At 54.7% G+C, this 399,243-nt stretch carries 365 protein-coding genes, 3 pseudogenes and 6 riboswitches; of the genes and pseudogenes, 235 read left to right on the top strand and 133 right to left on the bottom strand.

The window, feature by feature from the left end; translation table 11 throughout:
* Positions 1 to 285 (top strand): hypothetical protein (locus tag KI809_RS12305; RefSeq protein ID WP_214171869.1); only part of this gene is annotated, 285 nt, incomplete at its 5' end.
* Between the two features lie 337 nt (positions 286 to 622).
* On the opposite strand, the gene KI809_RS12310 is transcribed toward KI809_RS12305, so the two are convergent.
* Positions 623 to 2,047 (bottom strand): aldehyde dehydrogenase family protein, encoded by a 1,425-nt coding sequence (locus KI809_RS12310; RefSeq protein WP_214171870.1) that lies wholly within the window; start codon positions 2,045 to 2,047, stop codon positions 623 to 625.
* Positions 2,048 to 2,259: 212 nt separating this feature from the next.
* Entirely contained in the window at positions 2,260 to 3,138 is an 879-nt protein-coding gene (locus tag KI809_RS12315; RefSeq protein WP_214171871.1) for an SHOCT domain-containing protein, read from the bottom strand.
* 38 nt (positions 3,139 to 3,176) lie between these two features.
* Here KI809_RS12315 and KI809_RS12320 point away from each other — a divergent pair, with 38 nt between their 5' ends.
* Complete coding sequence (locus KI809_RS12320) at positions 3,177 to 3,335, top strand: hypothetical protein (RefSeq protein ID WP_214171872.1); 159 nt, start codon at positions 3,177 to 3,179, stop codon at positions 3,333 to 3,335.
* Here the strand turns inward: KI809_RS12320 and KI809_RS12325 are convergent.
* The 3 genes from KI809_RS12325 to KI809_RS12335 form a co-directional block, all read right to left on the bottom strand.
* The gene (locus tag KI809_RS12325) at positions 3,332 to 3,862 is read right to left on the bottom strand and encodes an AmiS/UreI family transporter (protein ID WP_214171873.1); all 531 of its coding nucleotides are present in this window, start codon (positions 3,860 to 3,862) and stop codon (positions 3,332 to 3,334) included. The two genes, KI809_RS12320 and KI809_RS12325, sit on opposite strands and share 4 nt — an antisense overlap.
* Positions 3,863 to 3,933: 71 nt before the next feature.
* Complete coding sequence (locus KI809_RS12330) at positions 3,934 to 4,206, bottom strand: DUF4242 domain-containing protein (protein WP_214171874.1); 273 nt, start codon at positions 4,204 to 4,206, stop codon at positions 3,934 to 3,936.
* A 30-nt stretch (positions 4,207 to 4,236) separates the two neighbouring features.
* Complete coding sequence (locus KI809_RS12335; RefSeq protein WP_214171875.1) at positions 4,237 to 5,499, bottom strand: hypothetical protein; 1,263 nt, start codon at positions 5,497 to 5,499, stop codon at positions 4,237 to 4,239.
* 538 nt (positions 5,500 to 6,037) lie between these two features.
* Between KI809_RS12335 and KI809_RS12340 the strand changes: the two genes are divergently transcribed.
* The 19 genes from KI809_RS12340 to KI809_RS12430 all read left to right on the top strand — a co-directional run bounded on the left by KI809_RS12340 (position 6,038) and on the right by KI809_RS12430 (position 24,887).
* Positions 6,038 to 7,201 carry an iron-containing alcohol dehydrogenase gene (locus KI809_RS12340; RefSeq protein WP_214171876.1) on the top strand — a complete coding sequence of 388 codons (1,164 nt, stop codon included), beginning with the start codon at positions 6,038 to 6,040 and terminating at the stop codon, positions 7,199 to 7,201.
* The gene (locus KI809_RS12345; RefSeq protein WP_214171877.1) at positions 7,202 to 8,413 is read left to right on the top strand and encodes a two-component system sensor histidine kinase NtrB; all 1,212 of its coding nucleotides are present in this window, start codon (positions 7,202 to 7,204) and stop codon (positions 8,411 to 8,413) included.
* Positions 8,401 to 9,774: a sigma-54-dependent transcriptional regulator gene (locus KI809_RS12350; RefSeq protein ID WP_214171878.1), complete on the top strand. Its 1,374-nt coding sequence runs from the start codon at positions 8,401 to 8,403 to the stop codon at positions 9,772 to 9,774. The genes KI809_RS12345 and KI809_RS12350 overlap by 13 nt, the downstream gene beginning before the upstream one ends.
* Before the next feature lie 21 nt (positions 9,775 to 9,795).
* Positions 9,796 to 10,773 carry a GTP 3',8-cyclase MoaA gene (gene moaA / locus KI809_RS12355; protein ID WP_214171879.1) on the top strand — a complete coding sequence of 326 codons (978 nt, stop codon included), beginning with the start codon at positions 9,796 to 9,798 and terminating at the stop codon, positions 10,771 to 10,773.
* A 17-nt stretch (positions 10,774 to 10,790) separates the two neighbouring features.
* The gene (locus tag KI809_RS12360; RefSeq protein WP_214171880.1) at positions 10,791 to 11,225 is read left to right on the top strand and encodes an MOSC domain-containing protein; all 435 of its coding nucleotides are present in this window, start codon (positions 10,791 to 10,793) and stop codon (positions 11,223 to 11,225) included.
* 715 nt (positions 11,226 to 11,940) lie between these two features.
* Positions 11,941 to 13,146 (top strand): iron-containing alcohol dehydrogenase family protein, encoded by a 1,206-nt coding sequence (locus KI809_RS12365; RefSeq protein WP_214171881.1) that lies wholly within the window; start codon positions 11,941 to 11,943, stop codon positions 13,144 to 13,146.
* 22 nt (positions 13,147 to 13,168) lie between these two features.
* Positions 13,169 to 13,402, top strand: a complete 234-nt coding sequence (locus KI809_RS12370; protein ID WP_214171882.1) for a hypothetical protein — start codon at positions 13,169 to 13,171, stop codon at positions 13,400 to 13,402.
* Entirely contained in the window at positions 13,392 to 14,294 is a 903-nt protein-coding gene (locus tag KI809_RS12375) for an AAA family ATPase (protein WP_214171883.1), read from the top strand. The genes KI809_RS12370 and KI809_RS12375 overlap by 11 nt, the downstream gene beginning before the upstream one ends.
* A 3-nt stretch (positions 14,295 to 14,297) precedes the next feature.
* The gene (locus KI809_RS12380; RefSeq protein WP_214171884.1) at positions 14,298 to 15,689 is read left to right on the top strand and encodes a VWA domain-containing protein; all 1,392 of its coding nucleotides are present in this window, start codon (positions 14,298 to 14,300) and stop codon (positions 15,687 to 15,689) included.
* 40 nt (positions 15,690 to 15,729) lie between these two features.
* A complete protein-coding gene (locus tag KI809_RS12385; RefSeq protein ID WP_214171885.1) occupies positions 15,730 to 17,637 on the top strand; it encodes a PAS domain-containing sensor histidine kinase in 1,908 nt (635 codons plus the stop codon).
* Positions 17,638 to 17,669: 32 nt separating this feature from the next.
* Positions 17,670 to 17,981 carry a hypothetical protein gene (locus KI809_RS12390; protein ID WP_214171886.1) on the top strand — a complete coding sequence of 104 codons (312 nt, stop codon included), beginning with the start codon at positions 17,670 to 17,672 and terminating at the stop codon, positions 17,979 to 17,981.
* Between the two features lie 32 nt (positions 17,982 to 18,013).
* Positions 18,014 to 19,126 carry a glycerol dehydrogenase gene (locus KI809_RS12395; RefSeq protein ID WP_214171887.1) on the top strand — a complete coding sequence of 371 codons (1,113 nt, stop codon included), beginning with the start codon at positions 18,014 to 18,016 and terminating at the stop codon, positions 19,124 to 19,126.
* Positions 19,127 to 19,200: 74 nt separating this feature from the next.
* Positions 19,201 to 19,347 carry a hypothetical protein gene (locus tag KI809_RS12400; protein ID WP_214171888.1) on the top strand — a complete coding sequence of 49 codons (147 nt, stop codon included), beginning with the start codon at positions 19,201 to 19,203 and terminating at the stop codon, positions 19,345 to 19,347.
* A gap of 125 nt (positions 19,348 to 19,472) precedes the next feature.
* The gene (locus KI809_RS12405; protein WP_214171889.1) at positions 19,473 to 19,724 is read left to right on the top strand and encodes a YceK/YidQ family lipoprotein; all 252 of its coding nucleotides are present in this window, start codon (positions 19,473 to 19,475) and stop codon (positions 19,722 to 19,724) included.
* Entirely contained in the window at positions 19,724 to 19,906 is a 183-nt protein-coding gene (locus KI809_RS12410) for a hypothetical protein (protein WP_214171890.1), read from the top strand. Before KI809_RS12405 ends, KI809_RS12410 begins: the two co-directional genes overlap by 1 nt.
* A 216-nt stretch (positions 19,907 to 20,122) precedes the next feature.
* Complete coding sequence (locus tag KI809_RS12415; RefSeq protein ID WP_214171891.1) at positions 20,123 to 21,373, top strand: Fic family protein; 1,251 nt, start codon at positions 20,123 to 20,125, stop codon at positions 21,371 to 21,373.
* Positions 21,374 to 21,418: 45 nt separating this feature from the next.
* Positions 21,419 to 21,580 carry a hypothetical protein gene (locus tag KI809_RS12420; protein ID WP_214171892.1) on the top strand — a complete coding sequence of 54 codons (162 nt, stop codon included), beginning with the start codon at positions 21,419 to 21,421 and terminating at the stop codon, positions 21,578 to 21,580.
* A gap of 156 nt (positions 21,581 to 21,736) precedes the next feature.
* Positions 21,737 to 22,897, top strand: a complete 1,161-nt coding sequence (gene ercA / locus KI809_RS12425; RefSeq protein ID WP_214171893.1) for an alcohol dehydrogenase-like regulatory protein ErcA — start codon at positions 21,737 to 21,739, stop codon at positions 22,895 to 22,897.
* Positions 22,881 to 24,887 carry a hybrid sensor histidine kinase/response regulator gene (locus KI809_RS12430; protein WP_214171894.1) on the top strand — a complete coding sequence of 669 codons (2,007 nt, stop codon included), beginning with the start codon at positions 22,881 to 22,883 and terminating at the stop codon, positions 24,885 to 24,887. Before ercA ends, KI809_RS12430 begins: the two co-directional genes overlap by 17 nt.
* Positions 24,888 to 24,903: 16 nt before the next feature.
* Here KI809_RS12430 and fdhD read toward each other — a convergent pair whose 3' ends face one another.
* The 4 genes from fdhD to fdnG are packed head-to-tail and all read right to left on the bottom strand — an operon-like array spanning position 24,904 to position 31,454.
* Entirely contained in the window at positions 24,904 to 26,331 is a 1,428-nt protein-coding gene (gene fdhD / locus KI809_RS12435; RefSeq protein WP_214171895.1) for a formate dehydrogenase accessory sulfurtransferase FdhD, read from the bottom strand.
* A 28-nt stretch (positions 26,332 to 26,359) separates the two neighbouring features.
* On the bottom strand, positions 26,360 to 27,580 hold the full coding sequence (gene nrfD, locus KI809_RS12440; protein ID WP_214171896.1) for an NrfD/PsrC family molybdoenzyme membrane anchor subunit: 1,221 nt from the start codon (positions 27,578 to 27,580) through the stop codon (positions 26,360 to 26,362).
* Positions 27,577 to 28,425 (bottom strand): 4Fe-4S dicluster domain-containing protein, encoded by an 849-nt coding sequence (locus KI809_RS12445; protein WP_214171897.1) that lies wholly within the window; start codon positions 28,423 to 28,425, stop codon positions 27,577 to 27,579. The genes nrfD (KI809_RS12440) and KI809_RS12445 overlap by 4 nt, the downstream gene beginning before the upstream one ends.
* On the bottom strand, positions 28,422 to 31,454 hold the full coding sequence (fdnG, locus tag KI809_RS12450; RefSeq protein WP_214171898.1) for a formate dehydrogenase-N subunit alpha: 3,033 nt from the start codon (positions 31,452 to 31,454) through the stop codon (positions 28,422 to 28,424). The genes KI809_RS12445 and fdnG overlap by 4 nt, the downstream gene beginning before the upstream one ends.
* Before the next feature lie 271 nt (positions 31,455 to 31,725).
* Here fdnG and KI809_RS12455 point away from each other — a divergent pair, with 271 nt between their 5' ends.
* Both KI809_RS12455 and KI809_RS12460 read left to right on the top strand, forming a co-directional pair.
* Positions 31,726 to 33,108, top strand: coding sequence for a sigma-54-dependent transcriptional regulator (locus tag KI809_RS12455; protein ID WP_214171899.1), 1,383 nt, complete (start codon positions 31,726 to 31,728; stop codon positions 33,106 to 33,108).
* Positions 33,108 to 35,114, top strand: a complete 2,007-nt coding sequence (locus KI809_RS12460; RefSeq protein ID WP_214171900.1) for a cache domain-containing protein — start codon at positions 33,108 to 33,110, stop codon at positions 35,112 to 35,114. The genes KI809_RS12455 and KI809_RS12460 overlap by 1 nt, the downstream gene beginning before the upstream one ends.
* Before the next feature lie 76 nt (positions 35,115 to 35,190).
* On the opposite strand, the gene KI809_RS12465 is transcribed toward KI809_RS12460, so the two are convergent.
* Positions 35,191 to 35,694: an NUDIX domain-containing protein gene (locus KI809_RS12465; RefSeq protein WP_214171901.1), complete on the bottom strand. Its 504-nt coding sequence runs from the start codon at positions 35,692 to 35,694 to the stop codon at positions 35,191 to 35,193.
* Positions 35,695 to 36,040: 346 nt separating this feature from the next.
* Here KI809_RS12465 and mftA point away from each other — a divergent pair, with 346 nt between their 5' ends.
* The 13 genes from mftA (at position 36,041) to KI809_RS12530 (ending at position 48,099) form a co-directional block, all read left to right on the top strand.
* Positions 36,041 to 36,148 carry a variant-type mycofactocin precursor gene (gene mftA / locus KI809_RS12470; protein WP_214171902.1) on the top strand — a complete coding sequence of 36 codons (108 nt, stop codon included), beginning with the start codon at positions 36,041 to 36,043 and terminating at the stop codon, positions 36,146 to 36,148.
* 1 nt (position 36,149) lies between these two features.
* A complete protein-coding gene (gene mftB / locus KI809_RS12475; protein WP_214171903.1) occupies positions 36,150 to 36,404 on the top strand; it encodes a mycofactocin biosynthesis chaperone MftB in 255 nt (84 codons plus the stop codon).
* Positions 36,394 to 37,437 carry a mycofactocin radical SAM maturase gene (mftC, locus tag KI809_RS12480; RefSeq protein ID WP_214171904.1) on the top strand — a complete coding sequence of 348 codons (1,044 nt, stop codon included), beginning with the start codon at positions 36,394 to 36,396 and terminating at the stop codon, positions 37,435 to 37,437. The genes mftB and mftC overlap by 11 nt, the downstream gene beginning before the upstream one ends.
* Before the next feature lie 68 nt (positions 37,438 to 37,505).
* The gene (locus KI809_RS12485) at positions 37,506 to 39,467 is read left to right on the top strand and encodes a mycofactocin system FadH/OYE family oxidoreductase 2 (protein ID WP_214171905.1); all 1,962 of its coding nucleotides are present in this window, start codon (positions 37,506 to 37,508) and stop codon (positions 39,465 to 39,467) included.
* A complete protein-coding gene (locus tag KI809_RS12490) occupies positions 39,467 to 40,471 on the top strand; it encodes an electron transfer flavoprotein subunit alpha/FixB family protein (RefSeq protein WP_214171906.1) in 1,005 nt (334 codons plus the stop codon). Before KI809_RS12485 ends, KI809_RS12490 begins: the two co-directional genes overlap by 1 nt.
* Entirely contained in the window at positions 40,468 to 41,766 is a 1,299-nt protein-coding gene (locus tag KI809_RS12495) for an FAD-dependent oxidoreductase (RefSeq protein WP_214171907.1), read from the top strand. Before KI809_RS12490 ends, KI809_RS12495 begins: the two co-directional genes overlap by 4 nt.
* Positions 41,763 to 42,041 (top strand): ferredoxin family protein, encoded by a 279-nt coding sequence (locus tag KI809_RS12500; RefSeq protein WP_214171908.1) that lies wholly within the window; start codon positions 41,763 to 41,765, stop codon positions 42,039 to 42,041. The genes KI809_RS12495 and KI809_RS12500 overlap by 4 nt, the downstream gene beginning before the upstream one ends.
* A 55-nt stretch (positions 42,042 to 42,096) precedes the next feature.
* On the top strand, positions 42,097 to 42,978 hold the full coding sequence (locus tag KI809_RS12505) for an electron transfer flavoprotein subunit beta/FixA family protein (protein WP_214171909.1): 882 nt from the start codon (positions 42,097 to 42,099) through the stop codon (positions 42,976 to 42,978).
* Positions 42,975 to 44,408 (top strand): mycofactocin biosynthesis glycosyltransferase MftF, encoded by a 1,434-nt coding sequence (gene mftF, locus KI809_RS12510; RefSeq protein WP_214171910.1) that lies wholly within the window; start codon positions 42,975 to 42,977, stop codon positions 44,406 to 44,408. The genes KI809_RS12505 and mftF overlap by 4 nt, the downstream gene beginning before the upstream one ends.
* Before the next feature lie 46 nt (positions 44,409 to 44,454).
* Positions 44,455 to 44,571: riboswitch (molybdenum cofactor riboswitch) on the top strand.
* A 35-nt stretch (positions 44,572 to 44,606) separates the two neighbouring features.
* Positions 44,607 to 46,343: an aldehyde ferredoxin oxidoreductase C-terminal domain-containing protein gene (locus KI809_RS12515; protein ID WP_214171911.1), complete on the top strand. Its 1,737-nt coding sequence runs from the start codon at positions 44,607 to 44,609 to the stop codon at positions 46,341 to 46,343.
* A 76-nt stretch (positions 46,344 to 46,419) separates the two neighbouring features.
* The gene (locus tag KI809_RS12520) at positions 46,420 to 47,037 is read left to right on the top strand and encodes a hypothetical protein (RefSeq protein WP_214171912.1); all 618 of its coding nucleotides are present in this window, start codon (positions 46,420 to 46,422) and stop codon (positions 47,035 to 47,037) included.
* Positions 47,034 to 47,258, top strand: coding sequence for a MoaD/ThiS family protein (locus tag KI809_RS12525; RefSeq protein ID WP_214171913.1), 225 nt, complete (start codon positions 47,034 to 47,036; stop codon positions 47,256 to 47,258). Before KI809_RS12520 ends, KI809_RS12525 begins: the two co-directional genes overlap by 4 nt.
* Before the next feature lies 1 nt (position 47,259).
* Positions 47,260 to 48,099, top strand: a complete 840-nt coding sequence (locus KI809_RS12530; RefSeq protein ID WP_214171914.1) for a HesA/MoeB/ThiF family protein — start codon at positions 47,260 to 47,262, stop codon at positions 48,097 to 48,099.
* A 32-nt stretch (positions 48,100 to 48,131) separates the two neighbouring features.
* Here KI809_RS12530 and KI809_RS12535 read toward each other — a convergent pair whose 3' ends face one another.
* Positions 48,132 to 50,114 (bottom strand): sigma-54-dependent Fis family transcriptional regulator, encoded by a 1,983-nt coding sequence (locus tag KI809_RS12535; RefSeq protein ID WP_214171915.1) that lies wholly within the window; start codon positions 50,112 to 50,114, stop codon positions 48,132 to 48,134.
* 412 nt (positions 50,115 to 50,526) lie between these two features.
* On the opposite strand from KI809_RS12535, the gene KI809_RS12540 reads away from it, so the two are divergent.
* The 14 genes from KI809_RS12540 (at position 50,527) to cobC (ending at position 65,897) form a co-directional block, all read left to right on the top strand.
* On the top strand, positions 50,527 to 51,867 hold the full coding sequence (locus tag KI809_RS12540; protein ID WP_214171916.1) for an aldehyde dehydrogenase family protein: 1,341 nt from the start codon (positions 50,527 to 50,529) through the stop codon (positions 51,865 to 51,867).
* Between the two features lie 89 nt (positions 51,868 to 51,956).
* Entirely contained in the window at positions 51,957 to 52,127 is a 171-nt protein-coding gene (locus tag KI809_RS12545) for a hypothetical protein (protein ID WP_214171917.1), read from the top strand.
* Positions 52,128 to 52,190: 63 nt separating this feature from the next.
* Positions 52,191 to 52,595, top strand: coding sequence for a NifB/NifX family molybdenum-iron cluster-binding protein (locus KI809_RS12550; RefSeq protein WP_214171918.1), 405 nt, complete (start codon positions 52,191 to 52,193; stop codon positions 52,593 to 52,595).
* 27 nt (positions 52,596 to 52,622) lie between these two features.
* The gene (locus tag KI809_RS12555; RefSeq protein ID WP_214171919.1) at positions 52,623 to 53,645 is read left to right on the top strand and encodes a molybdopterin-binding protein; all 1,023 of its coding nucleotides are present in this window, start codon (positions 52,623 to 52,625) and stop codon (positions 53,643 to 53,645) included.
* A 180-nt stretch (positions 53,646 to 53,825) separates the two neighbouring features.
* Positions 53,826 to 56,576 (top strand): molybdopterin-dependent aldehyde oxidoreductase, encoded by a 2,751-nt coding sequence (locus KI809_RS12560; RefSeq protein ID WP_214171920.1) that lies wholly within the window; start codon positions 53,826 to 53,828, stop codon positions 56,574 to 56,576.
* Positions 56,577 to 56,774: 198 nt separating this feature from the next.
* Positions 56,775 to 59,099 (top strand): pyridine nucleotide-disulfide oxidoreductase/dicluster-binding protein, encoded by a 2,325-nt coding sequence (locus KI809_RS12565; RefSeq protein WP_214171921.1) that lies wholly within the window; start codon positions 56,775 to 56,777, stop codon positions 59,097 to 59,099.
* Entirely contained in the window at positions 59,086 to 59,292 is a 207-nt protein-coding gene (locus tag KI809_RS12570; protein WP_214171922.1) for a DVU_1557 family redox protein, read from the top strand. The genes KI809_RS12565 and KI809_RS12570 overlap by 14 nt, the downstream gene beginning before the upstream one ends.
* Positions 59,293 to 59,295: 3 nt before the next feature.
* The gene (gene trsM / locus KI809_RS12575; RefSeq protein WP_246559418.1) at positions 59,296 to 59,979 is read left to right on the top strand and encodes a DVU_1556 family methyltransferase; all 684 of its coding nucleotides are present in this window, start codon (positions 59,296 to 59,298) and stop codon (positions 59,977 to 59,979) included.
* Entirely contained in the window at positions 59,910 to 60,425 is a 516-nt protein-coding gene (locus tag KI809_RS12580) for a DVU_1555 family C-GCAxxG-C-C protein (RefSeq protein ID WP_246559397.1), read from the top strand. The genes trsM and KI809_RS12580 overlap by 70 nt, the downstream gene beginning before the upstream one ends.
* Before the next feature lie 12 nt (positions 60,426 to 60,437).
* The gene (trsS, locus tag KI809_RS12585; protein ID WP_214171924.1) at positions 60,438 to 61,790 is read left to right on the top strand and encodes a radical SAM (seleno)protein TrsS; all 1,353 of its coding nucleotides are present in this window, start codon (positions 60,438 to 60,440) and stop codon (positions 61,788 to 61,790) included.
* The gene (locus tag KI809_RS12590; protein WP_246559398.1) at positions 61,784 to 63,109 is read left to right on the top strand and encodes a DVU_1553 family AMP-dependent CoA ligase; all 1,326 of its coding nucleotides are present in this window, start codon (positions 61,784 to 61,786) and stop codon (positions 63,107 to 63,109) included. Before trsS ends, KI809_RS12590 begins: the two co-directional genes overlap by 7 nt.
* Complete coding sequence (locus KI809_RS12595; RefSeq protein ID WP_214171925.1) at positions 63,103 to 64,167, top strand: XdhC family aldehyde oxidoreductase maturation factor; 1,065 nt, start codon at positions 63,103 to 63,105, stop codon at positions 64,165 to 64,167. Before KI809_RS12590 ends, KI809_RS12595 begins: the two co-directional genes overlap by 7 nt.
* A complete protein-coding gene (locus tag KI809_RS12600; RefSeq protein ID WP_214171926.1) occupies positions 64,157 to 65,305 on the top strand; it encodes a DVU_1551 family NTP transferase in 1,149 nt (382 codons plus the stop codon). The genes KI809_RS12595 and KI809_RS12600 overlap by 11 nt, the downstream gene beginning before the upstream one ends.
* Entirely contained in the window at positions 65,295 to 65,897 is a 603-nt protein-coding gene (cobC, locus tag KI809_RS12605; protein ID WP_214171927.1) for an alpha-ribazole phosphatase, read from the top strand. Before KI809_RS12600 ends, cobC begins: the two co-directional genes overlap by 11 nt.
* A gap of 99 nt (positions 65,898 to 65,996) precedes the next feature.
* Here the strand turns inward: cobC and KI809_RS12610 are convergent, their stop codons facing one another.
* Entirely contained in the window at positions 65,997 to 66,215 is a 219-nt protein-coding gene (locus KI809_RS12610) for a hypothetical protein (RefSeq protein ID WP_214171928.1), read from the bottom strand.
* Positions 66,216 to 66,325: 110 nt separating this feature from the next.
* Positions 66,326 to 67,129 (bottom strand): amino acid kinase family protein, encoded by an 804-nt coding sequence (locus KI809_RS12615; RefSeq protein WP_214171929.1) that lies wholly within the window; start codon positions 67,127 to 67,129, stop codon positions 66,326 to 66,328.
* Positions 67,130 to 67,402: 273 nt separating this feature from the next.
* Positions 67,403 to 67,521, top strand: a riboswitch (molybdenum cofactor riboswitch).
* A gap of 85 nt (positions 67,522 to 67,606) precedes the next feature.
* Between KI809_RS12615 and KI809_RS12620 the strand changes: the two genes are divergently transcribed.
* The 11 genes and pseudogenes from KI809_RS12620 to mobB all read left to right on the top strand — a co-directional run bounded on the left by KI809_RS12620 (position 67,607) and on the right by mobB (position 75,539).
* Positions 67,607 to 68,347 carry a hypothetical protein gene (locus KI809_RS12620; RefSeq protein WP_214171930.1) on the top strand — a complete coding sequence of 247 codons (741 nt, stop codon included), beginning with the start codon at positions 67,607 to 67,609 and terminating at the stop codon, positions 68,345 to 68,347.
* Between the two features lie 28 nt (positions 68,348 to 68,375).
* Positions 68,376 to 68,618, top strand: a complete 243-nt coding sequence (locus KI809_RS12625) for a hypothetical protein (RefSeq protein WP_246559399.1) — start codon at positions 68,376 to 68,378, stop codon at positions 68,616 to 68,618.
* 1 nt (position 68,619) lies between these two features.
* The gene (locus KI809_RS12630) at positions 68,620 to 69,006 is read left to right on the top strand and encodes a molybdenum cofactor biosynthesis protein MoaE (protein WP_214171931.1); all 387 of its coding nucleotides are present in this window, start codon (positions 68,620 to 68,622) and stop codon (positions 69,004 to 69,006) included.
* A 14-nt stretch (positions 69,007 to 69,020) separates the two neighbouring features.
* Positions 69,021 to 69,881, top strand: a complete 861-nt coding sequence (locus tag KI809_RS12635; RefSeq protein ID WP_246559400.1) for an ABC transporter substrate-binding protein — start codon at positions 69,021 to 69,023, stop codon at positions 69,879 to 69,881.
* A gap of 124 nt (positions 69,882 to 70,005) precedes the next feature.
* Positions 70,006 to 70,863, top strand: a complete 858-nt coding sequence (locus KI809_RS12640; RefSeq protein ID WP_214171932.1) for an ABC transporter substrate-binding protein — start codon at positions 70,006 to 70,008, stop codon at positions 70,861 to 70,863.
* On the top strand, positions 70,863 to 71,561 hold the full coding sequence (locus KI809_RS12645; RefSeq protein ID WP_214171933.1) for an ABC transporter permease: 699 nt from the start codon (positions 70,863 to 70,865) through the stop codon (positions 71,559 to 71,561). Before KI809_RS12640 ends, KI809_RS12645 begins: the two co-directional genes overlap by 1 nt.
* Positions 71,558 to 72,673: an ABC transporter ATP-binding protein gene (locus tag KI809_RS12650; protein ID WP_214171934.1), complete on the top strand. Its 1,116-nt coding sequence runs from the start codon at positions 71,558 to 71,560 to the stop codon at positions 72,671 to 72,673. Before KI809_RS12645 ends, KI809_RS12650 begins: the two co-directional genes overlap by 4 nt.
* A gap of 29 nt (positions 72,674 to 72,702) precedes the next feature.
* A complete protein-coding gene (locus KI809_RS12655) occupies positions 72,703 to 73,920 on the top strand; it encodes a molybdopterin molybdotransferase MoeA (RefSeq protein ID WP_214171935.1) in 1,218 nt (405 codons plus the stop codon).
* Positions 73,921 to 74,058: 138 nt separating this feature from the next.
* Positions 74,059 to 74,541 carry a cyclic pyranopterin monophosphate synthase MoaC gene (gene moaC / locus KI809_RS12660; protein ID WP_214171936.1) on the top strand — a complete coding sequence of 161 codons (483 nt, stop codon included), beginning with the start codon at positions 74,059 to 74,061 and terminating at the stop codon, positions 74,539 to 74,541.
* Positions 74,538 to 75,020: pseudogene (locus KI809_RS12665) on the top strand (MogA/MoaB family molybdenum cofactor biosynthesis protein); the annotation flags it as partial. The gene moaC and the pseudogene KI809_RS12665, both read left to right, overlap by 4 nt.
* 24 nt (positions 75,021 to 75,044) lie before the next feature.
* Positions 75,045 to 75,539 (top strand): molybdopterin-guanine dinucleotide biosynthesis protein B, encoded by a 495-nt coding sequence (gene mobB, locus KI809_RS12670; protein WP_214172219.1) that lies wholly within the window; start codon positions 75,045 to 75,047, stop codon positions 75,537 to 75,539.
* A gap of 81 nt (positions 75,540 to 75,620) precedes the next feature.
* On the opposite strand, the gene KI809_RS12675 is transcribed toward mobB, so the two are convergent.
* A complete protein-coding gene (locus tag KI809_RS12675; RefSeq protein ID WP_214171937.1) occupies positions 75,621 to 83,579 on the bottom strand; it encodes an RCC1 domain-containing protein in 7,959 nt (2,652 codons plus the stop codon).
* 378 nt (positions 83,580 to 83,957) lie between these two features.
* On the opposite strand from KI809_RS12675, the gene KI809_RS12680 reads away from it, so the two are divergent.
* Positions 83,958 to 84,413: a tetratricopeptide repeat protein gene (locus KI809_RS12680; protein WP_214171938.1), complete on the top strand. Its 456-nt coding sequence runs from the start codon at positions 83,958 to 83,960 to the stop codon at positions 84,411 to 84,413.
* A gap of 42 nt (positions 84,414 to 84,455) precedes the next feature.
* On the opposite strand, the gene KI809_RS12685 is transcribed toward KI809_RS12680, so the two are convergent.
* Entirely contained in the window at positions 84,456 to 86,156 is a 1,701-nt protein-coding gene (locus KI809_RS12685) for a methyl-accepting chemotaxis protein (RefSeq protein WP_214171939.1), read from the bottom strand.
* A gap of 320 nt (positions 86,157 to 86,476) precedes the next feature.
* On the opposite strand from KI809_RS12685, the gene KI809_RS12690 reads away from it, so the two are divergent.
* Entirely contained in the window at positions 86,477 to 87,040 is a 564-nt protein-coding gene (locus KI809_RS12690) for an Hsp20/alpha crystallin family protein (protein ID WP_214171940.1), read from the top strand.
* 61 nt (positions 87,041 to 87,101) lie between these two features.
* Here the strand turns inward: KI809_RS12690 and KI809_RS12695 are convergent, their stop codons facing one another.
* On the bottom strand, positions 87,102 to 88,349 hold the full coding sequence (locus KI809_RS12695) for a GGDEF domain-containing protein (protein ID WP_214171941.1): 1,248 nt from the start codon (positions 88,347 to 88,349) through the stop codon (positions 87,102 to 87,104).
* A 150-nt stretch (positions 88,350 to 88,499) separates the two neighbouring features.
* Between KI809_RS12695 and KI809_RS12700 the strand changes: the two genes are divergently transcribed.
* Together KI809_RS12700 and KI809_RS12705 are read left to right on the top strand one after the other, a co-directional pair.
* Positions 88,500 to 88,913, top strand: coding sequence for a PPC domain-containing DNA-binding protein (locus KI809_RS12700; protein WP_214171942.1), 414 nt, complete (start codon positions 88,500 to 88,502; stop codon positions 88,911 to 88,913).
* 454 nt (positions 88,914 to 89,367) lie between these two features.
* Complete coding sequence (locus KI809_RS12705; RefSeq protein WP_214171943.1) at positions 89,368 to 90,291, top strand: PLP-dependent cysteine synthase family protein; 924 nt, start codon at positions 89,368 to 89,370, stop codon at positions 90,289 to 90,291.
* Between the two features lie 78 nt (positions 90,292 to 90,369).
* On the opposite strand, the gene KI809_RS12710 is transcribed toward KI809_RS12705, so the two are convergent.
* Positions 90,370 to 90,600 carry a hypothetical protein gene (locus KI809_RS12710; protein ID WP_214171944.1) on the bottom strand — a complete coding sequence of 77 codons (231 nt, stop codon included), beginning with the start codon at positions 90,598 to 90,600 and terminating at the stop codon, positions 90,370 to 90,372.
* Between the two features lie 215 nt (positions 90,601 to 90,815).
* On the opposite strand from KI809_RS12710, the gene KI809_RS12715 reads away from it, so the two are divergent.
* The gene (locus KI809_RS12715; RefSeq protein WP_214171945.1) at positions 90,816 to 91,169 is read left to right on the top strand and encodes a PilZ domain-containing protein; all 354 of its coding nucleotides are present in this window, start codon (positions 90,816 to 90,818) and stop codon (positions 91,167 to 91,169) included.
* A 7-nt stretch (positions 91,170 to 91,176) separates the two neighbouring features.
* Here KI809_RS12715 and KI809_RS12720 read toward each other — a convergent pair whose 3' ends face one another.
* Complete coding sequence (locus KI809_RS12720) at positions 91,177 to 91,896, bottom strand: Crp/Fnr family transcriptional regulator (RefSeq protein WP_214171946.1); 720 nt, start codon at positions 91,894 to 91,896, stop codon at positions 91,177 to 91,179.
* A 189-nt stretch (positions 91,897 to 92,085) separates the two neighbouring features.
* Between KI809_RS12720 and gatA the strand changes: the two genes are divergently transcribed.
* From gatA to KI809_RS12750, 6 genes are read left to right on the top strand one after another with little or no spacing between them, the layout of a single operon-like run.
* Positions 92,086 to 93,543, top strand: a complete 1,458-nt coding sequence (gene gatA, locus KI809_RS12725; RefSeq protein WP_214171947.1) for an Asp-tRNA(Asn)/Glu-tRNA(Gln) amidotransferase subunit GatA — start codon at positions 92,086 to 92,088, stop codon at positions 93,541 to 93,543.
* A 16-nt stretch (positions 93,544 to 93,559) separates the two neighbouring features.
* The gene (gene gatB, locus KI809_RS12730) at positions 93,560 to 94,999 is read left to right on the top strand and encodes an Asp-tRNA(Asn)/Glu-tRNA(Gln) amidotransferase subunit GatB (protein ID WP_214171948.1); all 1,440 of its coding nucleotides are present in this window, start codon (positions 93,560 to 93,562) and stop codon (positions 94,997 to 94,999) included.
* A 4-nt stretch (positions 95,000 to 95,003) separates the two neighbouring features.
* The gene (mtnA, locus tag KI809_RS12735) at positions 95,004 to 96,044 is read left to right on the top strand and encodes an S-methyl-5-thioribose-1-phosphate isomerase (protein ID WP_214171949.1); all 1,041 of its coding nucleotides are present in this window, start codon (positions 95,004 to 95,006) and stop codon (positions 96,042 to 96,044) included.
* On the top strand, positions 96,041 to 99,214 hold the full coding sequence (glnE, locus tag KI809_RS12740) for a bifunctional [glutamate--ammonia ligase]-adenylyl-L-tyrosine phosphorylase/[glutamate--ammonia-ligase] adenylyltransferase (protein ID WP_214171950.1): 3,174 nt from the start codon (positions 96,041 to 96,043) through the stop codon (positions 99,212 to 99,214). Before mtnA ends, glnE begins: the two co-directional genes overlap by 4 nt.
* A complete protein-coding gene (locus tag KI809_RS12745) occupies positions 99,214 to 99,408 on the top strand; it encodes a hypothetical protein (RefSeq protein ID WP_214171951.1) in 195 nt (64 codons plus the stop codon). The genes glnE and KI809_RS12745 overlap by 1 nt, the downstream gene beginning before the upstream one ends.
* Entirely contained in the window at positions 99,405 to 100,067 is a 663-nt protein-coding gene (locus KI809_RS12750; protein ID WP_246559401.1) for an endonuclease III domain-containing protein, read from the top strand. Before KI809_RS12745 ends, KI809_RS12750 begins: the two co-directional genes overlap by 4 nt.
* Positions 100,068 to 100,086: 19 nt before the next feature.
* Here the strand turns inward: KI809_RS12750 and KI809_RS12755 are convergent, their stop codons facing one another.
* The 6 genes from KI809_RS12755 to KI809_RS12780 all read right to left on the bottom strand — a co-directional run bounded on the left by KI809_RS12755 (position 100,087) and on the right by KI809_RS12780 (position 104,806).
* On the bottom strand, positions 100,087 to 101,019 hold the full coding sequence (locus tag KI809_RS12755; RefSeq protein WP_214171953.1) for a diguanylate cyclase: 933 nt from the start codon (positions 101,017 to 101,019) through the stop codon (positions 100,087 to 100,089).
* Between the two features lie 7 nt (positions 101,020 to 101,026).
* Positions 101,027 to 101,503, bottom strand: a complete 477-nt coding sequence (locus KI809_RS12760) for an NUDIX hydrolase (protein WP_337833315.1) — start codon at positions 101,501 to 101,503, stop codon at positions 101,027 to 101,029.
* Positions 101,504 to 101,588: 85 nt separating this feature from the next.
* Positions 101,589 to 102,254: a ribulose-phosphate 3-epimerase gene (gene rpe, locus KI809_RS12765; RefSeq protein WP_214171954.1), complete on the bottom strand. Its 666-nt coding sequence runs from the start codon at positions 102,252 to 102,254 to the stop codon at positions 101,589 to 101,591.
* Positions 102,251 to 103,606 carry a 16S rRNA (cytosine(967)-C(5))-methyltransferase RsmB gene (gene rsmB, locus KI809_RS12770; protein ID WP_214171955.1) on the bottom strand — a complete coding sequence of 452 codons (1,356 nt, stop codon included), beginning with the start codon at positions 103,604 to 103,606 and terminating at the stop codon, positions 102,251 to 102,253. Before rsmB ends, rpe begins: the two co-directional genes overlap by 4 nt.
* 111 nt (positions 103,607 to 103,717) lie before the next feature.
* Positions 103,718 to 103,909, bottom strand: a complete 192-nt coding sequence (locus KI809_RS12775; RefSeq protein WP_214171956.1) for a twin-arginine translocase TatA/TatE family subunit — start codon at positions 103,907 to 103,909, stop codon at positions 103,718 to 103,720.
* Between the two features lie 201 nt (positions 103,910 to 104,110).
* On the bottom strand, positions 104,111 to 104,806 hold the full coding sequence (locus tag KI809_RS12780) for a cytochrome c3 family protein (protein WP_214171957.1): 696 nt from the start codon (positions 104,804 to 104,806) through the stop codon (positions 104,111 to 104,113).
* A 702-nt stretch (positions 104,807 to 105,508) separates the two neighbouring features.
* Here KI809_RS12780 and uvrB point away from each other — a divergent pair.
* Positions 105,509 to 107,506, top strand: a complete 1,998-nt coding sequence (gene uvrB, locus KI809_RS12785) for an excinuclease ABC subunit UvrB (protein ID WP_214171958.1) — start codon at positions 105,509 to 105,511, stop codon at positions 107,504 to 107,506.
* 78 nt (positions 107,507 to 107,584) lie between these two features.
* Positions 107,585 to 108,079, top strand: a complete 495-nt coding sequence (locus KI809_RS12790; RefSeq protein WP_214171959.1) for a YchJ family protein — start codon at positions 107,585 to 107,587, stop codon at positions 108,077 to 108,079.
* Position 108,080: 1 nt separating this feature from the next.
* Here the strand turns inward: KI809_RS12790 and KI809_RS12795 are convergent, their stop codons facing one another.
* A complete protein-coding gene (locus tag KI809_RS12795) occupies positions 108,081 to 110,687 on the bottom strand; it encodes an EAL domain-containing protein (protein ID WP_214171960.1) in 2,607 nt (868 codons plus the stop codon).
* A 111-nt stretch (positions 110,688 to 110,798) separates the two neighbouring features.
* Between KI809_RS12795 and KI809_RS12800 the strand changes: the two genes are divergently transcribed.
* The 3 genes from KI809_RS12800 (at position 110,799) to KI809_RS12810 (ending at position 112,733) form a co-directional block, all read left to right on the top strand.
* The gene (locus KI809_RS12800; protein ID WP_214171961.1) at positions 110,799 to 111,452 is read left to right on the top strand and encodes a lactate utilization protein; all 654 of its coding nucleotides are present in this window, start codon (positions 110,799 to 110,801) and stop codon (positions 111,450 to 111,452) included.
* Positions 111,453 to 111,472: 20 nt separating this feature from the next.
* Positions 111,473 to 112,192 (top strand): ComFC family protein, encoded by a 720-nt coding sequence (locus tag KI809_RS12805; protein ID WP_214171962.1) that lies wholly within the window; start codon positions 111,473 to 111,475, stop codon positions 112,190 to 112,192.
* Between the two features lie 73 nt (positions 112,193 to 112,265).
* Entirely contained in the window at positions 112,266 to 112,733 is a 468-nt protein-coding gene (locus tag KI809_RS12810) for a hypothetical protein (protein WP_214171963.1), read from the top strand.
* Here the strand turns inward: KI809_RS12810 and KI809_RS12815 are convergent.
* The 6 genes from KI809_RS12815 to KI809_RS12840 all read right to left on the bottom strand — a co-directional run bounded on the left by KI809_RS12815 (position 112,675) and on the right by KI809_RS12840 (position 117,574).
* Positions 112,675 to 115,230, bottom strand: a complete 2,556-nt coding sequence (locus KI809_RS12815; protein WP_214171964.1) for a helicase C-terminal domain-containing protein — start codon at positions 115,228 to 115,230, stop codon at positions 112,675 to 112,677. The genes KI809_RS12810 and KI809_RS12815 overlap by 59 nt on opposite strands.
* A 143-nt stretch (positions 115,231 to 115,373) precedes the next feature.
* Positions 115,374 to 115,661: a cytochrome c3 family protein gene (locus tag KI809_RS12820; RefSeq protein WP_214171965.1), complete on the bottom strand. Its 288-nt coding sequence runs from the start codon at positions 115,659 to 115,661 to the stop codon at positions 115,374 to 115,376.
* Positions 115,662 to 115,698: 37 nt separating this feature from the next.
* Entirely contained in the window at positions 115,699 to 116,172 is a 474-nt protein-coding gene (locus KI809_RS12825; RefSeq protein ID WP_337833316.1) for an ankyrin repeat domain-containing protein, read from the bottom strand.
* A gap of 169 nt (positions 116,173 to 116,341) precedes the next feature.
* Positions 116,342 to 116,644 carry an Ada metal-binding domain-containing protein gene (locus tag KI809_RS20965; RefSeq protein WP_214171966.1) on the bottom strand — a complete coding sequence of 101 codons (303 nt, stop codon included), beginning with the start codon at positions 116,642 to 116,644 and terminating at the stop codon, positions 116,342 to 116,344.
* A 37-nt stretch (positions 116,645 to 116,681) separates the two neighbouring features.
* Complete coding sequence (locus tag KI809_RS12835) at positions 116,682 to 117,089, bottom strand: bacteriohemerythrin (protein WP_214171967.1); 408 nt, start codon at positions 117,087 to 117,089, stop codon at positions 116,682 to 116,684.
* Between the two features lie 2 nt (positions 117,090 to 117,091).
* Positions 117,092 to 117,574, bottom strand: a complete 483-nt coding sequence (locus KI809_RS12840) for a peroxiredoxin (RefSeq protein ID WP_214171968.1) — start codon at positions 117,572 to 117,574, stop codon at positions 117,092 to 117,094.
* Positions 117,575 to 117,712: 138 nt separating this feature from the next.
* Between KI809_RS12840 and KI809_RS12845 the strand changes: the two genes are divergently transcribed.
* Positions 117,713 to 118,591, top strand: coding sequence for a pentapeptide repeat-containing protein (locus KI809_RS12845; RefSeq protein WP_214171969.1), 879 nt, complete (start codon positions 117,713 to 117,715; stop codon positions 118,589 to 118,591).
* A gap of 72 nt (positions 118,592 to 118,663) precedes the next feature.
* Here KI809_RS12845 and priA read toward each other — a convergent pair whose 3' ends face one another.
* The 3 genes from priA to KI809_RS12860 form a co-directional block, all read right to left on the bottom strand.
* Positions 118,664 to 120,919, bottom strand: coding sequence for a replication restart helicase PriA (gene priA, locus KI809_RS12850; RefSeq protein ID WP_214171970.1), 2,256 nt, complete (start codon positions 120,917 to 120,919; stop codon positions 118,664 to 118,666).
* A gap of 101 nt (positions 120,920 to 121,020) precedes the next feature.
* A complete protein-coding gene (locus tag KI809_RS12855) occupies positions 121,021 to 122,211 on the bottom strand; it encodes an FprA family A-type flavoprotein (RefSeq protein WP_214171971.1) in 1,191 nt (396 codons plus the stop codon).
* A 63-nt stretch (positions 122,212 to 122,274) separates the two neighbouring features.
* On the bottom strand, positions 122,275 to 123,738 hold the full coding sequence (locus tag KI809_RS12860) for a transglutaminase-like domain-containing protein (RefSeq protein ID WP_214171972.1): 1,464 nt from the start codon (positions 123,736 to 123,738) through the stop codon (positions 122,275 to 122,277).
* Between the two features lie 303 nt (positions 123,739 to 124,041).
* Between KI809_RS12860 and KI809_RS12865 the strand changes: the two genes are divergently transcribed.
* From KI809_RS12865 to KI809_RS12885, 5 genes are all read left to right on the top strand, one after another.
* The gene (locus KI809_RS12865; RefSeq protein ID WP_214171973.1) at positions 124,042 to 124,851 is read left to right on the top strand and encodes a sterol desaturase family protein; all 810 of its coding nucleotides are present in this window, start codon (positions 124,042 to 124,044) and stop codon (positions 124,849 to 124,851) included.
* Positions 124,852 to 125,000: 149 nt separating this feature from the next.
* On the top strand, positions 125,001 to 125,759 hold the full coding sequence (locus tag KI809_RS12870) for a hypothetical protein (protein WP_214171974.1): 759 nt from the start codon (positions 125,001 to 125,003) through the stop codon (positions 125,757 to 125,759).
* Between the two features lie 154 nt (positions 125,760 to 125,913).
* A complete protein-coding gene (locus KI809_RS12875) occupies positions 125,914 to 126,120 on the top strand; it encodes a hypothetical protein (RefSeq protein WP_214171975.1) in 207 nt (68 codons plus the stop codon).
* Between the two features lie 14 nt (positions 126,121 to 126,134).
* Positions 126,135 to 126,380, top strand: a complete 246-nt coding sequence (locus KI809_RS12880) for a hypothetical protein (protein WP_214171976.1) — start codon at positions 126,135 to 126,137, stop codon at positions 126,378 to 126,380.
* A 27-nt stretch (positions 126,381 to 126,407) separates the two neighbouring features.
* On the top strand, positions 126,408 to 127,211 hold the full coding sequence (locus KI809_RS12885) for a hypothetical protein (protein ID WP_214171977.1): 804 nt from the start codon (positions 126,408 to 126,410) through the stop codon (positions 127,209 to 127,211).
* 9 nt (positions 127,212 to 127,220) lie between these two features.
* On the opposite strand, the gene KI809_RS12890 is transcribed toward KI809_RS12885, so the two are convergent.
* From KI809_RS12890 to htpX, 3 genes are all read right to left on the bottom strand, one after another.
* Positions 127,221 to 128,117, bottom strand: a complete 897-nt coding sequence (locus KI809_RS12890) for an NlpC/P60 family protein (protein ID WP_214171978.1) — start codon at positions 128,115 to 128,117, stop codon at positions 127,221 to 127,223.
* A complete protein-coding gene (locus tag KI809_RS12895) occupies positions 128,111 to 128,446 on the bottom strand; it encodes a DUF3147 family protein (RefSeq protein ID WP_214171979.1) in 336 nt (111 codons plus the stop codon). Before KI809_RS12895 ends, KI809_RS12890 begins: the two co-directional genes overlap by 7 nt.
* 155 nt (positions 128,447 to 128,601) lie before the next feature.
* Positions 128,602 to 129,450, bottom strand: coding sequence for a zinc metalloprotease HtpX (htpX, locus tag KI809_RS12900; protein ID WP_214171980.1), 849 nt, complete (start codon positions 129,448 to 129,450; stop codon positions 128,602 to 128,604).
* 233 nt (positions 129,451 to 129,683) lie between these two features.
* Between htpX and cls the strand changes: the two genes are divergently transcribed.
* Complete coding sequence (cls, locus tag KI809_RS12905; protein WP_214171981.1) at positions 129,684 to 131,117, top strand: cardiolipin synthase; 1,434 nt, start codon at positions 129,684 to 129,686, stop codon at positions 131,115 to 131,117.
* A gap of 10 nt (positions 131,118 to 131,127) precedes the next feature.
* On the opposite strand, the gene KI809_RS12910 is transcribed toward cls, so the two are convergent.
* Entirely contained in the window at positions 131,128 to 131,898 is a 771-nt protein-coding gene (locus KI809_RS12910) for a sugar phosphate isomerase/epimerase family protein (protein WP_214171982.1), read from the bottom strand.
* A gap of 46 nt (positions 131,899 to 131,944) precedes the next feature.
* Positions 131,945 to 132,949 carry a potassium channel family protein gene (locus KI809_RS12915; RefSeq protein WP_214171983.1) on the bottom strand — a complete coding sequence of 335 codons (1,005 nt, stop codon included), beginning with the start codon at positions 132,947 to 132,949 and terminating at the stop codon, positions 131,945 to 131,947.
* A 164-nt stretch (positions 132,950 to 133,113) separates the two neighbouring features.
* Here KI809_RS12915 and KI809_RS12920 point away from each other — a divergent pair, with 164 nt between their 5' ends.
* The 5 genes from KI809_RS12920 to cysS all read left to right on the top strand — a co-directional run bounded on the left by KI809_RS12920 (position 133,114) and on the right by cysS (position 138,388).
* Complete coding sequence (locus tag KI809_RS12920; protein ID WP_214171984.1) at positions 133,114 to 133,818, top strand: GntR family transcriptional regulator; 705 nt, start codon at positions 133,114 to 133,116, stop codon at positions 133,816 to 133,818.
* Positions 133,819 to 134,026: 208 nt separating this feature from the next.
* Positions 134,027 to 134,728, top strand: coding sequence for a 2-C-methyl-D-erythritol 4-phosphate cytidylyltransferase (gene ispD, locus KI809_RS12925; RefSeq protein ID WP_214171985.1), 702 nt, complete (start codon positions 134,027 to 134,029; stop codon positions 134,726 to 134,728).
* A gap of 15 nt (positions 134,729 to 134,743) precedes the next feature.
* Positions 134,744 to 135,217: a 2-C-methyl-D-erythritol 2,4-cyclodiphosphate synthase gene (ispF, locus tag KI809_RS12930; protein WP_214171986.1), complete on the top strand. Its 474-nt coding sequence runs from the start codon at positions 134,744 to 134,746 to the stop codon at positions 135,215 to 135,217.
* 18 nt (positions 135,218 to 135,235) lie between these two features.
* On the top strand, positions 135,236 to 136,903 hold the full coding sequence (locus KI809_RS12935; protein ID WP_214171987.1) for a glutamine--tRNA ligase/YqeY domain fusion protein: 1,668 nt from the start codon (positions 135,236 to 135,238) through the stop codon (positions 136,901 to 136,903).
* A gap of 18 nt (positions 136,904 to 136,921) precedes the next feature.
* The gene (gene cysS, locus KI809_RS12940) at positions 136,922 to 138,388 is read left to right on the top strand and encodes a cysteine--tRNA ligase (RefSeq protein ID WP_214171988.1); all 1,467 of its coding nucleotides are present in this window, start codon (positions 136,922 to 136,924) and stop codon (positions 138,386 to 138,388) included.
* 59 nt (positions 138,389 to 138,447) lie between these two features.
* On the opposite strand, the gene KI809_RS12945 is transcribed toward cysS, so the two are convergent.
* The 9 genes from KI809_RS12945 to KI809_RS12985 all read right to left on the bottom strand — a co-directional run bounded on the left by KI809_RS12945 (position 138,448) and on the right by KI809_RS12985 (position 147,724).
* Positions 138,448 to 138,627 carry a ribbon-helix-helix protein, CopG family gene (locus tag KI809_RS12945; RefSeq protein WP_214171989.1) on the bottom strand — a complete coding sequence of 60 codons (180 nt, stop codon included), beginning with the start codon at positions 138,625 to 138,627 and terminating at the stop codon, positions 138,448 to 138,450.
* 254 nt (positions 138,628 to 138,881) lie between these two features.
* Positions 138,882 to 141,158 (bottom strand): sigma 54-interacting transcriptional regulator, encoded by a 2,277-nt coding sequence (locus tag KI809_RS12950; RefSeq protein ID WP_214171990.1) that lies wholly within the window; start codon positions 141,156 to 141,158, stop codon positions 138,882 to 138,884.
* Positions 141,159 to 141,327: 169 nt separating this feature from the next.
* Complete coding sequence (locus KI809_RS12955) at positions 141,328 to 142,365, bottom strand: hypothetical protein (RefSeq protein ID WP_214171991.1); 1,038 nt, start codon at positions 142,363 to 142,365, stop codon at positions 141,328 to 141,330.
* 68 nt (positions 142,366 to 142,433) lie between these two features.
* Positions 142,434 to 143,681: an MFS transporter gene (locus tag KI809_RS12960; RefSeq protein ID WP_214171992.1), complete on the bottom strand. Its 1,248-nt coding sequence runs from the start codon at positions 143,679 to 143,681 to the stop codon at positions 142,434 to 142,436.
* Positions 143,678 to 144,475, bottom strand: coding sequence for a peptidoglycan editing factor PgeF (gene pgeF / locus KI809_RS12965; RefSeq protein WP_214171993.1), 798 nt, complete (start codon positions 144,473 to 144,475; stop codon positions 143,678 to 143,680). Before pgeF ends, KI809_RS12960 begins: the two co-directional genes overlap by 4 nt.
* Positions 144,472 to 145,449, bottom strand: coding sequence for an RluA family pseudouridine synthase (locus KI809_RS12970; protein WP_214171994.1), 978 nt, complete (start codon positions 145,447 to 145,449; stop codon positions 144,472 to 144,474). The genes pgeF and KI809_RS12970 overlap by 4 nt, the downstream gene beginning before the upstream one ends.
* Before the next feature lie 69 nt (positions 145,450 to 145,518).
* Positions 145,519 to 145,782, bottom strand: coding sequence for a hypothetical protein (locus KI809_RS12975; protein WP_214171995.1), 264 nt, complete (start codon positions 145,780 to 145,782; stop codon positions 145,519 to 145,521).
* A gap of 65 nt (positions 145,783 to 145,847) precedes the next feature.
* Complete coding sequence (locus KI809_RS12980; protein ID WP_214171996.1) at positions 145,848 to 147,275, bottom strand: DegQ family serine endoprotease; 1,428 nt, start codon at positions 147,273 to 147,275, stop codon at positions 145,848 to 145,850.
* 95 nt (positions 147,276 to 147,370) lie between these two features.
* Positions 147,371 to 147,724 carry a PilZ domain-containing protein gene (locus KI809_RS12985; RefSeq protein WP_214171997.1) on the bottom strand — a complete coding sequence of 118 codons (354 nt, stop codon included), beginning with the start codon at positions 147,722 to 147,724 and terminating at the stop codon, positions 147,371 to 147,373.
* 287 nt (positions 147,725 to 148,011) lie between these two features.
* Between KI809_RS12985 and KI809_RS12990 the strand changes: the two genes are divergently transcribed.
* The gene (locus KI809_RS12990; RefSeq protein WP_214171998.1) at positions 148,012 to 148,401 is read left to right on the top strand and encodes a PilZ domain-containing protein; all 390 of its coding nucleotides are present in this window, start codon (positions 148,012 to 148,014) and stop codon (positions 148,399 to 148,401) included.
* Positions 148,402 to 148,491: 90 nt separating this feature from the next.
* Here KI809_RS12990 and gatC read toward each other — a convergent pair whose 3' ends face one another.
* On the bottom strand, positions 148,492 to 148,779 hold the full coding sequence (gene gatC / locus KI809_RS12995; RefSeq protein ID WP_214171999.1) for an Asp-tRNA(Asn)/Glu-tRNA(Gln) amidotransferase subunit GatC: 288 nt from the start codon (positions 148,777 to 148,779) through the stop codon (positions 148,492 to 148,494).
* Positions 148,780 to 148,942: 163 nt separating this feature from the next.
* Here gatC and KI809_RS13000 point away from each other — a divergent pair, with 163 nt between their 5' ends.
* Genes KI809_RS13000 through KI809_RS13025 form a run of 6 tightly spaced genes read left to right on the top strand, consistent with a single transcriptional unit; the run spans position 148,943 to position 156,970 of the window.
* A complete protein-coding gene (locus KI809_RS13000) occupies positions 148,943 to 150,568 on the top strand; it encodes a sensor histidine kinase (protein WP_214172000.1) in 1,626 nt (541 codons plus the stop codon).
* A gap of 2 nt (positions 150,569 to 150,570) precedes the next feature.
* Complete coding sequence (locus tag KI809_RS13005; RefSeq protein ID WP_214172001.1) at positions 150,571 to 150,936, top strand: response regulator; 366 nt, start codon at positions 150,571 to 150,573, stop codon at positions 150,934 to 150,936.
* Between the two features lie 52 nt (positions 150,937 to 150,988).
* Complete coding sequence (locus KI809_RS13010) at positions 150,989 to 153,496, top strand: mannose-1-phosphate guanyltransferase (protein ID WP_214172002.1); 2,508 nt, start codon at positions 150,989 to 150,991, stop codon at positions 153,494 to 153,496.
* A 55-nt stretch (positions 153,497 to 153,551) separates the two neighbouring features.
* Positions 153,552 to 155,759, top strand: a complete 2,208-nt coding sequence (locus KI809_RS13015) for a glycoside hydrolase family 57 protein (protein ID WP_214172003.1) — start codon at positions 153,552 to 153,554, stop codon at positions 155,757 to 155,759.
* Positions 155,760 to 155,768: 9 nt separating this feature from the next.
* A complete protein-coding gene (gene galT, locus KI809_RS13020) occupies positions 155,769 to 156,794 on the top strand; it encodes a galactose-1-phosphate uridylyltransferase (RefSeq protein ID WP_214172004.1) in 1,026 nt (341 codons plus the stop codon).
* Between the two features lie 2 nt (positions 156,795 to 156,796).
* Positions 156,797 to 156,970, top strand: coding sequence for a hypothetical protein (locus KI809_RS13025; RefSeq protein ID WP_214172005.1), 174 nt, complete (start codon positions 156,797 to 156,799; stop codon positions 156,968 to 156,970).
* A 22-nt stretch (positions 156,971 to 156,992) separates the two neighbouring features.
* Here the strand turns inward: KI809_RS13025 and corA are convergent, their stop codons facing one another.
* The 3 genes from corA to KI809_RS13040 form a co-directional block, all read right to left on the bottom strand.
* Positions 156,993 to 158,057 (bottom strand): magnesium/cobalt transporter CorA, encoded by a 1,065-nt coding sequence (corA, locus tag KI809_RS13030; protein ID WP_214172006.1) that lies wholly within the window; start codon positions 158,055 to 158,057, stop codon positions 156,993 to 156,995.
* Positions 158,058 to 158,095: 38 nt separating this feature from the next.
* Complete coding sequence (locus tag KI809_RS13035; RefSeq protein WP_214172007.1) at positions 158,096 to 159,304, bottom strand: tetratricopeptide repeat protein; 1,209 nt, start codon at positions 159,302 to 159,304, stop codon at positions 158,096 to 158,098.
* A gap of 383 nt (positions 159,305 to 159,687) precedes the next feature.
* Positions 159,688 to 161,217 (bottom strand): cytochrome c3 family protein, encoded by a 1,530-nt coding sequence (locus KI809_RS13040; RefSeq protein ID WP_214172008.1) that lies wholly within the window; start codon positions 161,215 to 161,217, stop codon positions 159,688 to 159,690.
* 277 nt (positions 161,218 to 161,494) lie between these two features.
* Here KI809_RS13040 and KI809_RS13045 point away from each other — a divergent pair, with 277 nt between their 5' ends.
* The 5 genes from KI809_RS13045 (at position 161,495) to KI809_RS13065 (ending at position 165,505) form a co-directional block, all read left to right on the top strand.
* Positions 161,495 to 161,980: a multiheme c-type cytochrome gene (locus KI809_RS13045; protein ID WP_214172009.1), complete on the top strand. Its 486-nt coding sequence runs from the start codon at positions 161,495 to 161,497 to the stop codon at positions 161,978 to 161,980.
* Positions 161,977 to 162,762: a 4Fe-4S dicluster domain-containing protein gene (locus KI809_RS13050; RefSeq protein ID WP_214172010.1), complete on the top strand. Its 786-nt coding sequence runs from the start codon at positions 161,977 to 161,979 to the stop codon at positions 162,760 to 162,762. The genes KI809_RS13045 and KI809_RS13050 overlap by 4 nt, the downstream gene beginning before the upstream one ends.
* A 2-nt stretch (positions 162,763 to 162,764) precedes the next feature.
* Positions 162,765 to 164,018, top strand: coding sequence for an NrfD/PsrC family molybdoenzyme membrane anchor subunit (nrfD, locus tag KI809_RS13055; protein ID WP_214172011.1), 1,254 nt, complete (start codon positions 162,765 to 162,767; stop codon positions 164,016 to 164,018).
* 112 nt (positions 164,019 to 164,130) lie between these two features.
* A complete protein-coding gene (locus KI809_RS13060) occupies positions 164,131 to 165,201 on the top strand; it encodes a pyridoxal-phosphate-dependent aminotransferase family protein (protein ID WP_214172012.1) in 1,071 nt (356 codons plus the stop codon).
* A gap of 127 nt (positions 165,202 to 165,328) precedes the next feature.
* The gene (locus KI809_RS13065; protein WP_214172013.1) at positions 165,329 to 165,505 is read left to right on the top strand and encodes a TFIIB-type zinc ribbon-containing protein; all 177 of its coding nucleotides are present in this window, start codon (positions 165,329 to 165,331) and stop codon (positions 165,503 to 165,505) included.
* A gap of 16 nt (positions 165,506 to 165,521) precedes the next feature.
* On the opposite strand, the gene KI809_RS13070 is transcribed toward KI809_RS13065, so the two are convergent.
* A complete protein-coding gene (locus KI809_RS13070; protein ID WP_214172014.1) occupies positions 165,522 to 165,713 on the bottom strand; it encodes a ferredoxin in 192 nt (63 codons plus the stop codon).
* Positions 165,714 to 165,972: 259 nt separating this feature from the next.
* Between KI809_RS13070 and KI809_RS13075 the strand changes: the two genes are divergently transcribed.
* Both KI809_RS13075 and pckA read left to right on the top strand, forming a co-directional pair.
* Positions 165,973 to 167,829 (top strand): phosphoenolpyruvate carboxykinase (GTP), encoded by a 1,857-nt coding sequence (locus KI809_RS13075; RefSeq protein WP_214172015.1) that lies wholly within the window; start codon positions 165,973 to 165,975, stop codon positions 167,827 to 167,829.
* 175 nt (positions 167,830 to 168,004) lie between these two features.
* The gene (gene pckA, locus KI809_RS13080; RefSeq protein ID WP_214172016.1) at positions 168,005 to 169,597 is read left to right on the top strand and encodes a phosphoenolpyruvate carboxykinase (ATP); all 1,593 of its coding nucleotides are present in this window, start codon (positions 168,005 to 168,007) and stop codon (positions 169,595 to 169,597) included.
* 93 nt (positions 169,598 to 169,690) lie between these two features.
* Here the strand turns inward: pckA and KI809_RS13085 are convergent, their stop codons facing one another.
* The 4 genes from KI809_RS13085 to KI809_RS13100 all read right to left on the bottom strand — a co-directional run bounded on the left by KI809_RS13085 (position 169,691) and on the right by KI809_RS13100 (position 172,776).
* The gene (locus KI809_RS13085; protein WP_214172017.1) at positions 169,691 to 170,995 is read right to left on the bottom strand and encodes a pyridoxal phosphate-dependent aminotransferase; all 1,305 of its coding nucleotides are present in this window, start codon (positions 170,993 to 170,995) and stop codon (positions 169,691 to 169,693) included.
* 217 nt (positions 170,996 to 171,212) lie between these two features.
* On the bottom strand, positions 171,213 to 171,809 hold the full coding sequence (locus KI809_RS13090) for an SH3 domain-containing protein (protein WP_214172018.1): 597 nt from the start codon (positions 171,807 to 171,809) through the stop codon (positions 171,213 to 171,215).
* 4 nt (positions 171,810 to 171,813) lie between these two features.
* Positions 171,814 to 172,284 (bottom strand): WbuC family cupin fold metalloprotein, encoded by a 471-nt coding sequence (locus KI809_RS13095; protein WP_214172019.1) that lies wholly within the window; start codon positions 172,282 to 172,284, stop codon positions 171,814 to 171,816.
* 138 nt (positions 172,285 to 172,422) lie between these two features.
* The gene (locus tag KI809_RS13100) at positions 172,423 to 172,776 is read right to left on the bottom strand and encodes a VOC family protein (protein WP_214172020.1); all 354 of its coding nucleotides are present in this window, start codon (positions 172,774 to 172,776) and stop codon (positions 172,423 to 172,425) included.
* Positions 172,777 to 172,977: 201 nt separating this feature from the next.
* On the opposite strand from KI809_RS13100, the gene KI809_RS13105 reads away from it, so the two are divergent.
* The 10 genes from KI809_RS13105 (at position 172,978) to lipA (ending at position 185,252) form a co-directional block, all read left to right on the top strand.
* Positions 172,978 to 175,554: a sigma 54-interacting transcriptional regulator gene (locus KI809_RS13105; RefSeq protein WP_214172021.1), complete on the top strand. Its 2,577-nt coding sequence runs from the start codon at positions 172,978 to 172,980 to the stop codon at positions 175,552 to 175,554.
* A 112-nt stretch (positions 175,555 to 175,666) separates the two neighbouring features.
* Positions 175,667 to 177,271 (top strand): thiolase family protein, encoded by a 1,605-nt coding sequence (locus KI809_RS13110; protein WP_214172022.1) that lies wholly within the window; start codon positions 175,667 to 175,669, stop codon positions 177,269 to 177,271.
* 48 nt (positions 177,272 to 177,319) lie between these two features.
* Positions 177,320 to 177,496, top strand: a complete 177-nt coding sequence (locus tag KI809_RS13115) for a Rho termination factor N-terminal domain-containing protein (protein WP_214172023.1) — start codon at positions 177,320 to 177,322, stop codon at positions 177,494 to 177,496.
* Positions 177,497 to 177,618: 122 nt separating this feature from the next.
* A complete protein-coding gene (gcvT, locus tag KI809_RS13120) occupies positions 177,619 to 178,710 on the top strand; it encodes a glycine cleavage system aminomethyltransferase GcvT (RefSeq protein WP_214172024.1) in 1,092 nt (363 codons plus the stop codon).
* Positions 178,711 to 178,748: 38 nt separating this feature from the next.
* Positions 178,749 to 179,123: a glycine cleavage system protein GcvH gene (gene gcvH, locus KI809_RS13125; protein ID WP_214172025.1), complete on the top strand. Its 375-nt coding sequence runs from the start codon at positions 178,749 to 178,751 to the stop codon at positions 179,121 to 179,123.
* Positions 179,124 to 179,159: 36 nt separating this feature from the next.
* Positions 179,160 to 180,497 (top strand): aminomethyl-transferring glycine dehydrogenase subunit GcvPA, encoded by a 1,338-nt coding sequence (gene gcvPA / locus KI809_RS13130; protein ID WP_214172026.1) that lies wholly within the window; start codon positions 179,160 to 179,162, stop codon positions 180,495 to 180,497.
* A gap of 11 nt (positions 180,498 to 180,508) precedes the next feature.
* On the top strand, positions 180,509 to 182,089 hold the full coding sequence (locus tag KI809_RS13135) for a tetratricopeptide repeat protein (protein ID WP_214172027.1): 1,581 nt from the start codon (positions 180,509 to 180,511) through the stop codon (positions 182,087 to 182,089).
* Positions 182,090 to 182,126: 37 nt separating this feature from the next.
* A complete protein-coding gene (gene gcvPB / locus KI809_RS13140; RefSeq protein ID WP_214172028.1) occupies positions 182,127 to 183,566 on the top strand; it encodes an aminomethyl-transferring glycine dehydrogenase subunit GcvPB in 1,440 nt (479 codons plus the stop codon).
* Between the two features lie 40 nt (positions 183,567 to 183,606).
* Positions 183,607 to 184,410, top strand: a complete 804-nt coding sequence (locus tag KI809_RS13145; protein ID WP_337833317.1) for a lipoate--protein ligase family protein — start codon at positions 183,607 to 183,609, stop codon at positions 184,408 to 184,410.
* Entirely contained in the window at positions 184,407 to 185,252 is an 846-nt protein-coding gene (lipA, locus tag KI809_RS13150; protein ID WP_214172029.1) for a lipoyl synthase, read from the top strand. Before KI809_RS13145 ends, lipA begins: the two co-directional genes overlap by 4 nt.
* Before the next feature lie 116 nt (positions 185,253 to 185,368).
* Here the strand turns inward: lipA and KI809_RS13155 are convergent, their stop codons facing one another.
* Positions 185,369 to 187,225: a cytochrome c3 family protein gene (locus KI809_RS13155; protein ID WP_214172030.1), complete on the bottom strand. Its 1,857-nt coding sequence runs from the start codon at positions 187,223 to 187,225 to the stop codon at positions 185,369 to 185,371.
* 256 nt (positions 187,226 to 187,481) lie between these two features.
* The gene (locus KI809_RS13160; protein ID WP_214172031.1) at positions 187,482 to 188,027 is read right to left on the bottom strand and encodes an MXAN_5187 C-terminal domain-containing protein; all 546 of its coding nucleotides are present in this window, start codon (positions 188,025 to 188,027) and stop codon (positions 187,482 to 187,484) included.
* A 164-nt stretch (positions 188,028 to 188,191) separates the two neighbouring features.
* Here KI809_RS13160 and glmU point away from each other — a divergent pair, with 164 nt between their 5' ends.
* The 3 genes from glmU to KI809_RS13175 are packed head-to-tail and all read left to right on the top strand — an operon-like array spanning position 188,192 to position 192,225.
* Positions 188,192 to 189,571: a bifunctional UDP-N-acetylglucosamine diphosphorylase/glucosamine-1-phosphate N-acetyltransferase GlmU gene (gene glmU / locus KI809_RS13165; protein ID WP_214172032.1), complete on the top strand. Its 1,380-nt coding sequence runs from the start codon at positions 188,192 to 188,194 to the stop codon at positions 189,569 to 189,571.
* Positions 189,572 to 191,401 (top strand): glutamine--fructose-6-phosphate transaminase (isomerizing), encoded by a 1,830-nt coding sequence (gene glmS / locus KI809_RS13170; protein ID WP_214172033.1) that lies wholly within the window; start codon positions 189,572 to 189,574, stop codon positions 191,399 to 191,401.
* Between the two features lie 11 nt (positions 191,402 to 191,412).
* Positions 191,413 to 192,225, top strand: coding sequence for an extracellular solute-binding protein (locus KI809_RS13175; RefSeq protein ID WP_214172034.1), 813 nt, complete (start codon positions 191,413 to 191,415; stop codon positions 192,223 to 192,225).
* Positions 192,226 to 192,330: 105 nt separating this feature from the next.
* On the opposite strand, the gene KI809_RS13180 is transcribed toward KI809_RS13175, so the two are convergent.
* A complete protein-coding gene (locus tag KI809_RS13180; protein ID WP_214172035.1) occupies positions 192,331 to 192,780 on the bottom strand; it encodes a universal stress protein in 450 nt (149 codons plus the stop codon).
* Between the two features lie 425 nt (positions 192,781 to 193,205).
* On the opposite strand from KI809_RS13180, the gene KI809_RS13185 reads away from it, so the two are divergent.
* From KI809_RS13185 to KI809_RS13295, 23 genes and pseudogenes are all read left to right on the top strand, one after another.
* A complete protein-coding gene (locus tag KI809_RS13185; protein ID WP_214172036.1) occupies positions 193,206 to 194,195 on the top strand; it encodes a catalase family peroxidase in 990 nt (329 codons plus the stop codon).
* 257 nt (positions 194,196 to 194,452) lie between these two features.
* A complete protein-coding gene (locus KI809_RS13190) occupies positions 194,453 to 195,001 on the top strand; it encodes a hemerythrin domain-containing protein (RefSeq protein WP_214172037.1) in 549 nt (182 codons plus the stop codon).
* A gap of 8 nt (positions 195,002 to 195,009) precedes the next feature.
* Positions 195,010 to 195,096: pseudogene (locus KI809_RS13195) on the top strand (iron-sulfur cluster repair di-iron protein); the annotation flags it as partial.
* A gap of 181 nt (positions 195,097 to 195,277) precedes the next feature.
* Positions 195,278 to 196,045 carry an SDR family NAD(P)-dependent oxidoreductase gene (locus KI809_RS13200; protein WP_214172038.1) on the top strand — a complete coding sequence of 256 codons (768 nt, stop codon included), beginning with the start codon at positions 195,278 to 195,280 and terminating at the stop codon, positions 196,043 to 196,045.
* A gap of 39 nt (positions 196,046 to 196,084) precedes the next feature.
* The gene (locus KI809_RS20875; protein ID WP_214172039.1) at positions 196,085 to 197,440 is read left to right on the top strand and encodes an FAD-dependent oxidoreductase; all 1,356 of its coding nucleotides are present in this window, start codon (positions 196,085 to 196,087) and stop codon (positions 197,438 to 197,440) included.
* 166 nt (positions 197,441 to 197,606) lie between these two features.
* The gene (locus KI809_RS13210; RefSeq protein WP_214172040.1) at positions 197,607 to 199,352 is read left to right on the top strand and encodes a cytochrome c3 family protein; all 1,746 of its coding nucleotides are present in this window, start codon (positions 197,607 to 197,609) and stop codon (positions 199,350 to 199,352) included.
* A gap of 624 nt (positions 199,353 to 199,976) precedes the next feature.
* The gene (locus KI809_RS13215) at positions 199,977 to 200,495 is read left to right on the top strand and encodes a chemotaxis protein CheW (protein WP_214172041.1); all 519 of its coding nucleotides are present in this window, start codon (positions 199,977 to 199,979) and stop codon (positions 200,493 to 200,495) included.
* Positions 200,492 to 200,902, top strand: a complete 411-nt coding sequence (locus KI809_RS13220; protein WP_214172042.1) for a hypothetical protein — start codon at positions 200,492 to 200,494, stop codon at positions 200,900 to 200,902. The genes KI809_RS13215 and KI809_RS13220 overlap by 4 nt, the downstream gene beginning before the upstream one ends.
* 32 nt (positions 200,903 to 200,934) lie before the next feature.
* Positions 200,935 to 202,446 carry a methyl-accepting chemotaxis protein gene (locus KI809_RS13225; RefSeq protein ID WP_214172043.1) on the top strand — a complete coding sequence of 504 codons (1,512 nt, stop codon included), beginning with the start codon at positions 200,935 to 200,937 and terminating at the stop codon, positions 202,444 to 202,446.
* Between the two features lie 3 nt (positions 202,447 to 202,449).
* On the top strand, positions 202,450 to 203,493 hold the full coding sequence (gene cheB, locus KI809_RS13230; protein ID WP_214172044.1) for a chemotaxis-specific protein-glutamate methyltransferase CheB: 1,044 nt from the start codon (positions 202,450 to 202,452) through the stop codon (positions 203,491 to 203,493).
* Positions 203,444 to 205,018 carry a CheR family methyltransferase gene (locus KI809_RS13235; RefSeq protein ID WP_214172045.1) on the top strand — a complete coding sequence of 525 codons (1,575 nt, stop codon included), beginning with the start codon at positions 203,444 to 203,446 and terminating at the stop codon, positions 205,016 to 205,018. The genes cheB and KI809_RS13235 overlap by 50 nt, the downstream gene beginning before the upstream one ends.
* Before the next feature lie 3 nt (positions 205,019 to 205,021).
* Positions 205,022 to 207,346: a hybrid sensor histidine kinase/response regulator gene (locus tag KI809_RS13240; RefSeq protein ID WP_214172046.1), complete on the top strand. Its 2,325-nt coding sequence runs from the start codon at positions 205,022 to 205,024 to the stop codon at positions 207,344 to 207,346.
* Between the two features lie 35 nt (positions 207,347 to 207,381).
* Positions 207,382 to 207,756 carry a response regulator gene (locus KI809_RS13245; protein WP_214172047.1) on the top strand — a complete coding sequence of 125 codons (375 nt, stop codon included), beginning with the start codon at positions 207,382 to 207,384 and terminating at the stop codon, positions 207,754 to 207,756.
* Between the two features lie 14 nt (positions 207,757 to 207,770).
* Positions 207,771 to 209,429, top strand: coding sequence for a response regulator (locus KI809_RS13250; RefSeq protein ID WP_214172048.1), 1,659 nt, complete (start codon positions 207,771 to 207,773; stop codon positions 209,427 to 209,429).
* A 35-nt stretch (positions 209,430 to 209,464) separates the two neighbouring features.
* A complete protein-coding gene (locus KI809_RS13255; protein ID WP_214172049.1) occupies positions 209,465 to 210,457 on the top strand; it encodes an NADH-quinone oxidoreductase subunit B family protein in 993 nt (330 codons plus the stop codon).
* Positions 210,454 to 211,938, top strand: a complete 1,485-nt coding sequence (locus KI809_RS13260) for a Ni/Fe hydrogenase subunit alpha (RefSeq protein WP_214172050.1) — start codon at positions 210,454 to 210,456, stop codon at positions 211,936 to 211,938. Before KI809_RS13255 ends, KI809_RS13260 begins: the two co-directional genes overlap by 4 nt.
* A complete protein-coding gene (locus KI809_RS13265) occupies positions 211,938 to 212,420 on the top strand; it encodes a hydrogenase maturation protease (protein WP_214172051.1) in 483 nt (160 codons plus the stop codon). Before KI809_RS13260 ends, KI809_RS13265 begins: the two co-directional genes overlap by 1 nt.
* Positions 212,421 to 212,441: 21 nt before the next feature.
* Positions 212,442 to 214,397, top strand: coding sequence for a CoB--CoM heterodisulfide reductase iron-sulfur subunit A family protein (locus KI809_RS13270; RefSeq protein ID WP_214172052.1), 1,956 nt, complete (start codon positions 212,442 to 212,444; stop codon positions 214,395 to 214,397).
* The gene (locus KI809_RS13275) at positions 214,394 to 214,852 is read left to right on the top strand and encodes a hydrogenase iron-sulfur subunit (RefSeq protein ID WP_214172053.1); all 459 of its coding nucleotides are present in this window, start codon (positions 214,394 to 214,396) and stop codon (positions 214,850 to 214,852) included. The genes KI809_RS13270 and KI809_RS13275 overlap by 4 nt, the downstream gene beginning before the upstream one ends.
* 13 nt (positions 214,853 to 214,865) lie before the next feature.
* A complete protein-coding gene (locus KI809_RS13280; RefSeq protein ID WP_214172054.1) occupies positions 214,866 to 215,087 on the top strand; it encodes a sulfurtransferase TusA family protein in 222 nt (73 codons plus the stop codon).
* A 149-nt stretch (positions 215,088 to 215,236) separates the two neighbouring features.
* A riboswitch (cyclic di-GMP riboswitch) is annotated at positions 215,237 to 215,313 on the top strand.
* 90 nt (positions 215,314 to 215,403) lie between these two features.
* Positions 215,404 to 215,883, top strand: coding sequence for a response regulator (locus tag KI809_RS13285; protein WP_246559404.1), 480 nt, complete (start codon positions 215,404 to 215,406; stop codon positions 215,881 to 215,883).
* A 177-nt stretch (positions 215,884 to 216,060) separates the two neighbouring features.
* Positions 216,061 to 216,603 carry an NADH peroxidase gene (locus tag KI809_RS13290; protein ID WP_214172055.1) on the top strand — a complete coding sequence of 181 codons (543 nt, stop codon included), beginning with the start codon at positions 216,061 to 216,063 and terminating at the stop codon, positions 216,601 to 216,603.
* A gap of 163 nt (positions 216,604 to 216,766) precedes the next feature.
* A complete protein-coding gene (locus KI809_RS13295; RefSeq protein ID WP_214172056.1) occupies positions 216,767 to 217,174 on the top strand; it encodes a hypothetical protein in 408 nt (135 codons plus the stop codon).
* Positions 217,175 to 217,283: 109 nt separating this feature from the next.
* Here KI809_RS13295 and KI809_RS13300 read toward each other — a convergent pair whose 3' ends face one another.
* Positions 217,284 to 217,634 (bottom strand): hypothetical protein, encoded by a 351-nt coding sequence (locus tag KI809_RS13300; protein WP_214172057.1) that lies wholly within the window; start codon positions 217,632 to 217,634, stop codon positions 217,284 to 217,286.
* Between the two features lie 69 nt (positions 217,635 to 217,703).
* Positions 217,704 to 217,779: riboswitch (cyclic di-GMP riboswitch) on the bottom strand.
* Positions 217,780 to 218,209: 430 nt separating this feature from the next.
* Between KI809_RS13300 and KI809_RS13305 the strand changes: the two genes are divergently transcribed.
* Positions 218,210 to 218,440, top strand: a complete 231-nt coding sequence (locus tag KI809_RS13305) for a hypothetical protein (RefSeq protein ID WP_214172058.1) — start codon at positions 218,210 to 218,212, stop codon at positions 218,438 to 218,440.
* 235 nt (positions 218,441 to 218,675) lie between these two features.
* Here KI809_RS13305 and KI809_RS13310 read toward each other — a convergent pair whose 3' ends face one another.
* The 6 genes from KI809_RS13310 to KI809_RS13335 form a co-directional block, all read right to left on the bottom strand.
* Entirely contained in the window at positions 218,676 to 219,140 is a 465-nt protein-coding gene (locus KI809_RS13310) for a YaiI/YqxD family protein (protein ID WP_214172224.1), read from the bottom strand.
* 267 nt (positions 219,141 to 219,407) lie between these two features.
* The gene (locus KI809_RS13315; protein WP_246559405.1) at positions 219,408 to 219,632 is read right to left on the bottom strand and encodes a YheU family protein; all 225 of its coding nucleotides are present in this window, start codon (positions 219,630 to 219,632) and stop codon (positions 219,408 to 219,410) included.
* A 48-nt stretch (positions 219,633 to 219,680) separates the two neighbouring features.
* Positions 219,681 to 220,169 carry a GreA/GreB family elongation factor gene (locus tag KI809_RS13320; protein WP_214172059.1) on the bottom strand — a complete coding sequence of 163 codons (489 nt, stop codon included), beginning with the start codon at positions 220,167 to 220,169 and terminating at the stop codon, positions 219,681 to 219,683.
* Between the two features lie 214 nt (positions 220,170 to 220,383).
* Positions 220,384 to 222,717 (bottom strand): ATP-binding protein, encoded by a 2,334-nt coding sequence (locus KI809_RS13325; protein WP_214172060.1) that lies wholly within the window; start codon positions 222,715 to 222,717, stop codon positions 220,384 to 220,386.
* Positions 222,718 to 222,731: 14 nt separating this feature from the next.
* Positions 222,732 to 223,646: an ABC transporter substrate-binding protein gene (locus tag KI809_RS13330; protein WP_214172061.1), complete on the bottom strand. Its 915-nt coding sequence runs from the start codon at positions 223,644 to 223,646 to the stop codon at positions 222,732 to 222,734.
* Positions 223,647 to 223,733: 87 nt separating this feature from the next.
* Entirely contained in the window at positions 223,734 to 225,422 is a 1,689-nt protein-coding gene (locus KI809_RS13335; RefSeq protein ID WP_214172062.1) for a thiamine pyrophosphate-binding protein, read from the bottom strand.
* Between the two features lie 223 nt (positions 225,423 to 225,645).
* Between KI809_RS13335 and KI809_RS13340 the strand changes: the two genes are divergently transcribed.
* Genes KI809_RS13340 through KI809_RS13350 form a run of 3 tightly spaced genes read left to right on the top strand, consistent with a single transcriptional unit; the run spans position 225,646 to position 228,046 of the window.
* Positions 225,646 to 226,395, top strand: a complete 750-nt coding sequence (locus tag KI809_RS13340) for an SDR family oxidoreductase (RefSeq protein ID WP_214172063.1) — start codon at positions 225,646 to 225,648, stop codon at positions 226,393 to 226,395.
* Positions 226,396 to 226,427: 32 nt separating this feature from the next.
* A complete protein-coding gene (locus tag KI809_RS13345; RefSeq protein WP_214172064.1) occupies positions 226,428 to 227,231 on the top strand; it encodes a citryl-CoA lyase in 804 nt (267 codons plus the stop codon).
* Complete coding sequence (locus KI809_RS13350; protein WP_214172065.1) at positions 227,228 to 228,046, top strand: citrate synthase family protein; 819 nt, start codon at positions 227,228 to 227,230, stop codon at positions 228,044 to 228,046. The genes KI809_RS13345 and KI809_RS13350 overlap by 4 nt, the downstream gene beginning before the upstream one ends.
* Positions 228,047 to 228,050: 4 nt before the next feature.
* On the opposite strand, the gene KI809_RS13355 is transcribed toward KI809_RS13350, so the two are convergent.
* On the bottom strand, positions 228,051 to 230,159 hold the full coding sequence (locus tag KI809_RS13355; protein ID WP_214172066.1) for a TonB-dependent receptor plug domain-containing protein: 2,109 nt from the start codon (positions 230,157 to 230,159) through the stop codon (positions 228,051 to 228,053).
* A 437-nt stretch (positions 230,160 to 230,596) separates the two neighbouring features.
* On the opposite strand from KI809_RS13355, the gene KI809_RS13360 reads away from it, so the two are divergent.
* Together KI809_RS13360 and KI809_RS13365 are read left to right on the top strand one after the other, a co-directional pair.
* A complete protein-coding gene (locus KI809_RS13360) occupies positions 230,597 to 231,361 on the top strand; it encodes a substrate-binding domain-containing protein (RefSeq protein WP_214172067.1) in 765 nt (254 codons plus the stop codon).
* A gap of 92 nt (positions 231,362 to 231,453) precedes the next feature.
* The gene (locus KI809_RS13365) at positions 231,454 to 233,898 is read left to right on the top strand and encodes a methyl-accepting chemotaxis protein (RefSeq protein WP_214172068.1); all 2,445 of its coding nucleotides are present in this window, start codon (positions 231,454 to 231,456) and stop codon (positions 233,896 to 233,898) included.
* 110 nt (positions 233,899 to 234,008) lie between these two features.
* On the opposite strand, the gene KI809_RS13370 is transcribed toward KI809_RS13365, so the two are convergent.
* Together KI809_RS13370 and msrA are read right to left on the bottom strand one after the other, a co-directional pair.
* Positions 234,009 to 236,627 (bottom strand): bifunctional diguanylate cyclase/phosphodiesterase, encoded by a 2,619-nt coding sequence (locus KI809_RS13370; RefSeq protein ID WP_214172069.1) that lies wholly within the window; start codon positions 236,625 to 236,627, stop codon positions 234,009 to 234,011.
* Complete coding sequence (gene msrA, locus KI809_RS13375) at positions 236,620 to 237,174, bottom strand: peptide-methionine (S)-S-oxide reductase MsrA (protein ID WP_214172070.1); 555 nt, start codon at positions 237,172 to 237,174, stop codon at positions 236,620 to 236,622. Before msrA ends, KI809_RS13370 begins: the two co-directional genes overlap by 8 nt.
* A 150-nt stretch (positions 237,175 to 237,324) precedes the next feature.
* Between msrA and glpK the strand changes: the two genes are divergently transcribed.
* The 16 genes from glpK to KI809_RS13455 all read left to right on the top strand — a co-directional run bounded on the left by glpK (position 237,325) and on the right by KI809_RS13455 (position 257,900).
* Positions 237,325 to 238,815: a glycerol kinase GlpK gene (gene glpK, locus KI809_RS13380; RefSeq protein ID WP_214172071.1), complete on the top strand. Its 1,491-nt coding sequence runs from the start codon at positions 237,325 to 237,327 to the stop codon at positions 238,813 to 238,815.
* Between the two features lie 33 nt (positions 238,816 to 238,848).
* Positions 238,849 to 239,331, top strand: coding sequence for a DUF2127 domain-containing protein (locus KI809_RS13385; RefSeq protein WP_214172072.1), 483 nt, complete (start codon positions 238,849 to 238,851; stop codon positions 239,329 to 239,331).
* Between the two features lie 34 nt (positions 239,332 to 239,365).
* Entirely contained in the window at positions 239,366 to 240,124 is a 759-nt protein-coding gene (locus KI809_RS13390; protein ID WP_214172073.1) for an acyl-[acyl-carrier-protein] thioesterase, read from the top strand.
* Positions 240,125 to 240,294: 170 nt separating this feature from the next.
* A complete protein-coding gene (locus tag KI809_RS13395) occupies positions 240,295 to 240,630 on the top strand; it encodes a hypothetical protein (protein ID WP_214172074.1) in 336 nt (111 codons plus the stop codon).
* Between the two features lie 157 nt (positions 240,631 to 240,787).
* On the top strand, positions 240,788 to 241,798 hold the full coding sequence (locus tag KI809_RS13400) for a glycosyltransferase family 2 protein (RefSeq protein ID WP_214172075.1): 1,011 nt from the start codon (positions 240,788 to 240,790) through the stop codon (positions 241,796 to 241,798).
* A complete protein-coding gene (locus KI809_RS13405; protein WP_214172076.1) occupies positions 241,764 to 243,215 on the top strand; it encodes an NDP-hexose 2,3-dehydratase family protein in 1,452 nt (483 codons plus the stop codon). Before KI809_RS13400 ends, KI809_RS13405 begins: the two co-directional genes overlap by 35 nt.
* An 11-nt stretch (positions 243,216 to 243,226) precedes the next feature.
* Positions 243,227 to 244,876 (top strand): ArnT family glycosyltransferase, encoded by a 1,650-nt coding sequence (locus tag KI809_RS13410; protein WP_214172077.1) that lies wholly within the window; start codon positions 243,227 to 243,229, stop codon positions 244,874 to 244,876.
* Positions 244,863 to 245,852: a Gfo/Idh/MocA family protein gene (locus KI809_RS13415; protein WP_214172078.1), complete on the top strand. Its 990-nt coding sequence runs from the start codon at positions 244,863 to 244,865 to the stop codon at positions 245,850 to 245,852. Before KI809_RS13410 ends, KI809_RS13415 begins: the two co-directional genes overlap by 14 nt.
* Positions 245,839 to 246,960, top strand: coding sequence for a DegT/DnrJ/EryC1/StrS family aminotransferase (locus KI809_RS13420; RefSeq protein WP_214172079.1), 1,122 nt, complete (start codon positions 245,839 to 245,841; stop codon positions 246,958 to 246,960). The genes KI809_RS13415 and KI809_RS13420 overlap by 14 nt, the downstream gene beginning before the upstream one ends.
* Positions 246,957 to 247,703 carry a class I SAM-dependent methyltransferase gene (locus KI809_RS13425; RefSeq protein WP_214172080.1) on the top strand — a complete coding sequence of 249 codons (747 nt, stop codon included), beginning with the start codon at positions 246,957 to 246,959 and terminating at the stop codon, positions 247,701 to 247,703. The genes KI809_RS13420 and KI809_RS13425 overlap by 4 nt, the downstream gene beginning before the upstream one ends.
* A 125-nt stretch (positions 247,704 to 247,828) precedes the next feature.
* Positions 247,829 to 251,479, top strand: coding sequence for a response regulator (locus tag KI809_RS13430; protein ID WP_214172081.1), 3,651 nt, complete (start codon positions 247,829 to 247,831; stop codon positions 251,477 to 251,479).
* A 56-nt stretch (positions 251,480 to 251,535) separates the two neighbouring features.
* Positions 251,536 to 252,369 carry a CheR family methyltransferase gene (locus KI809_RS13435; protein WP_214172082.1) on the top strand — a complete coding sequence of 278 codons (834 nt, stop codon included), beginning with the start codon at positions 251,536 to 251,538 and terminating at the stop codon, positions 252,367 to 252,369.
* On the top strand, positions 252,356 to 252,934 hold the full coding sequence (locus tag KI809_RS13440; protein ID WP_214172083.1) for a chemotaxis protein CheB: 579 nt from the start codon (positions 252,356 to 252,358) through the stop codon (positions 252,932 to 252,934). The genes KI809_RS13435 and KI809_RS13440 overlap by 14 nt, the downstream gene beginning before the upstream one ends.
* Positions 252,935 to 252,974: 40 nt before the next feature.
* A complete protein-coding gene (locus tag KI809_RS13445; RefSeq protein ID WP_214172084.1) occupies positions 252,975 to 254,165 on the top strand; it encodes a sensor histidine kinase in 1,191 nt (396 codons plus the stop codon).
* A gap of 145 nt (positions 254,166 to 254,310) precedes the next feature.
* Positions 254,311 to 255,567: a CHASE4 domain-containing protein gene (locus tag KI809_RS13450; RefSeq protein ID WP_214172085.1), complete on the top strand. Its 1,257-nt coding sequence runs from the start codon at positions 254,311 to 254,313 to the stop codon at positions 255,565 to 255,567.
* An 89-nt stretch (positions 255,568 to 255,656) separates the two neighbouring features.
* Positions 255,657 to 257,900: an ATP-dependent helicase gene (locus KI809_RS13455; protein ID WP_214172086.1), complete on the top strand. Its 2,244-nt coding sequence runs from the start codon at positions 255,657 to 255,659 to the stop codon at positions 257,898 to 257,900.
* Here the strand turns inward: KI809_RS13455 and KI809_RS13460 are convergent.
* Entirely contained in the window at positions 257,897 to 258,163 is a 267-nt protein-coding gene (locus tag KI809_RS13460; protein ID WP_214172087.1) for a PilZ domain-containing protein, read from the bottom strand. The genes KI809_RS13455 and KI809_RS13460 overlap by 4 nt on opposite strands.
* Before the next feature lie 134 nt (positions 258,164 to 258,297).
* Between KI809_RS13460 and KI809_RS13465 the strand changes: the two genes are divergently transcribed.
* Together KI809_RS13465 and KI809_RS13470 are read left to right on the top strand one after the other, a co-directional pair.
* Positions 258,298 to 258,753 carry a YqaA family protein gene (locus KI809_RS13465; protein WP_214172225.1) on the top strand — a complete coding sequence of 152 codons (456 nt, stop codon included), beginning with the start codon at positions 258,298 to 258,300 and terminating at the stop codon, positions 258,751 to 258,753.
* A 21-nt stretch (positions 258,754 to 258,774) separates the two neighbouring features.
* Positions 258,775 to 260,088 (top strand): M16 family metallopeptidase, encoded by a 1,314-nt coding sequence (locus KI809_RS13470; protein WP_214172088.1) that lies wholly within the window; start codon positions 258,775 to 258,777, stop codon positions 260,086 to 260,088.
* On the opposite strand, the gene hslO is transcribed toward KI809_RS13470, so the two are convergent.
* The 5 genes and pseudogenes from hslO to KI809_RS13495 form a co-directional block, all read right to left on the bottom strand.
* Positions 260,078 to 260,956, bottom strand: a complete 879-nt coding sequence (gene hslO, locus KI809_RS13475) for an Hsp33 family molecular chaperone HslO (RefSeq protein ID WP_214172089.1) — start codon at positions 260,954 to 260,956, stop codon at positions 260,078 to 260,080. The two genes, KI809_RS13470 and hslO, sit on opposite strands and share 11 nt — an antisense overlap.
* Before the next feature lie 17 nt (positions 260,957 to 260,973).
* The gene (locus KI809_RS13480; protein WP_214172090.1) at positions 260,974 to 261,384 is read right to left on the bottom strand and encodes a BC1872 family protein; all 411 of its coding nucleotides are present in this window, start codon (positions 261,382 to 261,384) and stop codon (positions 260,974 to 260,976) included.
* A 72-nt stretch (positions 261,385 to 261,456) separates the two neighbouring features.
* A complete protein-coding gene (locus KI809_RS13485) occupies positions 261,457 to 261,786 on the bottom strand; it encodes an RNA recognition motif domain-containing protein (protein WP_214172091.1) in 330 nt (109 codons plus the stop codon).
* A gap of 18 nt (positions 261,787 to 261,804) precedes the next feature.
* Positions 261,805 to 262,278 carry a hypothetical protein gene (locus tag KI809_RS13490; RefSeq protein ID WP_214172092.1) on the bottom strand — a complete coding sequence of 158 codons (474 nt, stop codon included), beginning with the start codon at positions 262,276 to 262,278 and terminating at the stop codon, positions 261,805 to 261,807.
* A 9-nt stretch (positions 262,279 to 262,287) separates the two neighbouring features.
* Positions 262,288 to 262,605 (bottom strand): annotated as a pseudogene (locus KI809_RS13495) (peptide chain release factor-like protein); the annotation flags it as partial.
* A gap of 181 nt (positions 262,606 to 262,786) precedes the next feature.
* Here KI809_RS13495 and KI809_RS13500 point away from each other — a divergent pair.
* Both KI809_RS13500 and KI809_RS13505 read left to right on the top strand, forming a co-directional pair.
* Positions 262,787 to 263,875 carry a hypothetical protein gene (locus tag KI809_RS13500; protein WP_214172094.1) on the top strand — a complete coding sequence of 363 codons (1,089 nt, stop codon included), beginning with the start codon at positions 262,787 to 262,789 and terminating at the stop codon, positions 263,873 to 263,875.
* 133 nt (positions 263,876 to 264,008) lie between these two features.
* The gene (locus tag KI809_RS13505; RefSeq protein WP_041971838.1) at positions 264,009 to 264,209 is read left to right on the top strand and encodes a cold-shock protein; all 201 of its coding nucleotides are present in this window, start codon (positions 264,009 to 264,011) and stop codon (positions 264,207 to 264,209) included.
* 55 nt (positions 264,210 to 264,264) lie between these two features.
* Here the strand turns inward: KI809_RS13505 and KI809_RS13510 are convergent, their stop codons facing one another.
* On the bottom strand, positions 264,265 to 265,473 hold the full coding sequence (locus KI809_RS13510; protein ID WP_214172095.1) for a class I SAM-dependent rRNA methyltransferase: 1,209 nt from the start codon (positions 265,471 to 265,473) through the stop codon (positions 264,265 to 264,267).
* 188 nt (positions 265,474 to 265,661) lie between these two features.
* On the opposite strand from KI809_RS13510, the gene KI809_RS13515 reads away from it, so the two are divergent.
* The 13 genes from KI809_RS13515 to KI809_RS13575 all read left to right on the top strand — a co-directional run bounded on the left by KI809_RS13515 (position 265,662) and on the right by KI809_RS13575 (position 281,453).
* A complete protein-coding gene (locus tag KI809_RS13515; protein ID WP_214172096.1) occupies positions 265,662 to 266,321 on the top strand; it encodes an OmpH/Skp family outer membrane protein in 660 nt (219 codons plus the stop codon).
* 105 nt (positions 266,322 to 266,426) lie between these two features.
* Entirely contained in the window at positions 266,427 to 267,056 is a 630-nt protein-coding gene (locus KI809_RS13520) for a hypothetical protein (RefSeq protein ID WP_214172097.1), read from the top strand.
* A complete protein-coding gene (locus tag KI809_RS13525; RefSeq protein WP_214172098.1) occupies positions 267,050 to 268,120 on the top strand; it encodes a GGDEF domain-containing protein in 1,071 nt (356 codons plus the stop codon). Before KI809_RS13520 ends, KI809_RS13525 begins: the two co-directional genes overlap by 7 nt.
* Positions 268,121 to 268,197: 77 nt before the next feature.
* Positions 268,198 to 269,139, top strand: a complete 942-nt coding sequence (locus KI809_RS13530; protein WP_246559406.1) for a hypothetical protein — start codon at positions 268,198 to 268,200, stop codon at positions 269,137 to 269,139.
* Positions 269,136 to 269,861, top strand: a complete 726-nt coding sequence (locus KI809_RS13535) for a 4'-phosphopantetheinyl transferase family protein (RefSeq protein WP_214172099.1) — start codon at positions 269,136 to 269,138, stop codon at positions 269,859 to 269,861. Before KI809_RS13530 ends, KI809_RS13535 begins: the two co-directional genes overlap by 4 nt.
* 176 nt (positions 269,862 to 270,037) lie before the next feature.
* Positions 270,038 to 271,633: a succinyl-CoA:acetate CoA-transferase ScpC gene (scpC, locus tag KI809_RS13540; protein ID WP_214172100.1), complete on the top strand. Its 1,596-nt coding sequence runs from the start codon at positions 270,038 to 270,040 to the stop codon at positions 271,631 to 271,633.
* 117 nt (positions 271,634 to 271,750) lie between these two features.
* The gene (locus KI809_RS13545) at positions 271,751 to 272,989 is read left to right on the top strand and encodes an NAD(P)/FAD-dependent oxidoreductase (protein ID WP_214172101.1); all 1,239 of its coding nucleotides are present in this window, start codon (positions 271,751 to 271,753) and stop codon (positions 272,987 to 272,989) included.
* A 2-nt stretch (positions 272,990 to 272,991) separates the two neighbouring features.
* Entirely contained in the window at positions 272,992 to 274,770 is a 1,779-nt protein-coding gene (locus tag KI809_RS13550) for an FAD-dependent oxidoreductase (RefSeq protein WP_214172102.1), read from the top strand.
* Positions 274,771 to 274,784: 14 nt separating this feature from the next.
* Positions 274,785 to 276,662 carry an aldehyde ferredoxin oxidoreductase C-terminal domain-containing protein gene (locus tag KI809_RS13555; RefSeq protein WP_246559407.1) on the top strand — a complete coding sequence of 626 codons (1,878 nt, stop codon included), beginning with the start codon at positions 274,785 to 274,787 and terminating at the stop codon, positions 276,660 to 276,662.
* Positions 276,662 to 277,036, top strand: coding sequence for a hydrogenase iron-sulfur subunit (locus tag KI809_RS13560; protein WP_214172103.1), 375 nt, complete (start codon positions 276,662 to 276,664; stop codon positions 277,034 to 277,036). The genes KI809_RS13555 and KI809_RS13560 overlap by 1 nt, the downstream gene beginning before the upstream one ends.
* Entirely contained in the window at positions 277,033 to 278,016 is a 984-nt protein-coding gene (locus KI809_RS13565) for an NADH-quinone oxidoreductase subunit B family protein (protein ID WP_214172104.1), read from the top strand. The genes KI809_RS13560 and KI809_RS13565 overlap by 4 nt, the downstream gene beginning before the upstream one ends.
* Positions 278,013 to 279,470, top strand: coding sequence for a Ni/Fe hydrogenase subunit alpha (locus KI809_RS13570; protein ID WP_214172105.1), 1,458 nt, complete (start codon positions 278,013 to 278,015; stop codon positions 279,468 to 279,470). Before KI809_RS13565 ends, KI809_RS13570 begins: the two co-directional genes overlap by 4 nt.
* 83 nt (positions 279,471 to 279,553) lie before the next feature.
* A riboswitch (cyclic di-GMP riboswitch) is annotated at positions 279,554 to 279,628 on the top strand.
* 79 nt (positions 279,629 to 279,707) lie between these two features.
* Complete coding sequence (locus KI809_RS13575; protein ID WP_214172106.1) at positions 279,708 to 281,453, top strand: coiled-coil domain-containing protein; 1,746 nt, start codon at positions 279,708 to 279,710, stop codon at positions 281,451 to 281,453.
* Between the two features lie 2 nt (positions 281,454 to 281,455).
* On the opposite strand, the gene KI809_RS13580 is transcribed toward KI809_RS13575, so the two are convergent.
* The 8 genes from KI809_RS13580 to KI809_RS13615 all read right to left on the bottom strand — a co-directional run bounded on the left by KI809_RS13580 (position 281,456) and on the right by KI809_RS13615 (position 289,356).
* Complete coding sequence (locus tag KI809_RS13580) at positions 281,456 to 283,345, bottom strand: ATP-binding cassette domain-containing protein (protein WP_214172107.1); 1,890 nt, start codon at positions 283,343 to 283,345, stop codon at positions 281,456 to 281,458.
* A gap of 26 nt (positions 283,346 to 283,371) precedes the next feature.
* Positions 283,372 to 284,127, bottom strand: a complete 756-nt coding sequence (locus tag KI809_RS13585; protein ID WP_214172108.1) for a YdcF family protein — start codon at positions 284,125 to 284,127, stop codon at positions 283,372 to 283,374.
* On the bottom strand, positions 284,128 to 284,493 hold the full coding sequence (locus tag KI809_RS13590; RefSeq protein ID WP_214172109.1) for a translation initiation factor Sui1: 366 nt from the start codon (positions 284,491 to 284,493) through the stop codon (positions 284,128 to 284,130).
* 4 nt (positions 284,494 to 284,497) lie between these two features.
* Positions 284,498 to 286,861: a U32 family peptidase gene (locus tag KI809_RS13595; protein ID WP_214172110.1), complete on the bottom strand. Its 2,364-nt coding sequence runs from the start codon at positions 286,859 to 286,861 to the stop codon at positions 284,498 to 284,500.
* Positions 286,862 to 286,928: 67 nt separating this feature from the next.
* A complete protein-coding gene (locus tag KI809_RS13600; protein WP_214172111.1) occupies positions 286,929 to 287,429 on the bottom strand; it encodes a putative zinc-binding protein in 501 nt (166 codons plus the stop codon).
* Between the two features lie 78 nt (positions 287,430 to 287,507).
* Positions 287,508 to 288,071 carry a sigma-70 family RNA polymerase sigma factor gene (locus KI809_RS13605; protein ID WP_214172112.1) on the bottom strand — a complete coding sequence of 188 codons (564 nt, stop codon included), beginning with the start codon at positions 288,069 to 288,071 and terminating at the stop codon, positions 287,508 to 287,510.
* 32 nt (positions 288,072 to 288,103) lie between these two features.
* Positions 288,104 to 288,841, bottom strand: a complete 738-nt coding sequence (locus KI809_RS13610; protein ID WP_246559408.1) for an MBL fold metallo-hydrolase — start codon at positions 288,839 to 288,841, stop codon at positions 288,104 to 288,106.
* 44 nt (positions 288,842 to 288,885) lie between these two features.
* Complete coding sequence (locus KI809_RS13615) at positions 288,886 to 289,356, bottom strand: hypothetical protein (RefSeq protein WP_214172113.1); 471 nt, start codon at positions 289,354 to 289,356, stop codon at positions 288,886 to 288,888.
* Positions 289,357 to 289,472: 116 nt separating this feature from the next.
* Between KI809_RS13615 and KI809_RS13620 the strand changes: the two genes are divergently transcribed.
* Entirely contained in the window at positions 289,473 to 289,928 is a 456-nt protein-coding gene (locus KI809_RS13620; protein ID WP_214172114.1) for a (2Fe-2S)-binding protein, read from the top strand.
* Positions 289,925 to 292,087: a xanthine dehydrogenase family protein molybdopterin-binding subunit gene (locus tag KI809_RS13625; RefSeq protein ID WP_246559409.1), complete on the top strand. Its 2,163-nt coding sequence runs from the start codon at positions 289,925 to 289,927 to the stop codon at positions 292,085 to 292,087. Before KI809_RS13620 ends, KI809_RS13625 begins: the two co-directional genes overlap by 4 nt.
* 226 nt (positions 292,088 to 292,313) lie before the next feature.
* Here the strand turns inward: KI809_RS13625 and KI809_RS13630 are convergent, their stop codons facing one another.
* The 6 genes from KI809_RS13630 to def form a co-directional block, all read right to left on the bottom strand.
* On the bottom strand, positions 292,314 to 294,644 hold the full coding sequence (locus KI809_RS13630) for an FG-GAP-like repeat-containing protein (protein WP_214172116.1): 2,331 nt from the start codon (positions 294,642 to 294,644) through the stop codon (positions 292,314 to 292,316).
* Positions 294,645 to 294,727: 83 nt separating this feature from the next.
* Positions 294,728 to 294,811, bottom strand: a riboswitch (cyclic di-GMP riboswitch).
* 71 nt (positions 294,812 to 294,882) lie between these two features.
* Positions 294,883 to 295,902 carry a 3-deoxy-7-phosphoheptulonate synthase gene (gene aroF / locus KI809_RS13635; RefSeq protein WP_214172117.1) on the bottom strand — a complete coding sequence of 340 codons (1,020 nt, stop codon included), beginning with the start codon at positions 295,900 to 295,902 and terminating at the stop codon, positions 294,883 to 294,885.
* Positions 295,903 to 296,131: 229 nt separating this feature from the next.
* Positions 296,132 to 297,109, bottom strand: a complete 978-nt coding sequence (locus KI809_RS13640) for a polysaccharide deacetylase family protein (RefSeq protein WP_214172118.1) — start codon at positions 297,107 to 297,109, stop codon at positions 296,132 to 296,134.
* Positions 297,109 to 297,867, bottom strand: a complete 759-nt coding sequence (locus KI809_RS13645; RefSeq protein ID WP_214172119.1) for a DUF116 domain-containing protein — start codon at positions 297,865 to 297,867, stop codon at positions 297,109 to 297,111. Before KI809_RS13645 ends, KI809_RS13640 begins: the two co-directional genes overlap by 1 nt.
* Positions 297,868 to 297,871: 4 nt before the next feature.
* Positions 297,872 to 298,828, bottom strand: coding sequence for a methionyl-tRNA formyltransferase (gene fmt / locus KI809_RS13650; RefSeq protein WP_214172120.1), 957 nt, complete (start codon positions 298,826 to 298,828; stop codon positions 297,872 to 297,874).
* Complete coding sequence (def, locus tag KI809_RS13655) at positions 298,825 to 299,343, bottom strand: peptide deformylase (protein WP_214172121.1); 519 nt, start codon at positions 299,341 to 299,343, stop codon at positions 298,825 to 298,827. Before def ends, fmt begins: the two co-directional genes overlap by 4 nt.
* A 236-nt stretch (positions 299,344 to 299,579) precedes the next feature.
* On the opposite strand from def, the gene KI809_RS13660 reads away from it, so the two are divergent.
* Genes KI809_RS13660 through KI809_RS13695 form a run of 8 tightly spaced genes read left to right on the top strand, consistent with a single transcriptional unit; the run spans position 299,580 to position 308,611 of the window.
* On the top strand, positions 299,580 to 300,200 hold the full coding sequence (locus KI809_RS13660) for a TetR/AcrR family transcriptional regulator (protein WP_246559410.1): 621 nt from the start codon (positions 299,580 to 299,582) through the stop codon (positions 300,198 to 300,200).
* Positions 300,193 to 301,347, top strand: a complete 1,155-nt coding sequence (locus KI809_RS13665; RefSeq protein WP_214172122.1) for an efflux RND transporter periplasmic adaptor subunit — start codon at positions 300,193 to 300,195, stop codon at positions 301,345 to 301,347. The genes KI809_RS13660 and KI809_RS13665 overlap by 8 nt, the downstream gene beginning before the upstream one ends.
* Entirely contained in the window at positions 301,344 to 301,544 is a 201-nt protein-coding gene (yaaA, locus tag KI809_RS13670) for a S4 domain-containing protein YaaA (RefSeq protein ID WP_214172123.1), read from the top strand. The genes KI809_RS13665 and yaaA overlap by 4 nt, the downstream gene beginning before the upstream one ends.
* A gap of 22 nt (positions 301,545 to 301,566) precedes the next feature.
* Entirely contained in the window at positions 301,567 to 302,004 is a 438-nt protein-coding gene (locus KI809_RS13675; RefSeq protein ID WP_214172124.1) for a DMT family transporter, read from the top strand.
* 12 nt (positions 302,005 to 302,016) lie between these two features.
* On the top strand, positions 302,017 to 302,409 hold the full coding sequence (locus tag KI809_RS13680; protein ID WP_214172125.1) for a hypothetical protein: 393 nt from the start codon (positions 302,017 to 302,019) through the stop codon (positions 302,407 to 302,409).
* Between the two features lie 41 nt (positions 302,410 to 302,450).
* Positions 302,451 to 305,555, top strand: a complete 3,105-nt coding sequence (locus tag KI809_RS13685) for an efflux RND transporter permease subunit (RefSeq protein WP_214172126.1) — start codon at positions 302,451 to 302,453, stop codon at positions 305,553 to 305,555.
* On the top strand, positions 305,542 to 307,284 hold the full coding sequence (gene pabB / locus KI809_RS13690) for an aminodeoxychorismate synthase component I (protein WP_246559411.1): 1,743 nt from the start codon (positions 305,542 to 305,544) through the stop codon (positions 307,282 to 307,284). The genes KI809_RS13685 and pabB overlap by 14 nt, the downstream gene beginning before the upstream one ends.
* 25 nt (positions 307,285 to 307,309) lie before the next feature.
* On the top strand, positions 307,310 to 308,611 hold the full coding sequence (locus KI809_RS13695) for a TolC family protein (protein ID WP_214172127.1): 1,302 nt from the start codon (positions 307,310 to 307,312) through the stop codon (positions 308,609 to 308,611).
* Between the two features lie 138 nt (positions 308,612 to 308,749).
* On the opposite strand, the gene KI809_RS13700 is transcribed toward KI809_RS13695, so the two are convergent.
* Positions 308,750 to 309,376, bottom strand: a complete 627-nt coding sequence (locus KI809_RS13700; RefSeq protein WP_214172128.1) for a PEP-CTERM sorting domain-containing protein — start codon at positions 309,374 to 309,376, stop codon at positions 308,750 to 308,752.
* A gap of 447 nt (positions 309,377 to 309,823) precedes the next feature.
* Between KI809_RS13700 and KI809_RS13705 the strand changes: the two genes are divergently transcribed.
* Complete coding sequence (locus KI809_RS13705; RefSeq protein ID WP_214172129.1) at positions 309,824 to 310,477, top strand: YiaD family glycine zipper/OmpA-like lipoprotein; 654 nt, start codon at positions 309,824 to 309,826, stop codon at positions 310,475 to 310,477.
* 99 nt (positions 310,478 to 310,576) lie between these two features.
* Here the strand turns inward: KI809_RS13705 and KI809_RS13710 are convergent, their stop codons facing one another.
* From KI809_RS13710 to KI809_RS13735, 6 genes are all read right to left on the bottom strand, one after another.
* A complete protein-coding gene (locus tag KI809_RS13710; protein ID WP_246559426.1) occupies positions 310,577 to 312,148 on the bottom strand; it encodes a methyl-accepting chemotaxis protein in 1,572 nt (523 codons plus the stop codon).
* Between the two features lie 275 nt (positions 312,149 to 312,423).
* Positions 312,424 to 312,906: a HyaD/HybD family hydrogenase maturation endopeptidase gene (locus KI809_RS13715; RefSeq protein WP_214172131.1), complete on the bottom strand. Its 483-nt coding sequence runs from the start codon at positions 312,904 to 312,906 to the stop codon at positions 312,424 to 312,426.
* Between the two features lie 2 nt (positions 312,907 to 312,908).
* Positions 312,909 to 314,588 carry a nickel-dependent hydrogenase large subunit gene (locus KI809_RS13720; RefSeq protein ID WP_214172132.1) on the bottom strand — a complete coding sequence of 560 codons (1,680 nt, stop codon included), beginning with the start codon at positions 314,586 to 314,588 and terminating at the stop codon, positions 312,909 to 312,911.
* A 144-nt stretch (positions 314,589 to 314,732) separates the two neighbouring features.
* Positions 314,733 to 316,019: a Ni/Fe-hydrogenase cytochrome b subunit gene (gene hybB, locus KI809_RS13725; RefSeq protein ID WP_214172133.1), complete on the bottom strand. Its 1,287-nt coding sequence runs from the start codon at positions 316,017 to 316,019 to the stop codon at positions 314,733 to 314,735.
* Positions 316,019 to 316,954 (bottom strand): hydrogenase 2 operon protein HybA, encoded by a 936-nt coding sequence (gene hybA, locus KI809_RS13730; protein ID WP_214172134.1) that lies wholly within the window; start codon positions 316,952 to 316,954, stop codon positions 316,019 to 316,021. The genes hybB and hybA overlap by 1 nt, the downstream gene beginning before the upstream one ends.
* A complete protein-coding gene (locus KI809_RS13735; protein WP_214172135.1) occupies positions 316,938 to 318,053 on the bottom strand; it encodes a hydrogenase small subunit in 1,116 nt (371 codons plus the stop codon). The genes hybA and KI809_RS13735 overlap by 17 nt, the downstream gene beginning before the upstream one ends.
* Positions 318,054 to 318,280: 227 nt before the next feature.
* Between KI809_RS13735 and KI809_RS13740 the strand changes: the two genes are divergently transcribed.
* The gene (locus tag KI809_RS13740; protein ID WP_214172136.1) at positions 318,281 to 319,645 is read left to right on the top strand and encodes a sigma-54-dependent transcriptional regulator; all 1,365 of its coding nucleotides are present in this window, start codon (positions 318,281 to 318,283) and stop codon (positions 319,643 to 319,645) included.
* Positions 319,642 to 321,651, top strand: coding sequence for a cache domain-containing protein (locus tag KI809_RS13745; RefSeq protein ID WP_214172137.1), 2,010 nt, complete (start codon positions 319,642 to 319,644; stop codon positions 321,649 to 321,651). The genes KI809_RS13740 and KI809_RS13745 overlap by 4 nt, the downstream gene beginning before the upstream one ends.
* On the opposite strand, the gene KI809_RS13750 is transcribed toward KI809_RS13745, so the two are convergent.
* On the bottom strand, positions 321,631 to 322,260 hold the full coding sequence (locus KI809_RS13750; RefSeq protein WP_214172138.1) for a LemA family protein: 630 nt from the start codon (positions 322,258 to 322,260) through the stop codon (positions 321,631 to 321,633). The two genes, KI809_RS13745 and KI809_RS13750, sit on opposite strands and share 21 nt — an antisense overlap.
* A gap of 233 nt (positions 322,261 to 322,493) precedes the next feature.
* On the opposite strand from KI809_RS13750, the gene KI809_RS13755 reads away from it, so the two are divergent.
* The gene (locus tag KI809_RS13755; RefSeq protein ID WP_214172139.1) at positions 322,494 to 323,489 is read left to right on the top strand and encodes a helix-turn-helix transcriptional regulator; all 996 of its coding nucleotides are present in this window, start codon (positions 322,494 to 322,496) and stop codon (positions 323,487 to 323,489) included.
* A gap of 33 nt (positions 323,490 to 323,522) precedes the next feature.
* On the opposite strand, the gene KI809_RS13760 is transcribed toward KI809_RS13755, so the two are convergent.
* Positions 323,523 to 324,320, bottom strand: coding sequence for a substrate-binding domain-containing protein (locus KI809_RS13760; protein ID WP_214172140.1), 798 nt, complete (start codon positions 324,318 to 324,320; stop codon positions 323,523 to 323,525).
* A gap of 204 nt (positions 324,321 to 324,524) precedes the next feature.
* On the opposite strand from KI809_RS13760, the gene KI809_RS13765 reads away from it, so the two are divergent.
* The 8 genes from KI809_RS13765 to KI809_RS13800 all read left to right on the top strand — a co-directional run bounded on the left by KI809_RS13765 (position 324,525) and on the right by KI809_RS13800 (position 333,697).
* Entirely contained in the window at positions 324,525 to 325,682 is a 1,158-nt protein-coding gene (locus tag KI809_RS13765; RefSeq protein WP_214172141.1) for a class I SAM-dependent methyltransferase, read from the top strand.
* A gap of 37 nt (positions 325,683 to 325,719) precedes the next feature.
* Positions 325,720 to 326,337 carry an HAD family hydrolase gene (locus KI809_RS13770; RefSeq protein ID WP_214172142.1) on the top strand — a complete coding sequence of 206 codons (618 nt, stop codon included), beginning with the start codon at positions 325,720 to 325,722 and terminating at the stop codon, positions 326,335 to 326,337.
* A 176-nt stretch (positions 326,338 to 326,513) separates the two neighbouring features.
* Positions 326,514 to 327,926: an aspartate ammonia-lyase gene (locus KI809_RS13775; protein ID WP_214172143.1), complete on the top strand. Its 1,413-nt coding sequence runs from the start codon at positions 326,514 to 326,516 to the stop codon at positions 327,924 to 327,926.
* A 36-nt stretch (positions 327,927 to 327,962) separates the two neighbouring features.
* A complete protein-coding gene (locus KI809_RS13780) occupies positions 327,963 to 328,184 on the top strand; it encodes a NifU family protein (protein ID WP_214172144.1) in 222 nt (73 codons plus the stop codon).
* Positions 328,185 to 328,272: 88 nt separating this feature from the next.
* Positions 328,273 to 329,475: a phospholipase D-like domain-containing protein gene (locus tag KI809_RS13785; RefSeq protein ID WP_214172145.1), complete on the top strand. Its 1,203-nt coding sequence runs from the start codon at positions 328,273 to 328,275 to the stop codon at positions 329,473 to 329,475.
* A 283-nt stretch (positions 329,476 to 329,758) separates the two neighbouring features.
* A complete protein-coding gene (locus tag KI809_RS13790; protein WP_214172146.1) occupies positions 329,759 to 330,586 on the top strand; it encodes a response regulator in 828 nt (275 codons plus the stop codon).
* Positions 330,587 to 330,690: 104 nt separating this feature from the next.
* Positions 330,691 to 331,794, top strand: a complete 1,104-nt coding sequence (locus KI809_RS13795; protein WP_214172147.1) for an ABC transporter substrate-binding protein — start codon at positions 330,691 to 330,693, stop codon at positions 331,792 to 331,794.
* Positions 331,795 to 331,798: 4 nt separating this feature from the next.
* On the top strand, positions 331,799 to 333,697 hold the full coding sequence (locus KI809_RS13800) for a sensor histidine kinase (RefSeq protein ID WP_214172148.1): 1,899 nt from the start codon (positions 331,799 to 331,801) through the stop codon (positions 333,695 to 333,697).
* Here the strand turns inward: KI809_RS13800 and KI809_RS13805 are convergent, their stop codons facing one another.
* The 4 genes from KI809_RS13805 to KI809_RS13820 all read right to left on the bottom strand — a co-directional run bounded on the left by KI809_RS13805 (position 333,698) and on the right by KI809_RS13820 (position 338,371).
* Positions 333,698 to 334,927, bottom strand: coding sequence for an ABC transporter permease (locus tag KI809_RS13805; RefSeq protein ID WP_281416915.1), 1,230 nt, complete (start codon positions 334,925 to 334,927; stop codon positions 333,698 to 333,700).
* Positions 334,924 to 335,607 carry an ABC transporter ATP-binding protein gene (locus KI809_RS13810; RefSeq protein ID WP_214172150.1) on the bottom strand — a complete coding sequence of 228 codons (684 nt, stop codon included), beginning with the start codon at positions 335,605 to 335,607 and terminating at the stop codon, positions 334,924 to 334,926. Before KI809_RS13810 ends, KI809_RS13805 begins: the two co-directional genes overlap by 4 nt.
* 20 nt (positions 335,608 to 335,627) lie before the next feature.
* On the bottom strand, positions 335,628 to 336,854 hold the full coding sequence (locus KI809_RS13815; RefSeq protein ID WP_214172151.1) for an efflux RND transporter periplasmic adaptor subunit: 1,227 nt from the start codon (positions 336,852 to 336,854) through the stop codon (positions 335,628 to 335,630).
* A 383-nt stretch (positions 336,855 to 337,237) separates the two neighbouring features.
* Positions 337,238 to 338,371, bottom strand: a complete 1,134-nt coding sequence (locus KI809_RS13820; protein ID WP_214172152.1) for a DUF362 domain-containing protein — start codon at positions 338,369 to 338,371, stop codon at positions 337,238 to 337,240.
* A 118-nt stretch (positions 338,372 to 338,489) separates the two neighbouring features.
* On the opposite strand from KI809_RS13820, the gene KI809_RS13825 reads away from it, so the two are divergent.
* The 4 genes from KI809_RS13825 to KI809_RS13840 all read left to right on the top strand — a co-directional run bounded on the left by KI809_RS13825 (position 338,490) and on the right by KI809_RS13840 (position 343,286).
* Entirely contained in the window at positions 338,490 to 339,215 is a 726-nt protein-coding gene (locus tag KI809_RS13825; RefSeq protein WP_214172153.1) for a response regulator, read from the top strand.
* A gap of 4 nt (positions 339,216 to 339,219) precedes the next feature.
* Positions 339,220 to 340,101 carry a tyrosine recombinase XerC gene (gene xerC, locus KI809_RS13830; protein ID WP_214172154.1) on the top strand — a complete coding sequence of 294 codons (882 nt, stop codon included), beginning with the start codon at positions 339,220 to 339,222 and terminating at the stop codon, positions 340,099 to 340,101.
* Positions 340,102 to 340,266: 165 nt separating this feature from the next.
* Entirely contained in the window at positions 340,267 to 341,865 is a 1,599-nt protein-coding gene (locus tag KI809_RS13835; RefSeq protein ID WP_214172155.1) for an ammonia-forming cytochrome c nitrite reductase subunit c552, read from the top strand.
* A 140-nt stretch (positions 341,866 to 342,005) separates the two neighbouring features.
* On the top strand, positions 342,006 to 343,286 hold the full coding sequence (locus KI809_RS13840; RefSeq protein ID WP_214172156.1) for a sensor domain-containing diguanylate cyclase: 1,281 nt from the start codon (positions 342,006 to 342,008) through the stop codon (positions 343,284 to 343,286).
* Between the two features lie 39 nt (positions 343,287 to 343,325).
* Here KI809_RS13840 and KI809_RS13845 read toward each other — a convergent pair whose 3' ends face one another.
* Positions 343,326 to 344,069 carry an outer membrane protein assembly factor BamD gene (locus KI809_RS13845; protein ID WP_214172157.1) on the bottom strand — a complete coding sequence of 248 codons (744 nt, stop codon included), beginning with the start codon at positions 344,067 to 344,069 and terminating at the stop codon, positions 343,326 to 343,328.
* Between the two features lie 259 nt (positions 344,070 to 344,328).
* Between KI809_RS13845 and KI809_RS13850 the strand changes: the two genes are divergently transcribed.
* From KI809_RS13850 to KI809_RS13865, 4 genes are all read left to right on the top strand, one after another.
* Positions 344,329 to 344,955, top strand: coding sequence for a hypothetical protein (locus KI809_RS13850; RefSeq protein ID WP_214172158.1), 627 nt, complete (start codon positions 344,329 to 344,331; stop codon positions 344,953 to 344,955).
* 269 nt (positions 344,956 to 345,224) lie between these two features.
* On the top strand, positions 345,225 to 345,779 hold the full coding sequence (locus KI809_RS13855; RefSeq protein WP_214172159.1) for a BTAD domain-containing putative transcriptional regulator: 555 nt from the start codon (positions 345,225 to 345,227) through the stop codon (positions 345,777 to 345,779).
* A gap of 37 nt (positions 345,780 to 345,816) precedes the next feature.
* Positions 345,817 to 347,838 carry a TonB-dependent receptor gene (locus KI809_RS13860; RefSeq protein WP_214172160.1) on the top strand — a complete coding sequence of 674 codons (2,022 nt, stop codon included), beginning with the start codon at positions 345,817 to 345,819 and terminating at the stop codon, positions 347,836 to 347,838.
* Positions 347,839 to 347,897: 59 nt separating this feature from the next.
* Positions 347,898 to 348,386: a nitrous oxide reductase accessory protein NosL gene (locus KI809_RS13865; RefSeq protein ID WP_214172161.1), complete on the top strand. Its 489-nt coding sequence runs from the start codon at positions 347,898 to 347,900 to the stop codon at positions 348,384 to 348,386.
* Between the two features lie 84 nt (positions 348,387 to 348,470).
* Here KI809_RS13865 and typA read toward each other — a convergent pair whose 3' ends face one another.
* A complete protein-coding gene (gene typA / locus KI809_RS13870) occupies positions 348,471 to 350,270 on the bottom strand; it encodes a translational GTPase TypA (RefSeq protein ID WP_214172162.1) in 1,800 nt (599 codons plus the stop codon).
* A gap of 122 nt (positions 350,271 to 350,392) precedes the next feature.
* A complete protein-coding gene (locus KI809_RS13875; protein ID WP_214172163.1) occupies positions 350,393 to 351,259 on the bottom strand; it encodes a TIGR02757 family protein in 867 nt (288 codons plus the stop codon).
* A gap of 265 nt (positions 351,260 to 351,524) precedes the next feature.
* Here KI809_RS13875 and KI809_RS13880 point away from each other — a divergent pair, with 265 nt between their 5' ends.
* Positions 351,525 to 351,806 (top strand): type II toxin-antitoxin system RelE/ParE family toxin, encoded by a 282-nt coding sequence (locus tag KI809_RS13880; RefSeq protein WP_214172164.1) that lies wholly within the window; start codon positions 351,525 to 351,527, stop codon positions 351,804 to 351,806.
* Between the two features lie 11 nt (positions 351,807 to 351,817).
* Entirely contained in the window at positions 351,818 to 352,120 is a 303-nt protein-coding gene (locus KI809_RS13885) for a HigA family addiction module antitoxin (RefSeq protein WP_214172165.1), read from the top strand.
* A gap of 212 nt (positions 352,121 to 352,332) precedes the next feature.
* On the opposite strand, the gene KI809_RS13895 is transcribed toward KI809_RS13885, so the two are convergent.
* From KI809_RS13895 to KI809_RS13900, 3 genes are all read right to left on the bottom strand, one after another.
* The gene (locus tag KI809_RS13895; protein WP_214172166.1) at positions 352,333 to 352,761 is read right to left on the bottom strand and encodes a hypothetical protein; all 429 of its coding nucleotides are present in this window, start codon (positions 352,759 to 352,761) and stop codon (positions 352,333 to 352,335) included.
* A 94-nt stretch (positions 352,762 to 352,855) separates the two neighbouring features.
* The gene (locus tag KI809_RS21060; RefSeq protein ID WP_492207407.1) at positions 352,856 to 353,140 is read right to left on the bottom strand and encodes a hypothetical protein; all 285 of its coding nucleotides are present in this window, start codon (positions 353,138 to 353,140) and stop codon (positions 352,856 to 352,858) included.
* 28 nt (positions 353,141 to 353,168) lie between these two features.
* A complete protein-coding gene (locus tag KI809_RS13900) occupies positions 353,169 to 353,420 on the bottom strand; it encodes a hypothetical protein (RefSeq protein ID WP_214172167.1) in 252 nt (83 codons plus the stop codon).
* 183 nt (positions 353,421 to 353,603) lie between these two features.
* Between KI809_RS13900 and KI809_RS13905 the strand changes: the two genes are divergently transcribed.
* A complete protein-coding gene (locus KI809_RS13905) occupies positions 353,604 to 353,807 on the top strand; it encodes a hypothetical protein (RefSeq protein WP_214172168.1) in 204 nt (67 codons plus the stop codon).
* A gap of 159 nt (positions 353,808 to 353,966) precedes the next feature.
* Here the strand turns inward: KI809_RS13905 and KI809_RS13910 are convergent, their stop codons facing one another.
* The 9 genes from KI809_RS13910 to KI809_RS13950 form a co-directional block, all read right to left on the bottom strand.
* The gene (locus KI809_RS13910; RefSeq protein ID WP_337833319.1) at positions 353,967 to 354,602 is read right to left on the bottom strand and encodes a VIT1/CCC1 transporter family protein; all 636 of its coding nucleotides are present in this window, start codon (positions 354,600 to 354,602) and stop codon (positions 353,967 to 353,969) included.
* Between the two features lie 70 nt (positions 354,603 to 354,672).
* A complete protein-coding gene (locus KI809_RS13915) occupies positions 354,673 to 355,554 on the bottom strand; it encodes a DUF362 domain-containing protein (RefSeq protein ID WP_214172170.1) in 882 nt (293 codons plus the stop codon).
* Positions 355,555 to 355,587: 33 nt separating this feature from the next.
* A complete protein-coding gene (locus KI809_RS13920) occupies positions 355,588 to 356,286 on the bottom strand; it encodes a Smr/MutS family protein (RefSeq protein ID WP_246559413.1) in 699 nt (232 codons plus the stop codon).
* A gap of 11 nt (positions 356,287 to 356,297) precedes the next feature.
* Positions 356,298 to 357,194 (bottom strand): OmpA/MotB family protein, encoded by an 897-nt coding sequence (locus KI809_RS13925; protein WP_214172171.1) that lies wholly within the window; start codon positions 357,192 to 357,194, stop codon positions 356,298 to 356,300.
* Positions 357,195 to 357,206: 12 nt separating this feature from the next.
* On the bottom strand, positions 357,207 to 358,421 hold the full coding sequence (locus tag KI809_RS13930) for a DUF401 family protein (protein WP_214172172.1): 1,215 nt from the start codon (positions 358,419 to 358,421) through the stop codon (positions 357,207 to 357,209).
* A 258-nt stretch (positions 358,422 to 358,679) separates the two neighbouring features.
* On the bottom strand, positions 358,680 to 359,408 hold the full coding sequence (locus tag KI809_RS13935; protein WP_214172173.1) for a tetratricopeptide repeat protein: 729 nt from the start codon (positions 359,406 to 359,408) through the stop codon (positions 358,680 to 358,682).
* A gap of 70 nt (positions 359,409 to 359,478) precedes the next feature.
* On the bottom strand, positions 359,479 to 360,984 hold the full coding sequence (locus tag KI809_RS13940; RefSeq protein WP_214172174.1) for a lytic transglycosylase domain-containing protein: 1,506 nt from the start codon (positions 360,982 to 360,984) through the stop codon (positions 359,479 to 359,481).
* A 206-nt stretch (positions 360,985 to 361,190) separates the two neighbouring features.
* Complete coding sequence (gene hflX / locus KI809_RS13945; protein ID WP_214172175.1) at positions 361,191 to 362,801, bottom strand: GTPase HflX; 1,611 nt, start codon at positions 362,799 to 362,801, stop codon at positions 361,191 to 361,193.
* A 71-nt stretch (positions 362,802 to 362,872) separates the two neighbouring features.
* Entirely contained in the window at positions 362,873 to 363,640 is a 768-nt protein-coding gene (locus KI809_RS13950; RefSeq protein ID WP_214172176.1) for an enoyl-ACP reductase FabI, read from the bottom strand.
* A gap of 108 nt (positions 363,641 to 363,748) precedes the next feature.
* Here KI809_RS13950 and KI809_RS13955 point away from each other — a divergent pair, with 108 nt between their 5' ends.
* From KI809_RS13955 to rbr, 6 genes are all read left to right on the top strand, one after another.
* Positions 363,749 to 365,365 carry an HD domain-containing phosphohydrolase gene (locus KI809_RS13955; protein ID WP_214172177.1) on the top strand — a complete coding sequence of 539 codons (1,617 nt, stop codon included), beginning with the start codon at positions 363,749 to 363,751 and terminating at the stop codon, positions 365,363 to 365,365.
* Positions 365,366 to 365,506: 141 nt separating this feature from the next.
* Positions 365,507 to 366,490 carry a tRNA dihydrouridine synthase DusB gene (gene dusB, locus KI809_RS13960; RefSeq protein WP_214172178.1) on the top strand — a complete coding sequence of 328 codons (984 nt, stop codon included), beginning with the start codon at positions 365,507 to 365,509 and terminating at the stop codon, positions 366,488 to 366,490.
* On the top strand, positions 366,487 to 367,572 hold the full coding sequence (locus KI809_RS13965; protein ID WP_214172179.1) for a two-component system sensor histidine kinase NtrB: 1,086 nt from the start codon (positions 366,487 to 366,489) through the stop codon (positions 367,570 to 367,572). Before dusB ends, KI809_RS13965 begins: the two co-directional genes overlap by 4 nt.
* A gap of 83 nt (positions 367,573 to 367,655) precedes the next feature.
* Positions 367,656 to 369,104 (top strand): sigma-54-dependent transcriptional regulator, encoded by a 1,449-nt coding sequence (locus tag KI809_RS13970; protein WP_214172180.1) that lies wholly within the window; start codon positions 367,656 to 367,658, stop codon positions 369,102 to 369,104.
* Positions 369,105 to 369,150: 46 nt separating this feature from the next.
* Entirely contained in the window at positions 369,151 to 369,714 is a 564-nt protein-coding gene (locus KI809_RS13975; protein WP_214172181.1) for a hydrolase, read from the top strand.
* A 32-nt stretch (positions 369,715 to 369,746) separates the two neighbouring features.
* Positions 369,747 to 370,319, top strand: coding sequence for a rubrerythrin (rbr, locus tag KI809_RS13980; RefSeq protein ID WP_214172182.1), 573 nt, complete (start codon positions 369,747 to 369,749; stop codon positions 370,317 to 370,319).
* 240 nt (positions 370,320 to 370,559) lie between these two features.
* Here rbr and KI809_RS13985 read toward each other — a convergent pair whose 3' ends face one another.
* The 5 genes from KI809_RS13985 to KI809_RS14005 form a co-directional block, all read right to left on the bottom strand.
* On the bottom strand, positions 370,560 to 371,891 hold the full coding sequence (locus tag KI809_RS13985) for a hypothetical protein (protein WP_214172183.1): 1,332 nt from the start codon (positions 371,889 to 371,891) through the stop codon (positions 370,560 to 370,562).
* Between the two features lie 243 nt (positions 371,892 to 372,134).
* Positions 372,135 to 373,442, bottom strand: a complete 1,308-nt coding sequence (locus tag KI809_RS13990; protein ID WP_214172184.1) for an enoyl ACP reductase FabMG family protein — start codon at positions 373,440 to 373,442, stop codon at positions 372,135 to 372,137.
* A 61-nt stretch (positions 373,443 to 373,503) separates the two neighbouring features.
* Positions 373,504 to 374,853 carry a replicative DNA helicase gene (gene dnaB / locus KI809_RS13995; RefSeq protein WP_214172185.1) on the bottom strand — a complete coding sequence of 450 codons (1,350 nt, stop codon included), beginning with the start codon at positions 374,851 to 374,853 and terminating at the stop codon, positions 373,504 to 373,506.
* Between the two features lie 125 nt (positions 374,854 to 374,978).
* Positions 374,979 to 375,722 (bottom strand): DNA repair protein RecO, encoded by a 744-nt coding sequence (gene recO / locus KI809_RS14000; protein WP_214172186.1) that lies wholly within the window; start codon positions 375,720 to 375,722, stop codon positions 374,979 to 374,981.
* Positions 375,723 to 376,214: a dihydrofolate reductase gene (locus tag KI809_RS14005; protein ID WP_214172187.1), complete on the bottom strand. Its 492-nt coding sequence runs from the start codon at positions 376,212 to 376,214 to the stop codon at positions 375,723 to 375,725.
* Positions 376,215 to 376,368: 154 nt separating this feature from the next.
* Here KI809_RS14005 and KI809_RS14010 point away from each other — a divergent pair, with 154 nt between their 5' ends.
* Positions 376,369 to 376,842, top strand: a complete 474-nt coding sequence (locus tag KI809_RS14010) for a chemotaxis protein CheD (protein ID WP_214172188.1) — start codon at positions 376,369 to 376,371, stop codon at positions 376,840 to 376,842.
* Between the two features lie 137 nt (positions 376,843 to 376,979).
* Positions 376,980 to 379,094 (top strand): bacteriohemerythrin, encoded by a 2,115-nt coding sequence (locus KI809_RS14015; RefSeq protein WP_214172189.1) that lies wholly within the window; start codon positions 376,980 to 376,982, stop codon positions 379,092 to 379,094.
* 43 nt (positions 379,095 to 379,137) lie between these two features.
* On the opposite strand, the gene KI809_RS14020 is transcribed toward KI809_RS14015, so the two are convergent.
* From KI809_RS14020 to KI809_RS14030, 3 genes are all read right to left on the bottom strand, one after another.
* Positions 379,138 to 381,495: an endonuclease MutS2 gene (locus tag KI809_RS14020; RefSeq protein WP_214172190.1), complete on the bottom strand. Its 2,358-nt coding sequence runs from the start codon at positions 381,493 to 381,495 to the stop codon at positions 379,138 to 379,140.
* On the bottom strand, positions 381,482 to 381,865 hold the full coding sequence (locus KI809_RS14025; protein ID WP_214172191.1) for a peptide chain release factor family protein: 384 nt from the start codon (positions 381,863 to 381,865) through the stop codon (positions 381,482 to 381,484). Before KI809_RS14025 ends, KI809_RS14020 begins: the two co-directional genes overlap by 14 nt.
* 149 nt (positions 381,866 to 382,014) lie before the next feature.
* Positions 382,015 to 382,467 (bottom strand): YaaR family protein, encoded by a 453-nt coding sequence (locus KI809_RS14030; RefSeq protein WP_214172192.1) that lies wholly within the window; start codon positions 382,465 to 382,467, stop codon positions 382,015 to 382,017.
* A gap of 147 nt (positions 382,468 to 382,614) precedes the next feature.
* Here KI809_RS14030 and KI809_RS14035 point away from each other — a divergent pair, with 147 nt between their 5' ends.
* On the top strand, positions 382,615 to 382,869 hold the full coding sequence (locus tag KI809_RS14035; RefSeq protein ID WP_214172193.1) for a hypothetical protein: 255 nt from the start codon (positions 382,615 to 382,617) through the stop codon (positions 382,867 to 382,869).
* A gap of 71 nt (positions 382,870 to 382,940) precedes the next feature.
* Here the strand turns inward: KI809_RS14035 and KI809_RS14040 are convergent, their stop codons facing one another.
* A complete protein-coding gene (locus KI809_RS14040) occupies positions 382,941 to 383,789 on the bottom strand; it encodes a zinc-ribbon domain-containing protein (RefSeq protein WP_214172194.1) in 849 nt (282 codons plus the stop codon).
* A 187-nt stretch (positions 383,790 to 383,976) separates the two neighbouring features.
* On the opposite strand from KI809_RS14040, the gene KI809_RS14045 reads away from it, so the two are divergent.
* From KI809_RS14045 to KI809_RS14070, 6 genes are all read left to right on the top strand, one after another.
* Entirely contained in the window at positions 383,977 to 384,231 is a 255-nt protein-coding gene (locus KI809_RS14045) for a hypothetical protein (RefSeq protein WP_214172195.1), read from the top strand.
* A gap of 77 nt (positions 384,232 to 384,308) precedes the next feature.
* Complete coding sequence (gene sfsA, locus KI809_RS14050; protein ID WP_214172196.1) at positions 384,309 to 385,001, top strand: DNA/RNA nuclease SfsA; 693 nt, start codon at positions 384,309 to 384,311, stop codon at positions 384,999 to 385,001.
* Between the two features lie 126 nt (positions 385,002 to 385,127).
* Complete coding sequence (locus KI809_RS14055; protein ID WP_214172197.1) at positions 385,128 to 385,403, top strand: type II toxin-antitoxin system Phd/YefM family antitoxin; 276 nt, start codon at positions 385,128 to 385,130, stop codon at positions 385,401 to 385,403.
* Complete coding sequence (locus KI809_RS14060; protein ID WP_214172198.1) at positions 385,400 to 385,720, top strand: type II toxin-antitoxin system RelE family toxin; 321 nt, start codon at positions 385,400 to 385,402, stop codon at positions 385,718 to 385,720. Before KI809_RS14055 ends, KI809_RS14060 begins: the two co-directional genes overlap by 4 nt.
* Positions 385,721 to 385,809: 89 nt before the next feature.
* Entirely contained in the window at positions 385,810 to 386,601 is a 792-nt protein-coding gene (locus KI809_RS14065) for a tetratricopeptide repeat protein (protein WP_214172199.1), read from the top strand.
* A gap of 101 nt (positions 386,602 to 386,702) precedes the next feature.
* Entirely contained in the window at positions 386,703 to 387,041 is a 339-nt protein-coding gene (locus KI809_RS14070; protein WP_214172200.1) for a zinc ribbon domain-containing protein YjdM, read from the top strand.
* 10 nt (positions 387,042 to 387,051) lie between these two features.
* Here KI809_RS14070 and polA read toward each other — a convergent pair whose 3' ends face one another.
* Both polA and KI809_RS14080 read right to left on the bottom strand, forming a co-directional pair.
* On the bottom strand, positions 387,052 to 389,727 hold the full coding sequence (gene polA / locus KI809_RS14075; protein WP_214172201.1) for a DNA polymerase I: 2,676 nt from the start codon (positions 389,725 to 389,727) through the stop codon (positions 387,052 to 387,054).
* A 4-nt stretch (positions 389,728 to 389,731) separates the two neighbouring features.
* Positions 389,732 to 389,905 (bottom strand): DUF4177 domain-containing protein, encoded by a 174-nt coding sequence (locus KI809_RS14080; RefSeq protein WP_214172202.1) that lies wholly within the window; start codon positions 389,903 to 389,905, stop codon positions 389,732 to 389,734.
* Between the two features lie 180 nt (positions 389,906 to 390,085).
* On the opposite strand from KI809_RS14080, the gene KI809_RS14085 reads away from it, so the two are divergent.
* Together KI809_RS14085 and KI809_RS14090 are read left to right on the top strand one after the other, a co-directional pair.
* A complete protein-coding gene (locus tag KI809_RS14085) occupies positions 390,086 to 390,259 on the top strand; it encodes a hypothetical protein (RefSeq protein WP_214172203.1) in 174 nt (57 codons plus the stop codon).
* A gap of 40 nt (positions 390,260 to 390,299) precedes the next feature.
* Positions 390,300 to 390,743, top strand: a complete 444-nt coding sequence (locus KI809_RS14090; RefSeq protein WP_214172204.1) for an Hsp20/alpha crystallin family protein — start codon at positions 390,300 to 390,302, stop codon at positions 390,741 to 390,743.
* A gap of 75 nt (positions 390,744 to 390,818) precedes the next feature.
* On the opposite strand, the gene larE is transcribed toward KI809_RS14090, so the two are convergent.
* The 3 genes from larE to KI809_RS14105 are packed head-to-tail and all read right to left on the bottom strand — an operon-like array spanning position 390,819 to position 392,322.
* Positions 390,819 to 391,616 carry an ATP-dependent sacrificial sulfur transferase LarE gene (gene larE / locus KI809_RS14095; protein WP_214172205.1) on the bottom strand — a complete coding sequence of 266 codons (798 nt, stop codon included), beginning with the start codon at positions 391,614 to 391,616 and terminating at the stop codon, positions 390,819 to 390,821.
* Positions 391,609 to 392,097, bottom strand: a complete 489-nt coding sequence (locus KI809_RS14100; protein WP_214172206.1) for an RrF2 family transcriptional regulator — start codon at positions 392,095 to 392,097, stop codon at positions 391,609 to 391,611. Before KI809_RS14100 ends, larE begins: the two co-directional genes overlap by 8 nt.
* Positions 392,098 to 392,112: 15 nt before the next feature.
* A complete protein-coding gene (locus KI809_RS14105; protein WP_214172207.1) occupies positions 392,113 to 392,322 on the bottom strand; it encodes a hypothetical protein in 210 nt (69 codons plus the stop codon).
* A gap of 156 nt (positions 392,323 to 392,478) precedes the next feature.
* Here KI809_RS14105 and dapF point away from each other — a divergent pair, with 156 nt between their 5' ends.
* From dapF to KI809_RS14140, 7 genes are all read left to right on the top strand, one after another.
* On the top strand, positions 392,479 to 393,318 hold the full coding sequence (gene dapF / locus KI809_RS14110) for a diaminopimelate epimerase (RefSeq protein ID WP_214172208.1): 840 nt from the start codon (positions 392,479 to 392,481) through the stop codon (positions 393,316 to 393,318).
* Complete coding sequence (locus KI809_RS14115; protein WP_214172209.1) at positions 393,318 to 393,737, top strand: HIT family protein; 420 nt, start codon at positions 393,318 to 393,320, stop codon at positions 393,735 to 393,737. The genes dapF and KI809_RS14115 overlap by 1 nt, the downstream gene beginning before the upstream one ends.
* Before the next feature lie 110 nt (positions 393,738 to 393,847).
* The gene (locus tag KI809_RS14120; protein ID WP_214172210.1) at positions 393,848 to 396,619 is read left to right on the top strand and encodes a phosphoenolpyruvate carboxylase; all 2,772 of its coding nucleotides are present in this window, start codon (positions 393,848 to 393,850) and stop codon (positions 396,617 to 396,619) included.
* Between the two features lie 130 nt (positions 396,620 to 396,749).
* Positions 396,750 to 397,610, top strand: coding sequence for a deoxyribonuclease IV (locus tag KI809_RS14125; RefSeq protein ID WP_214172211.1), 861 nt, complete (start codon positions 396,750 to 396,752; stop codon positions 397,608 to 397,610).
* Between the two features lie 9 nt (positions 397,611 to 397,619).
* Positions 397,620 to 398,138 carry an O-acetyl-ADP-ribose deacetylase gene (locus tag KI809_RS14130; protein ID WP_214172212.1) on the top strand — a complete coding sequence of 173 codons (519 nt, stop codon included), beginning with the start codon at positions 397,620 to 397,622 and terminating at the stop codon, positions 398,136 to 398,138.
* Complete coding sequence (gene dtd / locus KI809_RS14135; protein ID WP_214172213.1) at positions 398,135 to 398,575, top strand: D-aminoacyl-tRNA deacylase; 441 nt, start codon at positions 398,135 to 398,137, stop codon at positions 398,573 to 398,575. Before KI809_RS14130 ends, dtd begins: the two co-directional genes overlap by 4 nt.
* A 452-nt stretch (positions 398,576 to 399,027) precedes the next feature.
* Positions 399,028 to 399,243 (top strand): hypothetical protein (locus KI809_RS14140; RefSeq protein ID WP_214172214.1); only part of this gene is annotated, 216 nt, incomplete at its 3' end.

Consider the following 399,243-nt stretch of genomic DNA (forward strand, 5'->3'; position numbering starts at 1 on the left):
GCTCTACTTTCTTCACAAAGTCCAGGTTCATCGTCGACTGTGATAATGTCATCTTCGAGTTCTTCATATGACCCCTCATCTACTTATCCGTTTGTCCAGCTGTTGACCCGAAGCATTGCCAGGAGCGGACTTACCATGCTTAGCAAAACCTTTGCCATGGCTACTGCCCTGTTCCGTCGATCCGAAATGCTTGCCGAAATTGGTAACTTGCTTAAACTTATAAGTAAATGCTCTTTTGTTGACTGCCATGGTCGATGGCTGCGGTCACTGATATTGGAGAACTAGGAGAAGAGTAACGGTCTGTTGTGTAGCTATTGTCTACAACCGCAGCAAATTTCCTCATTAAAAAAGGCCTTCGCAAGGCTGTCATGGTTGGATTGCGTTGCATAACGCTACACATCGAGAGGTGGAGGTGCCCTCACAGAGCAATTTCTGCCCGTGTAATAAAAAAGTCGGGGGCGTCCCCCCGACTTGTGAAAGGAGCACACATGGCAGTATGTGCTACCTGATGCAGGATTGTGTGGATTTTATCCGAACAATCCTGCACTTTTAAATGCAACAGCAGGACCAAATTTTATGGGATGTCACTATTTGATTATTTATTTTCTTAGTTCTCCATCAGCTATTCCTTGAATTGCAGCGCTTTTACCTCCAGAAACTCTTCCAGCCCGTATTTCCCGAGTTCTCGGCCGATTCCCGACTGCTTGTAGCCGCCAAAAGGGGCCAGCAGATTGAATGAGCCTCCGTTGATGTCCACCTGGCCGGCTCTGAGCCGTCGCGCTACCCGTTCGGCCCTTGTCTGGTCTCCTGACCAGACTGCGGCAGCCAGTCCATACTTGGTGGCGTTGGCAATGGCGATGGCCTCATTCTCATCCCGATATGTCATGATGGAGAGGACAGGGCCGAATATCTCCTCCTGGGCGATAGCCATCGCCGGAGTAACGCGGCCGAACACGGTTGGCTGGACATAAAACCCCCGCTTCATTCCTGGTGGAGGCGCTGCCCCGCCGGTCAGCAGCTCAGCCCCTTCACTAATGCCGGTCTCGATAAAGCTACGTACCCGCCTCAGCTGTGCTGCGGATGCCAGTGGCCCGAGCCGGGTCGATTCGTTCAGGGGATCGCCGGGCTGGTAAGTTTGCGCAATCTCGACTGCAAGGTTGGCAGCCTGCGCATAGCTCCCCTCAGGCACCAGCAAACGGGTATGGGCGGTGCAGGTCTGACCGGAATTGATGAAACAGGCTCCGACAGTTCCCTTGACCGCAGCAGGCAGATCAGCATCGTCGAGGATCACCGCTGCCGATTTCCCCCCCAGTTCCAGCGCTACCTTTTTGACCGTTGGCGCAGCCAATGTGGCTACCCGGCAACCGGCCCGAACCGAGCCGGTAAAGGAGACCAGATCAACGTCGGGATGGCTGGCCAGGAGCTCGCCCACCGATTCACCAGTGCCACTCACCAGGTTGAAAACCCCTGCCGGCAAGCCTGCTTCGTGGATTATTTCCGCAAGGATAAAGGCCGAAAGAGGCGCCACTTCGCTCGGCTTGAGAACTACGGTGCAACCGGCGGCCAACGCCGGTGCTACTTTGGCAATGACCTGATGGAGGGGATAGTTCCATGGGGTGATGCAGGCGGCGACCCCGGCCGGTTCTCTGACCACCAGGGAGTTACCGAGCCGCTCTTCAAACTGATACTCGCCAATCAGTTTGATATAACTTTCAAGTACCGCTGCAGGGAGCCCTGCCTGTATGCGTCGCGAAAGCTTGATCGGCATCCCGACCTCGGTGGTGATGGTCTGGGCCAGTTCTTCCATCCTGGCGGCCATTCCCTGGTGAATCCGTCCAAGAAGAGCGGCACGCTCGGCAACCGGTGTACCTGCCCAGGCATCAGCCGCTGCCCGTGCGGCAGCAACCGCCGTCTCCGCATCGGCAGCGTTGGCGGCAGGGATTCTGCCGATGACCTCTTCCGTGGCAGGGTTGGTGACCTCGATGACGCGGTTCCCTGCAGAGGGTAACCACTGGCCGTTCAGATACAGTTTAGAGTGCTCGCGCATATTACCTCCTTTTGAACCCTATATTTAGTCAACAAAATCATCCAGTACCGATGTCAATCATAAAGATTGCCGCAATTATCCATACATGCAAGACTGTAGCGACGATTTGGCAAAGAAAAAGCCGCCTCCTTCGGGAAGCGGCCTTGGCGTATAATGCTGCAAGAAACGGACGATGCTGAAGAATGGTTCGGCATCTTTCACGGGGCCAGCTGTCAGAGGTCGTTGAGGATCTGCGTTCTCTTGCTGCGATACTCGTCTTCGGTGATCAGCCTTTGTTCCCGCAAGCTGTTGAGCGTCCTTAGCCTATCTTCAGGGCTTTTTGCTCTTGGCTGGGAGACGCTACCGGCAGGTTCCTCGCCCCTCTTTACCGCAGGCGCTGTTCCGGAAGATTCCGGAGACCGATCACTGTTCCCTGGAGTCTCCTTGGTTAGTGGCGGTGCGGCTGTCAGTCCGGCAATCGGGATAAGGATCCAGTCTTGACGGGAGTTTTTCAACTCCACACCCTTGATACCCGACCTGATCCTGCCGAAGTTAGCGTCCGTGGCCCCGGATCTGGAGCCGGGGACAAAGGGGTTGAGCCGCCGGTCTTCTCTGTCCGAGACATCTTCATGGATTTTACCGAGAATCAGGTTGAGCTTACCCTCTGCCACAAACAAACGGCCGGTGGTGACCATCGGTCGTTTGGCCAGGCCTAAAAGTGAGCTGTGATTGCCGATGGTGGCAAAGATAGCCTCTTCGTTGGCGGTAGCGTGGGAGAGAGCAGTACTGAGATTCGTGCTCAACACCGAAAGTTCATATTCGGTGAAAAGAGGCACTGGCGTGTCGTTTTCTTTGGGATGAAACTTGAGAGATGCCAGCGCCCATTGCAGCTGATCAGCGGTAAGGTCGGCTGGATGGTCATTAGGGAGAGCATTCGGTGTCTGTTCTTTTGGTGCCACAGCCACATACTGGTCGCGGAGCTGCCAAAGAGCTTTAGATGGCAGCGTTGCTGGTGAGAACCCGGCGCAGCCGGTAAGGGTCAGAGTGGCACTCAGCAGAATCAGCATTGTTATGCCGGAGCCGTTGCATCGTTTCAGGAATGATTGCACCATGGCAGGCCTCCATTTGCTACCTATTTGGGGGGATAGAAATGTCATCCCCGAAATATGCGAAAGGGTCAGGCCGAACCTCAAGCGGTTGCAACCTGACCCTGGTAAATGATGCAAAGGTTGCACCATCATCCGCCGGATACACATCCGACGTAATAGTTCTTATCCAGTTGTCAAATGGTCATGACCTGCCGTCTTAGAACGGGAGCTTTCCATACCCCATAAGAGAAAACGCCGGGGTCAGGAGGCAGGTGAAGGTCAGGACAATGAACATCCAGGCGGCAATCTTGCCGCTGATCTTGCCATAGGTCACGCCGGTAACGGTAAAACAGATAACGACGAACGTGAGGTTCATGAATGCCAGATAGGGGGCGGCGCCGACAAAAGTCTTTCCGTCGGGCTTCAAGCCGCCGCCGGTGGCAAAGAAATAGGCATAAATGGCACAGACGACACCAACGAGCAAAGCGCCGTTACCGACTGTGCGCAGGTCTTCCACTCCGGTCAACAGGGCGTGACCGGTTTGCAGGTAGAGCACACCGAAGACGAACAGCAGTCCGGCGGTGAACGGGTCGGTGAAAACTGCAGCCTGAAGAGTTGCCCCGATTACTACGAGCACGCCGACAACGGCACTTACAAAACCGGTAGTTTTGGCTTCTCCGTATCCCAGGAAGAACATCCCTACCGGGATCCACATGATACTGATCAAAACAAGCAGTGCTAACGTCATAAATTTCTCCTCGTCATATCCTCTGGCGGTTCGGCTACGTCGGCGAATCCGGGAGAGGGTAAGACCACGGCTTATTCGGCCGTAGTCGGATCGATCATCCTTTTCACTTCAGCCACACTGTTGGCCGGAAATCCCCCTTGCCTGGCGTGCTCAAGAACCATCTCCTTGTTGGGAGCGATGTAGATACAGTAGATCTTGTCGTCGGTGACAAAGCTTTCAACCCACTGAATCTGTGGCCCGAGTCCTTTGAGGACGCTGCACGACTTTTGTGAGATCGCCTGCAGGTCCTGGGGAGGGATTGTGCCTGCTCCAGATATTTCGCGTTCTATGACATATTTGGGCATGAGAGGCTCCTTTCTTTGTGTGCCAGAATGCTACCAGTAGAACATAGTCCCGACAGCGAACTGGTTCGAGTGCTGGGTGGCACTGTCGTGCCAAGTGTTCTGGGCGTAAGTGTATTCGGCAACGAACTGGGTGAATTTGTTGAAATTGTAGGTGACAGTGGCTGTTGCCGCTTCCTGCTTGCTGATAGGTACTGAATAAGAAGTGCCATAGTTGCCGCGATTGCTGATGTCAAAATCGCTTTCATTCTGGCGGCTCTGTCCGTAATTTACGCCGAGCATGACATCAGGCGTAAGCTTGTAGGTGGCTTGGGCCAGGAAACCCCAGTGGAGACGCTCAACACCGGCGCCGTCCGTGGCGGTGGAACCAAACGCATCGCCATCCTGGGCGCTGACCATGCCGAGTCCTTTACCGAGGTAACCGGAGAGTAGCAGGTTGACTCCGCTGAACCCCGTGCTGACTCCGGCTGCGCCGCCGAGCGACTGGTTGTTGGCACCTGGCCTGGCTGCTGCCGCATCGCTGCGAGGGGCGTTTTGAAACAGGCCGGAAGCCCATGCCTGGAGGGTAGTGTTGCCGATTTTACCGGCGTAAGAGATCTCGGTTTCAACGCGCGGGGTGTTGGTCTTGCCGGTATCGCTGCTTACTTTGTACGGCTCGCCAACTGCGAGGGCAACCTTGACGCCGTTGATATCAGGTGTCGTGTAGCGAATCTGTGGGCCGAAGTTGGCGTAGAGGTAACCGTAGCCGATATGGCCCAGCGTGGTGTTGCCGCGCAGTCCCGGCGACGGCACAACGCCTGCAGTTAACAATGTCATGTCGGTGAGGATGTTTTTCCCTTGATACAGGTTGAGCGCACGACCGGCAAGCAGCTCACCATAAGCCCCTTTTGCTGTGTAGAAGAATTCCCGGAAGTCGATGTTGGGAGAAGTGTCGAAGCGGGTACCACTCTTGTTTTGTATTGCCGGGTAGATACCGACGCGGACAGATGAGTCAACGCCATTAGTGGTTGGTGCCTTGACATTGAAGGCAACTACAGACGGCAACAGTCCGATGCCTACGCCGAATCTCTGATCCGGAGAGGCGGTATTGGCACCTGCGGTGTCGCTGAGCAGGCTGGTAAAGCGAGTGCCGCCCGGTACCGGGCTGGTGGTGTTGTAAGTGGAAAATACATCTACGATACCGTCGGTGGATAACTGCCAACCGTTTTCACCGCCGATGACAAACCCGGCATGTGCCGAGGGGATTATGCTCAGTGCTAGGAGTAGCGCTGTAATTCCTGAAATAAGCTTCTTCATGTTCTACCTCCTTTTCATATTGGCGCATCATGTATGCAATCCCTGCAGTCCTCCGGCCCCTGTTGTTGAAAGTAACCCTGTTCCAGTCAACAGCAGGCGGCCAGTTGGTATTTACTCTCGTCGCCCGGCGCGCCGATCGTTAAGGTAACGGAGTTGTGCAACTGTGGTGCCATAAATAAAACAACATTCTCTTGAATAAAACTGCAGGCTGGCCAGGAAGTAAAATTGCGGCGAATGTCAGGTCTGTAAAGTATCTTCAGGGTTTTGGGGTGGTTTAACTCAGCACCTAGAAGGGCGTAAGAGAGTGTGGCGTATGGCAACAATGGGGATTTTTTTCTCACCACACTTTAAGATTAAGAGTAAAATTAAGAGGAATAACTGATGCGAGTTCCGGATGTGGTTTTTGTAGACTGAATTAATAGAACCGTGTTAGATGTCGGCATAACAATTGCTGGTATACTTTCAATCTAATGAGTCGAGCGCCAAAAGACATATTTTGGATAAAATTCAGCTAGTTAAAGCAACAAGGCCATAAAACATGGGTAATCTGCAAAGCAACATGCAGCACTGCAAATTCGAGGTTCCGGAAATTATTTTCGGTCGCGGGCTTTTGAATCAGATTGGGGCATGTGCCCGAAGGCTCGGTGGACACAAAGTCTTGCTGGTCAGCGATCAGGGCCTTTTTTCCGCAGGGTGGGTAGACAAGGCGCTCAAACATATTGTGGAAGCGGGTTTGAAAGTGGTGCTGTATGATAATGTCACCTCCAATCCCAAGGATGTGGAAGTTGAGTCCGGAGCGCTGGAATATGTCCGGCACGGTGCCGATGTCATCGTTGGTCTGGGTGGCGGGAGTGCCATGGATGCGGCCAAAGGGATTGCCATACTGGTTTCTAACGGAGGTCGCATCCGGGATTATGTCGGTCCGGACAAGATCATCCGGCCTTTGCCACCGTTGGTGCTCTGCCCGACTACTTGCGGCACCGGATCAGATGTTTCCCAGTTTGCCATAATCAACGATACCGAACAGCGCTGCAAGCTGACCATCATGAGCCGCTGCGTTGCCCCGGATATCAGCCTGACCGATCCGGATACCCTGGAAACCCTGCCTGACGAATTTGTCTGTACTACTGCAACCGATGCTTTGAGCCATGCGCTAGAGGCGTTCTTTTCCGTCGCCTCGACCTCGCTTACCGACGTGCATGCCATCAAGGCGCTACGCCTTGTTTCTCAGAGCATGGTAGAGGCGGTCAAGGAGAGGCGGCCTCAGGATCTTGAAAACCTGGCGCGTGCCAGTCTGCATGCCGGCATGGCTTTTTCCAACTCCCTGTTGGGCATCGTTCATGCCTTGGCGCATCCGATCGGGGGGCTGTACGATGCCAATCACGGCAGCATCAACGCTATTCTGCTGCCGGAAGTGGTCAAGTACGATATCCCGGTAGTGACTGAAAAACTGCCGGAACTCGCCTGGGGGCTTGGTCGTCGCACTGATGGCAATGTTGACGTTGCTTCCGACATTATACAGGAGATACTGGTTGAAATGCTGGAAGCTGCCGGCGCTCCCCGCAGCCTGCGCAGCATCGGTGTAAAGCGTGAAGATCTTCCCGAATTGGCCAAGCGGGCGCTCAAGGATGTCTGCATTGTTACCTCGCCGCGACAGGCAGATGCCCAGGACCTGCTGGCCATCCTGGAGAGGGCCTACTAGATGGCTGAAGCCAAACGGACAAAGGTAGATGAGCCGAATCTGGAGCGGCTTTTGGGGCTTGAAAGCTCCAAGATCGGTTTTTATTCCGAGGTCAAGCAGAAGATCAATGAACTGGAGGCTGCCAACCTTGAGTTGCGGATCAAGACCGGAGAGCTGCAGGCGGTGTTTGATGCCATTAGCGACAGCGTTGTCATCTACGACCATCGCGGCTGCGTGCAGCATCGCAACAGGGTTTCTCCCCATCTCTTCCCCACAGAAACAACAATCGGTAGCTGCTGCAAGTCGCTGTTTCATCCGGATCGCGACCAGGCGCCGGAATCATGCCCGGTGGAGCTGGCCCTGGCCGGTCAGGATTCCCAGATATCTTTTTCCCTCGCAGACCGGATCGGGAACAATCGTTATTTTGACGTGACCGCGACCCCGATCGAGGATGCCAACGAAGAGACCCGGGCACTGGTATTTATCCGCAATGTTACAGACAAGCGGCTCAACGAGCTGCAGTTACTGCAGGCCGAAAAACTGTCCAGCATAGGCCTGCTGGCTGCCGGTGTGGCTCACGAGATCAACAACCCGCTTACTTCGGTAGCAGGGTATTCCGAGGCACTTCTCCGCCGCTTTCGCGATAATGAGGCGTTGACATCGGATCCCAGGTTACAGGATTTCAAGAAATACCTGGAAGTGATAATCCGCGAGTCATACCGCTGCAAAGGGATCATCGACAGCCTGCTCAGTTTCAGCCGCAAATCGGAAGGAGCGGTGGGCCTGGTGGATATCAATGAAATATTGGGCGAAGTGCTCGAACTGGTGCGCCACCGGGCCCGTAACGAGCGGATCGAGATCAGGGAGCTTTTTAAGGCAGACCTGCCGATGGTCAAGGGGGATGCGTCGGGGTTGCGCCAGGTGTTTCTGAACCTGACCATGAATGCTCTTCAGTCCATTGAAGGTCCGGGGAATATCGAAATAGCCACTGTCGAGCACGATGACCGGACCGTGTCGGCAACTATCAGCGATAGCGGCTGTGGCATTGCGCCCGCCATGCTGGAACATATCTGGGACCCGTTTTTCACCACCAAGGAGGTGGGAAAAGGGATTGGGCTTGGCCTGTCAGTGACTTATAATATTATCAAGATGCATGGTGGTAAGGTGTTTGTGGAGAGCAGGCACGGAGAAGGATCGAAATTCACAGTGAGGCTTCCCATATGTCAACCCTAACCGGCCGTAAAGAGGCAAAAATACTTATCGTCGAAGATGAAAAGCCACTGCGGGAGCTTCTGGAGATTGAGCTGGTGCGGAGTGGCTACAAAGTCGAGTCTGCAGCGGATGGAGAAAGCGGCCTGGAGAAATACCGCCAGGAGGCATACAACCTGGTCCTGCTTGATATGAAAATGCCTGGCATGGATGGCGTGGAGGTCCTGAAACTGATGCGCGCCGAATCAACCCTCCCGGAGATTATCGTCTTTACGGGCCACGGAACTATTGAAACGGCTGTGGAATGCATAAAGCAGGGGGCCTATGATTACCTTACCAAGCCGGTCAAGCTGGATGAACTGGAGATGGTAATTGAAAAGGCGTACGAAAAGAACCGGTTACGCTACGAAAATATCAACTTGAAACTGGAAATCAGCAAGCTCGACCAGCATCGTATTGTCGGCAAGAGCCCGGTTATTCAGAAGGTCTTGGAGACAGTCAGACGTTATGGCCCAACCGACGAACATGTATTGATCTACGGTGAGAGCGGCGCTGGCAAGGAGCTGTTCGCCCGCGCCGTGCATGATGCCAGCCGCAGGGCCAGCAAGGCCTTTGTTACGGTCAATTGTGGTCGGTTGAACGTGAACACCGCTGAAAGCGAGCTGTTCGGCCATGTCCAGGGGGCTTTTACCGGCGCCAACAAAGGTCGGGCCGGGCTGTTCGAGCTGGCCGATAACGGCACCCTGTTCATGGATGAAGTCTCGGAGATGCCTCTGGATGTTCAGGTAAAGCTGCTGCGAATCCTTGAGACCGGCACCTTCCGCCGCCTGGGGGGCAACCACGACATCAGTGTCAACGTGCGTTTTGTCTTTGCCTCGAACAAGAAGCTTGAAGAATGTGTAGGACGGGGTGATTTTCGTGAGGACCTGTTCCACCGGATCAATCTGCTGTCGATATTTATTCCGCCCCTGCGGGAGCGGCCTGAGGATATTATCCCGCTGTCATACTATTTTTTGAAATCGACCAATGACAGCGGTCCGAATAACTGGGAGATCACCGAGGAGGCCATGGCCGCACTGAGTGCCTATTCCTGGCCTGGCAATGTCCGCGAGCTGCGCAATACTATTCGTCGCGCCAGCATCCTTGCGTCCGAACCGTTGATCTCCTCGGATCTGCTTCCTTTTGCCCCGCCCAAGCATATCCCGGCACCGGTGAGCACAGCAGCGACCGAGGTGCCGATTATGCCGCTCTGGGTTGTGGAGCGTGACCATATCCAGCGGGTGCTGGAAAAGGTGGAGCGCAACAAGAGCCGGGCGGCCAAGGCGTTGGAGATTGACCGCAAAACCCTTTATACCAAGCTGGAACGTTATGGCCTTGAGGTATGACCGCCGTGACTGGGAGCTGTTATGGAGTTGACTGACGGATACGGCAGGAACATCAACTATCTGCGGTTGTCGGTGACTGACCGGTGCAATATGCGCTGTATCTATTGTATGCCCAGTGAGGGGATCAGGCTGCTGGAGCATCATGAAGTGCTCAGCTACGAGGAACTGCTGCTGGTTGCCAGGGCTGCCATCGCCAACGGTATTGAGAAAATCAGGGTGACCGGCGGCGAGCCCCTGGTGCGCAAAGGGATTATCCGGTTTCTTGAGCAGTTGGCAGCTATTCCCGGCCTGCGACAGCTGGTCCTGACCACCAACGGCCTGGCTCTGGCCGAGATGGCTGAACCGTTGCGACAGGCCGGGGTGCAGCGGCTCAATATCAGTCTTGATTCTCTGCAGCCAGAGACCCTGGCGAGGATCACTCGCGGTGCCGACGTAAATAAGGTGCTGGCCGGTATTGCAGCAGCAGAGCGGGCTGGTTTTCCGCTCAAGATAAACATGGTGGTCATGCGCGGTATCAATGATGCAGAAATCCTCGATTTTGCAGCCTTGACTCTCAACAGGCCCATTACGGTTCGCTTCATCGAGTATATGCCGTCAATCCGTTCTGATGGCTGGCAAGAGCGGGTGGTCGCGGGAGAGTCGATTCTTGAACAGATCGGCCGGCGGTATCCCTTCGTTGCCCAAGAGCGCGACGGGCTTGCGGGGCCAGCCCGGATCTTCCGCATTGACGGCGCTGCAGGCGACTTCGGCATCATCACCCCAGTTACCGGCCACTTCTGCGAAGACTGCAACCGTATCCGGGTTACGGCCTCAGGCAGGGTACGCAGCTGTCTCTTTGCAGATAATGGTCTTGATCTCAAACCATTCCTGGCCAGAGGTGATCAGGAGGGGCTGGCAGCTGCGCTCCGTTCGGTGGTTGCCTGCAAGCCCAAGCAGCATGCGCTTGTCGAACAAGATAACAGCTATACTTCATTCGCCATGGCGGCGATTGGCGGATGAACAGGACGGGAGAACCCATGTCAGCCACAGTGGTTGCAGTGTGCATCAGTCATAATAAGGGTGAGAGAAAGACGCCGGTTGCTCAGGTTGAGTTACTGGAAAATCACGGCATTGTCGGTGATGCCCATGCCGGGGAGTGGCACCGGCAGGTGAGCCTGCTGGCCATGGAAAGCATTGCCAAAATGCAGGCGTTGGGGCTTGCGGTTACCGCCGGCGATTTTGCCGAGAACATCACCACGCAAGGACTCGATCTGCCGTCGCTACCTATCGGGACGCAGCTGACAGTGGGGGAAGCCCTACTGGAAGTAACCCAGATCGGTAAGGTGTGCCATACCCGTTGCGCTATTTTCTATCAGGCTGGCGACTGCGTCATGCCGAAGGAGGGAATTTTCGCCAAGGTGCTACGCAGCGGTGTAGTTACTCCAGGCTCTGCAATAGAAATTCTCACCTGATCCCTTTTCTGAACAAACATGTGAGTTGTGGATAAATTCTACAGTTCGCCTGCTCGATGCTCTGCGCTGGACTCTTTTATAACCTCTAATGACAAAGACCCTCCTCTAATTATCTTACTGTTTCAAGCTGTTGGCCGTGTTCAAGCGCAATTTCGCTGCTTTTGCTGCAAATGCCCTCAGTGTAGAAATTGTCTACATTATGGTTATGGAGGTGTAGCAAACCGCCACAATCTTCAGCCAACATGATCTTTTGGGCTCCCCCATTTCCTTTCTGCTTCAGAAAAAAATCAGAAATTTTTTGTCTGGTCATTTAACCCATGGCACGGTTTGCTCGGCTCGGGGTGAAATTCCTCAGTGTGGATAATCTCCATAGGTATAAACAGGGAGAAATAGTAGAAAGATGTTTCAAAATTCCCCTGGATGGTTTTGGGTAAAGCCAGACCATTTTGTGTAAATCAGCATAACATGTTGAATTAAAACAATTATTAGTGTTGGCATTCTGCTTGCTCTTAATGAGTTTGTCGGCGTTGTTAACTTACCTAATGCTTGTAAATAGAGCTTTTAAGTGTTGAGTGACAGTTGACTATAACAAAGTTATAGGAGGTGACGAAAACGAGTTGGATTGTTGGCCCGGCGCAGGATCGTTTTGCAGGCAGTATGGAATCAAACTTTGCATTATTCATTAATACACAACACCCAAAAGGAGGAAGTACAGATGCCACATTTTAGAGATGCCAAAAGGACCCTTAGCCTCGAATCCCGCGAATACCCGATTAAGATGCAGCACGCCTATCCCTCCGTGAACATCGGCATCGGCGCCCACACCATGGTCGGCAATGATGCCAAGGCGTTGGGGATGACCAATGCCCTTATCGTTACCACCGGCCTCAAGGGGACCGGGATCATTGAAGCGGTGCAAGGCGTGCTGAAGCACGCTGGAGTTGCCTCGGAAGTTTATGACAAGGCGACCCCGAACCCGAAGGATTATGAAGTCATGGAAGGGGCCAAAGTGCTCGCTTCAGGCAAGTTCGACGGCATGGTCAGCATCGGCGGCGGTTCCACCACCGACTGCGCCAAGGCTATCAAGCTGGTCTACAGCCACGACGGCCAGGACGTCCGTACCTTCGAAGGCGCCTTCAAATGCACCAAGAAGAACAAGATTCCGCACCTTGCCATCAATACCACCTCCGGTACCGGCTCAGAAGTTTCCTGCTTCTCCATCATCAACCACACCGAGAAGATGTACAAGATGGCCCTGTTCGATCCTCAGTGCACCCCGCACAAGTCGGTCAACGACCCGCTGCTCCATCAGTGCATGTCGTCGAACCTGGCTGCCTACACCGGTATGGACGCCCTGACCCACGCGGTTGAGGCGATCGCTTCCCGGCTCTGCGTACAGTCTGCTTACGGCCCTGGCCTCTGGGCCATCACCGAGATCTTCGGTAACCTGCGCCAGTCCGCTTCCAACCGGAATAATATCCATGCCATCGAGCAGATGGTCTGGGCAGAGATGGCTGCTGCCTACAGCTTCAACAGCGCCGGCCTCGGCATCGTCCACTCCATGGCCCACGCCATGGGCGGTCTTTACGACTCGCCGCACGGCCTCTGCAACGCCATCGCTCTGGTGGACGTCTGCCGCCTCAACCTGCCGGCCTGCCCCGAGCGCTTTGCCATGATGGCCCGCGCCGCTGGCATCGACACCCGCAACATCTCCGACATGAAGGCCGGCGAGCTGTTCATCGACATGATCCAGGAGCTGAAGGACGACCTCGGGATCACCACCAAGTTCGGTGATCTCGGCCTCAAGGAGAAGGACCTCGACAGCCTTTCCAAGTTCGCTGCTGCCGATATCTGCTCCGAAGGAAACCCGGTAGATATCGGTTTCGACAATATGCGCGCCGTCTTCAAAGGTTGCATGTAGTCCCGATGCGCGGGGTTTGGCCTTGGCCAGACTCCGCGTATTTTCCGGTCAGGTGCAAACGATTTTCAGTTTCCGGGCAGTCATACCAGCGGCAACTGCTTCCAATCAGTGCGAGCGCCTGACATTCCCGGCGGGTAACGCCCACCGTTCAACCATATACTCCTTCATTGGGCCGCTGGTAGCCGGAGCGAACTCCAGGACTCCAGCGGCATTTTTTGTTACCGACAAATTTTCAGGGGCCAACCATGATAACTGAACAGCAGGTTAAGGAGCTTCTCCGAAACGGTGGCTACATTGCGGACGAGACCATTGCCACGGCGGTTTTTCTCGCTCTTCGGATGGAGAAACCGATTCTGATCGAGGGGCCGCCAGGGGTCGGCAAGACCGGCCTGGCCAAGACCTTATCGACGGTACTGGATTTCCCCTTGGTCCGCCTGCAGTGCTACGAAGGGATCGACGAAGGAAAGGCTCTCTACGACTGGGAGTACGGCAAGCAGCTGCTCTATACTCAGTTGTTACGGACCCAGCTGGACAGCTACCTCTCGGAATCCACCGATCTGCGCGCCGCTGTCGAGCGTCTCTCCAGTGAGGAAAGTCTCTTCTTCTCCCGGAATTTTCTGGTACAGCGCCCGATCCTGCGGAGTTTTCTGTCAACGAAACGCTCCTTACTGCTGATCGACGAGATCGACCGCTCCGGCGACGAGTTCGAAGCGCTGCTTCTGGAGTGTCTGAGCGATTTCCAGGTTTCGGTTCCGGAACTCGGTGTCATCGGGGCAGAGCACAAGCCGCTGGCGATCCTCACCAGCAACGGCACCAGAATGATTTCCGACGCTTTGAGACGGCGCTGCCTCTACCTCTATATCGGTTACCCCGAATTCGACCGCGAGGTTACCATTGTCCGGACCAAGTTCCCGGAGCTGTGCGAAGGGCTGGCCCGGCAGATGGTGGAATTCCTCCGTCAGGTACGCGAACTGAACCTGCGCAAGCCCCCAAGTGTCTCCGAGACCCTCGACTGGGCCCAGGTACTCTCGATCCTGCACACCAAACAGTTGACCCCTGCGGTCGTGGCCAACACGGTCGGGGTGATCGCCAAGCACCAGGCAGACCTGAAGCAGGTCACCGACCTGGCCTTGCAGATAATGGCATAGGGTATGGAACGGATCATCACCAGATTCGTTACGGCACTGCGCGAGCGCGGGGTCAGGGTGTCGCCGGGCGAGAGCCTGGATGCCGTGCAGGCCCTGGCCTTCGGCGGCCTTTCGGGGCGAGATTCGGTAAGAGCGCTTCTCAAGTTGACCCTGGTGAAAAATGTCAACGATATGCCGGCATTCGATGAGGTATTCGACTGGTTCTTCAGCCGCAGTCAGTGCAATCCGCTGGATATCGATCCCGGCGAATTCCTCTCTGCCATGATCCATATTGTCGAGGGGGAGCAGTTGAAGGCCGAGGAGTACCGGACCAGGGAAAAGGACGACCCGTTGCTGATCGTCGATGAAGAGGCCACGGCCGAGGATCTGGAAAACCTGCTGGGGCTGGAAGAGAGCGATGACGATGGCGCCGGGGCCGAGATCATGGTGCAGCTGGACGGTTTTCGTGGAAAAATGGCGGCACCGGAGCCGTCCGACTATTACCTGAAGAGCCCGCCAACCGTTGCTTTTTCCCAGGGGGCAAACAAGGGCAGGGTGGTCCCCTTTACACCGGAAGAGCTGGCCGATATGCAGGAGGTCGTCTCCCGGATGCTGGTGCGAATCCGCAAGGATGTGCAACGGATGAAAGAGATGGAGAACCGGGGCAAACTCCACATTATCCGCACCATCCAGAAGAACTACCGGCACGGCATGGTGCCGTTCTTGTTGTCGTTGCGGCGCAAGCGGAAAGAGAAGCCGAGGCTCGTTGTGCTGTGCGATGTAAGCTACTCGGTGAGCCACGCCACCCGCTTCATGCTGCTGCTGCTTCATACGCTGCAGAACCGGTTGATGCATGTCAGGAGCTTCATCTTCAACAAAGAACTGGCCGAGATCACGCCGATGCTCCGGAATATGCCGGTCAATTGTCTGCTGGAGACCATCGACAAGGGAGACATCGTCAATCTGGACGACAACAGCGATTACGGTAATGTCTTCAAGAGCTTCAAGGAGCGGCATCTGGAGAATATGCGGGGGAAGCCGGCGATCATCATCATTGGGGACGGCCGGAACAATTACAACGAAGCCAATGACTGGGCGTTGGAGGCGATCCGGGAAAAGGCCGGCTACCTGCTCTGGCTCACCCCTGAAGAGCGTGACATCTGGCAACGGGGCGACTGCCAGCTCGACCTGTACGGTTCATACTGCGACCGGGTGGAGACGGCGCGGGATGTGGACGAATTGAGCCGGTTGGTGGAAGACCTGTTCCATACCCTCTTCGACCACAACGACACCAGGGCATGGCAGCATCGCCGACAGGAAAGAAAGGTTGAGGAGCCGCAGGATTACCGCACTTACTACACCCGGCATTCCGGTGCACAACCGGCGTTCGACCCCGATGTCCGGAGGCAGTGGTGAGATATGAACTCGACATCATTGCACTACTGGGGATACACGCGTGAAACAGCAACATAAATCCAGTGCCTACCAGGCCGAACTTGAGACCAAGATCGAGGAGCTGCGCCGTTCCCGCGAGGAACTGGAGGCGTCGCGCAACAAGTACGCGTTGCTGTATGACTTCGCGCCGGTCGGGTATTTCACCTTTGACACGAAAGGGGTGATCCAGTCGGTCAATCTGTTCGGCGTCCGGCTGTTGGGAGTGGACCGGGACCAGCTGGTCAACCGCCGCTTCGAACAGTTCGTTGCTGATGAAGACCTGTTCCTGTTCGGCAAGTTCTTGCAGAAGGTCTTTGTCGGGTATGGGAAGGAGACCTGCCGGTTGCGGCTCGTCTCCGACAAGCCACAACCGCTCTATGTGCGGATCGAGGCGATGGTAACCGCATCGGGGGAGGAGTGCTTGGCGGTCCTGGTCGATATCACCGAAAAGAAGATGGCTGAGCGGGCCCTGTCCGAGAGCGAATACAACCTTACTAAGGCCCAGTCCATGACCCATGTCGGGTCGTGGAGCCTCGACCCAATCAGCGGGGAAATCAAGGCGTCGGACGAACTGTTGCGCATCATGCGTCTCGGCAGGGATGAGGCAACGCGCGAAGCGTTTGCTGGCGTGGTCCATCCCGATGACCACGATGCCGTCATGGAACAGCTACGGATGGGTGCCGAGTGCGGCAAGAGCTACGAAATCGAGCATCGGCTCCAGTTTAGGGATGGCAGTTCGCGTTGGGTCTATACCATTGTCGAGCCTCAGGTCAACTTTGCCGGCAGGGTGGTCAAGCTGTACGGCACCACCCAGGACATCACCGAGAGAAAACAGGCTGAAGTGGACTTGAGTAACAAGACCAACGAACTGCAGGCGATCTTCGATTCGATCAGCGACGGCATCACGGTCTATGACCAGGAAGGGCGGGTGCAGCACCATAACCTGATCGGCCCGCAGCTCTATCCGAAAGAGATCAAACCGGGGAACTCCTGCCGGGAGCTGTTTCATCCGGAATCGACGACCATGCCGGATGATTGCCCGGTGGAGAAGGCGTTACAGGGTGAGCGGGTAGAGACCTCCCACGTGTCGGTGCGGGACGGCCAGCGAACCCAGTACGTGGAGATCACTGCCACGCCGATCCGGGACGCCCTAGGTGAGCGGAACCGGGCCCTGGTCTTTTTCCGGGACGTATCCCGGAAGCGGCTCCAGGAGATGCACCTGATCCAGACTGAAAAGATGTCGAGCATCGGGGTGCTGGCCACCGGCATCGCCCACGAAATCAATAATCCGCTCACTTCGGTCGCCGGGTGCGCCGAGGCATTGTTGCGGCGCTTTCGGGATGAACCGGCCCTGAAAGACGACTGTCGGCTGGACGTTTTCCCCCACTACCTGGAGGTGATCGTGCGGGAGTCGTACCGCTGCAAGGGGATCATCGACCATCTGCTCAGCTTTGGCAGAAAGACAGACGGTTCGTTTACCCTGGTGGATATGAACGTGATCCTGCTGGAAATCCTGGAATTGCTGCGGCACCAGTCGGCCTACCGTCAGGTTGAGGTGGTAAAAGAGCTGCAGGAGGGGTTGCCGCGGATCATGGGCGACCCGTCCGGCCTGCGCCAGGTCTGCATGAACCTGCTGGTCAACGCCCATCAGGCGATAACCGGAGCGGGGCGGGTGACACTCAAGACCGAGAGGCAAGGGGACTCCCTGGTAGTCATCCGGATCAGGGATACCGGCTGCGGCATTGGTCAGGAGATAATCGACCGGATCTGGGACCCGTTTTTTACCACCAAAGAGGTGGGGAAGGGGGTCGGTCTCGGCCTGGCCCTCTCCTATGACATTGTCAAGCGCCACGGCGGCGAGATCGAAGTGGAAAGCCGGCCGGGCGAGGGAACCCTCTTCACCGTGCTTCTACCGGCACGGCTGGCATAATACGGCAAGATATCCAACACAACGGAGGAATCATGGACTGCACCTGCGACAACCACGCCACCCATATCTGCCAGCTGAAGGCCACCGGCCTGACAGCGGAGCTGCAGCGGGTCACTGACAACCCGACGGTAACCTGCCGCCACTGTGGCGCCCAGGCAAACAGCGCCCAATATGTCTGTGCCGCCCACCTGGGGACCGATGCCCCTAATGTGGAAGGGGGCCACGGCTCAGTCGGTCTGGACGAAGTGGGCAAGCCCCACGCCGGCGCTTCGGGCGACAAGGAGGACGCGCCGGAGATTCCGATCAAACAGGTGCCGGGCGACGGAATCTGCGGCGGGTACTGACCGTGACGCTGGGGTCGGCGGAAAAGAAGAGAGTGAGCCGTTTGTTCTGCTCACCCGGTCGATATGTACAGGGAGCAGGGGCCATCAGCGAAATCGGCGGCCACGCGGTCCGGCTCGGGCAGACTGCCTTGGTACTGGGTGGGAAGACCGCCTTGTCCCTCTGCGGTCCGGCGGTGCAGGCGAGTCTGGCGGCCGCCGGGGTCGACAGCCGGCAGGAGATCTTCGGCGGAACGTCCTCGCAATATGAGATCGACCGGCTGGTGGCCTGCGGCAGTGTCATCGGCACCGAACTGGTGGTTGCGGTGGGTGGCGGGGCCGCTATCGACGTAGGCAAGGCCGTGGCGCACGAGCTGGCGGTGCCGGTCATTGTCGTTCCGACCACTGTGGCCACCGATGCCCCTTGCTCGGCCCTGGCGGTGATCTATGATAACGACGGGGCCTTTGACCGCTACTTGCTGCTGCGGCGCAATCCCGACTGTATCCTGGTGGACACGGAACTGATCGTAAAGGCTCCGGTGCGCTTTCTGGTGGCCGGGATGGGAGATGCCCTGGCTACTTACTGGGAATCCGACAGCTGTGCCCGCAGTGCCGCACCGAACCCGCTGACCGGTGGTGGTAGCCAGACCCTGGCGTCACGCGCCATAGCCAGGCTCTGCTACGAGACCCTGCTGGAGTGGGGAGCAGCAGCCCGGCTGGCGGTGGAGCAACAGGCTGTCACCCCGGCGGTGGAGGCGATCGTAGAGGCAAATACCCTGCTGAGCGGCCTCAGTTCGGAAAACGGCGGCCATGCCGGAGGCCACTCCATCCATAACGGTTTGACCACCCTTGCGGCAACCAAGGCAAAGCTGCATGGTGAAAAGGTGGCCTTCGGCGTGTTGGTGCAGCTGGTGCTGGAAGGGCGTTCGCCAGATGCCATCCGGGAAGTGCTGGGGTTCTGTCATGCGGTCGGCCTGCCGATCTGCCTGGCAGATCTGGACCTGCCAGCGCCAACGCGCGACGATATCCGGCAGGTGGCGACAGCTGCCGTTGCCCCGGGAGAGACCATCCACGCCACCTGGTTCCCCGTTACCTCCGACATGGTCGATGCCGCGATTTGGGCTGCCGATGCCCTAGGTGTTAGCTACCGTCAGACTGCCGGAAAATGATTTGATCCGTCTGCTGGGTAGAGGGGTAACAGCTTGACATGACTGGTGCAATAGCTCTATTTTGAGGCGTCTTAATGGCGCCTTTTTCTATTGGGGGGGACGGTTATCTGAAAGGTGTTGATAGAATGTGGGCAGAGGTGAGAATGGCAAAGATCGAAGCAGTTTTGGAGCTGAAGCAGTGGGGAAACAACCAGTGGCGCTGGATTGGATCGATGATTTGAAGAAGAATTAGAATTGGCCATTTTTCATGTTCACGGACTAAATGTCCCTTTTGGGTGGATCAACAGTTCACGCGCGCGCGTGAACTGGCCAATAATATGTTGAACAAAAATAGGAGTAACACAATATGAAGAAGATATTGTTAATGGTGGTATTTTTTTTATTATGTTCTGGCTGTGGAACAATATTCTCAAGAACTGAACCACGTGATTATTTTTATAGGGAAGGTATATATCCAGCCACAAAAATGGATTTAGATTTTATTAAGCTTACTAATACTGCTCTTTATCCTTTTTCATTATTATTAGTGGTTGATTTACCAGTTTCGCTTGTATTTGACACACTACTACTCCCGCTTGACTACAATAGGGGCAAATAATGTTATTAGCTGGGGATTTAGCGTATGAACTGCACCTGTGCGGGGAATCCGGGATCTGCAAACAACGGATCAAACTCGGGGTGATCGGACGTGAGCAACACGGCATCTTCATGCTCTGCAAGGGGAAAAATAGAAGGGTCAACTCTCCATTTTCCATTATTGAGATGCAAGACAGAAAGTGAAGCTGCCAACCAGGAAGCAGGACCGCCCCTTGATGAAACCGGGCCGGTCAGCTCCCGCGCCGTTTAACAAATATCAATTCTATTAGACCCATTGCAGTACCGCTCCGATTTTTATGCTGGCATTAATGACGGCATAAATGATATAAAAAAATCTTGAAGCAATATATAAAATACCAAATAAAACAGCGCAATACATTGTAGTGTAAGGCGGTGTTAATGACGGAATTAGAGGCGCGAGAGTTGGGGTTATACACAAGAATCAGCGAGATGGAACCGATGATGGCGGAGAATGGCGAGTTAGAAGATCTTGCTGCACGCATCCTCGCCAAGTCGGCTGCCCTTGGAGCGCAACTACCTGAGGTTACGCAGGCCTCTATGCGAGAGTTTCTACGAATTATCAACAGCTACTACAGTAACATGATTGAAGGCAACTCCACGCATCCAATAGATATTGAACGAGCTACTCGAAAGGACTACTCGTCCGATCCAGCCAAACGTAATAGGCAAATCGAAAGCATTGCGCATATCGACTGTCAGCGCCGGATTGAAGAGCAACTGACCATTGAGCCGGACATAGAAATAACTTCAAAAAATTTTTTGTGCTGGATTCATAAGATTTTTTACGACCAGCTTCCCGATGAACTTCGATGGGTTAAAAATGAAGAAACTGGTGAACGATTGGAGGTGATTGGAGGTGAACTTCGGGAAGCCGACGTGCGCGTCGGGACTCATGTGGGCCCAGCCAGTTGCTGCCTCCAGGCATTTATTGATCGATTTCATCAAAGGTACCGTATGCGGTCGCACGGTGTTTACCCCATAATAACCGTGGCGGCGTCGCACCACCGCCTGATGTGGATACACCCATTTCTGGATGGTAACGGCCGCGTCGCTCGGCTCTATACAGACGCAGCGTTTCGAAAAATATTACCGGGGTACGGCATTTGGAATGTCAGTCGCGGTCTCGCTCGTAACCGCGACCGATACTATAGTGCCTTGTCCCATGCGGATGCACCGCGCAAGGGGGATCTTGATGGCCGGGGAAACCTCTCTCTTCAGGGGCTAGAAATGTTTTGTCGATTTTTCCTCGAAGCCTGTATAGATCAGATTGAGTATATGAGTGGTGTTTTAAAACTCGATGGTCTACTTGAGCGTATCAAGGGGTACGTGACGTTGCGGACGCTAAATCTTGCAGTTACTCCAACAGGGATAGCTGCAAGCAAAATGAGGCCGGAGGCATCTCATCTGCTACAGGAGGCTTTACTTCGTGGAGAAGTCCCACGTGGGGATGTCAGCAGGATTACAGGTCTGGGCGATCGCGTTGCTCGCAGCCTGGTATCTTCACTATTGCAGGAAAAGCTATTAATCTCTCCAATGCCGCAGGGTGGGCTCAGGTTAGGCTTCCCAATGCATGCGGTAGAATATTATTTCCCAGGCCTCTACCCTCCTACAAACAGCGATTCAGTATAGTACATCGATCAAATGAGCAACATTCTGCAAATTGCAATGCAATGAATGCCCAGCACCGGCGTAGACGCTGTCGCGGCAAACTGCGCCGCGCTGGTCAAGCCGAGCGCCGTGTGCGCCCGGCCCAATCCGCAGTATCCCAATCCGACTAGTACCATAAAGAGCAGCACCATTGACCGCTCCCCCAGCCAGCTCCGAGGGTTGCTGTGAAAAATGGGATGATAATGTTGGGTAATCGCGGTATAATATAAAAGTGTTATTGAATATGTTAAGCATAACTGATTATATCGCCTGGATGTCAGTAAATTACGGTTAAACCCTGTTTTGCTGATGCGGAATAGGTTTTAGGCGAGAGGCAAAGATATTATGGCGCATGCATTTGAACTACGGAAGTTCCTTGCCCCGGAATTTATTTTCGGAGTTGGCTCAAGGCACCTTGCCGGGCAGTATGCGAGGAACCTTGGCGGGCGGAAGGTGCTGGTGGTGTCCGATCCTGGGGTGGTTGCTGCCGGGTGGACCGGAGATGTCACTGCCAGCCTGGAGGAGGCAGGGGTACCGTTTGCCCTGTTTACAGGGGTGACGCCGAACCCCAAGGTCGATGAAGTCATGGCCGGGGTGGCGTTTTTCCAGGAGGAACGGTGCAATGCCCTGATTGCCGTTGGCGGCGGCAGTGCTATAGATTGCGCCAAGGGGATCGGCATTGTCAGCTCGAACCATCGCCACATCCGCGAGTTTGAGGGTGTGGATCTGGTGCGGGCGGCGATGCCACCGCTGATCTGCGTGCCGACCACCGGCGGGACATCGGCCGATGTCTCCCAGTTCGCCATCATCAGCAGCCCGCAGGAACGGATCAAGTTTGCGATAATCAGTAAGTCGGTGGTGCCGGACCTGGCATTGATCGATCCCGAAACCCTGACCTCCATGGACCCCTACCTGGCGGCATGCACCGGCCTGGATGCCATGACCCACGCCATCGAGGCCTACGTCTCGACAGCCCGGTCCACCATGACCGATCTGCACGCCTTGGAAGCAATCCGACTCCTCTCCGCCAGCCTGCTCCCCTCGATTAACGCTCCGCATGATCTCGACCTGCATACCAAGGTGATGCAGGGGAGCCTGCAGGCAGGGCTGGCCTTTTCCAATGCCATCCTCGGCGCCAATCACGCCATGGCCCACAGCCTGGGTGGCGCGCTGGACATCGCCCATGGCGAATGCAACGCAATCCTGCTCGACCATGTGATTGAGTTCAATTTCTCCGCAGTGCCTGAGCGCTTCGATCTTATTGCCGAGGCCATGGGGCTTGATTTGCGTGGCCTGGTGCCAGGAGAACGGAAGCGCGCCCTGTTGCAGCACGTGCGCGGGCTGAAGGCCTCGGCCGGCATTGTCCGGACCCTGCAGGGACTCGGCGTCGGGCGCGACGATGTCATCTTCTTCAGCGACCATGCGCTGAAGGACCCGTGCATGGCGACCAATCCTCGCCGAGCGTCGCGCCGGGACATTGAGGTTGTCTATGAAGAATCGCTCTGATGCCGAGGCCGAGCAGGATGCTCTGCAGCAGAAGCTGGCCGGACTCGGCGAATATTCCCTCCGCAAGACCTACTACCCTGAACTGCAGCAGCGCCTTGACCAGCTTGAACGGTTCAAGGCGTTTATTGATCACAGCAACGATATTATCTTCCTGATTGAAGTCCCCTCTGCCCTGATCGTTGATGTCAACGACTCCGCCAGCAGGCAAATGAGATGGTCCCGCGACGAACTGCTGAACAATTCCATTTTTGCCTTTTCCGATCTGGCTGCTTCTGCGGTTGCAGTGGCGCTTATCTGCCGTTCTCAGGAAGGTGACGGCACGCAGGCGTTGGCCGTGGCCGAGCTGTTCACCAAGGAGCAGGGGAAAATCCCGGTCGAGCTGACCTTGAGCCGGATGCGGTTTGACGACGGCACCTATGTGATCGCCGCTGCCCGTGACATTTCCGTACGGCGCAAGGCCGAAGCGGCGCTGCGCGCCAGTGAGCGGTTTCTCAGCAATATCGTTGACAATATCCCGGCCATTGTTTTTGCCAAAGATGCCAAGGACCTGCGCTATGTCGCCTTCAACAAGGCGGCTGAGGAGTTGCTTGGATATGCGCGGGAAGATCTGCTGGGGCGCACCGATTTCGACATCTTCCCTAGCGAGCAGGCAGCAGCCTTTGTCGCGCAGGATCGCCAGGTTCTGGCCAAGGGCGAGCTTGTCGAAATCCAGGAGGAAACAGCCAAGACCAGCCGCGGCGACGACCTGATCCTGCGCACCAAGAAGATACCGCTGTTCGACGATTCCGGGGTGGCTCAGTATCTGCTGGGGATAGCCGAGGACATTACCGAGCGAAAACGGCTGGAAGAGCAGTTGCTGCAATCCCAGAAAATGGAAGCGATCGGCCGGCTTGCCGGAGGGATTGCCCATGATTTCAACAATATCCTGATGGTGATCATGGGGTATGCCGATGTGCTGAAGCGGGGCGACGGGTTGTCCGGGCCGCAACTGGAAAATGTGCGCAAGATTGCCAGCGCATCGGAGAAGGCGGCCCAGTTGACCGGCAACCTGCTTACCTTCAGCCGCAAGCAGGTGATGAAGACCCGGATCGCCAATGTTAAAGAGATTGTGCTGCATATCGAGGAGTTTGTCGGCAGGATCATCGGCGAGGATATTCAGCTCAGGACACTCTTTAGCCCGGACGATCTGCTGGTTGACGTTGACAGTGGCCAGATCGAACAGGTGTTGCTCAATCTGGCCACCAATGCCCGCGACGCCATGCCGAAAGGGGGCGTCCTCACCATCGAGACCGGGGTCCAGGAGTTGGATGCGTCACAGCTGCACGCTGTTGAAGGGCTTGCTCCGGGGCGTTACGCCTGCATTGCCATATCTGACACTGGCATGGGGATGGATGAAAAGACCCGGCAAAAGATCTTCGAGCCGTTTTTTACCACCAAGGAGCCGGGGAAGGGGACCGGCCTCGGCATGGCGATCGTTTACGGGATCCTCAAGCAGCACAAGGGGCTAATAAACGTCTACAGCGAGCCGGGGATTGGTACTACTTTCAGGATTTACCTGCCGCTGGTGACTCTCGCCGAGGTTAACGAGTTGCCGGAGTCGAGCCCGATCCGGCCGAGCGGCGGCACCGAAACCATCCTGGTGGCCGAAGACGAAGCCGATGTAAGGTCTCTGGTCGAGGAGATTCTTGTAGGTCACGGTTATCGGGTGATTACGGCGATCAATGGCCTGGATGCGGTGGAGAAGTATGCTGCGCACCGGGATGACGTCAAGCTGGTTCTGATGGATATGATCATGCCGCGGATGAGCGGCAAGGATGCCTGCGAGAGGATCAAGCAGCAGGACCCGGAGGCCAGGGTACTCTTCATCAGCGGTTATACCATGGATTTTGTCCGCCAATGCGATCTGCTGGATGAGCGGACTGACCTGGTCATGAAGCCGGTGCAGCCTTGGGATCTTCTGCGCCGTGTGCGGGAGATGCTGGACAGCTGACCTCTGCCTTAGCTGCTCACCGCGCCATCATCTCTGCTGGCTGGTCCTTGCTGCAATCGGCCGATACGCCAGGCTCAGCCCGCTCGCCGTCCCTGAGGCGGTAGTAGTCATCAGGGGTGTTGATATTGCGGAACGAACCGAACTCCGGGTCTAAGCAGCCCACCTCGGCAGCAGGCACGATCCGAACGGGAAAGCGATCGAACAGGCGCACGATCCGGCGGACCCCTGCTGCAAGGGCCTCATCCATGGCCGGCAGGGCCGTCTTACCATAGAACGCATGCAACGGTTCCGTGCCGCTATCACTTTCCGGCACCAGAGCGGCATAGTTTCCCCTGACTGCGGCGAGCCCGCGAATCAGGCCGCTGTTCAGGTACGGCATGTCACAGGCAGTGACGAAAATGTGTGGGTTGCTACTGTGGTGAAGTCCGGCGTGGATGCCGGCCAAAGCTCCCTTGCCCACATGGAGGTCTGTGACCTTGCGGCAGGGGAGAAAGGCGTAGAGTTCGGGGTTGTTGGTGACGACAATGACCTCGTCGAACAGCTCCGCATGTTGCCGGTAGATCGCTTCGATGAACTGCCCTCCCTTGTATGGCAGGAGCGCCTTGTTGCTTCCCATGCGGCGCGACTCTCCTCCGGCGAGAATAACGCCGGTAATGCCCGGAATCCTGCCCGTTGCCGTAACCTGTTCCGAAAGCTCCTGCGTCAAGTGCAGCCGTTCCGGATGACTATAGACAGTGAATTTCCCCCCACGCACATAACCGATCAGGGTAATCCCCGCATCATCGCAGAGCTGAACCGCCTTGTCCGTGGGAGAGGTCCGCGAAGCAATGAGCGGAATGCCCAGCAGGGCGGCCTTGGCCGCCAGCTCCGTGGAAACCCGGCCTGACGTGACCAACATCCGGCCAGCCAGATCGATCCCCTTCAGCAACGCCTCACCCGCAATCCGGTCCAGGGTGTTATGCCGGCCGATATCCTCCGCATACAGGATTAGCTCCTTGCCATCGCCAATGGCAGCCGAGTGAATACCGCCATGGGTCCGGTAGCGGTCGGCCTCCCTGGCCAGTCGGTCCATGAGATCGAAGAGAGCGGCAGGGGTAAAGCTCCCGCCGGAAACGGCAGCGAGCCGCTCCGGCAGCGAGAAGGTAATGCCGGTCCCGCACCCTGAGGTGAGGACCGGCTTCAGCCGTTCGGGGAGCTCCCCCTTAATCCTGACATTGGCAATGCCGTAGTCATTACAGACCGACAGCATCTCAAAATCAGCCACCGAGGAGACAAACCCCTGCAACCGGAGAAATCCTGCTACCAGGAACCTGAGGTCGTGAGGAGAGGCAATAAGGGTTGCCAGCTCCCGGCCATTGACCGTGAGCGCCAGGGGAAACTCGTTGACGACCCCTTCCTCGGTTGATGTGAGGCGGCCTTTGCTATAGGTGTAGACGGTTTTCATATAATCCCTATTTTCGCAACATGATTAATTAAGCAACAGTCTCTGATTTCTTGCCATGGCTTCCGCCATCCGGTTCGATGCGGCGAGCGTGGTCAGGTATTGAGTAATCGACCGTCTCGGGGTGATGTTCGAAAATCGGGAAGTACTTGGCCACCAGTACGAAGAAGAGGATATGGGCGGCAATGATCCCGATGGTGACCAGTGACTCAATTATTGATGGGTAGTAGATCAGCTGATCCGGCTGTTCCATGCCGAACATGGAGACATTGAAGCGGTTCAGCACCAGGCCGGCAATCACCAGCGTTGCTCCACGCAACTGCATCCGCTGGTCTTCACGATATTCCCGCTTCATAAACATGAACATCGGTGCAATCACCCCGATGATGATTTCAGCCAGAAACAGTGCCAGCAAACTGGGACGGTCGAAGAGGGGACCGTGGGACAGCAGGGTAGTGGCGGCAAGCTTTACCACCAGATAGACACCCAGCACCCAAGGGAGGATTTTGGTCAATACCTCCAGCAGTTCGGACTCATCTGGTTGGCCCATAAAGCGGTGCACCATGGTTGCTTCCAGGATGATGATCGAAATGCCGGTGAAAATTGCCGACATCCAGAACAGGAGTGGCAGCAGCGGGTTGTACCAGAGGGCATGCAGCTTATCCACGGCAATCAGGAAAAAGGTTCCCAGGGAGGATTGGTGCAGGGTTGAGATGGACGCAGCTCCGATGACCAGCGGCATCTCCAGCCAGCGCAGCACCCGCAGCGGCAGGTGATAGCCGAACTTCTCGCAGACCGGCGACAGGAACTCCAGGAACAGGACCGTGGTATAGGCCATGATGCACATTGAGACCTCGAACATGGGCGAATGAACGTTCCAGTAGACCATGGTGTGCCAGGCGCGCTGGGGTTGCCCCAGGTCCAGCAGTAGCCCGACACTGACCAGCGAATAGCCCAGAAAGCCGGTGACGATGGCCGGTCGCACCAGCGGTTCCAGCTTTTTGATGTGAAAGCAGTGGACGATGGCGCCCAGGGTAAAGGCCCCGGCTGCCAGCGGCACAGCAGTAACGACGTCAAACGATATCCACAAGCCCCAGGGATAGACATCATTCAGGTTGGTGGTTACCCCGAGCCCCAGCACAAAGCGCACTGCAGATGCCAGCACTCCCAGTCCCACCAGGGCGATCATCAACTTGAGGAAATTGTGGTAGCCCTTGATTTCATTGATGATAATTCGTGCCGCTGCGGTCATCGGTCAACCTCCTTGTTCTCCGGCGCAGCTGCGCCGTTAAGCTGGTCCTGTTCGCGTTTGATCCGTTCCTTGCGATGGTTGAACCAGGAAACAAGGGACAATCCACCTCCTACCGTCAGGAAGATCCCTGGAACCAGGCGCAGCGCCTGCCAGGTATAGGAGGGAAGGGAGCGCTTGGTGACCGGCTTGAAGCCCAGTTCATCCAGCGGTTGCTGGGTCAGGTAGAGAATGCTGGTGCCGCCTGCCTCGTCTTTGCCATATATTGCGTTGTAGTAGCGCTCCGGTCGATTCTTCAGGCGCTTCCCGGCCTCTTTGAGCATCTCGGCGCGACTGCCGTAGGAAATGGCAGTCGGGCAGGCCGTGGCACAGGCCGGCTGCAGCCCTTCCTTGACGCGGCTGTAGCAACCGGTGCATTTGCGCACCAGGGGAAAGGCCTTGCTCCATTCGTACTTGGGAACGCCAAAGGGGCAGGCAATCATGCAGAAACGGCAGCCGATGCAGCGCTTGGCGTCGTAGATTACCGGTCCTTCGGCAGTTTTCTTGAAGGCACCTACCGGACAGACTGAGGCACAGGCCGGTTCGTTGCAGTGCATGCACATCTCTTTGTAAAAGGCGAACTCGTTCTGACCGTTCTTCTGATAGTCCTTGAACTTGACGCGGGTAAAGGTGTACTCCGACATCAGTGGCGGGTTCTGGTACCCCTCGCCGCTGAAGAACTTGGTGTCTTCGGCCTTAAGCTGATTCCACTGCTTACAAGCCACCTGACAGCCACGGCAGCCGGTGCACTTGGTGGTATCAATCAGGAATGCCTTTGTTTTGTCGAAATTTGCGGTTGAGGAACTCATGCCTTTTTACCCCCTTTTTCAAGATTACAGAGAAACGCCTTGAACTCGGGGATGCTGGTGTTAGCGCAACCGACCGCCGGGGTCAGCATATTGGCGCTGTCACCTGTAGACAGTCCGGCGTAGCCGAAATGCCAGGGCATGCCGATCTGCTCGATCTGCTTGCCTCCCACAGTAAACGGCCTGAGACGTGAGGTAACCAGGGCCATGGCCTCGATTGAGCCTCGTTCGGTGGTAACCTTGACGGTGTCACCTTTTTTTATGCCCTTCTGTTTGGCCAGGGTTTCACTGATCTCCACAAACATATCCGGCACCAGTTCGTTCAACCAGGTGAGACTGCGGGTCATGCCGCCGGTTTGCCAGTGTTCGGTCATGCGGTAGGTGGTGCCGATAAAGGGAAACTTGGCCAAGTCGCTGGAGACATTGGTGGGTATCTTGACACTCGGGTTGTTTTGCACCTTGGACATCAGGTTGCGGGCCGGACTCTCCACCGGCTCGTAATGTTCGGGGAACGGACCATCTTTCAAGTCCAGGGCATACAGCCGGGCATGCCCTTCGGGCAGCATGATGAAGGGATACTTGCCTTCCTTGTCGTCTTTCATGGGGGGCCAGGGGCCGTCAGGCACATCGCCCTTCCATTTCTTTTCAAGCCCATCCCAGGCAATAACCGGGCGCTTGGGATTGAACGGCTCGCCTGCCGGGTTTACTGAGGCGCGGTTGTAGATGATGCGGCGGTTTACCGGCCAGCACCAGGCCCATTTCGGGAACATTCCCAGGTTGCCCGGATCACTGTCGTCACGGCGCGCCATCAGATTGCCGTCCTTGGTATAGGAACCGCTGTAGATCCAGCAGCCACCGGTTGTGGAGCCATCGGCCATCAGGTACTTGAACCCCGGCACCGGATCCCCGGCCTTGAACTCAAGGGTTTTATCCTTTTCCTTTACGGTCACGTCTTTGGTAAAGTAGCCATTGATCTCCTTGGCCACCAGATGCACCTCCGGCTCATGTCCGGTGCCATAGTTCCAGGCCATTTTGGTGATCGGCTCCGGGAAAACGCCCTTATCTTTGGTGTAGAGGTTACGCACCCTCTTGAAAAACTGGTCGATGATCCAGAGATCGCTCATGGACTGTCCCACCGGCTCCACCGCCTTATAGCGCCATTGCGCCCAGCGGCCGGAGTTGGAGATGGACCCTTCCTTCTCCACTGACGAAGCTGCCGGCAGCATGAATACTTCGGTCTGGATCTCCTTGGGGTTGGTGCCGGGGCGTTTCCAGAAGATAGAGGTCTCGGTTTCCCACAGGTCCACCGTCACCAGCCACTTGAGCTTGCCCAGCGCTGTCCGGGCATGGCCGGAATCGGGACCGCCGACGGCCGGGTTCATCCCCATGCAGACCAGTCCTTCCAGTTCACCCTTGCCCATCTTTTCAATGATTTTGTTGTACGCATAGCTTCCCATGCGTTTGGGCAGGTAGGAGTAGCAGAAGTCGTTTTCTGCTGTGGCATTGTCGCCATACCAGGACTTGAGCAGGCTGGTGACATACTTGGGTGTGTTCCCCCACCAGTTGGCGCTCTTGGAGTCCTTGGTCTTGGGGGTCCATTTCTCCACGTAGCTCTTGAGATCTACGTTGTCGAACTCCGGTGATTTGAGATAACCGGGGAGCAGATGAAACAGCAGGCCGTAGTCAGTGGATCCCTGCACATTGGATTCACCGCGCAAGGCGTTGACTCCGCCGCCGGCAATGCCGATATTGCCCAGCAGCATCTGCAGCATGGCCACGGCGCGGACATTCTGAGTGCCGTGAGTCGATTGGGTAATGCCCATGGCGTAGAGGATCGTGCCTGCCTTGTCAGGACGGCCGGTGGCGCAGAAATTCTGGGCAACCTTGAGATAGTCTTCCTTTTTGGTGCCGGTGATAGAGCAGACCATATCTACCGTGTAACGCGAGTAGTGTTTCTTGAGGAGCTGGTAGACACTGCGCGGGTTTTTCATGGTCAGGTCGCGGCGGGGATTGCCGTCTGGACTGACTTCGTAAGCCCATGATTTCAGGTCATACATCTTTTCCTGATCATCGAAAGAGCAGAACAGGCCGTCCTGGAAATCGTATTTTTCTCCGACGAGGAAGGTGGCGTTGGTATATTCGCGCACGTACTCCTCATGGATCAGGTTGTTCTGCAGGGCATAATTGATCATGCCGCCCAGAAAGGCGATGTCGGTACCGGGGCGGACCTGGGCGTAGATGTCTGCTTTGGAAGCGCTGCGGGTGTAGCGGGGATCAACGACAATCAGCTTGCCGCCGTTGTCCATGGCTTCTTCGATCCACTTGAAAGAGATCGGGTGATTCTCGGCCGGGTTGCAGCCGATGATAAAAATGCTGTCGCTGTTCTTCAGGTCAATCCAGTGATTCGTCATTGCCCCACGTCCAAATGAAGCCGCCAGACCGGCGACTGTAGAGGAGTGTCATAATCGGGCTTGATGTTCCAGCTGGCCTACTCCCATGGCGCGGGCAAATTTTGACCAGAGGTAGCATTCCTCATTATCCAGGCCGGCGCCGCCGAAAAAGGCCATGCCGTCAGTACGGTTGACGACGTATTCCTTGTTGTCCTTCTTATTCATTTCGCTGGACTTGAAGGATTTGTCGCGAGTCTCTTTCATGCGCAGGGCGATGCGGTCCAGGGCCCAGTCCCAGCTCTTTTCCTCGAACTTGTCAGATCCCGGCGCCCGGTACATGACCTTTTGCAGGCGGCGCTCATTGACCGCCACCTGAAACAGCGAACTCCCCTTGGAACAGAGCGCACCCTGGTTGATGGGGTGTTTGGGGTCGCCCTCGATGTTGATGACCTTGCCGTTTTTGGTGTGCACCAACAGGCCGCAGCCTACCGCGCAAAACGGACAGATGGTGGTGGATGCCTTAATCCCCTTGATTCGCGTTTCCGGCGCATCGGCATTGGCTTCCCCCGGGGTGCCGGACAGGGCGACACCGGCGCCGGCCAACCCCACTCCTTGCAGAAACTGCCTGCGTGAAATTGCCATGGTATTCTCCTTTGTAAAGTAAAAGGCATGTAACTTGCCTATCATTAATTCCGGGCGTATACAGCAACTGGCATGCCACGGACGGATAGATAGATTTTCGGAAGTTGTTATTGTTTAACTAGTTGGAATTGTTGTGAAGGTGGGCAGAAGGATGTTTGTGGTTAAACATTAAAATTTCCAGGCATTGTTTACAAACAGCAAATGCTGTAACATTTTGGCTGCATTGTTATTGCTTGCTAATGAATTTACCCGTGACTAGAGGCGGAGATCAATGACAGCACGAATCCTGATCTGTGACGACGAGGTTGAAATACTGAGCTATCTGCGCAAGATCCTGGTGGCCAAAGGGGTGGCGGTGGAGTCTTTCACCTCGGGCATGGCGCTGCTCAATCACCTGGAGAACAGCGCCGCCGAGACTGCCGACCTGATCCTGCTGGACATCAAGATGCCGGACATTGACGGCATCCGGGTGCTGGAACGGATCAGGGCTCTGGAGATGGAGATCCCGGTGCTGATCATGACCGCCTATGCCTGCATCGGTTCTGCCATCGAAGCAATCAGGCTGGGTGCCTACGATTACGTTACCAAGCCGTTTCCCAAGGAGAAGGTGCTCGGGGTGCTGGAAAACATCATCGAGCGGAAGCTGCTTCGGCAGGAGAACCAGGCCCTGAAGGAGGAATTGAAGAAACCGACGGCCCTGAAAAAGATCGTCTTTACCAGTTCCCGTTTTCGCGAGGTCCATGATTTGGCGCGGCAGGTCGCGGCCAGCGAAGCCAATATCCTGATTCTCGGCGAATCTGGTACTGGCAAGGAGCTGGTGGCCGGCCTCATTCATGGCAACAGTCGGCGGAGCGCGGGCAGCTTTCTCTCGCTCAATTGCGCCGCTCTCACCGATACCTTGCTGGAAAGCCAGCTTTTCGGTCATGTGCGCGGTGCCTTCACAGGTGCGGTCACTCATCAGAAAGGGCTGCTGGAAGAGGCCGACGGCGGGACCCTTTTTCTGGACGAGATCGGCGACATGAGCCTTCAGCTCCAGGCAAAACTGCTGCGGGTCCTCCAGGAGCGCGACTTTATCCCGGTGGGCGATACCCGGCTCAGAAACGTCGATGTCCGCTTTGTTGCCGCCACCAACAAGGACCTGCTCAGGGAGGTCAAACTGGGGCGCTTTCGCGAAGACCTGTTCTACCGGCTTAACGTCATCCCTATTACGCTGCCGCCCTTGCGGGAACGGAAAGAGGATATCGAGCCGCTTGCCAGGCATTTTGTCGCCAGGTTTTCCCTCCACATGAAAAAGGAGGTCAGCGACGTGAGCCGGGACGCCATCCGCAAACTCATCGACTATTCCTGGCCCGGCAATATCAGGGAGCTGGAGAATGTCATCGAACGGGCCATGATCCTGGCGCAGGGAACGGTTATCACCGCCGATCTGCTCCCCCTGCTGAGTAGCGAGCCATCAGCGGATTCTCAAGCGCCAGGGCGTATGGTTTCGCTGGCAACGGTTGAGAAGGACCATATCCAGTACGTGTTGAAAAAGTCCGGCTATCACAAAAGCCGGGCCGCCGGTGTCCTTGGCATTGCCCGGCGGACCCTTGATCGGAAGATCGAGGAGTATGGCCTGGTGGACAGCGTCTATGCCGAAGGCGATGTGTGCTGATGCGACGCTATTCCATCCGAACCAAGCTGACCGTCGGCGCTCTTACCCCTTTTTTCGTGGCGCTCATTGTCTGCTCTCTCACCGGACTGTACATCATCGATTCCAGGATCGCCCACCAGGCTCAGGAAAAGGTCAGGACTGACCTCAATTCGGCCCGCGAAGCCTACCAGAACGAGCTGGCACGTATCGACGAACTGGTACAGCTTACGGGCAGTCTTCCATACTCCGCCGCTGCCGTTGCCTCAGGCGATCCGAAGGCCATACAGACCTTGTTGCTGCCTTTGCAGAAACGGCAGAAACTGGATTTCCTGACTGTAGTCGATCGGAACGGCCGGGTCCTCTATCGTGCGCATAATCCGGCGCATGCCGGAGACGACATTCGCTCCAGACGCTCCGTGGCACTGGCGCTTCAGGGCCAGGCGGTCAGGGGAACTGAGCTTTTTACGTCGGAAGAGCTGATGGGCGAACAGCAGGAACTTGCAAGCCGGGCCACCATAGAGGCGGTGGCAACGCCCCGGGCCAGGCCGTCGCCCATGACAGTGGAGCACTCTGGCATGTTGCTGGTCGCCGCCGCACCGGTACTGGACGCGAATGGTGTTGTTGTGGGGGCGCTGACCGGCGGGGTGCTGCTGAACCGGAACAACGCCCTGGTGGACAAGATCAAGGACACCGTCTACGAAGGAGTGAAATTCAATAACAAGGATGTGGGGACTGCCACGATCTTTCTCGGCGATCTTCGTATCGCCACCAATGTCATGACGCCGGACAACCGGCGGGCTATCGGCACCAGGCTCTCGGAAGAAGTCTACAAGCGGGTGATTGTGGAAAAGGCAAAGTGGGTGGGCAAGGCCTTTGTCGTTACCGATTGGTATCTCACCGCCTACGAGCCGATCCTGGATCTTGGTGGCGAGCCGGTCGGCTCTCTGTACGTGGGGATGCTGGAAAAACCGTATGCGGAACTGAAAAAAGAGGTGAATCTTATTTTTGGTGCTGTCGTGCTGATCTGTACTCTCGCCGGTCTGGCCATCTCCGGCTTCATCGGCAGGCAGCTTTCTCGGCCGGTCAAGGACCTGGAGCAGTTGGCCAGACGGGTGGCGGCCGGCGAGCGTGATCTGCAGATCGAGGTCCGGACCGCCGATGAACTGGAAGACCTGGCCGATGAATTCAACCAGATGACCAGGGCGCTGGATCAGCGGGAAACAGAGGTGCGGGACCTCAACCGCAGCCTCGAGCAAAAGGTCCATGAGCGAACGGCCCAGCTGGAGGAGCAGAGCCGGCTATTGCTGCAGACCCAGACCGACCTTGCCCGCGCCGCCAAGCTGGCTGACCTGGGGGTCATGGCTGCCGGAGTGGCCCACGAGATCAATACTCCGTTGGCCATTATCCGCGGCAATACGGAAGTTCTGGAGATGGGGATTCCGCCGGAACACCCGAACCGGGAAGAGATCGATATCATCAGCCGCCAGACCGAGCGTATGGCCAAGATAGTCGGCAATCTTCTCACCTTTGCCCGCGAGAAAAAATTGCGGCAGGGATCGGTCGCCATTCATGCCCTGCTCGATGACATTGTTGCCCAGATCGGTTTTAAGTCCCCCATGTCCGGCATCACGGTGACCAGGAACTATGACCCGGAACTGGTGACTGTTCCGGGTGACGGCGACCAGCTCAGGCAGGTCTTCAGCAACCTGATCCTTAACGCCGTGCAGTCCATGCCCTCTGGCGGGGTTCTGACCCTGACGACCAGCCGTTCGCCGGGAGGGGATATCTGCATGGTGGATGTGGCTGACACCGGTTGCGGTATCTCCGGAGAAGATCAGGACAAGATCTTTTCCCCATTTTTCACTACCAAGGAAAGTGGCAGCGGTCTCGGTCTTTCGGTATCTTACGGCATTGTAAAGGATCATGGCGGCGAGATCTGCGTTAATAGCGCCGAAGGCGAAGGAGCCGTGTTCCGGGTCTCTCTCTCGATAGCGCCGCAGGGAAAGGATAGCGCCGCACAGGAGTGACGGCAGGCATCGGATAATCAATGCTTATCTGGCGAGTGCTGCTTGCTGGGCCTTCATAGGTTATGAGCAAGGGCGCTCAATGCTGAAGTGCGCGTCTCTGTTCGGCAAAATAGCGCGCTACCACCTGGGTATGCATGGTAAACCCCAGTTCGATCGGTCCCGTTATCACCGCCACCTCCGCAGTTTCCTCCGAGTAAAACGGCTGCACTGCCGCTGCTGGTTGCGGTGCGGCAATCCCGAAGATCACCAGCGTATCGTCCAGCCCATTGCAGACCTCATATAGTCTTATCTTGTCCGGAGCCACCTCAATCCCTGTCTCTTCCCGCAGTTCACGTCGTGCCCCCTCCTGCCAGGTTTCGCCGCAGTCCAGATACCCTCCGGGGAGGGTCAAGGTTCCTTTCTGCGGCTCAATATTCCTTCTGATGACCACGATTCCTGCCGGTACCGGCACCACTACCACTACCACCGGTATCGGGTTCCGGTAGCTCGAGTTGCTGCAGTTTGAGCAGTGGCGCGGCCATGGCAACTCAGAAGGGAATGGTGCCCCGCACCAGGAACAGTGGGAATACGGTTCAAACATAAGATCTCCAATCAATGCTTATTCGCGCGCTGTTACTGCAATTGTAGATGCAGCTTTCGTTCCCTTGCCGTAGCTGTATGCAAAATCGCAGAACATAGGTTTAAAGCTGTGTGGCAAAATTACCCGTTGGGGAAAATATCCCCAATTTGCTTGCTGTGAGGAGGTTGGCGGTTTTGGGAATATGTCCAAAAACGCCACACCTGAATGGATGTGCTGTTTGCGGGCTGTTGCCAAGGCAATGTAATTAAACGATAAATCGCTGTTTTATAATTTGGCACTTGGGTTGCAAAATAGAGCAACAAACAGTGCGTGTGAAGATGCACAAAAAACGAAAAGGAGAAGATCAATGGAAACTGAAAACAATGTAACTGAAACCTGCACTGAGGAGCCACGCATTCTGGAAGAAATCCAGGTTGAAGAGCTCGCCATCGACGGCATCTGCGGGGTCTACTGAGATGGCGACGGCAGGCGCTGGAATTCAGCTTCACCCTGCCTGCCGTGTCCGGCAAGAGGGGTTCGGTCTCCTGTTTTACGATTCCAGGGGACCGCGACTTCTCTTTGCCGCAACCGGCAACCTGCTTCCGCCCGATTTTTATTCGGTTCAGAGGCGCCGGGACGAGTTCCCCGCAGAGGTGACAGCCGCACAGCAACAGTCGCTCCAGAAGTTCGTCAACCAGCTGCTGGAAAAGGGGTTTCTCCGTGAGCAATAAATATGTCGAGCAGGGGCTGCGCGCCCCGGTAAACCTTACCTGGGAAGTATCGCTGGCTTGCAATCTGCGTTGCAGCCATTGCCTCTCATCCTCCGGGGAGCCTGCTGCAGGCGAACTCACTACCTCTGAGGCCCTTGACCTAGTGGAGCAGCTGCATCAGGCGCGGGTCTTCCAGGTCAACTTCGGCGGCGGCGAGCCGTTTATGCGCCCCGATTTCGAAGAGATCCTGGCCGCCTGCCACAGCCGGGGCATCATGACCTGCATCTCCACCAATGGTACTATGCTTGACGCCGAGCGGGTTGCCCGTCTGGCCAAAAGCCGGCTGGTGGCTATCCAGGTGAGTCTGGATGGTGCCAATAGCGAGACCTGTGACGCTGTCCGGGGCAAAGGGGTCTTTACCGCGGCTATTGAGGCCGTTAAGCTTCTGGCAGCATCCTCCATCCCTACCAGCATCAATACCGTCCTGACCACACACAATGCCAGTGAGATTCCGGCCATGCACGAACTGGCGCAATCGCTCGGCGTATCGCTGCGGGTCAGCCGCTTTCGCCCCTCCGGGCGCGGTGCGGACAACTGGGAGCAGTTGCGCCCTACGCCGGCTCAGCTGCTGGCCTTTTCCGACTGGCTCGCCAAGAGCGGTGACGTCCGTACCGGCGACAGTTTCTTTTCTCTGACCAGCCAGGAGCGGCAGGGCCTGGGGCTTAACCTGTGCGGCGCTGCCAAACTAACCTGTTGCGTTGGCCCCACCGGCAATATGTACCCCTGCGCCTTCCTGCAGACCGAGCGGTTCAAGGCCGGATCGCTTCGGGACAATACCTTCCAGGAAATCTGGGACAGTTCCGAGATCTATGAATCGTTTCGATCCTTGCGGATTCACTCCTGTGAATCATGCAACCGCTTCGACCAGTGCCACGGCGGTTGTCCGGCGGTGGCCTGGCACTTGAAAAATGACATCAACGGCGGAGACCCGGAGTGCCTGGAGCGCTGCGTGACCTCGATCGCCGACTCTAATAAGACGGCCAAGGCCGCGTGATTATTGTAGGGGCGGTTCGCGAACCGCCACATGATGGAAATCATCAATATCTTCAAGGAGCCACAACCATGATGTTCCCGTATCTGTTCTCCCCTCTAAAGCTGGGGACGGTCGAAGTGAAAAACCGGATCTCCTTTCAGCCGCACCTGACGAATCTCGCAGTGGGCAATCTTCCCAGCGAGCGACAGATGTACTACTGGGGGGAACGCGCCAAAGGTGGGGCTGGCCTGATCATCACCGAGGAGATGAGCGTCCACCCTACCGACATGGCCTACGAGAAACTGATCGACGTCTATCACCCGGAGGTGATCCCCGGTTTCAAGAAGATCACTGACTACGTGCATCAATACGACGCCAAGATCTTTGCCCAACTGAACCACAATGGTCAACAGGGGGACGGCTCTATTTCACGGTTGCCGGTCTGGGCGCCGAGCCCGATGCCAGACGTGCTGTTCCGTGAGACGCCGAAAGAGATGGAGCCGGAGGATATCGAGGAGGTGGCCCGTTACTTTGCCAAATGCGCCATCCATGTGCGCGAGGGTGGTTTTGACGGCATAGAGCTCCAGTTCGGCCACTCCAGCCTGGCGCGCCAGTTTCTGTCGCCGCTGACCAACTTCCGCAGCGACGAGTATGGCGGCAGTCTGGAAAACCGGATGCGTGCCCCGCTGCGCTTCATCAGTGCCGTGCGCAAAGCGGTGGGCAATGACTTTACGCTCGGGGTCAGGATGTGCGCCGACGAGATGATTCCCGGCGGCCTCGACCTGGCTCAGGTACAGGAGATCTGTGCCGGCTTCGAAACGTCCGGCCTGATCGATTTCATGGACCTCTCCATTGCCACTTTCTACAACCTCTACTTGGTGGAAGGCTCCATGCACACTCCACTCGGCTATACCATCCCGTTGGCGGCCGGGGTTCGAGAAAAGATCAAGCTGCCGGTCTTCTGCACCGGCCGGATCAACGATCCGGTCATGGCCGAGAAAGTACTGGCCAACGGCCAGGCCGACATGATCGGCATGTGCCGCGGTCTGATCTGCGACCCGTTCCTCCCCAAGAAGGCGTTTGAAGGACGGATGGACGATATCCGGTACTGCATCGCCTGCAACCAGGGGTGTATCGGCCGGATCGGCATGAACAAGCTGCTAGGCTGCGTGCAGAATCCGGCAGTGGGCCGGGAGAAAGAGTGGGGCGAAGGGACGCTGGAGAAGGCTGCCGTACGGAAAAAAGTCGCCATTGTCGGCGGCGGACCTGGGGGGATGTGGGCCGCCAAGATGGCCGGCCGCCGCGGCCATGATGTGACCCTTTTTGACCGGAACGAGGTTCTCGGCGGCCAGGTGCTGACAGCCATGAAAGGAGCGGGGCGCGACGAGTTCGGAGTCATCATCCGCAACGAAAAGGAACAGGTGGACAAGGCCGGCGCCAAGGTAAAGCTGGGGGTAGAGGTGACCATCGAGCAGTTGCTGGCGGACAAGCCTGACGTGGTGATCGTGGCCACTGGCAGTGTTCCCAAGGAACACCCGGTACCCGGCGCCGACGGGCCGGCTATCTATAACGTCTGGCAGGTGCTGAACAGCCAGCCGGAATTGGGCCAGACCGTTTGCCTCATCGACTATGACGGCCATCAGCGGGCGGCAGCCACCGCCGAGTACCTGGCCATCCAGGGCAAGAAAGTGCACATGATCACCGCCAGCCTCTTTATCGGTGCTGAACTGGGACCGACCCAGGATCTTTACCTCACCCGGCAGCGGCTGCTGCAGAAGGGGGTCACCTTCACTCCGGACATCGCGGTAATGGAGGTGGCAGGGGATGCCGGGGCCAAGGTTATAAAGGGTTTCAACGTCTATTCCAATGCCTGGGATGAATGGGGGCCGTTTGATTCCGTGGTCCTGGCCATGGGCCAGCGGGTTGATGATGCCCTGTACCAGAGCCTGAAAGGCAAAGTGAAGGAGTTGTACCGGGTCGGCGATGCTGTGGCTCCACGCAAGGTGGATATGGCAATCTGGGAAGGGCACAAGATCGGGAGGGAGATCTAATGGGGACGAGCGGACACATCCTCGCTTTTGTCGATCTGCCTGAAGGCCTGCTGGATGAGGCTGGCCGGGGATTGCTCTCCTATGCATCGCGCCTGGCGGCCTTTACCGAAATGACCTGGGGAGCGGCAACCCTGCTCTCGCCGGCCGAAGAAACGCTGGCAGGCTTTGCTGCTTACGGCACCCCGGCGGTAGAATACCTGGTAGACGGCACATCGCTGCTCGATACTCCGGACCGTTTGGGGCGCGTGCTGGCGCAGCAGATATCGTCCGGGAGCGCCACCCTGGTGCTGCTCCCTCATAATGATCTCGGCGCCACTCTGGCGCCAGTGCTGGCTGCATCGCTTGATGCCGCGCTGCTGACCGAGGTAACCACGGCCCGCAGAGTGAACGGGAATCTGCAGCTCTCCCGCTCGGCCTTGGGCGGCAGGCTCGCGGAAAGCCGGGTCTGGGACGCCAGCCGACCGTTGATCATTACTGTTCCTGTACGTTTGTTGAGCCAGGTGCTGCTCCCGTCAATCAAGCCGACCACGCCGCAGTTGACAGCCTGGCTGCCTGCTCCGCAAGCCGACGACAACGTCGCTACCATCATCACCAGAATTCCTCCCGACCCCCAGACCGTAGACCTGACCGATGCGGAGGTGATCTTCAGCGCTGGCAAGGGGTGCGATCCGGCTACCTTCGGCCAGCTGATGGAACTGTGCAAGCTGCTGAATGTCTCCTTTGGCGTTACCCGACCGGTATACGACCTGGGTTGGACCGGTTTCGAGCGGATGGTGGGGCAGACCGGCCGCACCGTCACCCCACGGCTTTACCTGGCGCTCGGCATTTCCGGCTCGATGCACCATGTGGGGGGTATCAAGGATGCCAAGCGGATCGTGGCAGTCAACAGCGACCCCAAGGCGCCGATCTTTCCCAATTCCGATGACGGGTTTGTGGCAGATCTGCGTGAAATAATACCGCGCCTGTTGGACAAAGCCCGGTCAGCGTGCGGAGGTGCGGCATGAGCAAGGAATTTCAGGCAATAGTCGTCGGCGCCGGCCCGGCAGGTTCGTCCGCGGCCCTGACCATGGCCCGGGCCGGGCTGGATGTGGCGCTGGTGGAACGGGGCAATTTCCCGGGCGAGAAGAACATGTTCGGTGGCTTGCTGCACCGGATGACCTCCATCGAAGAGGTGTTCCCCGACTTCTGGGAGCGGGCGCCGCTGGAGCGGCATATCGCCAAGAAGGGAACCACCTTCATGACTGATGCGGCGAGTTTCCATGTGCAGCACGAAACCGCCAGTTTCGATCGGACCCCGTACAACGGTTACACGGTTTTTCGTCCCAAGTTCGACCGGTGGTTGGCTGAAGAGGCGGTCAAGGCTGGTGTGACCCTGATAAACCGCTCTACGGTTGAAGATGTGGTGCTGAAGAATAACCGGGTACAAGGTGTCACCATTGTCGGTCGCCAGGGTAAGCTGTCCGCTCCGGTAGTGGTGGCAGCAGACGGTGTCCTTTCCTTTACCGCACTCAAGGCCGGGCTGCGTCGCCCTGGGTTCAACCCGGACCAGATGGCAGTCGGCATCAAAGCACTGTTCGACCTGCCGAAGGAGGTCATTGATGACCGATTCGGCCTGGTACGCGACCAGGGTTTTGCCAATGAATATGTCGGCTGCACCGGCGGCGTCCGCGGCGGCGGCTTCCTTTACACCAACTACGACACGATTTCCGTGGGGCTGGTAGTGCACCTGAGCAGCTTACGCGCCAGCGGCAAGACCCCCTACGACCTTTTGAACGCCTTCCTTGAGCAGCCGCAGTTCACCAAACTCCTCAAAGGGGGGCGGCTGATGGAGTACTCGGCCCATGTCATTCCCGAGGGGGGCTATGCCATGATCCCCGAACTTTACGGCGACGGCATTCTGGTAGCCGGAGACGCCGCTGCCCTCTGCAATGCAACAGGCGTCAACCTGGAGGGGATCAATCTTGCCTCACATTCCGGAATTCTTGCTGCCAAGACCGTAGTCGAGGCCCATGCGGAAAACGATTTCTCCCGGAAAGCACTCAAGCGTTACAAGGACCGGCTTGACCTGAGCTGGGTGATGAAGGACCTCAAAGGGTTCAGGAATGCGCCGAAGATGCTCCATATCGACCGGATCTACAACGAATATCCGGAGCTGGTCTGTAGCATGATGGAGCATGTCTACCGGATCGACGGCACCCCGAAGGTCAGCATTCCCAAACTGATCATGCGGGAAGTCAAGGAGAAGGTCGGGATAAAGAACGCCTTTTCTGACCTGCTGACCGCCTGGAGGGCATTGTGAACATCGACGAGATTTTCGATTTTACCAGTTTCACCATAGACCGTGAGCCCCACATCGTTCTGGACGACAAAGTTTGCGCCGGCTGCGATGTGCGAGGCTGCACCAACTGCTGCCCGGCACGCTGCTACACCTGGTCTGAGGCCGAACAGAAGATGACTTTTGTCTATGACGGCTGCCTGGAATGCGGTTCCTGTTACGTGGTTTGCCAGCGCAACGCATTTACCCGCTGGCGCTATCCCCGCGGTGGTTTCGGGGTCTCATTCCGGATGACGTGAATGATTCACCGGTTTATCGAGCGGTGCTATGAAAAATTGTTCTGGAGATATGTCCATGCCAAACCAAGACCTGAATATTCTGGTTCTCCTTCGCGAGTGCTCTGATCCGCGGCCGCCTGCCAAGGCGATTACTCGCGGTGCCGGCATAAGTGACCGGGGATTACGGCGAATAGCGAACCCGGCCGATTTATCGGCCTTGGAAGAGGCGCTCCGCTTGAAGGATCACTACGGAGCCACTGTGACCGTTCTTGCCATCGGCCCGGAACGGCTCGACGACCTGCTCCGCCTTGCCGCTTCCATGGGAGAAGTTCGCTGCATCAGGTTCTGGGATCACGGGCTAGAAGGGAGCGATGCTGTGGCCGATGCCCGGGTATTGGCCCGGCTCATCAATATCCTTGCCCCGAAGCTGGTGTTTACCGGTAGTCGTCTCCTTGACCGGGGGGACGATCCGGTGCCGGCTCTGGCAGCGGCAATGGAAACCATGCCCTGCCTGGCAACGGTTACTGATCTGAAGCTGGCCGGAAGCTGTGTTGAAGCGTTGCGCAAGGTGGACCGCGGTGGACGCCAGGAGGTGACGGCACCGTGTCCCTGCGTTGTTCAGTTCGAGGATCTGGGTGTGTCCCGTTATCCGACAGTGGATGCCGTTGCTGCCGCAGTCAATGCGCCGGTGACACGGTGGCATCTGGCCGACCTGGGGCTGCCGTTCTGGGAAGTTGGCGCAACCGGCGCTTGTCTGCCGTTGGCCGAATTTGGCGTCCCGCGCCCGGACCCGGTGCGGGTGGTGACGCCGGATGCGCAGTTGCCGACCTTCGAGCGGATACTGTCGCTTCTGTCCGGCGGGATCAAGGCCCGAGAGGGGAAGCTGCGAACCGGGTCAGCCGATGAACTCTCTGCGGGGATTTGGCAGATTCTGCAACAAGAAGGAATAGCGCCATGATTTACCGGTTATCCCCGCAAGTGGAGCTTATGGAAAAAGGTGGCGCGCATCTGCTTGTCAGCCGGGCGCCGTTGTGCGTCTTACGCCTGAACCGCTCCCTTCGGGAACTGGTCTTGCGTGGTACGGACGGTCCGATAACCCCGATCTCCACCGCTGAACAGACAGTGCTGGAGCAGTTGGCGGGGAAAGGTTTTGTCGAGCGGGTCAGGGAGAGCCACGAGCTGCCAACGGATCTGCCGACGGTCAGTATCGTGATCCCGGTGAAGGATCGTGAAGAAGAGCTTGCCCGGTGCCTGGCCTCTTTGAATCGCATCATCTACCCAAAAGAAAAGCTCCAGATCATCGTGGTGGATGACGGTAGCAAGGATCTCAGCCCGCTATTGGCAGAATTATACGGAGCAAAGGTCGTTCCGTCGGGTGGGGTTGGCAGAGGGCCGGCAGCAGCACGCAATGTCGGTGCCCGGGTGGCCACGGGAGAGATCCTGGCTTTCATAGATTCTGATTGTACGGCGTCTCCCGGCTGGCTCAGCGAGCTGCTCCCTGCTTTCAGCGACCAGCGGATGGCTGCAGTCGGGGGGTTTGTGGACGGCATGTGCCGGGAATCTGCTGTGGACTTGTACGAAAGCGTCATGTCCAGCCTCTCCCTCGGTAAAAGAGAGCTTACCGGCAGCAACGGTGACGACACCTTCTATCTGCCGAGCTGTAATCTTCTGGTACGGCGGAGCCTGTTCCAAGGGGTCGGCGGTTTTCGGGACGAGATGCATGTCGGCGAGGACGTGGACCTTACCTGGCGGCTGCGCGACAACGGCTGGAGTATCTGTTATCTCCCCGCAGGCCGGATCTACCATGAACACCGGAGTACGCTGCGCTCGTTCATGTCGCGCCGTTTTGACTACGGCACATCGGAAGGCACTCTGCAGCGCCTCCATCCGCTGCGTCGCAAACGGATGGTCATGCCGCCGCTGCTGGTGCTGCTGTTGGTGCTCTGCTTGTCTGCGCCGTTTACCGGCAGCTGGAGCCTGCTAATCGCTGTTGGCGTACTTTCCCTGGACGTGATCGCTGTCAAGGGGCAGTTGATGAGGCGCAAGGTCCCGGTTGGTATTTCGGCTCTTATTGCCGGCAGGCTGCGGGCACTGGGGAGTCTGGTTTATTACCTGAGCTATCACCTGGTCCGTTACTACTCGCTGCTGCTCGTTATTGGCGCGATATTTCTCCCTGCCCTGTGGCTGCTGTTTGCGGGGGCCCTGGGGTGTGCGGCGCGCGTCGATTATTCGGTGAGGAAGCCGGCACAATCGTTCCCGGCCTTTGTTGCGATCTATGCCTTGGAGCAGGTTGCTTATGGTGCCGGGGTTTTCTGGGGGTGCTTGAGTCGCAAGACTTTCGCTTCGTACCGGGTCACATTGCTGAGGCAGATCGCATTGCCATCGTAGTCGGCACGATTCGGTGCCCATACTGGTTGTGCCAGAAAGGAATCCTATAACTCTTTTACTCCGAGCCTGAACGCCTAAAGGACTATTCCCAGGGCGTCAGGCCAATGGGTTTTGCTGGAAACGGCAACGCCTCCCTTTGGAAAGGAGCATGAACCACGGCTACGGCCGCACCATTCAAAGAAAAAGTAAGGAGAGAGTATGGACAAGATTGCACGCATTGACATGGGGGCCACAGGCGGTCCAAAGATCAGCTACGAAGAGGTCGGAGAGTACTCGGGCCTTGGCGGAAGGGCGCTAACATCGCTGCTCATAGCCAAGGAAGTACACCCTCTGTGCCATCCGCTCGGCGCAGAGAATAAGCTGGTCTTTGCGCCGGGAATGCTCTCCGGCACCACCGGTTCCATGACCGGCCGGTTATCGGTTGGCTGCAAAAGTCCGCTGACCGGCACCATCAAGGAGTCCAATGCCGGCGGCCAGGCGGCCCAGGTGCTGGCTCGGATTGGTTATGCCGCGGTGATACTCGAAGGGAAGCCGGCCGGTGATAACCTGTACAAGATCATCATCAACAAGGACGGGATAACTATTGAGGTGGATAACAGCCTGAAGCTGCTGGACAACTATCCGCTGGTTGCCAAACTTCGTGGTCAGTACGGCGACAAGGTGGCGTACATTACCATCGGCTCTGCCGGCGAGCGCCAGCTGCTGGCGGCTTCCATTGCCTGTACTGACCCGGAACTCCGGCCCACAAGGCACTGCGGACGCGGCGGTGTCGGCGCGGTCATGGGAGCCAAGCGGGTCAAGGCGATCATTCTGGATGACGCCGGGATGAAAACCCGGGCACCCAAGGATCCGGAGAAGTTCCGCGATGCCAACCGGAAATTTGTCGAAGGTTTGCGCAAACATCCGGTGACCGGCGAGGGGCTTCCGGCTTACGGCACCAACGTCTTGACCAACGTCCTGAACGAGGCGGGCGGCTATCCGACCCGTAACTTCAAGTCAGGGGTATTCGAGGGTGGTGCCAAGCTTTCCGGGGAGGCCCAGGCCGAGCTCGAGATCAAGCGGGGAGGTACTGCCACCCACGGCTGTCACCGCGGCTGCGTCATCCAGTGCTCCGGCATCTTCAACGACAAAGATGGCAACTACGTCACCAAGCAGCCAGAGTACGAGACGGTCTGGTCGCATGGCGGCCATTGCGGTATCGACGACCTGGACACGGTGGCCAGGCTCGACTACATGGACGATAACATCGGTGTCGATACCATCGAGATGGGGGTCACCATCGGGGTAGCCATGGATGCCGGGATCATCGAGTTCGGCGATAAGGAAGGCGCTATTCGTCTGATGGGCGAAGTCGGTAACGGTACGCCGCTTGGTCGTGTCCTTGGCTGTGGCGCTGAAATCACCGGCAAGGTATTTGGCGTTGAGAAGGTGCCGGTGGTCAAGGGGCAGGCGCTGCCCGCCTATGATCCGCGCCCGATCCAGGGGATCGGCGTTACTTATGCCACCACTACCATGGGGGCCGACCATACTGCCGGCTATGCCATTGCCACCAACATCCTCAAGGTTGGGGGCGATGTCGATCCGTTAAAGACCGAGGGGCAGGTGGAACTGTCGCGGAATCTGCAGATTGCCACCGCGGCCATCGATTCCACCGGCATGTGCCTGTTCATCGCCTTTGCCATCATGGACCAGCCGGAAACATTCCAGGCCATGCTCGACATGCTCGGCGCCTTCTACGGCATCGAGATGACCGGCGACGACGTGGTGGCCCTTGGCAAAAAAGTCCTGTCCGCCGAGCGGGACTTCAATGCCAGGGCCGGGTTCACCAAGCACCACGACCGGTTGCCGCGCTTCTTCTATACCGACCCGATCGCACCGCACAACCAGGTGTTTTCGGTGCCTGACGAAGAGATGGACCAGCTGTTCAACTGGTAAAGCAGCAGAGAGGGGCGGGCATCCCTGCCCCTCTCTGCCATGGAACCGTTCCCCAACTGCAACGACAGGATATGTGATGAATACGCTCACCCCCGCTACCTTGCAATTGGAACTGGTTGCCGGCCAGTTGTCGGCTTTTTATCCATTGCTGCAGCAGGGGGTGGTGGTTGGCTGCATGGTCGGGTGCCGACTCGGCGAACTGCTGAGTGATCAGTGGGGCATCAGTCCCGATTATGTGAGCAAGCGGGTCACGACCATCTTTCTCAATTCCAGGGCAATTGATGACGTCAATACTGCGCTGATCGGACCGGATGCGGTCATTGCCCTGTCCGGGGCGATGCCTGGTCTGGTTGGCGCTACCATGCGGCGCGGTGGCTACTATGCGGCGATGCGCGGGGCCATGACCTACAATGATGAATCAGTTGCAACCAGCTTCAGGGAGGCCACGGTTCGCGTCAAGCTGTTCAATCTGTTGCTGGGGGAGCTGGGCCCAGGTTTTCTGCAGCGGGGGATTCTGCTGAGCGGCACGGAGCTGGTTGCCTTTTTCCGGAATCAGGGCATTGAATTCCGGCACGGATGCCGCGCTGCCAGGTTGAATGGCTTGGCGATTGATCCGGCTTTGCTCACAGAGGATGCGGATCTTGCCCGGATCAAATCGGTCCGGCTTACTGTCGAATGCAGGGATGCTGTATGAAAATAACGGTCAAACTTTTTGCCAGTTTCCAGAAGGGGCGTTTTACCATCGAGCAGCGCGATTATTCGGAGCTGACCACGGTAGCGGAGGTTGTTAGGGGGCTGGCGATCCCGGAGCAGGAGCTGGGAATCATGCTGGTCAACAGCCGTCATGTCAAGCTCGACCAGGTATTGGCTGAAGGTGATACCCTGGCGCTGTTCCCTCTTTTAGGCGGTGGTTGAGATGACAGCGCTGCACGATTATCTCCGCGGGCAGGCAAGCGACGGCCTGTTGTCCTGGGCGCGCCAGCGGCAGGCCATGGTCCGTTTCGGTTGCACCTGCTTCCAGGTGGAAGAGGCGGCCCTAACCCTGGGGATTCTCCCGGCACGATATCAGCGCAACCGCGAGACCATTGCCACTGCCGACCAGTTGACTCTGCTCCACAGCAGCGTGGCTGTTGTCGGCTGCGGCGGCCTGGGGGGGTATGTTGTTGAGGAGTTGGCGCGGCTGGGGGTCGGCCATCTCGTGGTGATCGATCCTGACTATTTTGAAGAGCATAATCTCAACCGGCAATTGTTCTCGCTCCCAGCCAATCTCGGCCATGCCAAGGTGGCGGCGGCGCAGAAACGGGTGGCTGCCCTCAACCCGGCGGTGACCCTGCATCCTTTGCAGGAGGCGCTCGGCATCGATAATGGACCGGAGTTGCTTGCCGGGGTACAGCTGGCAGTCGATTGCCTCGATAGCATTACGGTGCGTCTGGTACTGGCCGAGGTTTGCGAAACAATAGCCATTCCGTTGGTGCATGGCGCCATTGCCGGCTGGTACGGCCAGGTAACCACGCAGTTTCCGGGCGATCAGACCCTGCAAACTCTCTATCAAAACCGGTTGGAAGGGAAAGGGGTCGAGCAGAAGCTGGGTAATCCGGCCTTCACCCCTGCCGTGATAGCCAGCCTGCAAGTGGCCGAGGCCTGCAAGGTTTTGCTGGGGCATCAGGATACCCTGAGGCACCGGCTGCTGTCAGTCGATCTCAGGCAGATGCAGTTCCACGAAACTGCTGTGCCGGGCCAACCATCCGAGCAATAGCGGTCCGTGGCGCTGGCAGCTCTGAGCAGCAATCAGGCAGAGAACAGCCGCATTTTTCGATAAAGGGTATTGCGGCTGATGCCGAGCTGCCGTGCCGCCGCAGATATGTTCCCCTGGCATCCTGCCATGGCCTGTTGAATTGCCTGCGCTTCCAGGCTGTCAAGGCTCTCCGGTGGTGATGCTGAGCCAATGGTCCGGCATGGCTGCGCCTGTTGTCGGGCAGGTACCGGCACCGCTTCTTTTGCTTGCTCCAGAAAATCATCGGACAAGTGGCCCAGGGTGATTTCTTCATCGCTGCCGAGCAGGGCCAGGGCTGTCCGGAGCACGTTATGCATCTGACGCAGGTTCCCAGGCCAGGGGTGGGCGCTGAAGATGTTGAGCACATCCTCGCAGAGCCGCACGGAGCGGAGTGGCCCGGCAATGTCCGCCAGGATGGACCGGGAGAGCTGCAGCAGGTCTTCGCGTTCCCGTAGTGGGGGAAGGATTATCACTAGCCCGTTGAGCCGGTAGTAGAGGTCCTCACGGAAGCGGTTGGCAGCGATCTCGTCTCGCAGCTTCCGGTTGGTGGCGCAGATCACTGCAATGTCGACCGGATGCGCAGTGCCGTCTCCGAGCGGCGTGATGGAGCGCTCCTGTAGAACCCGCAACAACCTTGCCTGAAGGGCTAGGGGCATGTCGCCGATCTCATCGAGAAAGAGCGTCCCGCCGTTGGCCTGCCTGATTTTGCCGATATTCCCCTTACGCTTGGCCCCGGTAAATGCCCCCTCCTGATAGCCGAACAGTTCCGATTCGATCAACCCTTCGGGGATAGCAGCACAGTTGAGCGCCACAAATGGACCGCTGCGGCGGCTGTTGCTCTGGTGCATAGCCCGGGCAAACAGCTCCTTGCCGGTGCCGGATTCTCCTTCAATCAATACCGGGATGTCATGACCGAGCACCCGCTGGGCCTTGTCAATAGCGGTGCGCATCCTTGTGTCGCCGTATTCGAGCGCATTGAGCGACTGAAGCCGGGTTTCGCTGGCATCTGCCAGCCGCGGTCTGGTAGCGGTTTCCGGTTTTTCCTGACGCAAGAAGCGCTGTTTGTAACCGGGCGACATCCGGACTCGGGCATAGACGTTCAACCCTTCGGCAATGGGGAGGCGGATGACTGGTTGCGGGGTATTATCGGCCTGCAACAGCAAGGCATCGAATGGGATGTCGAACAGCTGTCGGAACGTGGCGGTCTGGGCCTGGTAACGATCCAGGTTCAGGTGGAGCAGAGCGCTGCGGTTGGCTGCCAGTAACTGGCCGTCCCGGCTGAACACGGCAATGGCTTCGTACATGGTGCCAATGAATTCCGGGCGATTGTGAAACTGGATGCAGATATCCGACTCAAAGCCGTTCGCAAACATCTGGTTTTCAATCTGTTGCACGGAAATCCGCACCAGGGCCATGGTGTGTTGCTGATAGGCGCGGCAGTCGCTGGAGACATCGAGCGCGCCCAGCAGCTTGCCGTAGGGGTCGAAGATGGGTGAAGCAGAGCAGGTCAGGAAATCATGGGCCTGGACATAATGCTCTGAACTGTGAACCACGATAGGTCGCTGTTCCACCAGGGCAGTGCCAATGGCATTGGTGCCACGAACCTGCTCGGACCAGATGCCTCCCGGCTGCAGGGCGACCTTTCTGGCCCTGCTGACGAAGTTCGAGTCGCCGAGCGAGTGCAGCACCACTCCGGTGGCGTCGGCCAACAAAACCATGCTGGAGCTGTCGTGGATCTGTTCATAGAGATTCTCCATTACAGAATAGGAGCTTACCAGCAGGGTGCGATTTTTCTCGGTCAGGCCGACCAGTTCCTTGCGGGCAATGGCCGCTATGTTGCTGTTTTCCCTCTCCATATCCACCCCGCACCCCTGTGACCGCTGCCATGATCGGAAGATATGCTCCGGAACCCGGCCGGCTGGGACGGTACCGTGGGATAAAAATTCGGTGCGGGCGCGATTGATGTTGATCTTGCTGACCAGGGGAAACTTGAACATGGAGTTGCTCCTCAGTGCCTTTCTTGCTGCCGATTAAGCCAACGGTATTTCCCTGAACCATTTTCTGCAGATTGTGAAGAAATAAAAACCGGTTTTGTTGCAGCGCAGATGTCCCGTTTCGTGACACCTGTTCATTGGCCGTTGTTACAGAATGGAGCAAGTATTGTGCCTGAACAGGCTACATAGTTGAGATGAGGGTGGCTTGGCCAAGCGAAGTTGTGAGCACTGTGGACCGGGCAAGTAAGGGGTAATCGCCAGTAAAACAGTTAGATACGCTGTCGAGATGTCAGCAAAGCGCATGCTGTTTCTAGTGTTGGAAAACAATGTTCTGTAGTTGGCATATGCGCTGCTATATGGGGGACAAGGCTCAAGCCTGACAATACTTAAACGGATCGGAAGAAAGGAAATAGTCATGGAAATCTTTGTCCCAGAAGTAGAGAAGTTGGTAAAAAACGCTCGTAAAGCAGCGGCAGCATTCAATGGCTTCACCCAGTTGGAGGTTGACCGGATCGTGGCGGCAATGACTCGGGCCGGCGTGGCCAACGAGCGGAAGCTGGCAGAAATGGCGGTCGAGGAGACCGGCATCGGCAATGTCGAAGACAAGGTGATCAAAAACCATTTCGGCACCCAGGTGGTGTTCGATTACATGCGCGGCAAGCCTTCGGTTGGGATCATCGAAGAGGAAGACGGCATTCTGACCATTGCCGAGCCGTTCGGCATCATCGCGGCCGTTACTCCGACCACCAACCCGACCTCCACCACCATGTTCAAGTCCCTCATCTCCCTGAAAGGGCGCAACGTCATCATCCTCGCCTTCCACCCCAAGGCGCAGAAGTGCAGCGAGGAAGCCGCCCGGATCATGCTCGACGCGGCCGTGGCTGCCGGTGCTCCGGAAAACTGCATCCAGTGGATTACCCAGCCATCCATCGAGGCAACCGATGCCCTGATGAAGCACCCGAACGTGGCCATGGTCATTGCCACCGGCGGTGGCGCCATGGTCAAGGCGGCCTACAGCTCCGGTCATCCGGCCCTAGGGGTCGGACCGGGCAACGTGCCGGTCTATATCGAGAAAACCGCCAATCTGGGTATCGCTATCCCGGATGTGATCGCTTCCAAGACCTTTGATAACGGCACTATCTGTTCCTCGGACCAGTCGGTGATCTTCGACGACCAGCTCGTGGCCGACAAGGCGTTGCAGCTGTTCAAGGAGCAGGGGGCCTATCTCTGCACGGTCGAGGAAAAGGCCAAGCTTGAGGCAGTGATGTTCGATAAAGAGCGCGGTGTCCCGTCCATGGCCATTGTCGGCAAGAAGCCGCAGGTGATTGCCGAACTGGCCGGGTTCTCCGTGTCTGATGACGTGAAACTGCTCATGGTTCCTCTCACCACCACTGGTCCGGAAGACTGGATGAGCCACGAAAAGCTCTCCCCGGTACTCGGCTGGTTCATTGTCAAGAGCAAGGAGGAGGCGATTACCGCCGCAGTCAGCCAGCTTACCTTCGGCGGCGCCGGCCACTCGGCCGTGGTCTTTACCGAAAACGAGGAGGTGGCCAAGGAGTTCGCCCTGGCCGTCCCGGCCAACCGGGTGGTCTGGAACCAGCCATCGGTACACGGCACCATTGGCGCCCTTTACAACAGCCTGGTCCCGTCGCTCACCCTCGGCTGCGGCGCTATGGGGGGCAACATCACCACTGAGAACGTCGGCTACAAGAATCTCCTCAACATCAAGCGGGTTGCCAGAAGAAAGGCTGCCTGACCTTTATATCCCATTACAACCGAAACCGGCGAGGGCGCAATTATGGCGCCCTCGCCGCCTAACAGCCGTCAGAAGGCAAAGGACACAAGATGGCACTGGTGACGTGCGCCGTTTGCGGAGAAACGGCCGATTCCGACGATTATCGCGTCAAGAACTGCACCGTATGCGGTTCCTGGTACTGCTACCGCCATTTGGGGCAGTACAAATCGCAATGCACGAGCTGCAAGACCTATACGCTCAAGAATCTCTTTGGCAGGTGACGTTTATACCAACTGTGGTGCGGAGTTATTCCCCACTGGTGCGATTTTCCCCGGAGGTTTTCGATGAAATTCTGTTTTCCCATAATCAACAATGCCGGCGCCGCAACCATGATCTACAGCCACTTTGCCTCGGCCCCGCAGTTTCTGGTGATCGATACCCGGAATGCGCACATCACGGTAATTCCCAACTGTGACCGCGCCAATCCCTATGCCGGCTGCAATCCGTTCAGCGCTCTGTGCGGACAGGATCTTGACGCCGTAATTGTCGATGCAATCGGCGATGATGCGGTGCGGGCCATGAACATGTGCGGTTTCAAGGTGTTCCGGGCCGGTTCCGCATCCGTGGCCGAAAATCTGACGCTCTTCGATACCAGCGGTCTGACCGAGGTGCCGGTACTGGACAGCCACCTGGAAGGCCGCTGCCAGTCCGGCGCTAGCGGGCACTCCTGCGGCCATCACCATCACTGACCAAGCAACGGCGAAAGGATAACTCCCATGATGAAAGAGATTCGGGTACAGGACGCCATCGGTCAGGTCCTGTTCCATGACATTACCAGGATCGTGCCCGGCGAATCCAGCGGCCGGGCCTATAAAAAGGGGCAGATCATCGGGCCTGACGATGTGGAGAAGCTGCTCAAACTGGGCAAGGACCATATCTATGTCCTTGACCTGGCAGAAGGGTATCTTCATGAGGACGAGGCAGCGTTACGGATTGCCAAGGCCGCTGTGGGCAAGGGGATACAGATGCTGCCGCCGGTCGAGGGGAAGGTGCGGCTGCAGGCGACGCGATCGGGGCTGCTCAAGGTGAACGTGGCTGCCCTGGCCCGGATCAACGCCATCAATGGCGTGGTCTTCGCCACCAGCCACAGCAATCGACCGGTTGCTGCCAGACAGCTGGTTGCCGGCACCCGGATCATCCCGCTATACACCGAAGAAGCAAAGATTGCCCAGGTGGAAAACATCTGCCGCGATTTCGGTCCGATCATCGAGGTGTTGCCGCTGCGCTCCCTGAAGGTCGGCCTCGTTACCACCGGCAACGAGGTCTATCACCACCGGATCGAGGACAAATTCGGCCCGGTGATGATCGACAAGATCAAGAGGCTGGGGAGCAGCGTCATCAGGCAGATCCTGGTGCCGGACAATATCACGCTGACAGTGCAGGCGATTCGCGACCTCATTGCCGAGGGGGCGGAGATGCTGGTGCTGACCGGCGGCATGTCGGTGGATCCGGACGACCGGACCCCTGCCAGCATTCGGGCCGCCGGCGGGGTGGAGGTAACCTACGGCTCGCCGACCTTTCCGGGTGCCATGTTCATGCTGGCCTATATCGACGACATCCCGGTGGTCGGGGTGCCGGGGTGCGCCATGTACAACAAGGCAACCATCTTCGACCTGGTCGTCCCCCGGCTTCTGGCCGGCGAACGGCTGACCCGGGCCGATTTCAGCGCCATGGGGCACGGCGGTCTCTGTCTCGCCTGCAGCGACTGCAGTTTTCCGGCCTGCGGCTTCGGCGCGTAACTCCCCCTGTCCCCCTCTTAACACAAGAGGGGGAACGTGTATGACAACTTCAGCAGGAAGTTCCATCAGGAATTACTTCGTAGCGTCCCTCCCCTTAGACTAAGGGGAGGACAGGTGGGTTAACTAACCAATGTTTTTACCGGGCTATCTGCCCTGTTTATACACCACAAGGAGGAAAACATGCAAAAGAAGGTTCTTGTAGTCAACGGCATCGAGCGGACGCTCATCGTTGACGAGGACGCGCTCCTGTCCGATGTGCTGCGCAAGCAGCTCCATCTGACCGGTACCAAGGTCGGCTGCGGCACCGGCCAGTGCGGGGCGTGCAATGTGATTGTCGACGGCAAACTGCTCCGTTCCTGCGTCGTGAAGATGAAGCGGCTGGAAAACCGGGCACAGATCACCACTATCGAGGGGATCGGCAGTCCGCTCAATCTCCATCCCCTGCAGAAGGCGTTTACCTTCCACGGGGCGCTGCAGTGCGGTTTCTGCACCCCCGGCTTCATCGTCTCGGCCAAGGCGCTGCTGGATACCAACCCAAGCCCGAGCCGGGAAGAGGTGCGCGACTGGTTCCAGAAGAACCGTAACGCCTGCCGCTGCACCGGCTACAAGATGATCGTCGATGCGGTGCTGGATGCGGCCAAGGTGCTGCGGGGCGAGATGCCCGCCTCCAACCTGGATTACAAGCTGCCGGGCGACGGGAAGGTCTACGGCACCTGTTACCCGCGGCCGACTTCGGTTGCCAAGGTGACCGGCACCTGGGATTTCGGCGAGGATATGGGGCAGCAGCTTCCTGAAGGGACCCTGCAGTGCGCCCTGGTGCAGGCCGAGGTCTCCCACGCCAACATCAAGTCCATCGACACCACCGAGGCAGAGAAGATGCCCGGTGTCTTTAAGGTGGTTACTCACAAGGATGTGAAGGGGAAAAACCGGATCACCGGCCTGATCACCTTCCCGACCAACAAGGGTGACGGCTGGGACCGCCCGATCCTCTGCGACGAAAAGATCTTCCAGTTCGGTGACGCCATTGCCATTGTCTGCGCCGACACCCGGGAAAACGCCAAGGCCGCCGCGAAAAAGGTCAAGGTGGAGCTGGAACTGCTTCCCGCCTACATGAGCGCCCCGGCCGCCATGGCCGAGGATGCCATTGAGATCCACCCCGGCACCCCCAACGTCTATTATGAACTGAACGTGAAGAAGGGTGAGGAGACTGCACCGATCATGGCCAAGGCGGCCCATGTGATCGAGGGTGAGTACTACCTGCAGCGCCAGCCGCACATGCCGATCGAGCCTGATGTCGGCTTCGCCTACATCGACGATCAGAAGCGGGTGGTGGTCCACTCCAAGTCCATCGGTATCCATCTCCACCTCTACATGATCGCTCCTGGCCTCGGCCTGGAGCCGGAGCAGCTGGTCATCGTCCAGAACCCCACCGGCGCTACCTTTGGCTACAAGTTCAGCCCGACCATGGAGGCGCTGGTTGCCGCCGCCACCATGGCCACCGGCCGCCCCTGCTTCCTGGGGTACGACTGGTTCCAGCAGCAGACCTACACCGGCAAGCGCTCGCCGTTCTGGCTCAAGGTGAAGCTGGCCGCCGACAAGGACGGGAAACTCCTGGCCATGGAAGGCGACTGGTCGGTTGACCACGGACCATACTCCGAGTTCGGCGATCTGCTCACCACCCGCGGCGCCCAGTTCATCGGCGCCGGCTACGACATCAAGAACATCCGGAGCGTCGGCCGCACGGTCTGCACCAACCACGGCTGGGGGTCGGCCTTCCGTTCCTACGGCTCACCCCAGAGCTTTTTCGCCTCCGAATCTCTCATGGACGAACTGGCCAAGAAGATGAACATGGACCCGCTGGAGCTGCGCTATATCAACTGCTACCGCCCCGGCGCCACCACGCCGACCGGACAGGCCCCGGAAGTCTACCCCTTCCCGGAGATGTTCGACCTGCTCCGGCCCAAGTACAAGGCGGCCCTGGAGCGGGCCCGTGCCGAATCGACCGAGAAGAAAAAGCGGGGGGTTGGTATTTCGCTGGGGATCTACGGCTGCGGCCTGGACGGCCCGGATACCTCCGGCGCCTGGGCCGAACTCAAGGTCGACGGCAGCGTCATGGTGGGGAACTCCTGGCAGGACCACGGCCAGGGAGCCGACATGGGGACTGTTGCCTTTGCCCATGAGACCCTGCGCCCTTTGAACCTGACCCCGGACCGGATCACCCTTTGCCTGAACGACACAAGCCTGGTGCCCAACAGCGGTCCGTCGGGCGGGAGCCGGCAGAACGTGGTGACCGGCAATGCCATCAAGGCGGCCTGTACCCTGCTCCTGAACGGCATGAGGAAGAGCGACGGTACCTTCCGTACCTTTGAGGAGATGGTCAAGGAACAGATCCCGACCAAGTACGAAGGGAGCTGGACAACACCCTGCACCCACATGGACGAAAACCAGCAGGGGAATCCGTTCTGCATTTACATGTACGTGCTCTTCATGTCCGAGGTGGCAGTGGACGTCACCACCGGCAAGACCGAGGTCTTGAAGATGACCACGGTGGGCGACTATGGCACCATCACCAACCGGCTGGTAGTTGATGGTCAGGTGTACGGTGGCCTGGCCCAGGGTATCGGCCTGGCCCTTACCGAGGACTTCGAGGACCTGAAGAAGCACACCACCCTGATCGGTTCCGGGTTCCCGTTCTGTAAGGACATTACCGACGACATGGAGGTGCACTACCTGGAGACACCCCGTCCGGACGGTCCGTTCGGCGCTGCCGGCGTGGGCGAGGGACCGCTCACCAGCCCGCATGTGGCGATCATCAACGCCATCGACAACGCCTGCGGCGTCCGGATCCGGCACCTGCCGGCCTACCCGGAAAAGGTGCTGGCAGCCCTCAAGTCGCCGAAGAAGGCGTTTGATGTGCGTGACCGGCTGTAGATAGCTGTTTCTTCCCCCTCCCTCAAGGGAGGGGGAGTTCACTCTTAACCGTATAAAGTCTCAGGTTGATCAAAAATGGTCAGATCGTCGCACCCGCAGGAAGCTTCGAGGGAGGCGTAGCAGCGCTACGCCGCACCGAAGAGCTTGCGAGGACGGCGGCGAGATGGGCGTTTTTCAGCAACCGGCCAGGGCAGCTTTATGGAACCAAACGAACTGCGCGAATGGGAACAGAAATGTATCCAGGAGGAGCCCCCCCAGTGTACGGCGGCCTGTCCGATTCATCTGGATGCCCGGCTGTTCGTCCGCCAGGTGGGGGAGGGTGACTGGGGTGGGGCGCTGAAGACCCTGGCCAAGACCATGCCCTTTCCCCGCATTCTCGGCCGGATCTGCGATCATCCCTGCGAGCATGCCTGTCTCCGCGGCGAGGCGGGCGAGCCGATCGCCATCGGCGCCCTGGAACGGCTTTGTGTCGAAACGGTCCAACAGCGGGTCGTGCCGAGCATGCTGCCGCGCAAACGGCTGGCCATTGCCGTTGTCGGCAGCGGTCTCGGCAGCCTGACAGTCGCCTGGGACCTGCTTCGCAAGGGATACGACCTGACCCTGTTCGAGCCTGGCAGCAGGCTCGGCGGTAGCCTCTGGTCTCTGCCGGAGAACATTCTGCCCCCCGAGGTGCTGAGCGCGGAACTGGAGCTCCTGACTGAGCTGGGGGCCACGGTCGAGCTCTTCGCCAAAGTCGGCCGACCAAACACGGTCGTCACTCTCAGCGAGTCATTCGCTGCGGTCTATATCGGGCTCGACACCCAGGGGGTGAATCTGAATCTGCTCGACCTGGATGATCAGGGAGCCGTGCAGGTAGACCCGCTCACCATGGCCACCAGCCGGACCGGAGTCTTTGCCGGTGGCCGGGCCGATGACACAAAGTCGCCCATTGCCGCAGTCCTTGCCGGGCGGCGGGCAGCCACCTCCATCGACCGCTTTGTCACCAATGTCTCCATGGAGAGTGGCCGCGAGAAAGAGGGCCCCTATGCGACCCTGCTATACACCAGCCTTGCCGGCGTTGCACCGTTGCCGCGCATCGCTGCTGCTAACCCAGCCAGCGGATACAATGCCGAAGAGGCGCTTAAGGAGGCAGGGCGCTGCATCCAGTGCGAGTGCCTGGAGTGCGTGAAGGTCTGCAGTTACCTGGAAAAATTCAAAGGCTATCCCCGAAAGTATGCCCGGGAGATCTACAATAACGAGCGGATGGTGCCGGGCGGGGTACACCGGGCCAATCTTCTGGTCAATTCCTGCAGCAACTGCGGGCTCTGCGCCACGGTCTGCCCCAATGACTTTCATATGGGGGAGCTCTGCCATGATGCCCGTCTGAGTATGGTGGCTCGGGCCAAGATGCCGCCGGCTGCCCACGAATTCGCCCTACTGGACCTGGAATTCAGCAGCAGCGACAAGTTCGCCCTGGCCCGCCACGAGCCGGGGCTGACCGCCAGCCGCTATCTGTTCTTCCCCAGCTGCCAGCTGGCCGGTTCCGCGCCCGGGCAGGTCAGCGAGGCCTACGGTTTTCTGCGGCAACAGCTGTCCGGCGGGGTCGGGCTCATGCTCAACTGCTGCGGCGCCCCGGGGTTCTGGGCCGGCCGCGACGACCTCTTTTATGCCGCTATCCGCACGCTGCGTACAGAATGGCACGCCCTGGGGGAGCCGGTCATGATAGTTGCCTGTTCCTCCTGCCTGGCGATATTCCGGGAGCAGCTGCCCGAGATCCCGCTGGTATCGCTTTGGGAGGTGCTGGAGCAGACCGGGCTGCCGAACACGGCAGCAGAGGCTGGTCGGCTGGCGGTTGTTGATCCCTGCAGCAGCCGCCTCGATCCGGCGGTGCAGAAAAGCGTCCGCCGGCTGCTGGAGCGGCTCGGCGCGGCAATCGAAGAGCTGCCGCTTCATGGCGACAAGCCGGAATGCTGCGGCTTCGGCGGGCTCATGGCCAACGCCAACCCGGCCCTGGCCAGGGAAGTGGTTGCCCGGCGGCTTGCGGCAAGCGACAGCGACTATCTCGCCTACTGCGCAATGTGCCGCGACCACTTCACCGCGGCCGGCAAGCGGACAACGCACTTGATCGATCTCATCTTCCCGGTCGAGACGCGGGAAGACCCGGCTGGCAGGCCGGCGACCGGTTGGTCCCTGCGCCACGAAAACCGCGCCCGCCTGAAAGAGGCCCTGCTGAAGGAACTCTGGGGAGAGGCAACAGTGACAGTGGCGGAGTATGAGCGAAGACGGGTGGAGATTCCGCCTGACGTGCTGGCGCTGATGGAGGCCCGGCGCATCCTGGTGGCGGACGTGCAGCGGGTGATCGAGTATGGCGAGCGGACCGGCAACCGGCTGCGGAGTGAAGAGAACGGCCTCTGCCGGGCCTACTTTCGGCCGCACCGGGTGACCTTCTGGGTCGATTACCGGCAGCAAGGAGAAGGTTTCATCGTTGCAAACGCCTATTGTCACCGGATGGAGATCGTACGGAGCAGCCATGAGCATGTGTGAACAGGATCCGGCAACTTGGAGCTGTGACCGGTGCGCAGTAGCGCTGGTGCCTGGCAAGGTGGAGTTTTCCTACATGGGGGGCTCTTTCAAGGTGGATCTGCCGGTCTGTCCCGACTGCGGCCTGGTCCTGGTTCCGGAAGAGCTGGCAGTTGGCAGGATGGCTGATGCAGAGAAAATTCTGGAGGATAAGTAAGTGATGTTTTGCGCCGGACAACAGCAGTACGAAGCTGGACCATTGCGGGAGATTACCGGTCCGGCTATCCGGCCCGGCGGTACTCTGTTGACCGGCCGGGCAATCAGATTTTGCAGCTTTGCACCGGGGAGCGAGCTGCTCGACGTGGGGTGTGGGACCGGTGCTACCGTGGAGTACCTGAGCAACCGGCACCACCTTAATGCGGTCGGGATCGATCCGTCTTTGCGGTTGCTGGAAGAGGGGTGGGAGCGGAATCCAGGGCTGCCGCTCGGGCTGGGCACCGCGGAGAAGCTTCCCGCCGGGACGGAGTCGAAAGACGGCATCATCTGCGAATGCGTGCTCTCGCTCCTGGCGCATCCTGAAAGGGCGTTGGCCGAGTTTTATCGGGTACTGCGCCATGGCGGTTTCCTGATTCTGAGTGATCTTTTTGCACGTATCCCGGCCGATAACAGCCCGGTGGGCGGCCTGCTCTCTCGTGCAGAGCTGGAGGAGATGCTCTCTGCCAGCGGCTTTCACCTGCTGCTTTGGGAGGACCATAGCCGTCTGCTGCGGGAATTGGCAGCCCGGCTGGTGTTTGCCCATGGTTCGTCTGCTGACTTTTGGCGTACAGCCGGGAATTGTGCCGACGGGCAACGACCGGGCTACTATCTGTTGATCGCTGCCAAAGCGAACCGGGAGGATGCATGATGGACCAGACCTTGATGCGGATGCTGGAACTTTCCTATAACGGCTACTACTGCAGCCAGATCCTGCTTCTGCTCGCCCTGGATGCGCAGGGAAAGAGCAACCCCGATCTGGTGCGGGCCATGGGGGGGCTGGCCAACGGCCTTGGCGCGGAAACCGGTACCTGCGGCATCCTGACCGGAGCTGCCTGCCTTCTTTCGCTCTATAGCGGCAAGGGGAGCGACGACGAGCGAGAGGACGAGCAGCTGAAATACCTGCTCCGGGACCTGTACGAGTGGTTCGACCTGACGATTGGCGGGCGCTACGGGGGCATTGGCTGCGCCACCATCGTCGGCGACCGGACCGAGGTGCGCCAGCGCTGCGGGGCCATCACCGCTGAGACCTATGCCAAGTTGCAGGAACTCCTGGCCGCCGCCGGCTACGACCTGACCGAAGGCAAGAACAGCTGAAGGAAACAGCGCATGACTAAACCGATAGACATCGATCCGCAGACGACTACTAGTCTCTGCCCCTCCTGCCTGGCGCTCATCCCGGCTGAACGGAGGCAGGAGGGGGATCGCCTGGTGCTGGTGAAGCGCTGTCCGGATCATGGGGAGTTCCGCGCACTGCTCTGGAACGGTAAGCCGGCGCTGGCAGGGTGGGCGCGCCCCAGGCAGCCGTATCGGCAGGAAAACTGCCAGACCGTGACGGCAAAAGGGTGCCCATTTGACTGCGGCATCTGCCCCGGCCACCGGCAGCAGTCCTGCACCGTGCTCCTGGAGGTGACCGGTCGCTGCAACCTCTCCTGCAGCGTCTGCTTTGCCGATTCCGGATCTCGGGCGGCTCATGACCCGACCATTGAGACGATTGGCGGCTGGTACCGGCGGGTGCAAGAGACCAGCGGTCCTCACAATATCATCCAGCTCTCCGGCGGCGAGCCGACTATGCGGGACGACCTGCCGGCCATCATAGCTCTCGGCCGTGACCTGGGCTTTCCTTTCCTGCAGCTTAATACCAATGGTGTGCGCCTGGCTGCCGAGCCCGGCTATGCCCGCATGCTGAAAGATAGCGGTCTCTTCTCCGTTTTCCTCCAGTTCGACGGCACGGACGACGCGATCTACCGGGCGCTCCGGGGCCGCCCCCTGCTGGCGGAAAAACTCGGTGCGATCGAGCAGTGCGCAGCTGCCGGGCTGGGGGTGGTGCTGGTCCCGACCCTGGTGCCCGGAATCAATACCGGCAATGTGGGAAGCATCCTGCAGCTGGCGCTGGAGCTGGGACCGGCTGTGCGCGGGGTCCATTTCCAGCCGGCCAGTTTTTTCGGCCGTTATTCGGCAGCGCCCACAGATGACGAACGCTTTACCCTCCCGGATCTGATGCGGGCCATTGAGGAGCAGACCGATGGCCTCATCAGAACCGAGCATTTCCGGCCGCCAGGGTGCGAACACCCCCGCTGCTCCATGCACGCCAATTTTCTCCGGCTCCCCGAAGGCGGGCTCAAACCGTTGACCGGCCATACGCCACCCGGCTGTTGCAGCAGCGAGCCGGGCGATCTGGGGACCGGCCGGGCAGTTTCTTTCGTGACCCGCCAGTGGGGGGCGCCGTATCAGGAGATAAACGCCGGCGAAGACAGCCTGGAGGCGTTTCTTGAAACACACCGGAGTAATACCCTTGCTGTGTCGGCCATGGCGTTCCAGGATGTCTGGAACCTGGACTTGGAGCGGGTACAGGAGTGCTGTATCCATGTGGCGGCCCCGGATGGCCGGTTGATCCCGTTTTGTCTCTATAACCTGACCTCTGCCAGCGGCACACCGCTTTACCGGAGGCCATCATGCTGACCCCGCTGGAGCCGTGGATCAAGGGAAAGATAGGCCTGCGCCAGCACGAGCCACTGACGAACGAACGCCTGAAGCGGTACCAGCTGCAGCGGCTGCAGGAGACCATAGCGTACGCCCGTTGTCAGAGCCCGTTTTATCGCCGGCATCTGGCCGGTTGCGACGCCCCCGCCTCCCTGGACGAGATCGGCCGGCTCCCGTTCACCACGCCGACGGATATCCAGGCCAATGGCCTGAGTTTTCTCAGCGTGTCCCAGGACGAGATCGAGCGGGTGGTGACCCTGCAGAGCTCAGGCACCACGGCTTCTCCCAAGCGGCTCCAGTTCACTGCCGCTGACCTGGAGCTGACTGTAGATTTTTTCCACAATGGCATGGCCACCATGGTGCAGCCAGGGGATCGGGTGCTGATTCTGATGCCAGGCGAACTGCCGGGGAGTGTGGGGGAGCTGCTGGTTAGGGGGCTGGCCCGGCTCGGCGTGGAAGGGATCGTGCACGGCCTGGTGCGCGACCCGGCCGCAGTGTTGACGTGTATCATTGAGCAGCGGATTGACTGCCTGGTGGGGATTCCGGTGCAGCTGCTCAGCCTGGCGCGGCATCCGCTGGCCGCTTCGCTGCCGGCGGGACAGCTCAGGAGCATCCTGTTGAGTGCGGATTACGTGCCGCAGGCCATTGTGCGCGAACTTGAACAACTCTGGGGGGCGGCGGTGTTCAACCATTACGGCATGACCGAAACCGGCCTGGGTGGCGGGGTGGAGTGCCGGCATCGCTGCGGCTACCATCTGCGGGAGGCGGACCTCTACTTTGAGGTGATCGATCCGGCCAGCGGCGCGCCGCTTCCAGTCGGTAAGTTGGGGGAACTGGTGGTCACCACGCTCACCAGGGAGGGGATGCCGCTCATTCGTTACCGGACCGGCGATCTGGCCCGTTTCCTGGGAGAGCCCTGTCCGTGCGGCACCGTGCTGCGCCGGCTGGAGCGGGTCACGGGGCGGCTGGCCAACCGGGTCCGGCTGACCGGCGGCAGCCTGCTCACCATGGCCGAGCTGGACGAGACGCTCTTTCCGCTGCCGTTTCTGCTCAACTTTCGGCCGGAGCTCCGGGCCGTGCATGGCGTGGATCTCCTGGAACTTACGGTCGAGTGCCTGGATACGGACGAAAAGGAGGCCAGCCGCCTCATTCAGCGGGCCTTAACGACCATCCCGGCGCTGGCCGCTGCCTTTAACGAGCGGCAACTGATTCTGGGACCGATCAGGGAGGAAGCCTTGACCGTCAACGGCGCCATCAAACGTACGATCATCGATCGGAGAAAGGAACATACATGCTGATCTCATGGGCGGTAAACGCCATCTGCCCGGCGCTCGAACAGGGGGAACAACTCGTTCTGGCTACGGTCATCAGCAAGTCGGGCTCGGCGCCCTGTCTGGCCGGCTCGAAGATGCTGGTCCGCAGCGACGGTTCTTTCATCGGCACCATCGGCGGCGGCGCGCTGGAGGCCCAGGGGCTGGAAAGGGCGAGCCAAGTGTTCCGGACTGGCATCTCGCAGCACTTCACCGTGGACCTTTCCGGCAGGGATGCGGCCAGCATGCACATGATCTGCGGCGGCCGGGTCGAGGTGCTGCTGGAGATGATCACGCCCGACCCGGCGACAATAGCGGTCTTTGCGGCTCTGCGGGGAGCACTTGCCGGGGAGGAACGCTGCTTTCTGGTGAGCGGTCTCGGCCCGGAGGGGGATATCAGCAGGATCAAGCGCTGCCTGGTACGACCGGACGGAACAATGACCGGCCCCTTTCCCCATCCTGCGGACTGGCTCGCCGCGCTGGCCAAGCTGTCGCACAACGCCACCTACCCGGTACTGACCGTGATCGAGGGGGAGCGGTTCCTGGTGGAGCGCTGCTATGTCCCGTCTACTGTCTTTCTGTTCGGTGCCGGCCATGTCTCCCAGCAGGTTGCCGAGATGGCCGCCAAGGTGGCATTCCAGGCCGTGGTGCTTGATGATCGCGAGGAGTTCGCCAACCGGGAGCGGTTCCCCACGGCCGAAGTCGTCCGGGTCATCGAGTCATTCGACGACTGCTGTGCGGGGCTTACGATCGACGCTGACAGCTATCTGGTGATCGTGACCCGGGGCCACACCCATGACAAGACCGTCCTGACCCAGGCGTTGCGCACCGATGCCTGCTATATCGGCATGCTCGGAAGCAGGAAGAAGAGCGTGGAGATCCGCCGCGCCCTGGTGGCCGAAGGGTTCGACGAGGGGCGCGTCAACGCGGTCCACTGCCCCATCGGTCTGGATATCGGCGCTGCCACCACGGCGGAGATCGGGGTCAGCATCGTGGCCGAGCTGATCCAGGCACGGGCAGCGAGGGAGAAACTAGATGGCCGATAAGGTTGCCGCTATCATCCTGGCTGCCGGGCTCTCCTCGCGGATGAAGGAGTTCAAGCCATTACTCCCGTTGGGGCGATTCACGGCCCTGGAGCGGGTGATCCTTACCATGCGGGAGGCCGGGGTCGATGATATCCGGGTGGTGACCGGGCATCGCAGCCCGGAACTGGAGCCGGTTGTGGCACAGCTCGGGGCACAGATCGTGTTCAACCGGCAATACAGCCGGGGGATGTTTTCCTCGGTGCGAGCCGGAGTCCGGAGCCTCGGCTCGGACACGGACGCCTTCTTTGCCCTTCCCGTGGATCTAGCTCTGGTAAGACCCGCCACCGTTAGGCGCCTGCTGGAGGTTTTCCGGCTGGGCGGAGCAGATGTCATATATCCCTGTTTCATGGGAAAGCGGGGCCATCCGCCGTTGATTGCCGGCCGCCATAGCCGGACGATTTCCTCCTGGCGGGGGAGGGAAGGGTTGCGCGGTGTGCTGGCAATGTTACAGACCGGCGCCCTGACCGTCGAGGTGGCAGACGAGTTGATCCTGCGGGACATGGATACCCCGGATGATTACCGGAGCATGGCCGCAATGGCAACGCGCCTCGATATTCCGACAACGATGGAATGCCGGGCCTTGCTTGGTCAGGTGCTTGGCGTTGACCAGCGGATCATCCGTCACGGCCAGCAGGTGGCGCGTCTTGCCACCGAATTGGCTGCCGCATTGAACCGGGTCGGCTGCTCGCTCGATCTGGATCTGTTGTCTGCTGCCGGTCTGTTGCACGATCTGGCGAGGCATGAGAAGGATCATGCCATGGCCGGGGCTCGCATTCTGCGCGAGCTTGGATTTGCTTCGACAGCGCGGCTGGTCGCCAGTCACATGGATCTGATCGTCAATGAAAGCCGCCCCCTCACCGAGGCGGAACTGCTCTACCTGGCGGACAAGATGGTTTTGGGCGAGCGCCAGGTTTCCCTGGTCGAACGTTTTCAATGCGCCCGGTCGCGGCATAACCATGATCCCGAAGCGTTGCGGCGTATCGACCTCCGCCTGGAAACGGCCCGGATAATCCAGCGGCGTTGCGAAGCGCAGCTGGGATCGGCGTTGCGCGACCTGCTGCCGGGCGGCGAGCAGATACCGGTGCAGCATGCCGGTTAGCACGATCTATCTGCTCCGTCACGGCGATTCCCGCCGGGACGGGGTCAAGCGGTTCATGGGCCGCACCGACCTGCCGCTCTCTGCCGCCGGGGAGGCCCAGGCAAAGGAGTGGCAACGGCAACTGGCGCACCTGACCTTCAGCCGGGTCATCTGCAGCGACCTCAACCGCTCGCGGGAGACGGCCAAGCTGGTTGCCTTAGGCCATGGTGTTGCGCTGCAGGAGATCTCTTCCTTAAGGGAGATCGACATGGGGGAGTGGGACGGTCGCTCGTTTGCCGAGATCCGGCAACAGTTCCCCGACGCCTTTAGCCGCCGGGGCGAGGAGATTGCGACATTCCGGCCACCGGGCGGCGAGAGCTTCAGCGATCTGGAGCAGCGGGTGCTGCCGGCGTTTTCCCGCCTTGTCCAGGGCGCAACCGGCAACCTGCTCGTGGTCGGCCATGCCGGGGTGAATCGGGTCCTTATCTGTCACCTGCTCGGGATGCCACTGGTCAACCTGTTCCGGATCGGCCAGGGATACGGTTGTCTGAATCTGATCGAAGCCAGTGCCGACGGTTTCAGGGTGCAGGGGGTCAATCTGCCGCGCCTCTGATTCGATCCGGCGGTAGGGTGATAGCTGGCTGAGGAACAATGAAAAAGGGGGGCTGCATGCGCAGTCCCCCTTTCGTGTTGCGGTCCTTCAGTTCCGGTCTCAGTCGGTATCGTCGTCATCGTGCTGGTGTTTCGGTCCCCGTGGCAGTTCGATCAGCTCGGCGCCGACCGATTCGGCGATATGCTTCAGTTCGCACATCCGCAGATGCTGGCCGTACACCTTGAGATTCAGGTCGGCAACCGCCACCAGTATGTAGCGTGGCTGATGCGCCCCGTCCTTCATCTTCGTCCTCTGCCGGTAAAAGATCTTTCCTGTCATGAAAGGGTGCCTCCTTTCCCGTTATTCCTCCCTGTAACTGCGAAGGGTTCCATATTTATATTTTACCTGATTCCGTCGCAAAAGCAAATGGTTAACTCAGTAACTGCGGGTCAGGCCCGGATGATGGTGCCGACTTTCTCCCCGTTCAACGCCTTGACGATGTTGCCGCGCTGGTGGCCGTTGACGATGCGGATCTCCTTGACGTTTACCGTGTCGCGCAGCAGGTAGAGCATCTTCCGCTCCAGGACCATGTCTTCCATGTCGAGTTTGATCAGCTCTTCGACGGTAATATCCGCGATCAGCTCTGCCTTGGGATTGACGCGCGGGTCTTCGGTATACAGCCCATCCACGTTCTTGACCAGGATACAGCTCCGGGCGCCCAGCACCTCGGCCATCAACAGGGCGCCGGTATCGGTGCGGTGGGGCGGGATCAGCCCGGTTCCGGGGGGGTGCTCATAGAGGCCGTAGGGCGGGGTGCCGTGAATGACCGGCAACAGGCCCAGATGCAGCAGGGTTGGGAGTTCGAGCAGGTCGGAAGTCTTGACCCGTGATCCGCCCCATTTAGAGAGCAGCAGGGTAGTGATCACCGCGTTCTGCTCACTGATCTTGCCGGCCAGTTCGGCCAGGACTCCAGTTGGCATCCCCAAATCTATGCCGATATCAAGGATATGACGGACCCGAACGCCACCACCGGTGACGACGAGCATCTTGTGCTCCCGCGACAGTTCGCCGATCTCATCCATCAGCGGCAGTACTACCTCGCTGCCATAATCGATAATGCCGTGGCCGCCGATCTTGACCACGTTGAGCTCTGGCACCAGCCGCAAGGTGGCATGTTCCCCCATGCGGTGCATCAAGCCCTTGCGAACAAGCGTTTCCCCTTTAAGGGTCGAGTTGATTTCGTGTCGTGGCATGCCACAGCCCTCCTTTATGCGCGGTAATGGTATCACCGTAACAGACATTTGCTGAATGTCGAGTTGTTGGTTGAAACATTGCAGGCTATGAAGTATTGTTCAGGCTGTTGTACGCGGTTTTTGGGTAAAGTGTGGATAAATGCCACACTATAGCTATGATGTTGTAGCGTAAATCAGCATTTTCCGGTTTTGCCCAGGATGCAACCGGCGTATGGCGCGACCAGGGGCGGCGATTTACCTTCTTGCCGCCTGGTGTGCATGAAACTTGCTAATAAAGAACTGTCTCTCCGAGTCTACTCGCCTAAAAGGTAAACCCTCATGGCGTTTGGCCAACGGGTACTGCTGGAAACGGCAATGCCTCCCTTTTGGAAAGGAGATCCCGCAGTCCCGGAGTTTATCCGTGTACCCAGGGGCCCTTTCCATCCGGAGAGGGCCCTTTTTTGTGGCAATGATTCTTGCGCAGGGGATGGAGTTTATATGCAGATCCTAGTCAGCATTGATGATACCGATAATCTTGACAGCCGGGGAACAGGAGCGCTTGCCTCGCTACTGGCAGATGCCTTGGAAGAGAGAAGCTGGGGGAAGAGTTCATTTGTGACCCGCCATCAGCTGCTACTGCACCAGGATATTCCCTACACCTCTCATAACAGTGCCATGTGTTTCGCAGCTGACATCCAGCCGCATCTGCTTGATACGGTAATCGAATATGCGTCTGCTTTCCTGGCCGGGGAAAGTGCTGCCGGCTCAGATCCTGGCCTTTGTGTGGCGGCTATTGATTGCCTGAAAAACAGAAATCTGCTCCTTACCTTTGGGAACAGGGCCAAGCAGGAGGTGGTTACCATGGCTGAGGCCCATGCTGTGGCGAAAGAGGCAGGTTGTCACCTGTCTAGCCATGGCGGCAGCGGCCAGGGGGTGATCGGTGCGCTGGCCGGCGCCGGGTTGCGGTTGGGGGGTAATGACGGCCGGTTGAAAGGATCGCTCCGAATGCCGGCGGCAGCTGGTCGGGTATCGGTTGCCGAGCTCATGGGTTGTGCTGAGGTTGACGAGATTCGCACTGTTTCCGGCGAGCCGCTGGACGGCACCGAACAGGTACGACTGGGAGACAAGGTCAAGACCGTCATGCTGGCCGGGAAGTCGGTGCTGCTCCTGGAGCCGGTCAGCGGCACCGGAGAGATTCGCTGGCAGACTTGCGCCAAACAACGGCTGAAGTGCTATTGAGCGATTACGTGGAATAGGAGGCGTACTGGTGCGAGAATGCGTAGCCGGTGAATTTGCCGGCGGACAGGAGGACTGGCGGGGCGCAGCTCTTCTGGCGGCGACCTGTCCCGGTTTTAGTTTTGACGTGGAGGAAGAACTGGTAGCTGATGACGCAAGGTCTTGTTATAACTGCCGTTATCGGCGCTGGACGAGGCTTTCCTTCACCTGCATGCAGGCGGGCAGGCCGATGCCCGGTAGCTGCCACGACAATCTGGCGATGGAAAGGAGCTGAAATGGTGCTAGTAACTCATGATGCAATCGATCCGACAACGGCTTATGGGCTGATAAAACACGAGGTTTCCGGGTCAGTGGTGCTGCATTACGCCGTGGTGAAGAAAGACGCGGGGCACGACCGCCCTACCAGTTGCATCGACTACCGGAGCCAGGGCGATACAGCGGCAGAGCTGGGGCTTATCGAAGCCGAGCTGCGGGAGCGGTTCCGCTTGGAGGATCTGTTGCTGATCAGACGGGTGGGATGTCTGGGGATCGGTGATATAATTTCCCTGGTTGCCGCCAGTTCTCCTAACAGTGAAGATGCCTTCGAGGCTTGCAAATTCGGGATCAGTCGGCTGAAAAAAATGACAACTATTGTCAAAACGGAACAATTTGTTTCGAACTGAAACAGGGGGGGCGTATGGGTATGAACAGCATGTTTAGAGACGGTCTGGCAGCTTTGGCGCTGGTGTGTGTGTGCAGTGGTGTTGTTCGCGCCGAACAGGATGTTGTCCTCATGGCCAGTACCATCGGTCCTATCGATGCCGGGATCGTGGCCGTGCTGGAGGATGCCTTTGAAAAGGAGAGTGGCATTCGGGTGCGCCATGTTGGCGCCGGTACCGGCGAGGCGTTGAAGATCGCCGAAAAAGGAGCTGTGGACTTGGTAATGGTCCATGCCAAGTCACTGGAAGAGAAGTTCGTGGCCAACGGTTTCGGTACCGAGCGAATTCCGTTCATGTATAACGACTTTGTCATTGTCGGCCCTGCGGCAGATCCGGCCGGGATCAAGGGGATGACAGATGCCACTGCGGCGCTGAAGAAAATTGCCGAGAAGCAGGTGCTGTTTGTCAGCCGTGGCGACAAGTCCGGCACCCATGTGGCGGAAACGGTCCTGTGGGACAAAGCAGGCCTGAAGCCGGCCGGTAGCTGGTATCGGGTCTTTGAAAAGGGTGCTGAAGGGAATGCGCCTACCTTGCGTTATACCGATCAGCAGGGGGCGTACACCGTTATTGACCGAGCCACCTGGCTGTCGCTGGAAAAAACGTTGCAGTTGAAGGTGTTGGTGGAAAAAGACCAGGCGCTACTCAACTATATTTCGTTGATCCCGGTCAATCCGGCCAAATTCGCTCGGGTAAATCAGGCGGGTGCCGCGGCCTACATTCGCTGGCTGACCGATCCGGCCAAGGGGCAGCTGGTCGTGCGTGATTTCGGCAGGGAGAAGTTTGGCAGCCCGCTGTTTTTCCCAAATTCCCGGGAATGGACGAAGAGCTCAAAAAACTAGCTATGCCGGCACTAGATTCTGTTTCGGTCGTAGCATGATAGAATGACCTGACTGTTTTTGCGGTCTATTTCACTGTCCAATTAATTATATGAGGCGAATGCGCCAAAAAACAAGGAGGCTGATTATGAATCAATGGCAACGGCTGGTTTTCTCTCTCTTAACCGTGGTGGCGCTATTTGTCACCGGTATCTGCGGATCCGCAGCAGCGGCTTCTAAGACCCTGATTCTCGCCACCACCACCAGCACCCAGGATTCCGGTCTGCTGGATATCCTGATCCCGGCATTCGAGAAGGAGAGCGGCTACTTCGTCAAGACCATTGCGGTCGGCTCGGGCCAGGCAATGGCCATGGGGGAGAAGGGTGAGGCCGATGTGCTGCTGGTCCATTCTCCTGACGCAGAGAAAAAATTCATGGACAAGGGGGCCGGGGTCAACCGGCGGCTGGTGATGCACAACGACTTTGTTATTGTCGGTCCGGCTATTGATCCTGCCAAGATCCGCGGCACCAAATCCTCGGCCGAGGCGTTCAAAAAGATCGCCACATCCGGTTCTCTGTTCCTGTCACGTGGCGACAACTCCGGTACCCACGCCAAGGAGAAGGGGCTGTGGAAAGGGGCCGGGATTACTGCAGACGGCCAGAAATGGTATCAGCAGACCGGTCTCGGCATGGGCCAGACCTTGAACGTGGCTGCCGAGAAAAAAGGGTACACCCTGACCGATCGCGCCACCTATCTGGCCTTGAAAAAATCGCTCGGTCTGGAGATCCTGGTCGAGGGGGATGCCAAGCTTCTCAATATCTATCACGTTATCGGGGTGAACCAGGCCAAGTGGCCTAAAGTGAACGCTGCTGGCGCTAAGGCGTTCGGTGATTTCATGGTAGGGAAAAAGGTCCAGGATGTCATAGGCCGGTTCGGTGTGGACAAGTTCGGTGCTCCGCTATTTTTCCCAGATGCCGGCAAGAAACCCGAGTCTTTGGGGCTCTGATGGAACTGATCCTTGAAGGCATTGCTAAAGCGGTCGCCCTGCTGACTTCCCTCGACCGGGAGGTCATGGCGATTACTTGGCTGTCGCTCAAGGTTTCGGGGAGTGCCACCCTGATCAGCTTGCTGTTGGGGATCTCCGGTGGCACTGCCCTGGCGTTGAGCGATTTCCGAGGCAAACGGCTCCTGGTCAGCCTGGTCAATACCGGCATGGCTCTGCCACCAGTAGTGGTCGGTCTTTTCGTCAGTATCTTCTTCTGGCGCAACGGCCCACTGGGGTTTGCGGAGATTCTCTACACCCCGGTTGCCATGATCATTGCCCAGGCAATCATTGCCACACCGATCGTCATGGGGATCACGGTTGCCTCAATTCAGAACCTTCCCCCCAACCTGCGGCTACAAATTCTTGCTCTGGGAGCGACCCGCGGCCAAATGGTCTGGTTACTGGTCAGGGAGGCTCGCTTGCCGCTTTTGGCTGGGGTGATGGCCGGCTTCGGCGGGGTGATTTCCGAGGTTGGAGCCTCGATCATGGTGGGTGGCAACATCAAGGGGTACACCCGGGTATTGACCACCGCCACGGTAATGGAAACCGGGCGGGGCAACTTTGATGTGGCCATTGCCTTGAGCCTGATCCTGTTGCTGCTCTGTTTTGCAATCAACTATCTGCTGACCCGGATTCAGCAGCGGGAGCGGCCGCGATGAACGAGGTTGGAGTTTTCCTGGAAGTCAACGATCTGGAGTTGCATCGCGGTGGGGCAAGAGTGCTCTCTATTCCCTCTTTCTCCCTCCAGGAAAGGGAGGTTCTCTCCCTGATCGGACCCAACGGCGCCGGTAAATCCACGCTGCTGTTGACCCTTGCTCGGCTGCTCCCTGCGACCAGCGGGAGCTTCCGGTGTCGCGGAGAAGAGATCGTCAGTAACAGCGCGATCTTTGCCTATCGCCGGCGGTTGGGGATGGTCTTTCAGGAGCCGCTCCTGTTTGACGGGACAGTGTTCAGCAATGTGGCCAGCGGCCTGAAAATCCGTGGCATGGCGGAGAAAGAGATCCGGGAGCGGGTGATGGCAACTCTGGAGCTGTTCGGCATGACACAGCTGGCCGAGCGCTCGGCGCGCAAGCTTTCCGGTGGAGAGGCGCAGCGGACCAGCCTGGCACGGGCCTTTGCCATCCGGCCGGAGGTGATCTTTCTCGATGAGCCGTTCATCGCGCTCGATCCTCCTACCCGCCAGACCCTGATGGACGATCTGGAGCGGATTCTGCGGGAAACCGGCACAGCTGCGGTGTTGGCGACCCACGACCAGTTGGAGGCGCTCCGCCTGTCGAGCCGGATGGTGGTAATGAACTGCGGGGAGATGGTGCAAAGCGGTTCGCCGGAAGAGGTGATCAGCCGCCCGGGCAATGAATTTGTTGCCTCCTTTGTCGGCATGGAAAATGTACTTACCGGTACGGTCATCGACTCAAGGGACGGGCTGGTTCGGTTGGCGGTGGGGGGGCGGCAGATAGAGATCGCCGGCAGCGCTGAACCGGGGGATTCGGCGGTGTTCTGCATCCGACCCGAACATGTTACCATTGATACCCTTGATCCGTCCGGCGATACCAGCGCCCGTAACGTCTTTCCGGCCAGCATCAGTAGAGTTATCCCGAACGGCATATTTCACAAGATTCACCTTGATTGCGGTTTCCGACTGGTGGCATATTTGACCGGCCAGTCGATCGCCAACCTGAATCTTGCCGAGGGGAAAAAGGTGTTTGCCTCCTTCAAGGCCACTGCGGTTCATCTGATTCGAACTCGCCAGTTGGATGAGGCAGCGGGTTAACATTGCAACTATCTGAAAGGGATTGAAATATGCCCACTTTTGAAGAAGCCCGCCGGATTATTCTCGACCATGTGACGCCGCTGGGGGTGGAGCGGGTCGAACTGCTGGCCAGTCTTGGCCGGGTTCTGGCTGAGGATATGAACGCCCCCTGGGACATGCCGCTCTATGATAACTCTGCCATGGACGGCTTTGCGGTGCGTTTCATAGACTGTGGGGAAGGGGCTGTTCCCCTGCGGATTACTGGTTACATACCTGCTGGCGGGAGTGTTTCCGGGCCAATCCTTGCCGGGTGCGCTATTCGAATCATGACCGGCGCGCCGATACCCCACAATTGTGATGCCGTGGTGCCGGTAGAGGAGACCGAAGAGTCGGACGGGATGGTCAGCATCAAGAGTGCGGTGCGGCAACTGCAACATATCCGCTTCCATGGCGAGGATGTGGCCAATGGTGATACCTTTCTTACCGCAGGAACGGTAGTCCAGTCGCCGGAGATCAGCATGCTGGCCTCTTTCGGCAAGGCGATCGTGCCGGTTTATCGCAAAGCGAGAATTGCCGTGCTCTCGACCGGAGACGAGCTGATAGAGCTCGGCGAGCCGCCGGAGCCGGGTCGGATCATCAACAGCAATGCCCTTTCCCTGGCTGCTGCGATTCGCGAAACCGGCGCCGAACCGGTTATCATCGGCATTGCCCGCGATAACAAGGAGAGCCACCGGGAGAAAATGCTGGAAGGGTTGCAGGCCGACGCCCTGATCACCTCTGCCGGGGTTTCGGCCGGGGACAAGGATTTTGTCCGGGATGTGCTGGCTGAACTGGGGGTCCAGCAGATCTTCTGGAAGGTGGATATCAAGCCGGGCGGGCCGACCGCCTTTGGGGTGAAGGACGGCACACCGGTATTTTCCCTGCCTGGTAACCCGGTTTCTACGATGGTGACCTTCGAGGAGTTTGTCAAGCCGGCGCTCTTGAAGATGATGGGGCATCGGCGAGTCATCAAGCCTTATGTCAAAGCGATTCTGCGGGAGGAGGCGCGCAAGAAACCGGGCAAGGTCCACTTCCTGCGGGTGAGGATCGAGGTGGAGGATGGCCGTTACTGGGCGACCACCTCCGGCGACCAGAACACCGGCATCCTCCGGACCATGGTCAGGGCCAACGCCATTGCTGTGCTCCCCAAGGACCGGACCCTGGTGGCAGCCGGCGAAGAAGTGGATGTGCATCTGCTACGTTCAGACGCCGCCATGCTCGAAGGATAGAAAAACGCACCTTTTCCGCAATCTCGGCGTTGGCCTTCGGCTTTGCTTGTGCGGCGTACTTCGTGTACGCCTCCGCGCAAATCCTTGTCCGCCTTGACCTTGCGAAAAAATTGCGTTTTTAAGGGAAAGGAGTCACACATGTCTTTCAATCATTTCGACGAACAGGGGCAGGCGATCATGGTCGATGTCAGTGCCAAGGTGCCGACTCTGCGCACTGCCACAGCCAGGGCCGTGGTCAGACTGCGGCCGGAAACCCTGCAGGCAGTGCTGGCCGGTCGTAGTTCCAAAGGTGATGTCCTTGGCGTGGCTCGCCTGGCCGGGATCGCAGCAGCCAAGAAGACCCCGGACCTGATTCCGCTCTCCCATCCGTTGGCGATCCACCATGCAGCGGTTGACTTCATGCCTGAACCGGAGACCGGCGAGGTGGTCGTAACCGCCACTGTCCGGGCCTTTGAGCGGACCGGGGTGGAGATGGAGGCGATGGTGGCCGCTTCAGTATCGGCCCTTACCATCTACGATATGTGCAAGGGGAGCGACAAAGGAATAACCATCGGTGAGGTGGCGCTGCTCTACAAAGAGGGTGGCAAGAGCGGCATTTACCGCCGGGAGGGGGAACAATGAAAGCGGCATTGCTGATTTTGAGCGACCGGGGCGCTCGGGGCGAACGGGCTGATGCCAGCGGTCCGGCATTGGAACAATGGCTGAAACTCCAGGGGGTGGCAACTGCCCGTTGTGAAGTGATTCCGGACGAGGCGGCCCTGATCACGGCCCGGTTGGCCGAGTGGGCCGACAGCAATGACTTTGATCTGATTCTCACCTGTGGCGGCACCGGGGTTTCCCCCCGTGATGTCACCCCGGATGCAACGCTGCCGGTGCTGGAGCGGGTGATTCCCGGCTTCGGCGAGGCGATGCGCGCCAGCAGTCTGCAAAAAACGCCGCATGCCATGATCTCCCGCGCTGTTGCCGGGATTCGCGGCCGGAGCCTGATCATCAACCTGCCCGGAAGCCCGAAGGGGGCAATCGAGAACCTGGAGGCGGTCTGGCCTGCTGTTTCGCATTGTGTGGCCAAGCTGCAAGGGGACCCGGAGGAGTGCGGCCAGCCTCAGCCAGCAGCTAACACAGGGCTGAAGGCGGTGTCGTTCGTGGCCAAGTCAGGGACCGGCAAGACCACTTTGCTGGAGAAGGTGATCACGGAGTTGAAGGGGAAAGGGGTACGGGTCGGTGTCATCAAGCACGATGCCCATCGGTTTGATATCGATCATCCGGGCAAGGACAGCTACCGCTTGACAGCCGCCGGAGCCGATACCATGTTGATTTCATCGCCGGAGAAACTTGCCCTGGTCAAGCGTCATCAGGCCTCGCCGCCGATCCGGGAGCTGATTGCCACCTATTTCAAGGATGTGGATATCGTTCTGACCGAGGGGTTCAAGCAGAGCGACCTGCCGAAGATTGAGGTGCATCGCAGCGAGCGGAGTTCCTCGCTTCTCTGCCGCGGTGAGCAGCATGACCCGACCTTGCTGGCTGTTGCCAGCGATGCGCCGCTGGAGCTGGATGTACCGGTTTTTGACCTCAATGACGCCGCTGCGGTAGCCGGCTTCATCGTTAAGCGCTTCTTATAGGACTAGTGTCCATCCACCAGATAAAAAAGGGGCCCGCGCTACCGCTGCAAACCCCTTTTTTTATCTAGTATTCGTTGCCAGTTAATCGAATACAGTTATCGTGGCATTGCTGCCTATGGTTAGCGACCCTGAAGTGATAATTAACGATGGTCCCCGTAGATCGGAATTGCCGGTCGCTGAACTGAAAGTAGCATCGTAGCCTCCTGCTACCGTGACATTGACATCTCTGGTGAAATTCAGCGGTTCGTTAAAGATCCGGTTCTGGGCAAGAATTGTGGCTGTTGCGGCAGATGGCGGCGCCAGATAGCTTTCGGCAATCGAGCCGTAACAGATGGTGGCAATTTTGGCATAGCAGGCTGTTGCCGCGACGTTCAGACCGACAACCGGCAGTGCGGCGTTGCTAAGAGTGGTCGTGCCGTTGCCTAGCTGTCCGCTGTTGTTAAAGCCCCAGCTGTTGACGGCCCCGGCGCTGTCCATTGTCAGGGTATGGTAATAGCCGGTTGCAATTCGGGTGATGTTGGAAATGCCGCTTACCTGTACAGCGACAGAATTATCAACCGAACCGATGAATGGGTGCGAGTAGTATGAATCATTCCCCCAAATAATGAGGTTGCCAAAGGTATTGAGGGCAACTGTGTAGTTTCCGCCGGCGGCAATGCTGGTGATGTTGGTAACACCTGAGGCCTGCACCGGAAATGCGTTTTGAGTTGTGGAGTTGTTACCCAACTGGCCTTCACTGTTTTTACCCCATGACCAGACAGTCGTGTCGTTTTTCAGGGCAACGGAGTGATAGCCCCCTGCGGCAATGGCAGTGATGCCGGTCAGTCCTGAGACCTGTTCCGGCCAATATACCTGGGTACCGAGGACATTGCCCAACTGGCCATAGGCGTTGTATCCCCAGCTCCAGACAGTGCCGTCATTCTTCAACGAGAGGGTGTGCAGCCAGCCGGCAGCAATGGCCGTGACGTTGCTTATTCCAGCAACCTGAGCCGGCGTGTTGCTTTTAATGCCACCATTATTTCCTAGTTGGCCGTCTACGTTGTTCCCCCAAGTCCACACAGTCCCGTCGCTCTTGAGTGCTACCGAGTGGCCCGCTCCAGCTGATATGGCAATGATACCGGAAAGGCCCTTGACCATTATCGGGATGTTGCTTGCCTGCCGGTCTGTGCCGTCACCCAACTGGCCGTAATTATTATACCCCCAGGACCATACCGTTCCGTCATTTCTCAGTGCCAAGGAGTGGTAGTCGCCTGCAGCGACTGCCGTTACTCCCTGGAGCGCGCTTATTTTCACGGGAACAGTGCTGGTGAGGTAGCTGCCGTTCCCCAGCTGCCCATCCATGTTGTTCCCCCAACTCCAGACAGTACCGTCCCCCTTCAGCGCTAGAGTGTGCCAGTATCCGCCAGCAAGCTGGGGCGGTGTCGATATTGCGCCGATAGGAGCAAAGGTCGCCGTAACCGTTTGGTCTGAGTTCATGAGGATGGTACAGGAGGCTGTTCCGGTGCAGGCGCCTGTCCAGCCGACAAAGATGTCGGACGGGGAGTAGTTTGCGGTAAGTGTGATTTCAGTACCGCTCAGATAGTCTTGAGCGCAGTTGCCAGTGCAGTTTATATCCGGTGCTGGAGTTGAAGACACTATACTGTTGTTGCCACCGGCAACAGTAAGGGTCAGCTTACGAAGGACCGGGAGAGTGATGTAGTAAGTCTGGGTTTTGATCGCTTCGCGGTTGTCGGCTGGGTCTACGGCAAAATATTTAAGGGTTGTGTCGCTGCTGATTGGGATGGGGCCGGAGTAAACCTGGGTTGACCCGCTCGCCGGCGAGGTCGGATCGGTGCCATCGACAGTATAGTAGATGGTTGCTTGAGCGTAAGTGGAGAGCGTGACTGTCTGGGCAGAGGTATATGCTCCGCCGGGAGGGGTAGCGGTTGTATATGGCAGGGTGCTAATGGTATAGGTCTGAGTCTTGACCGCCTCCTGAGTGCCGCTGAGATCTCGAGCGAAATATTTCAGGGTAGTAGTGGCGTTAATGGTAATGGGGCTGCTGTATGTAAGGGTTGAGCCGGTAACCGGGTAGGTCGGCGTCGAACCGTCAGTTGTATAATAAATAGTTCCTTGCTTGCTGGACGTAAGAGTCACAGTCTGGCCCGGGGGATAGACCCCGCCAAGCGGGTTTGCTGTTGTTACTGGTGGGATGCTAATGGTGTAGGTCTCAGTCTTGACGACTTCCAGATTGCCGTCAATGTCCCGTCCAAAAAACTTGAGGGCGGTATTGCTGTTAATGGCGATCGGCGAGCTGTATATCTGTGTTGAGCCGGTAACCGGGTAGGTCGGAGTTGATCCGTCAACAGTGAAGTAGATGGTAGCACCTGCTTCATTTGATGAGAGGCTGACGGTCTGCGGCGTTGAATAAGTTCCCCCTGCAGGGGTTGCCGTGGTGATCGGCGGGATGTTCATTGTGTAGACCAGGGTTTGAACGCTCTCCAGGTTCCCGTCCATGTCTCGGCTGAAGAATTTCAACGTGGTATTGGTGCTGATCACAAGCGGAGAGCTGTAAGTCTGGGTTGTTCCCGTTTCCGGAAATGTCGGCGTGCTGCCATCCAGGGTATAGTAAATAGTGGCGGCTTCGTTGGCAGTGAGCACTACCGACTGTTGCGAGGTATATGTGCCCCCGCCGGGTGTTGCTGTTGTTATCGGCGGAATGTTCATGGTGTAGAGCTGAGATTGCACGGTCCCTTGGTTACCGTCAGTGTCTCTGGCAAAAAATTTCAGGGTGGTGGTGGTATTGATCGGAATTGCCGCAGAGAATATCTGGGTTGTCACGGAAACCGGGTAAGTCGGGTCTGATCCGTCGACAGTGTAATAGATATTGCCAGGTTTGTTGGACGTGAGGGTTATCGATTGGGCTGAAGTGTAAGTTCCCCCAAGCGGGCTGACAGTAATGACCGGAACAAGATTTATGGTATAGCTGCTGGTCTTCATGCTTTCGCTGAGTGAAGAGGATGTCGAAACCGCAAAATAGTTGAGGGTTGTTGAGCTGTTGACGGCAATCGGTCCGGTGTAAACTTGGGTATTACCCGTTGCCGGGTTGGTTGGCGTAGTTCCGTCAACGGTATAGTAGATGGTGGCCGGCTCATTTGCTGTGAGTGAAACGTTTTGACTGGTCAAATATGTCCCGCTTGAAGGATTGGCGGTTGTGATCGGAGAGGATGTGCCGAGATTGAGTGGTGGTGCCACTGCAACAGGGACATTGCTGTCGCTGTTGTTACCGGTCCCCAATTCGCCGTATAAGTTTGCGCCCCAAGAGTAGATGGAACCGTCGTTATTCAAAGCGATGGTGTGGTCAACGCCGGAAGAGGCGGCTGCAATCTTGGAAATCACGCTTACCGAAACCGGCACCCAGCTGTCGTTATTCGAACTGTTGCCCAATTGGCCCCGGTTGTTCCAGCCCCAGGACTGCATGGTCCCGTTGCTTCTTATGGCAGCGGTGAAGCGGTATCCCGCAGTTACTCCCATCGCATCGTTCAGAGTGGTTACCAGTACTGGAATATTGCTGGCCTGATCAGTGCCGTTGCCGAGGCCACCGGTGATATTTTCCCCCCAGGACATGACTTTCCCGGTGTTTGTGAGTGCTACTGAGTGATTGTAGCCAGCGGCAATAGCGATAACTCCGGAAAGGTTGGCCACGGATACCGGGGATTCGGAGTTCACATATGATTGATTCCCAAGCTGGCCGTAACTGTTATGTCCCCAGGCAGAAACCTCTCCGTTACTCTTCAGGGCAAGGGAGAAATTGCCTTTTGCTGCGATAGCGGTTATTCCGTTAATGCCGGTCAATTGCGTTGGTACGGACCGGTCGTTGGTATCGCCAGTACCGAGCTGGCCCAGGTTATTGCGCCCCCATACCCAGACGGTGCCGTCATTTTTCAAGGCCAATGTGTGGTATTCCCCTGCCGCAATGGCGATAACATTGGTTATCCCGGTTATCTCCACTGGCGTGTTGTATTGTGTGCCAAGGGTTGCCGCGCCGGTGCCGATTTGTCCGTAGTAGTTGTCACCCCACGCCCAGATCGTGCCGTCAGGTTTCATGGCGACCGAGTGGTTTAGGCCGGCAGCGATCTCAGAGACTCCATACAGGCCGCTAGTTGTGACAACTGCGACCGGGGTATTGTTGTTGGTGGTGCTCCCATCCCCAAGTTGACCAACGTTGTTCTGTCCCCACGCCCAGACGGTGCCGTCGTTTTTCAGCGCCAACGAGTGGTAATGACCGGAGGCAACCTTGGGGGGGGTCGAGATAACCTGTTTGGTGGCAAAGGTTGCAATGGCAGCTTGTGCCGAGTCCATGGTAATGGTGCAGGTTCCTGTGCCTGCACAGGAACCTGACCAGCCGGAGAAGATGTCAGTTGCGGACGGCGAAGGAGTAAGTTCAACTAATGTTCCGCTGGCGTAATCCTGAGAGCAACTGCCGGAGCAATTGATGTCAGGATTGGGGGTTGAATGGACATGGCTGCCACTTCCCCCCTGAACCGTCACGGTTAGTCGCTGGAGAATGGTATAGTCCTGAGCCTGGGCCGTTTCCTGAAAGCCGTCCGTGTCCCTTGCGAAAAATCTAATGGTTGTTGTCGCGTTGAGCGTTATCGGGCCGCTGTAAGTCTGGGTTGCTCCACTTACCGGGAACGCAGGGGCTGAACCGTCCAAAGTGTAGTAAATATTGCCGGGCTTGCTTGACGTGAGCGTGACTGTCTGTCCGGCTAGGTAGGTCCCTCCTGGAGGAGTTGCCGTTGTTGCGGGGGGAGTGCTGATGGTGTAGGTCTGAGTTTTGACCGCCTCCTGATTACCGTCGATATCCCTGGAAAAGTAACGAAGGGTTGAGGTGGTGTTTATAATAATCTCACTGCTGTAGGTCTGCGTTACCCCTGAAGGTGGGTATGTCGGCGTTGAGCCGTCAACAGTGTAGTATATGGTACCGGGCTTGCTGGATGAAAGAGTAACGCTTTGAGCCGCTGGATATGTCCCGCCAGCCGGGGACGCTGTGGTAACGGGAAGTGTATTGATCGTATAAACCTGTGACTGGGCTGCTTCCTGGTTGCCATCGTTATCACGAGCGAAATAGTTCAAGGTGGTGTTGGTGGTGATAGAGATAGGTCCGGTGAAGACCTGGGTAGCGCCTGTTGCCGGATAAGTTGGTGCCGAGCCGTCAACGGTGTAGTATATGATTCCGGGCTTACTGGATGAAAGAGTAACGCTTTGAGCCGCTGGATATGTCCCGCCAGCCGGGGACGCAGTAGTTACGGGAAGCGTGTTGATCGTATAAACCTGCGATTGAACCGTTTCCTGGATACCATTGTTGTCCCGAGCGAAATATTTCAGGGTGGTGTTGGTGGTGATTGCAATGGGACCGCTATATGTTTGGGTTGACCCGGAAAGCGGATATGTCGGGTTGGAGCCGTCTACGGTGAAATAAATGCTTCCGGGTTTGTCGGAACTCAAAGTGACCGACTGGGAGGAGGTATAAACACCACCGAGCGGGGTTGCAGTGGTGACCGGCGGTACAGCAATAATATATGACTGGGTCTTTACCTCTTCGACATTGTTTGCAATGTCTATTGCAAAGTACTTCAGCTCAGATGAGCTATTGACTGCTATTGGGGTCAAGTACTGCTGGGTTGTCCCGGAAAGCGGATATGTCGGGGTTGTCCCATCCAGAGTGTAGTAAATGGCAATAGCGCCATTTGCGGTCAACGTGACGGTTTGCGGGGATGCGTATGGCCCCCCTGGAGGGGATGCCACTGTAGCGGGGGTATAAATGTTCAGGGTGATGTCGGTTGCTTTGACAGGAGAGGTGGTTCCCGACAAAGAGTTGTTGCCGAGTTGGCCACTGTCGTTAAGCCCCCATGTCCAGACATTGCCGGTTAAGGTAGTTGCAACCGAATGACCAAAACCAGCTGATAGAGCTTTGACCTGCAACAAGGTGCTGATCTGAATCGGGAATTGGCTGTCTGTTGTTGAGCTGTTGCCGAGCTGCCCGGAGCTGTTGCCGCCCCATGCCCATGCCGAGCCGTCATTTTTAAGCGCCAATGCATGGCTGGTCCCTGCTGAAATGCTTTTTATCCCATTGAGGCTGGTCGCCTGAACCGGAGAGAATGTTGTAGTTGTTGAGCTGTTTCCCAATTGGCCATTGGTGTTGAGGCCCATGCTCCATATAGTGCCGTCGTTTTTCAATGCCGTGGTATGATAATCGCCGGCATCGACTGCAATAGCTCCGGTTATGGTGGTAACCTGAACCGGTACGCGGCTGGTTGGCAATGAGACCGGATTTTGGCCCAGCTGGCCGGAAGCATTGTCTCCCCATGCCCAGACAGTGTCATTGTTTTTCAAGGCAACAGAGTGGTTAAGTCCTGCAGCAATAGAAGTAATGCCGCTCAGGCTGGTGATTTGCACAGGGGAACTACTGTCGATCGGTGCTGCGTTGTTGCCCAGCTGTCCAGCGTTGTTGGCACCCCACGCCCAGACGGTGCCGTCGTTTCTTAGCGCCAGGACATGATTCCCTCTGGATGCGGCAATGGCCTTGATGCCGGAAAGGTTGCTCGCCTTTACTGGGACATTGCTGGCAGATGTTGATCCGTTGCCGAGCTGTCCCCGGTTGCCAGCGCCCCAACTCCAGACAGTGCCGTCACTTTTCAGCGCAACGCTGTGATCGTAGCCGGCGGTAACGGCGACAATACCGCTCAAGTTCTCTACCTTGACTGGGACGGAGCTGTTTCCCGATCCATTACCCAATTGGCCGTAGTCATTCAATCCCCAAGCCCAGACGGTCCCGTCATTCTTTAATGCCAGCGTGTGCTTGTAACCGGCAGCCACCTGAGGGCTGATTAGAGAACCCATTGGTGATGCTACCGGCCAGCTCATGTTATCGGTGTTGTTTATGCCAAGTTGTCCTCTGTCATTCAGTCCCCATCCCCAGAATGATCCGTCGTCTTTTATGGCTGAAGTGTGGTTCGCTCCCGAAGAGATGGCAAATATACCGCTTGGGCCATTGACTACGACAGGTGAATATGACGGTGTGCTGGAATGGTTGCCTAATTGGCCGTAATCATTGCGACCCAGAGCCATGGTAGTGCCGTCGGCCAACAACATTACTGTCTGGTAGTCACCTGATGAAATGACCTTGGCAGTGGTAATCGCTGCAATTTGGGTTGGGTAAAAGATGGTCTGGTCATAGTATGGATCCATCCCGCATTGGCCGGATGAGTTGTCTCCCCATGCCCAGACTGTGGAATCGGTCTTGATAATGACTGAGGTCATGGCACTGGCAGATATCGCAATTGCGTTGCTGCTGACGTTAACTGGTGACGTATTGTAGGGGGTCGCTCCACCATTACCGATCTGGCTGAAGTCGTTACTGCCCCAGGCCCAGACACTGCCGTCATTTTTGAGGGCAATGGCATGGTGTCCCCGCGACCCGGCAATTGCCGTGACTCCGGAAGTCAAGGTGGCTACCTGGACCGGAGTGTTGGAATTGCTGGTGGAGTTATTCCCTAGTTGCCCTTTATTGTTAAGCCCCCATGCCCAGATGCTGCCATCAGTTTTCAGTGCCAATGAATGGCCGTAGCCGGCGACAACTGCAGCTACGCCGTTCAATCCGCTTACCTGGACAGGAACATTGCTATTGATGGTGTCGCCTGTCCCAAGTTGCCCGCTGTTGTTAAGCCCCCATGCCCAAACGGTGCCGTCGCTCTTGATGGCGATGGAGTGTCCATAGCCGGCAGTTACTGCGATTACATTGCTGATGTTGCTGACTTTCACCGGCATGGTACTGCTGGCGTTTGAGCCGTTGCCGAGTTGCCCGAAATCGTTGCTTCCCCACGCCCAGAGAGTGCCATCGCTTTTTAGCGCAACAGTATGAGCATCCCCGGCAGCAATTCCAGGGAAGGAACTTGCATTAACATTACCGGTAAAGATGCACAGCAGCAGCAAAGCTAAAAGTGGGCTGGGGATAAGAGTCTTATATATAAATCTTTGAAGTTTCCCTGAAAGTTCCATTTTCCCTCCGGTGGAAAGGCACACTGCTATAAACTTTGCGTCAACAAGGTGACGTTAAAAAGACCAAAATAGGCCGATTTTTACCAAAAAACTAATTGCAAAAATCGCACCCTCTGCTAACTTGCTTAAATTGTTCTATTTTGTGCTGAAAGATGGGGTGGATATCGGTCATTTCATCGGGAAAAACCGGCAAAAAGCAATTAATAATTCCCTGAGCGGGATGTTGCTCTTTGTAGATTATGATTACTGGAAGCAATTGTTTGTCTCGGCCAGTGCAATGTGCGGTTGAGAGTGGTTATCATCCCGATTTGGCTTGCAAATTTTTGCAATCATGACTAATATTTTTCAAATTTTCAGTCGGCATTGGAGTATGCGTGTATGAAGCTTTATTTGATGGCATTGTTTTGCTTTATTGTCGGCTGTACTCCATTTGCTGCTGTTTATGATGATGTTAGTAAATATCAACAAAGCAGAAATTCCGAACAATGTATTGCCGTTGCAAGGTATCACCTTGATAAGGGGCATTTCTCAAGCAATGAAAAATCAGAATTGTATCAGATATTGGGGATTTGCTTTGGCCAGATAGGGTTTTATGATGATGCTAAAAATAGTTTTGGCATGGCAGTGAATTTGTCAACAGACAACGACACAAAAGCTAAAGCTTATTTTAATAGAGCCATATTATTATTGTCTGCTGACACTTGGGGAATAACAGATAATAAGAAAAATATCAATGACGGCTGCTCAGATCTCTCAGAGGCATGTAAGTTAATGCCTGATAAATACTGCTCGGAATATAATATCAAAAAATACCCGCCTACTAATTGCAAGTAGGCATTATCAGGATATTCGCTGTTTAAGGTCCAATTCTCCTGTTTAGTTGACCTTCAACTTTGCCATTTCGGTCTGCAAAAGGCCGATTTGACGGGATAGATTTTCCACCCCCTCTTCCATGATGTGAACTGCAGACAGGTCTTCGTTGGTCGCTCGGTCCATCTCCTGCATCGCTTTTCTTATTTCATCGCTTCTCTCGGCTTGTTCGTTGCGCAACCGTTCGAGTTCGCTGATGATAAGCCCCATTCTTCCTGTTGATTCGGAGATGTTCGCTCCAATCTCCCGCTGTTCAAGGCTTGACGATCTGACATTGACCGTAAGATCCTTCATCCGATCAACTGCAGCTATGATCAGCTCACTGGTTGCCCCCTGCTCGCGGCTCGATTTTGCAATTTGCGCTACCATATTTGAAATATCTTCCATTGACTGGCGGATTTGTTGACTCCCTTTGGCTTGTTCAACAGTGGCATGGGCAATGTCGTTGACCTGACGCAGCGACTCCTCCATGCCACTGACCATTTTCTGGAGTGCCACGCCTGATTTCAGTGAAAGGCGCTCGCCATCGCTGACCCTTTGCTCTGTCACTTTTATTGCTGTTACGGCCTGGTCTGTTTCCTTCTGAATTGCCGAGATCAGGTCGTCAATCTCTTGCGTCGAATTCCGGGTGCGGGTAGCCAGCCCTTTGATCTGGTCGGCAACTACGGCAAACCCTTTACCGTGTTCACCTGCTTGTGCTGCTATGATCGCTGAGTTGAGCGCCAGCAGGTTGGTCTGCTCTGCCAGTTCATTGATCACAGATACGATGTTGCCTATGACCTTGACCCGGCTGGACAGGCTGGCAATAGCGGAGAACGTTGACTGGGTTGAATCGCGGATTTCTGTGATGCCGGAGATGGTGGCGGCAACCGTTTCCTGGCCAACCAGGGCATCATGCTTGACGGTTTCAGTAATTTCAGCAGCGCCTTGAGCGTTGCGCTCTACCTCTTTGATTGAGATATCCATTGCCGCTACCGAAGATGTTGTCTCGGTCGAGGTTGCCATGAGGCTGTTGACATTATTGGCAATCTGCTTAACCTCGGCTGCTACCTGAAAAATAGAAGAGCTGACCTCGTCAATGGCCGATGACTGCATGTCGATGTTTTGGCCGACGACATCCAGGCTTGTGGACATGGTACGGATTGCCCCGGAATTCTGTGTTGCCGATTGGGTGACTTTGTCGATTTCTTTTGAAAGCAGTTCAATCGACCTGCCGATCTTGTCAACAGCCCCAGAGGTTTCTTTTGCTGAAACAGACTGAGTTTCTGCGGCATTTACCAATTGGCCGGCAGCGTTTGTGGTGTTTTGCGAAATGTTGCGCAGTTCGCGAAGAGAGGCATTGACCCGTTCTACAAATTCGCTAAGCTTCTCCAGCATTGTGTTCAGGTTGCGTCCAAGTTGGCCGATTTCATCGTTTTCGCTGGCGGGAACTCTGATGGTAAGGTCGCCTTCGGCCCCTCGTTCCAGGGCATGTGCCAGCCGGTTGACGCGCGACAGCAATTTTCGCTTGGTATAAATCCAGAATGTGATGACGAATAACAAGGTTTCAATGACGAGTATGCCGAAAACAATTTTGAATAAAAAATTATCTGCAACCTCTTGAGAGCTTGCGGCCAGCTTGCCAGCTGAAAGCAGCCCTGTTGCCGCAACAATGATCCCAAGGATCATCATGGTTCTGATTAGTTGTGAGCCGAATTTAAGATTCATGCCGGGAGGTTACCGCCTTCAGTTTGCTAAGCTCTAGATCAGAGTAGATGAAAATTATAGCGGATACTTCATCTTATGCAATAACAGCGGAATGTTTCGCTACAGCAGTTTGTGCGGCTAAAATCAGGTTTGTTTCCGGAGGTCTTTCCCATGGACAAGGTTAAAAAGGAGAACTGGTTGGGCAGTCGCCCCTTCGATTGTAATTCTTGTCAATCAGCATGGGAAAATGACTTCAAAGGTTGCTGAGCGAATATTGACATTCATTTTCAATTTGTTATAATTAACATATAGAAAATTAAGGGAAAAGGGGGTGTTATCTCATGCGTCGTCACTTTGAATCTGATAAGGGAACAGGGGGCAAGAATCTTGCTCTAGGCCATGAGAAAAGTACTGATGTGCCGGTAAAACGTGAAGGGGATCTTGAAAGACGAACGGGTGGGATCTGGTCGACTCTGGACGATATGGAAAGATGGATGGAGGAAACCATTCACCGGCCATTCCTGTTTGACTACGGTTTCCGACCCATAAGCAGGTTGCTGCATGATCTGAGAGGCGAAGGCGAAATGATGCCTTATGTTGATGTTTATACGACCGGCAACGAATTGATACTGAAGGCAGAGTTGCCGGGGATGAAGCGGGAAGATATCAACGTAAGGCTCGTTGATAACAATCTGGTCATATCCGGAGAGAAGAAAACCGAGGAAAAGGTAGAGCAGAAAGATTATCTGCGTCTCGAACGGTCCTTCGGCTCCTTCACCAGGTCTCTGCATCTGCCGGAGGGGTGTATGACTGATAGGCTTTCAGCAACCTATAAGAATGGGGTGCTGGAAATCAGAGTGCCGCGTGAAGGCGGTACGGAAGCGAAGACCATCACTATCGAGTAACAGGCAAGAAAACCAGTAACCCACGCGAGGGGGGATTGCAAAATCCCCCTTTGTTGCTCCTTTACTCCTCCAATCCGTCCTGGACCGTTCGTACTTGGTTCTTGCCGCTTCGCTTGGCAAGATAAAGCCCATCATCGGCTCTTTTCAATGCCGGGAAAATATCAGGTTCGCCGGACATACAGCAGGAGATGCCAGCACTTATTGTCACGGATATCCGGGTATCGGTGTCGCAGCAAAACTCATGCTTCTCGGTTATTACCCTGATTCTTTCGGCAATTTCACGAATGTCAGACGATAAGATGTCAGGGAGTACGACGAGGAACTCTTCTCCTCCATAGCGACCGATCAGATCATAACTTCGGCACCCGATTCTGATCATTTCCGCAATCCCGGTAAGAACGCTGTCCCCGACAAGGTGTCCATACGTGTCGTTAATCGATTTAAAGTTATCCACATCGAGCATAATAAACCCAAGGACAGGTGCGTTGTCATGAGCTTTGCCGATTCTCACTATTCGGGCAAACTCTTCTCTTGACCGGGCAAGAATGTGACGCCGGTTGAAAAGACCGGTCAGAGAGTCGGTAATTGCCAGTCCTTCAAGCTTTTCCTGGGCCTCTTTTAATTGCAACATTGCTTTGCGTATCAGTAAATAGGAAGCTCCGAAAACTCCGAACAGGGCACCAGTTATGATTAAGACCGAGTATATGACGCTAGACCGTATTTCATCATGGTACTTGGTGACATTCAGGTAGACCTCGAAGCAACCAATAATTCGGTTGTTCGGGTCACGGATCGGAATGTAGGTTTCTACCACTTTGACATTTATCATCTGCTCATCTGCAAGGTCCCGGAACACCTCTTTTGCTTCAAGATGTGAGTCGGTCTTGCCGGTTAATGCCTTTTGCAGACGCCGGTTGCCACTATCGATTTTGCCAATGATATGTTTGTCTGTACTGAAAATTATCTGTGAATCAGCACTGTAAATCTTAATTTTAACAATATCGAACGGTTTGAGAAAAGTTCTGAGTCGGCTATCAAGAGCAGGGATTTCTGCAGGGGTTATTGACGGGCGATACCCTCCATCAGGAGAAATCGCAAAAAGTATCGGCTTTTCCAGTTCAGACAGAGACTGACACGTTTTAATGGCATCTTCTTCGGCGTGCAGCAGTACGTTGTGGGAATTCAATCGATATATCCCAATGCCTGCCAGAACAATGATCGCCACGGCAGATACGGAGGCGATCACTACAAGTGCATGGTGGAATTCACCGGGACGGATAGCGGCTTTTGAAGAAAATAAAGAAAGCATTAATGTAATATACCTCGCTTTACCTAACTTGCCAATTGTTCATCTCCACTTATAATTTTAACTATGTGGTAGATCAGATTTCAAGCTGTCATCAGGTCAGAGGATATCGCAAGAGCCTCAGCCGCTGGCAATCAAGCTAGGAGGAGTACAATGATCATTGGTAAATTGCCGTTCAAATCGGACATGTTGCGGGAGCTTAACAAAATTGCGGCAAAAAAAGGGGTGAAGGCAGGGACTGTGCAGGTGATGGGTTCATTGAAACGGGCAAGACTGTCATTTTACGATCAAAAAATTCGCGCCTACCGCGAGCTGGATTTTGACGCTCCGCACGAAATCGTTGCCTGTGCCGGCAATATTTCCCTTAGAGATGACAAGCCGTTTGTACATTTGCATCTTGCCGTATCCGGAAGTGCCGGTATTGTTGTGGGCGGTCACTGTCTGCAGGGGTGCAGTGTTTTTGCCGTTGAATTCACCATCATCCCTTTTCATGGCGAGGCGCCTCGCAGGGTTGTGGACAACGATACCGGGTTGCTCCTCTGGGAAAAGCCGCTTTACGAAGGATGAGCTCTTAGCAAAAGCTCCATATGTGACACATGCAGAGGGTTCATCCATCAGTCTGATGCTGTGTAAACATATGGAGCTTTTTGTCGGTGGGCTGGTGGCTTGGCAACGATTCGTAGAATGACCGACCTGATTCGCCTGGTCACGGTAATTAAAACCGGCTTGTCTTATCGATAATTTCTCTTCATAAAATCTGATGCACATTATGCCTGTAAACAGTTGGAACTCGTAGGTTTATATTTAGGAGAAGGACGGCATCCTTCCAAGTCCTGGTGGAGCAGGGGTGGGGTCTCCATGTTTATCGGGAACGATTGCCGCTTGAGGCCGGGCTGTCTGCTGTTGGCTGGAATGGTGCCATTGCGGTTCACTGCTGAGGTCATCAAAGAGTAGTTCTGCTTGTCATCGGCTTTTCAATCTTGTAGCATGTCTGAATTCTTCATCCGGAAGGATCGTCTCCATGCACACCAATCCATATTCGCTGGTCAATAATATCGGCAATACCCCATTAATCGAATTGCGATCCCTTGCCCCCTCTCCCAGAGTCAGAATTCTTGCCAAGCTAGAAGGTAACAATCCTGGTGGCTCGGTGAAAGACCGGCCGGCACTTTACATGCTCACCAAGGCTGAAGTGTCCGGGGAATTGACCCACGAAAAGACCATTCTCGAACCGACCTCCGGCAATACCGGCATAGCCCTGGCTATGCTCGGCACTGCCAAGGGATACCGGGTCAAACTGGTGATGCCTGCCTGTGTCAGCATGGAGCGGCGCAGCGTTCTTGAGGCATTCGGCGCCGAAGTAGTTCTTTCGCCGCATGATGAGGCGACTGATGGTGCTATCAGGCTTGCCCACCGGATTCTGGAAGAAGACCCCGATCGTTATTACATGCCGAACCAGTATGCCAACCCGAACAATATCCTGGCCCACTACGAGACCACCGGGCCTGAGATCATGCGCCAGGTGAACGGAGATATCGATGTCTTTGTCGCCGGGATGGGAACCAGCGGCACGCTGATGGGGGTCAGTCGGTATTTCAGGGATAATCGCCCCGGAACCCGGATTGTTGGCGTAGAGCCGAGATTAGGTCACCGGGTGCAGGGATTGAAGAACATGAAAGAGGCAATTGTTCCCGAGATTTACAACGAGGGGGCTCTTGACCTGAAGCTAACAGTTCAGGATGAGGAAGCGTTTGCCATGGCTCGGGAGCTGGCAACGCGCGAAGGCCTGTTTGTCGGCATGTCCAGTGGTGCCGCAGTCGCCGGGGCTCTGGCCGTTGCCAGGGATATGGAGTCTGGGACCATTGTGACACTTTTGCCTGACCGCGGTGACCGGTATCTCAGCACCTCGCTATTCCGCTCGGTTTGTGGTTCTTGTCCCCCATAGCAGGCATTTTTAAATTAATATGGCAAAAAAAGCCGCCTCGTTTCCGAAGCGGCTTTTTGTCTTTTGTGTCGGGTGAAACTACTTTGCTGCCGGAGCGGCGGCAGGAGCTTCTTCCTTCTTGACTTCTTTCTTGGCCTTCTTGGCTTTCTTGGCTTTTTTAGGAGCAGCTTTCTTCTCAGCCGGCTTATCGATCGGCGGGTGGCCTGGAGGCATTGCTGCCGGAGCAGCGGCAGGCTCGGCTGCGCAGACGATGCTGGCAAAGGATACGGCCACAAGAGCAGATACTAGTACAGAAAGCATTCTTTTCATTTGATACCTCGCTTGAGTTGGATTGATAATCACTGTATCAAATTATTTTTGGACGGCAAGCTATTCTGTCTCTTTAACTTGCCATAAGCAGATTAAATTGTTATAAATGTGGCCTGCGCTGGGTTTGCCAAAGCATGGCATGATTTATTAAAGAAATTCAGATTGCTGACGATATTAGCTGTAAAGCAACTTTTGGAAAGGAGGGGGCACATTCCGTGGATAACAGACAGTTTAGCAGAATGGATTTCAATGCCAAGGTTCTGGTCAGCTATGAAGGCAGTTCATTTACAGGAACTGTTGAGAACTTGAGCCTTAAGGGATTGTTCGTTAAGACTGATCAGAAAGTGCCTCTTGACGAAACGGTTGGGATAGTGCTCTCTTTTGCCGGCAGTAACGGCAACCTTTCCCTGAGCCTTGAAGGTAAGGTGGTCAGGGTTTCAGAAGATGGCATCGGCCTAAACTTCAAAAAAATCTCTGTTGATTTCCTCGAACAGACTCTTGGCAACAGCTCGGAATGCACCGAAGAAGCTTGCGGCAATAGAAGCGCTCTCTGTCAAGCCGCGGTGTGAAAACTCATCACTGCTGATTAAAGCCGGGAACCTCCGGCTTTTTTTGTCCCTTTGCCAACTCTTTTAACCGGTTAAGGTCATAAACAATCACCCTGCTTCCCTCTACCTCCATTATTCCCTCTTCCCGCAGTTTTCTAAGGCTCCTGGAAAGGGTCTCACTGACAGTCCCCAAGCGTGAAGCCAATTCACCCTTTTTCATCTCAAGCTCCAGATAGGTTTTACCCTGGAACGTCGTCGATTTCCTTTCAATCAATTCACACAAATATGCTGCAAGCCGGTTTGGGACTTCTGCGAAAGAGAGCTCTTCGATTTGCCGCGCAAACCGCCGCAGTAAAAGAGACAGTGAAACTATCAGGTTCATGGCAAAACGTGTATCCCGCTCCAGCAATCCCATGAACCCTTCACGTGGGAAAAACAGCACCTCTCCTTTCTCGATCCCCCTGGCCTCAGCCGGATAGCGACCGTCACCAAAGAACGCAGCTTCGGCAAAAGTCTCGCCCGGATGCACAAAGTGCAGCACTTTTTCCCGACCGTCAGGAGAAACTTTACAAAGCTTCATGCCGCCAGATGCCAGAAGGTAGAAGCCGGTGGCCGGGTCTCCTTCGGAAAAGAGAGTCTCTCCCCGGTTAAAGGTTCTGCGACTGGAAATATCCGCTACGCCTGAGAGGTGTTCTTCGGATAAGCCGGAGAAGAGCATTGATTTTTTGAGAATTTGCACAGTGTCCATTAGGCACTTCCTGTTTGCCGATTGAATATCGACGGATTTTCTCTGTCGAGTGTACCTGATTTCCGCAAGAGGTAAAGCATGCCGATGCAGGCTTTGGTTCTCTTGATAGTGCATTTCCAAGGATAATTTGCTATAGTTCCGCACTGGCTGAAAATGTCGCAATCCTGATTTATCTCCCAAGGAGCAGAGATGGAACTCTATGAACTTACCATTCACGAGATGAATGAACTGCTTAAGGCCAGGAAGGTCTCTTCCGTCGAAGCCGTTCAGTCATGCCTTGCTCGTATCGAGGCCACCGATACCAGAGTTAATGCCTTCATAACCATAACCGGTGACGAGGCACTTAAGGCGGCAGCAGCAGCCGACCAGCAGATAGCTGCAGGGAATATACACTCTTTGACCGGCGTGCCCTTGGCTCTTAAGGACATCTTCGTCACCAAAGGCATTCGTACTACCTGTGCTTCTAAGATGCTCGATAATTATATTCCGCCGTATGACTCTACCTCTTGGCTCAAGTTAAAGGATTGTGGCGCAGTAATGCTGGGGAAACTGAACCAGGATGAGTTTGCCATGGGTTCTTCCTGTGAGAACAGTGCCTATGGCCCAACGAGGAACCCATGGAACTCGGAGTGCATACCCGGGGGATCTTCAGGCGGTTCTGCTGCCGCTGTTGCTGCTCAGCAGGCAATAGCAACGCTTGGCACCGATACCGGCGGTTCAATTCGCCAGCCAGCCTCGCATTGCGGATGTGTCGGCCTCAAGCCTACTTATGGCAGAGTTTCCCGTTATGGTGTTATCGCCTATGCCTCATCGCTCGATCAGGTCGGCCCGGTCACCCGCGATGTGACCGATGCCGCTATCATGCTCGGAACAGTAGCCGGTCATGACCCCCTGGATTCGACCAGTGTGGCCATGCCTGTTCCAGATTACACCAGATCGTTGCTGTCTGATGTCAAGGGGATGAAGATTGCCCTGCCGAAGGAGTACTTCATAGACGGGTTAGATCCTGATGTTCAGAAAGCTATGGATGCTGCGATAGAAACCTACCGGAAGCTGGGCGCGGAGATCGTCGAAATAACGCTCCCTCACACCGACTACGCCGTTGCCTGTTACTACCTGATCGCAACGGCTGAGGCAAGTTCCAACCTGGCTCGCTACGAAGGGGTCAGGTTCGGCCATCGGGCAGCCGAGGCAAAAAACCTGCTGGAGATGTTCATGAAAAGCCGGGCCGAGGGATTCGGGGCCGAGGTAAAGCGGCGGATCATGCTCGGCACCTACGCCCTGTCTTCAGGCTATTACGATGCCTACTATCTCAAGGCCCAGAAGGTGCGGACCTTGATTATGCAGGATTTTCTCAAGGCCTTTGAAGGAGTGGACGTGATCCTCACTCCGGTGGCGCCTACCCCGGCCTTCAAGATAGGTGAGAAGACCAGCGACCCGCTCCAGATGTATCTGTCCGATATTTTTACTATTCCGGTCAACCTTGCCGGCACATGCGGCATAAGCGTTCCGGCCGGGATCAGCCAGAGCGGGCTCCCTATCGGTTTGCAACTGATCGGCCGCCCCTTCGGCGAGGAGACTATCATCCGCGCTGCTTACGCATTCGAGCAGGCGACGGAGTGGCAGAAGCAGAAAGCTAAACTTTAGATATCCGAGGATACCGATGAAATATCAACCAGTAATTGGACTCGAAGTCCATGTTCAGCTGAAAACCAACACCAAGATATTCTGTGGCTGCTCCACCCAGTTCGGGGCCTCCCCCAACTCCCAGACTTGCCCGGTTTGCCTCGGTCTGCCCGGCGCGCTGCCGGTGCTCAACAAAAAGGTTGTTGAGTATGCCATAAAGGCCGGCCTGGCTACCAATTGCGCTATCTCGCCCCGGAGCATCTTTGCCCGCAAGAACTACTTTTACCCTGATTTGCCCAAAGGCTATCAGATCAGTCAGTACGAACTGCCGATATGCGTTGGCGGCCATCTGGATATCGATGGCGAATGGGGCACAAAGAGGATCGGCATCACCCGCATCCATATGGAAGAGGATGCCGGCAAGCTGGTGCATTCTGATATCCCCGGTCTCGGCGGCGGCTCTGGCGTGGACCTGAACCGCGCCTGCACGCCACTTCTGGAAATAGTCTCCGAACCGGACATCCGGACTGCCGATGAAGCAGTGGCCTATCTCAAGAAACTCCATCAGATCGTTGTCTATCTCGGCATCTGCGACGGCAACATGGAAGAGGGGAGTTTCCGTTGCGATGCTAACGTATCGGTCATGCCGGTCGGTTCAGACAAGTTCGGCACCCGTACCGAGACCAAAAACGTCAACTCGTTCCGCTTCGTCAAGCAGGCGATCGAGCACGAAATTGAACGTCAGATCGAACTGATCGAGGACGGCGGCAAAGTAATCCAGGAGACCCGGCTGTTCGATCCGAATACCGGCGAAACGCGATCCATGCGCGGCAAGGAAGAGGCGCACGATTACCGCTATTTTCCGGATCCTGACCTGGTGCCGCTGGTCATATCCAATGACTGGGTGGAGGATACCCGGCTGTCACTGCCGGAGCTCCCTGAAGCCAAGTTTGCCCGCTACCAGTCAGACCTCGGCCTGACTCCCTACGATGCCGAGGTGTTGACCGCAACCCGCGAGCTGGCAGAGTATTTTGAGTCCTGCCTGACAGCTGGGGCGCAGCCGAAAATGGCTGCCAACTGGGCGATGGGCGAGGTTACCAGAGGGTTGAATGACGCGGGACTGTCCATCAGTGACTGCCCGGTAACTCCGCTGCAGCTGGTTGAGCTGTTGCAACTTATTGAAAAAGGTACGGTCTCCGGCAAGATCGCCAAGACGGTTTTTGACGAGCTGTGGCAGAATGGCGGTACGGCGGCAAAGATCGTTGAGGAAAAAGGGCTGGTGCAGGTGTCGGATACCGGTGAGATCGAGAAGATCATCGACGAGATTATGGCTGCCAACATGGGGCAGGTGGAGGAGTATCGTGGCGGCAAAGACAAGGTGTTCGGTTTCTTTGTCGGCCAGGTGATGCGTGCTTCCAAGGGCAAGGCGAACCCGGCAGTGGTGAACGAACTGCTGGTTAAGAAGCTGAAAGGATAACCCAATGTCTTTTAGAACCATCGAATGGCGGGGCGACAAGGTAGTAATGATCGATCAGACCAAGCTTCCCACCGAAGAGGTCTACAACGAATACTCGGACTTCCAGGGAGTAGCTGAGGCGATCCGCGGCATGATCATCCGTGGAGCCCCGGCAATAGGGGTAGCTGCGGCAATGGGCGTTGCTCTCGGTGCCAGGGACATTATCGCCGACACCCATGAATCGTTTTTCCGCCAGCTTTCCAATGTCTGTGATGTGCTTGCTCGGACAAGGCCCACTGCGGTCAATCTTTTCTGGGCAATTGAGCGGATGAAAAGGGTTGCCGAGGCGAACCGCGACAAGGATATCAACTCGATCAGGGCTATTCTGAAGGCCGAAGCCATTGCCGTAGAGGCTGAAGACCTGCAGATCTGCAAGGCAATCGGCGCCAACGGCGCAGCCCTTATCAAGGACGGGGCAACAGTGCTGACCCACTGTAACGCCGGTGGGCTGGCAACCGCCGGATATGGCACCGCGCTTGGTGTTATCCGGGCAGCTCACGAGTCCGGGAAGAAGATCAAGGTCATTGCGGACGAAACCCGGCCCTGGCTGCAGGGGGCAAGGCTCACCGCCTGGGAGCTGATGAAGGACAATATCCCGGTCACCCTCATCTCCGACAACATGGCTGGCTGGTTGATGCAGAATGGCGAGATTGACTGTTGCGTGGTGGGAGCGGATCGGATTGCCGCCAATGGCGACACGGCCAACAAGATCGGGACCTATAGCGTGGCGGTGCTGGCAAAAGAGCACAGGATTCCATTTTATGTGGCTGCTCCGATTTCGACTCTTGACCTGTCACTCGATAGTGGGGCCAAGATTCCGATCGAGGAGCGGACTATAACGGAAGTGACCCAGATCAAGGGGATTCAGATCGCCCCGGAGGGAGTAAAAGTCCGCAATCCGGCGTTTGATGTCACTCCGGCCCGATATGTGACGGCAATCATCACTGAAAAGGGTGTGGCGCATGGTGACTACTTAGAGTCACTCTCCGCACTGGCAAAGGGATGAGCCCGGTAGCGGACTTTATCAGCAAGCTCTCCGGTATCTTCCTGGAACCTGTTTCGCCGGAGTCAGACCAGCAACTGATTGAACTCCTGGAGGCCCGCGGTTTCGTCTTTGCCGCCAGGTCAACGGCAAATCTTCGGCTGCTTGCGGAAATATTCCCTCAAGAGACCCTGATTGCCATTACTGTGCAATCGTTGTCCGCTTCGCTTCCGGATATGGCCATAAACGGCCTGGAACGGGTTGCCGCAGTTGTTTTACATGACCATCTTCGCACCGTCTGCTCCGTAAAAAGCAGGCTCAATCAGCTGCTGAATATCTGTGGCGCCTCACCATTCCTGACCAACACCCTCTGTCGTGACCCCTCATATTTCGAAAACCTTTTTATCGGCAAACGGATCGATCGTCCCCGTCAGCCAGGGGAGCTACTTGCTACGCTTAAGGGTATGGTCGGCGATTCTGCTGATTATCCGGCCTTGCTGCCATTACTCCGCCGTTTCAAGTATGCCGAGGTGCTCAGGATCGCCGGTCGTGACCTGTCAGGGCTGGCACCGTTGGAAGAGGTCACCCTGGAGCTGACTCAGCTTGCTGAAGCCACTCTCAGTGTAGCGCACGATGTGGCCAGGAGATCGCTGGTTGCAGAACATGGCGAGCCACTCATGGAAACCGCCCAGGGAAAGGTCTCTGCAGAGTTGACCATCCTCGGCATGGGGAAATTGGGCGGCCAGGAGCTTAATTTTTCATCCGACATCGATATCATCTGCCTGTACTCTTCTGACAGTGGGGAAACTGAAGGCATTGACGATGGCAATGGCGGCCGGAGCGGGGTCATTTCCCTCCATGCCTTTTTTGTCAAGCAGTCGGAGATGATTGCAAAGGCCATATCGCATGTTACTGACGACGGTTTTGTCTTTCGCGTGGACCTGGGGCTCAGGCCGGAAGGTAAGGGGGGAGACCTGGCGATTTCTCTCCGTTCAGCCGAAGTCTACTACGAGCTGTGGGGGCAGTCGTGGGAGCGCTCGGCAATGTTGAAGGCGCGACCGGTGGCCGGGTCTCTGGAGCTCGGCGAGAAGTTCCTGAATGCGATCGAACCTTTCATCTATCGCAAGTACCTTGATTACAACCTGATCGAGGACATGATGGGGATGAAGAAGAAGATTGATGCTTCGCTTGCTCGTGAACGGGAAGGCGAGTACAACATCAAGCTCGGCCGCGGTGGGATTCGCGAGATCGAGTTCTTCATTCAGGCGCTGCAGCTTGTTTATGCCGGGAAAAACAAGGCACTGCGTGAACGCAACTCGTTGAAGGCGCTTGATGTCCTGAGAAATGCCAGGATCATCAGAGATGACGACCACCATGACCTCTGCGAGGCTTACCGGTTTCTGAGGACTGTTGAGCATCGCATTCAGGTGGTTCAGGAACGGCAGACCCACAGTCTGCCTCGTAAGGATGACGAGTACGCGGCGCTGGCCAGGAGATGCGGTTTTCTTCGATCGAATGGAGTTGAACGGTTTCGCCAGACGCTTGAAAGCCACAGGGGTAATGTCTCAGCCATATACGGCGGGCTTTTCCTTGAGCGCGACCAAAAACTGCACGAAGAAGTCAGCCCTGAAGTTTACACCTTCTTTGACCATCGCGCTGACTCTGATCTGATTAAGGACATGCTTGCGGAGCGCCGTTTCGAGAGTGTGGACACTGCTTACAACAACCTGCTGATATTGCGTGACGGGCCGTTACGGGCCAACCTGACCGAAAGGGCTCGCCGAATACTCGAAAAGATCGCGCCCCTGCTTCTCCAGGAGATCTTTGCTTCCCCTGATCCGGACATGGCCTTGTCAAACCTGGAGCGGTTTCTCTCAGCCGTTGGCTCTCGATCGACATTTTACGCCCTCCTGGCTGAGAATCGCCAAGTGCTGAAGCTCCTGGTTTCACTCTTCGGGGTTTCCGAATTCCTTTCAAAGATTTTCATCGGTCATCCGGAAATCCTTGACAGCATGGTGGCAAAGACCTATGCGTCGGCATTAAAAGAGCCGGATTTCATGAAAGAGGAACTGACCTCTCTTCTTGATAAGGCGGTTGATTTTGAAGAGAGTCTTGACATCATCAGGCGCTACCGACATGAGGAGTTTCTTCGGATCGGGATGAACGACATCTACGGGAAGTTCGGTCAAACCGAAATTGCCACTCAGCTGACAAACCTTGCAGAGGTTTGTCTGGCAGCAGCCTTCGATCTTGCCCAAAAGGAGCTTACCCGTTTCGGTAACCCTCAATATACGGATGTCAACGGCACCAGTGTCCCGGCATCATTTGCCATACTGGCCATGGGTAAGATGGGTGGCCGAGAGCTGAATTACCATTCTGATCTTGATATCATCTACATCTATGATCATCAGGGGTACACCGACGGCGAAAAACAGATAAGCAATCACGAGTATTTTGCAAAGCTCGGCCAGAAGATCATCATGATTCTCACCACTCAGACCAGGGAAGGGTATGTCTACAAGATCGACACCCGTCTCCGACCATCAGGTAATGCCGGCCCGCTGGTAACCTCATTGGAGTCATTTCGGGATTACCATCGCCGGGAATCCCAGGTGTGGGAACGGCAGGCGTTGACCAAATCGCGGGTTGTGCTTGGCGATGAACTGCTTGCTGATTCGATCGACGAAGTGGTGAGGCAGTCAGTCTATGGCAGTGGGATCGAGGGGTCGGTTCGCCAGGAGATCCATCGTCTCAGGATGCGGATGGAAAACGAGATTGCCCGTGAGAGCGAGGGTAATTACAATATCAAGACCGGTCGTGGCGGCATGGTGGATGTGGAATTCATTGTCCAGTACCTGCAACTGGGCCACGGCCACACCATCCCGGATATACGAAATACCAATACCCTGGTGTCGTTGAAGGCTTTAAGGGCGAATGGCGTTCTTTCACCGGAGGATGGGGAATCGCTGATTGATGGTTATAAGTTTCTCCGCCGCCTTGAAAACAGGCTTAGAATCATTCACGATTATTCTATGAATGATCTAGGAGGTTCAAAAAGTTACCTGAATAAGCTTGCCTTGCGTCTCGGCTATGACCCGAAGTTGAAAAACCCTGGTGAGGCCTTAATGAAGGAATACGAGCTGGTGACAGACTCTGTTCGGGAAGTATATGCCAGGATTCTGGGTGACGAGTGATGAGCCCCAAAAACCTCTATCTTCTTGGTTTGGAGGAGTCCCCCAATCGTCAGCCGGATATTCACGAAATGATCCGCAGTCTGAAAAATGAGATTAGCCGCGGTGAAGAGGTTTATTCCCGTGATGAGCTTGCCATACTTGAGCGGAAACTCCATGAATGCCAGGAGTTTCTGCGGGCCATGACACAAACTTGACAGAACGGCTCCTTGACATATATGCCAGGCTCTACCGTCATTTCGGGCCGTGTAACTGGTGGCCGGCTGACTCTCCATTTGAGGTTTGTGTGGGTGCCATACTCACCCAGAACACCAATTGGGGGAATGTTGAAAAGGCCGTGGCAAATCTGAAAAGAGGAGGGGTGCTTTCCCCCGATGGTTTGAAGGGGGTCTCATTGGTCGCGCTGGCAGAGATGATCCGTCCTGCCGGTTATTTCAATGTCAAGAGCCGACGGTTAAAGTCTTTTGTGGATTGGCTGTGGGATCGGTACGATGGCAGTATTGACCGAATGTCTTCTGTCCCGCTGGATGCTATCCGTGATGAATTGCTGGCGGTACATGGGGTCGGTCGCGAGACCTGCGATTCGATACTGCTCTATGCCGGCAACTATCCGACTTTTGTGGTTGATGCCTATACTGGGAGGCTTTTTTCCCGGCTTGGGGTTATCGACGGCACGGCTGATTACGAGACCACCCGTACGCTTTTTATGACACATCTGCAAGCCGATGTTGCGCTTTATAATGAGTTTCACGCCCTCATTGTCTTACAATGCAAGGAATTCTGCAGGAAAAAGCCGGTTTGCGGAGACTGCATCTTGAAAGAGATTTGCGGAACAACTGCATTGCAGAAGAATTGAATGGTTTGCTGAAATTGTGTCAGTGAGTTACCTGCTGCAGGGTAATAACCCGGTTGCGCCCTTCCGATTTCGCCCGGTACAAACCCTCGTCCGCTATTCTGATCAGGTCATCCACAGAGTCGAGTCCCGGCATCGGGAAGGTTGCCACCCCAATGCTGATAGTAATCTTCAGCGTCTGAAGCTTGTTGGAAAAGCTTGACTGTTGAGTAGCGGCACGGATTCTCTCTGCAACCGTGATCGCTTCGTCCAGAGGGGTTTCCGGAAGGATTGCCACGAACTCCTCCCCACCGTAACGAGCAGCTACGTCATAAGTCCTCAGGTGTTTCTTGATCACATTCGCAATATTCACCAGGACGATATCGCCGAGTTGATGGCCATAGGTATCGTTCACTTTCTTGAAATGGTCAATATCCATGAGGAGAATGGAGATTGGTGACCCTTTACGGGCGGTCCGTTGGATCTCCCGGTCGAGAACTTCCATCATGTAGCGTCGGTTGAAAAGTTGCGTGAGTGGGTCAGTGTTGGACAGCTCTTTGAGCATTTCATTGGAACGTTTGAGTTCATCCTGCAGCAGTTTGAGCTTTAGCTGCACCTTAACCCGGGCAACCAACTCCCCTGGATCAAACGGTTTGGTGACATAATCGCTTGCGCCTTGCTCAAGCCCCTTTATCTTTAGTTCACGAGTCTCACGTGCGGTTAGGATTATTACAGGGATATTTTTCAGGTCATCACGCGATCTTACCATGGTGATGAACTTGAAACCGTCCATGCGTGGCATTTCCAGATCGCAAAGAATCAGATCGATGGTCGGATTGTCGATCAGAATTTTAAAACCTTCCAGGCCATCCCGCGCCTGCAGGTAATGATCGCAGAAAGATACCGATTGCAGGGTCTGAATGATCTGTTCCCTTACTTTATCGGAATCGTCGATTATCAGCATTTTTACTGACATTGGCTGCCTATTGGCCCCTCTCAAAAACAACATCTAGAAAGTTCTTCACGATTTCTGCGGTCATCCCCCAGATGTCATCGCCATTGAATCTGAAAAAGTATACCGGATAGTTTCTACCTTGCCACCCCCATTCTTCAATTCTAAAGAAAAAAGGGTCCATTAGGTGCGTTAGCGGCACCTCAATTACCTTATCGATCTCAGACCGGTTTAACTTTAAGGGGAACTGATCGGAAATGAAACCGACGTATGGCGACACATTGTAGTGGTGGATCGAATAAACATCGTCCAGCGGTCCAAGGATGTCCACATTTGCCGGATCTATGCCAACCTCTTCCCATGTCTCCCGCAAAGCCGCATCTCTGGAGTGCTCTTCTGGGTTGCACACTCCTCCTGGAAAAGATATTTCACCTGCGTGGTGATTGAGCTGTGCCGACCTTTTGGTTAGCAGGAGGTGCAGCTCTCCTCTTTTGAGAAACAGGGGCACCAGCACTGCCGCAGGAACAGGCCCGGGAGGCAGCACTTTGCGCTGACGAGATGAGAGGAGGCAGCGGACTCGCTGGAGAAAGTTGTCAGAGTACCGGTTCTCGTGCAAGCCGTTTCAATTCATTGATCGTTGCAGAGTAATCACTGCTGCCGAAAACAGCGCTGCCAGCGACAAAGACATCGGCACCGGCATGAGCGATTCTGGCAATGTTGTCGATTTTGACGCCGCCATCTACTTCGAGTTCGGTTTCAAGGCCTTTTCGGTCGAGCATGCCGCGCAGTGCCTGGATCTTGGGGATACATGCTTCAATGAAGGACTGCCCCCCAAATCCAGGGTTTACAGTCATCAGCAGCACCAGATCGAGATCGTCAAGGACATAATCGAGGTGTTGCAAAGGGGTCGCAGGATTAAGCGAAACCCCGGCTTTCTTGCCGAGTGACTTGATCAGTTGCACCGTACGGTGTAGATGCCAACATGCCTCGGCATGCACCACTATGATGTCGGCTCCGGCTGAGGCAAAATCGGGGATGTACCGGTCGGGGTCGGTAATCATTAGATGGACGTCAAGCGGCAGATCAGTGACCTTGCGGACGGCATCAACAATTAATGGGCCGATTGTTATGTTTGGCACAAAATGTCCATCCATGACATCGATATGGATGTAGTCGGCTCCTGCGGCCGCCACTGCCCTTACTTCGTCTCCGAGCCGGGAAAAGTCTGCTGAAAGAATCGAAGGAGCTATCTTCTTCATAATTTCTCCTGTCTCCTTAACCGTGCTGCAAAAAATCCGTCCATGCCGTGCTGGTGCGGCCATGGACGAAAATACCCCTGATTGCTGCACAGGATAGCGTATTGAGGACGAAAAACCCGAATATCTTCTAACACAAAATTATTATGCCGTGAAAGAAAATCATCTACTATACACTCGTTTTCCCGGATCGTCGTGGAGCAGGTCGCATAGACCAGGACTCCGCCCGGTGCCACGGCAGACGAGGCATTGGCCAGGATAAGGCGCTGACGTTGAGCAAGTGCTTCGATATCATCCGGGCTTTTCCACCACTTGCCTTCGGGATTCCGCCGTAGAACGCCGAGTCCCGAGCAGGGGGCGTCCACCAGCACCTTGGAGAAAGAGTTTGCCAGAGAAGAGGCAAGCGGTTTTTCTGCGTCCATTAACGCAGCCCCCACTATTCCGGTACCAAGGCGCTTTGCCAATTGCTGCACCTGAGCCAATCGGCGGGGATTGCTGTCGCAGGCCACAACTTCACCAGTGTTCCCCATTAGTTCGGCGATGCCAGTGGCTTTTCCTCCTGGAGCGGCACAAACATCCAGCACCCGGTCGCCGGGGGCTGGGTCGAGAATCAGGGCAGCCAGTTGCGATGCCTCATCCTGGATGGTGAACAGCCCTTGCTGATAGCTGTTTAGCACGGTCAACGGTGTGCGCGAAGAAATCTGGATGCCGAGTGGTGAGAATCTACATGGTCTGGCCGGCACCTCTTCTGCCGCAAGAGTTTCGATGAGTTGTTCTCTTGAGTTTTTAAGCGTGTTTGCCCTGATGGTAAGCGGCGGTGCTTCACTCATTGCTTCGGCAAGCAGTTCCGCTTCCTCCGGCCCGAGCTGTCCCAGCCAAGCTTTTGCGATCCATTGCGGGACAGAATGACGGGCAGCCATCCATTCCGCCTGGTTTTTGGCCTTGTCCGGCCAAGTTATGGCGTCACGTTTGCGGTCTGCCTCTCTGAGGACTGCATTGACGAAACCGGGGGCCTTTGGTGCAAGGATCTTGGCGAGCTTGACGGTTTCATTGACCGCCGCAGAAACCGGAACGCGGTCCAGAAACAGCAGCTGATAGAGGCCGAGTCGCAGCAGAATCAGCACAGACCGTTCAATCCGATCAATTTTTACGCTGGAAAACAGACTGATGACATGGTCGAGCGTTCCCTGGCGACGCAACACACCATAGACGAGCTCGGTCAGCAGCCCCCGGTCAAGCCCCTTGATGGCGCCATGGGAGAGTTCCTGATCCAGCAGGATGTCTGCATAGGAGCGCTCTTTGGCTATTCTGTTGAGTATCAGGAATGCTGCGTGACGCGGGTTGACAGTTGCCAATGTGTGGTCCTCAGATATTGCGCGCTATCGGGATTGATGCCTTAGGAGAAACAAAAACGAGACTCCTGCTGTGCAACAGGAGTCTCGCCTAGGTGAAGTGGGGGCAACTTTTCAGGCGTTCTTGTTGTCGTCTGAGTCCTTGCGCGGCTTGATCTCGATTTCGTCTTTACCTTCTGATGCCTTTTTGAAATTCCTGATACTCTTTCCCAGCGCGCCACCTATCTCAGGGAGCCGACTGGCACCAAAAATAACTACGACTATTACAAGTATCACTATCAGTTCCGGCATGCCAAATCCGAACATACAGTTCTCCTCTCAGGAAAAATTAATGACGTAGTATGGCACCACAGCTGTAAAAAATCAAGGGCAAGCTAAAGACTCAGCCGGAGTTGTGCTGGTGAAGGCAGGCAGAAATCTCTCCATAAGTTGGAATTGTTTGAGAATCAAAAAAAGAGGGGCAGCGCATGCCCCCTCTTTTTTCACAACCAGCTGGAACTTCGGAAATTACTTCTTGTGGCAAGCTAGGCAAAGCGCGCTGTTTTTGTTGTCTCTGCGGAGGAACTTGCCGAACTCGTCGTCATGAACCTTGTGGCAGCTGGCGCACTCCATCATAGTTCCAGAAGTGCCACCGGTAAGTCCAGAGTTAAAGAACGGGTAGCTACCACCGGAAACGGTACCGAGGCTCACTGCTGCAGCAGCTCTCGGATGAAGGGTGGCATCAGTGCTTTGAGCGGTGTCATAGTCGAACCCTACCGGATGAGAGGCGGAAAGGTTAACGCCGAGCTGGTCGCCTCTGTCAGGCGAAATAGCTACGTTGTTTGTAGTCATGGTATGACCCATGGAGTTCTTGATGTTGCCGAGTTTTGTTACGCCGTCATGGCAGCTCATGCAGAAGAGGGAAACGCTGCTATCAGCAAATGCAGATGCTTGCGTGGCGGCGGTCAGGGTCGGGCTGGTCTTGTAAAGAGTGAAGCCGGCGCCTGAAGGGTTGTTCCTGTTCCAGAGGGGGATTGCCTGTACCGGGTTGTGCGGGGTGTGGCAGTAGATGCAGATTTCGTCTGCTCCAAGCGAATACCTGCTGCTGTTTACGCCTGCACCGGATAGATCGTGGGCGGTTCCGACGATTGAACCTAGACCATATGCTGCGGTTGCCCCTGCTGCTAGTGCTGCTGCTGCGAGTACGATAATGTGCTTTTTCATTTCTTCCCTCCTGATAAAGTGTTAATACATGGGATTAATTCCCTTTTATTGGAAAAAGCAAATTGTGTGCCTTGTCTAATGTTTAGTTAATGCGCTAAAATGATTCAGCTATTGCAATTGAATGTAAAGGCTGTGGCCAAATAACAGAAGTAAATAGCTGTTTATGGTTATATGGCTGAGTTTGGCTATTTGACTGATATTTGAAAGCGCTCGGGATACAATTGTGGATCGTGGAGGGGATAGACAGGCGAAAGATGAGTATGTCTTATGGAGGATTGAAAATAGGCTACTTAAATGAACCCGCGCATAGGGAAACCCCACCGAAGATAGCTTTGAAAAGGTTCGATGGGGTTTCTACAAGGGGAAGGAGCCTTGTAAAGGGCATTTTATATTTAAATTGAAGTATGTCAATTAAAAAAAATTATAAATTCTGCGTGGGTTTATAGATATTCACTTTGTTCATATAATTGTTCTGTTGCATGCCATAGCCATTATTTAAGTTCTGTGAAGATTAGATAGTCTTTCTGATTATCTGTCGCTAATCTTGTGATATGTTTTTCTGGTGGCATGTGGCCGTGTCGCCTGGGAACGAGTAAAGTCGAGGGACAGATGGCCAGATATCGGAGCGGGAACCTCTTCCATATTCAAACACGGGATTTCTCCGCTACATGACTTGACTGATACATGGTATCATAATCAGCTATGACATCCCCATTCAAGCTCACTACAGACTACTCCCCCCGCGGCGACCAGCCGCGAGCCATTGCCGAACTGACCGAAGGGATCCTGCGTGGCGACCGCGACCAGGTGCTGCTTGGTGTTACCGGCTCGGGTAAGACCTTCACTGTGGCCAATGTCATAGCCGCAACCGGCAGGCCGGCTCTGATACTGGCTCCAAACAAGACCCTGGCTGCCCAGCTTTACGGTGAAATGAAGGAGCTGTTCCCGGAAAATGCCGTGGAGTTTTTCGTCTCCTATTATGATTATTACCAGCCAGAGGCGTATCTCCCGACTACCGACACCTTTATTGAAAAGGATTCGTCGATCAACGATGAGATCGACAAGCTGCGCCATTCTGCGACTCGAAGCCTGCTGACCCGCCGTGATGTGATCATTGTCGCATCTGTTTCCTGTATTTACGGGATCGGCTCCCCTGCAGAGTACCAGGCAATGCATATTTTCTTCCACCAGGGGAGCGATTACGGGCGCGACGACTTGCTGCACAAGCTGGTGGAGATCCAATACGAGCGGAACGACATCGATTTCCATCGTGGCACCTTCAGGGTCCGCGGCGATGTGGTGGAAATATTTCCGGCGCATGACGACGAAAAGGCCCTCAGGATTGAGTTTTTCGGCGACACGGTCGATGCCATCAGTGAAATAGATCCACTGCGGGGACAGGTGCTTAATCGGTTGTCAAAGTGCGCCATCTATCCGGCCTCGCACTATGTAGCTACCAGGGAAACCCTGGAAAGGGGAATTGCCGAGATTCGCGTCGATCTGCTTGACCGGATTCAGTGGTTCCGCCGGGAAAACATGCTGGTGGAAGCCCAACGGATTGAACAGCGGACCATGTTTGATCTGGAAATGCTGGAACAGATGGGATTTTGCCACGGTATCGAAAACTACTCCCGCTATTTTGATGGTCGTCAGACTGGCGAACCTCCATATACGCTGATCGACTACTTCCCAAAAGATTTTCTACTGTTCGTGGACGAATCGCACATTACCGTCTCCCAGGTGGGGGGGATGTATCGCGGTGACCGGAGTCGCAAGGAGACGCTGGTTAATTTCGGGTTCCGGCTCCCTGCAGCCTTGGACAACCGGCCGTTGAACTTCAAGGAATTTGAAGAAAAGGTCAATCAGGTTGTGTACGTGTCTGCCACTCCTGCAGATTATGAATTGAGGCAGAGCGGCGGGGTAGTGGTAGAACAGGTGATCCGTCCGACTGGTTTGGTTGATCCGGTGATAACGGTGCGTCCGGCTTCTGGCCAGGTCGATGACCTGCTTGGTGAGATCCGGACAACGGCCGAACGGGGAGAGCGGGTGCTGGCAACTACTCTCACCAAGCGAATGGCCGAGGAACTGACCACTTATTACGAGGAGATTGGCATCCGTGTGCGTTACTTGCATTCCGACATCGATACCATTCAGCGGATGGAGATTATTCGTGATCTTAGAATGGGCGTTTTTGACGTGCTGGTAGGTATCAATCTCTTGCGGGAGGGACTCGATCTCCCGGAGGTGTCACTGGTGGCCATTCTCGATGCCGACAAGGAGGGATTTCTCCGCTCGGCCCGCTCGCTGATTCAGACTTGCGGCAGGGCTGCTCGTAATGTGAACGGTCGGGTGCTTATGTATGCCGACACTGTGACCGGATCGATGCAGGCATGTATCGAGGAGACCAGCAGAAGGAGAAAAATTCAGCTTGAATACAATGAAGAGCACGGCATTACTCCGCAGACAGTGAAGAAGAGTTTTCGGACGATTCTTGAGTCAATCGAGGAGAAGGATTATCCAGAACTGCCATTGGCTGCCGAATCCCAAGAGGAATATATCGCGCCTGCCGCTATCCCGAAAATGGTCAAGGACCTACGCAAACAGATGCTGGCTGCGGCAAAGAATCTTGAATTTGAGAAGGCGGCCGAGTTACGCGACAGGATCAAAAAACTTGAAGATATGGAACTCAAACTCAAGTAGCTGCCCCTTCCTTATCAAGCAGATTCATGTTATATAACCCATGGCCTGGTATTTATCATCTAAGGAGAAGCAAATAATATGGCAAAAAAAGCCGAATTATGCCCCTGTGGTTCGCAGGTATCATACAAGTCATGCTGTGAACCGCTGATTATCGGAAAATCTTTTGCAGAAACTGCAGAACAGCTGATGCGGTCGCGATACAGTGCCTATACTAAGGGGGCTATGACCTATCTATATGAAACCACTCATCCAAGCCACCGGGCAGGTTATGATCATGACGGGACCAAAGAGTGGGCTGAGAACTCTGATTGGCAAGGACTGGAAATAATCAGCACAAAAGACGGCAGCCCTGATGACTCCATTGGCGAGGTTGAGTTCAAGGCGAGCTACGTTGGGGGAGATGGGGAACACGTTCACCATGAAATCGGTCGGTTCCGCAAGGCAGACGGCAAATGGTATTTTACCGACGGCAGGATGGCCGGGCAGATGCCGCTGCATGTCGAAAAAATTGGCCGCAACGATCCATGCCGCTGTGGAAGTGGGAAAAAATTCAAAAAGTGTTGCGGCGCGTGACTTACTGAGATTTGGCGGCTGGGCTGGGTAACAGCTTGGTAAACTGTTCCAAGGGCAAAGGTTTGCTGAACAGGAATCCCTGGAAGGTCGGACACTTTTGTTTTTCCAGGAATTGTCTCTGCTCCTCGGTCTCAACCCCTTCGGCAACGACATTGAGATCAAGGCATTGGGCGATGGTGATAATCGTATTGACGATTACCGCATCGCTTTTGTTTTCCGGGACATTCTTGACAAACGCCCGGTCAATCTTGAGTTCGCTGATCGGCAGTTTCTTGAGGTAACTGAGTGAGGAATAGCCGGTGCCAAAATCATCAATGGATAGAGATATCCCCAGTTCCTTGAGTTTGTGAAGTCTTTCCAGCGTTGACTCCGTATCTCCCATCAACAGGCTTTCCGTCAGTTCCAGTCTTAGTGACTCGGGCTTGAGGCCGGTTTCCTCCAGGATGAAGGCAATATGTTCAACAATGTCGGAGCGGCTGAATTGTCGCGCCGAGATGTTGACCGACAAGGTGAGGTCTCTTCCCGCCTTGTCGGACATGAGCTTGGCATCTCTGCATGCTGTTTCCAGTACCCACTCTCCCACCGACACGATCAACCCACTGTCTTCCAGGGAAGGAATGAATGCCAGCGGCGGCACAATGCTGCCATCAGCCCGCTGCCACCTGATCAAGGCTTCCATGCCGATTATTTCACCGGTTGCGGTATCAACCTGAGGTTGATAGTACAGCAGGAATTCATTGTTTTCCAGCGCATGGTGAAGGCTGGTCTCAAGGGCGAGCCTTTGATGCATCTTGGTGTTGAGGTCGTCGGTGAAGAAACGGAAATCATTTTTGCCCTCTTTTTTTGCTTCGTACATGGCGGCTTCCGAGTTCTGCAGGAGCAGTTCCACGGTGTTACCGTCAGCCGGATAAGAGGCGATGCCGATGCTTACCGTCACGTACAGTTCCCGCTCCCCGATCATGAACGGTACCGAGAGTGAGGATAGGATCTTTTCAGCCATAACTGCCGCACCTTCACCATTTGGCAACCCTACCGGGAGGATGGCGAATTCATCTCCACCCAGGCGGGCAACAGTGTCGGATTTGCGGATTACATCGAGAAGTCGTTTTGAGAAGGCGAACAAAAACTGGTTGCCGGCATCATGACCCAGCGTGTCATTGATAATTTTGAAGTTATCGATATCCAGAGTGAGGAGTCCCAGAAATCCCTTGCTCCTGGTGAATACCGCGATGTCATGGTTTAGCCGGTCTGTTAGAAGATTCCGGTTGGGCAGCCCAGTAACAAGATCATAGTTGGCCTGATAGACCAGTTGATGCTCGTAGGCACGGCGCTCCGTTATATCATTACCGACTGAGAGCATGCCGATAAGGACCCCATGTTCATCGAACAGAGGTCGGTTCGACCAGGATATCCAGTAACGGGAGCCATCTTTGTTGATGGCTTCGCTTTCATGCGCCAGGTATTGTTCCGGGTGAGAGAACATGGTTTCGATCAGGTTGGACAGGATGCGCCCGCTGCTTTCGGTTTCAGGCAGAATTGTTCCGATAAGCTGACGGCCGATTATCTCTTCTTTGGCAAAGCCGAAGAACCTTTCGGCGTATTCGTTAAAAAATGTGAGACTGCCACCGGCGTCAAACTTGATAATGATGCTGTTGGCCGACTCTACCAGCTCGCGGTATTTCAACTCGCTGTCTAACAATGCATCCTCTGCTTTGCGCCGATCTTCAAACTCTTTGTTCAATGCTTTCGTTCTTTGTCGAATTTCATGTCGCAGGAAGGCATTCAGTGCGACAACAACTGCGCACAGTAGCGCAATAATGATAATGACCCACTTTATCCAGGCCGGAAGGCCTTTCTTGTTGACTACCTGCAGGTATTTTTCCAACGCTTGGTGGTAGGAGGAATTCGGATCAGCTTTCATGGCCGCCAGCTGACGGTCGATTGCCTGAACCAGGTCGGGATTCGTCCCTTTGGGAAATGCGTAACGCACTTCTATTGGATTGAAGACAATAGGAGATGGAGAAACACCGTATTTCCCTTCGTTTACCATCCCGAAGAATCTGCCTACTACGCCGGCATCAACCTTGTTTTGTTTAAGCAGGGCGAAAACTTTCTCAAAATCGTCAACTTCTACATATCGCGGATTGAGCGAGAATTGATCCATCATGTGCTTGAAGGCAGTGTACTGGATATTGTTCCTGACTACGGCAATCACTTTGCCATCAAGGTCCAGGAACGATTGCATTGACTTTGATTTTGGCGTATAGATCTGCCCCCAGTTAACGACAACATTTATTCCATTGAAATCAAAATCTTTTTCCCGTTCGACAGAATATGCCAGAGGCAGCAGGATATCGATTTCGCCTGCTTTCAAACGCTCGATCCCTTGAGTGAGGTTTCCGGAAACAAATGTGAGGCCCCAGTGTTCTTTTGACGCGATGTTTTTTAGAATATCGACATGAATACCGGAGATTTTTTCAGCCCCAGACACTATTGCCAGAGGCGGGTTGTCATATACCCCTACTCTAACCGGACGTTCAGCAAGGGCTGAGCACGGTAGCAGCAAGAAGTACACTGTTATTATTATGATGATATTTCGGTAAGCCATATTGATATCTCTCTTCGGACAATTCCAGGCAAACTGAAATAATGAGATATAAAAAATAACACTGGTTGTGATAAATAAGTTGCCAGAATGAAAGTGAAAGGAGATATGCAAATGTCGCAGACCGATGAGCTGGTTCGGTGGACTTGGGAGCAGAAGTGCGAAAAGGCTGTGGAGGCTCTTGGTCAGAACGGGTTTACTTCTGTCTATTGTCGCACGGCAAATGAAGCGTATGACTACATCATGAAGGAAGCGGAAGACGCAGCGAGCATAGGCTTCGGAGGATCGCGTACGATTGTCGACCTGATGGTGCAGGCCCCCTTACAAGAGAAGGGAAAAGAGATTTTGAATCATGGTCTTCCGGGACTTTCTTCAGAGGAGCGGATGGCAATCATGCGTCGTCAACTGACCTGTGATCTGTTCCTTACCGGGACCAATGCCGTGACCCTCTCTGGATGGCTGGTAAATATTGATGGCAACGGCAATCGGGTCGCGGCGATGTTTTTTGGCCCACAAAAAGTGATAGTGGTTGCCGGAAGGAACAAGATTGTCGATGGTGATCTGCCGGCGGCAATTAACCGGATAAAGAACTGGGCTTCGCCGCCGAATGCCAAAAGGCTGAACTATAATACTCCATGCGCCAAGACCGGTTTTTGCAGCAACTGTAATTCGCCGGAACGGATCTGCAGGGTTACGACAGTTATTGATCGCAAGCCAAGGGTCATGGATATCCGGGTGCTGGTGGTCAACGAAGATATGGGGTTGTAACCGATGTTTTTTGCCAGGCCATGCTGAAATTTCTCGTCGACATGTTTTTCCCGCCGCTTTGCCATAACTGCCGGGAATTTATCCCGAACGCCGGCCGGGTCCATGTCTGTGAAAAATGTCTGACAACGTCACGACCGATTCAGTCCCCAATGTGCAGTTGCTGCGGGATACCATTTGCTACAGATGAAGGGATCAGTCATCTTTGCGGTAATTGCATTGCAAAGCATCCGCCGTTTGATGCTGCCTGCGGTGCCTATCTTTACGAAGGCGCTGTTAAGGAGCTCATCCACCGCTTTAAGTATGACGGCAGGGTTCAGTGTCGCCGGCCGTTGGCCCTGTTGCTGCTGGAGCGGCTGTCAGGGGTTGTTGCTGATTTCTCTCCGGACCTGATAATTCCTGTCCCGCTTCATAAAAAGCGGTTACGCCAGAGAGGCTTCAATCAGGCCATTCTTATTGGGGAGGTGCTGGCCAAGGAGTGGCGCGTCCCGTTTGAGAGAAGGTTGTTGCAGCGGATTCGTTGGACTGAACCGCAAGTCAATCTTGCAGCCAGTGAACGGATGGCCAATGTAAAAGGGGCCTTTGCCCTTAGAGAGCCGAAGTTGGCCAGTGGAAAGCGGATCGTGTTGGTTGACGACGTACTGACAACCGGCAGTACCGTTGCTGAGTGCAGCAACGTCCTGAAAAAAGCCGGTGCTCTGGCAGTCATTGCTGTCACAGTAGCAAGAGTTGCTGAAAACTGACATTTTTGATTAAGGGTTGTAAAAGAGCTGATTTTTGTTAAGGTAGGGACAAATTCTATTGTCGGAGAGAGACATGGCAAATTCACCTAACTACACCAGACTGCGCAGAATGACAAAAATCTACCTAGTGATTCAGATTTTTCTGGTGGTGCTGCTGCTTTTCATGGCGCTGAACTTTCAGGTGAAAATGAAGGCAGAAGGGCTTTCACAAAGGTTCCTGCATAGCGTGGTTACGGCATTGGCTATTCAGATGGCTCTGTTTTACCCGATCAGGAAATTTGCAGGAAATGAGGCGGAACGAGAAATTGAATCCTGTACGCCCGGTCTTGATGCGGCCAAGCTGAAATCCCTCAGAAACAGGCGCATGATAGCTGATGTGGCCAAAATGGGGGTGTTCGTATTTTTTGTTACCTTTGTTGCCAGGGCGCCAAAGGTGCTGTTTATTCAAAGCCTGATATTTTTCTCGTTTATTCTGACATTCCTCAGTTACTTTCAGTGCCTTTCAATTTCCTTGAAGCGGGGTATTCCTCCAGAGAAGTGAAAAAGCTCCGCATCCCTTCAAGGACCTCTGTCTGTGGTCCGGCAAGCTGCCTGGTGCCGGTCAGCGCCCTCAGGAATGACCGGCCGTAGTTCTTGGTAAGCACCCGGACATCCAGCACCAGTGCTGCTCCCCGGTCATCGCGGCTTCTGATGAGCCTTCCGAACCCCTGCTTGAATTTGATGACTGCCTGGGGGACAGTGTATTCGCGGAACGGGTCTCCCCCTTCTTCGGCAATATGTTCTGCGCGTGCCTCCAGAAGTGGTTCCGTTGGTACCCGAAACGGCAGCCGGGTTATTACCACCAGTTCCAGGGCTTTCCCCTGGACATCAACTCCTTCCCAGAATGAATCGGTTGCAAAAAGTACGGCGTTCTTCTCTTTTTTGAACCGGGAGATCAGCAGGTGTCGGCTTGCCTCTCCCTGGCGGAGCGGGGTGAGTCCCATGGCTGTCAGTGGCGTTCTCATGCGATCATAGACCCTGCTGAGAAGTTCATAAGAGGTGAAGAGGATGAATGCCCGCCCCTGGGTTATTGCTACAGCCTGAAGTAAAAAACCTTCGATTGCCGATGCAAAGGATGGGCTGCCGGGTTCAGGGAGGTCGGAAGGGATGCCGACTAGGGATTGGGAGGCAAAGTCAAAAGGTGAAGCCAGCAGCAACTCGCTGACTCTGTCAGTGGGGAGCAGGTTAATGCCGGTTCGTTTTTTCAGGTAAGCAAACTTATCTCCTACCGCCAGTGTCGCCGAGGTGATCACAACGGTTCTGAACTTTTCGAATACTGCTTTGCGCAATGAGGCAGCAACCTCAAGCGGAGCAAAGCACAGCTTGACAGACAACCCTTTGGCGCTTTTATTGACTTCTATCCATCTGCAAAACTCATCGTCCCGTTCACAGAAAAATAAAAGCCCCGATGCGGCAACTTCGAGCCGGCCGCGTATCCCTTTCAGATCAGTAATAATCCCAGAGAACTTGGCGGCAATCTCCTCAGGCAGTTTTTCACATAACCGGCAACAATTCTTGATTGCAACCGTGTAGGCAGAGAGATCTGCGGCAAGCTTGGTGACGGTGGCTTCGACCTCTCCCCATAGAGGCGTTGCATATATTGGTGGCGTCAACCGGAGCGTATGTTCGCCTTGGCCGGCGCCTGAACGTTTTAACTGAGCAATGAGCGCCGTACCTATGAGGTCCATTGTTCGACTGATAGCGTCCACCAGTTTACCTCGGCCGGGAATCAGGTGCTCTTCCAGGGTATTGGCGGCGTTGAGGTAAAGCTCATCAAGTTCTTCAGGGATCTCTTTTGCCAGCATAGTGGCGAGCTTGGGGAGAATCCCATGCCCCTGTTTTTTGGGGTGCTGAAGCTTTGTAATGAGTTTTAACAGCCCCTGTCGCGAAAACTGGCTGGCGAAATGACTCGTCGCAACGTCTTCAAGGTGGTGCCCTTCGTCGAAAATGAGGCGTTTAAACGGGGGGAGAATGGCAGAGCTGTCATAACCCGCTTCCTGCCGGACAACCACATCGGCCATGAGCAGGGCATGATTAACTACCAGTAGGTCAGCGCTGGCAGCATCCCTGCGAGCGGCATAAAAGAAGCAGCCGGCATAATGGGGACATTTGACCCTGTTGCATTGGTCGGCTTCGCAACAGAGTTCTTCCCAAGTCTCATGCCTGGGTAAAAAAGAGAGGTCGTTTCGGCACCCTTCTATGGTTTTCTCACTCCAGGCGATGATCGCTTTCAGCTCATCAGCGGATTCGTCCTGGAAGAGCGTCGGCTCATGGCGGATCCCGGAAAGCTTTCGCTTGCAAAGATAGTTGCTGCGGCCTTTTACCAGCACCGCCTTGAAGTTGATTCCGCTATACCGCAGGAGAAAGGGGATGTCTTTCCGGATGAGCTGTTCTTGAAGGTTGATGGTGTTGGTGGATATTACAACTCTCTCCTTGTTGCGTGTTGCCCAAAGTGCTGCAGGGAGCAGGTACGCAAGAGACTTGCCTGTCCCGGTTCCGGCCTCAATGATGGCAACCTTGTCCTCATTGAATGCCTCGGTTGCCAGAAACGCCATTCTGACCTGCTCTTCACGGAATTCATACCCTTTGAGCGAAGCCGCCAGGATTCCTTCTCTGGCGTAAAACGACTCAACGTCGAGGTATTCAAGCTTGTGCAGTTCTTGCGGGATGAAAGGCGTTACTGCAATGTAGAAGCGCTCAGCCTGGTTGTCGATTATTATGAAGCCAACGCCCTGGTTGCCCATAATGGAAGCGATTTCAATGTCTGCCTGGGAAGGGGTGAGGTCGCCCGATGGGTGGTTATGTATGACGATGTCTCCGCAGGATGTGGCAACAACAATTGCCGCTACGGCGTCACGATTGCCGCGAGCCAGAGGTTCCACCGATGTTACAAACCCGGTGCCGTCGGTATGGCCGAGAAAGAAAACCTCATTGCCGCATGCTTCGGCAATAGTCTCTCTCATTACTTTCTGGGTATGTTCGGAAAAATGACGATCCATGAACTCTGAAGATACTACCTTTATCCCGCAGGCTCAAATGAAAAAGGGGTGGCTGAGCCACCCCCTTCGAAAGACAGAACGGGAACTGTAATTACTGATTGGTTACGCTGTTTTTCAGTATTTGCCTGGAGCGGGCAGATGCGCTATTTGCTCTTTTTGTGGCATTCTGCACACCGAACTGGTCCGGCTTTCTTGGTCTCGTGGCACCCCTTGCAAAGGTTGTGAGCCTCGCTTTTTTGCGAGAGCTTTTCAATCTTGCCCCCTTTTTCGTCCTTGTGGCAAGCGGTGCAAACTTTCAGACGGTCCTGATGCTTTTTGTGGGTGAAGGTTACGTCACCAGCATTAGGGGCTGGCAGGATTTTAGTATCGGCTGCGAATAGTGCTGATGTGCAAAATAGAGATAAGGCGATAGCTGCGACCAATTTTTTCACGGAACGACTCCTTTCAGCGGGAACAATGAATTGTATACTATGCCGTCCCTTCTTTGGGGCGCTGAGCCTTTTTCAGGAGTGCAACAGTAATGGGGTGATTGTTGGTTTCGGCATAGACAATCGCTGTGTTCCCTGCCTTGGTTCGGGCATGAATCTCGGCACCATTTACCAAAAGGGCCTGAACCGTGTGGTTACATCCGTAGATTGCTGCAAACATCAGGGGGGTGTGGCCGTCGCGATCACGGGCATCTATAGTGGCTCCGTGCTCCAGCAACAGCTTGACAATTTCAACGTGACCGTTTGACGCGGCATAATGGAGGGCGGTTTTTCCTTTTTCACTCATTGCATCAATATCTGCGCTTCTTTTAAGGATTTCACGTACAGTTTCAATGTCGCCTGCTTTGGCAGCTTCCATCAAGGGCGTATGCCCGTGCCGGTCCTTCGCGTTCACGTTAGACGTCATCCCGTCCCCCTTTCTGATCGTGTTCCCCGCTACAATTGTACTCTCCATCGGCCTTCTCCTTTCCTGACTAGGGTCAAAGAAAAAATGATGAGACCACACATTTGCGCATCAGTATGCAATGGTTTGTCCGTCGGCTCTTCGTCACCTCCTCATAATATTCATCAAATTCGATGGCAACAGTATATTAGCCAAGCCTAAGTGAGTCAATAAATTCTACTCAAGGAACTGTTGTGTCAGGCAAAACCGTCAATCCGTTTTTCGGAGACTTGGTGGCTGAGAGTTTCGGCGCTGGAGGTCTGCATACCTCGCAAGGTTTGTAACCAGCATCCCTTGCTGTTACTGCAGAGTCAAACTTTATTCGGTTATTCTTCCCGGTTTTCTTGACATAACGGCATGATGCAAGATGGTAGCTCTTGGATTTTATCGAGCCCCATACTCCCCCGTATGCCGTATTTGGCATTAAGGGGAGCAGAATAAATACTCCCAGAAGGAAAGCGACTGAACAGAGAATGCCGCGCATGAGTAAGCTTACCGCTTCAGACTGTCAATGCAAGCAATCAACATTTCTTTTGATTGATGAATTCACCGATTTTTTTATCCATTTGGGCAATATGGTTCAAAAGCCAGTCAATCATCATTCTGTTGGTGGCGATCGTCAGTGAAAGGGTGGCTCCCTCAGTAAGCATCTCTTTTTTGAACTCATCCAGCTTGTTGATGAAGATTCGATGTTGTTCACGGTGGAGCGGATAATCCGGATAGGAATGAGCGACTTGCAGTTTCTCTTCATCGCTGAAATGGACACGAACATATTCATCAAGAAAACAGAGGAGGCTGCCGATCTCCTTGGATCCGCTCCCGGCGCTGCATGCCTCCAGGAGGTGGTTGAACCTGTTAAACAACTCTTTGTGCTGTTCGTCGATCTTTTCGACACCTACGGCAAGGTCTTCGTTCCATTCAATTTTCAATGCTACTTTCCTCCCTCATTGCTGTTTTGCCCCAGCCATTTCACGACTTCTGCTGGGTGCGCATCTGCTTTTGCCACTTTAGGCCAGTGTTTGAGAATGGTGCCATCCGGACCGACAATAACGGTTGAGCGAATAACACCCATGCATTTCTTGCCACACATTACTTTTTCGCCGTACGCTCCATATAAGGACATCATTGAGGCATCCGGATCAGAGAGCAGTACAAATGGGAGATCAAAATCACGGATGAATTTGTCATGTGATTTGAGGCTGTCTTTGCTTATCCCTAACAGCACCACATCCATGCTATCAAATTGGGGCTTGAGATCGCGAAAGCCACATGCTTCTTTGGTGCAGCCGGGAGTGTTGTCCTTTGGATAAAAATAAAGGACTATTCTTTTGCCGGCAAAGTCTTGTAGCCGGTAATGTTTGCCGTCGCTACCCTCCAGATCGAAGTCGGGTGCTTTGCCCCCTGTGAGTGGCATAGATTTGCTCCTTTGTGTGAGATTGACTGGCGTGGATATAATGATAACGCGTTTCAGAGAAATGTTAAGCTTCCAGATTTGGCGATTCGGCAAATGCTGGTATACTTTCGCTCATAAATGATAGTAGGGAGCAGCACGATGATACTTGGCAAATTATTGGTGACAGGCATTGTTGCCGGTCTGATGGTGGTCTCAATGCCGCAGTGGGCTTTGACACAGGAGGTTGCGAATGAAAACCAGCCGCTTCCCTCAGTACCGGTATCTCCTTCAAGTGAAAAGAGTCCAGACGTCCGCGAATTGCAGATAGCCGAACAGACCTTGCGCAAGGCGTTGGAAAAATCCGAGGCCGATAAGGCCGATCTTGAGAAAAGACTCACCGACTTTGCTGCTCGGGAGCAGCAGGTGCGTGATGAATCGGCAAAGCTTGCTGCGGAAAAAGATGCCATTGAAAAGTCCTGTCCCAAGCCTGCTCCCGCAACGGTTAAGGCGGCAACCAAACAAAAAAAGAAAAAGACCGTTCATAAGTGGTGGACTTCGGAGCGGCGCGCTTCGGATAATCTAACGGCAGGCGATGGATCTGCCCAAAAGACGGCACGGCTGAAAAAGACCGGCAAGAAAAAAAAGAAGGTTGGCAAGACAAAGAAGAAGGCAGCGAGTGCCAAAAAAGCCTGCGCCGGCCCGGTAGTCTCCTTGGCCGACATCAAAAAGGCACTGAGCGGTAAGCGCAACCTTGCCGGGAAAAATCTGAGTGGCTTGAACCTGACAGGGATGGCTCTTGTTGGCGCTGATCTGAAAGGGGCCTGTCTTGCAAAAACCAACTTGGAAAGGGCTGACCTGGCGGAAGCCAATCTGGAAAGAGCGGATCTTTCCGGGGCAAATCTGCGGATGACGAGTCTCAGGCTGGCAAATATAAATGCTGCCAAGCTGGACGGCGCAAAGCTAGATAATGCCATCTGGATTGACAGTCGAATCTGTCTCGATGGTTCAGTGGGGGGCTGCAAAGACGTGATCCCATAAGGAAATGGCTGTGATCTTAATATGGTAAAACCTCTGGCGGACTACTGTCTCCAGGGGTTTTATTGTATGGGGCTACAGCATATCCAGCGGGTCAATATCAATGGTAAGCCGGACATTACTCGGCAGGTCCAGTGCTTCTTTTGTTGATTTGAGCAGTTGATGCAGGTCGTTTCGGTGCTTTGCCTTCAGGAGGATCTGCCTGCGGTGGCGCCCGCGAAGTACTGCTAGTGGGGCAGCTGCTGGTCCAAGAATGTTGACACGGCCATGCAAGGCTCGCTTTTGCTGTGAAAGCTCTGCCGCAGCTTTCTGTGCCGACTTGTTAACGGCTGCTTCAGAAGTGCTCGAAAGCTCGATAAGGGCAAGGAATGAAAAAGGCGGGTAGTCCAGTTCTGCCCGGAACTTGAGCTCCTGTTCACAGAAACCTTTACAGTCGTAGTTGATGGCACTGGTGATGGCGTAATTATCAGGGGCCATTGTCTGGACCAGTACCCGGCCGGGCTGGGTGCCACGGCCTGCCCTTCCGGAAACTTGAGTCAGAAGCTGGAATGTCCGTTCAGCACTTCTGAAGTCTGGGAGATTGAGGGAGGCATCGACTGAGATTACCCCGACCAGAGTGACCCCGGGGAAATCGTGCCCTTTGGCTACCATCTGAGTGCCGACAAGGATGTCAATTTGTCTGTTTTCAACCTGAGTCAGAATGCGTGAGTGCCCACCTCTGCCTCCGGTTGTGTCTTTATCCATTCGGGCAATACGGGCCGATGGCAGCAGCTCCAAGACCTCATCTTCAACCTTCTCTGTGCCACGCCCCAGTAGGACGATATCACTACCGTTGCAAGCCGGGCATAAGCTTGGTGCGGGAATGGAGTAGTCGCAGTAGTGGCAGTAATGACGATTCTTGCTGCGGTGGTGAGTGAGCGATACGGCGCAGTTTGGGCAACGGAAGGTGTGGCCGCAATCCTGGCACACCAAATATGTCGCATAGCCACGTCGGTTGAGGAACAGCAACGTCTGGCCGCCACTTGCCAAGGTTTCCTCCATTGCTGTGACCAGTTCAGTTGAAAACGCGCCACCCTTCTTGCTGCGCATCTCAATCAGTACGGTTTCCGGCATTGGCAGGTCGCGGACTCGCTTTGGGAGTTCAATCAGTCCGATTTTTCCCGTTTGGGCGGCATGCCAGGTTACTACTTGGGGGGTAGCGCTCCCCAGTACTACACAACTATTTTCCATTTTACCCCTGACCAGTGCCAGGTCACGGGCATTGTACCTGAATCCGTCCCCTTGCTTGTAGCTAGCTTCATGTTCTTCGTCCACTACGATGATGCCGATGTTTTCCAGTGGTGCGAAAACTGCAGATCTGGCGCCGATGACGATGGCGGCTTCGCCACGTCTTATTCTGCGCCACTCGTCAAAGCGTTCTCCTGGTGTGAGACCGCTGTGAAGAACAGCAATACCGCTTCCGAAACGTGACCGGAATCGTCTTACCAGTTGAGGCGTGAGTGCTATCTCCGGAACCAGCACCAGTGCACTCCTTGCCTGCGCAAGAGCATGACTGATTGCTTGAAGGTACACTTCGGTTTTGCCGCTGCCGGTAACACCGTGCAGAAGGAAAGACGAGAATTTACCCTGGTTGAGGGAATCCTGTAGCCGGCATACTGCAAGTTCTTGATCCGCTGTCAACGCCGGCGGTGTATCTGGAGTGGTGGGCAGATCACGAAACGGATCGCGGTAGACTTCTCTCGTTTCTGCTGTCAACCAGCCATTTTCTACAAGATAGCGAAGACCTGCAGCATCAATATTGGTTGCTCTTCGGAGCTGCAGTGCCGGCATTTCCCCTGTTGCCAGCACCAGCTCAACTGTAGCAAGCTTTCGCCCCTGAAGCGGGCGGCATTGGGGCTGGAGAGGTGCAAGTCGGTAGAAGGTCTCTTGTTTTATGGTGCGCCCGCCTGAGAGTACCTCATCGCAGACGATTGTCCCATCCGCCAGCACAGCCTGTTGTTTCTTGCCAATGATGTTTATTCCGCCCGGCAGAGCGGTTTTGAGAACTTCCCCGAGCGGATGCATATAGTACGAGGCGGCCCAACGGAAAAAATCCAGTTCTGTAGATGTGAAGAGCGGTTCTCGATCAAGGATTGCAATGACTTCTTTCAAATTGGCAACCGGATCTGCTCCGGTTTTTACGGTGTATGCGGTGAGAGTTCGTTTGCCGAAAGGGACCAGGACGCGCATGCCGACTTTGATGGTTCCCAAGTCGGCAGGAACGATATAGTTGTAAACGGCATCCAGGTAAAGCGGGACAACTGCTTCTATAATGACGGGAGGGTTGAGCATGAACGATATAATGCCTGAAAATGGCATCAGGGAAAAGGTGGAAAAGAAAAACGCGGAATAATAGGCTTATTCCGCGTCAATCGGTATGGTGCGATTAGTTCTCAGGCAGTGGTCAGGATTTCGTCAGCTATTGCCCTGCCTAAAGCCTCACATTGTTGAAGTACCTCCGCTCGGGGAGTAAATGGTGAGCGGACGAATGGTGTCGGCAGCTTGAAGTTGAGGCCTTTAAGCCGCTCCTCAACCATTTTGCATGCTTCACCGCTCCAGCCATAGCTGCCGAATGCCCCCCCAATGTTCCCTTTCAGCTTGACTGTAGACAGATAAGACAGGACATCCCACATCGGTTTAGGGATATCGCGGTTTATGGTTGGTGTCCCGAAGATTAGGGCATCCGCTTCTTCAAGATGGTCCCGTATCTCATTTGCCGATAACTGAATGATGTGATGGCAATCCACCTCCAACCCCTCTTGTGAAGCTCCTTTTGCTACAGCTTTGGCCATCATCTCGGTATTGCCGTGTGGGGAGAGGTAGAAAATGACTACTTTTTTAGGGCCTGCCACCGGCCTCGCCCATTCCTGATAAAAGCCAACATAGCGGGCTGGGTCTTTCCTGATTATCGGGCCATGGCTCGGACAGATCATGGCGATTTTTTCGTTTTCGATCTTATTGATGGCTGAGAGTACCTTGTCCTTGAAGGGGCGGATAAGGCAGTCGAAATAAAAGTGCATATCTTTTGAGTAATCCTGGACTTCATCATTGTAGATGCTGTTCCCGCAATAATGGGCACCGAATGCATCACAAGTGAACAGGATCTCGTCTTGCTCCAGCAGGGTGAACATTGTGTCAGGCCAGTGCAGATAAGGAGCTATTACGAAGCGCAGAGTCCGGCCTCCCAGATCTAAGGTCTCGCCATCCTTGACTACACGGGCAGGAAAATCTTTATGGATAAGGTTGCCGAGAAAGGTTCTTGCAGCCTGGGTGGAAACCACCGTTGCATTTGGGCAATGTTGCAGCATGAACTCAATGGAACCGGAATGGTCCGGTTCCGTATGATTTGCTATGATGTAATCGACCTTGGCCGGATCAATCAGTGACTTGACCTTTTCAAGGAATTCACCGCAACGTTTTGTTTTTACGGTGTCTATTATGGCAACCTTTTCGGTTCCTTGAATCAAATACGAATTGTAAGTTGTTCCCCGTTCGGTAGGGAATAAATCGTCGAATATGCGAAGGTCTGGATCGGTAGAACCAATCCAGTGAACTCCTGGCTTGATTTCTATTGCCTTATTCATTCATAAGCTCCTTTCAGTCGAGGTGTTTTATTAATAGTACTAAAAAGGTCTTTTTTGGCAAGCTTAATTTGCTTTGTCAATGACCTTTGCCTTGATCCTGCCGACTATACCGGCCAGGGGCGCCATTTCTTCCGGCTCATCTCCTTCGACCAGTCTTATGTGGGTAATGTCAGCTGGTGCCTGGCCGAACGTTGGATCAACCGCGATCCATCCTTCTGCATAGCTCTCGGCCCAGCTATGATACAGGAATCCTTTGCCCTGAATGTAGACAAGGCCAGATACCATGCGGCTCGGAATCCCGGCTGCCCGTGCCATGGCAACATAAAGTCGGGCATGCGACTGACAGTTCCCTTTACGGAGTTGCAAAGCCTCAACAGCTGAATGGCTGTCTGTGACAGAGTCTTCGAGAAAGTCGGCAACCCACCGGGTAAGAGCGGCCACTGTTTGCTCGGGAGAGGCATTGCCGGCAATGGCTTGCCGCTGCAGAGCTACAATCTCAGGGTTATCGGAATTGATGCGAGGGGTAGTCTGCAGGTACTTTGTCTTGTCGATTAAAGTAGCTTGTTCACCTGTTTGCCGTAGAGGTGCTTTCATTGAAAGTTTGATCCGGTCTGGAGCCTGCCGCGCAGCAGTCTGCCCAGGGCCTTCCGGCAATGGATACCCCGCAGGATAACCTGTGAGCTCTATTGTAAGTTGCCGGAGTTTTTCCTGAGCCTGGAGATCCTCTGTTATTTTGATAAGACTGAAATCCAGGACAAGGTCTTTTTTCGCAATGGCATCCTCAAAGAGCCAAGCGACAGCTTTTTTGGCATCTTCGGTTTTGGTAAGGATCAAGCCGTCACGCACAGATTCCTCAATGGTGTTTCCGGATGAATCAACCCAAATGTCATTATCAACGAAGGTGTAGAGATCGTTCTGCAGGTGGAAGGTGTCCATGCCGTAGCGCTTTTCGATGCCGATCCCCTTGATAGAGACCTCTTTCAGTTTGACTGCTTCGACATCTAGCATCTGAAGTGAGTATTTTTTACCCGGTGCAAACCCCTTGATCAAGGGATAAAGGTTTACTACCGGAGGAGGATAAACCGCCCCTTTGGATTTGAGGGATTTTTCATGCTTGCCTCCCTTTGATGTAACCGTGAGCTTAACCGTTCTTCCAGAGACCGTGCCGCTCAGGTTTAATGGACTCTTGTCTATAGTTTGCTCAACCTCAAAGGATTTTAGGGTAAGGTCAGGATTTACCTCGTACCGTTCTCGTGCTGTGGCTTCTCGGGAAAAGCCGAGAACCAGCATTTTGGCGCTTCCTTCGCTGGATATTCTGAAACCGTCAGGAGTGGCGGTGACGTTGACGTGGGCAAAGCCGACCCTGTCGCCATTCATCGATATGCTGAACCATCGGTCGCCCAGCGGCGGCGAAGTCAGCGGCGGTAACGCTGCCGCAGCGGTAGCAACTAACAGCTGAACGAGGCAGCAGGCCGCGATCCACTGGATTGACCGTTTACTTGGTAATGAACTGATTGCTATTTTCATTTGGGAATTTCTCGCTTTGTTGCTCGGAGGAAATGTTCATCCGGTTACTTCCTTACATATTTTCAATATTTATATCATAGCATTGATAGGCAGGCAACGATGTCAGCTGCTTGGGCCTTGGTTTGTTGCTATTGGGACGGACTTGCACACGATCTGTTCAGGCAGTATAATATAGACAACAGATATAACACTTGCGAGGACCTTCGGGTTCTCATTAAGCCCTAGTGGACTTGCCCTCCTAGTCACTAGGGTGTTTTTTTTGAGGTAAGTGGTTGCCCATTCTATAAACCCGGAGAGATGCTGATGACATCTGGTTACACATTACGTGTGTCAGCTTTTCTTGTTGTGCTTGTGGTTGTCGCATTGTGGGAGTTTATCGCCCCGCGCCGGAGAATGCTGACTGGCAGACGGAAGCGGTGGTTTGCCAACCTTTCACTGGTTGTAATCGACAACGCAGTAGCAAGGGTTCTCTTCCCTGTGATGCCGGTAGGAATGGCGTTCATTGCCAAAGAGAAGGGGTGGGGGCTTCTTAATTTTGTAGATTTTCCTTGGCTGGCAGAAGTGGCCATCGCGGTTATTGTCTTGGATTTGGTGATCTACCTCCAGCATGTCGCGTTTCATTTCTTGCCTCTGCTCTGGCGGCTGCATCGAATGCATCATTCTGATCTTGATCTCGATGTCACCAGCGGTAACAGATTCCATCCCTTGGAAATCATGATTTCACTGGTCCTTAAACTTGGGGTTGTTGCATTGATTGGGGTCGATCCAGGTGCAGTTATTGCGTTTGAAGTCATTCTGAATTCATGTTCCATGTTCAGCCACGGTAATGTCAGGCTACCGATACCCATCGATCGCTACCTAAGGCTGCTGATTGTGACTCCAGACATGCATAGGGTTCATCACTCTGTCATCCCTAGGGAAACCAACAGTAATTATGGTTTTTGCCTGACTTGGTGGGACAGGCTCTTCAAGACTTACCGTGAGCAACCAGAAGCCGGACATGAAGCTATGTTGATTGGGCTTAAGGAGTTTCGGGACCCTGAACGGTTGCGGTTGCTGCATCTTCTTGTACAGCCGTTTGTGAATCGTAAAAGCGGTATGACCGTTGATTGATTATACAAACTGCGTCATCGGCCTTGGTTATGGTCTTCTCGTTTTGTCGGTAGGACAGGACAAGCAATTTAATATTTTTTAAGTAAGTTTTAAGTTCAGAGTTTGATGGTAAAATTCATAAATCGAAGAACTTAATAAAGGAGAAAATTATGTCTACTTTGCACGGAATCATAGGGACTCTGCTGGGGGTAGCAATTGTGGCGCTAAGCTCTCAGGACGTTATCGCCCAGACGGAGAAGGCTCCAAATGCTGAAAAACCGGGATTTGCGGCAAAAGGTCGTACCGGAATGAGCCTGGATATGCCGGACAAGCGGCTTAACCTGATGACAAGGAACTTGGGTTTGACCAAGGACCAACAACAAAAAATCCGGCCGATTCTGGAGGAAGAAGCTGCCCAGCTTAATGCTCTCAGGGGGAATGACAGCTACAACCGGGATGAACGCCGCGCTCAGTTGCAACAGTTAAACGAAGCGACATATGAGAAAATTAAGCCGTACCTTTCTCCGGATCAGCAAAAAAAACATGAATTGGCAAGACAGACAATAAAGGAGAATCGCTCCAAGCAAAGAGACACCAAGGCTCGACCGAAAATGACGGCCAACGACCCGGATAGCCGGCTTGCCCGTCTGACGCAGGACCTCGGACTTTCCAGTGAGCAGCAAGCGAAAATCAAGCCGATTCTCACTGAAGAATTTGCCCAGTTGGAGGAATTGCCGGGGAACGACACCCTGAACCGGGACCAGAGACGAGTGAAGTTGGAAGGATTGAATGACGCAACCTATGAAAAGATAAAACCGCTGCTTACTCCGGAGCAACAGAAAAAGTATAGTGAAATCAAGCAGAAAATATCGGAGCGCCGCTCACTTAAGAAGGCAAAGTCCCCTGCACAAAATCCTGCTAAGCCGTGACCCGTTGGGTTGAGCCCAAATAATTAGTGGGGCGGTAACGCCCCTCTTTATTAAAATGAGCAAAATATCAAATAAATAAAGATTTATAATCCCCTGTCGATATGTCTCCTTGAAGACAAAAAGTGGCGTTTTCGGTTCACGCTCAGGGGGAGTTATGGGTAAGGGAAAAGTTATTTATCTCGATGAATACCGGAGGGCCAGACAATATAGAAGCCTGCTTGGGATGATCGAGCGCCATCTTGCAGAGGCTGGACTCCTTTGGGATGGATATTGTCTGCGCAACAGTGAGAATCAGGGGCTTGAAGATTGCTGGCAAGCGCCGGAGGCAGAAGAGTGGGCTGGGAATAAAGATTTGTCGTAATAAGTGATTGCGGGGTGTCATATCAGGCAAAGCCTTTGGTAGACTTCGGAGACAAGGAGCAGGAGATGGTAAATATCAGTAGAGCAGAAATCAGAACTTTGCGTACCTATGGCTATAACCTTAAAGGTGATAACTGGATGCGAGCACGTTCTACCCGAACCAAGGCAGCAGAAGGAGAGCAGGTTATTAAACTTGTCAATACCGATACTCTAGCAGTCATTTACCTTCCTGACGACCTTCTTGAGGGGAACTTCAGTTGATTAAGTTCTCCTCTTGGTGAAGGCAGCATGCTTAATGAAGAAAATAATTCATTGGTGTTGGACCGTGACGTCGTTGCACGTTTGAAGGACGCCATGCAGGCCGGCCCTGACGAGCTTTTGACTTTTTTGCAGGATCCTGCTGCAGATATTGTGAAGGCGGCCATTCGGAACCCGCTGATCAATGAGTCACATGTCCTAACCTTACTGAAGGGACGAGACCTGCATGAAGACATCTTGCGGGCAATCTGGAACTCGCGGATTGCCAAAGATAATCATCCTATAAAGGTCGCAATTGCCCATCATCCCGCCACTTCTGCAGCGCACCTTTCTGAAGTCCTTCCTTTCCTTTATTTATTCGACCTTGCGACGCTTTGTGCTTTGCCGGGTATCGCGCATGACCAGAAAATAGCCGCAGAACGGGCGATTATTCGGCGATTGCCGACAACGCCGCTTGGCAACAAGATCGCGCTTGCTCACAGGGCAACTGCCGCAGTGGTCGAGCAGCTGCTGAAAGAGGCTGATTCAAGAGTCATGGCGGCATGTCTGGATAACACTCAATTGAAAGAGGGAATGCTTTTCCAGTTCCTGAGGAGTGCTGCGTCAACACCGGAAACCATTTCGATGATAGCTCGCCACCCCCGCTGGAAGAATATGCCGAGCTTGAAGCATGCAATACTGACTAATCCCAAAACGCCGTTGATATGGTTTACTCAATGGCTTAAAGACCTCAAGTTTACGGAAATTCGTAATATCTATAACTCTCAAAGGCTCAGTCAGGTGCAGAGACGCGAGGTCCAAACAGAGCTCAAACGTAGGGGCGGTAGCCGATAACCGCCAGGATTAGGGCTCAATCCATCTCCGTACAACAAAGCTGTTCTTCAGCTCTCCCCCTTTTGCTTCAATGCTATTCACCGGTTTACGGTTGCGCAGTATTTCTGAGAGCCTTTTGTGCAAAGGCCTGATTACTACCCCGCTTTTTCTGCCGTCACAATACAACCTGCTCTCAATAACTTCTCCATGGTCCAGGGCAATGAGAACATGACCTGGCCAGACAATAAGGTCCAACGGTCTTAGCTTCCGCACAATTGTTCCCAGGTCAAGTCCTTCTATGGCAACTGACTTGCCATAGGCAACCAATTCACTGGTGTTGCGAGGGGTCCAGCCATTTGAGGCCTCGTAAAGCAGTCCTGAGCAATCCAGGCCGGCAAACGAAACCTTCTTCCCACTCTTTAAAGATAAAGAGCGGTTTCCTGTTGAATAAAGGTCTGCAAGTTTGGGAATGCCTTGTTTTACATTGCCACCCCAGACATATTCCACGCCTGCAGAGTTTCTCAGTCTCTGTATGATTTCCTTCTTTGGGGAAAGGGCTGCTCGCCGGGGAGAGGGGGGGGCAATGGTCGTGCTGACAAAACGACTGTCAATAAACAGCCCGTTAGCTGGAGCATGGGGGTAATCGCCTGTTGTTACCCTGTAGATGACGGTTGTGCCGGTATTGATCTCTTGCTGGATTGCAAATACTGTCCCAGGAAGAGCAATAAATTCGAGTTCCCGAACTTGGCCGCAATTATCGGTTTTGGGATTATTCCCCTGGGCATTCGCAAAAATGTCATTGAAGCCAGGAGTATTGAGGACCGGTGTCGGAGATTCTGCAATTGCAAATCGCTGCGTTGTTTCCTGGGCTTGCAGGGTCAGAGGTAAAAGCACTAACAGAATTATTCGGATGACTAAATTCACCATTTCAGCAACCACTGGAGAAGTGCCGCAGTGGAGAGCCAGACAACAAAGGACACAGAGAGGGTAGTATTCAATGAAAGGCCTCTTTTTAAAAAAATCATGGTCGAGCCAAAGAAGAGAGCAGTCGGCACGATCCCCCAAAGAACGCCGCGGGTATAATCAGTCAACAACCCATTGTCTGAAGGCTTTTCTGCGTGGAGCCACAAAAGGACTGCCAGCGTTGTGATCGGCATCGTTGCCACGAGACCGGCGACAGAGGGTAATTTTTTTCCAAGTTGGACACAGCCGATTATCACGATGTTGGTGACAATCAGTTTTATGACAAATGGCATTCTCGCTCCGTTTGCTCCCTCAGAGTACAATTCCTAACCGCCTGCGGCGAGAAGAGGGCTGTGCATTAATAAGATACGCGCTGCTTGAGACCGTACATTCTGACAAAAAAAGGGCGCAGGCATGAGTCCTGCGCCTGGGGAAACGGTATTGCGGGTCAGCGCGGACGGTAGACCATGGTCTCCAGCCTTCTGACCCGCTCTTCAATTGGTGGGTGGGTTGAAAACATCGACATCAAACCTCCCCCGGTCAAGGGGTTTACGATAAACATATGAGCTGAGGCAGGGTTTGCATCCATGGGGATCTGTTGATTGGCCATATGCAGCTTTCTTAGCGCTGCTGCCAGGTAGAGCGGATTATGAGAGAGTTCGGCTCCTCCCCGGTCAGCTTCATACTCTCTGGCGCGGGAGATCGCCATTTGAATAAGCATTGCTGCTATTGGCGCCAGTATTGCCATGAGGAGCATACTGAACCCGCCTCCCTCTTCGTCACGATCGCGGCCTCCTCCAAAAATGGCTGCCCATTGCGCCATGTTGGCCAGATAGGTTATGGCGCCGGCAAAGGTTGCCGCAATGCTCTGGATGAGGATGTCGCGATGTTTGACATGGGAGAGTTCATGAGCCATCACTCCCATAAGCTCTTCACGGGTCAGGATTCTCATGATCCCGGTTGTTGCTGCAACTGCCGCGTGTTCAGGGTTGCGACCGGTGGCAAAGGCGTTGGGGGTAGGTGAGTCGATCAAATAAACTTTAGGCAGCGGCATTCCTGCTTGTATGGCGAGTTGCCTGACGATGCTCACGAGATCAGGTGCTTCGGCTTCCTCAACCTGGCGGGCACCGTACATTGTCAAGACTATCTTGTCCGAGAACCAGTAGCTGACGAAGTTCATTACGGTAGCCATGATCAAGGCAAAGGCCATCCCATTCTTGCCGCCAATGGCACCCCCTGCAATTACGAGAAGCGTCGTCATCAGGGCCATAAGAAATGTCGTTCTCAGTGCGTTCATAAAATATCTCCCCAATAAATCAACGGCTTGCTGTCTTTTTCATATATAAAGTATAGTCACAGCCCTGTAAAACATCAATAGTGGAAGTCACTTCCGGTTTTTGAGCAAATCTCAAATGTGTTTGTCTGGTTTTCTGCGTTAAAGCTTGACAGCCACCTCCTTCGCATTAAAGTAAACAGATAAAAATGGAACAGCTTGATAACTTGACAATGTCCTAATTAAGCATCGAGGCTATGGATCATTTTTTCTGGAGCATCCTGATTGGAGCTGTTGCTTTCCTGTCCTTGGCCGGAGGGGTTCATGCGCTTCTGTTCAAGCGGGATCCTCGCTCCGCACTGGGGTGGATAGTCGTTTGTCTGACCCTACCCATTGCCGGATCAGTTTTCTACTGGGCAATGGGGGTGAACCGCATCCATCGGAAGGCACGGCAGTGGCTTGAAAGTGGCCGGCGCGTTGCCGGTTGGGACCGGTTTGCCAGTACTCCGCAAATCCCCAGGGCATTTGCTCTTCCTGAAAACGCCAAGCATTTGAGTGAACTTATGACCCTCGCAGACCGGGTTGTTATTGCACCGCTCATTGAAGGGAACCGGCTTACCCCTCTTGTTAACGGCGATGCGGCCTATCCTGCGATGCTGGAGGCCATTCGCACTGCCCAAAAGTCAGTTCACATTTCAACATATATTTTCGATGCCGACAGTGTCGGGCGTTCCTTTGTTGAGGCTCTTATCGATGTTGCCTCAAGAGGGGTGGATGTCAGGCTGATTGTGGACAGTCTGGGGGAAAAATATTCACGACCGCTTGTAAGGGATTTTTTTCAGGGGTCAAAGGTGCAGGTGGGGCGGTTTCTTCCGCTACGATACGGTGGTTATGTAAACCTTCGCACCCACAGAAAAATCCTTGTTGTGGATGGCTCTGTTGCCTTTACCGGAGGGATGAACATCGGCGGGCGGCATATGGTTGCAAATCCTGTTTGCCGTCAGCCTGTGGTGGACATGCATTTTAAGGTGGAAGGCCCTATTGTTGCTTATTTACAAAGGGTTTTCCTCGAAGACTGGTACTTTGTAGCAAAGGAGCTGGTTAGTGCGCCTGTTTATTTCCCAAAGCTTGAAGTCAAAGGCAATGCACTGGTTCGCTCGGTAAGTGACGGACCGGATAAAGAGTTTCGTAAACTCCTCTGGCTTATTTTGGGCGGGTTGTCATGTGCACGGCAGAGTGTGCGCATAATGACACCGTATTTCATTCCTGACCGGCCTTTGATCTCTGCACTGGTAACTGCGGCAATGCGCGGGGTAGAGGTCACGCTTGTGCTGCCCGAAAAGAATAACCTCCCATTTGTCCATTGGGCAAGTAAGGCCTATCTATGGGAGATTCTCCAACACGGGGTGAAGATTTATTATCAGCCCGCTCCGTTTGTTCACACCAAACTTTTTCTGATCGACGATATCTGGGCGCTCATCGGATCGGCAAACCTCGATCCTCGAAGTCTGAGGCTTAACTTCGAACTGAACCTTGAGGTGTACGACACCGAATTCGCGTCAATATTAGTCGCTCACTTTGCTGATGCCATTGCTGTCTCGCGCGAGGTGACCCTTGCTGAGGTCGATGGCCGCCCGCTTAGAGAAAAGATCCGGGACTGTGCAGCAAAACTGTTCTCACCTTATCTTTAGTGGCCACGCTTCAGGCGAGCCTATCTCTAAGCCGGTCCAGCGCCAGTTCCACTTTTGCTCTGTCATGAGCCTCTATTGTATAAATTGAGCCTGGTGCGTATTGTTTCATGAGCCTGAAGTAAAGCTCGAAATCAATGTTGCCGTCACCGATCGGGAAATGATCATCCCGCAAACCATTATTGTCATGGACATGCACATGGGCGATATAGGGGCCGAGCACCGAGAACCACTCCTCCATCCCGATAGTCTTGAAGAGGTTCCAGTGGCCGACATCAAAGCAGTGCCTGAATGATGGTGAGTCCATTGCATCAAGCAGACCTTTTAGCGTCGACGGTTCAGTTTCGAAGATGTTTTCAACGGTGATGGTAGTGCCGATTTGCACGCCGCGTTCCAGAACCGGTTTAAACGTTTCCATGCAGTACCCAAGCCATTCTTCCTGACTCTCGCCTTGCCGCCAGCGATCATACCCTGGATGAAAGACCATTGAAACCGGTTTGAGGATCTTGGCTGCATCCATTACCTGGCTGAAACGGTGCGCGGTTGCTCGCCGGATCATCGGCTCCGGCGACCCTGGATTCAGGTCCATGAACGGAGCATGGATGGTGCATAAGATCCCACCGGACTTCAGCGCATCGGCAAAGCTTGCAAGTTCTTCGACAACTAGGGTATCCAAAGCTTCTGCATTGAAAAAAATCTCCGGGGAAATATTTTTCTCCAGGATATATTCCAGGTAGTTGCCGAGGTAGCGATAAGGGAGGTGTGCAAATATTTGGTTTTTCATAATCCGTCCATAATTTTTAGTGTTTCAGAATTAAGATAGGTGGCCGTTAGCCAGGAGAGGCAATCAGCTGCTCCAGTTTGTCAATGGCGCCGGGTTCCCCTAAGATTATCAGGGTATCGCTCTCCTCCAATTTGGTGTGGGAATGAGGGTTGAATACCATTTTCCCGTCAGTCTTTTTTACGCCGATTATAATCACTCCTGTTTCCTTGCGGAATCCGCAGCTAACCAGGGTCTCACCGGCAAATCTCGATTTTTCAGGGATTTCGATCTCTTCCATTTGCAGGTCAAGATGTTCTCTGCCTGTTGCAATTTCAATGAAATCGACCACATTCGGTCGCAGGATCGCCTGGGCCATCCTGCTGCCGCCTATATGGTACGGCGAAACTACCTTGTTTGCCCCTGCCCTTTTCAGTTTTATTTCCGAGCCCTCTTCCCCTGATCTCGCCAGGATATAAAGATCTGGATTAAGTCCGCGAGCTGTAAGGGTTATGTAGACATTCTCCGTGTCTGAAGTAACCACAGAAATCAGCCCTTTAGCTCTCTTGATGCCGGCCCGGAGCAGGGTCTCGTCATCAGTGGAGTCGCCATGCAGGTATAGATATCCTTCGTCTTTTATCTTATCGATGATCTCGCTATTTTTTTCGACAACAACAAAAGGGAGCGGTTTAGCGGCGAATTCCCGGCAGATAAGTGAGCCCATCCTGCCATAGCCGCAGATGATGTAGTGGTCCGAAAGTGCTTCAATCATCTTTTCCACTTTTTTCCTCCCGATGATCCTCTGGAATTGCCCTTCAAACATGATCTGGGCAAGGCTTCCTACGATATACCCCAAAACGCTGACTCCGAATATGACAAGTACTATGGTGAACACTTTCCCAGGGTCGCTCAGTTCATGGACCTCCCTGAACCCTACAGTGCCAAGGGTGATTATGGTCATGTATAGGGCATCAAGAAAACGCCAGTTTTCTATCGACATGTATCCGAATACTCCGACTGACACGAGAGCCACGAGTACTGAAAAAGATATTTTAAGATGTCGAACTGGATCCATTGCCTACTCCTTCCGGCAAAGCTTACTATCGCATATGACAAAATGCAAGCCGCAGAGATCAAAGAGAAAAAGACGAACCGCTTTGTTGTTAGCAAAAAGAGAGGTCTTGACTTTTTAAGTATACTGTATACAATTTGCGAAATTTCTTTCCGGAGAAAATGATAATGAAAAAAAACCTTGAAAAACACCTTACTCTACGTGAAAGGATCTTGGAAACAATACGGGATGCAATCATTAAAGGTTCTCTCAAGGCGGGTGAAAAGGTTGCTGAGCCTGAGTTGGCAGAGCGATTCGGTATAAGCCGCACTCCTATCCGCGAGGCTTTTCGCCAGTTGGAGTCTGAAGGTTATCTCAAGGTAATACCGAGAAAAGGGGCGGTTGTTGCTGCTTTTTCTGAGAAAGATATTGAAGAATTTTATGCGATTAAGAGCATTTTAGAAGGATACGCTGCAAAGCGAGCCTGTGAGAACATCTCGTTTAAGGAAATTGAGAAGCTCGAAACAATAAACTCAAAACTGGCGATGCTGGCTGAAGGTAGTGATGTTAAACAGTTCTTTAAGGTCCATAACGATTTTCATGATTTGTTTATTAAGGCTGCAAATAATGAAAAACTGTATGAAATGATTAATGGGTTGGTCAGCAAGTTCCAGCGGTTGCGGCTGGCATCGCTCAGCATTCCAGGCCGAATGAAGAATTCTGTTGAAGAACATGAGAAAATTATCGACGCGTTTCGCAAGAAAAACCCCGGCGCTGCGGAAAAACTGGTGAGAAAGAATGCTGAATACGGCGGCAAGGTATTGATGGGGGGGGATCCCGCCGCGACTATGAAGCCTTCGGAACGTTCTGCTATGTTACATCTGGATCTCTAGCTGCAGTTATCTTGCTCTCCTTGCTGGTTTTACGGCAATAATAGGTGGTTATGAAGCACTCTCCGGTATTCATAGCACATTGTTGTTTTCAATTCTAAGCATCCTCGAAAAGCTGGTCAGCGGCTCTAACTCTCAATTTTTGCTGGTCATTTCATTGCTGCATCCGTATAATTAGCCGGTTTTTTACTGCCAGTTTTCTAGGCCAGACATGAAAGTGATTGCTCTCATCCCTGCAGCAGGCATGGGCAAACGAATGGGCGCAGGTATCAATAAACAGTACCTGCTGCTTTCCGGGACTCCTATTGTTGCCCGGACCATTGCGGTATTTGAAGCCTCTCCGCTTGTTGATGATATCTATGTTATTACTCCAGAGGCAGAAATCCCCTTCTGCCGCGAACAGGTAGTCGCTGCCCATTGTTTTACAAAAATCAGGGCCATTGTTCCGGGTGGTGCAGAGCGGCAGCACTCGGTGCTTAATGGTTTGCGTGCGGTGCGAGACGCAGCTGCCGACGACGTGGTTCTTGTCCATGATGGCGTAAGGCCTTTTGTGACACAAGAGATGATCGCCAACAGCATTGCCGCGGCAAAAACAGCTGATGGCGGCCTGGTTGCTGTTCCGGTAAAAGATACGGTAAAGATTGCAGCAGATGGGATCGTCTGTGGAACGCCGCAGCGTGACACGCTCTGGCTCGCCCAGACCCCCCAGACTTTCCGTTATGGCATCATTCGGAATGCCTATGAACAGGCTGCAGGTGAAGGATTCCTCGGTACGGATGACTCGTCGCTGGTCGAGAGATTGGGTGGTAAGGTTCAAGTTGTTGTTGGGGATTACCGCAATATCAAGATAACAACTCCAGAAGATCTCGTACTGGCAGAGGCTTTCTTGAGTGAGAGCAATCAGAAGGCTTGAATTAGTGGGGTAAAGATGAGAATTGGGCATGGTTACGACGTTCATCGCCTCGTAGAAGAGCGAAAGCTGATCATCGGTGGGGTAGATATCCCATGGGAGAAGGGGTTACTGGGGCATTCGGATGCTGATGTGCTGTTGCATGCTATCGCAGACGCCATTCTCGGTGCCATAGCCGAAGGTGATATCGGCAAACATTTTCCCGATACCGACCCGCGTTACAAGGGGGCGGACAGTCTGAAACTCCTGGGACACGTGGGCCGCCTGGCTGAGACAAAGGGGTATCGAGTTGGCAATATCGACGCCACCATTGTCGCCCAGCGGCCTAAAATGGCGCCGCATATCCCGCAGATGCGTGAGAACATTGCGGCGGCTCTGAATTGTGCCGTAGACCAGATAAACGTCAAGGCCACCACCACAGAAGAACTCGGGTTCTGCGGACGCGGTGAGGGGATCGCCTCTTACGCGGTGGCGCTAGTAATCTCAATATAGGATTAACGAGGGTCTTAGATGTCAGATACTGCCGAAAAAACGACTATAGCAGCAAACTTTTTGCGTAACATAGTTGCCGATGACCTGGATAGCGGCAAATGCCAGACGATAGTTACCCGCTTTCCGCCTGAGCCGAACGGCTATCTGCACATAGGTCATGCAAAATCGATATGCCTGAACTTTGGCCTGGCCCGCGATTTCAATGGCCGGTGCCACCTCCGGTTTGATGATACCAACCCGGCTAAGGAGGATGTAGAATACACCGAGTCGATCAAGGAGAGTGTCCGTTGGCTCGGTTTTGATTGGGGTAATCATCTCTATTATGCATCGAATTATTTCGACCAGCTCTATGATTGGGCCGAATACCTGATAGGTGCCGGCAAGGCTTATATTGATGATCAGACTGCAGATCTGATCCGGGTCAACCGTGGAACCTTGACTGAGCCTGGGGCAGAGAGCCCGTTCAGAGATCGAACGGTTGACGAGAATCTCGATCTATTTCGTCGCATGCGCGCCGGGGAATTCCCGGATGGAGCAAAGGTTCTGCGCGCCAAGATCGACATGGCTTCTCCGAATATGAATCTGCGAGATCCGGTAATCTATAGGATTTTGCACGCCACTCATCCGCATGCCGGCGATAAGTGGTGCATTTACCCGATGTACGATTTTGCCCATGGCCAGAGCGACGCACTTGAAGGGATCACGCATTCCATTTGTACCCTTGAGTTTGAAGACCATAAGCCTCTTTATGAATGGTTTCTGGAGAATCTTCCGGTTCCTGCCAAACCCCGGCAGTATGAGTTTGCCCGGCTCAACCTGTCTTACGCTGTAATGAGCAAGCGCAAGCTGCTGCAACTGGTCCAGGATGGCGATGTCTCAGGTTGGGACGATCCTCGGATGCCTACCCTGGTGGGGCTCAGGAGGCGCGGTTACACGCCGGAATCCATCCGCTCCTTTTGCGAGACCATCGGCGTTGGACGCAGCGATTCGTGGATCGACATGAGCATATTAGAGGAGTCGGTAAGGTCCGATCTGAATGAGCGGGCACCTCGTGCCATGGCCGTCCTCAGGCCGCTGAAGCTGGTGCTGGACAATTACCCTGAGGGTGCTGCCGAAGATTTCATGGTTGCCAATCATCCGCAGAAACCTGATCTGGGGAGCCGCACGGTCCCATTTTGCCGCGAACTCTGGATTGAGCAGGATGATTTCATGGAAGAGCCGGTCAAAGGGTTCAAGCGGCTTTCGCCAGGCATGGAAGTCAGGCTGCGCAATGCATATATTATAAAATGCACTCATGTGGTTAAAGATGAAAAGGGAACGATAACCGAAATCCACTGCAGTTACGACCCGGATACCAAGAGTGGCATGCCTGGCTCCGAGCGAAAGGTGAAGGGGGTAATTCACTGGGTGTCGGCACCGCATGCCCTGACCGCCGAAGTTAGGCTTTACGACCGGCTTTTTTCTGTTCCTAATCCTTCTGGCGATGACTGGAAGTCACAGATAAACCCGAATTCTGTCGAGCTCCTTTTCGGCTGCAAACTGGAACAATCCCTTGCAACTGTCGAACCTGAAACCAGATTCCAGTTTGAACGGAACGGTTATTTCTGCGCCGACAGGGTCGATTCCGCCCCCGGCAAACCGGTATTCAACAGGACAGTAACGCTTCGCGATTCCTGGACAAAGTAAAGAAACGAGGAAATTTCCATGGCACTCCGTATCTACAACACTTTGACTGGCGGCAAAGAGGATTTTGTCCCGCTCGAACCTGGCAAGGTCAAGATGTATGTCTGTGGCGTAACGGTCTATGACAACTGCCACATAGGCCATGCCCGGGCATACACCGCTTTTGACATGATTTTCAGATATCTGAAATACAGCGGGTACGATGTTACCTATATCCGTAATTATACCGATATTGATGACAAGATTATTAACCGTGCCAACGAGCAGGGTATCCTGTGGAGTGAAGTTGCAGAGCGTTTCATCGGGGAGTTCAATAAAGACATGACGGCTCTTGGTATCCAAGCGCCAACCTTCGAGCCAAAAGCAACGGAGCATATCCCGGAAATCATCGCAATTGTGCAACGGTTGGTGGATAAGGGCAATGCCTACGAGGCAAATGGAGATGTCTATTTCCGGGTCGAGCGCTTTCCCGGTTATCTGAAGCTGTCCAAGCGCAATCTTGAAGATATGCAGGCTGGGGCGAGGGTTGATGTTGATGATCGTAAGGAAAACCCCATGGACTTTGCCCTCTGGAAGAGTTCCAAACCGGGCGAGCCGGCATGGGAATCCCCGTGGGGGCCTGGCCGCCCAGGCTGGCATATCGAATGTTCCGCCATGAGCATGAAATTCCTAGGTGAGACTTTTGATATCCACGGTGGTGGCAAGGATCTGGTATTTCCGCACCATGAGAACGAAATTGCCCAGTCAGAGGCCGCCAATGGCAAACAGTTTGTCCGCTACTGGATGCACAACGGTTTTGTAAATATTAACTCGGAAAAAATGTCCAAATCTCTCGGTAATTTTTTCACGATCAAGGAAGTGCTGGATAAGTACGATCCGGAAGTGCTTCGATTTTTCCTGCTTTCAGCACATTATCGCTCGCCCATAGATTTCTGCGACCATAACCTTGATGATGCAGAAGCCGGTTTGGAGCGAGTCTATAAGGGGTTGGCCGCGATCTCCGCAGCCCTTGACGTTATGACCGCAGTTTCAGTTTCGGGTGGTGAAGCTGAGTCGGATCTTGTGGAGAAGCTTGCGGCTTTTTCAGACCGCTTTCGTGAGGCTATGGACGATGATTTCAATACAGCACTTGCCTTAGCCCATGTTTTTGAGCTGGTCAGGGCAGCCAATCGGCTCATAACTGAAGTCTCGTCTCTGGACGAAGGGCAGAAAGGTCTGTTGGCGGCAGTGCGCGAAAAAATAACCGAGGTTGGACAGGTTCTCGGACTGTTTTATTCTGCGCCTGTCGAGTATCTGGAACGGATAAAAGGGCGCAAGGTTGCAGGGATGTCAATTGCTCCGGAAGAGATTGAGCGTTTGCTGGCAGAGCGTGCCGCTGCTCGCAAGGCAAAGGATTTCAAGCGAAGTGATGAGATTAGGGATTCATTGCTCAGTCAGGGAATTGAACTGCTCGACGGGCCGCAAGGGACTGTTTGGAAGGTAAAATAATAGATACAGTAAAGGCCGCTAACGCGGCCTTTACTGTATCTATTATGCTTTATTAAGCCTTATGCAGCTTTTCTAACAGTTGTCTCTGCCTGGAGCTTTATGAGTTCCATGGCTTCGCGCATGAGCTGTGAAACGCTTTTGTTGGTCGAATACATGATGTTGTCAAGGGTGGCCCTCTCCTCATCGCTGATCCTCATCGAGATTACATTGTACCGCGGATTTTCTCTCATTTTTCCCATTTCATTCTCCTCCTTATTTTTTCAGTGGTTTTGTTTTTTAAGTAAATAATAAACTCATTAATGCTAAGGGTGTGCCAAGTGAGGCATCTCTTGTAACTTGCTTGAATTACAGACGTAAAAATAGACGAGACTGGAGAGTGGGCTTGATGTTGTATACAAGGTGTGCCGCGTATGGCACACCTTGGCGGAAAGTGGGGATTTTTGTCACATGTGGCACATGTTGGGAGAATGAGCTTGTGGTTATGGAGAGATGGCTAATTATCCGGGGTGTTTTCGCTGCGGCACTTTAAGCCGTGCTTGTCGAGCAAGCGGTAAAATGTGCGGCGAGGGATGTTGGCAAGTTTGGCTGCCTGAGAGACATTGCCCCCGGAATCGGAGAGGTAGCGCTGGATCAGTTTTTTCTCAACACGCAATACATGCGGTTCTCGTTCATTCTTGAACGAGCGTAAATCAGGGAGTTCTGAGGCCCCGTCAGCATAGTTTTCGGCAAAAACCAGCGGCAGATTGCCGAGCTTGATTAATTCATCATGGGTGAGGACGGCGGCCCGCTCGAGAACGTTCTTCATTTCTCTGATGTTTCCCGGCCATTGGTACTGCAGCATCGCTTTAATGGCTCGATCTTCAATCCCGACAATATTTTTGTTCAGCTTTTTCCTGGCCTTTTCGAGGAAATGGTGGACAAGTAGCGGGAGTGATCCCATTCTCTCCCGTAATGGCGGCATGGTGATGGCGAATACGTTCAGGCGGTAAAAGAGATCTTCTCTAAACCAGTTATTGCGTATTCCTTCTTCAAGGTTCTTGTTGGTTGCTGCTATCAGGCGCACGTCAACTTTTTTGGGCTGCGTTCCGCCTACAGGCCTTACTTCACCGGAGTCGAGCACCCTCAGTAGCTCCGCCTGGAGCTTTGGGGTGATGTCGCCTATTTCGTCAAGAAATATCGTGCCACCGTCTGCTGCCTCAAAAAGTCCCTTTTTGTCGGCAAGGGCACCGGTAAACGACCCCTTGCGATGGCCGAAGAGTTCGCTCTCCAGGAGTGAGTCCGTCAACGTGGTGCAGTTTAGCGTGACCAAGGGCTTGTCGTTTCTGAGGCTGTATTTGTGGATTGCCCGAGCTGCCAGTTCCTTGCCGGTTCCGGATTCACCCCGAATCAGGACAGTGGTTGGCGTGGGGGCGACCTGTTTGATCAGGTCAATCACTTCGACGGTCTTTTCGTCGTTGCCCACAATGAATTCATCACCATATTCCTTTTCCAGTTCGCGTCGAGCAAGCTCGTACTTCTGGATCAGCAGACCCCGGTCTTCCTCAAGCTTTTGCACATTGTAAGGAAGGCACATTTCAAGATTTGCCAGACCCTGGAACACGGCGACCGCATATTCCCTGCAGGTCTTGTAGCCGCATGCCCGGCAGTTCAGCTCGTCTTTGCGGGTAAATTTGTTGGTGGTCTGAAGTACGGACTTGATGTCTCCTCCGCGGGGCGTAGGAAGCTTCACATGCTTGGATTGAAACGATCTCGATACGTCAGGTCGGCTGTGGTCTCCTGTGTATTTGGACAATGTGCGATAAGGAAAGTTTTTCGTGTAGTGATTGATGATCAGTTTCCGCTTGAAAAATTCCGTGATCTCCCTGTTTTCGCAAGGGCTGCCGATACAGCCGTGATAGCAAAAACGAAGATCAGCTATCCGTGGAGTAATGCGGGTGGCTGCCAGGTCTCCGATAATGCCCATGACATTGACTTCGCCGCTGACGCTCACCACATCGGTATCAAGTGGGTCGGTAGCTATGGAAAGGGCATGAAAGGAGCCGGTGGTTATCGGGAAAAGTCGTCCCTGATGAGGTTGAATGCCGTCAAAAGGGGTTTCTGTAAGGGCTGGCAGGGAAATCGAACGGGCGCGGAACATGGCGTCGAGTTCCTGATAGGTCAGGACTATGTCAATGGCACCGGTAGCATCTTCTGCCTGGATTTCAAATTTTGCGGCAATGCACGAGCTTATGTAGATGACCCTTGCCGGCCGGCTGTGCGAGGTCTTGAGGAAGCGGCCCATTGCAATCATTGGCGATACAACGGGTACCAGATTTTCGATGAGCTTAGGGTAGTGTCTTTCTATAAGGTCGACTACTGCCGGGCAGTGGGAGGAGATGAGAGGTAAGGAGGACGCCTCAATTGCCTTTGCATAGGCTGGGGCAATAAGCTCCGCACCGTAAGCTCCTTCGTGGACCTCTGCGAACCCAAGCTTTTTTAGGCCGCTGGCAAGCTGGCCTGGGGATACATGATGGAAAAAAGTCGGGAATGATGAGCCGAGAACGGCAATTACTGGCTCGTCAGAAGAAAGATATAGTTCCGTTGATTGAACCTTGTCTGCAACGACCTTTGCTTTCTGGGGGCAGGTTTCCAGGCAGTTGCCGCAACCAATGCACCGGTCGAATATTATTTCAGGGTGGGTTTTTTCGATCTTAAGTGCCTTTACCGGGCAGCTTCGTACGCAGGAGTAGCATTTTCTGCATCTGTCTGTGAGGGTAACAATCGGTTGCATGTTCATCCTTGCCGGTTCGGGCTGTTAAATATCTTGTGGCCGGTATGTTAACCTAAAAAGATCCATTGTGCAATAAATGGCACAGTGTATACGCAGCGTGTCAGTGGTGGCACAAAAAGACCCGACCTGAAAAAATCAGGCCGGGCCTTTTAATGAATAGCACCGCTGGCTAGTTAGCGGGAGCGATTGTTGGTGAGTTGATTGACTCGCCAGCGGGTGAGCCCGGCGGAGAGGGGATTGTCACAGGGGCATCGATCTTCGGTGGCGGCACATTCCGGGAGGGAACTGGAACGTCACTCTTCACCGGGGTTGGCTGGGCAGGAGGCGCTGGTTGAGGCTGCCTTTCCGGAGCAGGTTGGTTCTGAAGCTGGGGCTGTGGTTGAGTCTTTTCTTTTTTGTCTCCACCAAAAGGATTAGACGGATGGCGCAGCATGGAAATCATATCATCGAATATTGCGCTGTAAGCATCGGAAACCGAGCCCTTGCTTCTAAATGAAGATGGCGAACTCTTGCCGAGAAATCGGTTGATGCCTGGAATGGTCCGGAATTTTACTTCAACCTTGTCGGTTTCATTCGCAGCAGCTTCGTCAAAGTCGGGGTACTGCAGCGCCAGGAATTTGGGGTAGGTAAGCCGACGTTGCCGGAAGTTCGGAAATTCCCAGAGAACATTGCCTTCGGCATCAATGATCTGTCCACTCACAATTAAATAATTGTAGTCAGAATCGAGTTTTGACAGCAGGTTGCTTGAATAGACATTCTCTCGAGTGGTTATGCCGCTTACCACCAGCAGCAATAATGCATCAAGGCTGTTTTTCGAGATGATATCCCTGATTTCCGGGCCTTTGTAAAAATACTTATTGTAAATAATGCCGGCATCATCCCGCTTTTCTCTGCGAAAAAAAATGTTCGAGAAAAGTTTGTCGGCATCGTCGTTCAAAAGTGCCACGGAAAAATAATTGCCGGCATTTTTTATTCCGGCAACAAGTTCTGCTTCATTCTTGCGGTTGAAGTCTTTGAGCAGGGCAACCAGGGTGTCACGTTCCGGATGGCGAATATCCGAATCGGCATCAACGAAAATCGGCGCTACCCCGAGTGTTCGGACCTTTTGCTCGTATGTTTCGCGGGGAATGTTGTAGTAATTGTGCGAACAACCGACAGAACTGAGGGTGACCAGAGTAAGCAGTAGGAAAAGGGAGAAACGCGTCATTCCAGGCCTCCTTGAGGGGTTATCACGGTGCGAGATGATCGTCTGCGTACTTATAACAGAGAGGCAAATCATTGACCAGAGAAAACAGCCGGTGCCGAACGGCGAGGGTCGCGGACCCAGAGGAAGAGTAGCGTCGAGATGACAATGAGCGCAAGCGGAAGCATAAAGGCCTGGTGATAAGCGACAGAGGGGAAAATCCCTTGAGCTGATTTCGGGAATCTGGAAATAAGGATTCCCATGGCCTGCTGGACGGTTGCTGCTCCAAGCAGAATAAAAAAATTCACTGCCGTAAGGGCAGTGCCGGTAATTCTGTGCTGGAAGCTTTCACGGATCAAGGGATAGACAGCAACCCCTGATGAGACCGTCAGCCCCATGAGAAAGAAAACCAGCGGCAGGTAGGGTAACGGAATGTGCTCCATGGGGCCGAGAAACAGCGACATGAAAAGCAGAAAAGCAGCTTGCCCGAAAAAAATGGTCTTCTTGGGAGATCGCGTAAATTTTTCGGTTACCTCGCCGATGAACAGGCAGCCTACAAGAAAGCCGAGCGACGTCGCCAGCAGCATCCGCCCGGCACCCACCTTGGAAAGGCCGATTACCCCCATCAGGTAGGGGCCTCCCCAGAGCCCTTGAACAGCCATATAACAGGCGTACCAGCTGAAAGCGGTAAAAGATATCAGCCAGTAGGAACGGTTGGCAAAGATCTCTTTCAGGCCGTCCAGGTTCAGTGGAGATGGCTGGGGTTGCTCAGCATCAGGGAGAGTGGGGTGCTCAGCAACCGATTTGTAGGCAAGAATCAAAAAAAATGCCTGAATACAGGCAGCGGCCAGGAATACCGGTCTCCAGCCGACATGGTTGGAAACCCAGGCAAGTGGGGCTGTTGCCGCAAGGTTGCCGATATTCCCCATTGCGATGATGAACCCTGAAATTCGTCCGAATTCATCGCCATGAAACCAATTGGTGAATACTCGCAGTGCGCCCATCAGAACGGATGCCGAACCGATGCCTATCAGTATCCTACCAACCAGCGCCTGCGGGTAACTGTGGGAGAGGGCAAAAGCAATGACCCCTAAAGTTGTGATAATCCCGGTAAGCACGACGATCCGCTTGCCGCCGAAGCGGTCGAGAAGGGGGCCAAGAGGAAGCTGGGTCAAGGCAAAGGCATAAAAGAAAGAGCCGGAAAGGGTCCCGAGCTGGGCTGGAGAAATCGACATCTCCCGGGAGATGTCGTCTGCCAGCACTGCCATTGTAACTCTATAAAAATACGCCAGACAGTAAAGGAGGGAAAAGACGGTAAAAATGCGCCAGCGAAGCTTCATTTGAGCATGATGAAACCGAGGTGGCGACCGGTCTCGCCTTTATCCCGCCGGTATGAGAAGAAAAGCTCCTGAATGCAGCACACGCACTGTTGCGATGTCTCGATATTTTCGGGAAGAACCCCGGAGTCTTTTAGTTGAAGGGTAACTGCAGCGGCAATGTCAAGCTTCCATTTTCCCGGGGCTTTTTCTTCTGCCGACTTATCCCAGGTGTCCCTTTCGGCTGAGAATGCTGCACGAACCGGCTCATCGACTTCATAGCAGCACGGGCCGATGGCCGGGCCGATGGCAGCGACCAAGTCAGCCGGGTTTGAGCCGAAATTGGTGGCCATTGCCGCTACGCCTTTGCGCACGATACCGGATGCGGTGCCTTTCCACCCGGCATGAAGTGCAGCGACAACACGTTTGACCGGATCCAGCAAGAGGACAGGTGCGCAGTCAGCAACGCCGATGCCGATCATTATCCCGGGTTGATTAGTAATGATGCCGTCACATTCAACTTTGAGAAAATGGGTAACATCCTGATTAGGGCTGTCTACAACCAGGAGGTCGGTACCGTGAACCTGGGTGACAGTGAGCAACTGCTCTACTTTTGCGCCAAAAGCCCTGGCCAGCAGACTTCTGTTACCCTGAACATTGTGCGATGAATCATTGGTGTTGAGTCCAAGGTTCAGAGAGTTGTATGGCGGGCGCGATACTCCTTCGTGACGGGTGGTGAAGCCTGCAACCACACTCGTAGTAGCTGTAGCTAATTGCGGTTCCATATAATGAATTTTACTGATTTTGGACTGTTTCATGAACATACTCCTTCACTATTTTGCTGCTGGACTTCCATCTGCTGCAGAACTCGCTGCATATCCTCAGGCAGATCAGTATCAAACTCCAGGTACTGACCGCTTGTTGGATGAATAAACCCGAGGGTCTTGGCATGAAGCGCTTGACGAGACAGGCTTTTCAACAGGGCGCGGACGCGCGTGTCGCGGATTGCCATCAATCGGCTTTCAGTGCCATACAGCTGATCACCGACAAGCGGATAGCCCGCTTCAGACATATGCACCCTGATCTGGTGGGTTCTTCCGGTCTCAAGCCTGAGCCTCATCAGGGTAACGCCTTCATATCTGGCCAGAACCTTCCAGTGGGTTACAGCCTCTTTGCCGTATTTTGACTTGCTTGACATCTTTTTTCTATCTACCGGGTGTCTGCCGATGGCCGATGAGATATGTCCGGTGTCGGTCTTCGGGGAACCGAACACCAAGGCAAAATACACTCTTTTGATGGTGTGTTCCTTGAACTGCAGCGCCAGTGATTGATGGGCATGATCATTTTTGGCGGCGATGATGACGCCAGACGTATCCTTGTCGATCCGGTGCACTATTCCGGGGCGGATAGCCCCGCCAATCCCGGAGAGATCGGTGCAATGGCCAAGCAGAGCGTTGACCAGGGTGCCGTGGGAGTTGCCGGCACCGGGATGAACCACCATGCCGGCTGGTTTGTTGACGACAATGACATCACTGTCTTCATAGAGGATATCAAGGGGGATATCTTCCGGATCAGCTTCGCAAGACTCCGGTGGCGGCAAGTTGACGGAAATATGCTCGCCCCCTTTCAGTTTCAGGGAAGGCTTGGCTTCAAGGCCATTTACCGTTATCTCACCTGCAGCAATAAGCCGATGGACCGATGCTCTGGAGAGTTCGGCAATGCTGTTAGCAATAAACTGATCGAGTCGTTCGCTTGCACTATCTTCGGGGAAATCAATTTCTATGATATTCACAGCGGGATTCCGGAAAAAACGAAGGCGCGACGAGATATCGCGCCTTGAAAGAGTTGTCTGTTAACGATACTACCAAATGGTGGATTCGATTTTGCCGGCTCGCTTGATCAGGACATCAACAACCGCGAGCTCATAGATATTTGAGGAAGCCAGTTCTGGAGACACTCTGGAGATAAAGTGCTGTTTCCCCTCTTCCAGTTCAGCGGCAAGGATCTCAAAGATCGTATCCGACTTGATTCCTTCTAAAACTTTTTCCTGATTATAGAGGGCTACGTCCGAAAGGATTGCCCTGGCCAGACGCCTTGCCTGATCGCTATTTTCTATTAAATTCATGAAAAACCGCTTCCACTGTATAGGTTGAAATCAGTTTGCAAGTATACATGATCTTCAGCCAGATTCTAGCGTAATCTGAGAACAACGTAAATGCTGGCATTGCCACGCTTGACCAGAAGGGCAACTGAGCCACGCTTTTCTGCTTCTCTCATGGCCTTGCCGTATTCGTCAAGATTTGCCACTCGCCGCTGGTTAACCGAGACAATCAGATCTCCTGGTTGCATGGATTCTGCTGCCGGACCTTCGGGGTCAACTTCGGTTACAATCACTCCCTTAACCCCGGAACTGCGCATGTTCCTGGGGATTTCATCAACATAAAGCCCAAACCAACCTGCTGCAGGTTCGGCTGAATGTGCTGCGCTTGCTTCAGCACTATCACTGCTGGCAACAGTCAGGGTGATTTTCAGGCTCTTCCCTTCCCGATACACTTCGATCTCGGTTTTCTGGCCGATCGGAATTTCCGCAACAGCCAGCTGCAACTGTTTTGGGTTCTTTATCTCTTTACCGGCAACTTTGGTTATGATGTCGCCTTGTCTGATGCCTGCTTTTTCCGCCGGACCGCCTGACATTACTTCTGCGACTAGTGCGCCGGTAGTCTTGTTCAGCCCGAATGAGCGGGCGATGTCATCGCTTACCGGTTGAATTGAGACCCCGAGCCAGCCCCGAGGAACACTCCCCTTTTTGATGAGGTGATTAACAACGTTTTTTGCCATATTGATCGGAATGGCAAAGCCGATCCCCTGGCCCGCAGCCACAATCGCCGTATTTATCCCAACCACTTCGCCGTAGACGTTCAGTAGCGGACCACCAGAATTACCCGGATTAATAGAGGCATCGGTCTGAATGAAATCTTCATAGGTCTCAATCCCCATGTTTGACCTGCCGGTGGCAGAGATGACGCCGACCGTTACCGTGCGATCCAGGCCAAAGGGATTACCGATGGCGATAGCCCACTGTCCGACCTGCAGCTTGTCCGAGTCTCCCAGCACCGATACCGGAAGGTCGGAAGCACCAATCAGCTTGATCACTGCTATATCGGTTTTAGGGTCTTCACCCACAATCTTGGCACTGTACACCTTGTCATTCGATAGCTTTACTTGAATGGTGTCGGCATTCTTGACCACATGATCATTGGTGATAATGTACCCTTCCTTGTTGATTATGAACCCTGAACCAAGGCTGCTCTCTTTGCGATATCGCGGACGGGGTTGTCCTCCACCGAAAAAATCGTCAAAGAAAGGTGAAAACTCGAAAAACGGCTGGATGACGCGCTTTTTGGTTACCGTTGAGATGTTGACTACCGATGGCGTAACAGTCTTGGCAACCGCCATGAACGCCTGCTGCGAGACGATAATGTCTTTGGGGACATCTTTGACCGGAGCGTCCTGGGGTCTGGTGGATTCTGTGAAAGGAGTGGCTGCTTCTTTCTTGTTGCATCCTGGAACCGCAAGCAGAGCCAGAATCGATGCTAAAACGATCACGCGCAGTTTCATTGAAGCTACACCTCGTATGATCTGAGATTAAGTGCTTGAAACTGCAGCAATGTTAGCGAAAAGCAGGGCGGATGTCAATTGCAGGAAGCAGGTTTTCAGAGAAGTTTGTGGCGCTGCTTGGCGCTGTGCTCGCGTTGGAGCATCTGGGCGGTCATTTCCCGGAGCTGTTTAACCTCTTCTTCGGTAATGTTCAGAAACCTGAGCCCCATGGCACTGTCCTGGCCGGTATTGCTCCAGATAACCTCTGCCGATATGGAGAGAGCTGATGCGGATTGCGGGGTGTAGAACTGAAGGCATATTGTCTGCCCAACCGGAAGGGGAGAATTGGTGGCTATGGATATGCCATTGTCGGAAATATCGAATGTTGAGCAACAGCAGGATTCCCCACCCGGGCTGACGATCCAGCAGCCAATCTGGACTTGTGCCCGCTTGTCTCTTCGTCCTTCCATTACACTTTGCCTCCTCTGCCAGCATATAGCGAACATAAGGGTACCATGGGCGGCTTTTAATGCAAGTCTTGCTATTAATTAATAGGATCTGGGAGCTTAAACTTTTTGTGATCTGCTCAGGCAATGACTCGTCTGTTACAGATCTGTACAGCTGTTACTATCTGCTACACAGCTTGGTTGATGATAGCTCTTATTTTTCAGGTTGTTACGGATTGGTGGCGCCGGCACTAAAAATGGATGCACCACTATTTAAGGAGCATGCAACCGTAGGCAAGAGGAGAAGATCCATGGAAAAACGAAAATTTACCCGCGTGCCGATACGAGTTGAAGCCTTTGTCAGTTGTCAGGCGAAATCGTTCAAATCAGAGATAGAAAACCTCAGCCTGAACGGCGTCTGCCTAAAAACTTCGGAGAATCTGAAAAAAGGAGATGTGGCCAGGGTGACCCTGTATCTGGTGGGGACCATGCAGCGTCTTGAAGTCTCAATCTCTCTGGTCGGGACGGTACTCAGAGCCGACGACGGCCTGATTGTCGTGCATTTTCAGGAAATGGACCTTGATTCTTTCACCCAGCTGCGCAATATAATTGCCTATAATACCGGTGATTCCGACAGTGTCATGCAGGAGTTTATCAATTCGTTGCAACAGTCGGGTGGCGAGGTTAAAAAAGCCGTATAAAATGGATGGTCACGGGAGTATGGGTATTAAAAAGGGGCGACTCGATTGAGCCGCCCCCTTTTTTTACAGGACTTAAATGATAACAGCCGGTTATTCGATCACTTTCGGTACCCGGAAAAAATCATCCACCCGGTCCGGTGCTGACGAGAGTGCATTGACAGCGCCAATTGACGGCGTTGTAATATCCGCTCTGAAGGCATTTTCCAGCGGGACAGCATGGGCAGTCGGGATAATGTGGTCCGTTTCCAGTTCATTCAGTTTCTCAACATAAGAAAGAATGGCATCCATCTGGCCGGTTAGTGTGGCGATCTCGTCTCCGCTCAGCTCCAGACGCGCCAATTGCCCAACTTTTTCGACATCTTCCCTGGTAATTTTCATTTCTGCCCCTCACTAATAAATACCGTGACTATTTTGTTGTTCTTATCATGGCCCGCCTAAAATGGCAAGGCTGAGAAGATTGCACCGGCAGCAGCTTGAAATGAAGCAGGGGGCTGCTATACTGAAACCCGTTGATATTGCATTAGCAAGGCTGGAGGGATGTTTGAACCTGCAATGCTGTTGGCATAATGTAACTATCTCTCCCGGGGATTGCCCGTATATCGAACCGGGTGAAGAGGATCTGCTTGTCTCCCATGAGCGCAGGGTCATAGAGAAATGCTCGAATTGCCCGCGGTTCATCTCGGAACTTGAAGGGATGAAAAGTGCCGGTGAACCGTTGGCGCCCATACTGAAGATCCTGACTGTCGAACTCGTTGATTTGCGGGTTCGGCTGGAATCAATGGACGGATTTCTCAACAGCAAAACCCGCGAGATCCGCTTTCTTCATGAATTGAGTACGGTGCTGCAAACCTCGATGGACCTGGATGAAGTCTTGTCGGTTGCCATGACTGCCATTACCGCCGGCAAAGGGTTTGGCATGAACCGGGCTTTCCTGCTGATGTGCGACAAAGACCAGAATTACCTGCGGGGATACCTGGGGGTTGGTCCCAGGAGTTATGAAGAGGCGTGGCACATCTGGCAAGAGGTGGAGCAGACCAATCTGACCCTCAAGGAGATGGCGCAATTTTTCAGGGAGAACAAGCTCTTCTCCGAAAAAGTCAAATTTCAGGACATTTTGGAACGGCTTTCAGTGCCGCTTGAAGACCAGACGCACATCCTCACCAGATCACTGCACGAAAAGCGGCCTATCCTGGTGGTGGAGGCTTTCAATAATCCGCTGGTTTCCCGGGAGTTTGCCGAAATTCTCAATGTTGACAGCTTTCTGGTCATGCCCCTCATCTCGGGTAACCGCAAAATCGGGGTACTGATTGCCGACAACTTTATTACCCAGCGGGCCATAACTCATCAGGACATCCAGTCGATAGAGACCTTTGCCTTTCCGGTGGCGTTTGCCCTGGTCAGGGCCTCTCTCTACGAGCAGCTGCATGAAGAGGTGGACAAGCTGACCCTTGCCAACCGCAAACTGCAGGAGCAGCAGGAACTGATCGTCAAAATGGAGAAGATGGCCCTTGTCGGGCGGATCACTTCAAGCATTGCCCACTCCATCAGGAATCCGCTCATGGTTATCGGCGGCTTTGCCCGATCGCTGCTGAAGAGCATCGAAGTGGATGACCCGAAGAAGGAATACCTCTCGTCAATAATCCAGGAAGCGCGGCAGCTGGAAGATGTCCTGGTCGAGATCTTGAACTATTCCGATTCCCTGTACCCGGTAAAGGATCAGTGGGACCTTAATCAGTTGCTGGAGGACTCGTGCCGGGATCTGCAGCCCAAATTTGCCGCGGTTGACTGCTCCTGTCGTTTTGAGCTTGCCGAAGATCTTCCCACGGTGCTGATAGACTACAAACAGATTTCCTATTGCGTTCGGACCCTGCTGGTTACTGCGCTTGAAAACCGGTCCCCCGGTGGCGAACTCCTGGTGTGCAGCAGGTGGTGGGACCATGTGGTTATGCTGGAGATTTACGATCAAAACGGCTCTTTGCCGGAAGATGTCTGGGAAACCATGGCAACGCCGTTTTCATCAACTCAGGAGCTTGGGGTGGCAGGAGTGGTCGGACTGCCGATATGCAGGACAATTCTGGAAAAGTCTGGAAACAGCCTTGAGATTGAAAGGTCTCAAGGGGGTGGGATGCGATATATTATCAGGCTGCATTTGCAGAAGGAGGAGTAACAATGGCAAGGTTATTGGTCGTAGATGATGAATCCAGCATCAGATTGCTCTATTCGCAGGAGCTTGGCGAAGAGGGGTATGACGTGGTCACCGCCGGTTCGGCGGTTGAGGCTGTGGAAAAACTGCAGAATGAGCAGTTTGACCTGATCCTGCTCGACATCAAGCTGAAGAACGAGAGTGGCCTCGATCTCCTGCAGAAGATCGTCAAGGACAGGCACGACCTGCCGGTTGTCTTGTGCTCGGCGTTTTCCTGTTACAAGGATGATTTTTCCGCCTGGCTGGCAGACGGCTATGTCGTAAAATCCAGCGATCTGCAGGAGCTGAAGGATGAAATAAAAAAAGTGCTGGCAAAGAAGCAGAACAGGTAATTCCTGAACGGTTCTCTCCGAACTTTCTACCGATATAAGGAGCTCTTTTTTTATGAAAGCAGTAATCATGGCCGGCGGATTCGGCACTCGGATCCAGCCACTTACCTGCAATATGCCCAAACCGATGATTCCGCTCATCAACCGGCCGATAATGCTGCACATTGTGGAACTGCTCAAGAAATACGAGATAACCGACCTGGTGATGCTGCTCTATCATCAGCCGAGCGTGATCAAGAACTTTTTCCGGGATGGTTCGGATTTCGGCGTCAAGATCACCTATGTTACCCCTCTTGAAGATATGGGCACTGCCGGTGCGGTGAAATGCGCCGAAAAATATATTGATGAACGGTTCCTGGTCATCAGCGGCGACCTCCTGACCGACTTCAACCTGAAAAAGGTCATGGATTTCCATAGTGACAACAAGGCGCTGGCCACCATAACGCTGACCTCGGTAAAAGACCCGCTGCAGTTCGGGGTCGTGATCACCGACAAAGAGCGGCGCATCATCCAGTTCCTGGAAAAGCCGGGCTGGGGCGAGGTTATCTCCGATACGATCAATACCGGCATTTATGTCTTTGAGCCGGAGATCTTCAATTTTATCCCGGCCAATGAAAACTTTGACTTTTCCCAGGACCTCTTCCCGATGCTTCTGGAGAAAAAGGAGCAGCTTTTCGGTTATCCGATCAAGGGTTACTGGCGTGATGTCGGCAACACCGATTCATACCGCGAAGCGCACCACGACATCTTCCGGGGGCGGATAAACGTCAAGATCGACGAGCCGAAACAGGATGTGGTCGGGCGTGACCTCCGGCTGGGCACCGATGTCCGCCTCGATGAATCCGCGCTGCTCGACGGCACGGTGGTAGTTGGCGACAACTCGCAGATCTTCGGCAGCAGCCAGATTAAGGATTCGGTTATCGGCCGTAACTGCACCATCGAACCGGGGGTGAAACTGTCCCGGTGCGTGATCTGGGACAACGTCTACCTGAAAAAAGGGGCCAAGATCGTTGATTCCGTTATCTGCAACAATGTCAGTGTCGGCCAGGGGGTGGTGATCGAAGAAGGAGGGATCATCGCCGATGATACCTCGATCGGCGAAGAGGCCTACATCAAGCGCGACGTCAAGGTCTGGCCGCGCAAGCTGATCGAGGCGGGCGCTACAGTCACTGACAACATGATCTGGGGCGAAAAATGGAAGAAGTCGCTTTTTGAAGGGGCGATCATCAAGGGGTTGACCAATGTCGAGCTGACCCCTGAGTTTGTTGCCAAGCTGGGGTGCGCCTACGGCACGTCGCTTCCCAAAGGGAGTTTCGTCCTGGCTGCCCGCGACGCCTTTCTCGCTTCCCGGATGCTCAAGCGGAGTTTTCTTGGCGGCATATTGTCGGCAGGGGTCAATGTCCGCGACCTGAAGATGATGCCGCTGCCGATCGTGCGCTACAAGCTGAAAACCTTCGGCGAGGTCGGCGGGGTCCATTTCCGGCAGAGCCAGGAAGACCCGGCACTGACCGAGATTGTCTTTCTTGATGGCGATGGCCTCGATTTCTCCAGTTCCATGGCGAAAAACGTGGAACGGATATTTTTCAAGGAGAATTTCCGGCGGGCGCACCACAAGGAGCCGGGAGGGATCACCGAACTGCCCCAGGTTATCGATTTTTACCGGGAAGGGTTTGCCCGGGGAGTAAATCGCGATCTCCTGAAAAAGCAGAACTCCAAGATCGTTATCGATTTCAATCACTCGCCGGCCGGGCAGCTTCTTCCGCCGATCATGAACGATCTCGGCATCGAAGTGATTGCCCTGAACGCCTATGTCGACGAGGAACGGGGCATCAAGAACGCCGATGAGCGGCCGCAGAGCCTCAGCCAGTTGTCGAAAATCGTCACTTCTCTGGAGGCCAGGGCCGGTTTCTGGCTGGACCCCACCGTGGAAGGGGTTATCGTTGTTGACGAGACCGGCAAAGTCTACACTGCCGAGGAGACCCTGCCGTTGATGGTGGCGCTGTTTCTGCGGAGCGGCCAGAAAGGTACCTTTGCCGTGCCGGTATCAGCGCCGTCGGTGGTCGAGATCATGGCCAGCGAAAAAGGGTGCGCCGTAATCAGGACCAAGAACTCGGAACGCGCCATGATCGAGGCGTCTCTCGCCTCCGAAGTCATTATGGCCGGTTCAATGGACGGCCGCTTTGCCTTTCCCAAATTTCAGACCGGGTTTGACGGCATGTTTACCGTTGTCAAGACCGTGGAACTGCTGGCAACCTCTGGTGTGCCGATGTCGGTCATATACGGAGAGATTCCCCACCGGACATTTCTGCAGAGCCGCATTACCTGCGCCTGGGAGATGAAGGGGGGGATCATGCGCAAGATGAGCGAGGACAGCCTTGACTGCGAGGCAACCTTCATCGACGGCATCAAGGTTCATTTTGGCGAGGACTGGGTGCTGGTGCTGCCGGACCAGTACCAGCCTTTCGTCCATGTCGTTGCCGAAGGCAAGGACCCCAAGGTTGTTCACCGGTTGTTGGCCGAGTATCAGAAGAAGGTCGAGAAGTGGAAGAAGGAACTGCAATAGGGGTAACCGGCTGGCCAACGTTTCATTACTGTTAACAACATAGGTACAGGCACTGATGTCAAAGCCGCTCGACATACTATTTATCTGGCATATGCATCAGCCATTCTACAAAGATCCGGTCAGGGGAGAGTATGTGCTCCCCTGGACCTACCTGCATGCCGTGAAGGATTATTACGACATGCCGGCGATCGTCGCGGCAACTCCCGGGGCCAAAGCGGTGTTCAACCTGGTGCCGTCGCTCCTGGAACAGCTTGAAGATTATGCGGCCGGCACAGCCAATGACCCGGTGCTGAGGCTTGGCCGGATGGACCCCGGCGACATGACCGAGGACGATATTGCCCTGATGCTCGATATCTTCTTTGCTGCCAACCGGCAGCGGATGATCGAGCCACAGCCGCGTTACCTCGAACTCTTGCAGCTGGCCGGTGACGGCGATGCCGCCAAGCGCCAGGCAAGCATCCGCAGTTTCCGCCGCCAGGAGATCATCGATCTCCAGGTCTGCTTTTTCCTGGCCTGGACCGGAGAGGCAGCGCGGAACCGCTGGCCCGAATTCCGGGAGCTGCTGGCCAAAGGGCGCAATTATACCGTTGCGGATCGTGACCGGCTTTTTGCCGCCCAGCAAGAGGTCATCAACGCCATCATCCCGCTGTACCGCAAGCTTCATGACGAGGGAAAGGCCGAGCTGTCCCTGTCTCCCTACTATCACCCGATATTGCCACTGCTATGCGACATGAAGATCGCCCAGGTGTCAATGCCCAAGGCCAATATCCCGGCGGCCCGCTTCTGCCACCCCGAGGATGCCCGCAGCCACATCATGGAAGGTATTGCCTGCTTTGAACGAATCTTCGGTTTTACCCCGGCAGGGATGTGGCCCTCAGAAGGGTCGGTGAGCGATGAAGCGCTCAAGATCATCTGCGATTGCGGCATCAAATGGGCTGCAACCGACGAGGCGATCCTGCAGCATACGGTGCCCGGCATCACTGGCCAGAACCGCGAAGGGTTGTATCACCCCTACCGCTTTGGCTGCGACGGTGCCGAGCTGGGGGTGATCTTCCGCGACCATGCACTTTCCGATCTGATCGGTTTTACTTATTCCCAGTGGGACACCGGTCGCGCCATCGAGGATTTCATGGAGCGCCTGCGCCGGATCCGGCAACAGTTTCCAACGAGCAGCCTGGTGCCGGTCATCCTTGACGGCGAGAATGCCTGGGAATATTACCCGGACAATGCCAACCCGTTTTTGTCGACGCTCTATGCCGCCATTGCCGGTTCTGCGGAGTTCCGGCTGGTCACAGCCACAGAGGCGGTGGCAACAATCAAGCCGAAGCAGACCTTGACCCATATTCACCCCGGCTCGTGGATCAATGCCAATTACGGCATCTGGGTCGGCCATCCGGAAGAGAACCTTGCCTGGGACTACCTGGAGCGGGCCCGCGAGGCGGCTGTCACCCGGAATCCCCAGGTCGCCGCGCTGCTGGCGGCAGGCCGGGGCGCGTCAAACATGGCGGTCGAGGCCGACGACACGGCCCGGCTGATCTGCAAGGCGCTCTTTGCCGCAGAGGGGAGCGACTGGTTCTGGTGGTACGGCGACGATCATTTCTCGGCGCATGCCGACCGGTTCGACGCGCTGTTCCGCAAGCATCTGATCAATATCTACCGGCTTCTGGGCCAGGATCTCCCGCGGGAACTGTACGAGCCGATCAAAAAGACGCGGGAAGCCGGTTTTGTCCGTGAACCGTCCTCGTTCATAACCCCGGTGATCGACGGTCTGGTGACTGATTATTTCGAGTGGCTCCCGGCGGGTCTCTTCGATCTCTCGCGCCAGTCATCGGCCATGCACTCATCGGAAAGCAGCCTCCACTCCTTTTTCTACGCCTATGACCGGGAATCGCTCCATCTCCGGATCGATGGGGCTGTTGCCCTGGATCAGCTGCTCGGCTCAACAGATACGCTGTATATTTTTATCGGTGCCCGGCAGAAGGAGTATCGTCTGGCGATTGGCCGCAGCGAAGATAGCGGCTATCTTGCGGCAAAGAGTGCCAGCGGTTTCCGTGCCACCAGGAACCGCTATCGCTACAAGATCCGCAAGATCTGCGAGGTGACCCTGCCCCTTGCTGCGATCAAGCCGGTTCAGGGAGAGCCGCTGCAGCTTTATATAACGCTGCAGCGAGACGGTGAGGAAGTTGGTCGGTGGCCTGCTGATGCGCCGATGGAATTAAAGTACCTGGGTGACAGTCTGGAACTTGATAACTGGCTGATTTAAGGAGAGTCGATGTCCGAGCTTCGTTGGGACCCCCTCAAAAAACATTGGGTAATCATCGCCACCGAACGGGGGCGCCGTCCCCTGGATTTCCACCAGGATACCCCGGCTACCACCATGATCAGCTGCCCATTTTGCTATGGCCACGAGGCGCGCACCCCCCAGGAGATCTTCGCCATTCGCCCGCCGGGCCCTGCCAATACCCCCAACTGGAAGGTGCGGGTCATCCCGAACAAGTATCCGGTATTACGGGTTGAGGGGGAGGTGAAGAGCCGCGGTTATGGGCTTTACGATGTCATGGACGGCATTGGCGCTCATGAAATAATCATCGAAACTCCGGACCATGACCGGGGACTGGCCGACCTTTCCATTGCCGAGCTCACCGATGTCCTCAAGGCATACCGGGCACGCTACCTTGACCTTCGCCAGGATTTCCGGCTGCGCTACATGGTGCTGTTCAAGAACCATGGCACCTTGGCCGGCGCTACGCTCCAGCATTCCCACAGTCAGCTGATCGCCGTGCCGCTGATTCCCCCGGTGGCAACGACCGAGCTCAATGCCTGCCGTGAGTTCTTTGCCACCAAGGAGCGCTGCATCTTCTGCGACATGATTGATTTCGAGATCTCCTGTGGCGAGCGGGTGGTCAAGGAGTTTCCCGATTACGTTACCCTGACTCCCTATGCCTCGGCATCGCCGTTCGAGCTGCGGCTTTTTCCCAAGAAGCATTGCCATGACTTTGCCCTGCTCAATGACGGCCAGTTGGGGGCGCTGGCGCAAGCCATGAAGGATATGCTCTGCCGGCTGAAAGTGGTACTCAAGGATCCGCCGTACAACTTCATCCTGCACACGGCGCCACCCGCGCACCAGCGTCTCGGCAAGCCCGATTACTGGGGCTCCCTGGCCTGGGATTACCACTGGCACATCGAGCTGGTGCCGCGGCTGACCCAGATTGCCGGTTTCGAATGGGGGACCGGTTTCTACATTAATCCGACGGCGCCGGAGGATGCTGCAGCATTTCTTCGGGAGGCAGAGGTCTGACCATGGCTCAACCGGAGGCAACCGAGCAGGAGAAGGGCGTGGTGGACGAACTCACCAGCGAGATCAAGCGGGTGATCGACGATAACCGGAAATTCCTCGAAAGAATCATGGCCGACGATTTTGACGACGACGAACTGCCCGATGAAGAACCTGAGATGACCGAAGAGGAGCAGTGAATCTGGCGCTGCCCTGCCTCAGTTACAGCCATTTTTTCCGTTTGAAATAAAAAAGCAGGGAAACAGCGACTGACAGCATCAGGCCGAGGCAGGCGAAATACCCCCATTGCCAGTGAAGCTCGGGCATGAACTGGAAGTTCATCCCGTAGACACCGGCAATGTAGGTGAGGGGGATGAAGATGGTGCCGATGATGGTGAGGAATTTCATGATCTCGTTCATCCGGTTACTGATGCTCGACAGGTAGACATCGAGCATGCCAGACAGCATGTCCCGGCTTGTCTCGATGGTATCGATCACCTGGATGGTATGGTCGTAGATGTCGCGCAGGTAGATCACCACTGTTTCGCTGATCAGCTGCGAATCCCGGCGTTCCAGGGCGCCAATCACCTCGCGCAGCGGCCAGATTGCCTTGCGCAGCAGGATCACCTCACGCTTCAGCTGGTGGATTTTCCGCACTGTCTCCGGACACGGATCGGCCATCACCTCGTCTTCCAACGCCTCGATCCGTTCCCCCACCTGCTCCATTACCACGAAATAGTTGTCAACAATGGCGTCCATCAAGGCATAGACGAGGTAGTCGACCCCCAGTTCCCTGATCTTCCCCTTGCCGTTTCTGAGCCGTTCCCTGATCGGGTTGAATACGTCCCCCTCCACCCCTTCCTGGAAGGAGATAACGACATTGCTCCCCAGGACGAGGCTTACCTGCTCGGTGACGATCTCACCGTCTGTGTTGATACGCAGCATTTTCAGGACAATGTAGAGGTAATCGCCGTAATCTTCGGCTTTCAGGCGTTGGTAGGTATTGAGGATATCCTCCAGGACCAGGGGGTGCAGTTTCTGGCAATCTCCCAGCTGCCGGATGGCCTCGATCTCGTGCAACCCCTCCACGTCGATCCAGCTGACAATGGCGGTATCGGAGTGGCTCATGCACTCCTCAATGGCCTTGATCTCCTTTTCCTCGCATCCTCCGGCATGGTAATTCATGACCGAGATCCTGATATCCCGGTCGCGCAGCTCGCCAATGTGGACGAGGGTGCCGGGTGGCAGGCCGCTCTTCACTGATCTCTTCTTGATGGTCCGGACCATGGTTACCGCCTGATGATGAATGAAGCTGGATGCTCGGCTTACGCCGGATTGTCAGCTTCTGCCTGCGCAAGAATTTCCCGGGCTGTAGCGTCATCCGGGTTTTGCTCAAGCGCCATTCTCAAGTGTACCAGCGCTTCCTGCCGTTGTCCCAACTGCAGGCAGACAGTGCCGAAATCCCTCTGGAGATCCGCCAGGGTGTTGTCCAATTGCTCTGCCGCGGCAAAGTGTTCTAACGCTTCCGGATTGCCTGCGCGACCGAGCAGGTTGCCCAGTGCGTGATGGGCCTCGGGAAATGCGGGGCTGAGTTCAATGGCCTTCAAGTACAACTCCCGGATTTTCCCGGGGTCGCTGCCCAGGGATTCCTCAGCCGCGCCGAGTCCGAAATAGCCTTTGGCTAGATTCTCATCCAGGGCGATTGCCGCGCTGAAGCTGTTGCGAGCGGCTTCGTAGGATTGCATCAGCAACTGGATATTGCCGAGATTGATCTGGGCCAACGGGAACTCAGGGTCCAGCTCTGCGGCCAAAGTGCAATGGGCGAGGGCTGCTTCGAGCTGGTTGGACATCATCAGGGCGGCGCCGTAATTGTTTTGGCAGCGCGCATGGTCCGGGTTCAGCTTGACCGCTTTTTCATAATAGTCAATCGCCTCGGCGAACCGCCCAAGGTCCTGCAACAGTACGGCATAGGTATAGATCGCCCCCCAGTGGTTCGGCGCGTGTTTCAGCGCTTCCTGCAGCACGTTTTCCGCGTAGTCGTAGATGCAAAGGTCGTGAAGCGTATCGCCAAGCTTATGGAGCATATGGGCATTGTCCGGCACGAGTCCTGCGGCGATTTCGAAACAAACCGCGCTTGCCTGAACAAACCCCTCATCCTTGAGCTGGTCTCCTAAAGAGCCAATGATCTCGGCAATAGCCGGAACGGTCAGAAACGGCGCGCCGTTGATCAGCGCGGCCAGGTCGAGCGAGATGGCGCGGGAAATGGTCTCACCTTTCGCTGAACTTTGCTCGCTGAGCGCGCGGAGGTTCTCCGCCGCCTCGGCGATGTCTCCTTTGCTGGCCTTGGCGGCTGCAGCAAAAAACGGGATAAGGTTATCGTCGGGGTGTTCTCCGGCAAGCCTGGCATAGGTGGTAAGCGCCGCGTCCACTTCACCGCGCAGGTGCATCGCCAGGGCAGCAATGAAATCAACTTCCCCAGGTGTTGTCGTATCTTCTGTAGCATTCTTTCCCAAGATCTTGTCGAAAAAACCCATAATTAAGTTGTCCTTTTCTGTGGGGAGTAAGTTCTAATTTCTTTTCTCAACTCGTTGTTGAACAGTTTCCCTATATAGGAAACTTGTTTCTTATATAGGAAATATATTTCCTATATAAGATGCCTATGAGGTTTCTTATATAAGAAACTATTGTCTTTTCCCCGGCTGTACTAGACCCACGTCTTCATGGGCTACCTTTTTGGCTGTAGCACATAGTTTCGGTAGGTTATAGCATGATTGAGCTTTGAGTAAAATGGCTTTATTAGGGCTGTTTATTAATGGTGCGCAGGCTATGGCAGGCGGCAATAAAAAAGGCTGCCCGTGTTCGCGGGCAGCCTGGATATGGATTCCGGCAACTGTTCAGCCGGATGGCGCTTCAATAATCAATGGTGCTTGGACTGTTTCCCTTCGCCGCCGCCGGGCACGTCATGGCCTGCTGCCAGGTGGCACTCGCTGCAGTTGGTCTTCATCATCTCGTCGCCGATATCAACCGGATGCACGAAATCCTTGACCTGGGTGCCGGCCGGGATGTTCTCCTGCTTCTGGCTGATGACGGTGTGGCAGAGGTTGCAGTCCTTGGAGATAATCTTGCCGCTGGCGGTCTTGTGCTTGCCGTCGTGGCAGCGGAAGCACCCCGGCGTGTAGAAGTGGCCGATATGGTTGGGATAGGTGCTCCAGGTGATCTTCATCTCCGGGAAGTAATTGCGCTTGTACATCCCCTGGATATGCCGTACCGCGTCTGCAATGCCGGCGGCCTTCTCCTGGGCTATTTTGGGGTAATTCTTGGCATAGTAATCCTTGATGCCGGTCTCGATCGCCTTTACCCCTTCTTCGGTGCTCTTGTACGGCTTTTCAAGCAGCTCCACGCCGACCTTCTTGATGAACGGCAGGTTTGAATCGACCTTGCCGGACACGATGCTTTCGTCCATCTCCTGACCCGGCGAATGGTAGATGTGGGTCGGCCGGTTGTGGCAGTCGGTGCAGTCCATGATCCGCTTTTTACCCTTGGCGACTTCATCCTTGGTCAGCGGTTTTTCGCTGTCCATGTACTCGGTGATGGAGCCGTCTTTCTCTTTTACCGCGATATACGGGATATCAAAGCGCTTTTTGTCCCGGGCGATGTAGTTGACCTCGGTGCCGATGTGCCAGTGGATGCCCATGGCGTGAGGCGACTTGGGGGTGCCGCCGATCTTGATCAGCAGGTTGACCTCGCGCGGGGTGTTCTGCTCGTTAGGGGCATAGTGATAGAAGATCTTCTGCCGGCCTGAATAGAACTTCTCAGGCCAGTGACAATGTTCGCAGGTGTCCCGGGCCGGGCGGAGGTTTTCAATCGGGGTCTCGATCGGGCTCGGGAAGGAGTGGGTGAGTACGGCCCAAACCTGGCGCAGACCGGAGATCTTGGCCTTGACGTACCACTCGGCGCCTGGGCCGACATGGCATTCAACGCACTTGACCTTGGCGTGGGGGGAGTTGCTCCAGGCTGTATGCTCAGGTTTCATGACAACATGGCACAGTTCGCCGCAGAAGGTCGTCGATTCGGTGAATTCAAAGCCTTTGATGGTGGCGATGGTTATCAGCAGCACGAACACCACTGTGGCGATGGAAAAGAACACCGTCAGTTTCAACTGGTGCTTGTCGTTCAGGTCCAGCCTCGGCAGAGGCGGGATGACGGCGCCGGCGCCGGCTGCGCGCAGTTTGTTCCTGGTATGCCACATGCCGGCAGGAATAATCAGGAGCCCGGTAACAAGCATGGCAGGGAAGAGGAAGAAGGTAAGCAGACCGAGATAGGGGTGGTCAATCCCCATGATGATTTCCATGGAGAGGAATGCAATGATCAGCCCTGTGGCGACAATTGCAATGATCATCCCGGCAATACTGACCATGTTCCATGCATACCTGAAAGTCTTGTGCATAGCTGCTCCTTGTTAAGAAAATCTTATTGAAACTGCCTAGTTAAAGGCCAAAGGTTGGTAAATCTATATCGCGGTGCTGTGGTTTGTCAAAACAAAAATTTATAATCATTTCCATCTCATCTTACTGAAAGTTTTGCGGGTTTCAAGCCTTGCCAGAGGATTATTGTTTTGCACAGCTTGCATCTAATGAACGCTGTTATAAAATGATTAAAGTCAAAGAACTGCTTTTAAGCCGAAGTGCTGTTTTAACCAGAAAGTTTCTGAAAGGCGATGCGCTATGAGTCATGTCTGGCGACCATTGTTTGTGGCACTGGCTGTTGTTGCCACAATCCTCTGCATGCGGCTGGTGCTGGTGCCCGATGATTTCGGTATTCACGAGCAGGGGTACATGTATGGCTGGCATCGGAAAGGTAACGAGACCGACTGGAAAAACATCAAGGTGAAGTATCGGACCACTGCCTATTGCATTAACTGTCACAAGGACAAATATCTGGATATCAAGGATTCCCCTCATGCGGCAATAATGTGCGAAAACTGCCATGGCCCGGCCCTGGGCCATCCACAGGATCCGCGCACCCTGGAAATCAACCGGAGCCGCCAGCTCTGCGTGCGCTGCCACTTCAAACTGCCGTACCCTAACAGTGCCAGGGGCGGCATCAAGGGGATCAACCCGGCGACGCACCATCCCGAGGCCGAGTGTGTCCTGTGCCATTATCCGCATAACCCGTTACGGGCTGCGGTGAGAAAAGAGGCCAAGCGATGATTTCCCGGCGGAATTTCTGTAAAAAAGCGATGCTTTTCATCGGTGGTGTGGCCGTGCCGGTTGCCGGCCTGGAGATCTTCAACCCGCAGCGGCTGCTGGCCGAAAAACAGGATCCGGCAAAGGTCCGCTGGGTGTTCCTGGTTGATACCCGCAAGTGCGTTGGCTGTGGCTTCTGTGTCAGGGCGTGCAAGCTGGAGAACGAGATTCCCTATGATGCCAATGTTTCCAGGACCTGGGTTGAGCGATACGTGGTCACCAGGGACGGCAAGGTGCATACCGACTCACCCAAGGCAGCCCGGGACGGCTTTACCACAAAGGCCATTGACCAGGCCGGTAAGGGGATGCTGGAAATCAGGGATGAGGATATCACCAAGGCCTTTTTTGTGCCCAAACTGTGCAACCAGTGCGAAAATCCGCCCTGCGTCCAGGTCTGCCCGGTTGGCGCAACGTACCAAACCCCTGACGGGGTGGTGCTGGTGGACCGCACCTGGTGCATCGGCTGCGGCTACTGCGTTATGGGGTGCCCGTACGGGGTTAGATTCTTCCATCCGGTGTACAAGGCGGCAGAGAAGTGCAACTTCTGCTACCACCGGATCTCCAAGGGGATGAAGAGCGCCTGCGTCGAAGCCTGCCCCTTCGGGGCGCGCACCATCGGCAATATCAAGGACCCTGAGGACCCGGTGACCAGGATCATCATGACCGAGCGGGTTGCAGTTTTGAAAGAGGAGTATGGCACCAAACCGCAAGTCTTCTATTTAGGCATGTCCAAGGAGGTGAAGTAGCCATGGTGCATGGTGAGGTTTGGACCGCCAAGGAGCTGTTTGTCTACCCCAATGAATATATCTACTGGACCATCCAGATCGTGATGTATCCGTTCATGACCGGTCTGGTTGCCGGTGCTTTCGTGTTGTCGTCGCTCTATCATGTCTTCGGCGTGAAGCAGTTGAAGGAGATCGCCCGGTTTTCCCTGGTCTTCTCCTTTGCCCTGCTGCCGGTGGCCATGATGCCGCTGCTGCTGCATCTCCAGTTCCCGTTCCGCGGCATCGAGGTGATGATGACCCCTCATTTCACTTCTGCTATTGCCGCCTTCGGCATTGTGTTCACTACCTACGGCATGATCGTGGCGGCGGAGCTCTGGTTTGTCTACCGGAAATACTTTGTCGAAACCGCTCTGGAACTGCGGCAGCTGACCGGGCGGAGTGTCACGCAACAGTTTCGCTATGTGCTCTATTCGGTGCTGACCCTCGGCGCCTGGGATATCAGCGAACAGGCACTGGAAAAGGATGAGCGGGCGGTCAAGCTGCTGGCCGGTACCGGTATCCCAGTGGCCTGTTTCCTCCATGGCTACGCCGGTTTCATTTTCGGCTCGGTAAAGGCCAATGCCCTGTGGATGACGCCGCTGATGCCGGTGATCTTCATCTGCTCGGCGGTGGTATCCGGGATTGCGCTCTGCATTGTCACCTACATTGCCACCATGGAGATCCGCAAGGCCTTGCATGCCTGGAAGCAAAAAAGCAGTCCGGCGTTGCCGCTGCTCGACGAGATGAAAAGCGCGGAGCTGCAGGTGGTCACCATGACAGCGCGCTACCTGGTCATGTTCCTGATTCTGGCGATTACCCTGGAGCTGCTAGACCTGATCTTCCGCGGGTACACCGCCGTCAAGTCGTGGGATATCCTGAGGAGCGTCATCTACGGCAAGGATTTTGTTAATATTTTCGTGATCCAGTACGGCATGGGCAACCTGATCCCGTTTTTCCTGCTGCTGTTGCCGCGTCTGACGATCCGTCGTGCCGTAGCCGGGACCCTGCTGGTGCTGCTTGGCGTATTCATGATGCGCTGGAACGTGGTCATCGGCGGCCAGGCGTTCTCCTCCTCGTTTAGCGGGTTTATGCATTATCATCTGCCGATCTGGCCGGATAACCTGGAGACCTTCAAGGAAGGGCTGTTCGGAGCGCTGCTGGTGGCGATTACGCCGTTTGTCCTGTTTTGGGGTCTCAACAAGGTGATCCCGGTTTTTCCGGTCAAGGATACGCACTGACCGTCCGAATTTTACAGTGGGGCTATTGACAAGCAGTTCCGGCATTTGTTAGCCTCTGGTGACATTTCCGTTTTGGCAATGCTCTATTTCGATTTTGCAGGGGAAGATCAAAATGCACAAAAAACTCTTTATCCCGGGGCCGGTTGAGATTGCTCCAGAAATCCTGGCTGCCATGGCCAAGCCGATGATCGGGCACCGGATGGCAGAGTATGCCCAACTGCACAAGCGGGTTACGGATAACCTTAAAAAACTGATGTTTACCGACTCCCGGGTGTTCTTGGCCACCTCCAGCGCCTTCGGCGTTATGGAAGGCGCAATCCGGAACCTGGTGGCAAAGCGGTGCGCCAACTTCTGCAATGGCGCTTTTTCCGACAAATGGCACGATGTGACCAAGCGCTGCGGCAAAGAGGCCGATGCCTTCAAGGCAGAGTGGGGCAAGCCGATTACCGCCGAAATGGTGGACCAGGCGCTGGCTACCGGCAAATACGACGCCATGACCCTGATCCACAACGAGACCTCCACCGGCGTGATGTCGCCGTTGCCGGAAATTGCCGAGGTGCTGCGGAAGTATCCGGACGTCGTTTCCATTATCGATACCGTGTCCTCGATGAGTGCCCTGAAGATCCCGGTTGATGAACTCGGCATCGATTGCTGCATCTTCGGCGTCCAGAAGGCGTTTGCCCTGCCGCCGGGGCTGGCGGTGTTCACTGCCAGCGAAAGGGCACTGGCCCGGGCCAAAACCGTTGAAGGGCGCGGTTACTACTTTGACTTCATCGAGTTTGCCACCAATGACGACAAGGACAACACTCCGTCGACACCCTGCATCTCCCAGATCTATGCCATGGATTGCCAGCTGGAGCGGATTTTTGCCGAGGGACTGGAGAAGAGATGGGATCGGCACAAGGAGATGGCGTCTCTGGTCAGAAATTGGGTAATCGAGCGCGGCTACAGCTTTTTCCCCGAAGAACGGTTCCTGTCAATGACCCTGACCTGCGCCAGGAACACCAGGGGGACTGATCTCGCCGCCCTCAAAAAGCGCCTTGCCGCAGCCGGCTATGCCTTTGACGACGGCTATGGCAAGATCAAGGGTGAGACGTTCCGCATTGCTCACATGGGCGATATGCAGCTGGCCGATCTTCACGGCCTGCTTGCGGAGATCGACCGGCAATTGGCTGAAATGTAAAGATTGCACTGTTGTTGCCGAAAAGACAGTTATGGTTTAACCTAAAGGCAGTTGTGACAAAAAGCATAACTTGATGTGGAAGAGACAGAGCCCCGGATTGTCTCCGGGGCAAAAAAAGGAGATTACAATGAAGTGCCCGAATTGCGGTGGAAGAGAAGCTGTTGAAATTGACATGCATTCTGAAGGGTTTTCTGCAGAAACATCGCCGGTAAAAGAGTGCGGCACCTGCGGTCTTGTCTGGCGGATCAAGGTGACCGGTGACCGTCACGAACTGGATATCATCAAGCAGGCAGACAAAAAATAGACTAATCGAGGTCGTTTTAATCCTGCCACGAAATGCACTGGACCGGACAGCCGTCAATGGCTTCCTGTATTTTCCTCTCTTCGGCGCCGGTCGGGTTGTATACTTCTGATTTCGAATCGCTGCCGAACCGGAACACCCCCGGGCATGTCGAAACACAGAGTCCGCAGCTGATGCATAATTCCCTGTCAACGTAAGGGATTCTGGACATTTTCATTGATTCCTTTCGGTTGTTCTTATTGTGCCCTGAATTGTATCACGGGGCAATTGCCTGTCAATCGGCTGTTGAAGCCATTCCGACCCATGTCACGATATTTTTATTCATATTACACGTAATTTTATTCTTCCTTAATTCGTGATTTTTGTGGTAGTTTCCCAAACTGTAACAACCGGTAAATAAGCATTCGGCTCGATTATGGGCTTCGCAGTTTGAAGAAGCTCAATTAAATATCTGAGAGGGGGCAAGGTTAATGAGTTACGACGTTCCGAAGAATGAACAGCTGTTGAAGTGGGTTGAGGAAGTTTCGGCCATGTGTGAGCCGGAGAGGATCCATTGGTGTGACGGTTCACAAGAGGAATACGATGAACTTTGCAATCTTCTGGTGCAAAGCGGCACCTTCAGAAAGCTGAATCCCGAGAAGCGGCCGAACAGCTACCTGGCTTGGTCTGACCCGATTGACGTTGCCAGGGTTGAGGACCGCACTTTCATATGCAGCCTTTCCAAACAGGATGCCGGTCCGACCAATAACTGGATGAACCCGAAAGAGATGAAGGAAAACCTGCACAAGCTGTTCAAAGGGTGCATGAAGGGTCGTACCATGTACGTCATCCCCTTCAGCATGGGCCCGCTTGGCTCGAACATCGCCAAGATCGGCGTTGAGATCTCTGACTCCCCTTATGTTGCCGTAAATATGAAGATCATGACCCGCATGGGTAAAGCGGTGCTGGACATTCTCGGCAAGGATGGTGAATTTGTCCCCTGTCTCCATTCAGTCGGCGCACCGCTGCAGCCAGGCCAGAAGGATGTCGCCTGGCCATGCAATAAAGAGAAGTACATTGTTCATTTCCCTGAGGAGCGCGCCATCTGGTCGTTCGGTTCCGGCTACGGCGGCAACGCCCTGCTCGGTAAAAAGTGCCTGGCCCTGCGTATCGCTTCCAAGCAGGGTAAAGATGAGGGGTGGCTGGCCGAGCATATGCTGATCCTTGGCGTCGAGTCTCCCACCGGTGAAAAATCCTATGTTGGTGCAGCATTCCCCAGCGCCTGCGGCAAGACCAACTTTGCCATGCTCATTCCGCCCAAATCTTTCCAGGATAAGGGATGGAAGGTAACCACCATCGGTGACGACATCGCCTGGATCAAGCCCGGCCCCGATGGTCAGGTCTATGCAATCAATCCGGAAAATGGCTATTTCGGCGTTGCTCCCGGCACCAACTACAAGACCAACCCCAATGCCATGATTTCCTGCGAAAAGAATTCCATCTTCACCAACGTGGCGTTGACCGAAGACGGTGATGTCTGGTGGGAAGGAATTGACGGTGAAGTACCGGAGAAACTGACTGACTGGCAGGGGAACGAGTGGACCAAGGGTTGTGGCCGTCCGGCTGCCCACCCCAACTCACGCTTCACCTCGCCGGCATACCAGTGCCCGAGTATTGACGCCGATTGGGAAAACCCCAAAGGGGTGCCGATGAGCGCCTTTATCTTTGGCGGCCGTCGTAAGGACACCGTGCCGCTGGTCTACCAGGCATTCAACTGGAACTTCGGGGTTTACCTTGCATCAACCCTCGGTTCGGAAACCACTGCCGCGGCAGTAGGTGCCACCGGCAATGTCCGTCGTGACCCGTTCGCCATGTTGCCGTTCTGCGGCTACCACATGGCCGACTACTTTGCTCACTGGCTGCAGTTCGGCCGCTCCATCCCCCGCCCGCCGCGGATTTTCAGCGTCAACTGGTTCCGCAAGGATGCCGACGGCAAGTTCATCTGGCCGGGCTACAGCGATAATATGCGGGTCCTGAAATGGATTGTCGAGCGAGTTCAGGGTCATGCTGCTGCGGTCGAAAGCCCGCTTGGCTGGATGCCGCGCTACGAGGACATGGATTGGGAAGGGCTCGATATGCCTCGCGAGAAGTTCAATGACCTGATGTCGGTCGACCGGGACGTCTGGCAGAATGAGGTCATCTCCCACGAGGAGCTGTTCGTCAAGATGTATGACCGTCTCCCCAAGGAATTCCTCCATATCCGGGAGCTGATCCTCTCTTCTCTCTGGCGTTCGCCGGAGCATTGGGAGCAGATCGGCGATGTCCATCCGGAAGGGTGGAACGAGTAATTCTCGTTAAATAGCATAACGTAGAGCAGCAGATAAAGAGGCTGGGTTATTGATCGGAATTTTCGCTCATGACCCGGCCTCTTTTTATATCTGCTCCCGCCATTGCTGAATCTGTCGTACCGGGTATAATCCGAATGGAGTCTTATGATTCATAACTCACCATGGAGGATAGCTTATGAGGCTTAACGACATCACTCGCGGCACCGGTCTTGAAGAGCACGGCATTACCAATGCCAACCTGATCTACTGGACAGCGCCGACATCGGTGCTTTACGAGCAGATAGTCAAGCGAGGCGAAGGGCTGGTGACCCATCTCGGGGCTGTTGCCGTAAAAACCGGCCACTACACCGGCCGGGCAGCCAACGAGAAATTCATCGTCGATGAGCCGTCCTGCCATAAGCATATCAACTGGGGCAAGGTCAACCGCCCCTTTGACCCGGTGAAATTTGATGCCCTGTTCAAGCGGATGCTTGCCTATATGCATGGCAAGGACCTGTTTGTACAGGATTGCTTTGCCGGGGCTAGTCCGGCGCATCGACTGCCGGTGCGGGTGATAACCGAGAAGGCCTGGCATTCACTGTTTGCCCGCAATATGTTCATCAGCGCCACCGCTGAAGAGCTTGTCGTTCATAAGCCCGAGTTTACCGTGATCGACATGCCGAATTTTCACGCCATTCCTTCGGTTGACGGCACCAATACCGAGACCTTCATTATTGTCAACTTCGCCCAAAAGGTGATCATCATCGGCGGCACCAGCTATGCGGGAGAGATCAAGAAATCGATCTTCACGATTCTCAATTATTTGCTGCCGCTTGATAGTAAGGTCATGTCGATGCACTGCTCGGCCAATGCCGGGGACAAAGGGGATGTGGCCATTTTCTTCGGTCTGTCCGGAACCGGCAAGACGACGTTGTCCGCTGATCCGGGCAGGCGGCTGATCGGCGACGACGAACATGGCTGGGACGACAAAGGGGTCTTCAATTTCGAAGGGGGCTGTTACGCCAAGATCATCAAGCTGTCCCAGGATTCCGAACCGGAGATCTATGAAACCACCAGGCGCTTCGGCACCATCCTGGAAAACGTCGCCATCGACACGGTAAGCCGCCGGGTCGATCTGGATGACGACTCTTTCACCGAGAACACCAGGGCGTCCTATCCGATCACCCATATTCCGAACATCGTCAAGTCAGGGATGGGGGAGCACCCCAAGAACCTGATCATGCTTACCTGCGATGCCTTCGGTGTGCTGCCGCCGATTGCCAGGCTTACTCCGGAGCAGGCGATGTACCATTTTCTCTCTGGCTACACTGCCAAGGTGGCAGGGACCGAAGCCGGAATCACTGAGCCCCAGGCCGCCTTCTCCGCCTGCTTCGGCGCGCCGTTCATGGCCTTGCACCCTTCGGTTTATGCCACGCTGCTGGGAGAAAAGATCGCCCGGCATGACGTCAACTGCTGGCTGGTTAACACTGGTTGGAGCGGAGGGGGGTACGGCGTTGGCAGCCGGATGAAGATCGCCTATTCACGGGCCTTGGTCAACGCTGCGATTGACGGCACTCTTATTGACGGCGAGTTCGATAAAGACCGGTTCTTTGGACTCGACATTCCCAAGGTATGCCCCGGCGTGCCGGCAGAGGTTCTTGATCCGAGAAACACCTGGAGCGACAAGGCTGCCTATGACGCAACAGCCGGAGAGTTGGTGGAGCTGTTCCGGAAAAACTTCGAGCAGTATAAGCAGTATGTTTCGGAGAAGGTGGCCAAGGTCATGTAGCCACAGCTTTGGTGGTAAGATTTTTTGCCGGGAAGTAACAAGAGGGGGTGGCCTGAGCCGCCCCCTCGTTTATTGTCTGCCGGATTGTCTGTTTCAGGATGCCAGGTAGATCTTGATTTTCTCCGCCAGGATTCGGTAGATTCGCTCGCATTCCGCCGGGTCTTTTTCCAGCAGGGTGACGCGGAAGCCCTGGAGCGGGGTATTGAAAGAAGAGAGCGGCACGATGCAGATCCCGGTAGCGGCAAGCAGGTAGTAGACGAAGCGCTTGTCGAGCGAGACCCCGGGGGCATTGACCAGGGACTCGACCAGTTCGCGAACCTCGCTGTTTTCGATCGGCAGCGACTGGCGGTCATTGAGCATTCCGTCCTTAAAGGCGACAGCGAGGTAAAAGGCGCCGTTGGTCCGGTTTACCATGAGCCCCGGAACATCTTTGAGGAAGTTCCAGGTGATGTTACTCATCTGCTCATAGCGCCGGGTGCGCTCTTCCAGGTAGACCGGGTATTGCGGGTGGCTCATGATGGCCGGGATCACCTTTTGCGGCAGGGTCGTGGAGCAGACCTCATTCATCTTGGTGTTGAGGATGGCGTTGACATAATGCTGAAAGCGCTCGTCCTTGTCGAAGTTGTACACCTCGATCCAGCCACAGCGAGAGCCGGGCCACGGCAGTTCTTTGGAGATCCCTTTCATGGCAATGGCCGGGACATCACCGATGACGTCGGAAATAGGTACCGTCTTCTCGCCGTTATAGACGATGTTGTTGTACACCTCATCCGCCAGGATAAAGAGGTCGTGCTCCTTGGCAATTGCCACGATCTCCTTCAGGGTCTCCACCGGGTAAGCCATGCCGGTCGGGTTGTCCGGGTTGATGATCATGATACCGGCAATGGCCGGGTTGTATTTGACGATGTTGCGGACCTTTGCCAGATCCGGATACCAGCGGTTATTGGGATCGAGGCTGAAGCAGATCGCCGGCGCATTGGCATGGGACGACTCGGCCGAGGAATGGGTGGTATAGGAGGGTGAAGCCATGAGAATACGGGTTTCATGGTTGAGCACCCCGTAGAGCTTGGCAATGGCATCGCCCAGGCCGTTGAAGAAAATGATGTCGTCGGGCGTGATCTGGGCTCCGCCCCGCCGGTTGGTCAGGTTACAGATAAACTCCCTGGTCTCAAGGACCCCCCTGGTGTGGGCATAGCCGTAAGAGTCGTTCTCCATGGCTGCCTTGGCAACGATCTCCTTCATCCAGTCCGGGATCATCTCTCCCTTGACGATCGGGTCGCCGATATTCTCCCAGTTGATCTTTACCCCATGCTTCTGCAGCTTTTCCGCCACATTGACGATGTTGCGGATTTCGTAGGTGATCTTGCCGGCGCTGGGTGGTACGAGCTGGTTTCTCATTGTTGCCTCCGAAAATAAAAAGGCCGCAGGGTGTTCCCGCGGCCGGTAGTATGAATGCTTGTATAGAGCTGATGCTTACCGGACGGCGGGCATGATTGCGGCGCTTGCTGCCGCTGCGCTGATAGCTCGTGCTGCTGCCGTGATGTAAATCGATCCGATAATCATAGATATCCGAATAGCACAGACGGTTTAAACCGTCAATGGTTTTGTAACGATGTTACTTTTCAGTTGAAATCAGCAGTCTGCCGTCGTCATCCTTCCAGCGAAGCCATCCCGAATTTTCCAGATCAACTAGCACCAGCATCCAGGAGTCCTCAAGCTCCACGACACGGAGCTTCTTTTCCTTGCTGACGGTCCCGACCGGCTTGATTGCGGACGATGGTGCCGGCCTTAACTGGTAGAATTCTTTTCTCAGTCCGTTCAGCAGCCTGGCTTCACTCCCCTGCAGATACCTGGCCCAGGACTTGTATTGTGCCCCGCGTCCCATTGCCAGCCAGCCTTCGCGGCCGCTATCGTCGTAAATGACCTTGAGCCAGTCGCCGCGTTTTTGGGTAACGGCTAAATGATACCAGCCTGCTGCACTCTTGATGGCCGGCGACATTGCTGGGAAATCGACTAGATCTAGATCTGCCAGGCGACCGACGCCCGGTTCACGGTACAGGGCAAGTGTTGTCGGCGCTCCGCCATGCTCAGTGCCGGTGATCTGTAGGGAAAGTACACCGATACCGGCCAGAGGACGGGGCTTGGCCGGAGCTGACCATGCACTGCTATGGATAAAGATTGCCAGGGTTATGAGAAACGCAGTAAAACGCACCCGGTTACTCCAGAAGGTGTGCGGTGAGCATTGCCAGGTATTGGCATGAGTCACTGCTGTCGGCCTGAGGCGCCCATCCGGCCTGCTCTTCCGGCAGCAGCGGGCGGTAGGGGCCTGCCTTGGCCTCGAAAAACACCGTGCCCGGCGCCAGGCTGACCGCGCCGTGGAAACGGCCGTGCGGGATATCCACTGCGATAGCCGGGCCGCCGACAGTGAGCACCACCGAGCTGTCGATTGTACCGTCGTCATTGAACATGAGGACTCCCAAGGCACCGCTGACGATGACAAAGGTCTCGTCCTTGTTGGGATCCAGATGGCGGTGAGGAGGGATGTATGACCCCGGTTCGATGGCATTGAACAGCCGGTGGCTGCAGAAATCATCACTGAGGTGCAGGTTGAGATTCTTCCGCTTGCGCGGGTTTTTCCTGGCTTCGGCAGAAAGCTGGGAGAGTGTTTCGGTAGTGATTATTTTCATTTATGCCTCGGTAAATTTTCAGAGAATGTCGATTTTTCGCAAGATCAAGGCTGTCAAGCGAGTGCAAGGAGGCGTAGCAGCGCTACTCCGACGAACACGAGTGCAGACTTACGCAGAGATTGCGGAAAAGCGGCATTATCATCGATCAACAAGTGCGATCTGGTTGCCATCCGGATCCATCACCACCGCCATCTTGCCCCAGGGTGTCTGCTCCAGAGGCTCGGCAAAAGTTACCCCGGCCTCAGTCAGCCGTTTGCAGAAGGCGTCCAGATCCTTCACCTGGAGGGTAATGCCGGTATGACGCCCTACCAGGGGAAAGGCCGCCTCGTGCAGGGCTGTGGCAACACCCAGCGTGCTGCTTGACCCCGGAAAAAACTCGATCATAAAATCGGTTTCGTTGGCCACCGGGAGCTGGAGCTGTTCCTTGTAAAATATCTTGGCCGCTGCGGTATCTTTGACGAAAACCACTACGTTTTTCATTCGTTCTACCACTGGAATCCTCCCGCTATCAAAGGTTGACTTCTTCATAGCAGAGGGGTGCCGCCATTACAAGTGCATTTCTTGCATAGGGGTGCAAATAAGCCACAGTTGGGTTGGTATTGCCTCTCTGGCCCTGTACTTGCTAGATATCACGGTTCAACCGCGATCTGTTCAGCGCGGTGCCAATCCAGGTCAACCGGGAATATCTCAACTGTGACAGCCGTTTCAACTGATTTGCAAGCGATTCGCCTCTTTTCCGGCCTGGATGAAGCCGATCTTTCCCGGATCGCCTGCCGTCTCCGGAATTGTGTATTTTTGTCCGGCATGGTCATTTTGTCCAAGGATGAACCGGCTGACGCGCTGTTTTTCATCCTCGATGGCAGGGTACGCGTTGAGCTGCAGGAGGCGACCGGACAGATCCTCAATATTGCGGAGCTGGGCAAGGGAGAGCATTTCGGCGAACGCGCCATCCTGACCGGAGAGCCGCGCACCGCTGATGTGCGGGCAATAACCGAAGTACGTGCCGCCAAACTCCTCAGGAGCGACTTTGAAGAGCTGCTCTCCGAGACCCCGCTGTTGTACGCCAACCTCTGCCGCGACCTGGCCCGGCTGCTTGGCAGTTGGGCCCAGCGCCACCAGCGTGACGAACGCGAACACCGCGAGGTTATGACCAATGTCATCGGCTGGCAGCTGTTGCCGGAGTTCGGCGCCTTTCCCGGCAACTCGCTGTGGGTCAAGGATCTTAACCGGCGGCTCGACCAGTTGGGTTCATCCCCTGATAATGTGCTGATTCTGGGAGAGCCGGGCACCTGGAAGGAACTTGCTGCCCGGCTGATCCATTTCCATGGCGACATTGCCCGGCCAGTCCTGTTTCTTGACTGCTCGTCGCCGCCGCCGGTGATAGGTCAGTCAGAACCTGCAAAGCAGGGTGGCAAAGATGAGTCACTTCTGGAAACTGAGCAGGAGGTCGCCCTGTTCGGCCATGCACCGGAGGGAGCGGTTTACAGCCGGCGAGTCAGGAGGGGGATGCTGGAACTCGCCTCCGGCGGCGATATGATCCTGCAAAATGTCGATTGCCTGACCCTGCCCATGCAGGAGCGGTTGCTGTCGTTCATAAAAAGCGGCAGCTTCAAAAGGCACGGCGAGAGCGAGTGGCGATTCGCCCAAGTCAGGATAATTGCCACCAGCGGCGAGCCGCTGGCGCAACTGGCTCAATCCGGAGCGTTCAATCAAGAGCTCCTGGACAATCTGGGTAGCGAGACGATCATGATGTCTCCGCTGCGTGAACGGAAAAAGGATATTCCGGTCATAGCCCGGAGCCTGCTCCGGACGCTCAACACCAAGCATCACAAGAATGTCGTGCGGCTGTCGCAGGATGCGCTCAACTTACTGGTTGACCATGACTGGCCGCTCAATGGCAGCGAGTTGTACCAGGTCTTGAGCCGCGCCGTGGTCGTCTGCGATGGAGAAGAGCTGCTGGCCGAGCAGATATTTCTCCAGGGCCAGCTGTTCGAGGGTGGGCGCTTCAACCTGCTTACCCTGCCGGCAGTTGAAAACCTGGCCAGGCGCCCGGATTTTCCGCGCATTCTTCGCTGGACCACGGTGCCCCTGTTTCTCGTGGTGCTTCTCTACACGCTGTTTGGGCCAGTATTTGATAATGCTGCAAACCTGGCAGTCTGGACCCTCTGGTGGCCGGCGCTGCTGCTGACCGGATTTTTCTTTGCCCGTGGCTGGTGCAGCTATTGTCCGCTGGAGGCGATCGGCGAGTTTCTGGGGACCAGCAAGCGGGTTGTGCGCGAGCCATCCGACTGGCTGCGGCAGTGGGGGCCTACCTTCAGCCTTTCCGGGCTGGTGGTGATCATCCTGGCCGAGCAGGCAACCGGGATGTTTTCCTGGGCGTTCGCCACCGGGATGCTGCTCTTGACACTGCTGACCACCACGATAACCGGGGACCTGTATCTGGGACGCCGCGGCTGGTGCAAATATCTCTGTCCGCTCGGCCGGATTGTCAGTCTGATCTCCCGGATAGCGATGCTGGAGATGCACAGCAACCATAATGTCTGTGTCAGCCGGTGCCGGGTGGATGACTGCGTAAGGGAAAAGGGGTGCCCCATGGGACTCCATCCGACCGGCATTGACAATGCGGACCACTGTGTACTTTGCCTCGACTGCGTGCGCAACTGCCCGCATCACTCCATGCAGCTCGACCTCCGCAACCCCTCGTGGGGGGTGCTCAACCAGGCGCGCCGTGGTTTTCACGAAGCTGTTTTCAGCATAACCCTGGTGGCGGTCGTGATTGCTGCCAAAGGCACGCCGTTCATTTTCGGGCGTCAGCCGGAGGTCTTCCCCCAAAGGGTCTGGGAGCCGGCAGAATTATTGACCGCACTGCTGATTGCCGCATCATTTACTGGAATGGCGATGCTCTTTTCAGTGGGCGGCCGCAGCCATCGCTGGAAGGCGACCTTTACCATCTGCAGTCTGGCCTACCTGCCCCTGGCCTTTACCGGGCTGTTCGTCTATTATTTCCGGGCGCTGGTTGAAGGTGGCGCTGAGCTGGTGCCGCTGACGCTCGCGGCTATCGGCCTTGGTGAATGGCTCGATTTGCAGCAGCTCACCCCGGACTTCGGTACTCTTCGGCTATTGATCTATCCCACAATAGTGTCTGGCGGGGTGTTCTCCTGGATTGTCCTCAACCGGCTGAAGCGGCATTATAACCTGCACCGTTTCTGTTTCTCCGGGCACCGTCTGATGGTGGTCATCACGGCGGCTGTCTTTCTCTGTATCCTCTAGCACCGCTGCTTTTCCCCATTTCGTTAGTCCATCCCTTTTTTTTCTGCAAATCCGTGCTATCCTCTTTTGAATAAGATTTCTCTTACATTGCTTGTTGCTCAATGGTTACCACATGGATAATGGTTTCAAACCCAGACAGGTCTATGTCGCCGCATCGTATAGCGCTCCGGTAGGGCGATACAACGGCAAGGAGCGCGAAAGCCTCTCCTTTCTCGAACTTGCCGAAAAGGGTGGGGCCGTGTTTGAACGGAGCGCTATCCGTCGCCGGGAGATTGATGCGGTTGTGGTCGGTTGCCAGAACCCCGGCGCCTTCTCCGGTGTCGACAACACTGCTTCCAAAGTTTCGGGAGTGCTGGGGGTTTCAGGGAGCAAGTCGGTACTGATCGACACCGCTTCATCGTCCGGCGCCTCGGCCCTGGAAAACGCCTATCTGATGGTGGCTTCCGGCAGTTGCGATCATGTGCTGGCGCTTGGCATCCAGAAGATGAGTGATGTCAGCACCCTGGATGCCACCAGAATCGTGGCCGGGGTGATCGATCGCGACGAGTCCGAATTCGGCCTGACTATGCCGGCCTGCGGTGCCTTGGTTGCCAGGGCGCTCATCGAGCGACTTGGTTTGAGCTACGAGGAGTGGAGCGCTTTTTCCGCATTGTTGACCGAGCGGGCGCACCGCTATGCTTCGCGCAACCCTGATGCCCATCTCAACTTTCCGCTGCCGGTTGCCGAATATTTCGAGCAGATCAAAAGCGGCAAGAATTATCGCTACTGGGCGCCGTTACGCTATCACGATTTTTGTCCGATGTCGGATGGTGTTGCTGCAGTCATTCTGACCTCCAGGCCTCATCCGGTGCTGGTTGCTGGAGTCGGCAGCGCAACCGATATCCCGACCATCGCCGACCGGAAGTACTTTCACTCCTTTCCTGCCACGGTGCGTGCTGCAGCTGAGGCCTATGGCATGGCCGGGATAAAGAATATCAGGGAGTTTGCCGGAAAGCTTCATGTCAACATGCACGACCCGTTCAACGGCTTCGGTCCGATTAATATGGTCGATCTCGGCATTGTTCCGGGTTACAGGCTGCTTGATGCACTGCTTGACGATAGTCTGACCGGGGATCGCGGCGCCTTTCCGACCAACCTGACCGGCGGGCTCAAGGGGCGTGGTCACCCTCTGGGGGCAACCGGCATGATCCAGGTGGCTGAAAATCACCGACTTATTATGGAACAGGGGTTCAAGGCCGGGCTTTCCCACTCGATCGGCGGCCCGATCAATAATAATGTGGTAATTTTGCTGGAACGCACCGATCATTACCGGAGCCGCTCCCCGCAGCCGTACCGATCCTGGGGGCTCCCGTCGCTTGGCAAGCTCAAGCCCAAGGATGTGACTGTGGAAGCCTTGCTGGCCTTGAACGGCCCGGTTGAAGGAAGCTTCGTCACGTCGACCACCCGTTTTGATTACAAGACCGGTAGGCCTGAAGCAATCATCATGATAGTGTCCTGCCGTTACAAAGATAACCGGTTCAGTTTCCTGTTCGGGATTGATGGAGAGCATCACAACGAGATCTCTGTCCTGAAGCCGGGCGACCGCATCAGCCTGGAGCGGTCGGACGACGCCATCCTGGTCAACCGGATGCCGGTAAAGCGGTTTTACGAACGGACCTTGAACGGCCTGGTCGAGCTTGCCGAAACCGGTTGGCGGAAGTTTGCCGGGAAGAGTTAGTAATTACGGAATGCATTAGGTCGCATAACCTCAAAAAGGAGACAAAAGATGAAAATGGATGATGTTAAGGAAGTTGCCAAAGGGCTGGGAATCAAGCCGGGCAAGATGAAAAAATCGGACCTGATCAGGGAGATTCAGCGCGCCGAGGGGAACGAGGAATGTTACAACAGCGGCAAGGCGGATCAGTGCGGCCAGGCGGGGTGCGCCTGGCGCGAAGACTGCTGACGAACTGCCGCAACTAAACGGATTTTCAGCCCTTGTTGCTTGAAGCACAAGGGCTTTTCTTTCGATTTACAAACCAGAGCAAATCGGCTAGAGTTACCCATCCCAGCAAGGGGGGGGTAGCAATGGAACAGCTCAGGGAAACACCGCTTATTGCAAGACATACGGAACTTGGCGCTCTGATTGCCCCGTTCGGCGGCTGGAACATGCCGATCCAGTACGAGGGGATTATTGCCGAGCACCGCTGGTGTCGTGAAAAGGCCGCAATTTTTGATATCTGCCACATGGGGGAATTCCTCTACAAAGGTGATATCGTGTCAGGCGGCCTGGAGGATGTCTTTACCTTCTCCGTGGCCGGCATCCCGGTCGGACGCTCCAAATACGGGTTCCTTCTGAACGATCAGGGGGGGATCATCGATGACCTGATCGTTTTCCGCATCGCTGTTGACGAGGCGATGATTGTCGTCAATGCTGCCACGGCAGACAACGATTTCACGGTCATCTCTTCCCGCCTTAAAGATCCGTCGCTGATCACCAACATCTCTGCCGCTATTGGCAAGCTGGACATTCAAGGGCCATTGTCCCGGGATATCCTGGTTAAGCTGTTCGGCTCCGAGATCGCCACCATTCCCTACTTCAAATTCATCAAGATGACTATTCTCGGTTCTGATGCCATTGTCAGCCGCACCGGTTACACCGGGGAACTTGGCTACGAGATTTTTCTTCCGGCAGACAAAGTGGTCGAGCTGTGGGACAGGATCATGCAAGACCCAGGCGTCAAGCCTGCCGGTCTGGGCGCGCGGGATCTCCTCCGGCTGGAGGTCGGTTACAGCCTTTACGGCAATGATCTGGACGAGTCGATTACTCCGCTGGAGGCAGGGTTGGAGATGTTCGTCACTTTCGATAAAGAGTTTGTCGGCAAGGAGGCTTTGCTGAAGCAGCGTTCTCAAGGGGTTGGCAGGACCAAGATCGCCTTCCGGGTCGGTTCCAGGCGCTCGCCCCGGCATCATTACGAGGTCTGGGCCGGCGATTCCCGGATCGGCACGGTCAGCAGCGGTGCCTTTTCGCCCATGCTCGGCTGCGGTATCGGCCTGGCTTTAGTAGACCCCAAATTTGCTGCCGTAGACACACCGATAACCGTCCGCCATGAGAAGGTCAGCATGGAGGCGTCGATCTGCGGACTGCCGTTCTTTGACGGCGGATCGCTCAGAAGATAACAAACCTTCGTTTCAATTTAATTATCAAGGAGTTTGCCATGCCAGCAACGTATTACACCAAGGAACATGAATGGGTCAAAATTGAAGGGAATATCGCCACGATCGGCATTACCGACTTTGCTGCCCACCAGCTGGGTGATGTCACTTTTGTGGAACTTCCGGCAACCGGTAAGAGCGTCAAGCAATTCGAGGTGCTCTGCGCCATTGAGTCGGTAAAAGCGGCCAGCGATATTTATGCACCGGTTTCCGGCAAGGTGGTTTCGATAAATGAGGCGTTGGAAACAACCCCTGAGATCGTCAACGAATCTGCCGAGAGTGCTGCGTGGATGGCGTGCCTGGAGATGTCCGACACTGCCGAGGTTGCAAAACTGCTGAGCCGCGAACAGTACGAAGAGTACCTGAAAGGGCTCTAGTAGGCGTATCTTTAAATGTGAAACGGAGAGGCTGCAATGAATTTTACTCCCCATACCCCGGGTGAAATAAAAGATATGCTCGCCGCAATCGGCGTCGGCAGTATCCAGGAACTGTTCAGCCCTATCCCTGCTGCACTCAGGGCCAAATCGTTCGATCTGCCGACAGGTGTCTCCGAGTTCGAAATGTTGGCCAGGCTGCAGCAGCTGGCCGCTCAGAACAGCGAGATTACCCATTTTGTGGGTGGCGGCTATTACGATCATTTGATTCCCGCAGCAGTGGATCACCTGGCCGGAAGGTCCGAATTCTATACTGCCTACACCCCTTACCAGCCAGAGGCCTCGCAGGGAAGCCTGCAGGCGCTGTTTGAGTATCAGACCGCCATCTGCAGACTAACCGGGCATGATGTTTCAAACGCCTCTCTCTACGATGGCGGCACGGCACTGGCCGAGGCTGCCATGATGGCGCTCCGTGCCACCGGTCGGAGCCGTCTGCTTGTTGACGGCGCGATCAATCCGTTCTACCGGGCAGTGCTGAAAACCTATCTGGCCAACCTCTCGGTAGAGATCGTCGAAATGGCGCCGGTTGACGGCATGCTCGACCTTCAGGCGCTGAATCGTGAGCTTGATGACCGCTGCGCCGCACTGTTGGTGCAGAATCCGACCTTCTTCGGCTGCATTGCCGACTACTCGCAGGTGGCAGAGCAGCTTCACAACTGCGGCGCTCTGCTGGTGGCCTCGGTTTACCCGGTGGCGCTCGGATTGATAAAGTCGCCTGCAGAGATGGGCGTGGATATCGCTGTCGGCGACGGCCAGAGCCTGGGAAACCATCTTTCCTTTGGCGGCCCTGCCTTTGGCTTTATTTCGGCAAGCAAGAAGTACATTCGCAACATGCCGGGCCGCATTGTCGGCGAGACCGTGGACCGTGAGGGGAGACGGGGGTTCGTCCTGACGCTGCAGGCGCGAGAACAGCATATCAAACGGCACAAGGCGACCTCCAACATCTGCAGCAACCAGTCGTTGTGCGCACTGCGGGGGCTGATTTTCCTGGCTGCCCTTGGCCGCCAGGGGTTGGTAGAGCTGGCAGTGCTCAATCGCGACAAGGCTGAATATGCCAAGGCGACCCTCTCGGCAATCACCGGGGTAACGATCCTCTCTGCCGCGCCTACCTTCAACGAGTTCACCATCTCACTTCCGGTCAATGCCGACCGGGTGGTCGAGCAGCTTATTGCCAAAGGAATCGCCGCCGGGGTGCCGCTGGGGCAGTATTACCAGGGCGCCGAGAACTGCATGGTGGTCACTGTTACCGAAAAAAGAAGCCGGGAAGAGATTGACCGGCTGGCCCTTGAGCTTGACAAACTGATCAATAGGAGCTGAAGCTTTAACAAATGCGGTGGCATATCCCGGTTGTCATAGTGCTGGCCACATTTCTGATTTATGGAAATACCCTGAAGTCGGATTTTGTGTGGGATGACCTCCTGTTCATAAAGGGCAAATCTCCGATTCAGCAGCTGGAAAACATCCCGGCATTTTTTACTTCAGATATCTCGTGGGGGACCAACCTCCCCCACGCAACCCCCTACTACAGACCGCTGTACTCGACGATGATGGCGGTTCAGTACTCTCTGTGGGGGGCGGACAGTAGTGGTTATCACTGTATCAATCTGCTGCTGCAAGCAGGCATTGCCCTCCTTGTATATTTGCTGGCGCGACGCTTTACTCTCAGCGAATCGGCAAGCATTGGCGCGGCGCTTATCTATTCGGTTCATCCGGTTCATTCCGAGGGGGTGGCCTACCTTGGGAGCAGCAGCGAGCTGCAGTATACCTTTTTCTGTCTCGCGGCAATGTTGTTTTACCTCAGATATCGAGACAGCTTTAAATCCGGGGATTTGTTAACTGCGATTTTTTGCTACTTTTTTGCGCTGTTTACAAAGGAGTCTGCTCTTACCCTGCCGCTGCTGGTGCTGGTGCTGGAGGTTGCTTTCCCAAAGGGGACTCCCGGGCAAAAAGTTGCCCGTTTATCGGCAGTAGCTGCAGTAACCGTGCTCTATCTGGTTGACAGATTTCAGTATGTCAAGGAGATCGCATGGCAGGAAAATCCTCTTCAGGACCGGGTTTATACAAGCATCGGCATCATCGGTCGTTATATCTGGAACCTGCTGGCCCCGTTCAATCTGAAGGTTCTTTATGACGTGCCACTCAAGCCCTCGTTTTTCCGGACTGACGTTGTCTTGCCGCTGCTGGGGTTGCTGGTGCTCTTTTGGGTTTTTTTCTACTCCTTCCAAAAGAGCCGGCGCGTTTTTTTCTTTTCCTCCTGGATAGTTATCGGCTTAGCGCCTGCGTCCGGGTTGCCGGCCCTTCTTCTTCCTGCCCCTATGGCCGACCGGTATCTGACTCTTTCTCTTATCGGCTATGCCGTTCTCGCAGGCATAATGTATGATGGACTGAAGGCCAGATTTGGAGAGGCCGGCACATCATGGCGGGGCTCGAAAGTTACGGCATTGTGTGTTTTGTTGTGCCTGGTTCTGGGGGCCATGACGGCAAAGCGCAACCTGATTTGGCGGGACCATGAGACCTTCGTGCGAAGGATGATAGCCGATGCCCCTGAGCACTTTCTCGGCTATGAGCTGCTCGGGACTCTTGAGGGTGGAAAAGGGAACTATTCTGCTATGGCAGACAGTTACTATCAAGCAGAACAGAAGACCCTTGCGCGGAACCTTGCCCTTGGCCGTGAATATCTGGCGTTGGGTCGCTTGGAGGAAGCCGTGGCGGCCTTCGAGAGGCTTATGAAGAAATTCTCTCATGAACCGAAGGTGTTGAACGGTATGGGGGAAGCCCTGCTGCTGAAAGGGAAGCCTTTTGAAGCCATCGCTTTTTTTCGCCAGGGTGCACTGATCTGTCCGTCCTGCACGGAGATAACCGATAATCTGCGCAAGGTTGAGAACAGCGGCAGTTGGCAGAATCAATAAATATGTCTGAACCATTATTTATCTCTGGGAGGCATTTATGCAGCTAATCTATGAGAAATCAGTATCCGGTCGTCGCGGGGTTCATATGCCCGCCTCTGATGTGCCGCCTGCCGCAATGCTTCCCCGTGAACTGTTGCGGAGCGAGCCGGCTGCTTTGCCAGAACTCTCGGAACTAGATGTCGTGCGTCACTTTACCCAACTGTCCCGCCGCAATATCGGCGTAGATACGACCTTTTACCCGCTTGGCTCCTGTACCATGAAGTACAATGCCAAAGCGCTGGAGGAGGGCGCAAAGCTCTCTGCGCCGTTTCACCCGATGACTGCCCTGCTCCCTGGCGGGGAGGCCTGCTCCCAGGGGAGCCTGGCCATGCTCCACCATATGAGTGAGCTGCTGGCCGAGATAACCGGCATGGACGAAGTCACCTGCCAGCCCTTGGCCGGCGCCCATGGGGAGATGACCGGCATCATGCTGATTGCCGCTTATCACCAGGCCAAGGGTAACAACAAAAAATACGTGATTGTCCCGGACTCCTCCCACGGCACCAACCCCGCCTCGGCCGCCATGGTCGGTTACGAGATCGTCACCATCCCCACTGCACCGTATGGCGACATGGATCTGGAGGCCTTCGAGGCAGCCCTTAACGGCGAAGTGGCTGCGGTCATGATGACCTGCCCCAATACCCTCGGTCTCTTTAATCCTCATATCAAGGAGATCTGCGATCTGGCCCATTCTGTTGATGCCCTGGTCTATTACGACGGCGCCAACCTCAACGCGATCCTCGGCCAGGTACGTCCCGGCGATGTCGGCTTCGATGTGGTCCATGTCAATCTGCACAAGACCTTCGGTACCCCGCACGGTGCCGGCGGACCGGGGAGCGGACCGGTAGGCGTCAAGAAAGGGCTGATCCCGTTCCTGCCGATGCCTCAGGTCATAAAGCGGGCCGATGGCAGCTTTGGGCTGATCACCGACAACCCACAGAGCATTGGCCGGACCGCCAATTTCTTCGGTAATTTTGGGGTCATGGCCAAGGCGTATGGCTACATCCTGATGCTTGGCCGTGAAGGGTTGATCGACGCGAGCGAAAAGGCAGTGCTGAACGCCAACTATGTCATGGCAAGGCTCAAGGACCTCTATGAACTTCCCTATGACCAGACCTGCATGCACGAGTGCGTTTTTTCCGCCAGCAGGCAAATGCAGCACGATGTTCACGCCATTGATATCGCCAAGTTCCTGATTGACAAGGGATATCACCCCCCCACGGTCTATTTCCCGCTGATCGTCAAAGAGGCGATCATGATCGAGCCTACCGAAACCGAGAGCAAGGAGACGCTTGACGAATTCATCGCAGTGATGCGCGAGGCTGCGGAGCTGGCAGAGAAAGACCCGGCGGTTCTCAAGCGGGCGCCGATCTCTACCCCGATTTCACGGCTGGATGAGACCAAAGCAGCGAGAGAACAGAACGTCTGCTTTGCCTGACGACATGCACCACCGAGAAAGCGGAAAAGGTGCAAGTCCGGTGAACTGGCGCCTGATTGACACCGGCCCGCTTCCCGGGCCGGAAAACATGGCTGTAGATGAGGCGCTGCTGACCTGCTTCAACCCGGACAGCTCCGTGCCGCTGCTCAGGCTATACGGCTGGCAGCCGCCAGCGTTGTCGCTCGGCAGGTTCCAGGATGCCGCGGCGGTGCTAGACCTCTACCGCTGCCGGGCCGACCAGCTCCAGGTAGTCAGAAGGATTACCGGCGGCGGCGCCATTTACCACGCCGAAGAGCTGACCTATGCTATTGTCTGCTCCCCGCACCATCTCCCCCATGCCGCTACCGTCAAAGATTCATTCCGGATACTGACCGCTTTCCTGCTCCGTTTCTATCGCGGCCTCGGCCTCAATGCTGCGTATGCTGTAGATCTGACGCCTGACAGTTCGAGGCTGGGAGAACGGACACCGTTCTGTTTTGCCGGCAAGGAGAGCTTTGATATCATGCTTGATGGGAGAAAGATCGGCGGCAATGCGCAGAGACGGCTTAAGAATGTGATCTTCCAGCATGGGTCGATTCCGCTGCGCAACATGGTCAATGAAGGCGTTACCTACCTGAAGGAAAGCCACGCAGATCTTAATGATGCCGTTACCGCTCTTGCGGATAATGGGGTGGCGGTTCGGGAAGATGAGCTGAAAGAGTCGCTGTCGAAGGCGTTTTCAACTGCAATGACCACAGAACTGGCCCCATCGGTCCTGACCGAAGAAGAGCGCGAAACAGCAGACAACCTCATTTGTTCCCGCTATGGAGTTGATGCCTGGAATTTATTCGGTGAGGCGCTATGAAGATTATAAGAAAACCGGAATGGCTGCAGAAGCGGATTTCCCCTGGATCGCACGCCGAGATGGAGCGGTTGCTGGGTGATCTGCGGCTGCACACGGTCTGCCAGGAGGCGCTCTGTCCCAATATCAGCGAATGCTTCAGCCAGAAGCAGGCGACCTTCCTCATCATGGGGAATGCCTGCACCCGGCTCTGCACCTTCTGCAACGTCAGGCAGGAGACGCCGCTACCGATTGACCCGGAAGAACCAGTCCGCGTGGCCGCAGCGGTTGAGCGGCTGGGACTGGCTCATGTGGTCATCACCAGCCCGACCCGCGACGATCTCCCCGATGGCGGGGCCGGTCATTATGCGGCAACAGTTATGGCAATGCGGACGATCTCGCCAGCTACCCGCATAGAGCTGCTGGCCCCTGATTTTCAGGGGAGCCGTGATAGCTTGGCAACTGTTCTAGCCGCTGCTCCCGATATCTTCGGCCATAATCTCGAAACCGTGCCGCGGCTCTATGAAATCCGCAAGGGAGCCGATTACCGGCGTTCGCTGCAACTGCTTGCTGCTGCTGGAGAGGCTGCTCCGTCGATCCCGACCAAATCAGGGATCATGCTGGGGTTGGGTGAGGGGCTGGACGAGGTGCGTAGCGTTATGTCCGACCTGCGCTCTGCCGGCTGTTCTTACCTGAGCATCGGCCAGTATCTGGCGCCTAGCCGCAATCATCAGCCGGTGCTTGAATTTGTGAAACCGGAGATATTCGACTTGCTTCGCACAGAAGGGTTGGCCCTCGGTTTCAGTCATGTCGAAAGTGGCCCGTATGTAAGAAGCTCATACCATGCCGGGAGTTATACTGATTAGCTTTGGTGGTGGCGGCTGGGTCGACTGCTGCCGCGTCTAGCAAGTAAATAATAACAAAAGAGGGGTGTCGCTGCTACGACACCCCTCTTTTTGTTCAGCTCAGGTTATGGAGCGGATCAGTGACCGCCGCCGTGCATGAAGGCGAAGATCATCAGGATTACCATGGTCAGACCAATGATCACGGCACAGAAGCCGAATGCCTTGACAAAGAAGTCATACATGACACCGCTGGTCTTCTTGCAGGCATACTTCTCCATGATCCCCATATCCTGGTAGCGCTTCCACTGATCGCCACGCTCTTCAAGCAGCTCCTCTTTGGAGATCTGGCCGTTGAAGATGACGAAGTCCATCGGGAATTTCTCCGGTCGTCCATGGGTGTTGAAGAAGTGGACGGTGAAGATAAAGCCGGTAGCCAGCAACGCCTCATCGGAATGGACGATCGTTGCGATGTTGAATGCCCAGCCCGGCAGGAACATGCCGAAGAATTCCGGGAACCAGAGCATCAGCCCGGATCCGCCGATGGCGAACATACCCCAGAAGACTGCGATGAAGTCGAATTTCTCCCAGTATGTCCACCGCTCAAAGGTCGGTTTCGGACCTCTGAACAGGAACCAGCGCACCATGCCGGTGACATCCTTGATGTCCCTGAAGGTAGGCATCAGTGAGTCAGGACCGAACATCCTCTGGAGGAAGTTGCCGGGGAGATCCTTCCGGACGAACAGGAAGTGGAAGGAGAGCAACAGCGCGCCGGAGAAATAGACGAAGGTGATACCGGCGCAGTAACGGTGGATCAGGCCGGCATTGGCCGAACCGCCAAAGAACTCCATGAACACCTTGGCCCATGCCTGGTTGCTGAACTTGAGCGGCAGACCGGTGATCGAAAGACCGAGGAAGCTGATGATGACCAGCAGGTGCAGGAATACGTGACGCTTCAGGAACCTGCGGTACTGTTTGTGCGGCTCGGTGCAATCCGGACCGTGGTGATGGCCTTCATGCATTGCTGCCAGCTTCTCACGGTTTTCAACAAAGCCGCGGAACATCCAGAGCAGCGAGTGGATCCAGAAGACAATAAATGTGGATACCAGCAGGCCGGTCATGGCCATGAGGGTCCAGTAGAGCAAAGGATACTTGTCACGGTCGGCTTCCCCGTGAGAATAAAACTTGGCAAAGAGCGGTGTTGCCTTGGGGTGGCACTTGGCGCACATCTTTACCATGTTCTGCGGATTGACACTGGAAGCCGGATCGTTCTTGGGGAGAACCATGTGCGCAGTGTGGCAATCGGCGCAACCGGCAACCTTTTCCGGGAAGCCCAGGCGGTAGTTTTTGCCGTGGTAGCTCTCCATATAGGTTTTAACCGCAACATTGAAGACGTTGTTTCTCTGCATCATCTCCTTGTCGCTATGACACTTCATGCAGACCTTGGTGTGGAACTCCCGGACTTCCCTGGATTTACCGTCACCAATAGCCTTGATTTCGTGGAGGTTATGGCAGTCGGTACAGGCAGCAGAGTCCTGATTGCCTGCTGCAACGGCCTTGCCATGTACAGACGTCCGGTAAACTGCTTCCTTGTCATGGCACTGTACGCACTTGGCCACGGCAATCCGTTTGTCTTTTTTCCAGTAGCGGTGGATATGGATATCCGTATGGCAGTCGGCGCACATGACGCCTTTCTGCACATGGACGCTGTTGTAATGCTCGGCGTTTTCCTTCTTGTGGCAACGCTCGCAACGAACTTTGTGGACCTTGGTCTCGCCTTTCATATGTTTGGCGAGATCTACAATTTCCACATGGCAGCTGGTACAGGCATTCTTGCCGTGTACTGAAGCTGCATAGGCTGCAGCAGACATCTTGGCGCTGTGGCAGCCAAGACAGGTAGCAGGGTCAATGGCCATGCCCTGCTCTGCATGGACCGGCAGCGCTAGACAGGTCAGCGCAGCCAGTGCTGGGATTAGAGCTAGTAACTTCTTCAACATGAATGAAACTCCTCCTAAAGCGAGAGTGGTAATAGCTACGAAAAAAACTCCCATCGCCTTAGCCGGATTGCCCGGAATAAGACCTGGAAGTAGAGATGACTTAATGGGAAATCTGTAACGAATACCCATGATTAGTTTATAATCTGGGAGATATTAATTGGCATGGCGGTAAAAAGCAACCTAAAAAGTGTATGCTGTATACTTTTTTTATACACAAATTTGGGCGGTTACTTGTCGCGTACATCTCAGCAGTATTTCAGGTTTTCGGACGGGCTTTTATCTTTGGTTTGCCATCTTCGATCACTACGCGAAACTCGATATTGCTGCAATTGTGCTTATGCCGGAGAGATTCCTTTTGGTTAAGCAGGGTGGATTTCAGTGATTCCGGGTTGATGCCTTCGGTCCCAAGGTTACAGGCTTTCCGCGCTTCAATGTACTGGGCAAACACGCCATCGATATCGCTGTTGGCAGGTGATGCGGAGCCGCCGTTGCCAAGCTCCTGATTATGCTGGTGCATCCCCATTCTGAACTTGTCTCTGGAATAGCGCCCTTCTTCGATTTGCCGGTTGATCCTGTTCCAGTATTGTTTGTAGCTTTGCAGGCGGGCAACCAGGGAGTTGTATTTGAATTTGACCATGGTGTTGACAATAGTGGTCCCAACATATTTCCGCGCGGTCTTGTCAACCTCTTCCAAAAGTTTTAGTGGCTCCCGCTTTTCCAGGCCAAGGAAATACTGCTCGTATTTGCGCACGAGTTCGTTCAGCTTTTCCTCAAAAATCATTATTTCTTCAGCAATTCCCATGCACTCTCCAAGTTTGTAAACTATATCCAGATAATTTGGGCAAGTAAAGTCAAAATGACAGCTGAGAATGAGGCAAATGAGCCTTATTTCTTGACGGTTTCAAAGACTAGTGTATATAAAAAGGGACGGTTTCATAGACTGCTCAATTGTGGAGGTAAGCGTAAATGAGCGAAGTGGCGGCACTTGTCCTGGCAGCTGGCAAAGGTACCAGGATGAAGTCAGAGCATGTCAAGGTTCTGCATGAAGCAGGAGGCGTGCCTCTGATAGATTGGCCGGTAGCTGCCGCCAAAGAGGCGGGAGCCTGCAGAATAGTGCTGATTGCCGGGCATCAGGCTGAAAAGGTGCAGGCTCATTTCAGCAATGATCCGGCGATAAGTTTTGCCCTTCAGGAGGAGCAGCTCGGCACCGGCCATGCAGTTGCCTGCGCCAGGTCGGCACTGGGAGGTTTTACCGGAACTGTTCTCATCCTGTGTGGAGACGTGCCGCTGATCCGCGCGGAGACTCTAAGCGCGATGCTTGACGCCCACCGGGCTCGAAAAGCGGAATTGACGGTTCTTACCACTCATGTTGCCAACCCGTTCGGCTATGGTCGTATTGTCAAACGTGAAGGCGGACGCATAATCAGAATCGTGGAACAGAAGGATGCGACCCCTGAAGAGCTGCAGATAACGGAAATCAATTCCGGGATCTACTGCGTAGAGGCAGGGTTTCTTTTTGATGCCGTGGAGCGGCTCTCCAATGACAATGCCCAGAAGGAATACTACCTGACGGATATTGTCAAGCAGGCTGCGGAAAAGGACCTGATGAGCCTGGCATTCCCGATCAGTGATGCCGACGAGGTCATGGGAGTGAACGACCGGGTGCAGCTTGCCACTGCCGGGGCTGTGCTCCGCAGGCGGATTAATGAAGCGCTTATGCTGTCCGGGGTAACAATGATAGATCCGACAGCTTGTTATATTGACCGGAGCGTTACGATCGGCAGTGACTCCATTATTCACCCCAATGTGCATATTTCCAGTAGGACTGTAATCGGGAAAGGGTGCGTTATTGAGCCGTCGGTTGTGATTAAAAACTGTGTCATTGCCGAAAAAGTGACGATAAAAGCCGGGTCGGTCATGACTGACTCTACCATTGGCGAAGAGGCGGCCATTGGTCCGATGGCCCACCTGCGGCCTGATTCGCAGCTCGGGCCGCATGTCAAGATCGGCAATTTTGTGGAGACCAAGAAGATTATCATGGGTGAAGGTTCCAAGGCATCGCATCTGACCTACCTTGGCGATGCCTCTATCGGGCGTGACGTTAACATTGGCTGTGGCACGATAACCTGCAATTATGATGGGGTAAAGAAGCACCGCACCGTTATCGGTGATGGCGTTTTTGTCGGCAGCGATGTCCAGTTTGTCGCTCCGATCACTGTCGGTGCCAATTCACTTATTGCGGCAGGTACCACCGTTACCCAGGACATTCCGCCTGATTCGCTGGCCCTTGCCAGGGTTCCACAGGTAAACAAGGTAGATTGGGTCAAAAAGAAGAGGAGTGCGTAAATGTGTGGAATTGTAGGTTACATCGGCGGCCAGCAGGCAACACCAATCATCATCGACGGCTTGCGACGCCTGGAATATCGTGGTTACGACTCAGCCGGTGTCTGCACGATAACTGACGGCTGTGTTGAGATCCGCCGCAGCGAGGGGAAGCTGGTAAACCTGGAGCGGTTGATCGGGGAGCGTCCCCTGACCGGTACCATCGGTATCGGCCACACCCGGTGGGCTACCCATGGCCGACCTTCCGAGACCAACGCCCATCCGCACCAGGCAGGTTCGATCATCGTCGTGCATAATGGGATAATCGAGAATTACCTGAAGCTCAAGGAGATGCTAAAGGCGAGAGGGTGCCAGTTCCTGAGCGAGACTGATACGGAGGTCATCTCTCACCTGATCGAGATTCGCTTCCAGGAAACCGGAGATTTCGAAAAAGCTGTGCGTCAGGCCCTGTCTGAACTGCGTGGAGCCTATGCTGTCTGCGTTCTCTGTCAGCGGGACGCTGAGGTCATGATTGCTGCCAAGCAGGGGTCGCCGATGGTTGTAGGATTGGGGGAGGGAGAGTACTTTGTCGCCTCAGACATCCCGGCCATCCTGTCGCATACCCGCAACATGGTTTTTATGGAAGACGGGGAAATGGTGATCTTTCGCAGTGGCCAGCCGGTTTTCTCAACCGTTGCCGGGGAGCCGCTGGAGAAGAAGTCTCGCCATATCGACTGGTCGCCGCTTATGGCAGAAAAAGGTGGCTACAAGCACTTCATGCTCAAGGAGATTTTCGAACAGCCCAGGGCGGTGCGCGACACCATAACCGGCCGGCTTCTGGAAGAGCAGGGGGATGTCTTTCTTGAAGACATGAAGCTTGCCGATGAAGAGCTGAAATCTGTCGACCGGGTCTGCATAGTTGCCTGCGGCACCTCCTGGCATTCCGGCCTTGTCGGCAAATTCCTGATCGAGGAAATGTGCCGGATTCCAACCGAGGTTGATATTGCCTCGGAATTCCGCTACCGGAACCCGGTGATTACCGATAAGACCCTGTTGGTGCTTATCTCGCAGTCGGGGGAAACCGCTGACACCCTGGCAGCGCTGCGCGAGGGTAAATCCCGCGGGGCCAAAAACGTTGCCATCTGTAATGTGGTCGATTCTTCCATCGCGCGTGAGTCCAACGGTGTCATCTACACCCATGCCGGGCCCGAGATCGGAGTTGCCTCGACCAAGGCCTTCGTGACGCAGCTCGTGGCGCTCTACCTCTTTGCCATCCGTTTCGGCCAGGCCCGCGGCACAATAGACATTGACCGCGGCCGGAAGATGATTGCTGATCTGGTCCATTCCCCTTCCTTGGTCGAAGATGCCCTCAAGCTTGATCCGCAGGTTGAGAAGGTTGCCCGTACCTATATGACGGCCCGCGATTTCCTCTATCTCGGCCGTGGTACCAGCTACCCAATTGCCCTTGAAGGGGCACTCAAACTGAAGGAGATATCTTACATCCATGCCGAGGGTTATCCGGCCGGCGAAATGAAACACGGCCCCATTGCCCTGATCGACGAGAACATGCCGGTGGTGGTGCTGGTGCCCAAGGACCGTCATTATGAAAAGGTTGTTTCCAACATGGAAGAGGTCATTGCCCGCGGTGGCAGGGTCATCGCCATCTGCACCGAAGGGGACGAAGAGGTTAGAGCCAAGGCCGAAGTGACCCTGGAGATTCCGCCGGTTCCAGAAGACCTGCTGCCGTTGGTCCTCTCTGTACCGCTGCAACTCCTGGCATACCATGTCGCAGTGCTGAAAGGGACCGACGTGGACCAACCGAGGAACCTGGCGAAATCAGTTACGGTGGAGTAGGAGGGGATAACATGCTCAAGATCATCATCCTAACATTGTGTCTAACCGTTTTAGCGTCATCTGCCTGTGCCGAAACAATCAAAATCGGCGGCTCTGGCAGCATGATCCCCATGCTGACCGATATAGCTAAAGCCTACATGGAGCAGCATCCCGGCGATAAAGTGGAGGTTAACCAGAAGTCTTTGGGGCAGCCTGGGGGAATAGAGGCTCTCACTGCCGGCTCAGTCGATATCGCCATGTCTGCCATCAGACTGACTGATGCCCAGCTGCGGCTCCCATTAAAAGCTTATGAAATTGCTAGAGTTGCAGGGGTGGTTGCAGTCACCAATGATGTGCCTGTATCGAACATTTCCACGCAACAGTTATGTGACATCTACTCCGGGAAGATAAAGACCTGGGAACAGTTTGGCGGCAATGACTCAGCTATTCTGGTGCTTACTCGTCCCGAAAGTGACAGCACCAAATTCAGGTTGAGAAAGTCGTTTGCCTGCATGGAGAATTTGAAAGAATCTCCCGCCGCCGTGAATTTGCCGAAATCACAGGATATGTTTAATGCGCTTGTCTCCAAGAGCAATGCAATAGGCATTGTGGATGCGATTGCTATGGCTGAAGGTATCGGCAAGTTCAAGGCGATCAAAATTGACGGCAAAAACTACTCGCAATATGAAACTGGTCAATGGCCTTATGGCTATAGAAATCAGCTCGTAGTAAGAAATACCGAGACAAAAACCGCAGTGAAAAAGTTTTTGGAGTTTGTGAAATCTCCAGAAGGCCAGTACTTAATCCAAATGAACAAGGCCACGCCTGTTGATTTCAGCCTGTAACAAAGAATAGACTGTAGCTTGAGCCTTCTCTTACCAGCATCTGCGATTGGATTTCTGGTGCAAAGCGCCCTCTGTCTTTCGGGAAGCTTACGAGTTCACTGGCCACTATTTTTTCACCAGCATGATTGAACAGGGCATCCTGCGGATAATGGCATCGTTTTCTCCACCAAAGAGGGCATGTTCAATGTGTCCCTCTTTATGCGCGCTCATGATGATCAGGTCGATTTTCTCTTCTTTGACCACTTTCACTATCTCCTCGACCGAATCGTGATCGCTGACCAGTTCTTTTATGGGGAACCCACTGTTTGTCTCTTGTTTTATGACCTTATCCAACTGCTCTTTTGCTTCCTGCTGACTGTTACTGTAATTTTTGTACTCCTCCGCAGGAAAAAGTCCCGGTGCGTTCACTGCCATTAAACCGACTGGATTGGAAACAAGGTGCAGAACCAGGAGTTTAGCATCGTACTTGCGAGCGAGCGAAATACCGGATCTAATGGCTTCCCTGCTGTACGGGATCATCCTGCTGACAACAAGTATGTTTCTGATGTTTTCCATAAGACCCCCTCTATTAAAATAGATGCCGTCAATTGTTACTAATGGTTCAGCATCAATCGTGCCCTTTTGTAAACAATAATTGTTGAATTATTTAAGGTGGTTACAGTGTGCCTCCTTAAACTCCACGAGTGTATTCTTCTGTAACATTTACTGCCGATCCGGCAGGGCCAGCACATAATATTCTGATTTAACGATTCTATTTCAACATACAGCTATGTGTATAGCGCAACAATTGTGGCAACTTGTAATTCCCTCTCCCCGTATGCTCGCCTTATAATTACCCTGTACAAACAGACCGTTGTTTCCGCTGGTCGTCCCTGGCACGTTAGTTGCCATTTCCCTCCTTGACAGAACTCTAAGGTCAATCTATTCCGCTAAGAGCTTTGCCCTGCAGGAGTTTCAGTCATTATTGCAAGGGGGTAGCCATGAATTGGATAAAATTTGCTGTCACGTTGGCAGCATCAGTAGCAGTGATCGCTCCAAGGCTAGTTAACGCGGAGGATGCGCCCGTGGCCGTTCAGATTGTAGACGCACTAAATAAACACTTCGGTGTGCATCCCGGCTATCGTGCAAATCATGCGAAGGGAATCGTTGTTAAAGGGAGTTTCAAGGGCTCGCCGGAAGCCGTAGCAGTGAGCAAATCACCTTTGTTTGCCGGCGAAAAGCTCCCGGTAACCGTGCGTTTTTCCGATGCGGGCGGATTGCCCGATGTCCATGATGCCTCGCCAGTTGCAAATCCACATGGAATGGCAATCAAGTTCCATCTGCCCAATGGCGGTGAAAGCGATATAGTCGTCAACTCGCTCAAGTTCTTCCCTGTGGCCACACCAGAGGAGTTCCGCGACCTACAGTTGGCAGCCGCCACAACTCCCCCCGGTTCACCAATGTCGGCTCAATTCAAAACGTTTCTCGCCAGCCACCCGAGCGTGGGGAGAGCTAACGCCACGCTTGGCATTCCAGCCAGCTTCGCCGATGAGCAGTACTACGGCATCAATGCGTTCGTATTCACCAACCGAGCCGGCAGGAAACAGGCGGTTCGGTACATCATTGAGCCTGAGAAAATCGTGCACTTAAGCAAGGAGGAAGGGGCGAAAAAGTCACCAAACTACCTGATGGACGATCTACTCGTGCGTCTTGCCAAAGGAGTTGTGACGTTTCATCTCAAGGCGCAACTTGCCGCAGCCGGTGACCCTACCAAAGACCCGACCCAACCGTGGCCGGAGGATCGTAAAGTCGTCGATCTCGGAGTCCTGACAATTGACAAGAGTGTCGCCGACAGCATTGCTGCGCAAAAGGAGCTGCTGTTTCTGCCAGGTCGTCTGACCGACGGCATCGAGCCATCGGATGATCCACTGATTGCGGCACGCGACAGTTCCTATGCGGTGTCGTTCGGGAGACGCAATCTAACACCTTAATGACGAAAGGGAGTCTGAGGTGAATAAAGATAACGAGTGTCCGGTAACGGATGTGAAGACTCCATGGAGAAGTTCCTGCACGACTTTGTAACGGCGTGGGAAAAAGTAATGAATCTTGACCGTTTTGACCTCGTCTGATCGCATCGGTTTCCTCGGTAGAGTGCAAGCATTACATACTCAGTTAACGGTTTATACCCTGGGGCAAACGGTAGCCTTTTGGTGAGTAAAAACAGTTAACTCGATTTATGGAGGAACAGATGAAAAAAAGGGCAACACAGACACTAGAAGAGGAGCATCACATCATCCAGAAGGTTGTGGGCGTTATGGCCATCCTGGTTGAAGAGTTGGACAAGGGAAAGGAGCTGGAGGTTGGAGTCCTCCGGGATATGGTTGAGTTCATGCAGGTTTTTGCTGACAAATGTCATCATGGCAAGGAAGAGGGTATTCTCTTTCCACTCCTTGAATCTAAAGGAGTGCCGGTAAACGGCTGTCCCCTGGGGATTCTCATTCATGAACATCAGAATGGCAGGAAACTCGTTGCGGAGCTAGGCGAGGCCACCGGGGCTTATGCAAGGGGAAAACCGGAGGGGCATGACCTTTTGCGCACAAGCCTGCAAGGATTGGTTAGCCTCTACCCTAACCATATCTGGAAAGAAGACTATCTCCTCTTTCCCATGACCGACAAGATTCTGAACAAGCAGGAGCAACAGGATCTGGTAGAGAAATTCGAATTGGTGGAAAGATCTATCGGTTTGGACGTCCATCACCGGTTTGAACAGTTGGCGGTTACTCTGGCAGAGAAATAAAGGTCTCACAGAAACTCAAAGAGTTCGAGGACGATCTCCACAAACATGTTCACCTGGAGAATAATATCCTCTTCCCGAAAGCTGCAGAGCTTTGAGTAAATTGATAGTAACTAGCAGATTCCCTTCGGTAATTGAGTATGTGTGACTGCTAGCAGAGAAACCGGTTACATTGGCAACTCACAACCAAGTATTCGAAGTAGATCGGATGGAACGGTGATTTTTAGCGGGATAGCCAGCGAACTGTCGTGCACCTTTAACGTGAAAGGAGGAGCAACTATGGGCTTTTCAGGCAAAGAAGCGCTCATCATCGGAGGAGGAAGCGGCATGGGTCTTGAGGTGGCCAGGTTGCTGGTACACGCAGGTGCCACAGTGACAATGGTAGGTCGTCGTCAAGCAAAACTTGAGGGGGCACGTGAAGCTTTCGAAACTCCCGACAAGGCGCATATTTTTCAGTGTGATCTTACTAATAAGGATGAAGTTGACAATCTGATTCGCCACGTGCGTGACAAAATGAAGGATGTTAAATATCTTGTTAACGCAGCGGGCGTTTTTTCCCCGAAATCCTTTTTGGAGCATATGAGTGAGGATTATGACGCTTACATGGATCTCAACAAGTCTGCTTTCTTTGTGACTCAGCAGGTGGCGAAGAACATGACAGCAACCGGCGGCGGAGCAGTGGTCAACATAGGCTCCATGTGGGCTCATCAGGCAATCAAGGCTACTCCATCGTCTGCCTACTCAATGGCCAAGGCTGGCCTGCACTCATTGACCCAACATCTGGCAATGGAACTGGCGGATTATGGCATACGTGTCAACGCTGTGGCTCCGGCCGTAGTTGAGACTCCAATTTACAGCTCTTTCATCAAACCAGACAATATTCACGAGGCGTTGCAAGCCTTCAATGATTTTCACCCTATTGGCCGTATAGGTAAACCTATTGATGTGGCATCGGTGATCATGTTCCTGCTCTCAGATGATGCAAGCTGGGTTACAGGTGCGATCTGGAATGTGGACGGCGGGGTTATGGCTGGTCGCAACCGGTAGCCGACTAAAATTTATCAATTAGTAATATGAGGTGGATAGATGAAAAATGCACGATTGGTTGTAATCGGCGGAGATGCTGCGGGGATGAGTGCCGCCTCACAGGCAAAACGCCATTGTCCGGAACTTGAGATTGTCGTTTTCGAGCGGAGTCCACACACCTCTTTTTCCGCATGAGGGATTCCATACTATGTCGGCCGGGTTGTCGACAAGGAAGAATCTCTCATTATCCGCACACCGGAAAAGTTTCGGGAGCGTGACCGGATTGATGTCAGAATTCTCCATGAAGTCGAGGAAATTGATCCCGCTGCAGGAAAAGTTCGCGTCCGCGATCTGCAGAGCGGCAGAATCTGGTGGGAACAGTATGACCAGCTGCTGATCGCAACCGGCGCCCTGCCGCTCTGTCCGGATCTGCCGGGCTCAGATGCCATGGAGATCTGTGGGGTAAACACCCTCCAGAGCGGTCTGGAACTACGGCAAAGACTTGATGGCGGAGGTATAAAAAAATGCGTGGTCGTTGGCGGAGGCTACATCGGTCTGGAGATGGCCGAAGCCCTCGTCAGGCATGGCCTGGAGGTTTCCCTTGTCAACAGGGCTCCACAGGTCATGGTGTCCTTGGATTACGACATGGGGGCACTGGTTTCAGAAGCGCTGCGCGATCTCGGAGTAAGCCTGCATCTGGAGGAGACCCTGACTGCGTTCGAGACAAAGAAAGACAAAGTGACTGGAGTCGTGACCGACAAACGGACGCTGCCTGCTGACATGGTGATTCTTGGTCTCGGGGTGCGCCCCAACACTGCGCTCGCCGCGGCAGCTGGCATCCCTCTTGGTGAACAAGGTTCAATCCGGGTGAACGAGCGGATGGAAACTGAAATTGCCGGAATCTGGGCAGCGGGAGATTGCGCCGAATCGTTCCATCTGGTAAGTCGTCGACCTTTCTATATTGCCCTCGGTACGGTCGCCAACCGTCAGGGTAGGGTGGCCGGCATCAATCTTGGAGGAGGTTACGCCACCTTTCCGGGGGTAATGGGAACTGCCGTCACAAAAATCTGTGAGATAGAGGTAGCCCGCACCGGCCTCCAGGAGAAAGAAATAAAGGCACTTGGCCTCGAACATGTGAGTGCCATTATCAAGAGCCGGACCAAAGCAGGATACTATCCGGGTGCCGGAGAGATTACCGTCAAACTGCTTGCTGAAAAAGGGAGTGGTCGTCTGCTGGGAGGCCAGATTGTTGGGATGGAAGGTTCGGCAAAGAGGATCGATACGGTGGCAACCGCCCTGCATGCTGGCTTTACGGTAGAAGATATGATTAATCTCGACCTTGGTTACGCTCCCCCGTTTTCACCGGTCTGGGATCCGGTGGTAACTGCAGCCAGAGCAGTGGCTAAGAAGCTATAATTCGAACCAGCTAATAGTGCGGCACAATTCTCTTTGGCTCGACGGAACCAAACTGGTAGGTCTCCTCCGCATGTTAATTAGCAGCAAGTTAATCGCCAGTAGAGTTGCTAGGCTGACATCAGAGCCACAAGCTTAGGCGCTCAAAGCTGCGAAAGGAACCAGCACCATGATAAAAAGAGTAATTCTTTTTTGCTGCTTGATCTTAGTCGCAGCCATTGCCAATGCCACGGACAGTTGCAACGAGTGCCATGGCAATCGTCAGCGGATGGAGTCTCTTGGGGCCGGAGGTTTCACTGTGACCCGCCTGGAGACGGAAGCGCAGACACACATGCCGGTAACCTGCAGCGAGTGCCATCTCGGGAATCCCGATGCAACAGAGAAGAATAAGGCCCATGCCGGGTTGGCCCGATTGCTTGTGGTGTCTAAGAAAGGGCTTGCTGTCATTACCTCAGCCAGAAGGTATCCACTTGCATACGATACAAACCCAATGAACCGAATGTTCCCTGTTACCGGCAAAAATGGCAAGCAGGTCAGGGATGCATCGGTGGCCGCGATTTCATGGCACGATAAAAAGATCGATACCCTGAGCCAGGATTTCGAAGTGATGAGAAGGACTTGTGGGGCGTGCCATCAGAAGGAGTTTGACGAATTCTCCAAAAGTACCATGGCAACTAACGGCAAACAGAGCCAATACAAGGGGTGGATTTCGAAAGACCGGGGTCCCCACAACTGTGGCCCATGGTTTGAAGGCAATTTAGAGTCTATGCAGGCAAACACCATGCTCCCCATGTCACCGGAGAGCAACCGCATCAACCAGAAGGTCTGCAACAGTTGCCATGTCGGCTGCCTGGACTGCCATTATAAACCGCAGAAGATAAATCCAGCTGATCCAAATTCCGGGCCGCATACTTTCATGAAAACGCCACCATCCGAAAGCTGTTACGGTAACGGGAGGGCCTCCATCTGTCATGCCGGTCCCGAGGACCGGCGCCGCGGTGCTGGATATTTTGGCGGATCGTTTTCATTTCCCGAAGGCAACGACCCGGATGTCCATCTTAAAGCGAAAGTCGGCTGTCTTGATTGTCATGAAAGCAGCAAGAGCAACCTTTCTATCGGCCATGGCATGGTCAAGCGACAAGCCCAGGACTCATGCAAGCGCTGCCATGCCGATGTGGTTAAAACCCATGCAACCACCATTCACAGAAATCTTTCCTGTGAAGCCTGCCACATTCAACGGGTAGCGGGCTATCAGGGTACTTACTGGGGCCCAGGTTACATTGCCGGAGCGGCGACTCCATATTTCAAATATAAGGCATATTACGGCTACATGCCGGGACCTGTGCTGATTAGAGACCAGAGTGGGCGCTGGATTCCGGTAAAGCCATTTCCAATGGCGGTTATGAATCAGAAGACCTCACCTTTCAAACCAGGTCTCTACTGGCGTTATCCCCTTGGTCTTCCGGACCTGAAGAGAACAGACGATGCCTGGGGCTATGTGGGGCTGTTTGGCAATTTACCGGAAAACAACAACGCTCTGCTCTGGATTCAAATGGACAAGGTGTCCCACAAGTTGGGTAAAAGCCGTTCTTGTGACTCGTGTCATGAGACCACTGACGGATCACAAATGCAAAAGGTCACCTGGGAATACTCTGACCCCGGAGCCTTCACGTTCAACGGCAGTCACGAGGTTCTTGCCAACCGCAACGGTCTTTACATTAAAGGGATGCAATCGGAAAAAATAGAACTGGAGAAAGGCTATGCCTTGTCGGCACTTGCGCCGTGGGTTTATCTGAAAGATGCCTGGCAAATTCAAGGTGACTTTTCTTTGCCTGTCATAATAGACAGAGGAAAGTACGACCTGTTGAAAAACAATCATGATTCATCAAAGAAATTCGGTTTGATTCATAAGTGAGGAGTTTGAGGTTGTGTGAGGTGTCCTGTCAATAATGGACACTCTTACCCAAGCGGCTGCCGCCTTTATATCTGAAGTTTAGTACAAATGCGGCTGGGGCTAAATAGCCAAAGCGCGAATGTCGCCGTTGGCGGTTATAGAATATCTCGATGTTCTCTCGTATGGAGGCCTCTGCCTCTGTGACTTTATGGCTATAGGAATCAGCTCGTAGTAAGAAGCACCGAGACAAAAACCGCAGTGATAAAGTTTTTGGAATTTGTGAAATCTCCCGAAGGCCAGTACTTAATCCAAATGAACAAGGCCACGCCTGTTCATCTTAGCCTGTAATAAAGAATCGGCATAGATACAACAAGAGCCGCCTCTTGCGGCTTCCGGCGCCATCTGCTCAGGCTCACCCTCCGAACAAAACCTTAATACCTCAAAAATTTCCGACAACTAACCCAAAGTCAATGCGCCCCAAGCAGTATGCCTGGCTAATCTAGAATCAATTTGTGCATGTGGGAGATCTGCCAGTTCATTGTTTTATAGTGAATCACAATATTTGCTAATGTTTACCGGCTGTATACCGATACATGCTGCATCAGCAAATATACTGATACGCAGATGTTAACGGGAGACTCGGGGATGGAATCGGCTGATGAACAACTGAAAAGTGAACAGGTTCTGTGCGAGATAAAACGACAGCATCATTCAAAGGAAGTCGTTGATGTTGAAGAGCAGAAGGTCAAAGTTGTTGTTTTTACCTCGGGCGGCAATCGTTATGCGTTTTACGGGTCGGATATCAGAGAGATTTTAACTTCCTGCGAAATCGCCTGGGTGCCGGGCCTTCCTGAATATCTTCCCGGGCTCATAAACGTGCGTGGCGATATTGAGTCGGTCATCGACATTCGCCATTTCCTGGGCGAAGAAAAGGCCGACCCGCGTAAGAGTCTTATTGCCATGGCAGTCAGAGGGGATTTTCACTCCGGCGTTATGATTGATGCCATTGAAGATGTGGTGGATATCCCGGTTAACATGATCAAACCCCCTCTTATGACGCTCAACGGAGATGCCCGCGAACTGGTGGCCGGTGAAATCGAGCATGGCAACGAGATCGTGACCTTGCTCGACATCGTAAAGCTGGCGGCAAAAATATCATTATGAGCGCTGCCCCTGCGACATGTCTCAATCTGCTGCTCTTTTCCGTTGGAGGTGTCCGTTTCGGCATAGAAGCCGACCAAGCTGAGTCTATTGCCGCGTACACTGGTGAAACCGGGAATGACCTGTTCCGGTTCCATGATGTCGTTCCCTATGGCGATGACTCGATCACCTATGCAGCGCCAACCATAATTACCGTCAGGACAAGGGGCTTTCGCCCATACCGCGTGATCATTGATTCAATGGAAGATATTGCCGAATTCAACCAGAACGATATTCGCCCATTCCCGCCACTGCTTGAACCATTCGCTTTACGCAAGGGGATGTGGGGCATCCTGGTAAGGAACGGCAGCATGGTGCTGCTCGTTGATTTTCAACGGCTGACAATAGAAGGGCAGGTAGAAGGCATCTGATCTTAATCGAAAAGCATGGAGGGGAGTTACCCATGAAGCTGACCACAAAGTTTATCCTGATAAACGTCATAATTGTAACAATGGCCATTGCAATTACCACCTGCTTCGTTTTTGTCAGTGTTCATAAAGAGATAGACCGGCAGGCCAGCAAATCGCAGGAAAGCATCCTGAAAAGTTTTTGGGAGCTGCTTCGCACCAAAGGTAGTGATTTCAGCGTTACCAATGGCAAGTTGATGGCAGGTAATTACGTTATTAACGGAAATTATGAGCTTCCCGACAAGATCACGGAAATCTTCGGCGGTACGGCAACCATATTCATGGGTGATACCCGCGTTTCGACCAACGTCCTGAAAGCTGATGGCGGACGGGCGATAGATACAAAACTTGTCGGCCCGGCTTACGACTCAGTCATAAAGGAGGGAAAACCGTACCGGGGAGAGGCAATTATCCTCGATATCCCTTATTTTACCGCCTATGACCCAATCAAGAACAAAAAAGGGGAGACCATCGGCGTACTGTATGTGGGAGTGAAAAAGAGCGATTATTTTGCCGCATACAACCACCTGCAATGGGTAGTTATTGTCACAACAGCGGTCATCACCATAATTTTCTCATTCCTTGTCGGCTTTCTGGTAAAGAAGTCTCTTTTCCCGATCATAGGCAAGGTTTCCGGCATTTCCGAAAAAATCCACTCCCATGCGGGTGACATTGCTTCAACCATGGATCAGCAAGCAGATTTCGCCACCCAACTCGCCAGTTCGGTGATCGAGATTTCGTCAACAATGGAAGAATTCTCCTCCACAGCGAGCCAGATAGCACAGCACAGCCAAAGTGTGGTTGAACGGGCAGACAAGACACTGGATGACTCTAAAACCGGGGCGGCCGAGGTTGAGAACCTGACGTTCAAAATTAACGACATCAGCCAGAACATTCAGGCAAATCTGAGCGAAATAGTAGAACTGGGGAGAAGGTCAAAAGAGATCAACAAGGTAATGGAGATTATCAACAATATTGCCAACCAGACAAAGCTGATCGCTTTCAACGCTGCCCTTGAGGCTGCGAGCGCCGGTGAGGCCGGAAAACGTTTCGGTGTGGTGGCGGTTGAGATCCGGCGGCTGGCTGACAGCGTGGTCGAATCCACCAAAGAGATCGAAGGGAAAATAACCGAGATCCTGGATTCGGTCAACCGGCTGGTGATGTCTTCGGAAAAGAGTTTCGAACTGATACAGGAAGGACAGGAGTATGCCTCTCACACAGTTATGATGCTTATCGAAAGTGTCGATGGCGTGGAGGAGACCGCCAACGCTGCGCGGCACATCTCGCTTTCCACACAACAGCAGCAGGTTGCCAGCAGTCAGGTTGTGATGGCGCTCAAGGATATCGAAAAAGGAGTCCGGTTTTCCACTGACTCGACCCACCAGTCAAGCGTTGTTACCGGCCAACTTGCCTCATTGGCCGAAGAGTTGAGATCATTGGTCATGTTCTTAAAGGCTGGTGACAAGGTGGCTGATAGTGAACTGAAATCGACACGGGAGACCAACTGACCTATGGGGGGCTCTGAGGGCGCAATACGGGTTCTGGTGGTTGATGACTGCGAGCCAATACGCGAGATGATCCGGGCCATCCTTTCTGCTGAACCGGATATTGTCGTGGTTGGTGAGGCTGCTGATGGCGCCGATGCCGTTGCCAAGGCCTCTCTGCTCAAGCCCGATATCGTGACCATGGATATTGAAATGCCGGTCATGGGTGGACTTGAGGCCATAAAGAGGATTATGGCTCAGAATCCGCTGCCGATCCTCGTGATAACATCCCTGACTGATGTCCGCACTGCCTTCGATGCCGTATCCAACGGGGCCCTGGACGTCATTGAAAAACCGAATATGAGCCCTGAAAGCGCTCAAGATCTCGTAAAAAGACTCCGTCGCTTGAGCCGGGTGGATGTCCCGAAACACCTTTCCGTTATGGGGAGACGGCCCCATAAGCATGCTGAGAGCGAAAAGGCTCCCCTCCCACCTGTAACGAAAGGGAGCATCATTGCTATTGCCGCTTCGACAGGCGGCCCCCAGGCAATCAACAGCATTCTCTCCCAGCTGCCTGCTACATTGCCGGTTCCGATCATCATTGCCCAGCATATTGCCGAAGGTTTTACCCAGGGGATGGCGGACTGGCTGAACAGCGGCACCCCGCTGAAAGTTGCAGTCGCGTGCAACGGTGACATTCTCAAAAACGGCAATGTCTATCTTAATCCTGCCGAACATTCAATGAGGATAACGGAGTCGGGAATGATCCTGCTCAGCGACAGGGATCGGCAGCAGATCTACAATCCATCATGCGATATTCCCCTTGCCTCGGTTGCCTCCGCATACCGGGGGCGGTGCGTAGGCCTTATTTTAAGCGGAATGGGTGATGATGGCGCCAAGGGCATGCAGGCGATTAAAAAATCGGGAGGGGTAACTCTGGCTCAGGATGAGAAAAGTTCCGTGGTGTACGGCATGAACAGATGTGCCGTTGAGCTTGGCTGTATTGACAAGATACTGCAGCTTGACGATATCCCGGCCGAGTTGCTGTTGCGAGTCGGCGGCAGGCAGTGAACCGTTCCATATGGCCGAAATGATGAAAAGCGCTATCGATCTTGCCCCTTTCAAGGAGTTGATGCTCCAGACCTGCGGTTTTTTCTTTGAGAGCGACCGTGAGGCCACTCTTGTTGCAGGTATCATGCAGCGGATGTCACAGAGGGGGATTGATGCAGCGGACCGCTATCACGATCTTCTTGCTGCAGACCCTGATGAGTTCCGACAGTTCATTGAACTCATGACCGTGAACGAGACCTATTTCTTTCGGGAGTCGCATCATCTGGAGATGTTGGTCGATTACGTCGTACCGCAAATCCTGGCAGAGCGGAAAACTGGCCTCATACGAATTGTAAGCGTCGGCTGTTCCACCGGTGAGGAACCGTATTCAATTGCCATAAAGCTACAAGAGCGTTTCGGCGATGACAGCAGGCGCCTGTTTCAGATCGTGGGAACTGATATCGACTCCTCTGTAATTGCGAAGGCGAAACTTGCAACTTATGGAAAAAACTCTTTCAGGAATATGGACGAAACAATCCTTGAGCGCTATTTCAAGCAGAGTGGGACAGGGACATATCAACTCGACAGAACCAGAAATCTTGTCAGTTTCGAGCAGGTCAACCTCAAGGATGCATTCTATCCCGTTCTCATACAACAGGCAGATGTGATTTTTTACCGAAACGTCTCGATTTATTTCCCCTCCCTTGTCCAGCGGGAAATTTTCGGACGCCTGGCTCTGCTGCTCAGGGAAGGCGGTCATCTGTTTGTCGGTACGACGGAAACCATGCAGCATGACATCGGAATCCTCACCCTCGTGAATCGAGGTTCCGTCTTTTTTTATAGAAAAATTGCCGGTGCGAAAACTGATGAGATTCGAACATTGAAACAGGAACCTGCGGAACGGTTGCAGAAAAAACCTGAATCATTCCGGAGGCCAGTAACTGGCGATATTCCCGTATCCACGGCGCCGTCACAGGTCCGGACCGGCATGGCAACTTCTGGACCGAAATCATCAACCTCTGCCAATAACGGCAGCGTAAAAAAACAGTTTGATGATGCCTTGCAGATGGCCATTTCAAGCAGGCTTGACGAGGCATTGGCACTGCTTGATGCCATTATTGAGCAGGATAGCTCTTTTACGAGGGCACATTCCCTCAAGGGCAGTATCTATATGAGCAAATCCAGGTTCAAGGAGGCCGATGCCCTCTGCAACACCATCCTTAGCCGTGACCCGCTCTGCCTGGAAGCATATCTCATGCTGGGCGTTACGGCACGGCATGCGGGGGATGATGAAAATGCCCAGCGCCGCTTCCGCGAGGCACTTTATCTGAAGTCCTCTTGCTGGCTGGCACATTTCTATATGGCAGAGATTCTTTTTGGCCAGGGTGACAAAAACAGGTCTAGAAGCGGATATGAAGCGGCTCTTCGCGTTCTGGAAGAAGGCTCGTCTCTGAAGCGGCAAGAAGAGTTCTTCCCGTTAGCTTTTAATGCCGAACAGTTCATGACTATCTGCCGACACAAGTTGTCGTTATTGAAGAATGGATAAATAATGGCTTTAGATCATTCCAAATTTATTGCCCGTTTTGTTGATGAAGCCAGGGAACATTGCTCCCGCCTTAGCGAAGGCCTGCTCAATCTAGAAGGTTCGTCCGGCGATACCGAGCTGATCAATGGTCTGTTCCGGTCGGCCCATACGATCAAAGGGTCGGCGAAGATGATCAAGCTGGCCGGCATTGCCGAGCTGGCCCACAAAATGGAGGATATTCTCGATGCGGTTCGCAGCGGCAAAATTCTTCTGACCACTGCTGCTTCCAACTCGCTGTTTCGGGGGGTGGACGCCCTTCTGGCGATGCTGGATCGTATTGCTGCAGGGGAAAGTTCTCCAGAAGCGCCTGCCGCGCTCTGCGCAGAGCTTGCAAAGGCGGCTGCTTCTGAGGATACGCCGGCACCGGAGCAACCGCCGTCGGCTTCGGCTTCTCCGGTTCCAGATCTTGTTGCCGCTCCGGCACCTTCTCTTGAGGGCGTAACGCCGCCGGCACCGGCTTTGGCGCCATCAGCCGAAGCCGCTCAAGAACTTGAGAAACCTGCCGCATCCCAAATGGCACCCCCTTCATCAGCTGCTCCTGTCGAGAATAGCAAGCCCGCTCCCTCGCCAGCCAAGCCTCGACAGATCGATTATCTCCGGATCAACGCGGTAAAGCTTGATGACCTGATCAGGCTCATGGGTGAGATCGTCTCGGAACAGGGGAGGTTCCGGCGGCATGTCGCACATCTGCGCGAACTAGAACATGCCACCGCGCTTTATCTGGCAGGCATCGCCGAACTTCTTGGCAAGGACGCCCAGGTAAATAGCGAGCACAAGGCAGTTATTGAGGCAGGAGCCGCGCTGCACCTGTCCTTGCGCCAATCGGTGAGAGCCCTGCACGACGAATCCCTTATGCAGGATCATCTCATCACCGATCTCCAGGAAACCTCTCTAAATCTTCGCATGCAGCCGCTTTCCACCGTTTTTGATCCGCTGCGCAGAACCGTCAGGGATCTTTCGCAGGAGCATGGCAAGGAGATCGATTTCATTGTGGATGGTGGTGAAACCGAACTTGACCGGAAGATTATCGAACGGATCGGCGACTCTCTCATGCATATGATCCGCAATTCCATTGACCACGGCCTGGAAAACGCCAAGGAACGGGCCGTATCCGGCAAGCCGCTCAAGGGAACCATCAGGCTGTCGGCATATTACGACAGTGGCTGTGTCACCATAGCGCTGAGTGACGACGGAAAAGGGTTGGCTGCCGACAGAATTCGTGAAAAGGCGCTTTCCAAGGGTCTGTTCGATGCCGACACCCTGGCTAGAATGTCACATTCGGAGATATGCAATCTCATTTTTATGCCCGGCTTCAGCACCAGCCCGATCATTACCGACCTCTCGGGCAGAGGGGTGGGGATGGATGTGGTCAAGAGAAGCATCGTTGATGAACTCAAAGGGTCAATTCATACCGAAACCAGGGAAGGGAGCGGAACCACCTTTCTTCTTCGGCTCCCTCTCAACCTTGCGGTGTTCACGCTGTTTCTCACAACGGTAAGCGACAAGACCTGCGCTCTGCCAGCCACCTCTATCGTAGAAATCCTCACAGTTCAACAGCATGACATCATTGAAATCGTCAATAAACGGGCAATCCGCCTGCGTGAACAGATCATCCCGGTGGAGAAGCTAGCCGCAATCCTCAAACTTCCACAAGATGGTGTGCAGGGGAAAAATGAAGCAGTAATCGTCATTATCAGGAACGGAGAGGAAAAGCTCGGCCTGATAGTTGATGAGATCCTGGGTCGGGAGGAGATGGTGGTCAAGCCACTTCCCCAGCATCTTCAGAACCTCCGGATGGTCTCGGGAGTCACCATTGGCGAGATGAACAGCATTATCAATGTTCTGCATATTCCGGAGTTGTTCATTACGGCCCATGAAATAACCGCACCCGCGAATAGGGTTGCACAGGCAAAAGACAAACTAAGCCGAACAGTACTGGTCGCAGACGATTCTCTCAATACGCGGGAGATTGAAAAAAGCATACTTGAGGCTTACGGCTATGTAGTGGAAACAGCCGAAGACGGCCAGGACGCCTTTGAAAAAACCCGCGACATTATGTACGACCTTGTAATCACTGATGTGGAGATGCCCAGAATGGATGGGTTCTCCCTGACCGAGCGGTTGCGTGATGATGATCGCTACCGGAATATTCCGATCGTCATCGTAACCTCTCTGGAAAAGGAATCGGACAAGAAGCGTGGCATAACGGTAGGAGCCAACGCCTACATCGTAAAAGGTGCTTTCGATCAGTCCAACCTGCTTGAGACGGTTCGCACTTTGATCGGATAGTTTGTGCCTATTACAACCCAAAAAGGAGTCAGAACATGAGTGCTGCACCTGCAAACATTCTGGTAGTGGACGATGACGAATTTACCGGCGAGTTGACGGGGCTGATTCTTGAATCGGCCGGATATGACACGGTGATTTCGTTAGGCGGCATCGATGCGCTGGAGAAACTGGCGAACGACCCAACGATAAACGCGGTGGTTTCGGATATGAACATGCCGGGGATGGACGGAATTCAGCTCTTTGCTGAGTTGCGCAAGCAGGGCTTCTCTCAGCCGTTCGTTCTCCTTACCGGAGAAGAGGCCGCCCCCCTAAGAATCGCCCATCCGGATATGCAGGCAGTACTAACCAAGGATGAACAGCTTCAGGAGGTTCTTCCCGAGGTTGTTGAATCTCTTATCGCCCGTCCTTGAAAGGATGATCACCTATGAGCACTCAGGTTATTTCAGTTGCTAACAAACTGCAGCGGATACGAGATTCATATATCAAACAGCTTCCCACGCAACTGGAGGCGATCCGCAAGGCATATGACGATCTGTGCCAAGGGCCTATGGAGGATGAGGGGCTAAAAGATCTGCATCGGCTTATCCACACCATAAAGGGAGCGAGCGCATCCTTTGGCTTGAGCGGATTAAGCGCTGCCGCAGCGGTAGGGGAAGGCCTGGCAAAGGAGGCGATGCAGGCCGATGAAATACCTGGTGACTGGCGCCATAAGATGACAGAGAGTATCAACGGGATGAGCGCGGAGGCAGCAAAAATTGAAACTGCCCAGGAGGTTGACCTTAATACTTTGGAACTGGTGGCTGCCACCGAGTCCTCGATAGGCAAGGAAACCAAAATGGTTTACCTCTGCGAGGACGATTCCTTTCAGCGGCTGACTATGGCAACCCAGATCGGCTGTTTCGGCTTCGAGGTTGTCTCCTTTGCAGATCTGGACCAACTCAGCCAGGCTGTGAAAAATTCTCCTCCTGCCGCCATTGTCATGGATCTGGTATTCCCAGGCCGACCGCTGGGTGGGGCCGAGACCATTCAGAAGCTCCAGTCAGGGCAGGATGTTGCTATCCCGACAATTTTCATCTCCTCACATGACGAGCTCTCTTTTCGGCTTGCGGCTGCCAGAGCCGGTTCTGATGCCTATTTCGTCAAACCGGTAAACCTCACTGTTCTCTGTTCGACCCTCAGCTTGCTTACCTCAACGGAAAAGCCCGAACCTTACCGGGTAATGATCGTGGATGATGACCCGCATCTTACTGAATTGTACTCCACCATTCTCAGTAGTGCCGGGATGGTAACCAGAACCTTGAACGACCCGATGTTGGCAATGCCACTGCTCTTTGAATTCAAACCGGACCTGATCCTCTCGGACATGAATATGCCGGGGTGCAACGGAATTGAACTTGCCCGGGCAATTCGGCAGATCGATGCCTATTCCGGTATTCCCATAGTCTTTCTATCGAGCGAAACCGACAGCGACCTGCCGTTTCACGCAATGAGGGTGGGTGGTGACGAATTCCTCTCCAAGCCGATCAAGGCGGACCACCTTATCAGTGCCGTATCCGCCCGCGCCGGACGCATGAAAACGATTCGTCAGAATATGGTCCAGGACAGCATGACAGGCCTTCTTAACCATACCAACTTCAGGGAACGGCTGATCAGTGAAATTGCCGAAAGCCGCAGTTGCGGTAAAAAACTCTGTTTCGCCATGATAGACATTGATGGTTTCAAGAAGATCAATGACAGCCATGGACACCCCACCGGAGACCGGGTCCTGATCGCCATGGCACGTTTCCTTCAACAAAGGTGCCGTAAAACGGACATTATCGGTCGTTACGGCAGCAATGAATTCGGGGTCATCCTTCCTGACTGCGACATCCCCACGGCCGCACCCCTTTTTGAACAGCTTCGGGAAAGCTTTGCCGCCATACGCTTCCCGGCTGGAACCGACTCCTTCAGCGCAACATTCAGTTGTGGTATTGCCGCACTTCCACTTCAAGGTGATGCCGAACAGATTTGCAAGGCAGTGGACGATGCCCTCTCTGAAGCAAAAAAAGGTGGGCGCAACAAGGTTGTTGCTGATCAGCAGTAATCAGGAACAGGTTTCATTTTACCCGGAGGTTGATTATGCCTGAAAAACCTAAACTGGCGATCTATTGGGCGGCTTCATGTGGCGGTTGCGAGATCGCGGTGGTTAACCTTCACGAAAAGCTCCTTGATGTTGACGCCGCGTTTGAGTTCATGTTTTGCCCATGCCTTTTGGATACGAAGAAAAAGGATATCGAGGCATTGCCCGACAAGAGCATCGCCATTACCCTGTTCAATGGCGCCATCCGTACTGGGGAAAATGAGGAGATGGCCCAGATTCTCAGGAAAAAGTCGCAACTTCTGATCGCCTTCGGTTCCTGTGCCTGCGAGGGGTGCATTCCCGGTCTCGCAAATCTCCATTCCAAAAAAGACATTTTTAAAGCGGTGTATCTGGATAATCCAACCATCGACAACCCTGACGGCACCGTCCCGTCAATCTCCAACGAGGTTCCGGAAGGTACGCTGACCATCCCGGCATTCCATGAAAAGGTCAAAACTCTTGGGCAGGTGACCGAGGTCGATTACTTCATCCCCGGCTGCCCACCCGAGTCCCACCAGATATGGAATATTGTGGCTGCTGTTGTCAGCGGGGCACAACTCCCTCCATTGGGAAGCGTGATCGGCGGCGGGTGCATCTCAGTCTGCGACGAGTGTGAGCGGGTCAAAGCAGACAAGAAAATTGAACGTTTTTACCGTAACTTTGAAATTACGCCTGAGCCTGAAAAGTGCCTGCTGGAGCAGGGCCTTCTCTGTATGGGAATCGCCACCAGAGACGGATGCGGCGCCCCTTGCCCACAGGCTAACATGCCCTGTACCGGTTGTTACGGCCCGCCCGAGGGGGTAACCGATCAAGGTGCCAGGATGATTGCCGCTCTTGGCTCTATTCTCGATATCGGTGACAGCAAAGGGAAGAGTGAGGAGGAGATCGCTGCCAGAGTCGAAGCCCTTCTCGACAGGATCCCGGACTATGCCGGCACTTTCTACAAATACAGCCTGCCCGGTTCGATCATCGGCGGGAAGGTGGACAAATGAACCGAATCTCGATAGATCCCATTACCAGGCTTGAAGGACACGGAAAGATTGATATTTTCCTTAACGAAGAGGGGGACGTAGCTAACGCCTACTTCCAGGTGCCGGAGCTTCGCGGCTTCGAGCGGTTCTGCGTCGGTCGTCAAGCTGAAGAGATGCCGGTCATAACCAACCGCATCTGCGGGGTCTGCCCCGAAGCTCATCATATGGCAGCAACAAAGGCACTGGATGCCCTTTTTGCTGCTGACCCGCCGCCCGCCGCCAAAAAGCTGCGGGAGCTTTTTTACTCGGCTTTTTATGTTACGGACCACACCACCCACTTCTATGCTCTGGGTGGGCCGGACTTTATCATGGGGCCAGATGCCCCGCCAGGTGAACGCAATATCCTCGGCGTAATCAGAAAAGTCGGGCTGGATATCGGCAGGCAGGTGATAGAGTGCCGTGCCCGCAACCATCATGTCATCAAGACTGTGGGGGGGCGAAGCATTCACCCGGTTGCCGGCCTCCCCGGCGGCTGGAGCCGTCCGATTACAGAGAGCGAACGGGATGAGATTGTTGGTATTGCTCAGAAGAATATCGACTTTGCCCTGTTCACCCTGCAGGTCTTCGAGGATCTGGTACTCAAAAACCAGGCTTACGTTGACCTGATCACTGCCGATACTTACACCCACAAGACATATTACATGGGACTGGTTGATGGACAGAACCGGGTGAACTTCTATGACGGTACCGTACGAGTCGTTGGACCGGACGGGGACGAACGGGTCAGGTACCCTGCGAAGGATTACGCCTCCCACATCGCCGAGCGGGTGGAACCCTGGACCTACCTCAAATACCCCTATCTCAAGGATGTCGGCTGGAAAGGGTTTGTGGACGGCCCTGAAAGCGGTGTCTATGCCGCTTCGCCGCTCTCCCGGCTGAATGTTTCCGACTGCATGGCCACTCCCAGGGCTCAGGAACAGTATGAACTTTTTTACGAGACATTGGGCAGTGGCAAGGTCAATGGCCGTTACAAGCCGGTTCACTATCGGCTGGCAACTCATTGGGCGCGGCTGGTGGAACTACTCTACGCTGCCGAGCGGATGCTGGAGCTGGCCAACGATCCAGAGATAACCTCCCCTGATCTCAGGACCGTACCCGGCGCCGTTATCGGTTGTGGTATAGGGTGTGTGGAGGCTCCGCGCGGAACCCTCACCCACCATTACGAGGCCGATGAGCGGGGGGTGCTGACCAGAGTAAACATGATCGTCGGCACTACCAATAACTACGCCCCCATGACCATGTCGATCAAGAAGGCAGCCCAGCAGATCATCACCAAAGGGAAGGTGGTCGAAGAGGGAATGCTGAACCGGATCGAAATGGCCTTCAGGCTGTATGACCCGTGCCTTTCCTGTGCCACCCATGCCGCAGTCGGCAGGATGCCGCTCAGCGTCAATATCCGCGATCTGTCGGGCGAAATCATCCGCACTGTGAGCAGAGGGTGATGCGCACCATCGTAGTTGGACTGGGCAACCCGATCCTTTCTGACGACAGCGTAGGGATCAAGGTTGCCGCATTGGTCAAGCAGGCTATCCCGGAAAATGCCGGGGTAGATGTTGTTGAAGCGTATGCCGGAGGTCTCAGGTTGATGGAGGCTATTGCCGGTTACGAACGGGCGATCATCGTGGATGCAATGAAGACCGGCTTACACAAGCCGGGCACAGTTCAGATGCTCTCGCTGGAATCATTAACCAAGACCCGCAATACCCTCTGTACCCATGACGGTGATCTCTCCACAGCCCTTGCGCTGGGCAGCGATCTGGGGCTGGCGCTTCCCGGTCTTGTTGAGATTATGGGGATTGAAGCCGACGATGTTGAAAGCTTCAGCGAGGAACTCAGCAGTGGAGTGAGCATGGCTCTTCCGCTGGCAGTGGCGGATATCCTTTGCCGCTGCGGTATTTTTGAATCTGAATACACTATTGATTAAGGCTCCCAAGGGGTGAAAGCCATGAAAATCGGCGTATACTTCTGCAACTGCGGTACGAATATTACCGACAGGATTGATCCAGACAAAGTCAGGGACAAGCTGAAATCTTCCGGCATGATGTCTTATTTCAAGACCTGCCCGTTTCTCTGCTCGGAGGATGGCAAGGGTTTTCTGGAACAGGATCTTCAAGAGGAAAAACCGGACCGGATTGTCATAGCCGCTTGTTCACCCAGGGACCATGAGGCTACTTTCATGCGGGTGATGGAGCCGGCTGGTATGAATCCGTATTTGATGCAGATGGTAAATATCCGTGAACAGGTCGCCTGGGTCACCGAAGATCCTGAAAAAGCGGTCAACAAGGCAGCGGTGGCAATCAAAGCCGCGCTCAGGCGTGTGGAACTTCATGAACTGCTTGAAAAGCAGGAGCTGGAGGCCTCTTCAGCTGTGCTGGTAATCGGAGCCGGTCCGGCCGGTCTCAAGGCGGCGCTGACCCTGGCTGAAGCTGGACGGAAGGTGACTCTGGTGGAGAAAACTCCGGTGATCGGCGGGTTGCCTGTTTTGTTTGAGGAGCTGTTTCCCAACATGGAGTGCGGACCCTGCATGCTTGAGCCGGTCATGGGGGAGATCCTGCACGGTGAGCATGCTGAAAACATTGAGCTTCTTACCATGGCCGAACTAAGTGAGGTAGCCGGCTATTTCGGGAATTTCGAGGTCAAGATCCGGCAGAAGCCCCGTTATGTCGACATTCATCAGTGTATCGGGTGCGGTGAGTGTTTTGAGCCATGCCCCGTCAGCGGAACGAATCCGTTCAATAATAATATGGACGAGAAAAAGGCCATTGGTTTCACCTTCATGGGGGCTCTCCCCAATGCGCCGTATCTCGATCCGTCCCTTTGCACCCGCTTTACTGAGGGTTCCGACTGTACTGCTTGCAGTGCGGCCTGCCCCATGGGTGAAGGTGTTGTTGTTTTTGACGACCAGGAAAAAATCATCGAGCGGCAGGTTGGCGCCATAATGGTTGCAACCGGTTCGTCGCTCTATGATTGCTCCAGCATCGACAACCTAGGTTATGGCCGTCTTCCTGATGTTAAAACCGCCCTCGAGTTTGAGCGGATTCTTGCTTCAAACGGTCCGACCGGGGGGGAGGTGGTAACATCAACCGGAGAATCGCCGGGATCAGTGGTGTTCGTTCACTGCGTCGGATCACTCGACGATGACCACAAGCCGTACTGTTCGGGAATCTGCTGTCAATATGCCTTCAAGTTCAACCACCTTCTGGAGTCAAAACTTCCGGATGCAGAGATTGTTCATCTCTACAAAGAGATCGTCTCTCCCGGCAAGGAGGAGTATGCCTTGCACCGTGCCGCCCGGGATAACCACAAAGCAAAGTTCATCAGGTATGACCGCATTGCTGACCTTGTGGTTGCCAGCGAAGATGGCTGCCAGCAAATCCGCCTGCCGGACGGTAGCAACTTCAACGCTGATATGATTGTGCTTTGCCCGGCAGTGGTTCCCAGCTCCGACACGGTAAAACTTGGAACTATGCTGGACGTTTCCCTTGACCGCTTCGGCTTTTTCGAGGAACTCCACGGGCGAATGGATTCATCCCGCAGTAAGATACGTGGGGTCTACCTTTCCGGGGCATGCCAGGCACCGGCAGATATCCAGAGAGCAACCAATCAGGCCATGGCAGCCTCCGGATTTATCCTGTCCGAACTGGTCGAGGGGCGGAAGATCGAGCTAGATCCGCTGTTTGCCTCGGTCTATCCGGAAAAATGCGCCGGATGCAAGGTCTGCATGAGTGTCTGCCCTTACCGGGCCATAAGTTTTGATGCAGAAAACAGCGTGTCAGTGGTAAACGCGGTGCTCTGCCACGGGTGCGGCACCTGTGTCGCAGCCTGTCCCATGGGCGCTATCAAGGCAAATCACTTTACCAGCGCCATGATTCTGGCTGAAATCGAGGGGGCGTTGAAATGAGCGCAACGACATGCCTAGAGAAAGATACACCCGAGACCAATGTGGATGTCGAATTCGAACCGAAGATTGTCGGCTTCCTTTGCAACTGGTGTTCCTACGCCGGAGCAGATAAGGCCGGTTCTTCTCAAACACCATACCCGCCCAATGTCAGCATCATCAAGATCATGTGTACCGGCAGGATGGACCCCCAGTTTGTAATGAAAGCCTTCAGAGGTGGAGCGGACGGGGTGATTGTCCTGGCATGCCATCCCGGAGATTGCCACTACAAGGAGGGGAATCTCCGGGCTGCCCAGCGTCACGCCATGCTTGTCAGGTTACTGGAGCAGATGGGAATAGAGAGGGAGCGCTGCCGTTTTGATTACGTTTCCGCCGGCGAGGGCGAGAAATACGTCCAGGTAATCACCGAGATGGTTGCAACTGTTAAACAACTGGGTACACTGTCATTATCTGATTAGGAGGAGTTTAATTATGCCTGTCCAACAACTCGACGCACGCGGACTGAAGTGTCCGCAACCGACACTAAAGGTTACTGTCATGGCATCAAAAATGAAACCCGGCGATGTGCTTGAAGTGGTCGCCGACTGTGCCACCTTTGAAAAGGATGTCCGAGACTGGTGTGCCCGTTCCAAGAAAACCCTGCTCTGGTTCAAGGAAGACGGGACTGCAAAGCGTTGTCAGATCCAGTTCTAAGAGCATTGCCAATGGAGTTTGCACATAATAAAGGATAAAAGACATGACAAGGTGGAGCGCTTTGCTAGGCTCGCACTTCAACCAATCCTGGAAAAATGTTGACAAATCCTAACATAAATTTAAAATGCGAAAAAAATAGATTTAGAAATAAACGATAATACTCAACCATCCGCGAGGATGGGGCGGAAAGCCTATAGGGTCTTACTGAGACAGCCGGGTTGCCGAAATTTCACACGAGATTCGGTCCCGGCTTTTTTTTGTCAAAAAAAAGGGGGCGAGTCAATGATCTTGAGGACATGCTTGGGGAAAGTCATATATGGATGTTTCCTATTCATTCAGTGTAAATGAGCAGATGAAATCCAAAGGCAGGACTATTCTTCTCGTCGAGGATAATCTCGATGATGCCTTTTTAACCCAGAGAGCTCTGAAAAAAGCCAATATTATAAATGCAATCTATTGGGTCAAGGATGGCGTCGAAGCGCTCGATTACCTGGTGAGATGCCTTGAGCGGAGTGAAAAACTGCCAAGTCTGGTACTCCTCGATATTCACATGCCGCGACTGACCGGCATCGAGGTGTTACGGAAAATCCGTTCTGACGAGAGAACCAACTTATTACCGGTGGTTATCTTTTCCTCTTCCTCCCAGGAGAGTGATCTGATTGCCTGTTATAGCCTTGGGGTCAACAGCTATATTCAGAAACCGATCGACTTTGATCAGTTCGAGCAGGTGGTTTCATCTATTGGATATTACTGGATGCTTTTCAATCATGGCCCAACACATAAATTTGACAGGTAGAGATTTACTTCGGCTTTTTAGGGCGACGAGATAAAGGAAGGCACCATGTCTTAGCCTAAAATGAGGCCGGTTCTTGAATTGCTCTCCTCCTTAAACGTGTTAATATATAAAATCCTTACCTGACGCTGGCATGCCAGCCAGGCCATTATCTGATACGTTACGACAAAGGAGGAAGCTATGAAGAAATATGTCTGTACTATTTGCGGCTACATCCATGAGGGCGACGCTCCCCCAACCGAGTGTCCACAATGCAAGGCTCCAGCAGATAAGTTTGTCCTCAAAGTGGAAGGTGACCTTAGTTGGGCCGATGAACACAAGATCGGCATTGCCCAAGGTATCGATCAGGAGATCATCGAAGGACTGAAGAGGAACTTCATGGGCGAATGTACTGAAGTCGGCATGTACCTGGCAATGAGCCGTCAGGCCGACCGCGAAGGATACCCTGAAGTCGCTGAAGCCTACAAAAGGATCGCGTTAGAGGAAGCTGAGCATGCTGCCAAGTTTGCCGAGTTGTTAGGTGAAGTTGTAATGGCAGACACCAAGACCAACCTTACAATGCGTGTCGATGCCGAGAATGGGGCCTGCAAAGGTAAAAAGGACTTGGCGACCAAAGCCAAACAACTCAACTACGATGCCATTCATGACACTGTTCATGAAATGTGTAAAGATGAAGCCCGCCACGGACAAGTCTTCGCCGGACTCTTGAAGCGCTACTTTTGACGCCAACTCTTCTCCTCTGATTGTAAAGCTGGTTTTTTAGACGTTCGATTCAGCGAGATGCTATTTGGCATCTCGCTGAATGGTCTCAGAGATATGTAACGAAAACTGCTTTAAGAGCCGTCCGGTTCACAGCGATAGTCGACAGCAGAACCTGGGAGGTGATATGTCGAAATATAAAGTCCGCTTCACTCTTACAAGCGGTAATCTCGAAACAGCACACAGCTGCGACTGCCAAAAGTGGATTCGTCACCTTGCTACTAACAAGGTCAAAATGAGTGACTTGCAGGCGTTGTTCAACGGCAAGTTCCCGGCAGGGAAAATGTTCGTGCTCGACATGCTTGAATTTCTAAGGAAGAGCGATGGTGTTCTCGATCGCTTTTTGATCAAACGCGGAGGGGTACAAAATGACGACCTGCCATCCATCGATAACGATGCGGTTCGTCAATTGCTTAACAACGAGTTCCCTGATGTGGTTGCCGAGATTGCGAACCTAGAAGGTACTAAAAGAGTAATCAAACGCAGGCCGGGAACCGTTGACATGTCCGCTTTAAAGGCACTAGCTAAAAAATAGAGATCAATTATCATCCTACAACGATTCCAGTCTCTGGGGGGATATCCCCTGCCTCTAGGGGCGTGGTGATATTGCGGGATTTAACGGCTATTTCAGAAAGTCTCTTCTTTCAAAAAGCGACCCCAAATTTGACACTGACTCCTCCGAGGCATGCTACTTCCTGACGAGTGGCAGAACTGCTGGCTTGCATGCGACTTTCCTGGGGATTACTTCCGGATTCATAGATGAAGGTTACAGATACGCTGCCGTAGCGAACCATGACATTGCCGTCGTCATCCATGGCAAGCCGTATTTTTTTCAGAGAATGGGGCTGGAGATTTGCTTGGTCAATGTTTTGCTGGCTGATTGTCTGAGTAAAGGTCACTGTTTCTGCAAAAGCGCTCTGAGGAGCAAGGAGTAAAGAGGCGGCGGACAGTATTGCCGAGAGAAAGCTGCAAGAGCTGATATGCCGTGGTTTCATATTATCCTCCGTTACTTTCGTAAAGCATTTGACACAAAAAAAGCCGGATCGCCCATATCGTGTTGATATTTCGGCGACCCGGCTGTCTCAGTAAGACCCTTGGGCTTTCCGTCCCACCCTTACGGGAGGTTTAGTATTGTCGATATCTGCTGCTATTCAATTGAACCAACCATAGCATTTTCTATGGGAAGGTTAATGTGATTCGAGTCACTGTTTGCATATGTAATGTGGCATTTAGCAATAAATTGAAAGCTTAAGCGTCAGCTAGTATTTATCGCATGCATAAAAATGCATGTACAATAAATTAATACTATATGGCCTATTATGGTAATTGCACCTATTAACAGTATATTAGCCGTGTGTCACTGCCCTTCGGCTCAATAATGCAACTCGTGCCATGCTGTATTTTTTATACAGTTGATTGTCACCATATGACGAGTCAGAAGAGCTAAGTTGACGTCTTCTTAATAATTTCAGAGCGTTACGATATAATGTGTGTAAATGTTAATTGTTGGTATGCATGCTGCTATAAACCCACTAGAAGCGATGTTGAAAAAATGGGATAGGAGGATGATATGAAAACGACACAACGCATCATGACGACAGTACTGCTGTGGATTGCAATGTTTGGGGGCACTGCCCATGCTGCTACAACCACGAAGATATACAGCAGCGGTGTCCTTGTAATCGGTTTTTTGGCATTATGTGCGTTGGTTTTAGTCGTGCAGCTCATCCCGGCCATTATGACTGTTGTAGGGATGATAAAAGGAGCCGCCCACAAGAAGGAAGTTGCGTCTTATAAATAGCCAGAATATCGGTGGCACCGCTATTAGCATGCAATTGATAACTATCTGATCATTGGCAACTAATCATCTGATTCCGGTGTAATCAAGAGAGGCTGAACATCGTTAGAGTTCAGCCTCTTTGTATTCTTTGTCAAAGCATCAGGTGCTTTGGTATTGTTAGGTAGCGGATATCTGCAGTGTTATGAAGTCGGCAGGTTGAAGCTTGACTTTGCCCTTTTGATGCAACCGATTTTTACTAGACAGGCCGCTTACCGCGCAGCATTTGGGTGAGCAACCGGTCAAGGGATGAGGCAAAGCGCTGCCGGTCAGTAAGGCTAAACTGGCTTGGCCCTCCCTGAACGACCCCTTCCGAACGCAGTTCCATCATCAGGTCTCGCATGGAGAGTCTTTCCCCAACATTTTCCTCGGTGTACAGTTCACCTCTCGGGTCCAAAGCAATGCTGCCTTTGGCAACTACCCTTGCCGCCAAGGGGATGTCGGCGGTTATCACCAGGTCTTCTACCGCTGCATTCTCGACAATATAGTCATCAGCCTTGTCAAAACCGTCAGCGACGACTATGGATTCAATAAGGGCTGTGTTGTGTTTGGAGAGACTCGTGTTTGCTACAAGTGTTACCCGCAAACTGAGTCGTTCTGAGGCACGAAAGACGATATCCTTGATAACCCGTGGGCAGGCATCGGCATCAATCCATATTTTCAGGGTAAATACTCCTTGTCGGTGGATTTTGTCGGTTGCTGTTTAATTCAATGCCGCACTGGGCAAGTGCTTATGGAGATTTTTCATGTCCAGGCAGAAAAATTATGGGCAATTATCGCACTTATTGGTCATTACTGTTTCCACCTGACACCGGCATTTTATGCAGGCATTTTCCCATTCAGGGTGTCCTGCGGCAACAGCTCGGCTCTTAGCCTCCAGGCGTAATACCTCAGCTTCCATTTCTTGATTATACTGATCTTCAAACATGGCTTATCCTTTGTTCGGCACGATATTACAGGTATTCGTTTTTAAATCGAAAACTATCTTGGCCTTGTTTTCATGCAACTGCTGGCGTACCTGCAGAATTTTATCGTCCAGTGTGTGGCAGGAGTTGCCCAGTTCCTCCCATTCTCTGGTAACAAACTCGGCAATCAGGTTTTGCAAGACATCGGGGCGATACGTTCCAAAGGCACTTCCACGCCATCCTCCTGGCATGTAGGCCGTTGCTCCTGATGAAAGCAATCATCGGGAACCATGACTACTTCAACAAACTTCGACAATGTCATACTCCGTGCGGCAGATGCCCGCCTCGATCTCGACAGAATCTCCAACGCATTTGCCAATAAGCTCTCGTCCCATGGGCGAGCCTGGGGTAATCAACACGATTTCTTGTCCTTGATGCTCGATCTTCAAACCCCCTTCGATTGGTCCGATGAATACCAGTTTTCTCGCACCCAAGGGATCCTCCAAGGCGACTAGCGAGGTCAGGCGAATAGTCTCATCGTTTGCCTCGTACAGTTTTAGTTGTTTGTAAATCTCTATCGATTTCCGTATTTCTCGGGCGCGATTAGCCTGCCCTTGGGCCACATACGATGCTTCCAGGGCAAGCGTGTCATACTTGTTGTCAGGAATGTTCTCTTCGTGGGTTGCTGCCGCGTGGGCAGTCTTGGCCGCGGTCAGAAGAACATGCAGATCGTCGGTGAGCTGTGAGATTATCTTCTGCAGAAGTTCCTGCTTGTCAATGTTCAGCATCTAGTCACTCACCGAATATTGCGTAAGGTATTGTTACGGCTGTCAGGGCTCAAAGCTGATGGATTCCAGGCATCGTGTCATCATGTAGCAGCAAATTCGGTCGGGCGTATGCAGACCTGGCAATGCCGCTTTCACCATCTTCAGCCACAAGGATTGCAGGCAGGGTCTGCAAGGTAATCGGTAGCAAGGTCCGTGTTCTTCCGATCACCATCAATTACGAGGGGGTGCAGTTGTCCTCATGTCGGCACTCCCTTGTTTTCTCCATGTATTCTTTAAGCAGGGCCAGGATCGCCTTTGTCCGGTAGCTGCCGGCCAGTTCGAGGATTCTTTCTGCAAAAAAACGGTATTGCGGTTCATCAATGGCCAGCTGAGCTGCCCAAGCCTGGATTTTTCGCACATCGCCCAGCAGGGCCAGCTCATATACCTCTTCAAGCCCATCCGGTGACGGAATCTCCTGCGTGGTCGGCTCATCTTCACCTGGAGCGACATACTGTGAGGTCTGGAAGTCGGGCTTTACCACGTTCCATTCTATCGCGAGCTGTTCCCTGATCCGCTCAAGGAGCAGATCCATCTGGATCGGTTTGGTCACGAAAGCGTCACAGATTGACATGAAGTCTTCTTTGTATGCCGAATCAGTGACAGTTGCTGAGGCGCCAATGATTTTGGTCCCGGAAAGCTCCGGAGTCTTGCGGATTGCCCGAGCAGCTTCAAAACCGTCTATGTCGGGCATGACCAGATCCATGATTACCAGATCCGGAGAATGGCTCAGCGCGCTTTGCAGGGCATACCGACCGTTTTCCGCAGTAGACACAACGAATCCGAGCGGTTCCAGCAGCGAGACCAGCACGGAAGTGTTGTTGATGTTGTCGTCTGCCACCAGGATACTCTTGCGCTCTCCATAATAGCCGACAATGCTTTGTTGCTGCAACTTGTACGGAGTGATCTCCATCTCCAAAACCTGCGGCAACGGCAGTTCCATAAGGAAAGTGCTTCCAGTGCCGATTTTGCTTTCTACCGTGATTGTGCCATGCATAAGTGTCAGCAGGCGTTTGGTGATATTCAGCCCCAATCCGGTTCCTTCCCGGACCTGTCGGTTGGTTGCCAGCTGAGTAAACCGGTCGAAAATTGTTTCAAGCTTTTCCTGGGGGATACCGACACCAGTGTCGGTCACTTCACAGCGTAAGATGCCGTCTTCGGCATAATCATAGGCCACGCGAAGGGTGATTCCTCCTTTGCGGGTATACTTGACTGCATTGCTCAGCAGATTTAACAGGATTTGCCGAAGCTTGCGTTCATCTCCTTTGACATATTGCGGCAGAGTGGTTGTTGCTTCATAAAGGAATCGCAGCTCCTTCTCCTCTGCCTGCAGTTTGGTGAGATTAAACACCTGGCGCACAAGAGCAGGAAGGTCAAAGGGGGCTTCGTCGATATCCATTTTGCATGCCTCGATCTTGCCCACATCCAGGATGTCATTGATCAGCATCAGCAGGTGCTCACCGCTGGAGCGCATGATCTCCAGCTGTTGTTGCTGGGTTTCGTTCAGGTTTTCCTGGCGTTTGAGAATCTGGGCATAGCCGAGAATGGCGTTCAACGGCGTACGCAGTTCATGGCTCATACTGGAAAGGAAATCGCTCTTGGCGCGGTTGGCTGATTCTGCCTGCTCCTTGGCAAGAGTCAATTCCGTCGTCCGCTCCGCAACCAGGTCTTCGAGGTGGTCGCGATGGCGTTTCAATTCATCTTCCCGCTCCTTTATGGCGCGGCTCATCCGGTTGAATTCGGTCGACAGTTTCCCGATTTCGCTTTTGGGGGAATTGACCGATACCTCCGGATGCTCCCCTTCCTGGATCTCCTTAACAGCGTTAATAAGGGTATACAAGGGACGTGATGCCAGAGTTATGAACAGGTAAAGCAGCAGCACGCCGGCAGTGGAAAAGGCAACTGCCAGTAAGGCGCCGCGGATGATAATTTGGCGTTCGGATTTGCTCATGACCTCTTTGGAGAGACCGATGCGCACCCAGCCGATTTGCTCCCTTACGGTCGGCGTTGATTCGTTTCCTTCCAGAAGAAAGAACCCTTCACTCGCTTTTACGGTAAAAACCGGCACCATGAATTCAAAAAAATCGTCATGTTCGGAAAAACTGGGTGCCAGCGTCGAAGCTTTATCCAGCAACGTCCCGACCGGATGGCGTTTTCCCTCATGGAGCAAAACTTCTGCGCGTGTGGTCAGGAACGATACGAATGCAATGTCTTTAATAGCCATCACTGAACGAGCCGAGCTTCTCAGTTGCTCGATATTTTCTGACAACAGCGACAGCTCGGCGTTGCCGGCGGCAAGGGCAGCGACGGTTTCTCCCTTTTCGATGATTTCGTTGCGCAGAATTTTTCTCTCAGTGGAGATCGACTCAAGGGTATAAATCAGGGAGATAATGATGATCATCGGGAACAGAAACAACAACGCCTGTCCCTTGAATGTCAAAGGAACCAGGGCCTTGAATCTATTGCGGCGCTGTCCGGGCATAGGATCGTTGCTGTGCTGTGGGCCTGTCATTATCCGGTCCGGTGTCATTGATAGACCTTCTTTGCCTTTTTCAACATTTCATCCGGTATGGCAATTCCCATCTTCCGCGCAGTATTGCTGTTGACGTACAGATTGTATCTTCGCGGCGGAGACGACGAGATTTCGGCAGCCTCGCTCCCGCTCAGAATGGCTTGCACCTTTTCGGCAATTTGTCTGCTGACCGTTTTGGGGTCGAATACCAGGGCAAAGAGTGATCCTTGCTTGACGTTCGCCTCCGAGATGCCGAGCAGCGGGATATTGTTCCTGAACGAGAACAGGTAGATATTTGCCATGACCTGAGCGGTGAGAAGGCTTGTATCAGGAAGCAGCAATAGTGATCTGGCGCCTTGGAGCCGGTTGACGGTACTGACCAGTTCCGCTGAACTGGTAACATGATAAGTGTCAATATGGGCTGCTTCACTAGTGAGCAGCCCTTTTACCAGGTTTGGGCTGCCCACTACCGAAACTCTGGCAATCGAGGGGAGATATTTTCTGATAGCCGCCACATATTCGCTTACCGGAGGTGACATGTAGACACCGGTGATGTTGGCTCTGCCGCTCTTTGGCGGGACTACCACGAGTCCATAGACCACGGCAACCGAAGGTGGCAACCGCATGGCTTCGCTGAGCGCATCCATCCCCAGGGCAACGACGATCTGCGCTGCCTCCCGTTCCACAACGGCACCAAGTCTTCCCTTTATTTCCGAGGTAGCATACTCTTTGCCCTGGGTTCTGAGGCCCAGCTGGATCTCGGAGACAACATCGCTAACCAGGGCAAACTGGGTATCTCCGATTATGAGGACTTTGGCGGCGTAGGCGGGTGAGGCCAATAGCACCAGGAATAGCAGTAAAAACACCGTGGAGTGAAAATGGCGATTTGAGAGCTGAGGAGTCCTGTTATGGGGTACTGTGATGTTCAATGAGCCGGTTCCGGTTGGTTCTCAATAGGTGGAGTGCCAAAGAATAGTTGGATTTGTCGTTACCAGAATGAAATATACCATCTTTTTTTAAGTGTACAGTTTTTCCAGTGATGCTATGCGCGATTGTATCGGCGGCACTGCTTCTTGGTCGATGATGACATCGAGCACGGTTGGCATGCCGGATGATATGATTTCTTCAATAAGTTCCCGGTTTATCTGGCCCGGTTCCGTAATTCTGATACCCCTGGCGCCCAACCCCTCAGCGAGTTTCACGAAATCCACCGGCGCAAATCCGGAGGGAATCCCTTCCGGTATCCCTGAGAGTTTCCTGGCATGGTAAACCATGCCGAGCATGGAGTTGTTCATGACCACCCAGATCACCGGAATCTTGTAATTGACGGCAGTAGCCACCTCCATGCCGTTCATCAGGAAGGAGCCGTCTCCCACTATGGATACCACCGGTCTGGCACCGGCAGCAAGCTTTGCCCCGATTGCCGCTGCTGTCGCAAACCCCATGGACGCAAAGCCGAGGCCGACATAAAAGGTATAGGGCTGGGTAATCGGCAAGTGGTGAATAGCCCAGGCCATGCTGTTACCGTTGTCGACAAAGTAAATAGTGTCTTCCGGCAGGCTGTCGGACAGATCTTTGATCATTCGTGCCGGCTTGTAAGGGAGGTTGTCACAGGTGTCTGGTGTCACTGCGAACTCTTCCTTGATGGCCTGAACTTCCTGACGCCTGCTAACGCCCAGTTTGCCACTGGTCTTGCTTTGTCTGAGCAACTGGTGGGCCAGTTCATGCAAAACGGTTTTGGCGTCTCCGGCGATACCGACGTCCACATAGTAGTTTTTACCGATTTCATTACAGTCGATATCGATCTGAATTAAAGATTTCATTGGCCGCAATCTCTTGTCCCAGCCTGATGTCACGAATTCATTGAAACTGGTTCCGACTGCCAGCATGACATCCACATCCCTGCTGAGAATGTATTCTTGTGAAACCAGGGAACCGGCGAATCCCAATACCCCAAGGGATAAAGGGTGCGCCTCGCTGATGACACCCTTGGCCTTGGGAGAGGTGGCAACCGGGATGTCCATCATCTCAGCCAGCATCAACAGCTCTTTATCTGCTTGCGAAAGCACCGAACCCCAGCCGGCCACGATGACTGGCCTTTCCGCTTCCATCAAGAGCTTTGCCGCCTCTATGACCCCTTCCCGGTCAAACCCCAGAACCTGAGTGGTATTGCAGCGTCCGTTGCTATCCCCGGCCTTGCGTTTCATGATATCAGTGGGGAGATTCAGGTGAACCGGTCCTTTTCTGCCGCTTAGCGCCAGTCTTCTTGCCTTGGAGATCATCTCCCAGGCCTTTTTTTCGTTGATAACGATGTCGCTGTATTTAGAGATATGCCGGAACATGCTGACGATGCTGAAGCTCTGCACGGCAAATTCCTGGATGGCCCCTTTGCCGAATAAAGAGGTTGCCACCTGGCCGGTCAGAGCGATCACTGGGATGGAATCGCCACAGGATGAGGCCAGGCCGGTAATCATGTTTGTGGCGCCGGGCCCTGCGGTGCTGCAACAGACGGAAATATTACCGCTGACCCTGGCAAAACCGTCAGCCATGAAAGCCGCTCCTTCTTCGTGCTTGGCCACGATCACCTTGATCTTGCTCTTGTGCAGGGCGTTGTTGAGCGGCTCAATCGCCCCGCCGGGAACGCCAAAGACATACTCCACGCCATGTTTTTCCAGATAATCGACAATGACCTCTGCAGCATTCATCGCATTCTCCTTTCTCGTTATATCGAGTGCTTGGTAACTATTCTGAAATCTTTTCTTAATTTTTCTCCAAAATTTGCATTTTGCCTGAGATGTGGCATTGTCAATCTGGGAAAAATTCAGGCACTGGCTGCATATCGACATTTTTTGCGATATTTTGTTTAACTGTTTTTCAAAACAAAAATTTCACCCGGATTCCTGGGGCGGGTACCAAGGAGGAACATCAATGCAGAAACTATCCGGCAAGAACGCCCTGATCACGGGGGGCAACAGCGGTATCGGACTGGCTACTGCCAGACTCTTTAGGGAACACGGGGCGAGTCTCATTATCACTGGACGCGATCAGGCAAGTCTGGCAGAGGCGCGGACGGCTCTGGGCGAGGATGTCCTCGCTGTGCAGAGCGACGCCGGCAATCTTGCTGATATCGAACAGTTGATGAATGTTGCAAAGGAGCGGTGCGGACAACTGGATGTTCTGTTTGTCAATGCCGGCATGGCCCTGGCAGCGCCGTTTGAGTTGGTGGCAGAAAACATCTTTGACGAGATGGTGGCAGTCAACATCAAGGGGATCTTTTTTACCATTCAGAAGGCTTTGCCACTGCTGGCGAATGGCTCCTCGGTAATTATCACAACTTCAATCACCAACCAGATGGGATCTCCCAACTTCAGCGTGTACGGCGCCTGCAAGGCAGCGCAGCGCTCCTTGGTAAAATCGCTGGGCTTGGAGTTGATCGGCAGGGGGATTCGAGTCAATGCCATCAGCCCCGGCCCGATCGCCACACCGATGTATGGTAGGGTAGGTCTGCCGAACGAGGTCGAACAAATGGTCAAGGCCGAAATCCAGGGCAAATCGCCGCTAAAGCGTTTCGGCGAATCGGAAGAAGTCGCCAAGGTTGCATTGTTTCTCGCTTCCGATGATTCCTCGTATATCGTTGGTGACGAGATCGTGGTGGATGGCGGCATGAGCCTTCTTTAGCAGAGCAGAATATCTCTTTTATAGGTGAGAGTATGAGTGACGAGAAACCTGCCGAACAGATTCGAACCCGTATCTGGCTGGAAGAACCGGAGCCGGACAACCCCTTTGCGACCAGGGCTGCTTACTGCCATGGCTATGATGTTTACGGCGCTATGCTTGGCCAGGCTCGCTGGGTGGAGATGCTCTATTTGCTCTTTCGCGGCGATGCCCCAACACCTGCTCAGTCTGAACTGCTTGAAGCTGTTGCTGTGGCTCTGGCCAACCCAGGCCCGCGCGACCCATCGGTGCATGCCGCCATGTGCGGCGGTGTCGGCGGGTCAACGGCTGCCGCTTCCTTGATTGCTGCCCTGGCTGTTGGCGCGGGACAACTCTCCGGAGGCCGCGAACTGTTGCTGTCCATGGAGGCGTGGCACAGTTGCGGCATGGACCTTGATGCCTGGCAGCGCCGGATGACTGCCCCTGGCGACGACACGGCCTCAATCTGGCCGACACCGGAACACCCGCCCGGATTCGACCCGCACGGCGTCACCACGACCACCATCGTGAAGCAAACCATTGCCTGTCTTGCCGCTATGAGCACCGGGCCCCGGCTTCCCTGGCTTGAGGAAAACCTGTCAAGCCTTGAGGCTGCTGCAGGCTGCCCCTTGGCCATGAGCGGTGTGGCGGCAGCAGCATTCTCTGACCTTGGATTTTCCCCGGAGCAGGGGGAGATGCTCTTCCTGTTGTTGCGCCTGCCCGGAGCCGCAGCCCATGCCCTGGAACAGTGGAAGTATGGCCACAAGAAATTTCCGTTTTTCAAGATAGAGCTTGAAAGCGACTCCGAGGAGGTCAAATGAACGGGCCCGAACTTTTGCAGCAGCATGCCGATTGCCTGAAGAGCCGTATGGGGGGCTGCTTCCCCGGTGAACGAGCGGTGTTCCGCGGCCATGACCTACATGTGGAACTGAAAGATATGGATTGGGTCGAGCTCTATGTCTTCGGCATCACCGGTCGCCGCTTTACCAGGGAGCAACTGCGGCTGATGCATGCGATCTGGGTCTATACAAGTTATCCGGATGCCCGCATCTGGAACAACCGGGTGGCTGCCTTGGCAGGCAGCGCGCGCAGCACCGGAACCTTGGGGGTAGCTGCGGCACTTGCAGTTTCCGAGGCCTCAATTTACGGACGTGGCATAGATATCAAGGCAGTTGAATTTATTATTACTACTCGCAAGGAGTTGGACAACGGAGCCGAGCTTGCCGACTGCGTGCAGAAGGAGTTGAAAAAACACCGAGGCATCGCCGGCTTTGGGCGACCCCTTGCATCCGGTGATGAGCGCATCGCCCCAATTATGGCTCTGGCTCGCTCGCTCGGACTTGACCAGGGACCACATTTGCGGCTGGCCTTTACGGTTAACGAATTCTTGCTCTCCGGCCGTTGGCGGCTCGGCATGAATTTCGGCGCCATTGCCGCCGCCTTAGGCGCTGATCTGGGTTTGTCGACTCGCGAATATTATCTGTTTGTCTTCCCGGCATTCCTGGCCGGCATGCCGCCATGCTTCATTGAGAGCGCTCAACAACCCGAGGGGACTCTTTTCCCATTATCATGCGGCCATATCCTCTACGAAGGGGCGCAAAAACGAGCGTGGAATCCCTCGCAGTCTAAACCGTAACAGGCTAAAACTTGTAACTTGCTGATACTAAAAATGAAATCCCTTCGCGAGGGAAATCGCCCGGAACTTTTGGCCCGGTCCCGGCAAGGTTCAGTGCGCCACCGGAGGTGTCCGGGTCCTTGTAACGCTGATCAAATAGATTGCGAACCGCTGCCTGGATTTCCAGAGTTTCAAAAAAATTCTTCAGCGTCACTGCCAGATCTACAGTGGTATAGGACGCCATCTCCGGCCGGTTGTCCCCCTGTGGTCGGGGGCGCGGTCCAGTCCAGAGCAGGTTGGTGTGCAGGTTAAGGTATTTTGTCAGGGCATAATTCACTATGCCTGAGGCACGGTGTGCCGGCACATAGGGGAGCCGTTGATCGGTATTGGCGTCGCGCGGGTCCTGCCAGGCATAGGCCAGTTTCCAGTAGATGTCAGCCCCGTAAGCGCCGTTTACACCCATCTCAACCCCCTGGGTCTGCGACTTGCCGATATTGGCATTGATGGCTGGCGTGGTTGTGGTATCCCAGCCGACCTGGTCGTCGATGGTGCTGTAGAAATAGTTCATATCAGCAGCAAAATAGCGGTTTAGGCGCCAGGCCAAGCCGGCCTCGTAAGTCTCGATCCGTTCCGGCTTGAGGTTGGGATTGCCGACCACCACCGGGTTATTGATATTGTATAGTTCCTGGAAGTTTGGGGCGCGGAATGCCTGGCCATAGAGCAGCTTCAGGTCGGCATTCTCCAGGAAGCTCCAAACCAATCCGACCCGCGGATTGAAAGTATCGCCGAAGTCGCTGTAATGATCGTAGCGTGCTCCGGCAGTCAGGTTGACCTGCTCCAATAACTGCCATTCGTCCTGCAGGTAGGTGGCAAAGATCTGGCGGGTGGCATCCTTGTTCCAGTTGGCAACTTCCTGTACCGAGCCGAGAGGGGCGCCGGTAGTCGGGTTGAAGTTGGCCAGTTGCTTGACATCGTACTGACTCAATACCTCGTAAGACAGCCCTGCAATCAGATGGTTGCCGGAGAAAAGGTCCCAATCCATCTGCAGTTCGCCGCCAATGGTGCGGTTTTTCAGTTTAGGGTCTCCGATCATCCCATCAGGAAAAACGCCGGCAAAGCCGTTCGGATAAATCTTTACCTGTCCGTTTTGATCGTAATAGTCATAATAGAGTTTCAGGTTCGCCGAAAGCCCATCCACAAGTTGTAAGCCGTAAGCCAATTCACCCCAGTAGGTGTCGAGATTGCCGCCTTTGCCATCGGTAAGGGCCGATGCCAAACCTATATAATTGTTTTCCTGCTGGGTATAGTAATGGCCGCGGAAGGTTAGATCGCCGTAGCCAACTTTTAGGAAGGCGTCTGTCTGCTTGGATTCTAGGCTCGGTGCTCCCGGGGCTTTTGAAAAGGGAGTGCCGGTCAAGGTATCGGCCTCGACAGTCAGCTTCGGTCCGTCGGTCTGAAAATAATCCAGGCTGCCTGAAGCCGTAAATTTGTCACCAATCGCCTTGCCCCCGACCAGGTTGCCCTTCCAGGTATCGAAACTGCCACCACCAGCTTTGAGTTCAACCCCGTCGATTTCCTCGGCATTGCGGGTGATGATGTTGATGGTGGCCACAAAGGCGCTATTGCCATAGAGGGCCGAACCCGGCCCACGCACTACCTCAACCTGTTTGATATTCTCCATCGGCAGTTTGTTGGCGACGTTGTACACCAGGGCGCTACCGTTGGTATTCCTGTTCAGGGAATGGCCGTCGATCATCACCAGGATCTTTTCGCTGGCACCGGTCCTGATGCCGCGTACTTCGACCATGTGGGTGCCCCACTCATTGGTCGAGATACCGAAGCCGGGCACCATCTTCAAAACATCCTCAAGGTTGCGCGCTCCCATGTTCCTGATCTCGTCGGCAGTGATAATGGTGGCAATGGCCGGAGCTTTGCGCAGCGTGGTGTGGCGCTTGGTGGCAGTGACCAGGTCCTGCTCCTCGAAAAACATCAGCAGTTCCTGAGCTTCGGTTGGAGTGCTACGTTCCTCCACCTGGGTTGACGGCTCCAGAAGGGGATCAGCCCCTTTAGCCGTTGAGTTTCCTGCCATGGCCAGCGCGCATGTCACAACAGCAATCAACGCCTTCTTTTTCATATTCCGCTCCATTGAAAATGAATATCTGCCAAATCACATTACATATTCCACTGTACGCTAGTGCTAAACTTGATTTTCATTAAAGCAATTCGGCGACTTATACTTTAGTTGCTGTCAAATGAAAACGATAACCGCGTATCAGTATAACCAGCTTTTGGGTGTATTCAAGAAACGGTTGATAATTTCAATTGATTTTTCATCTATTAGTATTCAAGAGGCTTTATGACGGTCTGGCAATGGTAGCAGTATTTGAAGCTGTGTTTGAATTGTAAAAAGCATGTAATAAATAGGTACCTGTGTCGTTCGTGAACGTGCCGGATGCAGACAATCTGCCCATTTGGTTTTTGAAGCAACAAGAGGAATTTTGTCCTAAAGATTTCCTCCCAAAAGGCGATTAGGAAAAGACAAGAATTCTACACGCTTGCCAGGAGGGGATTATGAAAAGAATGCTGAAGCCGTTTGCTATCGGTGCTGCACTGTTTGCGCTATGTTCCGGGTCATGTTTGGCAGAAGAGATAAAAATCTCCGCCGGCGGGGCTCCGGCTGACAGTATTATCAAGCCGATCACCGCACCATTCGAGAAGGCCACTGGTGACAAGATCAACCTGATTTTCGGCGGCGCCACCATATCATTCAAGGTTTTCGACCGCGGTGATTCCGAAGTGGTCTTTGCCGGCTCATCGTTTGATGATCTTCTTGCCGCACTTAAGAAGGAGAACTATGAGGTCAAGGACAAGTCGGTCTACCATGTAGAGACCATCGGCAAGAGCCAGATCTATGTTGCCATTAATAAGGACAATCCGGTAAAGGCACTCACGAAGGAGCAGATCAAAGGGATCTATACCGGCAAGATCCAGAACTGGAAAGAGGTCGGCGGCAATGATGACGCGATCATGGCCATCATCTCCACGCAAAACCCGGCAACCATGGGGGCGTTCAAAAAGATGGCCCTTGATGGCGCCGATTACCTGAAAGACAATCTTGATGTCCCGACATACCCCGAAATCACCAATACCATTGCTGCCAATCCCAACGCTATCGGCTTCGGTCCCTACTCCCTGAGTGCCCAGGGAAACAAGATTCCCCAGATGCCGGAGTTTGTCCGGCCAGTGGTTGCAGTGACCAAAGGGAGCCCCAGTGCCAAGATCAAGCGGTTGCTGGATTTCATCAAAGGCGATGGCCAGAAATATGTAAAACCCTGAACCTTCGTTCGATCGGGAGGTGCGGGTAATGCACCTCCCTCTTTTATCCGGTATGCTGGTGTCAGCATTGATTGCCGTTAAGGAGTTGCACCATGAAGATCAGGTCAAAGTTGCTCATAAACACCCTGTTTGTGCTGGCGATTGCGTCTACAGTCGCTATCACCAGCATTGTCGGGATGTCGAAGGTGCGGGCCACTCTTCGGGAACTGACCCAGAAGAGCACCCCTTTCCAGATAAAGACCATGGAAGCCCAGCGCTCGCTGCATGCTGCGCTGGCTGAACTGGCCAGTCTTGAGGGGACCCAGAATGAAGCAGCTTTTCAGGCGGCAAAAAGTCGTGGCGAAACTGCGGTTGCTGAAGCCATCAAGGCTCAGAACGAACTTGCCGCGATGAGCGGCGAGAAGGCTGAGACCAAGCTGAAAACTGTTGCTGACGAACTTGTCTCCCTGACCGGCCAGCGCCTTGCGGCAGAGGCCGCAGCTCAGCAGGTCTCTCAGAAGATCGGCCAGGAGTTGACCGGTGTCAGGCAGCGGTTGAACGCCTTGGACAAGCGGGTAAGAGGGTTGCAGTCCACCACCAGCCGCGCCTACTCCCAGTCGGTGGCTGCGACTGGAAAGGTTTCCTCTAATCTGCGCAATGTCGAGATGTTGCGCTTGACTTTGAAGGACATGCAGCTCGCTTTCAATGATCTTCAGAGGGCAAATACGAAAAAATCGATCATGCTGGCCCAAGGAAGATTCAATTCGGCGCTCAATAAGGCGAAGAGCAGCGAGCATGCGAAGAGCAATCCAGGGCTTGCCGAAGACATGAAGATGACGCAGGTCAAAACGACTGAGTTGATTAAAGAGCTCAATGCTCTTGTCGCTGCCGACGGCAAGGGCGATACTGCCGCACGCGACAGGCTTATCGCTGAGGCTGGAGAGAAGATCGGCGCCTCGCTTATTATGGTTGAGCAGGAGATCAACTCCTCGTCGCAAAATTATCAGAATGAAACGGCCCGCCAGGAAGGGCTTTATTCAAACAGCGGCGACTCGACCAATGTTTTGGTTGCCAATGCCGCCTTCCTTTCCCAGGCGATGTTGTTAGATGGTTTGACTAGCAGGGTTTTCATTGCCAACACACTGAAAGAGGTGGAAGAACTCAAAGCTCAGATCCAGTCGGTTAGAAAGGAGCTGGCAGTTTCGCGCAAGGCTCTGGAAGGATATTTGAGGAAACTGAAGGCCAAAGAAGAGCTCAACATGCTCAGTAACGGGGCTACTGCGCTTGCCGCAGTGGAAGAGATGATCGTCTCTGACAGCGGCGTGATCGCCCGGATTTCCAAGAGGATTGAGCTGAAGGCGCGGGCGGCCGCTGCATCCGCCGAACTCCGGAAATACGCCGAAGAGCAGGCGGCAATCGGTCGTAAGAATATTGAAGGGGCCCAGGCAACCCAGGAAAAATCGGTATCTTCATTGAACAACGTTGTTAAGTCGAGCACCCTTCTTGTCGGAATCATCTGGGTCGTTGCCGCGCTTGCCGGGTCATTCTTCGGCATCTGGATCTACCGCTCCGTTACGTCTCCTTTGAAAAAACTGATCTCTGCCGCTGATACCATCGCCTCGGGAGATCTCAGGGTGGATCTCTCCGGCGCTTCCAATGACGAGATGGGTAATGTCCAGAGTTCCATGTTTACTATGTCGGGTGGGCTCCACGGCATGGTTGAAGAGCTACGGGGGGCGGTCAAGCGGCTCGATGACAACAGCGGTCATCTCAATAAGGCCGCCATGGACGTTGGTGACGGGGCAGAGAAACAGGCCTCGACTGTCACCCAGACCAAAGAGGCCATGGTGCAGATGGTCCAGGTTTCGGCGGAAATGGCCCGCGATGCCTCTTCCGTTGCCGATGCTGCCAACGAAATGCGAAAAATGGCGGAATCCGGCGCGACGACAATTATGGAGACCGCTTCCGAACTCGACTCCTTTATTATCGGTGTTGAAGAGTCAGGCAAAAAGATTGAATCGCTTGGCGCCAAGTCTGAACAGATCGGGGAGATTCTGGACCTGATCAAAGGGGTGGCTGACCAGACCAACCTGCTTGCTCTCAATGCGGCCATCGAAGCTGCACGGGCCGGAGAAATGGGGAGAGGTTTTGCCGTGGTCGCTGACGAGGTCCGATCGCTGGCCGAACGCACGACGAGCGCCACCAATGATATTGGCGTGATGATCAAGGACATGCAGGAGGGGGTCAAGATTTCGGTCGCCGGCATGCTTGAGGAAAAACGTGGCGTTGCCAAGCTCAAAGAAAAGACCTCTGCCGCCTTGACCTCAATCGGGACCATCTCTTCTTCTGTGACCAACGTTGCCGAAATGATTCAACGAATGGCCACTGCGTCCGAGGAGCAGTCAGCCACTGCGGAAACTGTGTCGCGCGACATGGAAAGCATGGCCGGCATTGCCGGCGATCTGGTCGGGACCGTATCAGAGATCAAGACTGCCATCGATACCATGAATGGAGTCATTACCGATCTTGACCGGGTGATTGAGAAGTTCAAGGTTTGAGGGCCAGCGATACTTCGCTGGCAAGAATGATTCCTGAAGGCTGCCCGAAACCGGGCAGCCTTTTTTTATCAGCTGCCTGAAAAGGCTAAAGCGAAACAGTCTGTGGAGGCTTATCGGTTTTTATACTTCAACAGCGTGCAGCCTTTTCTCCGGAATGATTCGAGGAAATCGGTTAGGCCCTCTGCTGTCTGCGGTTTACAGAATAAATAACCCTGGATCTCCTCACATCCCCCTTTTTTGAGTAAATCCAACTGCTCAAGAGTTTCAACCCCTTCAGCAACAACGTTGAGATTCATATGATGGGCCATGGCGATAATTGTTGCCACTATTGCGGCATCCTCGGTCCGTTCCACAACATCGTCGACAAACGACTTGTCTATCTTCAGCGTATCAATCGGGAAGCGTTTCAGGTAGTTGAGTGACGAATAGCCTGTGCCGAAATCGTCGATGCTGATAGTGACCCCCATGGCCTTAAGGCGCTGCAGAATGGTGATAGTCTCACTTATATTGTGGGTCAGGGCGCTTTCCGTTATTTCCAGGTCGACAAATTGGGCAGGGAGCCCGCATTTTTCTATAATATCGGCAATTCTATCCACAAATTCCGGTCGGACAAACTGTCTTGTCGAAATGTTAACCGAAACCCGCAATGACGCATGACCCATATTGTGCCAGATGAGGGTTTGCTTACAAGCTGTCTCAAGCACCCACTCTCCGATCTGGACAATCAACCCGGAAGCTTCGGCTATTGGGATGAACTCTGCCGGAGACACCATTCCCAATGAGTCATTATGCCAGCGGATCAACGCCTCTAAGCCGTTTATGGTGCCGGAGCGGATATCGAGTTTTGGCTGGTAATGAAGCTGCATTTCATTCCGTTCAAGAGCGCGGCGCATCTGCGTTTCTACCCTTAGTCGGGAATTCATTTTCAGGTTCATCTCCTCGGCGAAAAACTGGAATCCATTTCTGCCGAGCTCCTTGGCATTGTACATGGCGGTGTCGGCTTTTTTCACAAGGACATCGATACTGTCGCCGTCATCAGGGAACACCGCTATGCCGACGCTGGCAGTCATGAAATAATCCCGATCCTGGATGACAAACGGAATGGCCAGAAGGCCGCTGAAATTTTCCGCGACAGTTATTATGTCGCTCATGTTGGAGATGCAGGTGAGCAGGATGACAAACTCGTCGCCACCGAACCGGGCAAGGGTATCGGAACTCCGCACAAAGGAAAGAAGGCGGTTTGCTACGCTTTTGAGCAGCATGTCGCCGGTAGCATGCCCCATGGTATCGTTGACGACTTTGAAATGATCGAGATCAATCAGAAGCAGGGCTACCAAGTCTCCACGACGACGGGCACCGGTGATGGCCTGAACCATCCGATCATTGAGCAGGGACCTGTTTGGGAGGCCGGTAAGCTGGTCATGCGTTGCCTGGTGCAGCAGTTCGTCCTGAAACCGGCGCTGCATTGAGATGTCGTGGAACATGTAACAGTCTGCAGTTCCGGTTTCTGTTGGAATGGAAGTGATAGAGATTTCCGATACTAATTTTGTCCCATCCCGGTGAATCAGTGACAGTTCCCGTTTTTCGTGCTTTGCTCGCTCGATGGTTTCGTCAATCGATGATTTGTCGCCATTAATAAAGGTAAAGGCTGAGGTTCCGACCAAGTCCTGCAGCGATTGGCCGACAAGCAGGCAAAAAGCAGGATTTGCGTCCAGGACGATGTGCGTGCCCGGGTCAACAAGAAGAATTCCCTGATCGGTTCGTTCTACCACGAGCCGGTGGCGTTCTTCAGACCGTTCAGTTTCCTTATGCGAGTCGGCAAGGCGCCTGACGCTCCAGGCGAAAATTCCGGTTACCATGCCTCCGCAGATGATAATCCAGCCCAAAAAGTAGGCGACTGATTTTTCTCCTTCATGATAGATGCTTCTGTGGGCGTCTACTCTCAGAATCAGTGCCGGCTCTCCAGATAATCCCGCGAGCATGGTGTAGCCGTAAATCTGTCCGCTCTGGTCAGTTTTCAGAGCCAGCTTTTGGCCCGCAGCCAGCAGTTGTCTCACCTGGGCGAACTCTTCGCTTTGAGGTTTGTTGTCGATCGCAACAATTTTGAGCGGCAGCTTTAGATTGTCGGCAATTCTTGCGACCGTTTTGGGTGACAGAAACCGGCCCATTACCAAGGTTCCCTTGATCGGTCCCTTGTAGCTGCTGGTTATGACAGGCTTTGCCACAACCAGCAGCACCCCCTCGGGAAGATTCAGGATGCCGAAGCGATTGTCGCTCGGCGCAGCAAAGTTGGTCAGTGTCTGGGTGTGGACGAGATGCTCGCGTAGGGAGGCGGGGAATTTGGCTCCTATCCCGTGATCCAGGTCGTAAGCTCCTTCGTAAACTGGCGCGCCTTGGAAGTCGTAGTAGGAAAGAACGCTCAATCTCAGTTTTGCAAAGGTTTCCGGCGATAGGTTGTCTACAATGAATTTGTTGTTGCGATCCTGAACGAATTTGTAGGCATCGTCCCACCCTGAATAATCACTACAGAGAGTATTGAGATGGTCGATATCCTCGCTGATGAGCCTGACGGCTCGATCTACGTTTCGCTGCATCTCTCTTTTTTCGAGCTGGATAAAGCTTTCAATTATGAAAAACCGCGCTCCAGCACAGATCAGAATAAGAGTCAGACCGAAGACAACAATTGGCAAAGGGAGCTTACGGATGGCTTTGGGCACTTGCCTAGTCAAGAGATGACCCTTTCAGCCGGTTGCTGAAGTTCTTTTGCAGCTTGCTGATCTTGGGGTCTATGACCAAGCGGCAGTATGGCTGGTGAGGGTTCAGGCGGTAGTAATCCTGGTGGTAATCTTCCGCAGGGTAAAAGACGTCGAAGGGGACGATCTCGGTAACGATCGGATCGGGCCAGAGCTTGGCCGCTTCGGCTGCCGCCAAGGATTGTTCGGCAACCTCCCGTTGTTTGCTGTCGTGGTAGAAGATGGCAGAGCGATATTGGCTGCCGATGTCGGCACCCTGGCGGTTCAAGGTGGTCGGGTCGTGAATCCGCCAAAAAACATCGAGCAGGTCGTCAAAAGAGATAATGTCAGGATCAAAGTTGATCTGCACCGCCTCGGCATGGCCGGTCTCGCCGCTGCAGACATCATTGTAGCTAGGTTTTGCGATATCTCCCCCGCTATAACCCGAGACAACGCTCTCCACTCCCTTTAACCTGGTAAATACCGCCTCAACACACCAGAAACAACCGGCAGCCAGTGTTGCGATCTCTAATTGTTTCGCCATGGTGTAAGCCCCGTTCTGTTAGCCCTTGTTGCAATGATACCAGAAAAAAGGCCGATTCAAAAAAATCCATGTAATGACCTGTTGCGCTTGGTCGCAAGGGATGGTTAAGTGTTAATTACGGTCGGCTGGTACTTAACTGCGGGAGGTGTCATGAGCAGCGTTATTCTTGCCCTTGATCAAGGGACTACCAGTTCCCGGGCCATAGTGTTTGATATTCGGGGGGAAGTACGTGCCGTTGCCCAGCATGAATTTCGCCAGATTTTCCCTCAGCCCGGCTGGGTTGAGCACGACGGCAGGGAGATCTGGTCGTCTCAGGCCGGGGTTGCTGCCGAGGCGCTGGCCAGTGCCGGGGTGTCTCCGCGGGATGTGGCGGCAATAGGGATTGCCAATCAGCGGGAGACCACTCTTCTCTGGGACCGCAAGAGCGGGGAACCGTTGCATAATGCCATTGTCTGGCAGGATCGGCGGACTGCGCAGCATTGCGACCGGCTTAAGCAGGATGGGCTGGAGCCGATTTTCCGGGCAAAAACCGGGCTGGTGCTCGATGCCTACTTTTCCGGGACCAAACTGACCTGGCTGCTGGACAATATCCCAGGGGCCAGGGAGCGGGCAGAGGCAGGCGACCTGGCGTTCGGCACCGTAGATAGCTGGCTGGCCTGGAACCTCTCCGGCGGCAGGTTGCATATCACCGATGCCAGCAACGCCTCGCGCACCCTGATGTTCAATATCCATTCGCTTGAGTGGGATAAGGAACTGCTCGACATTTTGCGGATCCCGGCTGCGCTGTTGCCTAAGGTGGTTGATTCCAGCTCAGTCTATGGCTGCTGCTCGGGCAATATCTTTGAATCTATCCCCATCGGCGGCATGGCGGGCGACCAGCAGGCTGCGCTCTTTGGTCAGGGTTGCGGTAAAGAGGGGATGGCGAAAAATACCTATGGCACCGGCTGCTTCATGCTGATGCATACCGGGGCACGACCGGTTACTTCTGGGCATAACCTCCTCACCACCGTGGCCTGGCAGATCAATGGCGCGGCTGAATATGCCCTGGAAGGATCTGTGTTTATCGCCGGAGCCGCAGTGCAGTGGCTTCGGGACGGGCTGGGGATAATCCGCGACTCAGCCGAGGTTGAGGCGTTGGCCGCAACTGTTACCGATAACGGCGGTGTCTATTTCGTGCCGGCATTTTCAGGGCTGGGTGCTCCTCACTGGGACCCATATGCGCGGGGAACCATTGTCGGTATCAGCCGGGGCACCACTGCGGCCCACATTGCGCGTGCCGTGCTGGAAAGCATCGCCTTCCAGACGGATGACCTCCGTGCTGCCATGGAGTCAGATTCCGGGGTTCTGCTATCCGAGCTGCGTGTTGATGGCGGCGCGTCGGTCAACAATCTGCTGCTGCAGTTTCAGGCCGACTTGCTCGGGGTCAATGTGGTTCGCCCCATGGTCCGGGAAACCACGGCGCTTGGCGCGGCATACCTCGCCGGTCTCGCGGTCGGCTTCTGGAGTGATCGGAACGAAATTGAGCGTTTCTGGCAACGTGATCGTCTCTTTACTCCCCTGATGGCGTCTGATAGGGTAAGCATGCTCAAACAATTCTGGGCAAAAGGGCTGGGCCGGTCCATGGGCTGGGACGCCCCCTGAACAGCAACAACAGGCAACCATTCGGTGACTGTAATGGCCAGGAAGAAGAAACGGAAACAACTCGGAACCGGCGGACTGCATCTGGTTGCCCTTTTTGAAGGGGCTAAAGGGGTGCTTGTTCTTGTGACCGGCTTCGGCCTCCTGGCGTACATCCACAAAGACGTCCATGAGGCGGCAGTCCAGCTTGTCCGGCATTTTCACCTGAATCCCGCCAGTCATTACCCCCGCGTTTTCCTTGACCTTATGGAGCGGGTCCATAGCCCTCAGCTGTGGGCTATGGCAGGTGCGGCACTGCTCTATGCTTCTGTGCGCATTGCCGAAGCAATAGGGCTTTGGTTGCGCCAGCGCTGGGCCGAGTGGTTCGGCGTGTTGACCGGGGGGATCTATATCCCGGTCGAGATCTATGAAGTTACCCGGAGTGTTACCTGGCCCAAGGTCACGGTGCTCCTGGTAAACGGGCTGATCGTGGCGTATCTGATAGTGGAAGTGTCGCGTTCCGGCAAGAAACGGTTGTGAAGTTCGGAGGTTTTTCTGTGTGGGGCAAAGATCAATGATGGCACCGATTTTTGAAAAGGGCTTTACCGTAAGGTCCTATGAGGTTGATTCCAAGGGTAGGGTGCGAGTTACCGCCATTCTTAACTATCTGCAGGAAGTAGCCGGTGATCACGCCCGGCTATTGGGGGTTGCGGTACGTGACTTGCTGCCGCAAGGGCTGACTTGGGTCATTTCCCGCATGCATCTTAAGCTGTTTGCCGAAGTTTCTTCCCGCGAAGAGCTGCTGCTACGCACCTGGCCTTCAACACGAGATGCCCGCTTTACCTGCAGAGAATTTGAACTGTCGACAGCAGACGGTCGGTTGCTCGGCGCTGCCACAGCTTCATTTGCCGTACTGGACATTGCTACCCGCAGACCGGTGGAGACCAGTCGGCTCCCAGCTTACCCTTTGGTCGCCAGGCGGGCAATTGTTGATGACTTTGCCACGATCCCGCGCCTTGCCGAGCCGGAATCGGAACTTACATTCCGGGTGGGGAGAGAGGAGCTCGACATCAACAACCATTTGAACAACGTAGTCTACGCAGGCTGGGCATTGGAGACGGTGCCTAAAACGGTTGCGGAGCAAAGCCGGTTGGCTGATCTGGAGATCGTCTTTCGGAGCGAAGCGTTTTATGGCGAAACGGTTGTCGCTCGGTCCTCGATAATGGCTGATGCGGCGCATGACACCTATCTCCACCAGATTGTGCGGGCTGAAGATGGCTTAGAGCTGGCCCGGCTCATATCCCGGTGGCAGCCTGAAGTGGCTGAACACTGAGTATCGCGCATTATCCGGATGACAAGCGGCCTGTATACGGTGAGTCCTGACAATCCCATTGACACGCTACGGTCATTTTGTTAGTTTCTGTCAATCTGGCGGGATCATTGCATCTATATATTTGATTTAAAATGCGATCTTCTCATTAAATTTACTGGTAAGGTAGTTAATTGAAACGGTATACCAACTACAGCCGCATACCGATCTCTCTGGTTTTAGTGATTATCTGCGTAGGTCTTATCTCGCTGGGATTGCGGCTGCCTTCCCTCAGCGGGGTTTCATCCTCCTCAAAACCCAAGCCTCGTCCTCGTGCCACAGTCCAGACCCAGATCAAGACCTGCAAGGAAAAAATATGCCATGTGGCCCAGGATGCCTTGGTTATCAAGGTATTCTCCCTGGCGCCGACTCGCTATATCCTTTTTAGCTGTATCCAGGAAACACCGGTCTGTGAAAGGCCGATCTTTGTCTCACCTGCATCATCCCGCGCTTCCCCATTCTTCTCCTGATTTATGAGCTGTTGACATCTGGCCCAGTTAAATGACGATTGCGCCCTGCAGGTTTCGCCATTTCGAGACTCGAAAATGGTTATTCGCCACAGGGATGCTTCGCAAAACTTGCAAGTTTTTAAACCATGCACGTTTTGCGAACTCATGCGGAGCTAATATGACAACTCTTTCAATTGTAATCCCTGTTTATAATGCAGAGAAGACAATAGAGTCGCTGTGCAACACTCTTATCAGTCTTTATTTAAACAAGTATGACCTTGAGATTGTTTTGGTAAATGACTGCAGCAAAGACAGTACGGATCTGATCTGCCGCAGGATCCAGCTGCAGCATGCGGAAACTATCCAGTACCTTCGGTTGTCCAGAAATTTTGGCGAGCATAATGCCGTAATGGCAGGGTTAAATTATGCAAGCGGCGATTATTGCGTAATTATGGATGACGACTTCCAAAACCCGCCGGAAGAGGTTGGGCGGCTGGTCGAGGAGATCTTAAAAGGGTATGACGTGGTCTATTCCCGCTATCCGACAAAGAACGACCACCTGTTCAGAAATATCGGCAGTAAGATCAATGACAAGATGGCCAATGTAATCCTCAGCAAACCGGCAGGTCTTTACCTCTCCAGCTTCAAGGCAATAAATCGCTTCCTGGTCAATGAAATAGTCAAGTACACCGGTCCGGACCCATACATTGATGCCATAATCCTCCGTTCCACCAGAAGCATCGGCTCGATTGAGGTGCGACATGATCTAAGAAAACAAGGTCGGTCGGGCTATACGTTCATGAAGCTGGTATCGCTCTGGGGCAACATGGTGGTGAGCTACTCGCTTATTCCTCTGCGGATCCTCGGATTATTCGGGTTCATTATGACTCTGATCGGGATCTATTTCGGGGCAAATACCTTGATAGATTACATCTTTCCCAGTATTGACGACCCTACCGAGTTCGAGACCTTAATGTCGGTGACTGCATTTTTCAGGGGATTTCAGCTGCTTGCCATCAGTGTTGTCGGTGAATATGTCGGCAGGGTCTATCTTTCGCTCAATAGTGATCCGCAATTTATTGTGCGGGAAAAGTTTTCGCTACGCAAAAAAAGCCATGTTGTAAGCATTTACCGGGGAGCGGATGGAGACGCCAATGACAGTAGCTCTCGTGCAGCAAAACAGGATTGATCTGGTGCCAGACCAAGGGAAAACGCCGCCTCAGCTCCATGGGCACTCCTTGCCTACCCTTTCCGCTCTTGTCAGGTCCAGGGTTGCCGAGGAGTCTCTTCATGCCGATAAAGCGCTGGATGACTGGATCGATGAGCGCCTGGCCAATCCCAGGCTGACGGTGAGCCAGTTGCCATTGGCCGCGATGAAGCGGTGGGCGATCGATCCCGAGTCCGGTAACATTGTCCATGAAACAGGCCGGTTCTTTACCTTTACCGGGGTCGAGGTTCGGCACAGGACTTCCAGTGGAGAACTGGAGTGGGACCAGCCGATCATTGATCAGCCGGAGTTCGGCATCCTCGGGATTCTTGCCAAAACGATCGATGGCGTCATGCATTTTTGTCTGCAAGCCAAGGAAGAACCGGGCAATATCAACTCCGTCCAACTCTCGCCGACGGTACAGGCTACTTTCAGCAACTACACCTGCGCCCATGGCGGTAATGCTCCGCTGTTTGTTGACTATTTCCTCGCTCCGCAAAGAGAAAATCTGATTTTCGGCAAACTCCAGACCGAAGATGGCGGCCGCTTTCTTTATAAATCCAACAGGAACATGATCGTACGAGTGGGAGATACCGAGCTTGAGCAGCTTCCCGAAGGGTTTATCTGGGTCACGCTCCGGCAGATTGCTCGGCTGATGAAGCAGGACAACCTGATTCACGCCACCACGCGTAGCGTGATCTCAGCACTGTTGCTTCCGGCGCTCGGAGACGCTGACTGCCATAATCCTTTTCCGTGGGATTCTGCAGGGGCTTATGATCTCGCTGAGACCATTCAGTGGCTGGATGACAGAAAAGCCGCCAACCATATGCTGGTTAAGCGGAAAGGGCTGAACTCGCTGAAGGAGTGGTCTCATGGCGATGATGGTGTTTTCATTCATCAGGAAGGGCGATTCTTCAAAATCATGGGGATAGAGGTCGCTGCGAGCGGCAGGGAGGTAGCTGGATGGCACCAGCCGATCATTGCCAATATGCAGCCGGGAGTCATCGGAATGCTGACAAGGATCAGGCAGGGTAAGCGGCACTTTCTCATTCAGGCCAAAGCAGAAGCGGGAAATCGCTCCATAGTGCAGATCGGGCCGACAGTTCAGTTCTCAACGGTCAATTACCAGGACAACCCGAGGCTGCAGAAACCGTTTCTTTACGATGAGTTTGCGAATCCAGGGCGGTTCCCGGTTTTGTCGGAAAGCATGCAGGCAGAAGAAGGCGCCAGGTTTTTCCGGGAAACCAACTGCCATAGGGTACTGCTCCTCCCGGAAAGGACAGAGCTGGATATTCCGGTAGATTTCCGTTGGATATCAGAGGATGCCCTCAGGTTTTTTCTCAATTGGGGAGAGATGGTGAACTCCTGTTCGCGCAGCATTATTGCATGCTTGATTTAGAGGTGAAATGAATGGCTTTGAACAGATTTTTACCGGAAATGGAGCTGTCAGGGGATAATCGACTGCTTCCGACCAAGAAAGACGCTTTGTTGATGGCAGCTATGGTTGCCGTCGGCTTGGCAGTCCGATTGTTGTCGCTCCATAACTACGACGTGATATCTGTCGACGGTACTGCTTACGTTGGTGTTGCCCGCAGCTTGAGGAATTTCGATTTCAGCGGTTTGGCCAGTTACGGGTTTTACCCGGTGCTGGTCTGGCTTGGCGGCATGATTATTCCTGACCTGGAGACAGCCGGCCGCATTGTATCCGTGATCTTCGGGGTGTTGCTCTGCGTGCCGGTATATCTTCTGGGGATGGAGCTGTTTTCCCGGAGAACGGCTGTTGCAGCATGCACGGTGATGATCGTATGGCCGTCGCTCAGGCATTGGTCTTGTGAAGTCATGACCCAGAGCACCTATGTTACCTTGGCTTTCGCCGGGATATACTGTGTTTGGCGGATGATGCGCAACGCATCAATCAGGGACGCCATCCTTGCCGGTTTTTTTCTCAGTCTGGCTTATGTCACCCGGACCGAGGCGATCCTTCTGGTGGTGCTGTTGCCTCTGCTCCTGCTTATCGCCTGCCGCCGGGAGCTGAAAGCAAGAGTGTCGGTTTTGGCGGCCTATGCGACAGTGATCGCAGTTATAGTTTCAGCGAACATCCTGCTGGTGCATCATTCGACCGGGACCTGGCAACTGGCCGGCAAAACATCGGTGGCACTGATTGATGCCATTGCCTATATCAGGCAAATTCCCGACCTGAACTATATCCCAGGGGTGCAGCCAACCAGTTACCTCGAGATTCTGCTGGAGTTCCCCTCATTCATCGTTACCAACACCGGGAAAAATATTGTTCAGCTGCTCAAGACCCTTATCCCATTTCCTTTTTGGGGCTTGTTGGTAATCGGTTTAGCTGTTGGCGGTTTCAGCCCGCAACGAAATCTCATCAGGCTGTTCCTGCTCGCGGCATGTGCGCCGCTGGCAGTAATAATTGTCTATTATTATGTCGGCCCTGAATATACCCAGCCATACATTCCGGTCGTTTTGCTCTTCTGTGCAGAAGGCTTACGGGTTACGGAGACTTTTGTCGTCAGCAGGCTGCGATGCTCATGGCCACCGGTGGTTAAACAATGGCTGCCGTACAACCCGGTGATGCTGGCCGCCGCCCTGGTTTTTGCAGTAATAACCGTATCCCCTACGATTCTGGAACGTTCGTCAGCCACTGAATACCTCCCGGAGAGCGACGGGGGGAGGCGTGACCAGAAGAACCTCGGCCTGGTTCTCAAAAAAAACCTGCCATCAGGCAAAATTATGACCAGATGGTCGCGCATTGCGTTTTATTCCGAGCGGGAATGGGCCAATATCCCGAATACCGATTATGATGGGATCCTCACTGCCGCCAGAAGAGCAGGAGCAAGATTTCTCATTGTGGACGGCGGGCTTTATGATATCCGCCCCGGCTTGGGCGAAGATCTTTTTCAGCCGTTTGTCCCCGGAGCTCTACCTAATGGCATTTTTTTCAATAACGACAAAAAGAATTTTGTCAAACCCGGCCTCAGGCCGTTCATGATCTACCTGAACAGCCCGACCAGCATGGGCGTTATTGTTTATGAAATCTTCTGATCCTCGTTGCCGCCTACTGCAAGTGGGGATTCTCGGCTATTCGGATATTGCCAGGCGAAAGTTTATTCCAGCCGTTCTCTCCAGCAAATCCTTCCACCTTGCTGCAATCGGTGTCAGGGACACTCTCCAGTCTGCCGCTTGCAGCCTGAAACCGGGTTGCCCAGTGCTGGGATATGATGAGTTGCTCGCCTGCCCGGCGGTTGATCTCATTTACATCTCATTGCCGAATCATCTTCACGAGGAGTGGACAATCCGGGCCCTTGAGCAGGGGAAACACGTGATCTGCGAAAAGCCGCTCGGCCTCACTCCTGAGTCGGTGGAGCGGATTCTCCGTTGCGCAGCCGCGAACACAAGGCTTTTGTATGAAAATCTGATGTTTCTGCAGCACCCTCAGCATGCAATCGCCAAAGAGCTGGTGGCAAGCGGTAAAATTGGTCGTCTGACATCGCTCCGGTCGGTGTTCGGCTTCCCTGAACCCGGCAATGGCAATTTCAGACTGGATGCGGCCATGGGTGGGGGCGCGTTAAATGATCTTTCGCGCTACCCCATCGGGACGGCCCTGTATTTCCTTAATGGGGAGCTTGACCAGTTCAGCGGCATTGCGCTCAATCGCAATCGGTTGAACCGTGCCGTTCACGGCACTGCTATCAGTGCTGCGCAGGAAATATTCACCTTTTCCATGGTCTTCGGCCAGCAGTACGAGTCATTCTACGAACTCATCGGCGAGACCGGCAAAATCAGGGTTGACCGGGCATATACCACGCCGACTGACATGGGCAATAGCGTGAAGCTGACGCAAGGTTCGGAAGAAACCATCTACCTGGCACCGGCAGCAGATCACTTTCTTTTGTCGCTTGATCTCGCCTGCTCTCTGATCCGTAACGGAGCGGATTTCCAGGAAATTCATGACCGTGCCCGAAAGGTTGCCGTTATCAGCGAGCAGATTAAGAAAGGATGCCGAGATGTCGAAGTCTGATGCCGCGCCGGTGCGATACTGGGATTACCTTGATGATTACAGCACATTCCGAGAGCAGTACCTGGCCTTGGCCGACACCGTGTTCTCATCCGGTCGCCTGATTCTTGGCGATCGTGTTGCCGCATTCGAGAAGAACTTTGCCGGGTATTGCGGGGCGACTAGCGGCATAGGGGTGAACTCAGGTACTGATGCCCTGTTTCTTGCGCTTAAAGCGCTTGATATCGGCCCTGGCGACGAGGTGATCACCGTAGCCAACACTGCGATCCCGACGGTAGCAGCGATCCGTGCTGTTGGCGCTTCCCCGGTTTTCGTCGATGTGGAAGAAGATACCTGCCTGATGGCTGCTTCAGAGGTGGAGAGTGTGATTTCGCCGCGCACTCGTTGTCTCCTTCCGGTGCACCTTTTTGGCCAGGCCGTGGCGATGGAGCCGTTGCTGGAGATTGCCCGGGACCGGAATCTTTATCTGGTTGAGGACTGTGCCCAGGCAGCAGGGGCTGAGTATCTCGGCAGGAAAGTCGGTTCCTTCGGGGCGATCGGCGCCTTTTCGTTTTATCCGACAAAGGTGCTAGGCGCCTTCGGCGATGCCGGGATGATGGTTACTTCGGATGCCGGCCTGGAGGCCCGCTTGAGGCGCCTGCGGTTCTACGGGATCGACGCCGACTACCATTCGGAAGAAGAGGGGTATAACTCCCGGCTCGACGAGATTCAGGCGGCACTGCTTGATTTCAGGCTGGCAAAGCTTGACAGTGATGTCTCGCGGCGGCGCGAGATTGCCGCAGCTTATGATCGCGGCTTGGCCGGCATTGAGGGCATAACGCTCCCTGTTGAGCGGGAAGGACGCAGGCACCAGTATTACCTCTACACAATCCGCAGCTCCCATCGGGACCAGCTCAAGGCCTATCTGGCGGATCTGGGCATCGAGACCCGGATCAACTATCCGACCCCGATTCACCTGATGCGCGGTTACCGCTTCCTGGGGTATGAAGCCGGATCGCTGCCGGTCACCGAACGGCTTGCGGGAGAGATCCTCTCTCTGCCGATGTACCCACAGTTGACCGAAGCCGAGGTGGATCGGGTTGTGGCAGCTGTCAGAATGTTTAAGCCATGAATGACATCGAATACCAGAGCATGTTTGCCGTGGAGGACATGCACTGGTGGTATGTGTCGCTCCATGAGCTGATCATCAGCTATGTTGCCGCTGAATACCGCGGAAAGCCCCTTGAAATCCTGGATGCCGGCTGCGGCACCGGCCGTCTCTGCCAGCTTCTCGGCCCGTACGGAAATGTCACAGGGATTGACGCCTCGGAGCTGGCCCTCGGCTTCAGCCGCCAACGGGGCCTTAAAAATGTGTACCACGCTGACCTGAACGATGTGGATCTTGGTGACAGTCGTTATGACCTGATCACCTCGATTGATGTTATCTACCATAAGGCCGTTACCGACGAAGGGAGGGTGCTCGCCAAGTTCTTCAGCGCCTTGAAGCCTGGCGGGATGCTGATTCTCAACCTCCCGGCATTCGAATTCCTGCGCAGCACTCATGATATCGCTGTCCAGACCCGCAGAAGGTACACCCGGTATGAGCTTGCTGCCTTGCTTGCGCGTGCCGGCTTTGTCGTCGAAAAATCGTCTTACCGGATTGCCTTCCTCTTTCCCCTCATAGCCCTGTATCGCCTTTGCCGCAAGGTTTTGCCGCATGCCCGGAACCCGGAACATGTCTCCTCCGATGTTTACCCACCGTCCCCCCTTTTAAACACCACTCTCCTTGCTGTATCCAGAATAGAAAATGTCTTGCAACAAAAGATTTCCCTCCCTTTCGGCACCTCAGTTTTTCTGGTCGCCAGACGCTCTTGATATTTCTTCTGTTTTTAGATGGCATTTATTTAAGAAATCAATTGCCTGTTGGTGTTAAGGTGATATTGTTTTAATTATTCCAGTTTAAGGCTGGCCTTCGAGTTATGTAGTGAAAGGAGATCCGGATGGGGTGGTACTCGAACCTGAAGATCGGCAAGAAACTCGTACTGGGTTTTGCTTCAGTGATAATCATTTCCGGGTTTGTCGGTCTGGCCGGGATCAAGGGGATGGGCGAAATTGACGACATGCTTGTCGTTCTCTACGGCACCTCTCTGGTTTCGACAGTGCATGCCAACGAGGCCCACACCCAACTTATCCTGCACAATAGAAGGCTTTACCGAAACATTGCCTCTGAAAGCAAAGTTGTGGAAGAGCAGACATCCGACCAGATCGGTCTCAATGAAAAAGCGATCCTGGATGCGATGGCGAAATACCGCAAGACCGACCTGGTTCCCTCTGAGATGGAGCTCCTGGAAAGGTTCGACAAGATATGGCCAGAGTATAAGTCTGTTACTGCCAGGGTACTGAAGATCACCTCTGCCGGCCAGCACCGGGATGCGTATATCCTTGCCGAAAGTGAAGCCCGCCCTCTTTTTTACAAGCTGAGCGATGTGCTTGGAGAACTTGTCCGTTTTAACCTGGCTGAGGGTAAACAGCAGAACGATAAGGCAAACGCCCTGTTCCACTCCCTTCAGTACTGGCTAGTTTTCTTGATTTTTGTCTCCATTGCCGTTGGCTCGGCAATGGCTTTTTTCATTACCAGAAGCGTAGTGTCACCGCTACGGCAGGTCCTTGACGCTGTTGCTGCTATCTCTGAAGGGGGCGAAGAGAAGGTCAGACTTTCTGAGGCAATTGCAGCGGGAGATCTTAGTCAGGACGTTCTGGTTGCTGAGCCGATACGGATCGATGTCGATTCCTTACCGCGAGACGAAGCAGGGATGCTGCTCAAGGCAGTGGCGGCCATGAGCACTGTGCAGGCAACAGTCGATGCCTCATTCGCCCGGATGACCGAATCGCTGCGCAGGAGCCGCAAGGAGGAGTTAAGCCGGGACTGGCTGAAGACCGGCACCAATGAACTCAACGCCATGCTGCGCGGCGATCGCCAGGTTGACGAGATGATCGACAAGAGTCTCTCGTTCCTGTGCGAATACCTTGGTGCCGGGGTTGGCGCCTTTTATTTTTACAACGACAAGTCCCGCGATCTTGAGATTGTCGCAACTTACGCTATGACTCGCAGGAAGAGTCTGAACGAGCGCATTGCTCTGGGAGAAGGGCTGGCGGGTGAGGCTGCACGGGAAAGGAAGGTCATCTGCCTGACCAACGTGCCGCCCGATTATCTGCCTATCAATTCGGCCATTGGTGAAGCCAAGCCTCTCAACATCGCGGCTGTTCCTCTGCTTCATGACGAGCGTCTGGTGGGTGTTCTGGAGATAGGCTCTTTCAAGGAATTCAGCGACAGGGAGCTTGAGTTCCTCCAGCAGGCCCGGGAAGGGCTTGCCATCGGGATCAGCGTCAATCTTTCCCGAAAGCTTGTTGATGAACTGCTCGAACAGACCCAGGCTCAGACCGAGGAGCTGCGGGTACAGCAGGAGGAGTTGCAGCAGACCAATGAAGAGCTGGAAGAGCGGGCGCAGATGCTGGAGCAGCAGCGAGAGCAGATCCGTTCCAAGAACCGGGAGGTTGAAGAGGCGAGCCGGTCGCTGAAACTCAAGGCCGAAGAGTTGGAGCGGATTAGCACCTACAAGTCCGAGTTCCTGGCCAACATGTCCCATGAATTGCGAACGCCGCTCAACAGTCTGATGATCCTTTCCAGCCTGCTCAGGGACAACCGCGAAGGGAACCTTAGCGAAAAACAGGTTGAGTATGCCGCCACCATCAACAGCTCAGGCAACGACCTGCTCAACCTCATCAATGATATTCTTGATCTTTCGAAGATAGAGTCCGGCAGGCTGGAGTTTCATTATGAAGGGCTTCCGCTCTCCGGGCTTTGCGACAATCTCAGGACGATGTTCTCGCCGGTCGCCGAACAGCGCGGGCTGGAGTTTGCCGTCATTGTTGATGAGGGGATGCCGGAAGAGATAACAACCGATGGCCAGCGGATCCAGCAGATCCTGAAAAACCTGATTTCGAACGCCTGCAAGTTTACCCAGCAAGGAGGGGTTACGGTCAGGGCGTATCTCCCGTCCTCAGCGGAAAACCCGCTTGCGATCGCTGCCATTGCCTTTGAAGTTGCCGACACCGGGATCGGCATTCCGGTTGACAAGCATGATCTGGTATTCCAGGCCTTCCAGCAGGCTGACGGTACCACCAGTCGCAAGTTCGGCGGCACCGGACTCGGGCTCTCCATTTCGCGGCAGCTCGCCCGTGGTCTTCACGGCGACATTCGCCTTTCGAGCGAGGAAGGGAAAGGGAGCGTCTTCACCCTGTTTCTGCCGCTTGATGCCTCTGCCCCCAAAACTGAACCACGAACTGTCCCCCAGTCCGGCGCACCAGGAACCGCTCCACGGGCGGAAATCCCACGGCAAGAGCCGAAGAACGGCCAGGATTCAACGCTCCCCCCTGCGGTGCTCCCGGATGATCGCGAACAGCTTAAGCCCGGTGAGCGGTGCATCCTGATCATTGAAGACGATCTCTCCTTTGCCGGCATCCTGATGGAGATGGTACGCAAGCGTGGCTTTTCCGCCATTGTTGCCGGAGACGGCGAGAGCGGCATCAAGCTTGCCGATCTCTATCTGCCGAGCGCGATCATCCTGGATGTCATGCTGCCGCATATCGACGGTTGGGGAGTCATGAGGAGTCTCAAGGACAGTCTGAGGACACGGCACATCCCGGTACATTTCCTCACCTGCCTGGAAGATCGGCAGAAGGCCATGAACATGGGGGCCATCGGTTTTGTCACGAAACCGGTAAGCAGCCAGCAACTTGACGAGGTCTTCAGCAATATCGAGGAGTCTATTGCCAAGAGTGTCAAGAAGCTGCTGATTGTTGAGGATAACAAAGACGAGGCCAAGAGCATGGAGGCCTTGCTGGGAGAGCGCGATGTGGCCATTACTGTCGCGGCAACCGGCAATGAAGCCATCAAACTGCTGGCTGGAGAAAGCTTTGACTGCATCGTGCTGGATCTTGGCTTGGCCGACATGTCAGGGTTTGAGGTGCTGGAAAAGATCCAGTCCCTTGATGAAAACCGCCGGATACCGGTCATCATCCATTCCGGGCAAGACCTTTCGCATGACGCTGAAATGCGGCTGCGCCATTATGCGGAGAGCATCATAATCAAGGGCGCCAAAAGTCCGGAGCGGCTGTTGAACGAGGTTACGCTCTTTTTGCACCTGGTGGAAAGCGGCATCGATCCGGAAAAGAAGCGCATGATTCGCGCTGCCCTTGACAATGAGGCGATGCTGGAAGGGAAGAAGGTGCTGATCGTCGATGACGACATGCGCAATATCTTCTCGCTGTCCAGTGTGCTGATGGATAAAAACATGAACGTCGTGGAGGCGGAAAACGGCAAGGAGGCCCTGGTGCGTCTCAATGAGCACCCGGATATCGACATTGTGTTGATGGATGTAATGATGCCGGAGATGGATGGTTTTGCCGCAACCCGCGCCATAAGAAAGGACCCGAGATTCACCAGGCTGCCGATTATTGCACTTACGGCAAAGGCAATGAAGGGGGATCAGGAAGAGTGTCTGAAGGCCGGGGCCAGCGACTACATCCCCAAGCCGGTTGATATCGACAAGCTGTTCTCGCTATTGCGCGTCTGGCTTTACGGCAACTGACATGCGGCTTTAAGGCCACCCTGCTGGCATACGCATTTCTTTTCACGAAGGCAATCATGAATACTGAAGAGCTGTTCGACATAGAGATGCGCCTTCTCCTGCATGGGGTCAACCAGGTATATGGCTACGACTTTACCGATTATTCCGAGGCGTCGATAAAGCGGAGGATTAGCCAATGGCTAGCCTCGTCAAAATTCTCGAACCTTTCCGATGCGCAATCGGTGGTGCTGCGGGACCGGCAGGTCTTTGAATCGCTGCTCCGGGGGATAACGGTCAATGTCTCGGAGATGTTTCGTGACCCGGCATTCTTCAAGGCGCTTCGGGAGCAGGTGGTCCCCCACCTGAAGACCTATCCTTTTGTGAAGATCTGGCATGCGGGATGCGCCTCAGGAGAGGAGGCCTATTCGCTTGCCATACTGCTTGAGGAAGAGGGGTTGAAAGGGCGTTTCAGGATGTACGCCACCGATATCAACAACGAGGTGCTGCAGAGTGCCCAGGAGGGAATTTACGCCCTGAAGGATATGCAGCGCTATACGAAAAACTACCAGTCTGCCGGGGGGAAAGGGTCATTTTCCGACTACTATACGGCGCGCTACGATCATGCTTTGATGCTACCCTCGCTTCGGGAGCAGATAGTGTTCGCGTCACACAATCTCGCCGTTGATGCGGATTTCGGAGAGATGCATCTGATCCTTTGCCGTAATGTGCTGATCTATTTCAAGCCGACCTTGAAAGAGCGCGTGCTGCGGCTCTTTGACACCTGTCTGCTCTCCGGAGGGTTTCTCTGTCTCGGTCTGAAAGAGACCCTCGACGGGCGGCGGATAGCGGCTGGGTACTCCGAAATTGCGCCGCGGATGAGGATTTACCGGAAGAGCTATGCCAAGGAATAGGAGATTCGAGGCCATTGTTGCCGGCGTCTCCTCAGGCGGCGTGGAGGCGTTGAAGGTCCTGTTACGCGGCCTGCCCCGGCAGTTCCCTCTTCCGGTCCTGATTGTCGCCCACATCTCTCCGGAGGCAGACAACGGTCTTGCCCTGCTGCTTGACGACCTGAGCGCTATCCGGGTGAAGGAAGCGGATGAACTGGAGGCGGTGGAGGCCGGAACCGTTTATATCGCGCCGCCCAACTATCATCTCCAGGTGGAGCGCGACGCAACCTTGTCTTTGTCTGTCGATGCTCCGGTCCGGTTTGCCCGCCCCTCGGTGGATGTCCTGTTCGATTCGGCGGCAAGCGCTTTCGGTCCGGCCCTGATCGGTGTTGTTATGACCGGGGCGGGCGCGGACGGAAGCGCTGGTCTCAAACGGATCAAGGAGTCCGGTGGCGTGGCTGTGGTGCAGGACCCTGATGATGCGGAGGTTGATTCGATGCCACGGAGCGCCATCGACGCAGTAACCCCGGACTATGTAGTGCCGCTGGCGCAACTTGCTCCGCTGTTGCTGAAGCTGGCAGAGGTTTGATCCTATTAGTGCAGTATTGACAGTGGAAGGATGAATAGCGATGGCAGAACAATTAATCCAGGGAAAGCCCCTGGTCCTCATCGTCGATGACCGGCCGGAAAACCTTGCAGCGCTTGATGGCCTCCTTGGAGATCTAGGCATTGAGACTGTCCGCGCCTTCTCCGGTAACGAAGCACTGCGCCTGACGCTCAAGCAAGATTTCTCGCTGGTGCTCCTTGATGTGCAGATGCCGGAGATGGACGGATTCGAGACAGCCGAGCTGATGCGCTCAAACCCGAAAACCCGTCACCTGCCGATCATCTTCGTAACTGCAGGCTTGAAGGAACTGCAGTACCAGTTTAAGGGGTATGATGCCGGTGCGGTGGATTACCTTGCCAAGCCTATCGAGCCGGCCATATTGCGAAGCAAGGTCAAGGTGTTCCGGGATCTCTACCAGCAGCGTATGGAACTGGAACTCCATCGCCAACATCTGCAGGAGCTGGTGGACCAGAGAACCGCACAGTTGCGCAAGGCGGCCCAGGAGTTGGAGCAGCGGGTCATCGAGCGGACCGACGAACTGCAGCAGGTAAACCGTCAGCTGGAGACCTTTGCCTATTCGGTTTCTCATGACCTCAGAGCGCCACTGCGGCATATCGATGCCTTCAGTCAGATACTAATGGACGATTATGCCGATCGTCTCGATGAAGAGGCCAGAGGAGTGCTCCAGCGGATAGTTGCCGGGTGCAACAGCATGGGACGGCTGATAGACGCCATCCTTACCCTCTCGCGAACTGCCCGGCAGCCTCTGAACAAGATTTCGGTAAACATGGAACGGCTGGCCAGGGAGACATTTACCCAGTTGAAAGAGCTGTATGAAGAGAAAGATATCGAGTTGAGCATTAGTGATTACCCGGAGTGCCAGGCCGACCCGATCCTGATTCGCCAGGTACTAGAGAATCTGATCGGCAATGCCATGAAATACAGCAGCAAGGCGGAGGCTCCACGAATCGAGCTGGGATCATCCCGGAACAACGGTGGAACCATCTATTATGTCAGGGATAACGGCGTAGGTTTTGACATGAAGTATTCTGAAAAGTTGTTCGCGGTCTTCCAGCGGCTCCATGACCCGAAGGAGTTTGAAGGGACCGGTGTCGGCCTTGCCATTGCCCAGAATATCATCCAGCGGCATGGTGGCAAGATCTGGGCTGAGGCTGAACCTGGCAAGGGGGCAACATTTTACTTTTTACTGTGATTACCTCATGCCACGGTAAATTTGAAGGTATCCTGCCTGCATAACTCCGGGAACTCCCCATAGAGATTGTCAGCATGTGTCAATCATGCTAAGGTTCCGTTGCTGAATTCAGCCTTTCCGGTAAATTCTGGGGAATCAACCTGCAATGGAACAGAAGAAAAAGGCCATAATAACGTTTTCCGCAACGCTGCTGGTTATTCTGTTGTTGCTCCTGATCAGTGTCAAGTATCTGGTGCTTAACAGCTATCTTGCCTTGGAGGATGAGGATGCGAAAGAGCATTTGCAGCGGGTTGATTACGCATTTGAGAGCGAGCTCGATTCTTTGGAGGCCATTGCCGGCGACTATGCTGCCTGGGATGATACCTACCGATTCGTCCAGACAGCAGAACCCCGATATGTAGCCTCAAACCTGACCGATGATTCCCTGGCCAAACTACGCGTAGATCTCATCGTTTTTGTTCGCAACGACGGGCAGGCAATCTTTTCCAAGTTTCTGAAAAGCGGGGCAGCTTCTGCCGATATCGCCACTCAATGGTTGCTGAAGCATCTTGAGCCGTCATCTCCCCTTCTACAGTGCAAATCGCCCCAGAACAAGGTGCGAGGCGTTATTGTCATTGCCGGCGTCCCTTATCTGGTAATTGCCAAACCGGTGCTGACCAGCGAAGTACAAGGGCCGGTCATTGGCTCATTGATAATGGGAAGGAAGATCGATACCGGCGAATTATCGCGAATGCAGAAGATGACGCGGTTGCCTCTTGATGTTTCAATCATAGAACCGAATTCTCCCCTCCCTGTTGCCTCGCGAAGCGCTAAGCCCCTGTCCTTGGAGAATCGATTTCTGGTGAGAAAAGTCAATTATGAGACCCTGAACGGTCTTGCACTGATTGGTGATATTTACCGGAAGCCGGCGCTGCTGATCAAAGTAAAGATAGAACGGGACATCTACCGCTCCGGGGTAAAGACCTCCCGCTATTTCATGGCCTGGGCGGTGATCATTTCCCTTATCAGCATCATTGTCCTGGATTCGGTGTTGGGCCGATTTGTCTCGGAAAAGCGCAACATCGAGGCGGAACGGCTCAATTTTGCCGCAATACAAGGGATGGCATGCGGAGTGGTATTGCTTGAATCGGAATCGTACCGGATTGTGCAGGTGAACCCGGCTTTTGCCTTTTCGCTGGGCTATTCACCCGAAAGATTATGTGGTGTTCTGTTACGCGAACTTTTTGCCGACAGCAGTGATTTTGCCGGATTCTTAGAATCACTGCGAAACGGCGCCAAGGCAGTACTTCCCGAACTCCGACTCCTGAAAAATGACAGAACAGTTGTCGCCTTGGATGCGGAGGCAACCCAGGCAGTGCTCGATGGTATTGAGTATGTCTGCCTGCTGCTCAAGGTCAAATAGGCAAGAGAGTCGAATTCATATCCCGTTGCCTTTGCGGTTACCCCTGTAGTACAGTTATCTCCGATAATTCACTCAGAAAGTTCATCTCAATGCCAATAAGCAAGCTCAACCCCCCCCAGAGGGAGGCGGTTCTCCATGGTGAAGGGCCGCTACTCATCCTTGCCGGAGCAGGTTCGGGAAAGACGCGGGTCATTGTGCACCGTATTGTCCATCTTGTCCGGGAGCTGGGAGTCCCCGCCTGGCAGATTCTGGCGGTAACCTTCACCAACAAGGCCGCTGGTGAGATGCGCGAGCGGGTTGAGAAGGCCTTGGGCGGAGGCGAACTACCGCTCATTTCCACTTTTCACTCGCTTTGTGCCCGGATACTGCGTCAGGATGGCCACCTCTTGGGTTATGACCGGTCTTTTGCCATTTATGACGATGGCGACACGCAAAAACTGCTCAAGGAGATTCTGGCAGAACTGAATCTTGATGATAAGCGTTACCCGGCCCGGTCGCTGGCCTCGGCAATCGATGACTGCAAAAACAGCGGCCATATGCCGTCAGATGTGCCCAATGATTTTCAGCATGCCGTCATTGCCAAGGTTTATGCTGCTTATCAGGACCGGTTGAAGCGGTGCAATGCCCTTGATTTCGGCGATCTGGTGATGATGGCTGTCAAGCTGTTCGAGCAGGAGCCGGAGGTGCTTGAGCGTTATCGCAACCGGTGGCAATGGCTTATGGTTGACGAATACCAGGACACCAACCCGATCCAGTACCGTCTGGTGCAGCTGCTTGCCGGAGAGAGGCGCAATCTCTGTGTGGTTGGCGATGACGACCAGTCGATCTACCGGTGGCGTGGCGCAGACATTAGGAACATCCTCGATTTTGAGAAGGACTTCCCAGGGGTCAAGGTAGTGAAGCTTGAGCAGAACTACCGTTCGACCCAGGCGATCCTCACCGCGGCCGGCGCGGTCGTGGCAAAAAACCGCGGCCGGAAGGCAAAAAAGCTCTGGACAGAGAACCGGGAAGGGGAGCGTATCGTTTACCGGCGTCTTGAGGACGAGCGGGGCGAGGCGCGTTCCGTTTGCCGGGAGATTGACCGTCATCGACAAGGGGGAGGCTTGCTGTCCGATGTCGCGGTATTCTACAGGACCAACGCCCAATCAAGGCCTGTGGAAGATGCGCTCGTTGCCGAAGGCATACCGTACCGCATGGTTGGCGGGATGCGTTTTTACGAGCGGATGGAGGTCAAGGATATCCTTGCCTATCTCAAGGTGCTGGTTAACCCTGCCGATGAGATGGCGCTGAAACGCATCGTCAATACCCCTCCCCGAGGGATCGGTCATGCCACCCTTGACCGTATTGCAGACGTAGCTGCTCAGAAAGGGATCAGCTATTACGAGGCGCTCCGCGACTGTGCCGGGAGCGGGGTCCTCTCTGCCGGCCCCAGAGGGAAACTGGCCTCTTTTGTGGCCTTGATGGACGGCTTTGCATCATTGCTCGATGCCGTGTCTCTGGAGGATCTCACCAGCCGGATTATCCGGGAATCAGGGTACGAAGCAAAGCTGCGCGAGGAGAAGAGCGAGGAGGCTGCCGACCGCCTGGCCAACCTCCAGGAACTGCTTGCTGCCATGGCTGAATTTGAGCAGACGGGTGATGAAAAAGGGGCGGCGCCTTTTCTTGAGCAGGTGGCGCTGATCTCTGACCTGGAGCGTGGCGAGAAGGGGCGGGACTCCGTGACGCTCATGACCCTTCATGCCGCCAAGGGGTTGGAATTCCCGATAGTTTTCATGGTTGGCCTCGAAGAGCGCCTGTTCCCCCATGTTCGTGCCCTTGACGACAACGAGCAGATGGAGGAAGAGCGCCGGCTCTGCTATGTCGGCATGACCAGGGCCATGCAGCGGCTGTTTCTTTCTAATGCACGGCGCAGGCGAGTTTTCGGCCAAGATCAGATGAACCCGCCGTCACGGTTTATTGCTGATATCCCGAGCGAACTCATCGATATTGAGGAAAGCCAGCCGACAACCTCTTCCTGGGGTTCGTCGAACTGGGCCAGACAGTCAGTTTCGGGATATGGGAGACGGGAGACAGAGCCTGATGCCTCTCAGCACAACCTGGGGAGAGTCCTTTCCGAGTCAGCAGGGGAAAGCGCTTTTCCTGAGGTGGAATTGGTGCCGGACGAGGAAGCGACAGGGGTTGTGCTCGGCATGAAAGTGCGTCACGGGAAGTTTGGCGTTGGCGTCATCCGCCGGGTTGAAGGGAGCGGAGACGAGCAGAAGGTGATTGTCTGGTTCAATTCGGTGGGGCCGAAAAAGCTGCTGGTAAGGTTTGCCGGGCTGGAGAGGGTTTAATCCAGTAAGGTCTTTTCAAATTCCACAGCCGCGCCATCCGGGGTTATACGGACCACTCGCCCTTTCAGGCTGCATATCTGCTGGTCTTTGGTGTGATGGTAAATGGTTATCGTGATGAGATCATTCATCGGGATCTTTTGTCCGGTGCGGACAAAAACCCCCTTGAGACTGATGTTGTCGAGTTCGCCTTCGACGATGGTGCCGTTATAGGTAATGGTTGCTTCCAGGTGAATCGGCAGCCTTGAGTAATTCCGTTCCTGCATTGTTTTGCTTCCTTTGTCCGGTTGCCTGCATCCCGCGCACAATAAGTCATTATTATATCGCTGTTATCAGGCCATGCAATAGCTCAAGGGCAAAGTTTTTGACAAGAGGTATTGATTCGGTTACTGTGGGCGCCATGCAGGAGTTCCTGACAACGCACGGCTTACCGGCTCTTTTCCTCCTTAGTTTCCTTGCCTCCACCCTTATCCCACTCGGTTCGGAATGGCTTTTGGTCGCGCTCCTGCTTAAAGGCGATGCCCCGACTACCGTGGTAGCGATCGCATCGGCAGGGAATTTTCTCGGGGCTTGTACCAGCTACTGGCTAGGTAGCTACGGTAGCAGCTTCATAGAGGAAAAACTCTTCAGGATGCAGGCGCGGGACAAAGAGCGTGCCGAACTTTTTTTTGCCAGGTTCGGCAGCTGGAGCCTGCTTTTCTCCTGGCTGCCGGTGGTCGGAGACCCGCTCTGCTTTGTTGCCGGGGTGTTGAGGGTTGCATTTGCCAGGTTTTCGCTGCTGGTATTGACCGGTAAGGTTGCCAGATACGCAGTCGTTGCCTGGGCAACCCTGGAAGGCAAAAATCTCTTGTTATAATAGCGGATGAACGGAGCAGTAATGATTAAATGCAAGACCTCTTCTCTTTCCAACGGCCTGCGACTGGTGGCTGTAGAGATGCCGCACCTGCACAGCGCCGAAATTGCGATCTATGTCAAGGCCGGCGGCCGTAACGACACCAGGGAAAAGGCCGGAATGGCCCATTTCCTTGAGCATATGTTGTTCCGGGGGACTGTTGACTACCCTACCACCCTTGATCTGGAGACCGCTTTCGAGGCGATTGGCGGGAGTGTCAATGCTGCAACCGACGAGGAGACGACCTGCTTCTTTTCCCGGGTTCATCCGGAACATGTTGCGAAGGGGACCGCAATGCTCGCATCCATGCTGCGGCGTCCACTGCTTTCCGGTCTGGACACGGAAAAACGGATCATCGTCGAGGAGGCGCTTGAAGACATCAACGAGCAGGGTGAAGAGATCAATACCCATAATATTGCCAGCCGTCTCATGTGGCCAGGACACCCGCTGGGGATGCCCACCATCGGCTATCTGGAGACGATCCGGGGCATAACGATGGAAGATTTGAAACAGTATCTTGGCCATCATTATGTACCGGCCAATGCTGTGGCAGTTGTTGCCGGCAACGTCCGTGGCGAGGATTTTTTCGCTGCCTGCGCCAGCGCCTTTGGTGATTGGACGAGGGGTGATGTCCCACATCAGGAAGCGGCTGATCACGAACAAGTTGCACCGCAGCTCCAATTTGTCACCGACTCAGACAGTCAGCTTCATCTGCAGCTTGCCTTCAGGGGATTTTCCCGGTTGGACCCCCGTATTATGAGCCTTCGCCTGCTTCGCAGAATCCTGTGCGGCGGCGGAAGTTCGCGGCTGCATATCTCGCTGAGGGAACGACTCGGGATCGTCTATTCGGTAGATGCCAGCATTGCTGCCTATGAAGAGACCGGAGCCTTTTCGATAGAGCTCTCCACTTCACCGGAAAACCTGGAAAAGGCAGTGGAAGAGGTGCTTGCCGAAACCCTGGCGCTTGCGTTCGGTACCATACCCGAAGATGAGTTTGAACGGGTCAGGAACAGTTATTTCTTTGACCTGGAATACAGCAGGGATTCAACCTATGAAATGCAGGTACGTTACGGCTGGGGCGAACTGATGGGGTTGGTCAGGAGCATCGAAGAGGATTATTCTGAGGCGGCCGCCTTGAATATTGCTGACCTGAAAGCGGCAGCTGCAGTACTTTTTGCGCCGGGCAACCTCAATCTGGTTGTTGTCGGGCCTTGGCAGAAGACCCACCAAGATGCGGTACAGCGTCTGGTCAGTAGCTACTGCAAAGCCTGGCAGGAAAAGCAGGCCCTTATCCGGTAATTTCCGTTAGCAACCGCTTCAGGTCATCTCGGTCAAATGCGTATCGCACCTGGCAGAACTCGCAGGTGACCTCTGTATGGCCCTGTTTTTCAAGCATATCCTCAAGCTCGTCCTTACCTAGCGAAATAAGGACTTTTTCGATTCTGGGCCGGCTGCAGGCGCAGACGAATGCCAGTTCTCTCTTTTCCAATGTTGTGTATGGGATTCCCTCAAAGAGGCGCTCAATAAGCTGCTCAGGAGTAGTTCCTTCTTTAAGCATTGCTGTCAGCGACGGAAGGGCCTCCAGGCGGTGCATCAGCTTGTCTATAATCGCGTCGTCACCCGGCGGCAGGGCCTGAATCAGGAACCCTCCGGCCGCCGACACGCTGTTGTCCGGTTCCACAAAAACACCGAGACCGATGGCTGAAGGGGTTTGCTCCGATTCCGTGAGGTAGAGGGCCAGGTCTTCGCCGATCTCGCTGGTTGCCAGAGGGACGATCCCCTTGTAAGGTTCCTTCAATCGCAGGTCTTTGGTGACCGTCAGCAGTCCGGCGTGGCCAAGCGCCGCAGCGACGTCGAAGGTGCCGTCCGGTTTCTCCATATGTACTGCCGGTACCCTGACATACCCGCGTAATGCGCCATTGGCATCTGCTTCCACCAGGATCTTCTTGAGCGGGCCGTTCCCTTCAAATGAGAGAGCAATACGTTGATCGGTCTTGAGCAGCGCACCCATGAGCGCCCCGGCGCTAAGGCCACGGCCAAGGGCAACGCCGGCTGTCGGCCAGCATCCCTGGCGCTGACACGCTTCATTGACCAGGGATGTTGTAATGCAGGCAAGCGCCCGTACGGCGCCATTTTCCGTGATTATGCGTACCAGATAGTCGTTCATGCTTGAAAAATGCCGGCCTACTGTGGCGACTCCTTTTTGGCCTTCCTGATCAGGAGTTTGAGCGCTGCCTTGCAGATGGCGACTCCAAGGGTTTCGTCGTACCAGTGCGCCATTTCCCGCTGCTTGTCGTTATAAATCCCACAGGTGTAGATGTCACAGGCTACGGTACAGGTAATGGTCAGGTTGCTCTCTTTCAAGCGCTCTATAATCTCGGGGAAGGCGATATTCAGGTCTTCGCTTGGATGGAAGAGCTTCATGCCGCAGCCGGTGCCGTATTTGGTCGGTTTCCCGTTTTCGTCGAACCATCTTTTGCATGACGATTTCTCCGGGTCGTCCTCCAGTTTCCAGCCCAGGAATTTTTCTGCGATTGCCGCATCCAGTTGATGCTTCTCCAGAAGGTCCAGTGCCTTGTGCGTGTAGATTCCCATGGATCAACTCCTTTCCGTGCAGATACTGATAGCTTGATAACAGCGTATTTTTAAAAACAATGATGATTCCGGTTATTTCTTGTTTCTGCCAGGAGGTCGTTTCCCCGGCATCGTTTTTCGCCGATCGGCACCAGCGAAAGTGGTTTCCCTGGGTTTTGGCGGACGGGCCTCTTCCACTGTTATCTGTCGGTCGATCAACAGGCAGTCATCCAGTGTTTCGATCGCCTCTTTAGCGTCGTTGAGCGTGGCCATCTCCACAAAACCGCACCCTTTGAGCTTGCCGGTGACGGGATCGGTCAGCAGTTTGATATGTTTGACCTTGCCGGCTACGGAAAAGAGTTTCCACATATCTTCTTCTGTTGCTTGAAATGAGATGTTCGTTACGTAGAGCTGCTTTCCCATGGGATTTCCTTTTTACTTTCAGTGCTCACTGCCGGTTGGTTGCCGACGGTTGGCGGTGTTCAGAGTTATCAGCCATACATAGGGGACTATCCCGTAGTTCCATGCCAGGCACAGTCTTCTGTAGCCGGAGAACAGCAGGCCATCATCGGCCATTGCCAGGACGATGGGGGCTTTCAAGGTCAATTCCCCGTGGCGCTGGAGATCATTCTCCATTTTTGCATAGTTTAACCGGTATCCCCGCTTCGCCTTTGCCAGGTAACGGGAGTAATCTTCGTAGCTGTGGTATGAAAGCGCTACCTTGATCTGGCCAAGCTCAGCGGAGCGGTGGTACGGAAGCAGTTGCCCGTTGTCGCTGGCGGCAACTATCTCTGGCCAGTCAATGGCATGGCGTTGATAATACTCCTGTTTGGCAGGGTGCCGGGAAAATTCCCATAGTTCCTCTTCGATATCCGGTTTGACCCAGGTGATTCTGAGTTCGGAATGGGAAATCATGGCAACCCTTTAGTCCAGCGATGACCGCATCTTTTTCCTCTCCGAGAGGATCTTCTTTTCGGAGAGCCGCTTCTCCTTGGCGCGTCTTGGAACCTTGGTGGCTATCCGTTTCTTGATTATGCGCTCGCGTTTTTCAAGGGCCGCCTGCAAGCGTTCCAGGGCCTTTTCCCGATTTTGCGACTGAGACCGGCTTTCTGATGCCTGAGTCACAATGCCGGTCGGGAGATGGCGGATCCTGACAGCGGAATCGGTGGTGTTCCTGTGCTGGCCGCCTGGTCCGGAGGCCCGGTAAAACTCCACACGAATCTCGGATTCTTTGATTGCGACAGCCACTTTCCGGCTTCTCCTGATTCAAATTCGAATATTGCAGGAAAACTACCCCGCAATTGTTTGCGCTGTCAAGAGATAACCTGTTCCGGTGCAGGCAGCGGCGCAAAAAGGAATTGCATGGTATCATTTTAATTGAATGCCAGTGGGCATCACGTCTGCCCGACACTGCGAGGAGATGATGGGCGAAAGGCGATCCAGGCTGATACAAAGCGTCGTTATGGCGGAAGTCGTGATCTTGACGATCATGACGGCAGCTATCGCTATTGCCGCTGAAACGCATTCCCCTGCAGAGACCACTGCTACAGATAATCGGGCCGCTACGATCGGAGAAACAGTTGCAAAGACTCATGACCGGATTGAGCGGAATATTCTCGAACAGGTGATTCGCTTCGATGATTTTTTCGGCAGCGTTAAAAGCGAATCCGAGCGTAAAACCGAATATCAGCTTCGTTGGCGTAATGCGCTGCGTCTGGATAATTCAGGACATCTGAGTTACGGCACTAATCTCAGGGCCAGCCTGGTCCTTTCCAAGATCAGTGATCGGCTGCGACTGGTTATTGCCGGCGAGGATGAAGCACAATCACTTTCCCCCAACCTACCCCAGGATCCGGGCGCACCGGGTTATGATCGGACATTGGCGCCCAGTACCCGTCTGGTCAACACCGAGCTGCGCTTAGGGTTGATCAAGACTCCTTCAGCTGAACTATTTCTGGGGGGTGGCTTTCGCATTGACATTCCCATTGAGCTATTTGTTCGAAGCCGTTTTCAGTATATCCATAATCTTGATGATCTTTCCCATGTTCGCTTTGCCGAGACACTCTTTGTCAACAACAGCGCCGGCTTTGGCGAGACCTCGGAAGTCGGCCTGGATCGGTTGCTCCCGGCGAAAATCCTGTTGCGCTGGGCCAATTCCGGGACGGTTTCGGAGAAGATCAGCGGCATGGAGTGGGGGAGTGAATTGTCGTTTTTACGGGAACTCTCCCCGAAAAGCGCCATCACCATGGGCGGCGGCGTCTATGGTAACACCAGTAGTGCCCCGGCGGTGACCACCTATCGAATCTTTACCAGGTATCGGCGCAACATTCTGGTGCGTTGGCTCTTTTACGAACTAGAGCCAGAGGTGTTCTGGCCACGGGAAAGCTCCGGGGCATTTGTCGCCAATTATGCTGTTACCGGACGGCTGGAGGTTGTCTTTCAAGGGGTGTCTGCTGAAAAAACCGGCGCTACCCGTTCTTTGCCGCCAGTTCCGGCAATTTCAAGCAGGTAATCGGCGGCGCGAAAAAAATAACGGGGATTGATTTATTCGTTTGACTTTGTCGATGTAAACCTGATACGTTGACTAAACTTCCGTGGGTCAACCCGGATAAATTTAACAAAGCAGTATCAGGAGAAGTAAGAAAATGGTAAATGGAACAGTAAAGTGGTTCAATGACAGCAAGGGGTTTGGTTTTCTTGAGCAGGAGAGCGGCGAGGACGTATTCGTACACTTTTCAGCAATTACCGGTGAAGGCTTCAAGTCTCTCGCCGAAGGTGACCGTGTAACGTTTGATGTTGTAAAAGGCCCGAAAGGTCTTCAGGCAGCTAACGTAACCAGGGTTTAACATCCAGTTTCAACCCTTACAAAAAGCCCCGGAGCAATCCGGGGCTTTTTTTTGTCTATTCGTTTTTTACACTTAGTGCGTATTTCAGGTAACGCCCTTCCGGAAATGTCACCGGATACGGGAAGTCCTCCGGTTGGCCTGACAGGGAGATTACCTGTAGCCCGCTCCTTGCCTGCAGTGCCCCTCGCCGTAACTCCTTCAAATAATCAGCGATGTCCACCTTCTGGTGGTTTGATGAGGTGATCAGTAACCCTCCGCTCTTCAGCAGCGGTAGAGATGCTGCAACCAGGTCTGATGTTCCCCTGCGGGTGGTGAACAGGTTTTTGGCCGTGGTGGAGAATGATGGCGGGTCCATTATTACGATGTCGTAGCTAGTCCCTTTTTGGGCAAGGTCCTGCAGCACAGACAGGCAATCACCGACAATGAATTCATGGCGTTTCGGGTTCAGCCGGTTTGCCTCGAAGTTTTCCCGGGCCCATCCGGTGTACCCAGGCGATGCATCGACACTTGTCACCTGCGTTGCGCCTGCTGCCGCAGCTGCGACTGAAAATGCTCCGGTATAGGAAAACAGGTTGAGGACACGTTTCCCTTTTGCTCGCTGCATTATGTCACGGCGGTTTCTTCTTTGATCCAGAAACAGCCCAGTGTTGAGCCCCATCTTGAGCTTCACCAGAAAGCTCAGGCCGTTTTCCCTGACAATCAACGGCTCCGGCGCATGACATCCAGTAAGCAGGGTGCCGTAAGCCTTGCCGTCGCTCACTGCCTCAAGTTCCCTGGTCTTCAATGGGCGGGTCTTTTCGTAAATTCCCTGTGGGGCAAATACGTCCTGAAGAGCCTGGGTTAAGGGGACAAGATGGGGCTTCCAGGCAGCGCTGAAAAGCTGAACCATCAGAAAGTTGCCGTAGCGGTCGACAGTCAATCCCGGTAATCCGTCTCCTTCGGCATTCACCAGGCGGTAGGCATCAGTGTCTACTAGGTCGGCGTGGCCTTTGCGTAGTTTTGCCGCTTCTTCCAGCCTGGTTTTCAACCAGCCTCGATCCAGCCTGATAGGTTCTTTCGATAGTACCCGTGCGACGATTCGCTCTTCAGGGGCGAGCAGCGCCGTTGCCAGGAAGCGCCCGGATTCGTCTACGATTTCAATAAGATCTCCCGGCTTTCCTCCCTGCCAGCGCTTGGTGAACCCATCTGCTATTATCCATGGGTGGCCGAGTTCCAGCATTCTTACGGTTTCCGGGCCTACGGTGCGTTTGTTTGACGGTTTCATGATTCCCTTTTTCGTGTGTTAATTGATCGCGTCTGGAATGACCACTGGATATTCCTCTTATTTGGTTTTTCAGTCAAGTTTCATTGCTCTCAGGAATCTATTGTTTGCCGCTGGGGGGGAATCGCGCTATCCTGTTCAAACCGTTTCCATTTCAGCGACAGGCATTACCTGTCACGCAGGAGTAAATAATGATAGCACGCCGAAACCTGACCCTGAGCTTCATGGTATTTGCCGTAATCCTGCTGAGCGCTATCCCCTTTGCCATTGCTGCAGAGACCCAGGCCGATGCTCCAGCTGCAACTGTAGCGGCGCCGCCGGTTCAAGCCCCCCTACCGCTTGCAAAGCCAGCCGCTGCGGGCGCTAATACCCTTCCTTCCGTTTTTAACACACCTGCAAGCGGTAAAATTGGCGTAATAGACATAATGCGGATTTCCGAAGAATCCGCACTAGGCAAGCAATTAAAGGGGCGCTTCAAGGAAAAGAGCAATAAGTTGCAGGCGCAACTGAATACAAAGCAGAAGCAGCTGGAAAAACAGAAGGCAGCGCTTCAGGCAAAGCTGCCCAATCTGATCCCCGACCAGAGGGTTGCCAAAATCAAGGAGTATGAAAAGAAGGTGGAAGAGTTCAAGAAAACCGTCAACAATGCGGAGAAAGAGTTGCTGCCGCTGCAGGAGGAGTTGACCCGGTCAATAACCATGGAGACTGCCGCAGCTTGTGAGTCTTATGCTAAAGCAAACGGTTTTGCCGTAGTTGTCCTCAAGAAAGACCTTTTTTATGTCGGCGCGAATTACGAGCAACAGGATATTACCGCAGAGGTGATAAAATTGATGGATGAAAAAACCAGGTAACATTTGCACCGGTATCCCGCTTGTCCGGAAAAAGCGGGATGTTGGCTCAAGGCTGAAAAAATGCTAAATCAACCGACTTCTGCAACCGATGTATATCTGTAACTCATGAAGACGATTTTTAAAAAAAATGACTACAAGATCCTGGTCGATGTCGATGAGCGAAAAGCATGCATCGTCAAGGGGGCGAACAGTGTCTACGTAGCTCTTGAGGAGTTGACACCGCTTTCTGCTCTTGCCGCCAAACATCTGAAAATGATGGGGTGTGATCCGAGCCGGTACCTGAATATTGGGCTCAGTAACCATGTAATAATCAAAGAAGCCGAGGAGGCTTGGCAAGCGGCCGTTGCCCAATCTGAAAAAAAGACTCACCTTAATGAAACATCAATGATTCCGATGTTTTGGCAGAACCTGCCGGGTTTGATAGAGCTGCGCGATGCCGAGGATACCTACGCGGCATGTCAGAGATCTGCCAGCCTCATGCTTGAATACCGGCAACGCGGCCTGCCTCCGGCCCGTCTGATGGAGCTTCGGCAGCGCTACCCACGAGCTGCTGCCTATATTACGGCAGAAGCATATTCCTTCTCCGGGAATGAGACCGTTTCCGAGCGGGGGCGACGGGCCATGCATCTGCTGATTACCGGTGCCCTGGTGGAAGATGCCCTTTCGTTGCTCCCCGACCTTTCGCCTGATCTCTCAGAGCAGGACCGCTCTCCGCAAAGTACTAATCGATGGTAGAAAAACACAGAAAACTTGAAGCTCACATCCAGGACCTTACCGATCTTATCGGCGTTGCCAGGACGGTCGTCTCAACGTTGGAGCTGGATCAGGTCCTCGACCGAATCCTCGATAGTGCCCTAAGTTTCATGGGGATGCCTTCAGGCATGCTTGCCGTTTATGAAGAAACGTCTGGAGAGATGGTGCTGCATGCCCATTCCGGCCTCTCACACAAATTCGTCTGTCTTGACCGCTGGCCGCTTCTCGGCAGGGGTGATGCCCTGACCCGGATGGCGATGCAGGATTATGCGATCCGCTATTCCCCTGATATGAGTCAGGAGGCGGAGCCTGCGGTGGAGCTTGCGGCGGAGGGGATCACAGCCATGGTCTGCGTGCCTTTGGCAGTGCATAACAGGCCGGTCGGGATCTTGTATCTGTATGATTTTGAATCTCGTCTGCTGGAAGACCGGCAGTTGAACCATCTTGACCTGCTGGCCTCCTTTGCTGCCATGGCCATCGATAATGCAAGCCTTCACAGCCGCACCAAGATGATGGCCCTCACCGATGCCCTTACAGGGTTGTACAACAACCGTTACTTCATGCAGGTGTTCCCGCATGAAATGATTCGCGCCCGTCGTTATTCGAAGCCGCTTTCCATTATCATGATAGACGTGGACAATTTCAAAAAACTCAACGACACCTATGGTCATCCGAAGGGTGACCAGGTGCTGGCCAGCCTGGGCAAGATTCTGTCCAGCTCTCTAAGGGCCTCTGATTTGTCCTTCCGCTACGGGGGGGAAGAGTTTGCGGTTATTCTCCCGGAAACCAGGCTGGAAGGAGCTTTCTTGGTCGCCGAGAGCCTCAGGGAAAAAGTGTTCAAGGAACTCTCTCCGCTCCTGGGGCATGAGAGTGATCGGCCAGTGACCATAAGCCTTGGGGTTGCCGGTTATCCCTCTGACGCATCAACGACTGACAGTCTGCTCTCCCATGCCGATGCCTGCCTCTATAAGGCCAAGAACCAGGGGAAAAACCGGGTTTACTGGGAGAACCTCTATGCCGCTGCGGGCGGCCAGCACCCAGGGTGACTTCCCTGACCTTGCCTTTTCTTCCGCCATCAGTTATAAACCCGAATTAATCCAATCCTGAATTTGCGAGACTGCCCATGTTACGCATTGTAGCTTTTGTTATTGCCGGTGCCATCATTGCCACCGGACCACTGGTTCATGCCGAAGAGTCGTGCCCTGACTTCCTGAAACAGCAGGAAGCGGTGCTGCAGGCACTGGTGCAGGAAAATACTGTTCTTAAAGAACGGGTGAGCAGGCTGCAGACCCCCGCGTTGACTGCAGCCGAACTTAACTCCCGCATGACCTCACGCTTGCGGGAGATAGCTGCCGAGGTAAAGATCCAGCGGTTGGCAATGAACGAATTTCAGGGATATGTTACCTGGATGTCCGGCAGCGTTGCTGGATATTCAAAGTATATCGAGGCAGGGTCAATGGCTGCCGGTTTTGCCAAGGTGCTGCCGATTCCCTACGCGGGACAGGCCGGCATGTTCACCAAGTTCGTTTCGCATTTCACCCTGTCCCTGAGTGCCGCATCCAAGTCCATAACCTCTTTCCTCACCACGTCGCAACTATTTGTGGACCGAGTTGAAGCCCTTGACCGGAGCCCTGACAAAGGTAAGGAAATCAACGAACTCAGCCGCTTTGCCGACGAACAGCTGCTCAGGGATATGACCGATCTGCAGGCAAAGCTGGTCACCACCTCCGAGCTGTCGGCCTCGGCGCTCTCTTTTCTGGAAAGCATGAACCACTATGTATTGAGCAGTGATGAATACTGGTCCAAGGCCAAGTCGCTGATGAAGAGGGGAGATGCAGACAAAAAAGAAAAGAGCTACCTTGCAGAGAGCGTTGCCGGGCTCAAAAGCAAGGCCGGCGGGTTTAACGCCAGGCTCAAGGGTTATGACGAATCGGTTAAAAAGGATATTCCGTTGATCAAGAGCCTCGGCACCTATGCCGAGCTGCTGGCGTTTCTTAATTGGCGCCAGGCGGAAGAGCAGTCGCTTATGGAAACTGCCCCAAATCCGCCCTCACCAGCCCCATGAGTGTTGTCCCCTCGATTCAGCCGGAGCCGGGAGAGATCCATCTCTGGCTCATCGACCTTGATGACGGTGCCGGATGCACTGAGACCTTTCGTGCCTATCTTTCAGATGACGAAAGAGAGCGTGCCGATCGGCTGCGCATCAGGAAAATGCAGGACCATTTTATCGTTGCCCGCGGATTTTTACGGAAAATCCTGGGAGAATCACTCTCCATCTCCCCGGAACATCTCAACTTCGGTTATGGCCCCCATGGCAAACCTGAGCTGCTGAATACCGGTCTCCCCGATATTAATTTCAATCTCTCTCATAGCTCCAGTCTGGCCCTGCTGGCAATCAACCGCACATTCCCGATAGGGGTGGATATCGAGACTGCCCGTCCAGGAAGGCCTTTTATGCGACTGGCTGAGCGTTTCTTTTCAGAGAGAGAAATCAGGGAGCTGCATTCTCTTGATGAAGCGTTGGTTCTGGAGGGGTTTTACAGCTGCTGGACCCGTAAGGAGGCCTATCTGAAGGCAATCGGTACCGGACTGGCGACTCCTCTGAACGCTTTCGATGTCTCCTTGAAGCCGGGTGACCAACCGGCATTGATCGGCCAGCGCCTGGATCCGGCAGAGACAGGCCGATGGCAAATCCTGGAGGTTCAGGTCCCAGAGGGTTATCGCGCCGCAGTCGCAACCAGGTGGTTGTCGCCGAGGTTAATTATCCGGCACTGGCAGCCCGCTTAACCTTTTTTTATCTTGACTATGACTATCCGCTTGAGTAGAATCCGGTTCTACTTTTTCCTGTATACAGAATACCGACAGTTTTTATCTTATCTCAGAAATACGGCCAGTTACACGATGGCTTGTATCATTTGCCCGGCTTTTGGCTGTAAACACCAAATCAAAACAGGAGGTAGAAGATGTCTGAGTACGGCACACTGCAAGATCGCGTACAATGCAAGTCCCTTTTGAACAAGGTTATGACCCCTGAGCAAACCGTTCAGTTTTTCAAGAACGGCATGAACCTCGGTTGGTCCGGTTTTACCCCGGCTGGTTACCCGAAAGTGGTGCCCATCGCAGTAGCCGAGCACGTTGAGAAGAACAACCTGCAGGGCAAGCTGAAATTCAACCTCTTTATCGGCGCTTCTGTCGGCGCAGAGACCGAAGACCGCTGGGCAATCAACGACATGATCGATCGCCGCTGGCCATACCAGACCGGCAAGAACATAGCAGCAGGCATCAATGCCGGGCGCATCCGGATGGGCGACAAGCACCTCTCCCTCTTTGCTCAGGATCTCGGCTACGGTTTCTACACCAAGGATTCCGAAACCGGCAAGCTTGACCTCGCCATAATCGAAGTTTCCGCAATTAAAGAAGACGGCAGCCTGGTTCCGACCTCTTCCTGCGGCGTTATCCCTGAAATCCTCATGATCTGCGACAAGATCATTGTAGAGGTTAACACCGGACAGCCTTCATTCGAAGGGATTCACGACCTGATCACCCCGCTCACTCCGCCAAACCGTCAGGTTTTCGATATCACCAAGGCTGATTCCCGCATCGGTTCTACTTCGATTCCTTGCGACCCGAACAAGATCATCGCCGTTGTTGAATCCAAACTCCGCGACCAGGGACGCGCCTTTGCAGAGCAGGACGATACCTCTGAAGCAATCGCCAACCACGTCATCGAATTCTTTACCCAGGAAGTAAAGGCAGGCCGCCTGCCGAAGAACCTCCTGCCGCTCCAGTCAGGTGTTGGTTCCATTGCCAATGCCGTTATCGGTGGCCTTGCCAAAGGTCCTTTCAAAAACCTGACTGTCTACACCGAGGTTCTTCAGGACACCATGCTTGACCTGTTCGACTCGGGCAAACTCGATGCAGCATCTTCCTGCTCGCTTTCTCTCTCCGCAGAGCCGGGTTTCCCACGCTTCTTTGCCAACATGGACAAGTACTTTGACAAGATCACCCTGCGTCCGCTCTCCATCTCCAATGCTCCTGAGCCGATCCGTCGTCTCGGGTGTATCGCCATGAACACCCCGGTTGAGATCGACATCTATGCCCACGCCAACTCCACACTCGTTGGCGGTACCCGTATGATCAACGGCCTCGGTGGTTCCGGCGACTTCCTCAGGAACGGCTTCCTGAAGATGATGCACACCCCGTCGTCGCGTCCGTCCAAGACTGATCCGACCGGTATTTCCTGCGTTGTTCCGCATTGTTCGCACATCGACCACACCGAGCACGACCTCGACTGCGTTATCACCGAGCAGGGCCTGGCCGACCTTCGCGGACTTGCTCCAAAAGACCGCGCTAGAAAAATCATCGAGAAGTGCGCTCATCCGGACTACAAAGCACAGCTAACCGAGTACCTCAATATTGCTGAAGCCGACTGCCTCAAGCGTAATGTTGGCCATGAGCCGCAGCTGTGGGACCGCGCATTCAAGATGCACCTCAACCTTGAGAAGAACGGCACCATGAAGCTCAAGAACTGGGACGTAAAGGTCGACCTCTGCGAATAGCAGATGCGTTGCACTGCTTCACCAAAGCCCCGTCGGGAAACCGACGGGGCTTTTCTTTTTTAGCAACTCTTGCACACGCTTATAAACAGGGTATCCTCAAGTCATGAGAGGAAACATATGAAGCGAGTTGTTGTTGTCGGCATGGGTTTCGGAGGAGTCCGCGCAGCGAGGGAGCTGGCAGGTCAAGGAGTAGAAGTGGTTCTGGTTGACCGGAACAACTACCACCTGTTCCAGCCGCTTCTCTACCAGGTTGCCACGGCCGGTCTCGAACAGGAGTCAATCGCCTACCCGATACGAGCGATGGTCCGCGGGCTGCCCCGGACCCGGTTCATCCTGGCCGAAGTCACTGCTATTGATCTGAACGGGAAAACTATCGAGACCAGTTCAGGGCCAATCTCTTACGACTATCTGGTAGTCGGCGCCGGGAGCGTCACCAATTACTTCGGCAATCAGGAACTGGCGCGGCATGCCTTTGACCTGAAGCGGCTTGCGGATGGCGAGCAACTGCGCAACCACGTCCTGACCAGTTTTGAGCGGGCCGTTGCTGAAACTGACCCTGAAGCCCGCAAGGCGCTGATGACCTTTGTTATTGTCGGTGGCGGGCCAACCGGTGTGGAGTTTGCCGGAGCGCTTATTGAACTTGTCCATTTTGTGCTATCCAAGGATTATCCGGAACTGAATGCCCGGGAAGCCCGGATAATGCTAGTTGAGGCTGCTGACCGGCTGCTTATGGCATTTCCGGAAAAACTCTCCACCTATGCCGTCAACAAGCTCAGGACCATGGGGGTGGAGGTGTTGTTCAATCGCAAGGTCACCTCGGCCAGTGCCACAGCGGTTGAGCTGGATGGCGTCACAACGATTGCGACCCGCACCCTTTTCTGGTCGGCAGGTGTTTGTGCCGCACCGCTTGCTGCGTTGCTTGGTGTTGAACAGGGGCCTGGCGGCCGGATTCCGGTGCAGCCCGATCTTTCGCTCAAGGACCATCCTGAGGTCTTTGTCATCGGTGATATGGCTTTTCTGAAACAGGATGGCGCCGCCCTGCCGATGGTCGCACCGGTGGCAATGCAGATGGGGATTCATGTCGCAAAGACCATCCTGGCCCGCGAATGGGGTCGGCCTGTCCAGCCGTTCCGTTACCACGACAAGGGGAGCATGGCAACTATCGGACGGAGTGCCGCCGTAGCAACCACCCATGGTCTGAATCTCCGTGGTTACCCGGCCTGGCTGGCCTGGCTGCTGCTGCATCTTTATTATCTCATTGGTTTCAGAAACCGTATCCTGGTTTTGCTCAACTGGGGCTGGTATTACTGGTTCCATGAGCGCCAGGTGCGCCTGATAACAGATCACGAGGGTTAGCCATGCCAGCGCGGCAGGGCGTCGTACAGAAAAGTCATGGCGAGACTGAGCGTATCTGTCTTTTCCCTCCGTGCCAGGTAAAGTGCCCGATCCACGAACAGATACAACGGACCAACGTCCTACTCTCCCTCCTGCCGCACGACCCTGAAACTGCTGCCGCAAAAATCATTGAAATCGGCGATGCCCTTTTTCGGGAAAATCCTTTCTTTACCGTATGTGGCTATGTCTGCGGCATCTGCGAGCTGGAATGCAGCTATGCCGAGCACGGCGGGGCCATCAAGAGACGGCTGCTCAAGCGGTTTGTGGCGGAAAGTTATGTCGAGCGGCTGAGCACGATAGAGCCATTGCCACGAGGGGAGCGTGCCAGGATTGCGATCATCGGCGGTGGTCCTGCCGGGCTAATGGCCGCTTACGAGCTTGCCGGAAGAGGCTACCGGCCTGTGATCTTCGAATCGAGTGACACTCTTGGCGGCGCTCTCCGCCTGATCCCCCATTACCGCCTCCCTCAGCCAATGCTGGATGCTGCCATAGCTTCACTGTTGCGGGTTGCCGGGATTGAAGTCTGTTACGGCTCACGTCTGGGCGATCACGGGTTTGACCTGGACCGGTTTCGTAATGACGGTTTTGCCGCCATCTTCATTGCCGTAGGGAGCCCGACACCCCGTATCCTCGAATACCAGGGGCAGCCGGTGCCGGGGCAGCAGCACCCCGGTGTCATCTACGGCCATTCCTTCCTGTACGAACTTGCCCATAACGCCCTACCTGATGGCTATCTCTGCGGACGCACGGCTATTGTGGTCGGCGGCGGCAATGTTGCTTTTGACGCCGCCCGAAGCGCCCGGCGGCTTGGCGGTATAACGCGGGTGGTCTGCCTGGAATCCGGATCCGGTGCCGGGAAAGATCACTTGCCGGCAGACCCGCATGAGGTATCAGCTGCGATAGAGGAGGGCGTCGAGATCGTTTATTCCAGGGGTGTTGCGGCCATAAACACCGATGGGGCCAACTTCAGCAGTATTTCGGCGCCACGCTGCACCGCTGTTTTTGACGAGCATGGCTTCAATCCGGTCTTCGATTCCTCCGATAGTATCGATATCCCAGGTGACCTCCTGATCATAGCCGTCGGCCAGGGGCCAGAGCGGCGGTTCCTCCATCATGAGGGGCTGCTCGACGACCGGGGCAAGGTGGCTGTCGATCCGCTCACCTTGCATAGTCTTAGACAGCCCGGCGTATTCCTCGGTGGTGACATGTTGCGCATCGGCTTCATGGTTGATGCCATGGCCGACGGCATCGAGGCAGCCGAGTCGATAAACCGTTTTGTGCAGGGAGCAGACCTTGGCCAGGGGCGGGAGGCTCCCTATGTCTCTGCCGAACCTCCTGTCAGGCGTGACTACCGGCATGCACCTGAGTCCAGATCGCTACCCCCTGATCAGCGGCTTAATTTCCATCTGTTCGAAAAGGGGTTTTCTCTGGAAGAGGCGATTGCCGAGGCCAGGCGTTGCCTGACCTGCGGGCCGTGCGCCTCATGCGAAGCGTGCATTGCCGCAGGTATCCGGACCGACATTGACACCTGCCAGGTTGACGAGGCGCGCTGCAGCGGTTGCGGAATCTGTGTCACCGCCTGTCCGTTCGGGGCAGTCGCTATCGAAAGGCTGGGTGACCGGTTGATCTCTGTGACCGACCGGCAGCTGTGCCGCGGCTGCGGGCTTTGCGTTGCTGCCTGCCCGGTATCGGCCCGACGGCTCGTTCCAAAGACTGAAACCAAGGCAGTAGCGTCTCAATAACTTCGAGGTATCGCATGGAGATGTATCAAAGAGTTCTTTTTGTGGACCCGGCAACCGGCTTTTACCGGACCGGCAAATACGGGTTTGACCGCTACTTTGGCCCGGCTGATCTCGGTATCCATCTTGTGGAGAAATACCGGAGTCTCAATTTCGGGGTGGGCATCTTTGCCGGCTCAATTTTCCCCGGTTCAAACCGGATGGTGGTGACCGGTTACTCCCCGTGCTGGCAAGGGTACTACCTCAGCTCCATGGGGGGCGCTGGCCTGGTGTTCGACAACCTGGGGATCAACATGCTGAGCCTGGTCGGGAAGGCTCCTGTGCCATCGGTGCTTTACCTGAACCGGAGCCATGGCGAAGAGATCGAGGTTGAGGTGGTGCCGGTGGATGTCGAGTCGATCTGGAAGACGGGGCGAAAAGGGGTCTATGCCCTTACAGACAGGGTTTATGAGATGTTCGGCGGGCGATACGAGACCGATCCGCGGATATTGACAAGCGGCCCGGCATCCTTACAGACCGACATGGGTGGCATCATGTCGGTGCCGATCTCAAAAGGGAGAATCAGCTTCGTTGATACCTGGGCCGGACGCGGTGGCTTCGGCAGCGCTATGGTACAGCACCACGGCATAGTGGCGGTCATCTATGGCGGTACCGTGGTTGACGAGGATTTCCGGGACCACAAGGTCGCGGATGAATGGTTCCAGAACAAGTACAGCCTTCGGCTGATGAACAAGGATCTAGAGGCTACCGGCAAGTACCGCTACGACGAGAAAGTCGGCACCGGCGGCACCTTTGGTGTCAACTATGCCACCATGGGCGGCAGGATCATGGCTTTCAACTATCGTACGATCTTCCAGTCAGAGGATGAACGGCTGGAACTGCACCAACGGTTTATCGTGGACCACTATCTGAAACAGTTCAATGAGGAGACAATAGCCCTAAAACAGCAGGCAACCTGCGGCGAGCCGTGCGTAGCGGTCTGCAAGAAGATGAATGGTGAGTTCAAAAAGGATTACGAGCCGTATCAGACCATGGGGCCGCTGTGCGGTATTTTTGACCAGCGGGCTGCAGAGAAATTGAATCACCATTGTGACGCCATGGGGTTCGATGCCATCTCCGGCGGCGGCGTGCTTGCCTGGCTGATGGAGCTTCTCGAAACCGGCTTGGTAACCAGTGAGGAGCTTGGCGTCACCCGGTTCCCCAGGTGGAATCTGGCTGGATTCGACCCGATTGTTGACTCCATGCACAATGCAGAACTCGGCTGCGAGCTGATTGATGCGATACTTGAACGACGTGGGATCCTTGATTTCCGGGAAGGGGTGCGTAAGTGGAGCAGAATTCATTCCCCGGGGAGAGCAAGGGTGCTTCATGACAGTCTCGTCTACATAGCTTTCAGTCGGCGGGGATGGATGGTCCCCAACCAGTACTGGGTTGCGGGCGCTCTGGCGCCGATGGCAGTCATGGGAAAATATTACATGGTCTACGCCAACGATTTCATCCCTCCCAGGGAGTTGGGGCGGCGGTGCGCAGAGCGGATGAAAAAGGAGCTGATCCTGGACAATCTCGGGATATGCCGCTTTCATCGGGGGTGGGCCGAAGAGCTGCTCCCTGAGGTGATGGATTCCATCTACAACAGTAAGGACCAGTTCCTTCATGCGGTGAACGTGCTCGCTGGTCGGCTTAACAGCCGCAATTGCCCAGTTTTCTGGGAATCGGAGCGTTCCCTGGATTTTGTCCACTCATTCCTGAAAAGGAAGAGAGATGTGGACAACGACCACCATCCTGAACTTGCACAATGGGTCGATAAGTTCGACAGGAACAAGCTGGAAGCGGCAAAGGATTTCTGGTACGAGACGCTCAAAGGTATCGACGAAAGTCTGGTGGAGTTATTTTGATGAGCCGATTGCCTCAGATAATGGTCATCTCTTGTCGGTTCGGTTGGGGGTATCAGGGACCCCGGGATCAAATTGCTGCCGGGGTGCAGGCATGGGAACAAGTTGTCTGTTGTGGCAGCATCGAGCCAGAGGCGCTGCTTGAACCGCTTCGTATGGGAGTGGATGGCGTGCTGATTTTTGCCTGTACCAGGGGTGAGTGTCACTTTCAGGAGGGTGAATGGCAATGCCTGAAAAGGGTAACGCTGCTGCAGGCGCTGCTCGATGCCCACGGCATAGACCCGCGGCGCTTGACGATCCATTTCGGCAATGACCCTACAGGGGAGAGCATTGCCTCTCTGGTGCAGGAGTTCACCGAAAGGCTCAAAGCGCTATGAATGACCGGCCGAAAATTGCGATATACTGGCTCGGGGCGTGCGGCGGCTGTGATTCCTCCCTGATCGACCTGGGCGAATCGCTTCTGGAACTGGCAGAGGCGGTCGAGATCGTTATCTGGCCTGTAGCCCTCGATTTCAAGCATGATCGGCTCGCTGCGTTGCCGGATAAGAGTCTGGCGCTTGCCATAATTTCGGGGTGCGTCAGAAACTCCGCCCACCGGGAGATGGCGGAACTGCTCCGTGCCAAATCGTGCGTGGTTCTGGCCTGTGGGGCATGCGCCTGTCTGGGGGGGATCCCCGGGCTGGCCAATCTCAGGCCGAAAGGCGAGATCATGGCCTGGGTTTACGGTGAAGCTCCGACGGTTGTCAACCCGGAAAGGATCAGGCCGGAACGTAACTGCGAAATGAATGGCGAACAGCTGGAGCTTCCTGAATTTTATGACCATGTCTACGCCCTGAACCAGGTCGTTGCAGTCGATTACTACCTTCCCGGCTGCCCGCCGCCGCTTGATTTGCTGCTTGGCGCGATCCAGGGGCTTCTCGGGAACCAGCCGCCGCCACCGGGGAGTATCCTCGCTTCCGCCAAGTCACTTTGTGATTCCTGTAGCCGCAACCGTACCAAGCCAGCACGGATGGAGCTCAAGACGGTCAGCCGTCCTCACGAAACAGTGGTCGAGCCCGAAGCCTGTTTTCTGGCTCATGGTGTTATCTGCCTCGGCCCGGTGACCCGCGATGGGTGCGGCGGGAGCTGCCTTAGCGTCAATGCGCCATGCCGGGGGTGCTTCGGACCGGTGGCAGGGGTATGCGATAGCGGGGCGAGATTCCTGGCCTCATTGGCGTCGCTGCTGGCACCTGGCGACGAGGCGGAATTCCGGGCACTGGTCGAGGCGATTGCCGACCCGGCCGGCTATGCCTGCCGCTTTACCCAGCCAGTCTCGATCCTGGGGGCGCGGAAACTTGAAGCTGAGGACAAGCAATGAGCCAACGGATCGTCATAGACCCGATTACCCGTCTGGAAGGGCATGGCCGGATCGAAATCTTCCTGGATCAGCAGGGAAATGTCAGCGATGCTTACTGGCAGGTGCTGGAGCTGCGAGGCTTCGAGCGGTTTTGCGTCGGCAGGCCGGTAGAGGAGATGACCCGCATTGCCCCGGTGATCTGTGGGATTTGCCCGTCGGCGCACCACATGGCTGCCTGCAAGGCGCTGGACCGGCTTTACAATGTTGCGCCGCCGCCAACCGCTCTTCTGGTCAGGGAGTTGGAGTATAATGCCTCTATTATAGACGATCATCTGCTGCACTTTTTCTTCCTGGCTTCGCCCGATTTCATTGTCGGGCCTGATGCCGACCCGGCAGAGCGGAACATCTTCGGGGTCATGGAACGACTGGGAAAGGATTTCAGCAGGCGATTGCTTGATATCCGGAGGCAAAACCGCGATATCATCCGGTTGCTTTTCAGCAAGGCGCCGCACCCCGAGGGTGGTGTTCCGGGCGGCGTGCCACGGGGGATCAGGGAAGAAGAGCGACCATGGCTTGCGGCAACCGCCAATGCCAGCGTTGTCTTTGTCAAGGAGGCTCTGGAAATCTTCAGGGAGCGGGTGCTGGGCGACAACGTCTGCCGAGGGCTTATTGAAGACGACGCCTATGCTGTTAGCTGCTGTTCAATGGCGCTGGTGGACGCCAGTGACCGGGTCTCCTTTTACGACGGCACGGTCAAGGTGGTCGGAGTTGACGGCAGCGAGGTCACCTGTTTTCCTGGTGATGATTACGCCGATAAGATTGCCGAATGGGTTGCTCCGTGGACTACGGTTAAGCTGACCTATCTGAAGGAACAAGGCTGGCAAGGGCTAATCGAGGGGGCCGATTCGTCGCTCTACCGGGTCGGGCCGTTGGCGCGAGTTACGGTGGCCGATGCCATGGCGACTCCGCTTGCCCAGGCCGAACTGGCAAGGTTTCGCAGCTTCTTCGGCAAGCAGCCGACCCACCAGATTCTGGCAAGCCACTGGGCCAGACTGATCTGCGCTCTGCAGGCAGCGGAACGGAATCGAGAGCTTGTTGCCGAGCCGTTGCTGACAGGCAATGAAACGCGCAATCTCGATCTGAACCTTACCGGCAGAGGGATCGGCTGTGTCGAGGCGCCGCGCGGCACCCTGTTTCATCACTACGAGACCGATGATCAGGGCATTCTGACCATGGTTAACCTGATTGTGGCCACCCAGAACAACGCCGGACCGATATCGCTCGCCATCAAAAAAGCGGCCCGTAAATTCATCAAAGGGGGAGAGGTGCGTGAAGGTTTGCTGAACCGGGTGGAGATGGCATTCCGCGCCTTTGATCCCTGCCAGTCTTGCGCAACGCATGCCCTGCCCGGTGCGGGGCTTCGTATCAACATTCGCGATGTCAGCGGACGAATAGTTTCCCGGATCAACCAATAGCACCTTATCAGGTGACGGCAGTCACTGCTTATGTTTGGGAATCAGACGATATTGATTTGCACAAGCAAATAGTATCTTCTGATAAACGATAATACTAAACCACCAGCGATGGTGGGACGGAAAGCCCAAGGGTCTCTCGCAGACAGCCGGGTACCGAAATATCAGACTCTGATCTCTCGGTGCGCGGTTTTTTTTATTTTTGGGTATTTTCGGGTGGCATCAAAACAGGAGATATGTATGGAATTCATATTTGAACCCTCACTTAATTTTCTGGCCGTAAAAGAACCATCACTCTATGAACTGTTCCAGTCATCCAAGCCGGCAGTGCCTGCTGATGCGCAGATCGCAGAAAGCGCGGTCGAAGCATATATCTGCTCAGAAAAAGAAAACAGTTCGCTGAAGGTTTACTTGGCATTCTGGGAAATCTCCCGAAAAACCACCCGCATCTACACACCAAAAGCTCAGCCGTGCGGCAACAATGAGTACCAGGATTGCCTCGATGCCGCGCGAAAGTATCTGACTGACCTCGGTTTTGCCATGGAGCAAGTCAATCTCAACTACAGCACGGCAATGCGCCAGGTCATCTGGGGTGCAATCAAGATATTCAAGGCTCCAAAATCATATGCCCATGCCGAAGCCAAAAAGAAGGGGCATGAATCTCCTCCCCCTGCCAGGCAGGTAATTCAACCGGAGCCAATTGTCGTGCCACCGGTTGTCCAGCCAGCAGTTGCCGGGTCTGAGACCGATCAGGCAGTCAAACAGCTTAGCGCAGAGCTGCAAGATGTCCGATCATTACTGTCGGCAAGGGAGCTTGAAGCGGCAATCGCGGCCGAGCAGTTGATACAGGCAAACAATACATTGATTGCAGCCGAGCTTCGTTATTCAGACCAGATTCAGGATTTGGAAAAAGAGCGTGATACCTTGTCCGGGGAATTGGACGCTCTGAAAAAGCAGATGCCGGAGCTTGATGCAAGGCTTGTTGATGCCCAGGCAAAAAATGACGAAACCAAGCTGGAGTTTGAGCGGTTACTTGCCATTGAAAAAGGACTCAAGGCAGATGCTGAAAATGAACTGCAACTGCTCAGCCAGGAGAAGGACCAGATAGAACGGGTTGCCACAGCAGCCCTTAACTCGGCACGGGGAGAGCGCAAGGAATTACTGGAGAAGGTAGATTCGCTGGAGTTGGAGAATCGGCGGCTTAAGAAAGAGCTTGAGACGCAGCTAGCTGAACTGCATATGTCTGAGGAAAAGGCCAAGGCAGAAGTGCTGACCCTGAAAAAAGAGCTGGTGCTGAGGAAAAGAGTACATGTTCGTGAACTGGCCGGCTTGCGGGGAGAGTTGCGGAAGCTCATCGAAGAGCAGGCTGCCCTGGAAACCGGGTGCCAGATGATCGAAGCGTTTGCTGCGGCGAATGAGGCGCCGGTTTTTACAGAGGCCTCAACCACTATCGCTGTCGAGCCCCCTGTTATTGATGATCTGATGCCGGAACCGTTTGCTGGTGAAGAAAAGGATGATCAGGGCAAGCCGCCTGTGCTGGAATCCCTTGCGTCAGATCCCACGGAGCCTTCACCGTTTCAGGTGCCGGAAGACACCGGGCATGCTGTGACGGAATTCATGCTCGACAGCCAGCTGACAATTGTCCCCTGTGCTGCCCCGGAAGATCTGGTGGCGTTGTATGAGTCGTCAAATAAGGTTCAGACGGCTCTGGATGGGTTCAAAACCCAAAAAAGCGGCGGCTATATCTGCGCAGTCAATCGCAATGGTAATCCGGAGATATTTCTGCTCTGGGAGATGCTGGAAAGCAATCAGGCTGTCTTGTATACCCCCCGCAGCCAGCCGAAAGATGAACACAGTTTTCAGCAAATACTGCAGGACGCCCTGTTCTATTTCGATAGTGTCGGTTTTATGATGTCCCCTGTGGACCTGAGCGTGCCGGTAAACAGATCAAATGCCATCAGCAAGATCCAGTTGCCGCAGCATTAGCTTTATCCTTTCACCGCTTCGAGTTCTTCCCAGCGGACCAGCAGTTTTTCAAGCTCCGCCTCAATCTCGGCCAGCCTGGAATTGATGGCAACCACCTCGCCGCCGGCGCTCTTGTAAAATTCCGGATCGGAAAGCCTGCTGTGGAGTGCCTCCTGCTCCTGTTCCAGAGAGGCTATCAGTTCCGGCAACGCCTCAAGTTCCCGTTCTTCCTTGAAGGTCAGTTTCCGGGGACGCTCCTGCTGGGGCTTCACTTTTGTCTGCACCGGTTTTGCCGCCACAATGGCCTGACTGGTTTCGGTAGTCGCCTGCCTAAGCCAATCGTCATAGCCGCCGACAAACTCCCGAACCTCACCGTTGCCTGTCAGCACAATTGTTCCTGCCACCACATTGTTGAGAAATTCCCGATCATGGCTTACCAGCAGCAAGGTACCGGAGTATTCCATCAATAGCTCTTCCAGCAGGTCCAGAGTTTCAGCGTCAAGGTCGTTGGTCGGTTCGTCCATGACCAGGAGATTGGACGGCTTGGTAAAGAGCTTTGCCAGCAGCAGGCGGTTCCGCTCTCCGCCTGACAGGATCCTGACCGGGGTCCGGGCGCGTTCCGGGGTAAAGAGGAAGTCCTGTAGGTAGCCGATGACATGCCGCTGCCGTCCGTTGACGGTTATGGTGTCGTTTCCCTCCCCCACGTTTTCCTGGACCGTCTTGTCGAGGTCGAGTTGCTCCCGCAGCTGGTCGAAATAGAGCACCTCCCGCCGGGTGCCGAGCTTGATGGTGCCGCTGTCCGGTTGCAGGTCACCGAGAAGCAGCCGGAGCAGGGTGGTTTTGCCCGAGCCGTTCGGCCCGATGATGCCGATCTTGTCGCCGCGCATGATGCTGGTCGAGAAGCCTCTGACAATGGGCGTTTCGCCGAAGGAGAAAGAGACCTCCTCCAGTTCGGCAACCATGGCACCGGAACGGTCCGCATCCTGGAGCTGGATCTTGGCGGTGCCGATGCGCTCCCTTCGCTGGCGTCGTTCCTCACGCAGCCCTTTGAGCGCTCGTACCCGCCCTTCGTTCCTGGTGCGGCGTGCCTTGATCCCCTGGCGGATCCAGGCCTCTTCCTGGGCCAGCTTTTTGTCGAACAGTGCCTGGCGGGTCACTTCTGCTTCAAGCAGCGCCTCACGCCGTTCCACGAACTGATCGTAACCGCAGTCAAAGGAGTAAATCCTGCCGCGGTCGATCTCGGCCACGCGGTTGGCAAGCCTGCGGGCAAAGGCCCGGTCATGGGTGACAAAGAGGATCGCCATTGCGCTTTTGACCAGAAAATCCTCCAGCCAGAGGATAGTATCTATGTCGAGATGGTTGGTCGGCTCGTCCAGCAGCAGGATATCAGGGGCTGCGACCAGTGCCTGCGCAAGCAGGACCCGTCGCTTGGTGCCGCCGGACAGGGACGAAAACTCGGCATCAGCCTCCAGGGAAAGCCGGTTAAGGATCCGCTCAACCTCCTGGTGCAGCTGCCAGCCGCCGCAGCTCTCCAGCTCGTGTTGCAGTTCGGTAAGTTCTTCCAGCAGTTCCGCACTCCCTTTAACGGCAAGCTCGTGGGCAACCCGGTGGTACTCAGCCAGCAGGGCGGTGGTATTGCCGATGCCGGAAGCGACTACGTCGAACACCGAACCTGCTACCTCTCTCGGCACTTCCTGAGAAACCAGGGCGACCCTCAGCCCCTGCTTTTTGTGGATATCACCGGATTCGGGGGGGATCTCGCCATTGATCAGCTTCAACAGGGTTGACTTGCCGGTACCGTTGCGGCCGAGCAGGCAGAGCCGGTCTCCTGGCTCGATCTGGAGGCTGATCCCGGCAAAAATCGGCGGACCGCCGAAGGCAAGGGTTATATCGCGAAGGGTTATCAGTGACACCGGTACTCCCTGATGGCTATGGGATGTTATTTTTGCAGCTTGTAGAACAGCAGGCCGAGTTGTTCCCGCAATGCCGTGGCAGAGCAATGAAAAGCGCCTGCTGAAGGGAGAAAGTCGGCCCAGATCGATGCTTGCCCGCTGCCTGATGAAAACTGGGCCGGCAGCGGTAGCGGTTTGACTCCTGCTGTACGGAAAGCCGCCAGCGAACGCTTCATATGGTAGGCGGATGTGACCAGGATCGGCCTGTGGAAGCCACGCGCATCGATGATCTCGCGGCAATATCTGGCATTCTCCATAGTGTCGCGGCTTTTGGCTTCTTCGATCACCTGTTGTGCCGGCACGCCTAGATCGACCAGTATCCTGCGGATGACCGGCGCTTCAGGCGACCTGCCGGAAAAGACCGCACCGCCGGAGATGACGATCGGCACCTGCAGCATTTTTTGCGCCCGGACCGCCGTGATAATTCTTCCTGCCATGTCGTTCGTTGGCGTGCCTTTACCAGTGAGGTCGGCAACGTCCTGGTGGATACCGCCGCCAAGCAGCAAAATCACATCACCCTGTAATTTGCCAGGTATGGTCAGCCCCTGCTCCAGCGCGGACATGAGTTTTGCCGCGGTCGGTCCGATGGAGAGCATCCAGAGCGTTGCCCCGATCAGGAATATCGCAAATGCCTTACCCCGGCTGCGCTTGCGCCAGCAGTTGATCGCCACGGCAAAAAGCAGCAGTACCAAAAAACCGGGCGGCAGCAGAAAGGAAGCAATGATCTTTTTCAGGATGAGCATTTACCCTCCGGCTCGCTTCACCTTGAACCCCCGGTTGGTGAGTTCAGCAACGACCAGATCGCAATGGTCTCCCTGGATCTCGATAACGCCGTCTTTCAGGGTACCGCCGCTGCCGCAGCGCTTTTTAAGGTCGCCGGCCAGCGTTTTCAGCTCCTCGCCTTTCACTGCTACCCCGGTGACCACTGTTACTGTCTTGCCACCGCGTCCCTTGGTTTCCCGGCGCACCCTGGCGATGCCGTCACCCGCCGGTGTCTGGCCCCCTTTCCTGCAGATGCAGGAGGCCATGCCTTTGCCACATTTCGGGCAGATGCGCCCGGTTTCCGATGACCACACCAAAGGTCTGTCCGGATCGTGTCCTTTTCTCATCTGATCAAACCAGCCCCATGGTGAAATTGAATGGCGATGAGCCGGGGAGTTCGCGACCCGAACTCCAGGCGTCAAGTACCCGCAGCCGCTCGTTGGGCGCCAGCTGGCCGAGATCGGCAATAAAGGAAGAGCAGCCCAATGATTCGAGCTTTTCCCGGAAAGCGGTAAAAGAGAACGGCGTGGTCGGCGTGATCACTGTCAGGCCGTCCTTTTGCGTGACCCGATAGCTGTCACCCCGGTCTGACTGGACCGGCATGTCGCTCTTGACCCCTTTGATGGCGATCTTGGAGGTGATGGCCGGCAGGCTGCCGTAGATCATGATCCGCCGCTCGATGTCAAGGTCAGCGGCAAGCAGATCGCCGAGGTTTTCCAGGTCGTCCTCGATGTAAAGCGTGCAGCGGTTGGCTCCCAGCTCCTCCCAGGAGAGAATCGCCTGGCTGTTGAGGGAAAAGAGTCGGTAATCGGTGGTAATTTCGGCGTCGATCTCTTCCAGAAGTTGAAAGTGCGAGATATTCGCGGCTTCGAAGCGTCGGAAACCGCATTGCGCAAGGGCTGCCAGCGCCTCGCGATACCAGGGGAGGTCGCGGTCGAAGATGATGAACGGCAAGCGCCAGGAGATCCGCCCCTCTTTCCCCTTCAGCCGCTTGGCGGCGAGGTGCAGTTCGTGCAGATTCGCCTTCGATACCGGCAGGCTCAAGGACGCAACCCCTTCCGCATTGAGCAGCTGGATATCACGGAGATGCTCGATCCGAACGGTCAGTGATGTCGGGCCGCGCATCGTTCCTCTGGTTCCTGCCAACGATGCCAGTGCCTCGCGGTTGCGGGAGGCGCGCTCCCGCTTCAGGGCCGGAATCGTGCTCTCGGCCAGTTGCAGGTAGAAGCTGCGCCTGATCTCCTTGAGCTTTGCCGGGGGAATCATCAGCGCCGGGAACTCCGGTGCGGCCAGGGAGCGGAGTATGAAAGGGGTATCGCCGGTGCGGCTGAACTGGGCCGAGAGCACTTCCTGCATCTCAGCGGTGCGGGATGGCTCCAGCACGCCGAGCGGAAACTCCGCACTGGATGAGATGCCGCCGCAGGTCGCTTCGATCCTGAGGACCCCTTCATTGAAAGAGGTCTGCAGGTCGCAGGGCAGTTTCGGCTTCCCCGCCGACTCCAGCCGTTTTGCACAGGCCGCTTCGCTCATGGTAAAGGCGGTTTCTGAAGAGACCTTGAACACGGCATCGCCGATGCTGCCGGGGAAGGGTGACGGTACAACGACCTGGGTGCCTGCGTTCGCCAGTTTCGTCGGACGATTGGCGACAAACAGCTCTTTGATGGTAAATGCCTTGCCGGCCATGTCGCTTTTAGGCTGGATCCGAATCCGGTCACCGACGTGGAGACGATCTTTGGTGGTGAACGAAAGCCGGTCGCCGCGGATCGATGCTATTTCTCCCAGGAAGCGGCCGGTTGCCCCCCGCAGCGAAGGGGTGGCGATGTCGGTTGGCTGATGCGAGGCGAGAAACCCTTTGGTCGGCACCCTGCCAAAGGAGCGTTTGAGGATCTCTTTTGCTGCGGCAAGCGCATCCGGCCACTGCTTGGGCGTGGCATCCAGCGTCAGCCGGTACGCCTCGACAACGCAGGCCACATATTCAGCGGACTTCATCCGTCCTTCGATCTTGAACGAACAGACCCCGGCCTCCACCAGTTGCGGTATCAGGTCGATGCTGGAAAAATCGTTGGTGGAAAAATAGTACCCTTCCTTGCCCCGGTACTTGTACTGGCGTCGGCACGGCTGGGCGCAGCGGCCCCGATTGCCGCTGTGACCACCGAGAAAGGAGGAAAAATAACACTGACCGGAAAAAGAGAAGCAGAGCGCACCGTGAATAAAGCACTCGATGCCGATCGGCGAGTTGCGGACAATATTGCCAATTTCGTCCAGGTGCAGTTCCCGGGCGAGCACTACCCGCTCAAACCCCAAAGCCGCAAGTTGCTGCACCCCTGGAGTGTTGTGGACAGTCATCTGGGTCGAGGCATGGACCGGCAGGCTGGGGAAGAACTTGCGGGCTAGCCGGGCAACGGCCATATCCTGGACGATGACCGCGTCTGCTCCCATCCCTTCAAGGGCGGAGAGGGTTTCGACCAGTTGGGGCAGTTCGCGCTCCTTGACCAGGGTGTTGAGGGTAACGTAGACCTTGCGCCCGTTGGCATGGGCATAGGCCAGCATCCGTTCCATCTGGTGCAGGGAGAAATTCTTGGCCTTGGCCCGCGCAGAAAACTCCTTGAGCCCGGCATAGACCGCATCCGCCCCCTTTTCCATGGCGGCGAAAAAGGCTTCCAGCGATCCTGCCGGGGCAAGGAGTTCTGTTTTGTTTTGTGCTGATCTTTGCATCCGGTCAGACTAGCGGAACTGCGTGATGGCGTCAACAATCTTGATTAACTCATCACTGCTGATGGGGTTACAGGTCAGCCGCTATCTTCTGGGCAACGATGCGGGCCAGTGCCTGGATCTCTTCCGCTGGCATTTCGTCGATGCCGAACAGTTTCTGGTCAAAATCACAGAGCCGGTTGGTCCGGATAATCTCCGGTGCAAGACCGTCAATCACCCCGGCCATCATGCGCGATGCACAGTCAACCGGGCACCCCTCCAACGCCAGAAGCCGTTGCGCATTGCGCACAAGGCCCCGTTGCCCGGTATCCTTGGTAAACGCCCCGCCCAGGCAGATGCGCACGGTTTTCTCAGGGGCCAAGGTGTGACAGAGGATATTTGCCGCCTGTCGGGATATCTCTCCCCGCAGGCACCCACCTTCACAACTCATGACAGCCACCGCTTTGCTATGCTGCCGTTCTGCATAGCCTTCACAAAGCTTGCAGTTGCCAACGGCCTTTGCTATGCGTGCCACCTCATAACCGTCGTTGCCCTCTGTCGTTCCTGATCCACAACAATCTGTCTTGTTCATACGTCCTCCATCGATGAAATTCACTGCCTGTAATTCCATAGACGGGAAGCGATCTGAAAAGGATACACTCTGCGGGAATTATTTCGGCTTTCGATCGCACATGAGTTCGTTGCGTTCGTCGTGGTAGAGGCTGCACTGGGATTCCATGGCCTTCCGTAACTCGGTGCGGCCGCGGTGGAGCCTGATCTTGACGGTGTCGATGCTGATATTGAGGATGGTGGCAATCTCGGGGTTCGTCAGTTCCTCGAAATCGCTGAGGAGCAACACGGTGCGGTAGCCTTCGGGCAATTGGTCGACAACGCCGCGTATGCAGGCATTCATCTCTCGCCGGATGTACTCCCCATCGGTTCCTGTCGTACCCAGATCGGGAAAATCGTCAAGCGACGCATCCTCGTCGAGCAACTGCTCGGAACGCTTTTGTTGTGCCAAAGATGAAGAGGCATGGTCATTGGCCGTGTTCGTGGCGATGCGGTAGATCCAGGTGGCAAGAGAGGCCTCACCCCGGAAACTTTCCAGGGATTTGCTCACCTTGAGAAAAACTGCCTGGGTCAGGTCCGGGGCTTCCGACTCATTGACCAGATTACCCAGATAACGAAAGATCTTCGGCTGGAATTCTCTGTATATACTGGCAAAGTCTTGCAAATGGGCTCTCCGGTTTATTCCATCAGGTTGAATCACTTCATCCGGCGGATCCGCACCTCAATCTCGGGATTTCCCTTGAGCAAGGCGACAAGCCGGGCCGGGTCCGCCTCCCCGTAATGGTAGGGATAGAGCACTTTCGGCTTGAAGGATCTGGCCGCATCCGCGACCATTTCCGGGGTCATGGTATAGGGCAGATTCATCGGCAGGAAGGCAATGTCGATGCGTTTCAGCAGACCCATCTCCGGAATATTCTCCGTGTCTCCGGCAATATAAAGCCGCTTGTCGGCAAATGTCAGCACGTACCCGTTGCCGGTCCCCTTGGGGTGAAACGGCTGGCCGGTGTCCCGCTTGTGCATGATGTTATAGGCCGGCACGGCCTCGACGGCAATCCCCCCAACATCCCTGGTGTCGCCATTCCTCATGATAATGCCGCCCGGCACCTTTTCAGCGAATTTTTCAGTGAGCACCACCGTTGTTTTTGCGGTAGTCAGCTGCTGTAGAGCCACCGGGTCGAGATGGTCCTGATGTTCGTGAGTAAGAAAGATCAGGTCAGCTTTGGGCAGCTTTGCATAATCGGCCAGTTTGCTATAAGGATCGACATGGATGACCTTGTTGCCGAACTTGAACATAAGCGAACCGTGACCGATGAAGGTAATTTCCAGATCTCCCGCCGTTGTCTTTACAACATCTTTTTCAAATGCCTCGGCTGCGCCGGTCAGACCGGTACCGCAGACGCCCAGGATCAGGAATATCAACACTGCTTTCATCATGATGAATCATCCTTTCTTGCGCAGCCTGGCCCGGCAGCGCCAGGTCATCGATGTTTCTTGTAGACCTTCTTCTTTGCTTTGGCCCCGGCCAGGGAAAAGAGATCGCTCTGGGAAATGCGCCAGACATCACCTTCTCTGACCATCCGGTACGTGCGGGTCTTGTACTGGATCTCGCCATCACCTTCCAGTCCCACCTTGGCCCTGACCACCGCGATATCGTCATTCTCGACATGAACCGAGACGTCCTGCATCTTCTGCCAGCAGCAGGCCGGTTTGAAGGTGGCATTGCCCAGCTTCCTGGCAAAGTCCTCTTTGGCGGTCTTGCCGCCGTGCTGGGTCCGGTCGTACAGGTCGTCATAACGGTCGGCGCGCCACAGGTCGAGGATCTCCTCAAATGCCGCCTTGGCGGCATTTGAGGATGCCTCGCTGTCGGTCTGGTAGGCGCTTCGGGCAAAGGCGGTTATGCTGCTGACGGTCATGAGTAAAGCGACTAACAATGTAATGAAATATTTCATATTTACACCTCCCCCGGCAATTTTAGCCGATAACCCTCGGTGTGCAACTATCCGTTGCGGCAGAAACCGGTCGTGGTATACTCCCTTTCAGGCAGAGAGATGCTAGGAGGGCGCGAATGATTTCACTTACTGTTAATGGCAAGAAGTACCAGGTTGATGCTGCTCCTGACAGCAAGCTTTTGTGGGTGCTGCGGGAACAACTGGGGCTCACCGGGACCAAGTTTGGCTGCGGAGAGGGGATGTGCGGGGCGTGTACCGTGCTGGTGGACGGCAAGGCGCGCCGGTCGTGCGTGACCCCGGTCAGCGCGGTCAAGGGGAAGAAGGTCGTTACCATCGAGGGCTTGCCGGAAAGCCATCCGTTGAAGCTTGCCTGGATTGCCGAGCAGGTGCCGCAGTGCGGTTACTGTCAGCCCGGCCAGATAATGCAGGCCGCCGCGCTGCTCAACGAGCATCCAAAACCGACCGAAAGCGAGATCGACAGTGCCATGAGCGGCTGCCTCTGCCGGTGCGGTACCTATCAGCGGGTCAAGATCGCTATCAACCGTGCTGCCGGAAAGGGGAAGAAGCCATGAGCCCGAAAATGAGCCGACGTGAATTTCTTCAGCACACCCTTACCGGAACCGGTATTGCCGTGGCAGTAACCATGACCCCGCTCGGTTTCAGAGTGTTCTCGGCAGCAGACGCGGCAGCTGGTGATTTTAACCCATCCGTCTGGCTGACCATTGCGCCGAATGAAACTGTAACCGTTTTGGTTGCCAAGTCTGAGATGGGGCAGGGGGTTTCCACCTCGCTGCCGATGCTGGTGGCCGACGAACTGGAAGCCAACTGGGAAAGCATCAAATTTGTCTTTGCCCCGGCTGACGATAAGTTTCGCGATCCGGTCTGGGGCACCCAGGCCACCGGCGGCAGCACCAGCATCCGGCATCTCTATGAACCGCTGCGGCTTGCCGGTGCCGCAGCCCGCGAAATGCTGATCGCCGCCGCAGCCAGGGAATGGAAGGTTGCTGCAGACGAATGTGTTGCTGCCAACGGCCTGGTCCGCCACAAGCGGAAACTGAAAAGCCTGTCGTTCGGCCAGCTGACCTCTCTGGTTGCCGGGATAGAGCCGCCGGCAAAGCCAAAACTGAAATCGCCCCAGGAATTCCGGCTGATCGGCAAGGCAATTCCGCGGCTCGATGTCCCGGAAAAGGTTTCTGGTGCTGCGATCTTCGGCCTGGATGTGAAGGTTCCGGGGATGCTGATTGCCGCAGTTGCCCACTCACCGCTTATCGGTGCCAGTCCTGCTTCGTTCAATAAAGGCGCTGCCCTGAAAATCAAGGGGGTGCGTCATGTAATCAGTCTCCAGAAAGGGGTTGCCGTCTGCGCCGACAGTTTCCCGGCGGCAAGGAAAGGGGTTGATTCCCTTAAGGCAACGTGGGAAGGGGGCGACCGGACCCTCGATAATGCGTCTCTTTACGCCAGGTTTGCCAAGGCGCTGAACGAGCCGGGCATTAAGGCCAAGGAGATCGGAAATACGGCTACAGCGATGAGCTCCGCTGCCAAAAAGCTGGAGGCGACCTTCAGTCTCCCTTACCTGGCCCACGCCACCATGGAACCGATGAACTGTACCGCCCATATCACCGCCAGCAGGTGCGAGGTGTGGGCTCCCACCCAGAACCAGACCGGCGTCAAGGCTCTGGCCGAGAAGATCTCCGGTCTGCCTGCAGATAAGGTTTTTGTCAACACCACCTACCTGGGAGGTGGCTTTGGCAGGCGGTTTGAGACCGATGTCGTCGAAGAGGCGCTGCACCTTGCCAAGGTCACGGGTAAACCGGTCAAGGTGATCTGGACCAGGGAGGATGATTTCCGTAACGATTTTTACCGGCCAATGAACCTCTCCCGGGTCGCTGCGTCACTGGACGCCCAAGGTAAGATCTCCGGCTGGGAGCACAAAGTAGTTTGCCCTTCGATCTTTGCCCGGGTATTCCCGGACACCATGAAATTCGGCGTGGACCAGGCAGCCGTGGAAGGGGTTGCCAATCTCGACTATGAAGTGCCGAACCTCGACGTCAACTATGTCCGGATCGACACCCCGGTGCCGGTCGGTTTCTGGCGGTCGGTGGGGAGTTCGCACAACGCCTTTGTCGTGGAAACCATGATGGACGAACTGGCGCGCTTGGCTGGCAGCGACCCGGTTGAATTCCGGCTGGCCCACCTGGGCGGGAACCCCAACGCCTACGCTGTAGTCAAGACTGCTTCAATGAAGGCCGGGTGGGGCAAGCCGCTTGCCGCCGGTAAAGGGCGTGGTTTTGCCTTCCACCGCTCGTTTGACACCAATGTGGCCATGGTTGCCGAGGTTGAGGTGGATCGCAAGAGTGGCGTGATCAAGGTCAGCAGGGTGGTGTGCGCAGTGGATTGCGGCCAGGTAGTCAACCCCGACATCGTCAAGTCCCAGATCGAAGGGGCGGTCTGTTTCGGCCTTTCCGCGGCCCTCAATGAACGGGTCGAGATCGCCAAGGGTGGGGTTGTTTCCGGCAATTTCAGCAATTACGATCTGCTCAGGATGAATGAGGCGCCCAAGATCGAAGTCCACCTGGTAAAAGGGCAGGAAAAGCCGGGCGGAATCGGGGAGCCGGGAGTGCCGCCGATTGCCCCCGCGGTTGCCAATGCCGTTTTTGCTGCCACCGGTGTTCGCTTCAGGGAGTTGCCACTTGCCCCCAAGACGGTTCTCAAGGCATTGAAAAAGTCGTGAGGCGCGACCTGCTGCAGCTCCGCCAGGAGTTGGTCAATCTCCGCCAGACCGATGACCTGGGAATCCTACTGGACATGGACACGCTCGAGGAGTACTGGGCGCTGAAGCTGATGTAGAAAGACATCCCCTGGTTGCTTAAATGAAATCGCCCGACCAGGTGCTCCAGGTCGGGCGATGCTGGTTGATTGTGAAAATGTTAAAGTAAGGGTGAAACCCTGCTGTAGGGTCACAGGATCGACACGTTGCTTAGAGTTGCGTCTCCACCTTCTATTGATATCGTCCCACGTAGTTCAATGTTTTCAATTAAGCTCGAACCTGCTTGCAAAGTCATATTGCCGGTGATCGGTGTGGTACCTGTCATCGCGCTAAAGCCGCTATTGTAGCCGCCACGGATGGTCAGACTTGTGCTGCGAGCAAGGACCAGGTTTTCCGTTGATCCGGATGCAATCTTGATGAGGTCGCCATCGAGCGCTGCATCGTAGGCATGCTGGATCAGGCTGTAGTACAGTGTGGTGGATCGGGCCACCTGTACTGGCCCTCCATAAGAGTTTGCATAACTGCCGGCGGGAACATACGCGAAGTTGCCGGCCTTGTCGCGGATGAAAATTGGTCCGGAAGTCCCGGGATGAAGGGTTGCCGGCTGCCATGTTGTGCCGCCATCGAGAGACATATCCAAGGCTCCGCAAACAGACGGACACACTTCAGGGCAGAAAACTCCAGGTGTCGTCGAGGATGCGTTCAGACTCCATTCTCCATACCAGAACACCAGACTTCCGGTCGGCGGGGTTTTGTCAACGGTTACAGTTATCCCGCTTTTTGGGGTCTCAACATCTGTGCCGGCCCTTGCGCGGCTTTTTATGTTGTATACCCCATCATAAGGCAAGTGGAATAAAATATTGCCGGTCCAGTTTGTTGTCCCTGACGCAACGCTCCAAGTCGTGCCGCCATCGGAGGACACTTCAATCTGGGTGACAGGGTCGCCGCCTGACGATGGCGATGCCGTGCCGTTTACTATCAGATAATTATCCCGCGTAACAAATCCGGTTTGGGGGCTTGTTATGGTGGAGGACGGCGGGGGAGTAGCGAACCCGGTGAGTGGAATGGAAACCGTCGGGGTAACCGGGTGATCCGATGCAATGACCAGTGAGGCGTATTTGTTGTTGTAACTCGCCGGGGTGAAAGTCGCCTGGATTGTGCAGCTCTCCCCCTGTGCCAGAGTGAAAGAGCCGCCCTGGCAGGGAGTCGCCCCGCCGGTTGTCACGGTAAACATGGCGCTATCGGTGCCTGAGACGTTAATGGATGAAACGTAGAGAGGGGTCCCGATCGAGTTGGCTATGGTAAAGTAGCTCGGCGCGGATGTGGTGAGCAGATCCACCCAATAGAACGAGGCAGAAGATGGGGTCACCATCTTTGATCCTTTGTTAAGGAATACCGAAACCGAATTGTTCCCAAAATTTGCAATAGCCAAGTCTGGACGACCATTATGATCAAAGTCTCCAGCCACTATTTTACTGTATCTTCCCGTACCAACGTACCTTTCCGCGGGGTAAAAAGTGCCATCGCCCTTGCCAAGGGAAACTTTGACATCGTAATTCCCTACCCCGGTTATATCGAGAATCCCATCACCATCAAGATCACGGATTAGCAGATACTTCCCAATTTGATGATTAAAAGGTTCCAGGAATTCCCCGCTACCACTTCCTAGTCGTATTGATGCGATATCGCCTCCGCTTATGCTGACAATATCCTGGACCCCGTCCTTGTTGAGATCAGCCACATGTAACTCATCAATTGTCGAAGCAGAAGACCCGATTGAAACCGGAGATTGGAATGATCCGTTACCGAGACCATTCAGCAGGTAAATTGTTTTTCCAATAGCTATTGCGAGATCAAGCCTGCCATCGCCGTTAACATCGGCTACGTCAAGGGCGCTTGGTCTATCTACAAACGATGTCGGGATAGCCGATTGGAATGTGCCATTACCGTTTCCAAGCAACACGGAGACATTGATGACGGTTGTTGGCTGAGGGCAAGGAGGGGTTAAACATTGAATAGTCTTGCCATAATTCATAACCGCCAGGTCAACTTTGCCATCGCCATTGAAGTCGCCGGTTGTCATGTATGACGGGACATCTCCCCCTGAATAATAGTCACCTTTAGGGGAAAATGATCCATAGCCATTGTTTATCAGGATAGAGACCGTATTTGTGCTTGAATTAGTAATGGCCAAGTCAGGTTTACCGTCACCGTTGAAATCCCCGGAGCTAACGGTCGCATAGGGACTATCAACAGAGTAGCCTACGGGAGTTCGAAAACTGCCATCGCTATTCCCTAAAAGAATATAAATGTAGCTGTATCCAGACACTGCAAGATCATAATTCCCATCACCGTTGAAATCCGCAGATACTATAGAAGATGCCGAGCTTACACCAGAGTAATTAAAGGGGCCGTCAAACTGGACCGGCATGCCTGATGCGAGGGCTTTTACCGTACCTGTAACCTGCATAGAAAAGAACAACGCAAAAATAACTAGGAATTTAACCCTCAGGCTTTTCATATCCCCCCCCATTGAACATAATTGCCGCAGTCCTAATATCAATAAAAAAGCCGGGCCGCTGGTTGCTCTCTAACGTAGAGTGCACCGGCAACCCGGCTGACTTGTCCTCAAAGAGAAGTCCCGTGGCTTTCCGTCCTCCGGTCACCCGGAGTTTGGCTAATAAGAAATTAGCCGTATTTTATTCAATATTGCAAATGTGTCAATAATATTAACTGGATGTAGGGTTTTCCCTATGTTCTTATAGGGATCTCTCTACTGCCTCGGCCACTTTCCTCATCTGCTCCATCAACCGGGCGAACTTCTTGGGTTTCAGCGACTGCGGGCCGTCGGATGAGGCGCGTTCCGGGTCGGGATGGACCTCGATGATCAGACCGTCGGCACCTCCGGCAATTGCTGCCAGCGACATCGGCCCGACATAGTGGTAGTTGCCGGTGCCGTGGGACGGGTCAGCTACAACCGGCAGGTGGGTCTTGGTCTTCAGCACCGGGATGGCGGACAGGTCAAGGGTGTTGCGGGTGGCGGTTTCAAAGGTGCGGATGCCGCGCTCGCAGAGGATAACGGACTGGTTCCCTTCAGCCATGATGTACTCGGCGCTCATCAGGAATTCCTGGATGGTCATGGCCATGCCACGCTTGAGGAGGATCGGCTTGTTGATCTGGCCGACCTTTTTGAGCAGGGCGAAGTTCTGGGAGTTACGGGCGCCGATCTGCAGAATATCCGAGTATTCAGCTACCAGTTCGACGGTTTCCGGATTGATCACTTCCGTGACAAAAGGGAGTCCGGTCAGGTCTCGTGCCTTTGCCAGCAGCTTCAAACCTTCTTCCTCAAGACCCTGGAAAGAATAGGGCGATGTCCGGGGCTTGAAGGCGCCGCCGCGGAGGATATGGGCGCCGGCGGCCTTTACGGCCTTGGCGCTCTCAATGATCTGCTCCTCGCTCTCTACCGAACAGGGGCCGGCCATGATGATTACTTCCGGGCCGCCGATGGCAACGGTGTCGCTGATCCTGATGACGCTCCGCTCTTTCTTTACTTCGCTGGAAGCAAGCTTGTACGGCTGGAGAATCGGCACCACACTCTCTACGCCATGCATCGATTCCAGCTGCTGCAGCACCAACTTGCCCCGCTCATCGCCGATGGCGCCGATAACGTCGCGCGTCGTGCCATGGATGACATGCGGCTTGTACCCCAGTTCCTTGATCCTCTTCAATACCTCGTCCTTGTCCTTTTTTGCTGCGCCTGCCTTCATTACCACGATCATTGTTCGATCCTTTCTTGCCAAAAGCAAAAGGCCGGAGGAGTTTCCCCTGGCCTTTTGGTGCTGCAAAAAAATAAAGCCGGGGGAGACTCGTTGTCTGCCCTCGGCTTTTGGCTGTGTGAAGTTGTTATCTTCCCTCGCTCAGACCTGTAACCGGGCAGACGGCCTAAAATAAAAGCCGTACCAAAAGGAGAAGCCGGTAAAGTTCTGGAAGGAGAAATTTTTCATGTGGCTATCTTTGTCCAGCCGTGGCTGCTTTGTCAAGCAAATTGTTTCGGCTTGCTGTTGTTGCTGCAGTTAGTGGAAGAAAATGAGGGGAATTGCTGCTCTGCAGCAGTTTCATCAATTTAACGATCCCCGGTGGTTCGTTGCCGTTGCCGTGAACCAGGATGATGCTACCGTCCCGCGGTGCTTCCCCCTTGGCAAGCCAGGCATCGGCGCCAAGTGGAATCAGCGACAGTTCCCGCAGCAGCTTTGCCAGCCGTTCATCGCTCACCAGCCCGGGAAAACGGAAAAAAGGGGACGGGGTGATCCCTGCTTCCAGCATGGCAACTTCATTTGCCAGGATCTCCATCCGCTGGTTGGTCCCTGCGGCAAGCATGAAATTGCGCTCCAGCAAGAGCGCCGGGTCGTAGAAGTGTGAAAGGGAATGATTTACCCAGGTAATGGCCAGCAGCCCCTTTTGCTCCTGATCTTTCAGCCAGGAGAGTTCTTCCCGGTGAGTAGAGAGCCATGCCCCGGAGATGCAGATGGCAACCGGCGTCGGCCGGCCGCTGGTTCTCGATATTGCGGTCAGCGCTTCGAACATCCCTTTCTCGAACGGTCGCTTTGACGGGCAGAGATCAACGCTCAGGAACATCCCGGAGACCGGACGGATGGCATGCTTCAGGCCGAAGTTCTGCAGACTGTAGGGGGGAGCGGTTTTTTTTGCCAGGATATCGTCGAAGGGTGTTGCTTCTGCTGTTGCCGGCTTGACCGATGTTGCCGGGGCTAGCTTGGTTGCAAGGGTGTCCTGGTCAACCACCAGATAATATGGTGTGCCTGCCTTGCTGAAAGAACGGATCGCCAGCTGCCTGGCGCCGCTACTGTCCAGGTAGTTGATGACAACCGGTTGGTAACCGGTAATGGTAGAGGCGAGCGGCGAGGTAGGGATGGCAAATAGCGCCAAGAGCAACAGGACGTTGAGCTGCAGTAGCTTACGCCAAGACATCAGGAGATGACTGATGCAATGGCCGCATCGATCTTTGCGACATCAACGATGGTGTCGATGCAGGGCCCTTTGGGGCGCTCGTTGAGTACGCCGATGACCGGTAGCGGGTAGCAGTCCTTGATGCCTGAGGTGAGGTCGCGCTCGCAGGCCACGGCAACCACCAGTTTGGGGCGCTTTTCCACGATCACCTTGCGTGCCAGGGTGCCGCCGGTGGCGACCGAGATATCGATTTTATACTTTTCGCCAAGCTCGGCCAGCCCCATGATGTTGCAGCGGCCGCAGCGGGCGCACTTGTCGATGCCGCCGGTCACCTTGATGTCGCAGTCGAACAGCTGCAGACAGTGGGGAAGGAGGATCAGGATCCGGTCAGCCGGGATCAGCAGTTTTTGCGAGGTGACCAGGCTGTTGTTCATCGCCACGAATGACTGGCGGATATGGTCTTTGTGGATGCCGATAGCCCTGCCCAGCATTTCGATGGCAGGCAGCAGAAATTTGATCACCACCAGGCGCATGAACCGGGTGAAGAAGATATCCTTGCCCAGCGCAGTGGTAAGTACCAGCAGCCCGGTGCCAAGTACGGCAAGTAGAGAGAGCCCGGCAAAGGTCAGCCCGACGATCCGCGGCAGGTCAGGGTGGAAGTTTGCCAACCCCTTGGTAGGGATCCACCACATCAGGTAGATCAGCCCGACGATCAAAAGGCAGGTTACACCCATGAGCGCAACGAACAGGCGCTTTCTTGGTGGGAGGGCGGTGTCCATCTGGCTATCCTTCAACTGCGGTTCCTCTCGATCCAAGTGTCATGCCGTCGACAAGTTTACATCCTGCGAGAAATTCAGCAGCAGGGAGCCGCTTTTTCCCTTCAAGCTGCAGTTCGTCAACGAAAATACTGCCTCCTGAGCAGGCGATCTCTATGCCGCTCTTGTCTGCCCGCAGGACTGATCCGGGTGCGCCTGAACCATCGGCGGTTCTGACCCGGAAAACCTTCAGCAGTTTGCCGTCGAGGTAGGTATATGCACCCGGCCACGGGGTGACGCCCCGCACCAGGTTTTTGATCTTTAGCGGCGCATCGTTCCAGTCAATACATCCCAGCTCTTTCTTGAGCATCGGCGCATAACAGGTCAGGGTGTCGTCCTGCTTTTCCGGGACCAGCCTGCCGGCCACCAGAAGATCAAGTGTTTCTGCCAGCGACTCGGCGCCGATTGCCGACAGCCGATCATGAAGCGACCGGGCATCTTCGTCCGGGTCAATGGGAGTTGTCTTTTTCAGCAGCATGTCGCCGGTATCGAGCCCGACATCCATCAGCATGGTGGTAACGCCGGTCTCGGTCTCGCCGTTGATGATGCACCAGTTTAGTGGCGCTGCCCCCCTATATTTGGGGAGCAACGAGGCATGGACGTTGATGCAACCATATTTCGGAATATCCAGCAGCGCTTTAGGCAGGATCTGGCCGAAGGCCACCACCACGATCAAGTCCGGGGCATAGGCGCGGATTTCTTCCACCGCCTCCGGAACCCTGACTTTAATAGGCTGCATGACCGGGATGCCGTGTTTTTGGGCCAGTTCTTTTACCGGCGGTGCCTGCATCTGCTGGCCGCGTCCCTTGGGGCGGTCCGGCTGAGTAACAACGGCCACCAGGTTTTCGCCGCGATCGATAAGGGCCTGCAGGGTGGGGCAGGCGAATTCCGGGGTTCCCATGAAAATGATCCGCAGCCCGGTCATCGATTATGCTCCTGCATCTCTTCAATGGTCCGGCGATACTTGCGCTTGAAGATTTCACGCTTGAGCGGCGAGATATGGTCAACAAAGAGGATCCCGTCCAGGTGGTCGATTTCATGTTGGAAGGCAATGGCCAGCAGCCCGTCCGCCTTGCAGGTCACCTCTTCGCCGTCCAGGTTTAATGCTTTGATAACCACCCTGGCATGACGCCGCACGTTTGCCGCGTATTTGGGTACGGAGAGGCAGCCCTCTTCCTCATAGGACTCGCCATCGGCATGCACGATGACCGGATTGATGGCAACAATCAGGTTTGGTTCTTCGTCTTTGCCGGCAACGTCAATGACGATTATCCGCTGGTGTACCCCGATCTGTGGCGCTGCCAGACCGACGCCGGGGGCGTCGTACATGGTTTCTGCCATGTCTCTGACGAGTTCCCGTGTCTTGTCATTAATAACTGTGACCGGAAGCGATTTCTTCTTCAGTTCCGGGTCAGGAAAGGTAAGTATTGTTCGTATCATGTGTCCTTGATCTCCCTTTGGGAGCCTCCTGCAAAATCTGATTGTTCTGCCCGCGGCATTCTCATGAAGTTTCTGGGAAGGCACTTGAGAATTCAACTAATATAACCGGATTGACCCACAAAATGCAAATCCTTCCTGTGGCCTGCTTACCGCTCGGTAAATAATGCTTGACTGGTTGGTGAATTTTGTTGTACTTACCGGTAGGTATATAAATGAGTCAGGGCGGTGCATTAATAATGATGGAAAACGAAGCTTCAGCGGTTCAGGTGAACCCGGCGGTTCGCGAGCGCTTGCTTGCCGAAGGGCTCAGGCTGTTTACCTCCAAGGGATATGCAGGCACTACGGTCAGGGAGATAGTCGAGGCGGCAGGGGTGACCAAGCCGGTCCTTTACTACTATTTCAATAGCAAGGAAGGGCTTTACTTGTCTCTGATGGAGAGTTCCTATGCAGTCTTCGCCGAAAGGATGAATGATCTGGTCGCCAAGAGCGGTACTGCGCGGGAGCGGATGGAGCATCTCTGTCTCGGTATTTACGACGGTTTCGTGGAGTTTATTGATGTTGCCCAGCTTATTTATGCCTTATATTTCGGGCCACCACAGGGGGCGCCTCATTTTGAGCATGATAAGGCTTTTGACTGGATACTGGCTGCTGTCAAAAGCGTTGTTGTTGACGGCATGGCGAGTGGCGAGTTTCGCTCCGGCGACCCGTCCGACATGACTTGGGCGATCGTCGGCTGCTTGAATGTCTCTATGGAAGAACAACTGTGTCGGTCAAATCCCAGGATTGACCGGAATGGAGCCAAAAGAATACTTGATCTTGTCATTGACGGGATCTCGCAGGGAGTTGCCCATGAATAGATATGTCATACCTGTTGTAGTAGCTCTCTCCCTTGCTACGCTGACCGCTTGCTCCGGCAACGGTGAAGCCCGCAAGGAAGGGGTGCAGAAGCCGCCGGTTGCTGTGGAGGCAGGCACCATCGCACCAACGACCCTGGTTGAAGGGATTGAAGTGACCGGCAGTCTCGAACCGAAATTCTATGCCGATGTGAAGACCCAGATCCCTGGTCTGGTAAAGCAGGTCTTTGTTACCGAATGGGTGCGGGTGAGAAAGGGTCAACCGTTGGCCAGGATCGATGTGGCAGAGACTGAGGCGATGGTAAAGCGTAGCGAGGCCAACGTTGAATCGGCAAAAGCCGGATTGGCCCAGGCCCAGGTGGCTGTAAGCAGGGCAGACCGCGAGCTGGCGAGAATCAGGAAACTCAAGGAGTCGGGACTTGCCACCCAACAAGCGGTAGACGATGCCACTACCGAGTCTGACGCTGCGAAAGCACGGATAGATGCTGCCAAGGCCCAGATACGTGCGGCGGAGGAAGAGGTGCGCCAGGGGAGGGCACGGCAAGGGAAAGGGCTTGTGGTCTCACCGCTGGATGGTGTTGTGGCGCTCCGCGAGGTCAATGTCGGTGATCTGGCAAGTGATGCCGCTGCAGGGAAGCCGATCTTCCGCATCGTTGACAACCGGTTGCTCAACCTGACAGTGACTCTTCCCTCATCAGAATCGGCACGGGCCAAGGTTGGCCAGCCATTGGAATTTACCGTTGATTCCCTGCCGGGCAAGCTGTTTACCGGCACAGTGATGTACGTCAACCCGGAGCTCAACTCCAGCGACCGTTCACTCAAGGTGATTGCAGAAGTGATCAATAACAACGACATTCTGAAGGGTGGGCTTTTTGCCAAGGGTAAGATTATTGCCGGTAAGCGGAACAATGTCATCCAGGTGCCGCGGCAAGCGCTCGCCACCTGGGACACTACAGCGAAGAAGGGTACCATGTTTGTGGTCGAAGGGGATAGCGCCCGCTTGCGTCAGGTTGTTACCGGAATCGTCACCGGTGACCTGGTCGAGGTCGTTACTGGGGTCAAGACCGGCGACCGATACGTGTCGCGCGGGGCTTTCAATCTCAAAGACGGTGACAAGGTGGCTCTTGCCGGAACAGGGAAACAGCAATGAAAATTGATACCGAATACCTAAAACTCGACAGTTTTCTTAAGGCAGTCAATGCCGTCGCTAGCGGCGGCGAGGCGAAAATGGCAATCCAGGACGGGTTCGTGATCGTCAACAACGAGGTTGAGACTAGGCGCGGCCGGAAATTGCGGCCTGGAGACACGGTCGAAATTAAAGGCGGCGCGAGGTACAGCGTTGAATAAACCGGCTAAAATGGGGGGCAGGATGAGCAGCTACTGGTTGCTGGTACTGATGTTTTGCGGCGGGATGGCAGTCGCGGTCCAGCCGTCAATCAATGCCCGGCTGGCGCAGAAGGTCGGCGCTTTTGAGAGTTCTTTCATATCATTCGGCGTCGGGACTTTGGTGTTGCTGGCTGTTGTGCTGTTGACCGGGCGTGGCGGGATCAGAGAGATCGCCACTGCGTCATGGTGGGAGTTGACCGGCGGTCTCTTCGGCGCCTTTTTTGTGACCCTCACCATTATTGTGGTGCCACGTATCGGCACGGTGGCGGTCATGGCCGGGGTTATTGCCGGGCAGCTGGCCACCGGGGTGCTACTGGATCATTTCGGATTGTTCGGCTTACGGCAGGTCCCAATGGAGCCGAAGCGGCTGATCGGCATTGCGCTGCTCGCTGCCGGGGCAGCGTTGGTCCTGAGGAAGTGAACAGGGGGAGTTATGAGACCGTATCTTGTTTTTGTCTACAACGCTGACAGTGGTGTCTTCAACACGCTGACCGACATCGCACATAAGGTTTTTTCGCCGGAGACCTATTCCTGCAACCTGTGTGCTATCACCTACGGCAACTTCTCGATCCGTGCCGAGTGGAAGGAGTTCCTGGAATCGCTTGATGCTGATCTGGAATTCCTGCATCGGGACGAACTGCATAGCAGCTACGGGGTCGCTGGTGCGGAGCTGCCGGCGGTCTTCACCAGAAAAGGCGACGTCCTTAACCTGTGGATCAAAGCGGCAGAGATCAACGGCTGCAGTACCATGGAAGAGTTGAAAACGCTGATACTAACACGGCTCGCCTCCGGTACGGCTGAACCTTCCCAGCTTTTCGGGGAGTAATGCCGCCTGTCGCGAACAATAACCACGCAAGGAACCACTGAATGATTCTCTCCGACCTCTCCATAAAGCGTCCCATATTTGCCACGGTCATGATGCTGGCGCTCGTAACCCTGGGAATCTTCTCCTACAAGCGACTGGCAGTGGAGATGTTCCCCAATGTCGAGTTTCCGCTGATCTCGGTGGTAACAACCTTTCCCGGCGCTTCGCCGGAGACGGTGGAGCGGGAGATCTCCAAGCGGATCGAGGAATCGGTCAACCAGATCGCCGGGGTCAAGCATGTCTTTTCCACCTCCCGCGAAGGGGTTTCGACTGTCATGGTCCAGTTCCAGCTGGAGCAGAAGGTCAACGACTGTGCCCAGGAGGTGAGGGCCAAGATCGGCTCCATCCGTGGCAATCTGCCGCAGGGGATCGAGGAACCGATCATCCAGAAGCTGGATTTCAATGCCGCGCCGGTGGCGGCGCTTGCCGTGCAGTCCGACACGCTCTCTGCCCGGGAGCTGACAACGCTGGTGGACAAGAAGATCAAGAAACGGTTCGAGAGTGTTGCCGGGGTCGGCAAGGTAGAGATGGTTGGCGGGCAGAAGCGGGAGATCACCGTTGACCTCGATCCGGTAAAGCTTGACTCGCTCGGCCTTGGGGTCAATGACGTGGTGAGTGGTATTCGCTCAGAAAACACCAATACCCCGCTGGGGCGGCTGACCAGGGGAACCGCAGAATACCCGATGCGGATCGACGGTAAGCCGGACAATGCTGGTGATTACCGGTTGATGCCGGTTGCTCAGCGGGGTGGGCGCCCCATTACGCTGGGCGAGATCGCTCAGGTAAACGACGGGGTCGAAGAAAAGCGGAAGCTGGCCCTGGTGAATGGCCGTCCGGCAATTGGTCTGGATATCTACAAACAATCCGGCGGCAATGAGGTCGAGCTGGTCGATACCGTGAAAAATGTGATGCAGAAGGTGCAGAAGGAACTGCCGCCAGGGGTATCGCTGTCCATGGTTCGTGACGGCACTATCATGACCCGCGATTCGCTGGCCGACGTGGAGGAAACCCTGCTTATCGGCGGCATTCTCACCATCCTGATTGTCTTCTGCTTCATCAACTCCTGGCGTTCCACGGTGATTACCGGCGTGACTCTGCCGATCTCGGTAATCTCGGCCTTCATCATCATGAACGCTATGGGGATGACCCTTAATGTCATGACTTTAATGGCCCTGTCGCTGGCGATCGGCATGCTGATTGACGATGCCATCGTGGTGCGGGAGAACATCGTTCGCCACCTGGAGATGGGTAAGGATCACATGGAGGCGTCGCGCTTCGGTACTGCCGAGATTGGACTGGCGGTGTTCGCCACTTCGATGTCGATTATCGCGGTCTTCATCCCGGTGGCGTTCATGAAAGGGATCGTCGGCAGGTTCTTTTACCAGTTCGGCATCAGCGTGGCCTTTGCGGTGCTGGTCTCGCTCTTTGTCTCCTTCACCCTTGACCCGATGCTCTCCTCGCGCTGGAGCGATCCCTCCATTCACCTGCACGGCAAGCGGAAGGGGCTGGCGCGCTGGCTTGAGCTGTTCAACGACTGGTTTGATCTGACCTCCGACAAGTACCGTGGCGCCATCGGCTGGGCGCTCGATCATCGCAAGACGGTAATGCTTGCCGCTATGGCTGCCTTTGTCGGCGGGATCGTCATTTTCGGCACCCTGGAGTCATCGTTCATGGCTCCGGAGGACAAGGGGGAGTTTCAGGTTGCCTTCAAAACGGCGCCGGATGCGTCCATGGCTGAGACCGAAGGTCGGTTGCAGGCGATTCTGGCTGGCATCAAAGATATCCCGGAGATTGACCACACCTACGCCACCATCGGCGCCGGCGACAGCGGCACGGTGCGGGACGGCCTTGTTTATCTGAAACTGAAGGAGCGTAAGGAGCGCAAAAGGAACCAGTTCGAACTGCAGCGGGTGGTGCGGGAGCGGTTCCAGCGGATAGCCGGTATTACCCTTTCCATCGAGGAAGTCGGGCAGATCGGCGGCGCCCAGAAGCCCCTCAATGTCAACCTCAAGGGTGATGATCTCCAGGTCTTGAAACAACTGGGGCAGCGGCTTAAGGAGGAGCTCTACAAGGTGCCGGGGATTGTCGATCTGGCTGTGACCCTGGAGCACGACATCCCCGAATACCGGTTGCGGGTGGATCGGGAAAAGGCGCTTTCTGCCGGGGTTACTACCAACGATATCGTCGGCACACTCAGCCGCCTGGTCGGGGGCGAAGCGATCAGTACCTACGAGGACGAGGACGGCGACGCAGTTGATGTCAGGGTCAGGCTGCCGGAAGCGTTGCGCAGGAACCCCGGTCAGGTAGCGGACCTCAAGGTTTCGCTTCCCGATAGCGGCGGTGCGACCAAGCTTGTCCCCCTGGCAAGCCTGGTAACGACCCGCGTTGCAACCTCTCCGACAGAGATCAACCGGCGTGACCTTGCCCGCCAGGTTACGGTATCGGCCAATCTCGACAAGCTGCCGATCGGCACGGCAGTCAAGCATGTCGAAGCCGCTGCCAAGCGGATCAACATGCCTCCCGGCTATTCGGTAAACCTCTCCGGCGAGGCTGAGGACATGGCTGAATCGTTCGGCTACATGGGGGAGTCGCTGCTGCTGGCGGTGATCTTTGTCTTCCTTATTCTGGCGGCCCAGTTCGAGTCGTTTTTCGAGCCGTTTGCCATCATGTTGTCGCTGCCGCTCTCCATTGTCGGCATGGCCGGGATGCTTAAGATTACCGGCGATACCGTCAACATCATGTCACTGATCGGCCTGATCATGCTCATGGGGCTGGTGACCAAGAACGCAATCCTGCTGGTGGATTACGCCAAGGTGCTGCAAAAGCGGGACGGCATGGCGCGCCGCGATGCCGTCATTATGGCCGGGCGCACCAGGTTACGACCGATCGTCATGACCACGCTGGCCATGATCTTCGGCATGATGCCGCTCTTCTTCGGCATTGGTGCCGGAGGGGAAGGTCGGGCCCCGATGGCGCGCGCCGTTGTCGGCGGCCTGTTGACCTCGACGCTGCTGACCCTGCTGGTGGTGCCGGTGATGTACACCTACATGGATGATCTTGGCGGCTGGCTGAAGCGGAAGTGGCGGGGAGAGCATGCCAACCGTTGAACCCCTGGTAATGCTTGACAGCACAGGGGATGGTGAATATCCGGCGTCATACCGTTTTGCCGGTCATGCCGGAACCTTTGTCGCCACTCTTCCTGCTGAGGTTCAGCCGCTGTTGGCCGAGTTGGAGGCCGCTACCCAACAGGGGCTGCATGCCGTAGGTTTTTTGGCTTATGAAGCTGCGTCGGCCATCAACCCGGTATTGCCCGCTGTGCCGCCAGTACCGGGATTGCCGCTGGCCTGGTTTGCCCTGTTTCGGGAGCGCCACCAAGTGCCGGCAGCGAGCGGAGCTCAGGAGGGCATTGCCCCTAAACTGCAGCCCGGTCTGGGGGCGTCGGATTACGCAAACGCAGTGGCGGACATCCGTCGGCTTATTGCTGCGGGAGACTGCTATCAGATTAACTATACCTTTCCGTTATCCGGTGTAGCGGATTGCGATCCTGTTGCGTTTTACCGGCACCTGCTGGCAGCACAGCGCCCATCGTTCGGGGCTTTTCTCGACACTGGCCGCTTTGCCGTTCTGTCGGCATCGCCGGAACTTTTTTTTGCCAGGCGCGGCGCCAAGATCGTTACTCGGCCGATGAAAGGGACTGCGCCGCGTGGTCGCTTCCCGGCAGAAGACCGGGAGCAGATCGAGCGCCTCTGCCATAGCCAGAAAGAGCAGGCGGAAAACCTGATGATCGTTGACCTGCTGCGCAACGATCTGGGCATGATTGCGGAAACCGGGTCGGTTGAGGTTCGGGAGCTTTTTGCCTGCGAGAGCTATCCAACCCTGCATCAGCTGACCTCGACAGTCACGGCGCGCTTACGTGACGATGTCGGCCTGTCAGAGCTGCTGGCGGCTCTGTTCCCGTGCGGTTCGGTCACCGGTGCGCCAAAGCGGCGGGCCATGGAGCATATTGCTTCATTAGAGGGGGGTGCCCGCGGCGTTTATTGTGGCGCTATCGGTCACCTGGGGCCGGGAGGGGAAGCAACCTTTAGCGTGGCGATCAGGACTCTCCTGCTTGACCGGCAAACCGACACCGCAACCATGGGTGTGGGGAGCGGCATCACCTGGGATGCCGAGCCACTGGCGGAATACGCCGAGTGCCTTACAAAGGGGAAATTTCTGACCAGCGCGCCTGCTCCCGGCTTGATCGAATCGCTACGCCTGGAAAACGGTTGCTATCACCGCTTGGAGCGCCATTTGGCCCGCATGGCCTGGAGTGCCGGTCGGCTTGGGCATCCCTTTATGGCAGCTACTGCCCGAGATCTGCTGTTGGCCCATGCAGCCGTGGTTAGCGGTACCCGTAAAGTTCGGCTCTTGCTGTCATCCCATGGTGAGCTTTCCGTAGCATCCCAGCAGCTGGAGGACAATGACAGCCGGCCATTGCGGCTCGCCATTGCCGAAGAAGCGGTAGATCCTGCTGATCCGTTGCTCTACTTGAAAACCGACCGCCGCGAACGCTTTGAACGGGCACGACAGCAGCGGCCTGATGTGGATGAGCTGCTGTTCTGTAACTTGCGGGGGGAATTAACCGAAGGAACCTACCACTCGCTGGTGCTGCGCTTCGGCGATCGCCTGGTCACGCCGCCGCTCTCTGCCGGGTTGCTGCCAGGAACGCTGCGCGAGGAGCTCCTGGAACAGGGAAAGATCAGCGAGCAGACCATTATTGTTGAAGATCTACATGCGGCCGATGATATCTGGTTGATCAACTCGGTTCGCGGCTGGCGGCGGGCAATCATCGCCTGACACTATTTTTCGGAGATTGGATCTCATGCAAAGCCATCTGAAACTATGGGCCATCGCCCTCTGTATCTCGTTTACCCTGGTCAAGGTCGACCCGGTCCTGTGCACCGAAACCCGCATTGTGACGCTTGATCAGGCCGTTGCTATTGCCCTGGAAAAAAATCGCGATATCCTCAAGGCGCGAGAATATGCCAACTATGTCCAGGGGCGGTATGTCGAGGAGCGGGCCGCAGCACTGCCGCATTTTTCCCTCGATGCTGCTGCCTCAGTTGCGCGAGACGACAGCACCAGACTGCTCGCCCCGGTTGACCGTCAATACAGCCGTACTGTGGATCTCTCGGTCTCGCAGGCCCTGTTTACCTGGGGCAAGATCGGGGCCGCGATCCGCGCTGCCGAGGTTGGGCTGAAAACCGCCGACGAGCAGCTGCGACTTTATCGGCAGGCAGCCCAGCGCGATGTCTCACTTGCCTTTTACGATATCCTGCTGGCCAAGGAGCTGAGCCGCCTTGCCCAGCAAAACCTCGAACAGAAGCAGCGGTTGCAGGACGAGGCCCACAAGCGCTTCAGCGCCGGGGTGGCCACTGATTACGACGTGCTTGCCGCCGACGTTGCCGTGGAAAACGCCCGGCCGGAGGTGATCCGCACGGTAAACACGGTGCGGACGGCACGCGACAGGTTGCGCTTCCTGCTGGCCCTCGACGCTGAGGATGTCGATGTGGCAGGAAAACTGGAACCTGCTGCCGTAGAGGTCGCTTCGTACGAGGTTGCCTTTGCCACGGCCGACCGGAGCAGGCCGGAACTGGTCGACCTTCGCCACCGCAAAGGAATATACGGCGAACTGGTGACCATTGCCGATGCGGAGAACAAGCCGAGGCTGGATCTGAAAGGCGGCGCCGGCTGGCATCACCTGGATACCTTTGGCCGCGACCAGGATGGTGCAGCCTGGAACCTGGGGGTCTATCTGAGCTTCCCCTTCTTCGACGGTCTGAAGACCTCGGGCAAGGTGCAGCAGGCCAGAAGCGACCTGCGAACCAAGGAGCTGGAGGAGGCGAAACTACGGGACTCGATTGCCCTAGAGACCCGCAATGCCTTGAATGCCGTGCGCGAGTCGTCCGAGATCACGGCAGCCATCTCCGGAACGGTTCGTCAGGCAGAACGGCTGTTGCAGATGGCAGAAAAAGGTTATGAATACGGGGTCAAGATCAGGCTGGAAGTGGATGACGCGCAGCTGAACCTGCTGCAGGCCCAGAGTAATCTCGCCAAGGCGCAACGCGACTATCTGTCATCGCTGGTAAACCTGCAATGGACCATGGGTGTGCTTGGCGAGTAACTGGGTAGTGTTAGACACCTAGATAAATTAAAAGGGGGATAGGTTTAACCTTACCTGCCTAGACTGGCAAGAGCAGTATATCCCTATTCCCCCTAAAATTATTGTTTAGATCAGTTGAAACTGCTTATAAGGGCATGCTTATCCCCGTTTTTTTCGTTTCCAGATTGCCAGGCCAGTGAGCCCGGCACTAAGGAGCAGAATCGTTGCAGGTTCTGGAACTGGTTCAGAGTTGGTTGTTATACGTAATTCGGAATAGTCGATTGAATATCCGTCAGAAAATTCAGGGGTGTTAATGTTAAGCAGGATCGTATCGAAACCGGTCAGCAGGTTAACGGGAACCGTGAATACAAAAGTTCTGACTTCCTGAAAGGCATTTTGGGAACTATTTGTAGTAAACTGGCCAATATTTGTTCCATTGAAAAAGACATTCCACGGGCCACGATCATCTGCTATACCTGCCGTTAAAATTTGCAATTCCGCGCTAAGCGCAGAACCGGCAAGGGTGTAACTGTGATTGTAGGTCGTCGCCACATCCGCATCCCATTTATCGGTGAAAGCCGGATCACCTGCGTCCTGATAGCTGCTGGGAAAACCAAACACCCCGCCGAGTTGAGTCTGCCACAAAGTGCCATCAGCGCAAGAGCCGCCTAAGCCGAAACAGTCCTTGTCTCCAACCATGCTATCAATGGTAGTTGCCCCTGCGAGGCCTCCGATTGATAATAGTACACAGGCAAATAAAGGCACTAATAATTTTGATAACCGCATGAAATCCCCCTTGATGTCACTTAATATAACAGCTCTAATATGCAAGCAATAGGCGTGCCGCTGGTAAAATGCTAAAAATTTCAAGTAATTGCTGTTTGTGAAGAGCGGTGAATATTAGTAAGTGTAAAGTTTGCCGACATTAAGGGCTGGCTGGCAACTTAGCATATTGGGGAGTTTTGTCCGTTTATTGCGAAATATATGTCTCGTTAACTAGGTTTTGATTTGGGGTTGTTGTGATTCATTGCATTCAGTTTATCTGTTCCGAACGATTATGATTAATTGAATTATATTCAGTAATGTTGTCGGCAAATTTTACACTCATCAAACGCAACAGAGAATTTCGCCAGGCGAAAGGAGGAGGTTTCCCAATATTTAGATGTTGCGCAGACCACGGCGTGTGTTATAAAAATTAGCCAGATGTATCATTTTTTTAGGAGGATTATGCTCATGAAACGCTGCGCCATCCTGATACTCGGGTTGACCCTTACTGCAGGCTGTGCCACGCAGCCGATGACCAAAACCCAGAAGGGCGCTCTGATCGGCACTGGTACCGGTGCCGCAGCCGGCGCGGTTCTCGGTCAGGCAATCGGCAGGGATACCAGCTCCACGCTTATCGGGGCCGCTGTCGGTGCGGCAGTTGGCGGTATTTCCGGAGGACTGATCGGCAATTACATGGACAAGCAGGAGGCTGAGATGCGTCAGGCGCTGTCCAATGTGGAAGGGGCTTCGATTCAGCGGGACCAGGATGTGCTGGCCGTTAATTTCAAGTCTGACGTGATGTTCAGCACTGGCTCTGCAGTCATCAAGGGAGGCGCTCAGGATGAACTTGACCGAGTGGCCAAGGTTTTGAACCGGTTCCCGGAGACCTCGGTGCAGATCGCCGGATATACGGACAGCACCGGCACTGCCGCAGCAAACCAGAAGCTTTCCGAAAAGCGGGCCGATGCCGTCAGGACGGCCCTGGTTGCCCGTAAAGTCAGCCAGGCCCGTCTGGCAACGGTGGGTTACGGTGAGAATAAGTCGATTGCTGACAACGATACCGAGGCCGGTCGGATGATGAACCGCCGGGTGACGATCACCATCATTCCGAACCAGCAGTAGCTGGATGCCACTATCATATAGAAAAGCCCCGGTCTTTGGCTTTTCTGTTTGGCCCGCCTCACAATCTCTGCCAATTGCATTTATGCGACGTTTTGGGAGCTACGGAAACCTTGGGTTTTTGTTGAAGTGCTGGAAGCATGATTCAATGCGTTGTGTCTGCGAGCTTGAAAGATTCACAAATTCCAGCCCAAGCAGGGTGTTCTCCTTCTCCGGTCTTATCCACACCACTCGTGCCGTCACCCTGAGTGGGGTCTGCCGGTCATATTCCTCCAAAGATTTGAAGGGGGTCATGATGTCAAGCTCGACCTTGCTTCCGGAGGCAACCTGAACGCTGCCGGGCAGCCGGAGCTGCATCCCGGAGACGCTGAAATCACTGGATATCCCTTTTAATGCTTGTCGCAGATCATCGTTCTTGAGCATTACCAGCAGGCTATTTTGGGCGCGCGGGTTGCGCCGGGCTTCGTGAACGCTGTTTGGCGTTATTGTCGAGGTTGTGTCAAAGGTAAAGCCTGACAGCAGCCTGTTGAACTCATGGGTCAACTTGTTGAGGTCCGCACTTATGGTTGCGGTAACGCCAACTTTTGCGCCGTTGTCGCTAATGGTGAAAAATAGTGATTCAAGGCTCTGCTGGAGAGCAGTCAGTCTGGTCATCTGCGATTCGCTGACTTCCGAGATCTTGAGGTTTGAGCCGGTCACTTCCCGGACACTGGCAACCATCCTTTCAATAATGGCGGCAGTAGCGTGCGATTTTTCTTCCGTCACATTTACTCGCTCAACCACCCGTTCCATGGTCTTGGTATTCTGACTGGCCTGGGCGGAAAGTTCATTGATGATCCTGGAGATCTGTTCCGTCTCCTTGGCGGTCCTTGATGCCAGGTTGCGAACCTCGTCAGCCACTACAGCGAAACCACGCCCCTGTTCTCCGGCCCTGGCAGCTTCTATTGCAGCGTTCAAGGCCAGCAGGTTTGTCTGGTCCGCAATATCGCTGATGCTCTCGATAATGGTATGGATCTGCTCACCGATCCGGTTGAGTCCTTCTGTTTCCTTAGCCGCACGATTAACTTCATCAACGGTCAGGCGCAGTTGGTCGATGTTCTCTCGCGTCGCCAGTAACCCCTGTTCTGCTTCACGTTCCGTTTCAACCGACATTGACCGCATTCGCTCAGCCAGTTCCAGGACCGTTTCAGAGATCAAGCGTACTTCCGCCGTTGCGGAGGAGACATCTTCAGCCCGTTTCTGCTGTGCCTGGCTGGCCCCGGAGATTTCATTGGATATCTCGGCAATCTGATAGGAGGATTGCTCCATCTGGAGGCTTGCCTCATTGATGTTTTTCAATACATCGATCAGGTTGGCAACCATCATTTTCAGGGACATGAGAATGCTGCTGATTTCATTTCTGCGTTTGACTTCTACTTCTCGGCTCAGATCCCCTTTTGCCATGACCTGGAGGTGATTGATGGTGCGGTTTATGGCAGAGGTGATTGCCCAGATGTTTATGCCGCCGAATATGGCGCCAAGCCCTATGAACAGGGCAGCAGCAGCACCCTGGAGCACCAGTGAGTGCAGTGTCCCGGCAATGGTTGCGGCAATTATGCAGAAGCTGTAGCAGGTGCATAGGATGATGAGTCGGTTCCTGATGCTAATGTTCAGATACCAGTTCCATAATGCCATCACGATGATTGTCCTCCGTGCGCTGATTCCATGCCGGTGCTATGGGAAAAGCAAAATATGCAGGTAGCGCCGCATAGTGGTCATATCGGATTGTTCAATCTTAACTAAAGATGAAAAGGACAATAAACAGCTGCTTATTCGTTAAGTTGCGGCAGAGGCCATTTCATAAGGCAAGAGACGATGGCAGGCGTAATGGAGGAAACGAGGAGATGACATGGTGAAAAGAAGAAGGACGGGAGTTGCAGGGAACTTAGCCCTGGCAACTCCCGTGGTAGCTATGGGATGTCTGTTATTTCATGGCCTGCGGCTCTCAGCTCCTGAACCACGGTATCGGCAAGTTTCGGCAGCAGGGTGGCCAGAATTGGCGATAGCTCCACACCTGCCTCATAGGACGCCGGGATGACACCGAACAAGGTTACCGTATCTGGGGTTCTGCCACGAAGGTCGGAGAGGGTCAGTACCTCCTGGATGCCGATCTGATGCGGAGACATCTTGATCGGCAGTTTGCCCAGCAGGAACTCTTCCTTTTCAAAGCGGAAGACATCGCCCGGTTCCCCTTTGGTGTCTACAACATCAACCAGGTAGACCCGGTCGGCCTCTTCAAGCAGGTGGGTGACCATGATCCCCAGCGTGCCGCCGTCGTACAGTTCGACATCTTCAGTGAAAACATAATGATTCTGGAGATACTGGATGAAGTGAACACCGAAACCCTCATCAGAGAGAAGCAGGTTACCCGCGCCAAAGACAAGGGTTTTCATGGTTACATCACCTTTACTTTCGTAATTTCTTTGCCTTCCGGATCGATGGTATGGACTGCACAGGCGATGCACGGGTCAAAAGAGTGAATGGTGCGAAGCACTTCCAGCGGCTTGTCGGCCTGTGCTACCGGGTTACCGACCAGTGACGCCTCGTATGGCCCCAAGACCCCCTTGTCGTCCCGAGGAGATGCGTTCCAGGTCGAAGGGACAACCGCCTGGTAGTTCTTGATCTTGCGGTTCTCAATCACGATCCAGTGAGAAAGTGTGCCGCGCGGCGCCTCATGGAAGCCTACCCCTTTGAAGTCTCCCTTGGGGATTTCCGTATGGTTGGCGTAAACCTTATCCCCTTTGCCGACATTTTCCACCAGCTTATCCAGGTATTCAAGAGAGTAATCAGCCATGAGATGCGCCCTGACCGCCCTGGCTCCGAGCCGGCCCATGGTGGAGTGCAGGTCGTTTACTCCCACCCCGATCTTGCGGCAGGTATCGTCCACCAGCTTTTTCACCTTGGCGTTGCCGCCGGCATAGGCTGCCAGCAGCTGTGCCGGAGGGCCGACCTGAACCGGTTTGCCGTTCAAGCGGGGTGCCTTGCACCAGCTGTATTTACCGTTGTCCTGGAAATCGGTGTATTTCGGCTTGGTCTCGCCTTCCCAGGGGTGGAGCGTCCCGTTCCCTTCGTACCAGGCGTGCGCTACGTTTTCCTTGATGTTGGCGATCAGATCAAGATCCTGGTGGTTGGTGATAACCCTGGCCCCTTTGACGTCGCCATTCGCAATAATGGCGCCGGGGAGGGCGAACTTGGTGTTCTTGGTGTCTTCGGCCATCTCCGGCACGGCAAGATAGTTGACCACACCACGACCGTATTTGAACCACTCCTTGTAGGCAGAGGCAATGGCCACCATGTCAGGATAATAAACCTGCTGCACGAAATCGCGGGTCTCCACCATCAGCGCTCGCATGGCAGCGATCTTTTCCATGTTGATGGTGGCGAGGTTTTCCATGTTGATCGCCGTTGCTACCCCGCCGACGCAGAGGTTCTGGATATGGGGGTTCTTGCCGCCGAGGATGGCAACAGCCTGAGCTGCCTTGCGCTGGTAGTCGAGCGCTTTCAGATAATGGGCCACCGCCATCAGATTGACCTCAGGCGGCAGTTTCATTGCCGGGTGTCCCCAGTAGCCAGAGGAGAAGATACCGAGTCGGCCGGTGTCAACTAATGCTTTGAGTTTGTCTTTCACTGCTTTGAATTCGGTTTCGCTGTTCCCTGGCCAGTCGGAGATGCTCTGGGCAATCTGGGCGGTTTTTTTCGGATCGGCCTTGAGCGCCGAGACTACATCCACCCAGTCGAGAGCCGAGAGGTGGTAGAAGTGGACGATATGGTCCTGGACTGAATGCTGGGCCATGATGATGTTGCGGATGTACTGGGCATTGAGCGGCACCTCAACCTTCAGGGCATGCTCAACTGCGCGGATCGAAGAGATCGCATGAACGGTGGTACATACCCCGCAGAAGCGCTGGGCATAAATCCAGGCATCCTGGGGCGGGCGCCCCTGAAGAATGGTCTCTATGCCGCGCCACATCTGGGCTGATGACCATGCGTTATTGACGCTGCCGCCGTTAACTTCAACATCGATTCTCAAATGACCTTCAATTCTGGTTATCGGGTCAAGGGTTATGCGTGCCATTAATCACTCCTTTGGCGGTTTCATCAAAAGCCCATTCGGGTTGTTGCGCTCATCGTGCGATGCCCGCTATTTTGATCCTTAGTGCTTTTTACTAGCCCGCTGATTTTGTATTCGTTCCGAATTGCTATGCCGTTCGGTTGCTTGTTATGCCTTCTGAGCTGCTTCTTTGGTAGCGTCAAGCTGTTGCCTGGTATGAAGCCGCGGCAGTACCGGCAGGATCTTTACGATCACCTGATAGCCGAGAATCTCAAAGGCAACGATGCCGACAGTAATCATCAGTTCTGCCAGGGCCGGGAAGTAACGCCACCCTTTACCAGGATTGAAGCCGATAAGGTAGACGTTGAAGCGGTAAAGCGCGCCACCGACCACAATCAGGGCGGCGGAGACAAAGAGCCAGCGGATCGACTCACGCCTTTTGCTGCTGAACAGCAGGAACGACCCGGCAGCGATCAGGCAGAACTCCAGCAGAAAGAATCTGGAGTAAAAGTCGAATGACAGGGCTTTAGTTAGTTGGCCTCGCCAGGCAAGATCGCCGACAACAACGCTCAGCCAGATGCCGGTCAGCCAGGGGATGATCTTTGCCAGCCCGGAGAGTTCCTTGGTCTCGAACGGGCGCTTGAAGGCGTAGCAGGAGATGACCGATTCGAGAATCGCGATTGAATAGCCGATGTACATGCAGTTGATCAGGAACAGCAGCGGCAGGAACCCGGTGTGCCAGAGCGGATGGAGCTTGGTGGAGGCGATCAGCAGCAGGGAGCCGAGTGATGACTGGTGCATGGTCGGCAGGGTAATGCCGAGAACAATGATAAATATCAATACCTTGTCAAGCCGCGGCTTGAGCCAGGCAGCGCCTGCCTTGACGAAATCGAGCTTTTGCTGAAGCGCTTCCTTGTCCGGCGCGATCCTGGGGTTGAGCCAGGCAATGATGGCCTGCGCTTTCTCCCACTTGGTGTTTTCCAGAGTGGTGAGGATCGCCGGCAGGAACTCAATGGCCAGAACCGTGGTATAGGCCATGACGCAGAGGGCAACCTCGAACATTGCCGAGTTTGCCTGCCACTGGGAAGGGATGAAGAAGTTATAGGCGTTCCATGGACGGCCAACGTCCACCATGACCGAGAAGCCGGCAAGGCCGTAACCGAACATGCTGGTGAGGATTGCCGAGCGGATCATCGGGTGATAGTGCATCCGGTTCCGGATGTAGACCAGGATCGCCATGGCGTATCCGCCGCAGGCTATGGCTGTGCCGGTTGCCACGTCGTAGGTGATCCAGATACCCCATGGATAACCGTCGCTCATGTTCGAGACTGCCCCGATCCCCTTGATAAAACGCAATGCTACCAGGAAGAAGCCGATCAGTGTCAGTACCAACAGAACGATAAATGACGGGGTGAATATTTTTGCCTCATGTTTTTGGTACTCGCCGTGGCCCATCAGGCACCCCCCTGCTTGTCAGTATCTTTATGATGATCCGTCTCTTCCGGGCCGTGCTTGCGCATGTTCTTGACCGCAATCCAGCACAGGGTCCCGTAAAGGGCTACCGGTGCTATAAAACCTTTGTATATGGTGTGTTGGATCTTTTCCGAAAATTCTGCCGGAGCTTCGTCTTTCAGTACCGGCAGGCCGAGCTTGTTGAACTGCATGCTGGACAGATACAGATGGTTGGCGCCGCCCACCTCTTTTTCACCATAGATATGGTTCAGATATTTACCGGGATTTTCACGGAGTCTCTTTTGGGCCTCTTCCAGGAGGTCGCCACGCTTGCCGAAGCTGATTGCCCCGGCAGGGCAGACTTCAGCGCAGGCGGTGATCCCTTTCTGGCGCAGGTTGGTGTTCTTGCAGAGATCGCATTTGACGATCTGGGGCAGGGCCCGGTCCCACTGGAACTTGGGGATGTTGAAGGCACAGGCGACCTGGCAGTAACGGCAGCCGATGCAGGTATTCTTGTTGTAATCTACGATTCCGGTTTGCGGATCGCGAGTCATGGCCGCAACCGGACAAACCGATACGCATGAAGGCTTCTGGCAGTGCATGCAGGAATACTTGACGTAGGACCAGTCGCGCTCCGACTCCTTGAACAGCTTGATCAGGGTTCGGGTGCTGCCGGTAAGGTCCTGGGGGGCATCCCAGAGACCATCCGGGTCAAATGAGGCCCGTTCGTATGATAAACTGCCGTAATCGCCATTGACGCGCTTGCAGGCAGCCATGCAGGCTTTGCAGCCGACACATTTCGTCGCATCGTAAAGCATTGACAGGGTGTTGTTGTTGACCTTCTGGTGCATTTCGGAAGCAGATGCCTTCCCTGTTGTCAGGATTGCCGCACCTGCTGCCGCTACCTTCAGGAATTGACGCCTACTGGTCTTTTTCATGCGTCTCCTCCTCTTTGTCCGGAGAATCCGGCAGCTTGCGGGCAAGCATGGCGCCGGCGCCGATTGCCGCTCCTGCTGCAAGACCGATTACCCCGGTAGTGAGAGGATCCGGTCCTTTACCTTTCTCTTTGAGGTCAACCGGTGCATAGCTGTCGAACGGCGTAGGCTCATGGATCTGGACTTTATCGGCAATAGCGGTCTTGAACAGAATATCCGGTTCCGTACAGCCGATGCAGGGATGACCGACCGATACCGGCCAGACCCCGACATCGTTGAAGCGCTGCACCGAACAGTTGGCGTAGGTTGCAGGGCCTTTGCAGCCGAGTTTGTAGAGGCAGTACCCCTCGGCATGGGTCGGGTCGCCGTATGCCTTGGCAAAACGACCGGCATCGAAATGAGGACGGCGCTCGCAATGCTCGTGGATCTTTCGGCCGTATGCGAATTTGGGGCGTCCCAACGGATCGAGTTCCGGAAGTTTCTTGAAGGTGACGTAGTACAGTACCGTGGACAGGAAGTTGTACGGGTTGGGCGGACAGCCCGGAATATTGATGATCGGCTTGTCCTTGACAATGTCCTTGACCCCGACCGCTCCGGTTGGGTTCGGTCCTACTGACTGGATTCCACCGTAGCTGGCGCAGGTGCCGATGGCGATAATGGCAAGCGCTCCATCCGCAGCCTTCTGCAGAGACTCCAGGGCGGTTTTTCCCGACACCTTGCAGAATATGCCGTTCTCTTTGGTTGGAATGGCTCCTTCGACCACGAGGATGTATTTCCCCTTGTTGGCCAGCATTGAGTCATGGAGTGACTTCTCTGCCTGGTGCCCGGATCCGGCCATCAGAGTTTCGTGGTAGTCGAGCGATACCAGGTCCAGAATCAGGCTGGAAATCGTCGGATGCGTCGAACGGAGAAGTGACTCGGAACAGCCGGTGCACTCCTGGAAATGAAGCCAGATTACCGCAGGACGGTTGTCGTCCTTCTGTGCCGCTTCGGCAATCCTGGTGACCATGCCGAACGGCAGACCGAGCATTGCCGAAACCGTAACGCAGGTCTTGATGAAATCGCGCCGGGATACCCCGGAAGCACTGTTTTGCTCTGCCATGTACCCTCCGAACAGCCTTGATATAGTGTAGACATGTCTACATGTAAACGAAAATCAATCCACTAGGGCAACCAGTGTGCCATGTTTGTGTATATTGCGGAACTTGCCGGAATTAATGGTTTATGATTCCTTGCTAGTGTCGAGATATGTGCCAAAATGAAATGGTTGTTGCATCATTTTGACCCATATTGTATCGTTTTGATGCAAGGGGAAGGTAGGGTCCATTTATGAAAACAGTGTTCATCTGTGACGATGAAAAAGACATTCTGGTGTTCCTGGGCAAGCTTCTGAAGGTCAACGGCTATAAGTTCGAGGCGTTCGATTCGGCCCTTTCCCTGCTGACCCGACTTGAGGCCAGTGATCGGTCCGGCTGCGATGCGGTGCTGATGGACGTGAGAATGCCGGACCTGGATGGGATTCAGGCGATGAAGCGGTTGAAGCGCCGCTGCCCCGATATCCCGGTTATTGTGATGACCGGGCATGGGACGATAGATGATGCCGTGCATGCCATCAAACTTGGGGCTTATGATTACATTACCAAGCCATTCCCCAAGGAAAAGCTTTTGGGGGTCCTGGAACGTCTGTTTGATCACGCCCGCCTGGCTCGCGAAAATCGCGAGCTGCGTGAGGAGCTGCATCTGGCCTCGCCTAAAGGGCCGATTGTTTTCAAGAGCGCGGCATTTCGGGCTGTTTACGACCTGACGCTCCAGGTAGCGGCAAGCGACGCAAACATCCTGGTTACTGGTGAGTCCGGTACCGGCAAGGAGCTGATAGCCACGGCGGTTCATGACAACAGCTCACGAAAGGGGAAACAACTGGTTTCGGTAAACTGCGCGGCCCTTTCGGATACTCTACTAGAAAGTCAGCTGTTCGGTCATATGCGCGGTGCTTTTACCGGGGCAGTGATGAGCCAGAAAGGTCTACTGGAGGAGGCGGATGGCGGCACACTCTTTCTTGACGAGATCGGCGATGTCAGCCAGGCCATTCAGGCGAAACTGCTGCGGGTTATTCAACAGAAGGAGTTTATTGTCGTTGGTTCCACTAAGCCGCGTTCCGTTGATGTCAGGTTCGTTGCCGCAACCAATCGGGATCTGATGCAGGAGGTAAAAGAAGGACGTTTCAGGGAGGATTTGTTTTATCGGCTTAATGTTATCGGTATTCCGCTGCCGCCGCTTCGCGAAAGGGTGGAAGATGTTGAGCCACTCGCCCAGCACTTTTTGGCCATCTACGCCTCCCGGATGAAAAAGATGGTGCGCTCGATTTCAGATGAGGCCATCCGTACCCTTATGAATTACGACTGGCCGGGTAATGTCAGAGAGCTGGAAAATGTCATTGAGCGAGCGGTGATTCTGGCCAAAACAGATACCCTCACTGCCGATCTGCTGCCGGTAGGGGCCAGAAAAGGCGACGGACTGAAGAAGCAAGCTGGTCAGCTGGTTCCGCTGGATGAGATAGAGAGACGTCACATCCATTCGGTCTTGCTTGAGACCGGTTTCCACAAGAGCAGGACTGCCGAGATCTTAGGAATTTCCCGCAAGACGCTCGATCGCAAAATAGTTGAATATGACCTTACCGATCCGGGCAATACATGAAAAGCCTCCGTTACTCTATTCGCCTGAAACTGACTGTTGCCACCATGGTTCCGCTGGTGGTCGCCATAACTCTCTGCTGGATAATCGGTGCAACGCTGATTACCACCAGGATCTTTGCCCAGGCACAGAATAAAGTCAAAACCGACCTTAATGCGGCACATGAACTGTTTCTTGCCGAACAGGCCCGGACCGGAGATATCATCCGGCTCACCGGCCTCTCGCCCGAATTGTCTGACTCTGTAGAAAAGGCAACCAGCAATTCGATAGCTGTTCAGTTGCATGGAATCCTTCGCAATGAGCGCCTTGCCTTTTTGACGGTTGTCGACCGTTACGGCATGGTCGTGTACCGTGCTGCCAACCCCGGAATTAGCGGGGATTCTCTCGCAACAGTCCAATCTGTCGAAAAGGCCCTTAGTGGGGCGGCATACAGCGGTGTGGCGGTTATTGCGGCTGATGTGGCTGGTAAGGAAAATCCTGGCCTTCCCGAATTGATGAAGGTGCAGGTCAAGGACACTCCGCACGCCAGGACTTATGCCAAGAAACTGGAAGACCGGGGAATGTTTATCGTGGCGGCATCTCCGCTCAAGACCGCGGCAGGGAGGACTGTTGGCGCGGTATATGGGGGAAAGCTCCTCAATGGGGACAACTCGTTGGTTGAAAGGATAAGCCGGGTCGTTTTCGATCGGGGCGAGGGGGGAAGTGGCAATGCGACCATCTTTATGGATGATGTCCGGATTGCTACGACCGTCATTGATCAAAGCGGCACCCGGGTCATCGGCACCCGCATGTCCGAAGAGGTGTATGGCGAAATTATCAGGGGTGAAAACTGGACCGGCAGGGCTTTTGTCTACAATGCCTGGCATCTGTCTGCATACGAGCCCATTCGCGATATCAACAACAGCATTGTCGGCGCCCTCTACGCGGGCACGCCGGAACAACCGCTGCTGGAGGTTCGTTGGCGCATTCATGCCATTTTCACCGGCGTCATCATGTTCGTTGCCCTGCTTGGTTTCAGCACCTCGGCGTGGATAAGCTCGCGTCTTTCCCGGCCGATAAAGGCACTGGAAGAAGGGGCCAGAAGGATTGCCTCAGGGGAAAGCCTTCCGGATATTCATGTTGATACCCAAGATGAGATCGCTTCTCTGGCCAATGAGTTTAATGTTATGAAAAAGCGGCTGCAGGTGCGGGAAGAAGAGATCCTGACCCTGAACCGAACGCTTGAGCAGAAGGTGGTTGAGCGGACCGCGCAACTTGAAGCCCAGGGTGCGCGGTTGCTGGAAGCCCAGGCGGAACTGGCCCGTTCCGAGCGGTTGGCTGGTTTGGGGATGTTGTCCGCCGGGGTAGCCCATGAAATCAATAACCCGCTGGCTATTATCAGGGGAAATGCCGAACTGTTACAGTTCTCGAATCCTGTTGGTTCCGAAAACAGTGATGAGGTAGTTACCATAATGCGCCAGGTTGCCCGGATTGAGAGAATCATCCGTAACCTGCTTGTCTTCTCCAGGGGCACTGAAAAGCGTATTGCGCAATTGTCGCTGGGAGGACTTCTGGATGAGATTCTTGACACTGTTCACCATCAGCTCCAACTGGACAATTATCAGGTGATGAGGGAATACCGGAATGTCGTGGTGCATCTGGAAGGTGACGAGGACCAACTGCGGCAGGTCTTCACCAATCTGATCGTAAATGGTCTGCAGGCAATGGCGCAGGGGGGCATTCTCACTATCGGTTTTTCGCAGGATACGGAAGGCAGTGTTTGCCGAGTCACGATTTCAGATACCGGTCCCGGAATAACTCAAGAACAGATGGAAAAGCTGTTCACTCCATTCTTCTCAACGAAACGGGGTGGCACCGGATTGGGGCTGGCTGTTTCCTATGGCATAGTGAGGGACCATGGTGGGGACATTTATGCTGAGAGCACCGCGGGAGAGGGGGCCACTTTTACTGTCGTGCTTCCGCTTAAACAGGGTGGTTGCGAGGGGCAGTCAGTTGGAGGCGATGGTTAACTGGTTACACTGTGGGATTGCGGAGCCGATGTGGACTCCGCGATTAACGACAACTGCCACCTTGGCTTTTTGCTGAGAACTAGGCTGGCTGGGCATAACGTCAGGGCCCCAAAGGTCGGCAACTCTGTAGATCAGGCTTTGCTTCTTGACGGCATGCTCATGCAGCGTGCGGGTGTAATCCTCATTTGCCGAAGATATCCGGTTTTCAATGCTGTCAAGACTGTTATGGATGGTGCGGAACTCCGGATCTTTCATGAGCCTGGGGTATAGATCCTGAGAGACAACCAGTTTGGCCAGGGCTGCGGTAACGGCTTCCTGTTTTTCCTTGAAAACGGCTATTTCCTTAAGGTCTGAGGGATTGTTTGGCGTACCACTTGTGGCAGAACTGAAAGATTGGGCCAGCGCGGCCAGTTCTGCGGAATTGTCCACCTGACTGCTTGCTTTCTGAAGATAAGGCCCGAGCAGAGCGAGTCGTTGGAGATAGGCTGCTTCCACCCTCAACCATGCCTTGACAACGGCATCATCATCTTTGTTCAGATTGTCAAGCATGCCGGCTGATACTGTGAAAAAGGCAACCATGGCCAAAAGTGCAATATACCACTTGTTCATCTTTTTCCCCTTTAGCGGACTGGTTCGGAATTGCTTCGGCTTAGTGGTTTATCGTTATGAGTAGATAATTAAAATATACTCAAGCAAAAAATATTCCATTGGGCTATGTGAATTAATGTATGTTCATCGATCTGCGGTTTGACATAGCTTAGTTAATTGACATCGGGCATGCTGCCGTTAAGATTTCTGTCATTTGGCCAGTCGGTAGAGCTATTAGACGTAGGGGGATCAATATGGGCCGAGGTAAACCGGCAAAGCGCTACTCCCAGGCAGCGCGAGTGCATGACATCATAAGGCTTATCGAGGCTCGCCACGGCATGACTGTTGAGGAGTTGGCCGAAGAGGCCGGTGTGACCGCAAGAACGGTCCATCGTGACCTGAATGCTATTCATGAGGCCGGGTATCCGCTGATATCGGAGTGGGAAAGCGGTCGGAAGGTTTACCGGTTTTTGACCCGTTTCAAAGATGTTCCCCCGGTGAATTTTACGCTTCAGGAACTGGCAACCATGTATTTCCTGAGAAGCCAGTCAGAACTGTTCCATGGGACACCATTTGCTGAGGAAATGGCAGCTATTTTCCGCAAGGTAAGATCGGTGCTGCCGCCGCGCCTTGCCGCGCACCTTGAGAGAATTGCCGGCGTTGCCATTCCTTTGCTTCAGGGGCGACACGACTATAGTGGCCATGCGGAGATCATCAAGCAGGTGAGGGATGCGCTCGTGCACCAGAATCGCCTGACGGTAAGTTATCGCGCGTCAGGAAGGGACCACGCGTCTGTTTATTCCGTAGATCCTTATACCTTGGCTTTCTACAAGGGCGGGCTTTATCTTTTGGGCTTCGCTCACAACCGCAATGCGTTCCGGACCTTTGCCCTGGACCGCATAGTTTCCGTATCAATCCAAAAAGAGCGGTTTGAGCTTCCAGATGACTATCAGCCGGAGGATCGCCTGCGTGATGCTTTTGGGATTGTGGCCGAGGAGGCAATGGAGGTGAAGATACGTTTTTCTCCTCTTGTTGCGGATGCTGTAAAGGGAAGGATCTGGCACCCAAGCCAGCGATTTGAGGATAGAGATGATGGTGGTATTGAATTGACCTTTGCTGCAGGAGGGAAGCTGGAAATTGTTTCGTGGGTGCTCTCATATGGAGAGCATGCTGAAATTATTGCTCCGCTAGAGCTCAGACAGATGGTAACCAAGGCGGTTTCAGGGCTTACGGCGATCTATTGCCGATAGAAGCGGAGTCTGCTTTAACTTCGTCTAGTAACATCAGTAACCGACGAGCCGTTGTCCTTCCCCTTTAATAAGCTTCATCAGCTGAAAATGTTTGGAAGTGGGGAAGCCGACCGTAACCAGGATAATCGGCCCCTCGATTTTCAGCTCTGGAGTTTCCAGCGCCTTGACCGCAGGTGTTAACCCACTGGTCGGCACGATTCCTATGGCCCGTGGATCTTGGGCAACCTTGGCAATAATCTCGGAGATGCTTTCTGCCCGGACCATATTTTTTATTATCGGCTCATCATCCATGACAGTGCTGGCGAGTACCCATGAGGCGCCAGTGCTCCATTCTCCCCAGACGATGGAAACCGGACCCTTGGTTCCATCCACATCATCCCAGTCTTTGTATCTGCCGGAAAAAATCCTTCTGAGCTCTTTTGCCGAAAGCTTGCTGACCGGGTTCGCAGGGTTGACTATGACTTTGTAAGACACTTCATTCACAAGTACGGAGAACTGGGTAAGTGACTTGTTGCGCCTGATCATGCCAGAGTCAGCGGCGAGCCGGTTCAGTTCATCAAATGGCATGGCTACGACAAGGGCATCGCCGATACCTCTGTCCGCCTCCTGCAGGCCGGTGAGCGGAGTCGTTTCCTCTATGACCAGGAGTTGCATTTTATTTTCGCTCTGGAATGCCTCTTTGAGCGGGAAAATAACCGATGCCAGGGCTGGCGAGTCTCCCATAATTTTGAAGACCTCTGGCGGGCCTGGCCGCTTGGCGTGAACCGGTGCCGCAAATGTCAGCGCTAGAAGTGATGCTGAAATTATCTTTGAAATATATCTTCGGATCATATCTGGATCCCCTTTGCTCGATTTCACTATCATGTATCGGATGCTGTGTTGAAAGCTTTATCAAATTGAGATTCAAGTCTGGTGTTAATGCTATCACGCAAAACCCGATCTGTCACCATGACTCGATGTTCAATGCTGGCCAAGGCTGCTCCTTAATTGACAAAAGAGGGGTCATGGTCTATAAAATATCGCTTGGACCATACTATGACAGAACATACTGAAAATGAACTGGAAAAGCTCATCAAGGAGCGGATTGCCGCAAAGGGCAGGATAACCTTTGCCGAATACATGGCTGCATGTCTTTACGAGCCTGGCTTAGGGTATTATACCTCACCAGGGCGGAAGGTTGGGGCTGAGGGAGACTTCTATACCAGCAGCAATGTTCATCAGGCCTTTGGCCGGGTTATTGCCAAGGAGCTTGCGCAGATGTGGCAATGCCTTGGCATGCCGGACGCCTTTGACCTGGTTGAGGCCGGTGCCGGTGGCGGTCAGCTGGCACTCGACATAATGGACACCCTGGCTGAGGTGGCACCGGAGTTTTATCCGAAAGTTACCTATCGCTTTATCGAAAAAGAACCGTCATTGCGAGACGCTCAGGCGGCAAAACTTGCTGGGCATGAGGGGAAGCTGGCCTGGAGTACGCCCGACGACCTCCTTTCCGGCAATATTTCGGTAATAGGCTGTATCCTGTCCAATGAGCTGATCGACTCGTTTCCTGTGCATCTGGTCGAGCAGACTGGCGGGGGGCTCAAGGAAGTTTATGTGGTAACAGTCGCTGGCGAACTCGGCGAGCAGGTTGACGAGCTGTCAAACCCGGCAATAGCCGCTTGTCTTGAGAGGGTCGGTGCGACGCTGGTGGCGGGTCAGCGCGCCGAAGTCAATCTTGCCGCCCCTGCTTGGATCACAGCTGCGGCATCATGCCTTAAGAAGGGGTTTATTCTCACCATTGATTACGGTTTTCCGGCCAAGGTCTTATATCGGCCCGGCAGGATGAACGGGACTCTGCTTTGTTACTATCGTCACACTCTCGAGGAAAACCCATATCTTAACCCTGGACTGCAGGATATCACCACGCATGTGGATTTCACCACCCTTATGCAGGCTGGTGAGGCCGCAGGTGTTGCCACGGTCTGGTTCGGAGAACAGTACCGTTTCCTTATGGGGGGTGGGATAATCCAGGAGCTGATAGAGCTTGAGGCCCGTGCCGTCGGCGATGAAGAGAAAATCCGTCATCGGCTCGCTCTGAAGAAGCTCATGCTTCCTGAAGGAGGCATGGGCGATACCTTTCAGGTTCTTGTTCAGTCTAAGGGGGTGGATAACCCTCAGCTGCGTTGTATGAGAGATTGGAGCGGTTTGCTGTGACTAGTATCTTCAAAAATACTGAGTCGGTTAGTCTGTGATGATCAGAGCCGGTATTTTTGATCTTGACGGCACCCTCTACTTCGCAGACTCTCTGGGGCGGGAGATCGGCAGAGTTGCCGCTTTGTATATCTCTACTATCAAAGGGATAGACCAGGATTCGGCCTGGGAGCTTATAAGGGATACGCGGAAGCGGTTGAGCAACGCTCATGGTCTGGAGGCCTCTCTCAGCGTGGCCTGCCAAACACTTGGCGGGGATCTGCGCGAACTGCACCGAGTGTTTGCTGCGGAGATCGTTCCGGAAGCCCATCTTGGCAGAGACGAGGCGATAATTTCCCTGCTGACATCCTTGGCCGCAGTTTTCCCGCTTTATATCTATACGAACAATAATGTCTCGCTTTCTGCACGGATCATGGAAGCAATTGGAGTCAGTCACCTGTTCCAGAGAGTGTTTACCATTGAAGATGACTGGTGTCCGAAACCGAACAAGGCTACGATCGAAGCAATCATGTCCGAGATAGGGAGAGTCCCTTCCGAGTGTCTTTTTGTGGGAGATCGTTTTGACATCGATCTCCGGTTGCCGGAAAGCTTGGGAGCTACGGTGCATCTGGTCTCTTGCCGGGAAGACCTTCTGTCGCTAAAAACATATGTTTTGTGATGGGCCTTCATGAGCGAGCCGAACAGATGCCATCTTGCGCGCTGAGACGTAAACCTCAGAGGGCTGAGCAGAAAACCTTTGATCCTGCTGCAAAAGCTTACGGGACCTTACTGCATGAAGAGCAAGAGTGCTTGAGATGATCACGGAAAAACACAAGGCGATTGCCAAGGGCTGACATGACCTATCGTATCGAAAAAGACTCTCTGGGAACGGTTGAAGTTCCGGAACATGCATATTATGGGGCGCAAACAGCCCGTGCGGTGGCAAACTTCCCGATTTCAGGGTTGAGACCTCATCCATCGCTGGTATGGGCCACTGTTTTAATCAAAAAATGTGCAGCTCGCGCCAATATGGCAACCGGCCGCCTGGATGAAAACATAGGACGGGCAATTATCCGGGCTGCGGATGAACTGCTTGCCGGCGAGCTGTCAGACCAGTTTGTTGTTGACCCTTTCCAGGCCGGCGCCGGGACTTCTCATAACATGAACGCCAACGAGGTGCTGGCCAACCGTGCCGCGGAGCTTCTGGGCGGGGCGCGCGGCAGCTATGATCTGGTTCACCCCAACGACCATGTCAATATGGCGCAATCAACGAACGACGTCTTTCCTACTGCGATGCGCCTGGCATGTCTCAAACAGGTTGAGCGCCTAGGTCCATGCCTGGAAAATCTTGCAGCAGCCTTGCGCCAAAAAGGCCTGGAGTTCGACACCATCCTCAAGTCAGGGCGAACCCATTTACAGGACGCCGTCCCTATACGCCTTGGGCAGGAGTTTGCGGCTTGGGCAAAGGCTGTTGATGGCAACCTTGCCGGTATCCGCAGGGCGATGCCGGATCTGCAGGAGCTTGGTATTGGCGGTACGGCGGTCGGGACCGGCATGAACGCCGAGGCTGCCTATATCGATCATATTGTCGCCGGGCTTGCTGCTGAAACAGGGTTTAAGCTGTCTCGGGGCAAGGACCTTGTCGAACGGATGCAGAACATGGATCCCTTCGTATCGCTTAGCTCCAGTCTCAAGGGGTTGGCCGTGACCCTTGCCCGAATAGCAAACGATTTGCGGCTTCTGGCATCCGGTCCCCGCACCGGCCTTGACGAGATAACCCTGCCACCGGTACAGCCCGGCTCTTCGATAATGCCGGGAAAGGTGAATCCGGTAATGGCGGAAATGACCGATATGGTGGCCTTTCAGGTGATCGGCGCTGATTCAACAGTGACTCTTGCTGCCCAGGCAGGACAACTTGAGCTCAATGTCATGATGCCGGTAATTGCCTTTAATCTGCTCTTTGCCATGGAGATCCTTGCCAACGCAATAAATAAGCTCACTGAAAGCTGTATAACTGGGATAACTGCCCATGCTGACAAGTGTCGCCATTATCTTGAGGATTCGCTGGGGTTGGCAACGGTTCTTGCCCCGTATATCGGCTATATGGCAGCAGCGGAAGTAGCAAAAGAATCAGTTGCGTCAGGGCGCAGTATTGCGGAAGTGGCTTTGGCGAAGGGAATTCTTTCTGAGGCGAGGCTGGCCGAGATTCTGGAGCCGATGCCCCTCACCAGCCCAGGAGTACCGGGGGCAACGAAAGAAAGCAAGTAAAGTCGGAACAATAACGAATACAAAGGAGACGGTACGATGCTTGAAGAAGTTAAAAGTGCGCTTGATCTGGTACGCCCCGCGCTACAGGCTGACGGTGGTGATGTGGAGTTGGTTGAGGTTACTGAGGACGGTGTTGTCAAAGTCCGCCTTAAGGGTGCTTGCGGCAGCTGTCCCATGTCTACCATGACTTTGAAGATGGGAATTGAAAGAACCTTGAAAGATAAGGTACCTGGTGTAAAAGAAGTAGTTTCGGTTTAAGATGTGAGTGACTCTCATCGCTTGGGCGCGAGAGCAACTCCGCGCCCTATGCCTATTGCAGGGTCTAAATAGAGATCGGTGGCTTATAATGTCCCATTTCCGCTTCACAAAGAAACGGAAATCCTCACGCGCCAGGCGCTTCTTCGGTCGTTTCCTCAGGAGCACCGAAGCGACTGCCACTCATGGCAATATGGTAGAACTTCTCCAGAATGGTGAGGAGTTCTTTTCTTCCTTGTTTTCTTCCCTTCGTGACGCCCAGCAGTTCATTAATCTGGAATTTTACCTTATAAGAGATGATGCCACCGGGCGGGAACTGGCATCGATCCTCGCTGATGTCGCAATGCGCGGGGTCAGGGTTTCTCTGCTCTACGATTACATCGGCTGTTTCGACACCCCTGCCTCTTATTTTCGCGGCCTCGAGCAGGCCGGGGTCGTTTGTCTGCCATTCAATCCTCCGCCGTTCAAACGTGGCATTGCCTGGTTCGATAAGCGTGATCACCGGAAAATTGTCATCATTGACGGTATCAGGGCATTCGCCGGAGGAATGAATATCGGTTCAGAGTATGCCGGTTTCGGTGAAGACCGGAAGCGCTGGCGTGATGTCGGGCTCTCCGTGTCAGGTGCCGCAGCGGTTGAACTGCAACGCCTTTTCTGCGAGACCTGGCAAGCGGAATCAGGTGTGATCTCAGGGAGCCCTGGGTGCAAGACAAGCAATACAAAAAGCGCTACAGGGAATAAAGGGGATGCTACAGTTCACATTGTCAGCGGAGGGCCGCACCATAACCGTTCGCACATCCATAACGCTTTCCGGCTGGCAATCGGCAGGGCAAGGAAATGTATCACCGTTGCCAACCCCTATTTCATACCGGGCCCAAGGGTAATCAGGTCTTTGCTCAGGGCCGCGGCCAGGGACGTCAGAGTACGGCTGATCCTGCCGGCAATCAACGATGTCCCGTTAGTCGGTCTGGTGAGCCGCAGTTCCTATGCGACGCTTCTGAAAGGCGGCATCGAGATCTATGAGAGGGAAGAAACAGTTCTTCATGCCAAGGTGATGCTTATTGACTCCCGCTGGTCGATCATCGGTTCTGCTAATCTTGATCACAGAAGTTTTCATCGGAATTACGAAGTGAATCTCATCGTTGACAGCCATTCGTTCGGTGTTCAGGTGGCGGATATGCTTGACCGGGATCTTGGGTTTTCACGACGGGTGCTGCTGGATGAGCACGAAAGGAGAGGCTGGTTGGTCCGGATGCTGGAACGGTTGGCTGCGCCGATCAGCTGGTTTCTCTAATTTTCCGCTTAACCGGACATTGCCCCTGAAATAGCCAGGCACGCTATGTCGAAAATTATTGTTTAGATACAAAAGGAGACAAATCTACAACAATTCATTTGTTGAATTACCCCTCCGATGTCGTATTATCTAAAGATAAGGGGCAAAGTCTCAACTCGTGCGGCATTGCTGGCTGTTTCAAATAAAATATGCTGTACCCGACTATTCGGGTGCTTTTGCTTCCTATGGTGTCACGAGCGCCGGTTTATTTGACTCGGAACCGCTTCAAATGCAGGGGGAATAAGTGAATAAACCGATGGGGACAATACTGGTTGAAGTGGGGATAATTTCATCACTTACTCTGGAGCGTGCTCTGGAGCGTCAGAAGGGTACCGGTAAAAAACTAGGGACCGTATTGGAGGAGATGGGGGTAGTGACCGAGGAGGAAGTTGCAGATGCCTTGTCCCGACAGCTCTCCATGCAAATGGTGAAGAAGATTCGGGGTCATCAGTTTGCCCCGGAGCTTTTTACCCTGGTCCCGCCTGAGATTGCCGTTGAAAATACCGTGTTCCCTCTGCGGGTGAAAGACGGGGTTCTGGCGCTGGCGGTGTCGGATCCATATTGTATTGATGTTGTCGATAACCTCTCACGGAAAACCGGTCTCAAGGTTATTGCCGTACTCTCCACCGGAAAGGAGATCCGGGCCGCGATACAGGAGTATTATCTGCATGGCGCCGAGACTCCGGCTTCGCAATTACGTATCCTGGTTGTCGAGGATTCTTCGGTGGTTGCCAATGTGGTAAAGGCTGTCTTGGAACGTGAGGGTTTTGAGGTGTTGCAGGCTTCGGACGGCTTGGAAGGGCTCAAGTTAGCCATCAGCTCGAAGCCTACTGTAATCCTCTGTGACTCTGTAATGCCGAGGATGGATGGTTTTGCCTTGAAGCGGGCACTTGCCGCCCAAACCGAAACAGCCAAAATACCGGTAATACTGCTTACCTCCAAGGCCTCTCCCGAAGAAGAGCAGAAGGCGCTTTCCTCTGGTTTTTTCGATTTTATCGCCAAGCCGGTGAATGCGGTAAGAATTGTCTCCAGGATCAGACGCGCCATAGAAATCAGTTCTCCATCGCTTTAATCCTCCTTTGAATACCGCTTGGTTCAGTTGACGTGGCGTCATTTTACTGTAGGCTTTAATGGCTATTAATTACACTGAAATGACGAATGCCAGGTCGTACTCCCATGTACAAGCTCAGTTTCCTTCTAACAGGACTGTCGTTGTTACTGATCGCCTGCTCTCCGAAAGAGCCGGTCAGAATCGGCTATATCGGCAGTATCACCGGTAAAAATAGTGATCTGGGGGTTGCCGCCAGGGATGCCGCGATCCTTGCCGTAGAGAGCGTAAACACTTCCGGTGGTATTAACGGCCGTAAAATCGAGCTGATTGACAAAGATGATGCGCAGAACCCTGATACTGCAGCACGGGTTGCCCAAGAACTGATCGGAAGCAAGGTGGTTGCCATCGTGGGTCCTTTGGCCAGTTCCATGACCAAGGCCAGTTTGCCGGTTATCAACAATGCCAAGGTCGTTATGATAAGCCCTACCGCCAGTTCCAACGAACTGAGTGGCAGGGACGATTTTTTCTTCAGGGTCATGGAGCCTAACACCCTTTTTGCCAAACACCAGGCCGAAACTTGCCGTAAGCTGAAGATCAAAAGGGTGGCAGCAATCTATGACATCCAGAACAAGACTTACACGGTCGAAATGTTCAATACCTTTAAGGACGAATTTGTCCGTCAGGGCGGGATTGTGGCCAGCGAGATCCGTTTTGACTCTCAGTCCTCACCTTCATTCAGCCGACTCGTCGCCCAGTTGGATCTGAAGAGCGCCGGGGCGGTCATGGTCTTGGCCAATACCATCGATTCACTCAATATTGCCCAACAGATCCGCAAAGTGAATCCCGAGATCACCATCCTTTCCGGGGCATGCGGCATTGCCCAGCGCGATCTGCTCGAGCAGGCCGGAAAGTCGATTGACAACATCATCTTCACCCTGCCGGTCAACAGCCGATCCGAGACTGCTGCCTACCGGCAATTCAGCGCCGATTTCAAGAACCGGTTCCATTACGAGCCGACCTTTGCAGCAACGCTTGCGTACGACGCCATGCAGCTGATTTTTACCGCACTGCGGAAAAATCCGGACAGCGCCCGGTTGCGCGACACAATCAAGGGGATCGAATCGTTCACCGGCTTGCAGGGTGAGGTGAAACTCGACCGGTATGGCGATCCCAGCCGGAACCTGTTTGTGACCCGGTATCTCAAGGGACATGAAGAGGTTATCAAGTAAACCAATGTTAATAGGCATTAAACGATTATTCCTCCTCAACTCATTGATTACGGCCATCTTGCCGATAGTCTTTATCGGCCTTATTTCATTGGTTGTCATTCGGCACCAGATCATCCAGAGGATCGACGAAAGCAGTGTTACCCTGGCTCGTTCGGTCGCTACCCAGATTACCACCTACCTGCAGGAACCCTCGGCAACGTTTAATTTCCTGGCCCGACACCTTGCTCGTCAGAGTCATTCGGAAGCTGGAATCGCCACGCTTCTGGATGATTTGGCTAATTCCTACAGTTATTTTGAATCGGTTTATCTGCTTGACCGGCACGGGACGGTCAGGGAGGTCGGATTTGATAAGGAGGCCACAGTCGACAAGGCCGATTTCCTAGGTATGGATTTTTCGTCATTGGAGATCTGCCGGCAAGCCGTGGTCGAGAAGCGGTTCCTGTGGCAATCGACTCTTTCGGTATCCAGCGGGGAGCCGACCATCTCTTTTTGTGCGCCGCTTGGCGACGGGACGGTCCTGGCAACACTCAGCCTCGCTAAGCTCGGGAAAATCATCAACAGCGCCAGTACCGGCAGGGCCTACGATGCTTTTATCGTGGACGGCCGTGGCAGGATAATTGCCCATCCTGATCCTGCTGTCGTGCAGAGGCAGGAGAATATCAGCAACCTGCCGATAATTAGAGATAGTCTCGCCGGCAAGACCTCTTCCGGTAATTATGTCTTCCATGGCAAGTCGTACCGTGGGTCTGCAGTAAGCATCGAAGGTTTCAACTGGGTTCTGGTGGTGGCTCAGGATCTCGACGTTGCCATGGCTCCTAAAGCCGCACTAGAAAAAATATTTCTGATCGGGATGCTGTCGGTCCTGCTGATGGCGCTTTTCGTCAGCTCTGTCGCAAGCTTGATGCTGAGCAGGCCCTTCAAGCAATTGTCCGATAATGCCCGCCATGTGATCAATGAAGAGTATGCCCTTATTGAGCCGATTTCGTCACGGTCGCGGGAAATAACTCTGCTTTCCGAGACGCTGCAGAAGATGGTGGCTGCTGTAAGGGCTCGTGAAACGCTGTTAAACGAACAGACTGAAGAGTTAATGGCCACTGAAGAGACTCTGAGGGACCTGAACCAGCATCTCGAACAGCGGGTAAACGAGCGGACAGAGCGTCTTGAAGAGGCAATGGAGGAGCTGAGCCGGGTGAATGAGGATCTGGTACAGAGAACTACAGCCCTGGAAGACGCCAATCACTATCTGGAATCGTTCGCCTACTCCATTTCCCATGACCTGAGAGCACCGTTACGCCATGTGAGCAGCTTTTCTGCTATCGTGACCGAAGAATATGCCGACAAGCTTGACGAGACCGGGAGAGAATACCTGCAGCGCATCGTCAGGTCCTGTTCGAAAATGGATGAGCTGATTAACGCCATCCTCGAATTCTCTCGGGTAACGCGGCAATCGCTAAACCTGCTGCCGATTAACATGATGAGTCTTGCTGAAGAGGCTATGACTGATTTCCAGGCTGAGATTGATCAGAAAGGTGTGGAGGTGGTGCTCGGTTCACTGCCAAAGTGTACCGCTGACAGGGTGCTTATGAAACAGGTGCTGGTAAACCTGATAGGTAACGCCTTGAAATACTCGCGAAACAAGCAGAACCCAAGGATAGAACTTGGCTGTTCAGCACAGGGGAAAGAGCTGCTGTTTTTTGTCAAGGATAACGGGGCAGGGTTTGATATGGCAGCCGCATCAAAGTTGTTTGGCGTATTCAGCCGTCTTCACCGGCAGGACGAGTTCGAAGGGACCGGCGTCGGCCTTGCCATAACCCATAATATCATCCAACGGCACGGTGGCAGGATCTGGGCTGAAGCTGCACCCGACCAGGGTGCCACCTTCTGGTTCACCCTGCCGCTATGATCACTCGTACCTGAGGGCATCGATCGGGTTCAGCTGCGCAGCCTTGCGGGCCGGGTAAAAGCCGAAGAAGATGCCGACTGCCGCAGAGAAAATGAAGGCGATGCTGACTGACTGTATCGAAATCAGGGTCGGCCATTCGAGCATTTTCGATACCACCATTGCTCCTCCAGCGCCCATGCAAATCCCTATTATCCCACCGATCATGGTCAGCAGAACTGCCTCGGTCATGAACTGCATCAGGATGTCGTTGCGACGGGCCCCAATGGCCATCCTGATGCCGATCTCACGGGTTCGCTCAGTGACCGAAACCAGCATGATGTTCATAATACCGATCCCCCCGACAATCAGCGAAATGGAGGCAACTGCTCCCAGCAACAACGACATCGCTTTTGACGACTGCTCCGCCACTGCCAGGATCTCTGACAGGTTCCGGGTCGAATAGTCCGGCTCCTTACCGTTGGTGATTCGGTGGCGCTGATCCAGCAACGCCTTTATCTCTTCTTCTGCCTTACCGAGCAACTCCTCGCTTTTACCCTTGACCATTATGGCGCCGACACTGTTCTGCTGCTGGGAACGGATGAGGTTTCGCTGTGCCGTTCTGAACGGAACGAAGATAGTGTCATCCTGGTCCTGTCCCTGAGGTGACTGCCCCTTGCGATCCAATACGCCGATAACTGTGAACGGGACTTTTTTGATTCGAATGATCTTCCCCACCGGGTCATCACCGCCGAAAAGGTTCTCCGCGACCGTCTGGCCAAGCAGGCAGGTCTTGGAGCCGCCGTCCACATCCTGCTGGACCATGGACCTGCCGCTGACTATCCCCCATTCGCGAATGTCGAAGTATTCCGGTGTGGTGCCCATGATAATGGTGGACCAGTTCATATTGCCGTAAACAACCGACCCCGAGGTGCGGACGTTGGGAGCCGCCGACTCGACGGACGGACACTCGGTCATGATCGCTTTCATGTCGTCGCTGGTGAGCGTCTGCGAAGAGCCGAAACCGGCACGTAGCCCGCCACTGGTTGTTGAACCCGGAATGACCAGGATTATATTTGAGCCGATGCTGGCAATCTGCTGAGAGATGACGTAGCTTGCGCCGGAGCCGACCGCCATCATCGCGATCACTGCGGCAATGCCGATGATGATGCCGAGCATGGTCAGAAAGGAGCGCATCTTGTTGGTGCGCAGGGCTCTTAGGGCTATTTTCAGGGTTTGTAATAAGTTCATCAGCTTCTTGTGTCCCCAATGATTTGACCGTCACGGAAGGTGATTTGTCGCCCTGCGTAGGCTGCTACATCATGTTCGTGGGTGACCATGATAATGGTTATCCCCTTGCGGTTGAGGTCTGTGAAGAGCGCCATGATCTCTTCGCTGGTAGTGCTGTCCAGATTGCCTGTCGGTTCGTCGGCTAGGATCACTGCCGGGTTGTTGACCAGGGCCCTGGCAATGGCCACCCGCTGTTGCTGGCCGCCGGATAATTGCGACGGGTGGTTGTTCTCTTTGCCAGCAAGCCCCACTTGCTCAAGGGCCGCCAGTGCCTTAACCCGGCGATCTTTAGCGGAGATCCCGGAATAGATCAAGGGTAGCTCTACGTTTTCAACTGCCGGGGTGCGGGCCAGCAGGTTGAACCCCTGAAAGACGAAGCCCAGTTTACGGTTGCGGATGGCGGCCAATTGATCGGCTGACATCTCACCCACATGAAGGTTGTCCAGGAGATAGCTACCGGAGGTGGGGAGGTCGAGGCAGCCGAGGATATTCATGCAGGTAGATTTTCCGCTGCCGGACGCCCCCATGATCGCTACGAATTCCCCTTCGGCAACGTCGAACGATACCCCTTTCAGCGCTTCAAACTGCTGGTCGCCCATAACAAATACCCGGCGAATCTCGGATAGCGAGATAACTGTATTCACCTGGCGCTCCCCTTCACCCATCAATGCGGTCTCGGTCCCATTGGCGAGCCGCCCATTGCATTGCCTGATTTTTTCTTGGTGTCGCCGCCCTGTTGCTCGACAATGACTTCATCACCCTCTTTGAGCGGCCCTTCCAGCAGTTCGATGCTGCTGTTGTTGCCGATGCCAGTCTTGATTGTAACCGCTACCGGTTTATTCTCTTTCAGGGTGTAAACCTGCTGCCCCTTCTCTTTGCGGCCTGGCTTGCCGCCGGGCTGCAGGGAAGAACCCGGCTTTTTATCCTTGGCTTCATCGAGCTTTGCCTTGGGTTTGAAACGGAGTGCTGCAGGAGGGAGTTTCAGGACATTGTCCTTTCTTCCGACCTCAATAGAAACATTGGCGGTCATCCCCGGCTTGAGCTTCAAATCCTTGTTGTCAACATTTACCACGACAATGTAGGTGACTACATTCTGAGTTACGACCGGAGCACTCCGGACCTGGACAACTTTGCCGCCGAATGTCTGCTCGGGATAGGCGTCAACCGTGAAACTCGCTTTTTGTCCCACCAAGACCCGGCTGATGTCAGCCTCGTCGACACTGGTCTCAATCTGCATCTTGGTGAGGTCCTGAGCAATGGTGAACAGAGTCGGAGTCTGGAAAGAGGCAGCCACGGTCTGGCCCACATCAACGGCTCGGGAGATGACCACACCATCCACAGGTGAGCGGATCACCGAATAACGAAGATTAGTCCTGGCTAGCTGCAAAGCCCCCTTGGTCTGGGCAACGCTACCTTCGGCTGCCTTGAGTGATGCTTTGGCTGACTGGGTGGCCGTCTCTGCTACGTCGTAATCGCTCTGGGAAATAATACCGTCGCTCAGCAGTTTTTTATTGCGGTTCAAAGTCCGCTCGGCATCGGCAAGGGTTACCTTCGCTTTTAGCAGGTTCGCCTCGGCATTCAGTGCGTTGCCTCTGGCCTGTTCAACTGAGGCATTGAATAGCGACGGGTCGATTTCAGCTATGGTCTGGCCTTTCTTGACCCTGGAGTTGTAGTCGACGTAGAGCTTCTGGATGGTGCCTGATACCTGGGTGCCGACCTGGACCGTGGTGACGGCACTGAGATTGCCGGTTGCCGCCACGGTGGACACAATCGTACCCCGCTCAATCTTTGCCGTTTTATAGGAGACCGCAGGTTTTCTCGTACTTGCCAGATACCAGCCGCCAGCGGCAAGGATTGCCAGAACAACTAAACAGATGATCGCCTTCTTCATTAATTAATGCCTCAAAAGGGAATATTTACGCTAACGGAATTGTAGTACAACGGTTGACATGATACGAGAAGTTTTTGGGCTGAGCTGAGAATAACATGTTGAAAATGAAGCGAAAAGATTGTCGCTTTCTAATAGAAAAGCCCCCTGTCCATTGTTAACAGGGGGCCTCTTTTGGGATCGCCCGCCGCGCTTGACCGGCGGGCTAACTAGGGCAACCTTCTTTACAGCGGGTTACCGGGCGAAGCATATAGATTGTAGTCCACATTTTTCAGTAGGTCTCCTTTCGCTGTGAATTTACTACCCCTCAGATTACTTCCTGAGGTTAATTATATGATAATCCTGATTTATGGAATGTCAATCAACCCGTAAAAATTTATTGCAAGTTACAAAACCCTTTTTGCCAGTTTCAAGAGCAGGCCTTCACGAACAGCCAAAGCGGCATGCGGACAGAGTTCCCGACAGCAGAAACACCTGATGCAGCTACGATAATCGATGCTGAGTTGGCCATTGCTTATGGTGATTGCCCCCGGGGGGCAGGCATCGCGGCAGATCCCACAAAGTACACATTTACCTGCAATCGCTACCGGTCGCGAAGTCAACTGGCTCTTGAGTCGATGCTTCAGAAAGCCGGGCAATCCGAACTGAACATCGGAAATATGAGGTAGGCGAAAATCGGGAACCCTCAGTTCTGCCGGCTGGTCGCCCAGCACTCTTATCGAGCCTGCGGCAACACCGGGAAGCCCCAGCCTTTCTGCGGCTCTTTCCACATATCTCATTTTGTCGGGGATGCCGATAATGTCGGCGGCAACCTTGTCAACGGCCAGCGCATTGGCTCCTGCCAGCAGGCACCCGACAAAACGAGGATCGCCGCTGCCGGGACCGTCACCTTCCATGGCGGTTATGGCGTCAACAATGGTCAAGTCCGGATGGCGTACCTCGTAGATTTCCACGAGCAACCGCGCGAACAGTTCTCGGTCAGCTCCGGCCTTGAGGTGCCAGGCAGCCTTGGCAGTGCCGACCACGGCACCGAACAGGTTCTTGACCCCGCAGGTGATGGTCATCATCTCGTGGGTCTTCAGTTTCGGGAGGTTGATAACCCTGTCAGCATCGAGATAAGGTGTCGCCAGGGGTATCCGCTTGAACATGCCGGAGCCATTCATCTCACGGGATTCTGAGAATTCGACCAGCTCGGTGCCGGTTTCTCGCAGAACGTCCAGGATTCCTGACTTTTCTGCCACCCGGTGCACACCCCCCACACCGGGGGAATCGCCGACAAAAGGAATGCCTCCGGCTTCACGTACCAGCAGAATGACCTCTTTCACCACCGTAGGATGAGTGGTCACTGCCTTGTCCGGATGCTTGGCCGAGAGCATGTTCGGTTTGATGAGCACTCTCTCGCCGGGTAAGACAAAGCGTGACATCCCTCCCAGCGGGGCAAGCAGCGCTTCCAGCCCGGCGCGAACAACGGTGTTGTGATAGTTTTCGACTCTGATATTACTTACCGTGCATGTTTCCATGAATTCAATATATTGCGAAAAAAGCTGAACAGTCAAAGTAATTTGGCTGTTGCTGTTGGCAAAGGCGGTCGATATCTGTTAAAACTTTGTGTGACTTAATGTGTCCTAGGGGTTACGGATGCCGATTCCCAAAATTCTTCTTGTTGACGATGTGCGGCTCTTTCTGGAAATTGAGAAGCGGCTGCTTGAGCAATCATTGATTGAGATTCTCACCGCAACCGATGGCGAAGATGCTTTGGATATTGTGCGACGGGAGCGCCCGGCGCTGGTTGTCATGGACATCAACATGCCGCGGATGGACGGCATCGATTGTTGCCGGTTGATTAAAAGCGATCCGGATCTGGCAGGTACTGCGGTCATGATTGTCACCAATGCTTCCAATGCCGATGATGTGGAACAGAGCTGGAAGGCCGGCTGTGACGATTTCATCGTCAAGCCGATTGACGGGCGGTTGTTTCTTGAAAAGGCGCACCGTTTTCTAAATGCCATTAACCGGAGACGGAAGCGGGTATTGTTCCAGACTGAAGTGGCTTTGCAGATCGAAGGCCGGCTCATTACCGGGCACTCTTTTGACCTTGGCTACATGGGGATGTATGTTGCCTCTTCCTGGTTGCCTAGCGTTGGTGAAACCGTTGTCTTGTCGTTTCGACTGCTTGACACGTCGCCTGCCATGACTGTTGCCCGAGGCAAGGTAATCTGGGTAAATCATGGCATTGACCGGCTGAAACAAAACTATCCGGACGGTTTTGGCGTCGAGTTCCTTGAAATAATCGGGGAAGGATTGACCATGATCCGGGCCAATGAGTTGATGCAGTTTGTTGACCTGCGCAAGGGTAAGGAGTGAGGCCGTGAACGCCTGCATTGAACAGTTCTGCCGTTACCTGGAGACTGAGAAGAATGTGTCTCCTCATACCCTGGCAGCGTACCGGTCAGATCTTGAGCAGTTTGCAGGTTTCGTGCGGGAGGAACTCGGAGAGTCTGCTTTACCGGAAGCGGTCGGCCATCTCTTGATAAGACGTTTTCTAGCGAAACTTGCGAAAGGTCATGCCCGCAGCAGTATCGGTCGCAAGCTGGCAGCTATTCGGTCATGGTATCGCTATCTGGTCAGGCAGGGGCGGATGGAACAAAACCCTGCCGAGCTGGTCAGCACCCCGAAGAAAGAGAAAACGGTCCCCTATCACCTGTCGATCGATGACGTTACGGCGCTGGTCGAAGCCCCCACTGGAACCGAACCCCTGGTTCTTCGCGACCGGGCCATTCTTGAACTCCTTTATTCGTCAGGGGTGCGAGTCTCTGAACTGACCGGTCTCAATATTGCGGCACTTGATCTCGATGCCGGGTTGGTGAAGGTCCTTGGCAAGGGGGGAAAGGAACGGATCGTCCCGCTCGGCAGTCATGCTGTCAAAGCAATAGCTGCATATCTGCAAGCGCTGCCGCCGGAACAGCTTGACCGGGCGCTATTTCTCAATTTCCGTGGCAGCAGACTGACCCGCAGGAGCGTTGCCCGGATCGTTGACCGCTATATCCTCAATCTGGCCACTATGAAAAAGGTTTCTCCCCACAGCCTGCGCCACACCTTTGCCACGCATCTCCTGGAGTCAGGGGTTGACCTCCGGGCCATTCAGGAACTCCTGGGCCACTCGTCACTCTCGACCACTCAGAAATACACCCATGTCAATATCGACCGCCTGATGGAGGTCTATGACAAGGCCCACCCAAAGGCACGCTAGATCGCTTCTTTTTTGACCTGCGTCAATGCCGGTTACTCTCTCGTCAGTTACACTTTACCCATTAGTTTTGTTATTGCAGGATAATTGGCGTGTGCTAATAGTTTATGTAGTGCATTGCTGTCTTTCTATTGTAGTGAAGTCAAGCCATGAAAGGAGAGGGTAAATATGCTCAAGAAAGCTGTCACTGCCGCAGTTGTTGTCCTTGGCGCCACACTGTGCCTGGGAGTTCCGTCAAAGCTGACCGCCGCAAAGACCAAGCCGGCGAAGGAGACTAAGGGGAGAGAGGCCTGCTATCAATGTCACGATGAGATCAAAACCATGAAGGAAAGCTCCAAGCATGCCAAGCTTGCCTGCGAAACCTGTCATGATAACTTGGCGAAGCATATGGATAGTATGGGAGACGTCAAGCCAGTCACCAAGATTGATGCGGCCTTATGCGGCAAGTGCCACAAGGAGCAGTATGACAGTTTCTTCAAGATGAATTACGAATCCGCTGCTCGCAAGGAAAAGGGGGTTCCGACCGGTCGTTCGCCCAAGCAGGACAAACTTTTAGCTGGTCACGGGTTTACTTTTGAGCACAACGAGCCGCGCGGCCATGCTTTCATGGTGACCGACCAGTTCATCGTCGACCGCTTCCAGGGGGGGCGCTACCAACTTAAAGACGGGTGGAAAGGTTATGACAAGCCCGGCAAGACCTGGGACGTCCTGGTGGATAAGGGGGAGAATACCAAATTGCCAGAATCGGCAATGGCGGGAAACCCTACCTGTATCCAGTGCAAGACCTCCGACCACATTCTGAAATGGAAATTCCTCGGGGACAAGGACCCGAAAGCCAAGTGGGACCGGACATCCAATGTCAATGACGTTGCCAAGGATACAAACAATCCGGTTGGCTGCATCCATTGCCACGATCCGCACGGCACGCAGCCGCGCGTAGTGCGTGACGCCCTGATTCAGGCAGTTGCCCGGGACCGGTCCGGTAATATCTTTGCCAAAGGTGGCAAGACTGATCTGAAAGAGGTTGATTTCCGGGGGTTCCGTAAAATTGGCGTGATGGCCAAGACTGATTCGCGGATGATGTGCGCCCAGTGCCACGTCGAATACAACTGCAATACCGGGTCGCAATGGTCGGATGGTAAGAAAGTGGGTTACGACGACCAGCGCACCAACCACATGCCGCTGAAAAACGCCAAGGAGCTGCTGGCTCATTACAAAAAACTGGATTTTTATGATTTCAAACATGCCGTTACCGGGGCACGTCTGATCAAAATGCAACACCCTGAGGCCGAAACCTTTGCCGGAAGCGTTCATGACAGGGCCGGCGTCCAGTGTCATCAGTGCCACATGCCGAAGCTGAAGGGGAAGAACGGTAAGCAGTTCTCCAGTCATGGGGTGATCAGGCCCAAAAACCACATCAAGGAAGCCTGTCTGGGCTGTCATCCAAAGTACACGGTCGAGGCAAAGCTCTACCAGATAGAGACTATCCAGAACTATACAAAAGGGAAGATGCGCAAGGCCGAATACTGGATCGGCAAGCTTATCGACGCCTATGCCGTTGCCAAGCGGTCGGGAGTAGCGGAAGAAACCCTTGCCAAGGCCCGCGAAAAGCACGAAGAGGCCCATGTGCTCTGGGAGTTCTGGACTGCTGAGAATTCCGACGGATTCCACAATCCGGAGCTGGCACGTGAGACGCTGACCGGTTCCATCAAGGCCGCCAAAGACGGCGTGAAGCTGCTTGAAGATGCGATGGCTGGAGGGAAGTAGCGTTCAGCAGTTTCTGTGATAAAATAAAAAGCCTGCACTGCTTGATAGTGCAGGCTTTTTTGCTTTATTTAGATTTAAGGCAAATTCAAATATCCCGATATAATATAAAAACTTGTCAATGCCCGCATTGAGGATTTTAAGTGCCTGATCGAGTGATAAAAATGCTGCTGGTGGAAGATTCTCCGGAAGATGCTGAGCTCCTTCTCTGGCATTTGCGGAAGAACGGAATAGAGGCTGAATGGGAGAGAGTTGATTCCTCAAGCGATATGTTCGGTGCCCTTGAAAGAGGGGGGTGGGATGTCATTGTTTCCGATTATATTATGCCTGGTTTCAGTGGCTTGGAGGCGCTGGAGCTGGTCAAGTCCCGCGGAGAAGATATTCCATTCATTATCGTTTCCGGTAAAGTCGGCGAAGACACCGCCGTGGAGGCAATGAAGGCCGGTGCTCATGACTATATCCTGAAAGGGAACCTTGCCCGTCTTGCCCCGGCAATCCATAGGGAGCTTGCCGAGTCCGAAATGCGGCGTCAGCGCATTATGACCGAGAAGGAACTGAGAACCCTCAAGCATGCCATCGAAACTATTCCTGTCGGGGTTACCATTGCTGATATGGCCGGCAAAATTATATTTACCAACCAGGCTGAAGCAGATATGCACGGTTATTCCGTTGACGAACTGTTGGGGTGTAATGTCAGGATTTTTTCCACCCCGGAGTGCAGGAAAGAGTGGCGACGAGGTGATGTCAAGGATTATGCCTGCCTGAGGCGCGAAACGGTAAATATCCGTAAAGACGGTACGGAGTTTCCCGTGTACTTGATTTCCAGTGTGGTCTTAGATGCGTCCGGCGCGCCGGTAGCCGTTATTACGGCCTGCGAGGATATTACCGAGCGGAAAAAAGCCGAGGAGCGGCTCCGCTATATGAGTACGCACGACACACTGACCGGCTTTTATAACAGGGCTTTCTTTGAAGAAGAGATCAGGCGGCTGAAGGAACAACGGTTGTGCCCGGTCAGTGTGATCATGGTGGACGTTGATGGCCTTAAAGAGGTGAACGATACCCTTGGCCATGCTGCCGGCGACAAGGTGCTCAAACAGACTGCCAGCGTGCTGTTGTCGGTATTCCGTTCCGAGGATATCGTGGCGAGAATCGGTGGCGACGAGTTTGTGGTAATCCTGCCCGGAGCTGAGCAGCATGTGGCGGAAAAAGCGATGACCCGTATTCGTGACGTTCTTGAGCAGGCCAGGTGCTCATTTGTGGGGATCGGTCTCAGTCTTTCTCTGGGGGCTGCCACGGCTCATGATACCGAAGAGCTGGAAGACGCCTTAAAGCTTGCAGATGAGCGCATGTACCAGGACAAACTAACCAAGTCATCCCGCAAGAAAGCAGCTTCCCTGAATGACCGGCGCTTGCTTGATCGATGAGCCCTGCCCGGATCCTACCTCACATTGTTTCGGCAATAATCAGTAGTTCTTTTCCATGAATTTTTTGGCGTCGTCCACAAACGGGCTTGAGGGATAGTCAGCAGCCAGGCGGTTGAAAATTTCCCGACTTTTTACCTTGTCGCCCGAAAGCATATATGATTTGCCGAGGTAGAGCAGTGCTTCCGCAGTAGCAGAGGATTTGGGGAATTTCGCCAGCGCTGCCTCCAGCCGCTTGATGGCTGCTCCGTACTTTTCGGTGCGCAGGTAAAACCTGCCAACATATATTTCGTGTTCAAGCTGCATTGCTTGCACGGCATCGAGCTTTTTCCGTACCTCTGGCGCCAATTCCGATGTCGGATAGGTATCCAGGAACGTGGTAAACAGCTGAACGCTATTAGAGACCGGCGTCTGGTCCGTGTCTATTCCAGTTATCTGCTGAAAGTTGCACATGCCCAGCCGGAATAGGGCATAGGGCGCTTTCTCATGGTTTGGATGGAGCTTTCTGAAGTTCTCGTACTCTGCTGCGGCTTCTATATAGTTGCTGTTGTTGTACATTGCATCGGCAATATTCAGCTCTGCTTTTGTCGTCAGTTCCGGGGAGAGGTAGCTTTCTTTGACTCTTTTCCAGAGTGTTATCGCCTCCTCGTAATTCTTCTCAGTGTAAGCCTGTTCCCCCTCCTTAAAGTACTCTGCAGCGCTTTTTACGACCGTCTGGGTTGAAGAACAACCGGAAATGGCGATCACTACCCACAATGTTATGCCGGACTTTAATAAAATATTCATGGCTGCTCCAAGGTCTTATTTCATCGGTAACTTAGAGGATTTGCGCCGGGTTGTCAACGGCAAGCACTTAAAGGTTGAACCAATTGCCCGATACCTGGTTGTTCTGATTTGCACAACCTATGCTATGGCATGTTACTTGATATGTATTTAAAGCAGATCATTATTTCTATGTAATTTCTTGGCGTTTTCACAGCACTGTCGACAAAATGGACAGGTATAGTGTCTTAATGTCAAAACTGTTTACAAGGATATCCAGACGATGCCGGGATTTTTCAGGGTGACAACTTATCGGTGGATGATAGCGCTTGCTCTGGCAGGGCTGTATTTCGGGATTGCCCTTACCCCGCTTGCGCCGCTCGCCATGAAATCATCCCATATCGTTCATGTTGTCACCGGAGAGTGTTCCGGCGACTGCGACATTGACGGCTGTTCTCCCGCAAGCAGGGCTGCCGGAACCTGTTGTTGCCGGCAAAAGCAGCTGCTGGTCCTGCCGGCGACCAATGGCTCCCACACCTGTTGCCCTAACGTGGCAGTCAAGGCTAAACCTGCTGCCTCCGACTGTTGCGATGCGGCTCGCCAAGCTCCTGCGCCACCACAATTCTCGTGCTGTGCCGCTGGTGGCGACAGTGCTGGTAATCCGCCTGGAGAGGAAGCGGAACTGACTGACAAGAAACGGCAGACTGTCTATAAATGCGGTAGCCCTTGCGGGCGCGATAGGCTGATCACCTTTGCCGGTAACGACAAGCTTGATCTCATCCCCTTTACCTTCTCCGGGTTGCCGGTTTCTCCCCATGAGGAACTGCCCGCCACACCCCCTTCCTCTCGATTCAATTCCCGAGATGTCGAACCACCCGAGCCCCCGCCGAAAGTCGTTATGCCCGTTTAAAATCTGCAGGTATTCTATGCTGACTGGAGTAACGGTCGCAATGCATCCGCATGCGTGCGTCATCGGTACGCCATCATTTTCCAGACTTTACTTTCCTGGCGGAGTTTTGCCTCATGCCTGGTGGCATTTCTCTTTTGCTGTTCGCAGGGTGCATGGTGACTGGTACTGGTGGTAAGGCACTTGGCGCTGATTGCTGGATGATCGGCGGGAGGATTGTTATGAAAACCACAGCTGAAAATATATTAGTTAGGTCCCTCGGGGGATTCTGCATGTCTCAAGGTTCCCGGAGACTAGAGCTGAAATGGCCGTCAGAGAAAGGGAGAGCTATCTTCTCTGCCCTTCTTTGTCCCATGGACGAGTATCTTCATTGGGACCGGCTCTGTCGGGTTATTGGCAATGGCGCGCCCGATGCCGAGGTTCGGCAGGATTTGAACCATGAACTGCGACTGCTTGCTGAGATGTTCCGGGAGGTGGTCGGTTGTAATCTGGTAGTTGTTTCCAACTGCGGCGTCTGGTTGGATCCCGGGATTGTCACTGTTGATGCCCGGCTGTTCCGGGATGCGGCCTGCAATGGGTTTGCGGCTATGGCTCAAGGTGATGACAAAAGAGCAGTGCGCTTGTTCCGGGAAGCAGGACTGTTGTACCGCGGGCCGTTTTTGCCGGAAGATGCCGGGAAAATCATCCATGAGACACGTGTTGAACTTGCTGAGCTTATGGAAGTGGTTGCAGATGCGTTGTCGAGAGAATACCGGAGCAGCTGCAGACCCCTGAGCACTCGGAAATTTGCCGCAGCGCCCAGCCGGATTGCGGCATTGACAACCTAGATGAACATTTACTTAATTAATGCAAAGGAGTGGCTATATGAAGGTAACTACTACAGCAAAATGGTGCTTAGTGCTTGCTGCCATGTTTTCAGTCGAGGCATTTGGCGCCGAACAACAGTTGCTTGATGAAATCACGGTGCGCGGCAGCAAAGAACCGCCACAGGAGGAGAGCCTCACCATCCGCGAAGTCAGAGAAAGTCCGGCCAGAGATATGGGCGAAGCGCTCAAGCAGGTTGAAGGGATCAACAGCGTCAGGAAGGGGGCAATCGCCAATGACGTGGTAATCAGAGGGTTTCAGAAAGACAATATCAATGTCTTTGTCGACGGCGTTCGTCTCCATGGCGCTTGCCCATCACGCATGGATCCGCCGTCCTTTCATTTTGATTTTGCCGAGATCGAACAGGTCAGGATTGTCAAGGGCCCCTATGACCTGAAAAATCCGGGAGGGCTGGGCGGCATGATCGATGCCCAGACCAGGAGGCCGGGGCAAGGGTTTGGCTCGGACCTGAGCCTCACCTACGGTTCCTGGAACAACGTGAACGCCTCGGCTACCGGCTCGTATGGTTCAGAGCGGTATGACGGGCTGCTGGGATACGCTTTTAAGCAGTCCGGGGTGCCGAAAGCCGGCAATCACAAGCTGATAACCGATATCTATCCGGCAAGCAGCGCAAACCGCTACAAGCCTGGGGAAATCGATGCCACGGCATACGAAATCAATAGCGGCTGGCTGAAATTCGGCCTTAATCCGACTGGCAACTCCCGCAGTGAAATCAGCTACAGCTATCAGGATGCCGATCATGTCCTTTACCCCTATCTGAAGATGGATGCGGACTACGACCGGACGCACCGCCTGAACTGGAGCTATCGGCTGCGGAAGATTTCCCCGCTGGTGCAGGATCTCAAGCTTCAGGCATATTGGGACAAGATTGCCCATGTCATGGACGACCGGTTCCGCTTCAGTTCCACGCCGTCCATGGCTGTCACCCGCAGTTATTCGATGAAGACCGATGCCGAAACCCAGGTGTATGGCGTTAAATTCACGACCTCGCTTGCCGCTGGTCCCGGTACGCTCAACAGCGGCCTAGACTATTACAACAGGAATTGGGATGCGCTGAATCAGCGGGCAATGTATTTTGCCTACCGCGATCATGCCCTGATCCCGGATGTCTCTATCGACAACCTTGGCATGTTTGCCGAATATGAGCTGCCCATCGGCAATCAGTGGCAACTAAAAGGTGGCGTGCGCGGTGACCTGACCTGGGCTGAGGCCGGCAAGGGGAATACCATGGTGGCTGCCGGGACCAGTACCGACTTCAGCGAAGTCAGCGCCAACCTGCAGCTCACCTATGAGCCGGTCAAGGGAGTCGAGCTTTTTACCGGCCTGGGCCGAGGGGTCCGCACCCCCGATCCCCAGGAACTCTACCTTGATCTGCCGGGCACCCCGGTGTGGCGCGGCAATCAAGGTCTGAAGCCGACCGTGAATCACCAGGCCGATATCGGCATTAAATACGCAACGAACCGTTTTTATGTCAATACCTCCCTGTTTTACAGCGATCTGACCGATTATGTGAACTTCTACCAAGCCTCGCCCACTCTCAAGAGTTACCAGAATATCGATGCCTCCATGTGGGGGGCCGAACTCGGCAGCCAGGTGGCATTGCCGCTCGATCTCTTCCTGCGTGGCTCTTTGTCCTATGTTGAGGCCGAAAACGAGACCGACAACCGCCCGCTTGCCGAGATCCCGCCATTGAAAGGGGCAATCTCGCTTCGTTACGACAACGGCACTGCATTCATTGAACTGCTGGAAAACATGGCCCGCAGGCAGGACCGGACCGACCCCGGGCTCAATGAGCAGGAAACCGCCGGCTGGGCCACCACTGATCTTAAGGCCGGTTATGCCAGCATGGGATTCACGGTCTACGCCGGGGTCAATAACCTGTTCGACCAGTATTACTTCAACCATCTCTCCTACGCCCGCGACCCGTTTGTCGGCGGGGTAGGGTACAAGGTTCCGGAAAACGGCCGTAACTTTTACCTGACCGCGCAGTACAAGTTTTGACATTGGCCCAGGGTCCATTATTATTGGATACCGATTACACAATCAGAGGAGGATGAGTGATGAAAAAATTATGGATGGGAGCTCTGCTGTTCTTTGCGTTATGTTCTGCCGGGATCGCTGCTGACAAGGTTGAAGCTCCGGATGACTGCAAGCATTGCGGCATGAACCGGACCAAGTTCAGTCACAGCAGGATGCTGGTGGCCTATGGCGATGGCAGCAGCGCCGGCACCTGCAGCATCAACTGCGTTGTTACCGATCTGAACGGCGCCAAGGGGAAGAAACTCAAGTCGGTTCAGGTGGCTGACTATGATACCAAGGGTCTGATTGATGCGAAAAGTGCCACCTGGGTCATCGGCGGCAACAAGAAAGGGGTCATGACCAAGGTTGCCAAGTGGGCATTTGCCAAAAAACAGGCGGCTGATAGCTTTGTGAAGGAAAATGGCGGCAAGATCGCCACCTATGACGAGGCGCTGAAAATGGCTCAAACCGAGCATGCGCAGCCGACTCCTCCGCAGAATGTTAAAGGCCACGGCGAACATAAGATGTAATTCCCCGGTTCAGGCTCAAACGCAAAAGACCGCATCTTGTTCATAAGATGCGGTCTTTTTTATTCACTCCGTATGCGAGGAGGTCTAGTTTTTGCGCTTCCTCTTGGTCGGTTCCAGCTCTTTCTTGCGCAGCCGGATCGACTTCGGCGTTACCTCTACCAGCTCATCGTCGTCTATGAACTCCAGCGCCTGCTCCAGGGTCAGGATGCGCGGCGGTGCCAGCTTTAAGGCGTCATCGGAGCCCGAGGCACGGACGTTGGTCAGCTTCTTCCCTTTGCACGGGTTCACGTCCAGGTCATTGTCTTTGGCGTGCTGGCCGATGATCATACCACCGTAGACCTCGATGCCGGGGCCGAGGAACAGAATCCCCCGTGGTTGGAGTCCGTCCAGCGAGTAGCCGGTAGTCTCGCCGTTCTCCATGGCGATGAGCACACCGTTTTTCCTGCCGGGGATCTCGCCCTTGTACGGGGCGTAATCGTGGAAGGTGTGAGTCATAACGGCAGTACCGCGGGTATCGGTGAGCACCTCGCTGCGCAGGCCGATCAGGCCGCGAGCCGGGATGACAAATTCCAGGCGGATGAACTCGCCCATCGGCTGCATGGAGGTCATCTCCCCCTTGCGCGGCCCCATCTTCTCGATGATCGCCCCCTGGAACTCACTCGGCACGTCCACCACCAGGTATTCCATCGGCTCCAGTTTCTTGCCGTTTACCTCGCGGAAAATAACCTCCGGCTTGGAGACCGCCATTTCAAACCCTTCACGGCGCATATTCTCGATCAGGATCGAGAGGTGCAGTTCGCCGCGGCCAGAAACCTTGAAGGTATCGGCGTTGTCGGTATCTTCGACCCGCAGGGAGACATTGGTACGCAGCTCCTTGTCGAGACGCTCGCGGATGTTGCGGGAGGTGACCATTTTCCCCTCGCGACCGGCAAACGGAGAGTTGTTGACGATGAAGTTCATGCTGATGGTCGGCTCGTCAATGGCGACGTAGGGGAGTGCCTCGGGCGCTTCCGCACTGGCCAGGGTCTCGCCGATACCGACATCGTCAAATCCGGCAATAGTGACGATGTCGCCGGTCACGGCCTCGGGGATCTCCACCTGCTTCAGCCCTTCGTAGCCGAGCAGCTTGCTGATCCGACCTTTGCTGATGGCGCCGTTCTGTTTGATCAGGGCCAGGGTTTCGCCGGTCTTGACCTTGCCGCTATAGATCTTGCCGGTGGCGATCCGACCGATGTAGTCGTTGTAGTCGATGTTGGTCACCAGCAGCTGGAACGGTGCCTTGGCATCACCCTTTGGCGGGTGAACATTACTCTCGACCACGGCAAAAAGCGGCTCCATGCTGGTGGATTCTGAGGTCATGTCCAGTTTGGCATAGCCCATCTTGGCGCTGGTGTAGACGATCGGGAAGTCGAGCTGCTCGTCATTGGCGTTCAGTTCGCAGAACAGGTCGAACACCATGTCCACCACCTCGTCCGCTCGGGCGCCGGGACGGTCGATCTTGTTGATAACTACGATCGGCTTCAGCCCCAGGTCGAGGGACTTTTTCAGCACGAAGCGGGTCTGGGGCATCGGGCCGTCCAGGGCGTCCACCAGCAACAACACTGAATCGACCATGGTCAGGACCCGCTCCACCTCGCCGCCGAAGTCGGCGTGACCTGGAGTGTCGACGATATTGATCTTGTAACGGCCATGATGCACCGACAGGTTCTTGGAGAGGATGGTGATCCCCCGCTCTTTTTCCAGGTCATTGGAATCCATGACCCGTTCGGTGATCGCCTCGTTTTCCCGGAAAACCCCGGCATGCTTCAGCATGGCGTCAACCAGGGTGGTTTTGCCGTGGTCTACGTGGGCGATGATGGCGATGTTGCGGATTAGCTCTTGCATTACTCTTTCTCCTGGGAAATCCCTGTTTCTTTCAATTCTGGTGCTTTGGCAAAAAAAAGAGACGGGCTTTGTTGCCCGTCTAAAAACGTTACTTTATGACACTAACTGCCGAAAAAAGCAAGTTAGTTTTTAGTAATGCCGCTGCAGATCCCGGCAATGTCGCAGCTCAGGCAGGCGTTTCTGCCGCTCTTGCCGCATCCCTCGGATATTCCCAGGTGGCAGATGGAAAAATCGTATTTAACCGGGTCCTGTGGGTCGAGTAACGCCAGTGCGGCGGTTATCTCCTGGGCGGCCTTCCAGTCTGCCTGCCTGCGTTGGGTGAACCCGAGATATCGACCGATCCTGTGGATATGGGCATCCACCGGGATGATAAGCTGTGCCGGTGACAACCCCTGCCAGATACCCAAATCGATGCCGTCAGCCGGGCGCACCATCCAGCGCAGGTACATGCAGAGCCGCTTGCAGGCGCTCCCTCCGGCAGGTGAGGGGAAAAAAAACGGGAAATACGAATCCTTGGGGATACCGCCAGTTCCGAACACCGGGGCATAATCCATGGCCAGGATCCTGGCGGCGAAGGCTTCCATCCCTTGGGCAATCCCGGCAGTGTCAGGAGCAAATCCTTTGAGGAAGAACGACTCGATGGTGTCGGCCTCGGTAAGCATTTGCCGGACAGCCAACAGCAGGGCGCACAGGTCGCGGCTGTCATTGAATCGGTGCTTGAAACCGCTGAAGAGTGCGAGTCCGGAGCGAGGTTCGAATCTTTCCACGAAGCGGCGCGGCTCCGGCCCGATTGCCGAGAAGATGCGCTCCAGGTTTCTCAGGATGATCTTGACGTTGCCATAGGCGAATGATGCGGCGATGAGGCCGGCTACCTCCTGATCCTTAGGATCTTGGTAGCGGTGGCAGAACGAAAGCGGGTCGTTGTTGAGATGGGCCTGCGAGCGGGCTTCGTACAGGTTATCGAGGATGGTCTTGAGCGAACGGTTCATGATCGGATGCCTTACCGGTTCTGAAATACGATTGGGGCGAGTATAGCCCACCACCGGCAGCGTGGCAACAGATCGCTTGAATGAATCGGTGCAGCCGGAGCGTTCACCGCTGCTTCCCTCTCTCCCGGCAGGAATCCCGATTATCCCGCCAAACCTGTTCGATTGTGATAGAGCTCCGGCATGAGCCGGTGTTGCACTTAGTTGGATCCTCGGTTTTTGTACTTCCGGCCTTGACTCATGTAAACAAATTGTTTATCGTTGACCCATGATTGTATCGTTTGCAAACAAAGAAACTGAAAAGCTCTTTGCAACGGGAAAGTCTAAAAAGCTCCCTCCGGAAATTATTGTTCGTGCGATCATGCGGCTGGCGCAGTTGGACAGTGCACGCGAAGTTTCGGATTTGCTTATGCCGCCATCGAACCGTCTTGAAGCTCTGTCCGGCAATCGGCCAGGGCAGTGGAGCATCAGAATAAACGATCAGTGGCGCATCTGTTTTTCATTCGCCAACGGCGAAGCAACGGCAGTAGAAATAACCGATTACCATTAAGGAGAAAATCCATGGCGATTACAAACGGGCTTCCTCCGATACATCCCGGGGTGTTCCTGAAAGAAATACTTGATGAGCTTAATATCTCTCAGAATGCCTTCGCTCAAGCGATCGGCGTTTCGCCGATGCGGGTATCGCATGTCATCAAAGGTACACGTCCAGTTACTGCAGAGTTGGCACTGCTGTTTGGCAAGGTGTTTGGCCAAACGCCTACATACTGGATGAATTTACAGACTAGCTACGACCTCAAAACTGCCGAAAAAGCACTGATGCAGAAAGTACGTCAAGTTCAACCCTTTTCCCGTGCAGCGTAAAATCGCCACGACAATTTCCTGATTTCAAGGTCTATAAAGAATCGCGCTGAATTGTCGATTGTGCCTGGCCCATGGTCAAGGCGCCTTACACAAAAACATCGAATTGTTTATCTTAGTTCGTGACGACCGCAGTGACTTCCTCCAGGCAAGATACCAACGCCAGAGAGCACAGCGGCGGCGTAAGCCGACCGTCTGCCGCGCGTAGTTGGGCTCTATTTCACCCGCTTCGGAAGGACGATATATAATTTGCCACTCTTTTCTCCAAGCGGGAAGGACCATGTGCTTTCGTCTTTTTTTGTGGTAATCATTTTTATTTCTACATTGCTGATAATCTTAAGGTTTGGCCCGTACTTCACGCTGTTATGAACATAGCCTTCATTATCTTCTTTGGTTGCCTTGATGATTGATACTTTTTCAACTTGGCCACTCTTTACGAGCTCTTTATCCCTTTTCAAGGTTTCGTCGTGCTCCTCTTTGGTAACGCCTTCCCAGCAGTATAAGTCGGATAAGACTGTTGCATCTTTGTTTTTGAATGCTTTTGTCACGAGGGCAACGATTCGTGCCTCTTCTTTGGCAGAAGCGGCAAAAGCACCTGGGACGATAATTTGGAGCATACAGGCGATAAGAATCAATCTTTTCATGGGTATCTTTCTTTTCGTTGTCCAACGCGTGGGGGCGCACCAGCGCGTCAGCGCCTGTGTGCCGCCGCCTGGTTATGCATCTACAGCGGTGGAGCTAATTCACTGGGTCCGGAGACATTTTGTGCTCGCCCTTGAAATAGTGCCCCCCTATGCAATACTCTGAATCTCGCTTTACTCGATGTTCGACATGATCTTTTGGGCCATGCTCTACATTTTGTTTATGAACTCTGACGCGGCCATGACAATGGACACACCTAATATTATTATGTTCTCCGCTAGTTAATGCAGAAACTTCGACCTCCACCCATTTCCAGATTTTTTCATCATTAATCTTGAATAGTCGTTTCTGCTCACATTTTGTCATCAAATCGTGAGACATGATCTCCTCCAGTGATGTTTCCTGACCGTTAGAATAGAAGTTGTTGGCGAACTAGATTTGCCCCACACACGTTTTCAACAAACACATCGATGTCGCAATGTTGGGTCAAGTTCTTGAAGGATTCGCCGCCCATGCTGTAGAAATCGTGATGACTTAGAACGTCCCCGACTTCTGGCTCAGAAGAATCCAGTAATTCGAAGATCACGAATTCGCCCATTTCTTCGATTTCTGCTGCGTACATGCCTCTCTTCGGATTAATCATTCTCACTATGGCTTTCATATCTTCTCTCTCCATTGTATAACTCGTAATTGAACAGTTTCCCTATATCAGGTCCTTGAAAAACTCGTAGTATTTAAACAAAAACCTACAAGGGTCAAATCTTCATTTTTCATAAAACGAATCATGCAGGCGCGCGCCCCGACTTATTAGAAATTTTATACTTATATGCGGCTTTGTGGAAAATTGAAAGATGGGGTTATCCCTACCATCGGCGGGCCATTATCTCCGAAAGCAGATTCTGCAAAAAGCTCGCTCGCCCCATGGGACGATCAGCAGGCTGGCAAAAAAATTATTTATCTGGAAACCGGCGCAAGGCTGCTGCGCCTGACGGTGCAGCAACTGAACCGCCACTGGTTTTCTGGAAACTTCCGAGTTATTCAGGAATAAATTCAGGAGACATGAATGAGCGGATAGTGGAGTGGAGGGGCTAGAGGGTGCCGAGTCACCATATTTTTGTATGGCTTTATTTATGGCTTACTTAAGCACAACGCTGAGCGATGTGCGGATTACCCTGTCACTAACCTTGTTGGGCCGTATTGCAATGAGTTATACAACCGCGCCGAAGAACTTGCCGACCCCAGCGGTTAGACCCATTGCAAGTGCTCCCCAGAAAGCAACACGAATTGCACCCTTGGCCACAGGAGCACCACCGGCATATGCAGCGGTTGCCCCCAGACCGGCTAAAGTGAGCAGCGCAATCACAGAGGAAATCTCAGTAACCAGGGCGGCAGGCGCAAGCAACACGGTTATGATCGGGACAATGGCACCAATAACGAATGAAATCGCAGAGGCGAAAGCTGCTTGAACCGGGCGCGCCCGTAGAGTCTCCGTAATGCCTAGTTCATCGCGGGCGTGGGCCAAAAGAGCATCATCAGACATAAGCTTCTCTGCTACTTGTCGCGCTAACGGTTCGTCAAGGCCTCGGCTCACGTAAATTGAAGTCAATTCTGAGAGCTCGTTCTCCGGGTCATCCGCCAGTTCTTGCTTTTCTCTTTCAATGTCAGCTAGTTCAGTATCTGCCTGCGATTGAACAGAGACATACTCGCCGGCCGCCATTGACATTGCTCCTGCGACAAGACCGGCCACTCCGGTAAGCAAGATGCTATTCTTCGGAGCTCCAGAGGCAGCAATACCGACGACCAGGCTTGCGACCGAAATGGTTCCGTCATTAGCGCCAAGCACGGCTGCTCGAAGCCAACCAATTCTCGATGTATTGTGGGACTCATTGTGAAATTGAAACATTATAAGCCGGTCACACCTTAAGTATCTTGATCTTGTCGAGCCGCATCTCGCCGAGGCCGCGTTTGTAGGCTGCCACGGTGACCGGGATCTCTTCGGGCTTCATGCCGAACAGGGTGGTGGCATAGGCGTCCGCGGCCACGGTGTCGGTGGAGGCAATGACCTTGTTCAGCACCGTCACGTCCTTCAGGTCGCCTCCCTGCGGGCCGTGGGCCGTCAGGATCCGCGTGGCATCGATCACCGTGAGATGCACCTTCATGGCAGCATTGATATCGGCCAGGGCGACATCGATATTTTTGTGGATGCTGCCACGGTTGCCCCCCATGATCCCCATGATGTTCTTGAGCCCGAGGGTCAGTTTCGACAAGCCGTGGTGCTTGGCTACTGGCACGTTGATATAGACATCGGCCGAAAGGGCCTCGCCGTATAGCTCCCACTCCTTGAGCGCCTTGCCGTTCACGGCAACTTTCTTGAACCGCTCTTCCTCCAGGTATTTGAGCTCGACGTTCTTCATCCCTTTCAGGGCCGCCTCGATGCCGCTGTTGACATAGCAGCGCCGCTCGTCGTTGCAGGTCCGGTCGAATACCTTGACCTTTTTCGCCCCTGCCGCCAGCGCCTCTTCGACCAGCGCCTTGACCACCTGGGGATGGGTGTTGGCCCCCTGTTCCGAGTTACGGTCCCAGCCCATGTTCGGCTTGATTACCACCACATTGCCCGGCTTGACAAAGTGCTTCATGCCACCCAAGGCATTGACCGCATTGCGCGTGGTTTTACCGTAGTCTTTCCCCTCGGCAACTGCCACTTGCGGCCCCGGGGCCGCCAGTAATTCCTGCGGCGCCACTTGCAATGCCAGCGTTGCCATGCCGGCGGTCTTCAAAAAATCCCGTCTATCCATGCCATCCCCCTGTAGCTTCGTGATTCCGAGAAATTATTGCCTGCCTCCGGACTTGAGAAACACCACATAGGCGCCTTCGCCACCCAGAGTATCGGGGGCAAGAGCAAACTCTGCCACCCATTCGCCACCTTTGGTGGCAAGCCAATCGCTCACAGCCCCTTGCAGCACCGGTTCGCCCGGCGAATGCGCCCCTTTGCCCGCTATCACCAGCACTGCCTGCTGGCCGCGCCTACAAGCAGCCGGGATGAAAGAGGCAAGGGCGTCGATAGCCTCGTCGCGGGTCAGGCCATGCAGGTCGATCTCCAGATTCAACCGTATTGAGCCGCGGCGCAACTGCCGCATGCGACTAATTTTGCGGGCCGGCCCCGGGGTGTCATCCTCGGGGACGTTATCGCTAAAGCTGACGTCAAGCTTCAACTCCTTGAGTGCTTCAAGGAACAGGCTGCTCTCGTCCGGCTCAACCGGCGCCACCGGTTTGCCCTGGGCGGTTTCTCTGGCCGCCGGTTGCTGCGCCTTGGCGTGGCGATGAATCCTGGTCACCCCGGCCATCTCGGTGAGGAACAACAGGTCGTCTTCGGCCTGGTTGCCCGGTTGCTGCTTGTTCACCGAAGTTACCACCGGTTTCGGCTCAGGGCCGGGCTTTTCGACTGCTATCCCCTTGATGGCGGAAAATGGGCGAATCGCGAATTTTTTGTTATCGCCGCTCCCTTTATGCTTCAGATCCTTTGTCATGGCTGCCCCCTTTATTGGGGGGCAGAGGTTGCCGCAGCAGTTTCGTCGCGGTTTACCAGGATGATCTCAATGCGGCGATTGCTGGCCTGCCCCTCTTTGGTGGCATTGTCTGCATCCGGTTTCGGCCGGTATTCGCCATAGCCAACAGCAGAGAGGATCTTCGGATCTACCCCCTGCTGCTGCAGGTAGCGGGTGACATTGATCGCCCGGGCCGCAGAAAGCTCCCAGTTGGTGGGATAGGTCTTGGCAAGGTTGCCGGTTATCGGGTTGTTGTCGGTATGCCCTTCGATCCGGATGTATTTGTCCTGCAACCCCTTGAAGGTATCGACCATCTTGTTGAGCACCTCGATCCCTTCCGGCTTGACTTCGGCCTTGCCCAGGTCGAACAGTACTGCTGCCTTCATATCTACAGTCAGTTTGCCACGCAGTTCCCTGATCGTCAGGTCGCCTTTGGCAATCTGCTCCTTCATCTTGTCGGTCATCTCCTCCAGGGTCTTGCTGACCTTCTTGACCTCATCCTCCTTGACCTTTTGGAGGTTGGCAATCTCCTGTTTCAGGCGACCGTTCTCCGCCTCAAGGTCAGCTATTTTCTGGCGCAGTTCGGCGATATTCTTGGAAAGGGTGTCAGACTTGGCCTTGAGCAGATCGTTCAGCTCCTTGTTGTCCTGGGTCAGCTTTGCCTTGTCCTTCTCCAAACCCGCGACGTTCCCCTTCAGCTTGGCGACTTCACCTTTCAGCGCATCGTTTTCCTTGTTGAGCGCGGCATGCTTTTGCTTCAGATCGGCCAGATCGCTCCCCAGTTGGGTCGCCTCCTGCTCCTTGAGCTGGTATTTGCCGCTTGAGACACAACCAGCCGTTGCCAGTGACAGGGTCAAGACCAGAAACAGTGCTATTTTGCAGTTCTTCATGGTGAATCCTCCTTAGAATAATAGATAATTGACAAGTAGGCCGAGAGCCAGAACCAGGGCGGACGGTATCAGCAATCGCCGATAGACTCTGGCAAAATCGGCATTGAAATACTCGCCGGAAAGCACCAGGCAAAGGTGCAGGGGTGACAGCATGACCCCGCAAAAGCCGCTGCCGAAGGCTATGGCAACCAGTTCCGGCATGGACTGGCCATTGGCAGCCAGCAGCGGCAGGAGAAACGGAAAGGTTATTCCGACAAAGCCGACCGTGAGCCCGGTCATGATGCCGGCCAGAAACGGTATCAGGATAATCAGCGGGAGTAGCGAAATGCCGCTCGCCGCAAGATAGCCGGAGACCCCCTTGAGTGCGCCGGTAGCCTCCAGGGTCTCGCGGAACAGGAGCACTCCGGCCACCAGCAGCAGGACCTTGGGGGAAACACTTTCCCTTAACGTCTCCAGGATGGCGGCGGCAGAGTAGCGGTGCCAGAGCAACAGGGCGAGCACGGCAGCAGACATGGCCAGCAGCGGATTAATCCCGGCGATGACCACCAACCCCATGGCCAGCATGATCGGAGAAACTGCCTTCAGGAAATTGGTGCCGGCCACAACCCTGCCGGCGGCGCCCGCCTCGCCCCGGATCGCCGCGATCTTGTGGAAACAGAACGGAATGCCGAGAACGGTGACGGCCACGGCAAAGGGAAGATTGGCAAGGGCAATATCCCGGAAGGAAAAACCGGTCATCCCGGCAACCAGGATAATGCCGGGGTAAAGCGGGGAGATATACTCCCAGATATGGCGATACCAGTAGTTGATGAACGCCTTCTGCTCCGGTCGAAGTGCTGCCCCGTGCGCCGCCTGCTCGACCAAGGGGGCGGAAAACAGCGCTCCGCCGATGGAAGGGAGCAATCCGATCGTTGCCGGCATCGCTGCCATGACATAGCGACGGTCCGGAAACAGTTCCGAGACATTTTCAACCATGCTCGCCATGGCGCCGCTCTTTCTCATGATATTTTCCATGATTACCGTGCATAGCAGCATCCCGGTCATCTCTACGGCATTGGGCGAGAGGATGGCCCGATACAGGCAGCCCAGAAATACGGACACAGGGGTGAGATAGAGGAGCGCCAGCAGCGTTGAGGCTATCCCCATGACCGTTCCGATGAAGATGCGCCTGCGAAGGAGGATTAAGACCAGCACCAGCACTGAAATGGTTTTAAGCAGATCAGCCATGCGAGCGTCCGTTTAAGAAAATATTAGCAGGTGGCAGGCAAAAGTCAAAACGTGGGATGAGGGAAAGCACGAGGCTGGGGTGCCGTACAGTCGCCCTCTGGGGACAGGCTGCAATCGCGGCAAAGTGAGAAGAGGCAAAACGAGTCGTATGGAAGAGCCCCTTTCGGGAATAATGGTGTTTTCAGCCGGGCCTGAGGAACTCCCACAGGCCCGGTTCATGATCACAGGAGCAGGCCGGGACAAAAGGCCTGCCCATGGTTACTTCCTGATGACTCTGCGTTTGGTTCCGCCCATTGCCGCCATCTGGTGCTTTTGCAAGGCACCGACGCTCTCCAGGTGAAACTGGAACCACATGTCGCCGAACTGGCGCATTTTCATCTTTTTCCCTTCTTCCAGCAGCGAAAGGTTCCCTTTCATGGCTTCATTGCCCGGAATCTTTTTCAGACCCTTTTCCAGGATATCCTTGGCTCCCGCATTATCGCCGATTTCGCAGAGGCAATAAGCGTAGAGACTCCAGAGAAGCGGCTCTTTGGGGGATGCCTGTACTGCCTTGTCAAACGTGGCGCGCATCTTGTCGTTCTTGTTCCTCTTCATGTAGGTAACGGCAAGCATCCCCATGGCGACCCAGTTTTTAAAGAAGGCTTTTTCCAGGTAGGGAAAGGCATTGGAGAAGTCGCGGCGCATGTAATAGATGCTGCCGATCTGGGCGTTGAGCTGGCCATCGAGCCAGATCTGCCACTTTGCGTAGCGAAAGCCTTCCTTCAGTTCCCGGATCGCCTTTTCAACCCGCTGTCCCTGGAGATCCTTGGTGGCCGAATCCATGATTTCGGTGACCTTCTTCATGATGTAGCGCGACAGGAAGTAGAACAGGGCCATAAACAGCAACAGAGCGACAAAGATGGCAATAAACCAGTGCAGGCCGGCTGCAAATTTCAGAATGACAAATACCAGAATAGCAGCAGCGCAGGAGATAATAATGTTGTACATCAATAAACCCTTTCAGAAACTTGAATATTTACCGTTCAGTATAAAAGTGATGGAAGTCGCATTACCGATGCTAACCGCCGGCAACAACCATCTCCCCATTTTTTTCCACATATTTGGCAATGATGATTTTGCGGCCCGGCTTCAAGGCAACCTTGCCTTTGTGTTTGATGTTGTTCCATGCCGAGAGAATCCGCTCCGACACATTAAACCGCTTGGCCAGGGAACGGATGGTGTCCCCTTTCTTGACGGTGTAATACTTGTTGAAGGACTTGGCCAGCGCAGGTTTGCGCTCTTCCGGCGGAGCAGCAGCCGGTGCGTTTTCCGCCACTACAGGAACCAGGATCGCTTTGCCCCGCAGCCGGCTCTTCTTGGTGAGATGGTTGAGCTCGGTCAGGTTTTCCGTTGTGGTTTTGAAGCGTTTGGCAACCGACGCAAGGGTCTCCTTGCGCGTCATCTTATGGCGCACATAGACGATCTTTTCAGTGAACCGCTCATTTTCCGGCACCTTGGCATATTCCGCCTCAAACAGGGCTTTTTTGCCGAGGGGCAGCTTCAGCTCGTAGCCGGGATAATCCGGAGGAGTGCACCAGCGCCGTAGTTCCGGGTTCAACTCCTTCAGGAACTGGTAGGGAACCCCGATCAGGCGGGCCACCAGTTCAAGGTCGGTACGGGTCGGCACCGCAACGGTATCGAACTCTATCGGCGGGAGATAGGCGATGTCGGCAAAGCCGTAACGGGACGGGTCCTTGGCGATTATTGCCGCTGCCAGCAGCTTGGGGACATAATCCTTGGTTTCGCGCTTGAGGTAAGAACCCCTGGTCAGCTGCCAGAAATCGCGGCTGTTGTACATGTCGATGGCGCGGAGGATCTTGTTCTCTCCGGCATTATAGCCGGCCGCTGCCAGGTACCAGTCCTTGTTGAACAGGTCGTAAAGCTCCTTGAGATACAGGGCGGCGGCAATGGAGGATTTGAGCGGATCGCGGCGTTCGTCGATCCATGGATCGATACGCAGCGCGTAACGCTTGCCGGTGGAAGAGATGAACTGCCAGGGACCGACCGCTGCTGCTACCGAATAGGCGTGCGGCGAGAAGCCGCTCTCGATCATTGCCAGGTAGACAAGATCCTCGGGAAGTCCATTCTTTTTCAGGACTTCCTTCATCATCGGGATATAGCGTTCCGAGCGGGAAAGCCAACGGCTGAAGGCATTGCGGCCGCTGGTCTGGAAGTAATTGATAAAGAATTCGACCTTGTTGTTCAGGGTAAGCGGGATATCCGATTCCGGGAGCTCTTTTTCCGGGATCACCAGTTCAAAGTCGGAAGAATCGATTTCCTGCTCGTTCTGGACGAAGATCTCCGATGGTGGGAGTTCAAGGGCCTGGTGCAACTGCTGTTCGCGGGAGAGAGACGCCAGTTGGGTGGAGGAGCTGGCGGGCTTGGCTGATACGAGGCTCAACGATAGGCTTTCGCCCTGGGCCTGCAGCCGACCGTAGTTGTTGCTGTCGAATTGGGTCGCCGCTGCAGGGGCTGCAAAGGCAAAGGCCAGCAGAACAAGACGAATGATTCGGTGAACGCTCATCCCTAGTGCCCCCTTTCACGGTCGAAACATTTGATCGGCGATAAAAAACCGTCTCGCAGGATGGGTAAGTATAGTGAAAGCGACTGCCGATGTCAATCCGAGAAGATCAAACTGATGGGGGGAGCTGGAGGCAGAAACATTAAGAAATCATTGGCAGTTTAACTAAGATACTGCTATTTCGGGGCTCATTGGAAACAGCGACCGGCTCACGCCCAGAAGCGACGCTCCAATTCCGCCAGCAACGGCGTCAGCGAGTCGTTGTCGTTGGCGGAGAGCATGATGGCTCCTAATTTTCGCGACTGCTGTCGGACCTTCATAAAGGTGATCGGGTCCTTCTTTTTCAGGTCAGCCAGGAGATCGCTCTTGTTAAAGACCACCAGGCGCGGCTTCTCCCCCAGGCCAAGCTCCTCTATGATCCGATCCACCTGCTCGACCTGCTCGGCAAAACGGTGGTTGGCACAGTCCACCACATGCAACAGTAGGTCAGCATCCTGAAGCTCTTCGAGGGTCGCCTTGAAAGCGCCCAGGAGAGATTTGGGGAGCGAGCGGATAAAGCCGACGGTATCGGTGATGATTACCTCCCGTTCCCGGGGGAAACGGAGTCGGCGGGTAGAGGTGTCGAGCGTGGCAAAGAGCAGGTCTTCGGTGAAAACATCACTCTTGGTAAGGGCATTGAGCAGGGTGGACTTGCCGGCATTGGTGTAACCGACAATCGACACGATCGGCACGCCGGCCCGGATCCGCTTTTGGCGGCGCTGGTAGCGCCCGGCAGAGAGATCGTCCAGGCTCTTCTCCAGCTTGGCAATCCTGTCCCTGATCCTGCGGCGATCGATCTCCAGCTTGGTCTCGCCCGGTCCGCGGCCGCCGATCCCTCCCATGAGGCGGGACATCTGCACCCCTCTGCCGGTCAGCCTGGGGAGCAGGTATTTCAACTGGGCCAGCTCCACCTGGACCTTGCCGTCCAGACTGGTTGCCCGTCGGGCAAAGATATCCAGGATCAGCTGGCTCCGGTCGATGACCTTGAGTTCGGTCATGGCGGAGATGGAGCGAACCTGGGCCGGGGTCAATTCCTGATCGAAGACCAGCATGGTCGCCCCGAGCTGCAACGCCCGGATCACCACATCCCGCATCTTCCCTTCCCCCATGAGATAGCGGGGGTTGAGCTGCCGCGGCCTCTGGATCGTAGTTTCCAGCACCTGGACACCGGATGTCCTGGCCAGTTCCTGCAACTCGTCCAGCGAATCTTCCGCTTCCTCGCGCGACGACTGGGTCACGGAGATCAAAATCCCGCGTTCCCCACCGCGAATCTCGGCTGCCGGCGGCGTGGCCTTGGCGAGTTCGGCGTCCCGGTCACTGATAAAATGGTCGAAATCCGGTTGCAGGGCCGTGATCCGGGTCGGCGGGCAGACATGATAGGGGGGGCCGGAGGAGGCTGCCGGGACCAGCCAGGCGCTCTGGATCATCGGCGGTTCGGTATCCATTAATGCGGCAACCAGGTCCAGGCGGAGCATGGCAAGGTCAGTCAGGTCATCATCAGTGAGCGGTTCGTTCTTGAGGTGGGTATGAACCAGGCGGAGCCCGCGCAGCATCCGTTTCCCCAGAGGATACTCGTCAAGCTCCGGAATCATCAGCCCCCGTTCATTACCAATAACCACATAGGCAGGTTCGCCGATACGATTCAGCAAGATGCCGATCTGACGGCGAATATCCCGCGACAGCTCAATGAGGTGGCGGGCCAGATCAAGGGTCACGATCTCGCCCGGCGCAACCCGGCGACGGTATAACCGCTCCAGCGCTTTGAGCTGACTCGGCTTCAAGCCGAAAAGATTGCCGTACAGTTGTTTTATCGGAAGATCCTCACAAAAACAGGAGAGTTAATGAATGCCCTTTACAGACCGATGATGTTATAGCCGCTATCGACAAAGTGTACCTCGCCGGTCACCCCGCGGGCAAGGTTGCTGCACAGATAGAGCGCAGCACCGGCCACTTCTTCCTGGTTGATATTGCGGCGCAGCGGGGCCTTGTCGGCAACGATGCCGGCAATCTGGTTGAAGCCGCCGACACCGGCAGCAGCCAGGGTCTTGAGCGGACCGGCGGAAATGGCATTCACCCTTATCCCGTCGCCACCCACAGACTCGGCCAGGTAGCGGACGCTCATCTCCAGTGCGGCCTTGGCAACCCCCATGACGTTATAGCTCGGGAATACCTTCTGCCCGCCATAATAGGAAAGCGTCAGGATCGATCCACCTGGGCTCATGAGCGGAACCGCTTCCTTGGCCAGCGCGATCAGCGAATAGGCGCTGACGTCCATTGCCAGGGCAAAACCTTCGCGGGTAGTATTGAGAAAAGAGCCCTTGAGTTCATCCTTGTTGGCAAAGGCCACAGAATGGACCAGGATGTCCAGTCCGCCCCAGCGCTCCTTGACATCCCTGAAAACCGCAGCAACCTCATCATCATTACGCACATCACACTGCAATACCATGTCGGCGCCGATGCTCTCGGCAAGCGGAATTACCCGCTTGGCGAGCATATCCCCGTTATAGGCAAAGGCCAGAGAAGCTCCCTCTTTTTTGAACGCTTCGGCTATGGCCCAGGCAATGCTTTTGTCGTTGGCGACGCCAAAGATAAGCGCCTTTTTTCCTTCAAGAAGCCCCATCCGGCACTCCTCCTCAATAGATCGTGATAAGCGGCAATAGTAATAAAAAATGTTATTAATGGCAAGCGGAATGCCCTTTTTTATGCTTTACTTAATAATGAGGCGCTCATGACCTATAAGATGCACAAAATTATTGAGAAACGGGAGCAGATCACACGCTTGGGGAGTGTGGATGAAGTTGTCAAAGGACTTTCCCTGCTTCTCAAAAGGACGGTCAAGAGCCGCTGGGCTGCGATTTACCTGCTCGACAATGAGCGCAGGCATTTTCTTCCGGCCCGCATCAGCGGTATCCCGCGCAATCAGCTCCACCTTTTCCGCAACCTGGCGCTCAATCCTGGGGAGATCCCATTCCTGGGGAGCATGATCAACAAGAAGCAACATCTGATAATTACCGGCGCTAAACGACTCGATTTTTTGACCCCGGAGCTGAATAAGCTACTGCAACACCTGACGCTGCTGGTGCTGCCGATGGTCGTCCGGAACCAGGTGATCGGCGCTGTGGTTGTTTCGCGCTCTTCCAGTTACCCGCCGTTCAACGAAAAGGAAATCGCCGTCATCCGGGAGACCGTTGCTCATTCGGCCCTGGCGATAAGCCATATCCGGCTGTTCGACGAATCGCTCGACATGGCGGTGGAGATGGGACGCCGAGTCGATGTCATTCTCACTCTTGATGAGATCAACAAGGCGATATCGTCGTCACTCTCCCCAACCACCATCATTGAGACCGCCATGGAACATATCGAGCGGATCATTCAGTGCGAACTGGTGGTGGTGCTCGAAGAAAAAGAGGGCGAACTGGTCGTCCTTGCCGCCCGCGGCAGGGATATCACCGTTCCGCCGTCGATTCACCAGGGAGGCATACTCAGCGGCCCGTCGCTGGCGCACGAAGTTCTCGATACCTGGAAAAGCTCATATCTTCCGGCGCTGTCGGCAATACCCGGCCTTGGCGCTGTTGATAGTGCCCTTGCCTCGGCGGGCATCCAATCGGCCATGGCCATCCCGTTGGTAAGCAAAGAGGCGATTCGCGGGGTGCTGCTCCTGGGGGACACCTCAATCGGCCAGTTTGTCAAAGAGGATGCCTTTACCATCGAGAAGATCGCGGGGCAACTGGCAGTGGCCTTGGATAATGCCCGGCATTTCCAGGAGATGCGTTCACTCTTCATCAATACAGTGGCAAGCCTTGCCAATGCAATAGATGCCAAATCCCCTTGGACCAAAGGCCATTCCGAGCGGGTCATGGAGATATCGGCAACCATTGCCCGCGAGTTGGGGCTGACTGACGAACTGGTAGAGAAAGTGAGGCTGTGCGGCCTGCTGCACGATATCGGCAAAATAGGAATAATCGAGGCACTGCTGGAAAAGCCGGAACAGCTTTCTGAAGACGAATTCCCACCGATGCGGCTGCACCCGGGAAAAGGAGTAGCCATCCTCGCGCCGATCGAGCAGCTGCATGACATGCTCCCCGGCATTCTCTACCATCATGAGCGGATGGACGGCACCGGTTACCCCGAAGGACTGCAAGGTAGCCTGATACCCCTTGAAGCGCGGATCATTGCCGTTGCGGACTCTTTCGACGCCATGGTTTCGGACCGCCCGTACAAGGCGGCCCTCACGCCGCACCAGGCAATCAGGGAACTGGAACGGGAAGCCGGCACCCACTTTGATGCCAGGGTGGTTGCCTGCTTCTGCGACCACCTGAGGCGCAAGCTGGGGCCGGAAGCGTAACTCCGCAAGCGCCTGACAGCAAAGCCGCTACCTCCTGCTGATCCCGGCTCGTTTCGCAAGGCTTATATCCCTTTTATTTCCCTTGCCTTTTTTATCTTCCATGTTATTATGCCCAAAAAATAGGCAAATTCCTCCAAGTTCATGATAAAACAGCTAACTATTGCAACCCTGCAACTGGCCAACAACCTGATTCTCGCACCTATGGCGGGAATCACCAATGGGCCGGTCAGGCTTCTGTCTCGTGAATGCGGCGCCGCCCTCTGCTTTACCGAGATGGTGAGCGTGAACGGCATTGCCCATGATGGCAGGAAATCCCTGGAGCTGATGGCCAGTTCCGAGAGCGACCGGCCGCTGGGAGTACAGCTTTTTGGCGATGATCCGGCTCTCCTGGCCGAGGGGGCCAGAGTAGCATCTGCATACGGAGACCTCATAGACATCAATATGGGGTGCCCGGTAAAGAAGGTTGTCAACAGCGGTTCCGGTAGTGCTTTGCTCCGCGAACCGGCCAAGGTAAGGGACATTGTCCGCGCGGTAAGGAGCGCGACCTGTCTGCCCCTGACCATCAAAATCAGATCGGGCTGGCAGGCAGAAGACCGTAACTTCCCGGAGATTGCCCGGATTGCCGAAGGCGAAGGGTGTGACGCCATCACCCTGCACCCGAGAAGCCGCTCCCAGATGTTCGATGGCAAGGCCGACTGGCAACACCTGGCAGAACTGAAGCAGCTGGTTACTATTCCGGTTATCGGCAGCGGTGACCTGTTCTCGGCACAGGATGTCGTATCCATGCTGGGGCAGACCGGTTGCGATGGGGTAATGATCGCCCGCGGATCGCTCGGCAACCCCTGGATCTTCAGGGAGACGCTGCAACTTCTGGCCGGACAGGAGCCAACCGGCCCGACCAGGGAAGAGCGGTTAAACGCCGCACTGGGACACATCGCCAGCTTCATTGCTTGTGCCGGCGAAACGGTTGCCATCAGGGAGATGCGCAAGCATTTATGCTGGTATGTCAAAGGGTTGCCCGGCGCATCCCGGTTTCGCGATTTTGTTAACCGTATTGATGGCAAGCAGGAATTGATCGCAGGGGTTACTGACTTTTTCCGGCAACAGGGGGATTGGGTCTCTTGAGCAGGCAGATTCAGGAGTTTTATGCCAACGTCATCGACAGTGTCGGCGACGGGGTGGTAGTTCTCGATGCAACGGGGTGCATAACCTTCCTGAACCCGGCTGCCGAGGAGTTGACCGGCGTCTCGCGCAAGCTTGCCCAGGGGATGGCCTTTGCCACGGTTTTCAAGGGGGAAGAACTGCTGCTGGAGATGGCGGCCAAGACCTCTGAGACCGGCATGTCCATCTCCGACCATGAGAACATCGTCCTGTACCGCACCGGCCATCCCATCCCGGTGAGCGCCACCACCTCGCCGCTGATGCTGGCAAGCGGTGAACGGATCGGGACCATTCTGCTGCTGCGCGACCTCACCAGCATCCGCGAACTGGAAGAGGCAGTAAGGACTGCCGACCGGCTCGCCGCGCTCGGGACACTGGCGGCCGGACTGGCCCATGAGATAAAAAACCCGCTCGGAGGGATCAAGGGCGCGGCGCAACTGCTGGAAAAGGAGCTGCCGGAAGACAGCGAACTGCTCGATTACACCAGGATCATGATCAAGGAGACGCAGCGGGTTAATCGGATTGTCGAGGAACTGCTCGCCCTGACCACCCCGAAAAAACTGCAGTTGTCCAAGGTCAACCTCCATCAAATTCTGGGGGACATCCTGACCCTGCAGAAAAACGGTCTCGGCAACCGGGAGATCGCCTTCCAGCAGAAGTTTGACCCGAGTATCCCGCCCATCCTGGCTGATGAGGAGCAGTTGACTCAGCTCTTTCTCAATCTGATCAAGAACGCGGTGGAGGCTGTCGGCGAAAACGGCCAGATCAGGATCTCGAGCCGGATCCTCTCCGACTACACCCTGACCCAGAAGGGTGAACGCCGCCAGCGGATGGTCGCGGTCGAGATCAGCGACGACGGTCCCGGCATGTCGCGCGAGCAACTTGACCAGCTGTTCACCCCATTCTTCACCACCAAGTCGCGGGGGACCGGCCTGGGGCTGGCCATCTGCCACAAGATAGTAACCGAGCACCGCGGGCTGATCAAGGTCGCTTCCGAGTTGGGAAAAGGGACGGCCTTCACCATCATGTTGCCGTTAATACAGTAAAAATCAGTTCGAGCTTCGAAGTCCGACGTTCAATATTATGAACAGCGCGAACCTCCAATCTCGAACCTTGAACGGAGTTTATTATGCCACTAAGCAGAATTCTGGTAGCTGATGACGAAGAGAGCATGCGATGGGTGCTATCCAAAGCCCTGAAAAAGAAAGGGTTTGCCGTTGACCTGGCTGCCGACGGCGAGCAGGCGCTCGGCATGATCCAGGCGGGGAATTACGACCTGGCAATCCTTGACATCAAGATGCCGGGGATCTCCGGATTGGACCTCCTCGACCGGTTGCGGGACCTGAAAAGCGACCTCCTGGTTGTGATCATGACTGCCGAAGCCAGCATGAAAAACGCGGTTGAGGCCATGAAGCGGGGGGCCTACGACTACCTGACCAAACCGTTCGACCTGGACGTCATCGACGCCATTGTTGAGAAGGTTAACCGCGCCAGGGAGATGACCTCCCAGGTCTCGATCCTGAAAGAGGAGCTGAAAGACCGCTACCAGCTGGAAAAAACCATTATCGGCAACTCGCCGGCCATGCGAGAGGTGTACAAGACCATCGGCAAGGTGGCGCCGAGTGACATCACCGTCATGGTCCAGGGAGAGTCCGGTACCGGCAAGGAGTTGATCGCCCGAGCGATCCATTTCAACTCCCGCCGCCTCGGTAAACCGTTCATTGCGCTCAACTGCGCGGCAATCCCCAAGGAATTACTGGAGTCGGAGCTGTTCGGCTTTGAGAAAGGGGCCTTCACCGGGGCGGTGGAGCGGAAGCTGGGGAAATTCGAGCAGGCCAACGGCGGCACCATCTTTCTTGACGAAATCGGCGACATGCCGGGCGACCTTCAGGCCAAGATTCTGCGGGTATTGCAGGAAAAAGAGATCACCCGCACCGGCGGCAGCCAGAGCATTGCCGTGGATGTCCGGATCATCGCCGCAACCAACCAGGACCTGGAAGAGATGGTCCGGCAACGGACCTTCCGCGAAGACCTCTTTTACCGGCTCAATGTCGTGCCGATTCATCTCGTGCCATTGCGCGAACGCCGCGAAGACATCAAGTCACTGGCCGAATATTTCCTGGCAAAGGCCTGCACTGAGTTGGAGATTCCACCTCGCCAGTGCGACCCGTCGGCAATGTCGCTGCTGGTGTCTCACTCCTGGCCCGGCAATGTCCGGGAGCTGGAAAACAGCATCAAGCGGGCAGTCATCCTCTCCTCTGATCAGCTGCTCACCAGCGATGACTTTCCCGGACTCCGCAATCAGGCCAAGCCCGGAGATATCCCCACCAACGGCGAAGGGTTGTCGCTCGAAGGGATCGTCGAGATGAAGCTCCGGCTCTCTTTTGCCAACATGGACAAGATGCAGAGCGGTGACGTCTATACCATGGTCATTGAACAGGTCGAGCGCCCCCTGATCCGCTTCGTGCTGGAAAAAACCCGCGGTAACCAAGTCAGGGCCGCCGATATCCTCGGTATCAACCGCAACACTCTGAGGAAGAAGATCCAGGAACTGGGCATTGACCTGAGAAGAGACTGACAGCAGCGTATCCGCTTAACCTATATCTGAATTATGGAGGTACGACATGGGGATCAAGGACAAGTTTTTTCTCGACCGCAATAATGCTGTACTGGTAGTCATCGATGTCCAGGAGAAACTCTGCCGGGCCATGGACGACAAGGTGCTCGACAAGCTGGTCAACAACGCCTCCATCCTGCAGGAGGCGGCAAAAGAGCTGGCAATGCCGATCATTGCCACTGAGCAGTATGTCAAAGGGCTGGGTGAAACCCTTCCGGCCCTGAAAGAGCGGCTCTGCACCCCTGCCATCGAAAAGATGACCTTCGGCTGTTGCGGGGAAGCAAACTTTCCGGACCAGCTGCGGGCGCTGGGCAAGAAGCAGGTCATCATCACCGGCATGGAGACCCATGTCTGCGTGCTGCAGACTGTTCTGGAACTGCTCGATGCCGGCTATGTCGTGCATCTGGTCAAGGATGCGGTAATGAGCCGCCGCAAGGAGAACTGGCTGGTCGGGGTAGAAGCGGCGCGCGATGCCGGGGCAGTGATCACCTCCACTGAAGCGGCGCTGTTCCAGCTCCTCAAGGTCGCCGGAACCGATGAGTTTAAAAAGCTGTCAAAGCTGGTACGATAAAGCTATAGCCAACTGCGAGCGAAGGAGATGACATGAGCCTGAAAGGAACAAAAACCGAGAAAAACCTGCTTGGGTCATTTGCCGGCGAAAGCCAGGCCCGTAACCGTTACACCTATTTCGCCGCCCAGGCCAAGAAAGACGGCCTGGTCCAGATTGCCGACATCTTCGAAGAGACCGCCAACCAGGAAAAAGAGCATGCCAAGCGGTTTTTCAAGTTCCTCGAAGGAGGGGAGGTTGAGATAACGGCCTGCTTCCCGGCAGGGAAGGTGGGGACCACGGCGGAAAACCTGCTGGCGGCAGCCGGCGGAGAACACCACGAACACACGGTGCTCTATCCAGAATTTGCCAGGGTTGCCCGCGAGGAAGGATTCGCCCAGATCGCCGAGACCTTTGACGCCATCTCGATTGCTGAAAAGCAGCATGAAAAGCGTTATCGCGACCTGCTGGAAAACCTGGAGAAAGGCCTGGTCTTTCACCGCGACCAGCCGGTAGTGTGGCGCTGCAGAAACTGCGGCTATCTCCACGAAGGGACCGATGCCCCGGACACCTGCCCGGCGTGCGTGCATCCCAAGGCGCACTTCGAGTTACTGGGCGAAAACTGGTAGGCTTCTACCGTCCCTGATTATCAATAAAAAAGGCCGCTCCTGTTGGGGGCGGCCTTTTTATTTAGGATTTTGTTCATCTTTTTGAAGCGAGAGTTTATTCAACGGCCCCCTCGGGTGACCAGCGCGGCAGTTTTTGCCGCGTCCGAGTCCACACGAGAATTGGAACATCCCTCACTTAAATGTGAATATGCGAAGGGCACCCAAAGGTTTCGCTCATGGAAATCTCAGGTAGTGCCCCGATTAACGATACACGTTTGACCAGATATTAGGACGAGCGCCGTCATACTGACGCCAAACAGCCGCGGCATTGCCAGAAGCATCGATGGCCACTTTAGGAGAGTCTGCACCTCCCGCATTGTCAGTCTCAATAAGAGCCGCTGTCCCCCAGTCCGTTCCGACAGTATAACGGTTTGAGTAGATATTACTACGAGAGCCGTCATGCTGACGCCAGACGGCCACCGCATTTCCGGAAGCATTGACGGCAACCTGGGGAAAGTCTGCATCTCCTGTATTGTCCGTCTCTATGGGCGCTGCCGTACCCCAGCCTGTTCCGGTAGTGTAACGGTTTGACCAGATATTACTACGAGAGCCGTCATACTGATACCAGACAGCCACTGCATTGCCAAATGAATCGATGGCCACCTTAGGGATTAATGCATTTCCTGCATTGTCGGTTTCGATTAGCGCCGCTGTACCCCAGCCTGTTACGGCAGTATAGCGGTTTGACCAGATGTTAGTATGAGTGCCGTCAGACTGATGCCATACGGCCACGGCATTGCCGGATGTATCAATGGCCACCTGAGGGTTGAATGCATCTCCCAAATTGTCAGTTTCTATGAGCGCTGCTGTACCCCAGCCAGTTACGGCATTATAGCGGTTTGACCAGATATTATAACGAGTGCCGTCAGATTGCTGCCATACGGCCAATGCATTACCGGAAGCATCAATGGCTACCTGTGGATAGGATGCATCTCCCGCATTGTCGGATTCGATTAGCACTGCTGTACCCCATGTTCCGGCATTATAGCGGTTCGACCAGATATTACTACGAGTGCCGTCAGATTGCTGCCATACGGCCACTGTATTACCGGAAGCATTAATGGCCACTTGGGGATAGTATGCATTTTCCGCAGTGTCGGTTTCGATTAGCGCCGCTATACCCCAGCCTGCTCCGGCAGTATAACGATTTGACCAGATATTATAACGAGTGCCATCAGATTGCTGCCATACGGCCACTGCATTACCGGAAGCATTAATGGTCACTTGGGGATCGAATGCATTCCCCGCATTGTCGGTTTCGATTAGCGTTGCTGTGCCCCAGCCTGTTACGGCATTATAACGGTTTGACCAGATATTATAACGAGTGCCATCATGCTGATACCAGACGGCCACAGCATTGCCGGAAGCATCAAAGGCCACCTGAGGAGAGCCTGCACCTCCAGCATTGTCTGTCTCGATCAGCGCAGCTGTTCCCCAGCTCTTAGTTGCAGGTGTGGGGTCACTGCCGCTGCAACCTGTAATAACTATGAGCAATGTTGTCGCGAGTAACACATGCAATTTTTTCATTTTCATTTGCCTTTCAGCTAGTTATTGACCAGTCCACGCGCGTGAACTGCTTATCTTCTCGAATGGAAATATTTAGCCGGTGAACATGAAAACCCATTATGGATTCAGCTTACCTATATCAATAAATTCTGACAATAACAACCGCTGCCTACAAGATTGTGCAATGGTTACGGAGCGATTGGAAGCCACGAATATAAAAAAGGCCGCCCTGTTTGGGGCGGCCTTTTTTGTTTCATAGGATATTACCAATCAGTTTTTTGCCAGACTCTTGGCAATGACATCATGGTTCAGCCACCAGACCGATGCCTGCGGGTCCCAGGAGGAATCGAGCATCAGCCTGCCCACCCCGCGGAACACCGCTCCGGACAGCACGCTGCAGACGATTTCTTTTGGATTGGCGTTCATGGCGATGAGCTCGGCGGAGCGGGACAGCATGAACTCCATCTGCTCTTTGGTGCTGTGGTGCGGCCAGGCGTCGATGCCGGCAAACGGCTTCATCAGCGGTGATGCCAGGTAGTCGTTGGCACTTTGCAGCATCTTTTCCAGGGTCGCTCCTTCGGCAAGCAGTGCCTTGCAGGCTTCCTTGACCTCGGCGGCAATCGCTCCACCCTCGGTTGTCAGGGCTGCGAGCAGTGGATAGAGCGAGATTTCAACCCCCAGGAACAGGGCGCTGGAGTTGGTCAAGATCTCCGGGCAGTTGTAAACCGTTGCCTTGATCCCTTTTTCCCAGGCCGATGCCGCATGGTCTTCCAGCCTCATCTTGGCCCACCCCTGCAGGTAAGGGGTGTAGGACTGCCAGGTATAGGCCCCGTTGATCTGCACTTCGCAGCCGTGGTAGCCATAGGCGGCATAAGTGACCTTGCCCCCGGCAGCAGCGACCTTGTCGCGCAACGGTGCGGTTTCGTCGATCAGGTAGGCCAGCGAGTCGGCAGTAACCTCGTTGAACGACCAGTCGCAGAGCTTGCCGAGATCGGATCTCCAGAAATCCTCGGATGAAAGGTATTTGTCTCCCTGCCCCTTGAAGACCCTGTTCAAAAGCGGCATGAAGAGCCGCGCCCTGGGGATGCCACCGGCCATGGTATGAACCAGCAGCAGGTTCGCTCCGGCCGGCACCAGCTTTGCCAGTTCCGCAGAAACCGCCGCCAGGTTGGCCTTCAGCCGCTTGGTCCCGGCAGCGCGTGATTCTTCCATGGCCTGCCAGTCAAAGCGGATTCCGGCCCATTCATCCGGCTTTGCCCCTTTCAGCTGGTCGAGAGGCGTTACGCCGTTGGCTGCCGGTTCCATGTCGAACCCGGCCTCAAGCGGAATATTGATTATTGTCCCACCCAGCAATGCTTCGGCAGCAGCAAGCTCTTCGGGATTCAGGGCGCGGAGCGTGCCGTCGCTTTCCCGGCGGCCGACAGTGGTGCCGATTATGGTCATCCCCTTGGCCCGTGCCTGCTCGACAATGCCGTTTGCATACCCTCTGCCGAACAGTTCGCCGCAAAGGACCAGGACATCGCCGGCCTTATAGCCCGCATCAGCAGGCAGATTTCTCATTGGGTTGTAGCTCATCAAAAACCTCCGTATTGCAAATTCGATATATCAAGAGCGGCATAACAACCTGGCCGCTAACCAGCTAGAAATCGTCCCGTCTGCTCAAATTCTCGAAGCGGGTGTACTCTCCCCGGAACGCCAGATCGACCTTGCCGATCGGGCCGTTACGGTGCTTGCCGATGATGACCTCGGCCTTGCCTTTCAGCTCTTCGTTGTCCTTGTCATAAACCTCAGGGCGATAGACAAACATCACGATATCGGCATCCTGCTCGATAGCACCGGATTCTCGAAGGTCGCTCATCATCGGGCGTTTGTCGGTCCGGTTTTCCAAAGCACGGTTCAGCTGGGAAAGGGCAATTACCGGCACCTCAAGCTCTTTTGCCAGGGCCTTGAGCGACCGGGAAATCTCGGAGATCTCCTGCTGCCGGGATTCGGGATTGGAGCTTCCCCGCATCAGCTGCAGATAATCAACCATGATCAGGCCGATCTTGTGTTCAGCCATCAGCCGCCGTGATTTGGCGCGCATCTCCATGACCGACAGCGCCGGGGTATCATCGATGAAGATTTTGGAGTCGTGCAGCCAGCCGGCAGCCCGGGTGAGCTTCGGCCAGTCACTGTCGACCAGGTGGCCGGTACGGAGCCGGTTGAGATCGACCCTGGCCAGCGAGCAGAGCAGACGTTCCACCAGCTGTTCCTTGCTCATCTCCAGGGAGAATACGGCAACACCGGCCTGCTTCTCAGCTTCTACCGCCGCGTAGGACGCCACGTTAAGCGCAAAGGTAGTCTTCCCCATGGCTGGTCGACCGGCAATAATGACCAGGTCGCCTTTCTGCATGCCGGCAGTCATTTCATCAAGATCGACAAAGCCGGTCGGAACCCCGGTAACATGCTCCTTTTTCTCATACAGGTACTGGATGTTCTCGATGGCGCTTTTGAGCAGGTCGCTCACCTTGTAATACGGCGCCTTGATCCGATGTTCGGATATCTGGAAGATCACCTGCTGGGCGTTGTCCAGCAGCTCTTCCACCACGACCTGGTCTTCGTACCCCTTGGTGACGATGTCGGTGGCAGCGGTGATCAGTTTCCTGACAACCCCCTTCTCCTTCACTATTTTGCTGTAGTAATGGATATTGGCCGCTGTCGGTACAAAATCGACCAGGGTTGCCAGGTAGGCGGCGCCGCCAACCTCATCAAGCGAACCCTTCTGCTTGAGAATCGAGGTCAGGGTGATCAGGTCGCACGGCTCGCCCCGTTCGTTCAGGTCGATCATCGCCCGGAGGATCTTGCGATGCGACTCCCGGTAAAAATCTTCCGGCACCAGCAGTTCCATCACCCGGTTGATCGCCTCGTTTTCGAGGAGAATCCCACCAAGGATGGACATTTCCGCTTCAATGCTCTGGGGCGGCAATTTGTGAATTTCGTTTACCGACATGATTTCCTTGGACTTTTGCTGAAGCCATTAAACGGAGCTGTTTGCAGGGACGCTACTATACCCCGGCCAAAATTTCCGGTCAACCAATTTGCCGGGAGCTTGGTGCCGGAGGAGGATGACAGTTATCACTGGCCGCAAGAGCTCTCCATTTCCCGCAGAAAGGCGAGCGACCGGAGCGGCTTGTCAAGGTGGGCCTCGATGGCATTGTCCAGCAACAACCCGGCCTCGACCAGCGCTGGCCCTGAGAAGTGGACCAAGCCGAACCGGCCGGTTTTGAGCGCCAGGGACAAGGCCTTCAGGGTTTCGTCGGCAATTTCCCTGCTTGCCGGCCCGCACTGCCGACAGACGACTTCAGCCCCGTTGATCCGGCCGGGAACGCCAGTTTCTCCGATCAGCACCCCGCAACGGCTGCAGGCATCGAGTTCCGGTCGATACCCGATAATATTGAGCAGATTGATTTCCACGAAACGCCGGTCGGACAAGGTGGCCGGGTTGGCATCAAGGTGCGCCAGATAGGCGGAAAGCAGCCGGAAGAGCCGCTGATTTGCCTGCCCTTCCGGAGAAAAAGTCGCAATCAGGTCAGCAGCATAGGCCGCATGGGCGATCCGTCCCAGATCCCCCCTGATCCCGGCATGAATGGTGATAATGTCCACTTCCAACAGTTCGGACAGGGCGTGGCGGAACTTCATCTGAACATTGAGGGCAGCGAACAGTTCCAGGGCGCCGCCAAAGCGCTTGACACTCCGCTTGGCCCCCCGGGCAATGCCGGAGATCCGGCCATGTTCGAGGGTAAACAGTGTCACCAGCTTGTCATTGTCACGGTAATCGGCAAGATTCAGCACGATTCCCCGGCAGGTGGCCAGTTCCATCTAATCCTTCCTGAACGTTGCGGGCTGGCGTTCGTAGACAACCAGGGTAGCGGCTGGAGCAACGGCAAGCGGCTCCCGGCGAACTTCGCAAAACGCCCCTTCCGGGATTTCCGGGAACCGGGTATCACCTTCTACTTCAATATCAATGACGGTAAGGTAGAGCCGCTGGGCAAACGGCAGCACCTCACTATAGATCTCAGCGCCACCAGCAATAAAAAGTTCTTCGGATTCATTGCCCAGAGCCAATGCTTCGGCAACGCTCCCGACCACTTGACAACCAGGGGCAGCATAATCCGGATTACGACTGATCACGACACAGCGCCTCCCCGGCAAGGGGCGGCCGATGCTCTCAAAGGTCTTGCGCCCCATAATCAAGGTGTGTCCCATGGTCAGTTCCCGGAAACGGTGGCGATCAGCCGGAATGTCCCAGGGGATTCCCCCATGCCAGCCGATAATGCGGTTTCGCGCCACTGCGGCTATAATTGAAATCATTCATCCCTCCGAAAGTGCGATCAACTGTAGCCCAACTGGGCAAAAAGAGCAAACTGCTCGCCAACTGGTATCCTGCCCTAACCATGGTAGAGTATTCCAGGCAGAAGTCTTAATTCTGCCAAATCCCGATAGCCCCAGACAATATGGATACGCAATGCGCAAGCATCTACATCATTTTCTCCTCCCCGGGACGATTTTCGCCAGCAAACAAGAGTGTTTGGTGACAACCATTCTTGGTTCGTGCGTAGCGCTGTGCCTCTGGGACAGTAAAAAAGGCATCGGCGGCATTAACCATTTTATGCTTCCGACCTGGAGCGGCGAAGGGGAAGCAAACCCAAAGTATGGCAACATCGCTATTGAGAGGCTTCTTAAGATGATGGTCAGGCTTGGGGCCAGGAAGGATCAGCTGGTAGCCAAAATATTCGGGGGATCAAGCCTGATTACCGACAGCCTCGGGACCTATTCCATTGGCGACAGGAACTTGCAGCTTGCCGAACAGATGATGCGGGAGCACGGTATCCCTGTCGTTGCCGTGGAATCCGGCGGGAACAGCGGTCGGCGCCTCATTTTCAATACCCATACCGGGGTGGTACTCATGAAAAAATCTGGGAAACAGGCTACTCCATAATCGGGAGCGGCACTCGCCATTATTTCCCCGTGGAACAACAAACCGAGGCGACCCGGAAATAGCTTTAAACTAAACCGCTAAAGTAATCGCCTTCCTTTCCGATGAATTAGTCATTACCCGTCTTCAGGAGGAACCGAATGTCCATCAGGAAATACCGGCATTGGCCAGTTATGGCCAAGATACTGACTATCCCCATTGTCAGCCTCATTGTCATTATCTTCAGCGTCGAATTTGCCGTTGTCCCTATGACCGGCAAGAAGTTGCTGGAAGAGAAAAAGGATGCCACCCGCCAGGTGGTTGAGGTTGCCTATGGCATTATCGAGGGCTATGCAAAACTGGCCAAGGATGGCAAACTGCCCGTCGAAGAGGCGCAAAACCAGTCAATAGCCGCCATCAAGCAGCTCCGGTATACCGGCAAGGAGTATTTCTGGATCAATGACCTGGGCAAGCCGGTGCCGAAAATGATTATGCACCCCACGGTGCCTGCCCTGGACGGCAAGGTGCTCGATGACCCGAAGTTCAACAAGGCAACCAGCAAACAAGACGGCGTAAACGGTCCGATTGTCAAGCTGGACAAGGCCAACCTGTTCGTGACCTTCAATGAAGCGGTCAGCAGCAGTACCGGCCAGGGCTTCGTCATGTATGAATGGCCGAAACCGATCAACGGCGGCGGCGTGACCACGGATCTGTTTACCAAGCTCTCTTTTGTCAAGAAATTTGAACCGTGGGGTTGGGTCGTCGGCAGCGGCATCTATATCGACGATATTGCAAAAGAGGCCTCCAAGTTCAGGTTGTGGGCTTACGGCGGTACGCTGCTCTTTTCCGTGTTCATGCTGATTCTTGCCTGGTCGGTGGCTAACGGCATCAAGAGAGGTCTTAGAGAGGTTGTCGAAGGGCTCAAGCACATGGCCTCCGGTGATGCCGACCTCACCCAGCGGCTGGAGGTAAAACGGCAAGACGAAACCGGAGAACTGGCCACTGCCTTCAATAATTTCCTGGAAAACCTTCAGAAGATCATTTCGATGGTGATGCAGAATGCAACCAAGGTCGCCCAGGCTTCCGTGGATATGAAGAAACGGTCCGAGGAGATGGCGAACAGCGCCGAGCGCGTTGCTATGGACGCCATGACCGTGGCAACCGCCAGTGAGGAGATGTCGGCCACATCCAACGATATCGCCGGCAACTGCATTCGCGCGGTGGAAACCTCGCAAAGGACTTCCGGATTTGCCCGTGATGGCTCAACCGTAGTCAATAACACCATCACGGTAATGGACAGGATTGCCGAGCAGGTTCGTTCTTCCTCCACTACCGTCGGCTCCCTGGGTGAAAAATCAAATCAGATCGGCGCCATCATCGGCACCATCCAGGATATTGCCGACCAGACCAACCTCCTGGCGCTGAACGCCGCCATCGAGGCGGCACGGGCCGGAGAGCAGGGTCGCGGTTTTGCGGTCGTTGCCGATGAGGTCCGGGCTCTGGCCGAAAGGACCAGCAAGGCTACCAAAGAAATCAGCGAGATGATCAAGGCGATCCAGGCAGAAACAATGGGCGCTGTTGAGGCGATGACCCATGGGGTCAATGAGGTGCAGGACGGGACATCAGAGGCAGCCAGGTCAGGCGAGGCGCTGAACCAGATCCTGGCCCAGGTGGACGAGGTAACACAGCAGATCAACCAGATCGCGACCGCGGCAGAGGAGCAGACTGCCACTACCGGAGAGATCAGTAACAATATCGGCAGGATAACCAATGATGCCCACACTTCGTCACAATATGCCCAGGAGACGACAAGGGCCGCTGAAGAGCTGAACAGTCTCGCTGAGGCCTTGATCAGCGCCATCGACCGCTTCCGGACCATCATCAAGTGGAACGACCGGATGAGCGTTAATGTCCGGCAGTTTGACGACCAGCACAAGCAACTGGTCGCGATGGTCCACAAGCTGAACAGCGCCATGAAGAACGGCGAAGGGAACAAGGTCATCGGCGAGATCCTGATGGGGCTGGTGACCTATGCCGACTCCCACTTTACCCAGGAAGAGCGGTTAATGCAGCAGCACTCCTATCCTAATTATGCTGCCCACAAACAGATTCATGACGATCTCAGGAAACAGGTCAGTGAGGTAATCGTTGAATTTGAGGCCGGACGGGCGGTACCGGCAGCGATCATGAGCTTCCTCAGCGACTGGCTGATCAACCACATCATGAAGGTTGACAAGGAATATGGCGGGTATTTCAACAAAAAAGGGATTCGCTAGCTAACAGCATGCCCCTCGCTCGCAAGAGCGGGGGGCATGTCGATCAACGCAGAGTAACGACAGTCGCCCCGCCGCCCCCCTCGTAAGACTCCCCATCCCGAAAAACCGCAACCAGAGGATGTCCAGTCAAATGTCCGCGAAGACCTCGTTTGAGTGCGCCGGTGCCGATGCCATGGATGACCCGGACTTCGTGATACCCCTCCAGCGCAGCATGGTTCAGGAATGGCTCCAGTTCAGCGATCGCCTCCTCCACCCGCTTGCCGATCAGGTTGATTTCCCGCGCCGCCTCCTGAGAATCGACTTCAGAGCGGCGGGGATGCAGCTCACCCTTTGCCGCCTTGCCTGAAGAAGGTGACAGGTCATCCAGCGGGACCTCTATCTCCAGATTGCCGGCCCTGACGCGCGCCCGCCCCTGACGGCTGTCCAGCTTGAGCACTTTGGCCTCGCAGCCGAGAGAGACCACATGAACCTTGCTCCCCTCCCTGACAGTTCCTGGGGCCAGTGCCTTGCCTCCGGAAAAGGCCCTCAGCGCCTGCTCAACTTTGAGCTCTTTTTCGCGTAACCGCTCAAGTGCCGCGGCCTCCCGCTTTTCCTTACGCGCCTCTTCGACAATCCGGTTCAGTTCCCGCCTGGTGGCCTGCACCAGCTCCTTTGCCTCTTGCCACCCCTTTTCCAGGCTTACCCGCCGTCTTTCATCCGTTTCCGCCAGCAACCGACGCTGCTCTTGCTCGCGGGCAACAAGGTCGGCCTCGCGGGCTGCCAGCTGGTTCAGCCGTTCTTCGTAAGCCTGTCGCTGCTCTTTCAATTCGGCGAGCAGGGCATGGAACTCGCTGCCGACCCGACCGACCAGGGACTGGGCATGATCGACCACATGGTCCGGAATGCCGTAGCGACGGGCAGTTTCAATGGCATGGGATTCGCCCGGCTCACCGACCGTCAGCCGGTAGAGCGGCATCAGGCTGGTGCGGTCAAACTCCATGGCTGCGTTCTGCATCCCGTCGAAGCGATGGACATAACCGACGATCTCGGTCAGGTGGGTAGTGGCAAGGACCAGGCCGCCCCGTTGATGCAGCTCCTTCAATACCGCGCAGGCAAGGGCCGCCCCCTGCACCGGCTCGGTGCCGGTCCCCAGTTCGTCCATCAGCACCAGGGTCCGGTCATCGGCATTCCTGATGATTTCGGCAATCCGGGAAAGATGCGCGGAAAATGTGGACAGGCTCCGCTCTATGGCCTGATCGTCGCCGATATCCACCTGCATGTCGGTCACCAGAGGAAAGAGCGAGGTTGACGCCGCCGGGACCGGTATTCCGGAAATCGCCATGAGCGTCAGCAAGCCGGCAGTCTTGATGGCAATGGTCTTGCCGCCGGTATTCGGGCCGGTGATGATCATGGTGCGGCAGTCGGAGTCGCCACCAAGAACAAGATCGAGCGGCACCACTGCCGGGCCGTTATGCTCGCGGGAAAAAAGCAGCAACAGCGGGTGGCGGGCGCCGTCAAGTTTTAGTTCCGGACCGTCGCAGATCGACGGGATTTCGGCATCGACCAGACCGGCAAACAGAGCCAGGGAGTTCAGCAGGTCGATCCGGACCAGCGCTGCAAACTCTGCTTCAATAACTGCGGCATCTTCCCGGATCCAGCTGCAGATCTCCCGGATAATCCGAATCTGCTCGGCTTTCTCCTCAGCAACCAGGTTTTCCAGCTCATTGGCAAGCGCTATGATCTCTATCGGCTCCATGAACGCGGTTTCGCCGGTATTGGAAACATCATGCACCACGCCGGGCACCATCCCCTTGGAGTCCATCCTGACCGGAATGACCCAGCGGCCGGAGCGCTGGGTTATAAAATCATCCTGGAGGAATATGGCAACGCTTCTTTCGCGAACGATCTCCTCAAGCCGTTTGCGAATCCTGGAGGTCAGCGAGCGCTTCCGCTGGCGCAGCTCCTTCAAGAGCCGCGACGCGCTGTCCAGAATGCTGCCGTCGTGGTCAATGGTGCGCTCCAGGACATTCAGGATCTCGGGAAAGCCGGTCAGCTCCCCGCCCACCCTTTTCAGCAACGGGATGTCTTCGCGGTTGGCAAACTGGCGGGAAAGAGCAGAGAGCAGCTGAAAAGGGGGGATGAACAGCTGCAGGTCCAGCGGATTCAGGACCGAATCAGCCGGGCGCAGGAGATCGAGCGGCTGGAGGATATCCTCAAACTGCGACAGCCGCAGGGTGATACCGATCCGCTCCAGGGTGCGGATCTCTGCAACCTGGCCGAAACGGAGTGCGATCTCCTCTTTCGCTGAAAACGGGGCTATGGCAAGGATCTGTTCTTGAGTCGGTGCACTATGGGCAAAAACAGCGATCCGTTCGAGCAGCTTGGTGAATTCGAGTTTTTTCAGGGTGTCAGTGCTTATCATCTGGAGATGCCTCGGGGGGTGCGTATTTCTGGCGGGATTTGCGGTTTCTCGATGCTTTCCGGCGCCGGAGTTTGTCCTGCTCTGAACTTCTGGAGGTTGCTATCCCGGCTTTTTCTGCAAGCTTTTCCGCCAGCTCCCGCCGCGCCAGGAAGCGGTTGATCGACTGGCTCCGGTCCCGCATGCATTTGACTTCAATGCCGGTCGGCAAATGCTTCAACTGGACGCAGGTGGCGCTTTTATTGACATGCTGGCCTCCGGCGCCGGAGGAACGGATAAACCGCTCTTCGATATCTTCCTCACGCATGCCGACAGCAGCCATCAACTCAAGCAGCTTCCGGTTTTTCTCTTCACTGACGGCAAACGGTTTCAAAAGTCTTGTCCCTAACGGCTGTATTTCTTTGGCGCTCAAAAATGTCCAGATGCAAGGCACCGAGGAGTGAGGAATGAGGCGTACCTTTAAGTACGCCGCAATGACGAATGACGATGGCAACACCGCAGATGGGCGTTTTTCAGCGTCAACTATAACCTGAAACTGAGGACCAGCCCCTTGATCTGCTCTATCTTCGCCGCGATATTGATCCGGTCTCTTTGTTCGCTGATGATCATCCGATAGAGCGAATCCGCATGGCTATCGATCACCCGGATTACCTCGTGATAGGCCGGCGCACTGGGGGAGCCGCCAAGAAGCTCCACCTTGTAAGCCTCGGCAGTAACCTTTTTTGCCAGCATCGTTAGCAGTTCCCGGAACGCCTTGTAGTTTGCCATGCTCGGATCACGCTCCAGACTGTCCCCAGCCATCTCGATCTCGCGCTTCAGCTCTTCCAGTTCGACGGCCCGGTTAGTCAGCATCTCCCCCACGCTGGTCAGGCTCGCGGCAAAGGGAGACTTGCCCACTAAACCACCCTTGCGGGCATCACTCTTCTGCGACTTTTTGTCAACATTTCTTGACGGAAGCTTGTCGTCGATCCTCATTTTTATCCCCTTGGCGTCATCGCTTCAAGCCTGACTGCCTTTTCCGGCGCTACCAACCTGCAACTGTAAAACAACATTTCAGTTTACATTGCAATATTTTCTGTTATTCTAAATAAAAATTTTTACCCGCAATGAAAAGGTGATTTGATGAAGCTGGAAATGCGCAACATAGCTGGCGAAGACACTCCGACGATCATCGCTGAGTGCCTGAAATGCGGTGGAGCCATTGCTGTTCGCGAACGCGATTTCCTGATGTCACGGCCGCTCCAATGCTGCTGCTGCCACCATGAACGGTTCCTGAGCTATCGTGAGTACGTGCAGACCTTCGACTCGATGGCGCCAAGGCTCCTGGCATATTCAGTATCGCGGATCGGCAAAGGGGACAACTGCCGTCACCACTGAAGCCAACTGCAGCCGCTTGGCATCATAGAAGAAAACCTGCCGCCCCACAAGGCGCAATAGTCCTTTTTGCCCTAGTCACTATCCAGTTCGTCCCGGAAACGATCACTGCGCAGCCACCATATCAGCCCGAGCGGCACTGAAACCCAAACCGCCAGCATGAATACGGAGTTGACCAGCCCGACCAAGCAGTAGGCGATTGACGGTGATTCCGAAGAACGTCTGATATAGGCGATGTAGTCAACCACCTCATAGACAACGCCGATCGCCAACCCGGCCCATGCCCCCAGCTCCAGCCCCTTGATTGCCCTTTTCCCGTTTTTCAGCAACATCCCGGACAGCATGGCCATGGATCCGCCGAACAGGGTCAGCACCAGCGGCAACAGGCCATGGCTGAGAAAAACCTCGTTTTTTGAGACCGGCTCCAGCGCAGTCTCATTGATTTTTTGCAGCAAGGCATCGCCGTCATACCCCAGCAGGCCGACCAGGCCGTAAAAAGCAACCAGACAGGCAACGGCGAGGGTGCCGATGGCCGTATATCTGACGAGCGGCGCCACCCGGACGATATCAGAGTCAACCTCTTTCACCGGAGGCTTCACAAAATCATCAGGCCTCAAACTGGCATTAAGCCGCTCCATATCGCGCCGTCCCTGCTCTTCCTCCTGCTGCTTCCGTTTTTTCTCATGGTACACGCTCCCCTGTAAACCGCACTTGGGGCAGACATCGAACATTTCATCGGTAAAGGTAGAATACTGGCAGGCAGGACAGGCACTCATCATATTGGGATTCCACCCTTTGGCAAGCGGTTTCTTTACCTGGAACCCGGTTTTGCAGCGCGGACAGTCTATATAGCGGCCATCTAGCGGCACTTCATGGTCATTGACCTCTCCTGACAGCTTGCAATTAGGGCATTCTATCTTCATCCCAAAATCTCCTCGGTGGAAAGTATTCGTTAACTATATCAAGCCGATGAGATGTCGCAAACAGAAAGAGCTTGTCCAAGGAGTCCCAGACCGGATTTTCAGGAAATGAGATTGACGGTGTCTCGGCTGAGGTGATATGGTCAGTCCTGGCATTCAGGTCACAACCTTTTATCAAAAGGAGCAGAAGATGATCAAAAGACTATTTGGCACTGCAGTATTACTGGCAGTTGCCGCAAATTCGGCCCTGGCCGCCAACGTGGATGTCAATGTCGGTATTCCTGGACCTCCGGGGGTTAATGTCCGGGTCGGATCGCCGCCACCCCCCCCTCAGGTCATTGTCGAGAGAGAGCGAACCGTGGTTATCAAGGATAAGCACGACCAGGGCAGGCATAAAGGGCACGACAAGCGCAAAAAGCACAAGAAGCATAAGCACGACGATTGATACGGATGACATAGCAATGCGGCGCGGGAAACCACGCCGCTTTTTTTGCCACACAATTCCCTCCAGAGAAAACAGCTATGCAATTCCCGGCAACACATCTCACCGGCACCCTGATAAAACGCTACAAACGCTTCCTTGCCGATATCCAGCTTGATGATGGCAGCATCGTCACTGCTCACACCCCCAACTCCGGAAGCATGATGGGGTGCGCTGTGCCGGGGAGCCGCGCCGTCCTGACCCGCAGCAACTCGCCGGGGCGCAAATACCCGCTTACCTGGGAACTGGTGCAGGTCAATGGGATCTGGATCGGTATCCATACCAGCTACCCGCCGAAACTGGTCGCAGAGGGGGTCGTAAACGGCACCATCGCAGAGCTGCAGGGGTACCCGGTGATCCGCCCCGAGGTCACTTGCGGCGAGAGCCGGATCGACCTGCTGCTGTCAGGGGGTGCTGTCCCGTGCTGGGTGGAGGTCAAGAACGTCACCCTGGTCGAGGATGGGGTGGCCCTGTTCCCGGACGCCGTCACCACCCGTGGCCAGAAGCATCTACGCGAACTGCTCCGGCTGGTCAGGCAGGGTGAGCGCGGGGTGATCTTCTATGTTATCCAGCGGGGAGATGCCGAGGCCATGGCTCCGGCGGACCGGATCGACCCGGAATACGGCCGGCTGCTGCGCGAGGTCGTGTCCCAGGGAGTCGAGGCGCTGGCATACCGCGCTGAGGTGTCTCCCACGGAGATCAGGCTAGTGAAGCGGCTGCCGGTGTTGCTGTGACCCTGGCTAATCTGCCATATTCCCCCACTTAGTCCACTATTTCCCCCTGAGCACGCAGGTTGTTTTGATGACGCTTGACTAGGTTAACGCTTACCTGTACCTTTAGAAGTACAGAAGGAGGTTGCCATGACCCGTACCTTATCGATTATGGAAGCCCGAAAACAGCTGACATCCATGCCTGAAACGCTTTTGCACGACGGGCAGGTAGATGTTCTCGAAATCACCCGCCGGGGCAAGCCGGTGTTGGCTGTCATGCCGTGGGAGCTGTACGAAGCGGTATCGGAGACACTGGAAGTGATGGGGGATAAAGAGCTGCTGGCGCAATTGCGTCAAAGCATACAAGAGCTGGATTCCGGGAAGCTCGTCTCCTGGCAGGATGCCAAAAAGGAGCTTGGCCTTTGAAATGGCAGATCCTGCTGACACCAACGGCATTAAAGCTGTTGTCCGACATCTCTGACCGGCGCATCCGGGAAAAAATCGGAACAGTAATTGATCGCCTGGCTGAAGACCCGGAAAAACAGGGGAAGGCGCTGCTCGGCGAATTATCAGGACTTCGCAGCATAAGGGCTGTCGGGCAACGCTATCGCATCATTTATCAGATCAGAGGCAACGAGATTGTCGTAGTAATTGTCGCCGTTGGTATCCGCCGCGATGGGGCCAGAGACGACATCTATAACCTGGCGAAGAAGCTTTTCCGGCTGGGATTGTTGGGCGAGTGACATCAACCACAGCATAACTGTTCCGTTTGAAAGGATCATCCAATTCACGTACTCACGTGTGAATCGTTCCAATATAGAAAGGAAGGGAAATGAAATTATTACGACGGCTTGTTTCAATATTGATTGTATCTGGCCTTTTCGGCTGTGCGAGTGCAGATCAACAAATGAATAGCGGCTTATGGCATTATGACGCAGGGCTTTGGGGTGAAGCTGCCCCTCGATTAATAAATAGCGTTCCTGAAATTGAAAAATCCAATCCGAATGATCCACGACTTTCTACGGCGCTCATTGCCCTTGGGGAAATGTCAGCTGGCAGTGGGCGGTATGACCTTTCCGAAGATTTCTTTCGGAGAGCCGTAAAAGTTGCCGAAGCACAGCTACCACCCGATGAAGTACTCATTCGCAATGCCTCAGTGCATACTGGATACTACTATCTCGGCCAGAACCGCCCTGCAGAGGCAGCGCCTTTGTTTACCCGAGCTGCAAAATTATCTGAAAAATATTCAGGCGATAAAAGAGTGCTTCATGCAGTTGATCTCGACAATATTGGCGTAGCACTCACAAGCCAAGGGCTCCATAAAGATGGAAATGAAGTTAGTCAACGTGCCTTGCGAATACTTGACGATCTGCCTCTTCAGAAGGAAGTTGAAAAAACCCGTGCTGTCATTTTTTATAACCTTGCTTACTCTTACGTTGAACAGACACGTTTTGCCGAGGCTGAAGATCTTTACAGAAAATCACTTAACACACTTGCACCTATTGGTGCCCCACTGGTAGGTGAACAATGGCGTATCAATGTTGTCTTGACCAACTATTCGAAACTTCTTCGACAACTCGGTCGGAATGACGAGGCAAAGGTTCTTGAAGTGAGAATCAAGTGAGACAGGATTTTGAAGACAGGTTTTTTTAATAAATGTCACAACTTAAATATTCGTGTGCTCTCTACCGCGTTATTCACAATCAACAACTACAAGGAAACCTTATGAGCACCTTACCCAAATGCCCCGGCTGCAGTTCCGAATACACCTACGAAGACGGCGACAACTATGTCTGCCCGGAGTGCGCCCATGAATGGCCGATGCAGGCTGCGGAGAGCGCGGAGACTGAAAACTCGGTGGTCGACGCCTTCGGCAATGAGCTGAAAGACGGCGATTCGGTGACCGTCATCAAGGACCTGAAGATCAAAGGGTCGTCATTGGTGGTCAAGGTCGGCACCAAGGTCCGGAACATCCGGATCGTCTCGGGCGACCACGACATTGACTGCAAGATCGACGGCATCGGCGCCATGCAGTTGAAATCCGGGTTCGTCAAGAAAGCATGACCAGAAGCGGTCAGTGCGCCTCGGCCCAGTTGCTGCCGTAGCTGATATCCACCTTCAACGGCACGCGGCACTCTACGGCATGGGCCATCTCGTGCTCCACCAGCTGCTCCAGGTGAAGCAGCTCCCCCTCCGGCACCTCGAACACCAGTTCGTCATGGACCTGCATGAGCAGGCGGCTCTCCGCTCCTTCCAGCTTCAGTCGCCGGTCGATATTGATCATCGCCTTCTTGATGATGTCGGCCGCCGACCCCTGGATCGGGTAGTTGATGGCGTTGCGCTCGGCAAAGCTGCGCACCTGGAAGTTGTGGCTGTTGATATCCGGGATCGGCAGTCGTCGGCCGAGCATGGTGGTCACATAGCCATGCTCCCGCGCCTGCTCCACGCAGGAGTCGAGAAAGGCCATGGCCCCGGCATGACGGGCCTTGTAGGTGGCGATGAAGTCCTCGGCCACCTTACGGGCAACTCCCAACTGCGCTGCCAGGCTGAAGGCGCTCTGGCCGTAGATCACCCCGAAATTGATGGTCTTGGCCTGGCGCCGCATCTCGCCGGTGACCAGGCCGGGCATCAGGTCGAACACCTCGGCTGCGGTGCGGGTATGGATATCCTCGTCATTGCCGAAGGCATCGCAGAAGACCGGGTCGCCGGAGAGATGGGCCAGCACGCGCAGCTCGATCTGCGAATAGTCGGCTGACAGGATCTTGCACCCCTCCCTGGCGATGAACGCTTGGCGGATCTTTTTCCCCTCCTCGGTGCGGATCGGAATGTTCTGCAGGTTCGGGTCCGATGAGGAGAGCCGGCCGGTGCTGGTCACTGCCTGGTTGTAGGAGGTGTGCACCCGGCCGTCGCTGTCGGCCAGCTGCGGCAGGGCATCGGTATAGGTGGACTTGAGCTTGGCCACGCCCCGCTGCTGCAGCAGCAGTGAGGCGATCTCGTGACCCGCCTCGGCCAGCCGCTCCAGCTCATCGACATTGGTGGACCAGCCGGTCTTGAGCTTGGTCTTCTTGCCGGTTGGCAGCTGCAGCTTCTCGAACAGGATCTCCCCCAGCTGCTTGGGCGAGTTGACGTTGAACGGCCCTCCGGCCAGCTCATGGATCCGGCTCTCCAGGGTCACAAGCTGTTTGCCGAGCCCTGCGGAGAGCTCCGCCAGGAACGGCAGATCAAGCTTGACCCCCAGCAGTTCCATCTCGGCCAGGATCGTCACCAGCGGCATCTCCAGCTCGAACAGCAACCCCTCCATCCCCGCAGCGGCAACCTTGGGGAGCAGCAGCCGATGCAGCATGAAGGTGGCATCGCTATCCTCGCAGGAATAGCGGGCGGCCTTTTCCACCTCGATCTCGTCGAACCGCTTCTGATCCTTTCCTTTGCCGGCCACCTCCTCGTAGGAGATCATCTTGTGGTCGAGATACTCCACTGACAGGGCATCGAGCCCCTGGCTGGTGCGCCCCGGATTGACCAGGTAAGCGGCCAGCATGGTATCGCACCAGACCCCCTGCATTTCCACCCCGGCCGTACGCAGCACTTGGTAGTCATATTTGATGTTCTGGCCGATCTTCCGTTTGTCCGGGTCTGTCAGGAACGGCCTGAGACGGTCAAGCACTATTGCAAGATTCAGCTGGGTGGGAACGCCGAGATAATGGTGGCCGACCGGGATGTAGTACGCCTCGTGCGACCGCCAGGAGAGCGAGATGCCGACGATTTCCGCCATCCTGGGGTCAAGGCTGGTGGTTTCCAGGTCAATGGCAAACTCTTCGACCTTTGCCAGCTCCTGCAGCAGCGCCGCGAACTCCGCTTCGCTGAGGATGGTGCGGTACTCTTCGCTGGAGAGGGTGGAACGGCTGGTCAGCTCCTTCATCAGCGAGGTAAAGCCGAACCGCTTGAACAGCTCGGCCAGAACCGCATTGTCAGGCGGTTCGGCAACGAAATCCCCCAGGTCATAAGCAATCGGCACCCGGCAGTCGATGGTGGCCAGTTGTCGCGACAGCCGCGCCTGGTCGGCAAAGGCCCGGATGTTCTCGCCAGTCTTGCCTTTGACCTCGCTGCTCCTTGCCAACAGGGCATCCATGGAACCAAACTCCTGCACCAGCTTGATGGCGGTCTTCTCGCCGATGCCGGGTACGCCCGGGATATTATCCGAGGAGTCGCCGGCCAGCCCGAGGATATCGATCACCTTGTCCGGCCCGACCCCGAACCGCTCGATCACCTCGGCGGCGCCGGAAATCTTGTCCTTCATGGTATCGAGCAGGGTCACATGGTCGCTGACAACCTGCATCAGGTCCTTGTCGCCGGTCACCACCACGGTATTGATCCCGCGTTCTCCGCAATCGCGGCAGATAGTGCCGATGATATCGTCCGCCTCAAAGCCGTCCAGTTCCAGCACCGGAATCCGGAATGCCCGCACCAGCTCCTTGATCGGCTCCACCTGCTGCCGCAGGTCGTCGGGCATGGCGGCCCGGTTTGCCTTGTACTCCGGGTAGATCTCGGTGCGGAAGGTCTTGCGGGAGATATCGAACACCACGGCCACATAGGATGGCTGCCGGTCTTTCAGCACCTTGAGCAGCATCTGGGTGAAGCCGAAGATGGCGTTGGTCGGAAAGCCGCCCGGCCCGGAGAGATGGCGGATGGCATGGTAGGCGCGATACAGGTACGAAGAACCGTCGATCAGGTACAGGGTGGTATTGTTGTCCATCCGGCTACATCTCCTCTTTGGTAAAGATGACAAACGCCATGCTTGGCCGTTTTTGCGACTCGCGCATGGCGAAATGCAGGCCGTCAAAGCGCCACCCCTTGGCGGTCCACTCATTGAGGGTCTCCTCAAGCACATCTTCGGAAACGGTACTGACCTCGACAACCTTGTACGTGAGCATGGCTCCTCCGGATCATGATTTCGGGCAATAGTAGTTGATTCGGCAAGGGGTATCAACATTCATTTGCATTCGTTTGCAGCAGAGCGAAATGGTGCTAAACTTTCCCCAAGGAAAGGAGGTGAGCAGTTCGGCCACAACGCGGTCTAATGACCCTACAAACTCGAAGCAAGGAGCTACGGTATGATCAACGAGCAGCAAGTTTCATTCGAGAAGCAGACAGAGCTTACCGAGATACACCTTGAGACCGATTACCAGCGCAAAGACTTGAAAGCCAGGCGGGCAGCAACCAAGCTCAGCCTCTATGACGGATCGAAAAAATTGAAGCACAGCGTCCCCAAGGGGAAGAAAGTCTGAAGCGCTTTCAGAGAGTTACAATGATCAGGAGAAACCGGTAATGGCAATAGTAAAATACAATCCGATTAAAGAGCTCCGCTCGATGCAGGAACAGATGAACCGCCTGCTTGACCTGGCATGGAACCGGGAGACCGGCGAAGATATGCGGGACGGGGTCTGGCAGCCGGCGGTGGACATCTACGAAGATGACGAATCAGTGGTGATAAAGGCCGAGATCCCGGATGTGGACCAGAAGGATATCGAGGTCAAGATCGAGGACAACACCCTCACCCTCAAGGGGGAGCGGCGCCACGACCAGAGCGTGAAAAAAGAGAATTACCATCGGGTGGAGCGGTACTACGGCACTTTCCAGCGCAGCTTCCACCTGCCGCACACCATTGATCAGGAGAAGATCAAGGCCGCGTGCGACCGTGGGGTTTTAACCATTACCCTGCCGAAAAAAGGGGAGAAGAAACCGAAACAGATTACCGTGGAAGTAAAGTAAACCGCAAAAACCAATTTGCGAGCAAAAACGCCCGACTGCCATAACGCAGCCGGGCGTTTTTGCATCGCAATTAACTCAGTTCATGCTGCCGGTACGATATCCTTCCAGATCCAGCGCCACGAATTTGAATCCAGCCTTTTTGAATGCGGCAACTACCTGATTCCTCAAGTCGTCAGCCAGTAGCCGCGGCAATTCCTCCGGGGCCAGCTCGATCCGTGCCGTTTCACCGTGATACCGGACCCGATAGACCCGGAACCCTTGGGCCTTCAAAAACTCTTCGCACTGCTCGATCATACTGAGCCGCTCGGCAGTTATCTCCACCCCGTAGGGGAAGCGGCTGGCCAGACAGGCGTAGGCCTGCTTGTTCCAGGTCGCCAGGCCGAGCTCGCGACTCAGCGCCCGGACATCGTCCTTGGAAAAACCTGCCTCCAGCAGCGGACTGCGCACCTGCAGCTCTCCGGCGGCCCGTCGCCCCGGCCGGTAATCGCCGAGATCGTCACTGTTGGTGCCGTCGCAGATATGGGCAAACCCCATTTCCGCGGCCTTGGCAGCACAGATGCCGAACAGCTCTTTCTTGCAGTGGTAACAGCGGTCCCGCGGGTTCTCGCTATAACCGGGAATCTCCAGTTCGTTGGAATCGACTACGATCTGCCGGGCGCCGATCACCTTGGCCAGGGAGACCGCCTCTCGGAATTCCGATTCCGGGTAGGTGGGGGATGTCGCGGTTATGGCGCAGGCACGCTCTCCCAGCAGGTCATGGGCGACCTTGAGCAACAGGGTTGAATCAACACCTCCGGAAAACGCGACCAGTACCGATCCCATCTCTTCCAGAACCGTCTTGAGACGGGCATATTTGCTGGGCAGGTCAGACATTCGCAGTCTTCCGCCGGGGTTTGACCGTAGTAGACAGGTCCTCCTGCAACAGTCCCATGGCTTCCCCCCGCTCGCACAATACGGCCAGGGAAATCTCGGAAAAGAGCGATTCAAGCCGGCTGGACGCCTCAGTCCAGACCGTCTGGGTGACGCAGGTGCCGTCAAAGGAACAGGCACTCTTCTTCCGCTTGCGCTTTCCGGGAGAACAGTCTACCAGCAGGAGGTCACCTTCTGTGGCCTTGACGATGTCCTTGACGGTCACATCCTTGAGCGGCTTGGCAATCAGGTAGCCGCCCTGCGGCCCGCGCTTGCTTTTCAACAGCCCGGCCCGCTTCAGATTCTGAAAGATCTGTTCCAGGTATCGGGGAGATATTTCCTGCCGGCGGGCAATGTCCTGAATCTGCACCGGCCGGTTGGCCGCATGATAGGCAATGTCGAACAGTGCCCGTAAGCCGTATCGGCTTTTGGTTGAAAGACGCATCTCGGTCTCCTTTTCTTACCAGTACTTTTCCGGCGGGGCAAAACGTCCCAACAGCTTAATCTCACCATCGACAACCTGGAATTTATCACCGAGTTCATTGATCCAGCTGTTGCCCTCTTCAAGCGGGGTTGGTACCTCGCGCTTACCGAGATACACCTCGTCCTCCCCAATATAGGCGAACCACTCCAGGTTGCCGTTCATCCAGATCTTGTTCTTGAGTTCCAACACTAACCTCCTGTGGAATTATTGCAGCAGATGTTACCGGAATGATCGATGCCGGTCAAGCGCCACCGATCCGTTTGACCTGTTTTTTCTTGTTGCGTTTCAACAATTTTGTTAGAAGTGAAACCTCCAGTATCTAATCCGAGGGAGGAACCCGATATGAAGTTCACCAAAATGCACGGCGCAGGCAATGACTATGTCTATGTCAACTGTTTCGAAGAGCAGATCGAGAACCCGGCTGAGATCGCCATCAAGGTCTCCAACCGCAATTTCGGCATCGGTTCGGACGGCCTGATCCTGATCATGCCTTCCGATAAGGCAGACGTGCGGATGAGAATGTTCAACTCCGACGGCTCGGAATCCGAGATGTGCGGCAACGGCATCCGCTGCGTGGCCAAGTATTCTTATGACCACGGCATTGTGACCAAGAAGGAGATCACTGCCGAGACCGGCGCCGGGATCCTTACCCTGCAGCTCTTCACCGGCAGCGACAACAAGGTGAACCGGGTGCGGGTCAACATGGGGAAGCCGCGGCTGACCAAGGTCGAGATCCCGATGCTCGGCGATCCTCAGGACGGCCAGACCGTAAACCAGCCGCTGAATATTCTGCACACCACCTTTAACATCACCACGGTCTCCATGGGCAACCCCCATTGCGTGATCTTTGTCGATGACGTGGAGAGCTTCCAGGTGGAAAAATACGGGCCGCTGATCGAAAACCACGACCTCTTCCCACGCCGCACCAACGTGGAATTCGTCCAGATCATCTCCCGCACCGAAGTCCGGCAGCGGACCTGGGAGCGGGGCGCCGGCGAAACCCTCGCCTGCGGCACCGGCGCCAGCGCGGTCTGCGTGGCCGGGGCGCTGAACGGCCTGACTGACAAGAAGATCCTCAACCACCTGTCCGGTGGCGATCTGGAGCTGGAGTGGTCTGAAGACGGCTTCCTCTACATGACCGGCCCGGCCACCGAGGTGTTTTCCGGGGAAATAACCCTGTAATGATTGATTGTCAGATGTGCAGCAAATGGCTCGACGAGCCGGAGATGCGGGTCGCGGAGCTGGAGCATAGTTATGTGCTCCTGAACCGCGACCAGTTTTTCCCCGGCTACTGTTTCGTCTTTACCAAGACCCATGTGACCGAGCTGTTCCACTTGGACCAGGACACCAGGGCAGCAATAATTGAAGAGGTGAATGCGGTTGCCGCAGCGCTGTTCGCGGTATTCCAGCCGACTAAGATCAACTACGAACTGCTCGGCAACATGGTCCCCCACATGCACTGGCACATCGTGCCCCGCTTTACGACCGACCCGCTCTGGCCGCGACCGATCTGGAGCGATCCGCATGAGCCTCTTATGCTCTCACCCGACGACTACCGGTTTCGTATCCAGGCGATCGCCGAGCTCCTCTCCCGCAGATAGAGCCGTTCTTTCCCGTCGATTTCCTTCCTGCTGTTACCGCTTCATTACATTGTCACCTAGACAAAAGATGATACGCTTTCCGGTGAACCTGCGTTCCGAAGGGAGAGACAATGGACCTGTTGTGGAAGGCGTCCGACCAGCACCAGAGGCTCGATGAATTGACGACGTGCGACGCTGCCGCCAAGAAGCTTCCGCTGCGCCGGGATGTTCGGTCCATGGGGATGCTTCTTGGTGAGGTGATCCGGGCCCAGGCCGGAGAGGCGGCGTTCAACCTGGAGGAGCGCCTGAGAAAGCTCTCAATAGGCCACCGGGAGAGCACTGCCCCTGTCGACGACGCTGAAAGCCCTCCCGGAGAGCAGGTACTCCTCCGGCAGATGATCGATCTGGTCTCGACCATGACCCTGCCCGATACCGCCCTGATAATCAAGGCTTTCGCGACCTTCTTTGAACTGACCAATCTTGCCGAGACCAACAACCGCAAAAGGAGAAGCCGCGCCCACCGTGTTGCCGGTGTTTCCGCCAAACCCGGCACACTTCGCGCAACCCTCCAGCGTATGCACGATGCCGGTATGGATGCCGACCAGACGCTGCTCTGTCTGTCCCGTTTGGAAATCCTCCCGGTATTTACCGCCCACCCCACCGAGGTGTCGCGGCGCGTGGTTCTCTTCAAGCGACGCCGCATAGCGGAGATACTGGAACGGCTCGACAGATTGCCGCTCTCTCCTGCCGAGGCTGAGGAGTGCCAGGAGGCGATCCGGGCGGAGATAACCGCTCTCTGGCAGTCCGATGATGTCCGGCGGCGCAAGCCGACGGTACAGGATGAGATCATCATGGGGATGGACCATTATCCCGGTGCGCTGATCGCAGCGGTAAACAGCTTCTATGCCGAGGCAGCCCGCGATTTCCGGGGGGTCTTCGGCAGGGATATCCGGTTGTCTGCGTTTCCGACGATGATCCGTTTCGGTTCCTGGATCGGGGGGGATCGCGACGGCAACCCGTTCGTTACGCCGGAGTGCACCCGGGATGCGCTGCGTAAGGCACGGGAACTGATCCTTGCCGAATATGCAGGCGACATGGAGGAGCTGTACCGGTTGCTCACCCCCTCCGTATGCCAGGTCGGCGACGATCCCCCCTTGCGTGAGACGCTTGGCCGGCAGGCAACCCGGTTCCCGAAGGCTGCCGGCTTGGTCGACACCCTTCCGGACAGTGAGCTGCCGAGGCGGTTTGCGGCGTTTATGCTCCACCGCCTGAGAAGCACGCAGTCCGCAGCCGATGACGGCCAGGCCTATCCGAACCCCGAGGAGTTAGCCGCCGATATCGACCTCCTCATGCAGAGCCTTGACCGGAACCGGGGGGAATTGCTGTCGCAAAGGCTACTCGAACCGCTCCATCGGAAGCTTTCCACCTTCGGCTTCCATCTCCACACCCTTGACATCCGGCAGCACGCAAAGGTTCACTCGCTGGCTGTGGAAGAGCTCATGGGTCAAGCCGGCCGGACAGCGGTACGCGAGAACCCCCTCTCGTCCCAGACCTGCGGGCTCCTCGATACCCTCCGCACGATCGCCGCCTTGAAGAAGGAGTTCTCCCCCGCCGCAATCCGGAGTTATGTCATAAGCGGTGCGCGCTGCGTGAACGATATCCATAACCTGATCTGGCTGATGGAGCTCTCCGGGATAGAAGTCGCCGGCCGGAAGGAGTGCGGCGATCCCGGGGTCATGCCGGTACCCCTGTTCGAATCGATCGAAGACCTGCGGAATGCGGGCGCGGTCTGCCGGGAGCTATGGAACGATCCCGGTTACCGGAGATACCTCGATTCTTGGGAAGGGTGCCAGGAGGTCATGATCGGCTATTCCGACTCGAACAAGGACGGCGGGATGCTGACCAGCAGCTGGGAGATATTCAAGGCGCACGAGGCTCTGCACCGGGTTGCCCGGGAGAGTGGAGTGCAGCTGAGGCTTTTCCATGGTCGTGGTGGAACGGTCGGCCGTGGCGGTGGTCCTACGCATCGCGCCATCGTATCTCAGCCTCCCGGCGCTTTCTCCGGCGCCATCAAGCTGACGGAACAGGGGGAGGTGATCAACTTCAAGTACAACGACCCGGCCCTGGCGCGACGAAACCTTGAGCTGCTGGTGGCCTCCTCCCTGGAGGCCCTGGTGCGTACCGGCCTTGTGGAGACCTGCATCGACCCTGCGTGGGAGGAGGCTCTGGAAGAGATGTCGGCCGTTGCCTATTCGTTCTACCGGGAAAGGATAGCGGAGAATCCCGATATCCTCTCCTATTTCGAGCAGGCGACCCCGGTGCTTGAGTTCGAACTGGCCAAGATCGGCTCTCGCCCGGCGCGCCGCAGCCAGACCACGTCACTTGACGACCTTCGGGCAATCCCCTGGGGATTTGGGTGGATCCAGAGCCGGCTGATGCTCCCGGCCTGGTTCGGCGTAGGGACCGCCTGCGAGCGGTTCGCATCGCGAGGATGCGCCGAGAGAGAGCTGCTGGCGGCAATGATGCGCCGCTTCCCGTTTTTCTTCGACATGATGCGCAATGTGGAGATGGCAATGGCCAAGGTAGATCTTTCGCTGGCACGGCAGTACGCCCTCCTTGTGGAGGATGCGGCGCTGCGGGAACGGGTCTGGAGTCTTCTGACTGACGAGTTCGCCCGCACCAGGTCGATGCTTCTCGAGATCTCCGGCCAGGAACGCCTGCTGCAGAGCAATCCGGGTCTGGCGGAGAGCTTGCGGCTTCGTGCCCCGTACATAGATCCGTTGAGCCTGATTCAGATAGAGCTGCTGCGCAGGAAAAGGGGGGGGGACTGGAGCGGTCGGCACGATTACCTCCTGGCGGCTTCCATCCACGGCATTGCCGCGGGGCTTCGCAACACCGGCTGACTAACATCTGCAAGAAGCTGTGGAGATGCACGACCCGGCCGTTGCCGGTTGACATTTCCACTGCTTAGCGCTAAACCTGTAGGCGGTTTTCCCCTGATCATCCTATTTCCAGGAGGAGTGTGACATACCCATGAAAGACTATCTCGGCGCGCACATGTCCATTGCCGGAGGGATCCACCTGGCGGTCGATCGCGGGGCAGCCGCCGGTTGCGGTGTTATCCAGGTATTCACCCAGGTCTCCAACCAGTGGCGGGGCAAGATGCCGTCGCCGGCTGACACCGCCCTGTTCCGGGAAAAACTGGCCGCATCCGGCATGCACGAAGCGGTCAGCCACGACATTTATCTCATCAACCTGGCGGCGCCGCCGGGCGAGACCCGCGACAAGAGCCTGGCCGGGTTTGGCGAGGAGATGCGCCGCTGCGCCGCTCTCGGCATCAAAAAGATCGTCATGCACCCCGGCTCCCATGTCGGCGATGGCGAAGCGACCGGCATCGCCCGGATCACCGAGGCGTTTGACCAGCTAATCGCCGCGACCCCGGAATTCACCGGAAAGATCCTCCTGGAAACCACTGCCGGCCAGGGTACCAACCTGGGGCATTCCTTCGAGCATCTCAGCGCCATCATCAACGGCTCTGCCTTCCCGGACCGCTTTAGCGTCTGTTTCGACACCTGCCACACCTTTGCCGCCGGTTACGACCTGACCAGCCGCGACAGCTACCTGAAGGTCTGGGACGAGTTCGACCGGCTCATCGGCATCAGCCGGCTCGCCTGTTTTCATATCAACGACTCGAAAAAAGGGCTCGGCTGCCGGGTAGACCGCCATGAACAGATCGGCCAGGGCGCCATGGGGCTGGAGCCGTTTCGGTTCATCATGAACGATCCCCGTTTTGTTGCCATTCCCAAGATCCTGGAAACCCCCAAGGAAGGCGATGCCGGGGTGGATATGGACGAGGTCAACCTCAGGCTGCTGCGCAGCCTGGTGGAGAACTGAGAGGCCGCGATGAAAGAGAAGATCGAGATCATTCAGACCGACATTACCCAGCTGGCCGTTGATGCCATTGTCAATGCCGCCAACAACACTCTGCTTGGCGGCGGCGGCGTGGACGGCGCCATTCACCGGGCTGCCGGGGCTGAGCTGGTTGAGGAGTGCGCCACGCTCGGCGGCTGCGAGACCGGTGATGCCAAGATCACCAGAGGGTACAAACTTCCGGCCAGGCATGTGATCCACACCGTCGGCCCGGTCTGGCACGGCGGTGCCAAGGGGGAGCCGGAACTGCTGCGGAGCGCCTATCGCCGCTGCTTTGCTGTAGCCCATGAGAACAAGTTACGGTCGATCGCCTTTCCTGCCATCAGCTGCGGAGTGTACGGCTTTCCCATGGACCAGGGGTGCCGCATCGCCATGGAAGAGGCGAAACTGGCCATTGAGAGCTACCCGGAACTGGAGCGGGTCATCTTTACCCCGTTTGGCGCCCCGGCACTGGCCCTGTATCAGCAGACATTCGCGGTGGTCTTCGGATGAAGGCGGTCATCCAGCGGGTAAGCGAGGCGCGGGTCGAGGTTGACGGCGAGGTTACCGGCGCCATCGGCGGCGGCATCCTGGTGCTGCTCGGGGTCGAGCAGGGTGATACGGAGCAGGATGCCGACTGGCTGGTGAAGAAAATCGTCGAGCTGCGGATCTTTGAGGACGAGGCAGGCAAGATGAACCTGGCGCTGGCCGAAGTCAACGGAGCACTGCTGGTGGTGTCCCAATTTACCCTGCTGGGCGACTGCCGCAAGGGGCGCCGTCCCTCGTTTGTCAAAGCTGCGCCGCCGGCCGAGGGAAACCGCTTGTATGAATATTTCGTGGCCAAAGCCCGTGAAACCGGGACAAAGGTAGAGACCGGTGTCTTTCAGGCAATGATGCAGGTCCATCTCATCAACGACGGTCCGGTGACCTTCATCCTGGAGAGCCGCTGACCGCCCGAAGGCATCCTCTAGCCCCTCCACTCCACGATCCGCTCATCCCTCCTGAATTTATTCCTGAATAACTAAGAAGTTTCCAGAAAACCAGAGGCGGTTCAGTCGCTGCGCCGGTTTCCAGATAAATAATTTTTGCCAGCCTGATGATCGTCCAATAGGTTGAGCGAGCCTTTTGCAGAATCTGCTTTCGGAATAATGGCCCGCCGATGGTAGGGATTTCCCCATCTTTCAATTCGTTACTAAGTCACATATAAGTATGAAATTTCTAATAGGTCAGGGCGCGCGTCAGCATGATTCATTTTATGAAAAATGAAGATTTGACCCTTGTGGGTTTTGAATAATGAGTTGTAGTGAAGAATTTTCAGTGCTCTAGTTATCAGATGCAGTGATATTCATATGAGCCGTTTTTAAGTAATGCAATGAATTACATGTGAGGAGAAACATCATAAATGCCACATTCAGATAAAATGGAAGCACTCCGGTTTGTTTGGAATTCAGCGAACGTCATGCAGAGAGATAAATTAGTTGGAAGTATTTGTGCTAGCGGGAACTTCGAAGCAATCCGGTTCGTTTGGAATTCAGCGAATATCATGCAGAGAGATAAATTAGTTGGAAGTATTTGTGCTAGCGGGAACTTCGAAGCAATCCGGTTCGTTTGGAATTCA

Source organism: Geoanaerobacter pelophilus (genome assembly GCF_018476885.1).
Taxonomy (GTDB): domain Bacteria; phylum Desulfobacterota; class Desulfuromonadia; order Geobacterales; family DSM-12255; genus Geoanaerobacter; species Geoanaerobacter pelophilus.

Coding starts and splice junctions, on each gene's coding strand:
- KI809_RS12310 (WP_214171870.1), bottom strand. CDS start 2,047: ATGCGCGAGCACTCTAAACTGTATCTGAACGGCCAGTGGTTACCCTCT.
- KI809_RS12315 (WP_214171871.1), bottom strand. CDS start 3,138: ATGGTGCAATCATTCCTGAAACGATGCAACGGCTCCGGCATAACAATG.
- KI809_RS12320 (WP_214171872.1), top strand. CDS start 3,177: ATGTCATCCCCGAAATATGCGAAAGGGTCAGGCCGAACCTCAAGCGGT.
- KI809_RS12325 (WP_214171873.1), bottom strand. CDS start 3,862: ATGACGTTAGCACTGCTTGTTTTGATCAGTATCATGTGGATCCCGGTA.
- KI809_RS12330 (WP_214171874.1), bottom strand. CDS start 4,206: ATGCCCAAATATGTCATAGAACGCGAAATATCTGGAGCAGGCACAATC.
- KI809_RS12335 (WP_214171875.1), bottom strand. CDS start 5,499: ATGAAGAAGCTTATTTCAGGAATTACAGCGCTACTCCTAGCACTGAGC.
- KI809_RS12340 (WP_214171876.1), top strand. CDS start 6,038: ATGGGTAATCTGCAAAGCAACATGCAGCACTGCAAATTCGAGGTTCCG.
- KI809_RS12345 (WP_214171877.1), top strand. CDS start 7,202: ATGGCTGAAGCCAAACGGACAAAGGTAGATGAGCCGAATCTGGAGCGG.
- KI809_RS12350 (WP_214171878.1), top strand. CDS start 8,401: ATGTCAACCCTAACCGGCCGTAAAGAGGCAAAAATACTTATCGTCGAA.
- moaA (WP_214171879.1), top strand. CDS start 9,796: ATGGAGTTGACTGACGGATACGGCAGGAACATCAACTATCTGCGGTTG.
- KI809_RS12360 (WP_214171880.1), top strand. CDS start 10,791: ATGTCAGCCACAGTGGTTGCAGTGTGCATCAGTCATAATAAGGGTGAG.
- KI809_RS12365 (WP_214171881.1), top strand. CDS start 11,941: ATGCCACATTTTAGAGATGCCAAAAGGACCCTTAGCCTCGAATCCCGC.
- KI809_RS12375 (WP_214171883.1), top strand. CDS start 13,392: ATGATAACTGAACAGCAGGTTAAGGAGCTTCTCCGAAACGGTGGCTAC.
- KI809_RS12380 (WP_214171884.1), top strand. CDS start 14,298: ATGGAACGGATCATCACCAGATTCGTTACGGCACTGCGCGAGCGCGGG.
- KI809_RS12390 (WP_214171886.1), top strand. CDS start 17,670: ATGGACTGCACCTGCGACAACCACGCCACCCATATCTGCCAGCTGAAG.
- KI809_RS12400 (WP_214171888.1), top strand. CDS start 19,201: ATGGCGCCTTTTTCTATTGGGGGGGACGGTTATCTGAAAGGTGTTGAT.
- KI809_RS12405 (WP_214171889.1), top strand. CDS start 19,473: ATGAAGAAGATATTGTTAATGGTGGTATTTTTTTTATTATGTTCTGGC.
- KI809_RS12410 (WP_214171890.1), top strand. CDS start 19,724: ATGTTATTAGCTGGGGATTTAGCGTATGAACTGCACCTGTGCGGGGAA.
- KI809_RS12415 (WP_214171891.1), top strand. CDS start 20,123: ATGACGGAATTAGAGGCGCGAGAGTTGGGGTTATACACAAGAATCAGC.
- KI809_RS12420 (WP_214171892.1), top strand. CDS start 21,419: ATGCCCAGCACCGGCGTAGACGCTGTCGCGGCAAACTGCGCCGCGCTG.
- ercA (WP_214171893.1), top strand. CDS start 21,737: ATGGCGCATGCATTTGAACTACGGAAGTTCCTTGCCCCGGAATTTATT.
- KI809_RS12430 (WP_214171894.1), top strand. CDS start 22,881: ATGAAGAATCGCTCTGATGCCGAGGCCGAGCAGGATGCTCTGCAGCAG.
- fdhD (WP_214171895.1), bottom strand. CDS start 26,331: ATGAAAACCGTCTACACCTATAGCAAAGGCCGCCTCACATCAACCGAG.
- nrfD (WP_214171896.1), bottom strand. CDS start 27,580: ATGACCGCAGCGGCACGAATTATCATCAATGAAATCAAGGGCTACCAC.
- KI809_RS12445 (WP_214171897.1), bottom strand. CDS start 28,425: ATGAGTTCCTCAACCGCAAATTTCGACAAAACAAAGGCATTCCTGATT.
- KI809_RS12455 (WP_214171899.1), top strand. CDS start 31,726: ATGACAGCACGAATCCTGATCTGTGACGACGAGGTTGAAATACTGAGC.
- KI809_RS12460 (WP_214171900.1), top strand. CDS start 33,108: ATGCGACGCTATTCCATCCGAACCAAGCTGACCGTCGGCGCTCTTACC.
- KI809_RS12465 (WP_214171901.1), bottom strand. CDS start 35,694: ATGTTTGAACCGTATTCCCACTGTTCCTGGTGCGGGGCACCATTCCCT.
- mftA (WP_214171902.1), top strand. CDS start 36,041: ATGGAAACTGAAAACAATGTAACTGAAACCTGCACTGAGGAGCCACGC.
- mftB (WP_214171903.1), top strand. CDS start 36,150: ATGGCGACGGCAGGCGCTGGAATTCAGCTTCACCCTGCCTGCCGTGTC.
- KI809_RS12485 (WP_214171905.1), top strand. CDS start 37,506: ATGATGTTCCCGTATCTGTTCTCCCCTCTAAAGCTGGGGACGGTCGAA.
- KI809_RS12490 (WP_214171906.1), top strand. CDS start 39,467: ATGGGGACGAGCGGACACATCCTCGCTTTTGTCGATCTGCCTGAAGGC.
- KI809_RS12495 (WP_214171907.1), top strand. CDS start 40,468: ATGAGCAAGGAATTTCAGGCAATAGTCGTCGGCGCCGGCCCGGCAGGT.
- KI809_RS12505 (WP_214171909.1), top strand. CDS start 42,097: ATGCCAAACCAAGACCTGAATATTCTGGTTCTCCTTCGCGAGTGCTCT.
- mftF (WP_214171910.1), top strand. CDS start 42,975: ATGATTTACCGGTTATCCCCGCAAGTGGAGCTTATGGAAAAAGGTGGC.
- KI809_RS12515 (WP_214171911.1), top strand. CDS start 44,607: ATGGACAAGATTGCACGCATTGACATGGGGGCCACAGGCGGTCCAAAG.
- KI809_RS12520 (WP_214171912.1), top strand. CDS start 46,420: ATGAATACGCTCACCCCCGCTACCTTGCAATTGGAACTGGTTGCCGGC.
- KI809_RS12525 (WP_214171913.1), top strand. CDS start 47,034: ATGAAAATAACGGTCAAACTTTTTGCCAGTTTCCAGAAGGGGCGTTTT.
- KI809_RS12530 (WP_214171914.1), top strand. CDS start 47,260: ATGACAGCGCTGCACGATTATCTCCGCGGGCAGGCAAGCGACGGCCTG.
- KI809_RS12535 (WP_214171915.1), bottom strand. CDS start 50,114: ATGTTCAAGTTTCCCCTGGTCAGCAAGATCAACATCAATCGCGCCCGC.
- KI809_RS12540 (WP_214171916.1), top strand. CDS start 50,527: ATGGAAATCTTTGTCCCAGAAGTAGAGAAGTTGGTAAAAAACGCTCGT.
- KI809_RS12545 (WP_214171917.1), top strand. CDS start 51,957: ATGGCACTGGTGACGTGCGCCGTTTGCGGAGAAACGGCCGATTCCGAC.
- KI809_RS12550 (WP_214171918.1), top strand. CDS start 52,191: ATGAAATTCTGTTTTCCCATAATCAACAATGCCGGCGCCGCAACCATG.
- KI809_RS12555 (WP_214171919.1), top strand. CDS start 52,623: ATGATGAAAGAGATTCGGGTACAGGACGCCATCGGTCAGGTCCTGTTC.
- KI809_RS12560 (WP_214171920.1), top strand. CDS start 53,826: ATGCAAAAGAAGGTTCTTGTAGTCAACGGCATCGAGCGGACGCTCATC.
- KI809_RS12565 (WP_214171921.1), top strand. CDS start 56,775: ATGGAACCAAACGAACTGCGCGAATGGGAACAGAAATGTATCCAGGAG.
- KI809_RS12570 (WP_214171922.1), top strand. CDS start 59,086: ATGAGCATGTGTGAACAGGATCCGGCAACTTGGAGCTGTGACCGGTGC.
- trsM (WP_246559418.1), top strand. CDS start 59,296: ATGTTTTGCGCCGGACAACAGCAGTACGAAGCTGGACCATTGCGGGAG.
- trsS (WP_214171924.1), top strand. CDS start 60,438: ATGACTAAACCGATAGACATCGATCCGCAGACGACTACTAGTCTCTGC.
- KI809_RS12590 (WP_246559398.1), top strand. CDS start 61,784: ATGCTGACCCCGCTGGAGCCGTGGATCAAGGGAAAGATAGGCCTGCGC.
- KI809_RS12595 (WP_214171925.1), top strand. CDS start 63,103: ATGCTGATCTCATGGGCGGTAAACGCCATCTGCCCGGCGCTCGAACAG.
- KI809_RS12600 (WP_214171926.1), top strand. CDS start 64,157: ATGGCCGATAAGGTTGCCGCTATCATCCTGGCTGCCGGGCTCTCCTCG.
- cobC (WP_214171927.1), top strand. CDS start 65,295: ATGCCGGTTAGCACGATCTATCTGCTCCGTCACGGCGATTCCCGCCGG.
- KI809_RS12610 (WP_214171928.1), bottom strand. CDS start 66,215: ATGACAGGAAAGATCTTTTACCGGCAGAGGACGAAGATGAAGGACGGG.
- KI809_RS12615 (WP_214171929.1), bottom strand. CDS start 67,129: ATGCCACGACACGAAATCAACTCGACCCTTAAAGGGGAAACGCTTGTT.
- KI809_RS12620 (WP_214171930.1), top strand. CDS start 67,607: ATGCAGATCCTAGTCAGCATTGATGATACCGATAATCTTGACAGCCGG.
- KI809_RS12630 (WP_214171931.1), top strand. CDS start 68,620: ATGGTGCTAGTAACTCATGATGCAATCGATCCGACAACGGCTTATGGG.
- KI809_RS12635 (WP_246559400.1), top strand. CDS start 69,021: ATGGGTATGAACAGCATGTTTAGAGACGGTCTGGCAGCTTTGGCGCTG.
- KI809_RS12640 (WP_214171932.1), top strand. CDS start 70,006: ATGAATCAATGGCAACGGCTGGTTTTCTCTCTCTTAACCGTGGTGGCG.
- KI809_RS12645 (WP_214171933.1), top strand. CDS start 70,863: ATGGAACTGATCCTTGAAGGCATTGCTAAAGCGGTCGCCCTGCTGACT.
- KI809_RS12650 (WP_214171934.1), top strand. CDS start 71,558: ATGAACGAGGTTGGAGTTTTCCTGGAAGTCAACGATCTGGAGTTGCAT.
- KI809_RS12655 (WP_214171935.1), top strand. CDS start 72,703: ATGCCCACTTTTGAAGAAGCCCGCCGGATTATTCTCGACCATGTGACG.
- moaC (WP_214171936.1), top strand. CDS start 74,059: ATGTCTTTCAATCATTTCGACGAACAGGGGCAGGCGATCATGGTCGAT.
- KI809_RS12675 (WP_214171937.1), bottom strand. CDS start 83,579: ATGGAACTTTCAGGGAAACTTCAAAGATTTATATATAAGACTCTTATC.
- KI809_RS12680 (WP_214171938.1), top strand. CDS start 83,958: ATGAAGCTTTATTTGATGGCATTGTTTTGCTTTATTGTCGGCTGTACT.
- KI809_RS12685 (WP_214171939.1), bottom strand. CDS start 86,156: ATGAATCTTAAATTCGGCTCACAACTAATCAGAACCATGATGATCCTT.
- KI809_RS12690 (WP_214171940.1), top strand. CDS start 86,477: ATGCGTCGTCACTTTGAATCTGATAAGGGAACAGGGGGCAAGAATCTT.
- KI809_RS12695 (WP_214171941.1), bottom strand. CDS start 88,349: ATGCTTTCTTTATTTTCTTCAAAAGCCGCTATCCGTCCCGGTGAATTC.
- KI809_RS12700 (WP_214171942.1), top strand. CDS start 88,500: ATGATCATTGGTAAATTGCCGTTCAAATCGGACATGTTGCGGGAGCTT.
- KI809_RS12705 (WP_214171943.1), top strand. CDS start 89,368: ATGCACACCAATCCATATTCGCTGGTCAATAATATCGGCAATACCCCA.
- KI809_RS12710 (WP_214171944.1), bottom strand. CDS start 90,600: ATGAAAAGAATGCTTTCTGTACTAGTATCTGCTCTTGTGGCCGTATCC.
- KI809_RS12720 (WP_214171946.1), bottom strand. CDS start 91,896: ATGGACACTGTGCAAATTCTCAAAAAATCAATGCTCTTCTCCGGCTTA.
- gatA (WP_214171947.1), top strand. CDS start 92,086: ATGGAACTCTATGAACTTACCATTCACGAGATGAATGAACTGCTTAAG.
- gatB (WP_214171948.1), top strand. CDS start 93,560: ATGAAATATCAACCAGTAATTGGACTCGAAGTCCATGTTCAGCTGAAA.
- mtnA (WP_214171949.1), top strand. CDS start 95,004: ATGTCTTTTAGAACCATCGAATGGCGGGGCGACAAGGTAGTAATGATC.
- glnE (WP_214171950.1), top strand. CDS start 96,041: ATGAGCCCGGTAGCGGACTTTATCAGCAAGCTCTCCGGTATCTTCCTG.
- KI809_RS12745 (WP_214171951.1), top strand. CDS start 99,214: ATGAGCCCCAAAAACCTCTATCTTCTTGGTTTGGAGGAGTCCCCCAAT.
- KI809_RS12755 (WP_214171953.1), bottom strand. CDS start 101,019: ATGTCAGTAAAAATGCTGATAATCGACGATTCCGATAAAGTAAGGGAA.
- rpe (WP_214171954.1), bottom strand. CDS start 102,254: ATGAAGAAGATAGCTCCTTCGATTCTTTCAGCAGACTTTTCCCGGCTC.
- KI809_RS12775 (WP_214171956.1), bottom strand. CDS start 103,909: ATGTTCGGATTTGGCATGCCGGAACTGATAGTGATACTTGTAATAGTC.
- KI809_RS12780 (WP_214171957.1), bottom strand. CDS start 104,806: ATGAAAAAGCACATTATCGTACTCGCAGCAGCAGCACTAGCAGCAGGG.
- uvrB (WP_214171958.1), top strand. CDS start 105,509: ATGACATCCCCATTCAAGCTCACTACAGACTACTCCCCCCGCGGCGAC.
- KI809_RS12790 (WP_214171959.1), top strand. CDS start 107,585: ATGGCAAAAAAAGCCGAATTATGCCCCTGTGGTTCGCAGGTATCATAC.
- KI809_RS12795 (WP_214171960.1), bottom strand. CDS start 110,687: ATGGCTTACCGAAATATCATCATAATAATAACAGTGTACTTCTTGCTG.
- KI809_RS12800 (WP_214171961.1), top strand. CDS start 110,799: ATGTCGCAGACCGATGAGCTGGTTCGGTGGACTTGGGAGCAGAAGTGC.
- KI809_RS12805 (WP_214171962.1), top strand. CDS start 111,473: ATGCTGAAATTTCTCGTCGACATGTTTTTCCCGCCGCTTTGCCATAAC.
- KI809_RS12810 (WP_214171963.1), top strand. CDS start 112,266: ATGGCAAATTCACCTAACTACACCAGACTGCGCAGAATGACAAAAATC.
- KI809_RS12815 (WP_214171964.1), bottom strand. CDS start 115,230: ATGGATCGTCATTTTTCCGAACATACCCAGAAAGTAATGAGAGAGACT.
- KI809_RS12825 (WP_337833316.1), bottom strand. CDS start 116,172: ATGGAGAGTACAATTGTAGCGGGGAACACGATCAGAAAGGGGGACGGG.
- KI809_RS20965 (WP_214171966.1), bottom strand. CDS start 116,644: ATGCGCGGCATTCTCTGTTCAGTCGCTTTCCTTCTGGGAGTATTTATT.
- KI809_RS12840 (WP_214171968.1), bottom strand. CDS start 117,574: ATGCCACTCACAGGGGGCAAAGCACCCGACTTCGATCTGGAGGGTAGC.
- KI809_RS12845 (WP_214171969.1), top strand. CDS start 117,713: ATGATACTTGGCAAATTATTGGTGACAGGCATTGTTGCCGGTCTGATG.
- priA (WP_214171970.1), bottom strand. CDS start 120,919: ATGCTCAACCCTCCCGTCATTATAGAAGCAGTTGTCCCGCTTTACCTG.
- KI809_RS12855 (WP_214171971.1), bottom strand. CDS start 122,211: ATGAATAAGGCAATAGAAATCAAGCCAGGAGTTCACTGGATTGGTTCT.
- KI809_RS12860 (WP_214171972.1), bottom strand. CDS start 123,738: ATGAAAATAGCAATCAGTTCATTACCAAGTAAACGGTCAATCCAGTGG.
- KI809_RS12865 (WP_214171973.1), top strand. CDS start 124,042: ATGACATCTGGTTACACATTACGTGTGTCAGCTTTTCTTGTTGTGCTT.
- KI809_RS12870 (WP_214171974.1), top strand. CDS start 125,001: ATGTCTACTTTGCACGGAATCATAGGGACTCTGCTGGGGGTAGCAATT.
- KI809_RS12875 (WP_214171975.1), top strand. CDS start 125,914: ATGGGTAAGGGAAAAGTTATTTATCTCGATGAATACCGGAGGGCCAGA.
- KI809_RS12885 (WP_214171977.1), top strand. CDS start 126,408: ATGCTTAATGAAGAAAATAATTCATTGGTGTTGGACCGTGACGTCGTT.
- KI809_RS12890 (WP_214171978.1), bottom strand. CDS start 128,117: ATGGTGAATTTAGTCATCCGAATAATTCTGTTAGTGCTTTTACCTCTG.
- KI809_RS12895 (WP_214171979.1), bottom strand. CDS start 128,446: ATGCCATTTGTCATAAAACTGATTGTCACCAACATCGTGATAATCGGC.
- htpX (WP_214171980.1), bottom strand. CDS start 129,450: ATGAACGCACTGAGAACGACATTTCTTATGGCCCTGATGACGACGCTT.
- cls (WP_214171981.1), top strand. CDS start 129,684: ATGGATCATTTTTTCTGGAGCATCCTGATTGGAGCTGTTGCTTTCCTG.
- KI809_RS12910 (WP_214171982.1), bottom strand. CDS start 131,898: ATGAAAAACCAAATATTTGCACACCTCCCTTATCGCTACCTCGGCAAC.
- KI809_RS12915 (WP_214171983.1), bottom strand. CDS start 132,949: ATGGATCCAGTTCGACATCTTAAAATATCTTTTTCAGTACTCGTGGCT.
- KI809_RS12920 (WP_214171984.1), top strand. CDS start 133,114: ATGAAAAAAAACCTTGAAAAACACCTTACTCTACGTGAAAGGATCTTG.
- ispD (WP_214171985.1), top strand. CDS start 134,027: ATGAAAGTGATTGCTCTCATCCCTGCAGCAGGCATGGGCAAACGAATG.
- ispF (WP_214171986.1), top strand. CDS start 134,744: ATGAGAATTGGGCATGGTTACGACGTTCATCGCCTCGTAGAAGAGCGA.
- KI809_RS12935 (WP_214171987.1), top strand. CDS start 135,236: ATGTCAGATACTGCCGAAAAAACGACTATAGCAGCAAACTTTTTGCGT.
- cysS (WP_214171988.1), top strand. CDS start 136,922: ATGGCACTCCGTATCTACAACACTTTGACTGGCGGCAAAGAGGATTTT.
- KI809_RS12945 (WP_214171989.1), bottom strand. CDS start 138,627: ATGGGAAAAATGAGAGAAAATCCGCGGTACAATGTAATCTCGATGAGG.
- KI809_RS12950 (WP_214171990.1), bottom strand. CDS start 141,158: ATGCAACCGATTGTTACCCTCACAGACAGATGCAGAAAATGCTACTCC.
- KI809_RS12955 (WP_214171991.1), bottom strand. CDS start 142,365: ATGACGCGTTTCTCCCTTTTCCTACTGCTTACTCTGGTCACCCTCAGT.
- KI809_RS12960 (WP_214171992.1), bottom strand. CDS start 143,681: ATGAAGCTTCGCTGGCGCATTTTTACCGTCTTTTCCCTCCTTTACTGT.
- pgeF (WP_214171993.1), bottom strand. CDS start 144,475: ATGAAACAGTCCAAAATCAGTAAAATTCATTATATGGAACCGCAATTA.
- KI809_RS12975 (WP_214171995.1), bottom strand. CDS start 145,782: ATGAATTTAATAGAAAATAGCGATCAGGCAAGGCGTCTGGCCAGGGCA.
- KI809_RS12980 (WP_214171996.1), bottom strand. CDS start 147,275: ATGAAACTGCGCGTGATCGTTTTAGCATCGATTCTGGCTCTGCTTGCG.
- KI809_RS12985 (WP_214171997.1), bottom strand. CDS start 147,724: ATGGAAGGACGAAGAGACAAGCGGGCACAAGTCCAGATTGGCTGCTGG.
- KI809_RS12990 (WP_214171998.1), top strand. CDS start 148,012: ATGGAAAAACGAAAATTTACCCGCGTGCCGATACGAGTTGAAGCCTTT.
- gatC (WP_214171999.1), bottom strand. CDS start 148,779: ATGAAAATTACCAGGGAAGATGTCGAAAAAGTTGGGCAATTGGCGCGT.
- KI809_RS13005 (WP_214172001.1), top strand. CDS start 150,571: ATGGCAAGGTTATTGGTCGTAGATGATGAATCCAGCATCAGATTGCTC.
- KI809_RS13010 (WP_214172002.1), top strand. CDS start 150,989: ATGAAAGCAGTAATCATGGCCGGCGGATTCGGCACTCGGATCCAGCCA.
- KI809_RS13015 (WP_214172003.1), top strand. CDS start 153,552: ATGTCAAAGCCGCTCGACATACTATTTATCTGGCATATGCATCAGCCA.
- galT (WP_214172004.1), top strand. CDS start 155,769: ATGTCCGAGCTTCGTTGGGACCCCCTCAAAAAACATTGGGTAATCATC.
- KI809_RS13025 (WP_214172005.1), top strand. CDS start 156,797: ATGGCTCAACCGGAGGCAACCGAGCAGGAGAAGGGCGTGGTGGACGAA.
- corA (WP_214172006.1), bottom strand. CDS start 158,057: ATGGTCCGGACCATCAAGAAGAGATCAGTGAAGAGCGGCCTGCCACCC.
- KI809_RS13035 (WP_214172007.1), bottom strand. CDS start 159,304: ATGGGTTTTTTCGACAAGATCTTGGGAAAGAATGCTACAGAAGATACG.
- KI809_RS13040 (WP_214172008.1), bottom strand. CDS start 161,217: ATGCACAAGACTTTCAGGTATGCATGGAACATGGTCAGTATTGCCGGG.
- KI809_RS13045 (WP_214172009.1), top strand. CDS start 161,495: ATGAGTCATGTCTGGCGACCATTGTTTGTGGCACTGGCTGTTGTTGCC.
- KI809_RS13050 (WP_214172010.1), top strand. CDS start 161,977: ATGATTTCCCGGCGGAATTTCTGTAAAAAAGCGATGCTTTTCATCGGT.
- nrfD (WP_214172011.1), top strand. CDS start 162,765: ATGGTGCATGGTGAGGTTTGGACCGCCAAGGAGCTGTTTGTCTACCCC.
- KI809_RS13060 (WP_214172012.1), top strand. CDS start 164,131: ATGCACAAAAAACTCTTTATCCCGGGGCCGGTTGAGATTGCTCCAGAA.
- KI809_RS13065 (WP_214172013.1), top strand. CDS start 165,329: ATGAAGTGCCCGAATTGCGGTGGAAGAGAAGCTGTTGAAATTGACATG.
- KI809_RS13070 (WP_214172014.1), bottom strand. CDS start 165,713: ATGTCCAGAATCCCTTACGTTGACAGGGAATTATGCATCAGCTGCGGA.
- KI809_RS13075 (WP_214172015.1), top strand. CDS start 165,973: ATGAGTTACGACGTTCCGAAGAATGAACAGCTGTTGAAGTGGGTTGAG.
- pckA (WP_214172016.1), top strand. CDS start 168,005: ATGAGGCTTAACGACATCACTCGCGGCACCGGTCTTGAAGAGCACGGC.
- KI809_RS13085 (WP_214172017.1), bottom strand. CDS start 170,995: ATGAGAAACCAGCTCGTACCACCCAGCGCCGGCAAGATCACCTACGAA.
- KI809_RS13095 (WP_214172019.1), bottom strand. CDS start 172,284: ATGAAAATAATCACTACCGAAACACTCTCCCAGCTTTCTGCCGAAGCC.
- KI809_RS13110 (WP_214172022.1), top strand. CDS start 175,667: ATGGATAATGGTTTCAAACCCAGACAGGTCTATGTCGCCGCATCGTAT.
- KI809_RS13115 (WP_214172023.1), top strand. CDS start 177,320: ATGAAAATGGATGATGTTAAGGAAGTTGCCAAAGGGCTGGGAATCAAG.
- gcvT (WP_214172024.1), top strand. CDS start 177,619: ATGGAACAGCTCAGGGAAACACCGCTTATTGCAAGACATACGGAACTT.
- gcvH (WP_214172025.1), top strand. CDS start 178,749: ATGCCAGCAACGTATTACACCAAGGAACATGAATGGGTCAAAATTGAA.
- gcvPA (WP_214172026.1), top strand. CDS start 179,160: ATGAATTTTACTCCCCATACCCCGGGTGAAATAAAAGATATGCTCGCC.
- KI809_RS13135 (WP_214172027.1), top strand. CDS start 180,509: ATGCGGTGGCATATCCCGGTTGTCATAGTGCTGGCCACATTTCTGATT.
- gcvPB (WP_214172028.1), top strand. CDS start 182,127: ATGCAGCTAATCTATGAGAAATCAGTATCCGGTCGTCGCGGGGTTCAT.
- lipA (WP_214172029.1), top strand. CDS start 184,407: ATGAAGATTATAAGAAAACCGGAATGGCTGCAGAAGCGGATTTCCCCT.
- KI809_RS13155 (WP_214172030.1), bottom strand. CDS start 187,225: ATGTTGAAGAAGTTACTAGCTCTAATCCCAGCACTGGCTGCGCTGACC.
- KI809_RS13160 (WP_214172031.1), bottom strand. CDS start 188,027: ATGGGAATTGCTGAAGAAATAATGATTTTTGAGGAAAAGCTGAACGAA.
- glmU (WP_214172032.1), top strand. CDS start 188,192: ATGAGCGAAGTGGCGGCACTTGTCCTGGCAGCTGGCAAAGGTACCAGG.
- glmS (WP_214172033.1), top strand. CDS start 189,572: ATGTGTGGAATTGTAGGTTACATCGGCGGCCAGCAGGCAACACCAATC.
- KI809_RS13175 (WP_214172034.1), top strand. CDS start 191,413: ATGCTCAAGATCATCATCCTAACATTGTGTCTAACCGTTTTAGCGTCA.
- KI809_RS13180 (WP_214172035.1), bottom strand. CDS start 192,780: ATGGAAAACATCAGAAACATACTTGTTGTCAGCAGGATGATCCCGTAC.
- KI809_RS13185 (WP_214172036.1), top strand. CDS start 193,206: ATGAATTGGATAAAATTTGCTGTCACGTTGGCAGCATCAGTAGCAGTG.
- KI809_RS13190 (WP_214172037.1), top strand. CDS start 194,453: ATGAAAAAAAGGGCAACACAGACACTAGAAGAGGAGCATCACATCATC.
- KI809_RS13200 (WP_214172038.1), top strand. CDS start 195,278: ATGGGCTTTTCAGGCAAAGAAGCGCTCATCATCGGAGGAGGAAGCGGC.
- KI809_RS13210 (WP_214172040.1), top strand. CDS start 197,607: ATGATAAAAAGAGTAATTCTTTTTTGCTGCTTGATCTTAGTCGCAGCC.
- KI809_RS13215 (WP_214172041.1), top strand. CDS start 199,977: ATGGAATCGGCTGATGAACAACTGAAAAGTGAACAGGTTCTGTGCGAG.
- KI809_RS13220 (WP_214172042.1), top strand. CDS start 200,492: ATGAGCGCTGCCCCTGCGACATGTCTCAATCTGCTGCTCTTTTCCGTT.
- KI809_RS13225 (WP_214172043.1), top strand. CDS start 200,935: ATGAAGCTGACCACAAAGTTTATCCTGATAAACGTCATAATTGTAACA.
- cheB (WP_214172044.1), top strand. CDS start 202,450: ATGGGGGGCTCTGAGGGCGCAATACGGGTTCTGGTGGTTGATGACTGC.
- KI809_RS13240 (WP_214172046.1), top strand. CDS start 205,022: ATGGCTTTAGATCATTCCAAATTTATTGCCCGTTTTGTTGATGAAGCC.
- KI809_RS13245 (WP_214172047.1), top strand. CDS start 207,382: ATGAGTGCTGCACCTGCAAACATTCTGGTAGTGGACGATGACGAATTT.
- KI809_RS13250 (WP_214172048.1), top strand. CDS start 207,771: ATGAGCACTCAGGTTATTTCAGTTGCTAACAAACTGCAGCGGATACGA.
- KI809_RS13255 (WP_214172049.1), top strand. CDS start 209,465: ATGCCTGAAAAACCTAAACTGGCGATCTATTGGGCGGCTTCATGTGGC.
- KI809_RS13260 (WP_214172050.1), top strand. CDS start 210,454: ATGAACCGAATCTCGATAGATCCCATTACCAGGCTTGAAGGACACGGA.
- KI809_RS13265 (WP_214172051.1), top strand. CDS start 211,938: ATGCGCACCATCGTAGTTGGACTGGGCAACCCGATCCTTTCTGACGAC.
- KI809_RS13270 (WP_214172052.1), top strand. CDS start 212,442: ATGAAAATCGGCGTATACTTCTGCAACTGCGGTACGAATATTACCGAC.
- KI809_RS13275 (WP_214172053.1), top strand. CDS start 214,394: ATGAGCGCAACGACATGCCTAGAGAAAGATACACCCGAGACCAATGTG.
- KI809_RS13280 (WP_214172054.1), top strand. CDS start 214,866: ATGCCTGTCCAACAACTCGACGCACGCGGACTGAAGTGTCCGCAACCG.
- KI809_RS13285 (WP_246559404.1), top strand. CDS start 215,404: ATGGATGTTTCCTATTCATTCAGTGTAAATGAGCAGATGAAATCCAAA.
- KI809_RS13290 (WP_214172055.1), top strand. CDS start 216,061: ATGAAGAAATATGTCTGTACTATTTGCGGCTACATCCATGAGGGCGAC.
- KI809_RS13295 (WP_214172056.1), top strand. CDS start 216,767: ATGTCGAAATATAAAGTCCGCTTCACTCTTACAAGCGGTAATCTCGAA.
- KI809_RS13300 (WP_214172057.1), bottom strand. CDS start 217,634: ATGAAACCACGGCATATCAGCTCTTGCAGCTTTCTCTCGGCAATACTG.
- KI809_RS13305 (WP_214172058.1), top strand. CDS start 218,210: ATGAAAACGACACAACGCATCATGACGACAGTACTGCTGTGGATTGCA.
- KI809_RS13315 (WP_246559405.1), bottom strand. CDS start 219,632: ATGCCAGGAGGATGGCGTGGAAGTGCCTTTGGAACGTATCGCCCCGAT.
- KI809_RS13320 (WP_214172059.1), bottom strand. CDS start 220,169: ATGCTGAACATTGACAAGCAGGAACTTCTGCAGAAGATAATCTCACAG.
- KI809_RS13325 (WP_214172060.1), bottom strand. CDS start 222,717: ATGACAGGCCCACAGCACAGCAACGATCCTATGCCCGGACAGCGCCGC.
- KI809_RS13335 (WP_214172062.1), bottom strand. CDS start 225,422: ATGAATGCTGCAGAGGTCATTGTCGATTATCTGGAAAAACATGGCGTG.
- KI809_RS13340 (WP_214172063.1), top strand. CDS start 225,646: ATGCAGAAACTATCCGGCAAGAACGCCCTGATCACGGGGGGCAACAGC.
- KI809_RS13345 (WP_214172064.1), top strand. CDS start 226,428: ATGAGTGACGAGAAACCTGCCGAACAGATTCGAACCCGTATCTGGCTG.
- KI809_RS13350 (WP_214172065.1), top strand. CDS start 227,228: ATGAACGGGCCCGAACTTTTGCAGCAGCATGCCGATTGCCTGAAGAGC.
- KI809_RS13355 (WP_214172066.1), bottom strand. CDS start 230,159: ATGAAAAAGAAGGCGTTGATTGCTGTTGTGACATGCGCGCTGGCCATG.
- KI809_RS13360 (WP_214172067.1), top strand. CDS start 230,597: ATGAAAAGAATGCTGAAGCCGTTTGCTATCGGTGCTGCACTGTTTGCG.
- KI809_RS13365 (WP_214172068.1), top strand. CDS start 231,454: ATGAAGATCAGGTCAAAGTTGCTCATAAACACCCTGTTTGTGCTGGCG.
- msrA (WP_214172070.1), bottom strand. CDS start 237,174: ATGGCGAAACAATTAGAGATCGCAACACTGGCTGCCGGTTGTTTCTGG.
- glpK (WP_214172071.1), top strand. CDS start 237,325: ATGAGCAGCGTTATTCTTGCCCTTGATCAAGGGACTACCAGTTCCCGG.
- KI809_RS13385 (WP_214172072.1), top strand. CDS start 238,849: ATGGCCAGGAAGAAGAAACGGAAACAACTCGGAACCGGCGGACTGCAT.
- KI809_RS13390 (WP_214172073.1), top strand. CDS start 239,366: ATGATGGCACCGATTTTTGAAAAGGGCTTTACCGTAAGGTCCTATGAG.
- KI809_RS13400 (WP_214172075.1), top strand. CDS start 240,788: ATGACAACTCTTTCAATTGTAATCCCTGTTTATAATGCAGAGAAGACA.
- KI809_RS13405 (WP_214172076.1), top strand. CDS start 241,764: ATGACAGTAGCTCTCGTGCAGCAAAACAGGATTGATCTGGTGCCAGAC.
- KI809_RS13410 (WP_214172077.1), top strand. CDS start 243,227: ATGGCTTTGAACAGATTTTTACCGGAAATGGAGCTGTCAGGGGATAAT.
- KI809_RS13415 (WP_214172078.1), top strand. CDS start 244,863: ATGAAATCTTCTGATCCTCGTTGCCGCCTACTGCAAGTGGGGATTCTC.
- KI809_RS13420 (WP_214172079.1), top strand. CDS start 245,839: ATGTCGAAGTCTGATGCCGCGCCGGTGCGATACTGGGATTACCTTGAT.
- KI809_RS13425 (WP_214172080.1), top strand. CDS start 246,957: ATGAATGACATCGAATACCAGAGCATGTTTGCCGTGGAGGACATGCAC.
- KI809_RS13430 (WP_214172081.1), top strand. CDS start 247,829: ATGGGGTGGTACTCGAACCTGAAGATCGGCAAGAAACTCGTACTGGGT.
- KI809_RS13435 (WP_214172082.1), top strand. CDS start 251,536: ATGAATACTGAAGAGCTGTTCGACATAGAGATGCGCCTTCTCCTGCAT.
- KI809_RS13440 (WP_214172083.1), top strand. CDS start 252,356: ATGCCAAGGAATAGGAGATTCGAGGCCATTGTTGCCGGCGTCTCCTCA.
- KI809_RS13445 (WP_214172084.1), top strand. CDS start 252,975: ATGGCAGAACAATTAATCCAGGGAAAGCCCCTGGTCCTCATCGTCGAT.
- KI809_RS13450 (WP_214172085.1), top strand. CDS start 254,311: ATGGAACAGAAGAAAAAGGCCATAATAACGTTTTCCGCAACGCTGCTG.
- KI809_RS13455 (WP_214172086.1), top strand. CDS start 255,657: ATGCCAATAAGCAAGCTCAACCCCCCCCAGAGGGAGGCGGTTCTCCAT.
- KI809_RS13460 (WP_214172087.1), bottom strand. CDS start 258,163: ATGCAGGAACGGAATTACTCAAGGCTGCCGATTCACCTGGAAGCAACC.
- KI809_RS13465 (WP_214172225.1), top strand. CDS start 258,298: ATGCAGGAGTTCCTGACAACGCACGGCTTACCGGCTCTTTTCCTCCTT.
- KI809_RS13470 (WP_214172088.1), top strand. CDS start 258,775: ATGATTAAATGCAAGACCTCTTCTCTTTCCAACGGCCTGCGACTGGTG.
- hslO (WP_214172089.1), bottom strand. CDS start 260,956: ATGAACGACTATCTGGTACGCATAATCACGGAAAATGGCGCCGTACGG.
- KI809_RS13480 (WP_214172090.1), bottom strand. CDS start 261,384: ATGGGAATCTACACGCACAAGGCACTGGACCTTCTGGAGAAGCATCAA.
- KI809_RS13485 (WP_214172091.1), bottom strand. CDS start 261,786: ATGGGAAAGCAGCTCTACGTAACGAACATCTCATTTCAAGCAACAGAA.
- KI809_RS13490 (WP_214172092.1), bottom strand. CDS start 262,278: ATGATTTCCCATTCCGAACTCAGAATCACCTGGGTCAAACCGGATATC.
- KI809_RS13500 (WP_214172094.1), top strand. CDS start 262,787: ATGGGCGAAAGGCGATCCAGGCTGATACAAAGCGTCGTTATGGCGGAA.
- KI809_RS13505 (WP_041971838.1), top strand. CDS start 264,009: ATGGTAAATGGAACAGTAAAGTGGTTCAATGACAGCAAGGGGTTTGGT.
- KI809_RS13510 (WP_214172095.1), bottom strand. CDS start 265,473: ATGAAACCGTCAAACAAACGCACCGTAGGCCCGGAAACCGTAAGAATG.
- KI809_RS13515 (WP_214172096.1), top strand. CDS start 265,662: ATGATAGCACGCCGAAACCTGACCCTGAGCTTCATGGTATTTGCCGTA.
- KI809_RS13520 (WP_214172097.1), top strand. CDS start 266,427: ATGAAGACGATTTTTAAAAAAAATGACTACAAGATCCTGGTCGATGTC.
- KI809_RS13525 (WP_214172098.1), top strand. CDS start 267,050: ATGGTAGAAAAACACAGAAAACTTGAAGCTCACATCCAGGACCTTACC.
- KI809_RS13530 (WP_246559406.1), top strand. CDS start 268,198: ATGTTACGCATTGTAGCTTTTGTTATTGCCGGTGCCATCATTGCCACC.
- KI809_RS13535 (WP_214172099.1), top strand. CDS start 269,136: ATGAGTGTTGTCCCCTCGATTCAGCCGGAGCCGGGAGAGATCCATCTC.
- scpC (WP_214172100.1), top strand. CDS start 270,038: ATGTCTGAGTACGGCACACTGCAAGATCGCGTACAATGCAAGTCCCTT.
- KI809_RS13545 (WP_214172101.1), top strand. CDS start 271,751: ATGAAGCGAGTTGTTGTTGTCGGCATGGGTTTCGGAGGAGTCCGCGCA.
- KI809_RS13550 (WP_214172102.1), top strand. CDS start 272,992: ATGCCAGCGCGGCAGGGCGTCGTACAGAAAAGTCATGGCGAGACTGAG.
- KI809_RS13555 (WP_246559407.1), top strand. CDS start 274,785: ATGGAGATGTATCAAAGAGTTCTTTTTGTGGACCCGGCAACCGGCTTT.
- KI809_RS13560 (WP_214172103.1), top strand. CDS start 276,662: ATGAGCCGATTGCCTCAGATAATGGTCATCTCTTGTCGGTTCGGTTGG.
- KI809_RS13565 (WP_214172104.1), top strand. CDS start 277,033: ATGAATGACCGGCCGAAAATTGCGATATACTGGCTCGGGGCGTGCGGC.
- KI809_RS13570 (WP_214172105.1), top strand. CDS start 278,013: ATGAGCCAACGGATCGTCATAGACCCGATTACCCGTCTGGAAGGGCAT.
- KI809_RS13575 (WP_214172106.1), top strand. CDS start 279,708: ATGGAATTCATATTTGAACCCTCACTTAATTTTCTGGCCGTAAAAGAA.
- KI809_RS13585 (WP_214172108.1), bottom strand. CDS start 284,127: ATGCTCATCCTGAAAAAGATCATTGCTTCCTTTCTGCTGCCGCCCGGT.
- KI809_RS13590 (WP_214172109.1), bottom strand. CDS start 284,493: ATGAGAAAAGGACACGATCCGGACAGACCTTTGGTGTGGTCATCGGAA.
- KI809_RS13595 (WP_214172110.1), bottom strand. CDS start 286,861: ATGCAAAGATCAGCACAAAACAAAACAGAACTCCTTGCCCCGGCAGGA.
- KI809_RS13600 (WP_214172111.1), bottom strand. CDS start 287,429: ATGAACAAGACAGATTGTTGTGGATCAGGAACGACAGAGGGCAACGAC.
- KI809_RS13610 (WP_246559408.1), bottom strand. CDS start 288,841: ATGATGAAAGCAGTGTTGATATTCCTGATCCTGGGCGTCTGCGGTACC.
- KI809_RS13615 (WP_214172113.1), bottom strand. CDS start 289,356: ATGAAATATTTCATTACATTGTTAGTCGCTTTACTCATGACCGTCAGC.
- KI809_RS13620 (WP_214172114.1), top strand. CDS start 289,473: ATGATTTCACTTACTGTTAATGGCAAGAAGTACCAGGTTGATGCTGCT.
- KI809_RS13625 (WP_246559409.1), top strand. CDS start 289,925: ATGAGCCCGAAAATGAGCCGACGTGAATTTCTTCAGCACACCCTTACC.
- KI809_RS13630 (WP_214172116.1), bottom strand. CDS start 294,644: ATGAAAAGCCTGAGGGTTAAATTCCTAGTTATTTTTGCGTTGTTCTTT.
- aroF (WP_214172117.1), bottom strand. CDS start 295,902: ATGATCGTGGTAATGAAGGCAGGCGCAGCAAAAAAGGACAAGGACGAG.
- KI809_RS13640 (WP_214172118.1), bottom strand. CDS start 297,109: ATGTCTTGGCGTAAGCTACTGCAGCTCAACGTCCTGTTGCTCTTGGCG.
- KI809_RS13645 (WP_214172119.1), bottom strand. CDS start 297,867: ATGGACACCGCCCTCCCACCAAGAAAGCGCCTGTTCGTTGCGCTCATG.
- fmt (WP_214172120.1), bottom strand. CDS start 298,828: ATGACCGGGCTGCGGATCATTTTCATGGGAACCCCGGAATTCGCCTGC.
- def (WP_214172121.1), bottom strand. CDS start 299,343: ATGATACGAACAATACTTACCTTTCCTGACCCGGAACTGAAGAAGAAA.
- KI809_RS13660 (WP_246559410.1), top strand. CDS start 299,580: ATGATGGAAAACGAAGCTTCAGCGGTTCAGGTGAACCCGGCGGTTCGC.
- KI809_RS13665 (WP_214172122.1), top strand. CDS start 300,193: ATGAATAGATATGTCATACCTGTTGTAGTAGCTCTCTCCCTTGCTACG.
- yaaA (WP_214172123.1), top strand. CDS start 301,344: ATGAAAATTGATACCGAATACCTAAAACTCGACAGTTTTCTTAAGGCA.
- KI809_RS13675 (WP_214172124.1), top strand. CDS start 301,567: ATGAGCAGCTACTGGTTGCTGGTACTGATGTTTTGCGGCGGGATGGCA.
- KI809_RS13680 (WP_214172125.1), top strand. CDS start 302,017: ATGAGACCGTATCTTGTTTTTGTCTACAACGCTGACAGTGGTGTCTTC.
- KI809_RS13685 (WP_214172126.1), top strand. CDS start 302,451: ATGATTCTCTCCGACCTCTCCATAAAGCGTCCCATATTTGCCACGGTC.
- pabB (WP_246559411.1), top strand. CDS start 305,542: ATGCCAACCGTTGAACCCCTGGTAATGCTTGACAGCACAGGGGATGGT.
- KI809_RS13695 (WP_214172127.1), top strand. CDS start 307,310: ATGCAAAGCCATCTGAAACTATGGGCCATCGCCCTCTGTATCTCGTTT.
- KI809_RS13700 (WP_214172128.1), bottom strand. CDS start 309,376: ATGCGGTTATCAAAATTATTAGTGCCTTTATTTGCCTGTGTACTATTA.
- KI809_RS13705 (WP_214172129.1), top strand. CDS start 309,824: ATGAAACGCTGCGCCATCCTGATACTCGGGTTGACCCTTACTGCAGGC.
- KI809_RS13710 (WP_246559426.1), bottom strand. CDS start 312,148: ATGGCATTATGGAACTGGTATCTGAACATTAGCATCAGGAACCGACTC.
- KI809_RS13715 (WP_214172131.1), bottom strand. CDS start 312,906: ATGAAAACCCTTGTCTTTGGCGCGGGTAACCTGCTTCTCTCTGATGAG.
- KI809_RS13720 (WP_214172132.1), bottom strand. CDS start 314,588: ATGGCACGCATAACCCTTGACCCGATAACCAGAATTGAAGGTCATTTG.
- hybB (WP_214172133.1), bottom strand. CDS start 316,019: ATGGGCCACGGCGAGTACCAAAAACATGAGGCAAAAATATTCACCCCG.
- hybA (WP_214172134.1), bottom strand. CDS start 316,954: ATGAAAAAGACCAGTAGGCGTCAATTCCTGAAGGTAGCGGCAGCAGGT.
- KI809_RS13735 (WP_214172135.1), bottom strand. CDS start 318,053: ATGGCAGAGCAAAACAGTGCTTCCGGGGTATCCCGGCGCGATTTCATC.
- KI809_RS13740 (WP_214172136.1), top strand. CDS start 318,281: ATGAAAACAGTGTTCATCTGTGACGATGAAAAAGACATTCTGGTGTTC.
- KI809_RS13745 (WP_214172137.1), top strand. CDS start 319,642: ATGAAAAGCCTCCGTTACTCTATTCGCCTGAAACTGACTGTTGCCACC.
- KI809_RS13750 (WP_214172138.1), bottom strand. CDS start 322,260: ATGAACAAGTGGTATATTGCACTTTTGGCCATGGTTGCCTTTTTCACA.
- KI809_RS13755 (WP_214172139.1), top strand. CDS start 322,494: ATGGGCCGAGGTAAACCGGCAAAGCGCTACTCCCAGGCAGCGCGAGTG.
- KI809_RS13760 (WP_214172140.1), bottom strand. CDS start 324,320: ATGATCCGAAGATATATTTCAAAGATAATTTCAGCATCACTTCTAGCG.
- KI809_RS13765 (WP_214172141.1), top strand. CDS start 324,525: ATGACAGAACATACTGAAAATGAACTGGAAAAGCTCATCAAGGAGCGG.
- KI809_RS13770 (WP_214172142.1), top strand. CDS start 325,720: ATGATCAGAGCCGGTATTTTTGATCTTGACGGCACCCTCTACTTCGCA.
- KI809_RS13775 (WP_214172143.1), top strand. CDS start 326,514: ATGACCTATCGTATCGAAAAAGACTCTCTGGGAACGGTTGAAGTTCCG.
- KI809_RS13780 (WP_214172144.1), top strand. CDS start 327,963: ATGCTTGAAGAAGTTAAAAGTGCGCTTGATCTGGTACGCCCCGCGCTA.
- KI809_RS13785 (WP_214172145.1), top strand. CDS start 328,273: ATGTCCCATTTCCGCTTCACAAAGAAACGGAAATCCTCACGCGCCAGG.
- KI809_RS13795 (WP_214172147.1), top strand. CDS start 330,691: ATGTACAAGCTCAGTTTCCTTCTAACAGGACTGTCGTTGTTACTGATC.
- KI809_RS13800 (WP_214172148.1), top strand. CDS start 331,799: ATGTTAATAGGCATTAAACGATTATTCCTCCTCAACTCATTGATTACG.
- KI809_RS13815 (WP_214172151.1), bottom strand. CDS start 336,854: ATGAAGAAGGCGATCATCTGTTTAGTTGTTCTGGCAATCCTTGCCGCT.
- KI809_RS13820 (WP_214172152.1), bottom strand. CDS start 338,371: ATGGAAACATGCACGGTAAGTAATATCAGAGTCGAAAACTATCACAAC.
- KI809_RS13825 (WP_214172153.1), top strand. CDS start 338,490: ATGCCGATTCCCAAAATTCTTCTTGTTGACGATGTGCGGCTCTTTCTG.
- KI809_RS13835 (WP_214172155.1), top strand. CDS start 340,267: ATGCTCAAGAAAGCTGTCACTGCCGCAGTTGTTGTCCTTGGCGCCACA.
- KI809_RS13845 (WP_214172157.1), bottom strand. CDS start 344,069: ATGAATATTTTATTAAAGTCCGGCATAACATTGTGGGTAGTGATCGCC.
- KI809_RS13850 (WP_214172158.1), top strand. CDS start 344,329: ATGCCGGGATTTTTCAGGGTGACAACTTATCGGTGGATGATAGCGCTT.
- KI809_RS13855 (WP_214172159.1), top strand. CDS start 345,225: ATGTCTCAAGGTTCCCGGAGACTAGAGCTGAAATGGCCGTCAGAGAAA.
- KI809_RS13860 (WP_214172160.1), top strand. CDS start 345,817: ATGAAGGTAACTACTACAGCAAAATGGTGCTTAGTGCTTGCTGCCATG.
- KI809_RS13865 (WP_214172161.1), top strand. CDS start 347,898: ATGAAAAAATTATGGATGGGAGCTCTGCTGTTCTTTGCGTTATGTTCT.
- typA (WP_214172162.1), bottom strand. CDS start 350,270: ATGCAAGAGCTAATCCGCAACATCGCCATCATCGCCCACGTAGACCAC.
- KI809_RS13875 (WP_214172163.1), bottom strand. CDS start 351,259: ATGAACCGTTCGCTCAAGACCATCCTCGATAACCTGTACGAAGCCCGC.
- KI809_RS13880 (WP_214172164.1), top strand. CDS start 351,525: ATGATTGTATCGTTTGCAAACAAAGAAACTGAAAAGCTCTTTGCAACG.
- KI809_RS13885 (WP_214172165.1), top strand. CDS start 351,818: ATGGCGATTACAAACGGGCTTCCTCCGATACATCCCGGGGTGTTCCTG.
- KI809_RS13895 (WP_214172166.1), bottom strand. CDS start 352,761: ATGAAAAGATTGATTCTTATCGCCTGTATGCTCCAAATTATCGTCCCA.
- KI809_RS21060 (WP_492207407.1), bottom strand. CDS start 353,140: ATGTCTCACGATTTGATGACAAAATGTGAGCAGAAACGACTATTCAAG.
- KI809_RS13900 (WP_214172167.1), bottom strand. CDS start 353,420: ATGAAAGCCATAGTGAGAATGATTAATCCGAAGAGAGGCATGTACGCA.
- KI809_RS13915 (WP_214172170.1), bottom strand. CDS start 355,554: ATGGATAGACGGGATTTTTTGAAGACCGCCGGCATGGCAACGCTGGCA.
- KI809_RS13920 (WP_246559413.1), bottom strand. CDS start 356,286: ATGACAAAGGATCTGAAGCATAAAGGGAGCGGCGATAACAAAAAATTC.
- KI809_RS13925 (WP_214172171.1), bottom strand. CDS start 357,194: ATGAAGAACTGCAAAATAGCACTGTTTCTGGTCTTGACCCTGTCACTG.
- KI809_RS13930 (WP_214172172.1), bottom strand. CDS start 358,421: ATGGCTGATCTGCTTAAAACCATTTCAGTGCTGGTGCTGGTCTTAATC.
- KI809_RS13935 (WP_214172173.1), bottom strand. CDS start 359,408: ATGTACAACATTATTATCTCCTGCGCTGCTGCTATTCTGGTATTTGTC.
- KI809_RS13940 (WP_214172174.1), bottom strand. CDS start 360,984: ATGAGCGTTCACCGAATCATTCGTCTTGTTCTGCTGGCCTTTGCCTTT.
- KI809_RS13950 (WP_214172176.1), bottom strand. CDS start 363,640: ATGGGGCTTCTTGAAGGAAAAAAGGCGCTTATCTTTGGCGTCGCCAAC.
- KI809_RS13955 (WP_214172177.1), top strand. CDS start 363,749: ATGACCTATAAGATGCACAAAATTATTGAGAAACGGGAGCAGATCACA.
- dusB (WP_214172178.1), top strand. CDS start 365,507: ATGATAAAACAGCTAACTATTGCAACCCTGCAACTGGCCAACAACCTG.
- KI809_RS13970 (WP_214172180.1), top strand. CDS start 367,656: ATGCCACTAAGCAGAATTCTGGTAGCTGATGACGAAGAGAGCATGCGA.
- KI809_RS13975 (WP_214172181.1), top strand. CDS start 369,151: ATGGGGATCAAGGACAAGTTTTTTCTCGACCGCAATAATGCTGTACTG.
- rbr (WP_214172182.1), top strand. CDS start 369,747: ATGAGCCTGAAAGGAACAAAAACCGAGAAAAACCTGCTTGGGTCATTT.
- KI809_RS13985 (WP_214172183.1), bottom strand. CDS start 371,891: ATGAAAATGAAAAAATTGCATGTGTTACTCGCGACAACATTGCTCATA.
- dnaB (WP_214172185.1), bottom strand. CDS start 374,853: ATGTCGGTAAACGAAATTCACAAATTGCCGCCCCAGAGCATTGAAGCG.
- recO (WP_214172186.1), bottom strand. CDS start 375,722: ATGGAACTGGCCACCTGCCGGGGAATCGTGCTGAATCTTGCCGATTAC.
- KI809_RS14005 (WP_214172187.1), bottom strand. CDS start 376,214: ATGATTTCAATTATAGCCGCAGTGGCGCGAAACCGCATTATCGGCTGG.
- KI809_RS14010 (WP_214172188.1), top strand. CDS start 376,369: ATGCGCAAGCATCTACATCATTTTCTCCTCCCCGGGACGATTTTCGCC.
- KI809_RS14015 (WP_214172189.1), top strand. CDS start 376,980: ATGTCCATCAGGAAATACCGGCATTGGCCAGTTATGGCCAAGATACTG.
- KI809_RS14020 (WP_214172190.1), bottom strand. CDS start 381,495: ATGATAAGCACTGACACCCTGAAAAAACTCGAATTCACCAAGCTGCTC.
- KI809_RS14030 (WP_214172192.1), bottom strand. CDS start 382,467: ATGAGGATCGACGACAAGCTTCCGTCAAGAAATGTTGACAAAAAGTCG.
- KI809_RS14035 (WP_214172193.1), top strand. CDS start 382,615: ATGAAGCTGGAAATGCGCAACATAGCTGGCGAAGACACTCCGACGATC.
- KI809_RS14040 (WP_214172194.1), bottom strand. CDS start 383,789: ATGAAGATAGAATGCCCTAATTGCAAGCTGTCAGGAGAGGTCAATGAC.
- KI809_RS14045 (WP_214172195.1), top strand. CDS start 383,977: ATGATCAAAAGACTATTTGGCACTGCAGTATTACTGGCAGTTGCCGCA.
- sfsA (WP_214172196.1), top strand. CDS start 384,309: ATGCAATTCCCGGCAACACATCTCACCGGCACCCTGATAAAACGCTAC.
- KI809_RS14055 (WP_214172197.1), top strand. CDS start 385,128: ATGACCCGTACCTTATCGATTATGGAAGCCCGAAAACAGCTGACATCC.
- KI809_RS14065 (WP_214172199.1), top strand. CDS start 385,810: ATGAAATTATTACGACGGCTTGTTTCAATATTGATTGTATCTGGCCTT.
- KI809_RS14070 (WP_214172200.1), top strand. CDS start 386,703: ATGAGCACCTTACCCAAATGCCCCGGCTGCAGTTCCGAATACACCTAC.
- polA (WP_214172201.1), bottom strand. CDS start 389,727: ATGGACAACAATACCACCCTGTACCTGATCGACGGTTCTTCGTACCTG.
- KI809_RS14080 (WP_214172202.1), bottom strand. CDS start 389,905: ATGCTCACGTACAAGGTTGTCGAGGTCAGTACCGTTTCCGAAGATGTG.
- KI809_RS14085 (WP_214172203.1), top strand. CDS start 390,086: ATGATCAACGAGCAGCAAGTTTCATTCGAGAAGCAGACAGAGCTTACC.
- KI809_RS14090 (WP_214172204.1), top strand. CDS start 390,300: ATGGCAATAGTAAAATACAATCCGATTAAAGAGCTCCGCTCGATGCAG.
- larE (WP_214172205.1), bottom strand. CDS start 391,616: ATGTCTGACCTGCCCAGCAAATATGCCCGTCTCAAGACGGTTCTGGAA.
- KI809_RS14100 (WP_214172206.1), bottom strand. CDS start 392,097: ATGCGTCTTTCAACCAAAAGCCGATACGGCTTACGGGCACTGTTCGAC.
- dapF (WP_214172208.1), top strand. CDS start 392,479: ATGAAGTTCACCAAAATGCACGGCGCAGGCAATGACTATGTCTATGTC.
- KI809_RS14115 (WP_214172209.1), top strand. CDS start 393,318: ATGATTGATTGTCAGATGTGCAGCAAATGGCTCGACGAGCCGGAGATG.
- KI809_RS14120 (WP_214172210.1), top strand. CDS start 393,848: ATGGACCTGTTGTGGAAGGCGTCCGACCAGCACCAGAGGCTCGATGAA.
- KI809_RS14125 (WP_214172211.1), top strand. CDS start 396,750: ATGAAAGACTATCTCGGCGCGCACATGTCCATTGCCGGAGGGATCCAC.
- KI809_RS14130 (WP_214172212.1), top strand. CDS start 397,620: ATGAAAGAGAAGATCGAGATCATTCAGACCGACATTACCCAGCTGGCC.
- dtd (WP_214172213.1), top strand. CDS start 398,135: ATGAAGGCGGTCATCCAGCGGGTAAGCGAGGCGCGGGTCGAGGTTGAC.